417 protein-coding genes, 54 tRNA genes, 18 rRNA genes, 1 other RNA gene, 4 pseudogenes and 1 other annotated feature (2 of these 495 running past the window's edge) are annotated in these 461373 nt (G+C 38.9%); of the genes and pseudogenes, 400 read left to right on the forward strand and 94 right to left on the reverse strand.

Annotation, left to right across the window (positions count from 1 at the left end; genetic code table 11):
* Together GPZ88_RS04085 and lepB are read right to left on the reverse strand one after the other, a co-directional pair.
* Positions 1-1316: the 5' end (the start) of a SpaA isopeptide-forming pilin-related protein gene (locus tag GPZ88_RS04085; protein WP_166043535.1), read on the reverse strand. The gene continues 3007 nt to the left of window position 1, outside the view; the window shows 1316 of its 4323 coding nt (coding positions 1-1316); its start codon is at positions 1314-1316; the stop codon falls past the left edge of the window.
* A gap of 106 nt (positions 1317-1422) precedes the next feature.
* Positions 1423-2037 carry a signal peptidase I gene (gene lepB, locus GPZ88_RS04090; RefSeq protein ID WP_166044356.1) on the reverse strand — a complete coding sequence of 205 codons (615 nt, stop codon included), beginning with the start codon at positions 2035-2037 and terminating at the stop codon, positions 1423-1425.
* 312 nt (positions 2038-2349) lie between these two features.
* Between lepB and GPZ88_RS04095 the strand changes: the two genes are divergently transcribed.
* Entirely contained in the window at positions 2350-2916 is a 567-nt protein-coding gene (locus tag GPZ88_RS04095; RefSeq protein ID WP_074869590.1) for a TetR/AcrR family transcriptional regulator, read from the forward strand.
* Between the two features lie 35 nt (positions 2917-2951).
* On the opposite strand, the gene GPZ88_RS04100 is transcribed toward GPZ88_RS04095, so the two are convergent.
* The 13 genes from GPZ88_RS04100 to essA all read right to left on the reverse strand — a co-directional run bounded on the left by GPZ88_RS04100 (position 2952) and on the right by essA (position 17607).
* Entirely contained in the window at positions 2952-3413 is a 462-nt protein-coding gene (locus GPZ88_RS04100; RefSeq protein WP_039696124.1) for a DUF5085 family protein, read from the reverse strand.
* 1 nt (position 3414) lies between these two features.
* Positions 3415-3843 carry a hypothetical protein gene (locus GPZ88_RS04105; protein ID WP_166043537.1) on the reverse strand — a complete coding sequence of 143 codons (429 nt, stop codon included), beginning with the start codon at positions 3841-3843 and terminating at the stop codon, positions 3415-3417.
* A 12-nt stretch (positions 3844-3855) separates the two neighbouring features.
* Positions 3856-4599: a hypothetical protein gene (locus tag GPZ88_RS04110; RefSeq protein WP_166043539.1), complete on the reverse strand. Its 744-nt coding sequence runs from the start codon at positions 4597-4599 to the stop codon at positions 3856-3858.
* A gap of 7 nt (positions 4600-4606) precedes the next feature.
* The gene (locus GPZ88_RS04115; protein WP_166043541.1) at positions 4607-5212 is read right to left on the reverse strand and encodes a hypothetical protein; all 606 of its coding nucleotides are present in this window, start codon (positions 5210-5212) and stop codon (positions 4607-4609) included.
* A 131-nt stretch (positions 5213-5343) separates the two neighbouring features.
* Positions 5344-7077, reverse strand: coding sequence for a T7SS effector LXG polymorphic toxin (locus GPZ88_RS04120; protein WP_166043544.1), 1734 nt, complete (start codon positions 7075-7077; stop codon positions 5344-5346).
* On the reverse strand, positions 7067-7729 hold the full coding sequence (locus GPZ88_RS04125) for a DUF4176 domain-containing protein (RefSeq protein ID WP_166043546.1): 663 nt from the start codon (positions 7727-7729) through the stop codon (positions 7067-7069). The genes GPZ88_RS04120 and GPZ88_RS04125 overlap by 11 nt, the downstream gene beginning before the upstream one ends.
* Entirely contained in the window at positions 7729-8010 is a 282-nt protein-coding gene (locus GPZ88_RS04130) for a variable surface protein mvspG (protein ID WP_166043549.1), read from the reverse strand. The genes GPZ88_RS04125 and GPZ88_RS04130 overlap by 1 nt, the downstream gene beginning before the upstream one ends.
* 11 nt (positions 8011-8021) lie before the next feature.
* On the reverse strand, positions 8022-8438 hold the full coding sequence (locus GPZ88_RS04135; RefSeq protein ID WP_074561032.1) for a YwqH-like family protein: 417 nt from the start codon (positions 8436-8438) through the stop codon (positions 8022-8024).
* Between the two features lie 67 nt (positions 8439-8505).
* Positions 8506-11301: a type VII secretion protein EsaA gene (gene esaA / locus GPZ88_RS04140; RefSeq protein WP_166043551.1), complete on the reverse strand. Its 2796-nt coding sequence runs from the start codon at positions 11299-11301 to the stop codon at positions 8506-8508.
* Positions 11302-11308: 7 nt separating this feature from the next.
* Positions 11309-15760, reverse strand: a complete 4452-nt coding sequence (essC, locus tag GPZ88_RS04145; RefSeq protein ID WP_166043553.1) for a type VII secretion protein EssC — start codon at positions 15758-15760, stop codon at positions 11309-11311.
* Positions 15761-15766: 6 nt separating this feature from the next.
* On the reverse strand, positions 15767-16915 hold the full coding sequence (essB, locus tag GPZ88_RS04150; RefSeq protein WP_166043555.1) for a type VII secretion protein EssB: 1149 nt from the start codon (positions 16913-16915) through the stop codon (positions 15767-15769).
* Positions 16905-17171 carry an EsaB/YukD family protein gene (locus GPZ88_RS04155; RefSeq protein WP_021143345.1) on the reverse strand — a complete coding sequence of 89 codons (267 nt, stop codon included), beginning with the start codon at positions 17169-17171 and terminating at the stop codon, positions 16905-16907. Before GPZ88_RS04155 ends, essB begins: the two co-directional genes overlap by 11 nt.
* The gene (gene essA / locus GPZ88_RS04160) at positions 17152-17607 is read right to left on the reverse strand and encodes a type VII secretion protein EssA (protein WP_240915111.1); all 456 of its coding nucleotides are present in this window, start codon (positions 17605-17607) and stop codon (positions 17152-17154) included. The genes GPZ88_RS04155 and essA overlap by 20 nt, the downstream gene beginning before the upstream one ends.
* Before the next feature lie 258 nt (positions 17608-17865).
* On the opposite strand from essA, the gene GPZ88_RS04165 reads away from it, so the two are divergent.
* The 4 genes from GPZ88_RS04165 (at position 17866) to GPZ88_RS04180 (ending at position 20212) form a co-directional block, all read left to right on the forward strand.
* Positions 17866-18159 carry a WXG100 family type VII secretion target gene (locus GPZ88_RS04165; RefSeq protein WP_166043558.1) on the forward strand — a complete coding sequence of 98 codons (294 nt, stop codon included), beginning with the start codon at positions 17866-17868 and terminating at the stop codon, positions 18157-18159.
* Positions 18160-18409: 250 nt separating this feature from the next.
* A complete protein-coding gene (locus GPZ88_RS04170; RefSeq protein WP_074561038.1) occupies positions 18410-18736 on the forward strand; it encodes a PadR family transcriptional regulator in 327 nt (108 codons plus the stop codon).
* Positions 18723-19307 (forward strand): DUF1700 domain-containing protein, encoded by a 585-nt coding sequence (locus tag GPZ88_RS04175; protein ID WP_074603159.1) that lies wholly within the window; start codon positions 18723-18725, stop codon positions 19305-19307. Before GPZ88_RS04170 ends, GPZ88_RS04175 begins: the two co-directional genes overlap by 14 nt.
* Positions 19304-20212 carry a DUF4097 family beta strand repeat-containing protein gene (locus GPZ88_RS04180; RefSeq protein ID WP_166043559.1) on the forward strand — a complete coding sequence of 303 codons (909 nt, stop codon included), beginning with the start codon at positions 19304-19306 and terminating at the stop codon, positions 20210-20212. The genes GPZ88_RS04175 and GPZ88_RS04180 overlap by 4 nt, the downstream gene beginning before the upstream one ends.
* A 36-nt stretch (positions 20213-20248) precedes the next feature.
* On the opposite strand, the gene GPZ88_RS04185 is transcribed toward GPZ88_RS04180, so the two are convergent.
* Positions 20249-20602: a DUF1304 domain-containing protein gene (locus tag GPZ88_RS04185; protein WP_074965511.1), complete on the reverse strand. Its 354-nt coding sequence runs from the start codon at positions 20600-20602 to the stop codon at positions 20249-20251.
* A 151-nt stretch (positions 20603-20753) separates the two neighbouring features.
* Positions 20754-23597 (reverse strand): YhgE/Pip domain-containing protein, encoded by a 2844-nt coding sequence (locus GPZ88_RS04190; protein WP_166043562.1) that lies wholly within the window; start codon positions 23595-23597, stop codon positions 20754-20756.
* A gap of 131 nt (positions 23598-23728) precedes the next feature.
* Here GPZ88_RS04190 and GPZ88_RS04195 point away from each other — a divergent pair, with 131 nt between their 5' ends.
* Both GPZ88_RS04195 and GPZ88_RS04200 read left to right on the forward strand, forming a co-directional pair.
* Positions 23729-24265, forward strand: coding sequence for a TetR/AcrR family transcriptional regulator (locus GPZ88_RS04195; protein ID WP_039696208.1), 537 nt, complete (start codon positions 23729-23731; stop codon positions 24263-24265).
* 71 nt (positions 24266-24336) lie between these two features.
* Positions 24337-25688 (forward strand): IS3 family transposase gene (locus GPZ88_RS04200; protein ID WP_142351877.1). Its coding sequence is split into 2 segments (ribosomal slippage): positions 24337-24799 and positions 24799-25688, totalling 1353 coding nucleotides; the frame shifts between segments, so codons are not numbered across the junction.
* A 111-nt stretch (positions 25689-25799) separates the two neighbouring features.
* Here the strand turns inward: GPZ88_RS04200 and rpsD are convergent.
* The 7 genes from rpsD to mnmA all read right to left on the reverse strand — a co-directional run bounded on the left by rpsD (position 25800) and on the right by mnmA (position 34242).
* Positions 25800-26411: a 30S ribosomal protein S4 gene (gene rpsD / locus GPZ88_RS04205; RefSeq protein WP_004233633.1), complete on the reverse strand. Its 612-nt coding sequence runs from the start codon at positions 26409-26411 to the stop codon at positions 25800-25802.
* Between the two features lie 256 nt (positions 26412-26667).
* Positions 26668-26940 (reverse strand): Veg family protein, encoded by a 273-nt coding sequence (locus GPZ88_RS04210; protein ID WP_004233634.1) that lies wholly within the window; start codon positions 26938-26940, stop codon positions 26668-26670.
* A gap of 32 nt (positions 26941-26972) precedes the next feature.
* Positions 26973-28334 carry a replicative DNA helicase gene (gene dnaB, locus GPZ88_RS04215; protein ID WP_074603173.1) on the reverse strand — a complete coding sequence of 454 codons (1362 nt, stop codon included), beginning with the start codon at positions 28332-28334 and terminating at the stop codon, positions 26973-26975.
* 34 nt (positions 28335-28368) lie between these two features.
* Positions 28369-28821 carry a 50S ribosomal protein L9 gene (rplI, locus tag GPZ88_RS04220; RefSeq protein ID WP_004233636.1) on the reverse strand — a complete coding sequence of 151 codons (453 nt, stop codon included), beginning with the start codon at positions 28819-28821 and terminating at the stop codon, positions 28369-28371.
* On the reverse strand, positions 28821-30797 hold the full coding sequence (locus tag GPZ88_RS04225) for a DHH family phosphoesterase (RefSeq protein ID WP_166043563.1): 1977 nt from the start codon (positions 30795-30797) through the stop codon (positions 28821-28823). The genes rplI and GPZ88_RS04225 overlap by 1 nt, the downstream gene beginning before the upstream one ends.
* A gap of 109 nt (positions 30798-30906) precedes the next feature.
* Positions 30907-32811 carry a tRNA uridine-5-carboxymethylaminomethyl(34) synthesis enzyme MnmG gene (gene mnmG, locus GPZ88_RS04230; protein WP_166043565.1) on the reverse strand — a complete coding sequence of 635 codons (1905 nt, stop codon included), beginning with the start codon at positions 32809-32811 and terminating at the stop codon, positions 30907-30909.
* A gap of 309 nt (positions 32812-33120) precedes the next feature.
* Positions 33121-34242: a tRNA 2-thiouridine(34) synthase MnmA gene (mnmA, locus tag GPZ88_RS04235; protein ID WP_039696102.1), complete on the reverse strand. Its 1122-nt coding sequence runs from the start codon at positions 34240-34242 to the stop codon at positions 33121-33123.
* Positions 34243-34500: 258 nt separating this feature from the next.
* Between mnmA and sdaAB the strand changes: the two genes are divergently transcribed.
* From sdaAB to GPZ88_RS04250, 3 genes are all read left to right on the forward strand, one after another.
* Positions 34501-35172, forward strand: a complete 672-nt coding sequence (gene sdaAB / locus GPZ88_RS04240) for an L-serine ammonia-lyase, iron-sulfur-dependent subunit beta (RefSeq protein WP_039696101.1) — start codon at positions 34501-34503, stop codon at positions 35170-35172.
* Between the two features lie 11 nt (positions 35173-35183).
* On the forward strand, positions 35184-36056 hold the full coding sequence (sdaAA, locus tag GPZ88_RS04245) for an L-serine ammonia-lyase, iron-sulfur-dependent, subunit alpha (protein ID WP_039696100.1): 873 nt from the start codon (positions 35184-35186) through the stop codon (positions 36054-36056).
* A gap of 88 nt (positions 36057-36144) precedes the next feature.
* Positions 36145-36780: an HAD hydrolase-like protein gene (locus GPZ88_RS04250; protein ID WP_015695833.1), complete on the forward strand. Its 636-nt coding sequence runs from the start codon at positions 36145-36147 to the stop codon at positions 36778-36780.
* Between the two features lie 28 nt (positions 36781-36808).
* Here GPZ88_RS04250 and GPZ88_RS04255 read toward each other — a convergent pair whose 3' ends face one another.
* The 9 genes from GPZ88_RS04255 to yfmF form a co-directional block, all read right to left on the reverse strand.
* Entirely contained in the window at positions 36809-37474 is a 666-nt protein-coding gene (locus GPZ88_RS04255) for a transglycosylase SLT domain-containing protein (RefSeq protein WP_166043567.1), read from the reverse strand.
* 252 nt (positions 37475-37726) lie between these two features.
* The gene (gene apf, locus GPZ88_RS04260; protein ID WP_039696098.1) at positions 37727-38329 is read right to left on the reverse strand and encodes an aggregation-promoting factor; all 603 of its coding nucleotides are present in this window, start codon (positions 38327-38329) and stop codon (positions 37727-37729) included.
* 138 nt (positions 38330-38467) lie between these two features.
* Positions 38468-39265 carry an energy-coupling factor transporter transmembrane component T family protein gene (locus tag GPZ88_RS04265; RefSeq protein WP_039696097.1) on the reverse strand — a complete coding sequence of 266 codons (798 nt, stop codon included), beginning with the start codon at positions 39263-39265 and terminating at the stop codon, positions 38468-38470.
* A complete protein-coding gene (locus GPZ88_RS04270) occupies positions 39258-40100 on the reverse strand; it encodes an energy-coupling factor ABC transporter ATP-binding protein (RefSeq protein ID WP_166043569.1) in 843 nt (280 codons plus the stop codon). The genes GPZ88_RS04265 and GPZ88_RS04270 overlap by 8 nt, the downstream gene beginning before the upstream one ends.
* Positions 40076-40915 carry an energy-coupling factor ABC transporter ATP-binding protein gene (locus tag GPZ88_RS04275; protein ID WP_039696095.1) on the reverse strand — a complete coding sequence of 280 codons (840 nt, stop codon included), beginning with the start codon at positions 40913-40915 and terminating at the stop codon, positions 40076-40078. The genes GPZ88_RS04270 and GPZ88_RS04275 overlap by 25 nt, the downstream gene beginning before the upstream one ends.
* Entirely contained in the window at positions 40912-41466 is a 555-nt protein-coding gene (gene pgsA / locus GPZ88_RS04280) for a CDP-diacylglycerol--glycerol-3-phosphate 3-phosphatidyltransferase (RefSeq protein ID WP_039696094.1), read from the reverse strand. Before pgsA ends, GPZ88_RS04275 begins: the two co-directional genes overlap by 4 nt.
* Before the next feature lie 12 nt (positions 41467-41478).
* The gene (locus GPZ88_RS04285) at positions 41479-42423 is read right to left on the reverse strand and encodes a helix-turn-helix domain-containing protein (protein ID WP_166043571.1); all 945 of its coding nucleotides are present in this window, start codon (positions 42421-42423) and stop codon (positions 41479-41481) included.
* A 65-nt stretch (positions 42424-42488) separates the two neighbouring features.
* Entirely contained in the window at positions 42489-43778 is a 1290-nt protein-coding gene (gene yfmH / locus GPZ88_RS04290; protein ID WP_039696092.1) for an EF-P 5-aminopentanol modification-associated protein YfmH, read from the reverse strand.
* Positions 43779-45023 carry an EF-P 5-aminopentanol modification-associated protein YfmF gene (yfmF, locus tag GPZ88_RS04295; protein ID WP_166043573.1) on the reverse strand — a complete coding sequence of 415 codons (1245 nt, stop codon included), beginning with the start codon at positions 45021-45023 and terminating at the stop codon, positions 43779-43781.
* 86 nt (positions 45024-45109) lie between these two features.
* Here yfmF and yaaA point away from each other — a divergent pair, with 86 nt between their 5' ends.
* Entirely contained in the window at positions 45110-45493 is a 384-nt protein-coding gene (gene yaaA / locus GPZ88_RS04300; protein ID WP_039696090.1) for a S4 domain-containing protein YaaA, read from the forward strand.
* A gap of 2 nt (positions 45494-45495) precedes the next feature.
* On the forward strand, positions 45496-46590 hold the full coding sequence (gene recF, locus GPZ88_RS04305) for a DNA replication/repair protein RecF (protein ID WP_039696089.1): 1095 nt from the start codon (positions 45496-45498) through the stop codon (positions 46588-46590).
* 65 nt (positions 46591-46655) lie between these two features.
* Here recF and GPZ88_RS04310 read toward each other — a convergent pair whose 3' ends face one another.
* From GPZ88_RS04310 to trpS, 3 genes are all read right to left on the reverse strand, one after another.
* Entirely contained in the window at positions 46656-47522 is an 867-nt protein-coding gene (locus GPZ88_RS04310; RefSeq protein WP_039696088.1) for a GRP family sugar transporter, read from the reverse strand.
* Between the two features lie 245 nt (positions 47523-47767).
* The gene (gene guaB / locus GPZ88_RS04315) at positions 47768-49249 is read right to left on the reverse strand and encodes an IMP dehydrogenase (protein WP_133017769.1); all 1482 of its coding nucleotides are present in this window, start codon (positions 49247-49249) and stop codon (positions 47768-47770) included.
* A 225-nt stretch (positions 49250-49474) separates the two neighbouring features.
* Entirely contained in the window at positions 49475-50497 is a 1023-nt protein-coding gene (gene trpS, locus GPZ88_RS04320) for a tryptophan--tRNA ligase (RefSeq protein WP_158914645.1), read from the reverse strand.
* 56 nt (positions 50498-50553) lie between these two features.
* Positions 50554-50760 (reverse strand) — a binding site (T-box leader).
* 210 nt (positions 50761-50970) lie between these two features.
* Between trpS and GPZ88_RS04325 the strand changes: the two genes are divergently transcribed.
* The 3 genes from GPZ88_RS04325 (at position 50971) to GPZ88_RS04335 (ending at position 56230) form a co-directional block, all read left to right on the forward strand.
* Positions 50971-51843, forward strand: coding sequence for a YitT family protein (locus GPZ88_RS04325; RefSeq protein ID WP_158914647.1), 873 nt, complete (start codon positions 50971-50973; stop codon positions 51841-51843).
* Positions 51844-51936: 93 nt separating this feature from the next.
* Positions 51937-53559 carry an ATP-binding cassette domain-containing protein gene (locus GPZ88_RS04330; RefSeq protein WP_004233679.1) on the forward strand — a complete coding sequence of 541 codons (1623 nt, stop codon included), beginning with the start codon at positions 51937-51939 and terminating at the stop codon, positions 53557-53559.
* 94 nt (positions 53560-53653) lie between these two features.
* Positions 53654-56230, forward strand: a complete 2577-nt coding sequence (locus GPZ88_RS04335; protein WP_166043575.1) for a YfhO family protein — start codon at positions 53654-53656, stop codon at positions 56228-56230.
* 140 nt (positions 56231-56370) lie between these two features.
* On the opposite strand, the gene GPZ88_RS04340 is transcribed toward GPZ88_RS04335, so the two are convergent.
* Positions 56371-56444, reverse strand: a tRNA-Asn gene (locus tag GPZ88_RS04340).
* A gap of 31 nt (positions 56445-56475) precedes the next feature.
* Positions 56476-56547 (reverse strand) — tRNA-Glu (locus tag GPZ88_RS04345).
* 331 nt (positions 56548-56878) lie between these two features.
* Between GPZ88_RS04345 and GPZ88_RS04350 the strand changes: the two genes are divergently transcribed.
* Positions 56879-56952: transfer RNA gene (locus tag GPZ88_RS04350), tRNA-Arg, on the forward strand.
* Positions 56953-57047: 95 nt separating this feature from the next.
* Here the strand turns inward: GPZ88_RS04350 and rlmH are convergent.
* Complete coding sequence (rlmH, locus tag GPZ88_RS04355) at positions 57048-57527, reverse strand: 23S rRNA (pseudouridine(1915)-N(3))-methyltransferase RlmH (protein ID WP_039696083.1); 480 nt, start codon at positions 57525-57527, stop codon at positions 57048-57050.
* A gap of 215 nt (positions 57528-57742) precedes the next feature.
* On the opposite strand from rlmH, the gene GPZ88_RS04360 reads away from it, so the two are divergent.
* The 134 genes and pseudogenes from GPZ88_RS04360 (at position 57743) to GPZ88_RS05025 (ending at position 151248) form a co-directional block, all read left to right on the forward strand.
* The gene (locus tag GPZ88_RS04360; RefSeq protein ID WP_158914651.1) at positions 57743-58999 is read left to right on the forward strand and encodes a S1C family serine protease; all 1257 of its coding nucleotides are present in this window, start codon (positions 57743-57745) and stop codon (positions 58997-58999) included.
* Between the two features lie 66 nt (positions 59000-59065).
* Positions 59066-59848, forward strand: a complete 783-nt coding sequence (locus GPZ88_RS04365; RefSeq protein ID WP_158914653.1) for a ParB/RepB/Spo0J family partition protein — start codon at positions 59066-59068, stop codon at positions 59846-59848.
* Between the two features lie 203 nt (positions 59849-60051).
* Positions 60052-61407: a chromosomal replication initiator protein DnaA gene (gene dnaA / locus GPZ88_RS04370; protein ID WP_039696081.1), complete on the forward strand. Its 1356-nt coding sequence runs from the start codon at positions 60052-60054 to the stop codon at positions 61405-61407.
* Positions 61408-61565: 158 nt separating this feature from the next.
* Positions 61566-62702, forward strand: coding sequence for a DNA polymerase III subunit beta (gene dnaN / locus GPZ88_RS04375; protein WP_158914655.1), 1137 nt, complete (start codon positions 61566-61568; stop codon positions 62700-62702).
* A 130-nt stretch (positions 62703-62832) separates the two neighbouring features.
* The gene (locus GPZ88_RS04380; RefSeq protein ID WP_166043577.1) at positions 62833-63717 is read left to right on the forward strand and encodes a diacylglycerol/lipid kinase family protein; all 885 of its coding nucleotides are present in this window, start codon (positions 62833-62835) and stop codon (positions 63715-63717) included.
* A 10-nt stretch (positions 63718-63727) separates the two neighbouring features.
* Entirely contained in the window at positions 63728-63919 is a 192-nt protein-coding gene (locus GPZ88_RS04385) for a DUF951 domain-containing protein (protein WP_039696077.1), read from the forward strand.
* Positions 63920-64018: 99 nt separating this feature from the next.
* Positions 64019-65134 carry a redox-regulated ATPase YchF gene (gene ychF / locus GPZ88_RS04390; protein ID WP_039696076.1) on the forward strand — a complete coding sequence of 372 codons (1116 nt, stop codon included), beginning with the start codon at positions 64019-64021 and terminating at the stop codon, positions 65132-65134.
* 76 nt (positions 65135-65210) lie between these two features.
* The gene (gene pth, locus GPZ88_RS04395) at positions 65211-65780 is read left to right on the forward strand and encodes an aminoacyl-tRNA hydrolase (RefSeq protein WP_039696075.1); all 570 of its coding nucleotides are present in this window, start codon (positions 65211-65213) and stop codon (positions 65778-65780) included.
* 4 nt (positions 65781-65784) lie between these two features.
* Positions 65785-69282: a transcription-repair coupling factor gene (mfd, locus tag GPZ88_RS04400; RefSeq protein ID WP_166043579.1), complete on the forward strand. Its 3498-nt coding sequence runs from the start codon at positions 65785-65787 to the stop codon at positions 69280-69282.
* A 98-nt stretch (positions 69283-69380) separates the two neighbouring features.
* Positions 69381-69935: a helix-turn-helix domain-containing protein gene (locus GPZ88_RS04405; RefSeq protein WP_052071083.1), complete on the forward strand. Its 555-nt coding sequence runs from the start codon at positions 69381-69383 to the stop codon at positions 69933-69935.
* Positions 69936-70072: 137 nt separating this feature from the next.
* The gene (locus GPZ88_RS04410) at positions 70073-70345 is read left to right on the forward strand and encodes an RNA-binding S4 domain-containing protein (protein WP_006531199.1); all 273 of its coding nucleotides are present in this window, start codon (positions 70073-70075) and stop codon (positions 70343-70345) included.
* Positions 70332-70703 (forward strand): FtsB family cell division protein, encoded by a 372-nt coding sequence (locus tag GPZ88_RS04415; protein WP_006531200.1) that lies wholly within the window; start codon positions 70332-70334, stop codon positions 70701-70703. The genes GPZ88_RS04410 and GPZ88_RS04415 overlap by 14 nt, the downstream gene beginning before the upstream one ends.
* 1 nt (position 70704) lies before the next feature.
* Entirely contained in the window at positions 70705-70827 is a 123-nt protein-coding gene (locus GPZ88_RS04420; RefSeq protein WP_020915958.1) for an SP_0009 family protein, read from the forward strand.
* A 12-nt stretch (positions 70828-70839) separates the two neighbouring features.
* Entirely contained in the window at positions 70840-72126 is a 1287-nt protein-coding gene (locus GPZ88_RS04425) for a serine hydrolase (protein ID WP_039696074.1), read from the forward strand.
* 10 nt (positions 72127-72136) lie between these two features.
* Positions 72137-73402 (forward strand): tRNA lysidine(34) synthetase TilS, encoded by a 1266-nt coding sequence (gene tilS, locus GPZ88_RS04430; protein WP_039696073.1) that lies wholly within the window; start codon positions 72137-72139, stop codon positions 73400-73402.
* Between the two features lie 4 nt (positions 73403-73406).
* The gene (gene hpt, locus GPZ88_RS04435; RefSeq protein ID WP_166044358.1) at positions 73407-73949 is read left to right on the forward strand and encodes a hypoxanthine phosphoribosyltransferase; all 543 of its coding nucleotides are present in this window, start codon (positions 73407-73409) and stop codon (positions 73947-73949) included.
* A gap of 21 nt (positions 73950-73970) precedes the next feature.
* Positions 73971-75944, forward strand: a complete 1974-nt coding sequence (ftsH, locus tag GPZ88_RS04440) for an ATP-dependent zinc metalloprotease FtsH (protein WP_166043581.1) — start codon at positions 73971-73973, stop codon at positions 75942-75944.
* A 512-nt stretch (positions 75945-76456) separates the two neighbouring features.
* A 16S ribosomal RNA gene (locus GPZ88_RS04445) occupies positions 76457-78005 on the forward strand.
* 54 nt (positions 78006-78059) lie between these two features.
* Positions 78060-78132: transfer RNA gene (locus GPZ88_RS04450), tRNA-Ala, on the forward strand.
* Between the two features lie 147 nt (positions 78133-78279).
* A 23S ribosomal RNA gene (locus GPZ88_RS04455) occupies positions 78280-81179 on the forward strand.
* A gap of 85 nt (positions 81180-81264) precedes the next feature.
* Positions 81265-81380: ribosomal RNA gene (rrf, locus tag GPZ88_RS04460) — 5S ribosomal RNA — on the forward strand.
* A 4-nt stretch (positions 81381-81384) separates the two neighbouring features.
* Positions 81385-81457, forward strand: a tRNA-Val gene (locus tag GPZ88_RS04465).
* A gap of 24 nt (positions 81458-81481) precedes the next feature.
* Positions 81482-81554 (forward strand) — tRNA-Asp (locus tag GPZ88_RS04470).
* Positions 81555-81557: 3 nt separating this feature from the next.
* Positions 81558-81630: transfer RNA gene (locus GPZ88_RS04475), tRNA-Lys, on the forward strand.
* Positions 81631-81639: 9 nt separating this feature from the next.
* Positions 81640-81721 (forward strand) — tRNA-Leu (locus GPZ88_RS04480).
* Positions 81722-81735: 14 nt separating this feature from the next.
* Positions 81736-81808: transfer RNA gene (locus GPZ88_RS04485), tRNA-Thr, on the forward strand.
* A gap of 17 nt (positions 81809-81825) precedes the next feature.
* Positions 81826-81897: transfer RNA gene (locus tag GPZ88_RS04490), tRNA-Gly, on the forward strand.
* 8 nt (positions 81898-81905) lie between these two features.
* A tRNA-Leu gene (locus GPZ88_RS04495) sits at positions 81906-81991 on the forward strand.
* A 22-nt stretch (positions 81992-82013) separates the two neighbouring features.
* Positions 82014-82087: transfer RNA gene (locus GPZ88_RS04500), tRNA-Arg, on the forward strand.
* A 6-nt stretch (positions 82088-82093) separates the two neighbouring features.
* Positions 82094-82167, forward strand: a tRNA-Pro gene (locus GPZ88_RS04505).
* Between the two features lie 119 nt (positions 82168-82286).
* Positions 82287-83835: ribosomal RNA gene (locus GPZ88_RS04510) — 16S ribosomal RNA — on the forward strand.
* Positions 83836-83889: 54 nt separating this feature from the next.
* A tRNA-Ala gene (locus GPZ88_RS04515) sits at positions 83890-83962 on the forward strand.
* Positions 83963-84109: 147 nt separating this feature from the next.
* Positions 84110-87009: ribosomal RNA gene (locus GPZ88_RS04520) — 23S ribosomal RNA — on the forward strand.
* 85 nt (positions 87010-87094) lie between these two features.
* Positions 87095-87210 (forward strand): 5S ribosomal RNA (gene rrf, locus GPZ88_RS04525).
* The 16S, 23S and 5S rRNA genes sit together here with 28 tRNA genes alongside, the layout of an rRNA operon.
* Positions 87211-87214: 4 nt before the next feature.
* Positions 87215-87287 (forward strand) — tRNA-Val (locus GPZ88_RS04530).
* 24 nt (positions 87288-87311) lie between these two features.
* Positions 87312-87384, forward strand: a tRNA-Asp gene (locus GPZ88_RS04535).
* Positions 87385-87387: 3 nt separating this feature from the next.
* Positions 87388-87460: transfer RNA gene (locus GPZ88_RS04540), tRNA-Lys, on the forward strand.
* A gap of 9 nt (positions 87461-87469) precedes the next feature.
* Positions 87470-87551: transfer RNA gene (locus GPZ88_RS04545), tRNA-Leu, on the forward strand.
* A gap of 14 nt (positions 87552-87565) precedes the next feature.
* Positions 87566-87638 (forward strand) — tRNA-Thr (locus GPZ88_RS04550).
* Between the two features lie 17 nt (positions 87639-87655).
* Positions 87656-87727, forward strand: a tRNA-Gly gene (locus tag GPZ88_RS04555).
* An 8-nt stretch (positions 87728-87735) separates the two neighbouring features.
* Positions 87736-87821 (forward strand) — tRNA-Leu (locus GPZ88_RS04560).
* Between the two features lie 22 nt (positions 87822-87843).
* Positions 87844-87917 (forward strand) — tRNA-Arg (locus tag GPZ88_RS04565).
* Positions 87918-87923: 6 nt separating this feature from the next.
* Positions 87924-87997: transfer RNA gene (locus tag GPZ88_RS04570), tRNA-Pro, on the forward strand.
* Positions 87998-88002: 5 nt separating this feature from the next.
* Positions 88003-88076, forward strand: a tRNA-Met gene (locus GPZ88_RS04575).
* Positions 88077-88098: 22 nt separating this feature from the next.
* Positions 88099-88172: transfer RNA gene (locus GPZ88_RS04580), tRNA-Ile, on the forward strand.
* Positions 88173-88196: 24 nt separating this feature from the next.
* A tRNA-Ser gene (locus tag GPZ88_RS04585) sits at positions 88197-88286 on the forward strand.
* Positions 88287-88299: 13 nt separating this feature from the next.
* Positions 88300-88373: transfer RNA gene (locus tag GPZ88_RS04590), tRNA-Met, on the forward strand.
* A gap of 6 nt (positions 88374-88379) precedes the next feature.
* Positions 88380-88452 (forward strand) — tRNA-Phe (locus GPZ88_RS04595).
* Between the two features lie 17 nt (positions 88453-88469).
* Positions 88470-88540, forward strand: a tRNA-Gly gene (locus tag GPZ88_RS04600).
* 38 nt (positions 88541-88578) lie between these two features.
* Positions 88579-88652: transfer RNA gene (locus GPZ88_RS04605), tRNA-Ile, on the forward strand.
* Positions 88653-88662: 10 nt separating this feature from the next.
* Positions 88663-88750: transfer RNA gene (locus tag GPZ88_RS04610), tRNA-Ser, on the forward strand.
* Between the two features lie 169 nt (positions 88751-88919).
* A complete protein-coding gene (gene mreC / locus GPZ88_RS04615) occupies positions 88920-89651 on the forward strand; it encodes a rod shape-determining protein MreC (protein WP_240915114.1) in 732 nt (243 codons plus the stop codon).
* 52 nt (positions 89652-89703) lie between these two features.
* Complete coding sequence (mreD, locus tag GPZ88_RS04620) at positions 89704-90159, forward strand: rod shape-determining protein MreD (RefSeq protein ID WP_234787227.1); 456 nt, start codon at positions 89704-89706, stop codon at positions 90157-90159.
* 101 nt (positions 90160-90260) lie between these two features.
* The gene (locus GPZ88_RS04625) at positions 90261-91598 is read left to right on the forward strand and encodes a CHAP domain-containing protein (protein ID WP_158914669.1); all 1338 of its coding nucleotides are present in this window, start codon (positions 90261-90263) and stop codon (positions 91596-91598) included.
* A gap of 142 nt (positions 91599-91740) precedes the next feature.
* Entirely contained in the window at positions 91741-92712 is a 972-nt protein-coding gene (locus GPZ88_RS04630) for a ribose-phosphate diphosphokinase (protein WP_039696066.1), read from the forward strand.
* Between the two features lie 184 nt (positions 92713-92896).
* Positions 92897-94072, forward strand: a complete 1176-nt coding sequence (locus tag GPZ88_RS04635; RefSeq protein WP_074626881.1) for a pyridoxal phosphate-dependent aminotransferase — start codon at positions 92897-92899, stop codon at positions 94070-94072.
* Positions 94062-94817: a DNA repair protein RecO gene (gene recO / locus GPZ88_RS04640; protein WP_074626882.1), complete on the forward strand. Its 756-nt coding sequence runs from the start codon at positions 94062-94064 to the stop codon at positions 94815-94817. Before GPZ88_RS04635 ends, recO begins: the two co-directional genes overlap by 11 nt.
* Positions 94818-94953: 136 nt before the next feature.
* A complete protein-coding gene (plsX, locus tag GPZ88_RS04645) occupies positions 94954-95949 on the forward strand; it encodes a phosphate acyltransferase PlsX (RefSeq protein WP_277612669.1) in 996 nt (331 codons plus the stop codon).
* Positions 95950-95966: 17 nt separating this feature from the next.
* Positions 95967-96209, forward strand: coding sequence for an acyl carrier protein (locus tag GPZ88_RS04650; protein ID WP_003067281.1), 243 nt, complete (start codon positions 95967-95969; stop codon positions 96207-96209).
* 124 nt (positions 96210-96333) lie between these two features.
* Positions 96334-97044 (forward strand): phosphoribosylaminoimidazolesuccinocarboxamide synthase, encoded by a 711-nt coding sequence (purC, locus tag GPZ88_RS04655; RefSeq protein ID WP_074565243.1) that lies wholly within the window; start codon positions 96334-96336, stop codon positions 97042-97044.
* 50 nt (positions 97045-97094) lie between these two features.
* A complete protein-coding gene (locus GPZ88_RS04660) occupies positions 97095-100820 on the forward strand; it encodes a phosphoribosylformylglycinamidine synthase (protein WP_039696060.1) in 3726 nt (1241 codons plus the stop codon).
* A gap of 96 nt (positions 100821-100916) precedes the next feature.
* Entirely contained in the window at positions 100917-102380 is a 1464-nt protein-coding gene (gene purF, locus GPZ88_RS04665; protein ID WP_033152114.1) for an amidophosphoribosyltransferase, read from the forward strand.
* 27 nt (positions 102381-102407) lie between these two features.
* Positions 102408-103352 (forward strand): orotidine-5'-phosphate decarboxylase, encoded by a 945-nt coding sequence (gene pyrF, locus GPZ88_RS04670; RefSeq protein ID WP_166043583.1) that lies wholly within the window; start codon positions 102408-102410, stop codon positions 103350-103352.
* Positions 103353-103387: 35 nt separating this feature from the next.
* Entirely contained in the window at positions 103388-104407 is a 1020-nt protein-coding gene (gene purM / locus GPZ88_RS04675) for a phosphoribosylformylglycinamidine cyclo-ligase (protein WP_074561393.1), read from the forward strand.
* Positions 104407-104958, forward strand: coding sequence for a phosphoribosylglycinamide formyltransferase (purN, locus tag GPZ88_RS04680; protein WP_074603845.1), 552 nt, complete (start codon positions 104407-104409; stop codon positions 104956-104958). The genes purM and purN overlap by 1 nt, the downstream gene beginning before the upstream one ends.
* Positions 104959-105029: 71 nt before the next feature.
* Positions 105030-106577, forward strand: coding sequence for a bifunctional phosphoribosylaminoimidazolecarboxamide formyltransferase/IMP cyclohydrolase (purH, locus tag GPZ88_RS04685; protein ID WP_074603843.1), 1548 nt, complete (start codon positions 105030-105032; stop codon positions 106575-106577).
* A 363-nt stretch (positions 106578-106940) separates the two neighbouring features.
* Positions 106941-108203, forward strand: a complete 1263-nt coding sequence (gene purD / locus GPZ88_RS04690; protein WP_074603841.1) for a phosphoribosylamine--glycine ligase — start codon at positions 106941-106943, stop codon at positions 108201-108203.
* A complete protein-coding gene (locus tag GPZ88_RS04695; RefSeq protein WP_074603839.1) occupies positions 108193-108642 on the forward strand; it encodes a 2-thiouracil desulfurase family protein in 450 nt (149 codons plus the stop codon). The genes purD and GPZ88_RS04695 overlap by 11 nt, the downstream gene beginning before the upstream one ends.
* Positions 108642-109130 carry a 5-(carboxyamino)imidazole ribonucleotide mutase gene (gene purE, locus GPZ88_RS04700; RefSeq protein WP_074603837.1) on the forward strand — a complete coding sequence of 163 codons (489 nt, stop codon included), beginning with the start codon at positions 108642-108644 and terminating at the stop codon, positions 109128-109130. The genes GPZ88_RS04695 and purE overlap by 1 nt, the downstream gene beginning before the upstream one ends.
* The gene (gene purK, locus GPZ88_RS04705; protein ID WP_166043586.1) at positions 109117-110208 is read left to right on the forward strand and encodes a 5-(carboxyamino)imidazole ribonucleotide synthase; all 1092 of its coding nucleotides are present in this window, start codon (positions 109117-109119) and stop codon (positions 110206-110208) included. The genes purE and purK overlap by 14 nt, the downstream gene beginning before the upstream one ends.
* Positions 110202-110306: pseudogene (locus GPZ88_RS10360) on the forward strand (phosphoribosylaminoimidazole carboxylase); the annotation flags it as partial. The gene purK and the pseudogene GPZ88_RS10360, both read left to right, overlap by 7 nt.
* 89 nt (positions 110307-110395) lie before the next feature.
* Positions 110396-111694 (forward strand): adenylosuccinate lyase, encoded by a 1299-nt coding sequence (gene purB, locus GPZ88_RS04715; RefSeq protein ID WP_166043588.1) that lies wholly within the window; start codon positions 110396-110398, stop codon positions 111692-111694.
* A 188-nt stretch (positions 111695-111882) separates the two neighbouring features.
* Positions 111883-112761, forward strand: a complete 879-nt coding sequence (locus GPZ88_RS04720) for a helix-turn-helix domain-containing protein (protein ID WP_206282136.1) — start codon at positions 111883-111885, stop codon at positions 112759-112761.
* Positions 112762-112962: 201 nt separating this feature from the next.
* The gene (gene ruvB / locus GPZ88_RS04725; protein WP_074565269.1) at positions 112963-113961 is read left to right on the forward strand and encodes a Holliday junction branch migration DNA helicase RuvB; all 999 of its coding nucleotides are present in this window, start codon (positions 112963-112965) and stop codon (positions 113959-113961) included.
* Between the two features lie 172 nt (positions 113962-114133).
* Entirely contained in the window at positions 114134-114664 is a 531-nt protein-coding gene (locus GPZ88_RS04730) for a DUF7010 family protein (protein ID WP_074965577.1), read from the forward strand.
* A gap of 239 nt (positions 114665-114903) precedes the next feature.
* Complete coding sequence (locus tag GPZ88_RS04735) at positions 114904-115335, forward strand: low molecular weight protein-tyrosine-phosphatase (protein WP_166043592.1); 432 nt, start codon at positions 114904-114906, stop codon at positions 115333-115335.
* A 17-nt stretch (positions 115336-115352) separates the two neighbouring features.
* Positions 115353-115733, forward strand: a complete 381-nt coding sequence (locus GPZ88_RS04740; RefSeq protein WP_039696049.1) for an MORN repeat-containing protein — start codon at positions 115353-115355, stop codon at positions 115731-115733.
* Complete coding sequence (locus GPZ88_RS04745; RefSeq protein ID WP_166043594.1) at positions 115730-117523, forward strand: acyltransferase family protein; 1794 nt, start codon at positions 115730-115732, stop codon at positions 117521-117523. The genes GPZ88_RS04740 and GPZ88_RS04745 overlap by 4 nt, the downstream gene beginning before the upstream one ends.
* A 451-nt stretch (positions 117524-117974) precedes the next feature.
* Positions 117975-119459 (forward strand): threonine synthase, encoded by a 1485-nt coding sequence (thrC, locus tag GPZ88_RS04750; RefSeq protein ID WP_166043595.1) that lies wholly within the window; start codon positions 117975-117977, stop codon positions 119457-119459.
* Between the two features lie 59 nt (positions 119460-119518).
* On the forward strand, positions 119519-120817 hold the full coding sequence (locus GPZ88_RS04755; RefSeq protein ID WP_157628636.1) for an MATE family efflux transporter: 1299 nt from the start codon (positions 119519-119521) through the stop codon (positions 120815-120817).
* 272 nt (positions 120818-121089) lie between these two features.
* Positions 121090-121398 (forward strand): 30S ribosomal protein S10, encoded by a 309-nt coding sequence (rpsJ, locus tag GPZ88_RS04760; protein WP_006531319.1) that lies wholly within the window; start codon positions 121090-121092, stop codon positions 121396-121398.
* A gap of 109 nt (positions 121399-121507) precedes the next feature.
* Complete coding sequence (gene rplC / locus GPZ88_RS04765; RefSeq protein WP_003067226.1) at positions 121508-122134, forward strand: 50S ribosomal protein L3; 627 nt, start codon at positions 121508-121510, stop codon at positions 122132-122134.
* A gap of 23 nt (positions 122135-122157) precedes the next feature.
* Positions 122158-122781, forward strand: a complete 624-nt coding sequence (rplD, locus tag GPZ88_RS04770; RefSeq protein WP_003067225.1) for a 50S ribosomal protein L4 — start codon at positions 122158-122160, stop codon at positions 122779-122781.
* Positions 122781-123077 carry a 50S ribosomal protein L23 gene (locus GPZ88_RS04775; protein ID WP_003062842.1) on the forward strand — a complete coding sequence of 99 codons (297 nt, stop codon included), beginning with the start codon at positions 122781-122783 and terminating at the stop codon, positions 123075-123077. The genes rplD and GPZ88_RS04775 overlap by 1 nt, the downstream gene beginning before the upstream one ends.
* Before the next feature lie 17 nt (positions 123078-123094).
* Positions 123095-123928: a 50S ribosomal protein L2 gene (gene rplB, locus GPZ88_RS04780; RefSeq protein ID WP_021141407.1), complete on the forward strand. Its 834-nt coding sequence runs from the start codon at positions 123095-123097 to the stop codon at positions 123926-123928.
* 101 nt (positions 123929-124029) lie between these two features.
* Positions 124030-124305, forward strand: a complete 276-nt coding sequence (rpsS, locus tag GPZ88_RS04785; RefSeq protein WP_020916215.1) for a 30S ribosomal protein S19 — start codon at positions 124030-124032, stop codon at positions 124303-124305.
* A 15-nt stretch (positions 124306-124320) separates the two neighbouring features.
* Positions 124321-124665: a 50S ribosomal protein L22 gene (gene rplV / locus GPZ88_RS04790; RefSeq protein ID WP_003062848.1), complete on the forward strand. Its 345-nt coding sequence runs from the start codon at positions 124321-124323 to the stop codon at positions 124663-124665.
* A gap of 12 nt (positions 124666-124677) precedes the next feature.
* Positions 124678-125331 carry a 30S ribosomal protein S3 gene (gene rpsC / locus GPZ88_RS04795; protein ID WP_021141408.1) on the forward strand — a complete coding sequence of 218 codons (654 nt, stop codon included), beginning with the start codon at positions 124678-124680 and terminating at the stop codon, positions 125329-125331.
* 3 nt (positions 125332-125334) lie between these two features.
* Entirely contained in the window at positions 125335-125748 is a 414-nt protein-coding gene (gene rplP, locus GPZ88_RS04800) for a 50S ribosomal protein L16 (RefSeq protein WP_003029477.1), read from the forward strand.
* Positions 125749-125757: 9 nt separating this feature from the next.
* Positions 125758-125964, forward strand: coding sequence for a 50S ribosomal protein L29 (gene rpmC / locus GPZ88_RS04805; protein ID WP_003062854.1), 207 nt, complete (start codon positions 125758-125760; stop codon positions 125962-125964).
* 27 nt (positions 125965-125991) lie between these two features.
* Positions 125992-126252: a 30S ribosomal protein S17 gene (gene rpsQ / locus GPZ88_RS04810; protein WP_002885836.1), complete on the forward strand. Its 261-nt coding sequence runs from the start codon at positions 125992-125994 to the stop codon at positions 126250-126252.
* Between the two features lie 24 nt (positions 126253-126276).
* Complete coding sequence (rplN, locus tag GPZ88_RS04815; protein ID WP_020916217.1) at positions 126277-126645, forward strand: 50S ribosomal protein L14; 369 nt, start codon at positions 126277-126279, stop codon at positions 126643-126645.
* A 75-nt stretch (positions 126646-126720) separates the two neighbouring features.
* The gene (rplX, locus tag GPZ88_RS04820) at positions 126721-127026 is read left to right on the forward strand and encodes a 50S ribosomal protein L24 (protein ID WP_003067218.1); all 306 of its coding nucleotides are present in this window, start codon (positions 126721-126723) and stop codon (positions 127024-127026) included.
* A 28-nt stretch (positions 127027-127054) separates the two neighbouring features.
* Positions 127055-127597 carry a 50S ribosomal protein L5 gene (rplE, locus tag GPZ88_RS04825; RefSeq protein WP_021141409.1) on the forward strand — a complete coding sequence of 181 codons (543 nt, stop codon included), beginning with the start codon at positions 127055-127057 and terminating at the stop codon, positions 127595-127597.
* Positions 127598-127614: 17 nt separating this feature from the next.
* On the forward strand, positions 127615-127800 hold the full coding sequence (locus GPZ88_RS04830) for a type Z 30S ribosomal protein S14 (RefSeq protein ID WP_003062863.1): 186 nt from the start codon (positions 127615-127617) through the stop codon (positions 127798-127800).
* A gap of 162 nt (positions 127801-127962) precedes the next feature.
* On the forward strand, positions 127963-128361 hold the full coding sequence (rpsH, locus tag GPZ88_RS04835) for a 30S ribosomal protein S8 (protein ID WP_006531328.1): 399 nt from the start codon (positions 127963-127965) through the stop codon (positions 128359-128361).
* A gap of 147 nt (positions 128362-128508) precedes the next feature.
* Positions 128509-129045: a 50S ribosomal protein L6 gene (rplF, locus tag GPZ88_RS04840; protein WP_024344768.1), complete on the forward strand. Its 537-nt coding sequence runs from the start codon at positions 128509-128511 to the stop codon at positions 129043-129045.
* Between the two features lie 106 nt (positions 129046-129151).
* A complete protein-coding gene (gene rplR, locus GPZ88_RS04845; RefSeq protein WP_003001342.1) occupies positions 129152-129508 on the forward strand; it encodes a 50S ribosomal protein L18 in 357 nt (118 codons plus the stop codon).
* Positions 129509-129526: 18 nt separating this feature from the next.
* Positions 129527-130021 (forward strand): 30S ribosomal protein S5, encoded by a 495-nt coding sequence (rpsE, locus tag GPZ88_RS04850; protein ID WP_003067208.1) that lies wholly within the window; start codon positions 129527-129529, stop codon positions 130019-130021.
* A 14-nt stretch (positions 130022-130035) separates the two neighbouring features.
* The gene (gene rpmD / locus GPZ88_RS04855; protein WP_006531331.1) at positions 130036-130218 is read left to right on the forward strand and encodes a 50S ribosomal protein L30; all 183 of its coding nucleotides are present in this window, start codon (positions 130036-130038) and stop codon (positions 130216-130218) included.
* Between the two features lie 141 nt (positions 130219-130359).
* A complete protein-coding gene (gene rplO, locus GPZ88_RS04860) occupies positions 130360-130800 on the forward strand; it encodes a 50S ribosomal protein L15 (RefSeq protein WP_003062876.1) in 441 nt (146 codons plus the stop codon).
* Positions 130801-130816: 16 nt separating this feature from the next.
* Positions 130817-132121: a preprotein translocase subunit SecY gene (gene secY / locus GPZ88_RS04865; protein WP_158914675.1), complete on the forward strand. Its 1305-nt coding sequence runs from the start codon at positions 130817-130819 to the stop codon at positions 132119-132121.
* Positions 132122-132217: 96 nt separating this feature from the next.
* Positions 132218-132874 carry an adenylate kinase gene (locus tag GPZ88_RS04870; protein ID WP_158914677.1) on the forward strand — a complete coding sequence of 219 codons (657 nt, stop codon included), beginning with the start codon at positions 132218-132220 and terminating at the stop codon, positions 132872-132874.
* 117 nt (positions 132875-132991) lie between these two features.
* Entirely contained in the window at positions 132992-133210 is a 219-nt protein-coding gene (gene infA, locus GPZ88_RS04875) for a translation initiation factor IF-1 (RefSeq protein WP_001040189.1), read from the forward strand.
* A 25-nt stretch (positions 133211-133235) separates the two neighbouring features.
* On the forward strand, positions 133236-133352 hold the full coding sequence (rpmJ, locus tag GPZ88_RS04880) for a 50S ribosomal protein L36 (RefSeq protein ID WP_002959355.1): 117 nt from the start codon (positions 133236-133238) through the stop codon (positions 133350-133352).
* 17 nt (positions 133353-133369) lie between these two features.
* Entirely contained in the window at positions 133370-133735 is a 366-nt protein-coding gene (gene rpsM / locus GPZ88_RS04885; protein WP_003067196.1) for a 30S ribosomal protein S13, read from the forward strand.
* 17 nt (positions 133736-133752) lie between these two features.
* A complete protein-coding gene (rpsK, locus tag GPZ88_RS04890; RefSeq protein WP_003062885.1) occupies positions 133753-134136 on the forward strand; it encodes a 30S ribosomal protein S11 in 384 nt (127 codons plus the stop codon).
* A gap of 48 nt (positions 134137-134184) precedes the next feature.
* On the forward strand, positions 134185-135123 hold the full coding sequence (locus GPZ88_RS04895; RefSeq protein WP_009853219.1) for a DNA-directed RNA polymerase subunit alpha: 939 nt from the start codon (positions 134185-134187) through the stop codon (positions 135121-135123).
* Positions 135124-135137: 14 nt separating this feature from the next.
* Positions 135138-135524: a 50S ribosomal protein L17 gene (gene rplQ, locus GPZ88_RS04900; RefSeq protein WP_003067190.1), complete on the forward strand. Its 387-nt coding sequence runs from the start codon at positions 135138-135140 to the stop codon at positions 135522-135524.
* A gap of 1028 nt (positions 135525-136552) precedes the next feature.
* Positions 136553-138101: ribosomal RNA gene (locus GPZ88_RS04905) — 16S ribosomal RNA — on the forward strand.
* 54 nt (positions 138102-138155) lie between these two features.
* Positions 138156-138228, forward strand: a tRNA-Ala gene (locus GPZ88_RS04910).
* 147 nt (positions 138229-138375) lie between these two features.
* Positions 138376-141275 (forward strand): 23S ribosomal RNA (locus tag GPZ88_RS04915).
* Positions 141276-141360: 85 nt separating this feature from the next.
* Positions 141361-141476 (forward strand): 5S ribosomal RNA (rrf, locus tag GPZ88_RS04920).
* Between the two features lie 4 nt (positions 141477-141480).
* Positions 141481-141553, forward strand: a tRNA-Val gene (locus tag GPZ88_RS04925).
* A gap of 6 nt (positions 141554-141559) precedes the next feature.
* Positions 141560-141630 (forward strand) — tRNA-Gly (locus GPZ88_RS04930).
* A gap of 32 nt (positions 141631-141662) precedes the next feature.
* A tRNA-Ile gene (locus GPZ88_RS04935) sits at positions 141663-141736 on the forward strand.
* Positions 141737-141747: 11 nt separating this feature from the next.
* A tRNA-Glu gene (locus GPZ88_RS04940) sits at positions 141748-141819 on the forward strand.
* Between the two features lie 11 nt (positions 141820-141830).
* Positions 141831-141920 (forward strand) — tRNA-Ser (locus tag GPZ88_RS04945).
* Positions 141921-141933: 13 nt separating this feature from the next.
* A tRNA-Met gene (locus GPZ88_RS04950) sits at positions 141934-142007 on the forward strand.
* A 6-nt stretch (positions 142008-142013) separates the two neighbouring features.
* A tRNA-Phe gene (locus tag GPZ88_RS04955) sits at positions 142014-142086 on the forward strand.
* Positions 142087-142103: 17 nt separating this feature from the next.
* Positions 142104-142184: transfer RNA gene (locus GPZ88_RS04960), tRNA-Tyr, on the forward strand.
* 4 nt (positions 142185-142188) lie between these two features.
* A tRNA-Trp gene (locus GPZ88_RS04965) sits at positions 142189-142259 on the forward strand.
* An 11-nt stretch (positions 142260-142270) separates the two neighbouring features.
* Positions 142271-142343, forward strand: a tRNA-His gene (locus GPZ88_RS04970).
* A 10-nt stretch (positions 142344-142353) separates the two neighbouring features.
* Positions 142354-142425, forward strand: a tRNA-Gln gene (locus GPZ88_RS04975).
* 6 nt (positions 142426-142431) lie between these two features.
* Positions 142432-142515: transfer RNA gene (locus tag GPZ88_RS04980), tRNA-Leu, on the forward strand.
* A gap of 655 nt (positions 142516-143170) precedes the next feature.
* Positions 143171-144719, forward strand: a 16S ribosomal RNA gene (locus tag GPZ88_RS04985).
* A gap of 54 nt (positions 144720-144773) precedes the next feature.
* Positions 144774-144846 (forward strand) — tRNA-Ala (locus GPZ88_RS04990).
* Between the two features lie 147 nt (positions 144847-144993).
* Positions 144994-147893, forward strand: a 23S ribosomal RNA gene (locus GPZ88_RS04995).
* Positions 147894-147978: 85 nt separating this feature from the next.
* Positions 147979-148094: ribosomal RNA gene (rrf, locus tag GPZ88_RS05000) — 5S ribosomal RNA — on the forward strand.
* 5 nt (positions 148095-148099) lie between these two features.
* Positions 148100-148173 (forward strand) — tRNA-Asn (locus tag GPZ88_RS05005).
* Between the two features lie 184 nt (positions 148174-148357).
* Complete coding sequence (gene ispE / locus GPZ88_RS05010) at positions 148358-149206, forward strand: 4-(cytidine 5'-diphospho)-2-C-methyl-D-erythritol kinase (protein WP_039697348.1); 849 nt, start codon at positions 148358-148360, stop codon at positions 149204-149206.
* A gap of 80 nt (positions 149207-149286) precedes the next feature.
* Positions 149287-149733 (forward strand): zinc-dependent MarR family transcriptional regulator, encoded by a 447-nt coding sequence (locus GPZ88_RS05015; protein WP_039697349.1) that lies wholly within the window; start codon positions 149287-149289, stop codon positions 149731-149733.
* On the forward strand, positions 149730-150440 hold the full coding sequence (locus GPZ88_RS05020) for a metal ABC transporter ATP-binding protein (protein ID WP_074603309.1): 711 nt from the start codon (positions 149730-149732) through the stop codon (positions 150438-150440). Before GPZ88_RS05015 ends, GPZ88_RS05020 begins: the two co-directional genes overlap by 4 nt.
* On the forward strand, positions 150430-151248 hold the full coding sequence (locus GPZ88_RS05025; protein WP_020915966.1) for a metal ABC transporter permease: 819 nt from the start codon (positions 150430-150432) through the stop codon (positions 151246-151248). The genes GPZ88_RS05020 and GPZ88_RS05025 overlap by 11 nt, the downstream gene beginning before the upstream one ends.
* A gap of 78 nt (positions 151249-151326) precedes the next feature.
* Here GPZ88_RS05025 and tyrS read toward each other — a convergent pair whose 3' ends face one another.
* Complete coding sequence (gene tyrS, locus GPZ88_RS05030) at positions 151327-152583, reverse strand: tyrosine--tRNA ligase (protein ID WP_158914691.1); 1257 nt, start codon at positions 152581-152583, stop codon at positions 151327-151329.
* Positions 152584-152744: 161 nt separating this feature from the next.
* Between tyrS and pbp1b the strand changes: the two genes are divergently transcribed.
* The 17 genes from pbp1b (at position 152745) to GPZ88_RS05115 (ending at position 170948) form a co-directional block, all read left to right on the forward strand.
* The gene (gene pbp1b / locus GPZ88_RS05035) at positions 152745-155066 is read left to right on the forward strand and encodes a penicillin-binding protein PBP1B (RefSeq protein WP_166043597.1); all 2322 of its coding nucleotides are present in this window, start codon (positions 152745-152747) and stop codon (positions 155064-155066) included.
* Positions 155067-155408: 342 nt separating this feature from the next.
* The gene (rpoB, locus tag GPZ88_RS05040) at positions 155409-158978 is read left to right on the forward strand and encodes a DNA-directed RNA polymerase subunit beta (protein ID WP_039697354.1); all 3570 of its coding nucleotides are present in this window, start codon (positions 155409-155411) and stop codon (positions 158976-158978) included.
* A gap of 178 nt (positions 158979-159156) precedes the next feature.
* Positions 159157-162795, forward strand: a complete 3639-nt coding sequence (gene rpoC / locus GPZ88_RS05045) for a DNA-directed RNA polymerase subunit beta' (protein WP_166043599.1) — start codon at positions 159157-159159, stop codon at positions 162793-162795.
* A gap of 165 nt (positions 162796-162960) precedes the next feature.
* On the forward strand, positions 162961-163329 hold the full coding sequence (locus GPZ88_RS05050) for a DUF1033 family protein (protein WP_166043601.1): 369 nt from the start codon (positions 162961-162963) through the stop codon (positions 163327-163329).
* A 69-nt stretch (positions 163330-163398) separates the two neighbouring features.
* Positions 163399-164340 (forward strand): competence type IV pilus ATPase ComGA, encoded by a 942-nt coding sequence (comGA, locus tag GPZ88_RS05055; RefSeq protein WP_166043603.1) that lies wholly within the window; start codon positions 163399-163401, stop codon positions 164338-164340.
* Positions 164264-165307 (forward strand): competence type IV pilus assembly protein ComGB, encoded by a 1044-nt coding sequence (gene comGB / locus GPZ88_RS05060; protein ID WP_206282135.1) that lies wholly within the window; start codon positions 164264-164266, stop codon positions 165305-165307. The genes comGA and comGB overlap by 77 nt, the downstream gene beginning before the upstream one ends.
* Positions 165307-165600 (forward strand): competence type IV pilus major pilin ComGC, encoded by a 294-nt coding sequence (comGC, locus tag GPZ88_RS05065; protein ID WP_074561132.1) that lies wholly within the window; start codon positions 165307-165309, stop codon positions 165598-165600. Before comGB ends, comGC begins: the two co-directional genes overlap by 1 nt.
* Positions 165584-166015, forward strand: coding sequence for a competence type IV pilus minor pilin ComGD (gene comGD, locus GPZ88_RS05070; RefSeq protein ID WP_157628644.1), 432 nt, complete (start codon positions 165584-165586; stop codon positions 166013-166015). Before comGC ends, comGD begins: the two co-directional genes overlap by 17 nt.
* Positions 165969-166262, forward strand: a complete 294-nt coding sequence (gene comGE, locus GPZ88_RS05075) for a competence type IV pilus minor pilin ComGE (protein ID WP_166043607.1) — start codon at positions 165969-165971, stop codon at positions 166260-166262. The genes comGD and comGE overlap by 47 nt, the downstream gene beginning before the upstream one ends.
* Positions 166246-166683, forward strand: a complete 438-nt coding sequence (gene comGF / locus GPZ88_RS05080) for a competence type IV pilus minor pilin ComGF (protein WP_133018089.1) — start codon at positions 166246-166248, stop codon at positions 166681-166683. Before comGE ends, comGF begins: the two co-directional genes overlap by 17 nt.
* Complete coding sequence (gene comGG / locus GPZ88_RS05085; RefSeq protein WP_133018088.1) at positions 166655-167005, forward strand: competence type IV pilus minor pilin ComGG; 351 nt, start codon at positions 166655-166657, stop codon at positions 167003-167005. Before comGF ends, comGG begins: the two co-directional genes overlap by 29 nt.
* 53 nt (positions 167006-167058) lie before the next feature.
* The gene (locus GPZ88_RS05090; protein ID WP_006531743.1) at positions 167059-168015 is read left to right on the forward strand and encodes a class I SAM-dependent methyltransferase; all 957 of its coding nucleotides are present in this window, start codon (positions 167059-167061) and stop codon (positions 168013-168015) included.
* A gap of 53 nt (positions 168016-168068) precedes the next feature.
* Positions 168069-169268, forward strand: coding sequence for an acetate kinase (locus tag GPZ88_RS05095; protein WP_166043609.1), 1200 nt, complete (start codon positions 168069-168071; stop codon positions 169266-169268).
* A gap of 159 nt (positions 169269-169427) precedes the next feature.
* Positions 169428-169625, forward strand: coding sequence for a helix-turn-helix transcriptional regulator (locus GPZ88_RS05100; RefSeq protein ID WP_074561137.1), 198 nt, complete (start codon positions 169428-169430; stop codon positions 169623-169625).
* Between the two features lie 15 nt (positions 169626-169640).
* The gene (locus GPZ88_RS05105; RefSeq protein ID WP_074965270.1) at positions 169641-169841 is read left to right on the forward strand and encodes a hypothetical protein; all 201 of its coding nucleotides are present in this window, start codon (positions 169641-169643) and stop codon (positions 169839-169841) included.
* Positions 169842-170297 (forward strand): ABC transporter permease, encoded by a 456-nt coding sequence (locus tag GPZ88_RS05110; protein ID WP_240915112.1) that lies wholly within the window; start codon positions 169842-169844, stop codon positions 170295-170297.
* A 15-nt stretch (positions 170298-170312) separates the two neighbouring features.
* Positions 170313-170948, forward strand: a complete 636-nt coding sequence (locus GPZ88_RS05115) for a CPBP family intramembrane glutamic endopeptidase (RefSeq protein WP_039697423.1) — start codon at positions 170313-170315, stop codon at positions 170946-170948.
* Positions 170949-170982: 34 nt separating this feature from the next.
* On the opposite strand, the gene proC is transcribed toward GPZ88_RS05115, so the two are convergent.
* Complete coding sequence (gene proC / locus GPZ88_RS05120) at positions 170983-171753, reverse strand: pyrroline-5-carboxylate reductase (RefSeq protein WP_039697503.1); 771 nt, start codon at positions 171751-171753, stop codon at positions 170983-170985.
* A gap of 61 nt (positions 171754-171814) precedes the next feature.
* Positions 171815-172882 carry a glutamyl aminopeptidase gene (pepA, locus tag GPZ88_RS05125; RefSeq protein WP_166043611.1) on the reverse strand — a complete coding sequence of 356 codons (1068 nt, stop codon included), beginning with the start codon at positions 172880-172882 and terminating at the stop codon, positions 171815-171817.
* Between the two features lie 117 nt (positions 172883-172999).
* On the opposite strand from pepA, the gene GPZ88_RS05130 reads away from it, so the two are divergent.
* The 3 genes from GPZ88_RS05130 to ytpR are packed head-to-tail and all read left to right on the forward strand — an operon-like array spanning position 173000 to position 174238.
* Entirely contained in the window at positions 173000-173293 is a 294-nt protein-coding gene (locus GPZ88_RS05130; protein WP_039697425.1) for a DUF4651 domain-containing protein, read from the forward strand.
* Complete coding sequence (locus GPZ88_RS05135) at positions 173286-173603, forward strand: thioredoxin family protein (RefSeq protein ID WP_039697426.1); 318 nt, start codon at positions 173286-173288, stop codon at positions 173601-173603. The genes GPZ88_RS05130 and GPZ88_RS05135 overlap by 8 nt, the downstream gene beginning before the upstream one ends.
* Positions 173604-173611: 8 nt before the next feature.
* A complete protein-coding gene (ytpR, locus tag GPZ88_RS05140) occupies positions 173612-174238 on the forward strand; it encodes a YtpR family tRNA-binding protein (protein ID WP_166043613.1) in 627 nt (208 codons plus the stop codon).
* Positions 174239-174274: 36 nt separating this feature from the next.
* On the opposite strand, the gene GPZ88_RS05145 is transcribed toward ytpR, so the two are convergent.
* The gene (locus tag GPZ88_RS05145; RefSeq protein ID WP_166043615.1) at positions 174275-174991 is read right to left on the reverse strand and encodes a class I SAM-dependent methyltransferase; all 717 of its coding nucleotides are present in this window, start codon (positions 174989-174991) and stop codon (positions 174275-174277) included.
* Between the two features lie 110 nt (positions 174992-175101).
* Here GPZ88_RS05145 and GPZ88_RS05150 point away from each other — a divergent pair, with 110 nt between their 5' ends.
* From GPZ88_RS05150 to GPZ88_RS05250, 21 genes and pseudogenes are all read left to right on the forward strand, one after another.
* On the forward strand, positions 175102-175497 hold the full coding sequence (locus GPZ88_RS05150; RefSeq protein WP_039697429.1) for a single-stranded DNA-binding protein: 396 nt from the start codon (positions 175102-175104) through the stop codon (positions 175495-175497).
* Positions 175498-175670: 173 nt separating this feature from the next.
* Positions 175671-176471 carry a Cof-type HAD-IIB family hydrolase gene (locus GPZ88_RS05155; protein ID WP_039697430.1) on the forward strand — a complete coding sequence of 267 codons (801 nt, stop codon included), beginning with the start codon at positions 175671-175673 and terminating at the stop codon, positions 176469-176471.
* Positions 176472-176677: 206 nt separating this feature from the next.
* Positions 176678-180598, forward strand: a pseudogene (locus GPZ88_RS05160) (GH32 C-terminal domain-containing protein).
* A gap of 166 nt (positions 180599-180764) precedes the next feature.
* Entirely contained in the window at positions 180765-181730 is a 966-nt protein-coding gene (locus GPZ88_RS05165) for a sugar ABC transporter substrate-binding protein (RefSeq protein ID WP_039697432.1), read from the forward strand.
* Positions 181721-183046, forward strand: a complete 1326-nt coding sequence (locus tag GPZ88_RS05170; RefSeq protein ID WP_206282126.1) for a sensor histidine kinase — start codon at positions 181721-181723, stop codon at positions 183044-183046. Before GPZ88_RS05165 ends, GPZ88_RS05170 begins: the two co-directional genes overlap by 10 nt.
* Complete coding sequence (locus tag GPZ88_RS05175) at positions 183043-183726, forward strand: response regulator transcription factor (protein ID WP_003067868.1); 684 nt, start codon at positions 183043-183045, stop codon at positions 183724-183726. Before GPZ88_RS05170 ends, GPZ88_RS05175 begins: the two co-directional genes overlap by 4 nt.
* Positions 183713-185020: an ABC transporter substrate-binding protein gene (locus GPZ88_RS05180; RefSeq protein ID WP_420825317.1), complete on the forward strand. Its 1308-nt coding sequence runs from the start codon at positions 183713-183715 to the stop codon at positions 185018-185020. Before GPZ88_RS05175 ends, GPZ88_RS05180 begins: the two co-directional genes overlap by 14 nt.
* Positions 185021-185185: 165 nt before the next feature.
* Complete coding sequence (locus GPZ88_RS05185; protein ID WP_003067864.1) at positions 185186-185614, forward strand: PTS sugar transporter subunit IIA; 429 nt, start codon at positions 185186-185188, stop codon at positions 185612-185614.
* Between the two features lie 21 nt (positions 185615-185635).
* Complete coding sequence (locus GPZ88_RS05190; protein ID WP_009853259.1) at positions 185636-186130, forward strand: PTS sugar transporter subunit IIB; 495 nt, start codon at positions 185636-185638, stop codon at positions 186128-186130.
* A 78-nt stretch (positions 186131-186208) separates the two neighbouring features.
* Entirely contained in the window at positions 186209-187057 is an 849-nt protein-coding gene (locus GPZ88_RS05195) for a PTS mannose/fructose/sorbose/N-acetylgalactosamine transporter subunit IIC (protein ID WP_157628654.1), read from the forward strand.
* Positions 187058-187092: 35 nt separating this feature from the next.
* Positions 187093-187893 (forward strand): PTS system mannose/fructose/sorbose family transporter subunit IID, encoded by an 801-nt coding sequence (locus GPZ88_RS05200; RefSeq protein ID WP_021141459.1) that lies wholly within the window; start codon positions 187093-187095, stop codon positions 187891-187893.
* A 27-nt stretch (positions 187894-187920) separates the two neighbouring features.
* Positions 187921-188205, forward strand: a complete 285-nt coding sequence (locus GPZ88_RS05205; RefSeq protein ID WP_021141460.1) for a hypothetical protein — start codon at positions 187921-187923, stop codon at positions 188203-188205.
* A 278-nt stretch (positions 188206-188483) separates the two neighbouring features.
* Positions 188484-189338 (forward strand): helix-turn-helix domain-containing protein, encoded by an 855-nt coding sequence (locus GPZ88_RS05210; protein WP_166043619.1) that lies wholly within the window; start codon positions 188484-188486, stop codon positions 189336-189338.
* Positions 189339-189552: 214 nt separating this feature from the next.
* The gene (locus tag GPZ88_RS05215) at positions 189553-190242 is read left to right on the forward strand and encodes a YiiX/YebB-like N1pC/P60 family cysteine hydrolase (protein ID WP_166043621.1); all 690 of its coding nucleotides are present in this window, start codon (positions 189553-189555) and stop codon (positions 190240-190242) included.
* Positions 190242-191321, forward strand: a complete 1080-nt coding sequence (locus GPZ88_RS05220; RefSeq protein ID WP_157628656.1) for a hypothetical protein — start codon at positions 190242-190244, stop codon at positions 191319-191321. Before GPZ88_RS05215 ends, GPZ88_RS05220 begins: the two co-directional genes overlap by 1 nt.
* Before the next feature lie 511 nt (positions 191322-191832).
* Complete coding sequence (locus GPZ88_RS05225) at positions 191833-193803, forward strand: ABC transporter substrate binding protein (RefSeq protein ID WP_166043623.1); 1971 nt, start codon at positions 191833-191835, stop codon at positions 193801-193803.
* Entirely contained in the window at positions 193803-194606 is an 804-nt protein-coding gene (locus GPZ88_RS05230) for an ABC transporter ATP-binding protein (RefSeq protein ID WP_166043625.1), read from the forward strand. The genes GPZ88_RS05225 and GPZ88_RS05230 overlap by 1 nt, the downstream gene beginning before the upstream one ends.
* A gap of 152 nt (positions 194607-194758) precedes the next feature.
* Positions 194759-195043, forward strand: a complete 285-nt coding sequence (gene groES / locus GPZ88_RS05235; RefSeq protein ID WP_166043627.1) for a co-chaperone GroES — start codon at positions 194759-194761, stop codon at positions 195041-195043.
* 50 nt (positions 195044-195093) lie between these two features.
* A complete protein-coding gene (gene groL, locus GPZ88_RS05240; protein ID WP_166043629.1) occupies positions 195094-196722 on the forward strand; it encodes a chaperonin GroEL in 1629 nt (542 codons plus the stop codon).
* Positions 196723-196858: 136 nt separating this feature from the next.
* The gene (locus GPZ88_RS05245; RefSeq protein WP_166043631.1) at positions 196859-197734 is read left to right on the forward strand and encodes a helix-turn-helix domain-containing protein; all 876 of its coding nucleotides are present in this window, start codon (positions 196859-196861) and stop codon (positions 197732-197734) included.
* A gap of 1103 nt (positions 197735-198837) precedes the next feature.
* The gene (locus GPZ88_RS05250) at positions 198838-200454 is read left to right on the forward strand and encodes a zinc ribbon domain-containing protein (protein ID WP_166043634.1); all 1617 of its coding nucleotides are present in this window, start codon (positions 198838-198840) and stop codon (positions 200452-200454) included.
* Between the two features lie 118 nt (positions 200455-200572).
* Here the strand turns inward: GPZ88_RS05250 and GPZ88_RS05255 are convergent, their stop codons facing one another.
* Positions 200573-201433: an RluA family pseudouridine synthase gene (locus GPZ88_RS05255; RefSeq protein ID WP_166043635.1), complete on the reverse strand. Its 861-nt coding sequence runs from the start codon at positions 201431-201433 to the stop codon at positions 200573-200575.
* A gap of 54 nt (positions 201434-201487) precedes the next feature.
* Positions 201488-201691 (reverse strand): hypothetical protein, encoded by a 204-nt coding sequence (locus tag GPZ88_RS05260; protein ID WP_020916015.1) that lies wholly within the window; start codon positions 201689-201691, stop codon positions 201488-201490.
* Between the two features lie 175 nt (positions 201692-201866).
* Between GPZ88_RS05260 and pbp2a the strand changes: the two genes are divergently transcribed.
* The 5 genes from pbp2a (at position 201867) to GPZ88_RS05285 (ending at position 205967) form a co-directional block, all read left to right on the forward strand.
* Positions 201867-204176, forward strand: coding sequence for a penicillin-binding protein PBP2A (gene pbp2a / locus GPZ88_RS05265; RefSeq protein ID WP_166043637.1), 2310 nt, complete (start codon positions 201867-201869; stop codon positions 204174-204176).
* A 51-nt stretch (positions 204177-204227) separates the two neighbouring features.
* Complete coding sequence (gene rpmG / locus GPZ88_RS05270) at positions 204228-204380, forward strand: 50S ribosomal protein L33 (RefSeq protein WP_003067827.1); 153 nt, start codon at positions 204228-204230, stop codon at positions 204378-204380.
* A 64-nt stretch (positions 204381-204444) separates the two neighbouring features.
* Complete coding sequence (secE, locus tag GPZ88_RS05275) at positions 204445-204621, forward strand: preprotein translocase subunit SecE (RefSeq protein ID WP_020916021.1); 177 nt, start codon at positions 204445-204447, stop codon at positions 204619-204621.
* Between the two features lie 141 nt (positions 204622-204762).
* The gene (gene nusG, locus GPZ88_RS05280) at positions 204763-205302 is read left to right on the forward strand and encodes a transcription termination/antitermination protein NusG (protein WP_021141477.1); all 540 of its coding nucleotides are present in this window, start codon (positions 204763-204765) and stop codon (positions 205300-205302) included.
* Between the two features lie 182 nt (positions 205303-205484).
* Positions 205485-205967, forward strand: coding sequence for a PASTA domain-containing protein (locus tag GPZ88_RS05285; protein ID WP_052068163.1), 483 nt, complete (start codon positions 205485-205487; stop codon positions 205965-205967).
* 104 nt (positions 205968-206071) lie between these two features.
* On the opposite strand, the gene GPZ88_RS05290 is transcribed toward GPZ88_RS05285, so the two are convergent.
* A complete protein-coding gene (locus GPZ88_RS05290; RefSeq protein ID WP_074483960.1) occupies positions 206072-206788 on the reverse strand; it encodes an ion transporter in 717 nt (238 codons plus the stop codon).
* Between the two features lie 105 nt (positions 206789-206893).
* Here GPZ88_RS05290 and GPZ88_RS05295 point away from each other — a divergent pair, with 105 nt between their 5' ends.
* The 3 genes from GPZ88_RS05295 to GPZ88_RS05305 all read left to right on the forward strand — a co-directional run bounded on the left by GPZ88_RS05295 (position 206894) and on the right by GPZ88_RS05305 (position 211565).
* Positions 206894-207736 (forward strand): patatin-like phospholipase family protein, encoded by an 843-nt coding sequence (locus GPZ88_RS05295; protein ID WP_166043639.1) that lies wholly within the window; start codon positions 206894-206896, stop codon positions 207734-207736.
* Positions 207737-207871: 135 nt separating this feature from the next.
* Positions 207872-210373, forward strand: coding sequence for a leucine--tRNA ligase (leuS, locus tag GPZ88_RS05300; protein WP_166043641.1), 2502 nt, complete (start codon positions 207872-207874; stop codon positions 210371-210373).
* A gap of 157 nt (positions 210374-210530) precedes the next feature.
* Positions 210531-211565 carry an aldose epimerase family protein gene (locus GPZ88_RS05305; RefSeq protein ID WP_039697462.1) on the forward strand — a complete coding sequence of 345 codons (1035 nt, stop codon included), beginning with the start codon at positions 210531-210533 and terminating at the stop codon, positions 211563-211565.
* A gap of 30 nt (positions 211566-211595) precedes the next feature.
* On the opposite strand, the gene GPZ88_RS05310 is transcribed toward GPZ88_RS05305, so the two are convergent.
* Positions 211596-212162 carry an NAD(P)H-dependent oxidoreductase gene (locus tag GPZ88_RS05310; RefSeq protein ID WP_039697464.1) on the reverse strand — a complete coding sequence of 189 codons (567 nt, stop codon included), beginning with the start codon at positions 212160-212162 and terminating at the stop codon, positions 211596-211598.
* Positions 212163-212787: 625 nt separating this feature from the next.
* Between GPZ88_RS05310 and GPZ88_RS05315 the strand changes: the two genes are divergently transcribed.
* Positions 212788-214206, forward strand: coding sequence for an isopeptide-forming domain-containing fimbrial protein (locus GPZ88_RS05315; protein ID WP_166043643.1), 1419 nt, complete (start codon positions 212788-212790; stop codon positions 214204-214206).
* A 102-nt stretch (positions 214207-214308) separates the two neighbouring features.
* Here the strand turns inward: GPZ88_RS05315 and GPZ88_RS05320 are convergent.
* The 4 genes from GPZ88_RS05320 to GPZ88_RS05335 all read right to left on the reverse strand — a co-directional run bounded on the left by GPZ88_RS05320 (position 214309) and on the right by GPZ88_RS05335 (position 216436).
* Positions 214309-214381, reverse strand: a tRNA-Lys gene (locus GPZ88_RS05320).
* Between the two features lies 1 nt (position 214382).
* Positions 214383-214574: non-coding RNA, 6S RNA (gene ssrS / locus GPZ88_RS05325), on the reverse strand.
* 109 nt (positions 214575-214683) lie between these two features.
* Positions 214684-215952: a replication-associated recombination protein A gene (locus GPZ88_RS05330; RefSeq protein ID WP_166043645.1), complete on the reverse strand. Its 1269-nt coding sequence runs from the start codon at positions 215950-215952 to the stop codon at positions 214684-214686.
* Positions 215942-216436, reverse strand: coding sequence for a GNAT family N-acetyltransferase (locus GPZ88_RS05335; RefSeq protein ID WP_158914733.1), 495 nt, complete (start codon positions 216434-216436; stop codon positions 215942-215944). Before GPZ88_RS05335 ends, GPZ88_RS05330 begins: the two co-directional genes overlap by 11 nt.
* Before the next feature lie 63 nt (positions 216437-216499).
* Here GPZ88_RS05335 and GPZ88_RS05340 point away from each other — a divergent pair, with 63 nt between their 5' ends.
* From GPZ88_RS05340 to GPZ88_RS05370, 7 genes are all read left to right on the forward strand, one after another.
* Positions 216500-216970 carry a DUF3013 family protein gene (locus GPZ88_RS05340; protein WP_003067791.1) on the forward strand — a complete coding sequence of 157 codons (471 nt, stop codon included), beginning with the start codon at positions 216500-216502 and terminating at the stop codon, positions 216968-216970.
* 1 nt (position 216971) lies between these two features.
* Positions 216972-217871: a GIY-YIG nuclease family protein gene (locus GPZ88_RS05345; protein WP_166043646.1), complete on the forward strand. Its 900-nt coding sequence runs from the start codon at positions 216972-216974 to the stop codon at positions 217869-217871.
* Positions 217872-218137: 266 nt separating this feature from the next.
* Positions 218138-219091, forward strand: coding sequence for a 50S ribosomal protein L11 methyltransferase (gene prmA / locus GPZ88_RS05350; protein WP_166043647.1), 954 nt, complete (start codon positions 218138-218140; stop codon positions 219089-219091).
* A complete protein-coding gene (locus tag GPZ88_RS05355) occupies positions 219092-219835 on the forward strand; it encodes a 16S rRNA (uracil(1498)-N(3))-methyltransferase (protein ID WP_166043649.1) in 744 nt (247 codons plus the stop codon).
* A 96-nt stretch (positions 219836-219931) separates the two neighbouring features.
* Positions 219932-220945 carry a LacI family DNA-binding transcriptional regulator gene (locus GPZ88_RS05360; RefSeq protein WP_166043651.1) on the forward strand — a complete coding sequence of 338 codons (1014 nt, stop codon included), beginning with the start codon at positions 219932-219934 and terminating at the stop codon, positions 220943-220945.
* 264 nt (positions 220946-221209) lie between these two features.
* A complete protein-coding gene (locus tag GPZ88_RS05365) occupies positions 221210-223390 on the forward strand; it encodes a PTS transporter subunit IIBC (protein ID WP_166043654.1) in 2181 nt (726 codons plus the stop codon).
* Positions 223391-223492: 102 nt separating this feature from the next.
* Complete coding sequence (locus GPZ88_RS05370) at positions 223493-224308, forward strand: endonuclease/exonuclease/phosphatase family protein (protein ID WP_238385879.1); 816 nt, start codon at positions 223493-223495, stop codon at positions 224306-224308.
* Between the two features lie 340 nt (positions 224309-224648).
* Here the strand turns inward: GPZ88_RS05370 and GPZ88_RS05375 are convergent, their stop codons facing one another.
* Both GPZ88_RS05375 and nrdI read right to left on the reverse strand, forming a co-directional pair.
* Positions 224649-225686, reverse strand: a complete 1038-nt coding sequence (locus GPZ88_RS05375; RefSeq protein WP_158914744.1) for a M42 family metallopeptidase — start codon at positions 225684-225686, stop codon at positions 224649-224651.
* A gap of 104 nt (positions 225687-225790) precedes the next feature.
* Positions 225791-226255 carry a class Ib ribonucleoside-diphosphate reductase assembly flavoprotein NrdI gene (nrdI, locus tag GPZ88_RS05380; RefSeq protein WP_158914746.1) on the reverse strand — a complete coding sequence of 155 codons (465 nt, stop codon included), beginning with the start codon at positions 226253-226255 and terminating at the stop codon, positions 225791-225793.
* A 232-nt stretch (positions 226256-226487) separates the two neighbouring features.
* On the opposite strand from nrdI, the gene GPZ88_RS05385 reads away from it, so the two are divergent.
* Both GPZ88_RS05385 and GPZ88_RS05390 read left to right on the forward strand, forming a co-directional pair.
* The gene (locus GPZ88_RS05385; protein ID WP_074561193.1) at positions 226488-226802 is read left to right on the forward strand and encodes a PTS cellobiose transporter subunit IIB; all 315 of its coding nucleotides are present in this window, start codon (positions 226488-226490) and stop codon (positions 226800-226802) included.
* 16 nt (positions 226803-226818) lie between these two features.
* Positions 226819-227139, forward strand: a complete 321-nt coding sequence (locus tag GPZ88_RS05390) for a PTS cellobiose transporter subunit IIA (RefSeq protein ID WP_014334244.1) — start codon at positions 226819-226821, stop codon at positions 227137-227139.
* A 186-nt stretch (positions 227140-227325) separates the two neighbouring features.
* Here the strand turns inward: GPZ88_RS05390 and GPZ88_RS05395 are convergent, their stop codons facing one another.
* Positions 227326-228726: a glycoside hydrolase family 1 protein gene (locus GPZ88_RS05395; protein ID WP_166043655.1), complete on the reverse strand. Its 1401-nt coding sequence runs from the start codon at positions 228724-228726 to the stop codon at positions 227326-227328.
* 150 nt (positions 228727-228876) lie between these two features.
* Here GPZ88_RS05395 and celB point away from each other — a divergent pair, with 150 nt between their 5' ends.
* The 3 genes from celB (at position 228877) to manA (ending at position 231961) form a co-directional block, all read left to right on the forward strand.
* Positions 228877-230145, forward strand: a complete 1269-nt coding sequence (gene celB, locus GPZ88_RS05400; protein ID WP_074564909.1) for a PTS cellobiose transporter subunit IIC — start codon at positions 228877-228879, stop codon at positions 230143-230145.
* A 52-nt stretch (positions 230146-230197) separates the two neighbouring features.
* The gene (locus GPZ88_RS05405; protein WP_166043657.1) at positions 230198-230923 is read left to right on the forward strand and encodes a GntR family transcriptional regulator; all 726 of its coding nucleotides are present in this window, start codon (positions 230198-230200) and stop codon (positions 230921-230923) included.
* Between the two features lie 87 nt (positions 230924-231010).
* A complete protein-coding gene (gene manA / locus GPZ88_RS05410) occupies positions 231011-231961 on the forward strand; it encodes a mannose-6-phosphate isomerase, class I (protein WP_166043659.1) in 951 nt (316 codons plus the stop codon).
* Between the two features lie 59 nt (positions 231962-232020).
* Here the strand turns inward: manA and panD are convergent, their stop codons facing one another.
* The 4 genes from panD to GPZ88_RS05430 form a co-directional block, all read right to left on the reverse strand.
* On the reverse strand, positions 232021-232422 hold the full coding sequence (gene panD, locus GPZ88_RS05415) for an aspartate 1-decarboxylase (protein WP_074561198.1): 402 nt from the start codon (positions 232420-232422) through the stop codon (positions 232021-232023).
* A gap of 12 nt (positions 232423-232434) precedes the next feature.
* Positions 232435-233277 carry a pantoate--beta-alanine ligase gene (gene panC / locus GPZ88_RS05420; protein WP_158914752.1) on the reverse strand — a complete coding sequence of 281 codons (843 nt, stop codon included), beginning with the start codon at positions 233275-233277 and terminating at the stop codon, positions 232435-232437.
* Between the two features lie 23 nt (positions 233278-233300).
* Positions 233301-234128, reverse strand: coding sequence for a 3-methyl-2-oxobutanoate hydroxymethyltransferase (gene panB / locus GPZ88_RS05425; protein ID WP_158914754.1), 828 nt, complete (start codon positions 234126-234128; stop codon positions 233301-233303).
* A 185-nt stretch (positions 234129-234313) separates the two neighbouring features.
* Entirely contained in the window at positions 234314-235753 is a 1440-nt protein-coding gene (locus GPZ88_RS05430) for a cellulase family glycosylhydrolase (RefSeq protein WP_158914756.1), read from the reverse strand.
* Between the two features lie 479 nt (positions 235754-236232).
* Between GPZ88_RS05430 and GPZ88_RS05435 the strand changes: the two genes are divergently transcribed.
* The 6 genes from GPZ88_RS05435 (at position 236233) to GPZ88_RS05460 (ending at position 242890) form a co-directional block, all read left to right on the forward strand.
* Positions 236233-236946, forward strand: coding sequence for a GntR family transcriptional regulator (locus tag GPZ88_RS05435; RefSeq protein WP_039697484.1), 714 nt, complete (start codon positions 236233-236235; stop codon positions 236944-236946).
* Between the two features lie 33 nt (positions 236947-236979).
* Entirely contained in the window at positions 236980-237843 is an 864-nt protein-coding gene (locus GPZ88_RS05440) for an ROK family protein (RefSeq protein ID WP_166043661.1), read from the forward strand.
* Positions 237844-237984: 141 nt separating this feature from the next.
* Positions 237985-240207, forward strand: a complete 2223-nt coding sequence (locus GPZ88_RS05445) for a RelA/SpoT family protein (protein WP_039697485.1) — start codon at positions 237985-237987, stop codon at positions 240205-240207.
* Positions 240208-240334: 127 nt separating this feature from the next.
* Complete coding sequence (dtd, locus tag GPZ88_RS05450; protein WP_074869866.1) at positions 240335-240778, forward strand: D-aminoacyl-tRNA deacylase; 444 nt, start codon at positions 240335-240337, stop codon at positions 240776-240778.
* 29 nt (positions 240779-240807) lie between these two features.
* On the forward strand, positions 240808-241656 hold the full coding sequence (locus tag GPZ88_RS05455; protein WP_074603479.1) for a helix-turn-helix domain-containing protein: 849 nt from the start codon (positions 240808-240810) through the stop codon (positions 241654-241656).
* 100 nt (positions 241657-241756) lie between these two features.
* A complete protein-coding gene (locus GPZ88_RS05460) occupies positions 241757-242890 on the forward strand; it encodes an ABC transporter ATP-binding protein (protein WP_039697488.1) in 1134 nt (377 codons plus the stop codon).
* Between the two features lie 137 nt (positions 242891-243027).
* Here the strand turns inward: GPZ88_RS05460 and GPZ88_RS05465 are convergent, their stop codons facing one another.
* A complete protein-coding gene (locus GPZ88_RS05465; RefSeq protein ID WP_014293852.1) occupies positions 243028-243798 on the reverse strand; it encodes a DeoR/GlpR family DNA-binding transcription regulator in 771 nt (256 codons plus the stop codon).
* A 299-nt stretch (positions 243799-244097) separates the two neighbouring features.
* On the opposite strand from GPZ88_RS05465, the gene lacA reads away from it, so the two are divergent.
* From lacA to GPZ88_RS05525, 12 genes are all read left to right on the forward strand, one after another.
* Positions 244098-244523, forward strand: coding sequence for a galactose-6-phosphate isomerase subunit LacA (gene lacA / locus GPZ88_RS05470; protein WP_157628677.1), 426 nt, complete (start codon positions 244098-244100; stop codon positions 244521-244523).
* Positions 244524-244539: 16 nt separating this feature from the next.
* On the forward strand, positions 244540-245055 hold the full coding sequence (lacB, locus tag GPZ88_RS05475) for a galactose-6-phosphate isomerase subunit LacB (protein ID WP_157628678.1): 516 nt from the start codon (positions 244540-244542) through the stop codon (positions 245053-245055).
* 11 nt (positions 245056-245066) lie between these two features.
* Positions 245067-245999 carry a tagatose-6-phosphate kinase gene (locus GPZ88_RS05480; RefSeq protein WP_157628679.1) on the forward strand — a complete coding sequence of 311 codons (933 nt, stop codon included), beginning with the start codon at positions 245067-245069 and terminating at the stop codon, positions 245997-245999.
* A 2-nt stretch (positions 246000-246001) separates the two neighbouring features.
* Positions 246002-246997: a tagatose-bisphosphate aldolase gene (lacD, locus tag GPZ88_RS05485; protein WP_158914760.1), complete on the forward strand. Its 996-nt coding sequence runs from the start codon at positions 246002-246004 to the stop codon at positions 246995-246997.
* Between the two features lie 98 nt (positions 246998-247095).
* The gene (locus GPZ88_RS05490) at positions 247096-247992 is read left to right on the forward strand and encodes an aldose 1-epimerase family protein (RefSeq protein ID WP_157628681.1); all 897 of its coding nucleotides are present in this window, start codon (positions 247096-247098) and stop codon (positions 247990-247992) included.
* Positions 247993-248197: 205 nt separating this feature from the next.
* On the forward strand, positions 248198-249034 hold the full coding sequence (locus tag GPZ88_RS05495) for a PRD domain-containing protein (RefSeq protein WP_157628682.1): 837 nt from the start codon (positions 248198-248200) through the stop codon (positions 249032-249034).
* Positions 249035-249044: 10 nt separating this feature from the next.
* A complete protein-coding gene (gene lacG, locus GPZ88_RS05500) occupies positions 249045-250445 on the forward strand; it encodes a 6-phospho-beta-galactosidase (protein WP_157628683.1) in 1401 nt (466 codons plus the stop codon).
* A 12-nt stretch (positions 250446-250457) separates the two neighbouring features.
* The gene (locus GPZ88_RS05505; protein ID WP_074965335.1) at positions 250458-250769 is read left to right on the forward strand and encodes a PTS sugar transporter subunit IIA; all 312 of its coding nucleotides are present in this window, start codon (positions 250458-250460) and stop codon (positions 250767-250769) included.
* An 89-nt stretch (positions 250770-250858) separates the two neighbouring features.
* A complete protein-coding gene (locus GPZ88_RS05510) occupies positions 250859-252544 on the forward strand; it encodes a PTS lactose transporter subunit IIBC (RefSeq protein ID WP_157628684.1) in 1686 nt (561 codons plus the stop codon).
* Positions 252545-252567: 23 nt separating this feature from the next.
* Positions 252568-254178: a glycoside hydrolase family 53 protein gene (locus GPZ88_RS05515; protein WP_158914762.1), complete on the forward strand. Its 1611-nt coding sequence runs from the start codon at positions 252568-252570 to the stop codon at positions 254176-254178.
* A 151-nt stretch (positions 254179-254329) separates the two neighbouring features.
* The gene (locus GPZ88_RS05520) at positions 254330-255043 is read left to right on the forward strand and encodes an ABC transporter ATP-binding protein (RefSeq protein ID WP_021141572.1); all 714 of its coding nucleotides are present in this window, start codon (positions 254330-254332) and stop codon (positions 255041-255043) included.
* Positions 255043-256053: an ABC transporter permease gene (locus GPZ88_RS05525; protein WP_133018112.1), complete on the forward strand. Its 1011-nt coding sequence runs from the start codon at positions 255043-255045 to the stop codon at positions 256051-256053. Before GPZ88_RS05520 ends, GPZ88_RS05525 begins: the two co-directional genes overlap by 1 nt.
* 46 nt (positions 256054-256099) lie before the next feature.
* Here GPZ88_RS05525 and GPZ88_RS05530 read toward each other — a convergent pair whose 3' ends face one another.
* A complete protein-coding gene (locus tag GPZ88_RS05530; RefSeq protein WP_158914766.1) occupies positions 256100-256933 on the reverse strand; it encodes an AraC family transcriptional regulator in 834 nt (277 codons plus the stop codon).
* Positions 256934-257043: 110 nt separating this feature from the next.
* Here GPZ88_RS05530 and GPZ88_RS05535 point away from each other — a divergent pair, with 110 nt between their 5' ends.
* The 6 genes from GPZ88_RS05535 to dexB all read left to right on the forward strand — a co-directional run bounded on the left by GPZ88_RS05535 (position 257044) and on the right by dexB (position 265454).
* Positions 257044-259206: an alpha-galactosidase gene (locus GPZ88_RS05535; RefSeq protein WP_158914768.1), complete on the forward strand. Its 2163-nt coding sequence runs from the start codon at positions 257044-257046 to the stop codon at positions 259204-259206.
* 11 nt (positions 259207-259217) lie between these two features.
* Positions 259218-260489, forward strand: a complete 1272-nt coding sequence (locus GPZ88_RS05540; RefSeq protein WP_039697509.1) for an extracellular solute-binding protein — start codon at positions 259218-259220, stop codon at positions 260487-260489.
* A gap of 12 nt (positions 260490-260501) precedes the next feature.
* A complete protein-coding gene (locus tag GPZ88_RS05545) occupies positions 260502-261368 on the forward strand; it encodes a carbohydrate ABC transporter permease (protein WP_039697510.1) in 867 nt (288 codons plus the stop codon).
* Between the two features lie 12 nt (positions 261369-261380).
* A complete protein-coding gene (locus tag GPZ88_RS05550; RefSeq protein ID WP_039697511.1) occupies positions 261381-262214 on the forward strand; it encodes a carbohydrate ABC transporter permease in 834 nt (277 codons plus the stop codon).
* A 61-nt stretch (positions 262215-262275) separates the two neighbouring features.
* The gene (gtfA, locus tag GPZ88_RS05555; protein ID WP_158914770.1) at positions 262276-263721 is read left to right on the forward strand and encodes a sucrose phosphorylase; all 1446 of its coding nucleotides are present in this window, start codon (positions 262276-262278) and stop codon (positions 263719-263721) included.
* A gap of 122 nt (positions 263722-263843) precedes the next feature.
* Positions 263844-265454: a glucan 1,6-alpha-glucosidase DexB gene (gene dexB, locus GPZ88_RS05560; RefSeq protein ID WP_158914772.1), complete on the forward strand. Its 1611-nt coding sequence runs from the start codon at positions 263844-263846 to the stop codon at positions 265452-265454.
* Positions 265455-265559: 105 nt separating this feature from the next.
* Here dexB and GPZ88_RS05565 read toward each other — a convergent pair whose 3' ends face one another.
* The 14 genes from GPZ88_RS05565 to GPZ88_RS05630 form a co-directional block, all read right to left on the reverse strand.
* Positions 265560-266204 carry an Imm59 family immunity protein gene (locus GPZ88_RS05565; RefSeq protein WP_158914774.1) on the reverse strand — a complete coding sequence of 215 codons (645 nt, stop codon included), beginning with the start codon at positions 266202-266204 and terminating at the stop codon, positions 265560-265562.
* A gap of 2 nt (positions 266205-266206) precedes the next feature.
* Entirely contained in the window at positions 266207-267466 is a 1260-nt protein-coding gene (locus tag GPZ88_RS05570; protein ID WP_240915077.1) for a glycohydrolase toxin TNT-related protein, read from the reverse strand.
* A 217-nt stretch (positions 267467-267683) separates the two neighbouring features.
* Positions 267684-268541, reverse strand: coding sequence for a DUF6572 domain-containing protein (locus GPZ88_RS05575; protein WP_158914776.1), 858 nt, complete (start codon positions 268539-268541; stop codon positions 267684-267686).
* 11 nt (positions 268542-268552) lie between these two features.
* Positions 268553-269782 (reverse strand): hypothetical protein, encoded by a 1230-nt coding sequence (locus GPZ88_RS05580; protein ID WP_166043663.1) that lies wholly within the window; start codon positions 269780-269782, stop codon positions 268553-268555.
* A 255-nt stretch (positions 269783-270037) separates the two neighbouring features.
* Positions 270038-270976 (reverse strand): enhanced serine sensitivity protein SseB C-terminal domain-containing protein, encoded by a 939-nt coding sequence (locus GPZ88_RS05585; protein ID WP_158914780.1) that lies wholly within the window; start codon positions 270974-270976, stop codon positions 270038-270040.
* A 4-nt stretch (positions 270977-270980) separates the two neighbouring features.
* Entirely contained in the window at positions 270981-271226 is a 246-nt protein-coding gene (locus tag GPZ88_RS05590; RefSeq protein ID WP_024344586.1) for a hypothetical protein, read from the reverse strand.
* A 17-nt stretch (positions 271227-271243) separates the two neighbouring features.
* Positions 271244-271564 (reverse strand): hypothetical protein, encoded by a 321-nt coding sequence (locus GPZ88_RS05595; RefSeq protein WP_240915078.1) that lies wholly within the window; start codon positions 271562-271564, stop codon positions 271244-271246.
* 144 nt (positions 271565-271708) lie between these two features.
* Positions 271709-272305, reverse strand: a complete 597-nt coding sequence (locus tag GPZ88_RS05600) for a hypothetical protein (protein WP_166043665.1) — start codon at positions 272303-272305, stop codon at positions 271709-271711.
* 197 nt (positions 272306-272502) lie between these two features.
* Positions 272503-272925 (reverse strand): hypothetical protein, encoded by a 423-nt coding sequence (locus GPZ88_RS05605; RefSeq protein WP_166043667.1) that lies wholly within the window; start codon positions 272923-272925, stop codon positions 272503-272505.
* The gene (locus GPZ88_RS05610) at positions 272907-274847 is read right to left on the reverse strand and encodes a T7SS effector LXG polymorphic toxin (protein WP_166043669.1); all 1941 of its coding nucleotides are present in this window, start codon (positions 274845-274847) and stop codon (positions 272907-272909) included. Before GPZ88_RS05610 ends, GPZ88_RS05605 begins: the two co-directional genes overlap by 19 nt.
* A complete protein-coding gene (locus GPZ88_RS05615; protein WP_166043671.1) occupies positions 274848-275546 on the reverse strand; it encodes a DUF4176 domain-containing protein in 699 nt (232 codons plus the stop codon).
* Positions 275543-275830 carry a hypothetical protein gene (locus GPZ88_RS05620; RefSeq protein ID WP_074629981.1) on the reverse strand — a complete coding sequence of 96 codons (288 nt, stop codon included), beginning with the start codon at positions 275828-275830 and terminating at the stop codon, positions 275543-275545. The genes GPZ88_RS05615 and GPZ88_RS05620 overlap by 4 nt, the downstream gene beginning before the upstream one ends.
* A gap of 8 nt (positions 275831-275838) precedes the next feature.
* A complete protein-coding gene (locus tag GPZ88_RS05625; RefSeq protein WP_074564977.1) occupies positions 275839-276279 on the reverse strand; it encodes a YwqH-like family protein in 441 nt (146 codons plus the stop codon).
* 128 nt (positions 276280-276407) lie between these two features.
* Positions 276408-277406, reverse strand: a complete 999-nt coding sequence (locus GPZ88_RS05630) for a LacI family DNA-binding transcriptional regulator (RefSeq protein WP_039697522.1) — start codon at positions 277404-277406, stop codon at positions 276408-276410.
* A 149-nt stretch (positions 277407-277555) separates the two neighbouring features.
* Between GPZ88_RS05630 and GPZ88_RS05635 the strand changes: the two genes are divergently transcribed.
* From GPZ88_RS05635 to GPZ88_RS05695, 13 genes are all read left to right on the forward strand, one after another.
* Positions 277556-278728, forward strand: a complete 1173-nt coding sequence (locus GPZ88_RS05635; protein ID WP_166043673.1) for a galactokinase — start codon at positions 277556-277558, stop codon at positions 278726-278728.
* 19 nt (positions 278729-278747) lie between these two features.
* On the forward strand, positions 278748-280217 hold the full coding sequence (gene galT, locus GPZ88_RS05640; protein ID WP_166043675.1) for a UDP-glucose--hexose-1-phosphate uridylyltransferase: 1470 nt from the start codon (positions 278748-278750) through the stop codon (positions 280215-280217).
* A gap of 11 nt (positions 280218-280228) precedes the next feature.
* Positions 280229-281227 (forward strand): UDP-glucose 4-epimerase GalE, encoded by a 999-nt coding sequence (gene galE, locus GPZ88_RS05645; RefSeq protein WP_074482969.1) that lies wholly within the window; start codon positions 280229-280231, stop codon positions 281225-281227.
* 77 nt (positions 281228-281304) lie between these two features.
* Positions 281305-282186, forward strand: a complete 882-nt coding sequence (locus GPZ88_RS05650; protein ID WP_166043677.1) for a GNAT family N-acetyltransferase — start codon at positions 281305-281307, stop codon at positions 282184-282186.
* A gap of 71 nt (positions 282187-282257) precedes the next feature.
* Positions 282258-282602: a preprotein translocase subunit YajC gene (yajC, locus tag GPZ88_RS05655; RefSeq protein WP_166043679.1), complete on the forward strand. Its 345-nt coding sequence runs from the start codon at positions 282258-282260 to the stop codon at positions 282600-282602.
* Positions 282603-282735: 133 nt separating this feature from the next.
* Positions 282736-283491 (forward strand): isoprenyl transferase, encoded by a 756-nt coding sequence (locus tag GPZ88_RS05660; RefSeq protein WP_039697527.1) that lies wholly within the window; start codon positions 282736-282738, stop codon positions 283489-283491.
* Positions 283492-283503: 12 nt separating this feature from the next.
* Positions 283504-284298 (forward strand): phosphatidate cytidylyltransferase, encoded by a 795-nt coding sequence (locus tag GPZ88_RS05665; protein WP_166043681.1) that lies wholly within the window; start codon positions 283504-283506, stop codon positions 284296-284298.
* Positions 284299-284393: 95 nt separating this feature from the next.
* Entirely contained in the window at positions 284394-285656 is a 1263-nt protein-coding gene (gene rseP / locus GPZ88_RS05670) for an RIP metalloprotease RseP (protein WP_166043683.1), read from the forward strand.
* 158 nt (positions 285657-285814) lie between these two features.
* Positions 285815-287671, forward strand: a complete 1857-nt coding sequence (locus tag GPZ88_RS05675; RefSeq protein ID WP_133018123.1) for a proline--tRNA ligase — start codon at positions 285815-285817, stop codon at positions 287669-287671.
* 176 nt (positions 287672-287847) lie between these two features.
* Entirely contained in the window at positions 287848-292242 is a 4395-nt protein-coding gene (locus GPZ88_RS05680; RefSeq protein ID WP_166043685.1) for a PolC-type DNA polymerase III, read from the forward strand.
* A 173-nt stretch (positions 292243-292415) separates the two neighbouring features.
* Positions 292416-292760 carry a hypothetical protein gene (locus GPZ88_RS05685; RefSeq protein ID WP_157628702.1) on the forward strand — a complete coding sequence of 115 codons (345 nt, stop codon included), beginning with the start codon at positions 292416-292418 and terminating at the stop codon, positions 292758-292760.
* 108 nt (positions 292761-292868) lie between these two features.
* Entirely contained in the window at positions 292869-293315 is a 447-nt protein-coding gene (locus tag GPZ88_RS05690; protein ID WP_157628703.1) for a MarR family winged helix-turn-helix transcriptional regulator, read from the forward strand.
* Positions 293316-293406: 91 nt separating this feature from the next.
* Complete coding sequence (locus tag GPZ88_RS05695; protein WP_074564994.1) at positions 293407-293952, forward strand: NADPH-dependent FMN reductase; 546 nt, start codon at positions 293407-293409, stop codon at positions 293950-293952.
* A 189-nt stretch (positions 293953-294141) separates the two neighbouring features.
* Here the strand turns inward: GPZ88_RS05695 and def are convergent, their stop codons facing one another.
* Together def and GPZ88_RS05705 are read right to left on the reverse strand one after the other, a co-directional pair.
* On the reverse strand, positions 294142-294756 hold the full coding sequence (gene def, locus GPZ88_RS05700; protein WP_039697537.1) for a peptide deformylase: 615 nt from the start codon (positions 294754-294756) through the stop codon (positions 294142-294144).
* Positions 294757-294822: 66 nt separating this feature from the next.
* Entirely contained in the window at positions 294823-295497 is a 675-nt protein-coding gene (locus GPZ88_RS05705) for a cyclic nucleotide-binding domain-containing protein (protein ID WP_052071136.1), read from the reverse strand.
* 61 nt (positions 295498-295558) lie between these two features.
* Between GPZ88_RS05705 and GPZ88_RS05710 the strand changes: the two genes are divergently transcribed.
* The 15 genes and pseudogenes from GPZ88_RS05710 (at position 295559) to GPZ88_RS05785 (ending at position 311044) form a co-directional block, all read left to right on the forward strand.
* Positions 295559-296722, forward strand: coding sequence for an MFS transporter (locus GPZ88_RS05710; RefSeq protein ID WP_158914814.1), 1164 nt, complete (start codon positions 295559-295561; stop codon positions 296720-296722).
* 328 nt (positions 296723-297050) lie between these two features.
* Positions 297051-297365 (forward strand): YdcP family protein, encoded by a 315-nt coding sequence (locus tag GPZ88_RS05715; RefSeq protein WP_000420682.1) that lies wholly within the window; start codon positions 297051-297053, stop codon positions 297363-297365.
* Between the two features lie 15 nt (positions 297366-297380).
* Entirely contained in the window at positions 297381-297767 is a 387-nt protein-coding gene (locus GPZ88_RS05720; protein ID WP_000985015.1) for a YdcP family protein, read from the forward strand.
* A gap of 28 nt (positions 297768-297795) precedes the next feature.
* On the forward strand, positions 297796-299181 hold the full coding sequence (locus tag GPZ88_RS05725) for an FtsK/SpoIIIE domain-containing protein (RefSeq protein WP_166043687.1): 1386 nt from the start codon (positions 297796-297798) through the stop codon (positions 299179-299181).
* A 178-nt stretch (positions 299182-299359) separates the two neighbouring features.
* The gene (gene mobT, locus GPZ88_RS05735) at positions 299360-300565 is read left to right on the forward strand and encodes a MobT family relaxase (protein ID WP_000398284.1); all 1206 of its coding nucleotides are present in this window, start codon (positions 299360-299362) and stop codon (positions 300563-300565) included.
* Between the two features lie 42 nt (positions 300566-300607).
* Positions 300608-300829: a hypothetical protein gene (locus GPZ88_RS05740; RefSeq protein ID WP_001009056.1), complete on the forward strand. Its 222-nt coding sequence runs from the start codon at positions 300608-300610 to the stop codon at positions 300827-300829.
* 116 nt (positions 300830-300945) lie between these two features.
* On the forward strand, positions 300946-301443 hold the full coding sequence (locus GPZ88_RS05745; protein WP_000342539.1) for an antirestriction protein ArdA: 498 nt from the start codon (positions 300946-300948) through the stop codon (positions 301441-301443).
* An 88-nt stretch (positions 301444-301531) separates the two neighbouring features.
* Positions 301532-301924, forward strand: coding sequence for a conjugal transfer protein (locus GPZ88_RS05750; protein ID WP_000723888.1), 393 nt, complete (start codon positions 301532-301534; stop codon positions 301922-301924).
* Positions 301908-304355, forward strand: a complete 2448-nt coding sequence (gene tcpF / locus GPZ88_RS05755) for a conjugal transfer ATPase TcpF (RefSeq protein WP_000331160.1) — start codon at positions 301908-301910, stop codon at positions 304353-304355. Before GPZ88_RS05750 ends, tcpF begins: the two co-directional genes overlap by 17 nt.
* 2 nt (positions 304356-304357) lie before the next feature.
* Positions 304358-306535: a CD3337/EF1877 family mobilome membrane protein gene (locus GPZ88_RS05760; protein ID WP_000804748.1), complete on the forward strand. Its 2178-nt coding sequence runs from the start codon at positions 304358-304360 to the stop codon at positions 306533-306535.
* Complete coding sequence (locus tag GPZ88_RS05765; protein ID WP_000769868.1) at positions 306532-307533, forward strand: bifunctional lytic transglycosylase/C40 family peptidase; 1002 nt, start codon at positions 306532-306534, stop codon at positions 307531-307533. The genes GPZ88_RS05760 and GPZ88_RS05765 overlap by 4 nt, the downstream gene beginning before the upstream one ends.
* Positions 307530-308462, forward strand: coding sequence for a conjugal transfer protein (locus tag GPZ88_RS05770; protein WP_001224319.1), 933 nt, complete (start codon positions 307530-307532; stop codon positions 308460-308462). The genes GPZ88_RS05765 and GPZ88_RS05770 overlap by 4 nt, the downstream gene beginning before the upstream one ends.
* A gap of 313 nt (positions 308463-308775) precedes the next feature.
* A pseudogene (locus GPZ88_RS10445) lies at positions 308776-308823 on the forward strand (hypothetical protein); the annotation flags it as partial.
* 15 nt (positions 308824-308838) lie between these two features.
* A complete protein-coding gene (gene tet(M), locus GPZ88_RS05780) occupies positions 308839-310758 on the forward strand; it encodes a tetracycline resistance ribosomal protection protein Tet(M) (RefSeq protein ID WP_166043689.1) in 1920 nt (639 codons plus the stop codon).
* Between the two features lie 118 nt (positions 310759-310876).
* Positions 310877-311044, forward strand: a complete 168-nt coding sequence (locus GPZ88_RS05785; RefSeq protein ID WP_000336323.1) for a cysteine-rich KTR domain-containing protein — start codon at positions 310877-310879, stop codon at positions 311042-311044.
* A gap of 59 nt (positions 311045-311103) precedes the next feature.
* Here the strand turns inward: GPZ88_RS05785 and GPZ88_RS05790 are convergent, their stop codons facing one another.
* The gene (locus GPZ88_RS05790) at positions 311104-311457 is read right to left on the reverse strand and encodes a helix-turn-helix transcriptional regulator (RefSeq protein WP_001227347.1); all 354 of its coding nucleotides are present in this window, start codon (positions 311455-311457) and stop codon (positions 311104-311106) included.
* Positions 311458-311961: 504 nt separating this feature from the next.
* Between GPZ88_RS05790 and GPZ88_RS05795 the strand changes: the two genes are divergently transcribed.
* The 41 genes from GPZ88_RS05795 to GPZ88_RS05995 all read left to right on the forward strand — a co-directional run bounded on the left by GPZ88_RS05795 (position 311962) and on the right by GPZ88_RS05995 (position 349587).
* The gene (locus tag GPZ88_RS05795; RefSeq protein ID WP_000804885.1) at positions 311962-312384 is read left to right on the forward strand and encodes a sigma-70 family RNA polymerase sigma factor; all 423 of its coding nucleotides are present in this window, start codon (positions 311962-311964) and stop codon (positions 312382-312384) included.
* The gene (locus tag GPZ88_RS05800; protein WP_000857133.1) at positions 312381-312611 is read left to right on the forward strand and encodes a helix-turn-helix domain-containing protein; all 231 of its coding nucleotides are present in this window, start codon (positions 312381-312383) and stop codon (positions 312609-312611) included. The genes GPZ88_RS05795 and GPZ88_RS05800 overlap by 4 nt, the downstream gene beginning before the upstream one ends.
* 460 nt (positions 312612-313071) lie before the next feature.
* Positions 313072-313275, forward strand: a complete 204-nt coding sequence (locus tag GPZ88_RS05805) for an excisionase (RefSeq protein WP_000814511.1) — start codon at positions 313072-313074, stop codon at positions 313273-313275.
* A gap of 81 nt (positions 313276-313356) precedes the next feature.
* The gene (locus tag GPZ88_RS05810; RefSeq protein WP_001291561.1) at positions 313357-314574 is read left to right on the forward strand and encodes a tyrosine-type recombinase/integrase; all 1218 of its coding nucleotides are present in this window, start codon (positions 313357-313359) and stop codon (positions 314572-314574) included.
* A 344-nt stretch (positions 314575-314918) separates the two neighbouring features.
* Entirely contained in the window at positions 314919-315188 is a 270-nt protein-coding gene (gene rpsO / locus GPZ88_RS05815) for a 30S ribosomal protein S15 (RefSeq protein WP_003063161.1), read from the forward strand.
* A 478-nt stretch (positions 315189-315666) separates the two neighbouring features.
* Positions 315667-318348 (forward strand): bifunctional acetaldehyde-CoA/alcohol dehydrogenase, encoded by a 2682-nt coding sequence (gene adhE, locus GPZ88_RS05820; protein ID WP_158913148.1) that lies wholly within the window; start codon positions 315667-315669, stop codon positions 318346-318348.
* 145 nt (positions 318349-318493) lie between these two features.
* Complete coding sequence (locus GPZ88_RS05825) at positions 318494-318724, forward strand: GlsB/YeaQ/YmgE family stress response membrane protein (protein WP_006531339.1); 231 nt, start codon at positions 318494-318496, stop codon at positions 318722-318724.
* 216 nt (positions 318725-318940) lie between these two features.
* Complete coding sequence (gene pnp, locus GPZ88_RS05830) at positions 318941-321133, forward strand: polyribonucleotide nucleotidyltransferase (RefSeq protein WP_074870191.1); 2193 nt, start codon at positions 318941-318943, stop codon at positions 321131-321133.
* Positions 321134-321177: 44 nt separating this feature from the next.
* Entirely contained in the window at positions 321178-321933 is a 756-nt protein-coding gene (locus GPZ88_RS05835; protein WP_039697541.1) for an SseB family protein, read from the forward strand.
* Positions 321934-321948: 15 nt separating this feature from the next.
* Positions 321949-322566, forward strand: a complete 618-nt coding sequence (cysE, locus tag GPZ88_RS05840) for a serine O-acetyltransferase (RefSeq protein ID WP_020916093.1) — start codon at positions 321949-321951, stop codon at positions 322564-322566.
* 31 nt (positions 322567-322597) lie between these two features.
* Complete coding sequence (gene cysS, locus GPZ88_RS05845) at positions 322598-323944, forward strand: cysteine--tRNA ligase (protein ID WP_166043691.1); 1347 nt, start codon at positions 322598-322600, stop codon at positions 323942-323944.
* Positions 323937-324338, forward strand: a complete 402-nt coding sequence (locus GPZ88_RS05850) for a Mini-ribonuclease 3 (protein ID WP_003067681.1) — start codon at positions 323937-323939, stop codon at positions 324336-324338. Before cysS ends, GPZ88_RS05850 begins: the two co-directional genes overlap by 8 nt.
* A gap of 60 nt (positions 324339-324398) precedes the next feature.
* Positions 324399-325148, forward strand: a complete 750-nt coding sequence (rlmB, locus tag GPZ88_RS05855) for a 23S rRNA (guanosine(2251)-2'-O)-methyltransferase RlmB (protein ID WP_074565004.1) — start codon at positions 324399-324401, stop codon at positions 325146-325148.
* 42 nt (positions 325149-325190) lie between these two features.
* Positions 325191-325703 carry an NYN domain-containing protein gene (locus GPZ88_RS05860; RefSeq protein WP_039697544.1) on the forward strand — a complete coding sequence of 171 codons (513 nt, stop codon included), beginning with the start codon at positions 325191-325193 and terminating at the stop codon, positions 325701-325703.
* A 148-nt stretch (positions 325704-325851) separates the two neighbouring features.
* Entirely contained in the window at positions 325852-326712 is an 861-nt protein-coding gene (locus GPZ88_RS05865; RefSeq protein ID WP_166043692.1) for a DegV family protein, read from the forward strand.
* Positions 326713-326794: 82 nt separating this feature from the next.
* On the forward strand, positions 326795-327277 hold the full coding sequence (locus tag GPZ88_RS05870) for an ABC transporter permease (protein WP_166043695.1): 483 nt from the start codon (positions 326795-326797) through the stop codon (positions 327275-327277).
* A gap of 109 nt (positions 327278-327386) precedes the next feature.
* Positions 327387-328016 carry a helix-turn-helix transcriptional regulator gene (locus tag GPZ88_RS05875; RefSeq protein ID WP_166043697.1) on the forward strand — a complete coding sequence of 210 codons (630 nt, stop codon included), beginning with the start codon at positions 327387-327389 and terminating at the stop codon, positions 328014-328016.
* Positions 328017-328122: 106 nt separating this feature from the next.
* Positions 328123-329079, forward strand: coding sequence for a ketopantoate reductase family protein (locus GPZ88_RS05880; protein WP_166043699.1), 957 nt, complete (start codon positions 328123-328125; stop codon positions 329077-329079).
* Positions 329080-329270: 191 nt separating this feature from the next.
* Positions 329271-329717 carry a 50S ribosomal protein L13 gene (rplM, locus tag GPZ88_RS05885; RefSeq protein WP_003063191.1) on the forward strand — a complete coding sequence of 149 codons (447 nt, stop codon included), beginning with the start codon at positions 329271-329273 and terminating at the stop codon, positions 329715-329717.
* Between the two features lie 22 nt (positions 329718-329739).
* A complete protein-coding gene (rpsI, locus tag GPZ88_RS05890) occupies positions 329740-330132 on the forward strand; it encodes a 30S ribosomal protein S9 (protein WP_003067667.1) in 393 nt (130 codons plus the stop codon).
* Positions 330133-330715: 583 nt separating this feature from the next.
* Positions 330716-332264 (forward strand): 16S ribosomal RNA (locus tag GPZ88_RS05895).
* A gap of 54 nt (positions 332265-332318) precedes the next feature.
* Positions 332319-332391: transfer RNA gene (locus GPZ88_RS05900), tRNA-Ala, on the forward strand.
* A gap of 147 nt (positions 332392-332538) precedes the next feature.
* Positions 332539-335438, forward strand: a 23S ribosomal RNA gene (locus tag GPZ88_RS05905).
* An 85-nt stretch (positions 335439-335523) separates the two neighbouring features.
* Positions 335524-335639: ribosomal RNA gene (gene rrf / locus GPZ88_RS05910) — 5S ribosomal RNA — on the forward strand.
* A 5-nt stretch (positions 335640-335644) separates the two neighbouring features.
* Positions 335645-335718: transfer RNA gene (locus GPZ88_RS05915), tRNA-Asn, on the forward strand.
* A gap of 143 nt (positions 335719-335861) precedes the next feature.
* Complete coding sequence (locus GPZ88_RS05920; RefSeq protein WP_166043701.1) at positions 335862-336338, forward strand: sigma-70 RNA polymerase sigma factor region 4 domain-containing protein; 477 nt, start codon at positions 335862-335864, stop codon at positions 336336-336338.
* Positions 336339-336533: 195 nt separating this feature from the next.
* Positions 336534-336800 carry an ACT domain-containing protein gene (locus tag GPZ88_RS05925; protein ID WP_039696002.1) on the forward strand — a complete coding sequence of 89 codons (267 nt, stop codon included), beginning with the start codon at positions 336534-336536 and terminating at the stop codon, positions 336798-336800.
* A gap of 11 nt (positions 336801-336811) precedes the next feature.
* Positions 336812-338149: a PFL family protein gene (locus tag GPZ88_RS05930; RefSeq protein WP_006531013.1), complete on the forward strand. Its 1338-nt coding sequence runs from the start codon at positions 336812-336814 to the stop codon at positions 338147-338149.
* Positions 338150-338378: 229 nt separating this feature from the next.
* Positions 338379-339083, forward strand: a complete 705-nt coding sequence (locus tag GPZ88_RS05935) for a histidine phosphatase family protein (protein WP_158913158.1) — start codon at positions 338379-338381, stop codon at positions 339081-339083.
* Positions 339067-339843, forward strand: a complete 777-nt coding sequence (locus tag GPZ88_RS05940) for a M15 family metallopeptidase (protein ID WP_158913160.1) — start codon at positions 339067-339069, stop codon at positions 339841-339843. The genes GPZ88_RS05935 and GPZ88_RS05940 overlap by 17 nt, the downstream gene beginning before the upstream one ends.
* Complete coding sequence (locus GPZ88_RS05945) at positions 339840-340430, forward strand: glycoside hydrolase family 73 protein (RefSeq protein ID WP_158913162.1); 591 nt, start codon at positions 339840-339842, stop codon at positions 340428-340430. The genes GPZ88_RS05940 and GPZ88_RS05945 overlap by 4 nt, the downstream gene beginning before the upstream one ends.
* Before the next feature lie 134 nt (positions 340431-340564).
* Positions 340565-341599, forward strand: a complete 1035-nt coding sequence (gene hrcA / locus GPZ88_RS05950; RefSeq protein WP_039696007.1) for a heat-inducible transcriptional repressor HrcA — start codon at positions 340565-340567, stop codon at positions 341597-341599.
* A gap of 45 nt (positions 341600-341644) precedes the next feature.
* Positions 341645-342184 carry a nucleotide exchange factor GrpE gene (grpE, locus tag GPZ88_RS05955; protein WP_039696008.1) on the forward strand — a complete coding sequence of 180 codons (540 nt, stop codon included), beginning with the start codon at positions 341645-341647 and terminating at the stop codon, positions 342182-342184.
* Positions 342185-342268: 84 nt separating this feature from the next.
* Positions 342269-344101, forward strand: a complete 1833-nt coding sequence (gene dnaK, locus GPZ88_RS05960; protein WP_074965557.1) for a molecular chaperone DnaK — start codon at positions 342269-342271, stop codon at positions 344099-344101.
* A 125-nt stretch (positions 344102-344226) separates the two neighbouring features.
* Entirely contained in the window at positions 344227-344841 is a 615-nt protein-coding gene (locus tag GPZ88_RS05965) for a DJ-1/PfpI family protein (RefSeq protein WP_021141638.1), read from the forward strand.
* 104 nt (positions 344842-344945) lie between these two features.
* Positions 344946-346085 carry a molecular chaperone DnaJ gene (dnaJ, locus tag GPZ88_RS05970; protein ID WP_157327670.1) on the forward strand — a complete coding sequence of 380 codons (1140 nt, stop codon included), beginning with the start codon at positions 344946-344948 and terminating at the stop codon, positions 346083-346085.
* A gap of 62 nt (positions 346086-346147) precedes the next feature.
* Positions 346148-346918: an alpha/beta fold hydrolase gene (locus GPZ88_RS05975; RefSeq protein ID WP_166043703.1), complete on the forward strand. Its 771-nt coding sequence runs from the start codon at positions 346148-346150 to the stop codon at positions 346916-346918.
* A 117-nt stretch (positions 346919-347035) separates the two neighbouring features.
* Positions 347036-347785, forward strand: coding sequence for a tRNA pseudouridine(38-40) synthase TruA (truA, locus tag GPZ88_RS05980; RefSeq protein ID WP_166043705.1), 750 nt, complete (start codon positions 347036-347038; stop codon positions 347783-347785).
* Positions 347775-348542, forward strand: coding sequence for a bifunctional hydroxymethylpyrimidine kinase/phosphomethylpyrimidine kinase (locus GPZ88_RS05985; RefSeq protein ID WP_166043707.1), 768 nt, complete (start codon positions 347775-347777; stop codon positions 348540-348542). Before truA ends, GPZ88_RS05985 begins: the two co-directional genes overlap by 11 nt.
* Entirely contained in the window at positions 348529-348999 is a 471-nt protein-coding gene (locus GPZ88_RS05990; protein ID WP_157628722.1) for an ECF transporter S component, read from the forward strand. The genes GPZ88_RS05985 and GPZ88_RS05990 overlap by 14 nt, the downstream gene beginning before the upstream one ends.
* Before the next feature lie 24 nt (positions 349000-349023).
* Positions 349024-349587 carry a TIGR01440 family protein gene (locus GPZ88_RS05995; protein ID WP_074565210.1) on the forward strand — a complete coding sequence of 188 codons (564 nt, stop codon included), beginning with the start codon at positions 349024-349026 and terminating at the stop codon, positions 349585-349587.
* A 44-nt stretch (positions 349588-349631) separates the two neighbouring features.
* Here the strand turns inward: GPZ88_RS05995 and GPZ88_RS06000 are convergent, their stop codons facing one another.
* Positions 349632-350474 (reverse strand): mechanosensitive ion channel family protein, encoded by an 843-nt coding sequence (locus GPZ88_RS06000; protein ID WP_074565230.1) that lies wholly within the window; start codon positions 350472-350474, stop codon positions 349632-349634.
* Between the two features lie 203 nt (positions 350475-350677).
* On the opposite strand from GPZ88_RS06000, the gene tig reads away from it, so the two are divergent.
* From tig to GPZ88_RS06080, 16 genes are all read left to right on the forward strand, one after another.
* Positions 350678-351961: a trigger factor gene (gene tig, locus GPZ88_RS06005; protein ID WP_166043709.1), complete on the forward strand. Its 1284-nt coding sequence runs from the start codon at positions 350678-350680 to the stop codon at positions 351959-351961.
* A 194-nt stretch (positions 351962-352155) separates the two neighbouring features.
* The gene (gene rpoE / locus GPZ88_RS06010; protein WP_039696016.1) at positions 352156-352728 is read left to right on the forward strand and encodes a DNA-directed RNA polymerase subunit delta; all 573 of its coding nucleotides are present in this window, start codon (positions 352156-352158) and stop codon (positions 352726-352728) included.
* Between the two features lie 279 nt (positions 352729-353007).
* Complete coding sequence (locus GPZ88_RS06015) at positions 353008-354618, forward strand: CTP synthase (protein ID WP_166043711.1); 1611 nt, start codon at positions 353008-353010, stop codon at positions 354616-354618.
* A gap of 127 nt (positions 354619-354745) precedes the next feature.
* On the forward strand, positions 354746-355675 hold the full coding sequence (locus GPZ88_RS06020) for an alpha/beta hydrolase (protein WP_074603809.1): 930 nt from the start codon (positions 354746-354748) through the stop codon (positions 355673-355675).
* A gap of 59 nt (positions 355676-355734) precedes the next feature.
* Positions 355735-355820 (forward strand) — tRNA-Leu (locus GPZ88_RS06025).
* Between the two features lie 224 nt (positions 355821-356044).
* On the forward strand, positions 356045-356926 hold the full coding sequence (locus tag GPZ88_RS06030) for a class II fructose-bisphosphate aldolase (protein WP_024344752.1): 882 nt from the start codon (positions 356045-356047) through the stop codon (positions 356924-356926).
* Between the two features lie 124 nt (positions 356927-357050).
* Positions 357051-357123, forward strand: a tRNA-Thr gene (locus tag GPZ88_RS06035).
* A 205-nt stretch (positions 357124-357328) separates the two neighbouring features.
* Entirely contained in the window at positions 357329-357517 is a 189-nt protein-coding gene (rpmB, locus tag GPZ88_RS06040; protein ID WP_021141651.1) for a 50S ribosomal protein L28, read from the forward strand.
* Positions 357518-357632: 115 nt separating this feature from the next.
* Positions 357633-357998, forward strand: coding sequence for an Asp23/Gls24 family envelope stress response protein (locus tag GPZ88_RS06045; protein WP_003063261.1), 366 nt, complete (start codon positions 357633-357635; stop codon positions 357996-357998).
* Positions 357998-359668, forward strand: coding sequence for a DAK2 domain-containing protein (locus tag GPZ88_RS06050; RefSeq protein WP_039696018.1), 1671 nt, complete (start codon positions 357998-358000; stop codon positions 359666-359668). The genes GPZ88_RS06045 and GPZ88_RS06050 overlap by 1 nt, the downstream gene beginning before the upstream one ends.
* 214 nt (positions 359669-359882) lie before the next feature.
* Positions 359883-361604: a dihydroxy-acid dehydratase gene (gene ilvD / locus GPZ88_RS06055; protein WP_166043713.1), complete on the forward strand. Its 1722-nt coding sequence runs from the start codon at positions 359883-359885 to the stop codon at positions 361602-361604.
* A gap of 135 nt (positions 361605-361739) precedes the next feature.
* Entirely contained in the window at positions 361740-363443 is a 1704-nt protein-coding gene (locus tag GPZ88_RS06060) for an acetolactate synthase large subunit (protein WP_074603787.1), read from the forward strand.
* Entirely contained in the window at positions 363436-363921 is a 486-nt protein-coding gene (gene ilvN, locus GPZ88_RS06065) for an acetolactate synthase small subunit (protein WP_074565204.1), read from the forward strand. The genes GPZ88_RS06060 and ilvN overlap by 8 nt, the downstream gene beginning before the upstream one ends.
* A 67-nt stretch (positions 363922-363988) precedes the next feature.
* Entirely contained in the window at positions 363989-365011 is a 1023-nt protein-coding gene (ilvC, locus tag GPZ88_RS06070) for a ketol-acid reductoisomerase (RefSeq protein WP_006530986.1), read from the forward strand.
* Positions 365012-365117: 106 nt separating this feature from the next.
* Complete coding sequence (gene ilvA, locus GPZ88_RS06075; RefSeq protein ID WP_166043715.1) at positions 365118-366368, forward strand: threonine ammonia-lyase IlvA; 1251 nt, start codon at positions 365118-365120, stop codon at positions 366366-366368.
* A gap of 254 nt (positions 366369-366622) precedes the next feature.
* A complete protein-coding gene (locus tag GPZ88_RS06080) occupies positions 366623-367507 on the forward strand; it encodes an SPFH domain-containing protein (RefSeq protein ID WP_166043717.1) in 885 nt (294 codons plus the stop codon).
* Between the two features lie 87 nt (positions 367508-367594).
* On the opposite strand, the gene GPZ88_RS06085 is transcribed toward GPZ88_RS06080, so the two are convergent.
* From GPZ88_RS06085 to GPZ88_RS06095, 3 genes are all read right to left on the reverse strand, one after another.
* Positions 367595-367714 (reverse strand): putative metal homeostasis protein, encoded by a 120-nt coding sequence (locus tag GPZ88_RS06085; protein WP_093816040.1) that lies wholly within the window; start codon positions 367712-367714, stop codon positions 367595-367597.
* Positions 367715-367867: 153 nt separating this feature from the next.
* Complete coding sequence (locus GPZ88_RS06090; RefSeq protein WP_166043719.1) at positions 367868-368608, reverse strand: amino acid ABC transporter ATP-binding protein; 741 nt, start codon at positions 368606-368608, stop codon at positions 367868-367870.
* Positions 368608-370179 carry an ABC transporter permease subunit gene (locus GPZ88_RS06095; RefSeq protein WP_074965543.1) on the reverse strand — a complete coding sequence of 524 codons (1572 nt, stop codon included), beginning with the start codon at positions 370177-370179 and terminating at the stop codon, positions 368608-368610. Before GPZ88_RS06095 ends, GPZ88_RS06090 begins: the two co-directional genes overlap by 1 nt.
* A 136-nt stretch (positions 370180-370315) precedes the next feature.
* On the opposite strand from GPZ88_RS06095, the gene GPZ88_RS06100 reads away from it, so the two are divergent.
* From GPZ88_RS06100 to sufB, 9 genes are all read left to right on the forward strand, one after another.
* On the forward strand, positions 370316-372208 hold the full coding sequence (locus GPZ88_RS06100) for a DUF2207 domain-containing protein (RefSeq protein ID WP_206282127.1): 1893 nt from the start codon (positions 370316-370318) through the stop codon (positions 372206-372208).
* A gap of 51 nt (positions 372209-372259) precedes the next feature.
* Complete coding sequence (locus GPZ88_RS06105) at positions 372260-373099, forward strand: undecaprenyl-diphosphate phosphatase (RefSeq protein ID WP_039696026.1); 840 nt, start codon at positions 372260-372262, stop codon at positions 373097-373099.
* Between the two features lie 103 nt (positions 373100-373202).
* Positions 373203-373964, forward strand: a complete 762-nt coding sequence (gene mecA, locus GPZ88_RS06110; protein WP_074603782.1) for an adaptor protein MecA — start codon at positions 373203-373205, stop codon at positions 373962-373964.
* Between the two features lies 1 nt (position 373965).
* Positions 373966-375129 carry a glycosyltransferase family 4 protein gene (locus GPZ88_RS06115; RefSeq protein WP_039696028.1) on the forward strand — a complete coding sequence of 388 codons (1164 nt, stop codon included), beginning with the start codon at positions 373966-373968 and terminating at the stop codon, positions 375127-375129.
* Between the two features lie 113 nt (positions 375130-375242).
* Positions 375243-376013 (forward strand): Fe-S cluster assembly ATPase SufC, encoded by a 771-nt coding sequence (gene sufC / locus GPZ88_RS06120; protein WP_166043721.1) that lies wholly within the window; start codon positions 375243-375245, stop codon positions 376011-376013.
* A gap of 74 nt (positions 376014-376087) precedes the next feature.
* Positions 376088-377350 (forward strand): Fe-S cluster assembly protein SufD, encoded by a 1263-nt coding sequence (gene sufD, locus GPZ88_RS06125; protein ID WP_014334313.1) that lies wholly within the window; start codon positions 376088-376090, stop codon positions 377348-377350.
* Between the two features lies 1 nt (position 377351).
* On the forward strand, positions 377352-378584 hold the full coding sequence (locus GPZ88_RS06130) for a cysteine desulfurase (RefSeq protein WP_166043724.1): 1233 nt from the start codon (positions 377352-377354) through the stop codon (positions 378582-378584).
* Positions 378571-379017, forward strand: coding sequence for a Fe-S cluster assembly sulfur transfer protein SufU (gene sufU, locus GPZ88_RS06135; RefSeq protein ID WP_039696032.1), 447 nt, complete (start codon positions 378571-378573; stop codon positions 379015-379017). The genes GPZ88_RS06130 and sufU overlap by 14 nt, the downstream gene beginning before the upstream one ends.
* Positions 379018-379021: 4 nt before the next feature.
* Positions 379022-380440, forward strand: coding sequence for a Fe-S cluster assembly protein SufB (sufB, locus tag GPZ88_RS06140; protein ID WP_074482843.1), 1419 nt, complete (start codon positions 379022-379024; stop codon positions 380438-380440).
* A gap of 69 nt (positions 380441-380509) precedes the next feature.
* Here sufB and pbp3 read toward each other — a convergent pair whose 3' ends face one another.
* Positions 380510-381742, reverse strand: coding sequence for a D-alanyl-D-alanine carboxypeptidase PBP3 (pbp3, locus tag GPZ88_RS06145; RefSeq protein WP_158913174.1), 1233 nt, complete (start codon positions 381740-381742; stop codon positions 380510-380512).
* Positions 381743-381941: 199 nt separating this feature from the next.
* Here pbp3 and GPZ88_RS06150 point away from each other — a divergent pair, with 199 nt between their 5' ends.
* The 11 genes from GPZ88_RS06150 to GPZ88_RS06200 all read left to right on the forward strand — a co-directional run bounded on the left by GPZ88_RS06150 (position 381942) and on the right by GPZ88_RS06200 (position 393710).
* A complete protein-coding gene (locus tag GPZ88_RS06150) occupies positions 381942-383597 on the forward strand; it encodes a peptide ABC transporter substrate-binding protein (RefSeq protein WP_158913176.1) in 1656 nt (551 codons plus the stop codon).
* Positions 383598-383708: 111 nt separating this feature from the next.
* Positions 383709-384623, forward strand: a complete 915-nt coding sequence (locus tag GPZ88_RS06155; RefSeq protein ID WP_006530948.1) for an ABC transporter permease — start codon at positions 383709-383711, stop codon at positions 384621-384623.
* A gap of 11 nt (positions 384624-384634) precedes the next feature.
* Positions 384635-385666, forward strand: coding sequence for an ABC transporter permease (locus GPZ88_RS06160; RefSeq protein WP_074565183.1), 1032 nt, complete (start codon positions 384635-384637; stop codon positions 385664-385666).
* A gap of 11 nt (positions 385667-385677) precedes the next feature.
* A complete protein-coding gene (locus GPZ88_RS06165; protein WP_074565181.1) occupies positions 385678-386724 on the forward strand; it encodes an ABC transporter ATP-binding protein in 1047 nt (348 codons plus the stop codon).
* Positions 386724-387656: an ABC transporter ATP-binding protein gene (locus GPZ88_RS06170; protein ID WP_074565179.1), complete on the forward strand. Its 933-nt coding sequence runs from the start codon at positions 386724-386726 to the stop codon at positions 387654-387656. The genes GPZ88_RS06165 and GPZ88_RS06170 overlap by 1 nt, the downstream gene beginning before the upstream one ends.
* Before the next feature lie 430 nt (positions 387657-388086).
* Positions 388087-389635: ribosomal RNA gene (locus GPZ88_RS06175) — 16S ribosomal RNA — on the forward strand.
* 54 nt (positions 389636-389689) lie between these two features.
* Positions 389690-389762, forward strand: a tRNA-Ala gene (locus GPZ88_RS06180).
* A 147-nt stretch (positions 389763-389909) separates the two neighbouring features.
* Positions 389910-392809, forward strand: a 23S ribosomal RNA gene (locus GPZ88_RS06185).
* Positions 392810-392894: 85 nt separating this feature from the next.
* Positions 392895-393010: ribosomal RNA gene (rrf, locus tag GPZ88_RS06190) — 5S ribosomal RNA — on the forward strand.
* Between the two features lie 5 nt (positions 393011-393015).
* Positions 393016-393089: transfer RNA gene (locus GPZ88_RS06195), tRNA-Asn, on the forward strand.
* 144 nt (positions 393090-393233) lie between these two features.
* Positions 393234-393710 carry a sigma-70 RNA polymerase sigma factor region 4 domain-containing protein gene (locus GPZ88_RS06200; RefSeq protein WP_039696070.1) on the forward strand — a complete coding sequence of 159 codons (477 nt, stop codon included), beginning with the start codon at positions 393234-393236 and terminating at the stop codon, positions 393708-393710.
* A gap of 32 nt (positions 393711-393742) precedes the next feature.
* Here GPZ88_RS06200 and GPZ88_RS06205 read toward each other — a convergent pair whose 3' ends face one another.
* Positions 393743-395101 carry an aspartate kinase gene (locus GPZ88_RS06205; protein WP_166043726.1) on the reverse strand — a complete coding sequence of 453 codons (1359 nt, stop codon included), beginning with the start codon at positions 395099-395101 and terminating at the stop codon, positions 393743-393745.
* Between the two features lie 96 nt (positions 395102-395197).
* On the opposite strand from GPZ88_RS06205, the gene GPZ88_RS06210 reads away from it, so the two are divergent.
* The 14 genes from GPZ88_RS06210 to GPZ88_RS06275 all read left to right on the forward strand — a co-directional run bounded on the left by GPZ88_RS06210 (position 395198) and on the right by GPZ88_RS06275 (position 406776).
* A complete protein-coding gene (locus GPZ88_RS06210) occupies positions 395198-395845 on the forward strand; it encodes an HAD family hydrolase (RefSeq protein WP_074603757.1) in 648 nt (215 codons plus the stop codon).
* Between the two features lie 190 nt (positions 395846-396035).
* A complete protein-coding gene (locus tag GPZ88_RS06215; RefSeq protein ID WP_039695989.1) occupies positions 396036-396824 on the forward strand; it encodes an enoyl-CoA hydratase in 789 nt (262 codons plus the stop codon).
* 115 nt (positions 396825-396939) lie between these two features.
* Positions 396940-397374, forward strand: a complete 435-nt coding sequence (gene fabT, locus GPZ88_RS06220; RefSeq protein WP_039695988.1) for a fatty acid biosynthesis transcriptional regulator FabT — start codon at positions 396940-396942, stop codon at positions 397372-397374.
* A gap of 2 nt (positions 397375-397376) precedes the next feature.
* On the forward strand, positions 397377-398351 hold the full coding sequence (locus GPZ88_RS06225; RefSeq protein ID WP_039695987.1) for a beta-ketoacyl-ACP synthase III: 975 nt from the start codon (positions 397377-397379) through the stop codon (positions 398349-398351).
* 60 nt (positions 398352-398411) lie between these two features.
* The gene (locus tag GPZ88_RS06230) at positions 398412-398636 is read left to right on the forward strand and encodes an acyl carrier protein (RefSeq protein ID WP_006531079.1); all 225 of its coding nucleotides are present in this window, start codon (positions 398412-398414) and stop codon (positions 398634-398636) included.
* 164 nt (positions 398637-398800) lie between these two features.
* Entirely contained in the window at positions 398801-399769 is a 969-nt protein-coding gene (gene fabK, locus GPZ88_RS06235) for an enoyl-[acyl-carrier-protein] reductase FabK (protein ID WP_074603751.1), read from the forward strand.
* Between the two features lie 45 nt (positions 399770-399814).
* Positions 399815-400735 carry an ACP S-malonyltransferase gene (gene fabD / locus GPZ88_RS06240; protein ID WP_166043728.1) on the forward strand — a complete coding sequence of 307 codons (921 nt, stop codon included), beginning with the start codon at positions 399815-399817 and terminating at the stop codon, positions 400733-400735.
* A gap of 9 nt (positions 400736-400744) precedes the next feature.
* The gene (gene fabG / locus GPZ88_RS06245) at positions 400745-401476 is read left to right on the forward strand and encodes a 3-oxoacyl-[acyl-carrier-protein] reductase (RefSeq protein WP_157628733.1); all 732 of its coding nucleotides are present in this window, start codon (positions 400745-400747) and stop codon (positions 401474-401476) included.
* A gap of 66 nt (positions 401477-401542) precedes the next feature.
* Positions 401543-402775 carry a beta-ketoacyl-ACP synthase II gene (gene fabF / locus GPZ88_RS06250; RefSeq protein ID WP_006531083.1) on the forward strand — a complete coding sequence of 411 codons (1233 nt, stop codon included), beginning with the start codon at positions 401543-401545 and terminating at the stop codon, positions 402773-402775.
* 2 nt (positions 402776-402777) lie between these two features.
* Positions 402778-403254, forward strand: a complete 477-nt coding sequence (gene accB, locus GPZ88_RS06255) for an acetyl-CoA carboxylase biotin carboxyl carrier protein (protein WP_074561347.1) — start codon at positions 402778-402780, stop codon at positions 403252-403254.
* Positions 403251-403673, forward strand: a complete 423-nt coding sequence (gene fabZ / locus GPZ88_RS06260; protein WP_003067515.1) for a 3-hydroxyacyl-ACP dehydratase FabZ — start codon at positions 403251-403253, stop codon at positions 403671-403673. Before accB ends, fabZ begins: the two co-directional genes overlap by 4 nt.
* A gap of 87 nt (positions 403674-403760) precedes the next feature.
* Positions 403761-405131, forward strand: coding sequence for an acetyl-CoA carboxylase biotin carboxylase subunit (locus tag GPZ88_RS06265; protein WP_158913184.1), 1371 nt, complete (start codon positions 403761-403763; stop codon positions 405129-405131).
* 8 nt (positions 405132-405139) lie between these two features.
* Positions 405140-406006, forward strand: a complete 867-nt coding sequence (accD, locus tag GPZ88_RS06270) for an acetyl-CoA carboxylase, carboxyltransferase subunit beta (protein WP_074603747.1) — start codon at positions 405140-405142, stop codon at positions 406004-406006.
* Positions 406003-406776, forward strand: coding sequence for an acetyl-CoA carboxylase carboxyl transferase subunit alpha (locus GPZ88_RS06275; protein WP_074965456.1), 774 nt, complete (start codon positions 406003-406005; stop codon positions 406774-406776). The genes accD and GPZ88_RS06275 overlap by 4 nt, the downstream gene beginning before the upstream one ends.
* A 127-nt stretch (positions 406777-406903) precedes the next feature.
* Here GPZ88_RS06275 and serS read toward each other — a convergent pair whose 3' ends face one another.
* The 6 genes from serS to GPZ88_RS06305 all read right to left on the reverse strand — a co-directional run bounded on the left by serS (position 406904) and on the right by GPZ88_RS06305 (position 412910).
* Complete coding sequence (gene serS, locus GPZ88_RS06280) at positions 406904-408181, reverse strand: serine--tRNA ligase (protein WP_166043730.1); 1278 nt, start codon at positions 408179-408181, stop codon at positions 406904-406906.
* A gap of 247 nt (positions 408182-408428) precedes the next feature.
* Positions 408429-408800, reverse strand: a complete 372-nt coding sequence (locus GPZ88_RS06285) for a DUF956 family protein (protein WP_003067503.1) — start codon at positions 408798-408800, stop codon at positions 408429-408431.
* Positions 408801-408877: 77 nt separating this feature from the next.
* Positions 408878-409789: a PTS system mannose/fructose/sorbose family transporter subunit IID gene (locus GPZ88_RS06290; protein ID WP_039695974.1), complete on the reverse strand. Its 912-nt coding sequence runs from the start codon at positions 409787-409789 to the stop codon at positions 408878-408880.
* Positions 409790-409803: 14 nt separating this feature from the next.
* On the reverse strand, positions 409804-410607 hold the full coding sequence (locus GPZ88_RS06295) for a PTS mannose/fructose/sorbose transporter subunit IIC (RefSeq protein WP_074870041.1): 804 nt from the start codon (positions 410605-410607) through the stop codon (positions 409804-409806).
* A gap of 166 nt (positions 410608-410773) precedes the next feature.
* Positions 410774-411766, reverse strand: coding sequence for a PTS sugar transporter subunit IIB (locus GPZ88_RS06300; protein WP_074561342.1), 993 nt, complete (start codon positions 411764-411766; stop codon positions 410774-410776).
* A 328-nt stretch (positions 411767-412094) separates the two neighbouring features.
* Positions 412095-412910 (reverse strand): HAD family hydrolase, encoded by an 816-nt coding sequence (locus tag GPZ88_RS06305; protein WP_166043732.1) that lies wholly within the window; start codon positions 412908-412910, stop codon positions 412095-412097.
* Between the two features lie 86 nt (positions 412911-412996).
* Here GPZ88_RS06305 and GPZ88_RS06310 point away from each other — a divergent pair, with 86 nt between their 5' ends.
* The 6 genes from GPZ88_RS06310 (at position 412997) to lytR (ending at position 418115) form a co-directional block, all read left to right on the forward strand.
* The gene (locus GPZ88_RS06310; RefSeq protein WP_166043734.1) at positions 412997-413581 is read left to right on the forward strand and encodes a hypothetical protein; all 585 of its coding nucleotides are present in this window, start codon (positions 412997-412999) and stop codon (positions 413579-413581) included.
* A gap of 101 nt (positions 413582-413682) precedes the next feature.
* A complete protein-coding gene (locus tag GPZ88_RS06315; RefSeq protein WP_039695971.1) occupies positions 413683-414282 on the forward strand; it encodes a DUF1361 domain-containing protein in 600 nt (199 codons plus the stop codon).
* Between the two features lie 104 nt (positions 414283-414386).
* Positions 414387-415808 (forward strand): NCS2 family permease, encoded by a 1422-nt coding sequence (locus GPZ88_RS06320; protein WP_039695970.1) that lies wholly within the window; start codon positions 414387-414389, stop codon positions 415806-415808.
* A 175-nt stretch (positions 415809-415983) separates the two neighbouring features.
* Positions 415984-416427: a tRNA (adenosine(37)-N6)-threonylcarbamoyltransferase complex ATPase subunit type 1 TsaE gene (gene tsaE / locus GPZ88_RS06325; RefSeq protein ID WP_074561333.1), complete on the forward strand. Its 444-nt coding sequence runs from the start codon at positions 415984-415986 to the stop codon at positions 416425-416427.
* Positions 416420-416932, forward strand: a complete 513-nt coding sequence (locus GPZ88_RS06330) for a GNAT family N-acetyltransferase (RefSeq protein ID WP_074565147.1) — start codon at positions 416420-416422, stop codon at positions 416930-416932. Before tsaE ends, GPZ88_RS06330 begins: the two co-directional genes overlap by 8 nt.
* A gap of 10 nt (positions 416933-416942) precedes the next feature.
* On the forward strand, positions 416943-418115 hold the full coding sequence (gene lytR, locus GPZ88_RS06335) for a glycopolymer--peptidoglycan transferase LytR (RefSeq protein WP_166043736.1): 1173 nt from the start codon (positions 416943-416945) through the stop codon (positions 418113-418115).
* An 86-nt stretch (positions 418116-418201) separates the two neighbouring features.
* Here lytR and GPZ88_RS06340 read toward each other — a convergent pair whose 3' ends face one another.
* Positions 418202-418507 carry a hypothetical protein gene (locus tag GPZ88_RS06340; protein WP_074603720.1) on the reverse strand — a complete coding sequence of 102 codons (306 nt, stop codon included), beginning with the start codon at positions 418505-418507 and terminating at the stop codon, positions 418202-418204.
* Positions 418504-418923 (reverse strand): HIT family protein, encoded by a 420-nt coding sequence (locus GPZ88_RS06345; RefSeq protein ID WP_074565143.1) that lies wholly within the window; start codon positions 418921-418923, stop codon positions 418504-418506. Before GPZ88_RS06345 ends, GPZ88_RS06340 begins: the two co-directional genes overlap by 4 nt.
* A gap of 63 nt (positions 418924-418986) precedes the next feature.
* Between GPZ88_RS06345 and GPZ88_RS06350 the strand changes: the two genes are divergently transcribed.
* From GPZ88_RS06350 to GPZ88_RS06445, 19 genes and pseudogenes are all read left to right on the forward strand, one after another.
* Positions 418987-419712 (forward strand): ABC transporter ATP-binding protein, encoded by a 726-nt coding sequence (locus GPZ88_RS06350; RefSeq protein ID WP_166043738.1) that lies wholly within the window; start codon positions 418987-418989, stop codon positions 419710-419712.
* A 2-nt stretch (positions 419713-419714) separates the two neighbouring features.
* Positions 419715-420749: an ABC transporter permease gene (locus GPZ88_RS06355; protein WP_157628740.1), complete on the forward strand. Its 1035-nt coding sequence runs from the start codon at positions 419715-419717 to the stop codon at positions 420747-420749.
* A 52-nt stretch (positions 420750-420801) separates the two neighbouring features.
* A complete protein-coding gene (ccrZ, locus tag GPZ88_RS06360) occupies positions 420802-421623 on the forward strand; it encodes a cell cycle regulator CcrZ (protein ID WP_158913196.1) in 822 nt (273 codons plus the stop codon).
* Entirely contained in the window at positions 421623-422261 is a 639-nt protein-coding gene (gene trmB / locus GPZ88_RS06365) for a tRNA (guanosine(46)-N7)-methyltransferase TrmB (RefSeq protein WP_021141720.1), read from the forward strand. The genes ccrZ and trmB overlap by 1 nt, the downstream gene beginning before the upstream one ends.
* Before the next feature lie 40 nt (positions 422262-422301).
* Positions 422302-422363 (forward strand) — tRNA-OTHER (locus GPZ88_RS06370).
* Between the two features lie 329 nt (positions 422364-422692).
* A pseudogene (locus GPZ88_RS06375) lies at positions 422693-423628 on the forward strand (hypothetical protein); the annotation flags it as partial.
* Positions 423629-424258: 630 nt separating this feature from the next.
* A complete protein-coding gene (gene rimP / locus GPZ88_RS06385) occupies positions 424259-424720 on the forward strand; it encodes a ribosome maturation factor RimP (protein ID WP_039695938.1) in 462 nt (153 codons plus the stop codon).
* A gap of 90 nt (positions 424721-424810) precedes the next feature.
* The gene (gene nusA / locus GPZ88_RS06390) at positions 424811-425983 is read left to right on the forward strand and encodes a transcription termination factor NusA (protein WP_021141728.1); all 1173 of its coding nucleotides are present in this window, start codon (positions 424811-424813) and stop codon (positions 425981-425983) included.
* Positions 425984-426001: 18 nt separating this feature from the next.
* A complete protein-coding gene (rnpM, locus tag GPZ88_RS06395) occupies positions 426002-426298 on the forward strand; it encodes an RNase P modulator RnpM (protein ID WP_006531117.1) in 297 nt (98 codons plus the stop codon).
* Positions 426291-426593, forward strand: coding sequence for a YlxQ-related RNA-binding protein (locus GPZ88_RS06400; protein ID WP_006531118.1), 303 nt, complete (start codon positions 426291-426293; stop codon positions 426591-426593). The genes rnpM and GPZ88_RS06400 overlap by 8 nt, the downstream gene beginning before the upstream one ends.
* A 19-nt stretch (positions 426594-426612) precedes the next feature.
* Complete coding sequence (gene infB, locus GPZ88_RS06405; RefSeq protein ID WP_166043740.1) at positions 426613-429336, forward strand: translation initiation factor IF-2; 2724 nt, start codon at positions 426613-426615, stop codon at positions 429334-429336.
* Between the two features lie 248 nt (positions 429337-429584).
* On the forward strand, positions 429585-429935 hold the full coding sequence (rbfA, locus tag GPZ88_RS06410) for a 30S ribosome-binding factor RbfA (RefSeq protein ID WP_003067449.1): 351 nt from the start codon (positions 429585-429587) through the stop codon (positions 429933-429935).
* 101 nt (positions 429936-430036) lie between these two features.
* A complete protein-coding gene (locus GPZ88_RS06415) occupies positions 430037-430618 on the forward strand; it encodes an LOG family protein (protein WP_158913205.1) in 582 nt (193 codons plus the stop codon).
* Positions 430587-431132 carry a nucleotidyltransferase family protein gene (locus GPZ88_RS06420; RefSeq protein ID WP_158914824.1) on the forward strand — a complete coding sequence of 182 codons (546 nt, stop codon included), beginning with the start codon at positions 430587-430589 and terminating at the stop codon, positions 431130-431132. Before GPZ88_RS06415 ends, GPZ88_RS06420 begins: the two co-directional genes overlap by 32 nt.
* Before the next feature lie 181 nt (positions 431133-431313).
* The gene (locus GPZ88_RS06425) at positions 431314-431745 is read left to right on the forward strand and encodes a CopY/TcrY family copper transport repressor (RefSeq protein ID WP_074603695.1); all 432 of its coding nucleotides are present in this window, start codon (positions 431314-431316) and stop codon (positions 431743-431745) included.
* A 37-nt stretch (positions 431746-431782) separates the two neighbouring features.
* Positions 431783-434020 carry a heavy metal translocating P-type ATPase gene (locus GPZ88_RS06430; RefSeq protein ID WP_166043744.1) on the forward strand — a complete coding sequence of 746 codons (2238 nt, stop codon included), beginning with the start codon at positions 431783-431785 and terminating at the stop codon, positions 434018-434020.
* An 11-nt stretch (positions 434021-434031) separates the two neighbouring features.
* Positions 434032-434238, forward strand: a complete 207-nt coding sequence (locus GPZ88_RS06435) for a heavy-metal-associated domain-containing protein (RefSeq protein WP_166043746.1) — start codon at positions 434032-434034, stop codon at positions 434236-434238.
* Positions 434239-434327: 89 nt separating this feature from the next.
* A complete protein-coding gene (locus tag GPZ88_RS06440) occupies positions 434328-434954 on the forward strand; it encodes a trimeric intracellular cation channel family protein (protein WP_039695927.1) in 627 nt (208 codons plus the stop codon).
* A complete protein-coding gene (locus tag GPZ88_RS06445; protein WP_039695926.1) occupies positions 434947-435759 on the forward strand; it encodes a Cof-type HAD-IIB family hydrolase in 813 nt (270 codons plus the stop codon). The genes GPZ88_RS06440 and GPZ88_RS06445 overlap by 8 nt, the downstream gene beginning before the upstream one ends.
* A gap of 37 nt (positions 435760-435796) precedes the next feature.
* Here the strand turns inward: GPZ88_RS06445 and GPZ88_RS06450 are convergent, their stop codons facing one another.
* A complete protein-coding gene (locus GPZ88_RS06450) occupies positions 435797-436354 on the reverse strand; it encodes a TetR/AcrR family transcriptional regulator (protein WP_039695925.1) in 558 nt (185 codons plus the stop codon).
* A gap of 132 nt (positions 436355-436486) precedes the next feature.
* Here GPZ88_RS06450 and GPZ88_RS06455 point away from each other — a divergent pair, with 132 nt between their 5' ends.
* Complete coding sequence (locus GPZ88_RS06455) at positions 436487-437332, forward strand: DegV family protein (RefSeq protein ID WP_166043748.1); 846 nt, start codon at positions 436487-436489, stop codon at positions 437330-437332.
* 201 nt (positions 437333-437533) lie between these two features.
* Here the strand turns inward: GPZ88_RS06455 and GPZ88_RS06460 are convergent, their stop codons facing one another.
* Both GPZ88_RS06460 and GPZ88_RS06465 read right to left on the reverse strand, forming a co-directional pair.
* Complete coding sequence (locus tag GPZ88_RS06460) at positions 437534-438043, reverse strand: YgjV family protein (RefSeq protein WP_166044366.1); 510 nt, start codon at positions 438041-438043, stop codon at positions 437534-437536.
* 2 nt (positions 438044-438045) lie between these two features.
* Positions 438046-438651, reverse strand: a complete 606-nt coding sequence (locus tag GPZ88_RS06465) for a peptidase (protein WP_166043750.1) — start codon at positions 438649-438651, stop codon at positions 438046-438048.
* A gap of 364 nt (positions 438652-439015) precedes the next feature.
* Between GPZ88_RS06465 and GPZ88_RS06470 the strand changes: the two genes are divergently transcribed.
* From GPZ88_RS06470 to GPZ88_RS06560, 19 genes are all read left to right on the forward strand, one after another.
* A complete protein-coding gene (locus tag GPZ88_RS06470) occupies positions 439016-440647 on the forward strand; it encodes a Na/Pi cotransporter family protein (RefSeq protein ID WP_074565110.1) in 1632 nt (543 codons plus the stop codon).
* 133 nt (positions 440648-440780) lie between these two features.
* Entirely contained in the window at positions 440781-441623 is an 843-nt protein-coding gene (locus tag GPZ88_RS06475; protein ID WP_206282128.1) for a DUF3737 family protein, read from the forward strand.
* Between the two features lie 92 nt (positions 441624-441715).
* On the forward strand, positions 441716-442864 hold the full coding sequence (gene nagA / locus GPZ88_RS06480) for an N-acetylglucosamine-6-phosphate deacetylase (RefSeq protein ID WP_166043754.1): 1149 nt from the start codon (positions 441716-441718) through the stop codon (positions 442862-442864).
* Positions 442865-443211: 347 nt separating this feature from the next.
* Complete coding sequence (gene glyQ, locus GPZ88_RS06485) at positions 443212-444129, forward strand: glycine--tRNA ligase subunit alpha (RefSeq protein ID WP_006531137.1); 918 nt, start codon at positions 443212-443214, stop codon at positions 444127-444129.
* Positions 444129-446168, forward strand: coding sequence for a glycine--tRNA ligase subunit beta (glyS, locus tag GPZ88_RS06490; protein WP_166043756.1), 2040 nt, complete (start codon positions 444129-444131; stop codon positions 446166-446168). Before glyQ ends, glyS begins: the two co-directional genes overlap by 1 nt.
* Positions 446169-446294: 126 nt before the next feature.
* On the forward strand, positions 446295-446552 hold the full coding sequence (locus tag GPZ88_RS06495; protein ID WP_039695920.1) for a DUF896 family protein: 258 nt from the start codon (positions 446295-446297) through the stop codon (positions 446550-446552).
* Between the two features lie 151 nt (positions 446553-446703).
* Positions 446704-448689 carry a transketolase gene (gene tkt / locus GPZ88_RS06500; RefSeq protein ID WP_166043758.1) on the forward strand — a complete coding sequence of 662 codons (1986 nt, stop codon included), beginning with the start codon at positions 446704-446706 and terminating at the stop codon, positions 448687-448689.
* A 155-nt stretch (positions 448690-448844) separates the two neighbouring features.
* Complete coding sequence (locus GPZ88_RS06505; RefSeq protein ID WP_039695918.1) at positions 448845-449138, forward strand: bacteriocin immunity protein; 294 nt, start codon at positions 448845-448847, stop codon at positions 449136-449138.
* Between the two features lie 22 nt (positions 449139-449160).
* The gene (locus GPZ88_RS06510) at positions 449161-449892 is read left to right on the forward strand and encodes an ABC transporter ATP-binding protein (RefSeq protein WP_166043760.1); all 732 of its coding nucleotides are present in this window, start codon (positions 449161-449163) and stop codon (positions 449890-449892) included.
* Positions 449893-449896: 4 nt separating this feature from the next.
* Positions 449897-451519: an ABC transporter permease gene (locus tag GPZ88_RS06515; protein WP_166043762.1), complete on the forward strand. Its 1623-nt coding sequence runs from the start codon at positions 449897-449899 to the stop codon at positions 451517-451519.
* Between the two features lie 108 nt (positions 451520-451627).
* The gene (gene proB / locus GPZ88_RS06520; RefSeq protein WP_039695915.1) at positions 451628-452431 is read left to right on the forward strand and encodes a glutamate 5-kinase; all 804 of its coding nucleotides are present in this window, start codon (positions 451628-451630) and stop codon (positions 452429-452431) included.
* 16 nt (positions 452432-452447) lie between these two features.
* The gene (locus tag GPZ88_RS06525; RefSeq protein WP_039695914.1) at positions 452448-453698 is read left to right on the forward strand and encodes a glutamate-5-semialdehyde dehydrogenase; all 1251 of its coding nucleotides are present in this window, start codon (positions 452448-452450) and stop codon (positions 453696-453698) included.
* Positions 453699-453808: 110 nt separating this feature from the next.
* A complete protein-coding gene (gene rsmH, locus GPZ88_RS06530) occupies positions 453809-454759 on the forward strand; it encodes a 16S rRNA (cytosine(1402)-N(4))-methyltransferase RsmH (protein WP_338104099.1) in 951 nt (316 codons plus the stop codon).
* Complete coding sequence (gene ftsL / locus GPZ88_RS06535; RefSeq protein WP_039695913.1) at positions 454759-455082, forward strand: cell division protein FtsL; 324 nt, start codon at positions 454759-454761, stop codon at positions 455080-455082. The genes rsmH and ftsL overlap by 1 nt, the downstream gene beginning before the upstream one ends.
* 3 nt (positions 455083-455085) lie before the next feature.
* Positions 455086-457350 carry a penicillin-binding protein PBP2X gene (gene pbp2x / locus GPZ88_RS06540; RefSeq protein WP_166043765.1) on the forward strand — a complete coding sequence of 755 codons (2265 nt, stop codon included), beginning with the start codon at positions 455086-455088 and terminating at the stop codon, positions 457348-457350.
* Between the two features lie 6 nt (positions 457351-457356).
* Positions 457357-458370 carry a phospho-N-acetylmuramoyl-pentapeptide-transferase gene (mraY, locus tag GPZ88_RS06545; protein ID WP_074603656.1) on the forward strand — a complete coding sequence of 338 codons (1014 nt, stop codon included), beginning with the start codon at positions 457357-457359 and terminating at the stop codon, positions 458368-458370.
* Positions 458371-458571: 201 nt separating this feature from the next.
* Positions 458572-459915: a DEAD/DEAH box helicase gene (locus tag GPZ88_RS06550; protein WP_166043767.1), complete on the forward strand. Its 1344-nt coding sequence runs from the start codon at positions 458572-458574 to the stop codon at positions 459913-459915.
* A gap of 193 nt (positions 459916-460108) precedes the next feature.
* A complete protein-coding gene (locus GPZ88_RS06555) occupies positions 460109-460936 on the forward strand; it encodes a transporter substrate-binding domain-containing protein (RefSeq protein WP_166043769.1) in 828 nt (275 codons plus the stop codon).
* Between the two features lie 14 nt (positions 460937-460950).
* Positions 460951-461373, forward strand: the 5' portion of a protein-coding gene (locus tag GPZ88_RS06560; RefSeq protein ID WP_166043771.1) for an amino acid ABC transporter permease. Its footprint extends 381 nt past the window's final position; only the first 423 of its 804 coding nucleotides appear in the window; the start codon lies at positions 460951-460953; its stop codon lies off the right edge, out of view.

Here is a 461373-nt window from a genome sequence, read left to right on the forward strand (position 1 = left end):
GCATAAGTTGATTTACTGACAGTAACAGAATCAATAGCAGCCAGAGAAATGCCTGATGCTTTCAGAATATCTTTGATATCAATTGAACTTGGTGTGCCAAATTTTGAATCAACCTTAACAGTATAAGTCAAGTAAGGCGTATCGCCATCGTAAGTAACCGAACCTGATTTAGATGTTGTTAAATCGTAATTCTTTTTAATATCATTTTCTGGAATGGTCACGATAAGGTCATCCGAATAAATCACTTGATAACTCCCATCATTTTGCTGATAGTCACTACCATAGGTCGCATCGTATTTTATCCACCCTTTTGACTGTGTGCCATCGGTAATATCATTGACATAACTTTCAATAAAAGCAATCAAGATATAGTACTTTCCAGAACTATCATCATAAATGAATTGATAAGTATAAGCATCAACTTGATTCGTATCCTTGCCGATATATTCTGTCCCAAGATTTATATCTTGCCCAATAGCCGTCCCATTGGGTAATTCTAGATAATAATACCTATCTGCAACCAGATGAGCCTTAAAAATCGTGTAATCAAGCTCCAAATCAACAGTCACAACCTTTGTTGCCAGATTTTCTTCAACAGTTTTTTCATCATAAGAATAACCCGTTAAGTATTCTGTAAAATCTGCATAAGTTACCCCAGCTAAGGTATACGTAGAAAAGGAATCCGACTTAAAGCCAATACTTTTAACATTTTCTGAACTGTCCTGCTCAATATTGGTGTCACTTTCGTGCGTCAAATCTTCTACATGGTTGATATCATTACCAATGAAATGATATAACTTCCAGCTGCTTTGCAACTTCGAACTAGTTATCGCAGCATTGAACTGCAAGGAAACAGTGACTTCTTTTTGAGGTTCAACTTCCTGACCAGCCGCATTAATAAAAGAAATATCATAAGATAATGCCTTAGACAGACTCTGCTTTGTTTCACGTAAAACAGTAGATATTTTTTGATTAATCTCTCCCGTGTCTGCTATCGGTCTAACTTTCAAAGAGACCTCCTCTGTAAAAGTCCCTTGCGTAAAATCTGCCACTACTGTTAGGTTATCAGCTGTTTCTTGCAACCGTCTAGCTTCTAAAGACGTATCTAAAGAGGTCTGACTGTCTTTCTGTTCTGATGTTTCTTGTTCAGAACTTGAAGCTTCCACTTGCATCTTTTCTTCTGAGCTTTCTAGTTGCTCGGTAGAAACATTTTCAGCTGATTGCATCAGAGCTGAACGATTATCCGTACTGACAGTTAGGGCGGGTAAAATTAAAGCATAAGTTGTACAAAAAACGACAATAATCGATAAAGCCAAAGCTATCCTTGCAATAATACTTTCCCTAAGCCTCAGCTTAAATCGAGTCATCAGATTGAGCCACAGCTTTTTCATAAGAACTCCTTTCTTTTGCTATAAATCCTTGTTACTCAATTGCTCCTAAACGTGTTAGCGGCCAAATCCGAAAGGTTAATTTTCCAACGATTTGATCTTCACTAACCGTACCAACCGCCTTATTTCGAGAATCTATCGACACACTGCGATGATCTCCCATAACAAAATAATGACTATCAGGAACTTGATAGGGTAAATTAATATTAGTCTCTCCGTAAGCCCTTTCATGTTTTTGCAAATAAGGCTCTTTCAATTTTTTACCATCAACAGAGACATTACCTTTTTTATCTATGTTGACCCATTGACCAGATGTTGCAATCACACGCTTTACTAGAATCTTGTTATTATAATAAAAAGCCACTACATCACCTTGTTCCAGACGTTTACTATTGACAGAGACTACCATATCCCCAGCCTCCAAATTAGGTGTCATAGAATTGCCATAAATTTGTAGAACTGGTAACCAAATGCTCGCTACTAATACTGCTGACGCAGCCACTGTAATCAAAGCAAAAATCGTTCCTCTGAGCGTCCGAAAATAACGCTCTCGATACTTTACTTTGCTTAGTTCTTTTAATAGTTCCTTTGAATCAGGTAAATCACTTATGCTTATTCCTTGCGTCCTGACAGTACAAAACTTTTTCATTTTGACTACAAATCCTTTTTCGCTTCTAATGACTCCTAACAAACTCCTAGGCTTAATATGACAGCTTTTTGACCTGATCTCCTTTTTTCCGAATTAATTTTATCCTCATATCTAGTAAAAAGCTATCATTTTTTATTTACACTCCGTAAACCCAAAAACAATAAAATTAGAAAAAAGATAGACATAATGTTAATTTATCAAGGTTTACAAGGTGTAGATTAGCTAGAATAGGCAATTATCTTTCTTTTCTAATAATGAGAAAAACTCTTTTGTTTTATGGTAAAATACAAACTATCATTGGAGGAAAACACTATGGCAAGATACACACGTGAAAAAATCATAGGTGCCTTTTTCGAATTAGTCGCAGAAACTCCCCAAAAGACAAACTTTACCATCTCTGAAATTGCATTAAAAGCTGGTGTTTCTAGACAAGCGATTTATCAGAAACACTTTAGAAATTTTAATGAAATTATCACTTATGTCGACGACTACATCATCTGGGAAATTCGCCAGTGGTGTCGTCATTATGATAAAGAAAAAGATGGCAATCCCTTGGATTATGTTGCTGATAACCTGCTACCTTTTGTCTACGATAAAAGAGAACACTTAAGACTCTTACACACAGCTGCTATTACCCAACCATTTGAAGATACCATCGTATCTACCTACACTGAGTGGGCAATAGACATCATTCGTCCCCAAAGCGAAACCTTTAATCTCCCCAAAGACGTCTTAACCAAAATTATCGTGGAACAAATCGTTGTCATTATCAAAACTTGGCTCCTTCAAGAAGCACCTATGCCACCCCAAGAATTTAAAAAAGACTTTTTAAATTTAGCAAAAGCCCCTTTATATTCTTATTACACCATGGAAACATAAAAAAGCTAGAGACTAAGTCTCTAGCTTTTTGTATTCTACTCAAAACGAACACCGATTCTAATGTCTGTATAAACAGTTCCGTTAATCTTTGAAGACATGAAAAAGATTGGTGAAGCTTCTTCAGCATCATCCTCAATTAACATAGCCTGTAGTTTTTCTAAAGCTTTATCAAAATCCTCAGGATTTGTGCTTGAGATACGAACACCATACATGGTCGAAATTGAAAAATAACTGTTAAATTCTGCTAACTCAACTTCTTCTCCTAGATAGTCTTCATTCACAGGTAAATAAACCGTAATATCTAGCATGCCATCATGACCTTCTACTTGAGGTGTTGAATAAAACAAATCAGTCTTTAAGGTGTAACCAGCAGCTGTGATACTATCTAAGGCATCTTTAAAAGCAATCCCTATCTTATCTACCTCAACAGTATAATTAACACTCCAAACATTAGATAGCGTTAAGGTTTGATTGCGTCCTTCTAAAATCTCTGTCATTTCAATTTTCCTCCGGAATAATAATATCCGCAAATAATTGACCATAAACCGGTGTAATGATTAAAAAGAGTTTATCAGGAATAGCCAGACCTTCTTCTCGCATGTAATCTTTCATGCTATTTAAATGTTCATCAAGTTCTTCCTCAAAAGGCACTCGCTTGCGCACACCTTTTATTTCTAAGCTTGGTACATACGTAAAATCATCAGTTGAAGCAACCTCAGTGTTAATTGGAATATAAACATCATAAGTTTGTTTTTCTTCTTGATATTGTGACGGCGTAATTTCAAAAAATGTTGGACCATCTTTATAAATACCAAATTCAAATGGCAAATACTCTGTATATTCAAATAAAGCTGGTAACTGATCTGCCTCAATACGAACCGTCTTTTTCACTAAATGTGTTTGCTTAATAATAGCTTTTTCAATCATTTTAACTCCCTTTTATTTAAATCTCTCTTTATCAAAATGTTGTTCTTGTAACGTCTCATTTAATGCATTCACTGCTTTACTTTGAACTTCTGAAGCTTCTGCCAAATCAGCACCTTCATCATCCTTGTGACGGAGTGGGTAGAAAGCCATGTACCATGCTAAATCTAGCATAATAGAACAAAACATTGCTAGGCCCCAGAATAGGTAGATAACATAATACTCTGAAACAAGATATGACATTAATAATCCAAACATTGCTACAAGGGCAGGGATATAAATATAAATATTACCAACTATATTTCTCAGTTTAGCAAAACGAAAATTACCATCTCTACCAGTAAATATCACAGCCATTATAAGTGAAAATATAATTGGATACAAGATAATGGAAGCTTCTTGTAAAATGATAAATTGTAAATTACCATCACCCCACGCTGTTGTTGATACAATTGGAGTTACAAAAAGTCCATAAATAAACATAAAATATGTTGAAAGTCCAACAAGAACCTGATTATTATGAAGAAAATCCCAAGCTGTTAAAAATAAAGAAATCATCCAAATAATAATGCCTAAGTAAAAAATTATCCTACTTAATACTATTGGGAGTTCAGAGTCACTCATAGTACCATAATACACTAAGAATATAAGAGGATATAAAATAAATAATCCTGATAAATTTCCCAAGCGAGACATTCCTTTTTTAACAGCCTCTTTTTTTCGCTTTTGCTGCAACTTTAAACGCTCAATTAAGCCCATGCGACCATCAATCTTCCTTAATTTCATCTTTACCAAAATGTTTATTTTGTAACGTCTCATTTAATGCATTTACTACTTTACTTTGAGCTGTTGAATCAACAACCTCATCATCCTTGTGACGGAGTGGGTAAAAAACATATTGCCATATAGCTACTAGATAAACAGAAAATGTTACCTCTAATCCCCAAGCTAAATAAATATAATAATATTCCGAAATAAAATAAATCATTGGCACAGCTACAACAATAGCTAAAGCAATTGGAAATATCATAATATAAGCAAAAATTAACTTTTCCTTATCATTTTTTAAAACTCGCCCTTCTTTATCTATCATGAAATAAGCCAAAATAATATAATAAATCATTGGCCATAAAATAATTGATACTTCTTGCAAAGCTACAAAATTTAATCTACCATCTCCCCAAGCTGCCGTTGAAGAGATTGGTAATGTAAAAATGCCATAAATATACATCAAGCACGTTGAAAGTCCAACAAGAAATTGGTTCTTTTTTAAACAATCTATGACTGTCAATAAAAGTGCAGCCCCCCATACAATAAGACCAATGTAAAAAATAAACTTACTTAAATTAAGCGAGAGTTCTGAAGTATTCATTGTTGTAAAAAAGCTCCAGAGTATGAAAGGATATAATATAAACAGTCCCGTATAATTTCCAATTCGACTCACACCGCTTTTAATATTTTCTCCTTGATATTTTAACAATATTTTTAGACGCCTAATTAAATTTAAGTCCATGATTTCCAACCTTTCATTCCTTTTACAAAATCACCACAACCTTTAATAAAAGAGTTAACTTTAGATTTTACATTATTAGTTAGATTAGTACTCTTATCAATCTTATCAATCCTATTACTTACAAATATAGCAGCTCCTACTGCTACAATTCCTGTTACTAGTACAGGAGCTGCTGTAAGGCCAAGAACTCCTGTCGCAAAGGCCCCTACAGCAGCCGCTCCTGCTGTAGCTGCAGCCGTACTTGCGACTCCTTTAACGGTAGCTTTAGCTGCATCCACGACAAAACCTGTCGCTACACTGGCTGAAACTTCTGCTCCATGTAACCCTTGTCTTTTAGCTTGGGTTTTATTTTTTTCAACATTACCAAAAGTCTCAACCACACCATCTACAACATTAAGAACAGCTACACCCTTCGCAAATTTTGAACCAGTTTTTAGAGCTGTTCCAACATTTGATTCCTTAAATGCTGTTTTCACACCTTTAGTGATTCTACCAGATTTCTTGGTAGCCTTAATCACATTTTTAAGTGTTTTTGTATTAAATGCTTCCTCAGCTTCAGAAATCACATTAGATTTTGTTCCTCTTACAACACCTTTCGCAATTTCTTTGGCTTTAGCTACCCCTTTTAAGCCATCTTTTTCAATTGTTTTTAATGACTTTCTGACTTCTTTTGAATAATCCGTTTCACCAAGTGTTTTCATCATTTTTTCAAAACTCTTAGTCACTGTTTTATTGCCATGATATTGAACAATACTGTGTGACTTTTTCTTTTTAAGAGTTTTACTTGTTCCAAAAACAAAATCCAAAACACGGTCAACAGTTTTCTCGGATTTTTTAATGATTGTATTTCCAAGTCGATCTTCTGAGAAACGATATTCAGCATAAGCTGAGGTTGCCCACTTTTTAGCAGTTTTATAGTATTTTTTACCCACCAAGTAAGGTGCTGTGATACTACCAACAGTTGCTTCCAATCTTGTCTGCTCTACCATATACCCACTGTATTTAGAGTCATACAAATTCTTGGCGAGTTCGTTTTTTAGCTGGTCTCGTCTAGCCTTACCGCTAACAACAAGCTTCGTTTCTTTGACTTCTGTCTTGAAAGCTGTTTTCTTGTAGAAATCTTTTGCTTTTTTGCTGGTGTATGAGCTACTTCCTAGGTTAGATAAGCTTCCAATTTGCGTATTTTGTTCGTCTAGGATGTCGCCTGCTTCACTGGTGAAGACGGTATTATTGAAAGTTCCCATGTCTTTGATAGTGTTAGTTAGGACTTTCTTGGCTCCTCTAAATTCTGAAATGGCATCATCCGTTGTCACTTTAGTTAGTGTGACAATGTCTGCGACATCGTCAATTGCCTTGTTAATCGCGTTAGAGCTTGTCTTTAGTTGCTCTAGCGGCGAGTCGAACTTGTCCACCATTTGTTGCAAGACATCTGTGTCAATAATGGCAGAGTCACTGTTTTCACTCACAATACTCTTAAAAGTGCTGATAAGATTATCATAGCCCTGCGAGATGACATCCAAGCTATTCACATAATTCGTCAGCAAAGGCACTTGGTAATTAGTGATTTTATTATCAATCGCATCTTTAACGTCACCTTTTAGAGCCTCTGAATTAGCTGCGCTTTTAAGCTTTTTCTTGGCGCTTGATAATTGACTCTTTGTTTGGCTGATAGAGCTTTTGAGGCTATCGCGTTGCGCTATTACCTCACTCATCTTAATCTTCATAAATCTCTCCCTTTGGATACAACGTTGAGAAAATTTTATCATAAAAATAAGCTCGACGTAACTCTTCATCACAATAATGCTTGTCACGCGCATCCGTATAACCTTCTGAAATCACACGTTTAACAAAAAGATTACTAATCAAAAGCGGTTGCGTCTCAAAATCCATGCCATACGGCCAGACATAGCCAATATAATCAGCATAAGCTGTCTGGTTATTGACCAAAGCACGGCGACCTGTGATAACAACGTTAAAATCCATATTTTCTCGAGCAAAAGAAGCCACCAATTCTTCAGGTAAAAGCTCCTTATCAAGCTCAACAATACTGCCTAAAGGATAAATTTTGCCAAATAACAAGTCCACGTATGATAAAAATGCTTGAAATAGTGGCAATGACAAGTCCAACTGACCATCTGGTCTGCTAATCGTCACCTTGCCTAAATCGTAATCAAAGGTAAATTCATAAGAGGCTCCAATAATTGGATGGTACTGATAAGCTTTTTCTTCATCCAAATAAGCCAAGTGACAAGCTGTAAAAACATCTGGATGTCCTGAAAATACTAAAGCCAAGCTCTCCAAAAATTCGATATCTGCATCAGTAATTTGTAAAGATTTCAAAGCTTCTTTAAGCATTAGCAGCCATTCATTTTGCATTATTTGCCTCCCTTACTACGTGTGTGCTTGGCTTCATTAGCATCATCATCTGATTTATTTTTACCAGCTTTATACATTTTATCAGCATCATCCTTAGTAAAAGTCTTCAATTTCTTGATTGATGCATTAAATTTATCAATATTCTTATGAAAATCAAGAAATGGTTTTAAAGTTGTTTCTGTAAATGTCAGTGATTTTATCTTACTAATACCTTTTGTCGAAGAAGTAATACCATCTGTTAAACTCTTCCACTCTTCTAAATCTACTCCCGTCTTTGCCATAAATTCTCCCCTTACATGCTACTTGCAGCCATACGATCATACATCACAGCCTGTTGATCCCAACTGCTAATTTGCGATGTTAGGCTTGAAATCGTAGTCTCCAGTTCAGCAATTTTATTATTAATAGATGTCAAATTATCATCTTCACTTGTCTTATAAGTTGATAACTTTTGAAGTGCCGCCGACATTTTTCCTTGATACTTAGCTTGACGGTCACCTACAAAATTTCCTGTGTCAACGTTATTTAAAGTCGACAAGGTCGATTTTTGACTAGAGATTTGACTTAATTCACTGGTAATTTTAGATTTTGCCTTTTCCAATTTTTCTTTTTTGTCCATAGCAGCTTTGCGATTAGAACGCAAACTACTACTGTGACTACGACAAGTTCTAGCACAACTTTGATAATGTTTTACTTCTTTGCTCCCCACAGCATTCTCCCTTTTTAAAATAAATGCAAGACAATCCAGATGCTAAAAGCACCCGGACTTATCCTACTTAATTAGATTTTGGTTTGCTTGATTTCGTTAAGAAATATGTCACGATAATTGATAAAATACTTGAAACAAGAGCTGTCACAACAATCCAAATCTTATTATCTTTTTCTGCAACCACACCACTGGTTGTTTTTTTCGTGATGTTCACTGGATTAGACAAGAAATTCATGACTGCTTCATTATCTGTACCACCACTACGAGCATTTTTCAATACTTTAGAAAAGTTCGTAGCATATGTTGTGCTTTCTTGGATATTGCCAGCTTGGCTGCTAATAAGTTTATTAGTATTTGCCATAGTATCATCAACATCTTTTTGAATCGTATTAACTTGAGAAACCAATTGTGTAAACTGGTCAGTCATTGTTCCCAATGCTTGATAATTACTTGTTGTTGATTGAGCATTATCTGACGTTGATTTGACAAGTTCTGAAATACTGCTATAAAGAGCATCTCCACTAGAAGCATCAACATAAAGACTAGTTCCGTCTGCATTTCCACTGCCATAAGGAGCTACGTTAAGTACCTTGGCTTGATTATGTGACCAATTTGAAAATTCTGCATTCAAACTATCGGCAGCTGAATTATACCAAGCCACTAAACTTTGTAAACCTTGTGCAAAATAATTACGAGGCAAATGCTCGTCTGATAAACCAGGTAAATCATTAATAGCTGATTGCAATTCAGTCATTTCATTAGTCAATTCAGTGTACAAAGTAAGCCCTGAATTTTTATAGTTATCAATATCAAGACCTGCGATATTGTCGTACGTCAAATTGCCATACATTTTAACTACAGAGTTAGCTGATGGATTGGCTACATTGACTTTACTTAAATCAGTTTGACCAGGTTCACCGTATAAAGTTTGAACCATAGCAGCTGCTGTGCTGATATTGCTTAATTGCGCTAGAATAGCTTTTAAATCTTCTTTAACCAATGCCACATCATCTGCAGTATCTGTCACAAAAGTTGTATAAGTCATTGGAATAGTACTGTCACCAATTTTCAAATTGAAGTTAATGGCATGAGTACCAACAGCAAGTGAATCAAAAGTATAGGCAATCTTCAAGCTTTGAGCGCTTGTGATCTGTTTACTTGTTGAGCAATCATCTGCAAATACAACTCTTCCTCCTGAAACGTCAGTGATGGCAACAGTTGTAGCATCTTGTTTTGTTTCAGTGCTTTCTTGAGAGTTTGTTTGCTTATCTTTTGATTCTGCTTCAGAAGCATCTTTAGCTGAATCAGTTACTTGTGTTGTTACTTGTGTTGATGTCGGTGCAACATTAATAGAAACTACGTTTGATTGGCTAGGTTTAGCATCTTCAGCAGTTAAGAATGAATAAGTTGCTCCGCCAGCAGTTGTCACACCTTTTACTGCTTGGTATTGGCTAAGTAAGCCTAGTTTTGCTTGATAAGCAGCCACTTCGTCAGACGTGATAGCTCCCATGCTTTCTAGTTTTGAAAAGAGGACGTTGTAATCAGCACTGTTAACATCGATACTTCCCATCAAATTAGCAATCTCTCCTTCATACTCTGATGGAAGAGTCCCACCAAGTGAGCTCTTAATTTGATTAGCAAGAGCATCTTTTACTTGCTGATTAGTGATTTGATTTTGAACATCACCTTTAATAGCTGATTTACGGTCTTCTCGGTTACCAATTCCTAAATAATTATTCTTATCAAGTCCTAAGTCTGCATTGAAATATTGTTCAGATACTTTTGAGCGTGTTCCTTGAACCTGGTTCAATAAATCCATCAAGCGATTTCGAGTATTTTCAACTTGACTGCGATAATTTTCAATAATGCCATTATAATCTGAAATGCTGTTTGCAAATAAATTATAAACGGTATTACCACCATTAGATTCACTTGTGATAGCCGATGGTGCGTAAAATTTATTTAAACTACTAAGAGCGTTATCGTTTAAGTTGTTATAAAGGTCTGTATCTGTTTTAAATTGATCTGAAATAGCTGTATTAGCGGTAGCGACATTACTTTTAGCAATATCTGCTTGAAGATCAACAAAACTTTTGACTTCTGGTAATTCCCCATTTAAACCATTACTTGTTGAGTTAAGCATTTCAAAAACGCCTTTGGTGAAATTCGCCTGACTATCTTCAAAAGCTTTGTTCCCTGATTGGAGAGCAGTCGCATAACTTGTTAAACCACCAAGGTTTTGACTAGCCGCATTTGATGGAGTGTAAATGTAGTTAGATAAGCTTGTATAGCTTGTTTCTTGGTCATTTACGATATTTGCAACATTTCGCTTGGCATCATCAAGATTTCCAATCACACTAGAGAAATACATTTTAATCACACGTTGATTAATCAAGTTCAAGTATGTGCCAACCTGGCTTTCAACATTTTTTTCTTTAACAGTGTCTGTTGATTTTTTAACTTTATAACCAATTTTAGCTTGTGACGGATTAAAACTTTCCAATTGAAGAATTTTGTCTGAAAAGTCGTTTGAAATATAAATAATGACATCTGCACTGCCGTCACTATATTTACTTTCAGCTAAGCTACGTGGCATGGTAACCCAGTTCTCTTTGGAATCCCCTGCATTGGTTAATAAATTCGTGAATTCTTGACCGAAGTTATAATTGACATTATTTAAGTTACCACCTGCATCTTCATTAACCAAAGCAACGGTCAATTGCTCGTCTTTTTTAGCTTTATCTGTCACTGAAACTTCTTTGTCTTGCGTATACACAAAGACTCCTGATGAAATTGCCAAAATAGAAATGAAAACACTAAATGCAATCACTACAATACTTGGTTTAATCTTAATTTTTTTCATTTTTCTCCTATCCCTTAGGTATTTTAACGCGAGAAACTTCTCTACCTTCAAAGAACTGCGCTTCATCTGATTCTAATAGAGGTTCTCCGTAACGTGTTCGACCTTTAATAATGTTTTGATCTGCAAATCGCGTACCAAACATTCCAGCTGGAATATTTGATCTCAAGCGTTTGTTAAATTCATCAAAGCGCGTTTCAATCGTTTTTTGATGCCCTTGGAAAATAAAATAGATATTAACTTTAGCTGCTTTTTTCAAGATAGTATCCAAGGCACTGTTAGACAATATTAATTTATCATTGATAGCATGGGCCTCTGGTACATAGACGAAAATTGGTTGATTAACAACTTCTGGCGAACGCGAAGCCATTTCTCCAAGCAAATCATTCATAACCGTACTGTAATTTTCTTCAGACGCTATCAAATCAAAACTATCAACAACCCCTTCAAAACGTTGGTCTGGATCAAAGACGATGCGCTGCGCGTGTCCTTTAAAATAAGCCATATTCTTAAGAATAATTGTTTCAAACAAACGTGTTTGCGTTGGGGTGTCATCCATAATAACAAAATAACCATGTTTTTCAGGCACAAAACCGATAACATTTGTTGTTTCCTTATCAAAGGCAAGCGGTACTTGCAAATGATTTATCATTGTCATCGTATAAGCATTGCCATAGAAGTCAGAAAGGCTAATGTCATTTGGAAGCATTGGAATAGCTTTTGGACGTTGTCCAGTCCAAGCTTTATCCATTTCAGCCACCTCTTCTTCTAAGTGACGCAAACGCTCAATATCTTCATCACCTTCACTTGGAAGATAGATTTGGATCTCGTATGGCTTATCATCGTTCACCTGAGCACGTCCAAAGATTTCTTGTGGAATCAAGGCATTACGTCCAATAACATCCTTAACCGCATGGTCTTCAACCAAGAATAAAGCCATCTTAGTTGAAACGTTACTTGACATGCTAATCTTCAAGCTATTAGCTCGCAAAGCTGTCACAATCAGATAGCAACCCAAGCTTGAACCTTCTCGTAAAATACGATTCATGCATGCTTCGATAACCTCCTCTTTTGGACTATCCTTAATCGCGTCAAAACCATCCATTACAGTAAGAATAACAGGAAGTTTTTCACCAGTTTTTTGCTCATATTGAGAAAGACTTGCAACACTATATTCAGCAAATAAGTCTTTACGTTTTTTCAATTCATTATCAATACGTTTTAAGAATTTTAGAAGTTTTTCTTCCTCATCCAGACGTGTCAAATCAGCAACATGAGGCAAATCTTTCAATGGTAAAAGCCCATTTGTTCCAAAGTCAAATAAGTTAAACTGGACTTGTTCAGGCGTATTGAGACGGGCAAAATTCATTACTAAAGTCTGCAAAGCAACAGATTTACCAAAACCTGGTGAACCATAAATAACAGTGTGACTCAACTCTTCCACATCAAAATTATAATTACGCTTAGCTTGTTCAGACGGTACATCCATCATGGCAAATGGCACAGCCAAACATTTTTCCTCAGACCAAGACATCTCTAAAACTGGAGAAACAATCTTAGTTTCTAACGGTGGCAACCAAGGTTTATCAGGAATTCTCACTCCTGCTGTTTGCGAATAGACTGAAATATAATCCACCAAAGCTTCTAGCTCTGTCTGAGTCTTCTCTGTTTGAACATTCAAGTCTTCTTCCAAAGAAAGGTCTTCTGTCAAAAGTTCGTATTGCCCCAAATCATTAATCAACCAAATACGATCATCGACTTCCTCTTGCTTCTCTGATTTGTTTGGTTGGTAACTTGCTCCACTCCAAGCAGATTGGAAGAGTTCATAAATTTCATTATTCCCGACTTGTAGGTAAGCACGTCCAGGTTCTACGATACTAGCAGCATCAGGTGTTTTTATGATTTCATTTGAATCTGACTTATCTGATACTTTCAAAGCCAATTTGAAGCGTGAGTTTGACCAGATTTGGTCATCAACAACTCCTGATGGTTTTTGCGTTGCCAAAATCAAATGAACCCCAAGTGAACGACCAATACGAGCAGCAGAAACCAACTCTGACATAAACTCAGGTTCATTAGCCTTCAGCTCTGCAAATTCATCACTAATCAAGAATAAATGTGGTAATGGTTTTGTGGGATATTTGCCACCATCTGTGGCTGTTTTCCCTTGCTTATAAAGCTTCGTATAACCATTAATATGATTGACTCCAAAAGCCTCAAACAGACGTTGACGTTTTTGAAGTTCTGCTTTAATAGAAGCTAGCGCACGCGCACTGGCTGCACCATCCAAGTTCGTAATAACTCCCATAAGGTGCGGAAGACCTTTAAAGAGATTAGCCATTCCCCCACCTTTAAAGTCAATCGGCAAGAAACCAACATCTTCTGGACCAAAATTAACAGCCAAAGATAGCATATAAGATTGCAAGATTTCAGATTTCCCTGAACCAGTTGTCCCTGCAACTAAACCGTGAGGACCGTGAGCACGTTCGTGCAAATTCAACTCAACAATGTCATCACGTCCTCGAAGTCCCAAAGGAACCGCTAAAGTTTTCGATGTATCTGCCTTAGCCCATCGCTCAGCTAACTGCAAATCTTCAACTTTTTCAACCTTATAAAGTTCCAAGAAAGTAACTGATTTAGGAATCGAATTCTTCTCGACTTCCACGTGATGCAAATTTGCCAAGGTTCTAGCAATCGCTTCGTAATTTTTACTTTCTGGATATGGTGTGAAACGTTGTGCTAGATATTCTCCATTATCATTGATAATTTGCCCCACATTTTGGTTTTGGTATTCCACCAAAGTTGTCACAGTTTCTGGCAAGAAACGCTGTGCTTCCTTAATCCAAATCACTGTAATTCCTAATTCTGTCAAATCTTCAGCTAAATATTCATTTAGACTATGTCCAACCAAGTAAGAATCATCAAAGATAGTCACTACATAATGAGGTGCAAAGCGAACATCTTTACTTCCCATTTCTCGCTTAAGTTGCATGCGTTTTTGAATAATTTGATAAAGAGCATTTAAAACAGCATCTCGGCTACGCGCATCATGAACAATGCCACGAACATTACGTTCCTGAAGTTTGAAATGCGGTAAGAAACGCCATTGATACCAATTTGCTTGATAAGACTCCTCAGGTACTAAAATTACAAAATTAATATCTTGATAACTATGAAAAACCGCCAGTTGCATCAAAAGATTAGAGATTGCTGGATAAGTTGTATCATAGGTTCCAATGATACCAACAGTCGCTTGGCTAAGAGACAAAGTAATCGGCACCTGATGTTGTTTACGATACTTTTCAACCGTCTTTTTAGCAAAAATAGCTTGTTTATCCTTACTTTGCTCCTTAAAAGAGGTTTGAAGTTTCAACTTCGTATCAATATCACCAGTCCCTAAAGACACTTGTAAAAAGTCAGCATTATAATTCATTCGTTCGTAAATACGAGAATCATAATCAAAAACCATCTTAGCTAAAGTGTCCATATCTGGTTGGTTATAGTCTAAAATTTCTTTTTCTTCATTGTGATAATGACTTAATGTTGAGATTTGTTTTAAGAGATAGCGGTCATAATCTTCAACACGAATTAGTTCTTGCTTTTTATAATATTTCTTGTCTTGGAAATATTGTGTCAACGTCATCCCAGCAGTGAGCAAACTAAAGCCGCCCATACCAAGCATCATCCAAGGATTTCTACGACTGACAAGACTTGTCAAAGCAGTAATCCCAAACATCCCAAGTGGCGGAACAATCGCGCGAAGTAGAGAATTACGTCCCATTGAACTGGCTTCCATAGGACTGTCAATGACAATCGCATCACTATAAATGGTTGGTACAATACGAGGGCTTCTGTGATAATCTGGAAAATCACTTGGAAATTCACTCATCGGTGCTTGAAACAAGAATTTTTCCATTTGTGTCAGTTCTGGCTTGTTCCAAAAACGTGTTATCTTCCATTGGTGATGACGACATTCAATCAAATAGTCCTCAATATAAACAGAATCACCCACATTAAATGATTGTGAAATATTATCACGGACACGCTTGCCATTAAGATAAACTAACGAAGTTCCTAAAGACTCAATATAAACCTTTTCTTTAGAAAATAAGACAACGGTCTCGCTATCCAAATGAATATCTGCCGTATCAGATGACGACAAGACAAAGTTTTCATGTGGCGGATACAAGTAAAGCGTAAAAATATCTGTTTCAGGTTTCAAAAAATAATAATCTTCTGTGTCTCCAAGAACTTTCTGATTAGCTATCTTTTGACCATTTCTAAAAATCTCACCATCACCTAAACTATAGCGACTACCATCAAAATCCAAAGGAGTTGTTTCCGAAAAACGCATGTACAATAATTTATCAGACAAACTTAACAAAAAAGCTTGTGATTGATTGTCATCTCCCAAATAGTCACCAAGGTGGTGGTAATAAGTTACATTATCATTTTGATTCATAAATCATTAATCCCCATTAGATTGTGAACCTGATGTTTCTCCAAGTTCTTTAGAAAGCTTACTAATTTCTTTCTCGTATTCGTTGAGTTTCTTTTGCTTATCAGAACCACTCATTTTCGTATCAGCTTTCACTTTTTCATATAAATTCGTATAAGCGTGTAAAATCAACTGAGTGTCGCCGATATTTTGAGCCACATCAAGTGCTTTTTCCAAGTCACCACGTCCTAAATAAATCCAGTAATTCAAAATAGTTTCATCTGAAGACTGAGTAATCGTATTTAAAACAGCTTCCATTTGCTCAGAATTAAGATTATCTAATTTTACAAAACTAGTTGCCAAAACATACTTGGCCGATTTCGGCAGACGATTAATACCGTAAGGTTCTAAGATATCAATAGCCTTGTCATAATCAGTTGACATAAAAGCAGCTTGCGCATCAATCACAGCATTTTTCAGCGGTAAATCTCTCGAATATGACTTATAAGTAAAGAATCCTAAAGTCAATGTTGTTACTGCTAGAACAATTGCTCCGACAACTAACGCACGCCATTGTTTTTTATTAACTTGGACCTTACTTTCTTTATTTTTTTGCTCTAAACGATGACATTCTTCACTGATAAATTGATTAATTTCAGCAATCGAATGAAAGGCATTGATTTTTTCAGCAATTGACTCACGAACCGCATCGAGTCCTTCAACCGCTAATTCAAAATCGACCTTGGGCAACAAAATAGAAGCCACTAAAGCTTTATAAACCTTTAAGTATCGTTCTTGATTAAACACTTGAGGCGCTAAAATATGACTGACCCCATAGTGAATCAAACGAACATCATTACCTGAAACATAAATATTTTGCGGATGAAGGTAAACAACATTAAAGTCATTTGGTTTGACAGTCAGTGTCGCCACTTTTTGAGCTAAAGAATAACGCTCCAAATCTGTCGTTGCCTTAGCAATGCAAGTTGCTAAACTCTCTGAAAAAGCTGGCAACTCATATGCTAAGACCAACTCCCCATTTTCAGTCAATGATACTTGCGCCTTAACGTATTCTTTAATAAATTCTTGACTCTTTCGATCATAATCACTTGGCTGCACAGTCACTAATAACTGATTGTCATTTTCTACAAGTTTTAAATGGTTATCCTCAAATATCATAAGTTTTAATCTCCAAAATATCCCCATTTCCTAACGGAAAATTAACTAACATCTCGTAGCGATTTAAAGTTATCGCCTTATTTTTCAAGCAAAGTTCCCAAGCTTGATCTTCCTTTTCAACAAAACCCAGCCGAGACAAAATATGTAATTCTCTTAATAACTCTTCTAGCCTAATAAGAGACAAACCTCGCGAAATTCGTAAATCAATTTGCTTATCTTGATAAGCAATTGTAATATCAATGTTGTCGAATGCCATGACGTTTCCTTCCCAAATAAATTCCCAATCCTGTCATCAAAATAAAAAAGCAAAAAACAGCAATCGAATTCAAATACGATTTCTTCTGAGATTGGTTCTCTTTAGCAACTTTATAACTCTCATCAACATGATAATTAACAAATTGCTTTGACGTCACCTTCTCAGTATCTAAGCGATAATAAATTGTCTTTTTATTATCCTTCTTAAAAACAGAATGATTTGCAGTTGTTAGCATCTTCTTTTCTTTTTGATGTTCCTTATCAACAACTTCTTGTGTGCGATTTAAGAAAAGATTCGGCGCATAAAGCTCCTCAATGCTATTACCTGCTGACTTCTGTTTCGTGTTAGAAATAGAGTCCGTATTTAAATTTAGATTGCCGTTTTCTGCAAAAACGATGTGTGTGCTTAATAATAAACACAAAATATAAATCCCCATTATCCCTTTTTTCATTTTCCTAAATGTCTATATTAAAATTCCCTTTCATGTGTGTCTCATAATTATACCACTTTTTAAGCTATCTACCAATAGCAAAATAAGCCTTTTCACTCAAATATTTTGCCATATAAAACGATATCATAGGACCAATTTATTTATTCACCCGATGAAATAAAATTTATTTTTTGCGGTTTATACTTTACAAAAAAAAATAAAAGCGTATAATTTAGAAAAAAATAAATTTTAAAGGAGATTTTTATGGCCGCTATTAGCGTAACACCAGAACAACTTAAGGAGCAAGCTCAAGTTTACACTCGTTCAAAAGAACAAATTGAGCAAGCTATCCAATCTGTAAACAGCATGAACAGTCAAATTGCTGAAGAATGGAAAGGTCAAGCTTTCAACGCTTACCTTGAACAATACAACCAACTTTACACTCAAGTTCAAAAATTTAAAGAGTTGCTTGCAAGTATCAATCAACAATTAAACAACTATGCTGAAACTGTTGCAGAACGTGACGCACAAGACTCTGCTTCATTCGGACTTAACTAATTTGTTCTGGCAAGGTGGACTGGGAGACTGTTAAAAATATCATTAACAGAATCCACCTTTTCCAAAATTTGATTTCAACAGCTACTGTAAACCTAAGTTTACAGTAGTTTTTTTATCTTTACACTCTATATTTTTATAATATATAAAATTTTTATACATTATGCTTGACTTTTCGATTAAGCTAATTTATAGTTTATATATAAAATAATTATATATAAAAATTTTATATATTGTCAGAAAGGAATTTGCTATGTATTTTCCAACTTCTGCGACGGTTATTGAATTTCTTATCCTAGCGATTGTTGATAAAGAAGATTCTTACGGTTACGCTATTAGTCACACTATCAAAAAGGTAGCTAACATCAAAGAATCAACACTTTATCCCATCTTAAAGAAACTCGAAAAAGCAGGTTATTTAAACACCTACCAACAAGAATACCAAGGTCGCAAACGTAAATATTACACCACTACAGAAAGCGGTAAACAGCAGCTCACCTTTCTAAAGGGTGAGTGGCAATTGTACACCACTAAAATCGATGACATTGTCGAAGGGAGATTAGAGGATGACGAAAAGTGAGTATTTGGCAAAATTAGATAAATACCTCAAAAAATTGCCAAAAGAGGATTATCTGGAAGCAATGGACTATTTCAGAGAATATTTCGATGAAGCTGGTCCTGAAAACGAAGAAGAAGTTATTGCTGAACTTGGAGCACCAAAAGATGCAGCTCATGATATTATCAGTCGATTACTCGATGAAAAAATCGTTGAGGATGAAAAATCCCCTAAAAACAGAGCTGTCATTATCTGGATTGCTATCTTAGCTATTCTAGCTAGCCCAGTTGCCCTACCACTCATTTTGGCACTACTTATGGTTATTATTACCATTTTGGCGATTGGGATTGCCATTATAGCTATGGTACTAGCTCTAGGAGTTGCCCTTTTAACATCTGGCGTTTACATGTTGGTTGACAGTTGGTCTTACCTCAGTATCGCCCCATCAACAACAGCCTTGGGAGTTGGCTTGGGACTTCTATCACTCGGATTAGCACTACTAGCTCTTTTAGCTGCTGGTGCTGTTGGGAAATTCGCAGTAAAAAGTATCAGCAAATTAATTCAAAAAGCGGCAAGTAAAAGGAGAAAATCATGAAAAAGTGGACAAAAATTGTTTTAGGTATCGGGATTGGAGCTAGTTTAGCAGGAGCCGGGCTAGCTGGCGTCGGCTTAGCAACTGGAGGTTTAACAAAACTCAACCAAAAATACGAAGTGAAAGCTAAAATCAAACACCACAAAGCAACCCTTGAAACATTTGATAAAATTGATATCAATGCAACAGCTTTTGATGTCACAATCGCAAAAGAAAACATTGACAAGCCTTTTATCTCCTACTCTGACAGTAAAAAACTTCCTGTTTCTTACCAAGTCACTAAAGATGGGACATTAGCTGTTAAACAAACAGGCAGCTGGAATGGTAACCACAGATCTTCCATTAACCTTATCAGTTTAGCTGACCTTATTAACCTAGCGAAAACTGGGACAGTAACCAATAAACATACCATTATTATCTCTGTTCCTGAAAATACAGACATTCAGTCCATCAAAACTAACCTAAAAGTTGGTGACCTCCAAGTAAAAAATATCCATGCTGATTACGCTAATATCGAACTCAATGCTGGAGATTTGGATTTTACCAATTGTGCCTTTAAATCAGGAAAAAGTACACTCTCTGTCGGGGACGCTTACTTCCAAGATTCTGATTTTACCAACTTCTCTCTAACAACCAACACGGGTGATATTGATATTGAAAATGGTAAATTAACCGACTCAAGTATTAACCTTTCAATCGGAGATTTTTCAGCCAATGCTATTTCATTTGAAGGTATAAATAACTTATCTAATTCAACCGGCGACATCGACATCACTTTAGCTGATAAAAACCTTACTGTACAATCAAGCCATAGTATGGGAGACAGTGATATCTCAAGTTCCCTAATTCCTTCAACCAAAAACATCCTAAAAGTTGACGGTAATACCGGTGACATTACTATTAATTAAACTAAAAAGGTGCCGTGTCGGCACCTTTTTTATATCTTAAAATAAAAATGTTAATAAGGCTAAAATAGCTAAACCACCTTGTTTAATAATAATTTTTCGATCAGCAGTCACACTACCATAAAGAGCTGCCAGAACAACATTCAAAAGGAAAATGACCACAACAGTTGCATTTCCTGTAAAGATACCGTAAAGCAAAAAGACAGCAATCAAACCATTATAAATTCCTTGGTTTTTAAATAGATTGGTTACAGATTCACGTTGCAGCTCTTCTTCTGACATGTTAAAGACACGCGCTGTTGCTTTAGACTGTGTCGCAAATGTCTCTAAATACATAATATAAAAATGTTCCAAAGCTACTAAAGCAGCTAAAATCAGTGTAATAATTGACATATTTTCTCCTCTTTCTCATAATCTACAGATTTTACACACCTGTAAACTCATCGTAAACGTTTCTAAATTAATCGACTTTTGTTAAGTATACAAAAGCTTAAGACATTCTTCAAATGATTTGCCTACAAAAAAACAGAGGATAGGAAACCTATCACTCTGCATCTTGTTTTCTATAAATGACAAGACCTAAGACCATGAAGGCAAGAAGGAAACCAGTTAGAACAGCTACTTCTTTGCCGTTTGAGCATGTCATTGAAATGGTTTGACGTAAACCTAAAACAATGTAAGACATTGGCATATATGGATGTACAACTTGGAAGAATTTCGGACTAAGTTCAATTGGATATGATCCACCTGCAGACCCTACTTGTAAGAGCAACATAAGCAATGAAGCAAATGAACCATAGCGGTTATCCCAACCGACCAAGGCTGTAACAAGTGCCATCAATGTCCATCCACTCAAGATGATGAAGAGAAGTGTTTGCCAACCATAGTTAGCTTCAACTCCAAGAAATTGGATAGCTACATAAAGAATGATTGAACCTGCTGTTGAAATCAAACCATTGATGAATAATTTTTGTTTTGCCCATTCAAAGCGATTCTTAACAGGACGACCAGATAATGAATCAGCGAAGATTACGTTTGTTGAAAGAGCAACAACCATAAGTGACACAGCAATCATGTAAGGCGCCATACCAATACCATTTGTTTTCACGCTATCTTTATCCTTAGCTGTTGTAGAAACAGGTTCAGAAACAAGTTTTGCATTCTTACCATCCACAGAGACAAGTGATAATTGGTGACTTGCATCAGAAAGTGACGTTGTCAATGTTGTCAACCCATTTGTCAATGTTGTCAACCCATTTGTCAATGTGCCACTACCAGCAGCCAATTTGCTTGAACCAGAAGCTAATTCTTGTGCCCCTGATTGTAATTGCTTAGCACCACTATTTAGCTTATCATTGTTTGAAGCTAACTTGTTAGCACCTGATGCTGCTTCACTTGCACCGCTTCTTAACTCATCACTTTTAGAATCGAGTTGATTAGCGCCATCTGTTGCTTTTTTAACACCGCCAGCTACTGCCTTACCACCGCTCACTAATTCTTCATTTTTCGCAGCTAAAGCTGAAGTTGCAAATTGAGCTTGAGCAAGACCATTACTTAATTCAGGACTCTTAGTAACTAATTGTCCTAATCCAGATTGTAAAACACCAGCACCAGCAATTAATTGAGCATTATTAGAAACAAGTGCATCGCTACCTGAGCTCAATTGAGAAGCTACAGATAGTAACGCTTCATTATTACCAGTTATTTGGTTAGCTCCTGCAGTTAATTGTTCAACAGCTGCTGTATAGCTAGAAATACCTGAAACCAAAGCTGGAATACCTTGATCTGATGTCAAACCGGCTTTAAATTGTGTCAAACCATTTACTAATTGTTGACTTCCTGCACTAGCAGTTGAAGCATTCGCTTTTAAGGCAGCTACTTTATCAAGAAGAGATGATAAATTCGTTAATTGTGCTGATAAATCTTGAAGTGAGGCAAGCTGTGTTTGAATACCTGAAATTTGACTTGTTAAATTATTTGCAGTTGTTGCACCAGCACTATTAGTGATAGCAGCATCAATTTCAGCTTGTTGTTCTGGGCTAAGACCTTGGTAAGCAGACGTTGACTGTACTGCTGCCAAGTCTGAACTGTTAATAGATGAAATCGCTGAACTCATCGCAGACAAATTTTGTCCAAGTTGATTTAGATTATTAAGATTTTCTTGTAATCGTGAAGTGTCTGGCAAGCTTGTATTATTTAGTTCATTTTGAATGGCTTGTAAGCCGTTATTTAGGCTAGTCGCACCTGCAATCAATTGATCTAGATTATTGCTACTTTCTGTTTGTAATTGATTAATACCATCAGTTAAATCTTTAGATTTAGCATTTAATTGAGTCAAACCTGCTGAAAGCTGACTTACGCCGTTAGTATATGAAGTTACTGCTGTTTCAAAGGCAGATTGACCTGCTGAGATTTTTGAAACACCATTGGTATAGGTCATCAAACCTCCTGATAAAGCATTCATACCAACCGAGGCCTGATTAACACCGCCTGCATATGCATTAAAACCTTGCGTCAATCGAGGCATTCCATTGGCGACTTGACCTTCAACAGTGGTATACTCTGACACACCTGCTGATAATTTATTAGCACCAGCCAATAACTCTGGTAACCCTGCTGATAATTGTCCTACACCATTAGTATATGCTGAAACACCTCCAGAGAGTTTGTCAAGACCAGGTGCTAGTTTTCCAACACCAGCTGTATATTCACCAAGACCATTGGCAAGTGTTGTTGAGCCATCAGCAAGTTGTTGGCTTCCTGATGCGGCTTTATTAAGGTTATCTGTAATGGTTTGGCTACCTGATTCAAGCTTTTGACTTCCATCAACCAGTTGTGTTCCACCATCACTAGCCTTTTTCAAACCATCTTGAAGACTAGTCATACTTTTGAAGACTGCTTTCGTATAAGTCTTCGTGATATTTTCTGAGACAGTATCCTTAAGCTTAGTCATTGCTGATTCACTCATTTTTGAAGCAACCACACTACGACCAGCTGTTGTCTGATATTTAATGTTTAGTTTCTTCGGTTTATCTGTTAGCAAGCTTGAAGCTTTCTCTGACAAATCTTCTGGCAAAGTGATAACCATATAGTAGTCACCATCTTTTAAGCCTTTATCAGCTTTTTTCTGACTAACAAAATGATAATCGAGAGCTTTATTTTTAGACATGCTGTCTACCATGTCGTCACCGATTGTTAATTTCTTGTCATTAAGCGTTGCTGTCTTGTCTTCATTTACAACTGCCACTGGTAAGTTATCTAAACTACCGTAAGGGTCCCACATAGAGCCTATAAATGACAAGTTATAAAGAGCTGGCACAAGCGCAACCCCAATCATTGTTACCCAAAGTTTGGGACTTTTAATAAGTGCTTTTAATTCTTCTAACATATTTTCTCCTAATTTAGACACACTGTTCAAAAATTATGATAAAATATATTATACAAGGATATGAAATAATTTCAAGACAAAAGAAGGAGATTTTGGACACTCTGTCTAAAAGTGTTCAAAAGAAATTGTTTATGGCACATGACAACCGCAAAGCAAACACTAAGAGGGCTATTCAAGAAGCTATGGTTAGCCTCTTAAAAACAGAAAGTTTTGATGATATTACAACGATTAAGTTGGCCAAAGAAGCTGGTATTAGCCGCTCTAGCTTCTACACTCATTACAAGGATAAGTTTGAGTTAATTGATTCTTGTCAACAAACGCTCTTTAATCAGGTTGAATACATTTTTGAAAAACACGAAGGCAATAAAGCACAAGCCTTTTTGGAAATTTTTGAATTTCTAAAACGTGAGCAGCTCTTATCTGCCTTGATTTCAGCTAACGGAACTCGTGAATTCCAAGCTTTTATCATTAATAAAGTACGTATTTTCATTAATACTGATTTACAAGACCGTTTTGGCCGTGACGAATTAAGCCCTGTCGAGAGAGAGTACAGCAGTATTTACTTCGCCTATGCCTTTTTCGGCCTTTGCCAATCTTGGATTGCTAAAGGTAAAAAAGAATCACCACGCCAAATGACTAATCTCATTCTAAAACTTTTGCCGCTTTAACAAAAACCACCATAACGTGACCTGCACCCCAAAAGTTAGACAAAAAATCTAACGATTGGGGTGCTTTTTGTATGAAATTAACTTATGAAGATAAACTAGAAATCTATAAACTCAGAAAACAAGGTTTGTCTTGGCCTCAGCTGGGTCAAACCTATGATGTTAATCCTAGAAATCTACGTTACATGGTTAAGCTTATGGACCGATATGGCGTAGAGATTGTTAAAAAAAGTAAAAATAGGTATTATTCTCCTGAACTAAAGCAAGAAATTATCAATCAAGTCCTTCTTGAAGGTCGTACTCAATTGTCTGTCTCTCTTGAATATGCTCTTCCTAACATAGGAACACTTTCCAATTGGCTAGCACAATACAAGAAAAATGGGTATACTATTGTTGAGAAAACAAGAGGGAGACCAAGCAAAATGGGGCGTAAACCAAAGAAAACCTGGGAAGAAATGACTGAGCTAGAACGACTTAGAGAGGAAAATGAGCGGTTACGTACTCAGCTGGTTTTCCTAAAAAAGTTGAGAGCAGCTCGCTTGAGGGACGAAGCCAAAATGCGCGAACAACAGCGACAATTAGAGAAATGGTTAGAGGAGGATTCAGACTAGATATCCTTTTAGAATTTTCGGGTTTGGCTCGTTCAACTTACTATTACCACTTGAAACAGCTAAATAAGCTTGACAAAAACAAGGTTCTTAAAGCTAAAATCAAGATGATTTATGACGAGCACAAAGGCAACTATGGCTATCGCCGCATCACTTTGGAACTAAGAAACCAAGGCTTTTTGGTCAACCACAAAAAAGTACAACGCTTAATGAAACGTATGAATTTGACTGCACGTATTCGTCGTAAACGTAAATATTCCTCTTACAAGGGTGAAGTTGGTAAGAAAGCTGATAATCTCATCCAACGTCACTTTGAAGCTTCAAAACCTTACGAAAAATGTTACACAGATGTCACAGAATTTGCCATTCCAGCTAGCTCTCAAAAGTTGTACTTATCCCCTGTTTTAGATGGCTATAATAGCGAGATTATCGCTTATCACCTATCAACTTCACCGAATTTAGAACAAATCAAGACTATGTTAACGCAAGCTTTTCCAGATGAACATTATGACAATACGATTCTTCACAGTGACCAAGGCTGGCAATACCAACATCAGTTTTATCATGAATTTCTCAATCAAAAAGGAATTCGTCCATCCATGTCCCGTAAAGGAAACAGCCCAGATAACGGTATGATGGAATCTTTCTTTGGGATTTTAAAATCAGAAATGTTTTATGGCTTTGAGAAAACCTTTAAGTCACTAGATGAACTCAAACGAGCCATTATTCATTACATCGATTATTACAATAATAAACGGATTAAAGTCAAACTAAAAGGACTTAGCCCTGTACAATACAGGACTAAATCCTTTCAATAATTAATTGTCCAACTTTTTGGGGTCAGTACAAACGGTGGCTTTTTTATATTCAATAAAAAACAAAAAAACCACGGAAAAACCGTGGTTTTAAATACTTCAATAAACAGTGAATTAAAGCATTTTGTTGTAGTACTCAACGATAAGAGCTTCGTTGATTTCTGGGTTGATTTCGTCGCGTTCTGGAAGACGAGTCAATGAACCTTCAAGTTTTTCAGCGTCGAATGATACAAATGCTGGACGTCCAAGAGTAGCTTCAACAGCTTCAAGGATAGCAGGTACTTTAGCTGATTTTTCGCGAACTGAGATAACTTGACCTGGAGTTACGCGGTATGAAGGGATATCAACACGTTTACCGTCAACAAGGATGTGACCGTGGTTAACGAATTGACGAGCTTGACGACGAGTAGTTGCAAGACCTAGACGGTAAACAACGTTGTCAAGACGACGTTCCAAAAGAACCATAAAGTTGAAACCAAGAGTTCCACCTTTAACTTTAGTAGCTTGTACGAACAAGTTACGGAATTGTTTTTCACCTACACCGTAAGTGAAACGAAGTTTTTGTTTTTCAGCCAATTGCAAACCGTATTCAGAAAGTTTGCTACGGTTGTTAGGACCGTGTTGACCTGGCACGTAGTTACGACGTGCTAATTCTTTACCTGTACCTGTAAGAGACAAGCCAAGGCGACGAGATTGTTTCCATGATGGACCTGTATAACGTGACATTTAAAATGTCCTCCTATAAAATAAAAATTTTGTAGGAAATAACAATTTAGAGAATCCTGATTCGTGCAGGTGACTTTCATCTAAACAGCCAAGATTACTTTTCCGACTTCTAGAAGCTTTTCTATAGGAAGAAAAGCTGTAGAAGAGCCAACTGTTGACGAGCTTCATACTCTCCCGCTATTATTTCACACGGAATTTAGTTTAACATAAAAAAAAGGCTCTGTAAAGCCTTTTGTATGTTAATTCTTAGATAAAGTTAATCAAAATAACGAATCAATGTTTTTTCAGTTAAAATGTCTGAATAAGTGTATGATTCAACATATGAATTATTAATCGCACCTGGAACATCAGAGTTTTCATTGTATTCAACGATAAACAATGATGGGTAAACTTCAGTCAAACGACCAATTTTATTTTTTTCACGTTTACGACCATTTTCGAGTGTCAATTCAACCAATTGACCTTCGTGGGCTTTAATATCTTCTTTGATTTTTTTCATTTTTGCTACATCTGCAAATGCATCACTCATCTTATCGTTTGCTCCTTATAAAAGTTTTTTGCTTAACGCTCTTCAAATTGCGCAATACTAGAAAATTTATTATATTCCTTTTGGAAGATTAATTTCACCGTTCCACGCGCACCTGAACGGTTTTTCTCCAAGATAACTTCAATCGTATTATCCTCAACAGCATCATCGCTTTCTTCGCCTTCACGACGATAATAATCATCACGGTATAAGAAAGCTACAATATCCGCATCCTGCTCGATAGATCCAGATTCACGAATATCTGACAAAACTGGTCGTTTATCTTGACGTTGTTCAACACCACGAGACAACTGACTCAAGGCAATAACAGGAACCTTCAATTCCTTAGCCAAAATCTTCAATTGACGTGAAATATCAGAGACCTCTTGTTGACGGTTCTCAGGACGTGTCCCTGTAATCAACTGAAGATAGTCAATCACAATCAAACCAAGGCCACCTTCGACCTCTTGTGACAACTTGCGGGCACGTGCACGAATTTCAGTAATCTTGATACCAGGCGTATCATCGATGTAAATTGGTGCTTCAGCTAAGGCACCTTGAGCAATCGTAATGTTATTCCACTCTTGATCGGTTAACTGACCTGTTCTAAGGTGATGAGAATCAACCATTCCTTCAGCAGCCAACATACGGTCAACCAAACTTTCAGCACCCATTTCTAGGGAGAAGATAGCTACTGGTCGATTTTGCTTAGTTCCGACGTTCTGTGCGATATTTAGTGCAAAGGCAGTCTTCCCGACGGCTGGACGTGCTGCCAAAATAACCAATTGATCAGGGTGCAAACCTGTCGTAATCTTATCTAAATCACGGAATCCTGTCGGTAATCCCGTAACATCACTCGTTTGGCGTGAACGGATTTCTAAGTTTTCGTAGTTTACTTTCAAGACATCTGAAATCTTGCGAAAACCACTACGATTACTGTGCTCGTTAATCTCAACAAGAGCTTTTTCAGCACCAGCAATCACATCCTCTGAATCCGTAGCTCCTTCATAAGCTAGATTTACAGTTTCTGTCAATCTAGAGATGATATTACGCAGCATTGCTTTTTCAGCAACAATCTTAGCGTAATACTCCGCATTGGCACTTGTTGGAACACTGTTGACCAACTCAACAATATAAGACAAGCCACCAATATTTTGCAAATCTCCTTGATCATCAAGAATGGTTCTCACTGTTGTAGCATCAATAGCCTCATTACGATCACTTAAGGTAATCATAGCTTTAAAAATCACTCGGTGTGAGTATTTATAAAAATCATCTGGGCTAACAAATTCACGAACAGTGATGAGTTTATCTGGCGAGATAAAAATAGAACCTAATACAGATTGCTCTGCTAATAAATCCTGTGGCTGAACTCTCAATTCTGGCTCTTCTGCCAAACTTTTCACCTCCCCTAATAAGCTCGAATACGAATTATGCTTCTTTAATGTTTAATTTGATTTCAGCGGTTACTTCTTTATGTAATTTCACAGGTACTTCGACAGAACCAATTGCACGAATTGGGTGATCTAAAGTAATAGAACGTTTGTTAATTTTTAGACCGAATTGTTTTGACAATTCTTCTGCAATTTTCTTAGCTGTAATTGAACCAAAAGTACGTCCATCTGGACCAACTTTTTCAGTGAATTTAACAACAGTTTCTTCTTTTTCAAGTTCTGCTTTAAGAGCTTTTGCTTCGGCCAAAACTTCAGCTTGCGCTTTTTCTTCTGACTTTTGTTTTCCTTTCAATTCACCAATGGCTTGATTAGTAGCTTCTTTAGCAAGATTTTTCTTAATCAAAAAGTTTTGAGCGTATCCAGTTGGAACTTCTTTAATTTCGCCTTTTTTACCTTTTCCTTTAACATCTGCTAGAAAAATTACTTTCATTATTCTGCCTCCATATTTTCTCTTAAATCATTTTCAATCACATCAAGTAAAGCACTCTCTGCTTGGCTCACTGACATATTTTCCAACTGACATGCAGCTAGGGTAAAGTGACCGCCACCACCGAGTTCTTCCATCATGCGCTGAACATTAATCTTACTACGGCTACGCGCTGAAATAGCAACTTTATTTGGAGCAACTTGCACCAAAACAAATGTCGCCTCAATACCAGCTAAAGATAGCATGGTATCAGCCGCCTTACTAGCAACCACTTTACTATAATTGACACCATCACGCCCGCTAGCAATGATAATGTTATCGTAAATTTTTCGGCCTCTAAGGATTAATTCATTAACCAATCGATATTCCTCAAAATCCGTTTGAGAAATATTTTGAATTTCAATACTATCACTTCCGTGAGCTCGAAGATAACTTGCAACATCAAATGTTCGACTTGTAACGCTAGCTGAAAAATTCTTCGTATCAAGCATAATACCTGCCATCAAGACACTCGCTTGAATTTTACTCAAACGCTTCTTAGCATTCTGGAATTGAATCAATTCTGTAACTAACTCACTAGCACTACTTGCTCCACTTTCAATGAAAGTGAGAACAGCATTTTCTGGGAAGTTTTCATCACGACGATGATGGTCTACAACAATCACATCTGTAAACTTATTGTAAAGCTTTTGCGATAAGGTCAAATCAATCTTAGAATGATCGACCATAATTAACAATGAGCGTTCTGTCATCATTGACATCGCCTGCTTAATAGTAATAAGTCGTGTCTTAGCATCTTCTTGCAATCTTTTAACAGCACGCGTAATATCAGGACTCATCTCATCTGGATTGTATACAACATAAGATTCTTTGTTGATATTACTTGCGAAAAATTGCATCCCTACAGCTGAACCAAGAGCATCCATATCTATGTTGCGATGACCTACAACAAAAACTCGGTCAACACCTTTGATATGGTCTGAGATAGCTGTCATCATGGCACGCGTACGCGTACGTGTACGCTTGACGGTAGATACTGAGCCACCACCAAAATACAATGGTTTCTTATGCTCGTCGTTTTCACAAATAACAACCTGATCACCACCACGAACAAGTGCCGTATTCAAATTCTGCAAAGCTACTTGTCCAATTTGTTGATGATTGTCATCACCATAAGAAACGCCCATACTAAGCGTTAATGGCAAATTATGTTCTTCTTTAGCTTGTTTTCGAAAAGCTTCCAAAACATCAAATTTATCGTCAATCAAACTACTCAACACAGCATAATCTGTGAAAAAGTAGAAACGGTCCATGTTGACACGACGATAAAAAATATTTTTTGACTTTGTAAAATTCGAAATAAAGTTGGCGATGAAGCTATTGATTTGTGAAATATCAGCATCTGACAAATCATCTGTCACATCATCATAATTGTCGATGGAAATAATCCCAATAACTGGACGCAAAAAGGCTGCATCCCCCAACTGACGATTTCCCATAGATGTATCAAAGAAATAGAAAATCCCTGTTGAAGAATCGATGTAAGATGAGTACTTATTGCCATTTAACTCAAATGTCTGAGTGGCGTCCCCTTCTCGCTTAGCCCCAATAATTCTACGAATGACGTCATCCTCAAACTCTCCTTCTTCACTAGTGAAAATGAGCTCTGCATATGGATTAAACCATTCTACCTCATTTGTTTCTTGATCAAACTGAACAACACCAACTGGCATTTGTTCTAGAAGATGTTTTAAACCGACTTCTGTTTGGTTGTTTAATAATTCAATTTGTTCAAGTTCCGATAACTCGTAATTTTCTTTTTGGTAGTAAAGCAAAGCTACAAGTAAAGAAAGCGCCAAAAAGATTGCAGCTAAGATAGCTGACTCCGTCTGAAAAAGTCTGACACAGATAGCCAAGATGCCAAATAAAATAAGGCCAATCATGACTAAGTGGATAGTTGCAAATCGAAATCTTTTCATTGGTTAACCTCTTAGCTTACAATTATACCATAAAATAGGCTTAATTTATAGTAGGAAAGCAGAAAAGCAACCCCAGTCAATAAGGGCTGCTTTCTTGTTTTAATGATGCTTAATCTTCTTGATTGCGATGGTGTTTTTGTTTACCTTCCAAGTAAACCATCAAGATAGAAATATCAGCTGGGTTAACCCCTGAAATACGGCTTGCTTGTCCGATAGTTTCAGGATTAATTTTCTTGAATTTTTGACGAGCTTCTGTCGCAATAGAATCGATATCATCCCAATCAATATTAGCAGGGATACGTTTTTCTTCCATGCGTTTCATCTTAGCCACTTGATCAAGCGCTTTGTTGATGTATCCTTCGTATTTGATTTCAGTTTCCAAAAGTTCAATTACTTTGCTATCTAGTTTTTCTTCCGCAGGACCGACAAAACTTGTTGCAATTTCATAATTGATTTCTGGACGACGCATGAATTCTTTAGCTGTCAAGGCATCTGTCAATGGTTTGAAACCAAGCGCTTCAATACGTGCATTAGTTTCCTTGATAGGCTTGATTTTAAGACTTGACAACCTTGTCAACTCATTGTCAAATTGACGTTTACGGTTCAAGTAACGTTCATAACGTTCTTCATCGACCAAACCAACACGGTGACCAATTTCAGTCAAACGCATATCAGCATTATCATGACGCAAAATCAAACGATATTCTGCACGACTTGTCAACAAACGATAAGGTTCCAAAGTTCCTTTTGTTACCAAATCATCAATCATAACACCAATGTAAGCATCACTACGTTTTAGAATCATTTCTGGTTTACCTTGAACTTTAAGAGCGGCATTGATACCAGCAACAATCCCTTGTCCTGCAGCTTCTTCATAACCTGAAGTACCATTGGTTTGACCTGCGGTAAAGAGTCCAGAAATTTTCTTAGTTTCAAGTGTTGCACGTAATTGGTGTGGCAAAACGATATCGTACTCAATCGCATATCCTGTACGCATCATTTCGGCATTTTCAAGCCCTTTAATAGAATGAATCAATTCTTTTTGAACATCCTCAGGAAGACTTGTTGACAATCCTTGAATGTAAACTTCTTCAGTTTCACGTCCTTCTGGTTCTAGGAAAAGTTGGTGACGTTCTTTGTCCGCAAATCGAACAATTTTATCTTCGATAGATGGGCAATAACGAGGACCTACACCTTTAACAATACCTGAGAACATTGGGGCACGATAAAGGTTTTTATTGATAATATCGTGACTTGTTTGGTTAGTATATGTCAACCAGCAAGGAATTTGATCTTTGAGATAATCTTCATCATTTGACATGAATGAGAAATGATTTGGTTTTTCGTCACCTGGTTGAATTTCTGTTTCGTCATAATTGATAGAACTTGCTTTAACGCGTGGTGGTGTTCCTGTTTTGAAACGACCAATTTCAAGACCAAGTTCTTTCAAGTTGTCAGCAAGTCCGATAGAAGCCAAGCTGTTATTAGGACCAGATGAATATTTGAGTTCTCCTAAAATGATTTCTCCACGAAGAGCTGTACCTGTAGTGATAACAACTGCTTTGGCTGAAAATTTCTGGTTAGTAGCTGTACGAACACCAACAACTTTTCCATCTTCAACTAAAACTTCTTCAATCATTGATTGACGCAGAGTCAAGTTTTCTTGTTGTTCAACAGTATGCTTCATTGTACGTGAATAAAGGGCCTTATCAGCTTGAGCACGAAGAGCACGCACAGCTGGACCTTTACCAGTATTAAGCATTTTCATTTGGATGTAAGTCTTGTCAATGTTTTTACCCATTTCGCCACCAAGGGCATCGATTTCACGAACGACAATCCCTTTAGCAGAACCTCCGATTGCAGGGTTACATGGCATAAAGGATAACATTTCCAAGTTGATTGTAGCGAGCATTGTTTTACAACCCATACGAGCTGCAGCCAAACTAGCTTCGACACCAGCATGCCCTGCACCAACAACAATTACATCATAATTTTCAGCAAATTCATGTGTCATGATTTTAATTACAATATCAAGTAAAACTTAGCCAACTTTCAATCAAACAAAATGGTCAAAAAATTAGCTAACCTACTTAAAGCATTCCTTTCCAAATATAAAATGATTTCTAAAACACAAAAATGATCAAAGCTTTGAAAATGTAAACCAAAAAGGCCTACAATTCCCATGAGCTTTGACCATCATCGTCATTGTTATGATTATTGTATCAAATTGAGTTAAAAAGTCAATTTAATTGCTGATAATTTTTCAAGCAATATTGACCAAAATTAGACAACAATTGTCAACCTTTCTTTACAAAGTTATCAATTAGATGTATTGGCAAGCAACGCCATTTTTATAAGCCATATCGATGATTCCGCCACCTAAACATTCTTCACCGTCGTAGAATACAACAGCTTGACCTGGTGTGATAGCACGTTGTGGTTCAGCAAAGACAACTTCTGCTTTGTCACCTTTAACATGAACTGTAACTTTTGAATCAGGTTGGCGATAACGGAATTTTGCAGTAACTTCCATTGTAAATTCTTCAGGCATATCACGTGTAAAGTGAATACTTGAAGCGTCAAGGCTAGTTGACATTAATGATTCATGGTAGAAACCTTGGCCAACGTAAAGAATATTTTTTGAAAGGTCTTTTCCGACAACAAACCAAGGAGCATTGTCGCCACCTTGTTGGCCACCAATACCAAGACCGCCACGTTGACCGATTGTGTAATACATCAAGCCAGCGTGTTCACCCATATCACGGCCATCAACAGTCATCATGCGACCTTTTTGAGCTGGCAAATATTGACTAAGGAATTGTTTAAAGTTCTTTTCACCAATAAAGCAAATTCCTGTTGAATCTTTTTTCTTAGCTGTTGCAAGTCCCGCGCGTTCAGCAATTTTACGCACTTCTGGTTTTTCCAAGTGACCAAGTGGGAACATTACTTTTTGCAATTGTTCTTGTGACAATTGACTCAAGAAATAAGTTTGGTCTTTGTTATTATCTGCACCACGAAGCATGTGAACTGTACCATCTTCATCGCGAGAGACTTGTGCGTAGTGCCCAGTTGCCACATAATCAGCACCAAGTGTCATAGCGTAGTCAAGGAAGGCTTTAAATTTGATTTCCTTATTACACATTACATCTGGATTTGGCGTACGTCCTGCACGGTATTCCGCAAGGAAGTATTCGAAGACACGATCCCAGTACTCTTTTTCAAAGTTAACAGAGTAATACGGAATGCCGATTTGGTCAGCAACAGCTGCTACGTCTTTGTAATCTTCGGTTGCTGTACACACACCGAACTCATCTGTGTCATCCCAGTTTTTCATGAAAACACCAATAACGTCGTAACCTTGTTCTTTCAAAAGAAGAGCAGTTACAGACGAATCAACGCCTCCACTCATACCAACAACAACACGTGTTTTTGAATTATCTGTCATGATAATCCTCCCATCAAGATATTTTTTTCGAACATAGGCTTGAAGGGCCCAGTTTTTCAAAAATCGATTTGAAGGTCGATTTTGAGCGCAGGAATCCACGCGAAGACTATTATAACATGAATTTCCAGTTATGTAAGGCATTTAGACTTATTTTTAAATCTTTTTCTCATTTTCTATAAAAGTAAGCGATTTATTATCGTTTACCCAATTCCTTTCCTTTGTTATAATAAGTAAGCATAGATTCTAGAAGGAGTAGATATGAAAAATCTAAAATTCCAATCCGTCTTTGATATTATCGGACCTGTTATGATTGGCCCATCAAGCAGCCACACTGCTGGTGCTGTTCGTATTGGAAAAATTGTTAACTCTATTTTCGGAGAAATTCCTGATTCCGTAACATTTCATTTATATAATTCATTTGCTAAAACTTACCGTGGACACGGAACTGATAAAGCACTCGTTGCTGGTATCCTAGGAATGGATACTGACAATCCAGATATTAAAAATTCATTAGAAATCGCTCACCAAAAAGGGGTACGCATTTATTGGGATATTTTAAAGGACAGTAATGCCCCTCACCCAAATACTGCTAAGATTACCGTTGAAAAAGGTGATAAAAACATGAGTATCACAGGTGTGTCAATTGGTGGAGGAAATATTGAAGTTACTGAACTCAATGGCTTCTCTGTTTCTCTTAAAATGAATACCCCTACTCTCATTATCGTTCACCAAGATATTCCTGGTATGATTGCAAAAGTAACAGATATTCTTTCTGAACACAATATCAACATTGCTCAAATGAATGTGACCCGCGAACGCGCTGGTGAAAAAGCCATTATGATTATCGAAGTTGATTCACGTGATTGTCATAAAGCTGTGGAACAGATCCAGCATATTCCGCACCTACACAATGTCAATTTCTTTGACTAGAAAGGAAAAGAATGTTTTATTCTATTAAAGAATTAGTCGAACAGGCCGATAAAGACTTTAACGGCAATATTGCTGAGCTAATGATTTCCACAGAAACAGAATTGAGCGGACGTAGCCGTGATGAAATTATTCATATCATGAAGAAAAATCTTCAAGTTATGAAAAATTCTGTTACTGATGGACTCACTCCTAGTAAATCCATTAGTGGGCTGACAGGCGGAGATGCTGTCAAGATGGATGCCTACTTGAAATCAGGTAAAACCTTGTCTGATACAACCGTTTTAACAGCTGTCCGAAACGCAATTGCTGTCAACGAACTAAACGCCAAAATGGGGCTTGTCTGTGCCACTCCAACAGCAGGCTCTGCTGGATGCCTACCTGCTGTCTTAACAACGGCTATTGATAAATTAAACCTCTCTGAAAAAGAGCAGTTAGAGTTCTTATTCACTGCTGGTGCCTTTGGGCTGGTTATTGGAAATAACGCTTCTATTTCTGGTGCTGAAGGTGGCTGTCAAGCCGAAGTCGGTTCTGCTTCAGCCATGAGCGCAGCTGCTCTTGTCAAAGCTGCTGGAGGATCTGCTTACCAAGCTAGTCAAGCTGTAGCCTTTGTCATCAAAAATATGCTAGGTTTAATCTGTGACCCTGTCGCTGGCCTTGTTGAGGTTCCTTGTGTTAAGCGTAATGCACTTGGATCTAGTTTTGCCTTAGTTGCTGCTGACATGGCCCTGGCTGGCATTGAATCACAGATTCCGGTTGACGAAGTTGTTGATGCCATGTACCAAGTAGGCTCTAGCTTACCAACAGCCTTTCGAGAAACTGCTGAAGGTGGCTTAGCTGCTACACCTACTGGTCGTCGCTTACAAGCCAAAATCTTTGGCGAATAGACGATAGTATTCGAATACTATTTGTTTGGTTCCTTGCTAATTGACGTATTTGTCAATCATTATTGACAAAATTTACAGGAGAGTAAACATGAAATCTATCTTATTTGACCTTGATGGAACACTAGTAAATTCAAGTCCTGGTATTAAAGCAGCATTTAATTATGCTTTTGAAAAGTTACAACTACCTTTACAAACTGACAAACAGTTGTCAACATTTATCGGACCTCCTCTAGAAGTCACTTTTGGTCATTATTTTGAGCAAGCCGACGAGGTTAATCATGCTATCAAAACTTTTAGAGATTACTATGGTGAAAAAGGAGTCCACCAAGTCTCTCTTTACACTGGTATCGCAGAAGCTCTACAAGAATTAAATGACTTAAATTACTCACTATTTGTTACCACAAGTAAACACCAACCTATGGCTAACTTGATGTTAACAGAGCTTGGTATTATTTCACACTTTAAAAAAGTTTATGGGTCTACTCCCGAGCACTTCCATAAAGCTGATGTGATTAAGGCCTGTCTAACTGAACAAGGCATTCAAGCGCATGAAGCTGTTATCATTGGTGATACGAAGTTCGATATGATTGGTGGGCAAAAAACAGGAGTTCGCAGACTTGGGGTAACCTGGGGATTTGGTAGCCTAGAAAGTTTACAAGAACATGGGGCAGAAAGCATCTGTCACCATCCATATGATATTAAAAAAGCACTATCATCTTTATAGGATGATTAGTGCTTTTTCTTCTATTAAATTAGTATCCCCAAGCTGATAGTCCTTGAGTATTGTAAACTTTAATTGCTGTTGCAATTTGATCTTGAACTGTTGCAGTTGATCCCCAACCTGGCATAGTCTGGAATAAACCAGATGCTCCTGAAGCATTGGCAACCGTTGGATCTCCATTAGATTCACGTGCAATGATAGCTTCCCAAGTTGATTGTGGAACACCTGTTGCGGCAGCCATTTGGGCAGCAGCATCTGAACCAACAGCACCTGCTGTATTACCATTTGAAGCTACTGAAGGTGCCGTTTGGGCTGTCGTTGAAGATGGTGTAGTCGCAGCTACAGTCGTTGTATTATCAATAGCTGGAGCAGCCTCAGCATAACTTGCTTCTGATTCTTGAACCTCTTCGGTAGAAGATGCCTCAACTTCTTCAGTTTCTTCTGATGAGCTACTGCTAGACTCTTCTGAGTCTGCTGCAGTTGAACTGATACTTGTTGATGACACTTCAGAGCTTTCAGAACTTGTTGATACAACTTTCGCAGCTCCGGCTTCTGAGCGAGTTGTAATAGTTTCTGCGAATGCTTCTATTTTTGGAATAAGGACAACAACCATCGCTACAACTAAAATAGCTCCAAGGATGCTGACAATAATATTTCTAATTTTTCTATGTTTTGCTTTAGTAATCCTACTATACATGTTAAATAAATATATACCTCTCTAGAACTCCTGTTTCCTATCATATAATTTATTTATTACTCGCAGATTGAAAATATGTTAAAAATATTACAGAGATATTGAGATTAACCTCGTTTTTACTATGAAAACGCTAAAATTAAAGCTTTTGTAGGCATAAAAAAAGCTTGAAGATAAATTCTTCAAGCTTATCTATCTAATACTGGTAATTCGCTAAATAGTAAATAATATTAACTCTAAGAAAAGTCTCTTATCTTAGTACCAACCGTTGGCATTCCAGAATGCAAGGGCTGCTGACCATGAACCGTAACGTCCTGCTACGTATGAATCGGCAACACGTTCTTGGTTTTCAGCTGACAAGTCACCATTTAGGTATGACATTGTCAATTGGTAACGACCATAGTATTGACCGTTTTGAGCTGTGTAGCTACCGCTTGATTCGCGTTGAGCAATGATTTCTTTAGCTTGAGCGTCTGAAGTACCCAAGTTTGATGAGTAAGAAGTAGTTGTTGTTTCAGCTTGTGCTGCTGGTGCTGCTGCCGCTGAGTTATCTGTAGCAGCTGGAGCTGCTTCTACGGCTGCAGTTTCAGTTGTAGTTGCTGCTGCAGTAGCTTCTGAATCTAGTTCCAAGATTTGACCTACAGTGATGAAGTCAACGTTAGCGATTTTGTTAGTTGAAGCCAATTTTTCAACTGTAGTGTTGTAAGTTACAGCAATTTCAGAAAGTGTATCACCTGATTTTACTGTGTATGAATCAGCGTTAGCAACTGCTGGGGCAATAAGTGCTGCTGCTGCGGCTACACCGGCAAGACCAAGTTTAATAGATTTCGATTTAGTTTTAAAAATATTTGTTTGCATTATATGCTCCTTTTTTGTTTCAAAAATTAGTACAGGCTATATAATACAGACTTAATGTTACTCTGGCTTTAGAGTTATATTAAAAATATTACAATTAGATTCTTATAATATAAAGAAAACGCCTACAGATTAGGCGTTTTAGCTTTCTTTAAGATAAAATAAGAGAATTCCTAAAATTATGACAAGCAAAATGGTCACCGAATCTTTGATTTTCCATTGTAAAATTCGGTATTTTGTACGCCCATCTCCGCCTTGATAGCCACGTGCTTCCATAGCAAGAGCCAAAGCATCTGCACGTTTAAAGCTTGATGCAAAGAGCGGAATAAGGATTGGAATGATTGATTTAACCTTTTGAATGAGATTTCCTTCACCAAAATCAACCCCACGCGCTCGCTGAGCTTTCATAATGCGTGTCGTATCATCCATCAATGTTGGGACAAAACGTAAGCTCAAAGACAGCATTAAGCCGATTTCGTGAGCAGGAACCTTAAAACGAACAAATGGCTTCAACAATGATTCCACAGCATCAGCAAGACTTAAAGGCGTTGTCGTCAAGGTTAATAGCGTTGAAAAGAAGATAATCAAAACAAAACGCATGAAAATTAATATTGCTTGATTAAACCCATAGCTAGTAATTTTCAAAATACCAAATTGGAAATAGGTCTCACCACCGTGTGTAAAGAACATTTGAAACAGGGTCGTGAATAAAATAATTCCAATCATCGGACGAACTCCTTTTAAGAAGAAGCTAAGTTTAATCTTCGATAGGAAGACAACCCCTAAAGTAAAAGCAATCATCAATAGATTGGTCACAAGGTTATTGGCCCAGAAAACAATGATAATGTATAAAATCATTGAAAGAAGTTTACTACGAGGGTCTAAACGGTGAATTAACGAATCTCCAGGTACATAACGACCAAGTATTAATTTATCCATGTTTCACCACCTCTGCAAATTCTTCTATAGTAATTGGTAAAGTTTCTAAATGTAAGCCGCGTTTGACAAGTTGTTGAGCAAATTTCGTAATTTTAGGAACACCAAGTTGTTTACTTTCAAGAAATGCAACATCTTGGAAGACTTCTTTAGGGTAGCCTGAGCGGACCAATTTGCCACCTTCAAGAACATTAACATAATCAGCATAATTGGCAACATCATCCATTAAATGAGTCACTAAAACAATTGTCATGCCATTTTGATGCAATTCTTTAAATAAAGTCATCAATTCACGGCGTCCCTTAGGGTCTAGGCCAGCAGTCGGTTCATCTAAAACCAAAACCTCTGGTTCCATAGCTAGAATCCCAGCAATAGCCACACGACGCATTTGACCACCAGATAGCTCAAAAGGATTCTTTTCAAAAAATTCTTCATGAATTCCTACCATGGCAAGTTTTTCACGTGCTAACTGTTCAGCTTCTTCTATAGAAACACCAAAATTTTGTGGTCCAAATGCCACATCTTTAAGAACTGTTTCCTCAAAAAGTTGGCTTTCAGGAAATTGAAAGACCAGTCCAACCTTTTTACGGACGGGTTTTATTTCTTTATTTTTTGAGTTTGCCGTAATCTTAATATCATCAACAATAACAGCCCCTTCTGTAGGGACGTTAAGGCCATTCAAAAGTTGCATGATTGTTGACTTACCTGACCCAGTGTGGCCGATAAAGGCTGTATATGAGCCTTCTTTTATAGTAAGATTAATGTCAAAAAGGGCACGCCCTTCAAAAGGTGTCCCCGCTTGATATGTATAATTTACGCCTTCAAGAGTAATTCCCATAACTGATCTTCTAATTCCTTTTCCGTAAGATAATTCTCTGTAAATTCAAACCCTTTGTCTTTTAAAGTAGAGATAAGATTGGCTGAAAAAGGAATATCCAATCCCAAAGTCAATAATTCTTCTCCTCTAGCAAAAAGTTCGCGTGGGGTTGAGCTTGACTCAACTTTTCCTTTTTTCATGACTAAGACACGATCACTAAGCGCAACCTCATCCAAATCATGAGTGATAGACACAACGGTCATATTATATTGATCACGAATCTCTTTGATTGTTTGAATTAATTCTAAGCGTCCTTCTGGATCAAGCATACTAGTCGCTTCATCCAAAATAATAATATTAGGACGCATGGCAATAGCACCTGCAATAGCCACACGTTGTTTTTGTCCACCTGACAAACGAGCTGGTTCACGGTCAGCAAAAGCTGACATGCCAACTAATTCAAGGGCTTCTTTGACACGTGCTTGCATCTCTTCTAATGGAATTCCCTTGTTTTCTAACCCAAATGCGACATCGTCTTCAACTGTCGCACCAACAAATTGGTTATCTGGATTTTGAAAAACCATTCCAATTTTATGACGAATGTTCCACACGTTTTCTTCAGTTAAGAGTTCTCCCTCAACAAAGATTTGACCTGATTCAGCTGCTAAAAGCCCATCAATTAAACGAACTGTGGTTGATTTTCCTGAACCATTATGGCCAATAATGGATAACCATTCTCCCTGTTTCACGTGAAACGATAAATCATCTAAGGTGTAATGTTCTTGATGATCAGTATATTTGAATTTTAAATGTTTGACGTCAATACTATTTGTCATTTAAATGTGTCCTTAAAGAGGAATCCTGCCCCTTTGAAATAATCATATCCTGAGTAAATTGTGAAAATCAAAGCGACATAAAGCAAAAGTGTTCCAATCATTGAAAAATGCAAAAGTAAGAAAATAATTGAAAACATTTGAGTAAATGTTTTGATTTTACCAGGCATAGCAGCTGCTAAAACTGTTCCACCATTTTCAACAAGTAGTAAACGAAGACCAGTTACTGCTAACTCACGACAAATAATAATCGCAGCAATCCATGCAGGAACCATTCCCAATTCAACTAACATAATAAACGCTGTCATCACTAACATTTTATCAGCCAATGGATCAGCAAATTTACCAAAGTTTGTAACAACTTGCCATTTTCTTGCAAGGTATCCATCTAAGTAGTCTGTAATACTTGCTAGCGCAAAAACAACTGCTGCAACAGCATGTCCAGCCACGCTATTCCAGATACAAAGAATCAAGATAAATACTGGAATCAAAACAATACGACCTAATGTTAACAAATTAGGAATGTTTTCTTTTTTTGTAAAATCGATTTTCATTTTCCTACCTTATTATTGAATATTAATTGTAATGTAACTTAATGTTGTGCTTGTCAAAGCTGATGTATCTACTGCTTGACCATTGATTGCAACGTTAACGCCTGCAGTGACTCCTAGTGTAATCACAGATGTTTTTGTACCTGCAGGAAGGGTTGCTGAATAGCTTGAAACTCCTGTTGAAGAAAGAAGTGTTCCAGCATCGCCAGCTTCTGAATTGCTTACAGAAACCCAACTGCTATCAGCACCAGCTAAGCTGATGTCAACTGTCAAACTATCTGTAACATTTGATAGATTAACCGTTAAATTGCTTCCACCTCCTTCAGTTTCCATCTTCAATGATTTTTCTTCAGATGAAGAAGATTCACTGGTTGATGAACTTTCTGGAGTTGATGAGCTACTTGATGATGAACTGTGAACAACAGAGTAGCTTGGCTTGGCTTGATTGCTATCACTTTGAAGCTGTGTCCAAGTGACAAATGAAACAAAAGCTAAAATTCCTAAGGCAACTAAGCAAAGCAGAATAATCGGAAGATAAGTTGCTGTTTTTTCTGAACTTTTATAACGACTTGAACGTGAACCAACACCAAAATCATCTGTCTGTTCAGGCTCAGGTTTAGGTTTAGAAACTGAAACTGGAGCTGTTTTAGCTACTTTTTTATGACTTGGTACGATTGTAATTTTCTCATCCTCAGCAACTACTGGTGCTGTTTCAATACTTGATGCAAATACTTGTGCTCGATAGCGCTTTAATAGTTCTGCTGCATCTACATCTACCAATTCCGCATATTGTTGAAGGTAAGTTTCAACTTCATCTTTAGGAATTAATTTAAATTTTTCTAACTCTAATGCTAAAAGATGTGGTGAAGGAATTGCTGTTTTTTCTTCAACATCTTCTAGTGTCAAGTTTTTGGCAACTCGACCTTTTCTTAAGATTTCACCAATCGTTTCTTCTCTCATACAAGGTTTCCTTTAATAAAATATAATCAGATTTATTATAGCAAATTTTAACAAGTATTTCGATTTTATTTTGGAAGGATTGTGAATTCTGTCGCGTCTGATTGACTTAAGAAATCATTTCCTCTTTTAAGAACTTCTTTAAAACTTAAAGTCTTTAATAATTTAGGAACCGCTAAATAAGTTTCCTCATCAGCAAGATGATTGATAAATTGCGCCGAAAGGTTATCAATTGAATCTAGACTCTTGAAAAAGTCTCCATACAATTCTTTTTTAACAATTTCAAAATGTTCTTCTGACAAATCCTCCAAATCACTAGACATTGCTACTTTGCTTAAATATTGTCGTAGATTCGTTGCCATAGCAATCGGCACTGACGTATCTAGAGAAATAATCAAAAATTGGAAATTTTGATAAACTTCAATCTCAAAATCAAATGAGTCATCAATCTGACCACTCTCATAAAGTTCTTGATAACGTCTTGAGGTCCAACCCAAAATCATTGCAAAAAATAATCTCAAGGCTAATTCTTGACGTAAGGTAGATTCCCCTTCTGGTAAAGCAGGACCTCTTAAGCCAATAGCTAGCTTAGGTTGTGTCACTTCCATTTGAACCGATGCCTTCGGCACAACAGATTCGTAAGCCAATTCTTGACGCTCAAGACGATGAGCTGCCTTATTTTTTCCTTTTTGACTTTCTTGAATTTGCTTAAAAATGTCATCCTTATCAAAATTACCAACGACTAAGAGTGTCATCTCCTGTGGAGAATAAAAAACATCATGATTTTCTTTCAAGTCCGCTACTGAAATATTGGCAATACTTTCTTGAGTTCCAGCAATATCTTGAGCAAGAGCCGTTTTAGGATATAAATTCTCAAGAATTCCTTGATAAAGACGATAATCCGCATCGTCTTGGTACATGTCAATCTCTTGACCAATAATCGATTTTTCTCGCTCAATTGACTCATCTGTAAAGGCAGTATCTGCCACAAAATGCTGCAACAAGTCTAAGTTTTCATTTAAATGATCTACCGTTGAAAAATAGAAACATGTTTTGTCAAAGGTTGTAAAGGCATTGCTATTTGCACCGGCGTTTGTAAATAGCTCAGAAACATCTTGCCCATCTTCTAATTCAAACAACTTATGTTCTAGAAAGTGAGCAATCCCTTCCATGTAATGTTTATCTTTTTTATCTAGTGTAAACTTGTTGTCAAGGGAACCAAAATTAACAACCAACATGCCACAAGACTCTTGAAAATCAGTCTTGGGAATCAAAAAAACTTTCAATCCATTTTCCAATACAGCAGTATACAAAGTTTCACCAAGTTCAGGGAAAACTTTTTCAACTAATTTTGTCACTTACTTTCCCTCCAAAAAATACAGTGCTTGCAGTTTAATCTTTCTAGTTAGTTGCATTACATCAGCTTTACTAATCTTGTCAATGTTGTCAATCATATCGTCAACGCTGTAATGATTCTTCAAATATTGACCATTGTAACTACGTTCAATCAATACTTTTGGAGAGTCTCCTGCCAATTTTAAATTAACTTGCAGCATTTTCTTCGTTTGTTTAAGGAGTGCTTCCGAAAAGCGACCCGTCTTAATCGTTGAAAATTGTTTATTAATTAATTGCATCGCTCGATTGCGATTCTTCTTGTCAATACCAGCGTAAACATTCAGTAAACCTGTAAAGATGTCAAAATGACTTCCAATGGTATAAGCAAGCCCTTCTTTCTCACGAACCTCTGTAAATAAGCGAGAATGAGCAAAGCCTCCAAACAAGCCATTAAAGACAAGAAGTGTAAAGTAATCCTTGTCACCATATCTAGTTGGAAAAGAATAACCTAACTGCAAAACAGATTGATTGACTTCTCTGACTTCTAATTTTTCTTGAACGATGTTGCTAAATTCTTGTTGGTAGTCAAATACTAAATCTTTTTGACGGTCTTCAAAAGGAAATCGATTGAACAATTGTAACATGCGATAATCATCAAACTCCCCTAATAAAAAGATGTCCAAACGATCTTCACGAAGCATCTTTTGAAATTCTTGAAAAGCTGTGTAAGAATTTTCAGCAACTGCTAATTCAGCTGTCCCATATTTTGATGTTTGAAAAGCTGGGTTCGTAAAGAAAAGTTTTTTAAGACCCAGCTCACTACTATAAAAGCTATCATCCTTATCAGCTTTTAAATAATTAATTAAATTTGCTTGCTCAAGCTCAAATAATTTAGACTGATATTGCTCAACTGTTACAAGTGGTGAGAAAAGAACTTGATATAAAAATTCAATCACTTCTTCCAAGAGATTTTCTTTAGTCATCACATACTGATTTTTCATGAAAGCTAGTTCAATATCAACAATATGAACCAATCCCTTAGTTGATACCTTGGTTGACAAAGTCGCTCCATAAAGGCTTGCCAAACGCTCTCTAAAACGCTGTGCCGTCGGGTATTTCTCATTAGCCGTTGCTAAAATCTGAGCCACCAAAACACGTCTGGCTACCGTTTTTTGGCTGAACTCTCCTGAAAACCGAAAGGTAATGTGGTTCATTTTGAATTTTTCATTTTTGATTAGATGTAATTCAACACCATCAACTATTTTCATTACAAATTCCTTACTAAAACACTTTATTAGCTAAAATTATACCACGTTTATGTTATAATTACTTGAATTATAAAATGGAGAAAACGATGGAATACAAATTATTTGATGACTATATTACCTTACAAGCTTTACTAAAAGAACTAGGTATTATCCAAAGCGGTGGTGCTATTAAAGCCTATTTAGCAGAAACAACCGTTCTCTTCAACGGTGAAGATGAAAAACGTCGTGGTAAAAAAATTCGTCTCGGTGATGTTGTAAGCATTCCAGAAGACGGTATCACTATCGACATTATCGCGCCGACAGATGAAGAAAAGAAAGAACATCTTGAAGCCTTAGCTGAAAAAGCTCGTGTTGCTGCTATCGTTAAAGAATTAAACGCTAAAAATAAAAAAGATAAGAAACAAAATCAAGCGAAAAAACAAGCAAAGCCAACTAAAGAACGCAAACCCGTTCGCTTCCCAGGAACTTAAGCATGTGGATTCAAAAAATAGCCTTAAAAAATTATCGTAATTATTTAACCAATGAGCTTGAATTTTCTCCCGGGCTAAATGTCTTTATCGGGAAAAACGCTCAAGGAAAAACAAATTTCTTAGAAGCTATTTATTTCTTATCTTTAACACGTAGCCACCGTACACGTTCCGACAAAGAGCTAATTCACTTTCAAGAAAAAGAACTTCGTGTCTCAGGTGTTCTGCAACGCTCAAGTGGAACAGTTCCTTTGGAAATCAATCTATCAAGTAAAGGACGAGTCACTAAAGTTAATCACCTCAAACAAGCTAAATTATCCGACTATATCGGAGTGATGACAGTCGTCTTATTTGCACCTGAAGATTTACAACTCATCAAAGGAGCTCCGAGTTTACGTCGTAAGTTTATTGATATTGATTTAGGTCAAATCAAACCTGTCTACCTATCTGATTTGTCTAATTACAATCATGTCCTTAAACAACGTAATACTTACCTAAAAACCGCTGAAAAAGTTGACATCAACTTTTTAGCAGTCCTTGATGAGCAATTAGCTGATTTTGGTAGCCGCGTCATGGAACATCGCTTAGATTTCGTCTCTAATCTCGAAAAAGAAGCCGACCGCTATCACTATGCCATCTCTAATGGCCTAGAACATTTGAAAATTCGCTATCTATCATCTGTGCCATTCCAAGAAAAAAGTGATATCAAAGAATACTTCTTAAAAACATTGGAAAAGAATCGCAAACGTGATATCTTCAAAAAAAATACTGGTGCTGGACCTCATCGTGATGATTTGGAATTTTTCATCAACGATATGCCTGCCAATTTTGGTAGCCAAGGACAACACCGAAGTTTGATTTTATCTCTTAAGATGGCTGAAATTGAACTCATTAAGAATGTCACTGGTGATTATCCAATTCTACTTCTTGACGATGTCATGAGTGAATTAGATAACTACCGACAAACAGAATTGTTAAAAATGATTATTGCTGAAAATGTTCAAACTTTTATCACAACGACAAGTCTTGAACACCTTTCAAAACTTCCAGAAGAGTTGAAAATTTTCACTGTTAATCAAGGAACTATTGAAGAAAACTAAAAAAGCTGGCCTAAGCCAGCTTTTTTATGTGTTTACAACTGAATTGACAATGTTGTCAATGATAATTAGTAAGATTTAACAATTCCTAATAATACAGCACCAAGAACAAAGCATGCAATACCAATTACCAACCAACGCATTTCTTTACGTGTTTTAGTTTCACCCAAGAAGAGGATACCACCCATAATTGAAATGATAACACCAAGTTGTGAGAAACTAAAGGCAATAGCAAGACCTGCTTTAGCAGCAGCAAGAAGCATGAAGATGTTACCAACACCCCACATCAAACCAACGATAGCGTTTTTGATAACAACTGTTTCAAATTTAACGTTAAATTTCATGAACATCACAGCACCAAGAACCATACCTACAGCCATTGGGAAGATAACAGCTAAAGCATCGAATTTCATGATGTTGTTAAACAAGATAGTGTATGAAAGGTAACCAACTGTTGAGTAAGTCAAAGCACGGAAACCTTTACCAAAGTCAGTAAGTACACTTGCTTCAACTTTTTCAGCATCACGTTTACTTGTGAAGTAGAAACCGATAACCAAAAGAAGCAAAGCAATAATACCAAGTGTGTATTGAACCGGTTTGCTCCATTCACCAAAGACAATGGCACCAATCAAACTACCAAATACAAGTTGAGCACCACTTGACAATGGGTTACCTACTGAAACACCCATGTATTGCATTGCGCGGAATTGACCGTTTTGCCCCATAGACCAGAGCATACCACCGATAATTCCGACAACCCAAAGTGATACTGACATTTCTGGTTGAACAAACAACCATACAACAAAGGCAAATAAAAGTGCCCCTAAAGTCATTCCTAATGTTTGTTGATCTGGTTTACCTCCAATTTTGTTGCTGACAAACCCGATACTTCCCCATGCTACCATGGGAATTAATGCAAATAAAATACCCTGCATTTTTTCTCCTTTACGATATGTTTTACAGATTAGTAAACGTTGTTTACACTGTTGTAAATATATAATTAATCATTCGCCATTTTATGAAAACGCTTTTTCAGAAAAGTAAAAGAAAATTTCATGTTTTTTGCGAACATAGTTACATATTCTATCATAAAGCCTACTATTTTGTAAAGGCCTACACAAAAAAATCTCTGATAAGTTTGCAAACTTATCAGAGATTTAATTATTAATCTCAGTTTATCTTAGTGTACTGAGTAGTTTGGTGCTTCATTTGTAATTTGAACATCGTGTGGGTGACTTTCAATCAAACCAGCTCCTGACATTTCAACAAATTGAGCTTTTTCATGAAGAGCTGAGATATCTTCAGCACCAACATAACCCATACCAGCTCGAATACCACCAAGAATTTGGAAGACGATATCGGCTACAGCACCTTTATAAGCTACACGACCTTCAATTCCTTCTGGAACAAGTTTGTTAGCTTCGTTAACAGAACCTTGGAAGTAACGGTCGCTTGAACCTTTCTTCATAGCTGCAATTGATCCCATACCACGGTAAGTTTTAAATTTACGACCTTGGTAGATTTCAGTTTCACCTGGTGCTTCATCTGTACCAGCGAACATAGAACCAAGCATTACAGCATTACCACCTGCTGCCAAGGCTTTAACGATATCACCTGAGTATTTGATACCACCATCGGCGATGATTGTTTTACCATATTCACGCGCAACAGCCGCTGCGTCATAAATAGCAGTAATTTGAGGAACACCAACACCTGCAACAACACGAGTTGTACAGATTGAACCAGGACCGATTCCGACTTTAACAACGTCAACACCAGCTTCGTAAAGGGCACGTGCACCTTCTGCAGTTGCTACGTTACCAGCAATCAATGTACGTTCTGGGAAGTGTTGACGGATTTCAGCGATTTTACGAAGAACACCAGCTGAGTGACCGTGAGCAGTATCAATAACAATAGCATCTGCACCTGCTTCAAAGAGGGCTTCAGCACGCTCGAATGTATCTGAAGTAACACCGACAGCACCTGCAACCAAAAGACGACCGAATTCATCTTTAGCGGCATTAGGGAATTCAATAACTTTTTCAATATCTTTGATAGTGATAAGACCTGACAAACGTCCAGCTTCATCAACCAAAGGCAATTTTTCAATACGGTGTTCGTGAAGAATGCGTTCTGCAGTTTCCAAATCAGTTCCAACAGGAGCTGTTACCAATTTTTCACTTGTCATGTGTGCAGAAATTGGAGCATGGTAATCTGAGATGAAACGCATATCACGGTTTGTGATAATCCCTACCAATTTACGATTTTCAAGGGTTTCAACAATCGGAACACCACTAATGCGGTAACGTTGCATCAACTCTTCTGCTTCAGAGACAGAATGTTTAGGTGTTAAGAAGAAAGGATCAATAATAACACCATTTTCTGAACGTTTTACTTTACGGATTTCTTCTGCTTGTTCTTGAATTGACATATTTTTGTGAACAACACCAAGACCACCCGCACGTGCAATAGCAATTGCCATTTTACTGTCAGTAACAGTATCCATAGCAGCTGTCACGATAGGAATGTTCAATGTCAAATTTTTTGCAAGTTTTGTTTGCATGTTAACTTCATTTGGAAGAACATGACTTTCAGCAGGAATGAGTAGTACGTCATCAAAAGTGTAACCTTTTTTCAAAAATTTAGTGTCCCAATTTGACATTAAATAACCCTCTTTTCTATATATTTGTAGGGGATTTTTAACCCTAGCTAATTTTTTATTGTTACTATAATAACACGCTAAATTCATTTGTCAACAAATTAAATTCAATTTTTTTCCAAAAATTCTTTCCTATATTAGACTGATTATTTTTGCAATTCTCATTTAAAACAAATGTTGTTATCTACCAAAAAAACTCCAAGGCATCGCCTCAGAGTTCTGTTTATTTTAGAAATAGTTGATTCCCATAGCTGCTTTAACTTCAGCAAGTGTTTGTCCGGCAACTTCACGCGCAGCTTGACTACCTTTTTCAAGCATATTGAAAACTTCGCCCATATCTTTAGCGTATTCCAAACGGCGTTCACGAATTGGTGCTAACTCACGTTCAAGAATTTCAAGAAGGTAACGTTTTGTTTTCACATCACCAAGACCACCACGTTGGTAGTGTTCTTTCATAGCTGCGATATCTGCTTGGTCTTCTTCGCGTCCAAAGATGTCAAGGTAATGGAAGACCATATTTCCTTCAATTTGTCCTGGATCTTCAACACGGATGTGATTAGGGTCTGTATACATGCTCATTACTTTTTTACGAACAGTATCAGCATCATCTGATAGGTAGATACCATTACCAAGAGATTTAGACATTTTAGCGTTACCATCTAAACCTGGCAAGCGACCAGCTGCTTCATTTTTAGGGAAAATACCTTCTGGCTCAACCAAAACATCTGTTTTGTAAGTGTGATTGAAACTACGTACAATTTCGCGTGTTTGTTCAATCATTGGTTTTTGGTCATTTCCGACTGGCACATAGTTAGCTTTAAAAGCAGTAATATCTGCAGCTTGTGAAATTGGGTAAACCAAAAATCCTGTTGGAATTGAGCTACCAAATCCTTTTTGAGCAATTTCTGTTTTAACAGTAGGATTACGCTCTAGACGTGACAATGAAACAAGGTTCATGTAGTACATTGTCAATTCAGCCAATTCAGGAATTTGACTTTGAATGAAAATCGTTGATTTAGCTGGATCAAGTCCTACTGACAAGTAGTCCAAAGCAACGTTTCCAACTGATTCTCTGATAATTTCAGACTCTTTAGCGTGGTCTGTCAAAGCTTGTTGGTCTGCCAAAAAGACAAACATATCATACTTATCTTCATTTTGTAGAAGAACACGATTTTTTAGACTTCCAACATAGTGTCCTAGGTGCAATTTACCTGTTGGACGGTCACCTGTTAAAATAATTGGTTTTGCCATATTATCACCTCAAAATTAATTTCAAAAGTAAAAAATAGCCCCACGTAGTTAAACTACGTGAGGGCGTTGTCAATACGCGGTACCACCTCAATTGATAGAACTAGCCTACCATCTCTTACCACTATATAAAAATTTACACGGTTCATGTAAAGATTATTCTTTTTTACCATCAGTCCATTCATGTAAGCTTACTACTGATTCACAGCACCATCAGCTCTCTAAAAGTACGCGTTTACATTACTCTTCTGAATCTTCTTCATTTTATGAAATTATAAGGTCTTTGTCAAGTTTATACAGTATTTTAGGCGCTTTTATATCCGAGGTATAATTATACATTTTGTGTTTTAATCAAATTAAAAAGATTAGAAGCTGTGTTTTGGAAGCACTCCTTTTACTCAAAAATCTTGACGTTAAGCTGCTTCTTTGCCATAATATAATCGTTTGTTTTTGTTATAACTAAAGAGGATTAAATTATGAAAAAAAGACTGATTGATTTTGGACTCGTAACTATAGGAGCCTTTATTGCTGCCGTTGGTTTCAATTGCTTTTTCCTTGAAAATCATATTGCGTCTGGTGGCGTTGTCGGATTAGCGGTTAGTTTAAAAGCTTTGTTTGGCTGGAATCCTGGTAATTTTGTTATGATTACTAACGTTCCATTATTGTTAGCTTGTTTACTTTTCTTAGGAAAAGAAACCTTCCTTAAAACCATTTATGGGGCATGGATTTATTCTATTTTCGTCAAAGTGACTGAAAATCTGCCAAACCTGACTCATAATCCACTACTAGCTGCGATTTTCGGAGCTATTATCTGTGGTTCTGGTTTAGGGATTGTTTTCTGGGGAAATTCTTCAACCGGTGGTACAGGTATCATCACTCAAATTCTCCACAAATACACACCGCTTCCTTTAGCAGTAGCCATGACTATTGTCGATGGATGTAGTGTCGCTATGGGATTTATTGCTTTTGATCCTGATACAGTAATGTATTCAATTATTGCCTTACTCGTCATTGGGTATGTAGTTAATAGTATCCAAACTGGTGTTACCTCATCTCGCAATTTGATGATTATCTCACCTAAAAATGACTTGATTAAAAACTATATCTCCACAGAAGCTGACCGTGGTGTCACTGAAATTCCTGTTACTGGTGGTTTTTCTGGCGACCATCAAACCATGTTGATGACAACTGTTTCTCGCCAAGAAGTTCCACGTTTAGAAAAAAATATTCAAAAAATCGATGAAGCTGCCTTTATCGTTGTGATGCCAGCTACACAAGTTATGGGACGTGGTTTCAGCCTTAAAAAATACTACAAGCTCAACGAAAAAGACGCCATTTTACCAATGTAACCCAAACGTAACTCAAAGCCCCACTTCTCTAATTGAAAATTGGGGCTTTTTCATGTACAATGAGCTTATAGATAAATAATATGAGGTGAAAAATTGCTTACAGTTTCTGATGTATCACTACGTTTCAGCGATAGAAAACTGTTTGATGAGGTTAACATCAACTTTACAGCTGGAAATACCTATGGTTTAATCGGTGCCAACGGTGCAGGAAAATCTACATTTTTAAAAATCTTGGCAGGAGATATTGAACCAACAACAGGTCATGTTTCCCTTGGTCCAGACGAACGTCTATCTGTTCTTCGTCAAAATCACTTTGACTACGAAGAAGAACGTGCGATTGATGTTGTTATCATGGGGAATGAACGCCTTTATAATATCATGAAAGAAAAAGACGCTATCTACATGAAACCTGACTTTTCAGATGAAGATGGTGTCCGCGCAGCAGAATTAGAAAGTGAATTCGCTGAGCTTGGCGGTTGGGAAGCTGAGAGTGAAGCTTCACAATTGCTCCAAAACCTTAATATTCCAGAAGACCTTCACTACCAAAACATGAGCGAACTTGCTAATGGTGACAAGGTGAAAGTTCTCCTTGCCAAAGCTCTTTTTGGTAAACCAGATGTTCTTCTTCTTGACGAACCAACCAACGGTCTTGATATCCAATCCATCACTTGGTTAGAAGATTTCTTGATTGACTTTGAAAATACAGTCATCGTCGTATCCCATGACCGTCACTTCTTGAACAAAGTATGTACACACATGGCTGACCTTGATTTTGGTAAAATCAAACTTTACGTCGGTAACTATGATTTCTGGAAACAATCATCTGAACTTGCTGCTCGCTTGCAAGCTGACCGCAACGCTAAAGCAGAAGAAAAAATCAAAGAATTGCAAGAATTCGTTGCTCGCTTCTCTGCCAACGCTTCTAAATCAAAACAAGCCACTTCTCGTAAGAAAATGCTTGATAAAATCGAACTTGAAGAAATTGTTCCATCAAGTCGTAAATACCCATTCATTAACTTCAAAGCTGAGCGTGAACTTGGTAAAGACCTTCTAACAGTCGAAAACTTATCTGTTAAAATCGATGGTGAGACTGTTCTTGATAATATCAGCTTTATCCTACGTCCAGGCGATAAAACAGCCTTCATCGGACAAAATGATATCCAAACAACAGCTCTTATTCGTGCATTGATGGATGATATCGAATACGAAGGAACTATCAAATGGGGTGTCACAACTAGTCGCTCTTACCTTCCAAAAGATAACTCACGTGATTTTGCTTCAGGGGAATCAATCCTTGAATGGCTTCGTCAATTTGCTTCTAAAGAAGAAGACGATAACACATTCCTTCGTGGATTCCTAGGTCGCATGCTCTTCTCTGGAGATGAAGTTAACAAATCAGTTAGCGTTCTTTCAGGGGGAGAAAAAGTGCGCGTGATGCTTTCTAAATTGATGCTTCTCAAATCAAACGTTCTTGTCCTTGATGACCCGACTAACCACTTAGACTTGGAATCAATCTCAAGCTTGAATGATGGCTTGAAAGACTTCAAAGAATCTATCATCTTTGCGAGTCACGACCACGAGTTCATCCAAACACTTGCTAACCACATCGTTGTCATTTCTAAAAATGGTGTGATTGACCGTATCGATGAAACTTATGATGAATTCCTTGAAAATGAAGAAGTTCAAGCAAAAGTTAAAGAACTTTGGAAAGACTAATCATCTTGTCGTAATCTAAACCGACATTACCATATTTTACATTATAGAAAAGAAACAGGTTGGGATTTTTATCTCAACCTGTCTTACTAACATTATGAAACTAAAATCTTTTAAACTAACAAATAACACCATTTACTACCTAACAGCATTCTTCTTGCCTTTCGTGATTTTATTTCTAGCCCTTTTGGCTGAAAATATTTCCTTTAATGGTGAGACAACTATTTTAGCTAGTGATGGCTTTCACCAATACGTTATTTTCGCTGAAAATTTACGAAATATTTTACATGGTTCAGATAGCCTTTTTTATACTTTTACCAGTGGGCTGGGATTAAATTTTTATGCTTTAATCAGCTATTATCTTGGTAGTTTCTTCTCACCTTTTGTCTACTTTTTCAGCCTTAAGAGCATGCCCGATGCTATTTATCTCTTTACCCTGCTAAAAATTGCTTGCATGGGATTAACTAGCTTTTATAGCCTACGCCAACTTTATCCAAAGGTATTAAAACCATTTACCGTTATCCTCTCAAGCTCATATGCGCTGATGAGCTTTGCTATTAGCCAGATTGAGATTAATATGTGGCTGGATGTTTTCATCCTTTTGCCGCTCATTATTCTAGGACTTAATCGATTACTAAATCAGAAAAAATTCATCTTATACTACCTGACGTTAACCATTCTCTTTATTCAAAATTACTACTTTGGGTATATGGTTGCTATTTTCCTTGTGCTTTATTTTCTTGTTCAAATCAGTAAAGAAAGCCGCTTGAAAGTAATTGGACGTCAATTGCTAGACTTTACAGCAGTGTCAACCTTAGCTGGATTATCTAGTTGCGTGATGCTATTACCTACTTACTTAGACCTGTCAACGCACGGCGAAAAATTTTCTACCTTTACAGAATGGTTTACAGAGAATTCGTGGATTCTAGACTTGTTTGCCAAAAACTTTGTTGGTGCTTATGACACAACAAAATTTGGCTCAATTCCTATGATTTATGTAGGTATTTTCCCTTTAATCTTAGCTATTATCTTCTTTACCATCAAGTCAATCAAATGGCAAACACGTTTAGCTTACGGTATTGTTTTACTACTCATTATTGCTAGTTTTTACCTTGAACCATTAGATTTAATGTGGCAGGGAATGCACTCACCTAATATGTTCCTTCACCGTTATTCTTGGGCATTTTCACTAATGGTGATTCTTCTGGCAGCAGAAACGTTATCACGTCTCAAAGAATTAACTGTTAAGCATTACCTTGTTGGTATTGTTCCACTAGGACTTGGCTTTTTAGCTACGGTACTGTTCAAAAATCATTATCAATTTTTAGAAGCACCACAAATCATTATCACCTTTTCTTTCTTGGCAGCCTACGCCATTATATTAATTAGCTGCGCTAAACAGTACTTGACTTTTAATTTATTTATTAGCTTTACAGTTCTCTTTACAGTATTTGAAACCTCACTTAACACCTATTATCAAATTACAGCCCTAAATAACGAATGGGTCTTTCCTTCTCGTCAAAGTTATGAGCTTAATTTGACAGATACTGAAAAACTCATTCAAAAAAGTCAAAGCCTAAACACGACATTTTATCGTACCGAGGAGCTCCTTCCTCAAACAGGTAATGACAGCATGAAATACAATTATCATGGTATTTCTCAGTTCTCATCTATTCGAAACACGACATCCAGCAGCACGCTTGATCGACTTGGCTTTAAGTCAACTGGAACAAATCTAAACCTTCGTTATCAAAATAATACCTTACTAATGGATAGTTTATTTGCTGTCAAATACAATCTTTCAGAAACTGATGTCAACAAATTTGGATTCCGTTACCTTGATAACTCTGGTAATACATCACTATATGAAAATCAATACGCTAGCCAATTAGCAATTCTAACCAATGGTCTTTACAAAGATGTTGACTTCAGTGTCAACACGCTTGACAACCAAACTAACTGGATGAACAATCTCACTGGCTTATCTGAAAAATACTTCACGCGTGTGGCTTCCCAATTATCAGGAGGAGCTAATCTTCTAAATGGTCGTGTAACCACTAGTAACGACGGACAATTAAATTCGCATGCTGATTATAACCTTACTGTCGCTCCAAACACCCAGCTTTATATCAGCGTTCCAAATATCACCTTCTCTAATGAAAATAGCCAGAAGGTCCAAATTACTGTCAACGGTAAAACGGCAGAATATACAACTGATAATGCCTACACTTTCTTTGATCTTGGATATTTTGAAGACAGTCAAACTTTGCATGTTACTCTTTCATTTCCTGAAAATAACCAAGTATCATTTAACCAACCGAACTTTTATGCCCTAGATACGACAAGCTATCAAAAAGCTATGGAAATCATTAATCATCAAAAGGTTAAAGTTACTACCAATAAAAACACTGTAACGGCTACCTACAAAGCTGACAAAGCTTCGTCACTCCTATTTACTATCCCATACGATAAAGGTTGGACAGCCACTCAAAACGGCAAAAAAATCACTTTATCAAAAGCTCAAGACGGCTTTATGAAAGTTGATGTAAAATCTGGAAAAGGCAAAGTCATTCTGACTTATCTGCCTACAGGTTTTAAAGAAGGAGCGAGGTTATCATCAGTTGGGCTCCTCCTATTTATCTGTTACAATATCGCTAGAAAACGAAAAAAATAAAAAGTATCCAAGGGATACTTTTTTTGTTCACTTGATTATCTAGAAAACAATAAATAAACACCAAAAGAGCTAGAACAATTGTTCTAGCTCTTTTTAGGCAATAAAAAATCCTAAGTAAAACTTAGGAAGGTGTCTTATCACTCCGGCAGTAGGACTCGAACCTACGACATCATGATTAACAGTCATGCGCTACTACCAACTGAGCTATGCCGGATAAACAAAAAAACTGCTAGGCAGTAGTTTTATAGTCCGTACGGGATTCGAACCCGTGTTACCGCCGTGAAAAGGCGGTGTCTTAACCCCTTGACCAACGGACCAGAAGTTTTAGGATTTCCCCTCAACACTCTTATTATTATACCAGATATTTTTTCTTTGTCTATAGTTTTTTTCAATTTTTTTTACTTTTTTTGGAGTTTTTTTGCACTAAATTATCGCCAAAAAATTCAAACAATTTTAACGTGCTAAAAAGCCTTTAATATCAAGCATTTACAGGTGAACTTTCGGTAAAGAAGAAAATTGTTTACTAGTAAAAAAGTAATTTTTTCTTTTACTTATTCTTTACTTTTCAAAAACCAGGCAGGCCAACGTAAAGTACGATTTTTAGTTGACAGAAAAGCTGTTATTTTGATAGAATGATTAAGTTGATATGGTCTCATAGCTCAGCTGGATAGAGCATTCGCCTTCTAAGCGAACGGTCGCAGGTTCGAATCCTGCTGGGATCAAATCTAAAGCCGGCTTTAGCCGGCTTTTTTTATTTTCTCCACTAGTAGTGTTTCACATGAAACTAGAAAAAGCTGTTCAAATATTGAACAGCTTTTTACTTATGATAAGGACTTCCTTGTTGTATCATGAAAGCTCGATAAATTTGCTCAGCTAAAACTAAGCGCATTAACTGATGAGGTAAAGTTAGTAAACCAAAACTCATTTTTAAATTTGCACGTTTTTTTACCTTGTCAGCTAAACCTAGGCTACCTCCAATGACAAATACAATGTCTGAATAACCTCTCAAAGTGGCATCAGCGATAATCTTACTAAATTCTTCTGATGGGAATTGTTTACCTTCAATAGCTAAAACAATGACATAATCTCGCTCAGAGATTTTAGCTAAAATACGGTCACCCTCTTTTTCCATGATTTGGTGATTTTGCGCCTCACTCGCATTATCTGGTGTTTTTTCATCGGGCAACTCAACAATTTCAAATTTGGCAAAGCGACTCATGCGTTTTCCGTATTCTGCAATACCATCTTTTAGGTATTTTTCTTTTAATTTTCCAACAGCAATAATTTTTACTTTCATGCTTTCTATTTTACCACATATTCACAAGCTTTTCACACATTATCCACATGTTAACAATCTGTAATTAGGCTCAACATCGCTATATTTTAAGGATTTTTGAACAAATTTCAAAAGTTTTCCACAACCTGTGGATTACTTTATTTTTTTTATCTTTTAAGGTATAATTAAGTCGTTTTTTATATGCTATCTGTGAATAAAAAAAGGGAGGAAGAGACGTGAAAAAAATAAAATTTCGAAAAGTCAATTACAAAAAAATCCTTAAACCACTCTCAGTTATTTTAGTGGGATTCATTGGAGGAGTTGCTGGGACCTTACTCATTTTGAATATGGCTGGCATCTCAATCAATAATGTTAGTGGTTCAAGTGCAAAAACTACAACAAGTAAAGTAAGTTACTCAAATACTAATGATACGACGAAAGCTGTCGAAAAAGTGGGAGAAGCAGTCGTATCAGTCATCAATTATCAATCAAATAGCTCTTCAAATGATTTGTATATGCAAATGTTTGGAGGCAATTTAGACAATAACACTAATAATAATGGATCAGATAGTGATTTAAGCATCGCTAGTGAAGGTTCAGGGGTTATTTACAAAAAAGACGGCAATTCTGCTTACGTCGTTACTAATAACCACGTTGTCGATGGTGCTAGCCAAATCGAAATCATGCTTTCTGACGGTACAAAAGTAGTCGGTGAATTAGTCGGTGCCGATACATACTCAGATATCGCCGTTGTCAAAATTGCTTCTGATAAAGTCACAACGGTAGCTGAATTTGCTGATTCAGATAAAATTACTGTTGGTGAAACAGCCATTGCTATTGGTAGCCCTCTAGGTACTGATTACGCTAACTCAGTAACCCAAGGAATTGTCTCAAGTCTAAGCCGTACAGTTACAATGACTAACGACGATGGCGAAACAATTTCAACTAATGCTATCCAAACTGATGCCGCTATTAACCCAGGTAACTCTGGTGGTGCTTTGATTAACATTGAAGGACAAGTGATCGGTATTAATTCAAGTAAAATTTCTTCTACCTCAGATTCTGGATCAGGTAATTCTGTAGAAGGTATGGGATTTGCTATTCCAGCTAATGATGTGGTTAAAATTATTAATCAATTAGAAGCAAACGGAAAAGTTATCCGTCCAGCACTTGGCATCACAATGGCTAACCTAAGCGATTTATCAACAACAACAATCAGTCGCCTAAATATTCCAACTAGCGTCACAGCTGGTATCGTCGTTGCTTCAGTTCAATCAGGTATGCCTGCTGAAGGAGCACTTAAAAAATACGATGTCATCACAGCTATCGATGATAAAGATGTTTCTTCTATCACAGATCTTCAAAGTGTCCTTTACGGTCATTCAACTGGAGATTCTATTAAAGTAACCTTCTATCGTGGTACTGATAAGAAAACAGAAACTATTAAACTAACGAAAACAACACAAGACCTCTCTTCATCATCAAATCAATAATTTAACTTAAAACTAAAAACTAATGAGGCTGAGCTTCTCAGCTTCATTTTTTAAAGGGAAAAAACTATGATTGAAACACTTAATCTCATACCTATTGACGATATTGCACCAAATCCTTATCAACCTCGCTTGAAATTTAAGCCAGAAGAATTAGAAGAACTTTCTCGCTCAATAAAGGCAAACGGCCTCATACAGCCGATAATCGTCCGTAAATCAGATATTTTTGGTTACGAGCTCATTGCAGGCGAAAGACGTCTTAAAGCATCAAAAATGGCTGGTTTAAGCGAAATTCCTGCAATTATAAAAGATATTACTAATAAAGAAAGCATGCAGCTTGCTATTGTTGAAAATTTGCAGCGCTCTGACCTCAATCCTATTGAAGAAGCCAAGGCTTATCAGCAATTGCTCGATAAAAACCAAATGACTCACGAAGAGTTGGCACAATTTATGGGAAAATCACGACCATATATCACTAATTGCTTGCGCTTATTGAATTTACCGACGATTATTTCTCATGCCGTCGAAAAAGGTGAACTTTCTCAAGGACACGCGCGTGTGCTACTGACACTTAAGGACGAAAAAGAGCAGGAGAAGTGGTACCAAAAAATTCTGAGCGAAGATATGAGCGTTCGCAAACTCGAACAAGCTGTAAAATCTACTAAAAAGAAAAAAACATCTCCTAAAGTAAGCAAAAAAGATATTTTTATCCGTCATCAAGAAGAAGAATTATCAAAATTATTAGGTCTCCCCGTCACCTTATCACTTTCTAAAAGTGGCTTTAAAGGAGACTTACAATTACATTTTCAATCAGAAGAAGACTTAAACAGAATTATCAACAGGCTAAAATAGCTTGTGAATTTCTCATTTTCAATTTCATAGTTTTCCACAAGAAAAAGCGGCCAAAATCACTGATTTTAGGCCTTTTTCTATGTTTTCCACACCCTGTGGAAAACTCCTATAAACAGTGTGGATTTTTTATTTTCACAGTTGTGGAAAACTTTGAGATTTTATGTTAAAATAATTTATGAATTATCCACAAAAAGGAATAGACTATGACTGAAAATGAACAAATTTTTTGGAATAGGGTCCTTGAACTGGCAAAAAGTCAACTAAAACAAGCCACTTATGAATTTTTTGTTTTAGATGCTCGATTAATTCAAATTGAGCAAAATACGGCGACGATTTACCTGGATCCTATGAAAGAACTCTTTTGGGATAAAAATTTAAAACCAATCATTTTAACGGCTGGTTTTGAGGTTTATAATGCTGAAATTGTCGTGAACTATGTCTTTGAAGAAGATTTAGCTAAACAAGCAGTAGAAGAACCAACTTCCCAAGTTCTCCAACCCCCACAAAAGAGTCACCTGCCACAGGTTGATTCAGATTTAAATACAAAGTATACTTTTGACAACTTTGTCCAAGGTGATGAAAACCGTTGGGCCTTTTCTGCGTCTTATGCCGTTGCGGACGCTCCTGGGACTACTTACAACCCTTTATTTATCTGGGGTGGACCTGGACTCGGAAAAACTCACTTGCTAAATGCCATTGGTAATGCGGTATTACAAAATAATCCTAAAGCGCGCGTGAAGTACATCACAGCTGAAAATTTCATCAATGAATTTGTTATCCATATTCGATTGGATACTATGGAAGAATTGAAAGAAAAATTCCGTAATCTTGATGTTTTGCTGATTGATGACATTCAATCGCTCGCCAAAAAAACACTATCTGGTACGCAAGAAGAGTTTTTCAATACTTTCAACGCTCTTTACGATAACAACAAACAAATCGTACTAACCAGTGACCGCACGCCAGATCACCTCGATAATCTGGAACAACGTTTGGTCACGCGCTTCAAATGGGGCTTGACAATCAATATCACGCCGCCTGATTTTGAAACACGCGTGGCAATTTTGACCAATAAAACGCAAGAATACGATTTTGTGTTCCCGCAGGATACCATTGAATATCTTGCTGGACAATTTGATTCTAACGTCCGTGACCTAGAAGGTGCTTTAAAGGATATTAGCCTTGTCGCAAGTATTAAAAAAGTCCAAACGATTACCGTCGACATTGCTGCTGAGGCTATCCGAGCACGTAAACAAGATGGCCCTAAAATGACTGTCATTCCAATTGATGAAATTCAAAGTCAAGTTGGGAAATTCTACGGTGTCACTGTTAAGGAAATCAAGGCAACAAAACGTACGCAAGATATTGTTCTAGCACGTCAGGTAGCTATGTATTTGGCACGTGAGATGACCGATAACTCACTTCCAAAAATCGGAAAAGAATTTGGTGGTCGTGATCACTCTACCGTTCTTCATGCCTATAACAAAATCAAAAATATGCTGGCTCAAGACGATAGTTTGCGAATCGAAATTGAAACCATCAAAAACAAGATTAGATAAGTCTTGTGGATAAGTAGCAAAAAAATTCGTAATTTATCCACAGGTTGTTAACAACTCTTTTCCAGCGATTTTTCAGGCGTTTTAAGAGTTATCAACAGTATAAACAAGACCTACTACTACTACTAACTTAATACTTATAAATTAAAGGAGTTATCTTCATGATAAAATTCTCAATTAATAAATCCTTCTTTCTTCAAGCATTGAATGCTACCAAGAGAGCAATCTCTTCGAAGAATGCTATTCCTGTTTTATCTACTATCAAAATTGAAGTTCAAAATAGTAACATTACCTTAACAGGTTCAAATGGACAAATTTCAATTGAAAATACTATTCCAACTTCTAATGAAAATGCAGGTCTTTTGATTACTTCACCAGGTGCTGTACTATTAGAAGCAAATTTCTTTATTAATATCGTTTCAAGTCTTCCAGATGTTACTTTAGATTTTGAAGAAATTGAACATCATCAAATCGTTTTGACAAGTGGTAAATCAGAAATCACTCTTAAAGGTAAAGATGTTGACCTTTATCCACGTCTTCAAGAAATGGCTACTGAAAATCCTCTTGTTATTGAAACAAAACTATTGAAGTCAATTATTACAGAAACTGCTTTTGCAGCTAGCCTTCAAGAAAGTCGTCCAATCTTGACTGGTGTTCACATGGTGCTTAGCGACCATAAAGATTTTAAAGCAGTAGCAACTGACTCACACCGCATGAGCCAACGTAAATTAACTTTAGACAATACTTCAAACGACTTTAACGTTGTTATCCCAAGTAAATCTCTTCGTGAATTTTCAGCAGTCTTCACAGATGATATCGAAACAGTAGAAGTCTTCTTCTCAGACAGCCAAATGCTTTTCAGAAGTGACTACATTAGCTTCTATACACGTCTTTTAGAAGGAAATTACCCTGATACAGATCGTTTGTTGACAAATTCATTTGAAACAGAAGTAACCTTCAATACAGGTGCTCTTCGTTCAGCTATGGAACGTGCTCACTTGATTTCAAATGCCACACAAAATGGTACTGTTAAACTTGAAATTACAAATAACAGCGTTTCAGCACACGTTAACTCTCCTGAAGTTGGTAAAGTTAACGAAGAATTGGATATCATTGATCAATCAGGTAGCGATTTGACTATTAGCTTTAATCCAACTTATTTGATTGAAGCTCTTAAAGCCTTGAAGAGTGAAACAGTTGTTATTCGCTTTATCTCACCAGTTCGTCCATTTACGTTGATGCCAGGTGATGATGCTGAAAACTTTATCCAATTAATCACACCGGTTCGTACAAACTAAAATTATTTAAGGAAACTTTAAGGATGAATTCGTATACTATAATCATCCTAAAACTTTTCTTTTTCATAATCTCCAGCAAGGGCACTGTCTATACAGTGCTCTTGCTTTTTATGTTATAATATTTCTTGATATGACACTTTATATTATTGCTAATCCTCATTCAGGAAATCGTAGTGCCAAAGAAGTTATTACAAGGTTGAAAAATGAGTTGAATCAAGAGATGACTGTTTTTCTGACGCGGTATCCAGATGACGAAGAAAATCAAGTCAATGATGTTTTAGAGACCTTTCAACCTGAGAAAGATAGATTATTGATTCTTGGTGGTGATGGTACCTTATCCAAAGTTTTATATTACCTGCCAGCAGATATTCCATTTGCTTATTATCCAATGGGGTCAGGAAATGATTTTGCGCGTGCCCTTGGATTGAAAAAAGATTTAACACACCTTGTTGAATCGACTAAGCAAGCTCCAAAAGAAATTACAGTTTATACTTACCAAAAAGGTCTAGTCTTAAACAGTTTAGATTTGGGTTTTGCTTCTTGGGTTATTAATCATGTTGAACAGTCTCAGCTAAAAGCTAAACTGAACAAATATCATTTAGGAAAATTAACTTACATCCTAACAGCAATTCAATGTTTGATTAAGAAACCAGCTTTTGCTTCACTTTGTCTAGAGACAGAAGCAGGAGAAGTCCTTGAACTTAGAAATCAATTTTTCTTTTCGTTGGCAAACAATACTTACTTTGGTGGTGGTGTTATGATTTGGCCACATGCCACAGCTTATTTGGAACAGCTGGATTGTGTGTATGCTAAAGGTGAAACTTTATGGGAACGTGTGCTTGTTTTATTAAGTTTGGTGTTTAAGGTGCATGAACGCTCACCTTATTTACAGCATCAACCTTATAAAAGTGTGACCATTAAAAATCCTGAAAAAAGTTTAATTGAGATTGATGGTGAAATTGTGTCGCTTGATGAAGTCACACTAATGCCGCAAAAACGTTATATTTATTTGTAAAGGAGAAATCATGTACGAAATCGGAAGTCTTGTTGAGATGAAGAAACCTCATGCGTGTACCGTTAAAGCAACTGGCAAAAAAGCCAACGAATGGGAAGTCGTTCGTATTGGAGCAGATATTAAAATTCGTTGTACAAACTGTGATCATATTGTCATGATGAGCCGTCATGATTTTGAACGCAAGTTGAAGAAAGTATTATAATATTTAAAATCATTAAGTCTGCGCATATAGCGGGCTTTTTTGTTTGATTTTATGCTATAATAGTTGTGATTGAATAAATTTAACGGAGACTAATAAAATATGGCTTTAACAGCAGGTATTGTTGGTTTACCAAACGTCGGAAAATCAACTCTTTTTAATGCGATTACTAAAGCAGGTGCGGAAGCTGCTAACTATCCTTTCGCGACAATCGATCCTAATGTTGGTATGGTAGAAGTTCCTGATGAACGTCTACAAAAATTAACTGAACTTATCACACCTAAAAAAACAGTTCCAACAACATTTGAATTTACTGATATTGCAGGTATCGTAAAAGGGGCTTCTCGTGGTGAAGGTCTTGGTAACAAATTCCTTGCTAACATCCGTGAAGTTGATGCGATTGTTCACGTTGTTCGTGCTTTTGATGACGAGAACGTTATGCGTGAACAAGGGCGTGAAGATGCCTTCGTTGACCCACTTGCTGACATCGATACAATCAACTTGGAATTGATTCTTGCTGACTTGGAATCTGTTAACAAACGTTATGCGCGTGTCGAAAAAGTAGCACGTACACAAAAAGACAAAGATTCTGTTGCAGAATTTAACGTTCTTCAAAAAATCAAACCAGTACTTGAAGATGGTAAATCAGCTCGTACAATTGAATTTACAGAAGATGAACAAAAAATTGTTAAACAATTGTTCCTTTTGACAACAAAACCAGTTCTTTACGTAGCAAACGTCGATGAAGATAAAGTTGCTAATCCAGACGATATCGAATACGTAAAACAAATTCGTGAATTCGCAGCAACTGAAAATGCTGAAGTTGTTGTTATCTCAGCGCGTGCAGAGGAAGAAATCTCTGAACTTGATGACGAAGACAAAGCATTCTTCCTTGAAGACCTTGGTTTGACTGAATCTGGTGTCGACAAATTGACTCGTGCAGCTTACCACTTGCTAGGTCTTGGAACTTACTTCACTGCAGGTGAAAAAGAAGTTCGCGCTTGGACATTCAAACGTGGTATTAAAGCTCCTCAAGCAGCTGGTATCATTCACTCTGACTTCGAACGTGGATTTATCCGTGCGATTACAATGTCTTATGATGATTTAATCAAATACGGTTCAGAAAAAGCTGTTAAAGAGGCAGGTCGTCTTCGTGAAGAAGGGAAAGAATATGTGGTTCAAGATGGTGACATCATGGAATTCCGCTTTAACGTATAAGCTAACTAATAATTGAAAATCAAATGAGGTTGGAAAAATTTTTTCCAGCCCTTTTGACATTTGAAAGGAAAAAATAATGGTAAAAATGATCGTTGGTCTGGGAAATCCAGGCAGTAAATATCACGAAACACGCCACAATATCGGATTTATGGCAATTGATCGTCTAGCTAAAGATTTGAATGTGACTTTTTCGGAAGACAAAAACTTCAAAGCAGAAGTTGGCTCTGCCTTTATCAATGGTGAAAAAGTGTACTTGGTCAAACCAACTACATTTATGAATAATTCAGGAATTGCGGTACATGCTTTGCTGACTTATTATAATATTGCCATTGAAAATTTTATGGTGATTTATGATGACCTAGATATGGAAGTCGGGCGTATTCGTCTTCGTCAAAAAGGATCAGCTGGTGGTCATAATGGTATCAAGTCAATTATTGCACACACAGGGACACAAGCGTTTGACCGTATTAAAGTTGGGATTGGACGTCCTAAACAAGGTCGTTCAGTTGTTGACCATGTGCTTGGAAAATTTGACAAGGATGACTACATCACAGTCACTAACACACTAGAAAAAGTTAATGATGCTGTTCAATTTTATTTACAGGAAGCTGATTTTGTAAAAACAATGCAAAAATTTAATGGGTAAATCTATGAATATTATCGATTTATTTAGCCAAAATAAGCTAATCCAAAGTTGGCATGCAGGCGTGTCTAATCTTGGTAGACAGCTTATTATGGGCTTGTCAGGAGCAAGTAGAGCTCTTGCTATAGCTTCAGCTTATCAAGCTAATGAAGAAAAAATAGTGATTATCACCTCAACTCAAAATGAAGTTGAAAAATTGGCTAGTGATTTATCTAGTTTGATTGGTGAGGATAAGGTTTATACGTTTTTTGCGGATGATGTTGCTGCTGCAGAATTCATTTTTGCTTCGATGGATAAAGCTCATTCTCGCTTAGAAGCTTTGAATTTTTTACAAGATAAAAAACAATCAGGTATCTTGATTACGAGTCTAGTTGGTACTCGTGTTTTGTTGCCAAATCCTAAAACTTACTCAGAAAGTCAATTGAATTTTCTTGTCGGAGAGGATTACAACCTTGACAAGGTTGTAAAGGTCTTGTCAAACGTTGGTTACCAAAAAGTTTCTCAGGTTTTGAATCCTGGCGAGTTTAGCCGACGTGGTGATATTGTCGATATCTATGAGATTACAGCAGATTATCCGTACCGCTTGGAATTCTTTGGTGATGAAGTTGATGGTATTCGTCAATTTGATGCACAGACTCAAAAATCTCTTAGTAATGTTGAACAAGTAACGATTTATCCAGCAGATGAGTTGATTTTATCAGAAGAGGACTTTGCTAGAGCTAGTCAAGCTTTTGAGAGGTATCTTGAAACTGCAAAGGATGACCAACAAGCTTATTTGAGTGAACTTTACGCAGCCACACAAGAGCAGTATAGACATCAAGATATTAGACGTTTTTTGTCTCTCTTTTATGCTAAAGAGTGGACACTTCTCGATTATATTCCAAAAGGGACACCAGTCTTCTTTGATGATTTTCAAAAGCTGGTTGACCGCAATGCTAAGTTTGATTTAGAGGTTGCTAATCTATTGACAGAAGATTTACAACGTGGTAAAGCTGTGTCAAGTTTGGTTTACTTTGCTGATATTTATAAGGAATTACGTCAATACCAACCAGCAACCTTCTTTTCAAACTTCCATAAAGGATTGGGAAATCTGAAATTTGATAAATTACACAATTTCACCCAATACCCGATGCAAGAATTCTTTAATCAATTTCCACTTTTGATTGATGAGATTAATCGTTATCAAAAATCAAAAGCTACTATTTTAGTTCAATCAGATACCCCGCACGGTTTAGAACGTCTGCAAGAGAACCTGCAAGAATATGGTTTGGATTTGCCGATAGTTGATGCAAATGATTTACAAGAACATCAAGCGCAATTAGTAGTCGGCAATTTATCAAATGGTTTTTACTTTGCTGACGATAAAATTGTTTTAATCACTGAGCACGAAATTTATCATAAAAAAGTCAAACGTCGTATTCGTCGTTCAAATATCAGCAATGCAGAACGTTTGAAAGATTACAATGAGCTTTCTAAGGGTGATTATGTGGTTCACCATGTTCACGGAATTGGTCAATTTTTAGGGATTGAAACTATTGAAATTCATGGGGTGCATCGTGACTATTTAACGATTCAATACCAAGGTTCTTCAACGATCTCTCTTCCTGTAGAACAAATTGAAAGTCTATCAAAATATGTTTCTGCTGATGGTAAAGAGCCGAAAATCAATAAGTTAAACGATGGACGTTTCCAAAAAACGAAACAAAAAGTTTCTAAACAAGTTGAAGATATTGCTGATGATTTGTTGAAACTATATGCGGAACGCAGTCAATTGAAAGGTTTTGCCTTCTCACCAGATGATGATTTACAAAAAGAGTTTGATGACGACTTTGCTTACGTAGAGACAGAAGACCAACTTCGTTCCATTAAAGAAATCAAACACGATATGGAAGAAGAAAAACCAATGGACCGACTTTTGGTTGGTGATGTTGGTTTTGGTAAAACAGAGGTTGCCATGCGTGCCGCCTTTAAGGCTGTTAAAGACCACAAACAAGTAGCCGTTCTGGTGCCGACTACTGTGCTTGCTCAGCAACACTTTACAAATTTCTCAGAGCGTTTTGAGAATTATCCTGTAGCGGTTGATGTACTTAGTCGTTTCCAAAGTAAAAAAGAGCAGACAGCCACTTTGGAAAAATTGAAAAAAGGTCAAGTTGATATTATTATCGGAACTCACCGATTGTTATCAAAAGATGTAGAGTTTGCAGATTTGGGCTTGATTATTATCGATGAAGAGCAACGTTTTGGCGTTAAACACAAAGAAAAATTAAAAGAGCTTAAGACTAAAGTTGATGTTTTAACCTTAACAGCAACTCCAATTCCTCGTACACTTCACATGTCTATGCTTGGTATCCGTGATTTATCTGTGATTGAAACACCACCGACAAATCGTTACCCTGTTCAGACTTATGTCTTGGAAACTAATCCTGGATTGATTCGCGAAGCCATTATTCGTGAAATTGATCGTGGTGGTCAAGTTTTCTACGTTTACAATCGCGTTGACACGATTGATCAAAAGGTTTCTGAGTTACAAGAATTGGTGCCTGAAGCAAGTATTGGATTTGTTCATGGTCAAATGAGTGAAATTCAGCTTGAAAACACCTTGATGGACTTTATTGAAGGTGTTTACGATGTTCTCGTTGCCACAACGATTATTGAGACAGGTGTTGATATTTCTAACGTCAATACCTTGTTCATTGAAAATGCTGACCACATGGGCTTGTCAACCTTGTATCAACTTCGTGGTCGTGTTGGTCGTTCTAATCGTATTGCCTATGCTTATCTCATGTATCGCCCAGATAAGATTTTGACCGAAGTCTCTGAAAAACGCTTAGATGCCATCAAAGGATTTACAGAGCTTGGTTCTGGGTTCAAAATTGCCATGCGTGACTTATCTATTCGTGGTGCAGGAAATATCTTAGGTGCTTCACAGAGCGGTTTTATTGATTCTGTCGGTTTTGAGATGTATTCTCAATTATTAGAAGAAGCGATTGCTAAGAAACAAGGTAAATCTCAGGCACGTCGTAAGAGTAATGCTGAGATTAACCTACAAATTGATGCTTATCTTCCAAGTGAGTACATTGATGACGAGCGTCAAAAAATTGAGATTTACAAACGTATCCGTGAAATTGAGAGCCTTAAAGATTACCAAAGTTTACAAGATGAGTTGATTGACCGTTTTGGAGAATACCCAGATCAGGTCGCTTACCTTCTTGAGATTGGTCTTGTGAAATCCTACATGGACAATGCCTTTACAGAACTTGTTGAACGTAAAGATAATAATCTTTTGGTGCGTTTTGAAAAAGCTTCGCTACAACATTATTTGACTCAAGATTATTTTGAGGCTCTTTCTAAGACAGACTTGAAAGCCCGAATCGGTGAAAACCAAGGTAGAATTGAAATTACCTTTAATGTTAGAGGTAAAAAGGACTATGAAATTTTAGAAGAACTCCAAAAATTTGGTAGCATGCTAGCTGAGATTAAAGCCAGAAAAGCTAAAGAAGACTAAATGTCAAAGCCTTTTGACAGTAGAAAGCTAGTTTAGCAAAGAGATTTTATGGTAAACTTTTTGGTAAAGTTTAGACTGGTATTGTCAAGGAGGCCAAAATGGAACTTGAACGCAGATTAGCTGAATTGAGAAAAGAAAAAAATGTCTCTCAAGAAGAGCTAGCAGAAAAACTTTATGTTTCACGTCAAACAATTTCTAATTGGGAGAGAGGCAAGACTTACCCAGATATCAATTCACTTTTGTTGATGGCTAATTATTTTGATGTTTCCTTAGATCATCTAATTAAAGGAGATGTTGATATTATGAAACATCAGGTGGACCAGTCGCAATTTAAGAAATGGCTTATCCTTGGAGGAATTTCTTGGTTTATTTTTTCAGTTGTGTTTGGAACACGTTATTTATTTGATAAAGGGCAAGTAGTTGCCATTTTGACTTTATTAGTAATGCCAGTTGCTTATTCTCTTTTTCAAATATTATATATTGTAAAAAGTCGCGAACTTCAGACTTATACAGACATTCTCAATTTTTTTAATCCAGAGAAAAAGGTTAAGATAAACTTTTTTAGAGAGGTGTGGTTTGTCTTTAGTTTGTTAACTGTCACTTGGCTTATTTTCTTTGTTGGAGTTGTCGTTTCTACCCTAGTTTTTTATTAAAACACCGTCTATCTAACTTTAGTAGAACTAAGAGAGCGCAAGCTCTCTTTTTATTACATTATCTTAACAAACAGATTGAAAACATCTATTTTCTGAAAAAAAGTGATAAAATAGAAAAGATTGCGAGGTAGAATATTATGAGATTAGATAAATATTTAAAAGTATCCCGTATTATAAAACGCCGTCCAGTTGCTAAAGAAGTAGCTGATAAAGGGCGTATTAAAGTAAATGGTATCTTAGCTAAATCATCAACTGATTTAAAAATTAACGACGAAGTTGAAATTCGTTTTGGAAATAAATTACTGACAGTGCGCGTTTTGGAAATGAAAGATAGTACCAAAAAAGAAGACGCCACTAAGATGTATGAAATTATTAATGAAACAAGGATAGAAGCGGATGGAGAAGCCTAATATCGTTCAATTGAACAATCAATACATCAATGATGAAAACACCAAAAAACGTTACATGGAAGAAGAAAATCGTAAACGTAATCGTTTTATGGGATGGATTTTGATTGTTGTTATGTTGTTGTTTATTTTGCCAACTTACAACCTAGTTAAAAGTTACCAAACATTACAAGAGCGTAAAGATAAAGTTGTGTCACTTCAGAAAACTTACGACAATCTTGTTGTAGAAACAGACGCTGAAAAAGTTTTGGCAAATCGCTTAAAAGACGAGAACTATGTTGAAAAGTATGCTCGTGCAAAATATTATTTATCACGCTCAGGCGAAACGGTTTACCCATTGCCAAATCTATTACCAAAATAATATGGAAAATTTAATCGAAACTATTGAAAAATTTTTAGCTTATTCTGATGAAAAGCTAGAAGAATTGGCTGAAGAAAATCAAAAATTACGAGAAGAAAATCATCAATCAACTAAAAAAGAATGAAAGGAGGAGCCAATGAAAAGATTATTCGCAGTGATGCTAATACCATTTTTATTGACTTCTCTTTCTGTTGTTAGTACTGAAAAAAATGTAGAATTAAGTAACGCTGATAAATATCAATTAACTGCTGGTGTCGCGGCATCGACAACTTACTTTGATGCTTTACCATCAAATCCTGTCCTTGCCCAAACCAGTGATGTTTATAAAGATAGTAATTTGACGGTTGCTTCAAGAACAATTGCTGCTAACAGCCAATTAGATATTGATAGAATTCTAATCAATGATAATTCACAACCAGTATTTGAGTTATCTGATGGTAATTATATTGAAGCTAGTCATCAATTAATTTATGATGATGTCATTCTTAGTCAGGAAACAGTTTCAAAAAATTATTGGTTAAAGGATGATTTTCAAGTTTATCAAACACCATATGTTGTTGGAACTCAAGAAGTAAAAACAGATTTAAACGCTTATTCAGCAGTTACCGTTTCTCAAAAAGCGACAACTTATCATGGAACTTATTATAAAGTTGATGGTAAAGGATGGATTAGTAGTGATTCTCTTTCTGATACAGATAACCGTATGGAAAAAGTGCAGCAGGTTCTTAATCAGAAATATAATAAAAGTAACTACTCAATTTACGTTAAACAACTATCAACACAAGAAACAGCAGGGATTAATTCTGATACGACAATGTATGCAGCTAGTGTTGCTAAGCTAGCGACCCTTTACTACGTTGAAGAAAAAATTCAAGATGGCAGTGTTAAAATGGACGATAAGTTAAAATATACTGCCGATGTTAATACTTTTGCTAAAGCTTACAATCCAAGCGGTAGCGGAAAAATTAGCAAAACTGCTGATGACAAAGATTACAGCGTTGAAGATTTATTAAAAGCTGTTTGTCAGAATTCTGATAACGTTGCAACCAATATTTTAGGCTATTATATTGCCAAACAATATGGTGATTATTTCACATCAGATATTAGTGCTATAACTAATACAAATTTCGATATGAAGTCACGTGAAATGTCATCTAAAACTGCCGCTGATTTAATGGAAGCTATCTATCAGCAAAATGGAGATATCATTTCGTATTTATCATCAACTGCTTTTGATAATGCACGTATCTCTAGAGATATTAATGTTCAGGTAGCTCATAAAATCGGTGATGCTTATGATTACAGACACGATGTTGCTATCGTTTATGCTAATCAACCGTTCATCTTGTCAATTTTTACAGATAAAGCTTCTTATGACGATATTTCAAATATCGCTAATGACGTTTACAACATTTTGAAATAAGTGAAGTCTTATGTATGATAAATTAGTAAAAGAAATTCAAAAACAGGCATATTTTACCAAACATAAAAAAGTTTTAATAGCTGTCTCAGGTGGAGTAGATTCTATGAATCTGCTACACTTTTTGTATATATATCGAAAAAAATTAGACATAGAGATTGCTATTGCTCATGTCAATCATAAACAGCGTATTGAGTCAGATACTGAGGAAGCTTATTTACGCGAGTGGGCAGAAAACCATCAGGTACCAATTCACGTTGCTTATTTTTCGGGGACTTTTTCTGAAAAAGCTGCGCGTGATTTTCGTTACAGCTTTTTTAAAGAGATGATGAATGAGCACCATTATACAGCTCTTGTAACGGCTCACCATGCAGATGATCAAGCTGAAACTATTTTTATGCGTCTTTTACGTGGTAGTCGCTTGCGTCATTTATCTGGAATGCAACCAGTTAATGCATTTGGTAACGGTGAGTTGATTCGTCCTTTATTGACTTATTCGAAGAGGGATTTACCTGATATCTTCCACTTTGAGGATGATACCAATCGCTCTTTAAATTTTTTGAGAAATCGTATTAGGAATCGTTATTTTCCAATTTTAGAGGAAGAAAATCCTAAATTTAAACAAGCTCTCCGCTATCTTGGTCATGAAAGCCAACAACTCTTTCAAGCATTCCAAGATTTAACACAAGGTATTGATACGACAAACTGTTCTCAATTTTTGTCTCAGACACCATCAGTTCAGACTGTGCTATTTCAGAATTATCTTGAAAATTTTCCTGATTTACAAGTGTCTCATGGGCAGTTTGAAGAGATGTTGCACCTCTTAAGAAATAAATCAAATGCTACTTATCACGTGAAGTCAGATTATTGGTTGATTAAAGACTATAAAACATTCCAAATTAAAAAAATCAGCCCTAAGACCGATGGGGAACTAGTTCAAAAGATGCTAGAATATAACAGCATAGTCAATTATGGTCAGTATCGATTTCAATTTGCTGGCAAAGATAGGGAAGGCATAGCCGTTTACAGTTTACATCCTATTCTTTTAAGACGGAGACAGGAAGGGGACCGTATTGATTTTGGAGATTTTTCGAAAAAATTGCGCAGGCTTTTTATTGATGAAAAAATTCCAAGTCAGGAACGTGCAAATGCCATTATCGGCGAACAGGATGGAAAAATAATTTTTGTCCAGGTTGCTGATAAAACTTATTTGAGAAAACCCTCTAAACATGATATAATGGAGGGCAAATTGTATATTGAAAAAATTAGAAATAGGTGATGTCATGCTTGAACAAGATATTGAAAAAGTGTTGTATTCTGAAGAGGAGATTATTGCCAAAACCAAAGAATTAGGCGCACAACTTACAAAAGACTATGAAGGTAAAAATCCTCTATTAATTGGTGTTTTGAAAGGTTCTGTTCCTTTTATGGCGGAATTAATCAAACATATCGATACACATGTCGAAATTGATTTTATGGTTGTCTCTAGCTACCACGGTGGAGTGAAAAGTAGTGGTGAGGTGAAAATCCTTAAAGACGTTGATACGAATATTGAAGGTCGTGATGTTGTCTTTATCGAAGATATCATCGACACTGGACGTACTCTAAAATATCTTCGTGATATGTTTAAATACCGTAAAGCAAATTCAGTAAAAATCGCAACCCTTTTTGATAAACCAGAAGGTCGTGTTGTTGACATCGACGCTGATTATGTTTGCTATGATGTTCCAAATGAATTTATCGTAGGGTTTGGTCTTGACTATGCTGAACGTTACCGTAATTTACCATATGTTGGTGTTTTGAAAGAAGAAATCTATTCAAAATAGTAGAAAGTCGTTAGTTAATATATGAAAAATAACAAAAATAATGGCTTTGTCAAAAATTCCTTTATTTATATTCTTGTCATTATTGCGGCCATTACCGCATTTCAATATTATTTGAGAGGAACAAGTACACAAAGTCAACAAATTAATTACTCGACTTTAGTTAAGCAACTTAAAGCGGGTGATATTAAATCGATTACTTACCAGCCAAACGGTAGCATTATTGAAGTAAGTGGTAAGTATTCGAAACCTAAAAAAACAAAATCAAGTGCCTCTCTTCCTTTCCTAGAAGGAAGTAACTCAACATCAGTTACTGAGTTTACATCAATTATTTTACCAAGTGATTCTTCTATTGATACACTTACTAAAGCGGCAGATGATGCAGATGTTGATGTAAATATCAAACAAGAAAGTTCAAGCGGTGCTTGGCTATCTTTGGCATTAACTTATCTTCCACTTATCCTAGTAATTGTCTTCTTCTTCATGATGATGAATCAAGGTGGTAATGGTGCACGTGGTGCGATGAGTTTTGGTAAGAATCGTGCTAAGTCACAAAATAAAGGTGATGTTAAAGTAAGATTCTCAGATGTTGCTGGAGCAGAGGAAGAAAAACAAGAACTTGTTGAAGTTGTTGATTTCTTGAAAAATCCTAAGAAATATAAAGCACTTGGTGCTCGTATTCCAGCCGGAGTCCTTCTTGAAGGCCCTCCAGGAACAGGTAAAACATTACTTGCGAAAGCTGTCGCTGGTGAAGCTGGCGTCCCATTCTTCTCAATTTCAGGTTCTGATTTTGTTGAAATGTTTGTGGGTGTCGGTGCGAGTCGTGTTCGATCACTCTTTGAGGATGCTAAGAAAGCTGAACGTGCGATTATCTTTATCGATGAAATCGATGCTGTTGGTCGCAGACGTGGTGCTGGTATGGGTGGCGGAAATGATGAACGTGAACAAACTCTTAACCAACTCCTTATTGAAATGGATGGTTTTGAAGGAAACGAAAACATCATTGTTATTGCCGCAACTAACCGTAGTGATGTCTTAGACCCTGCTCTTTTGCGTCCAGGACGTTTTGACCGTAAGATTCTTGTAGGAAGTCCAGACGTTAAAGGACGTGAAGCTATTCTTCGAGTACATGCTAAAAACAAACCATTGGCAGAAGATGTTAACTTAAAAGTTGTTGCACAACAAACCCCTGGATTTGTCGGTGCTGATCTTGAAAATGTTTTGAATGAAGCTGCCTTGGTTGCTGCACGTCGCAATAAAACAAAAATTGATGCTTCAGATATTGATGAAGCTGAAGATAGAGTTATTGCAGGTCCTTCTAAGAAAGACCGTACTATTTCACAACGTGAACGTGAAATGGTTGCTTACCATGAAGCTGGACACACAATCGTTGGTTTAGTGCTCTCAAGTGCTCGCGTTGTCCATAAAGTCACAATTGTCCCTCGTGGACGTGCTGGTGGATACATGATTGCTCTTCCGAAAGAAGATCAAATGTTACACTCTAAGTCTGATCTTAAAGAACAGTTAGCTGGTTTGATGGGTGGACGTGTTGCAGAAGAAATCATTTTTAATGCTCAAACAACTGGTGCATCAAATGACTTCGAACAAGCAACTCAATTAGCTCGTGCAATGGTAACTGAATATGGTATGAGTGAAAAACTAGGTCCAGTCCAATATGAAGGTAATCATGCTATTATGGCAGGTCAAGTTTCACCAGAAAAATCATACTCACCTCAAACAGCACAAATGATTGATGATGAAGTTCGCGCGCTTCTAAATGAAGCACGTAATAAAGCGGCTGATATTATTAATAATAATCGTGAAACTCATAAACTTATTGCTGAAGCACTTCTTAAATATGAAACACTTGATGCTGCACAAATTAAATCTATCTATGAAACAGGTAAAGTTCCTGAAGAATTAGAAAATGATACAGAAGAAGCACATGCTCTTTCATATGATGAAGTCAAAGAAAAAATGGATGATTCTGAAGAATAATCTACATAATAGGTAGAAAACAGTCAAAAAAGACAAAAGAAGGCTCATAGAGCCTTCTTTTTTATCTCCTAATAGAAAAGTAGTGCTCAAATAATACGCTTAAAAACGGGCTTATTAGCTGCTAATATAAAGGTAGCTAGAATAAATCAAAAAAAGCCAAAAAAACTGTTGACAGAGGAAATGAAGTTTAGTATACTAAGTAAGCTGTTGTTTGAGGCAGCAAACATTTCAAAAGGCTTTGAAAAAAAGTTCAAAAAACTTCTTGACAAAGTTCATTAGAAATGCTAAACTAATATAGCTGTTGTTCGAGAGAGCGACGGAAACAAGTTTGAAACAAAGTTGAAAAAACTTGAAAAAAGTGTTGACAACGAGTTTCAAATTTGATAGAATATAGAAGTTGTCTCTGATGAGACAAAGACCTTTGAAAACTGAACAATACGAACCAAACGTGCGGGTTACGGAAGTAACCTGTCAAAAACGATAAATCTGTCAGTGACAGAATGAGAACAAGATTAAATGAGAGTTTGATCCTGGCTCAGGACGAACGCTGGCGGCGTGCCTAATACATGCAAGTAGAACGCTGAAGACTTTAGCTTGCTAAAGTTGGAAGAGTTGCGAACGGGTGAGTAACGCGTAGGTAACCTGCCTACTAGCGGGGGATAACTATTGGAAACGATAGCTAATACCGCATAACAGCATTTAACCCATGTTAGATGCTTGAAAGGAGCAATTGCTTCACTAGTAGATGGACCTGCGTTGTATTAGCTAGTTGGTGAGGTAACGGCTCACCAAGGCGACGATACATAGCCGACCTGAGAGGGTGATCGGCCACACTGGGACTGAGACACGGCCCAGACTCCTACGGGAGGCAGCAGTAGGGAATCTTCGGCAATGGGGGCAACCCTGACCGAGCAACGCCGCGTGAGTGAAGAAGGTTTTCGGATCGTAAAGCTCTGTTGTAAGAGAAGAACGTGTGTGAGAGTGGAAAGTTCACACAGTGACGGTAACTTACCAGAAAGGGACGGCTAACTACGTGCCAGCAGCCGCGGTAATACGTAGGTCCCGAGCGTTGTCCGGATTTATTGGGCGTAAAGCGAGCGCAGGCGGTTTAATAAGTCTGAAGTTAAAGGCAGTGGCTTAACCATTGTTCGCTTTGGAAACTGTTAGACTTGAGTGCAGAAGGGGAGAGTGGAATTCCATGTGTAGCGGTGAAATGCGTAGATATATGGAGGAACACCGGTGGCGAAAGCGGCTCTCTGGTCTGTAACTGACGCTGAGGCTCGAAAGCGTGGGGAGCAAACAGGATTAGATACCCTGGTAGTCCACGCCGTAAACGATGAGTGCTAGGTGTTAGGCCCTTTCCGGGGCTTAGTGCCGCAGCTAACGCATTAAGCACTCCGCCTGGGGAGTACGACCGCAAGGTTGAAACTCAAAGGAATTGACGGGGGCCCGCACAAGCGGTGGAGCATGTGGTTTAATTCGAAGCAACGCGAAGAACCTTACCAGGTCTTGACATCCCGATGCTATTCCTAGAGATAGGAAGTTTCTTCGGAACATCGGTGACAGGTGGTGCATGGTTGTCGTCAGCTCGTGTCGTGAGATGTTGGGTTAAGTCCCGCAACGAGCGCAACCCCTATTGTTAGTTGCCATCATTAAGTTGGGCACTCTAGCGAGACTGCCGGTAATAAACCGGAGGAAGGTGGGGATGACGTCAAATCATCATGCCCCTTATGACCTGGGCTACACACGTGCTACAATGGTTGGTACAACGAGTCGCGAGTCGGTGACGGCAAGCAAATCTCTTAAAGCCAATCTCAGTTCGGATTGTAGGCTGCAACTCGCCTACATGAAGTCGGAATCGCTAGTAATCGCGGATCAGCACGCCGCGGTGAATACGTTCCCGGGCCTTGTACACACCGCCCGTCACACCACGAGAGTTTGTAACACCCGAAGTCGGTGAGGTAACCTTTTAGGAGCCAGCCGCCTAAGGTGGGATAGATGATTGGGGTGAAGTCGTAACAAGGTAGCCGTATCGGAAGGTGCGGCTGGATCACCTCCTTTCTAAGGATAAACGGAAGCACGTTTGGAGTATTGTTTAGTTTTGAGAGGTCTTGTGGGGCCTTAGCTCAGCTGGGAGAGCGCCTGCTTTGCACGCAGGAGGTCAGCGGTTCGATCCCGCTAGGCTCCATTGAATCGAAAGATTCAAAAGATTGTCCATTGAAAATTGAATATCTATATCAAATTCCACGATTCAAGAAATTGAATTGTAGATAGTAACAAGAAATAAACCGAAACGCTGTGATTTAATGAGTTTAAGGTCAACAGACCAAAATAAGGTTAAGTTAATAAGGGCGCACGGTGGATGCCTTGGCACTAGAAGCCGATGAAGGACGTGACTAACGACGAAATGCTTTGGGGAGTTGTAAGTAAACATTGATCCAGAGATGTCCGAATGGGGGAACCCGGCATGTAATGCATGTCACTCATTACTGTTAAGGTAATGAAGAGGAAGACGCAGTGAACTGAAACATCTAAGTAGCTGCAGGAAGAGAAAGCAAACGCGATTGCCTTAGTAGCGGCGAGCGAAATGGTAAGAGGGCAAACCGATGTGTTTACACATCGGGGTTGTAGGACTGCGACGTGGGACGACAAGATTATAGAAGAATTACCTGGGAAGGTAAGCCAAAGAGAGTAACAGCCTCGTATTCGAAATAGTCTTTAACCCTAGCAGTATCCTGAGTACGGCGAGACACGAGAAATCTCGTCGGAATCTGGGAGGACCATCTCCTAACCCTAAATACTCTCTAGTGACCGATAGTGAACCAGTACCGTGAGGGAAAGGTGAAAAGCACCCCGGGAGGGGAGTGAAATAGAACCTGAAACCGTGTGCCTACAACAAGTTCGAGCCCGTTAATGGGTGAGAGCGTGCCTTTTGTAGAATGAACCGGCGAGTTACGATATGATGCGAGGTTAAGTTGAAGAGACGGAGCCGTAGGGAAACCGAGTCTTAATAGGGCGCATTAGTATCATGTCGTAGACCCGAAACCATGTGACCTACCCATGAGCAGGGTGAAGGTGAGGTAAAACTCACTGGAGGCCCGAACCAGGGCACGTTGAAAAGTGCTTGGATGACTTGTGGGTAGCGGAGAAATTCCAAACGAACTTGGAGATAGCTGGTTCTCTCCGAAATAGCTTTAGGGCTAGCGTCGATGTTAAGTCTCTTGGAGGTAGAGCACTGTTTGATTGAGGGGTCCATCCCGGATTACCAATATCAGATAAACTCCGAATGCCAATGAGATATAATCGGCAGTCAGACTGCGAGTGCTAAGATCCGTAGTCGAAAGGGAAACAGCCCAGACCACCAGCTAAGGTCCCAAAATATATGTTAAGTGGAAAAGGATGTGGGGTTGCACAGACAACTAGGATGTTAGCTTAGAAGCAGCTATTCATTCAAAGAGTGCGTAATAGCTCACTAGTCGAGTGACCCTGCGCCGAAAATGTACCGGGGCTAAAACATATTACCGAAGCTGTGGATACCTTTTAGGTATGGTAGGAGAGCGTTCTATGTGTGAAGAAGGTGTACCGTGAGGAGCGCTGGAACGCATAGAAGTGAGAATGCCGGTATGAGTAGCGAAAGACAGGTGAGAATCCTGTCCACCGTATGACTAAGGTTTCCAGGGGAAGGCTCGTCCTCCCTGGGTTAGTCGGGACCTAAGGAGAGACCGAAAGGTGTATCCGATGGACAACAGGTTGATATTCCTGTACTAGAGTATATAGTGATGGAGGGACGCAGTAGGCTAACTAAAGCGTGCGATTGGAAGTGCACGTCTAAGCAGTGAGGTGTGATATGAGTCAAATGCTTATATCTATAACATTGAGCTGTGATGGGGAGCGAAGTTAAGTAGCGAAGTTAGTGATGTCACACTGCCAAGAAAAGCTTCTAGCGTTAATTATACTCTACCCGTACCGCAAACCGACACAGGTAGTCGAGGCGAGTAGCCTCAGGTGAGCGAGAGAACTCTCGTTAAGGAACTCGGCAAAATGGCCCCGTAACTTCGGGAGAAGGGGCGCTGGCTTTAAGTCAGCCGCAGTGAATAGGCCCAAGCAACTGTTTATCAAAAACACAGCTCTCTGCTAAATCGTAAGATGATGTATAGGGGGTGACGCCTGCCCGGTGCTGGAAGGTTAAGAGGAGCGCTTAGCATTAGCGAAGGTGTGAATTGAAGCCCCAGTAAACGGCGGCCGTAACTATAACGGTCCTAAGGTAGCGAAATTCCTTGTCGGGTAAGTTCCGACCCGCACGAAAGGCGTAATGATTTGGGCACTGTCTCAACGAGAGACTCGGTGAAATTTTAGTACCTGTGAAGATGCAGGTTACCCGCGACAGGACGGAAAGACCCCATGGAGCTTTACTGCAGTTTGATATTGAGTATCTGTACCACATGTACAGGATAGGTAGGAGCCTATGAAATCGGGACGCTAGTTTCGGTGGAGGCGTTGTTGGGATACTACCCTTGTGTTATGGCTACTCTAACCTAGATAGGTTATCCCTATCGGAGACAGTGTCTGACGGGCAGTTTGACTGGGGCGGTCGCCTCCTAAAAGGTAACGGAGGCGCCCAAAGGTTCCCTCAGAATGGTTGGAAATCATTCGCAGAGTGTAAAGGTATAAGGGAGCTTGACTGCGAGAGCTACAACTCGAGCAGGGACGAAAGTCGGGCTTAGTGATCCGGTGGTTCCGCATGGAAGGGCCATCGCTCAACGGATAAAAGCTACCCTGGGGATAACAGGCTTATCTCCCCCAAGAGTTCACATCGACGGGGAGGTTTGGCACCTCGATGTCGGCTCGTCGCATCCTGGGGCTGTAGTCGGTCCCAAGGGTTGGGCTGTTCGCCCATTAAAGCGGCACGCGAGCTGGGTTCAGAACGTCGTGAGACAGTTCGGTCCCTATCCGTCGCGGGCGTAGGAAATTTGAGAGGATCTGCTCCTAGTACGAGAGGACCAGAGTGGACTTACCGCTGGTGTACCAGTTGTCTTGCCAAAGGCATCGCTGGGTAGCTATGTAGGGAAGGGATAAACGCTGAAAGCATCTAAGTGTGAAGCCCACCTCAAGATGAGATTTCCCATGATTTTATATCAGTAAGAGCCCTGAGAGATGATCAGGTAGATAGGTTAGAAGTGTAAGTGTGGTGACACATGTAGCGGACTAATACTAATAGCTCGAGGACTTATCCAAAAAAGAAACGAGTCAATATTGACAGCGAGTCGGTTTCTTGTTAGAATATATAGGTATTCAATTTTGATTGGATAATCAATCATAGTTAAGTGACGATAGCCTAGGAGATACACCTGTTCCCATGCCGAACACAGAAGTTAAGCCCTAGCACGCCTGATGTAGTTGGGGGTTGCCCCCTGTTAGATATGGTAGTCGCTTAGCAAAAGGGAGTTTAGCTCAGCTGGGAGAGCATCTGCCTTACAAGCAGAGGGTCAGCGGTTCGATCCCGTTAACTCCCATTAACAATGGTATATAAACCAAAAGGTCCCGTGGTGTAGCGGTTATCACGTCGCCCTGTCACGGCGAAGATCGCGGGTTCGATTCCCGTCGGGACCGTTTGACTCGTTAGCTCAGTTGGTAGAGCATCTGACTTTTAATCAGAGGGTCACTGGTTCGAGCCCAGTACGGGTCATATTAATATGCGGGTTTGGCGGAATTGGCAGACGCACCAGATTTAGGATCTGGCGCTTAACGGCGTGGGGGTTCAAGTCCCTTAACCCGCATTAAATAAGAAGTTGCCGGCTTAGCTCAGTTGGTAGAGCATCTGATTTGTAATCAGAGGGTCGCGTGTTCAAGTCATGTAGCCGGCATATAGGATACTCTTTATGCGAACGTAGTTCAGTGGTAGAACATCACCTTGCCAAGGTGGGGGTCGCGGGTTCGAACCCCGTCGTTCGCTTGTTAGAGGCCGGGGTGGCGGAACTGGCAGACGCACAGGACTTAAAATCCTGCGAAGGGTAACCTTCGTACCGGTTCGATTCCGGTCCTCGGCAGTATACAATTTAATATTATGATGCACCCTTGGCTCAACTGGATAGAGTACCTGACTACGAATCAGGCGGTTGCAGGTTCGAATCCTGCAGGGTGCATAATTTCGGGAAGTAGCTCAGCTTGGTAGAGCACTTGGTTTGGGACCAAGGGGTCGCAGGTTCGAATCCTGTCTTCCCGATGTGAATTCTCGAAATCCACAAAGACCTTTGAAAACTGAACAATACGAACCAAACGTGCGGGTTACGGAAGTAACCTGTCAAAAACGATAAATCTGTCAGTGACAGAATGAGAACAAGATTAAATGAGAGTTTGATCCTGGCTCAGGACGAACGCTGGCGGCGTGCCTAATACATGCAAGTAGAACGCTGAAGACTTTAGCTTGCTAAAGTTGGAAGAGTTGCGAACGGGTGAGTAACGCGTAGGTAACCTGCCTACTAGCGGGGGATAACTATTGGAAACGATAGCTAATACCGCATAACAGCATTTAACCCATGTTAGATGCTTGAAAGGAGCAATTGCTTCACTAGTAGATGGACCTGCGTTGTATTAGCTAGTTGGTGAGGTAACGGCTCACCAAGGCGACGATACATAGCCGACCTGAGAGGGTGATCGGCCACACTGGGACTGAGACACGGCCCAGACTCCTACGGGAGGCAGCAGTAGGGAATCTTCGGCAATGGGGGCAACCCTGACCGAGCAACGCCGCGTGAGTGAAGAAGGTTTTCGGATCGTAAAGCTCTGTTGTAAGAGAAGAACGTGTGTGAGAGTGGAAAGTTCACACAGTGACGGTAACTTACCAGAAAGGGACGGCTAACTACGTGCCAGCAGCCGCGGTAATACGTAGGTCCCGAGCGTTGTCCGGATTTATTGGGCGTAAAGCGAGCGCAGGCGGTTTAATAAGTCTGAAGTTAAAGGCAGTGGCTTAACCATTGTTCGCTTTGGAAACTGTTAGACTTGAGTGCAGAAGGGGAGAGTGGAATTCCATGTGTAGCGGTGAAATGCGTAGATATATGGAGGAACACCGGTGGCGAAAGCGGCTCTCTGGTCTGTAACTGACGCTGAGGCTCGAAAGCGTGGGGAGCAAACAGGATTAGATACCCTGGTAGTCCACGCCGTAAACGATGAGTGCTAGGTGTTAGGCCCTTTCCGGGGCTTAGTGCCGCAGCTAACGCATTAAGCACTCCGCCTGGGGAGTACGACCGCAAGGTTGAAACTCAAAGGAATTGACGGGGGCCCGCACAAGCGGTGGAGCATGTGGTTTAATTCGAAGCAACGCGAAGAACCTTACCAGGTCTTGACATCCCGATGCTATTCCTAGAGATAGGAAGTTTCTTCGGAACATCGGTGACAGGTGGTGCATGGTTGTCGTCAGCTCGTGTCGTGAGATGTTGGGTTAAGTCCCGCAACGAGCGCAACCCCTATTGTTAGTTGCCATCATTAAGTTGGGCACTCTAGCGAGACTGCCGGTAATAAACCGGAGGAAGGTGGGGATGACGTCAAATCATCATGCCCCTTATGACCTGGGCTACACACGTGCTACAATGGTTGGTACAACGAGTCGCGAGTCGGTGACGGCAAGCAAATCTCTTAAAGCCAATCTCAGTTCGGATTGTAGGCTGCAACTCGCCTACATGAAGTCGGAATCGCTAGTAATCGCGGATCAGCACGCCGCGGTGAATACGTTCCCGGGCCTTGTACACACCGCCCGTCACACCACGAGAGTTTGTAACACCCGAAGTCGGTGAGGTAACCTTTTAGGAGCCAGCCGCCTAAGGTGGGATAGATGATTGGGGTGAAGTCGTAACAAGGTAGCCGTATCGGAAGGTGCGGCTGGATCACCTCCTTTCTAAGGATAAACGGAAGCACGTTTGGAGTATTGTTTAGTTTTGAGAGGTCTTGTGGGGCCTTAGCTCAGCTGGGAGAGCGCCTGCTTTGCACGCAGGAGGTCAGCGGTTCGATCCCGCTAGGCTCCATTGAATCGAAAGATTCAAAAGATTGTCCATTGAAAATTGAATATCTATATCAAATTCCACGATTCAAGAAATTGAATTGTAGATAGTAACAAGAAATAAACCGAAACGCTGTGATTTAATGAGTTTAAGGTCAACAGACCAAAATAAGGTTAAGTTAATAAGGGCGCACGGTGGATGCCTTGGCACTAGAAGCCGATGAAGGACGTGACTAACGACGAAATGCTTTGGGGAGTTGTAAGTAAACATTGATCCAGAGATGTCCGAATGGGGGAACCCGGCATGTAATGCATGTCACTCATTACTGTTAAGGTAATGAAGAGGAAGACGCAGTGAACTGAAACATCTAAGTAGCTGCAGGAAGAGAAAGCAAACGCGATTGCCTTAGTAGCGGCGAGCGAAATGGTAAGAGGGCAAACCGATGTGTTTACACATCGGGGTTGTAGGACTGCGACGTGGGACGACAAGATTATAGAAGAATTACCTGGGAAGGTAAGCCAAAGAGAGTAACAGCCTCGTATTCGAAATAGTCTTTAACCCTAGCAGTATCCTGAGTACGGCGAGACACGAGAAATCTCGTCGGAATCTGGGAGGACCATCTCCTAACCCTAAATACTCTCTAGTGACCGATAGTGAACCAGTACCGTGAGGGAAAGGTGAAAAGCACCCCGGGAGGGGAGTGAAATAGAACCTGAAACCGTGTGCCTACAACAAGTTCGAGCCCGTTAATGGGTGAGAGCGTGCCTTTTGTAGAATGAACCGGCGAGTTACGATATGATGCGAGGTTAAGTTGAAGAGACGGAGCCGTAGGGAAACCGAGTCTTAATAGGGCGCATTAGTATCATGTCGTAGACCCGAAACCATGTGACCTACCCATGAGCAGGGTGAAGGTGAGGTAAAACTCACTGGAGGCCCGAACCAGGGCACGTTGAAAAGTGCTTGGATGACTTGTGGGTAGCGGAGAAATTCCAAACGAACTTGGAGATAGCTGGTTCTCTCCGAAATAGCTTTAGGGCTAGCGTCGATGTTAAGTCTCTTGGAGGTAGAGCACTGTTTGATTGAGGGGTCCATCCCGGATTACCAATATCAGATAAACTCCGAATGCCAATGAGATATAATCGGCAGTCAGACTGCGAGTGCTAAGATCCGTAGTCGAAAGGGAAACAGCCCAGACCACCAGCTAAGGTCCCAAAATATATGTTAAGTGGAAAAGGATGTGGGGTTGCACAGACAACTAGGATGTTAGCTTAGAAGCAGCTATTCATTCAAAGAGTGCGTAATAGCTCACTAGTCGAGTGACCCTGCGCCGAAAATGTACCGGGGCTAAAACATATTACCGAAGCTGTGGATACCTTTTAGGTATGGTAGGAGAGCGTTCTATGTGTGAAGAAGGTGTACCGTGAGGAGCGCTGGAACGCATAGAAGTGAGAATGCCGGTATGAGTAGCGAAAGACAGGTGAGAATCCTGTCCACCGTATGACTAAGGTTTCCAGGGGAAGGCTCGTCCTCCCTGGGTTAGTCGGGACCTAAGGAGAGACCGAAAGGTGTATCCGATGGACAACAGGTTGATATTCCTGTACTAGAGTATATAGTGATGGAGGGACGCAGTAGGCTAACTAAAGCGTGCGATTGGAAGTGCACGTCTAAGCAGTGAGGTGTGATATGAGTCAAATGCTTATATCTATAACATTGAGCTGTGATGGGGAGCGAAGTTAAGTAGCGAAGTTAGTGATGTCACACTGCCAAGAAAAGCTTCTAGCGTTAATTATACTCTACCCGTACCGCAAACCGACACAGGTAGTCGAGGCGAGTAGCCTCAGGTGAGCGAGAGAACTCTCGTTAAGGAACTCGGCAAAATGGCCCCGTAACTTCGGGAGAAGGGGCGCTGGCTTTAAGTCAGCCGCAGTGAATAGGCCCAAGCAACTGTTTATCAAAAACACAGCTCTCTGCTAAATCGTAAGATGATGTATAGGGGGTGACGCCTGCCCGGTGCTGGAAGGTTAAGAGGAGCGCTTAGCATTAGCGAAGGTGTGAATTGAAGCCCCAGTAAACGGCGGCCGTAACTATAACGGTCCTAAGGTAGCGAAATTCCTTGTCGGGTAAGTTCCGACCCGCACGAAAGGCGTAATGATTTGGGCACTGTCTCAACGAGAGACTCGGTGAAATTTTAGTACCTGTGAAGATGCAGGTTACCCGCGACAGGACGGAAAGACCCCATGGAGCTTTACTGCAGTTTGATATTGAGTATCTGTACCACATGTACAGGATAGGTAGGAGCCTATGAAATCGGGACGCTAGTTTCGGTGGAGGCGTTGTTGGGATACTACCCTTGTGTTATGGCTACTCTAACCTAGATAGGTTATCCCTATCGGAGACAGTGTCTGACGGGCAGTTTGACTGGGGCGGTCGCCTCCTAAAAGGTAACGGAGGCGCCCAAAGGTTCCCTCAGAATGGTTGGAAATCATTCGCAGAGTGTAAAGGTATAAGGGAGCTTGACTGCGAGAGCTACAACTCGAGCAGGGACGAAAGTCGGGCTTAGTGATCCGGTGGTTCCGCATGGAAGGGCCATCGCTCAACGGATAAAAGCTACCCTGGGGATAACAGGCTTATCTCCCCCAAGAGTTCACATCGACGGGGAGGTTTGGCACCTCGATGTCGGCTCGTCGCATCCTGGGGCTGTAGTCGGTCCCAAGGGTTGGGCTGTTCGCCCATTAAAGCGGCACGCGAGCTGGGTTCAGAACGTCGTGAGACAGTTCGGTCCCTATCCGTCGCGGGCGTAGGAAATTTGAGAGGATCTGCTCCTAGTACGAGAGGACCAGAGTGGACTTACCGCTGGTGTACCAGTTGTCTTGCCAAAGGCATCGCTGGGTAGCTATGTAGGGAAGGGATAAACGCTGAAAGCATCTAAGTGTGAAGCCCACCTCAAGATGAGATTTCCCATGATTTTATATCAGTAAGAGCCCTGAGAGATGATCAGGTAGATAGGTTAGAAGTGTAAGTGTGGTGACACATGTAGCGGACTAATACTAATAGCTCGAGGACTTATCCAAAAAAGAAACGAGTCAATATTGACAGCGAGTCGGTTTCTTGTTAGAATATATAGGTATTCAATTTTGATTGGATAATCAATCATAGTTAAGTGACGATAGCCTAGGAGATACACCTGTTCCCATGCCGAACACAGAAGTTAAGCCCTAGCACGCCTGATGTAGTTGGGGGTTGCCCCCTGTTAGATATGGTAGTCGCTTAGCAAAAGGGAGTTTAGCTCAGCTGGGAGAGCATCTGCCTTACAAGCAGAGGGTCAGCGGTTCGATCCCGTTAACTCCCATTAACAATGGTATATAAACCAAAAGGTCCCGTGGTGTAGCGGTTATCACGTCGCCCTGTCACGGCGAAGATCGCGGGTTCGATTCCCGTCGGGACCGTTTGACTCGTTAGCTCAGTTGGTAGAGCATCTGACTTTTAATCAGAGGGTCACTGGTTCGAGCCCAGTACGGGTCATATTAATATGCGGGTTTGGCGGAATTGGCAGACGCACCAGATTTAGGATCTGGCGCTTAACGGCGTGGGGGTTCAAGTCCCTTAACCCGCATTAAATAAGAAGTTGCCGGCTTAGCTCAGTTGGTAGAGCATCTGATTTGTAATCAGAGGGTCGCGTGTTCAAGTCATGTAGCCGGCATATAGGATACTCTTTATGCGAACGTAGTTCAGTGGTAGAACATCACCTTGCCAAGGTGGGGGTCGCGGGTTCGAACCCCGTCGTTCGCTTGTTAGAGGCCGGGGTGGCGGAACTGGCAGACGCACAGGACTTAAAATCCTGCGAAGGGTAACCTTCGTACCGGTTCGATTCCGGTCCTCGGCAGTATACAATTTAATATTATGATGCACCCTTGGCTCAACTGGATAGAGTACCTGACTACGAATCAGGCGGTTGCAGGTTCGAATCCTGCAGGGTGCATAATTTCGGGAAGTAGCTCAGCTTGGTAGAGCACTTGGTTTGGGACCAAGGGGTCGCAGGTTCGAATCCTGTCTTCCCGATTGATGGCGGTGTAGCTCAGCTGGCTAGAGCGTCCGGTTCATACCCGGGAGGTCGGGGGTTCGATCCCCTTCGCCGCTATAGATGATATATGGATGACTTTGGACCTTTAGCTCAACTGGTTAGAGCACTCGGCTCATAACCGAGCGGTCGTAGGTTCGAGTCCTACAAGGTCCATATTGATTTGAAACTTTTTATTATGGAGGATTACCCAAGTCCGGCTGAAGGGAACGGTCTTGAAAACCGTCAGGCGTGTAAAAGCGTGCGTGGGTTCGAATCCCACATCCTCCTTTAATATTGTTAACGCGGGATGGAGCAGCTCGGTAGCTCGTCGGGCTCATAACCCGAAGGTCGTAGGTTCAAATCCTGCTCCCGCAATAGTTTGGCTCGGTAGCTCAGTTGGTAGAGCAATGGATTGAAGCTCCATGTGTCGGCGGTTCGATTCCGTCTCGCGCCATTTAAAATTTAATAAATGCGGGTGTAGTTTAGTGGTAAAACTACAGCCTTCCAAGCTGTTGTCGCGAGTTCGATTCTCGTCACCCGCTTTTTATTTTTTATTTATATTGGTTATTCCAAGTTTCATGGGCGCATAGCTCAGCTGGTTAGAGCGCACGCCTGATAAGCGTGAGGTCGGTGGTTCGAGTCCACTTGTGCCCATACATGGAATGGAGAATTACTCAAGAGGCTGAAGAGGACGGTTTGCTAAATCGTTAGGTCGGGTAACTGGCGCAAGGGTTCGAATCCCTTATTCTCCGTGCTATTTTACAAACGAGATTATCTTTTGATATCTCGTTTATTTTTATATTCTAAGTTAGTTGGTGCACAATTTTGAAAAAATTAAGAATCTCTCGTCTCGTTTTCTTCGCTGTGTTGATTTTATTGGTTCTCTGTCTTTCTTTGGCATTTCTATTTAAGAATGAAGGAATTGTTTCTAGTGTTACTTCTCCAATTCGGAGTGTTGTTGCCAGAGTGGACTCTGTTGTTTCTGCTCCTTTTAGGTCTTTAGATTCTCTTAATGAGGATATCCACGATCTTTTTGATACTTATTCTGAAAATAAAAAATTGAAGAAAAAAGTTGCAGAGCTTGAAAATCAAAGTGAAGTGATTGATTCTTTAAAATCTGAAAATGATCAATTAAATAGTGCTATTAATGTATCATCATCTATTACTACTCAGTTTTCTGCTACAGGAAAAGTTATTGTTAGAAGCCCAGTTTCTTGGTATGATTCTTTGACTGTTAAGTTAGGAAAAAATAATAATGTTGCTAAAAAGATGCTTGCTTTGTCAAATGGGGGACTTATTGGTGTAGTCACTGACGTTTCTTCAACTACTTCAAGTATTGCACTTTTAGCAAATGGTTCTGATTTTAGTATTCCTGTTAAAATTTCAACTGCTTCAGGTGATGTTTTTGGAATTTTAGAATCTTATGATTCAGATAAGAAATGTTTTGTTGTTTCGAATCTAAATTCTTCTACTGATATTAATGAAAATGATAGTGTTGTGACAAGTGGACTTGATGGTGATACTGTTGCAAATATAGCTGTTGGTTCTGTTTCAAGTGTGAAGAATAGTTCAGAGAACTTAGAACGTGTTGTTTATGTAGCACCTGCAGCTGATTTTTCTGATATTTCATATGTAACAATAGTTGGTGATTAAAGTGGCTTTTTTTAAGAACAAATACTTTTTACTTTTTCTGCTTTTTCTCTTGATGTTAATTGATGGTCAGCTTTCTTATTTGATGAGTTCTATCTTCTCATATCATGTGACAATTAGTAGTCATCTACTTTTGCTGGCAATTATTAATTTTTATCATGATAGAAATAAACGCTTTGTATTATTTAGTGCATTAATATTAGGTGCTCTTTATGATATCTATTATTTGAATCGAATTGGTTTGGTTGTTTTCTTACTACCGGTTTTAGTAATTTTTACTAATAAGATTACTAAGAGTATTTTTGCAAGTAATTTTCAAACATTAACCTTCTATATTATTGTTTTGTTTTTGTTTGAAATTGTTGGAGAATCAGCAGCTGTTTTATTAGGAATGACAACGTTATCAATGGCTAATTTTATAGCCTATAGTTTTGCGCCAACCCTTATTTTTAACGTTTTGTTGTATTTGATATTCCAGAAATTGTTTAAAAAAGTATATTTTAACGCTTAGATTACCATAACAAAACATAAATGTAACAATCACGTAATATTAATTGCGTGATTTTTTGGTAAAATAATAATGTCTTATCAAAAAGGAGTAGTTTAATTAATATGAAAAAAAGAATTTTATCAGCTGTTCTTGTCAGTGGTGTGACACTCGGAACAGCGGCCGTAACTGTAAATGCGGACGATTATGATACACAAATTGCTGCACAGGATGCTGTAATCAGCAACCTAACTTCAGAACAAGCTGCAGCTCAAAGTAAAGTTGACGCTATTCAAAGTCAAGTGTCTTCTCTTCAATCACAACAAGCTGATTTGGAAGCACAAAATGCTCAACTTGAAGCTGAATCTCAAAAATTAAGTGAAGAAATTCAAGCTCTTTCAAGCAAAATTGTTGCTCGTAACGAAACTTTGAAAAACCAAGCTCGTAATGCGCAAAAAAATGCTTCAGCTACAAGCTACATCAACACAATCTTGAACTCTAAATCAGTTTCTGATGCTATCAACCGTGTTCAAGCAATTCGTGAAGTAGTTGCTGCAAACAAAAAAATGCTTGATGAACAAGAAGCTGATAAAGCTGCAATTGAACAAAAACAAGCTGAAAACCAAGAAGCTATCAATACAGTAGCTGCTAACAAAGCAACTATCGAACAAAACCAAGCTGCTTTGGCAACACAACAAGCTGAATTGCAAGCTGCTCAATTGGATCTTTCTGCTCAATTGGCAACTGCTGAAGATGAACGTGCTAACCTTGTAGCTCAAAAAGAAGCTGCTGAACAAGCCGCTGCTGAAGCTGCTGCAGCACAAGCTGCTGCCGAAGCACAAGCTGCTGCCGAAGCACAAGCACAAGCTGAATCTGTAGCACAAGCACAAGCTGCTGTTCAAAATGGTACAGCAACAACTGATACAACTACAGATACTTCAGCTCAAGATTCATCTGCTGCAGCACCAGCGCAACAAGCTTCAACTCCAGCTCAAGCAGCACCAGCACAACAAGCTTCAACTTCAGCTCAAAGTGCACCAGCACAAACTGCTGCTAAACCAGCTGCTTCAACTTCATCATCAGCTGCTAAACCATCTTCAGTAACACCAACTGCTAACACAGCAGGTAACACTTACCCAGTAGGTCAATGTACTTGGGGTGTTAAATCACTTGCTTCATGGGTTGGTAACTATTGGGGTAATGCTAACCAATGGATTGCTAGCGCACAAGCTGCTGGTCACTCTGTAGGTACTACACCACAAGCTGGTGCAGTAGCTGTATGGCCATACGATGGTGGTGGTTATGGACACGTTGCATACGTAACAGCTGTTCAAAGCTCAACTAACATCCAAGTTATGGAAGCTAACTACGCTGGTAACTCATCAATCGGTAACTACCGTGGATGGTTCAACCCAACTTCATCAACTTGGGGTGGCGGAACTGTCTACTATATCTACCAATAATAAAACTGTGAGAAGGATTATGTCCTTCTCTTTTTTTGTGTCCCTCTATTTTGCCTGTATTTAGCGGATTTAACGCATTTGTCATTGAAAAAATGATAAAAAAACGTTAAAATGGTAAAGGATAAAAACTTTGGAGGAAATCATGTCTTATTCTGATTTAAAATTGTTTGCCTTATCGTCAAACAAAGAATTAGCAGAAAAAGTAGCTTCGGCTATGGGAATTCAACTCGGAAAATCAACTGTTCGTCAATTTTCTGATGGTGAAATCCAAGTAAACATTGAAGAATCAATTCGCGGCGACCATGTCTTTATTTTACAGTCAACTAGCTCACCAGTTAACGATAACTTGATGGAAATCTTGATTATGGTTGATGCTCTTAAACGCGCTAGTGCTGAAAAAATTAGTGTGGTTATTCCTTACTACGGTTATGCACGTCAAGACCGTAAAGCTCGTTCACGCGAACCGATTACTTCTAAATTAGTCGCAAATATGCTTGAAGTAGCAGGAGTTGATCGTCTTTTGACTGTTGACTTGCATGCTGCACAAATTCAAGGCTTCTTTGATATTCCAGTTGATCACTTGATGGGTGCACCATTGATCGCTGATTACTTTGATCGTCACGGATTGGTTGGAGACGATGTTGTTGTCGTTAGTCCTGACCATGGTGGTGTGACTCGTGCACGTAAATTGGCACAATTCCTCCAAACACCGATTGCTATCATTGATAAACGTCGTAGTGTTACAAAAATGAATACCAGTGAAGTTATGAACATCATTGGTAATGTTAAAGGTAAAAAATGTATCTTGATTGATGATATGATCGATACAGCAGGTACTATTTGTCACGCAGCAGATGCTCTTGCAGAAGCTGGTGCAACTGCGGTTTATGCATCATGTACTCACCCAGTTCTTTCTGGACCTGCTCTTGAAAATATCGAGAAATCAGCAATCCAAAAATTGGTTGTTTTGGATACTATCTATCTTCCAGAAGAACGTTTGATCGATAAGATTGAACAAATTTCAATCGCTGAATTGATTGCTGAAGCAATTACTCGTATTCACGAAAAACGTCCTTTGTCACCATTGTTTGAAATGGGAACAGCTAATAAATAATAATTGACTAAAAGAGTCATAAAAGCCGTTGGTGTAACAGCCAGCGGTTTTTGTATTTAGATATTAACATGTGGATAAGTTTTGGCTGCGATTAGTTGATTGTTGTTGTGGATAACTTGAAAAAGGGTGTATAATTATCAAATTTTATGTATAATAGATGTAATTAGATTTTTGAGGTGAAACTATGAGTTTAACAGATCGTTTTAATAAAAATTTAAATAAGATTGAAGTGTCGTTGATTCGTCAATTTGATCAGTCTATCTCTGACGTGCCAGGCATTATGAAATTGACTCTTGGAGAGCCTGATTTTACGACACCTGATCATGTTAAAGAGGCAGCAAAAGCTGCGATTGATGCCAATCAGTCTCACTATACTGGTATGGCAGGTTTGCCTGCTCTTCGTCAAGCGGCTGCAGATTTTTTGAAGTCTAAGTATCATTTGTCTTATAATCCTGATAATGAAATTTTGGTTACAATTGGGGCAACGGAAGCTTTGTCAGCAACGTTAACGGCTATTTTGGAACCAGGAGATACAGTTCTTTTGCCAGCACCAGCTTATCCTGGTTATGAACCTATTGTTAATCTTGTAGGGGCTGAAATTGTTGAAATTGATACAACAGCTAATGACTTTGTTTTAACACCAGAAATGCTTGAAAAAGCTATTTTGGAACAAGGCGATAAACTAAAAGCCGTTTTACTTAATTACCCAACTAATCCAACTGGGGTAACTTACTCACGTGAACAAATTAAAGCTTTGGCGGATGTGCTTAAGAAATATGATGTTTTTGTGGTTTCAGATGAAGTTTATTCTGAATTAACTTATAGTGATGAACCTCATGTCTCAATTGCAGAATATCTTCCAGAACAAACTATTTTAATTAATGGTCTTTCTAAATCTCACGCTATGACAGGTTGGCGAATTGGTATGATTTTTGCGCCAGCTAATTTTACAGCACAGTTGATTAAGAGTCACCAATACTTGGTTACAGCTGCTGCAACAATGGCACAGTTTGCTGCGATTGAAGCTCTTTCAGTTGGTAAGGATGACGCTCTTCCAATGAAGGCAGAGTATATGAAACGTCGTGATTACATCATTGATAAAATGTCTGCGCTTGGCTTTAAGATTATCAAACCAGATGGTGCCTTTTACATTTTTGCTAAGATTCCAGCTGGCTATGAACAAGATTCATTTAAATTCTGTCAAGATTTTGCGCGTGAAAAAGCTGTTGCTTTCATTCCTGGTGTAGCTTTTGGTAAATATGGTGAAGGCTATCTTCGTTTGTCATATGCAGCTAGCATGGAAACAATCACAACAGCTATGGATCGTTTGAAAGAATTTATGGAAGAACATGCAAAATAAGGAAACTTACGGTCTTGTCCTTTATAATCGTAATTATCGTGAGGATGATAAGTTAGTTAAGATTTTTACTGAAACCAATGGGAAACACATGTTTTTTGTGAAACATGCTAGTAAATCTCGTTTTAATTCGGCTATTCAACCGTTAACGGTAGCTAAATTTATTTTAAAAATCAATGAGACTGGTTTATCTTTTATTGAAGATTATAAGGAAGTTGATTCTTTCAAGGAGATTAATGCGGATTTATTTAAACTATCTTATGCGTCTTATGTGACGTCCCTAGCTGATGCTGCTGTACCAGATGGTGTTGCAGATCCGCAGTTATTTGCCTTTTTAAAGAAGACTCTTTTGTTGATGGAAGAGGGGCTTGACTATGAAATTTTGACTAATATTTTTGAGATTCAGATTTTAGAACGTTTTGGTGTTAGTCTTAATTTTCATGACTGTGCTTTTTGTCATCGTGTAGGGCTTCCTTTTGATTTTTCACACAAGTATTCTGGTTTGCTTTGTCCTGAACATTATGTGAAAGATGAGCATCGCAGTCATTTGGATCCAAATGTTCTTTATCTGGTGGATCGTTTTCAAGCAATTCAATTTGATGATTTGAAGACAATTTCTGTTAAACCAGAGATGAAACGAAAATTACGGTTGTTCATTGATGATATTTATGATAATTACGTTGGTCTTCGTTTGAAGAGTAAGAAATTCATCGATGATTTAGGAACTTGGGGAAATATTATGAAATAAGGTCATTTGATGAGCACCAATTTTAGAGTGTTTATCAGATGACTTTTTTTCTGAAAGCATGCGAGGATTTTCAAAAAATGAAAAAAATCGCGAATCATGCTATAATAAGGCGATAATGTTTTGTGAGGAAATTCATATGAAGAAAATTGCTATTGATGCTATGGGCGGAGATAATGCTCCTAAAGCTATTGTTGAGGGAGTTAATCGTGCCTTGGCTGAATTCTCAGATATTGAGATTCAACTTTATGGAGATGAAGCAAAAATTAAGGAATATTTGACAGCAACAGACCGTGTGTCAATTATTCATACAGATGAAAAAATCAATTCGGACGATGAACCAGCAAAAGCGATTCGTCGTAAAAAGAAAGCTAGTATGGTACTTGGTGCTCAAGCCGTTAAGGAAGGAACAGCAGATGCTGTGATTTCTGCGGGTAATACAGGTGCTCTTTTGGCAGCAGGACTTTTTGTTGTTGGACGTATTAAAGGAATTGATCGTCCAGGTTTGATGTCTACTTTACCAACTCTTGATGGTAAAGGTTATGATATGTTAGACCTTGGTGCGAATGCTGAAAATACCCCTAAACACTTGCACCAATATGCTATTTTAGGGTCATTTTATGCTAAAAATGTTCGTGGTATTGATAAACCTCGAGTTGGTCTATTAAATAATGGGACAGAAGCTACTAAAGGTGATCCACTTCATAAAGAAACTTACGCTCTTCTGGCAGAAGATGATAGTCTAAACTTTGTTGGAAATGTTGAAGCGCGTGATTTGATGAATGGTGTTGCTGATGTTGTGGTATCAGATGGTTTCACAGGAAACGCTGTTCTTAAAACGATGGAAGGAACTGCTCTTAACATTATGGGAAGCTTGAAATCTTCTATTAAATCAGGTGGATGGAAAGCAAAATTAGGAGCCCTTCTACTAAAAGACAGTTTGTATAGTCTAAAAGATACTATGGATTATTCAAGTGCAGGTGGTGCGGTTCTCTTTGGGCTTAAAGCACCTGTTGTGAAATGTCATGGTTCAAGTGACGCGCAAGCTGTTTACTATACTATTAGACAAGCTCGTAAGATGTTAGATACAAATGTTGTTGGTCAATTGGTTGAAGCATTCACACCAAAAGACTAATGAAAAGGGAGGATGAGATGACAAAAGAGGCTATTTTTGAAAGGATTAGTTTCATCATCAAGGAGCAGATGAATAAGCCTGATTTGGAGATTACACAAACAACGAGTCTCCACGATGATTTGGGAGTTGATTCTATTGCTTTGACAGAATTTGTTATCAATCTTGAAGATGAATTCCATTTGGAAATCCCTGATGAAGATGTTGAAGACATGAAATGTATGGGAGAAATGATGGAATATCTCTATAATAGAGTAAAATAAAGAAAAACGTTCGCAAAAAGCGGACGTTTTTAATTTTATTTCATTAAAAAGTCTGTTAAATGTTGAAATTGGTTTGAGCATGTGTTAAAATTTAGTAGAATAAAAGCGAAAGGCGAACAAAAACATGTCACGACAACTAATTTATACGGGAAAAGCTAAAGATATTTACACAACCTCAGAAGATGAGAACTTGATTATTTCAGTCTACAAAGACCAAGCTACTATGCTTAATGGTGCTCGAAAAGAGACTATTAAAGGTAAAGGCGTTCTTAATAATCAAATCTCATCTTTAATTTTTACAAAATTGAATGAAGCAGGTGTAGCCACTCATTTTGTTAAACAATTGTCAGAAACCGAACAATTGAACAAAAAAGTTGATATTGTTCCTCTTGAAGTTGTTTTGCGTAATGTTACAGCAGGTTCATTCTCAAAACGTTTTGGTGTCGAAGAAGGTATCAAATTGGACACACCAATTGTTGAGTTTTATTACAAAAACGATGAATTGGATGACCCATTCATTAATGATGAACATGTGAAATTCCTTGGTATTGCAAGCGATGAAGATATTGCTTACATCAAAGCTGAAACACGTCGTATTAATGAACTTTTGAAAGATTGGTTCAAACAAATCGGACTTACTTTGATTGATTTCAAATTGGAATTTGGTAAAGATAAAGACGGTAAAATCATTCTTGCTGATGAATTTTCACCTGATAACTGCCGTCTTTGGGATGCTGAAGGTCACCACATGGACAAAGATGTCTTCCGTCGTGATCTTGGTAGCTTAACAGATGTTTATGAAGTTGTTCTTGAAAAACTAAAAGGACTTAAATAATCTGCAACATTTGCTAGTAGGTAAAAGAAGAATTCTAAAAAGGGTAAAAAATGGATAAACGAATTTTCGTTGAGAAAAAATCAAATTTCAATATTAAAGCTCAAGCGCTTGTTAAAGAGCTTAAACATAATCTTCAATTAACAAGTTTGACTGATCTACGTATCATTCAAGTTTATGATGTTTTTGGGCTAGACAAAGCACTTTTTGAACGTGCGGAAAAACATATCTTTTCTGAACAAGTAACAGATAATATTTTGGCTGAAAATGATTTGGTTGCTGAACTTGCTAATTATGCTTTCTTTGCGATTGAATCACTTCCTGGTCAGTTTGACCAACGTGCAGCCTCATCACAAGAAGCCTTGCTTTTGCTTGGTAGCAATAGTGACGTGACTGTTAATACTGCTCAACTTTATCTCGTTAATAAAGATATCGCTGCAGCTGAACTTGATGCGGTTAAGAATTATTTGCTTAATCCTGTTGATTCTCGTTTTAAAGATATTACAACAGGAATTGCCCCACAAGCATTTTCAGAATCTGACAAAACAATTCCAAATCTTGATTTCTTTAAAACTTATACAGCAGCTGAATTTGCTGACTACAAAGCTGAACAAGGTTTGGCGATGGAAGTTGATGACCTTCTTTTCATCCAAGATTATTTCAAATCAATTGGTCGTGTGCCAACTGAAACTGAATTGAAAGTTTTGGACACTTACTGGTCAGACCACTGCCGTCACACAACCTTTGAAACTGAGCTTAAACATATTGATTTCTCAGCGTCTAAATTCCAAAAACAATTGCAAGCAACTTATGATAAATACATTGCTATGCGTGATGAATTAGGTCGCTCTGAAAAACCACAAACATTGATGGATATGGCGACTATCTTTGGTCGTTATGAACGTGCCAATGGTCGTTTGGATGACATGGAAGTTTCAGATGAAATCAATGCATGTTCTGTTGAAATTGAAGTTGATGTGAATGGTGTCAAAGAACCTTGGCTTTTGATGTTCAAGAATGAAACACATAATCACCCAACAGAAATTGAACCATTCGGTGGTGCGGCAACATGTATCGGCGGTGCAATCCGCGATCCATTGTCAGGACGCTCATATGTTTATCAAGCGATGCGTATTTCAGGTGCTGGTGATATCACAACACCAATTGCAGAAACTCGTCTTGGTAAATTGCCACAACAAGTGATTTCTAAAACAGCAGCTCATGGTTATTCTTCATATGGTAACCAAATCGGTCTTGCAACAACTTACGTTAAAGAATACTTCCACCCAGGATTTGTTGCTAAACGTATGGAACTTGGTGCGGTAGTCGGTGCAGCTCCAAAAGGTAACGTTGTTCGTGAAAAACCAGAAGCAGGCGATGTGGTTATCCTTCTTGGAGGTAAAACAGGTCGTGATGGTGTCGGTGGTGCAACTGGTTCATCTAAAGTTCAAACAGTTGAATCTGTTGAAACAGCTGGCGCAGAAGTTCAAAAAGGTAATGCCATCGAAGAACGAAAAATTCAACGCCTTTTCCGTAATGGCAATGTGACTCGCCTCATCAAAAAATCAAATGACTTTGGTGCTGGTGGTGTCTGTGTTGCGATTGGTGAATTGGCTGATGGTCTTGAAATTGACCTTAATAAAGTGCCACTTAAATATCAAGGGCTTAACGGAACTGAAATTGCTATCTCAGAATCACAAGAACGTATGGCTGTTGTAGTTCGTCCGAAAGACGTTGAAGCTTTCGTAGCTGAATGTCACAAAGAAAATATCGATGCTGTTGTTGTTGCGACAGTTACAGAAAAACCAAACCTTGTCATGACTTGGAATGGTCAAACCATTGTCGATATTGAACGTCGTTTCCTTGATACTAACGGTGTGCGCGTGGTCGTTGATGCTGATGTCGTTGACAGTCAAGTTGACATGCCAGAACAACGTACAACTTCAGCAGCAACTCTTGAAACTGATACAACTAAAGTCCTTTCAGACCTTAACCATGCTAGCCAAAAAGGTTTACAAACAATCTTTGATAGCTCTGTTGGTCGTTCAACAGTTAACCATCCAATTGGTGGTCGTTACCAAATCACACCAACAGAAAGTTCTGTTCAAAAACTTCCTGTTCAAAATGGTGTAACAACAACAGCTTCAGTCATGGCTCAAGGATTCAATCCTTACATTGCTGAATGGTCACCATATCACGGTGCTGCTTATGCTGTGATTGAAGCGATAGCACGTTTGGTGGCAACTGGAGCTAACTGGTCTAAAGCACGTTTTTCTTATCAAGAATACTTCCAACGTATGGATAAAAAAGCTGAACGCTTTGGTCAACCTGTCTCAGCTCTTCTTGGTTCAATCGAAGCTCAAATTCAACTTGGTTTACCATCAATTGGTGGTAAAGATTCAATGTCTGGTACTTTTGAAGAATTGACAGTACCACCAACATTGGTTGCTTTTGGGGTAACAACAGCCGATAGCCGTAAAGTTCTTTCACCTGAATTTAAAGCAGCTGGCGAAAATGTTTACTATATTCCAGGTCAAGCTATTTCACAAGATATTGATTTTGACCTAATCAAAGGTAACTTTGCTAAATTTGAAGCCATTCAAAAAGCACATCACATTACAGCAGCGTCAGCTGTTAAATACGGTGGTGTGATGGAAAGCTTGGCACTTGCTAGCTTTGGTAATCATATCGGTGCTAAGGTTGAATTGGCCGAGCTTGCAACAAGCTTGACAGCACAACTTGGTGGCTTTGTCTTTACTTCAGATGAAGAAATTGCTGACGCTATTAAAATTGGTGAAACAACAGCTGACTTTACACTTACTGTCAACGATATCAACCTTGCTGGTGACAAACTTCTTTCAGCCTTTGAAGGAACGCTTGAAGAAGTTTACCCAACTGAATTTGAACAAAGTACTAAGCTTGAAGATGTTCCAGCTGTCGCTTCAGACGCTGTGATTAAGGCAAGTCAAAAAGTTGCTGAACCACTTGTTTACATCCCAGTTTTCCCTGGTACAAACTCAGAATACGATTCAGCTAAAGCCTTTGAACAAGCTGGTGCGAAAGTTAATTTGGTTCCATTTGTCACACTTAATGAAGCAGCAATCGAAGCTTCAGTTGACACAATGGTTGACAACATCAGTAAAGCTAACATTATCTTCTTCGCTGGAGGATTCTCAGCTGCTGATGAACCAGATGGTTCTGCTAAATTTATCGTGAACATCTTGCTTAACCAAAAAGTTCGCGCAGCTATTGATAGCTTCATCGAAAAAGGTGGTCTTATCATTGGTATCTGTAATGGATTCCAAGCCCTTGTTAAATCAGGCCTTCTTCCATACGGTAACTTTGAAGATGCTACTGAAACAAGTCCAACTCTTTTCTACAACGATGCTAACCAACACGTGGCGAAAATGGTTGAAACACGTATTGCAAATACAAACTCACCTTGGCTTGCTGGTGTTGAAGTTGGTGATGTTTACGCTATTCCAGTTTCACATGGTGAAGGTAAATTTGTTGTGACTGATGAAGAGTTTGCTGAACTTCGTGACAACGGACAAATCTTTAGTCAATACGTTGACTTCGATGGCAAACCAAGCATGGATTCTAAATACAATCCAAATGGCTCTGTGAATGCTATTGAAGGTATCACAAGCAAGAACGGACAAATCATCGGTAAGATGGGACACTCAGAACGTTACGAAGATGGACTTTTCCAAAATATTCCAGGAAATAAAGACCAACACTTGTTCCGTAGCGCTGTTGAGTATTTCACTAAAGCTTAATATCCACGATAAATATATTTTATAGAAATGACAATGACAAGGTACGTGAGTACCTTTTGTCAACTTGTCAAAGGAATTTTTAGGTAATAAAAAAGAATGACATACGAAGTTAAATCTCTTAACGAAGAGTGTGGTGTGTTTGGGATTTGGGGACATCCTCAAGCAGCTCACGTTACTTATTTTGGGCTCCACAGTCTTCAACACCGCGGTCAAGAAGGTGCTGGTATCGTCACAAATGATAACGGTAAACTTCTTCAGCACCGTAATACAGGTCTCCTTTCAGATGTGTTTAAAAATCCTGCTGATTTGGAAAAATTGACAGGGACTGCAGCAATTGGTCACGTTCGTTACGCGACAGCAGGTTCAGCATCAATTAACAATATTCAACCTTTTCTTTACAACTTTACAGATGAACAATTTGGTCTTTGCCACAATGGTAATTTGACAAATGCTGTTTCATTGAAAAAAGAATTGGAAAACGAAGGTGCGATTTTTAACGCATCATCAGATACTGAAATTTTGATGCACTTAATTCGACGTAGCCACAATCCAGAGTTTATCGGCAAAGTCAAAGAAGCTCTTAATACTGTTAAAGGTGGCTTTGCTTATCTCTTGATGACAAAAGACAAGTTGATCGCTGCGCTTGATCCAAATGGTTTCCGTCCATTGTCAATCGGTCAAATGGATAACGGTGCTTGGGTTGTTTCAAGTGAAACATGTGCATTTGAAGTAATCGGTGCGAAATGGGTTCGTGATGTAAAACCAGGTGAACTTGTTATCATTGATGACAATGGTATCCAGTATGATACCTACACAACTGATACTCAGCTTGCTATTTGTTCAATGGAATACATTTACTTTGCCCGCCCTGATAGTGACATTTACGGTGTCAATGTTCACACAGCTCGTAAAAATATGGGGAAACGTTTGGCACAAGAGTTTCATCATGAAGCTGATATCGTTGTTGGTGTGCCAAATTCATCGCTTTCAGCAGCCATGGGCTTTGCAGAAGAGTCAGGTCTCCCAAATGAAATGGGCTTGGTGAAAAATCAATACACACAACGTACTTTCATTCAACCAACACAAGAATTGCGTGAGCAAGGTGTTCGTATGAAACTTTCAGCTGTTTCAGGTGTTGTTAAAGGTAAGCGCGTTGTCATGGTAGATGATTCTATCGTACGTGGAACAACATCACGTCGTATCGTTCGTCTTCTTCGTGAAGCAGGTGCGACAGAAGTTCACGTGGCTATTGGTAGTCCAGAGTTGAAATACCCATGTTTCTACGGTATCGACATTCAAAATCGTCGTGAATTGATTTCGGCTAATCATACCAAAGATGAAGTTTGTGAAATTATCGGTGCAGATAGTCTAACTTACTTGTCAATTGATGGTTTGATTGAATCAATCGGTCTTGATACAGATGCTCCAAATGGTGGTCTTTGCGTGGCATACTTTGACGGTAAGTATCCAACACCACTCTATGATTATGAAGAAGCATACCTCAAGAGCTTAGAAGAAAAAACAAGTTTCTATATTCACGAAGTTAATGAGAATAAATAGCTTTTGGTTAGAGGAAATGAGGAACTAATGTTTTCAGATAAATATATTGAAAAAGTTATAGCAACTCACTCACATCTTTGTGTTGGTTTAGATCCGATTTTAGACAAGTATCCAACCTATCTTTTGCAAGAAGCTACAAAAAAGTATGGTAAAACTCCGAAAGGTGCGGCATATGCTATCTTGACTTTTAATAAAATGGTTATTGATTTAATTGATGGTAAGGTGCCTGCTATCAAACCACAGCTTGCCTATTTTGAAAAATATGGTGCAGATGGTTTACAAGCTTTCTGGGATACTGTTGCTTATGCTCATGAAAAAGGATTGTTGGTTATTGCAGATGCCAAGCGTGGGGATATCGGAACGACTTCTGAAGCTTATGCTAAAGCTTTCTTCAAAGGTTCTTGTGATGAATGGATGGATGAAACAAGTTATGTTGATGCTGTTACAGTAAATCCTTTTCTAGGAAGTGATGGGGTGACACCATTTGTAGAAGTTGGTCATGAAACTGGTAATGGAACAATTGTTCTTGTTAAAACTAGCAATCCATCTTCTGGTGAGTTACAAGACATGGAAACAGTTAATGGTGCTACAGTATCAGAACTTGTTTGTGATTACATTAATAATCATGGAACAAAAGTTGGTAAATATGGATATTCTGATTTAGGTGCAGTTATCGGTGCAACTTATCCAGAAGAAGTTGCTAAATTTAGAAAACTATTACCGAACTCATTGTTCTTGATGCCTGGTATTGGATATCAAGGTGGAGATGTCACTTTGCTTGAATCAGCATTTGATGATAAAGGAACTGGTGTTATTATTCCATGTTCAAGAGCTATCAATTATGCTTATCAAGATGTTGATGCTTCTCAAGAAGAAGTTAGAACTGCTATTTCTAAAGCTGTCGATGGTTATAATAAGTTAATCAACGATACTTTGGAAAATTCAAATAAACTTATCTGGAAAAATGTTTAAATAGCTCTGCTATTTCCCAAAAAGGAGAAAATATTATGTCAAAAAATGCTTACGCTCAGTCTGGTGTTGATGTTGAAGCGGGTTATGAAGTTGTTGCACGTATCAAAAAACACGTGGCACGTACTGAACGTGCTGGTGTTATGGGCGCTCTTGGTGGTTTTGGTGGTATGTTTGACCTTACTAAAACTGGCGTTAAAGAACCTGTTTTGATTTCAGGAACTGATGGTGTGGGAACAAAACTCATGCTTGCCATCAAATATGACAAACACGATACCATCGGTCAAGACTGTGTGGCAATGTGTGTTAATGATATCATTGCTGCTGGTGCAGAACCACTTTACTTCTTAGACTACATCGCAACTGGTAAAAATGAGCCTGCAAAACTTGAACAAGTTGTTGCTGGTGTTGCTGAAGGTTGTGTCCAATCTGGTGCAGCTCTTATCGGTGGTGAAACTGCTGAAATGCCTGGCATGTACGGCGAAGATGATTATGATTTGGCTGGTTTTGCAGTAGGTGTTGCTGAAAAATCACAAATCATTGATGGTTCAAAAGTTTCTGATGGCGACGTTCTTCTTGGACTTGCTTCAAGCGGTATCCACTCAAATGGTTACTCACTTGTTCGCCGTGTCTTTGCTGATTATTCAGGTGAAGAAGTTCTTCCAGAACTTGAAGGTAAGAAGTTGAAAGAAGTCCTTCTTGAACCAACTCGTATCTACGTTAAAGCAGTGCTTCCGCTTATCAAAGAAGAGTTGGTTAACGGTATTGCTCACATCACTGGTGGTGGATTCATCGAAAATGTGCCACGTATGTTCGCTGATGACTTGGCTGCTGAAATCGAAGAAGACAAAATTCCAGTTCTTCCAATTTTCAAAGCTCTTGAAAAATATGGTAACATCAAACACGAAGAAATGTTTGAAATCTTCAACATGGGTATTGGTTTGATGATGGCAGTTAGCCCTGACAAAGTTGAACGCGTGAAAGAATTGCTTGACGAACCAGTTTACGAACTTGGTCGCATCGTTAAAAAAGCAGATGCAAGTGTGGTGATTAAATAATGAAAAAAATCGCAGTATTTGCGAGTGGTAATGGGTCAAATTTTCAAGTTATTGCTGAGCAATTTCCTGTTGAGTTTGTCTTTTCAGACCACCGAGATGCTTATGTCTTAGAACGTGCTGAAAAACTCGGTGTGACAGCTCACACATTTGAACTTAAAGAGTTTGATAGTAAAGTAGATTATGAAAAAGCAATTGTAGCTTTGCTTGAAAAATATGACATTGATTTGGTTTGCTTGGCTGGTTATATGAAAATTGTTGGATCGACTTTGTTAAAAGCTTACGAAGGTCGTATTATCAATATTCATCCAGCTTATCTTCCTGAATTTCCAGGCGCTCATGGTATTGATGATGCTTGGGAAGCAGGTGTTGACCAGTCTGGCGTTACCATTCATTGGGTTGACAGTGGTGTCGATACAGGGACAGTGATTAAACAAGTTCGTGTGCCTCGTCTAGCAGGTGATACCATTGAAAGTTTTGAAGCTCGCATTCATGAAAATGAGTATAAGCTTTATCCTGAGGTTTTAGAGAGCTTGGGAGTTGAGAAAAAGTAATCTCAAAAGTTAGATTTTGTGATAACTTTGAAGGTTAAACATAACAGTAACATCTTTTTAAAGGAGAAAAAATGACAAAACGTGCACTAATTAGTGTTTCTGACAAAGCGGGCATTGTTGAATTTGCTCAAGAATTGAAAAAACTTGGCTGGGATATCATCTCAACTGGTGGAACAAAAGTTGCGCTTGATAAAGCAGGTGTTGACACTATTGCGATTGATGATGTGACTGGTTTCCCAGAAATGATGGATGGACGTGTGAAGACACTTCACCCAAATATCCACGGTGGTCTTTTGGCTCGTCGTGACCTTGATAGTCACCTTCAAGCAGCAAAAGATAATCACATCGAATTGATTGACCTTGTTGTGGTTAACCTTTACCCATTTAAAGAAACAATCTTGAAACCAGATGTGACTTACGCTGATGCGGTTGAAAACATTGATATCGGTGGTCCTTCAATGCTTCGCTCTGCAGCTAAAAACCACGCTAGTGTTACAGTTGTCGTTGACCCAGCTGATTACGCTGTTGTTTTGGATGAATTGTCAGCAAATGGTGAAACAACATTTGAAACTCGTCAACGTTTGGCAGCGAAAGTCTTCCGTCACACAGCAGCATACGATGCTTTGATTGCGGAATACTTTACAAAACAAGTTGGTGAAACAAAACCTGAAAAACTTACCATCACTTACGATTTGAAACAACCAATGCGTTATGGTGAAAACCCACAACAAGATGCTGATTTCTACCAAAAAGCTTTGCCAACAGATTACTCAATTGCTTCTGCTAAACAATTGAACGGTAAAGAATTGTCATTTAACAACATTCGCGATGCAGATGCTGCTATCCGCATTATCCGTGATTTCAAAGACCGTCCAACTGTTGTTGCGCTTAAACACATGAACCCATGTGGTATCGGACAAGCTGATGACATTGAAACAGCTTGGGATTACGCTTATGAATCAGACCCTGTTTCAATCTTTGGTGGAATCGTTGTGCTTAACCGCGAAGTTGACGCTGCAACAGCTAAGAAAATGCACGCTATTTTCCTTGAAATCATCATTGCACCAAGCTATTCTGATGAAGCTCTTGAAATTTTGACAACTAAGAAGAAAAATATGCGTATTCTTCAATTGCCATTTGACGCTCAAGAAGCTAGTCAAGTTGAAAAAGAATACACTGGTGTTGTTGGTGGACTTTTGGTTCAAAACCAAGATGTTATCGAAGAAAATCCAGCAGATTGGAAAGTTGTCACAAAACGTCAACCAACTGACCAAGAAAAAGCTGCGCTTGAATTTGCTTGGAAATCAATCAAATATGTTAAATCTAACGGTATCATCGTGACAAATGACCACATGACACTTGGTGTTGGTCCTGGTCAAACAAACCGTGTGGCTTCAGTTCGTATTGCACTTGATCAAGCTAAAGATCGTCTTGACGGTGCTGTTCTTGCTAGTGATGCTTTCTTCCCATTTGCAGATAACGTTGAAGAAATTGCTGCCGCAGGTGTGAAAGCTATCATCCAACCTGGTGGTTCAGTTCGTGACCAAGAATCTATCGACATGGCTGATAAATACGGTATTGCCATGGTATTTACAGGTGTTCGTCACTTCCGCCACTAAGATAAATAGGCAAACTTCCTTTAATAAATATTTCATGAAGCATCTTGGCTAAGGCTAGGATGCTTTTACTTTAAGCTTTTTGAAAGTTATGCTTAAGTCTCACTTAAGTAAGGCTTACTATACTAACAATAACTCCTAAATAAACTTTTTTTCATAATCCAACCAAGTCCCAGTCTATCTAGATTGGGATTTTTTTTATTTTTATGGTATTTTTTCTAAACTTATCACAGGATTTCCATCTATTTCCGAACAAATATGTTATAATATATCTAGATAATTCGTGAAAATATTTTGTTTTTACGTGCTTTGTTGATTTTGGAGCCTAGGCTCCTGTGATTGTTTTCTATTGAGGTATTTTTACTTATGAAACTTTTAGTTGTTGGCTCTGGCGGGCGTGAGCACGCTATTGCTAAGAAGTTGTTGGAATCTCCTCAAGTGAGCCAGGTTTTTGTAGCACCTGGAAATGATGGGATGACACTTGATGGACTTGATTTAGTAAATATCGGAATTTCCGAACATTCTAAGCTTGTTGATTTTGCAAAAGAAAATGAGATCGCTTGGGCATTTATCGGACCTGATGATGCTTTGGCTGCAGGAATCGTCGATGATTTTAATGCCGCAGGCTTGAAAGCCTTCGGTCCAAGTAAAGCAGCTGCGGAGCTTGAATGGTCTAAAGACTTTGCTAAATCAATCATGGCTAAATATCATGTTCCAACAGCAGCTTACAGCACCTTCTCAGATTTTGAGCAAGCAAAGAGTTATATTGAAGAACATGGCGCACCGATTGTTGTTAAAGCTGACGGTTTGGCATTAGGTAAAGGTGTGGTAGTTGCTGAAACAGTTGAGCAAGCTGTGGAAGCGGCACATGAAATGTTGCTTGATAATAAATTTGGTGATTCTGGTGCACGTGTGGTTATTGAAGAATTTCTTGATGGCGAAGAATTCTCATTGTTTGCTTTTGTCAATGGCGATAACTTCTACATCATGCCAACTGCTCAAGACCACAAACGTGCTTTTGATGGTGATAAAGGTCCTAATACTGGTGGTATGGGAGCTTACGCTCCGGTACCACATTTGCCACAAAGTGTTGTTGATACAGCTGTTGAAACAATCGTTAAACCAGTTCTTAACGGAATGATTGCCGAAGGTCGTCCATATCTTGGTGTTCTTTATGCAGGACTTATTTTAACAGCTGATGGTCCTAAAGTTATTGAATTTAATTCACGCTTTGGTGACCCTGAAACTCAAGTTATCTTGCCGCGTTTGACATCTGATTTTGCTCAAAACATTACTGATATTTTAGACGGTAAAGAGCCAGAAATCACTTGGACTGACAAGGGTGTGACTTTGGGTGTGGTAGTTGCCTCAGAAGGTTACCCAGTTGCCTACGAAAAAGGTGTTCGTCTTCCAGAAAAAACATCAGGTGATGTGATTACTTATTACGCAGGAGCTAGGTTCGCTGATGATAAAGTATTGCTTTCAAATGGTGGACGTGTGTACATGCTAGTCACAACAGAGGCTGACGTAAAATCTGCTCAAGATGTTATTTATGCAGAGCTTGCTAAGCAAGATACAACAGGTCTTTTCTATCGCAACGATATCGGAAGTAAAGCTCTTGGACGTTAAACCTAAATGTGTTTTAGTCAGCGCTTGTCTCTTGGGTGAGAAGTGTAAGTATAACGGTGGTCATAATTACAATCAAACTCTGGTTGATTATGTTGCTGACAAAGAAGTGGTAGCCATTTGTCCAGAAGTTTTAGCTGGTCTGCCTACGCCACGAGAACCTGTTGAATTAGTCGATGGACATGTTCTTGATAAAAGAGGAAATTGTTACGATGACCTGTTTGAAAAAGGCATTGAGCGTTGTGTCAATGAGCTTTCTGGCAAACAAATTGACCTAGCAGTTTTACAATCACGCAGTCCATCTTGTGGTGTTAATCAAATTTATGATGGAAACTTTTCTGGTGAAAAAGTGGCAGGTAGTGGTCTTTTTGCCCAAAAATTAAAAGCCCTTGGCTATCCTGTTCTTGATGTTGAAGATATAAAACAATTGGAAGGAAAATAATGAAACCATTAATTTCAGTTATCATGGGAAGCAAATCAGATTGGGCTACCATGAAAAAAACAGCAGAAGTACTTGATGAATTTGGTGTGGCTTATGAGAAGAAAGTTGTTTCAGCTCATCGTACACCAGATTTGATGTTTAAACATGCCGAAGAAGCACGAGGTCGTGGTATCAAGGTGATTATTGCTGGTGCTGGTGGTGCTGCGCATTTACCTGGTATGGTTGCAGCAAAAACAACACTTCCAGTTATTGGTGTTCCTGTGAAGTCACGTGCCCTTAGCGGACTTGATTCTCTTTATTCAATCGTTCAAATGCCTGGTGGTGTCCCTGTGGCAACAATGGCGATTGGTGAGTCAGGAGCTAAAAATGCTGCTCTTACAGCTCTTCGTATTTTAGCAATTGAAGATGCTGCTTTGGCAGAAAAACTAGAAAAATTTGCCATCGAACAAGGCAAAGCTGCGGAGGCATCAACTGATGAACTCGACTAAAACAATTGGTATTATTGGTGGTGGTCAACTAGGTCAAATGATGGCTATCTCAGCTATCTATATGGGACATAAGGTGGTTACACTTGATCCAACGAAAGATTGTCCTGCATCTCGTGTTAGTGATATGATTGTGGCACCTTACGATGACGTTGACGCGATGCGTGAATTGGCAGAGCGCTGTGATGTGCTTACTTATGAGTTTGAAAATGTCGATGCGGATGCTTTGGATGCAGTGGTAAAAGCAAATCAATTACCCCAAGGAACTGATCTGCTTAGAATTTCACAAAATCGTATTTTTGAGAAAAATTTTTTATCTCAAAAAGCTGGTGTTACCGTAGCGCCTTATAAAGTTGTGACATCAAGTCTTGACCTTGAAGATATTGATTTGTCTAAGAATTATGTCTTGAAAACTGCAACTGGCGGTTACGATGGTCATGGTCAAATCGTCATTAAATCAGCCGATGATTTGGAAGCTGCAAATAAATTAGCCAACTCTTGTGAATGTGTGCTAGAAGAATTTGTGAATTTTGACCTTGAAATTTCAGTTATTGTGTCAGGTAATGGCAAGGAGATGACTGTTTTCCCAGTTCAAGAAAATATCCATCGTAACAATATTTTGTCAAAAACTATCGTACCTGCTCGCATTTCTGATGAACTTGCCAAAAAAGCACAAGCTATGGCAATGCAAATTGCTGAAAAATTGGACTTGTCAGGCACACTTTGCGTTGAAATGTTTGCGACATCTGATGATATCATTGTCAATGAAATCGCACCACGTCCACATAATTCAGGACATTACTCAATTGAGGCCTGTGATTTTTCACAATTTGATACACATATTTTAGGAATTCTCGGTTTGCCTCTTCCTAAGATTCACTTGCACCAACCAGCTGTTATGCTTAATGTTCTTGGTCAACATATGGACAAAGCGCAAGCATATGTCAATGAAAATCCTAGCGCTCACCTCCACCTTTATGGTAAACTAGAGGCAAAACATAACCGCAAAATGGGACACATTACTTTGTTTAGTAATGACCCAGATGCCATTGCGGAAATGGGTGAAGGAATGGATTTTTAAGGGATTACCTTGCTACTTATGATTTACCACTTGATTCAGATTTGACAAGCTTACCTCATTATCCATCTGTTGAAATTGGTAAAGAAGATTTTAATTAAATGCGTTAGTTATTATTTGATATATAACTTAAAAAAGGAAAGGAGATAGGGTATTAATCAATTTACTTAATGCCCTTAACATCATAAACATGATCGATCGTTATTCACGCCCTGAGATGGCGGCAATTTGGAGTGAAGAAAACAAATACAAAGCTTGGCTTGAAGTTGAAATTTTGGCTGACGAAGCATGGGCTGAACTAGGCGAAATTCCTAAAGAAGATGTCGCTAAAATCCGTGCCAATGCAAGCTTTGATGTTGACCGTATCTTAGAAATCGAACAACAAACACGCCACGACGTTGTTGCCTTCACACGTGCCGTTTCTGAAAGTCTTGGTCAAGAACGTAAATGGGTTCACTATGGTTTGACATCAACTGACGTTGTTGATACAGCTTACGGTTACCTTTACAAACAAGCTAACGAAATCATCCGCAAAGATTTGCACAATTTCCTTGAAATCATTGCTAACAAAGCTAAAGAACATAAATTTACAATCATGATGGGACGTACTCACGGTGTCCACGCTGAACCAACAACATTTGGTTTGAAATTGGCAACATGGTACAGCGAAATGAAACGTAACATCGAACGTTTCGAACATGCAGCTGCTGGTGTCGAAGCTGGTAAAATTTCAGGTGCTGTTGGTAACTTCGCTAACATCCCACCATTTGTTGAAGCATACGTATGTGAAAAACTTGGTATCCGTGCTCAAGAAATCTCAACACAAGTTCTTCCACGTGACCTTCATGCAGAATACTTTGCAGTTCTTGCAAGTATTGCAACATCAATCGAACGTATGGCAACTGAAATCCGTGGTCTTCAAAAATCTGAACAACGTGAAGTTGAAGAATACTTTGCTAAAGGTCAAAAAGGTAGCTCAGCTATGCCGCACAAACGTAACCCAATCGGTTCAGAAAATATGACAGGTCTTGCACGTGTTATCCGTGGTCACATGATTACAGCTTACGAAAACGTGTCACTTTGGCATGAACGTGATATTTCTCACTCATCTGCTGAACGTATCATTTCACCAGATACAACAATCCTTATCGATTACATGCTTAACCGTTTTGGCAACATTGTGAAAAACTTGACTGTTTTCCCAGAAAACATGATTCGCAACATGGGTTCTACTTTTGGACTTATCTTCAGTCAACGTGTTATGCTTAAATTGATTGAAAAAGGTATGACACGTGAACAAGCTTATGACCTTGTTCAACCTAAGACAGCTTATTCTTGGGACAATCAAGTTGACTTCAAACCACTTCTTGAAGCTGATGAAGAAGTCACTTCACGTTTGACACAAGACGAAATCGATGAATTGTTTAACCCATCTTACTACACTAAACGTGTTGATGAAATCTTTAACCGTATTGGTTTAGGAGATTAATTTAATCAAAAAAGTACCTGAGACGAAAGTCTTGGGTATTTTTTTATTAAATGTTTTATTAGAAAATTTATTATTTTTAATGAAAATAGTTTGTCAAATGAAAGCGGTATGTTAAAATATGAAATAAGCAAATTTTTTTAATAAAACAGGAGATTGAAGTGGAAAAATTTGGGGAGAAGATCCGCTTGATGCGGGAGGAAAAAGGAATCTCACGCGAAGAATTCTGTGGAGATGAAACAGAATTATCGGTAAGACAATTAGCTAGAATTGAGTTGAACCAATCAATACCCAATCTCAGTAAAGCAAGCTTCATTGCCAATCGTCTGGGAGTGAAATTAGGTACCTTAACTGATGGTGACAGTTTAGAATTACCTAAGCGGTATAAAGAGTTGAAGTATTTACTTCTTCGAACACCTACATATGGAGACCAGGTACGACTTGATCGAAAAAATGACTATTTTGATGAGATTGCTGAAGTATTTTATGATGTTATTCCAGAAGAAGAAAGGTTAATCATAGATTGTTTACAGTCAAAATTTGATGTTCATTTTAGTGACGACGTAAATTTTGGTGATGGTATTTTAAATGATTATTTTGATCAAGTTATTCATAAAGAGACTTTTAATATCAATGATTTAATTTTGATTGATCTTTACTTTGCTTGTCTTTCTTCTGCTAAGAAGTTTGAAGGAATTTATGGTTTGGATTTTTACGACGATTTGATGAAAAGGTTGGTAAATCAGAAGCATATTTCACCTGAGACTGATTTAATTTTAAATAATGTATTGTTAAATAATATTGACTTAGCATTCCAATTTAAACGAGAATATTATATTGAGCGTGTTATTGCAATCAGTGAAAAAATTATGACAGAGATTCATGATTTTCAACGTCGTCCGATTTTAAGTTTGGTGGAGTGGAAGTATTATTTGAAATTTAAACATGATTTTGCTTTGGCAGAACAATCATTTACGAATGCAACATTATTTGCACGATTGGTTGGTGATACTTATTTAGAAAATAAACTTAAAGAAGAATGGCAACTTGATATCGATGCTGTAGAGTAGTTTATGTAGATAATAAAAACAACATGACATTTTTGTCATGTTGTTTTTTCTTCGAACCTTTTACAATAATATTAGAAATTAGAGAAAGGGGAGAAGAAGCGAATGTTAAAAGGGATTACAGTATTCTTAACAGGTTGGTGGGGATTATAGACTATTATCAAAACAATTCACTGACAGCTCTTGTTTTGGTATAATAAGGCTATGAGCAGAATTTTAGACAATGATATTATGGGTGATGAAGAGTTTGTGGAACGTACGCTTCGTCCTCAATATTTAAAAGAATATATTGGACAGGATAAGGTTAAAAATCAGCTGAAAATTTTTATTGAAGCTGCAAAATTACGTGATGAATCACTTGACCATGTGCTATTGTTTGGACCTCCGGGTCTTGGTAAGACGACAATGGCATTTGTGATTGCTAACGAATTAGGGGTGAATCTTAAACAAACTTCTGGCCCAGCTATTGAAAAAGCTGGCGATTTGGTTGCTATTTTGAATGATTTGGAACCTGGGGATGTTTTGTTTATCGATGAAATTCATCGTATGCCGATGGCGGTAGAAGAAGTGCTTTATAGCGCTATGGAAGATTTCTATATTGATATTATGATTGGTAATGGTGAGACTAGTCGTAGTGTTCATTTGGATTTGCCACCTTTTACGCTAATTGGAGCAACAACTCGAGCAGGGATGCTTTCGAATCCATTGCGTGCGCGTTTTGGAATTACGGGGCATATGGAATATTATGCGGTTGACGATTTGACAGAAATTGTAGAACGTACGGCTGATATTTTTGAGATGGAAATTGTCCATGAAGCCGCACAAGAATTAGCGCGACGCAGTCGTGGAACGCCACGTATTGCCAATCGCTTGTTAAAACGTGTTCGTGATTATGCCCAAATCATGGGCGATGGTATCATCACAAAAGACATTACAGATAAAGCATTGACGATGCTTGATGTTGATCACGAGGGGCTTGATTATATTGACCAAAAAATCTTGCGTACCATGATTGAAGTTTACAATGGTGGTCCTGTTGGTTTGGGAACTCTTTCTGTTAATATCGCTGAAGAACGTGATACGGTTGAGGATATGTATGAACCTTATTTGATTCAAAAAGGCTTTATTATGCGTACACGTACAGGTCGTGTAGCCACTGCTAAAGCTTATGACCATTTGGGATATCCTTATGCCGAAAAATAAAATATTATCTTAAGGAAAGTTTAAGCAAGTCTTTATATACTATAACCATCCTAAAACTTTTCTTTTTCATAATCTCCGGAAAGAACCTTGGTTTTCCAAGGTTCTTTCTTTGTTTTATAAATGGCTATGGAGTGTGGTATAATTGAGAAAAAGTGCTTATAGGAGCAAGATTATGGATTTAGAAGTTTTACGAAAAGATATGATTGTTAGTCAGAGAAAAGGGCAACCTTTTATTGTTGCGTCCATCATTATCTGGGTTTTAATAACCTTGGTAACTATGATGAAGGTATCACTTCCTTTTCAAAATCTTTTGATTTTTTGTTGTTCATGTCCATTGTTGCCACTTTCTTGGTTTGTTGGGAAATGGCTGAATGTTGATATCTTCTCCAAAGAAAATCCTTTAACGAATCTAGGCTTCTTATTTACTTGCAACCAATTGATTTATTTATTGATTGTTATGTGGGTCTTTAGTGCGGTACCTGAAAAAATGCTTATGGTTTATACAATGGTTTTTGGAGCGCATCTTTTACCCTATTCATGGCTATATAAATCAAGAACATATTTTGTTTTTGCTATTTTGATTCCGATACTTGCACTTGTCTTAGGTCACATGGCGAGCATGACATGTCTTAGTTTAGTGATGGTATTTTTGGAGATTGTTTTTGCCATGCTACTACAAGTTGAGCTAAATGCGAATAAATAATTAAAGGTTCCTAGTTGTTTAAGAACTTTTTATAAAAAACGAGAGGGCCCCGCAAGCGGAGCCCTCTCAGGAGATTATGAAAAAGAAAAGTTTTAGGATTGTCTATATTATAGGAAGCCTGCCTTAATTTTTTCTTAAAGTCAGCAGATAAAGGAATTTGCATGTGATAAGACTTCTTTTTTTGTTATAATGATAAAAGAAGTTTTAAACAATCAGTTACTGACTACGTAGGAGAGAACATGAAAAAAGTTTGTTTTGTTTGCTTAGGAAATATCTGTCGTAGTCCGATGGCTGAATTTGTGATGAAGGATTTAGTTTCTAGTGAAAATCTATTAATTGAAAGTCGTGCGACTTCTAACTGGGAACATGGCAATCCTATTCATCACGGGACACAAGGTATTTTTAAAAAGCATCATGTTGCTTATGATTATCAAAAATCATCACAACAGATTTCTTATCAAGATTTTCGAGATTTTGATGTCATCATTGGGATGGATAGGAATAACGTGGCAGATTTAAAAGAAATGTCACGAGGACGCTTTGATGAAAAAATCTTTCTTTTTGTAGATGGCGGTGTACCAGATCCATGGTTTACAGGTGATTTTGATGCTACCTATGAGTTGGTTAAGCGTGGCTGTGAGCAATGGCTAGCGCGACTAAGAAATTCTTAAAGAGAAGTTGAGTGAAAATGAAAAAAATCAAAATAACCAGAGGACGCCTTGAGCTTCTGACGGTTTTAATTCTTATCATTTGTGGTTTGTCGGTCTTTACTTTATCGGTGAAATCAAAGACAACCTTAACGTATGACAATGGTAAAATCACATACACAGGCTATGTGGTCAATCACCGTATGAATGGTCAAGGTAAGTTGACTTATGAAAATGGTGATCGCTACGAAGGTAATTTTAATGATGGTGTGTTTGAAGGTCAGGGTGTCTTTACTTCACATTCTGGTTGGATTTATAAAGGTGAATTTAAAAATGGTCAACCAGATGGTGAAGGTACTCTAACAGCACAAAATGGTAAGGTATATACAGGAACCTTTAAACAGGGGATTTTTCAAAAATGAGAATAAAATGGTTTTCAATGGTTAGGGTGACTGGGCTTTTCCTAGTTCTGCTCTATCATTTCTTTAAAACGGCCTTTCCAGGTGGTTTTATTGGTGTTGACATTTTCTTTACTTTCTCAGGGTATTTGATTACAGCTTTGCTGATTGATGAGTATTCGAGAAATAAGAAAATCGATCTTTTAGGTTTTTATAAAAGACGTTTTTATCGGATTGTTCCACCGTTAATTTTGATGATTTTGATTGTCATGCCATTTACTTACTTGGTTCGCAGAGACTATGTGGCAAGTATTGGTAGTCAAGTTGCTGCATCAATTGGTTTTACAACAAATTTCTTTGAAATTATCACGGGTGGTAATTACGAAACGCAATTTATCCCACATCTCTTTGTTCACACGTGGAGTTTGGCAATTGAGATGCATTTCTATTTAATTTGGGGATTCTTAGTTTGGTTATTGGGAAGACATCAGGATAATCTAGCAAAATTCCGTAGTTTGATTTTTGCGATTTCGGCAGCCTTTTTTGCTGGAAGTTTCCTAACGATGTTTGTCCGAGCTTTCTTCGTTGATAATGTTTCAACGATTTACTTTTCATCTTTGACGCATAGTTTCCCATTCTTCTTAGGGGCTATGGCGGCAACGATGACTGGTATCAGAGAAACAACTATTCGTTTTAAAAAGAATGTTCGCCTGTGGTCTACAAAACGTAGTATCGTCACAATGCTAGTGAGCGCAGCTCTCTTAGTTTTATTGATGTTTACTTTGAAATTTGACCAACGCATCACTTATTTATTTGGATTTGTTTTAGCAAGTTTATTTGCTACGGTAATGATTTATGCGGCGCGTGTCCTAAATGACCAAACGCCAAATGCAAAAGAACCTGCTATTATCAACTATCTAGCTGATGTTAGTTATGGTGTTTATCTTTTCCACTGGCCATTTTACATTATCTTTACACAGTTGATGTCAAATGGACTGGCTGTTGTGTTGACAGTTATTCTATCTCTAGTATTTTCAACCTTGTCTTATTATGTGATTGAACCATTTCTTGCTGGTAAGCCAGTTAAACCATTTGGTATCTCTTTGGATTTATCTCCTTACAAGAAATGGCTATATGGTAGTTCAGCAGTTCTAGTTTTGATAACTTTGATAACTGTTGCTACAGCACCAGCTATGGGGAATTTTGAAACAGGACTCTTGGTTAACTCACTACAACAATCTCAAACGAATTTGAATCGTACGCATACTGTGACAGCTGGTGATGCGGGAGCTTTAAGCGATGTAACTGTGATTGGAGATTCTGTTGCACTACGTTCAAGTGCTGCGTTCTCAAACTTGCTTTCTAATGCTCAATTAGATGCAGCGGTAAGTCGTAGTTTTGATAATGCGTTTGAAATTTTCCAAAATGAGATTTCGAGCGGAACACTTTCTAAGACAACAGTGCTTGCAATTGGTGTGAATTCACTCGATCATTATCAAGAAGACATTCAACAATTTATTGATGCTTTGCCAGACGGCTATCGCTTGATTATTGTGACGCCTTATAACGCTAGCGATGAAGCGAAAGTTAAGCAGGCGCGTGATTATGAATTGAGTTTACCGAAAACGTACAATTACATTACTATTGCTGATTGGTACAAGACAGCAACGAGTCATCCAGAAATTTGGAATGGTACTGACGGTGTTCACTACAGTGATGCTAATACGACAGGTGCTGACCTCTATGTTAAAACTATTCAAAAAGCAATTGATAAATCTGCTAAGAGACCTGCCAAAGGTGAATCTAATAGTTAATATCAAAAGTCAACTTCGGTTGGCTTTTTTGTGTGTAAAACTACCATTTTATGTTAGAAAATATGACGTCAAAAAATCTGCAAAAACCCCTTTACATCAATAGTTTGTAGCGTTATAATACACGTGACATAAAACGTGAGAAGAAGGGAGCGAAAAAGGTGGCTGAATTGTTCTATGACGTCTTAGCAAGCGTCTGGATTTCTATTGCTGGTGTTGATTCACGTTGGGGAAAATAATCGAATTATAAAAACAAGGAAACTTAGAAAAAACTGATGTTGTCAAAGTTTTCAAATAGTTATTGAGCGTTTGTAGAGTAAGGGATGAAGCTGTTACTTGGTAGGAAATAGCTTTGCCTTACTCTTTTTTTGATAAATTGCATAAATTTGTATAAATTTTCTGATAATTATGATACAATGGGTGCAAGACTATCTATTAATATGAGGAATTTGTGATGACGTTAATTTACCAATCAACTCGCGACGAAAATAACAAAGTGACTGCTAGCCAAGCTATTTTACAAGGATTGGCAACTGACGGCGGACTCTTCACCCCAACGTCACTTCCAGAAGTGGCTTTGGACTTTGATGCTTTAAAAGATGCTTCATACCAAGAAGTGGCTAAACTGGTTCTATCAGCGTTTTTGGATGATTTTACAGAAGAAGAATTAGATTACTGTATCAATTCAGCTTATGATGAAAAATTTGACACATCTGCCATTGCTCCAGTCGTTAAACTAGCAGACCAATATAACCTTGAGCTTTTCCATGGTTCAACGATTGCCTTTAAAGATATGGCTTTGTCAATCTTGCCATACCTTTTGACAACATCAGCTAAAAAACAAGGTGTTGATAATAAAATTGTGATTTTGACAGCGACATCAGGAGATACTGGTAAGGCTGCCATGGCTGGCTTTGCGGATGTTCCAGGAACTGAAATCATTGTCTTTTATCCAAAAGATGGTGTCAGCAAAATTCAAGAACTTCAAATGACTACACAAACTGGTAACAACACGCATGTGGTGGCTATTACTGGTAACTTTGATGATGCTCAAACAGATGTTAAACGTATGTTTAATGACGTGGCTTTACGTGAAAAATTGCTTGCGCACAAGACACAATTCTCATCAGCTAACTCAATGAACGTTGGTCGCTTGGTGCCACAAGTTGTTTACTATGTCTACGCTTATGCACAATTGGTTAAAGCAGGTCATATTAAAGCAGGCGAAAAAGTTAACTTTACAGTACCAACAGGTAACTTTGGTAATATCTTAGCAGCATACTACGCTAGTCAAATTGGTGTTCCAGTTGGTAAATTAATCTGTGCTTCAAATGAAAATAAAGTTTTAACTGATTTCTTCACAACAGGTACATATGATAAAAAACGTGAGTTTAAGGTGACAACAAGTCCATCAATGGATATTTTGGTATCATCTAACTTGGAACGCTTGATTTTCCACCTTTTGGGCAACGATGCTGCTAAAACAAAAGACTTGATGGAAAAACTTGTATCGGAAGGAGAGTACACTCTTTCAGGTGCTAACCAAGCTATTCTTGATATGTTTGAAGCTGGTTTTGCAACGGAAGCTGAAACATCAGCTGAAATCAAACGTGTTTATGATGCTTGTGACTATGTTGAAGACCCACACACAGCTGTTGCGTCAGCTGTTTATCAAAAATACGTTGAACGAACTGGTGATCACACGCCGACTATTATTGCCTCTACAGCAAGTCCTTATAAATTCCCACGTGTTGCCGTAGAAGCTGTTAGTGGACAAGCGCCAGCAGATGACTTTGCTGCGGTAAAAGAACTTGAAAAATTGTCAGGTGTCGCTATTCCAAAAGCTGTCAACGGACTTGAGACAGCTGAGGTTCGCCACAAAACAGTTGTTGCTACAAGTGACATGCAAAAAGCTGTTGAAGATTATTTAGGACTTTAAAAATTATAAAGTAAGAGCTGAGGCTGGTTCTCGGCTTTTCTTTTTGTTACGATAGAATCATGAAACAAACAAAGAAAATTATTCGATTGGCTTTTCCAGCCATGATGGAAAATCTTTTGCAGATGCTTATGGGGGTAGTAGATAACTATCTTGTTGCACAAGTTGGTTTAATTGCTGTCTCTGGGGTCTCTGTAGCTAATAATATTATTACCATTTATCAAGCGATTTTCATTGCTCTTGGTGCGGCGGTCTCAAGTCTAGTTGCCAAAAGTCTTGGGGAAAAGAACGCTCAAAAATCACTTCACTATCAATCTGAGTCTTTATTGATTACTCTTGGATTGAGTTTAGTTCTTGGTCTAGTTTCTCTTGGCTTAGGGAAAACGATTCTAACTTGGCTTGGGACAGATGCGGCAGTCACGCAAGCTGGCGGTCTTTATCTTGCGATTGTCGGTGGTTTGATTGTTAGTTTAGGGCTGATGACGACCTTGAGTGCTTTTTTACGGGCTTTGGGAAAACCACAACTACCAATGTATATCAGTTTGCTGACTAATGTTTTAAATGCAGGTTTATCAGCTGTAGCGGTATTTATTCTGCATTGGGGGATTGTTGGTGTGGCTTGTTCAACAGTTCTGGCACGTTTGGTTGGAACGCTGTTGCTAGCCAGTCAGTTACCGATTAAAAAGATTATCAAAAACATCCGGTGGACACTGGATAGTGATTTAATTAAAATTGCTTTGCCAGCTGCTGGTGAGCGCTTAATGATGCGCGCAGGTGATGTGGTTATTGTGGCAATTATCGTTAAGTTTGGAACGGAAGTGGTAGCTGGTAACGCTATTGGAGAAACGTTGACACAATTTAATTACATGCCAGGGATGGGGGTGGCTACGGCTACAGTAATCCTTGTGGCGCATAGCCTCGGGCAGAAGAATATCCAAGAAATCAAGCAATTGATTAAGGAATCCTATCTAATTTCTGTTGCTCTTATGCTTCTTGTTGGAGCTACGATTTACTTTTCTGGAGGTTACTTAACGCACTTGTTTACCTCTAATCAAGCTGCTCTAGATGCTAGCCTTGTTGTTTTGTTTTATTCGTTCGTTGGTGGGCCGGCAACAGCGGGAACCTTGATATTTACGGCAGCTTGGCAAGGGTTAGGAAATGCAAAACTCCCGTTTTATGCAACGACATTTGGAATGTGGGTTATTCGAATTATTTCGGGTTACGTACTTGGTGTAAGTCTGCGCTTAGGTCTAACTGGAGTGTGGTTAGCGACCGTGGCAGATAATATTTTCCGTTGGATTTTTCTATATATTCTTTACAAGAAATATATGAATTCTTTTCAAGAATCTACTATTAAATAACAAGATTTTTAACCAGATGAAAGTCTGGTTTTTTCATTGTAAAAAATAATAGAAAAAGCTGAAAACATTTTCTTCTAAAAAATCGAAAAAAAGGGAGCAAAATCCTTGCAAACCACTGTTAAATCTGATATTATATACTGGTGCTGTTAATACAGTGACTTTAGCTATGATACAAGAGGTTGCGACACGCTCGGTTGCATTGCCACGCAAAGACGTGTTGGTTTTCTTGAGGAGCTAGCCTATTATCTTAAATAGACGAAAAGGAGAAAAAGATGGCAAACAAAAAAATCCGTATCCGTTTGAAAGCATACGAACATCGTACACTTGACACAGCGGCAGAAAAAATTGTTGAAACTGCAACACGTACAGGTGCTTCAGTAGCTGGACCAGTTCCACTTCCAACTGAACGTAGCTTGTACACAATTATTCGTGCGACTCACAAATACAAAGATTCTCGCGAACAATTTGAAATGCGTACTCACAAACGCTTGATCGATATCATCAACCCAACTCAAAAAACAGTTGACGCTTTGATGAAATTGGATCTTCCAAGTGGTGTTAACGTAGAAATCAAACTTTAATAAGGATTTGATTCTTGAGCACAAAAAACGCTCGTTAAAAACTTTTTTGAGCATAAAAAACGCTCATTAAAAACTTTTTAAATAAATAAAGTAAAGGAAATATTTTCTCATGACAAAAGGAATCTTAGGGAAAAAAGTGGGAATGACTCAAATCTTCACTGAATCTGGTGAATTCATCCCTGTTACTGTCATCGAAGCAACTCCAAACGTTGTGCTTCAAGTGAAAACTGTTGAAACAGACGGTTATGAAGCTGTTCAAGTTGGTTTTGACGACAAACGTGAAGTATTGAGCAACAAACCTGCCAAAGGCCATGTAGCAAAAGCTAACACAGCTCCTAAGCGCTTCATTCGTGAATTCAAAAACATTGAAGGCTTGGAAGTTGGTCAAGAAATCACAGTTGATACATTCGAAGCTGGAGATGTTGTTGATGTAACTGGTACATCTAAAGGTAAAGGTTTCCAAGGTGTTATCAAACGCCATGGTCAAGCTCGTGGACCAATGGCTCACGGTTCTCGTTATCACCGTCGTCCAGGTTCTATGGGACCTGTTGCGCCTAACCGTGTTTTCAAAAACAAACACTTGGCAGGACGTATGGGTGGTAACCGTGTGACAATCCAAAACCTTGAAGTTGTCCAAGTTATCCCAGAGAAAAACGTTATCCTTATCAAAGGTAACGTACCAGGTGCTAAGAAATCTCTTATCACTATCAAATCAGCAGTTAAGGCTGCTAAATAATAAGAAAGGAGAAAACAGTTAAAATGGCAAACGTAAAACTATTTGACCAAACTGGTAAAGAAGTTAGCTCAGTTGAATTGAACGACGCTATCTTCGGTATCGAACCAAACGAATCAGTAGTGTTTGATGTTGTTATCAGCCAACGCGCTAGCCTTCGCCAAGGTACTCACGCAGTTAAAAACCGCTCAGCAGTATCTGGTGGTGGTCGTAAACCATGGCGTCAAAAAGGAACTGGACGCGCTCGTCAAGGTTCTATCCGCTCACCACAATGGCGTGGTGGTGGTGTAGTCTTCGGACCAACTCCACGTTCATACGGATACAAACTTCCACAAAAAGTTCGTCGCCTTGCATTGAAATCAGTTTACTCAGCTAAAGTTGCTGAAGAAAAATTTGTAGCTGTAGAAAGCCTTTCATTTGCAGCTCCAAAAACTGCTGAATTCGCAAACGTACTTTCAGCTCTTAACGTTGACTCAAAAGTACTTGTAATCCTTGAAGAAGGTAATGAATTTGCAGCACTTTCTGCACGTAACCTTCCAAACGTTAAAGTTGCAACTGCAACAACTGCAAGTGTTCTTGATATCGTAAACAGCGACAAACTTCTTGTTACTAAAGAAGCAATCTCTACAATCGAGGAGGTTCTTGCATAATGAATTTGTACGACGTAATCAAAAAACCAGTTATCACTGAAAAATCAATGTACGACCTCGAAGCAGGTAAATATACATTTGAAGTTGACTCTCGTGCGCACAAACTTTTGATCAAACAAGCTGTTGAAGCTGCTTTTGATGGAGTTAAAGTTGCAAACGTGAACACTGTAACAGTTAAACCAAAAGCTAAACGTGTTGGTCGTTACACTGGTTTCACTTCAAAAACTAAAAAAGCTATCATCACTCTTACAGCTGATTCTAAAGCAATCGAGTTGTTTGCAGCTGAAGCTGAATAATCTAAGGAGGAAATAACGTGGGTATTAAAGCTTATAAACCAACGACAAATGGTCGTCGTAATATGACTTCTTTGGATTTTGCTGAAATCACTACAAGCACTCCTGAGAAATCATTGCTTGTTTCACTTAAAAACAAAGCTGGTCGTAACAACAACGGTCGCATCACTGTTCGTCACCAAGGTGGCGGTCACAAACGTCACTACCGTTTGATCGACTTCAAACGTAACAAAGATGGCGTTGAAGCAGTTGTTAAAACTATCGAGTACGATCCAAACCGTACAGCAAACATTGCTCTTGTACACTACACTGATGGTGTGAAAGCTTACATCCTTGCACCTAAAGGTCTTGAAGTTGGTCAACGTATCGTTTCAGGTCCAGATGCAGATATCAAAGTTGGTAACGCACTTCCACTTGCTAACATCCCTGTTGGTACAGTTATTCACAACATCGAACTTCAACCAGGTAAAGGTGCTGAATTGATCCGTGCTGCTGGTGCATCTGCACAAGTTCTTGGTCAAGAAGGTAAATACGTTCTTGTTCGTCTTCAATCAGGCGAAGTTCGTATGATTCTTGGAACTTGCCGTGCTACAATCGGTACAGTTGGTAACGAACAACAAGTCCTTGTTAACCTTGGTAAAGCTGGTCGTAGCCGTTGGATGGGTATCCGTCCTACAGTTCGTGGTTCTGTAATGAACCCTAATGATCACCCACACGGTGGTGGTGAAGGTAAAGCACCAGTTGGACGTAAAGCGCCATCTACTCCTTGGGGTAAACCTGCGCTTGGTCTTAAAACTCGTAACAAAAAAGCTCAATCAGACAAACTTATTATTCGTCGTCGTAACGACAAATAATTTATTAGTCGCTTAGCTTATTAATCATCCGCCAGCTCGGTAGTGTGCATTTATGCACACAGGCCGCTGTGGTACTATAATTTAAAGGAGAAAACTACAAAATGGGACGTAGTCTTAAAAAAGGACCTTTCGTCGATGAGCATTTGATGAAAAAAGTTGAAGCTCAAGCAAACGACGAAAAGAAAAAAGTAATTAAAACTTGGTCACGTCGTTCAACGATTTTCCCAAGTTTCATCGGATATACAATCGCAGTTTATGATGGACGTAAACACGTACCAGTTTACATTCAAGAAGACATGGTAGGTCACAAACTTGGTGAATTCGCACCAACTCGTACTTACAAAGGTCACGCTGCTGACGATAAGAAAACACGTTAATAAGAGGAGGACACAATGGCAGAAATTACTTCAGCTAAAGCAATGGCTCGTACAGTCCGTGTTTCACCTCGTAAAACACGTCTTGTACTTGATCTTATCCGTGGTAAGAACGTTGCTGACGCAATCGCAATCTTGAAATTCACTCCAAACAAAGCAGCTCGTGTAGTTGAGAAAGTTCTTAACTCTGCTATCGCTAACGCAGAAAACAACTTTGGTTTGGAAAAAGCTAACTTGGTAGTATCTGAAACTTTCGCAAACGAAGGACCAACAATGAAACGTTTCCGTCCACGTGCTAAAGGTTCAGCTTCACCAATCAACAAACGCACAACTCACGTAACAGTAGTTGTGTCAGAAAAATAAGGAGGTAAAATCGTGGGTCAAAAAGTACATCCAATTGGTATGCGTGTCGGAATCATCCGTGATTGGGATGCGAAATGGTATGCTGAAAAAGAATACGCGGATTACCTTCATGAAGATCTTGCAATCCGCAAATTCATCCAAACAGAATTGGCAGACGCTTCAGTTTCACGTATTGAAATTGAACGTGCTGTAAACAAAGTAATTGTTTCACTTCACACTGCTAAACCAGGTATGGTTATCGGTAAAGGTGGAGCTAACGTTGACGCTCTTCGCGTTAAACTTAACAAATTGACAGGAAAACAAGTTCACATCAACATCGTTGAAATCAAACAACCTGATTTGGACGCTCACCTTGTTGGTGAAAACATTGCACGTCAACTTGAACAACGTGTTGCTTTCCGTCGTGCTCAAAAACAAGCTATCCAACGTACAATGCGTGCAGGTGCTAAAGGTATTAAAACTCAAGTATCTGGTCGTTTGAACGGTGCTGATATCGCTCGTGCTGAAGGTTACTCAGAAGGAACTGTTCCACTTCACACACTTCGTGCTGATATCGACTACGCTTGGGAAGAAGCTGACACTACTTACGGTAAACTAGGTGTTAAAGTTTGGATCTACCGTGGTGAAGTTCTTCCAGCTCGTAAAAACACTAAAGGAGGCAAATAACAAATGTTAGTACCTAAACGTGTTAAACACCGTCGCGAATTCCGTGGAAAAATGCGCGGTGAAGCTAAAGGTGGTAAAGAAGTCGCATTCGGTGAATACGGTCTTCAAGCTACTACTAGCCACTGGATCACAAACCGTCAAATCGAAGCTGCCCGTATCGCTATGACTCGTTACATGAAACGTGGTGGTAAAGTTTGGATTAAAATCTTCCCACACAAATCATACACTGCTAAAGCTATCGGTGTACGTATGGGTTCTGGTAAAGGGGCACCTGAAGGTTGGGTAGCACCAGTTAAACGTGGTAAAGTTATGTTCGAAATTGCTGGTGTACCTGAAGAAGTTGCACGTGAAGCACTTCGTCTTGCTAGCCACAAATTGCCAGTTAAGACTAAATTCGTGAAACGTGAAGCAGAATAAGGAGAAATCATGAAACTTCAAGAAATTAAAGATTTTGTTAAAGAGCTTCGTGGTCTTTCTCAAGAAGAACTTGCTAAGAAAGAAAACGAACTTAAGAAAGAACTTTTCGATCTTCGTTTCCAAGCTGCAGCAGGTCAACTTGATCAAACTGCTCGTTTGAACGAAGTTAAAAAACAAATTGCACGTGTTAAAACAGTGCAATCTGAAAAGAAATAATAGATTGGGAAAGGAGAAATTCTAATAATGGAACGTAATCAACGTAAAACCCTTGTTGGACGCGTAGTATCTGACAAAATGGATAAAACAATCACTGTTGTAGTTGAAACTAAACGTAACCACCCAGTCTATGGTAAACGTATCAACTATTCTAAAAAATACAAAGCACATGATGAAAACAACGTTGCTAAAGAAGGCGATATCGTTCGTATCATGGAAACTCGTCCACTTTCAGCTACAAAACGCTTCCGTCTTGTAGAAGTTGTGGAAGAAGCTGTTATTATCTAATCAAACTAAAAGGAGAAATTTGAAATGATTCAACAAGAAACTCGCTTGAAAGTTGCTGATAATAGCGGTGCTCGTGAGATCTTGACTATCAAAGTTCTTGGTGGTTCAGGACGTAAATTCGCTAACATCGGTGACGTAATCGTTGCTTCTGTAAAACAAGCTACTCCTGGTGGAGCTGTTAAAAAAGGTGATGTCGTAAAAGCTGTTGTAGTTCGTACTAAAACAGGTGCTCGCCGTCCAGACGGTTCATACATCAAATTTGACGACAACGCTGCAGTAATCATCCGTGACGATAAAACTCCTCGCGGAACTCGTATCTTCGGCCCTGTTGCACGTGAATTGCGTGAAGGTGGCTTCATGAAGATCGTATCACTTGCACCAGAAGTACTTTAATAAGAACACAAACTAAGTCCCCTGCTTTTTGCAGGGTGCCCATTAGGGCGTAAGAAATAATAGGAGAAAAACCAAATGTTTGTAAAAAAAGGCGATAAAGTTCGCGTTATTGCTGGTAAGGACAAAGGCGTTGAAGCTGTAGTTCTTAAAGCCCTTCCTAAAGTCAACAAAGTTGTCGTTGAAGGTGTTGCTATTGTTAAAAAACATCAAAAACCAAACAACGTAAACCCTCAAGGTGCTATCGTGGAAAAAGAAGCACCAATCCATGTGTCTAACGTTCAAGTTCTTGACAAAAATGGTGTTGCAGGACGTGTTGGTTACAAAGTTGTAGACGGCAAAAAAGTTCGTTACAACAAAAAATCAGGCGAAGTGCTTGATTAATCACGAAGGAAAGGAGAAAGTATAAGTAATGGTAAATCGTTTAAAAGAAAAATACACTAACGAAGTAGTTCCTGCTTTGACTGAAAAATTCAACTACACTTCAGTTATGGCTGTCCCAAAAGTTGAGAAAATCGTTCTTAACATGGGTGTTGGTGATGCTGTAAATAATGCTAAAAACCTTGAAAAAGCTGCTGCTGAATTGGCACTTATCTCAGGTCAAAAACCATTGATTACTAAAGCTAAGAAATCAATCGCTGGCTTCCGTCTTCGTGAAGGTGTAGCGATCGGTGCAAAAGTTACCCTTCGTGGTGAACGTATGTACGAATTCTTAGATAAATTGGTAACTGTTTCACTTCCACGTGTTCGTGACTTCCACGGTGTTCCAACAAAATCATTTGATGGACGTGGTAACTACACACTTGGTGTGAAAGAACAATTGATCTTCCCAGAAATCAACTTTGATGATGTTGATAAAGTACGTGGTCTTGATATCGTTATCGTAACTACTGCTAACACTGACGAAGAAGGTCGTGAATTGCTTAAAGGCCTTGGAATGCCTTTTGCAAAATAATTTAGGAGGTAAATCAATTGGCTAAAAAATCTATGATTGCTAAGAATCATCGCCCTGCGAAATTCTCTACGCAAGCTTACACTCGTTGCGAACGTTGTGGCCGTCCACACTCAGTTTACCGCAAATTCAAACTTTGCCGTGTTTGCTTCCGTGAGTTAGCTTACAAAGGACAAATCCCAGGCGTTACCAAAGCTTCTTGGTAAGTCGATGATATAATATTCCTGACTGAACAAGCCATATAGAAGAATTTATCTTCTGTTTGGCAAAGTTCATGATGGGTTCAAGAGTTATTCTTGAAAACAAGCCGTAAGGCACATTAACTAGCAAGTGAACTATTCAAACTACTAGTAAGAGGAGAATATATAATGGTTATGACTGACCCAATTGCAGACTTTTTGACACGCATTCGTAACGCTAACCAAGCAAAACACGAAGTGCTTGAAGTACCTGCATCAAACATTAAAAAAGGTATTGCTGAAATCCTTAAACGCGAAGGTTTCGTGAAAAACGTTGAAGTTATCGAAGATGACAAACAAGGTATCATCCGCGTATTCCTTAAATACGGACAAAACGGTGAACGTGTTATCACTAACTTGAAACGTATCTCTAAACCAGGTCTTCGTGTTTACGCAAAACGTGAAGATGTTCCTAAAGTTCTTAACGGACTTGGAATTGCAATCATTTCTACATCAGAAGGTCTTTTGACTGACAAAGAAGCTCGTCAAAAGAACGTTGGTGGAGAAGTTATTGCTTACGTTTGGTAAGATAAAAAACTTATTTCAATTTTCATTGAGAAAAGTTTCTTACTAAAATTAATGGACTATCAGTACAGTTAATCTGTATGAATAGTTGCCCCGTGAAAACTCGTCGCTTTATGCGGCCTGACAATCTAACAGGAGAAAATAAAAACTATGTCACGTATTGGTAATAAAGTTATCAACTTGCCTGCTGGTGTTGAAGTTACTAACAACAACAATGTAGTAACTGTTAAAGGACCTAAAGGCGAACTCACTCGTGAGTTTGATAAAAACATTGAAATCAAAGTTGAAGGCACTGAAGTTTCACTTCACCGTCCAAACGACTCAAAAGAAATGAAAACAATCCATGGTACAGCTCGTGCTAACTTGAACAACATGGTACTTGGCGTTTCTGAAGGTTTCAAAAAAGAACTTGAAATGCGCGGGGTTGGTTACCGTGCTCAACTTCAAGGTTCAAAACTTGTACTTTCTGTAGGTAAATCTCACCAAGACGAAGTAGAAGCTCCAGAAGGAATTTCATTTGAAGTACCATCTGCAACTTCAATCATCGTTAACGGTATCAGCAAAGAAGTTGTTGGTCAAACAGCTGCTTACATCCGTAGCCTTCGTGCTCCAGAACCTTACAAAGGTAAAGGTATCCGTTACGTTGGTGAATACGTACGTCGTAAAGAAGGTAAAACAGGTAAATAATAGCTTATGGGAGATTTTGCGAGAGTTATTCTCGCAGAACTCATATGCTAACATTTATACAACAATGTCGTTTTGACATTAATCAATTAATTAAGAGGTGAAAATTGTGATTTCGAAACCAGATAAAAACAAAATCCGCCAAAAACGCCACCGTCGCGTTCGCGGTAAACTCTCTGGAACTGCTGATCGCCCACGTTTGAACGTTTTCCGTTCTAATACAGGCATCTACGCTCAAGTTATTGATGACGTAGCGGGTGTAACGCTCGCAAGTGCATCAACTCTTGATAAAGAAGTTTCTAAAGGAACTAAAACAGAACAAGCCGTTGTTGTCGGTAAACTTGTTGCTGAACGCGCAGTAGCTAAAGGTATTTCTGAAGTGGTGTTTGACCGCGGTGGATATCTCTATCACGGACGTGTTAAAGCTTTGGCTGACTCAGCTCGTGAAAACGGATTGAAATTCTAATAGGGAGGACACTAAATAATGGCATTTAAAGATAATGCAGTTGAACTTGAAGAACGCGTTGTTGCGATCAACCGTGTTACAAAAGTTGTTAAAGGTGGACGTCGTCTTCGCTTTGCTGCTCTTGTAGTTGTTGGTGACCGTAATGGTCGTGTAGGTTTCGGTACTGGTAAAGCTCAAGAAGTACCAGAAGCTATTCGTAAAGCTGTTGAAGACGCTAAGAAAAACTTGATCGAAGTACCTATGGTTGGTACAACAATTCCTCACGAAGTTCGTTCAGAATTCGGTGGAGCTAAAGTATTGTTGAAACCTGCTGTAGAAGGTGCTGGGGTTGCCGCTGGTGGTGCTGTTCGTGCCGTCATCGAATTGGCTGGTGTTGCAGATGTTACATCTAAATCACTTGGCTCAAACACTCCAATCAACATTGTTCGCGCAACTGTTGAAGGTTTGAAACAACTTAAACGTGCAGAAGAAGTTGCTGCTCTTCGCGGTATTTCAGTTTCTGACTTAGCTTAAGAAAGGGGATAATAATGGCTCAAATTAAAATTACTTTGACTAAGTCTCCAATCGGACGCATTCCTGCACAACGTAAAACAGTTGCTGCTCTTGGACTTGGTAAATTACATAGCTCAGTTGTCAAAGAAGACACTCCAGCTATCCGTGGAATGGTTACTTCAGTTTCACACTTGGTAACTGTTGAAGATGTTAAATAATTAACATTAAATAAATTTTAGGTTTAAGTCGCAAGGGGTACTCTTGCGACTTAAACTAGATATTAGTATAGGCGAGTTTCTATGGGGAGTCCTTTCCCCTCATAGAGGCGCTAGCATTTTACAAAAAAGGAGAAATTAATAATGAAACTTCATGAACTTAAACCTGCTGAAGGTTCTCGTAAAGTACGTAACCGTGTAGGTCGTGGTACATCATCTGGTAACGGTAAAACTGCAGGACGCGGTCAAAAAGGTCAAAAAGCTCGTAGCGGTGGTAAAGTACGTCTTGGTTTTGAAGGTGGACAAACTCCATTGTTCCGTCGTATGCCAAAACGTGGTTTCTTGAACGTTAACGCTAAAGAATACGCTCTTGTAAACCTTGACCAACTTAACGTTTTCGAAGATGGTACAGAAGTAACTCCAGTTGTTCTTAAAGAAGCTGGAATCATTCGTGCTGAAAAATCAGGCGTTAAAGTTCTTGGTAACGGCGAATTGACTAAAAAATTGACTGTTAAAGCAGCTAAATTCTCAAAATCTGCTGAAGCAGCTATCACTGCAAAAGGTGGTTCAATCGAAGTCATCTAATTAAGGAGGACTCGGTATGTTCTTTAAATTACTTAAAGATGCACTTAAGGTAAAAAATGTTAGAAATAAAATTTTCTTTACACTTTTTATCATCTTTGTTTTCCGTGTTGGAACACATATTACTGTGCCAGGTATCAACGCTAAGAGTCTCGATCAATTAGGTGAACTTCCCTTTCTAAACATGTTGAACCTTGTCTCTGGTAATGCTATGAGCAACTTCTCTGTATTCTCAATGGGTGTTAGCCCGTATATCACAGCATCTATCATTGTTCAACTGTTACAAATGGATATTTTGCCTAAGTTTGTTGAGTGGAGTAAACAAGGTGAAGTTGGTCGTCGTAAGTTAAATCAAGCGACTCGCTACATTTCGCTTGTCTTAGCCTTCATTCAATCGATTGGGATTACAGCAGGATTTAATACTTTATCAAGTATCTCATTGGTTTCTACACCAAATGTGAAAACTTATATCCTGATTGGTGCCTTGCTCACAACAGGTAGTATGATTGTGACATGGCTTGGTGAACAAATCACCGACAAAGGTTTCGGAAATGGTGTTTCAATGATTATCTTTGCGGGTATCATTTCATCAATTCCAAATGCTATTTCAACAATCTACGAAGATTTCTTTGTTAACGTTCGTTCAAGTGATTTAATATCTTCATACATCTTTGTAGCTTTGTTAATCGTAGCAGTATTGGCAATTGTGTTCTTTACAACCTTTGTCCAACAAGCAGAATACAAAATTCCAATCCAATATACAAAACTTGTTCAAGGTGCACCAACAAGTTCTTATCTTCCTTTAAAAATTAATCCGGCTGGCGTCATTCCCGTTATCTTTGCCAGCTCGATTACAACGATTCCAAGTACGATTATTCCGTTGATTTCAAATGGACATGATATTCCTTGGCTTACAACTCTAGAATCATTCTTGAATTACCAAACACCGATCGGAATGGTAATTTACGCAGTACTAATTATTTTATTCTCATTCTTCTATACTTTTGTACAAGTTAATCCTGAAAAAACTGCAGAAAACTTGCAAAAGGGTGCGTCATATATTCCTAGTGTTCGACCTGGACGCGAAACAGAAGAATATTTGTCTTCATTATTGAAGAAATTAGCTACTGTCGGATCAATTTTCTTGGCGTTTATTTCATTAACACCAATTATTGCTCAACAAGCAATGAATCTATCTAGTAGTATTGCCCTTGGAGGAACAAGTCTTCTAATCTTGATTTCAACAGGCATTGAAGGAATGAAACAACTTGAAGGTTATCTCTTGAAGAGACAGTATGTTGGTTTCATGAATACAGCAGAATAGAATATAGGTTGACCTAGTCAACCTTTCTATTTTGTTTTTGAATAAGTTTAGCACTTCGGTGTTAAATTTATTTAAAAATAAAATAAGGAGAGTATCATGAATCTTTTAATCATGGGTTTACCAGGTGCTGGTAAAGGAACTCAAGCTGCGAAAATCGTTGAAAAATTTGGCGTAGCTCACATTTCAACTGGAGACATGTTCCGTGCTGCAATGGCAAACAAAACTGAAATGGGTGTTCTTGCTAAATCATTCATCGATAAAGGTGAACTTGTACCTGACGAAGTAACTAACGGTATTGTTAAAGAACGTTTGGAACAAGCTGATATCGCTGAAAAAGGTTTCTTGCTTGATGGTTACCCACGTACTATTGAACAAGCACACGCTTTGGACGAAACACTTAAAAACTTGGATCTTAAATTAGACGGTGTTATCAACATCGACGTTAATCCAGAAAGCTTGATTGAACGTTTATCAGGTCGTTTCATCTGCCGTTCTTGTGGAGCAACTTATCACAAAGTATTCAATCCAACAAAAGTTGAAGGAACTTGTGATGCATGTGAAGGACACGAATTCTATCAACGTGAAGATGACAAACCTGAAACTGTAAAACGTCGTCTAGATGTTAACATTGCTCAAGGTGCACCAATCATCGAACACTATCGTAAATCTGGTATTGTTTTTGATGTTCAAGGTAACCAAGACATTGATGATGTATTTGCTGACATTGCAAAAGCAATCTCATCATTAAAATAATTTAAGAGTTTCTACTTGCACAAGTAGAAGAGTCGTGATATAATAGGCTAGTCTGGCTTATAATTGTTACCTCTGCACTCAGAGGACATCAAATCGAAATTTAGGGGGTACTTTTGCGTGGCAAAAGAAGATGTGATTGAAATTGAAGGTAAAGTTGTTGAGACGATGCCTAACGCTATGTTTACTGTTGAATTAGAAAATGGACACCAAATCTTGGCAACTGTATCAGGAAAAATCCGTAAAAACTACATTCGTATTTTGGTAGGTGACCGTGTTACTGTTGAAATGAGTCCTTACGATTTAACACGTGGACGTATCACATACCGCTTTAAATAATCGAAATAATTGGAGGGATTAAAAAATGAAGGTAAGACCATCAGTCAAACCAATTTGCGAATACTGTAAAGTTATTCGTCGTAACGGTCGTGTTATGGTAATTTGTCCATCAAATCCAAAACACAAACAACGTCAAGGATAATATAGAAAGGAGAAAAAATGGCTCGTATTGCTGGAGTTGATATTCCAAATGAAAAACGTGTAGTAATTTCACTTACTTATGTATATGGTATCGGTCTTGCAACTTCTAAGAAAATCTTAGCAGCTGCTGGTGTTTCTGAAGACATCCGTGTTAAAGATTTGACATCAGATCAAGAAGATGCTATCCGTCGTGAAGTTGATGCAATCAAAGTTGAAGGTGACCTTCGTCGTGAAGTGAACATGAACATCAAACGCTTGATGGAAATTGGTTCATACCGTGGTATCCGTCACCGTCGTGGACTTCCTGTCCGTGGTCAAAACACTAAAAATAACGCTCGCACTCGTAAAGGTAAAGCTGTTGCGATTGCTGGTAAGAAAAAATAAAATAGGAGGTAAAAAAATTGGCTAAACCAACACGTAAACGTCGTGTGAAAAAGAACATCGAATCTGGTGTTGCTCATATTCACGCTACATTCAATAACACTATTGTTATGATTACAGATGTGCACGGTAATGCAATTGCTTGGTCATCAGCTGGTGCTCTTGGATTCAAAGGTTCTCGTAAATCTACTCCATTCGCTGCACAAATGGCTGCTGAAGCTGCTGCTAAATCTGCACAAGAACATGGTCTTAAAACTGTTGAAGTTACTGTAAAAGGTCCTGGTTCAGGTCGTGAGTCTGCTATTCGTGCTCTTGCTGCTGCTGGTCTTGAAGTGACTTCAATCCGTGACGTTACTCCTGTGCCACACAATGGTGCTCGTCCTCCAAAACGTCGTCGTGTGTAATCATAATTGTTAATAGTACACAAGATTCGTTTCGAGGGAGTATAATAAATGATTGAGTTTGAAAAACCAATAATAACAAAAATTGATGAAAATAAAGATTACGGCAGATTTGTTATCGAACCACTTGAACGTGGATACGGTACAACTCTAGGTAATTCTCTTCGTCGTGTACTCTTGTCTTCACTCCCAGGTGCGGCAGTAACATCAATTAAAATTGATGGAGTACTCCACGAATTTGACACTATTCCAGGTGTACGCGAAGATGTTATGCAAATCATCCTTAATATTAAAGGACTTGCAGTAAAATCTTATGTTGATGATGAAAAAATTATCGAACTTGACGTTGAAGGTCCAGCAGAAGTTACTGCCGGGGATATTTTAACTGATAGTGATGTTGAAATCGTCAACCCAGACCACTATCTCTTTACAATCGCTGAAGGACACAGTTTGAAAGCAACAATGACTGTTGCTAAAAAACGTGGTTACGTTCCAGCCGAAGGTAATAAAAAAGAAGATGCTCCAGTGGGAACATTGGCTGTAGACTCTATCTACACACCAGTGAAAAAAGTTAATTATCAAGTTGAACCTGCTCGTGTAGGTAGCAATGACGGCTTTGATAAATTAACAATCGAAATCATGACAAATGGCACAATCATTCCTGAAGATGCTTTAGGTCTATCAGCACGCGTTTTGATTGAACACTTGAATCTGTTTACTGACCTTACAGAAGTGGCTAAAAACACTGACGTAATGAAAGAAACTGAAAAAGTTAACGATGAAAAAGTGCTTGACCGTACTATCGAAGAACTTGATTTGTCAGTCCGCTCATATAACTGTCTTAAACGTGCAGGTATCAACACTGTATTTGATTTGACAGAAAAAACTGAGCCTGAAATGATGAAAGTCCGTAACCTTGGTCGTAAGAGCCTTGAAGAAGTCAAAGTTAAACTTGCTGATCTTGGACTCGGACTCAAAAACGATAAATAATATAGGAGGATAAAATGGCTTACCGTAAACTAGGACGCACTAGCTCACAACGTAAAGCAATGCTTCGTGATTTGACAACAGATCTTTTGATTAACGAATCTATTGTAACAACTGAAGCTCGTGCTAAAGAAATCCGTAAAACAGTTGAAAAAATGATTACTTTAGGTAAACGTGGTGACCTTCATGCACGTCGTCAAGCTGCTGCTTTCGTACGTAATGAAATTGCATCTGAAAACTTTGATGAAGCTACTGAAAAATACTCTTCACAAACAGCTCTTCAAAAACTTTTCGATGAAATCGCACCTCGCTATGCAGAACGCAACGGTGGATACACTCGTATTCTTAAAACTGAACCTCGCCGTGGTGACGCTGCTCCAATGGCAATCATTGAATTAGTATAATTTTTATCAATTTTGTTGAGTGTTATGATGATGGAACCTTTTGGTTCTTAGTCTAGCTCTGGTCTACCGCTGGGGATTTTTCCCCAGCGGGAACACTCATCATATTGGTGATTGAGTAACGCTTGTTTACGAAATGTCTCTAGATTAGAAACACTTCGTAAGCAGGCGTTTTTCTATTTAAAAACTGCAACTACCTTCAATTTATGGATAATAGAACCCAATACCATATACTACTCAGCAATAATTTAATGCAATCGAAATAAGAATCTTTTGCATAGACTTTATAATAGCGAGTTTATACCTAAAAATGCCCCCTTTATACGGGAAAGGTAGATTTTTATCAAGGATGTATCAAATAGCTCTTAAAAAGCTCCTGAGACGCTCTGAGGGCGGTTTGGATGAATTTCGCTGTTGGGGGAGTAAAAATCCAAGCGAGAAGCCTGTAGAGACCTTATTTGGTATTTTATGGAGAATAATCGAAGTGTCATCTTTTTAACTGGGAAGGAAATTCTAACGAGCATCGATTTCTTTATTTTGAAAAAAATTGTCGACTAACTAAGCTGTTATTATCAGAAAAAAATATGAAAACGGCTTAGTTATAATGGTGAAGCTCATAAACTCAGTTTATATGACAGTTTTTATGACATTGTTACAAAAAAATATCAAAAAAAGCCAAAAAACCTGTTGACAGTGTAGATGAAGTTTAGTATACTAAGTAAGCTGTTGTTTGAGGCAGCAAACATTTCAAAAGGCTTTGAAAAAAAGTTCAAAAAACTTCTTGACAAAGTTCATTAGAAATGCTAAACTAATATAGCTGTTGTTCGAGAGAGCGACGGAAACAAGTTTGAAACAAAGTTGAAAAAACTTGAAAAAAGTGTTGACAACGAGTTTCAAATTTGATAGAATATAGAAGTTGTCTCGGATGAGACAAAGACCTTTGAAAACTGAACAATACGAACCAAACGTGCGGGTTACGGAAGTAACCTGTCAAAAACGATAAATCTGTCAGTGACAGAATGAGAACAAGATTAAATGAGAGTTTGATCCTGGCTCAGGACGAACGCTGGCGGCGTGCCTAATACATGCAAGTAGAACGCTGAAGACTTTAGCTTGCTAAAGTTGGAAGAGTTGCGAACGGGTGAGTAACGCGTAGGTAACCTGCCTACTAGCGGGGGATAACTATTGGAAACGATAGCTAATACCGCATAACAGCATTTAACCCATGTTAGATGCTTGAAAGGAGCAATTGCTTCACTAGTAGATGGACCTGCGTTGTATTAGCTAGTTGGTGAGGTAACGGCTCACCAAGGCGACGATACATAGCCGACCTGAGAGGGTGATCGGCCACACTGGGACTGAGACACGGCCCAGACTCCTACGGGAGGCAGCAGTAGGGAATCTTCGGCAATGGGGGCAACCCTGACCGAGCAACGCCGCGTGAGTGAAGAAGGTTTTCGGATCGTAAAGCTCTGTTGTAAGAGAAGAACGTGTGTGAGAGTGGAAAGTTCACACAGTGACGGTAACTTACCAGAAAGGGACGGCTAACTACGTGCCAGCAGCCGCGGTAATACGTAGGTCCCGAGCGTTGTCCGGATTTATTGGGCGTAAAGCGAGCGCAGGCGGTTTAATAAGTCTGAAGTTAAAGGCAGTGGCTTAACCATTGTTCGCTTTGGAAACTGTTAGACTTGAGTGCAGAAGGGGAGAGTGGAATTCCATGTGTAGCGGTGAAATGCGTAGATATATGGAGGAACACCGGTGGCGAAAGCGGCTCTCTGGTCTGTAACTGACGCTGAGGCTCGAAAGCGTGGGGAGCAAACAGGATTAGATACCCTGGTAGTCCACGCCGTAAACGATGAGTGCTAGGTGTTAGGCCCTTTCCGGGGCTTAGTGCCGCAGCTAACGCATTAAGCACTCCGCCTGGGGAGTACGACCGCAAGGTTGAAACTCAAAGGAATTGACGGGGGCCCGCACAAGCGGTGGAGCATGTGGTTTAATTCGAAGCAACGCGAAGAACCTTACCAGGTCTTGACATCCCGATGCTATTCCTAGAGATAGGAAGTTTCTTCGGAACATCGGTGACAGGTGGTGCATGGTTGTCGTCAGCTCGTGTCGTGAGATGTTGGGTTAAGTCCCGCAACGAGCGCAACCCCTATTGTTAGTTGCCATCATTAAGTTGGGCACTCTAGCGAGACTGCCGGTAATAAACCGGAGGAAGGTGGGGATGACGTCAAATCATCATGCCCCTTATGACCTGGGCTACACACGTGCTACAATGGTTGGTACAACGAGTCGCGAGTCGGTGACGGCAAGCAAATCTCTTAAAGCCAATCTCAGTTCGGATTGTAGGCTGCAACTCGCCTACATGAAGTCGGAATCGCTAGTAATCGCGGATCAGCACGCCGCGGTGAATACGTTCCCGGGCCTTGTACACACCGCCCGTCACACCACGAGAGTTTGTAACACCCGAAGTCGGTGAGGTAACCTTTTAGGAGCCAGCCGCCTAAGGTGGGATAGATGATTGGGGTGAAGTCGTAACAAGGTAGCCGTATCGGAAGGTGCGGCTGGATCACCTCCTTTCTAAGGATAAACGGAAGCACGTTTGGAGTATTGTTTAGTTTTGAGAGGTCTTGTGGGGCCTTAGCTCAGCTGGGAGAGCGCCTGCTTTGCACGCAGGAGGTCAGCGGTTCGATCCCGCTAGGCTCCATTGAATCGAAAGATTCAAAAGATTGTCCATTGAAAATTGAATATCTATATCAAATTCCACGATTCAAGAAATTGAATTGTAGATAGTAACAAGAAATAAACCGAAACGCTGTGATTTAATGAGTTTAAGGTCAACAGACCAAAATAAGGTTAAGTTAATAAGGGCGCACGGTGGATGCCTTGGCACTAGAAGCCGATGAAGGACGTGACTAACGACGAAATGCTTTGGGGAGTTGTAAGTAAACATTGATCCAGAGATGTCCGAATGGGGGAACCCGGCATGTAATGCATGTCACTCATTACTGTTAAGGTAATGAAGAGGAAGACGCAGTGAACTGAAACATCTAAGTAGCTGCAGGAAGAGAAAGCAAACGCGATTGCCTTAGTAGCGGCGAGCGAAATGGTAAGAGGGCAAACCGATGTGTTTACACATCGGGGTTGTAGGACTGCGACGTGGGACGACAAGATTATAGAAGAATTACCTGGGAAGGTAAGCCAAAGAGAGTAACAGCCTCGTATTCGAAATAGTCTTTAACCCTAGCAGTATCCTGAGTACGGCGAGACACGAGAAATCTCGTCGGAATCTGGGAGGACCATCTCCTAACCCTAAATACTCTCTAGTGACCGATAGTGAACCAGTACCGTGAGGGAAAGGTGAAAAGCACCCCGGGAGGGGAGTGAAATAGAACCTGAAACCGTGTGCCTACAACAAGTTCGAGCCCGTTAATGGGTGAGAGCGTGCCTTTTGTAGAATGAACCGGCGAGTTACGATATGATGCGAGGTTAAGTTGAAGAGACGGAGCCGTAGGGAAACCGAGTCTTAATAGGGCGCATTAGTATCATGTCGTAGACCCGAAACCATGTGACCTACCCATGAGCAGGGTGAAGGTGAGGTAAAACTCACTGGAGGCCCGAACCAGGGCACGTTGAAAAGTGCTTGGATGACTTGTGGGTAGCGGAGAAATTCCAAACGAACTTGGAGATAGCTGGTTCTCTCCGAAATAGCTTTAGGGCTAGCGTCGATGTTAAGTCTCTTGGAGGTAGAGCACTGTTTGATTGAGGGGTCCATCCCGGATTACCAATATCAGATAAACTCCGAATGCCAATGAGATATAATCGGCAGTCAGACTGCGAGTGCTAAGATCCGTAGTCGAAAGGGAAACAGCCCAGACCACCAGCTAAGGTCCCAAAATATATGTTAAGTGGAAAAGGATGTGGGGTTGCACAGACAACTAGGATGTTAGCTTAGAAGCAGCTATTCATTCAAAGAGTGCGTAATAGCTCACTAGTCGAGTGACCCTGCGCCGAAAATGTACCGGGGCTAAAACATATTACCGAAGCTGTGGATACCTTTTAGGTATGGTAGGAGAGCGTTCTATGTGTGAAGAAGGTGTACCGTGAGGAGCGCTGGAACGCATAGAAGTGAGAATGCCGGTATGAGTAGCGAAAGACAGGTGAGAATCCTGTCCACCGTATGACTAAGGTTTCCAGGGGAAGGCTCGTCCTCCCTGGGTTAGTCGGGACCTAAGGAGAGACCGAAAGGTGTATCCGATGGACAACAGGTTGATATTCCTGTACTAGAGTATATAGTGATGGAGGGACGCAGTAGGCTAACTAAAGCGTGCGATTGGAAGTGCACGTCTAAGCAGTGAGGTGTGATATGAGTCAAATGCTTATATCTATAACATTGAGCTGTGATGGGGAGCGAAGTTAAGTAGCGAAGTTAGTGATGTCACACTGCCAAGAAAAGCTTCTAGCGTTAATTATACTCTACCCGTACCGCAAACCGACACAGGTAGTCGAGGCGAGTAGCCTCAGGTGAGCGAGAGAACTCTCGTTAAGGAACTCGGCAAAATGGCCCCGTAACTTCGGGAGAAGGGGCGCTGGCTTTAAGTCAGCCGCAGTGAATAGGCCCAAGCAACTGTTTATCAAAAACACAGCTCTCTGCTAAATCGTAAGATGATGTATAGGGGGTGACGCCTGCCCGGTGCTGGAAGGTTAAGAGGAGCGCTTAGCATTAGCGAAGGTGTGAATTGAAGCCCCAGTAAACGGCGGCCGTAACTATAACGGTCCTAAGGTAGCGAAATTCCTTGTCGGGTAAGTTCCGACCCGCACGAAAGGCGTAATGATTTGGGCACTGTCTCAACGAGAGACTCGGTGAAATTTTAGTACCTGTGAAGATGCAGGTTACCCGCGACAGGACGGAAAGACCCCATGGAGCTTTACTGCAGTTTGATATTGAGTATCTGTACCACATGTACAGGATAGGTAGGAGCCTATGAAATCGGGACGCTAGTTTCGGTGGAGGCGTTGTTGGGATACTACCCTTGTGTTATGGCTACTCTAACCTAGATAGGTTATCCCTATCGGAGACAGTGTCTGACGGGCAGTTTGACTGGGGCGGTCGCCTCCTAAAAGGTAACGGAGGCGCCCAAAGGTTCCCTCAGAATGGTTGGAAATCATTCGCAGAGTGTAAAGGTATAAGGGAGCTTGACTGCGAGAGCTACAACTCGAGCAGGGACGAAAGTCGGGCTTAGTGATCCGGTGGTTCCGCATGGAAGGGCCATCGCTCAACGGATAAAAGCTACCCTGGGGATAACAGGCTTATCTCCCCCAAGAGTTCACATCGACGGGGAGGTTTGGCACCTCGATGTCGGCTCGTCGCATCCTGGGGCTGTAGTCGGTCCCAAGGGTTGGGCTGTTCGCCCATTAAAGCGGCACGCGAGCTGGGTTCAGAACGTCGTGAGACAGTTCGGTCCCTATCCGTCGCGGGCGTAGGAAATTTGAGAGGATCTGCTCCTAGTACGAGAGGACCAGAGTGGACTTACCGCTGGTGTACCAGTTGTCTTGCCAAAGGCATCGCTGGGTAGCTATGTAGGGAAGGGATAAACGCTGAAAGCATCTAAGTGTGAAGCCCACCTCAAGATGAGATTTCCCATGATTTTATATCAGTAAGAGCCCTGAGAGATGATCAGGTAGATAGGTTAGAAGTGTAAGTGTGGTGACACATGTAGCGGACTAATACTAATAGCTCGAGGACTTATCCAAAAAAGAAACGAGTCAATATTGACAGCGAGTCGGTTTCTTGTTAGAATATATAGGTATTCAATTTTGATTGGATAATCAATCATAGTTAAGTGACGATAGCCTAGGAGATACACCTGTTCCCATGCCGAACACAGAAGTTAAGCCCTAGCACGCCTGATGTAGTTGGGGGTTGCCCCCTGTTAGATATGGTAGTCGCTTAGCAAAAGGGAGTTTAGCTCAGCTGGGAGAGCATCTGCCTTACAAGCAGAGGGTCAGCGGTTCGATCCCGTTAACTCCCATTATATGCGGGTGTAGTTTAGTGGTAAAACTACAGCCTTCCAAGCTGTTGTCGCGAGTTCGATTCTCGTCACCCGCTTTATTAAAATTTGGCTTACCCAAGTTTTTCTTGGGCGCATAGCTCAGCTGGTTAGAGCGCACGCCTGATAAGCGTGAGGTCGGTGGTTCGAGTCCACTTGTGCCCATTTATTAATATGGTCCGTTGGTCAAGGGGTTAAGACACCGCCTTTTCACGGCGGTAACACGGGTTCGAATCCCGTACGGACTATTATATAATATGGAGGATTACCCAAGTCCGGCTGAAGGGAACGGTCTTGAAAACCGTCAGGCGTGTAAAAGCGTGCGTGGGTTCGAATCCCACATCCTCCTTTAATATTGTTAGCGCGGGATGGAGCAGCTCGGTAGCTCGTCGGGCTCATAACCCGAAGGTCGTAGGTTCAAATCCTGCTCCCGCAATAGATTGGCTCGGTAGCTCAGTTGGTAGAGCAATGGATTGAAGCTCCATGTGTCGGCGGTTCGATTCCGTCTCGCGCCATTAAAATTTAGTATTTTGGAAGGGTAGCGAAGAGGCTAAACGCGGCGGACTGTAAATCCGCTCCTTCGGGTTCGGGGGTTCGAATCCCTCCCCTTCCATATTACGGGCATAGTTTAAAGGTAGAACTAAGGTCTCCAAAACCTTCAGTGTGGGTTCAATTCCTACTGCCCGTGTTAAAGTTATGGCGAATGTGGTGAAGTGGTTAACACACCAGATTGTGGCTCTGGCACGCGTGGGTTCGATTCCCATCATTCGCCTTTATATTATTGGGGTATAGCCAAGCGGTAAGGCAAGGGACTTTGACTCCCTCATGCGTTGGTTCGAATCCAGCTACCCCAGTTACTAGCCGGCGTGGCGGAATTGGCAGACGCGCTGGACTCAAAATCCAGTGTCCGCAAGGACGTGCCGGTTCGACCCCGGCCGCCGGTATAGTATAGTTGAAAGTCCTATTATGTAGGACTTTTTTGCTACCTTTTTATTCTTTTCCCAAAAGATATCTCAAATTATTGGTTAAATTTTATTATTAGCGAGCAAGAAATTGTTTTTTGTTTCAAAATTTTTAAAAAAGTACTTTCTGATTTAATTACTTAAAGAGTGAGGACAGCAATATTTTTTATGCTTAAGTATGTTATTTGATAGTCAGTACCAGTTTACTAACAAGAAAGAAATATTGGATGTGTTTAGTAAGATGACCATTTTTGTTGATATTAGTGTTTTTTTCAATTTACCTATTGACAGGAGACAGGATAGATGATAAATTAATATAGTTGCTAATCGAGAGGTCTACTTTGAGCGAGGCCTAGAACATCAACATAAAAAACTTGAAAAAAGATGTTGACAAAAACAATTGGCAATGCTAAACTAATATAGCTGTTGTTCGAGAGAGCGACGGAAACAAGTTTGAAACAAAGTTGAAAAAACTTGAAAAAAGTGTTGACAACGAGTTTCAAATTTGATAGAATATAGAAGTTGTCTCGGATGAGACAAAGACCTTTGAAAACTGAACAATACGAACCAAACGTGCGGGTTACGGAAGTAACCTGTCAAAAACGATAAATCTGTCAGTGACAGAATGAGAACAAGATTAAATGAGAGTTTGATCCTGGCTCAGGACGAACGCTGGCGGCGTGCCTAATACATGCAAGTAGAACGCTGAAGACTTTAGCTTGCTAAAGTTGGAAGAGTTGCGAACGGGTGAGTAACGCGTAGGTAACCTGCCTACTAGCGGGGGATAACTATTGGAAACGATAGCTAATACCGCATAACAGCATTTAACCCATGTTAGATGCTTGAAAGGAGCAATTGCTTCACTAGTAGATGGACCTGCGTTGTATTAGCTAGTTGGTGAGGTAACGGCTCACCAAGGCGACGATACATAGCCGACCTGAGAGGGTGATCGGCCACACTGGGACTGAGACACGGCCCAGACTCCTACGGGAGGCAGCAGTAGGGAATCTTCGGCAATGGGGGCAACCCTGACCGAGCAACGCCGCGTGAGTGAAGAAGGTTTTCGGATCGTAAAGCTCTGTTGTAAGAGAAGAACGTGTGTGAGAGTGGAAAGTTCACACAGTGACGGTAACTTACCAGAAAGGGACGGCTAACTACGTGCCAGCAGCCGCGGTAATACGTAGGTCCCGAGCGTTGTCCGGATTTATTGGGCGTAAAGCGAGCGCAGGCGGTTTAATAAGTCTGAAGTTAAAGGCAGTGGCTTAACCATTGTTCGCTTTGGAAACTGTTAGACTTGAGTGCAGAAGGGGAGAGTGGAATTCCATGTGTAGCGGTGAAATGCGTAGATATATGGAGGAACACCGGTGGCGAAAGCGGCTCTCTGGTCTGTAACTGACGCTGAGGCTCGAAAGCGTGGGGAGCAAACAGGATTAGATACCCTGGTAGTCCACGCCGTAAACGATGAGTGCTAGGTGTTAGGCCCTTTCCGGGGCTTAGTGCCGCAGCTAACGCATTAAGCACTCCGCCTGGGGAGTACGACCGCAAGGTTGAAACTCAAAGGAATTGACGGGGGCCCGCACAAGCGGTGGAGCATGTGGTTTAATTCGAAGCAACGCGAAGAACCTTACCAGGTCTTGACATCCCGATGCTATTCCTAGAGATAGGAAGTTTCTTCGGAACATCGGTGACAGGTGGTGCATGGTTGTCGTCAGCTCGTGTCGTGAGATGTTGGGTTAAGTCCCGCAACGAGCGCAACCCCTATTGTTAGTTGCCATCATTAAGTTGGGCACTCTAGCGAGACTGCCGGTAATAAACCGGAGGAAGGTGGGGATGACGTCAAATCATCATGCCCCTTATGACCTGGGCTACACACGTGCTACAATGGTTGGTACAACGAGTCGCGAGTCGGTGACGGCAAGCAAATCTCTTAAAGCCAATCTCAGTTCGGATTGTAGGCTGCAACTCGCCTACATGAAGTCGGAATCGCTAGTAATCGCGGATCAGCACGCCGCGGTGAATACGTTCCCGGGCCTTGTACACACCGCCCGTCACACCACGAGAGTTTGTAACACCCGAAGTCGGTGAGGTAACCTTTTAGGAGCCAGCCGCCTAAGGTGGGATAGATGATTGGGGTGAAGTCGTAACAAGGTAGCCGTATCGGAAGGTGCGGCTGGATCACCTCCTTTCTAAGGATAAACGGAAGCACGTTTGGAGTATTGTTTAGTTTTGAGAGGTCTTGTGGGGCCTTAGCTCAGCTGGGAGAGCGCCTGCTTTGCACGCAGGAGGTCAGCGGTTCGATCCCGCTAGGCTCCATTGAATCGAAAGATTCAAAAGATTGTCCATTGAAAATTGAATATCTATATCAAATTCCACGATTCAAGAAATTGAATTGTAGATAGTAACAAGAAATAAACCGAAACGCTGTGATTTAATGAGTTTAAGGTCAACAGACCAAAATAAGGTTAAGTTAATAAGGGCGCACGGTGGATGCCTTGGCACTAGAAGCCGATGAAGGACGTGACTAACGACGAAATGCTTTGGGGAGTTGTAAGTAAACATTGATCCAGAGATGTCCGAATGGGGGAACCCGGCATGTAATGCATGTCACTCATTACTGTTAAGGTAATGAAGAGGAAGACGCAGTGAACTGAAACATCTAAGTAGCTGCAGGAAGAGAAAGCAAACGCGATTGCCTTAGTAGCGGCGAGCGAAATGGTAAGAGGGCAAACCGATGTGTTTACACATCGGGGTTGTAGGACTGCGACGTGGGACGACAAGATTATAGAAGAATTACCTGGGAAGGTAAGCCAAAGAGAGTAACAGCCTCGTATTCGAAATAGTCTTTAACCCTAGCAGTATCCTGAGTACGGCGAGACACGAGAAATCTCGTCGGAATCTGGGAGGACCATCTCCTAACCCTAAATACTCTCTAGTGACCGATAGTGAACCAGTACCGTGAGGGAAAGGTGAAAAGCACCCCGGGAGGGGAGTGAAATAGAACCTGAAACCGTGTGCCTACAACAAGTTCGAGCCCGTTAATGGGTGAGAGCGTGCCTTTTGTAGAATGAACCGGCGAGTTACGATATGATGCGAGGTTAAGTTGAAGAGACGGAGCCGTAGGGAAACCGAGTCTTAATAGGGCGCATTAGTATCATGTCGTAGACCCGAAACCATGTGACCTACCCATGAGCAGGGTGAAGGTGAGGTAAAACTCACTGGAGGCCCGAACCAGGGCACGTTGAAAAGTGCTTGGATGACTTGTGGGTAGCGGAGAAATTCCAAACGAACTTGGAGATAGCTGGTTCTCTCCGAAATAGCTTTAGGGCTAGCGTCGATGTTAAGTCTCTTGGAGGTAGAGCACTGTTTGATTGAGGGGTCCATCCCGGATTACCAATATCAGATAAACTCCGAATGCCAATGAGATATAATCGGCAGTCAGACTGCGAGTGCTAAGATCCGTAGTCGAAAGGGAAACAGCCCAGACCACCAGCTAAGGTCCCAAAATATATGTTAAGTGGAAAAGGATGTGGGGTTGCACAGACAACTAGGATGTTAGCTTAGAAGCAGCTATTCATTCAAAGAGTGCGTAATAGCTCACTAGTCGAGTGACCCTGCGCCGAAAATGTACCGGGGCTAAAACATATTACCGAAGCTGTGGATACCTTTTAGGTATGGTAGGAGAGCGTTCTATGTGTGAAGAAGGTGTACCGTGAGGAGCGCTGGAACGCATAGAAGTGAGAATGCCGGTATGAGTAGCGAAAGACAGGTGAGAATCCTGTCCACCGTATGACTAAGGTTTCCAGGGGAAGGCTCGTCCTCCCTGGGTTAGTCGGGACCTAAGGAGAGACCGAAAGGTGTATCCGATGGACAACAGGTTGATATTCCTGTACTAGAGTATATAGTGATGGAGGGACGCAGTAGGCTAACTAAAGCGTGCGATTGGAAGTGCACGTCTAAGCAGTGAGGTGTGATATGAGTCAAATGCTTATATCTCTAACATTGAGCTGTGATGGGGAGCGAAGTTAAGTAGCGAAGTTAGTGATGTCACACTGCCAAGAAAAGCTTCTAGCGTTAATTATACTCTACCCGTACCGCAAACCGACACAGGTAGTCGAGGCGAGTAGCCTCAGGTGAGCGAGAGAACTCTCGTTAAGGAACTCGGCAAAATGGCCCCGTAACTTCGGGAGAAGGGGCGCTGGCTTTAAGTCAGCCGCAGTGAATAGGCCCAAGCAACTGTTTATCAAAAACACAGCTCTCTGCTAAATCGTAAGATGATGTATAGGGGGTGACGCCTGCCCGGTGCTGGAAGGTTAAGAGGAGCGCTTAGCATTAGCGAAGGTGTGAATTGAAGCCCCAGTAAACGGCGGCCGTAACTATAACGGTCCTAAGGTAGCGAAATTCCTTGTCGGGTAAGTTCCGACCCGCACGAAAGGCGTAATGATTTGGGCACTGTCTCAACGAGAGACTCGGTGAAATTTTAGTACCTGTGAAGATGCAGGTTACCCGCGACAGGACGGAAAGACCCCATGGAGCTTTACTGCAGTTTGATATTGAGTATCTGTACCACATGTACAGGATAGGTAGGAGCCTATGAAATCGGGACGCTAGTTTCGGTGGAGGCGTTGTTGGGATACTACCCTTGTGTTATGGCTACTCTAACCTAGATAGGTTATCCCTATCGGAGACAGTGTCTGACGGGCAGTTTGACTGGGGCGGTCGCCTCCTAAAAGGTAACGGAGGCGCCCAAAGGTTCCCTCAGAATGGTTGGAAATCATTCGCAGAGTGTAAAGGTATAAGGGAGCTTGACTGCGAGAGCTACAACTCGAGCAGGGACGAAAGTCGGGCTTAGTGATCCGGTGGTTCCGCATGGAAGGGCCATCGCTCAACGGATAAAAGCTACCCTGGGGATAACAGGCTTATCTCCCCCAAGAGTTCACATCGACGGGGAGGTTTGGCACCTCGATGTCGGCTCGTCGCATCCTGGGGCTGTAGTCGGTCCCAAGGGTTGGGCTGTTCGCCCATTAAAGCGGCACGCGAGCTGGGTTCAGAACGTCGTGAGACAGTTCGGTCCCTATCCGTCGCGGGCGTAGGAAATTTGAGAGGATCTGCTCCTAGTACGAGAGGACCAGAGTGGACTTACCGCTGGTGTACCAGTTGTCTTGCCAAAGGCATCGCTGGGTAGCTATGTAGGGAAGGGATAAACGCTGAAAGCATCTAAGTGTGAAGCCCACCTCAAGATGAGATTTCCCATGATTTTATATCAGTAAGAGCCCTGAGAGATGATCAGGTAGATAGGTTAGAAGTGTAAGTGTGGTGACACATGTAGCGGACTAATACTAATAGCTCGAGGACTTATCCAAAAAAGAAACGAGTCAATATTGACAGCGAGTCGGTTTCTTGTTAGAATATATAGGTATTCAATTTTGATTGGATAATCAATCATAGTTAAGTGACGATAGCCTAGGAGATACACCTGTTCCCATGCCGAACACAGAAGTTAAGCCCTAGCACGCCTGATGTAGTTGGGGGTTGCCCCCTGTTAGATATGGTAGTCGCTTAGCATTTATCCGCCATAGCTCAGTTGGTAGTAGCGCATGACTGTTAATCATGATGTCGTAGGTTCGAGTCCTACTGGCGGAGTTTAAAAGCGGTAGACGGAGAGCAACTCAGATGAGTTGCTTTTTTTGTGCATCAATTTGAAAATATAGTATTTTAAAAATAGTTTTCCTGAAAATATGATGTTTTTCATAGAAGGAGACTATTATGGTGTGTTCTTTTCAGAATATTTGTTATAATAGATGTAATATTTTAAAAGGAATGTTTAATGGTTATTATTGAAAAGGCACCTGCTAAGATTAATTTAGGCTTGGATATTGTTGGGAAAAGGCCTGATGGTTATCATGATTTATCAATGGTTATGGTTAGTGTTGATTTGAATGACTATATCACAGTATCTGAGATTTCTGGTTCAGATATTATTGTTGAGTCTAATAATCACAAGATGCCTTTAAATGCTAAAAATGATGTTTTTAAGGCAGCTCAGCTCATTAAGGATAGATATGGCATCAAGTCTGGTGTTAAGATTGAACTGGAGAAAACTATCCCTATCTGTGCTGGTTTGGGCGGCGGGTCAACTGATGCTGCTGCCACTATCAGGGCTTTAAATAAGTTATGGCAACTTAAGTTATCTAAAGAAGAAATGATTGAGATTGGTTTTCAAGTGGGAAGTGATGTGCCTTATTGTTTGGGAGCTGGTTGTGCCTGCATTTCTGGTAAAGGTGAAATTGTTGAGTGTTTAAATACATCTTTGTCTGCTTGGGTTGTTTTGGTTAAGCCTGATTTTGGGGTTTCAACGCGCACGGTTTTTCCTGAGATTGATTGTGAGACGATTTCTCGTGTTGATATTGATTCTTTAAAGGAAGCTGTTTTGGCTAATGATTATGAACAGATTATTGCTCATATGGGGAATTCTTTAGAGGATATTACGATTAAGCGCAAGCCATTTATCCAAAAAATAAAAGATCGTATGATGAAGTGTGGGGCTGATGCTGCTTTAATGACAGGAAGTGGCCCGACAGTTTTTGGTTTGTGTCGTTCAGAGAAAAAGGCAGACCGTTTGGTTAATAGTATGCGAGGCTTCTGTAAAGAAGTTTACAAAGTTCGAATATTGTGATGAAAGGGAATCAGGTAATTGATTCTTTTTTTTCTTTTTGATATAATTAACTGGTTAATGAAGTGAGAGGGGTGTTGATAATGCAGCTAGAAAAACAAATTGATTGTCTAGTAAATGAAATTTTATTAAAAGCCGAAAATCAGCACGAGTTATTATTTGGTGCTTGTCAAAGTGGTGTCGAATTAACCAATACACAAGAACATATTCTGATGCTCTTGTCGCAAGAACGCTTGACTAATTCAGCCTTGGCAAAACGTTTGAATATTAGCCAAGCAGCTGTTACGAAAGCTATTAAGTGTTTGGTCAAAGAGGGAATGCTTGCTCCTGTGAAAAATAAGGATGATGCCCGTGTGACTTATTTTGAATTGACTGAGCTTGCTAAACCTGTCGCAGATGAACATACTCACCACCATCATGCGACATTGTCAGTGTATAAAAAAATGATTGATGATTTTTCAGATGAAGAACAGTCTGTTATTTCAAGATTTTTGACTGCTTTTTCAGATGAGCTAGAAGGGTGTAAATGAGATATATTACTGTAGAAGATCTATCTTTCCAATATGATAGTGAGCCTGTATTGGAAGGAATTAATTACCATTTAGATAGTGGTGAGTTTGTTACTTTAACTGGTGAAAATGGAGCAGCAAAATCAACTTTGGTTAAGGCGACGCTTGGTATTTTGACACCAAAGAGTGGTCAAGTGACAATCTCTAAAATAAATAAAGATGGCAAGAAGCTCCGTATTGCCTATTTGCCACAGCAGATTGCTAGTTTTAATGCTGGTTTTCCATCAACGGTTCATGAATTCGTCCGTTCTGGTCGATATCCTCGAAATGGTTGGTTTCGTCGTTTGACTAAGCATGACGAAGAACACGTTAAGGTTAGTCTAGAATCAGTTGGTATGTGGGAAAATCGTAATAAGCGCATTGGGAGCTTATCTGGGGGTCAAAAACAACGTATTGTAATTGCGCGTATTTTTGCTTCAGATCCTGATATTTTTATTTTAGATGAACCAACAACTGGTATGGATGCTGGAACAACTGAAAGATTTTACGAATTGATGCACCACAGTGCACATACGCATGGAAAATCTGTTTTGATGATTACGCATGATCCAGATGAGGTGAAACGTTATGCTGATCGTAACATTCACTTGGTTCGTAGTCAAAAGACACCTTGGCATTGCTTCGATCTTCATGCTTTAACAAAGAAAGGAGCTAAGAATGCTGACTGAGATTTTTTCATATGATTTTATGCAGCGCGCCATTATGGCAGTAGTTGCGATTAGTATTTTTGCTCCGATTTTGGGAATTTTCCTAATTCTACGTCATCAGAGTTTGATGAGTGATACGCTAAGCCACGTTTCTTTGGCTGGTGTTGCTCTTGGTATTTTACTTGGAAAATCAACAACTTGGTCAACGGTTATTGTGGTGACGATTGCAGCTGTTGTTTTAGAATATTTGCAGACGGTTTATAAACACTATATCGAAATTTCAACGGCAATTCTTATGTCACTAGGGCTAGCAGTAGCCCTAATCGTGACAAGTAAGTCAGAAAACGCTGGAAGTGTGAACTTGGAACAGTATTTATTCGGTTCGATTGTGACGATTAACATGGGGCAGGTCATTGCTTTGTTTGTCATTGCGGTTATTGTCTTGATTTTAACTCTGTTGTTCATCAGACCGATGTATGTTCTAACATTTGATGAGGAAACAGCTTTTGTTGATGGCTTGCCAGTTCGTTTGATGTCATTGTTATTCAATATTGTGACTGGGATTGCAATAGCTTTGACGATTCCGGCAGCAGGAGCTCTGCTGGTGTCAACGATTATGGTTTTACCAGCAAGTATCGCTATGAGGCTTGGGAAAAACTTTAGATCAGTGATTTTCATTGGTGTTTTAGTTGGTTTTATTGGAATGGTAACTGGTATTATCACATCGTATTATTGGGAAACACCAGCAAGCGCAACGATTACAATTATCTTTGTGGCAATTTTCCTTTTGGTGAATTTGTTTAATGTGGTAAGTCGTCGTAATAGTTAAAAAAGAGAGGAAGTTACTCTCTTTTTTTGATGGCATAAAAAAAAACAGATGCTTTAAGCATCTGTTAATGATTTTAAATTAGTAAGTCAATACGAAGTATTTTTTCTTACCGCGACGGATAACAGTAAGTTCGTTATCGATTTTATCGTCATCAGAAAGTGTGTAGTCCAAATCTTGAACACGTTCACCGTTGATGTAGATAGCACCATTTTGAACGTCTTCACGTGCTTGACGTTTTGATGGTGAGATTTTAGCAGCAACAAGCATTTCAACGATGTTGCGGTTATCACCATCTGAAACAGCGTAGTTAGGAACGTTGTTAAGACCTTGTTTTAATTCTTTTGCTGAAAGGCTCTTGATGTTTCCAGCGAAAAGTTGTTCAGTGATTTTAAGAGCTTCTTTGTAAGCTTCTTCACCGTGAACAAGTGTGACAACTTCACGTGCTAGGACTTTTTGTGCCAAACGTTCGTGACGTGCAGCGTTAAATTCTTTTTCGATTTCAGCGATTTCATCTAGTGAAAGGAATGTGAAGATTTTCAAGAAGCGAACAGCATCGTCGTCCATAACGTTGAGCCAGAATTGGTACATTTCGTATGGAGATGTTTTGTCAGCATCAAGCCAAACAGCATTTCCTTCAGATTTACCGAATTTTTTACCTGTAGCGTCAGTGATAAGTGGCACTGTCATCACGTGGCCAGTTTTATCAGCTTTACGACGAAGAAGTTCTGTACCAGCAGTCATATTACCCCATTGGTCAGAACCACCAATTTGCAAAGTAACGTTGTATTTATCGTTTAATTCGTAGAAGTCGTAACCTTGCATGATTTGGTAGGCAAACTCAGTGTATGAGATACCTGTTTCAATACGTTTTTTAACTGATTCTTTACTCATCATTGCATTGACAGTAAAGTATTTACCGACATCACGTAGGAAGTCGATGAAGCTAATGTTACCAAACCAGTCATAGTTGTTAACCATAACGGCTTTGTTGTCGCCATTTTCGAAATCAAGGAAACGTGACAATTGATTTTGAATTTTAACAACCCATCCATCGACAGTTTCTTTTGTTTGAAGACTGCGTTCAGCGTCTTTAAATGATGGGTCGCCGATAAGTCCTGTAGCTCCTCCAACAAGAGCATATGGTTTATGTCCTGCCATTTGAAGGCGACGTGATGTTAGAATGGCAACCAAGTGACCAAGGTGAAGACTATCAGCTGTAGGATCATAACCAGTATAATAGGATACTTGCCCTTCTGTTAATGCTTTGACAAGGGCTTCTTCATCAGTTGTTTGAAAAACTAAGCCACGTTCTTTGAGTTCTTCGAATATGTTCACGAGCTTTCTCCTTACTTAAAATTTTGAGGGTGAAATTTGTGTCTTCTAGCTGGGCTAGATTTTCCCTCAATGATATTGTAGTTTACAGGCTATTATATCAAAAAGCGGTGCCTCTATGCAAGCTTTATCAAAGTTTGGTATAATATTATCGAGGTATTAGAATGAGTAAGAGAAATAAAAATAAGAAAAAAGCAGATCGTCAGAAGCTTGGCTTACTAGATTTTGGATCAGTCTTTTTGAGGACAGTTAAGTTATTAACCGACTTTTTTTATATTATTGTCATCTTGTTTGGCATGTTGGGAGTCGGTCTAGCTTTTGGTTATCTTGCTAGTCAGATAGATGCAGTTAAAATCCCTGATAAGGAGAGCTTGGTCAGTCAGGTGACATCTTTGACGCGCGTGTCACAGATGTCTTATTCTGATGGCAGTTCGATTGCTGCCATTGATACGGACTTGCTACGTACACCAGTTGCTAGCGAAGCTATTTCAGAAAATATCAAACATGCCATTGTAGCAACTGAGGATGAAAATTTTGAAGGGCATGATGGTGTGGTTCCTAAGGCTGTTTTTCGTGCGACTTTAGGATCTGTTCTTGGGCTAGGTGAAACTAGCGGTGGGTCAACTTTGACGCAACAGTTAATCAAGCAACAGGTTTTAGGAGATGATCCAACCTTTAAGCGTAAATCACGTGAGATTATTTATGCTTTGGCATTAGAACGTTATTTGAATAAAGATGAGATTTTGACCGATTACCTGAATGTGTCACCTTTTGGACGTAACAATAAGGGTGAAAATATTGCTGGGATTGAAGAGGCAGCTCAAGGAATCTTTGGGGTGTCTGCAAGTGATTTGACGATTCCGCAAGCAGCATTTTTAGCAGGTTTGCCTCAAAGTCCGATTGTATATTCTCCGTATACAGCAGCTGGTCAGCTAAAAGATGCGGAAAATATGGCTTATGGTCTTTCTCGTCAACAAGATGTTCTTTACAACATGTACCGCGCAGGCTATTTGACAAAAGATGAGTACAATGAGTATAAGTCATACGATGTTAGTCAAGACTTTATTCAACCAGCATCTGCAACGACAAGTTCTCACGATTTCCTTTACTATTCTGTCTTAGAAGAAGCACAAGATATCATGTATGATTACTTGATTGAGAAAAATGGTGTTTCTGAACAAGAATTGAAAAACGATACAACGAAAGAATCTTACCGCAAATTAGCTTCAGAAACTTTGCAACAAGGTGGCTACACGGTCAAGACAACAATTGATAAGAATGTCTACAATGCCATGCAAAATGCTGTAGCGCAGCATGGTGGCACACTGGATCAAGGAAGTTCTCAACAAGTCGATGTCGGGAATGTCTTGATGGATAATTCTACTGGTGCGATTTTAGGATTTATTGGTGGCAGGGATTATTCAACCAACCAAAATAACCACGCTTTTGATACTGCGCGCTCACCAGGTTCAAGTATCAAACCGATTATCGCTTACGGTATTGCCATTGATCAAGGGCTTCTTGGCAGTGCAAGTATTCTTTCTAATTACCCAACGAATTTCTCAAGTGGTCAACCAATCATGCACGGTAACGACGTCGGAACTGGCATGATTAACCTTCAAGAAGCACTTAATGTTTCATGGAATATTCCAGCCTATTGGACTTATCAAATGTTGCTCAATCATAATGTTGATATTGAGTCTTACATGAAGAAAATGAATTATAGCGTTGACAACTACGCGATTGAAAGTCTGCCTTTAGGTGGTGGTATTGAAACAACCGTTCTTCAACAAGTAAATGCTTATCAAATGATTTCAAACGGTGGTGTTTACATGAAAGGATACTTGGTTGATAGCATTACTGATAATAAAGGTAATGTCATTTACCAACACAAGGCAAATCCAGTTCGTGTCTTCTCAGAAGCAACAGCTAGTATTTTGAACCAGTTATTGAAAGATGTTGTTAAAGGTGGCGCAACTACTGAGTTCTACAAAGATTTACAAGCTTTGAATGGTCAAGCAGCGCAAGCAGATTGGTCAGGAAAAACAGGTACAACCGACAATTATACGGATGTTTGGTTGATGCTTTCAACACCAAAAGTAACTTTAGGTGGTTGGGCAGGTAATGATGATAATACTTCTCTAGACTCAATGGCTGGTTACAAATACAACGCTCAGTATATGGCTGATTTGGTTAATAGCATTTATAATGCTAATGCGAATACATTTGGAACAGACAAATACAACTTGTCTTCAAATGTGATTAAGTCAACGGTTCTAAAAGCAACTGGTTTGCAGCTTGGTACGGTAACGGTAAATGGTCGCTCGCTTAATGTTAGCGGCGAGACAACAACAAGTTATTGGGCTAAGACTGGCGCTGGTAATATGACCTATAAATTTGCTATCGGTGGAACAGATAGTGACTACACGAAAGCATGGGATGCATTGCTTCATAATCCGGCGATTAAAACCAACAGCAGTAACTAAAAATACTTGCAAAAATTGAAAAAATAAGGTATAATGTTAATAACTATTTGTCGTCTGCTTTAGTTGAAATATTGTCCAACTAAGGTTTGCAGCAGTTAAATCACACTTTTTATGGTCAGATTTAGCTGCTCTTTTTGTGCCTAATTTTAGAAAAAATGCGGTTTGTAACCTATATTTAAAGTTTCTAAAAATTCACATCAACGACACACTTGGCGGGGTGTTTTAAGCATCCTAACTATAAAGGTCAAAATGAAAAAGTAATGATTGTTCTCGTCGTATGAAGAGAATTGTGGTTATGATGGAGTTTATAGACCTCTGTATTTTAATGAAGGAGTAAAAAACTTGGCAGGACATGAAGTTCAGTACGGGAAACACCGTACACGTCGTAGCTTTTCAAGAATCAAGGAAGTTCTTGATTTACCTAACTTGATTGAAATTCAAACGGATTCTTTTAAAGACTTCTTGGATAACGGATTAAGAGAAGTTTTTGAAGATGTACTTCCAATTACAAACTTTACGGATACTATGGAACTTGAATTTGTTGGTTACGAATTGAAAGAGCCTAAGTATACGCTTGAAGAAGCTCGTATCCACGATGCATCTTACTCAGCACCTATTTTTGTAACCTTCCGTTTGATTAACAAAGAAACAGGAGAAATCAAAACTCAAGAAGTTTTCTTCGGTGATTTCCCAATTATGACTGAAATGGGTACATTCATCATCAACGGTGGTGAACGTATTATCGTTTCTCAGTTGGTTCGTTCTCCTGGTGTTTATTTCAACGATAAAGTTGATAAAAACGGTAAAGTTGGTTACGGTTCAACTGTAATCCCTAACCGTGGAGCATGGCTTGAATTAGAAACAGATTCAAAAGACATTGCTTACACACGTATCGACCGTACACGTAAAATTCCATTTACAACACTTGTACGTGCTCTTGGTTTCTCAGGTGATGATGAAATCATGGATATCTTTGGTGACAGCGAACTTGTTCGTAACACTATCGAAAAAGATATTCACAAAAACCCAGCAGATTCACGTACTGACGAAGCACTTAAAGAAATTTACGAACGTCTTCGTCCAGGTGAACCAAAAACAGCTGATAGCTCACGTAGCTTGCTTGTAGCTCGTTTCTTTGACCCACGTCGTTATGACTTGGCAGCTGTTGGTCGTTACAAAATCAACAAAAAACTTAACATCAAGACTCGTCTCTTGAACCAAACAATTGCTGAAAACTTGGTTGATGCTGAAACAGGTGAAATCCTTGTTGAAGCTGGTACAGTAATGACACGTGACGTTATCGATTCAATTGCTGATCAATTGGATGGTGACCTTAACAAATTTGTTTACACACCAAACGATTACGCTGTTGTCACTGAACCTGTTGTTCTTCAAAAATTCAAAGTTGTATCACCGGTTGATCCAGACCGCGTTGTTACAATCGTTGGTAATGCAAATCCTGATGATAAAGCACGTGCGCTTACACCAGCTGATATCTTGGCTGAAATGTCATACTTCCTTAACCTTGCTGAAGGTCTAGGTAAAGTTGATGATATCGACCACTTGGGTAACCGTCGTATCCGTGCCGTTGGTGAATTGCTTGCTAACCAATTCCGTATTGGTCTTGCTCGTATGGAACGTAACGTTCGCGAACGTATGTCAGTACAAGATAACGAAGTGTTGACACCACAACAAATCATCAACATCCGTCCTGTAACTGCAGCCGTTAAAGAATTCTTCGGTTCTTCTCAATTGTCACAGTTCATGGACCAACACAACCCACTTTCTGAGTTGTCTCACAAACGTCGTTTGTCAGCCTTAGGACCTGGTGGTTTGACTCGTGACCGTGCTGGTTATGAAGTTCGTGACGTGCACTACACTCACTATGGTCGTATGTGTCCGATTGAAACTCCTGAAGGACCTAACATCGGTTTGATCAATAACTTGTCTACATACGGACACCTTAACAAATATGGTTTCATCCAAACACCATATCGTAAAGTTGACCGCGCTACAGGTGTGGTTACAAACGAAATCGTTTGGTTGACTGCCGATGAAGAAGATGAATACACAGTAGCACAGGCTAACTCAAAACTTAACGAAGATGGAACATTTGCTGAAGACATCGTTATGGGTCGTCACCAAGGTAATAACCAAGAGTTCCCATCAAACATCGTTGACTTCGTTGATGTTTCACCTAAACAAGTAGTTGCCGTTGCGACAGCATGTATTCCTTTCCTTGAAAACGATGACTCTAACCGTGCCCTCATGGGTGCCAACATGCAACGTCAAGCGGTGCCATTGATCGATCCACACGCACCATATGTTGGTACTGGTATGGAATATCAAGCAGCCCACGATTCAGGTGCTGCCGTCATCGCTAAACACGATGGACGAGTTGTCTTCTCTGACGCTGAAAAAGTTGAAGTTCGTCGTGAAGATGGTTCACTTGATGTTTACCACATCACTAAATTCCGTCGTTCTAACTCAGGTACAGCTTATAACCAACACACACTTGTTAAAGTTGGCGATATCGTTGAAAAAGGTGACTTCATCGCTGATGGTCCTTCAATGGAAAAAGGTGAAATGGCCCTTGGTCAAAACCCAATCGTCGCTTACATGACTTGGGATGGTTATAACTATGAAGATGCCATCATCTTGAGTGAACGTCTTGTTAAAGAAGATGTTTACACATCAGTTCACTTGGAAGAATTTGAATCAGAAACACGCGATACTAAGTTAGGCCCTGAAGAAATCACTCGCGAAATTCCAAACGTTGGTGAAGAAGCTCTTAAAGACCTTGACGAAATGGGTATCATCCGTATTGGTGCTGAAGTTAAAGAAGGTGACATCCTTGTAGGTAAAGTAACACCTAAAGGTGAAAAAGACCTTTCTGCTGAAGAACGTCTTCTTCACGCAATCTTCGGTGATAAATCTCGTGAAGTTCGTGATACATCACTTCGTGTACCACACGGTGGAGATGGTGTCGTTCGTGACGTTAAAATCTTTACACGTGCAAACGGTGATGAATTGCAATCAGGTGTTAACATGCTCGTTCGTGTTTACATCGCACAAAAACGTAAAATCAAAGTCGGAGATAAAATGGCCGGTCGTCACGGTAACAAAGGGGTTGTTTCTCGTGTTGTTCCAGTTGAAGACATGCCTTACCTTCCAGACGGAACTCCAGTCGATATCATGTTGAACCCACTTGGGGTGCCATCTCGTATGAACATCGGACAAGTTATGGAACTTCACCTTGGTATGGCTGCTCGTAACCTTGGTATCCACATTGCAACACCGGTCTTCGACGGGGCAACTTCAGAAGATCTTTGGGATACTGTTAACGAAGCTGGTATGGCTAGCGACGCTAAGACAGTTCTTTACGATGGACGTACTGGTGAACCATTTGATAACCGTGTGTCAGTTGGTGTCATGTACATGATCAAACTTCACCACATGGTTGATGATAAACTTCACGCACGTTCAGTTGGTCCTTACTCACTCGTTACACAACAACCTCTTGGTGGTAAAGCACAATTTGGTGGACAACGTTTCGGTGAAATGGAAGTTTGGGCTTTGGAAGCTTACGGTGCATCAAACGTCCTTCAAGAAATCTTGACTTACAAGTCAGATGATGTGACAGGTCGTCTTAAAGCTTATGAAGCCATCACTAAAGGTAAACCAATTCCAAAACCAGGTGTGCCAGAATCATTCCGAGTACTTGTTAAAGAATTGCAATCACTTGGTCTTGACATGCGCGTGCTTGACGAAGATGACAACGAAGTTGAACTTCGTGACCTTGATGAAGGTGAAGATGACGACGTAATGCACGTTGATGATCTTGAAAAAGCTCGTCAAAAACAAGAAACAGAAGAAGCTGAAAAAGCTGAAGTTTCTGCAGAAGAAAAATAATAATAGGAAAGAACAATTTGGGCATAAGAGTTGCAAGTAAATTTTGCTTCTCTTAGTCGGATTGTTTGAATAAGTCCTATAACGATAAATGATGTCTTACAGTCAATGATTTGTAAGTCATGACAGTTAGAAAGTAGCTCAGCTATTTTCAAAAGTACAATAAAGAAAGGTAAAACTAGTGGTTGACGTAAATCGTTTTAAAAGTATGCAAATCACATTAGCCTCACCAAGTAAGGTCCGTTCATGGTCTTATGGTGAAGTTAAAAAACCTGAAACAATCAACTATCGTACGCTCAAACCAGAACGTGAAGGTCTTTTTGATGAAGTTATCTTCGGACCTACAAAAGACTGGGAATGTGCTTGTGGTAAATATAAACGTATTCGTTATAAAGGAATTGTTTGTGACCGCTGTGGTGTTGAAGTAACACGTGCTAAAGTTCGTCGTGAACGTATGGGTCACATCGAATTGAAAGCTCCAGTATCACACATTTGGTACTTCAAAGGTATTCCATCACGTATGGGACTTACTTTGGACATGAGCCCACGTGCACTTGAAGAAGTTATCTACTTCGCTGCTTACGTGGTTATCGATCCAAAAGATACTCCGCTTGAACCAAAATCACTTTTGACAGAACGCGAATACCGTGAAAAAATCCAAGAATATGGACAAGGTTCATTCGTAGCGAAAATGGGTGCGGAAGCTATCCAAGATCTTCTTAAACGCGTTGATTTGAAATCTGAAATCGCTGAACTTAAAGAAGAATTGAAAACAGCAACTGGTCAAAAACGTATCAAAGCTGTTCGTCGTTTGGATGTTCTTGATGCCTTCTACAAATCTGGTAACAAACCAGAATGGATGGTACTTAACATCTTGCCAGTTATTCCACCAGATCTTCGTCCAATGGTTCAATTGGATGGTGGACGTTTCGCTGCATCTGACTTGAACGACCTTTACCGTCGTGTTATCAACCGTAACAACCGTTTGGCTCGTTTGCTTGAATTGAATGCCCCTGGTATTATCGTGCAAAACGAAAAACGTATGTTGCAAGAAGCTGTTGATGCTCTTATCGATAACGGTCGTCGTGGTCGTCCAATCACAGGTCCTGGTAGCCGTCCTCTTAAATCTTTGAGCCACATGCTTAAAGGTAAACAAGGTCGTTTCCGTCAAAACTTGCTTGGTAAACGTGTTGACTTCTCTGGGCGTTCAGTTATCGCCGTAGGTCCAACACTTAAAATGTATCAATGTGGTGTGCCACGTGAAATGGCTATCGAATTGTTCAAACCATTCGTAATGCGCGAAATCGTTGCACGTGACTACGCTGGTAACGTTAAAGCTGCTAAACGCATGGTTGAACGTGGAGATGAACGTATTTGGGATATTCTTGAAGATGTTATTAAAGAACACCCAGTACTTCTTAACCGCGCACCGACTCTTCACCGTTTGGGTATCCAAGCCTTTGAACCAGTCCTTATCGATGGTAAAGCACTTCGTCTTCACCCACTTGTTTGTGAAGCCTACAATGCCGACTTCGATGGTGACCAAATGGCCATCCACGTACCACTTTCTGAAGAAGCTCAAGCAGAAGCACGTCTTCTTATGCTTGCCGCAGAACACATCCTTAACCCTAAAGATGGTAAACCAGTCGTAACTCCATCTCAAGATATGGTTCTTGGTAACTACTACCTAACTATGGAAGAACCAGGTCGTGAAGGTGAAGGAATGGTCTTCAAAGACCGTGATGAAGCAGTTATGGCATACCGCAATGGTTATGTTCACTTGCACACACGTGTTGGTATTACAGTTGATAGCATGCCAAACAAACCATGGACTGATGAACAAAAACACAAAATCATGGTTACAACTGTTGGTAAGATCCTCTTTAATGACATCATGCCTGATGATCTACCTTACCTTCAAGAACCAAATAATGCTAACTTGACTGAAAAAACTCCAGATAAATACTTCTTGGCACCTGGTCAAGATATCCACACTGTTATCGACAGCTTGGACATCAACGTTCCATTCAAGAAGAAAAATCTTGGTAACATCATTGCGGAAATCTTTAAACGTTTCCGTACAACAGAAACATCAGCCTTCCTTGACCGCTTGAAAGACCTTGGTTACTACCATTCAACTCTTGCTGGTTTGACAGTGGGTATCGCTGATATCCCGGTTATCGATAACAAACAAGAAATTATCGATGCAGCCCACAGCAAAGTTGAACAAATTAACAAAGCCTTCCGTCGTGGTTTGATGACTGATGATGACCGTTATGTTGCTGTTACAACAACATGGCGTGAAGCTAAAGAAGAACTTGAACAACGTCTGATCGAAACACAAGATCCTAAGAACCCAATCGTTATGATGATGGACTCAGGAGCTCGTGGTAACATCTCTAACTTCTCACAACTTGCCGGTATGCGTGGTTTGATGGCTGCTCCGAACGGACGTATCATGGAATTGCCTATCTTGTCTAACTTCCGTGAAGGTTTGTCTGTCTTGGAAATGTTCTTCTCAACTCACGGTGCTCGTAAAGGTATGACCGATACAGCCCTTAAGACTGCCGACTCTGGTTACCTTACTCGTCGTTTGGTTGATGTTGCCCAAGACGTTATCATTCGTGAAGACGATTGTGGAACTGACCGTGGTCTTGTTATCAGTGCTATTACTGACGGTAAAGAAGTTACAGAAACTCTTGAAGAACGTCTTGTTGGTCGTTATACTAAGAAATCTGTTAAACACCCTGAAACTGGCGAAGTTATCGTTGGTGCTGATGTCTTGATTACTGAAGATATGGCAGCTGAAATCGTTAAAGCTGGTGTAGAAGAAGTAACAATCCGTTCAGTATTTACATGTAACACTCGTCATGGTGTCTGCCGTCACTGTTATGGTGTCAACCTTGCTACAGGTGATGCTGTTGAAGTTGGTGAAGCAGTTGGTACAATTGCCGCTCAATCTATCGGTGAACCTGGTACACAGCTTACAATGCGTACCTTCCACACGGGTGGTGTTGCGTCAAATACCGATATCACACAAGGTCTTCCTCGTATCCAAGAAATCTTTGAAGCTCGTAACCCTAAAGGGGAAGCAGTTATCACTGAAGTTAAAGGTACTGTTGTTGACATCGAAGAAGATGCTTCTACACGTACTAAGAAAGTTTACGTTCAAGGTAAGACTGGTATGGGTGAATACGTGGTACCATTCACAGCTCGTATGAAAGTAGCTGTTGGTGATGAAGTACACCGTGGTGCACCACTTACTGAAGGTTCTATCCAACCTAAACGTCTCCTTGAAGTTCGTGATACATTATCAGTTGAAACTTACCTTCTTGCCGAAGTACAAAAAGTATACCGTAGCCAAGGGGTAGAAATCGGTGATAAACACGTCGAAGTAATGGTTCGTCAAATGCTTCGTAAAGTTCGTATCATGGATCCAGGTGATACAGATCTTCTTCCAGGTACACTTATGGATATCGCAGACTTCACAGATGCTAACAAAGATGTTGTTATCTCTGGTGGTATTCCTGCAACTGCACGTCCAGTACTTATGGGTATTACTAAAGCTTCGCTTGAAACTAACTCATTCTTGTCAGCTGCATCATTCCAAGAAACAACTCGTGTTCTTACAGATGCTGCTATCCGTGGTAAAAAAGATCACCTTCTTGGTCTTAAAGAAAATGTTATCATCGGTAAAATCATTCCAGCTGGTACAGGTATGGCACGTTACCGTAACCTTGAACCACAAGCTGTTAATGAACTTGAAACAAGTGAAGAAGCTGAAACAGTTGAAGCATCTGCATCAACAGACGCTGAATAATCTGATTTCACATTTGAGTTTAATAAATGAAAAGGCCTAGGACTTGTCCTGGGCTTTTTTGCTGAGAAAATGAGATTAAATTAGATGATAATGATTATAAATAAGCAAATATATTTTAAATTAGCTTTAATTCTTATATAATAAAGACCATAAGGAAGTGAAAAAATGTATCAAGTAATCAAAATGTTTGGGGACTGGGAACCCTGGTGGTTTTTGGATGATTGGCAGGATGATATCATCGAAGAACAAACTTTTGAATACTTTGAAGAAGCTGTGTCATTTTACAAATCAGAATGGCAATCGTTAAGAATGAATCTGCCGAGCTGTAAGTGTCATGACAATTTTCAAGCTGCTTTTTGGGATAAGGCTGAGAAGCGTTGGTGTGAGAATTGCGGTGATTATTTGCAACAATATCATTCACTTTTGATTCTAAAAGATGGGCAAGAATTAGCCAAAGAGCAGTTTGCTTATCATTTTAATATTAGAAATGATGAACCAAGCCCCAGACCTCAAAAATGCAAATTTAAACCTTAATCATGGAAAATTCCATGATTTTTTTATTTTTTAAAAATTTTTTTCGAATATAAAGATAAGGAGGTTAAAATGATTCAGGAAAAAGCAAAGCAGCTGATTAAGGATGCTGTTGAAAAGAATGCGCAAGATATTTACATTGTTCCTAAGAAGGAGCACTATGAAATTTATCAACGTGTTGGTGATGAACGTCAGTTTATTCAGGAGCTTGCTAGTGATGAGATGACAAGTGTGATTAGTCACTTTAAATTTGTAGCTGGGATGAATGTTGGTGAGAAACGTCGTAGTCAGCTAGGGTCTTGTGATTATGAATTTGCTGAGGGTGAAGTGATTTCACTGCGTTTATCTACTGTTGGTGATTATCGCGGGCGTGAGAGCCTGGTCATCAGACTTCTTTATTCAGGTCGTCATGATTTGCAATATTGGTTCGATGGGATGAAGAATATTTTAGAGGCGATTGATAGTCGAGGACTTTACCTTTTTTCCGGGCCGGTAGGGAGTGGAAAGACTACTCTCATGTATCAATTGGTTCGTGAAAAGTTCCCTGATAAGCAGGTCATTACGATAGAAGACCCTGTTGAGATTAAGCAGGATAATATGTTGCAGCTGCAGCTTAATGATGAGATTGGCATGACTTATGATAATCTTATCAAGCTCTCGCTTCGTCATAGACCTGATATTTTGATTATTGGTGAGATTCGTGATAGTGAGACAGCGCGTGCGGTTATTAGAGCTAGTCTAACAGGTGTGCTCGTCTTTTCAACCATTCATGCTAAGAGTATCCCGGGTGTCTATGCAAGATTATTAGAATTGGGAGTTAGTAAGCAGGAACTTGAAAATAGTTTGCGAGCTATTGTTTATCAACGATTAATTGGCGGTGGAGGTGTTGTGGATTTTGCCAAAGGAGATTTTGAACAGTATCCCCCAACAAGGTGGAATGAGCAAATTGAAAGCCTTGCTAGGGACGGACATATTAGCCTTGAGGAAGCAAAAATCGAAAAAATTGCCCTTTAAAAAACAGCAGAAGGTGATTCAATTATTTAACAATCTCTTTAACAGTGGCTTTAATTTAACAGAAATTGTTTCTTTTTTGAGACGAAGTCAATTGTTGGCAGAAGTTTATGTGGATAGTATGCAAGAATCTTTGCTAAGCGGGGCAAGTTTGGCAGATATGATGGCTAAATTAGGCTTTTCAGATACAATTGTCACTCAGATTGCTTTGGCAGATGTTCATGGAAATTGTCAGCAGAGTTTGTTAAAAATTGATGGCTACTTGGCCAGTATGTCAGTTGTTCGAAAGAAATTGATTGAAGTGGCGACTTATCCTTTGATTTTGCTCAGCTTTTTAATTCTGATTATGCTGGGCTTGAAAAATTATTTGCTACCGCAGTTGGAAAATCAAAATTTTGCGACTCAGATTATCAGCCATTTTCCTATGATTTTTTTAGGTGGCTTTGCTCTTTTAGCTTTAGGAATTCTGCTTGGGGTTCTGTATGCCAAGCGCTTATCGCCAATTTATCTGTATAGTCAGTTGAGTCGTTTGCCAATCTTTGGGCGGTACGTGCGTCTTTATTTGACCGCCTATTATGCGCGTGAGTGGGGAAATCTTATCGGGCAAGGTATTGAGCTTATGGAGATTGTAGAGCTCATGCAGCGGCAAAAATCACGCCTTTTTCAAGAAATTGGAAAGGATATGCAAGAAGCTTTGCTTGCAGGGCAATCTTTTCACCAAAAGGTTTTAGATTATCCTTTTTTCTTGCGTGAGCTTAGTTTGATGATTGAGTATGGTGAAGTCAAATCAAAATTAGGTCGTGAGTTAGATATTTATGCCGAAGAGACTTGGCAGAATTTCTTTAGTCAATTGACACAGGCAACGCAGCTGATTCAGCCTTTGGTCTTTGTCTTTGTTGCTTTAATCATCGTTTTAATTTATGTGGCAATGCTTTTGCCAATGTATCAAAATATGGGAGGAAATTTTTAATGAAAAAAATTTGGAAAAAACTACGTAAAAAGTCTGTGGAAGCTTTCACACTTGTGGAGATGTTGATTGTTTTGCTAATCATTGGTGTCTTAATGCTGTTATTTGTGCCAAATTTGAGTAAGCAAAAGGATGTTGTGCATGAAAAAGGAGATGCTGCTGTTGTCAAAGTTGTCGAAAGTCAGATGGACCTTTATGAGGTGAAGACAGGTGATAAGGCAAGTGTTGATGATTTAGTAGACATTGGCTACATTACGAAAGAGCAAGCCAAAACCTATAATGAAGCTAAAAAATAAAACTCTTCGCGCCTTTACCCTCATCGAAAGTTTGCTGACCTTAGCAATTTCTTGTTTCATGGTCATCATGCTATCAGGTTCGGTCAATCATATTTTTCAATCGGTCGATGAAACTCTGTTCTTTCTTTCCTTTGAAAATCTTTATCGTGACACACAAAAATTAGCCAGTGTTAAGCAGGAAAGTCAAACTTTGCAGATATCGCAAGATGCTATCTCAAATGGGGTCACTAGTGTTAGGATTCCTAAAACTGTATCGGTTGCTCAAAACTATCAACTTGTTTTTGATAAAGCTGGGGGAAATTCGTCTCTTACTAAGATACAGTTTCATACAGAAAATCAAGCCATTAATTATCAATTGTACATAGGAAGTGGTAACTATAAAAAAACAGAAACTAAAAGCTTACATACTCCTTGAGGGGTTAGTAGCACTAGCCTTATTAGCAACGATAACCAGTCTGGTCTTAGGAGAAATGGACCATAGTCGCACTCAAATGCAAGAGAGTTTGCATCAGCAAGAGGTACTTAATGTAGCGACCATGGCCGCTCAAACAGGACAAGACCATTTGGCTATTAATGGGGTTGAGGTGCGTATGGTTAAGCATGATAATGAGATTTCCATTTATGATGGGCAAAACGAGGTGCTACATGTCACGAAAAATTAGGTTAAGAGCTTTTACCCTTTTAGAGAGCTTAGTGGCTTTGCTGGTTATCTCAGGTTCCATATTGGTTTATCAAGGATTGACTCAAAGTATTTCAAGTAATGTCCATTATTTATCGGCGAATCAAGAGGAAAAATGGTTGCTCTTTTCTCAGCAGCTGCGTTCTGAGCTTGCGGGTTGTCAGTTGGATAAAGTTGCTGACAACAAACTCTATGTTAGTAAAGGTAATCAGCAACTGGCTTATGGTTTGTCTAAGGCTGATGATTTTCGAAAAACAAATGCTTCAGGTCAGGGGTATCAGCCCATGCTCTTTGGAGTGACGTCATCAAGCATTAGTCAGGATGGCAATAAGGTGATGATTAAATTGCAATTAGGCAGTGATATGGAGAGATGTTTTGTTTACACTTTTGAGACGACAAGTTAAAGCGGGAATTTTATTATATGCTTTGCTGATGGCGGCTATCTTTGCCCTGCTTTTGCAATTTTATTTGGGGCGCGTGGTTGCAAGTGAGCGTCAGCATCAAGCTCAGATAAAATCAGCCCAAGCTTACCTGATGGCAGAAATGAGTAAAGACTTGGCTGATGAGGAATCAGGACAATGCCAATTTGATAAAGGAACAGTAAGTTATCACTACAAAGACAAACTCTTAGTAGAGACCGTTACGTTAGATAGCAAAGAGGAGTTTCAATACACGTTTTACCTTCCTAAGAAAGAAAAACAAGCACTTGAAAAAGAAAGTCACTAGTGCTTTCTTTTCATTTTCAAGGTTTTTTGATATGATTAGTCTTGGAGGGGAAAATGAATTTTGAAAAAATCGAAACAGCTTATGGGCTGATTCTAGAAAATATACAGTTAATCGAAAATGAGTTGAAAACACACATTTACGATGCTCTTATTGAACAAAACTCTTTTTATCTTGGTGCTGAAGGTGCCAATGAGACAGTAGCTGCAAATAATGAAAAACTACGCCAACTTGATTTAACTAAAGAAGAATGGCGTCGTGCTTTTCAGTTTATTTTCATTAAAGCTGCTCAAACAGAAGCACTTCAGGCAAACCACCAATTTACACCTGATGCTATTGGCTTTATCTTAATGTTCCTTATTGAGAATTTGACAGCCTCAAAAGAACTTGATGTTTTAGAAATCGGTAGCGGAACAGGTAACCTTGCACAAACCTTGCTCAATAATTCATCTAAAGACTTGAATTACCTTGGAATTGAAGTTGATGATTTGTTGATTGACTTGTCAGCAAGTATTGCCGAAGTGATGGATTCTAAAGCTCAGTTCATTCAAGAGGATGCTGTGCGCCCACAGATTCTTAAGGAAAGTGACGTCATCATCAGTGACCTTCCAGTCGGCTTCTATCCAAATGATGAAATTGCAAAACGCTATAAAGTAGCAAGTAGTGATGAACACACTTATGCGCATCATTTGTTGATGGAACAATCTCTCAAATATCTCAAAAAAGATGGTATTGCTGTCTTTTTAGCACCGGTTAGTCTTTTGACAAGTAAACAAAGTGATTTGTTAAAGGCATGGTTGAAGGATTACGCTGATGTTATTGCGGTGATTACTTTACCAGAATCTATTTTCGGCAATGCGGCCAATGCTAAGTCAATTTTTGTCTTGAAGAAACAGGCTGAACATACTCCAGAGACATTTGTTTATCCGCTTGCTGACTTGCAAAGTCGCGAAGCTTTAACAGATTTTATTGAGAAATTTAAAAAATGGAATGTTGAAAATATGATTTTTTAAAATAGTTGTGCTAAAATAGAGATATATTATGAAAGCGCTTTAGAGGTAAATTTATGGCGAAAACTATTTCTATTAATGCAGGAAGTTCAAGTCTCAAATGGCAACTGTACAAGATGCCTGAGGAAGAAGTTATTGCAAAAGGTTTAATCGAACGTATCGGCCTTGCAAACAGTGTTTCTACAGTGAAATTTAATGGTCAGAAGTATTCGGAAACGAAAGATATTCCAGACCATACAGCTGCTGTAAAAATCCTTCTTGATGACTTGATTTCGATGGACATTATTGCTAGTTATGATGAAATAACTGGTGTTGGTCACCGCGTGGTGGCTGGGGGTGATTATTTCAAAGAATCGGCCCTGGTAACCGATAAGGTGATTCAACAGGTTGAAGAATTGTCAATGCTAGCACCGCTTCATAATCCTGGAGCAGCTCTTGGGATTAAAGCGTTTAAGGAAATATTGCCTGATATTACGAGCGTTGTTGTTTTTGATACTGCCTTTCATATGACAATGCCTGAAGTAGCTTACCGTTATCCTATTGCTAATCGTTATTACACTGATTATAAGATTCGTAAATATGGAGCACACGGTACAAGTCATCAGTACGTTGCCCAAGAGGCAGCTAAGGTTTTAGGCAAACCTTTAGAAGACTTGAAATTGATTACTTGTCATATTGGTAATGGAGTCTCTATTACAGCCATTAAAGGTGGTAAATCTGTTGATACTTCAATGGGATTAACTCCACTTGGTGGTACAATGATGGGAACACGTTCAGGAAGTATTGATCCAGGTGTCATTACTTATCTTCTAGAATGTGAGCCAGCGATGGCTGATCCTAAAAAAATTCGTACCATCTTGAATCGTGATTCAGGTTTACTCGGTATTTCGGAAAAATCAAGTGACATGCGTGATATTCTAGCAGGAAAAGCAGAAGGTGATGAAAAATGCCAACTTGCTTACGATATGTATGTTGATCGCTTGAGAAAATATATTGGACAATACTTCGCCGTTTTAAACGGTGCCGATGCTATTGTCTTCACCGCTGGTATCGGTGAAAATTCTAGTGATGTTCGTGCGGATGTCATTTCTGGAATGACTTGGTTTGGTGTCGATGTTGACCCAGCTAAGAATGTTTCAGGTGCTTATGGTGTGATTTCAACAGATCAAGCTCGCGTGAAAGCAGTTGTTATTCCAACGGATGAAGAACTCGTAATTGCGCGTGATGTTGAACGTTTCAAACACCTTACTAATTAAGTTATCAAAATATTATGATAAGACCAGAAAAGCTGACCTACGGGTCAGCTTTTTTGATGTTTTTATAAAAATGTAAAATAAGCTTGACACAAAATGTAAAGTGTACTATACTTTAAATGTAAAGTTAACTTTACTAATGATAAGTCGTTGGAGGGATAAATGGAAACAAGAATTCAAGAACTCCGAAAAGCAAATAAAGTTAGCCAAGCTGAGCTTGCTGAGGCACTTGGAGTTACAAGACAAACCATTATTTCCTTAGAAAAAGGACGCTACAATGCTTCTTTAGAATTAGCGCATAAAATTGCCAAATATTTTGGCATGACAATTGAGGAAATCTTTATTTTTGATGAAGCGTAAAGGGGAGATGTAGAAATGGAAAAGATTAGAGCTATAGTTGATAGGCAAGAAAGTAGAAAAGAAACTGGAATGTTCTTGTTGTTTTTAGGAGAAAGTTTATTTGTTTTTAGCTACTTCATGAAGATGAGCGATTTTCTTTGTGGGATGGGGCTTGGTATGAGTATGATATTAAATTTACTTGCAGTGATTTTTCTATCAGCAAAGGGAGAGGAGTAAATGATGTTATTAAAAGCTGTTGCTAGCTGGAACCGTAAGAAGAGTTTGGAAGAGTATCGCCGATATTTACTAAGACTTTCATACTTTATCTTAGCTTTAGCTGGCCTTAGTTTGGTGTTAGCTAGTTTGATAAGAGACAATGACTTTGCATCAGGATTAATGCTTGGTGGTGGCAGTGCTGGTCTTATTTTTGCTATTTACTATTGGCTGCTTTCTCGTCAGCCAAAACGTTTAAAAGCTGCTTACATTGCTCTTTATGATGAACGTAATCAGTATATTTTGCGAGTGACTGCTGTATCAACTTTGATTTTTATGTTTCTTGTAAATGTGATGTTGATTGCTTTGTATGCCTTCCTGGGCATTCCCTTTTCTTATGTTATTTTATTGATGATTTGGTTGTATTGTTTGCTTTTAGGATTTTTAGGTTTACGAATTATTTTTTCAAAGATTTTATAATGGGGGGAGATTCTTATGAAAAAATTGGTATCATTTTTTAAATATTTGGGGCTAGCAGTAGGTGTGATTTTCTTGGAACAATTGCCTATTGTTTTTCTAAGAAAAAATCAGCCTTTTTGGCAAACTTTTATGTTGATCCTAGCTTTTTTAGTGGTGACTTTAGTAACGGTTTTGATTGCTAAGCGTTTAGGCTTTTTAAATCATGCTAGTCAGTTGTTGACGGGAGATGCTTGGAAGAGTATTTTTATGGGATTTTTGGTCATGGTTCCTGTGAGAATGCTTGGAGGCATTACTTTAGTTTTGGAGCATGGTACAAAGGCAAATACGCTGAATCAATCAGTTATTGAAAATCTTGGCATGTCACCAGCTTTGCTTTTTGTGATGACAGTTGTAGCAGCTCCGATTGTTGAAGAATTTGTTTTTCGTGGATTGATTGTCAAACAAGCCTTCCAATTTTCGAAACTTGGTGTTTTTGTTAGCAGTTTTCTTTTTGGGGCACTTCATATGCCGACAGATTTGGGAAGTTGGATTCTTTACGGTGGTATGGGATTAGTGCTGGCGATGATTTATCGAAAAACACAAAAACTAGAGTTTTCTATTGCTGTTCATGCTCTGAATAATTTTCTAGGTGTTCTAAGTATGATTTTATAAAAAAAGCGACTGAATTCAGTCGCTTTTTAGTGTATTACAAGGCTTTTGCTTTTGCAATTGTCGCATCAATACTTGAAACAACGCTTGCGGTTAAGCCAGTTTTTTCAAGGTCTAGAAGGCCTGCAATGGTTGTTCCACCAGGACTTGAAATTTTATCAATCAAATCGTGTGGACTGTCAGAGCCTTGAAGAAGATTTTCAGCACTAGCAAGGACTGTTTGTGTCACGATGTCTAGTGATTTTTCCTTTGGAATACCGTATTTAACGCCAGCTTTGGCAAGTGCCTCGATAAAGAGGTAAATGTAAGCTGGGCTTGATCCAGCAAGGGCTGTAAAGGTATCAAAATCTTTTTCAGGGATATCAAAGGTTGAACCAAAACTGTCAGTGATTTCTTTGGCAGTTGCTAGAAGTTCAGCAGAGACTTTGTCATTTGTACAAATAGCAGTCGTACTTTTCAAGATTTGTGCATTGAGGTTCGGCATAATACGGATTAGTGGAAGATTTGGATCAGTTAATTTGCCAAGACGTTCAAGAGTGACACCAGCTGCCATTGAAAGAATGGGTTGATGGAAGTGAAGTCCAGCAAGGACTGGTTCAAACATTTGGGGTTTGATACCAAGGACAACCAAATCAGATTGGTCGATAAGTTCTTGATGTGAAAGAGCTGCTTCAACTTCAAGTTGCTCTGCAATTTCGCGTGAGCGAGGAAGTGAAGAACCTGAAATGATGATATCGTGTGATGTTGCATTAAGTCCATTGATGATGGCAGTTGCCATTTTTCCGACTCCGATAAATCCGATTTTCATAGTAAGACAAAGGGGAAAGTACAAGAGAAATGTTTAATGACCTGAGTCCCCTAGCTCCTTTCTAGTATTTTTTGATGAGGTCAACAGTTGAGCGGTCTAATTTTTTAACGATAGCTTGAATGAAGGCTTGGGCTTGCAAGAAATCATCCATAGCATAAAGGCTTTGATGTGAGTGAATGTAACGTGCACAAACACCGATAGTTGTTGATGGGATACCACCGTTTTTGAGGTGAGCGGCACCAGCGTCTGTACCACCTTTGGCAGCATAGTATTGGTATTTGATACCAGCTTCTTCTGCAGTTGTGAGCAAGAAGTCACGCATATCTTTCAACATCACGTGTCCTGGATCGTAGAAACGGAAAAGTGTTCCGTCGCCAATTTTACCTTGGTTGCCGTAAATGTCCCCAGCTGGTGAGCAGTCAACAGCAAAGAAGAGTTCTGGTTGGAATTTTGTAGCAGAAACATGCGCTCCGCGAAGACCAACTTCTTCTTGAACGTTAGCACCAGCGATAAGGGTGTTATCAAGTTTTTGATCTTTAAGGCTTTCAAGCAATTCTGTCACCATAAGCACACCAAAGCGATTGTCCCAAGCTTTTGAGATAACATTTTTTTGGTTGGCTGTAAGAATAGTTTCAGATTTTGGCACGATAATATCGCCAGGAAGGACACCGAATGCTTCGGCTTCAGCTTTGTCTGTAAATCCTGCATCAAAAATGATGTCATCGATTTTTGGAAGAGAAGCAGAGCCATTTGCCCCGCGAAGGAAATGTGGTGGGACTGAGCCAGAAACAACTGGAATGGCAGAACCATCACGTGTGTAAAGAGTGAAACGTTGTGAGCTTAGAACTAGTGGATTCCAGCCACCGATACCAACAGCACGCAATGTACCGTCAGCTTTGATATCGCTGACCATGAAACCAACTTCATCCATGTGAGCAGCCACCATGATGCGAGGGGCGTTTTCAGCGTCAGAGTGTTTGATACCGAAAATACCACCAAGTCCATCAGTTTGCACGTCATCAACAAGTGGTGTGATTTTTGAGCGAAGATAGTCACGAACGCTGTGTTCGTATCCAGCGATACTGTCAAGTTCAGTGACTTCTTTTATTTTTGAAAATAAATCTGACATAAAAACCTCGATTCTATGGTTTCTATTTTACCACGTTTTCTGACAATTTTTAGATTGAAATAACATTAAATATTTGGACCTTGGTATTATGTGCTGAAATATGCTAAAATAAAGCGTATGAGAAACAAAAAGAGAAGCTTACTGCCAAGTCTTGGTTTAGTGGGAGTCGGCGGTGTCATCGCTTTGGGAGCAATCTTAAAAAAGAAACGCGAAGAAAAGCGACAAGAACAGATTAAAAATGCCATTCGTGATTATTTTAGTCAATTTGGCAGCATTTCGGTGCTTTATTTGAATGCTTATGAATCTGATGAGGAAAAGACGACTGGGGGTCTCGTTTTAGAGGACGGCCGCGCTTTCCAATTTATTTACCAAAATGGTGAGATTAGCTACGAGGAGGAGAAAAATGATTAGTCCAAAATCCTATGAGGAAATGGCTACCTACCTAGAAAATGATGGCAAAGTAGTTTTCTTTTTTACGGCAAATTGGTGCCCAGACTGCCAATTTATTTATCCAGTAATGCCAGAAATTGAAGCGGAAAACCCAGAGTTTACCTTTGTTCGTGTTGACCGTGATGATTTCATGGAAGTTGCTCAACGTTGGAATATCTTTGGCATTCCAAGTTTTGTGGTAACAGAAAATGGGAAAGAAATTGGCCGTTTAGTTAATAAATTACGCAAAACCAAAGCAGAAATTAACAGCTTCTTAGCTGGATTGAAATAGGAGAGAAAATGATTTTTACGTACAACAAAGAACACGTCGGTGATGTCCTTATGGTGATTGTCAAAGATAGTAAAGGTGCTAAACTTGACTACGAACGTAAAGGTAACGTATCACGTGTTTTCCTTGAAAAAAATGGTGAAACAGTCGCTTGGAATATTTTTGAAGTATCAAGCTTAGTTGAAATTGACGGTGTTGGTCAAGTGACTTTGTCTGATGAAGATGTTGCTAAACTTAATGCTGAATTGACAAAAGAAGGCTTTAGCGAACAATTGGAAAATGACCCTTCACCAAAATTTGTTGTTGGTCAAATCAAAGAAATGGTTGCTCACCCAGATAGTGACCACTTGAACATTTGCCAAGTGCAAATCTCAGATAACAAAACTGTTCAAATCGTTGCAGGTGCGCCAAATGCTGCGGTTGGTTTGAAAACAATCGTTGCTCTTCCAGGAGCTATGATGCCAAACGGAAGCCTTATCTTCCCAGGTGCCCTTCGTGGTGAAAAGAGCTTTGGTATGATGTGCTCACCTCGTGAATTAGCTCTTCCAAATGCTCCACAAAAACGTGGTATCATTGAACTTGATGACACAGCTGTTGTCGGTGAAGCCTTTAATCCAGAAAAACACTGGAAAGGATAACATAATAAAAAACGAGTTAGAATAATCTAGCTCGTTTTAGTTTTTTCGTAAAGTAAGGTGTTGTAGAAAAGCGATGTCTTTATAGGGCTTTTGATTAGCGACAGCTAATTCCATTTTTGTTAAACGTTCTAGCCAACCATCCTCAGTTTTGAATTCATTTGGCTGAAGGGCATAAAATGTGCGCAGACCTTGGTAATTTTCAAGAGTCAAGTTAGTTTTGTTGGTAAGCTCTTCAATACTGTAAGTTTCCCCATGTCCGAATGATGAACTATTGTAACTGTCTTTCCCATCTAAGAGATAAAGTGCATCTTCAATATTATTGTTAAAAATGACTTGATGTAAGACTTTTCCAGTAAGATTGTGCTTAATTAAGGAAAGTTCACCATGTGGTTTTAAGAGGCGTTCAAATTCATTAAGGTATTTTTGATGTTGAGATTTGTCGATGTATTCAAAGACATTGTGACAAACGATGATATCAAAAGATGAATCAGGCAATTCTTTTAAAGCATCTAGACTACCATTGATTTTAGTGAAGGTCTGTGTGCCATCTGCAAAAAGCATATCAGCATTTGGCTCAATCGCAGTAACGGTATTATTTTGTGATAAATATTCTGAGGTTGTTCCAAAACCAGCACCAAAATCAAGGATTTGTTTATCTTTGATGTGGTTGAGTTGTGCAAAAATCAAACGGTACATGATTTTTCCCCAAGGCTGATTCAGCATTTCTTTGTAGGCATTGATGTTGACTGTCATAAAATCTCCTAGCTTGTAAAATATATTTTATTTTAACAGAATATTTCGAAAAATTCTTTTTTAAAGTGGATTACCAAATTTTTTTCGAATAATAAGATAGGAGGTAATTGATGTACAATAAAGTTATTATGATTGGGCGTTTGACAGCGCAGCCTGAATTGGTGACAACGCCAACCGAAAAATCTGTTACACGTGTAACACTAGCCGTTAACCGTCGTTTTAAATCGCAAAATGGTGAGCGTGAAGCGGATTTTATTTCGCTTGTGGTTTGGGGGCGTTTAGCAGAAACGCTCGTTTCTTATGCTGGAAAAGGGAGTTTGATTTCTGTTGATGGAGAGCTTCGTACGCGTAAATACGAAAAAGATGGTCACACCAATTATGTGACAGAAGTGCTCTGCCATTCTTTCCAACTATTAGAAAGTCGTGCCCAACGTGCCATGCGAGAAAATAATGTGGCCAATGATTTGGCTGACCTTGTGCTGGAAGAGGAAGAATTACCCTTTTAATAGTGATGAAGTCCGTGTGTTTACTCGGACTTTTTTTGTCAGAATAATGAAAGGAATGTCAGATTTTCTGGATATTATCGTCTTGTTAACTTTTTTTACTGAAATAATGAAAAAACCTCTTGGAAAGCCCTTTCAAAAATGCTATACTGGAGAAAATGTGTGGAGAAAGAGCAATGTTTAAAATTATTTTTAGTGATATTGATGGGACGCTCATCAATGACGCTTTGGAAGTTACTTCTAAAACACGTCGTGCTTTGAGTGATGCTGTCAATTCAGGTGTCTTATTTGTGCCCGTATCGGCGCGCATGCCTGAAGCAATCAAACCAATCATCAAAGATTTTTTGCCTGAAGTGCCGATGATTTCTTACAATGGTGCTTTTATTCAGGATGAATGTGGTCAAGTGATTGATAGTTGTCCAATGAGCCCGCAGGCGGCGCAAGCTATTTGTCAGTACTTGGAAAAAGAAGTGGCAGATGTGGTTTGGAATGTTTACAGCGGTGAAAAATGGTTGTCGCAAAACCGCTTGAACAAATGGATTTCTCGTGAAGAACGTGTTGTTGGTCTTGTTTCACAAGAAGCAGACTTAGAGGCAATCGGTCATTTACCAGAAGTTCACAAACTGCTTTTAATGGGTGAGCCTGAGCGTATGCAAGCACTGGAAGAAAAACTAAAAGAACTCTATCCAGGGTTATCAATCGCAAGATCTTTACCTTATTACATTGAAGTTATGGCAAGTGGCATCCAAAAAGGGCGTGCAGTCAGCCTATTAGCCAAACACTACGGTGTTGAGATGTCAGAAACCTTAGCTTTCGGTGATAATTTTAATGATTTGGACATGCTAGAAGCGGCTGGTGAAGCTTATGTCATGGCAAATGCTCCGCAAGAAGTTAAAGAGCGCATTGGTCATGTCACTGCCAACCACAATCATGACGGCATTGCTTTAATTCTAGAAAAATTTAAACTTGCTAGATAAAATGGATTCCTCTTTTTTCACGACTTTTCGAAATTCTCGCACCTAGTGTGGGAATTTTTTTAAATGACTTTTGCCACTAAAAAAATTGATTTTTGTCACATCAAGCTGATGACAAATGTTTGGTGATAGCGCTTTCTTTTTCTGTTAATATTATCTCTGTTGAATGTTGAAGCTACTTTGACAAATTTCAATAGGAGAAAGGACTTATGAAAAAAGAACAAGAAAAGAAATGTGTCAACTGGTTTATGCACAAACGCGGTAAACAATGGATTTATGGTTGTGGTGTTTTAGTTTGTGGTATGGTCTTAGGAACTGTAACTACACCCGTTATGGCTGATGAAGCTGTTTCTTCATCGACAGAAATGATAGCGGTTACGAACACAAACTCAGAAAACGCAAATACAGACCAAAAAACTGAAGTAGGTCAAGAAACACAACAACCTGCTAATCAGTTAGAAACTCCGGTTACAGAAAATCAAACACCAACTGAACAAGGAGTTGTTGAAGAACAAAATCAAAATGTCACAGAAGAAAATCAAGTAACAGAAAACCAAGATGTTACAGAACAAAATCAAGTGACTGAAAATCAAGAAACTGCGACTGAAACTTCAGACGATGCTCAAAAAACTGAGACATCAGATGCTGAAGAAAAAGTTGATGTGACTGATTCGCTTAAACAAAAAACTAACCAACCTAGCGTGAGTGCCGCAAAAACTAAACAAGCCCTTTCTGCTAATTTGACTAAGAAAAAAGAAAGTAACTATAATACAAATCTTCAAGGGTTGAGTTATGATGCAAATGTTTGGGAAGTTCGTGAAGATGGTTTGTATAGTAATGCTGTTGGAAAAGGTGATAACTTCCTTTTCTCAACCTCAACAGGTAAAAACTTTGTCTTCCAAACAGATGTAACATTCTTACAAAATACAGGTGCAGCTTCACTTGTTTTCCGTTCAACTGGTGATGCTCAAAATCTAAAAGGTTATGTTGTAAACCTTGACGGAAATTCACACAAAGCAAGATTATGGCGTTGGGCTGAAGCAAATCTTATCAATGATAAAGAAATCCCAGCAACTCCAGATAATAAATATTTCTTGAAAGTTGTGGCAGCTGATGGTTGGATTTCATACTATATCAACGGTATTTTGGTTGCAAACTTGAGTGACTACACTATCCAACGTGACGACCTTGGTCAAACAACATACATCAAAGATGGTAATTTCGGTCTTTTGAACTGGAATGGTGAAATGATTTTCCAAAATACTTTTTACCGTGAACTTACTGATGCAGAATTACCACTTCTTAAAGATGTCACAGTTACTTCAAAAAATGGTCCAGTTGAACCTAAGGGACAATTCTTCCCAGAAGGTGCTGTTTATATCCAATATGTATCACATGATGCTTCAACTGTTGACTTAAGTTTTGTTGCTAATAATCCAGCTGCAGTTATCAAAGTGACAGATGCTCAAGGTAATGTTTATTCAAATCCAAGTGATATTCCGATATCAGTTGGTGCTAACTACCTCACAGTAACAAGTACTTACACAGTAGACGGTTACGAAGTGACAGCAACTTACCGCATCAATGTTCACCGCCGTCAATCAGCAGAAGTTTATTATAATGAAAACTTCCGTGACCAATATCACTACTCTGTTAAAGATGGCTGGGCAAATGACCCTAACGGATTGGTTTACTACAATGGTGTTTATCACATGTTCTACCAATTCTACGATGATATTAAATGGGGTCCAATGCACTGGGCACATGCAACAAGTAAGGATTTGATTCACTGGGAAGATCAACCAATTGCATTCTACCCAGACTATAACGGAGCAATGTTCTCAGGTTGTATCGTAGCTGATAATAACAATACAAGTGGTTTGTTTGACGGTAATGAAGGTGGCTTGGTTGCCTTGATTACAGCTGATGGTGAAGGTCAACGTATCAAAGTTGCTTACAGTAAAGATGAAGGTAAAACTTGGCAAAAAATCGATAAAATTGCAGCTGACTGGTCAACTGACCCATTGCAAAATCGTGATTTCCGTGACCCTAAAGTCTTCCGTTGGGAAGGCAAATGGTTCATGGTTCTTGCAGGTGGACCACTTCGTATTTACTCATCAGATAATCTCTTAGATTGGTCTGTTGAATCAACATATCCAGATCTTCACACTGAATGTCCAGACCTTTACCCAATCATGGCAGAAGGTAACACAGTGAAATGGGTTCTTTCTCGTGGTGGACGTTACTATAAAGTTGGTGATTTAAAACAAGTTGATGGACACTGGAAATTTGTTGCAGACGCTGATTATCAAGAATCAGATGGTATCATGAACTTTGGTAAAGATTCATACGCTGCAATGACTTACTACGTACAAGATTTTGGTACTAAAGCTAATCCAACACTTCCTCAAATTATTGAGCTTAACTGGATGAATACTTGGGATAACTATTGTAACCTTGTAGCTGAACGTGTTGGTCAAAAATTCAATGGTACATTCAACCTTAACTTGACACTAGGTCTTGTCAAAGACGGTGATAAATACGTTCTTACTCAAACACCAATCAAAGCATATGAAAGCTTACGTGATGTAGACAACAAAGTTGAATACACAGACGTTGTTGTTGGTAAAGATAATAATCTCTTTAAAGATTTCTCTGGTGATACCTATGAAATTGTTGCTCACTTTAATCCAAGTAACAGAACAACAAAAGTTGGTTTCAACCTTCGAGTGGGTCCAGGAGAAGTGACTAAGGTTTATTACGATTTAGAAACAGGACGAATCGCTATTGACCGTAGTCAATCAGGTATCATCCTTACAGAGCTCTTTAGAAATATTGATAGCCAAGCAGTAACACGCAACGCTGATGGAAGTATTGACCTTCATATCTTTGTTGACCGTGCTAGTGTTGAAGTCTTCACAAAAGGTGATACTGTCGCAGGTGCTAACCAAATCTTCACATCACCTCAAAGTCTCGGATTAAGTGTATTTTCTGAAGGTTATGAATCTACAGCAGATATCGTTCTTTACCCATTGAAGAGTATTTGGAAAGATAAAGTTGAAACTACTGAACCACAAAGTATTGTGCCTGCGTCTGCTAAGAATGTCAGAATGAATGTTGGTGACAGTACAGTGGTTAAAGCGTACGTCTCTCCATCAGTTGCTAACCAAGATTTGCTTTGGTCACTTCTTAACAATGGTAATGTGTCGGCAGAAATTTCTGGTAATCAAGTCTTCGTTAAAGCACTTAAGAAAGGTCAAGTGATTGTTAGAGCACAATCTAAATCTAACCCGGCAGTTTATCAAGATTTTGTTCTTGATATTCTAGAAGATAACTTCAAGACAAACGTTAAAGATGTGAAAGTCTTCGCTGGTGATTGGCATGCTGACGGTGAATCATTGAAAGTTGAAAACCATGGCTAAAATGACATTTACATGTCAGCCGATAAGATGCCATACGAAAACTATCAAATGGATTTGGACATCAAATATAGTCGCGGAATTGTAAATATCTTCTTTGCTTCAGGCAATCCAGATGCTAACAATGCCTACACAATCCAATTCGGTGGAAATAACTCTGTTCGTTTGTTCCGCTTCTACGGTGATACTATTGCAGAATCACCAATGACAGCAGCCATTAACGACAATCAATTCCACCACGTTCGTTTGGTGAAATCAGCAAACGCTATTCAAGTCTTTGTTGATAATCAATTGGCAATGTCTTACACATTTGATCAAGTTGAAGACTTCTTCAATGATCCATATCTTGGTCTAGGTCTTTGGGATGGAGAACTTGAAGTTCAAAACTTCTTCGTAGTAGATTTGGATGCTAAAGAACCAACACAAAGCGAAGAAAATGGTGGAGTCGTGCCAACAAATCCTCAAACACCGGAAGAAACACCTTCAGAACAAGCAGTTGCAACAACTACATTGGCAGCTAAAGCGCCTGCTAAATCAGTCAAAGTTGCAGATGCCAAAGCTCCAGTTATTCCAAAATCTGCGGTTATTTCAGAAAGTGTCTTGCCACAAACTGGTGAAAAAGATAATCATCTTGTTGGACTTGGTATTGTATCAATTCTAGCGGCTATGGGAGCATTCTTTGGACAATTTTTCAAGAAAAAAGAATCATAATATTTAGGATATCAGGGAAATGAAAGAAAGGAGAACACTTGTTTTCCTTTCTTTTTTGTCATCTTGCTAGGTGTCAATCAAGGTCAAATTGTCTAGACATTTTAAACATGCTATAATATTTGTATATTATCGGTTGAGATTTTTGAGTAAGTAGAGAAGGTAGGGAATGAAAAAAGGAAAACTTATAGCATTATTAGTAAGCGCTTTTATTGCGCTGCTAACGATGCTTGGCATTTATCTTCATTACAAATTGGTTCCTTATAATGAAAATCGTGTCAAAATAGGGGCGACTTACATGACCATGAACAATGATTTCTATAAGGTTCTAAATAATGAAATTGACAAAATTGTAGAGGAAAAAAATGATATTCTCTACACACGAGACCCAGCGCTTGATGTTAATAAACAAACTCAACAAGTGGAACTGTTTATCAAAAAGAGAGTGGATATTATCATCATTAATCCTGTTGATGCTGACAGTAAAAAGTTGATTAAAGCTTTGAAGAAAGCTAAGAAAACAGGCATTAAGGTTGTGGTTGTGGATAGTCAGCTTTCAGATAATTCTCCAGTTGACACGACGATTGTGTCTGATAACTATCAAGCTGGCGTCTTATGTGCGCAAAACCTTATGCAGACTCAATCAAGTGCCAAAATTTTACTTTTAGAACACCAAAAAGCGGTGTCTGCAGTAGATCGTATTAATGGTTTTTTGGCGACAATCAAGGGACATGATAGCTATCAAGTTGTTGATAGAAAAGATTGTCTGGGTCAGACTGAGGTTGCTATGCCACAAGTTGAGTCAGTTATCAACTCTGGGGTAGATTTTGATACGGTCATGGCGCTTAATGACCAAGTTGCAATCGGGGCACTGGCTGCTATTGAGAATATGAAAGTTACAGCGCCCGTTAAAATTTACGGTGTTGACGGGTCGCCTGACATGAAAAACTTGTTAGCAACAACTAGCTCCATTCAAGCGACCGTTGCACAGTCACCTTTGACTATTGGTGAGAAAGCTATTCAGGCTGGGTATCGACTTTACCATGATAAAAAAGTGGATAAAGAGATTATTATTCCAGTTGAATTCATGACGAGTGAAACTGTCTTAAATAGTGATTTAACGGGGTGGCAATGATGAAAATTTTAAAAAATGTTGAGGTTGCCAAACGTGCATTGTTAGTCATTAATTTTATGGCGGTGCTTTTTTACAGTTCTGTTTATCTGTCAGCGACTAAGTACATTATTGAAAATAATTTTAGTCGTTCGCTACTAGAAAAAATCAATATTATTCCAAGTTCACCTGAACGAATTTTTTGGCTATCAAATTTATTTTTTATTGGCTTACTTTTGGTAATGTATGTCAGAAATCGTGAATTTGAAAAAGAAACTAAGGCACGTGACTGGCTGGCAGTTCTTGAAATCATTTTGCTGTTTGCGACTTTTTTTGCTTTGCAATTATCCTATAACGGCTTGATTTTATTGGTCTTCATGGATATTTTCTTTTCATATACAGACTTTTACACATTTCGTGAAAAGAAAGCCTGGCTGCTTTTTATTGTAGCTAGTTTTGGTTCGCTTTTGCTGTCAAATTATGATGTACTGTCACTTTTGGTGAGAACACCAGATTTGGATGTTTATATTAATTTCTTCTCAGCAGGCACACGTCTTGTGATTTCGTTCATCAAGAATGGATTGGTATCGCTTAATATGATTGTCTTTATCATTTCATTGATGACTTATATTATTTATTCGGTGACAGAAAATCATAAGATTGAGGAAGAATTATTGATGGCTGCGCAAGCCAATACGCGTTTGAAGGAATACGTTGCGGTGTCTGAAAAGATTACCGAAGATAGGGAACGTAGACGTATTGCGCGTGAGATTCACGACACAATTGGGCATGCTTTGACGGGGATTTCGGCAGGGATTGATGCCGTGACGGTTTTGATTGACCTTGACCCAGAACATGCTAAAAAACAATTAAGCAGTGTATCAAATGTTGTTCGCGAAGGGATTGTCGATGTTCGACGTTCTCTTAATAAAATGCGACCAGGAGCTCTTGAAAATCGTACGTTGAAAGATGCTCTAGAAAAGATGCTTTCAGAGTACCAAGAGTTGTCACACTTGCAAATTGATTTAAATTATCACTGGGATAATGTTGACTTTGATAAGACCAAGGAGGACGTTATTTTCCGAGTTATTCAGGAATCTGTGACGAATTCTTTGCGACATGGTCGTGCAACCAAGATTAAAATTAGCATGCTCAGTGAGAGTGATTATGTTTTATTGATTAAGGATAATGGAACAGGAAGTGAAAACATCAAGTATGGTTTTGGCTTAACGCAGATGACAGAACGTTTAGCTATTATTGGTGGTCGCGTTGCCTTTTCCGGTAAAGATGGATTTTCTACAACGATTCATATCCCTAAAATACAAGGAGAAGAAGGATGATACGAGTACTTATTGCAGATGATCAGGAGTTGATTCGCGAATCTTTGAAGATTGTTTTATCAGCTTATCCTGATATTGAAGTTGTTGGGGCTGTGAGTGATGGAACAGAGGTTCTAGAAACTCTGCCAACGAGCAAACCTGATGTTATTTTGATGGATATTCGTATGCCAAAAATGGATGGTGTTTTGTGTACCAAAGCGGTCAAAGAGCATTACCCAAATATCAAGGTTATCATTTTGACGACATTTGATGATGATGATTTTATCTACAGCGCTCTTAAGTATGGCGCGACAGGTTACATGCTAAAAGGAACGTCAATGGATGATTTGCATGATGCTGTTGTAACAGCCAATGAAGGACGTGCCATGATAAACCCAGATATTGCCACAAAAGTTTTCAAACTTTTTTCACAAATGGCTCAATCAAATTTTGCTATCCAAGTTGACGATGACTTGGTTCACGACATTAGTAAAATGGAATGGCGTATCATTCAACAAATTGGTTTTGGGTTGTCAAACAAAGAAATTGCTGCGAAGTTGTATTTGTCAGAAGGAACAGTGCGCAATTACCTTTCTAACATTTTGTCAAAACTCAACTTGAGAGATCGTACGCAATTAGCGATTTGGGCGGTTCAGACAGGTGTAACGCTCAAATCATTTGAGGATGATGACCATGACTAAACTAACCAAGATAAAACTTTGGCTTTCAGCGATTGTTCTTTTAAGTGCTTGTATTGGTGGTTATGTCTATTATCAAATGCAACAAAAGACAATTTTAAAAATTGGTGTCTACGCTGGCAGCAGTTGGGATGTACCAAATGGTAATGATTATAAAGTGATTGATACAGCTATTAAACGCTTTGAAAAACTACACCCTAGGGTCAAGGTTGTCTATGAAAGTGGGATTTCAAAAGCCGATTATTCAACTTGGTTGACAGATCAGATTGTAGCTGGAAAACAACCTGATGTATTTATCGTGCCAGAAGATGACTTTAACCTTTTATCTTCAACAGGTGCACTGGCAAATCTGGATAGTAATATCAGCACTAGTTTTTACGATTCAATCTTTTATCAATCATCTTACCAAGCAGGAGAGTATAATCATAGCCATTATGCATTACCATTTGAAAGCAATCCAACCATGATGTGTATTAACATTGATTTGCTGAAAAAAGAAGGTATCCAGATTCCAATATCTGGTTGGACAGTGGATGATTTTTATAATATTTGTAAACAAGTAACTAAGGATACAGATGGTGACGGGGTCATTGATCAGTATGGTTGCGTTGGCTATACTTGGCAGCAAGCTGTTGCTGCTTACGGCGCAAAACTTTTCAATGAAACAGGTAGCAAAGCGTATTTTGATAGTGAAAAGGTTAAAAAAGCATTGGGCTTAATCACTCAACTAAAAGCTTTAAATGGAAATTATGAAGTGACAATGAAAGACTTTGATGAAGGAAAAGTTGCCTTCATTCCAATGTCATTAGCCATGTATCGAACTTACAAACCTTACCCTTACCACGTTGCCAAGTATTCAACATTTTCATGGTCTTGTGTAACTATGCCAGCTAGCCAAAAAGGTGTTGATGCAACGCAGGTTTCAACATCACTCTATGCGATTTCGTCAAAAACAAAACATCGCAGTGCAGCTTGGCAATTTTTAAAATTCTTGTGTACAGATGAAAAAGTTCAACAATCTGTCTTTAATTACTCTCAAGGAAGTTCAGTTTTGAAATCTGTCATGCGTAGTCAAGCAACAGAAGATAAATTGAAAGAAGACGGTTTTGGTTCTGAGTCACTGACTGTTTCAACACTGGATTCCATGCTTAGCCAAGGTGTGACGAAGCCAACCTTTAAAACTTACAACAGCGTGATGAATCAAGCTGATTACATCATCAATAAATCACTAGCTAATAACAGTATTGATAGTGATTTGTTTGCTATTCAAAAGGAAATTGAGGATAGCTTAAAATAAAAAAGAAAGTCTGGAATAAATTGTTCCAGGCTTTTTTCATGTTTTCTAAAAATGACATTTGTCATTTTCAATATGGCGATTGTCATTGCCATGATATGACAATCGAGAGTGTGAAAACGCTTAATACATTGATAGAATAATAGACAGATAAGGAGAGATAAAACTATGAAGTATTTACTACTGGTGAGTCATGGTGGTTTTGCAGAAGGTCTCAAAACTTCTTTGGCTATGTTCGCTGAAGATAAAATGGACCAAGTCATTGCAGTTGGTTTGAAAAACGGAAAAACTGTTGATGATTTTGCGCAAGATTTCAGACAAGCCATTTCAGGTTTGACAGCTGAAGATTCAGTTATCGTTCTTGCAGATATTGTTGGTGGTAGCCCACTTACAACAGCTTGCAGTGTTTTGGACGAACTTGGCAAACTTGATGACGCTGTTATCCTAGGTGGTATGAATTTACCAATGGCAATTACCTCAGCAGTTATGAAAGATATGCTTGAGGGTGACGCTTTTGTTCAAGCTGTTTTGCCAGAAGCTCAAGCAGCTCTTCAAGAATTCAAAATCGCTTCAGATGATGAAGAAGACGACATTTAATAATTAAAAAGGAGATTAACAATGACTGTTTCATTTGTACGTATTGACGACCGTATGATCCACGGCCAAACTGTAACACGCTGGGCAAAAGAATATCCATGTGATGGTTTGATTGCCGTAAACGATGCTGCTGCAAGTAACAAAGTTTTGACACAAGCTTATAAAGGTGCTTCAGACAAGAAAACTTTTGTTTGGACAGTAGATGCCTTTGGTAAAAAATCACAAAAAGTTTTGGATTCAGATACAAAATATTTTGTTATCACTAAAAACCCAATTGACATGAAAAAACTTTTGGTTGACCAAGGTTTTGTTCCAAGTGATGTTAAAGAAATCATCGTTGGCCCATGTAATGACCGTCCAGGTGCTGTCAAACTTGGTAATAACCAATCAATCACACAAGAAGAAGCTGATGCGATTGAAGCAATCGAAAAAGCAGGTTACAAAGTTAAATTCCAACTTCTACCTGACGTTTCAATTGGTTACTGGTCAGATTTCAAATCTAAATTTGGTTATTAATATTGACAGTTTATCTAGAAGCTAAGGCTTCTGATGACTTAATAAAAATTTTTTAAATAATATAGGAGAAGAAGTATTATGGCAATTTCTTGGTTCCAAGCAGCCTTATTAGGTTTGTTTGCATGTTTGTCTTCAATGCCTGGTCTTGGTGGTACAACCATTGGTAACTATACTCTTGGTCGTCCATTAGTCGGTGGTCTTGTCTGTGGTCTTATTTTAGGAGATCTTAAAACAGGTATCATTTGTGGTGTGGCAATGCAATTGGTTTACATCGCACTTGTAACTCCTGGTGGTACAGTTTCAGCCGATGTGCGTGCTGTATCTTATATCGGTATTCCTTTGGCAATGGTTGCTATCCATTCACAAGGTTTGTCAGCTGACTCAGCTGATGCAGCTAACTTGGCTAAATCAATGGGTACTCTTGTAGGTACTGTTGGTACAGTTCTTTTCTACGGAACAGCTACAATGAACCTTGTATGGCAACATATTGGTTGGCGTGCTGTTGAAAAAGGAAACTTCAAACAACTTTACAAAGTTGACTGGCTATATCCTTGGATTTCACACATCGTTTTCTCATTTGTTCCAACTTTGATCATGTGTAAACTTGGTGCAACTGCCGTAACAGCAATGAAAGATGCTCTTCCAATGGATGGTATCCCAATGAAAACCCTCTTCACAGTCGGTGCTTTGCTACCATGTGTCGGAATCGCAATTCTTTTGAAACAAATTGTTGAAAAAGCTGTTGACTTTATTCCGTTCTTTGTTGGATTTACTTTGGCGGCTTCACTTGGTTTGAACTTGGTTTCATGTGCAGTTATTTCATTGATCTTTGCAGTATTGTTCTACGAACTTGAAATGGCAAAACACGTAAAAGCAACTGCTGCAGTAGCTGATGATTTTGATGACGATGATGAGGAGGATATCTAAGATGGCTCAAAAAAAAATTAACTAAGAAAACTTTAATGAAATCTTTCCATCATTGGTACTATGGTAACTTGACATGTTTCTCACAAGAACACATGCAAACATTTGGTTACCTAACTTCTATGCTACCAATCGTGGAAGAATTATATGATAACAAAGAAGATCAAGCACGTTCAATGCAAACATATACAGCATTCTTCAATACTGAACCTCAACTTGGGGCCCTTATCGTTGGTATCACAGCAGGTCTTGAAGAAGCTCGTGCTAATGGTTCTGAAGAAGTTGACGACGAAACAATCAACGGACTTCGTGCAGGTCTTATGGGACCAGTTGCAGGTATCGGTGACTCTCTTGTCGTTGGTACTTTGATTCCAGTTATCTTAGGTATTGCCCTTGGTCTTTCAACAGGTGGCTCTCCAATCGGTGCAATTTTCTACATCGTTGTATGGAACTTGCTTGCATACCTTGGTATGAAATTTGCATACTTCAAAGGTTATGAACTTGGTGATAAAGCCGTTGAATTCCTAGTTGGTGCTCAAGGTCAAGCTATCCGTAAAGCTGTATCAATCGTTGGTGGTATGGTTGTCGGTGGTGTTGCCGCTACTTGGGTATCAGTTAAAACTTCATTCCAACTTGGTAACGCTAAACACCCATACTTGGTTCTTCAAGACAAATTGGATGCCGTTTATCCAGGTTTCCTAACAGCATTATTCATCGTATTCTGCTGGTGGTTGATGGCTAAGAAAAACATCTCACCAATCAAAGTTATGCTATTGCTCGTAGTTATTGCCTTTGTCGGTGTACTTGTTGGTTTCTTCAACCCAGGTTTGTCTTACTAATTTACATACTTCTAGAGGAGAAATATCATGACAAAATCAGAACTTATCAGAGGTTATGAAACTGAAATAGCTTATCAAAAACATATGCTTGAAAATTTAGGTCGTTGGTTGACTTTACTTCTAGCAGTAACGAGTTTAGGATTTTTACTCATTTATTTCTTTAACAAACAAATCATTTTGCTAATTCTCGGTTTTGTCGTGATGATCCTTGGAAGTTTGGGCATGTTAATATTTGGCTATGGTATCTACCATGGTAAGAAAAATCTTGCCAAAGTTATTGACGATTTTGAAACAAAACTCCAATCATTTTAAATCAAAATGTGTAAACTCTTTTTAAAAACTATTCTGAAATAACAATACAAAAATTACAATTACTTACTCAAACATTCAACATAAAAAGGTTCCTAGTACGTAATCTCCTTACTAGGAATCTTTTTATGTTTTATTTTTCTGAATTTTAAAAATATATTGACAAACACTAAGAGATAAAGGCGAATTTAGAGTAATAAATACAATCGTTTACGAATATAAAAGAGAGGACTGTGCAAAAACACATATTAAAGTATTTGATGTATTGTGAGAAAAGTTGTATGAATAAGAATGAGAAAATAGGGGAACTTTATAAAGAATTACGTTTGGCAAGGGGGCTTAAACTTAAGGATATTGCTACTAAAAAACTTACCGTTTCGCAACTTTCAAAATTTGAACGGGGACAGTCTATGTTGTCTGCAGATAGATTTTTATTAGCAATTTCTGGATTAAATATGAATTTCGCTGAATTTGCACACGCTATGGATGACTACCAGCCAAATCGTTTAACTATTTTTGCAGATAAACTTTTTACAATATTTATTTCACAAGATGTAGAAGGCTTTAAAAAGTTTTTAGAAGAAAAAGATGGGGATAGAACAATCTATGATTTTATTGAGAGGATTATCATTAAAAATAATATTAAATCCATAGAAAAAGAATATGAAATTTCCTTTTTAGAAATTGAAAGATTGACACAGTATTTTTATAGCATAGAAAATTGGACTGCATATGAATTGTATGTATTTGGGGAAACAGTTTCACTTTATAGTACTTTGGATTTAGTTTTTTTAGGTGAAGTTTGCTGTGAGAGAAGCAAAAAATTTAGACAGTTGGATAGTTATGTTAAACAGTACAGAAGTACACTAGCTAATCTCATTTCTGTTTTAATTAGTAGGAATGAATTAGTTTATATTAATTTTTTTATTACTGAGCTAGAAAATGATTTACGCTACTCAGATTTATTTGAACATGCAACGTTGAATTTTTTTAAGCTTTATTTAGAGTATCAAGAATCTGCTGTAAAAGATAAAAAACGGATTGTACAACATCTTCAAGCTATACGAACCCTTGGCTGTACAGAATTAGCGGCTTCATTTGAAGAGAATTTTAATCAGTGGATAAAAAAGATTTAGAGTAATTTTTTATTTCAATATTTTAAACCTTTTTGCCTAATAGTATTACATTAATCAATAGGTGTGCGGACATCAATTGTAAAATTAGAAAATGAAGATGGCAGTAATTATCAAATTTGCGAAAATAATAAAATGGACTAATTTTTTGATATATTTGTTTTTACAAGTACTTGTGAAATTAATTTTTAATATGTCTAGATTAAAGGAAAAGGTTATGAAGAAATTATTTATTCTAGGTTCATGTTTATTGTATTTGAGTTGTTCAACAGTATGTTTTGCGGACGATGTGATAAGTGAAAGTGATTTGTTTACTCCACAGGAAATTCAACAATGGGAAAATGAGGCACTTGATAAGCTTGAAGAAGCACCGATTGTTTTTGATAAGGAAGAAAATGACCTTGCTAAAGAAAATAGTGCGACTATTTCAGGTATCAATGGTAAGAAGTTAGGAACTTGGTCGTGGAGAGATGGAGTCATTTGTATTACAGATTCTCATGCTAAAAGTCCTTTATTTAACAATGGTCATGCGGGTATTGTGGCTGCAGCCCCATATTACGATAGTGTAATTGAAGCAAATCCTTCAGATGGTGTTCAGCCTAAGTATGGAAGCTGGGGTTCTCGCTTTTCGGGAAATACAGTAGTTCAACTAGGTGTGAAGTCAACCACAGTAACACAAGACAGAAAAGCTGCACAGTGGGCAGCTAAGCAAATTGGAAAACCGTACAATAAATCGTTTACTAATATTAACACTCGAAGTAGCTTTTATTGCTCACAACTTGTTTGGGCAGCATATAAGGATACCACAGGAGCTGATATCGGAACAGCAGCATGGGGAACAGCTATTCATCCATTTGAATTAGTAAACAATAAAACACAAGTTATCTATAGAAATAGGACATCATAATGAAAAAGAAATCTTGGCTAATTTTATTAGTGGTGGTTGTTTTGGGATTATCGGGTTGTCAGAGTAAGGCAACGAGTGAGCCAGCAAAAGCATATGATTTGGCAATTTCGCACGGCAATTGGATTACGACATTTAAAAATGATAATAATCAGCTGGAAAAGGTTGAAACACGACAATTATTTGATAAAAATCTTGGCATTTGGCAAGAACGCTTGCAATGTGTTAAAGGCAGGTTATATGGTAGAACCCATGAATCCGCGGATTCATATCAAGTTTATCTATTCGATATAGAACCCAAAACTTTAAAAAGTAAATTGACTAAAGTTGGCGGTAATGACATCTATGGTTCAGCTAATGATGGAGAATATATTTACACAACTGCAGTTTTTTCAGGACATACTGATTTTTATAAATACGATACCAACTTACATCAAGTTGTTAAAAAAACAATTAAAGAAGCGGGTGTAATGAATCTCACCAATGAAATCATTTTTGTTGGTGATACCATTTATGTGCTTGTGGGCTCTGTGGACAATGAGACCGGAGCTAACTCTAATTATCTATGGGTGATGAATAAGCAGCTAGAAATTCAAGATAAAATTAATCTCAACTATACCGAGGGTGGTTATTTTCGAATGGTTGAAGCAGACGGAAAACTTTATATGACAGCTGCTAAAGAGGGGATTCGTGAGGATGGCGAGCCAGGTGGTGGGCAGCATATTCTTGTTTACGACCTTGCAAGTGGTGAAACCAGTCGTATTGAAACCGAGTTTGAATACCCGAAATTTATTTATTATGACAAGTCTCGCCATCAATTGCTAATTCTTCATGACCCGCTCTATGTTGCTGATTACACTTGGACAATCATTGATTTAGAAAACCTCTCTCAGACCCAACTTACTTTCCCAGAAATTACTTCGGGAATCCAAGAAGTCTTTTTCACGCAGAGAGATTCGGATTACTACTTTTTATTTAATGAACATTTAGTGAAATATTCTGCGGATACACAAGAAAAAACAGTTTATGATTTATCAAAATATGACATTGATAATGCAGATGCTGTTATTTTTAGCAAGTAAAGCGGGAGTATATGTCTTCATTTGGAGATAGAATTTTATTTTTCTGAATTTTAAAAATATATTGACAAAACATCAAAATAAGGGTAGACTAGTTTACAATCAAAAACAATTGATGCAAGTCAATACCTAGCACTCATTGATTTGTTATTCTTAACAGGAGAAAAAGTATGCTTAATTTAACGTCTATAACGACTGAAAAACTGAATCGATACTATTACTTTAGTTTCTTTAGATAGACGTTTGTAGCCATCATGGATGCAAACGTCACCTGCGTTTGTATCTATGAAGCTAAAGCATTTTGCCTGTTTTGAAAAAGCCGATTAGATACTCAAAAATCTAACTGGCTATTAAGTATTTCTACTTTTTTTGCATACGCGTAAAACCAGTTAGTTTTTTGAACTAGCTGGTTTTTGTTGTGATTGATTTAGGGGAAATCCCTAATGGTGATATTAGGTTAACTTGTCTAGCACGTGCTTTAGGCAAGTAAGTAAAAAGTAGAGGAAGGTAAATTATGAAAAAAGGTTTAACGGCTTTGATGGCAGTTATGTTAGCTGCCCTCACCTTAGCAGGGTGTTCGTCAAACAAAAATGCAAGCAAAGATGTTGTCCATCTTGGCATTCTCCAATATGTGGAGCATCCATCTTTAACGGCTGCGCGTAAAGGCTTTGTGGATGAATTGAAAAAAGAAGGTTATGTCGAAGGTAAGAATCTTAAGTTAGATTATGAAAATGCTCAAGGTGACCAGTCTAACCTTCAAACCATTTCAACTAACTTGATTTCTAACAATGATTTGGTTCTAGGGATTGCCACTCCAGCAGCGCAGACTTTGTCAAATCTATCAACAGATGTTCCAGTAGTCTTTACAGCTGTTACAGATCCTGTATCAGCTAAACTAGTAGATACCATGGAAACTCCTAACGGCATTGCGACTGGAACGAGCGATATGTCTCCTATCTCAAAACAGGTAGAATTGTTGCAAAAAGTTATGCCTGATGTGAAAAAAGTTGGGATTATGTACACAACTAATGAACGTAATTCAGAAGTTCAAGTTGAAGAAGCGCAAAAAGAATTTGCTAAAGCAGGCATTGATGTCATTACCAAAGGGATTTCATCAACTAATGATGTTCAAGATACAGCTAAAAGCTTGATGAGTCAGACACAAGTTCTTTTCATCCCAACAGATAATATGATTGTCAGCGCCATTTCATTACTTACAGAACTATCAAAAGAAATGAAAGTTCCAGTTGTTGGTGGCTCTGCAGACGTAGTTGACCAAGGCGTCCTTTTCACTTACGGTGCCAATTACGAGGCGCTTGGTCGTCAAACGGCTAAGTTAGCTGTTCGTATTATTAAAGGTGAAGATGTAAGTAAGGTTGCTGCAGAATATCCTAAAGCTCTCAATGTTGTTGCTAATGATGATATGGCAAAAACGCTTGGCATTGATTTAAGTAGCATTGAAAATGAAACGACAGAAGCTTCTTCTGAGGAGACAACAAAGACAAGTGCATCAACTGGCAGTCAAGAGAAATCTGCTGCTAACCAATCAAGCAAATCTGCTAAATCAAGCTCAAATGCTTGGATTGATATCATTTTAACAGCTATTTCACAAGGTCTCTTGTGGGCTATCATGGCTATCGGTGTGTTTATTACTTTCCGTATTTTGGACATCGCAGACCTTTCTGCCGAAGGTTCATTCCCACTTGGGGCAGCTTCAACAGCTATCATGATTGTTAACGGCATTAACCCGTTGATTGCGACTATTGGTGGTTTTGTGGCTGGGATGTTAGCTGGAGCCGTTGCTGGATTCTTGCATACCAAGATGAAAATTCCAGCATTGTTAACAGGGATTATCGTGTTGACAGCTCTTTACTCAGTTAACCTTTTAGTCCTTGGTAGTGCTAATGTTTCCCTAGCGGGTCAAACGACTTTAGTCACAGTCTTCACATCAGCGCTCAATCTTTCAAAACTATATGCTGTGATTTTGATTGGTGTGATCTTTGTGGCTTTGGTGATTTTACTACTTGTCGTCTTGTTGAATACACAAATGGGACTCGCTCTTCGTGCGACAGGTGATAACCTTGCTATGGGTGAAGCTAACGGGATTAAAGTTGACCGTATGAAGATTCTAGGTTACATGATTTCAAATGGTTTGATTGCTCTTGCTGGTTCACTCTTAGCGCAAAATAACGGCTACGCTGATATGAACATGGGAACAGGAACAATCGTCAACGGTCTGGCTTCTATTATTCTTGCAGAAGTGATTGTCAAATACTTGCCACTTGGCAAACGTCTCTGGTCAATCGTTCTTGGCTCAATCTTGTACCGTTTGGTTCTTGTCATTATCTTAGCCATGAACGTAGACGCACAAATGCTTAAACTAGCTTCAGCAGTCCTTCTTGCATTGATTCTTTATGTTCCAGAAATTCGCAATAAACTACACATTAAACCCTCAAAAACATTGACATCAGGAGGTAAGGCATAATGGCACTTTTAAGCTTATCAAATATCCATAAAACTTTTGAAAAAGGAACCGTTAACGAAAATCATGTCTTGCGAGGCCTTGACTTGGACATCGAACAAGGGGATTTTATCTCAGTGATTGGAGGAAATGGTGCTGGGAAATCAACATTGATGAACTCTATCGCAGGTGTGGTTGAGATTGACGAAGGAGATATTGTCCTAGATGGTCAATCCATTCGCAAGGCTTCAGTTGCTGCACGTTCAAAAGATATCAGCCGAGTTTTTCAAGACCCTCGGATGGGAACAGCAACTAACTTAACGATTGAAGAAAATATGGCCATTGCTTATCGTCGTGGGAAAAAGCGCAGCTTCTTCAAAAAATCAATCACTGAGGCAGAACGTCAACTTTTCAAAGAGAAATTGGCTGAGCTAGGATTGGGACTAGAAAACCGTATGAAAACCGATGCAGCTTTCCTATCAGGTGGTCAACGCCAAGCGCTCACACTTGCCATGGCAACCTTGGTTCGTCCAAAAGTTCTTCTTCTTGACGAACATACTGCGGCCCTTGACCCTAAAACAAGTGACATGGTCATGCAACTGACTAAAAAAGTTGTTGAAGAGCAAGAACTCACAACCTTGATGATTACCCACAATATGGAACACGCTATTGAGTACGGTAACCGTTTGGTTATGCTTTACCACGGTAAAATCGTTGTGGACGTTCGTGGCGAAGAAAAGAAAAATCTCACCGTCGCACAACTCATGGATCTCTTCCACAAAAACAGTGGTCAAGTCCTAAACGATGACGCTTTGGTTTTGGGGTAATAAGAAAAACAACTTAGATGACTTAGCGTCTAAGTTGTTTTTTAGTGTTTTTTTCTTGACTATTTCTGACCAAGTGTTAGAATAGTTTTTGTAGACATTAGCACTCTAATGCAAAGAGTGCTAACAACAATAAAAATATTGGAGGCAAAAGCATGTTGAAACCATTAGGTGACCGTGTGGTCTTGAAAGTTGAAGAAGAAAAAGAACAAACAGTTGGTGGTTTTGTCCTTGCTGGCGCAGGCAAAGAAAGCACACAAACGGCAACTGTTGTAGCTGTTGGTACTGGTGCCCGTACATTGACAGGTGAATTGGTCGCACCAAGTGTTGCAGCTGGAGAGAAAGTTATTATTGAAACTGGTGCAGGTGTCGAAGTGAAAGATGGTGACGATACAGTTACTATCGTTCGTGAAGCAGAAATTTTAGCCGTATTGGCGTAAGATAGACTAATAAAATAGTATATTAATAGAAATCAAACAGAGGAATAGATATGGCAAAAGATATTAAATTTTCATCAGATGCACGCGCAAGTATGATGCGTGGGGTAGATATTTTAGCAGATACAGTTAAAGTAACCTTAGGCCCTAAAGGTCGTAACGTTGTTCTTGAAAAATCATTTGGTTCACCACTTATTACAAATGATGGTGTGACAATTGCCAAAGAAATCGAACTAGAAGACCACTTTGAAAACATGGGTGCTAAACTTGTTTCAGAAGTTGCCTCAAAAACAAATGACATCGCTGGTGACGGTACAACAACTGCCACAGTATTGACACAAGCTATTGTTCGTGAAGGTCTTAAAAACGTGACTGCTGGTGCTAACCCAATCGGTATTCGTCGTGGTATTGAAGCAGCTGTTAAAGTAGCTGTTGACGAATTGAAATCAATCGCTCAACCAGTTGCTAACAAAGAAGCTATTGCCCAAGTCGCAGCCGTTTCATCACGTTCTGAAAAAGTTGGTGAATACATCTCAGAAGCCATGGAAAAAGTTGGTAACGATGGTGTTATCACAATCGAAGAATCACGTGGTATGGAAACAGAACTTGATGTTGTCGAAGGTATGCAATTTGACCGTGGATACCTTTCACAATACATGGTTACTGACAATGAAAAAATGGTTGCTGATCTTGAAAATCCATACATCTTGATTACAGACAAGAAAATCTCAAACATTCAAGATATCTTGCCACTTCTTGAAGAAGTGCTTAAAACAAGCCGTCCACTTCTTATCATCGCTGATGACGTTGATGGTGAAGCTCTTCCAACACTTGTTCTTAACAAAATCCGTGGTACATTCAACGTTGTAGCTGTTAAAGCTCCAGGATTTGGTGATCGTCGTAAAGCAATGCTTGAAGATATCGCTATTTTGACTGGTGCTACAGTGATTACAGAAGATCTTGGTCTTGAGTTGAAAGATGCTAACATGGCAGCTCTTGGTCAAGCAGCTAAAGTAACTGTTGATAAAGACAGCACAGTTATCGTTGAAGGTGCTGGTGATGCAGATGCTATCGCTAACCGTGTCAACGTGATTAAATCACAACTTGTTTCAACAACATCAGAATTTGACCGCGAAAAACTTCAAGAACGTTTGGCTAAATTAGCTGGTGGTGTTGCAGTTATCAAAGTTGGTGCTGCTACAGAAACAGCTCTTAAAGAAATGAAATTGCGTATTGAAGATGCCCTTAACGCGACACGTGCCGCTGTTGAAGAAGGTATCGTTGCTGGTGGTGGTACTGCCCTTGTTAACGTTATTTCTAAAGTTGCTGAACTTGAACTTGACGGTGATGAAGCTACAGGTCGTAACATCGTTCTTCGCGCTCTTGAAGAACCCGTTCGTCAAATTGCCTTCAACGCTGGTTACGAAGGTTCAGTTATTATTGAACGTTTGAAAAACTCAGAAGTTGGTACAGGATTCAACGCTGCTAACGGTGAATGGGTGAACATGGTTGAAGCTGGTATTATTGACCCAGTTAAAGTAACCCGTTCAGCTCTTCAAAATGCTGCTTCAGTCGCAAGCCTTATTCTTACAACAGAAGCAGTTGTAGCTAACCATCCAGAACCTGCTACAAGCACACCAGCAGCTCCTGGCATGGATCCATCAATGATGGGCGGATTCTAATCCAAAATTCGAATAGATTAATTAGAAAGAACACCTCAAGCGAGGTGTTCTTTTTGTTGATTATGTGATTTATTTATCTAAAAAGAATTTGATATAATTAAAAAAAGCAATTTTTTAGAAAGAGGGGTGTGTTATCATGGATGAAAAAGAAATGATGAGCTTAGGCGAGCTATATCGTGAATTACGTATGGCGCGGGGCTTAAAGTTAAAAGATGTTGCTGGTCAGAAGTTGTCAGTTTCGCAGTTATCAAAGTTTGAAAATGGGCAAAGCATGCTTACAGCAGACAAACTTTTAGTGGCGATTTCAGCGATTCACATGAGCTTTTCAGAATTTGGACACGCCCTGAATCATTATCAAGAAAGTTCTTATTTTAGACTTGGAAACCAGTTGGCTAATTTACAAGTGGCTGGTGATATTGAAGGCCTTAAAGAGGTGCTGAAAAATTTTGAAGCTGACGAAAATTTTGATACCTATAATCGTTTGACGAGGATTGATATTGTCAGTGCTATTTATGCCCTTGATCCAAGTTATGAGATTAAAGAAGATGATAAGCAATTTTTGACGCAATATCTCTATAGCATCGAACAATGGACAGAGTATGAACTTTATCTTTTTGGAAACACCATGTCGATTTTATCTGATGCTGATTTGATTTTCTTAGGAAGAGCGCTTGCTGAACGCAATGAATTTTATCTGTCACTTCCTCAACATAAAAAAGCTGCGCAGTTGACCTTTATTAATATTATCTTAGCTTTGATTGAGCGTAATCAGCTTTACTACACGACTTATTTTATGATTAGGCTAGAAAGCATGATTAATTATCAAGACATGTTTACCGTAGTATTTTTAACCTTTTTAAAAGATACCTTGGCTTATTTGAAAGGTGAGACTGATGATGTTCAACCGATGAGAGAGTGTATTGAAATGGTTAAAAAATTAGGAAATCCTACAATGGCTAAGCTCTTAGAGGAACATTTGGAACAATATTTAAAACAATATAAAAAAGGCTAGGCTGTCAACTTCCTAGCCTCTATTATTAGAGAGAACAAACTTTGGATTAAAAAGGCCAAATTCGAAGGCTCAGAAGAACTGTAGCCAGCAAAAATAAATTTTTGAGCATTATAATGACCTCCTATGTCCTTATTGTATCGTAAAAAACAGGGAAAACTTAAGATTATCATATATGAAAAAACAAAAATTGAATTTTCATATTTGCGAATTTCTAATAAGTGCTTTTTTCCGTGGTATATTATACTCGTAAGTATTTGAAGAAGTACTTACAGAGCAATATTAGTCTTGGTTAGGCAAGATGTTTTTACATGTGAATAAATCAATTGTTTGGGAGCTTTTGATTTTTGGGAGTCATGTGTGATGGGAAGTATTGCTCTAAAGGGATGGGTTTTTATCCAGGAGAGTTAGCAATATGCTAATCATGGCATCTGAATCTTTGGATTGAGATGTATAAGTCATATCTTTTTTCTTATTGAGCGACACCGTCTGTAGTATTAGTAGTATTATGCGTTCAATTACAAAAATTAGTACATTTCCGAGAGGTATGACATGAGATAGGTTTATTGAGAGTGTTTTAGCTAGGTGATTGTTCACACCAAAAAACGACTGATAACTCAGCTAGGCATTCTTGTAAACTGATTTACTTTTGACATCGTATTTTCAGTTGGGGGCAGCTGAAAATATGCTGGTGCAGCTTGACTGTATAACTTTCTGAAAAGACTGACAGCTACACTAAAAAACTTAGGAGAAAGCAAACCTTTTTGATTTGGTAAGGTTTGCTTTTCTCTTTGGTAAAGTTATAAAATAATCGTAAAAAAGACCTGTCTGTAGTATACTAAAGGTAAGAAATGTTGGTTTAGTTTTATATATGCTTACTGTATGAAGGGAGTAGGCTTATGATGTTTTGGTTAGGTGTTGCAGGTGCTGTTTTAGGTGCGATTTATCTTGTTATTGTGGATAACAAAGATGACTTTTGAATGACAAGGGTGGCTTTTTGAGCCGCCTTTTTTAGGTGTCATATGGTGTGATTTTTCTGTAATGGTAGCTTAAAAAGTTTTTGGTATAATAATGACTTAAGATTTGATGGAATAGGGAGACTAAAGATGAAAAAGTTTAAACACACGCTAAAACGTAAGAAAGTCTGGATTCCTAGTGTGATTGTGGGAGTGCTACTCTTGGTCTTTGTGGTTTGGGGAAGTTTTCACTACTCTAAAAAACAAGTCATTCGAGATTACGTAGCAGCTTACCAAAAATCTGGGGATACTTTTGACAATATCAAAGGTTATATCGTTTGGGCTGATAACAATGAAAAGGTTACAACTGATGAAGCCAAGTATGCGACATTTACCAAGTTATCAAAATCAAAAGCTGACAAGCTAAGTAGGGATTTAACAAAAGCGGACGTTTCTGATGATATTTACGTCAAAAAAATCGGTCGTAAGTTTTTGATTTTCCCAAATTATCGTATCGCTTTGAAACCTTTGGATTTGACTATTAAGACGAATGTTGATAAGGTCGACATTTTGCTCAATAAAAAGAAAGTTGCGCTTAGTGATTCAACTGATTACAGCGTCAAGCTTGAACGCTTGCCAATCGCTGATTACACGGCAAGTATTTCTGGAAAATATAATGGCAAACCAATCGAGTTAAGTAAAGATTACGATGGCAAGGACAAGGTTCTTGATTTATCGGTGACTTTTAAAAACTTTAAAGTCACAAGTAACTTAGTTGATGGTGAGCTTTATTTTGATAACACACGCGTAGGCACTTTGGAAAATGGTGAGTACGAGGTTAGTGATTACCCGTTGACAGATTCAGCTAAAGCTTACGTGAAGAAGAAATTTTCAGATGGTGATTTGAAATCACAAAAACAAGCTCTAGCAAGTATAGCTGATGGGGATACAGTTGCTTTGAATGTCGATAATCTTTTGGATAATGAAACAGCTGGAAAAGTCTTGATATCAGCTTTTGACCAAATGATCTTGTATTTGAACGCTGGGCAAGACTCATCAACGGTATCTACGGTTTTTGAAGACGGCGGTAATAATGACTTTTACAAAGGCTTGAAAGAAAGTATCAAGGCTAAGATGCAAACTGATAGTCGCAAGGCGACAAGTCTAACAGTACCAAATATCACTTTGACCAGTCTATCTCAAGTCGGCAAGGAAACTTATGTGGCAGGATTTACAGCAACTTATGATTTCCACTACGATAAATCGACAGATACTGAAAAGCAAACATCAGGTGAAGTCATCCAAAACTTAGAAGGTAAAGTAACCTTGAAGAAAGCTGGCGCGACTTATGTTGTCGCTAATTCAGGTCAAAAGAGTATCACAGTGACAAATGAAGACAATCAAGTCAAAGGAGAGTCGCTCTTCCCAGAAGCTATGCTTGGCACATGGAAAGTCGACGATAAGAGTGATACGTCATTTACCTTTGAGGCTGATGGAACAATCACTCAAACGACTAAAAATAATAAGAAACAAACCAAGGTTACGGGTATTGAAGACAAAGGAAATAATGTCTATCATTACCTTTACGGGGACGATGCTGATACAAGCGTCTTTACAGTTAGTGGTCTTGGCGGCGTTGGTGTTAAATATACTTTCGGTATTAAAGTCGACGGTAACAAGCTTACTCTAGTGGTATGGCAAGCAAATAAAGATGCTGATTTTGATTACAGTAAGCCAATGCTTGGTAGCACTTTGAGTAAAAAATAAGAAAAGGGAGTAGGGGTGTAAAAGTTGATTTATCAACGCATTAGAACCCACGTAATCACTCCGTTTTGCTTATTATAATTGCATAAATAAAGAGGTTGGTGACTTTTGTCCCAACCTCTTAATGTAATCCTGCTTCAAATGTTTTTGACTTGGCTTCAACACTGATTTTTTCAAGAGTAAATGGGTGTGTGAAGCTGAGTTTATGCGCGTGGAGCATGAGACGTTTAGCAGGAATTTTGCTGTATAATGGGTCACCGATGATGGCATATCCGTGTGCTGACAGATGGACGCGGATTTGGTGCGTGCGTCCCGTTTTTAGACGACATTTGACCAAGCTTCCTTTTGGAAAGACTTTGAGACGGTCAACGATGGTTAAGGCAATTTGACCATTTTTGCGGTCAACGACACGTTTTCTGCGGTCATGACGGTCACGTCCGATTTTATCTTGAAAGACTTGGTGTTTAGGTTCAAATTTTCCTTGAACTAGTGCCCAATATTCACGTGAAATGTCTTTGTTTTCAAGCAGACGATTGAGGACTGGCAGAACAAAAGGATTTTTAGCAAACATAACTGCTCCGCTAGTTTCCATATCTAAACGGTGGATGACGTAGCATGTTTTTCCGACATAGGCTGACACATGGTTGAGTAGAGCAATTTCATTTGGCTCGTTGCCGTGTGTCTTCATGCCTTCAGGTTTGTTGACAATGATGAGATGCTCATCTTGGTAAAGACAATCAACTAACTTGCTGTCACCAAATGGAATCGTTTTTTGTGGGTAATCGTCGTCATCAAAAGTTAGCTGGATAGTGTCGCCTGTTTTGACCAAGCTCTGCCAGTTGATATTTTCCCCGTTAATCAGTAAGTGTTTTTTGGTGCGTAAAAAATGGCGAATTTTTCGCGGAATCAGTAAATGCTCTTCTAATAGTTCCTTAACTGTGCTATCTGGATAAGGATTTTTAAGCGTATATGTTAAAGTCATAGCTCTATTATAGCATGAGTGCGCAAAAAAACGCACCTTATGGCGCGCCTAGATTTACTTGTCTTTAGCTTCGTTTTCGTGTAGCCAATCGTGGTATTTTTCCAAAAGGTTAACTGCCATTTGAGTTGCGACAGCCATTGAGTAAGCTTCAGTGCCTTCGGCTTCACTTTCTGAAACTTCGATTTTTGTTTCATCGTAAACAGCTTTTAAACTATCGTGTGACAATGTTTTTTTGAATGCTTCGAATCCTTTGTTCATGGTAAAATCCTTTCTAATACTCAAAACGAGTATCGTGGACAAGAGTGACAACCAGATAAGTTGTGAGCGTTTTTATTGATACTTTTATTTTACCACAAAAGAGATGAAAACGTTGTAATCAAGATGAAATCCCTTTTCATCTGACGTTTTTCAAAAGAACTGTTATAATGTGGTTATGACAAAATTTAAAATGATTAAAGAAAAGCTTCTTTCTTTTTTCAAATCAGAAAAAGAAGAAGTACCTTTCAAGAATCACACCAGTCAGGAAAGTGATAATGATTATCTGGCTGATGACTTAAGTGACTTTGAAACTGAAAAGACTGAGGAGCAGGCAGCTCCAACCTACCAACGTAGTAAAGGGTATCACGAAAAAGCAAAGAAGCAGCCAGCTTGGTTGCAAAAGCTTTCGCGTTTTATGCCGTCGCCTAAGAATCCTATTAGACGTTTCTGGCGTCGTTACCGAGTTGGAAAAATCTTACTCATTTTGGTTGGTATTGGTGTTTTAGCCATTGGCTCTTACCTTTTTGCCGTTGCCAAATCAACCAATGTCTCGGATTTGCAGGACGCATTGAAGGCGACAACTGTTATTTATGATAAAGATGACAATCAAGTTGGTTCGCTTTCAGGGCAAAAAGGGACTTACGTTGAGTTAAACGCTATTAGCGATAACATGAAAAATGCGGTAATTGCAACAGAAGACCGTTCATTTTACAAAAATGGTGGTATTAATTACTCTCGTTTCTTCTTAGCTTTGTTCACCATGGGACGTTTTGGTGGTGGGTCAACCATCACGCAACAATTGGCTAAAAATGCTTATCTAAGCCAAGAACAAACGGTCACTCGTAAAGCTAAAGAATTCTTCTTAGCGATTGAATTGACCAAAAAATACAGTAAAGATGATATCTTGACCATGTATTTGAACAATGCTTATTTTGGAAATTCGGTCTGGGGTGTCCAAGATGCCAGCCGCAAGTATTTCGGAACGGATGCTGCCAATCTGACTGTTGAACAATCAGCCATCTTAGCTGGTATGCTGAAAGGTCCTGAGATTTATAATCCTTATTATTCTGTGGAAAATGCGACGAACCGCCGTAACACAGTTCTAGGTGTTATGGTTGATGCTGGCAAAATCACGCAAGCTGAAGCTGACCAAGCTAAGCAAGTGAATATCGCTGATGAATTGAATGATACCTATACTGGAAATTCTGATGATTACCAATATGGTTCATACTTTGATGCGGTTATCCAAGAAGCTGAGAAAAAATACGGCTTGTCTGAAAATGATATCGTCAACAACGGCTATAAGATTTACACAGAATTAGACCAAAACTATCAAGCAAATATGCAGGCTGTTTTTGATAACACGGCTTATTTCCCAGTGTCTGATTATGACGGTCAAACAGCCCAAGGAGCTAGTGTTGCCATGGATCCGTCAACTGGTGCGGTTCGTGGTTTGGTCGGACGTGTCAGCCCAAGTTCAGCAACTTTCCGTAGCTTTAACTACGCGACACAAGCCTCACGAAGCCCTGGTTCAACCATTAAACCTCTAGTGGTTTACTCACCAGCTGTTGCTTCAGGTTATGCCATTACGACTGATTTACCAAATACACCTAGGGATTATGATGGCTATTCACCAACGAACTACGCTGGTATTGAAACAGCGGACCTTCCAATGTATCAAGCTTTGGCAAATTCATACAACATCCCAGCGGTTTACTTGCTTCATAAAATCGGTGTTAGCAAGGGAATGAGCTACGGTCAAAAATTTGGTCTTAACATGAAGAATGTTAAGGAAGAATTGGGTGTTGCCCTTGGTGGTGGTGTTACAACCAACCCACTTGAAATGGCTCAAGCTTACGCAACCTTTGCTAATGGCGGCGTGATGCCTAAAGGACATTTGATTACGAAAATTGAAAATGCCAGCGGTGATGTTATTGCAGAATTCAAGCCCTCAACCAAGCGCGTGATTAGCCAATCTGTAGCTAACAAAATGACCAGCATGATGCTTGGAACTTTCTCAAACGGTTCTGCGGTCAACGCCAATGCTTATGGTTACACAATCGCAGGTAAGACTGGGACAGTGGAAGCTAACTTCAATGCTGATTTGACCAGTGACCAGTGGGTTATCGGTTATACGCCAGACGTGGTTATCGCACAGTGGATTGGTTATGATTCGACAGATGAAAATCACTACCTGACTGATGCAAGTTCTGGTACAGCGTCGACAATCTTTAGCGCAGTAGCCAGCAGCATTTTGCCATACACTGCAGGAACAGAATTTACCGTTGAAAATGCTTATAGCCAAAATGGTTACGACTTGGTTTACAGCGCTAATGGTCAAACAGCCACAAGCCAATCATCAAGCTCTGATAACATCCTTGATAAGGTTCAAGAATCAGCTCAAGATGCCGGAGATAAGATTGGCCGTGCGGTTAAAGATGCTTGGGATAACTTCTCAAGTTGGTTCAACAAGCAGACTAACTAAGTCACTTGCCAAGTAGGAAAAAACATGATAAAATAAGGTCTCGGAGGAATTATGGCACAGAAAAAAGCAAGTTTAGCTTGTACAGAATGTGGAAGCCGTAACTACTCTATCGGAGTTAGTAGCAACCCCAAACCTGTACGACTAGAAGTTAATAAATATTGTAAACATTGTAAAAAATACACGCTACACAAAGAAACACGATAATTTGTAGCGGTCATTCTCAGCTTTAGAGTAATGAGCGAGATGATAGAATAAGGAGGAGTCGCCTGTGGCATTCATTAAGGGAGTTTTTACGATTTTAAGTGAAACAACTTGGCCAGATCGTAAACAACGTTGGAAAGATTATATCTCTGTACTTGAATATACAGCATTCTTTACCATTGTTATTTTCATTTTCGATAAATTGCTCTCACTGGGAGTGATGGATTTGTTAAATCGATTCTAAGACATAAGCTGGGTTTTGCCCAGCTTTTTTGTGTGCACATTTGGCAGTAATTCGTTGACAGCGCTAGCGATTTTTCCTATAATAAAATAAAGAAAAACACCCAAGGAGCCTTTAAGGGGCTTTTTTATAATGGAGGAAATTATGTTAGATTCTTTTGATAAAGGTTGGTTTGTGCTACAAACTTACTCTGGTTACGAAAACAAAGTAAAAGAAACTCTTTTGCAACGTGCACAAACTTACAACATGTTGGACAACATCTTGCGTGTTGAAATCCCAACACAAACTGTTAACGTTGAAAAGAACGGTAAAATCAAAGAAGTTGAAGAAAATCGCTTCCCTGGTTATGTTTTGGTTGAAATGGTTATGACAGACGAAGCTTGGTTCGTTGTTCGTAACACTCCAAACGTTACTGGTTTCGTTGGTTCACACGGTAACCGTTCAAAACCAACTCCACTTTTGGAAGAAGAAATCCGTTCAATCCTTATCTCAATGGGTCAAACTGTTGATGTTGTTGATACAAACATTAAAGCTGGTGATGTGGTTCAAATCATCGACGGTGCTTTTGCTGGTCAAGAAGGACGTGTTGTAGAAATCGAAAACAACAAAGTTAAATTGATGATTAACATGTTTGGTACTGAAACACAAGCTGAATTGGAACTTTACCAAATCGCTGAATTGTAATATCAAAAAGCTGAGCTCTTTTAAGAGTTCAGTTTTTTAGTTATTTTTGCTTTTTAAGACTAGTAAAAGTTACGGATAATGTTTATGATAAATAATTTATAATTTAACTTGACATTATATATATATATATAATGTATGGGAATTATTGCTTAGAAAATACTATAGTCTGGAGATGTTGTATTGTGAAAAAAAGCAGCGGAATGCTTGGAAAATTAGGAGGATTACTTGGAGGAGTATCTTCAATAGATTTTGCTGGAGATATTATAAAAGAAGCTGCACCTATGATTGAAAAAAGCTTAGATAGAAGATATGAGAAAAAACAAAGTCTTGTACAGCTACCCAACGTTATTGATATTGATGTAGATAAAGCAAGTAGCATTATAGAAGACACTGGTTTTAAAGTAGTTACACTTCAAGCCAAGCCAAACGTCAGATACGCCAATAATAAAAATAATGAGGTTGTGATGACAGAACCTAAAGCTGGGCCTGTTGACCCTGGTTCGCTTGTTAAAGTTTATTATGTTACCGAAGAAGTCATCAAAGAAAGTAATAAATTGAAGTTAGAACAAGCTGTAAAAGTAGAGGACTTACTGAATACAGCACAAGCTGTAAAAAAAGCAGCAACTTCTACTTTCATGTCATACATTAACAAAGAAGATTTATAATATTTTAATGATTTCTTACCGTATACGTATCCTTTAGAAATTTAAATTTTAGCGAGAACAATTTAGTTCTTGCTTTTTTTAATCCCTATGAAATTTTCTAGTATCTAATGTTTACGTCTGTGGCGTCGTGTCTCGATTTCTTCTAGGTAACCTGCGGTCATGATGCTGACAGGCAGTGCGATGATAGCAACGCCAAGGATTGACGAAATCATGGTGATTAATTTTCCGATGGCAGAGACAGCGTAAATATCTCCGTAGCCAACGGTTGTCAGAGAAATAGTTGCCCAGTAAAGGGCGTCAAAGAAATTATTAAAAGTTGTTGGCTCAACATTGAAAATGACGAGAGCTGAGATGAAAATATAAATGACAACTAAAGCACCAACAATTAACAAAGACTCTTTTTGCTTTTTAAGAACATGAATGAGCATGTTGATGCTTCTAGAATAACGAAAGAGTTTGAATACACGAACCGTACGAATCATACGTACGATTTTGAATAATCGGAAAGTATTATTCCAAAATAGCAGAGAAGACAAAATCGCAACAAGGTCTGTAATAGCAAGGAAAGTAAAAGGATATTTGATGAAAGAAATTTTTCCTTGCTTGAGTTTAAAGTCTGCAGTCATAAGACGTAGCACATAATCGATGATGAAAATAAGAGTGGTTACATTTTCCAGAACCGCATAAAAAGTTGAATGTGTTTTGATGGTTAAAGGAAGCAGGCTCGCAATAATAACAATGACCATGAAAATGTCATAAATCTTTTCAACGGTGGTGACGTTTTTGGTTGGTTCAATGATGTCGTAAATTTTCTTTCTCATATTAGCTCCTTTAGCTTGTTAGAACTATTATAACATAGCAAAAACCATCTAAATCACTCACTTTTTGATATAATAATTTACAAAATTAAAGAACGGAGGAAAGAAATGTCAGTTGGTTTAGTATTAGAAGGTGGCGGCATGCGTGGGCTGTTTACGGCTGGTGTTCTAGATGCTTTTTTAGATGCTGGTATTGAAGTAGATGGTATTGTGTCAGTGTCTGCTGGAGCACTTTTTGGAGTGAACTTCTTGTCGAAACAAAAAGGTCGTGCCCTTCGTTATAATAAAAAATATGCCTCATATCCTGAGTATATGGGACTTCGTTCTTGGCTAAAAACTGGAAATGTGGTCAATAAAGATTTCACTTATTATAAAGTTCCGATGGAGTTGGACATTTTTGATGAAAAGACTTTTGAAGAATCAGGAGTTCCCTTTTATGCAACAGTGACTAACTTGGCAACTGGGAAACCAGAATACCACAAAGTTGATAATGTCTTTGAACAAATGGAGTTGCTTCGAGCAAGTTCTGCTCTGCCGTTGGCTTCAAAAATTGTAGAGTGGAATGGCAATAAATACCTTGACGGTGGCTTGTCAGATAGCATCCCAGTTGATTTTGCTAAAAGTCTTGGTTTCGACAAAATTATTGTTGTTTTGACACGCCCGATTGATTACCGTAAAAAACCAAGCAGCGGTCGTCTTTACAAACTCTTTTACAGAAGATATCCAAAATTTGTTGAAGTGGCTTCAAAACGTTATGAACATTACAATGCGACGGTTGAGCACATTATTGATTTGGAAAAGAATGGTGAACTCTTTGCCATTCGCCCAAGCCAAAATCTCGAAATTGGACGACTCGAAACTAATCCAGAAAAATTTGAAGAAATCTATCAAATCGGCTTAGCAGACGCCAAAGATGATATGGCAAAATTGAAGGAATACCTAGCAAAATGATAAAGTCAGATTTGTTTTGGTGTCAAACCAAGCTTATCGGCACATAAAAGGCATGAAATCCCCGTGATTTCGCCTTTTTTCTTTATTCTTTTCGTGGTATAATAGTAACCAATACTAAGAACATGGAGAAAAAACATGGCAACTTATAATCATAAAGAGATTGAGAAAAAATGGCAGGCTTTTTGGGCTGATAACCATACTTTCAAAACAGGGACTGATGCTGACAAACCAAACTTCTATGCGTTAGATATGTTCCCTTACCCATCTGGTGCTGGTCTTCACGTAGGACACCCAGAAGGATATACTGCGACAGATATTCTTAGCCGTTTCAAACGTGCTCAAGGTTACAACGTGCTTCACCCAATGGGTTGGGATGCATTTGGTCTTCCAGCAGAACAATACGCAATGGATACTGGTAATGACCCAGCTGAATTCACAGCTAAAAACATTGCTAACTTCAAACGTCAAATCAACTCACTTGGTTTCTCATATGACTGGGATCGTGAAGTAAACACAACTGACCCTAACTACTACAAATGGACTCAGTGGATTTTCACAAAATTGTACGAAAAAGGTTTGGCATACGAAGCTGAAGTGCCAGTTAACTGGGTTGAAGAATTAGGTACAGCTATCGCCAACGAAGAAGTGCTTCCTGACGGAACTTCAGAACGTGGTGGTTACCCAGTTGTCCGTAAACCAATGCGTCAATGGATGCTTAAAATCACAGCTTACGCAGAACGTTTGCTTAACGACTTGGATGACCTTGATTGGCCAGAATCAATCAAAGACATGCAACGTAACTGGATTGGTAAATCAACTGGTGCTAACGTTACTTTCAAAGTTAAAGACACTGACAAAGATTTCACAGTATTTACAACTCGTCCAGATACACTATTTGGTGCAACTTACGCTGTTTTGGCTCCAGAACACCCACTTGTTGAAGCTATTACAACACCAGAACAAGCACAAGCTGTTGCGGATTACAAACACCAAGCAAGTCTTAAATCTGACCTAGCTCGTACAGACCTTGCTAAAGAAAAAACTGGTGTTTGGACTGGTAGCTACGCTATTAACCCAGTAAATGGTAAAGAAATGCCAATCTGGATTGCTGACTATGTTCTTGTAAGCTACGGAACTGGTGCTATCATGGCTGTTCCTGCCCACGATACACGTGACTGGGAATTTGCAAAACAATTTAACCTAGAAATCATTCCAGTTCTTGAAGGTGGAAATGTTGAAGAAGAAGCTTACACAGAAGATGGACTTCACATCAACTCTGGCTTCCTAGATGGTCTTGATAAAGCGCAAGCTATTGACAAAATGGTCGAATGGCTTGAAGCAGAAGGTGTTGGTAACAAGAAAGTAACTTACCGTCTTCGTGACTGGCTCTTCTCACGTCAACGTTATTGGGGTGAACCAATCCCAATCATCCACTGGGAAGATGGTACAACAACAGCTGTTCCAGAAGATCAACTTCCACTTGTATTGCCAGTAACAAAAGATATCAAACCTTCAGGTACAGGTGAATCACCACTTGCTAACTTGACTGATTGGCTTGAAGTGACTCGTGAAGACGGTGTTAAAGGTCGTCGCGAAACAAATACAATGCCACAATGGGCTGGTTCAAGCTGGTACTTCCTACGCTACATCGATCCACACAACGATGAAAAATTGGCTGATGAAGACCTTCTTAAAGCTTGGTTGCCAGTTGATATCTACATCGGTGGTGCTGAGCACGCTGTGCTTCACTTGCTTTACGCTCGTTTCTGGCACAAATTCCTTTATGATTTAGGTGTTGTTCCAACGAAAGAACCATTCCAAAAACTCTTCAACCAAGGTATGATTTTGGGAACAAGCTACCGCGATCACCGTGGTGCCCTTGTTGCAACTGATAAAGTTGAAAAACGTGATGGTTCATTCTTCAACATCGAAACTGGTGAAGAACTTGAACAAGCGCCAGCGAAAATGTCTAAATCACTTAAAAACGTTGTTAACCCAGATGATGTGGTTGAACGTTACGGTGCTGATACACTTCGTGTATACGAAATGTTCATGGGACCACTTGATGCTTCAATCGCTTGGTCTGAAGAAGGTCTTGAAGGTTCACGTAAATTCCTCGACCGCGTATACCGCTTGTTGACAACAAAAGAAGTTGTTGCAGAAAACAACGGCAACTTGGATAAAGTTTATAACGAAACTGTCAAAGCTGTCACTGAACAACTTGAAGCAATGAAATTCAACACAGCTATCGCACAATTGATGGTATTTGTTAACGCAGCAAATAAAGAAGACAAACTCTTTGCTGATTACGCTAAAGGATTTGTACAATTGTTAGCTCCATTTGCACCACACCTTTCTGAAGAATTGTGGCAAGAATTGACACATTCAGGTGAATCAATTTCATACGTTGCATGGCCAACATGGGACGAATCAAAACTCGTTGAAAACGACGTTGAAATTGTTATCCAAATCAAAGGTAAAGTTCGTGCAAAACTTGTTGTACCAAAAGACTCAAGCCGTGAAGAACTTGAAAAACTTGCTCTTGCAAACGAAAAAATTCAAGCTGAAATCGCTGGTAAAGACATTATCAAAGTGATTGCGGTACCTAATAAACTTGTAAATATCGTTGTGAAATAAGTTTATCGATAAATTTAACTCCTGTCCGTTTGGACAGGAGTTTTTTTGTAGTAAAAATAGTATTTAGTAAAACCTTGGTAAAATAAACAAGTAAACGTTTACAAAGAAATTTATGAAGAGTAAAATAAAGGTAAGACCTAAGAAAGAGGATGACAAAATGAAAGTAACACAAGAAATCATTGCAACTATTGATGGTAAAAATGTTGAAAAATATTCTATTATTAATGACAAGGATGTTCAGGTTAGTCTGCTAACTTTGGGAGCAACTTGGCAAGAATTTTTGGTGCCAGATGGAAAAGGGGAACACAAAAATATCATCATTGGTTTTGATGATCCTGCTGAATATGGCAAAAATACTTTGTGCGCTGGACAATCTATTGGTCGTGTTGCTGGACGCATTAATCATGGTCAGTTTAAACTTGATGGAAAGCTCATGCAACTTCCGCAAAATGAAAAAGGGAACACTCTTCACGGTGGTCCAAAAGGTTTTCACAAACACATTTGGCAAGCAAGTGTTGAAAATGATATTGACAAAGCCACTGTTGTCATGACTTACAATGCCAAAGAAAGTGTTGATGGTTTCCCTGGTGATATGCTTGTCACAGTGCGCTTTACCCTAGATAATAAAAATCGCTTTACGATTCAATACACTGGTAAAAATGGTGGTCAAGCAACGCTCTTTAATCCAACGAATCATGTGTACTTTAACCTTGGAGAAAGACAAGATTTGACAAAACATGTCTTTACTTTGGCAGCGGACCATTATTTGGAAACGCGTGATGACCTAATTCCAACAGGAAAACTCATTGACGTTTCTGAAACAGCTTATGATTTTAGAGCTGGCCGAAATCTTGGAGATGCCATTAAGGCGACAGGCGGATTTGACGATGCCTTTTTAGTCCCAGCTTCACTTGATGCACCTTGTGGTGAGTTAAAAGATGAAGAAAGTGGCGATGCTGTTAAACTTTATTCAGACCGTAGTGCTTGGGTTGCTTACAGTATGGTTGGCATTCCTGATGGCATCTACCCAGCGCGTGATAAGGGTAAAATGGCAAAAGAATTTGAAGCGATAGCTCTTGAAGCTCAATTCTTACCTGATGCGATTAATCATGATGGTTTTGGCGATATTGTCTTGCAAGCTAATGAAGAAAAGACTTACACCATTGCTTTTGAGTACTATAAAGACAATTAAAATCAGCACCCTTTTGGGTGCTGATTTGCTTTAAAGGTTGATATTATTTAGAAAGTCATGGCGATTTTGTGCTGTGCTGTTATCAATATTTCCCATATTATGCCAAGTGATATGCTTAATGCCGAGTTGTTTTAAGGTAGCGTTGATGAAAACGCGCTTGATGGCATCGCCACAAAAAAGTCTTAAGTACCAAGTTGGTGAAGTAGATGTGGTGAGGATTGTGACTTTTTCGATGTGGGTCAAATGCCCAATAAGACCAGTTTTTCCGACCTCGTAGGCAAATTTCTTTTTCATGACTTTATCGATAAAGCCTTTGATGATTGCAGGTGTGTCATTCCACCAAATAGGAAAGATGAAAATGACGTGATTAGTAGAGGTTAAAAATTTTTGGTACTGTTCGACAAGCGGGTCAGTGGTTTTCCCATCCTTAAATAAAGCCAGTTCTTCACTGGTGTAGGCTGGATTGAAATGGTCTTTGTATAAGTCGACGAGGTTGAATCTTTCTTGACTTTGCATCAAAGTTTCTTCGACATTTTCTAAGATTGCATGATTGAAACTTTTGTCATAAGGGTGCGCGTAAATAATGAGTGTATCCATTGTAACCTCCATGAACAATTTTTTCACCTACATTCTAGCACAATAGCTTCAAAAAAGAGAGTAGAAACTGTCTCTTGTCAAACTGACAAGATATTTCTTAGGGAATTTTGATGTGGCAAGCTTTAATTATGATAAAATAAATTTATCCAAAACATTATTGTTTACATCTCCATTGGCACTGGGGACAGTGCCGATTTTGTTGAGATAGGCTAAGCATTTTGTTTTGAGATGGTGATACTATAATATGTTTTTAGTGGTTCTCTTTTTGTGTTGATTTAACTGTGATGGGTTTGAATTGACACTGTGACAATCTTTATATTAAAAGCTAATGTTGCTGGAAGGAAGAAATGTGATACAATAGTATTAATCCTTTAAAACTTTTCTTTTTTTTCAATAACTATCAAAGCGTGCTATATTAGCACGCTTTTTTGTATCTAAAATAATAAAAACTAAAGAATTATTTAACAAAAGTGTGATAATCATGAGCAACTTTTAACTATCAAAGTAAATTTTTATGATATAATAGTATCCTATAGTTTTTGAAAAAAAGTGAAAGTGATAGAAGATTTAGAAGTGTTGAGTTCAATGTGACTTTATCTTCTTCAAATGGGAAAAAGGACCTAATATGAAAAAGATTAAACTTATTCTTGCTACCTTAATGGCAGCTCTTTTTATTGGTGGGAAAGCTCTAGCTTACGATATCACCGTTACTAATGGTGGTTCAGGAACTTATGAAACCTACCAAATCTTCACTGGTGATTTGTCATCGGATGAAACAACTCTTTCCAATATCAAATGGGGAGATGGGATTACACCAGCTGGTCAAGCAGCTCTTCAAGCAAAATATGGCGTGAGTTCTGCCGCAGAAGTAGCTGAAAAACTTGATGCCAATAAAGAAAATTCTGGCTACGCAGAAGAATTTGCTAAAGTAGCAGCTCAATACCTTCAAAATGCAGCTGGTCTAACTGGTCATACGGCTGGTTATTACCTTGTCCAAAATAAGACAGTTGGAAGTAATGAAGCTTACACGAACTACATCTTGGAAGTCGTCAAAGATGTTAAGGTAACCCCAAAAACATCAATTCCAAGTGTTACTAAAAAAGTTAAAGAAACTAATGACACAACTGGTACTGTTAGTGACTGGCAAGATTATGCTGACTATGATGTGAAAGATAAAATTCCCTTTCAATTGACAGCGACTCTGCCAGATAACCTAGACTCTTATGAGAGCTACTATTTTGAGTTAGCAGATAAATTGTCACCAGGATTGACTTACAATGGTGATGCAACGGTTTATCTTGTTAATGGAAAAAATCAAATAGATGTTACAAAATACTTTAAACTCGATGGCTTAAATTTTAAAATTGATAATTTAAAATCGCTTAGTAAGCTTACGTCATCATCAAAAATCGTAATTGAATATAATGCAACTCTTAATGAAAATGCTGTTATGGGTTCAGCTGGTAACACAGGTAGCGTTGAGTTGATTTATTCAAACAACCCTAATAATACTGGTGTCGGAGCAAGTACAGGTAAAACTCCTGAGAAAGTTGTCAAAGTCTACACCTACGAAGCAATCTTTGAAGAAGTTGATAAAAACAAAGAAAGTTTGAAAGGTGCTGAATTTACGCTTTACAAAGTCGTCAAAGACGGCGACACTTATAAAAAAGTAGAAGTTGATAAAAAAACAGTTGGTGAAACAGAAAAATTCTCTTTCAAAGGACTTGATGCTGGTAAATACATCCTTGAAGAAACCAAAACACCAGATGGTTACAATACTATTAAACCAATTGAATTCAAAGTTGTGGCTAATTATGATAAAAAATTAGATACGCCTACAGAACTTTCAGGTGAATCAAAAGATGCAAGCTTTGAGTCAAACCTTGATGCAGGGTCACTGACCGCTGAAATCATTAGCCGTAAAGGATCTCTTCTTCCATCAACTGGTGGTATGGGAACAACAATCCTTTATCTTGTAGGCTCAATCCTTGTTCTTGTCGCAGTTGTTCTATTAATTACGAAAAAACGTATGGAAAGAAATTAATATAAAAATATCCCCACACTAGTCTAGTGTGGGGTTTTGCTTTGCCTTTGTTTTACAAACAAAAAAACCTTGCAATAGCAAGGTTTCAGGGATGTGGGAAAATCCTCCCTATAGGGCTCGAACCTATGACCCATGGATTAAGAGTCCACTGCTCTACCAACTGAGCTAAGGAAGGATAATAAGCTGTATTGGCACCGTGATCCACGCTTTGTATTGAACCCGCGATCTTAAAGCAGGTGGGCAACTCGCTTCTCCTTAGTCGCTTCCGCGTGTGACGGCTTGCATACTGGAGAAAGACTACTGTTTCCCGAAATACAAAAATTTAGTCGGTCAACACATTGATGTGAATTCGTATGCCACAGCAATAACCTATGTAATTATGATACCACTTTAAAAAATTTTTTCAAGGGATAAACTGAAATTTTAGAAAGCGTTTTTTGAAAAAGCTCAAGAAAACTTACAGAAAGTAGGTCGTAATTATTTTGATAAATGATCGATGCGTTCTTTATTGGCACCGAGGGCACGCTCGTATTTTCCTGTTTGGTTGGGGTCAAAATAATTTTTACCGACCAATTTATCTGGAAGGTATTGTTGTTTCACCCATTTTTCAGGATAGTTGTGAGGGTATTTGTAATCTTGGGCGTTACCAAGTTCTTTGCTACCAGCATAGTGACCATCACGTAAATGGCGTGGGATTGGTAGTGAGCCGTTTTTGTGCAAATCAGCGATAGCTTCGTCGATAGCTGTGTAGGCTGAATTTGATTTTGGTGATAAGGCTAGGTCAATCACGACGTTAGCAATCAAGATGCGGGCTTCAGGAAAACCGATTTTTTGAGCGGCATCAAGTGCTGTAACGGTATGAATCTGGGCATCTGGATTGGCAAGACCAATGTCTTCATACGCGATGACAGTCAGTCTTCTGGCAAGGCTTGGTAAATCTCCAGCTTCAATCAAGCGAGCTGCGTAATGCAGGCTAGCATTGACGTCAGAACCACGGATGGATTTTTGGAGGGCTGAGAGCACATCGTAGTGTCCATCGCCGTTTTTATCCATGGTAATGTAGCTGCGCTGCAAGCTATTTTCAACAGTGTCAAGGTTAATGTGGCGAATACCTTTGTCATCAGCCTTGGTTGACATGACTGCTAAATCTAGCGAGTTAAAGGCAGAGCGCAAATCACCGTTGGTAGCTGTTGCGATGAAATCAAGAGCATCCGTATCAATATCGACATCAAATTCAAAGCCGCGCTCTTTATCTGATAATGCAGTTTGAAGAGCTTTTTTGATATCGTCGGTCGATAAGGGTTCTAATTCAAAAATTTGCACGCGTGAGCGAATGGCAGGTGTCACTGAGAAAAATGGATTTTCTGTGGTTGCCCCAATCATGATGATATTTCCATTTTCAAGTAGGGGTAAGAGAAAGTCTTGTTTGGTTTTATCGAGACGATGAATTTCATCAAGGAGTAAAACCAGACCACCAGAAAATTTGGCTTCTTCAGCGATTTCTTGCAGGCGCTTTTTACTGTCGGTTGTGGCATTGAAGGTACGAAAGGCGTACTTGGTTGCTCCGGCAATAGCGCTAGCTATTGAGGTCTTCCCGATGCCGGGAGGACCGTAGAGAATCATGGACGAGAGCATGTTGGCTTCGACCATGCGGCGAATGATTTTTCCTTCGCCTACCAGATGCTTTTGCCCGATAACTTGATCGATGTTTTTTGGGCGCATCCGTAAAGCGAGATTATTTGGCATGTATTTCCTCCAAGTAATAACTGTATATGAGGTCATCGACGTAAGTGCCGTTTAGGTAGAATTGATTTTTAAGAGTAGCTTCCAGAGTGAAGCCGATATTTTCATAGAAACGGCAGGCATTTTTATTTGATGATAGCACGTGGATAACAACTTTTTTGTAATTATCAGATTTGGCCATGGCAAAGAAAGCTCGGATGAGTGAGTGTCCGATACCTTGACCTTGGGTGTCTTTGTCGACTGCGATAATGAAACTTACCACGTGACGTGCGCTGGGGAAAGGATAGCAGGCATGATAATCAAGAACTCCCAAAATAACCCCGTTTTCTTCGGCAACGAGATAATGCGAATGATTCTGAAAGGCTTGAATGATTTTATGTTTATTTGCGGCTGGTAAGCTAGCAGGTGTATTGAAGTTGTCCCAAGTTTTATTTTCCATGGCAACGACTTGTTCAATGTCTTCTAGCTTCATTGGTCGTATTTGCATGTCATTTCCCCTTAAGTATGATAAAATAATTGTAACACAAAAGAAGATTGGAAGAAATTTTTAATGGCTAAATTTGGCTTTTTATCAGTATTAGAAGAAGAAATGGATAAGCACTTCACCTTTGATTATGCCATCGATTGGAATAAGAAAAATCATGCGGTGGAAGTGACTTTTATTTTGGAAGCGCAGAACCAAGCTGCTGTTGAAACCGTGGATGACCAAGGTGAGGTTAGCAGTGAGGATATCGTTTTTGAAGATTACGTGCTATTTTACAACCAAGCAAAATCTAAAGTTGACCATGATGACTACTTGGTGACTGTTCCTTTTGATGCGAAAAAAGGATTCTCTCGCGAATTTTTAGCGTATTTTGCAGAAACATTAAACGATGTTGCAACTAAAGGTCTTGATGATTTGATGGACTTTTTAGCCGATGAAAATGCAACTGACTTTGCTCTTGAATGGGATGCTGAGAGCTTTGAAAAAGGCAAAGCAGAGTTAAAAGAAACAGAATTCTTTGCATATCCGAGATATTAAGATGGTAAAAAGAGGTAAAAATATAAATATGTTTCTGATGGATGGTGAAGTCACTGGTAAGATTAAGTGTACTTTATCCAACTGGACAGGCGTGATTTATAAAATTCCTAGAATTCAGTTAGGTGATTTAAAATCAAGACCTGAGATGAAACAAAGTGGTGTTTATTTTTTACTCGGTCGTGATGATGCTAATCAGCAGGATACAGTTTATATTGGTCAAGCAACGAGCCGAAAGAATGGTGAAGGTGTTTTGTTACGTGTTCAAGAGCATACTAGGGATAATCATGCTGATTATTTCAATGATGTCATTGTATTAACAACGCAAAATAATTCCTTTGGGCCGACTGAAATCAGTTATTTGGAAAACAGATTTACTCAGCTAGCAAACGAAGCAAATCGTTTTGTTGTTCGAAATGGTAACGAACCAAATTCTGGCAATGTAACTGAAGAAAAGCAATCTGAACTGGATGAGGTTGTTGAGAATACAAAAACAATAATTGGAACCCTTGGTTATCGAGTATTTGTTCCTATGATTAACGGTGACAATTCTGTTGATGAAGAGCCAATTGAGGCTGAAACTGTTCTTACTCTTAAACGTAACATTAAGCGATCAAACCGTGAAATTATTGCAACTTGTCGACAGACAGCAGAGGGATTTGTTGTTCTTGAAGGCAGTATGATTGAACTTACAGATGGTAAAGGAATTCCAAAATCTATTCGTGACTTGCGACAAGAGTTACTGAAAGAGGGAATTATCAAGGATGGTATCCTCAAGAAAAATCGATTTTTCAATAGTCCATCTTATGCAGCATCTTTTGTTTTAGGTATGCCTACAAACGGTCGTACTGATTGGAAGGATTCAAATGGATGTACTTTGAAAGAGAGAGAAGAAAATTTATAATAATATGTAAATGTTCAGGTGTTTTATTGTGGATAAATGGAGTTAATAGCTTCGCCTGAAATAAATTAGATAGAAAGGAAAAGGTTCGGTTAGTATTTTAACTGAACCCGCCCGAAACAAAATAGAAAAGGAGTGTAAGGATAAGTGTTCAGCTTTGAACACGGACGGAAAACTCGGAAAAAAGATAAGTTTGACTAGTGTCTGTCGACACGTCATCAAGCTTCCTATTTTTCAGTCGTTTTCTAGTCGTCCTTTGTATCAGAATTATGGACAAGTGGCAAGAGTTGACTGTTGAGGTCTTGCGTGATGCAGAAGAGGCTGCGTCAAATATTTTGATTGAATTGGGTAGTCAAGGGGTTGCTATCGATGATAGTGCTGATTATCTTGGACATGTTGGGAAATACGGTGAAGTTTTCCCAGAAATTAAACAAGTGGAAACTGTGAAAATTACGGCTTACTACCCTGAACACATTGACATTGAAGAAGTTGAAAAAGAAGCGTCTAAACGTTTGGCTGAATTGACAAATTTTGGAGTTGACGCTGGTGAGATTCACTATGAGACACAAGAATTGGCTGAGCAAGATTGGGCTGAAAATTGGAAGAAATATTATGAGCCAACACGCATTAGCCATGATTTGACAATTGTTCCAAGTTGGACAGATTATGAAGCTAGTGAAGGTGAAAAGACGATTCGTCTTGACCCAGGTATGGCTTTTGGTACAGGAACTCACCCAACGACAAAAATGAGTCTTTTTGCGCTTGAACAAGTGCTTCGTGGTGGCGAAACAGTGATTGATGTGGGGACTGGTTCAGGTGTACTTTCAATTGCAAGTTCACTTCTTGGGGCAAAAGATATCTACGCTTATGACCTTGATGAAGTAGCTGTGCGCGTGGCACAAGAAAATATTGACCTTAATGCCAACACTGAAAATATCCATGTGGCTACTGGTAACCTTTTGCAAGGTGTGGACATTCAAGCTGATGTCATTGTGGCAAATATCCTTGCGGATATCTTGGTTAACATGACTGAAGATGCTTACCGTCTTGTGAAAGATGAAGGCTACCTTATCATGTCAGGAATTATCTCTGATAAATGGGAAATGGTTCGCAAGTCAGCTGAAGACGCAGGATTCTTCCTTGAAACACACATGGTTCAAGGCGAATGGAATGCTTGTGTTTTCAAAAAAACAGATGATATTTCAGGTGTAATTGGAGGATAAATGCAACAATATTTTGTAGCTGGACAGGCTCAAGATGTGGTGACAATCACAGATAAAGACACGGTTAAACACATGTTTAACGTCATGCGTTTGACTGAAGATGAAGAAGTGGTGCTAGTTTTTGATGATCACATCAAACGTTTGGCAAAGGTTATCGACAGCACTGAGCATCGTTTTGAAATCATTGAAGAACTTGATAGCAATGTTGAAATGCCAGTTGAAGTGACGATTGCTGCTGGTTTTCCAAAAGGGGATAAGTTAGAATTTCTAGCTCAAAAAGGTACTGAGCTTGGGATGGCAAACCTCTGGGCGTTTCCAGCGGATTGGTCTGTCGTCAAATGGGATGGCAAGAAATTAGCTAAAAAAGCAGACAAGTTGGCAAAAATTGCCCTTGGTGCTGCGGAGCAAAGTAAACGTAATCGCATTCCGCAGGTGACTCTTTTTGAGAAAAAAGCAGCCTTTCTAGCAGAATTAGAGCAGTTCGATAAGATTTTCATCGCTTATGAAGAATCTGCTAAAGAAGGTGAGACAGCTGTTTTAGCGCGTGAATTGTCACAAGTTAAAGCAGGAGAGAAAATTCTTTTCATCTTCGGACCAGAAGGTGGGATTTCCCCAGAAGAAATTGCAGCGTTCGAGGAAAAAGGTGGTCTGAAAATTGGCTTAGGTCCGCGTATCATGCGTGCAGAGACAGCACCGCTTTATGCTTTATCAAGCGTCAGCTATGCTTTGGAATTATTAAAATAAGAGTGAGATTTTTCTCGCTCTTATTTTATTTTTTAATTGACAGCGCTTTAAAAAATTCTTATCCTATAGATAACGATTTCAAGATGAGGATACAAAATGACAACGATAAAGGATGTAGCAAAACTTGCTGGTGTCTCTACCTCAACAGCCTCAAGGGCTTTGCATGATAGTGACATGATTAGCAAAGCAACCAAGGAACGCGTTCGACGTGCCATGGAAGAATTAGATTATTCACCAAATTATTCTGCGCAAAATTTGGTGAACCGCACGACTAACACCATTGGGATTGTTCTGCCAGTTCGTGAGAGTCAAGATTCTCTTGGCAATAACCCCTTTTTCATGCAAATTATTCAAGGTATTTCAAGTGTTTGTAGTGAGCATGATTATATGGTTAGCTTGGCAAGTGGGCGTACGGTAGATGAGCTACGCAAAAATTGTCAGGCACTGATTCGCAGCGGCAATATTAGCAAATTTATCTTTTTGTATTCGCACAAAGATGACCCTGTTTTTGATTTTGTCAAAAAACAGAAAAAAGTCTCTTGTGTAGTTGTCGGAAGTTCTTATGAAAAGCTTGCTCCAAAATCTGTTCAATTTGTGGATAATGATAACTACCAAGCAGGACGAGATGTTGCTGAATTTATGGTGAGTAAAGGTTTTGAACACCTTGTCTTTGCCTACACTGACATGAATGAATTGGTGCAGACTGAGCGTTATCAAGGTTGTTGTGAGTATCTGCAAGAGCATCAAAAAGACAGTTTGTCTCTTCATTTTTCAAGGGTCAAAGAAGATGAGAACATTCTTAAGTTGCAGCAGTTCTTAGCTGAGCACCCAAAAACGCAAGCCTTTATTGCTTGTGATGACATCATGGCTATCCGTTTGCAACGCTTGTTTAAAAATAGCAAACAAGAAAAGTCTTATGCCGTGATCAGCTTTAATAATTCTTTGATTACAGAAATTGCTAATCCCGCTTTAACATCGGTTGATATTTTTCCTTATCAGCTTGGTGAAAAAGCAGCGCAATTACTTTTGGAAAAATCAAGAAAAAGCACAAGCCAGAAAGTCATCATTCCTCATCAAATCATTGAAAGAGAATCAACGATTGCATTTTAATTAAAAAAATAAAAGAGTAAAGAAAGCTTTGTTTCATTGGTAAAGCATCTCTTTGCTCTTTTTTTGTTTTAAATTTTTTATCGAAAACGCTTTACAAAATAAAAATACGTGCTATAATAAAATCATCAAAAGCAGCGCAAACGTTTGCGTAAATTATTCAACTCAAAAATCGTTTGTTTTATACAAATCAAGTAATATTAGTGACGTTCTTACTTGATTTGTAGAGCAAATGGTTTCCGAGAAAAAGTTTTAAGGAGTCGTTTCATGAAGAAGGCATTTAAAAAATTGACCAGCTTCGAATTTTGGCAAAAATTCGGTAAATGCTTGATGGTTGTTATTGCCGTTATGCCGGCAGCCGGTTTGATGGTTAGTATTGGTAACTCACTCCCGCTAATCAATGCTGACTCAGCTGTACTTGCTACTGTTGGTAATGTTATCGCACAAATTGGTTGGGGGATTATCAATAACCTTCACATTTTGTTCGCTCTAGCTATTGGTGGTAGCTGGGCAAAAGAACGTGCTGGTGGTGCATTTGCCGCTGGTATCGCATTTATTCTTATCAACTTGATCACTGGTCACGTTTACGGTGTATCACTTGATATGATTGCTGATAGTAAAAGTGTTGTTCACAATGTTCTCGGTGGCAAGATGCTTGTCTCTGACTACTTTGTCAATGTGCTTGGTCAACCAGCGCTTAACATGGGTGTCTTTGTAGGTATTATCTCAGGTTTTGTTGGGGCAACAGCTTACAATAAATACTATAACTACCGCAAATTGCCTGATGTTCTTTCATTCTTCAATGGTAAACGTTTCGTACCATTCGTTGTTATTTACCGTTCAGTTCTTGTTGCTTTGTTTATGTCACTTGTTTGGCCAATCATTCAATCAGGAATCAACGGATTTGGTATGTGGATTGCATCATCACAAGATTCTGCTCCATTCTTAGCGCCTTTCTTGTATGGTACTTTGGAACGTTTGCTTCTTCCATTTGGTCTTCACCACATGATTACTATCCCAATGAACTACACTTCACTTGGTGGTACTTATGAAATCTTGACTGGTGCTCAAAAAGGTACTGAAGTCTTTGGTCAAGACCCACTTTGGTTAGCATGGGTAACAGACCTTATCAATCTTAAAGGTTCAAATCCTTCAGATTACCATCACCTTATGGCAACTGTAACACCTGCCCGCTTCAAAGTCGGACAAATGATTGGTGCAACTGGTACACTTATGGGGCTTAGCCTTGCCATGTACCGTAACGTTGACCCAGACAAGAAGAAAAAATACACTGCGATGTTTATCTCAACAGCAGCTGCTACATTCTTGACAGGTGTTACTGAACCAATCGAATACATGTTTATGTTTGTCGCAATGCCACTTTATGTTGTATACGCACTTGTACAAGGGGTGACATTTGCTCTTGCTGATTTAGTTAACCTTCGTCTCCATTCATTTGGTAATATCGAACTTTTGACACGTACACCAATGGCTCTTAAAGCAGGTCTTGGTGGAGACTTAATTAACTTTGTTATCTGCTGTATCTTATCAGGTGTTGTGATGTACTTCATCGCAGACTTTATGATTAAGAAATTTAACTTTGCCACTCCAGGTCGTAACGGTAACTATGACGACATGGATGATGACACTGCTGCATCAACAACTGGTGCGACAGTATCTGCAAATTCTCAAATCGTTCAAATCATTAATCTCCTTGGTGGACGCGATAACATTGAAGATGTTGATGCTTGTATGACACGACTTCGTGTAACTGTCAAAGATGTCGCACGAGTTGGTGATGAAGAAACTTGGAAAAAAGCTGGTGCTATGGGTCTCATTATCAAAGGCTCAGGTGTTCAAGCTGTTTATGGACCAAAAGCAGATATCTTGAAATCTGATATTCAAGACCTTCTTGATTCTGGTGCTGAAATTCCAACAATCGACTTAGCAGAAGTTAAAGGTAATGATGTTACAAAAGTCTCATATAAAGGTGTCACAGAAGATGTCCTATCAATCGCAGATGGTGAAGTAAAACCAATCACAGCTGTTAAAGATCCCGTATTTTCAGCTAAAATGATGGGTGATGGCTTCGCTGTTGAACCAGAAAATGGTAATGTTTATGCACCTGTGTCAGGTCTTGTCACAAGTGTCTTCCCGACTAAACATGCCTTTGGATTATTGACTGATAGTGGTCTTGAAGTTCTTGTTCACATCGGACTTGATACTGTTGCTCTTAACGGTGTGCCATTCTCTGTTAAAGTAGCAGAAGGTCAACGTGTTCAAGCAGGTGATCTTTTGGTGGTAGCTGACTTGGCAGCTATCAGTTCAGCAGGACGTGAAACAACAATCATTGTTGCCTTCACAAACACAGCAGAAATTAAAGCAGTCAATTTAACACAAACAGGAAAAGTTTCTGCTAAAACACCTGTTGCAAAAGTAGAACTTTAAGCTTATATTACTAATAGTGATAAAGAGATTTGGGTTAAAACTAAATAGAAGGGAGTCCGGGGTAGACATCTCGGACTCTCCTTTAACTTGAGGAGAAAGGACATGGCAAAATTTTTAACACTTAATACGCATTCTTGGTTAGAGGCAAATTCGTTAAAAAAATTATTCGATTTGGCAGAAAATATTTACATTGAGAATTATGATGTCATTTGTCTTCAAGAAATTAACCAAGACATTCGAGGCTTAGCTGCAAAAGATGTGGAAGGGTATGAAAAATTACCTGGTAGCCCCGAATTACACCGTGATAATTATGCTCTTCAATTGGTCAATTACCTCAGAAGCCAAGGAAGACATTATTATTGGTCTTGGGCTTATAACCATATTGGATATGATAAGTACAATGAAGGTGTTGTGATTTTATCGAAAAATCCAATTAAGGTAAAAGATATTCTTGTCTCAGCGGTGGATGATGAGCATGATTATCATACTAGACGTGTCCTAGCGGCTGAGACTGAAGTTGATGGCAAACCAGTTACCGTGGTAAGCCTTCATATGTCTTGGTTCGGTAAAGGATTTGAAAGTGAATGGGCAAAGTTAGAAAAAGCGCTCAGCGATTTTCCTAGACCCCTTGTCCTTATGGGAGATTTCAACAATCCTACCGATACGGCTGGCTATGACATGATTTTAAACAGCCCGCTTGAGTTGCAAGATAGTCACAAAGTGGCTAAATCCATTCAAGGTGATCACACCATTATCGAAGATATTGATGGCTGGGAAGGCAATAAACAGTCACTCAAGGTTGATCACGTTTTTACAAGTAAAGAAATTGAGATTCAATCCTCAACCGTTGTCTTTGATGGCGGTGAATCTCCAATCGTCAGTGACCATTTTGGTCTTGCTGTCGAACTTAACTACTAATTAATTCTACCTCCTAATTATTTGTTTGTTTTTTAAAGCGCCCTTGTCCCGGGGCGCTTTTGATGTGTAAAAAAAAAACACCTTGGTAAAAGGCGTTTTAAAATATAAACAAATCTAAAATTAGTTATTTACTATAATTTGATTTTAGAAATATTGCGAGCTTTGCTCTCGATAGAGTGATACTTTCCACCGTGGTGAAAGTGGCTGAAATAATGATAGATCAGCCGCCGGGAAGTTTTGAGACTTTAGGCTCAAAACTTAGGCATGGAATTTCGAAGGAATTCGCTGCCGACCATACCACCTAAGGGAAGTATCAGAAAAAAGATTTTGTTATATATTTTTATTCCACAATTGGGCTTTTGAGGTAAGCGTCAACGAGGCGTTCTGTTGCTTGAACAGAGTCAATGTGTGTGCGTTCGTATGAGTGACTTGATTCGATACCAGCTCCAAATAGGGCATGTTTGACTTCGGCACCTGCACGAAGGGCAGCAGAGGCATCACTACCATAGTATGGGTAGATGTCTAATTTGTATGGGATTTTATTTTCTTCAGCTAGGGCAACAAGGTGTTGGCGGAGTTCGTAGTTATAAGGTCCAGAACCGTCTTTGACACAGATTGATACGCTGTATTCGTCAGTTTGTTGGTCATCACCCATAGCCCCCATATCAACTGAAAGGTATTCGACTGTTGCAGCTGGAATGCTTGAGTTAGCACCGTGACCGAGTTCTTCGAAAGCTGAGAAGTAGAAGTGAGTTGTGTATGGCAAAGTGATATTTTGAGCTTTGTATTCTTTGAGCAATTCAATGAGAATGGCTGCTGATACTTTGTCATCCAAGTGACGTGATTTGATGAAACCTGATTCGGTAACAACCACGCGTGGGTCAAATGAGATAAAGTCCCCAACTTCGATACCAAGAGCGCGTGTTTCTTTTTCGTTGGTTACTTTTTCGTCCAGACGAACTTCCATGTTAGCTTGATTGCGTTCAGCAGTTCCAGCATCTTTGTAGACATGAACAGAAGTTTGGTGCATAAGGATTGTACCACTAATTTTTTTACCATTTTTGGCAACGTGGATAGTACAATTTTCACCTTCGATAGCGTTGTAGACAAAGCCACCGATAAGGTCCATTTTAAGGCGGCCATCTGGTTTGACAGCACGAACCATCGCACCGAGGGTATCAAGGTGAGCTGTGACCACTCGGTGTTTGCTGTCATCTTTACCAGTGACAGTGACCATAACGCCACCTTTATTTGTGCGGACAGGAGCGTAGCCAAAGCTTTCAAGCTCAGCAATCACGTAATTCATAATGTGGCTTGTGTAGCCAGTAGGTGAAGGGATATTTGCAAGTTTTGTAATGTAATCAACTGTTGTTTTCATTGTCTCTCCAATACAATCTAGTCATTTGTCGGACATTTCCGACAGTCTAATGTCATTATAACATTTATTTGCGACTTTGTTTCTGAAAAGGCTTTAAAAATTGCTTAGCCTGCTGTGAAAATATGGAAATTATCGACAATAATCTCTGCCAAACGTTCAATATCAGCACTTGTGCCTCGAAGTTCAAAATCACCAAGCATTGGAAAACCAAAGCGCTTAGCGTACTGCTTAGCTGTCAGGCAATACTGCTCGTTGAAGTTGCGGTTGCCTGAGCCGATAATACCAAAACAATGTTTGTCATTATCGTGGGCAGCAATGAAATCACCAAGTGGGGTTGTCAAAATCTCAACATCACCCGAATCAACGCCATTGCCACCTTCTAGGTAGGTTGGCAGAATTGCCACAAAAGGTGAGGCAACGGGAAAGGTTTCGTGGTTAAGGTCCTTGATATTGATGGCTTTACTAGAGAGTTGATAATGGTTCTGAAGATATTCTCCTAAACGTTTCACAAAGCTCTGGACATTGCCACTTAAGCTAATGTAGACGATGGTTAGTGTTTTTTCTGTCATAAGACACCTCATGTGAATAGTGTTTTTAGTCAATTTACCATAATGAAAGGGCAGAGACAAATGATTAGCTTGGAGAAATTAGTTGGATTTCAAATGTGATTTTTTAAAAAAGTTTGTTCTTTTAAAATAAAAGACTAGACTTATAAAAATACCTGTGATATACTTTTGGTAAAGATGTTGGGGAGTGAAAACATCTTTAGCTAATATTTATATTCAAAAAGGGAGAATGCCCATGTCAAAAGCATTAATTATTTGTGTTGCTGGAATGTCATCATCACTTATGGCTCAAAAAACAACAGAATTCTTCAAAAATCAAGGTAAAGATATTACTGTTGAAGCGATTAGCTCTAACGAAGGTGAGCGCGTGATTACGGATGCTACTTATGATTTGTATCTTGTTAGCCCGCAAGCAACTATGTACTACAACCAATTTGCGACTGCTGGTGAAAAATCAGGACGACCAGTCGTTAAAGTGCCACCACAAGCTTATGTTCCAATTCCAATGGGAGTTGAAAAAATGGCTAACTTAATTTTAGAAAGCATTTAATGAGGGATTGCAAGATATGACAGAAGAAGAATTACAACTTGCCGCTTTTGAGATTATTTTACACAGTGGAACAGCTAGAACTTACGTTCATGAAGCTTTTGATGCCATGAAAGAAAGTAAGTTTGAAGTGGTGGAAGAAAAATTAGCTGCTGCTGACGAAGAATTATTACAGGCTCACCATGCCCAAACAGATTTGCTACAGAAATATGCAAGCGGTACCGAAATTAAAATTGAAATTATCATGGTACATGCCCAGGACCATTTGATGACGACAATGACTTTGAAAGAAGTTGCTATCGAGATGATGGGAATGTATCAAAGATTTGCACTTAAATAACTGAAATCAGATGAGCGAGTGACAAACTCGCTCTTTTTATCATCATCAAAAACTCCCTTCCTTGGTTAGAGGAAGGGAGTTTTTGGTTTGAATTAATAAAAGGATAGAAGTTTTGATTACCGAGGATGGATGATAATCATAAGTATTAATTTTAATTGGAGGATTGAAATGTGGGATTAGGAGGGATTAATCGGTAAATCCGTTATCGATGGTTACTTGTTTGAACCATTCACCAGATTTTTTAATAGTTTTGATTTGAGTGTGGATGTTATTTGAGATGAATCCGTAGCGGTTACGGTAAGCATTCATCCAAGACCAGCAGTCAATTGGTGTCCAAAGGTGATAGCCAAAGCAGTTTGAACCTTCTTGGATACCACGGTGAAGGCAAGCCAAGTGTTCTTTGATGAAGTCGATGCGGTAATCATCTTGGATTTTCCCATTTTCATCCATAAAGCGTTCTTCGCGAGAAACACCCATACCGTTTTCTGAGACAAACCAAGGGATATTTTTATAGTTGTCACGAATGTTAATGGCGATGTCGTAAATGGCTTCTGGGTAGATTTCCCAACCTTTGTCGATGTTCATGCGACGACCTGGCATGTTGTATTCGTCATAGTAACGATTTGGCATCCAAGCACCGACAGAATTTGGTGCGATGTCTGGTGCTTTCACACGATTTGGGTGATAGAAGTTAACACCTAAGAAATCAATGGTATTTTCTTTAAGAATTTGAGCATCTTCAGGTTCTGTTTGCCAGATGACACCATCTTTTTTGAGAACTTCTTCAAGTTCTTCTGGGAAATGTCCATTGATAGCCGGTTCAAGGAACATTTTGTTGTTCCAAAGTTCAGCAAAGTGTGCAGCAGCTTGATCTTCTTTAGAATCAGAAGCAGCATAAGTTGGTGTTAAGTTTAAAACTGTACCAATGCGACCACCGTCTTTGTCTAAGCCAAGTTCTCTGAATTTAGCGATGGCTTTTGCGGATGCGATATTCAAGTTGTAAGCGACTTGGACAGCTTTTTTACCATCAACTAATTTTGGATAGTGGAATTGATAGAGGTATTCACCGTCGACAACAACCATTGGTTCATTATGAGTTGTCCAGTCTTTGACGCGGTCACCGAAAGCCTTGAAAGCTTGTTCAGCAAAACCAACATAAAGGTCAACCACATGACGTGACTCCCAACCACCATATTTATGATAAAGTTCGACTGGTAAGTCGAAGTGGTGTAGGTTCATGATTGGACGAATACCATTTTCGATAAAGCAATCAATGACTTTATTGTAGAAGTCTACTGCATCTTGGTTGACAGTGTTTTTTTCAAGGTCATCGATCAAACGTGTCCATTGAATAGAAGTACGGACACTATTTAAACCGACTTTTTTCATTAGAGCAATATCTTCTTCATAGCTATTGTAGAAGTTAGAAGCTGTGTCTGGTCCAACTTGGTTGTAAAAAGCTTCGGGTTCAATTTCATACCAATAGTCAAACATATTAGCATGTTTCTTATTGAAACGTCCCTCACTTTGAGGTCCAGATGTCGCAGCTCCCCACCAGAAATCTTCTGGAAAAGTGTAAGTTGCCATAGGATTCTCCTTAATAAGTTTTGGTTTTACAAGTACAATTATACACTTTTAAAATTAAAAGACAATATTTTTATATAAAAAGACTAGACTTTTACAAAAAATAAGTTATAATGATAATGTAAAAACAAATAAATGGAAAGAGGAGTGTTTATGAACAAGTTTCTAGATGCTATCAGTGACAAACTTTTGCCTTTGGCAAACAAGCTCGCTTCAAATCGTTATTTATCGATTTTGCGTGACGCCTTCATGCTTGCCTTCCCCTTGACCATGTTTGGGTCAATTGTCGTGGTTATTTGTAACCTTCCTTTTTTAAACGATGGTACGAAAGCGCTTTTAAATGACCTGCTTGGTAGTGGTCAAAGTGCTACTATGTCGATTATGACAGTCTTCGTTACTTTTGGTATTGGTTATTATCTTTCTAAATCTTACGATGTTGAGGGAATTTTCGGGGGTGCTATTTCATTTGCAAGTTTCCTTATTTTGACACCATTTTTCACAACAAGTGATGGTGGCGAAAAAGTTTCAAGTGTTTTGAGTCTTGATCGTCTTGGTGCAAAAGGAATGTTTCTTGGGATGATTGTTGCTTTTCTTGCTGCTGAAATTTACAGCCGCACGAGCAAAAAAGGATGGCAAATTAAAATGCCTGACAGTGTACCGCCTGCAGTTGCTAAGTCTTTTGCAGCTTTGATTCCAGCTATTTTGACCCTATCTGTCTTTACAGCGATTAATGCTGTTGTGACAGTTGGCTTCAAAACAAATCTTCACGATGTGATTTATAACGTTATTCAAGTTCCGCTTGTTGGTCTTGGAAGTAGTATCTGGGCAACTTTGGTTGCAATCTTCTTTATTCAATTCCTATGGTTTTTTGGTCTTCATGGTCAAATTCTTGTAAATTCAGTTATGGACCCTGTTTGGAATACTTTGATGTTTGAAAACTTGGAAGCTTACAAGGCAGGTGAACACCTTCCTCACATTATCTCAAAACCATTCATGGAAACATTTACTGTTGGTCTTGGTGGTTCAGGGATGACGCTTGCGGTTGTTATCATCATGGCCTTTATCATGAAGAAAAAACAATATCGTGATGTTGGTCGTTTGGCACTTGGTGCTGGTATTTTCAACGTTAATGAGCCAGTAATCTTTGGTTTGCCAATCGTTTTAAATGCTACAATTCTTATTCCATGGGTTATTTCACCAATTATTGTCACAGCTCTTAACTACTTTGTGATGTCAATTGGTCTTGTTCCTGCACCAACAGGGGTTTCAGTTCCATGGACAGTACCTGTCTTCTTTAGTGGAATGATTGCGACAAACTCACTTGCTGGTGGACTTCTTCAAATTGTTGACTGCTTGATTGTTGGCTGTATTTGGCTACCATTCTTGCACATGCTGGACAAACAACCTGACTCTGCGCTATAATATGACTATAGTTTAAAATTATTAGTCTATACAAGTAGAGTAGGAGCGATCTATGTCAAAATATGAAGAGATTGCAGGGATTATTCGAGCTAGAATTTCAGATGGAACGTATCCGATTGATTCCATGTTGCCGATTCAGTCTGATTTGGCAAAGGAATTTGGCGTTAGTCGAATGACGGTGAAAAAAGCTATTGAGATGTTAACCATCGAAGGTTTGGTCATTTCAAAACAAGGAAATGGCACCAAGGTTTTGAATTCCTCATTTTGGGACAAAGAGGATTCAAAATTTCGATTGAACAACTACAATGGTTTAAGTCACGATATGAAGGATGACCCTCGACAATTAACGAGTCAAATTATTGAGTTTACGGTTGAATTTCCCGATGCGGAAATTGCTGAGCGCCTTCAAGTGGAAGAATCAACGCCAGTTTATAAGATTATTCGATTACGTCTCTTAGATGGTGAGCCGTATGCACTTGAGCATACTTACATGGCTTGCGATTTAGTTCCAGGTCTGGATGATAGTATTTTATTAGCATCTGTTTATGATTACCTTTGGAATACTTTGGAGCTTAAATTTGCTGGGTCTTATCGTCATATCACGGCTGAAAAGCCTGACCACTATGACAAAGATTACCTTGCTTGCAAGGATGATGATCCGATTTTGCAAGTTGAGCAAGTGGTTTATTTGGAAAATGGTAGACCGATTGAGTATTCACGTACGCGAAATCGTTACGATGTCCGCGGGTATTCATTGCTAGATGTTAAAAATAGTTAAGAGTCGATAAGGTAACGGTTAAGTCTGGAGAAAAGTCTCCAGGCTTAACTGCTGAACGGGAAAATTACCCGAAAGAAAGGATAAATTATGGCAGAACCATTATTTTTAAAAGCACAAATGCACGATAAAATTTGGGGTGGAACTAAGCTTCGTGATGAGTTTGGTTATGATATTCCAACAGAAACGACGGGTGAATACTGGGCAATCTCAGCTCATCCAAATGGTGTGTCGATTGTGGATAATGGGACATATAAAGGACAAGGCTTAGATAAACTTTATCATGACCACAAAGAGCTTTTTGGCAATCCAAAATCAGAAGTCTTTCCATTGTTAACCAAAATTTTGGATGCCAACGATTGGCTTAGTGTCCAAGTTCACCCTGACGATGCATATGCTCTTGAGCATGAAGGGGAGCTTGGTAAAACAGAATGCTGGTATGTCATCGCAGCGGATGAAGATTCTGAGATTATTTACGGTCATAACGCCAAATCCAAAGAAGAACTTGCTAAGATGATTGAAGCAGGCAAATGGGACGATTTGTTGACAAAAGTTCCAGTCAAAGCAGGTGATTTTTTCTACGTACCAAGTGGCACAATGCACGCCATTGGTAAAGGCATTTTGATTTTAGAAACTCAGCAATCAAGTGATACAACTTACCGTGTGTATGATTTTGATCGTCGAGATGCGGCTGGAAATCTTCGTGATCTTCATATCAAACAATCCATCGATGTTATGACCATTGGTGAGCCAGCTAACAGCACTCCAGTGACTCTCGGTGTGGATAACTTAAGTTCAAGCCTCTTGGTGTCAAATGAATTCTTTGCGGTTTATAAATGGGTGGTGTCTGGTGTTGTTAACTTTACACAAACAGCTCCGTATTTGTTAGTTAGTGTTCTTTCAGGTCAAGGAAGCTTGAAAGTGGATAACTGTGTTTATAATGTGAAAAAAGGTGACCACTTTATTCTCCCTAATGATGTGAAAACATGGGAACTTGATGGTGAATTGGAAATCATTGCTAGTCACCCAAATGAAAACTAATTATTTGTAAGTAGATATAACTAAAAAAGGAATCCGAGAATTTCGGATTCCTTTTTAGTTTATTTTTCAACTTCAAGGTCGTAGAGACGTCCAGCTTTTTCGTAGCGCGTAAAGCGTGCGAGTTTATTATTATCGTCAACGAAGACGACGCGTGGTTTGTGCGTTTTGGCTTCTTCAGGTGTGAAGTCAGCGTATGACATGATGATAACGTGGTCACCGACATTGACGAGTTTTGCTGCGGCACCGTTAAGGCAAATTTCCCCTTTTCCTGGCTCGCCAGCGATAATGTATGTTTCAAGGCGGCTACCGGTCTCCACATCAGCAATCTGAACTTTTTCGTATTCTACCATACCTGCTAGCTCAAACAGCTCAGGGTCAACGGTGATACTGCCAACATAATCCACCTCGGCACCTGTCACGACAGCGCGGTGAATTTTTGATTTTAACATTTGAATGTGCACGATTTTTCTCCCTTACTCGTAAATGTGATTATCAATCAAGCGTGTTTTGCCAATGTAAACAGCGATAGCATTGAGGATAGGACGGTCGATTTCGCTGACAGGTTCTAAAGTTTTCCAGTCTACAAATTCGACATAGTCAATCTTAGCTAGCGGTTCTTTTTCAATAAAAGCAGTCATGGCTTCTTTTAATTTGCTAGTGTCTGTTTCACCGTCAGAAATCATCTTTTCAGCAAGAGCTAAACTTTGTGAAAGAACAAGGGCAGCTTTTCGTTCGTCAGCTGAAAGATAGGTATTACGTGAACTTTTAGCTAGCCCATCAGCTTCACGAACGATTGGGCAGCTAACGATTTCAAGGTTAAAATTCAAATCTTCAACCATGTGTTTGATGACAGCCAGTTGTTGAGCATCTTTTTGACCAAAGTAAGCTTTATTTGGTTCGACAATATTGAAGAGTTTTCCAACAACGGTACAAACCCCACGAAAATGAATTGGACGTGTTTTTCCGCAAAGTCCTTTCGTCAATGTTGACATGTCAATGAAACTTGAAAAAGTAGGAGAGTACATGTCACTAGGTTCTGGATTGAAGATGAGGCTAGCGCCTGCGGCTTCACAGAGTTTGGCATCTTGTTCCAAATCGCGTGGGTAGCTTTCAAGGTCTTCAGTCGGAGCAAATTGAATTGGATTGACAAAAACGCTGACAACAACGTGGTCATTTTCAGAAACAGCTTTGTCAATCAAACTCTTATGTCCTTCGTGAAGGTAGCCCATAGTAGGAACAAGTCCAATAGTTTTTCCATCTGCCTTCCAAGCTTGAACAGCTTTTCGAACGTCTTCAACGGTGTGAACGATTTTCATGTAATGTCATGCCTCTTTTCTAATTAATAGAGCTTTTCAATAATACTGTTATCGATATGATATTCATTATCAGGTGTTGGGAATTTCTGAGCGTCAACATCTTCGATATAGTTTTTGACAGCGTCGGAGATGAGCTCGCCAATGTTGGCATAGCGTTTGACGAATTTTGGTGTGAAATCAGAGAATAATCCTAACAAATCAGCGTAAACGAGCACTTGCCCATCGGTTTGATTACCAGCACCAATCCCAATAGTTGGAATATCGAGCTGTTTGGTTACAAGTTGGGCGAGTTTAGCTGGGATAGCTTCAAGAACCACGGCAAAAGCACCAGCTTCTTGAACAGCTTTGGCATCTTCTAAAAGTTGTTTGGCAGCAGCTTCGGTTTTGGCTTGAACTTTAAAACCGCCGAAAGCATTGATGTGTTGTGGGGTTAGACCAAGGTGAGCACAAACTGGAATCCCAGCTTCCACCATTGCCTTGATTTGTGGACAGACACTTTTACCACCCTCTAATTTGACGGCTTGGCAATGAGTCTCCTTCATCAAGCGCCCAGCATTTTCCACAGCTTTTTCAACCGATACTTGATAAGACATAAAAGGCATATCAACGATAACCAGAGCGTTTTTGGCTCCTCTGCAAACCGCTTTGCCATGATGAATCATATCTTCCATGGTTACTGAAATAGTGTCATCATAGCCTAGCATGACGTTGCCAAGAGAATCACCAACAAGAATGCTGTTGACACCAGTGCTATCGATTAATTTTGCTGTTGAGTAGTCGTAGGCGGTTAACATGGTTAACTTTTTACCGTCTGCTTTAGCTTTTTGAAAGCTCAATACGGTATTTTTCATGAGAGTCTCCTTTCACCAAAAGCCACAAAAACTTTTAGAATAAAACATGTCTAGCTAATATTATAACAAATATTCAGAAAATTTAAAATTTGCAAGATATAAAAAACTGAAGAAAGGTTACGATGATAACCTTTCCCCAGCCGAGAATATGGAGTTGTCAGATAATAACTGATACTTCTGTTGTATTAGTCAAAGACTGTACAACGTTTAGAAGTGTTCTTGATACCATTTGTATCATTGATAATGGCATTACCTTGTTCAGATAATTGTGAACCACCCCAGTCTTGTGCGATATCAAGGTAAGCCCAAGTGTCGCCGTTACCTTTCCAAGACCAACCGAGGTAACCAACACCTTTAGATTGAGAGTAGCTCATGATTGTCTTGTAATCTACAGGACCGTTAGTGTGTTTGATACCAAATTCACCGATACAAAGTGGCACACCTACGTTAAGTGCAGAATCGATGTTTGATTGAACAGCACCGTAAGCACCAGCATATTCATACATGTGGATAGAGAACATGATGTTGTGTTGTGAATCAGCTTGAACAACGCTTTGTCCAGCTTCTGCGATAGATTGTGGGTATTGTCCCCAACCAGCACAGTCTACCATGAGTGTGTTTTTGATACCAGCGTTACGAAGTTTTGGAATAATTTGTTGGTAACCTGCTGCCCAGTTTGCGCTATCCCAAGCACCACCCCATTCGTTAGCGATGTTAAGGATGACATTTGCTTCGTTTCCAATCAAAGCACTCTTCATTTCAATCCAGAAATCTGCAGCTTTTTGCAAATCTTGAATGTTATCTGAACCAGTAGCATCATGTACTTCAACGATAGCAATTAAATTGTTATCTTTACAAAGTTTGATAAGTTTTTGAATCTCAGAAAGAGAAGTTTTATTGTATTGTTGTCCATCTGTGATAACTAAACGAACACAGTTAGCGCCAGTTCGTGCAATGGCAGGAATAGCAGTATCTTCATATCCTGGATACCATGAGTAAGCATGGTTGATACCACGCATAACAAATGGATTACCTTTGGCATCATAAAGTGTTGTACCGCTTGTGTGGAAACCATTTGTTGTCACTGGTGTAGGATTTGGATTATCTCCGCCTACTTTTGTGAATTCCCATTTTTGGTTAGTTCCATTAGTATCATCCCATTGTTGCACATTAGCACCATCACCAGTAGAGCCGCTTGCTACATCAAGCACTTTCCCGCTGACAGCAGAGATTAGTTTGTAAGAACCATCACCTGTATCTACGATTTTCCAGCGTTGGCATGTTCCGTTAGTATCATCCCATTGTTGGATGTTAGCACCATTGTAAGTTGCTGCGCTTGATACGTCTAGCACTTTACCACTGTTTACTGATACGAGTTTGTAGTATCCATCTCCAGTGTCGACAACTTTCCATTGTTGGTTAGTGCTGCCGTTATAAGACCATTGTTGTACGTTAGCACCTGCATTAGTAGCTCTTCCTGCAACGTCGAGAGCTTTGCCACTGTGTTTTGCAGTGATTTTGTAAGTCTGTCCTGAAACGATATCGTCAGCTTTTACCCCTTGTGCTGAAGCGAGACCGGCAACGAGAGTTAGGGCTGCTAATGACCCAGCTAATGCTTTTTTCATAATTTCTTTCTCCTCCCAAAAAAAGCGTTAAGACATAAGTGTCCATCTCTGAATGTTATGAAATAATGTTTTTTAAAAGATAATCTCCTCTTTTTTACCCTACTAGTAGTTGTATACAAAAAACAATAAAAAACTTATTGGAAACGCATCCAAAAAGAGTATAACATAATTTTTTGTAAAAGTATATACTTTTATAAAATAAAATGATAAAATGATGCTGTCAAAAGAAGGAGGAGGTGAATAGCTTATTAATTGACAAATTTATTATCCAATAATTAAAGAATTTTATTAGTTAACCATAAAAATCAGAGCAACTTTTAAAATCTCCTGGGCTGTTTTGGTTTTTTATGGTTACATTTTATGGGAAAAAGTATCATTTACAAGAAATTATCAATTAACATTTGGAACTTTAGCTCTTCTAGTTTAAAATATAGATAATAATATGCATTAGTTTATATATTAGATTTAGAGGAGAAGTAATGGAAAAATATAACCTTATTGCAAATGATGTGCGTAAGAAAATTTTAGAAGGTGTTTATCAACCAAATGAACAGCTGCCTTTTGAAAAAGATTTTTGTCGCACGTACAAGGTTAGTAAGATGACAGTTAAAAAAGCCTTAGATATTCTCGTTACAGAAGGCTTGATTTACAAACGTCGTGGGGCAGGAACTTTTGTCATGGACCTGTCAGTTGAAAAAATGGAGAAAATGTTGATGGATATCCAAATGATGGGGACAACAGCGTTTTATCCAGACAAAAAAATTACAAGTCGCGTGATTGATTTTACGGTTGTGAAAGCAGATGCGGAAATTGCAGAAAAACTAAAAATTAAGGAAACAAGCTTCGTTTATAAAATTCATCGTGTCCGCTTAGTTGATGATAAACCAACGGTTATCGAAGAAACTTACATGCCAATCGATTTGATTACAGGTTTGAAAATCGAGCATGTGGAAAATTCGATTTATGACTACATTGAAAATGACCTTGGTTTAAAAATTCAATCAGGCCACCGTACGATTACTGTTCGTCGTGCGACGGATGAGGAAGCTGACTACTTGTCACTTGAAAAAGGTGACCCAGTAGCAGTAGCTGTCCAAACGGGTTATTTAACAAATGGTGCTGCGTTTGAATACTCAATTAGTACACATCGTTATGATGAATTTTCATTGGAGATTGTTTTAACACACCGCTAGCAGTGTTTTTGCTAGGTAGAAATGGAGAAGAAAATGAATTTAGTCGTGTTTGATATTGGTGGAACTTCTGTGAAATATGGCCGTTACCAAGACAGTGCCATTGATAAAAAAGGTTCCTTTTCAACTCCCAAAACTTGGGAAGAAATGAAAGAAAACTTGCATCGTGTCTTCACAGAGTTAGCGGATGCTGATACCAAAGGAGTTGCTATCTCTAGCCCTGGTGCTGTGGATACTGAAGAAGGTGTGATTAAAGGCTTCAGTGCTATCCCATACATTCATCATTTCAAGATTATTGATGAATTGGAAGCAATGTTTGGCCTACCTGTGACCATCGAAAATGATGCTAACTGTGCAGGTCTAGCTGAAAGTCAATTTGGTATCGGAAAAGACAGTAAAAAATCAATTTACTTCATTCTTGGGACAGGTATTGGTGGTGCGGTTTGCCTTGATGGTAAATTGTACAAAGGAAGTAGCCTTTACGGTGGTGAATTTGGTTTCATGATTATCAAAGACGGTATTACGCTTAGTAATTTAGCTAGTCCCGTTGCTGTGGCTAAAAAATACGCTAAGGAACATGGCTTGACTGATTTTACTGGCAAAGATTTATTTGATTTGGCAGATGCTGGCAATAGTGATGCGAAGGCTGCCTTGTCAGAAATGTATGATGTCATTGCTATCGGCATTTTCAACTGCCTTGTCAGCATTAACCCTGATTTGGTTGGTATTGGTGGCGGTATTTCTGCGCGTGAAGATTTGGTGCCAGAACTTGAAAAACGTCTGCAAAAATTGGTCGAAAAAACCGATGCTCACGGATTAGAATACCAAGTAAAAACTTGCCAATTCCGAAACGATGCCAATCTTTTAGGAGCCGTTTCTAATTTCTTAAATAGCAAATAATAGTTTAAGGCTTGATAAATTTTCAAGCCTCTTTTTTATTTAGTAAACAAAGTCTTTAAAATGGATAAGGCATTGGTATTTTAGCCATTTTAGTGTTAAAATAATATACAATATAAATCTGTATGCAAAGAAGAGGTCCTTATGGCAAAAATTGTGAATTTGACGGGTGAAGAGGTCGTTGCCCTAACGGCCCAATATATGAGCGAATCTGATGTAGCGATTGTTCAAAAAGCATTGGATTACGCGACAAAAGCACATATCTCACAAGTTAGGCAATCAGGCGAGCCTTACATCATCCATCCTATCCAAGTTGCGGGTATCCTAGCAGATCTTCATCTTGATGTGGTGACAGTGGCTTGTGGTTTTTTGCATGACGTTGTTGAAGATACTGAGATTACTTTAGATGAAATCGAAGCCGAATTTGGTAAAGATGTGCGTATCATCGTGGATGGCGTGACAAAACTTGGTAAAGTTGAGTACAAATCACACGAAGAGCAATTGGCTGAAAATCACCGTAAGATGCTTATGGCCATGTCTAAAGATATCCGTGTCATTTTGGTAAAACTTGCTGACCGTCTTCACAATATGCGCACTTTGAAGCATCTTCGTAAGGACAAACAAGCGCGCATTTCACGTGAAACCATGGAAATCTATGCTCCCCTTGCTCATCGTTTGGGGATTAGCCGCATTAAGTGGGAATTGGAAGATTTGTCATTCCGTTACCTCAATGAAATTGAGTTCTACAAGATTTCTCACATGATGAACGAAAAACGTCGTGAACGTGAGGCCTTGGTTGATGAAATCGTTAAGAAAATTAAAGACTACACTGAAGAACAAGGGCTTTACGGAGACGTTTACGGTCGTCCAAAACACATCTATTCTATTTATCGCAAAATGCGTGATAAAAAGAAACGTTTCGACCAAATCTATGATTTGATTGCTATTCGTTGTATTATGGAAACCCCTAGCGATGTTTACGCTATGGTTGGTTACATTCATGAATTGTGGCGTCCAATGCCAGGACGTTTCAAAGATTATATTGCTGCGCCCAAAGCCAATGGTTACCAATCTATTCACACGACTGTTTACGGACCAAAAGGACCAATCGAAATTCAAATCCGTACCAAAGAAATGCACCAAGTCGCTGAATACGGGGTTGCTGCTCACTGGGCTTACAAAAAAGGGATTAAAGGCAAAGTTGACAGTCAAGAACAAGCTGTCGGCATGAGCTGGATTAAAGAATTGGTTGAATTGCAAGACGCTTCAAATGGTGATGCGGTAGACTTTGTCGATTCAGTTAAACAAGATATTTTCTCAGAACGTATCTACGTCTTCACCCCAACAGGTGCTGTACAAGAATTGCCAAAAGATTCTGGGCCAATTGATTTTGCTTACGCTATTCACACACAAGTTGGTGAAAAGGCTGTTGGTGCTAAGGTTAATGGCCGTATGGTACCACTAACTGCCAAACTTAAAACAGGTGATGTGGTTGAAATTGTAACCAATCCAAATTCATTTGGACCAAGTCGCGACTGGATTAAAATTGTTAAGACAAACAAAGCCCGCAACCGTATCCGCCAATTCTTGAAGAATCAAGATAAGGAATTATCAGTCAACAAGGGCCGTGAACTTTTGGTGGATTATTTCCAAGACCAAGGCTATGTGGCTAACAAATACTTGGATAAAAAACACCTTGAAGCCATTTTGCCACGTTTCAGTGTTCGTAGCGAAGAAGCTCTTTATGCGGCTGTTGGTTTCGGTGAAATTAGTGCGGCAGCTGTTTTCAATCGCTTAACGGAAAAAGAACGCCGTGAAGAAGAACGCGCCAAAGCGAAAGCAGAAGCAGATGAACTTATGAATGGTGGTGAAATCAAGACAGAAAATAAAGAAGTCTTGAAAGTCCGCAGCGAAAATGGCGTTATCATCCAAGGTGCTTCAGGTCTTTTGATGCGTATCGCCAAATGTTGTAACCCAGTGCCAGGTGACCCAATCGAAGGTTATATCACCAAAGGTCGAGGGGTGGCTATTCACCGTGCGGATTGTCACAATATCAAGAGCCAAGAAGGTTATGAACAACGCCTTATCGAGGTCGAATGGGACGATGCTACTAGCGCTAATAATGATTACATCGCTGAAATTGATATTTACGGTCTTAACCGTTCAGGACTTCTAAATGACGTCCTTCAAGTTCTTTCAAACGTCACTAAGAACATTTCAACCGTCAATGCCCAACCAAGTAAGGATATGAAATTTGCGAATATCCACGTTAGTTTCACAATTCCAAACTTGACGGAATTGACTGCTGTTGTCGATAAAATTAAAATCATCCCAGACGTTTATTCTGTCAAACGTACAAATGGATAACTAAAATGAGCTGATAATGCAGCTCATTTTTTTGTTTGAAAGAGAAAAGGTAAGTGCTTTTTTTATTTTTCTGAAAATGTTAAAATGACAATAATGAAAGCGAATTTATTTTCAGAAAGGAATAGATATGAAAGTAGTCATTCAGCGCGTGAAAGAAGCGCAAGTTACGATTGATGATGAACTGGTTGGAGATATCAGTCAAGGCTTATTGTTGTTAGTTGGAGTAGGACCAGATGATGAGCAAGAAGACCTTGATTACGCTGTTCGTAAAATTACTAATATGCGTATCTTTTCAGATGATATGGGCAAGATGAATTTATCTGTCCAAGATATTAAGGGAAGTATCTTATCAGTGTCTCAATTTACTTTGTTTGCGGATACCAAAAAAGGCAATCGTCCGGCATTTACAGGTGCCGCAAAACCTGATAAAGCTGAAAAAATGTACCTCGACTTTAATGAAGCCCTTGCCCAATTCGTTCCTGTTGAAACAGGTGTTTTTGGCGCTGACATGCAAGTTAGTCTAGTCAATGACGGTCCTGTTACTATTATTTTGGATACAAAATCACGTTAAGTTGAGTTAAGAAGGAACGGAGGTGGAAGATGTCACTAGAGCGATTATTCCCAGAAGCTGTTGAGGCTGGTAAGATCGAACATGCAGAAGATTGGGTAGCTATTGAGGAAAATGGGCAAACGTATTACCTTCCTCTAGCAAATCTGAGCGAGCGTGAAAAAGCATTACTGGCTTTGCAAAATGACGGTATTTTAGAAGACAAGGTGACTGAGAATCCTTGGTACCGTTATTTGATTCAAGATGATTTGAGTGTGGCAAAAGATTATAAAGCCTTGCAAATCATTTACATCGATCACAAGGAAGCCTTGCCAGAAGAACTGTGTGATTTTTTTGTAACCTTGTTACCCAATTTACTTGCGACGGTGGTCATTTCAAAGACTAGAACATTACTCATTCTTGATCAAGAAGAGATGATTGAAGCAGAAGATTTAATCGATGATGTGCTGCCGACTTTGGAAAGTGACTTTGGTATCAAGTTAACCATTTTCTTTGGTAATGTCTGGTGTAAATTTCAAGCAGATGATTTGCCAGCTTTTTACCGTGAAGAAAGTCGCTTGTTTGCCAATATGAGACACTTCCGTGGTAATGAACGAACAGTCAGTTTTTCACAAATGTTGCTGCTAGCTTATGCGCACCAGCTTGATTTGCCAGCTATTAAACATAAAATGTTACAGGCTATTGATGATAGTAAAGACATTAGACCGATTATCATGACCATGTGGCAAGAACAGGGCAATCTTGCCAAAACAGCACAAAATCTTTATATTCACCGTAATTCCTTGCACTATAAAATCGAGAAATTCCGCCTTTTGTCAGGCTTGAATTTGAAAAATCTTAATGATTTGGCATTTTCGTATCTTTTAATTATGGAAAATTAGTTTTTGGGCACATTGCACAAAAAATCTTGTGACTCCTGTCTATATCATGTAAGCGTTATCTTTGTTATAATAAAGCCACATAGATCAAAGGAGTTAAAAAATGGTAGAACTTAATCTTAATCATATTTACAAAAAATACCCAAATGCAAGCCACTATGCTGTTGAAGATTTCGATCTTGACATTAAAGATAAAGAATTTATCGTTTTCGTAGGACCTTCAGGTTGTGGTAAATCTACAACGCTTCGTATGGTTGCTGGTCTTGAAGATATCACAGAAGGTGAACTTAAAATTGACGGCGAAGTCGTTAATGATAAAGCACCAAAAGACCGTGATATTGCCATGGTTTTCCAAAACTACGCTCTTTACCCACACATGACTGTTTACGATAACATGGCATTTGGGCTAAAACTTAGAAAATATAAAAAAGATGAAATTGATAAACGTGTTCGCGAAGCCGCACAAATTCTTGGCTTGACAGAATTCCTTGAACGCAAACCTGCTGACCTTTCAGGTGGTCAACGTCAACGTGTTGCCATGGGTCGTGCTATCGTGCGTGATGCCAAAGTATTCTTGATGGACGAACCTTTGTCAAACTTGGATGCCAAACTTCGTGTGTCAATGCGTGCTGAAATTGCTAAAATTCACCGTCGTATCGGTTCAACAACAATCTACGTTACTCACGACCAAACAGAAGCCATGACACTTGCTGACCGTATTGTTATCATGAGTTCTACTAAAAACCCTGACGGTTCAGGAACAATCGGTCGCGTTGAACAAATTGGTACACCACAAGAACTTTACAACCGTCCAGCTAACAAATTTGTTGCTGGTTTCATCGGAAGTCCAGCCATGAACTTCTTTGAAGGAACAGTCAAAGATAATACCTTGGTTAGCGACTCAGGTTTCACAATTGCTTTGCCAGAAGGTCAAAAGAAATTACTTGAAACTAAAGGTTACAATGGTAAAAAAGTCATCTTCGGTATCCGTCCAGAAGATATCTCAAACAACCCACTTGCTCGTGAAACATACCCAGGAGCAACTCTTGAAGCTGAAGTTACTGTTTCTGAATTGCTCGGTGCTGAAACAATGCTTTACGTTAAAGTAGGTAACACTGAACTTGTTGCTCGTGCGGATGCGCGTGATGTTTACCAACCAGGTTCAAAAGTAGAATTGACATTGAATGTTGCCAAAGGTCACTTCTTTGACCCAGAAACGGAGGCAGCTATTCGCTAATTTAACGCTATCCAAAACAGAACTTTTCTAGAATACAACCCAAAAAGCCTTACGTCTAACGACGTAGGGCTTTTTTGGGTTTTCATCATAAAATAAGGTTACTTACCAAATGATAAGTAACTTTTTATTGTCTAAACTTATTCGTCAGCGACCATGATATCAGTTAATTGACCAAATTTTTCTTTGGCATCTTCAGAAATACCTGAATCAGTGACCAGATGATCGATTTTGCTAACATTGTAGAAATCATAAAAATCGTATTTATTGAATTTTTCATGGTCGACGAGAAGGAATTTTTCAAAGGCATTATCAAGGGCAATGCGTTGAATTTCTCCTTCACTTTCGCTGTAAGTAGCTACAGAATCCCCAAAGACACCGTTAGCACTAACAAAGGCTTTTGAGAATTTGAGGTTTTGCAAGTAGTTAGCAGTCAGTGAGCCAACAAAGGCACCTGTAATATCACGATATTCACCGCCGGTTAAGATTAAATCGGTGCTTTTATTTTGATTTAAAATAGTGAATACTGGCAAACTATTTGTCACGACACGGATGTTTTTGGCAACAAGTTCGTGAGCAAAATGTTCCAGCGTTGTTCCGGGACCGATAAAGACTGTTTCGCCTTCTTGAATGAGTGTGCTGGCGAATTTAGCAATGGCACGCTTTTCTTCGATTTGTAGTTCTTGTTTTTCAGTGTTTGATTTTTCGTATTTTGGTTTTACTTTTGGTGTATCAATACTTTGTGCGCCACCATGGATACGAATCAATAAGCCTTCTTTATCTAGCTCGTCAAGGTCGCGACGAACGGTCATATCAGAAACACCAAGTTCTTTAATGATGTCGTTAACAGTAATAACACCTTTTACGTTGATTTTCTCAAGAATCCACTGGAGGCGTTCTTTTTTTAACATACTAAACTCCTTTCTTTTTTATTTCTCCTTGTCATTATCATATCACAATTAAATTACTAACTCAACAAATAAGAAAAAAAAGAAACAATTTGAAACATTGTTGTAACAAATGTGAAAATTACTGAAAATAAAGGATTTTCGTGACGTTGTTTTCAATACAGCAAACAAAAAACAACAAACATTTTTAAAAAATATTAAACAAATATGTTGACAAATGTTTGTTTTAGTTTTATTATATAAACATAAAAAAACGTTTTTAAAAAATTATCTAGATAAAAGAAAAATTTTGAGGTGTTAAAATGACAGTTATTCTTGGTTCAGATGCTGCAGGGGAAACTTTAAAAAACATTATTAAAGATTACCTGCTTGAAAATGCTTATGATGTCAAAGACGTCACAGAGGTTAATAAAGATTTCGTTGATAACACGCTTGCTGTTGCGGCTGGTGTCAACGAATCAGATGAAAATCTAGGTATTATGATTGATGCCTATGGTGCAGGTAGCTTTATGACAGCAACTAAAATCAAAGGTATGATTTGTGCGGAAGTTTCAGATGAACGCTCTGCTTATATGACACGTGCTCACAATAATGCTCGCATGATTACCATGGGCTCTGAAATTGTCGGAGTTACTTTGGCGAAAAATATTGTTAAAGGATTTTTGGAAGGTCACTATGATGGTGGTCGTCACCAAATCCGTGTCGATATGTTAAATAAAATGTGCTAGGAGCGAGGAAGATAAAATGAAAATTGCAATTGGATGTGACCATATCGTAACAACAGAAAAAATGGCAGTGTCAGATTTCTTGAAATCAAAAGGTTACGAAGTAATTGACTGTGGGACTTATGACCACACACGTACGCATTACCCAATTTTTGGTAAAAAAGTCGGAGAAACAGTGACAAGTGGACAAGCTGATTTAGGTGTTTGTATTTGCGGTACAGGTGTTGGTATTAACAACTCTGTTAACAAAGTTCCAGGTATTCGTTCTGCTTTGGTTCGTGATATGACAACAGCGATTTACGCTAAAGAAGAATTAAATGCTAATGTCATCGGCTTTGGTGGAAAAATCACAGGTGAGTTGCTCATGTGTGACATTGTCGAAGCTTTTATCAAAGCAAAATATAAACCAACAGCAGAAAATAAAGCTTTAATTGAAAAAATTGCAGCTGTGGAAACAGTTAATGAAGAGCAAAGTTCACCAGATTTCTTTGATGAATTTCTTGAAAAATGGGACCGCGGTGAATATCACGATTAGGAGAAAATCAGATGATTCTAACGGTAACATTGAACCCATCAATCGATATTTCTTATCCGCTTGATGAATTAAAACTAGACACGGTCAATCGTGTTTCTGATATCAAGAAAACAGCGGGCGGCAAGGGCTTGAATGTCACACGCGTCCTATCTGATATTGGTGATGATGTGACAGCTACTGGTCTTATCGGTGGAAAATTAGGAGATTTTTTGACAGAGCAATTAGATAAAAGTCAAATCAAGCACCGCTTTTTCAAAATTCACGGGGAAACTCGAAACTGTATTGCTATTTTACATGAAGGTTTGCAGACAGAAATTTTGGAAGCAGGTCCGATGATTGACCAAGATGAGGCCGATGGTTTTCTTAATCATTTTCGCTATCTTTGCCCAACCTATGATGTTGTGACGATTTCAGGAAGTCTTCCAGCTGGTCTTGAGGATAATTACTATCAAAAGATGATTAGTCTAGCAAATTCTCAAGGTAAAAAAGTTGTGCTAGATTGTTCTGGTCAAGCGTTAGAAGCTGTTTTAGCTGGTGCTGACAAACCATTTGTTATCAAGCCAAACACAGAAGAATTATCACAACTTGTCAAAAGAGAAGTGACAGGTGATGTAGCTGACTTAAAAGAAATCTTGCAGGATGATTTATTTGCAGGAATTGACTGGGTGGTTGTTTCACTAGGCAGTAAGGGAGCTTTTGCCAAACACGGTGATAAATTTTATCGTGTCCGTATTCCTAAAATCAAAGTCGTAAATCCTGTTGGGTCAGGTGATTCAACGGTCGCAGGAATTGCATCAGCGATTACTCATAATCTTTCCGATGAAGATTTTCTACGACGTGCCAATACACTCGGCATGCTTAATGCTCAAGAAAAAATGACAGGTCATGTTAACATGGCAAATTATGAAAACTTATTTAATCAGATTCAAGTTGAAGAGGTATAAAAATGGTATTAACACAAGAAAAACGTAGACTACTTGAGAAACTTAGCAGTGATGGTGTCATCTCAGCTTTGGCATTTGACCAACGCGGAGCCCTAAAACGCATGATGGCGAAATATCAAACAGAAGAACCAACAGTTGAACAAATCGAACACTTGAAAGCTCTGGTTTCAGAAGAATTGACACCATATGCGTCATCTATTCTTCTTGACCCTGAGTATGGTTTGCCAGCAAGCAAAGTCAGAGATAGCAATGCAGGATTGTTGCTAGCTTATGAAAAAACAGGCTATGATGCCACAACAACTAGCCGCTTGCCAGATTGTTTGGTAGAATGGTCAGCTAAGCGCCTTAAAGAAGAAGGCGCAGATGCAGTGAAATTCTTGCTTTACTACGATGTCGATGGTGATGAATACATTAATCTTCAAAAACAAGCTTACATCGAACGCATTGGTGATGAATGTAAGGCTGAAGACATGCCATTCTTCCTTGAAATCTTGACTTACGATGAAAACATTTCTGACAATACTAGCGCAGCATTTGCCAAAGTCAAACCACATAAAGTTAATGAAGCTATGAAAGTTTTCTCTGATGAACGCTTTGGTATCGATGTGCTTAAAGTTGAAGTCCCTGTCAATATGAAATATGTTGAAGGTTTTGCGGATGGTGAAGTGGTTTACACAAGAGAAGAAGCAGCACAAGCCTTTAAAGACCAAGAAGCGGCTAGCCATTTGCCATACATCTACCTAAGTGCTGGTGTGTCAGCAAAACTTTTCCAAGAAACGTTGGCATTTGCGGCTGAATCTGGTGCTAATTTCAATGGTGTGCTTTGTGGACGTGCGACATGGGCTGGTTGTGTTCAAATCTATATTGAACAAGGTGAAGCTGCTGCGCGTGAATGGCTTCAAACGCAAGGACGCAAAAATATTGAAGATCTCAATAAAGTGCTTGTGAAGACAGCTAGTCCTTGGACTGAGAAAGTAGTTGAAGTTGCTTTTGCCTAAAGCAATTAGCAAAACTTCTTCGATATACTTTGTTTTTTGATACTGGGAATGTTGATTGTGAGGATGAACATTCCCTTTTTTAGAAAGGGAAGGAAATTATGGTCATCGAATTAAAAAATGATTTCTTGACAGTTCAATTTAAAGAATTTGGGGGAGCTTTGTCTTCTATCAAAGATAATGATGGCATCGAATATTTGTGGCAAGGAGATCCAAAATATTGGAGTTCACAGGCACCTGTACTCTTTCCGATTTGTGGTAGCTTACGTGATGATGAAGCGATTTATCGTCCAAATGTTCGTCCGCATTTTACAGGAATCATCCCACGTCATGGCTTGGTGCGTAAGAAAAATTTTAGCTATCATCCCATATCAGAAGACAGTGTCGCTTTTAGCATTACACCAGACAGTGATATGTTAGCGAATTATCCTTACGATTTTGAACTTAAAATCATTTATACCTTAATTGAAAAGACTATCAAGGTGACTTATCAAGTGACTAACCGTGAGTCAGAAAAGCGTATGCCGTATTTTATCGGGGGACATCCAGGCTTTAACTGTCCTTTGCTAGATGATGAAGAATACGAAGATTATTATCTTGAATTTGAAAAAGAAGAAACTTGCTCAGTACCAGAAACTTTTCCAGAGACTGGTTTACTTGATGTGACAAAGCGGACGCCATTTTTAAATCACCAAAAAGTGCTAGAGCTAGATTATGCTTTGTTTGCTAAAGATGCGATTACTTTGGACTGTTTAACTTCACGCAGCGTTTCTTTGAAATCTCACAAGCATGCAAAAGGATTGCGACTAGACTTTTCTGATTTTCCAAACTTGATTTTATGGTCAACAGCTAATAAAAGTCCTTTTATCGCCTTGGAACCTTGGAGTGGTTTGTCAACATCCTTAGATGAAAGTGATGTTTTAGAAGACAAACGTCAGGTTACTTTTGTGGATGCCGGTAAAACGAGTGAAAAATCCTTTACTATCACTATTTTTTGAAAATGTTTATAAACAAACAAAAAAACTCAAAAAAATAAACAAGAAAGGGTTTACAAAATTAAAATTGTGTGTTATATTATAACCATAGAAATTAAATAGAGTGGATTGTAACTAAGACATTAGGCAAGACCGCAAATAATCTAGACGGGGGAGGTCTAGCTTGTTTGTGGTTTTTTATTTGTCTAAACCACTGGGGAGGGGTAGAATGTTTCGGATTATACAAGCGCTCAACAATAATGTAGCCCTAGTTAAAAATGAACAAGGGCAACAGGCTGTCGTTATGGGACTAGGAATTGTTTTTCAGAAGAAAAAAGGTGACTTAATCGTACCAAGCAAAGTTGAAAAGATTTTTTCTTTAAGAACAGAAGAATCAAAAGAAAACTTTTTAACGCTTTTGAAAAATATTCCACTTGATATCTTAACGGTCACTTACAATATGATTGATCAATTGGTTGATAAATATCATTTTCCTGTTCAAGAGTATTTATACGTGACGCTGACAGACCATGTTTATTCAGTTTATCAAAAGCTGTTAAAAGGAAATTATCAGGAAAGTCATTTACCAGATATTTCTGATGCTTATGAGACAGAATTTGCGATGGCAAAAGAAGCAGTTGAGATGTTAAGTCAAAAATTGTCAGTTGTTTTTCCTGACGACGAAGTTGGACGTATGGCTTTGCATTTTATCAATGCAAAAGGTGATTACGAGGTTTCAGAAAATAAGCAAGAAAACGCAAGAAAGCGTGTCTTGGAATTGGTTGAAGAAGAATTATCAAGTAGCGGCATTAAACGTAGTGCAGAAAATGGCAATTTATATGACCGCTTAATGATTCATCTCACCTATTTGATTAATCGATTGCAGACAAATCAACAAGATGAAACGTCGTTAATCAATATGGAGGAATTTGTTAAATCAGATTATCCACAAGCTTACCAAATCGGACAAGCTATTTACGATGTGATTGAAAAAGAATTAGACATAGATTTATCACGCAGTGAACGTGTTTATCTAGTTATACATATTCAACGTTTATTGAAATAAGGAGAGAAAAATGTACAAATTACCAGAAGATTTTATTTTTGGTGGCGCAACAGCAGCTTACCAAGTTGAAGGTTCAACAAAAGAAGGTGGTAAAGGAGCAGTTGCTTGGGATGATTTTCTAGCTGAACAAGGTCGCTTTAGTCCAGACCCTGCAAGTGATTTTTATCACCAATACCCACAAGATATCGAGCTTTGTGAAAAATTTGGTGTCAATGGGCTTCGCTTATCAATTGCTTGGAGCCGTATTTTCCCAAATGGAACTGGTGAAGTCAATCAAGAAGGTGTGGATTTCTATCACAAGGTTTTTGCAGAATGTCAAAAACGTGGCATTACAGCATTTGTGACACTTCATCACTTTGATACACCAAAAGTGTTGTTTGATAACGGTGATTTCTTAAACCGTGACACGATTGAAGCTTTTGTTGATTATGCCAAATTCTGTTTTGAAGAATTTACAGAAGTACGTCACTGGAGTACGTTTAATGAAATCTATCCAGTCGCAACTAACCAATATCTACTTGGAATTTTCCCACCAGGTATCAAATATGACCTTTCAAAAGTTATCCAATGTCTTCATAATATGATGTACGCACATGCGCGTGTGGTTAATTTGTTTAAAGATGGCGGATACCAAGGTGAAATTGGTGTGGTTCACTCTCTTGAAACAAAATACCCTGCAACAGATAGTGAAGAAGATAAACATGCCGCTTTCCTAGATGATGCTCTTTCAATTCGTTTCTTACTTGATGCAACTTATCTAGGTTATTATTCAAACGAAACAATGGAAGCGCTTAACGAAATCTGTGTAGCTAATAATGCTAGCTATGAATTCCTAGACAGCGACTTTGAAGAAATGAAAAAAGCTAGTCATCGCAACGATTATCTTGGTATTAACCATTATCAATGTCACTTTGTCAAAGCCTACAATGGTGAAAATGCTATTCATCACAACGGTACAGGCGATAAAGGAACATCTGTTTATAAAGTGAAAGGTATCGGCGAACGCATTTACAAAGAAGGCATTCCAAGAACGGATTGGGATTGGATTATTTATCCAGAAGGCTTGTATGATTTGCTTCTTCGCATCAAAGCAGATTACCCACACTATAACAAGATTTACATCACAGAAAATGGTATGGGTTACAAAGATGAATTTGATGATGGCGTTGTTATGGACACAGCTCGTATTGATTATTTGAAAGTTTACCTTCAATCTCTTGCTAAAGCAATTGAGGCTGGAGTTAATGTTAAAGGATATTTCCTATGGTCATTGATGGATTGTTTCTCATGGTCAAATGGATATAATAAACGCTATGGTTTGTTCTATGTGGATTTTGAAACACAAAAACGTTATCCAAAAGCATCAGCTTACTGGTACAAACACATCAGCGATACAAAAATTGTAGAATAGGGGATTTTGAATATGGATAAAAAAGAATTACAAATGTTGGGATTTGAAATTGTAGCTTACTCAGGTGATGCTAGAAGTACACTGTTACAATTGCTCAAGGAAGTTCGTTCTGGCAATTTTGATAATATCGATAAAGCGCTCAAAGACGCTGATGACAATTTGGCTAAAGCCCATAATGCACAAACTGCACTGTTAGCTCAAGAAGCAGGTGGCGAAGATTTGGAACTTGGTTTTATCTTTGTTCACGGTCAAGACCACTTGATGACAACTTTGTTGTTGCGTGATATCATTTCGGATTTTATTGAATTATATAAAAATCGCTAATTTTTAAAAAAGAAAGGAAGTGAACCAAGGCTTGGCAAATGCTTAATCTCCTCTTGTTTGCTAAGCTCAGGTTCTTGGGGAGTTTTATCATGAACAAACTCATTCAACAAATTGAAAAGGGTAAACCTTTTTTTGAAAAAGTGTCTCGAAACATTTATCTAGGTGCCATTCGTGATGGTTTCCTAGCAGCAATGCCAGCTATTCTCTTTTCTAGTATTTTCATTTTGATTGCATCCATTCCAGATGTTCTTGGAATCAAATTACCAGAAGATTTCTCAAGTTGGCTTTGGAAAATTTACAACTATTCAATGGGTGTAGTTGCCCTTCTTGTTTCAGCGACAACAGCACGTTGTTTGGCAGAATCTATTAACCGAAAAATGCCAGGTAATAAGAAAATCAATGCGGTTTCTGTCATGCTTGCCTCAATTGTCAGCTTCTTGATGTTGAGTGCTGATGAAATCGAAGGTGGTCTTGCTACTGGTTACATGGGTACAAAAGGTATCCTAGCAGCTTTCGTCGCAGCCTTTATCACTGTTAATGTTTACAAATTCTGTGTACTTCGTGACATCACCATCAAGATGCCAAAAGAAGTACCTGGTACTATTTCTCAAACATTCCGCGATATTTTCCCATTCTCATTTGCAGTTTTTGCAGCAGTTATTATTGATACAATTATTCGTCATTTCTTTGGCACATCATTTGCTGAAGCAGTTATCACTTTGTTGCAACCATTGTTTACAGCAGCAGATGGTTACCTTGGAATTGCAATTATCTGGGGTGCAATGGCACTCTTCTGGTTCGTTGGTGTGCATGGTCCATCAATCGTAGAACCAGCTATCGCAGCGATTATCTATGCGAATGTCGAAACTAACCTTCAATTGTTTAAAGCTGGTGAACATGCTTCAAACGTATTGACTGTCGGTCTTGGTAACTTCGTTGGTACTATGGGTGGTACTGGTGCCACACTTGTCGTTCCATATCTTTTCTTGCTATTTGCTAAATCAAAACAATTGAAAGCCGTTGGTAAAGCTTCATTTATCCCAGTTAGCTTTGCCGTTAACGAACCTTTGCTTTTTGCAACACCAATCATTCTTAATCCTTACTTCTTTATTCCATTCCTTTTGGCGCCAATTGCCAACGTTTGGATTTTCAAATTCTTTGTTGATGTGCTTCAAATGAACAGCTTCATGTATGTTCTTCCTTGGGCAACACCAGCTCCAATCGGACTTGTTCTTGGTACAGGTGTTAGTCTTCTAGCTGTTGTTCTTGTCTTTGTTCTTATCGCTGTTGATGCGGTTATCTACTTCCCATTCATCAAAGCTTATGATGCTTCACTTCTTGAAGAAGAAGCTGCCAATGCTGCACAAGAAGCTGCTAGTGAAAGTGAAGCTCCTGTTAAACCAGTCAAAGCTGTAGAAGAAGTTGCTGACGCTAAACCAGCTGTAACAGTCACAACTGATAAACCAATTAACGTCTTGGTCCTTTGTGCTGGTGCTGGTACAAGTGCTATGCTTGCCAACGCTCTTACTGAAGGAGCAGCAGCCACAGGTGCAAATATCACAGCTTCTGCTGGTGCTTATGGCTCACACTATGAAATCATGAAAAACTTCGATATGATTGTCCTTGCTCCTCAAGTTAACTCATTCTACGAAGATATCAAGAAAGATACTGATGCCCTTGGTATCAAACTAGCTGCCACAAAAGGCGCTGAATACATTAAATTAACTCGTGACCCAGAAGGTGCTGTAGCCTTCGTAATGTCTTACTTTGCTTAAAAGAACAAAAGCAGGATACGATTATGAAAAAGCTAAAGAAACTGATTTTAGTAAGCGCGGCTGTGCTAGGCTTAACGGCAGGAAATGCCAGCCTAGTCAAAGCCGATGACTTTATCAACGGAGCTGATATTTCCATTCTTGATGAAATGGAAAATAGCGGAGCGGTTTATAAAAGTAATGGAACTCAAAAAGATCCGCTAACCATTTTAAAAGATAATGGTGTCAACTATGTTCGCTTGCGTCTGTGGGTTGACCCTTATGATGCAAATGGCAATCCCTATGGTGCTGGAACGAATGACTTAAACAGAACACTAAAATTAGCGAAACGTGCTAAAAATAAAGGCTTAAAAGTCTTACTTGATTTTCACTACAGTGATTTTTGGGTAGATCCAGGAAAACAAAATCTTCCTAAAGCCTGGCAAAATCAATCCTTTGAACAATTAAATTCAAGTGTCTATTCTTACACAGCTGATGTCCTTAATCAGATGAAATCAAAAGGCATTTACCCTGATATGGTGCAAATAGGAAACGAATTGAACAGCGGTATGCTATGGCCTTACGGGAAAAGCTGGGGCGGTGATGGAAAAGAATTTACCCGCCTAGCCACTTTCCTAAAATCTGGTGTTCAAGCGGTAAAAGACACCCAAAGTAGTAACACTCCAATCATGCTTCACTTAGCAGACGGCGGTAACCAATCAACTTTCCAATGGTGGTTAGATGAGATTACCAATCAATCCGTTGACTTTGATATTGTAGGCATTTCGTATTACCCTTATTGGCATGGTAGCTTAGCTGACCTTTCAGCCAACATGGATAATATCAGCGAACGCTACAATAAAAAAGTGGTTGTAGTTGAAACAGCTTATGCCAATACTCTTGATAATCTTGACCAAAAGACAAATGCTGTCACAGCAACAGAAGAAGCAGCAGCTGGTTACAAAGCTAGCCAAGATGGTCAGTACGAATTTTTGACAGACTTGGTTGATAAGATTAAGGATGTCAAAAATAACAATGGACTTGGTTTCTTTTATTGGGAACCACTCTGGTATAACGGTAACGTCTCATGGGCTACGCAAGCAGGTATGTCATATCTTGGCGTTTCAGATGTGACAGGTAACGAATGGGAAAATCAAGCTGTCTTTGATTTCCAAGGAAATGCTCTACGTGGCATCAAAGCCTTTAATTACTCTAATCTAACGAATCTCCTTCAAAACAATAGCTTTGAATGGGACGGTTATACCGAAAGTCCATCATCTTGGAAGATTTGGAAAAATGGACAAAACTCAGCTATTAAGACCGAAAGTTATGATAATACGCGTTATAAACTCAGCTTCTGGTCAGATAAAGCTTATGAAAGTTCTATCTATCAAACAGTAGGCAAGCTCAGCTCAGGCACTTATAAATTAAGCATCGATGCTATGGGTGATACAAGTCTTGAAACCGCAGAACTTTATATCAAAAATTACGGTGGCAACGAACAAAAAATCTCTCTCAAAGACTCAAGTACTTGGAAAACCTATACTATTGATAACATCCAAATCACAAACGGACAATGCGAAGTTGGCGTTTACGTCAAATCATCAGCCAACAAATGGCTAAATATCGATAACGTCCGACTAGTGAAAGTTGATTAAAACATTTCTCCCCCAAGAATTCAGTTCTCGGGGGAGATTTTTTGTGTGAATTACAGTAAAGAAGTGTAGTTTTTGAATATAGTAGTATAATGCTCTTGTAAGAATCAATATGTCAATATATTTTGATTTATGAAAAATATGGGAGCTTCATATGAACAGTGTTGAGTTAAGAAATGTTGTTAAGGAATTTTCAAAGGTTACTGTTTTAGATGGTATAAATCTGACAGTAAAAGAGTCACATATCACTTGCTTACTTGGTCCGTCTGGTTCTGGAAAGACAACGATTATGAAATTAATGACTGGTTCAGAAAAGTCAACACAAGGTCAGGTAATGCTTTTCGGACATCAACTGAATAAACATGATATTGGTCAAATCGGATATATGCCACAAGCAGATGCAATTTATTTGGATTTATCTGCTTATGATAATCTTTTGTTCTTTGGTCAATTATATGGAATGACTAAAAAAGAGATAAAACAGCGGATTGATTATTTAGCAAAACTCTTGGATTTAGAAAAACACCTTAAACAGTTGGTATCAACTTACTCTGGAGGAATGAAAAAACGATTATCTTTGGCAATTACGTTGCTTAATGACCCAAAATTGTTAATTTTAGATGAACCAACGGTTGGAATTGACCCTATTTTACGTCAGAAGATTTGGCGAGAATTTCGACAGTTACAAAAGCAAGGAAAGACTTTGCTGATTTCAACTCATGTTATGGATGAAGTAAAGTATTGTGATTATGGTATCCTCATTCGTGATGGGAAAGTAATTGCTGCTGATAGTATGGAAACACTACTTGAAAAGAGTGGTTCAGATGTTGAAAATTTGTTTTTAGTAGAGGAAGGGGTGACAAAATAATGGTTGCAACTTGCCTACGTGTTATTAAGCAGATTTTACATGACAAAAGGTCCATCAGTATGATTTTTGTGGTTCCTTTGGTCATTACTGCCTTTCTTTTCTTTCTGTTAGGAGATAGTGATGTTCATTTGTCATTGGCGACAAATAGTCAGAATCCGTCAGTTATAAAATTGCTGAAAAAAGATGCAGATGTCACGGTTGTTGATGATTTAAAAGGTATTGATGAGAATCTAAAATCCGGCAAGTATGATGCTTATATCAAGTATACTGACCAAGGAACAGAGCTTTATTTCCTTGAAGAAAATTCGCTTTATGTCAATAAAGTACATGACATTTTGAAAAAAACTCAGGAAAAATTATCACCGCAATCAGGTGTGACTACTCATTATCTTTATGGAAATCAGTTAAAAACAACTTTTGAAAAATTAACTTATGCATTAATTGCTATTGTAGCTTTCTTCTTAATTTTCCTTATTTCAGGAATTGCCTTTGTGAGAGAACAGGTATTAGGGACACTTGAGAGAATCTTAATCAGCCCAGTCTCAAAATTACGCTTAATTTTGGGATATACACTTGGTTTTAGTGCTTTTGGAATTATTCAAGGAACGCTTTTGTTGTTATTTTCTCGATTTATCTTAAATGTTCCTTTTGAGGGAAACTTTGTTTTGATGGAATTGACGATTATTTTATTGTCTATTTCTGCTGTATCGATTGGGATGTTCATTGCTATTTTTGCTAATACTGAATTTCAAATGGTACAATTTATTCCCATTGTAATCGTGCCACAAATTCTATATTCAGGAATTATCGCGATAAGGACTTTGCCATTTCATATAGAAAAATTACAATTTATTATGCCAATCTATTATGGAGCGCAGGCTTTGAAGAAGGTTATGGTGGATGGATTGACTATTAATTCTGTTGTATTAGAATGGCTAGCTTTAATTGTTATTAGTTTGCTTTTTACATTATTGAATACTTTCTTTTTAAAAAAATATCGGGCATTATAAAAAATTCCTCCCCCAAGAATTCAGTTCTCGGGGGAGATTTTTTGTTTTATTTTTTCAGCGCTTTTCGGTAATTGCTTGGGCTTTGTCCGAAATGTTTTTTGAAGGCTTTACTAAAAGCGAGAGCATCAGGAAAGCCAACGGCGTTTGCGACTTCTGAAATATGAAAAGTGGTGTTGATTAGCAAATCAGCGCTTTTTTCCATGCGGATTTGACCTAGGTAATCTTTGATAGAATAGCCTGTTTCTTCTTTAAAAATCTTGTAAAGGTAGGAACGATTAAGATTGAGTTTTTTTGCAATTTGGCTAACTTTAAGAGTTTTGCTGTATTGGGTGTGGATAATTTTTTTCGTTTGTTTGATATAGTTTTGAATCAAAATATTGCTGTCTGACATGCTTTTACTTGGCAATTCTTCCATAAGAAAAGCTAGAAGTTTATAGAGTTCCGCAATCAGTTGGAGTTCAGTCACATCATCTAGTTTTTGGTCACGAAATTGCGTTAATTTGACGATTTGATCAAGAACTTTAGACTCAAGCGTCGAATGGCAGAAGTAGTGGTCGAGCAGCTGAGTTTTGCTCAAAATATTTTCAGCTTTTGACCCGCTAAAGCCAACCCAAAGATAAGTCCAAGGGTGTTTGCTATCTGCTTGGTAGAAGGTCACTTTTCCTTTTGGCAAAATGAACATATCACCTGTTTTGAGTTCGGTTGTTGTGCCATCAATTTTAAAACTTCCCTTGCCATCAACAATGAAATGAAGGACGTAGTTATCCCTAACAGTAGGTCCAAAAGAGTAGTTTTTATCACAAATCTCAGCACCATAATGGTCGACGTTCAGGTCAAAATTATTCGTGTCAAATTCGTTGTAGGTATTTAGAATATTCAAAGTATCAACTCCTTTATAAACAACATTTTACCATATTTGCCCAACATGATACCATTCAAGAGGTAAATAAATGATGGTAAAATTTTAGTAAATATTAAGGAGGAAGCTCAATGGGGATCAAAATTGAAGGAAATCTTTTTTACGTACACAGTAAAAATATGTCACTGATTATTGAAAATCACGAGGGAGATTTGTTGCTTCGTCATATTGGAGGAAAAATCACAGCTTACCATGGCTCTAATGCTCTTTTTGAAAAAGACCATGCCTTTTCAGGTAATCCAACTCCTGATGATAGAACTTACAGTTTCGATACGCAACGTCAGATTTTGGGGGTACATGGCTTTGGTGATTTTCGCCAGCCATCCATTAGTATTTCACACGACACTAATGACTTAACGCAATTTAAATTAAAAGATTATCACGTCTTATCAGGAGCTGTTGAGGCAGCAGGGCTACCAAATCCATACAGTACAGAAAATGCTGAAACACTTGCTTTAGTCTTAGAAGATAAGTTGGCTGGTTTGGAGTTGACGCTTTATTACACAGCTTATGCTGAGCGCTCTACGATTTCTAGCTTTGCTAAGATTAGCAATTTATCAGATAAAGCAGTTGTTATCAACCGCGTTCTGTCAACTATGCTTGATGTTCCAGCTTCTGATTATGATGTGGTGACTTTGCAAGGAGCTTATGCGCGTGAAAAGACAGTTCGTCGCCATAAGCTTGAACAAGGTATTTTCACTGTCACTTCAAATCGTGGTGCTTCAGGTCATGCGCACACACCAGCTATGGTGTTATGTGACCACACAGCTACGGAAGATGCTGGTCAAGCTTTGGCACTTCAATTGCTTTATAGTGGTAATTTCCAAGCTTTTGTTCAAAAAAATCAATTGAACGAAGTTCGTTTGGGTATCGGAATTAACGATGATAACTTTGCTTGGGAATTGTCAGCGGGCGATAGTTTTGACACACCAGTAGCCATCATGACTTATTCAGCCAAAGGTTTGACACATTTGACTCATGAAAGTCAATTATTTGTCCAAGAACATATCATGCCAAAACAATTTGCTCATGTTGAACGTCCGATTCTCATCAACAACTGGGAAGCGACTTATTTTGATTTCAAAAAAGAAAAATTGCTTGATTTAGCTAACGAAGCAAGCAAACTTGGTATCGAGCTTTTTGTTCTTGATGACGGTTGGTTTGGTAATCGATTTGATGATAATCGTGCGCTTGGTGACTGGGTTGTCAACGAAGAAAAACTCGGTGGACCTTTGAATGACTTGATTGCTGAAGTGCATGCCAAAGGTTTGAAATTTGGTTTGTGGTTTGAACCAGAAATGATTTCTGTTGATAGTGACCTTTATCGTGCGCATCCAGATTGGGCTATTCAAGCTGAAGGTCGTGGTCATACTTATTCTCGTAATCAATTGGTGCTCAATCTTGCAAATCCTGATGTCGTAGCCTACATCAAGGCAGCTATTGATAAGATTTTGACAGAAAATGCTATTGATTATGTTAAATGGGATTATAACCGTAACATCACAAATATCGGAAATGGTGATACTTACCTTGCGACCCAAATGCAATCTCATGCTTACATGCTAGGCTTGTATGATTTGGTGTCTTATTTGACAGAAAAACATAGTAACATTCTCTTTGAATCTTGCTCAGGTGGCGGTGGTCGAAATGACCTTGGTATGATGCGCTATTTCCCACAAGTTTGGGCTAGTGACAATACTGATGCCATTTCACGTTTGCCAATTCAATACGGTTCAAGCTACCTTTACCCGACAATTTCTATGGGAGCTCACGTGTCAGCTAGTCCTAATCACCAAATGGGACGCACAACACCGATTGAAACTCGCGGTAATGTTGCCATGATGGGAAATCTTGGCTATGAACTTGATTTGACAAGCTTGCCAGAAAGTGACAAAGAAGTGATTGCTGCTCAGGTTGCACACTATAAAGACATTCGACCAGTTGTTCAATTTGGGAAACAATATCGCCTCATCAATCCTGAACAAGGTTCAAATGAAGCGGCGGTTCAATTTGTTCATGAAGATAAGGTTGTTGTGACTTACGTTCGTACCCTCTCAACGATTGAAACAATTGAAACAACACTTAAGCTGAAAGGTTTGGAAGAAGAAGCTCTTTACTGCTTGCAAGGAACAGACCAAGTTTACTCAGGAGCAGAGCTCATGTATGCAGGTCTCACAGCGATTCTCCCACAAGGTGATTACCTCAGCAAACAATACTATTTCGTGAAACAATAAGGAGGTTTTCCATGAAATGGCCTAAACGATTGATAGCAGTAGGTGCTGCTGCTCTGCTTGCGACTGCAGGGGTGATGCTAAGTGCTTGTTCAAAACAAGATAAAACGTCAGCAAATGGAAAGGTGACTATCGAGTATTTTAACCAAAAGACTGAGATGGTTGATACGCTAAAAGAAATCATTAAGGATTTTGAAAAAGAAAATCCAAAGATCCATGTCAAAATGACCAGTGTGCCAAGTGCTGGTACTGTTCTAAAAACACGTATGCTTGCAGGAGATGCTCCGGATGTCATTAACATTTACCCTCAGAACGTTGATTTTAAAGAGTGGGCAAAAGCAGGTTACTTTGAGAATATGACTGGCAAATCATATCTTAAAAACATCAAAAATCATTACGAAAAAAATTATGCTGTCAACGGCAAAATTTATAGCGTCCCGCTATCAGCCAACGTTTCAGGGATTTATTTTAACAAGACAAAATTTGAAGAATTAGGCCTCAAAGTTCCAGAAACGTGGGATGAATTTGAAACACTTGTTAAACAAATCAAAGCTGACGGCGAAACACCGTTTGCGCTTGCTGGTAGTGAAGGTTGGACTTTAAATGGTTATCACCAATTAGCTTATATCAGTGTGACTGGCAGCGGTGATAAGGCAAATGATTATCTTCGTTTTTCTCCTGTTAATTCCATTTCAACAAAGGATAAAGAAGTTAAGGAAGTCTTGACTCGCTTGGATTTGCTTGCTGGTAAAGGCAATCAACAAACTAACTGGGAAGGTGCTTCTTACAATGACTCTGTTGTAGCTTTTGCGACTGAAAAAACTTTAATGTTACCTGGTGGGTCATGGGTATTGGCAGCCATTAAGCAACAAGATCCTAATTTTGAAATCTCAACATTTGCTTTTCCTGGAGAAAAAGCAGGTCAAGAGGTAACTGTTGGTGCAGGAGATTTGGCCTTATCAATCTCATCGAAAACGAAACACAAAAAAGAATGTGAACAGTTCATTTCTTATATGGCTTCAGCTAAAGCAATGCAAAAATATTATGATGTCGATGGCTCACCTGTATCTGTAAATGGTGTGGCTGAAGACGAGAACTCTCCCCTTGCTCCGCTTTATCAATTAGCCTTTACAGATAAGCACTATGTTTGGCTTGGTGAAAATTGGACAAGTGAAGATGACTTCTTTAGTTTGACAGCAAATTATCTTTTGAATCAAGATGCTAATCAATACGTTAGTGAAATGAATGCCTTTTTCAACCCAATGAAAGCTGACGTAGATAAATAGGAGGAAAGTAGGATGCGAAAATTTTTAAATAAGTATTGGGGATGGACGTTCTTGATTGTTCCCTTGATTTTACAAGCAATTTTCTTCTATTTTCCAATGATTCAAGGAGCTTTTTATAGCTTTACGAACTGGACAGGCTTGACTTACAATTTTGATTTTGTTGGTGTCAACAATTATAAAATCTTGCTAACAGATACCAAATTCTTTAAAGCTCTTGGTTTTACCTTGATGTTAACCATTGCTTTAATTGCAGGAGAAATTGTTATTGGTATTATTGTAGCGCGTGCTTTGAATGCTAAAATCAAAGGACAAACGTTTTTTAGAGCATGGTTCTTTTTCCCAGCGGTTTTGTCAGGGTTGACAGTGTCTTTGATTTTCAAGCAAGTCTTTAACTACGGTTTGCCTGCTATTGGTGAAGCTTTAAACATTGAATTCTTGAAAACGAGTCTTCTAGGAACAACTGGTGGTGCCGTTTTTGCAGCTATCTTTGTCATGCTTTGGCAAGGTGTGGCAATGCCGATTATTCTTTTCCTTTCAGGTCTTCAAACTATTCCAAGTGAAATCACAGAAGCAGCAGCCATTGATGGAGCTACTAGCAAACAGACTTTCTGGAATATTGAATTGCCTTATTTGTTGCCAAGTATCTCTATGGTCTTTATTATGGCGCTTAAAGCTGGTCTGACAGCCTTCGACCAAATCTTTGCCTTGACTGGTGGTGGACCAAGTAACTCAACAACTTCAATTGGGCTTTTGGTTTACAATTACGCCTTTTCAAGTAACCAATATGGCTACGCTAACGCTATTGCCTTGATTCTCTTTGCTATCATTGTTTTGGTATCAATGCTGCAATTGAAATTATCAAGTCGTTTTGAAGTATAGATGGAGTAAGAGATGAAGAAAGAAGAACGTTATAATACTTTTTGGAAATATGTGCTCTTGGTTGTGGGATCAATTTTGATTTTGATTCCTTTGTTAGCAACGGTCTTTAGTTCGTTTAAGACAACTAAGGATATCATGCAACATTTCTTTGCTTTTCCAAATCCTGTCACTCTAAGCAACTATTCACGCTTATTAGCTGACGGAATTGGACACTATTTCTGGAATTCAACCATTATCACAGTGGTTTCAGTGATTTTGGTAACCTTGTTTATCCCAGCAGCAGCTTATTCAATTGCGCGTAACATGAGTAAAAAACGTGCGTTTAATATCATGTATAGTTTGCTGATTTTGGGGATTTTTGTACCATTCCAAGTTATCATGATTCCAATCACAGTGATGATGAGCCGACTTGGTTTGACAAATATTTGGGGCTTGATTATCTTGTATCTGACTTATGCTGTGCCACAAACTTTGTTCTTGTATGTCGGTTATATCAAATTAAGTGTCCCTGACAGTTTAGATGAAGCAGCCGAAATCGACGGTGCTGATAAATTCACAACTTATCGCAAAGTTGTCTTTCCAATGCTAAAACCAATGCATGCAACAACCTTGATTATTAATGCTCTTTGGTTCTGGAATGACTTCATGCTTCCTCTTTTGATGTTGAATAAATCATCTGATTCATGGTCATTGCCACTTTTCCAATATAACTACACAGGACAATACCTCAGCGATTACGGACCAAGTTTCGCTTCATATGTCGTTGGGATTATCACAATTACCATCGTCTACCTCATTTTCCAAAAACATATCATTTCAGGAATGAGCAACGGCGCAGTGAAGTAAGGATACAGAGGGCGTGTAGCGGCACAGTGAAAATTAAACATTAAGAAACAAAGGAATAATTATGACAATACAAAATAAAACGATGCTTATCACTTATTCAGATAGTCTGGGTAAGAATTTAAAAGAGCTAAAGGACAACCTTGAACGCTATTTCGGCGAAGCTGTCGGAGGTATTCACCTTTTGCCATTTTTCCCGTCAACAGGTGACCGTGGTTTTGCTCCTGTCGATTATGATGAGGTTGATTCCGCTTTTGGTGATTGGGATGACGTGAAGGCATTGGGTGAGAAGTACTACCTCATGTTTGATTTCATGATTAATCATATCTCTCGTCAATCAAAATATTATAAAGATTATCAAGAAAAGCATGAGGATAGTGCTTATAAAGATTTATTCCTTAACTGGGATAAATTCTGGCCAGAAAATCGTCCGACACAAGCTGATGTGGATTTGATTTACAAGCGTAAAGACCGCGCACCAAAACAAGAAATTCATTTTGCGGATGGTTCAGTTGAGTATCTTTGGAATACATTTGGTGAGGAACAAATTGACCTTGATGTGACAAAAGAAGTGACCATGGATTTCATTCGAAAGACTATCAAACATTTAGCGGAAAATGGCTGTGATCTCATTCGCTTAGATGCTTTTGCTTATGCGGTTAAGAAATTGGATACTAATGATTTCTTTGTAGAACCGGATATCTGGGGTTTGCTAGATAAAGTCCGTCGCATCGCTGCCGAAACTGGCACAGAATTGCTTCCAGAAATTCATGAGCATTATTCGATTCAGTTTAAAATTGCTGAACATGACTACTACGTTTACGATTTTGCTCTTCCAATGGTGACACTTTATAGTTTATACAGCGGAAAAGTTGAACGCTTGGCAAAATGGTTGAAAATGTCTCCAATGAAACAATTTACAACACTGGATACGCACGACGGGATTGGTGTGGTTGATGTCAAAGATATTTTGAGTGATGAAGAAATTGATTATACTTCAAATGAGCTCTATAAAGTTGGTGCTAATGTGAAACGTAAATATTCATCAGCAGAGTACAACAATCTTGATATTTATCAAATCAATTCGACCTACTATTCTGCACTTGGTGATGATGACAAGAAATATTTCCTTGCTCGCTTGATTCAAGCTTTCGCACCAGGTATTCCACAGGTCTATTATGTCGGATTTTTAGCAGGTAAAAATGATCTAGAGTTGTTAGAAAAAACAAAAGAAGGACGCAATATCAATCGTCATTATTATACGAGTGAAGAAATTGCTGAAGAGGTTAAGCGTCCGGTGGTTCAAGCCTTGCTTAAGCTCTTTACTTTCCGTAATCAGTCAGCTGCTTTTGCCCTTGATGGCAGTATTGAAGTTGATGAACTTGATAGTCACACAATTCTTATTACACGCCGTAATCAAGGCAGTAGTGTTGTCGCACAAGCAAAGATTAATCTAAAAGATTTGACTTATCATGTCACAGAAAACGGTAAAGAAATTGCCTTTTTATAAAGATAAAAGCAAGGGGTGTCCTTGCTTTTCTTTGCATCTAGGTTTGAGTGGTGCAAACGCTTGCGTAAAACAAAAGAAAAAGATAAAATAGAAACAAAGAATTGCAAGAAAAGAGGGACGTCATGGAAAAACATTGGTGGCATAAAGCAACGATTTATCAGATTTACCCAAAATCATTTATGGATTCAAATGGTGATGGAATTGGTGACTTGCAAGGGATTATCAGTAAACTCGATTACCTGCAAAAGCTTGGGATTACAGCGATTTGGTTGTCTCCGGTTTATCAATCACCGATGGATGATAATGGCTACGATATTTCAGATTATGAGGCAATTGCTGATATTTTTGGCGATATGTCTGATATGGAAGAATTGCTAGCGCAGGCAAAAGCGCGTGGTATCCGCATCATTATGGACTTAGTGGTTAATCACACGTCAGATGAGCACGCTTGGTTTGTCGAAGCGCATGAAAATCCTGACAGCAAGTATCGTGATTTTTACATTTGGCGTGATAAACCTAATGAGCTCAATTCTATTTTTGGTGGCTCTGCTTGGGAATATGATGGCAAAACTGGGCAATACTATTTGCACTTTTTCAGCAAGAAACAACCTGATTTGAATTGGGAAAATCCGCTGTTACGCCAGTCTGTTTATGATATGATGAATCGCTGGATTGACAAAGGTATTTCTGGTTTTCGTATGGACGTGATTGACATGATTGGGAAGATTCCTGACCGCTTAATCTCAAATAATGGTCCAAAATTGCACGATTACTTAAAAGAAATGCACCAAGAAACCTTGGCTGGAAAAGACTTATTGACGGTTGGTGAAACTTGGGGAGCAACTCCGGAAATTGCTAAGAAGTATTCATCGCCAGCTGAGAAAGAATTGTCCATGGTCTTCCAATTTGAGCATATCGGTCTTCAACACAAACCAAACGCTTCAAAATGGGAATACGAAAAAGAGTTAAATGTTCCTGCACTCAAAGCTATTTTTAACAAATGGCAGACAGAACTGGAGCTTGGTCAAGGTTGGAATTCCCTTTTTTGGGATAATCATGATTTGCCGCGCGTGCTTTCTATCTGGGGTAACACAGACACTTACCGTGAAAAATCAGCTAAAGCGCTAGCTATTTCCTTACATCTAATGCGGGGAACGCCTTATATCTATCAAGGTGAGGAAATTGGAATGACCAATTATCCGTTTAAGGATTTGGGAGAAATTGACGATATCGAGTCGCTTAATTTTGCCAAAGAAGCCCTTGAAAATGGTAAGACGCCAGAAGAAATCATGGATAGCATTCGCATGATTGGACGTGACAATGCCAGAACCCCAATGCAGTGGGATGCTAGCCAAAATGCTGGATTTTCAACAGCTGATAAGACTTGGTTACCAGTCAATCCAAATTACACAGAAATTAATGTACAAGCAGCCCTAGACAATCCAGATTCTATTTTCTACACTTACCAAAAACTCATCAAGCTTCGCAAAGAAAACGATTGGTTGATTGACGCTGATTTTGAACTTTTAGAGACAGCTGATAAAGTGTTTGCTTACCTCAGAAAAACAGCTGACGCCACTTACCTCATAGTTGCTAATTTATCAGATCAAGTTCAAGCATTTGAAAGCAACTTTGCTTACCAAGAAACCATCATCAGCAACACCTCAGAATTAACAGACTTTGAAAACCACAAACTCCAACCATGGGATGCCTTTTGTGTTAAGGTTGGATGAGCAACTAAAAACCAGCTCTAAAGTAGGAGCTGGTTTTTTAATCTAATCTCGCTGATAATAAAAGCAGTAGATTTCATAGAAAGAGACGCAAATTGCGTCTCGAGGTTATTCATTTAGTACAATTTCTAAAATAATTCCTCTTTTAGAAAGATTTTGTTGTTGTTTTTTCATGAATCGCATACCATTTTCACTAGGATGGTGTCTGAAACCAACTTGGATAATAATTTTATCAAAGCTTTCTCCACATTTTGAAACATAGCATTTTCCATCAATATATTCGAGATAAGTATTTAGTTTTTCCTTTAATTTTTGTAAATGCTCTTTTTCAGAAGTTCCTTCCCACTGATTTTCATCAAGGATAATGAGCTCTAAATTTCCATCTTCAATGTCGCAATAGTCAATAACTGTCGTAAACATTTCAATCGGTTTGGAGTCAGACCAAAGTGGAGAGTAGTATATTGGCTGTTTACCATCTTCAACTTTCCATCGATTTATTTCTATTGTTAAATCTAATAATTCGATAAATTTGTCTTTTGCTGAATTAAAATCTACAAATTCGTATTTTCCCCTCACTGAAGCGCGATCCATTGTTGCATAAACTTGATAAATTTGTCTTGTTTTATCGTAATCAATGCGGGTCTCCCATTCATGAGGATTCCCTGCCTCAAAAATAGAATAGCGCAAAGTTTGATAATTGCGTTTTTCAATTTCTTCCAGTATTTCTTGTTTTTCTATTTGTAAATTTGGCATTATTATTTAATCTCCTTTAAAAATCCAAGCTCTTCATAAATTGAAACACTCGTTCCTAATTTGATTTGTTGTCCGCCACCTGCTCCAAATACTTCGGCAATTTCGCCTATTTGAGGATTGTAAATATCTTCAGCAGAGAACTTATAAATATTCATAAGTTTTAAGATTTTGTCTTGCTTTTCTGGGCGCAAATTGTTAAATGCTTTTTCGTAGTTAGCTTTATTGATATCCATAGTAAATTGATATGTATGTTTTTCTAGATAACCTTCTGGGTAAGGTAAGCCTCGAGATTCAAAAGAAAAAGATTTACCACCTATTATAGGACTAACAAAAGTTCCGCCTGAACTGCCATATCTATCTACTAATTGACCTGCTGTGATATTAGCATCGCGTGTTATTGGATTTCCAGCAGCATCTAGGACGAATCCATCTCCTTTAGGCCAATTTATACTTCCATCTGGTTTTAAGAAATCTAATGAACAAACTAAAACAGGTTTTCCATCAACAGTTTCTGTAGAAAAGTAGGCTACTTCATTGTTATTAAATCTTGCTAGCTTATTGCCTGCTTTATCAAAATAAATTTCATCAATTTTAAGAGTTTTAGAAGTACTTTTAATACTGTCAGTGGTAACAGTTTTTGAAAAATCATTTACTTTTAATTTTCCAAACAGCTTATCAAATTTAGAAACCTTCACCCCATCTTCAACTTTACCAACAGTCGAAGCAACTTCGCTGGTTTCTGCGAGTTTAGTGAGGTTGCTTGCTTCGTCGATGTATTTGAGTTTGCCAACGGCAGCAGGACCGACAAAAGTGGCGACATCGAAGAGGTAGCCACCGATTTTATAGTCATCCCCTGTTTTAATAGCGGATGCCAAGTCGCTTCCTACTTTTTCACCAGTTTTGGCAACAGCATTCCAAGCATCCGCATCAAGAGCTATTAGTCTAGTGCCAAACTCACTGGCAGCCATCACATTGTTCCAGGCACCAGTCACATCGTCTTTAAGCCATTGAGGTGTTTTTTGCTTAAATAAGGTATTTCCACCCCATTCAATTCCTTCAAAAGCTAGTTGGCCAAGTTGAGCAGCGCCAAGGGCTAGTTGGTCAATGGTTTCACAAACACCATCGACAAAACCTAAGGCTGTCAGAGCTACCGATTTGTCAAGTTGTCCACCAAAAAAGTCCCAGTTTTGTTTTTCTAATGTTTTACGGGTTCCTTCAAAGAAATTGGCGTCTAAGTCTGCTTGACTTTGTAACCAGGCCACCACGGGATGTTGTTTAGCCCACTCTTCTCTGGCTTTTTGCTCAGCTTGTTCTTTAGCTAGTTTTTCTTGTTGTGTGATTTGTTTGTCGACAGACTTGATGCCTTTAGCAAAATTGGTGCTACTAAAAAGCGGTAGAAGAAATCAGCGGATTTTATAGAAAGAGACGCAAATTGCGTCTTAAGGTTAATTATTTAGAACAATTTTTAAAATTAATTGTTTACTCTGGCAAAATAATATCAAAAATAATCCCTTCAGCTTCAATGATTTTCTTAGCTTTATTCAAAAACTCCATTCCATTTTTAGTAGGGAGGTATTTGAAGCCAGCTTTTATGATAATGCTATCGAAGGGGCCGTTATATTTATCTATGTATTGTTTGTTTTCGATAAAACTGATGTAATGATTTAATTTATCTTGGAGTTTTGATAAGTGCTCATACTCAGATGAAATATCCCATGGAGTTTCATCAGGAAGAATTAGTTCAAGATTATTGTTATTCATACCATAATAATCAACGATACTCGGCTCAAGTTTTCCGATAACACTTCTTGTTAATTTTTCAAACTCTTCTCTAGAAAATAAAGCTTTGTTTGCCTCGTAGTTTTTAAAAATTAATTCTGGATGCTGGCGTAAGAATTGACGTCCAATTTTATCTGGATCTGGTTTTTCCCATGTATTGTATACAAGATAATCCATAACCTCTAAAGCATCTTTATCAGATTTTAAAGCTTTATCCCTTAATTCTTTTGTGATTGGAAAAGTGAGTTGGCGTTCTGTTAAATCACCGGAAGAAAATTTTATTTCATAATTCCCATTTTCTTCATAAATCACAAAACCATTTCCTTTGTAGGTAATAACATCTGTTTTGTTAAAATTCGTTAACTCTTCATCTTTTGGCCAGCGTTTATTTTCTGCATAAAACATTACTTCAAGACCATCTTTATCAGATTTTAAAGCTTTATCCCTTAATTCTTTTGTAATTGGAAAAATTAAATTCTCTTTCCCGCGTGACCAACTAATAATATATTGGCCATCTAATTTAGATAAAACAAAATTTTTTTTATTGATAATTTCCATACATTTTTCTCCTAATTATAAACACTGCCATAAGTGTAATCACCTTTTTTGAGTTGGTCAATAACTGCTTCAGGGATATCACCTTGTGTATCACCACCAGGCTCCCATAAGCCTTGATATGCACCTTTTTCGTTTCCGGAAGGCATTCGTAAACCTTTAGGTGTGCTGGCTTCAATTTTTATTGGTTTCTCTCCTAGATATCCTTCATCTAGCGCTAATAGTTGTTCAAGAATTCTTGGGTTACCATCAGATATAGTTACAGCCTTATTATAAATAAATTTTGGCATAACAAATTGTCCTTCTGGGTGTCCGATTGAGCCGTTATAATTAGTTAGACAATTGTAGAAATCCTCATAACTCATCACTTTTACTACTCCATCTTTAAACATTCCAAGGTGACTATCTATCTCCTCTTGAGAATAAATAAGATTTACTGATGGACGTTTTCCCTGTGGGAGGGAGATTATACCGTCAGATACTTTTGGAGATAAATTAATATGAGGTAAAGAAGCCAATTCTTTTTGAAATTCAGTAATTGGGTCAGATTTTAAATTGCTAACTGACTTTTTAGGTAATAAATTAATTTTAGATTTGACATTTGTAGCAAATTTAGAATCGATAGGAGTAATGCCTTTTAATTTATCAAATAATTCATCGACTTTAGAAACCTTCACCCTATCTTCAACTTTACCAACGGTTGAGGCGATTTCCTCGGTTTTGGTGAATTTAGCGAGGTTGCTTGCTTCGTCGACGTATTTGAGTTTGCCAACGGCAGCAGGGCCGACAAAAGTGGCGACATCGAAGAGGTAGCCACCGATTTTATAGTCATCCCCTGTTTTAATAGCGGATGCCAAGTCGCTTCCTACTTTTTCACCAGTTTTAGCAACAGTATTCCAAGCATCTGCATCAAGAGCTATTAGTCTAGTGCCAAACTCACTGGCAGCCATCACATTGTTCCAAGCACCAGTCACATCGGCTTTAACCCATTGAGGTGTTTTTTGCTTAAATAAGGTATTTCCACCCCATTCAATTCCTTCAAAAGCTAGTTGGCCAAGTTGAGCAGCGCCAAGGGCTAGTTGGTCAATGGTTTCACAAACACCATCGACAAAACCTAAGGCTGTCAGAGCTACCGATTTGTCAAGTTGTCCACCAAAAAAGTCCCAGTTTTGTTTTTCTAATGTTTTACGAGTTTCTTCAAAGAAATTGGCGTCTAAGTCTGCTTGACTTTGTAACCAGGCCACCACTGGATGATGCTTAGCCCACTCTTTTCTGGCTTTTTGCTCAGCTTGTTCTTTAGCTAGTTTTTCTTGCTCGGTGAGTTGTTTGTCGACAGACTTGATGCCTTTGGCGAAATTGGTGCTACTAAAAAGCAGTAGAAGAAATCAGTAGATTTCATAGAAAGAGACGCAAATTGTGTCTCAGGGGTTAATTTGGTAAGGTGACTTTTAAAGATATGGTAGAGTTAAATAAATTTTTTTGAGTATCTACTAGGAGCGCTAATATTTCATTTGAAGGATTTTTTTAAAATTGATGTTTATAATAATTCTTTCGAACTTATTACAAATTCCTTTTGTTTTGATGAAATGAATATAATTATTTATTTTTGTTTTTAATTTTATATCGTAGTTTTGATTAACATCTAAATCATTTAAATTATTAGCGTCTATCAAAAGTTCTAGACAGTTATCAGTAATGATTGTTGAATCTATGATTGAATTAGTTTCAACAGTTTCTATAACATTTTCACTTTTTTTATATAATATAGGACAATTTTTAATGATTTCCGATATTGTTTTATTATTTGAGTCAACAAAATAAATAGTATCATTTGATAATATTTGATTAATATCAAGATATAGTTTCGAAATAATATCTTGAAAATCTGGAGCTTCTACAACCAAAAGTAACTTCTCTTCATCTTTAATTTTTATTTTTAATAAATAAGCTTTTTCAATTGTGGGAAAATTTTTAAAGAAATCTATGAATTTTTGAGTCAATATTTTTGAATAATTTTTAGGAAGTGATATTTCAATGTTCTCGTTTTTGGGGATAGTCATTTCAAAGCGTAGTGTATTAATATAGTTTATATTTTCTCTTGAAAGTATAAGATTTGTACTATTTGGGTTAATAACAATTCCTGAAATATTTTTCTGATTATTTATTATATCGATAGCAGTTTGAATATTAAGCTCAGTATAATTACTATTTGGATAATCAATTTTAAAACTATCATAGTCTGTATATAACGAAAAGTATGAATTTCCCTTTTTTTCTGTAATCATATCGATTTTTATTCGATTATTATCGATAAATACTGATAAAGGACACAAAAAAGTAGATAATTGTAGTTTAGTATATAATTCACTTTCAGTGTTTTTATTGTATAAATTTCTTAATTTATTTATTAAATTTAATAGTTCAGTATTCTGTATCATAACATTATTCCTCTAATAATTGATTTAGTCTTTCGAGCTCGCTAATTATATCGTTGTCATAATCACCTGTTTCATCCACAAAATGTCTAATGTAATCTTTTAAATTTAAAGGGGAGACAGTAGTGTTAGCTAAATTATTTACTTTAACTTCTAGAATTTTTTGTTTAATTCTTTTTATACTGTAATAACTATCAGGAAAATTTTCCAATTGTTTTAAGATGTTATCACATTGTTTATCGATTTTATTCATTACAATCTCCTACTAATTTATCGATTAGGTACCTTTCTGTAAGTATTAATCCATTCTCTAGGCCAGCCTTTAGGAAGTAAAATTTGATCAGCGCCGCCAGATAGGGTTGTTCCTGTACTTTCTATAGTCTGTGGGGCCACCTTTCCTATATTAAGTATGGTACCTTTAGGTATAGTTATTTCAATTTCGAATTCTCTGCTATTTCCCCATTCCGGAAGTAGAGCGGTCTCTATTTTTGAATCAATTCTTGTTTGAGCAGGTGTAGTAGTCGCGAAAGCACCAAGTTCTTTAGCTCTACCACCAAAAGTTCTATATAATTTTATCTCTTCAGTTGTCATTACTGTTTTATATTCACTATCAGTAAATGTTTCTGCAATACTTTTTGGAAGTTTTTGTAGATTAATCTCAGTTACACTATTGTTGATAGCAGTTTTGTATATTTTAGGGTTATCTTTAACAACTGTTCCACCATAATTAGATAGTTAATCTAATAATTTTTGTGTATTAGTCACCCCATCTTCAACTTTACCAACAGTCGAAGCAACTTCGCTGGTTTCTGCGAGTTTAGTGAGGGCGCTGGCTTCGTCGACGTATTTGAGTTTGCCAACGGCAGCAGGACCGACAAAAGTGGCGACATCGAAGAGGTAGCCACCGATTTTATAGTCATCCCCTGTTTTAATAGCGGATGCCAAGTCGCTTCCTACTTTTTCACCAGTTTTAGCAACAGCATTCCAAGCATCCGCATCAAGAGCTATTAGTCTAGTGCCAAACTCACTGGCAGCCATCACATTGTTCCAGGCACCAGTCACATCGTCTTTAAGCCATTGAGGTGTTTTTTGCTTAAATAAGGTATTTCCACCCCATTCAATTCCTTCGAAAGCTAGTTGGCCAAGCTGAGCAGCGCCAAGGGCTAGTTGGTCAATGGTTTCACAAACACCATCGACAAAACCTAAGGCTGTCAGAGCTACCGATTTGTCAAGTTGTCCACCAAAAAAGTCCCAGTTTTGTTTTTCTAGTGTTTTTCGAGCACCTTCAAAGAAATTGGCGTCTAAGTCTGCTTGGCTTTGTAACCAGGCCACCACGGGATGCTGTTTAGCCCACTCTTTTCTGGCTTTTTGCTCAGCTTGTTGTTTAGCTAGTTTTTCTTGTTTGGTGAGTTGTTTGTCAATGCCTTTGGCAAAATTGACATTACTAAAAGGAGTAGGAGAAATCAGCAGGTTTTATAGAAAGAGACGCAAAATGCGTCTCAAAGTTTAATAAAAATAAGAAATTTAGTTTATTTTAAAGGTGATGTGTAATTCTCAGGAAGTTTACCATACGACGCAATGTATTTTTCCTCAGCTATCGGAATGAGATGTTTTAATTCTTCAAGTGAAAAAATCTCTCTACTGTTCGGATTTGATATTAAGGTCATAGGATGTTTCTTTATTTTTTCTTTCCTGTGTTTTACTTTCTCTTCCTCAGTTGGTGGCCAAGCATCGTTTTGCAACTTAAAGTGAATTTCAGAAGGAGTCTTTTGACCACTATCAAGCAGTTGAAAAAGTTCATCTGATAATTCATAGACGACGAGTTGGGGAGCAATACCTCCCTCTTCTGTGACAAAATAATACTGTCCGTTATGACGCCAAATAGTTTGATCGTATCCTTTAATTTCTTCGAACTGACTAACATCTTCCCATCTTAATTGGCTATGTTCCATGTAATATCTCCTTCTTTAATACTAATATTTTTCATTACGCCTTCAAGCATATCACCTGGATAAGTTCGTCCTCCTGGACGCCACCAGCTATTTGCTCCATCTTCGTTTCCGCTTGGTATAGAAATTCCCTTTTGAGCCACAGTTTCTGATGAAGCATCTAAACGATAGAGCGGTTGATTTCCAAGATAGCCATCATCAAAACCTAAAATAACTTCATAACGTCGGTTGTCTCCATTAGCAACTTCTTGAATAATGTCTGCGTGTTCTTGGGGTAGCCAAAAGCTATTTCCATCTTTCCCACCGATAATTCCATCTTGGTAGGAGGTGCTAGGTTCAAAAACTTGAAATCTACTAGCTCCATTACTAAATTGCTGTTTATGTTGAGCAATTGAATCTGCAGTTAAATAATCCTCCACAGGTTGTCTATTTCCCTTAGCATCAGATAAAATTTCCTCCGCACTCCAACCATCTTGATATTTCACTTTCGGAGCTTTTTCAGCTATTTCCAATAGTTTGACTCGACCTTCAGGTTCTATTCCCGCCTCAGCATACTTGTTCCATTGGGCATACTTTTGAGCATCTTCGGCAGACATTAATTTTTCGAATGATAAACTCACCCCATCTTCAACTTTACCAACGGTTGAGGCGATTTCCTCGGTTTTTGTGAATTTAGCGAGGTTGCTTGCTTCGTCGACGTATTTGAGTTTGCCAACGGCAGCAGGACCGACAAAAGTGGCGACATCGAAGAGGTAGCCACCGATTTTATAGTCATCCCCTGTTTTAATAGCGGATGCCAAGTCGCTTCCTACTTTTTCACCAGTTTTGGCAACAGCATTCCAAGCATCTGCATCAAGAGCTATTAGTCTAGTGCCAAACTCACTGGCAGCCATCACATTGTTCCAAGCACCAGTCACATCATCTTTAATCCATTGAGGTGTTTTTTGCTTAAATAAGGTATTTCCACCCCATTCAATTCCTTCGAAAGCTAATTGGCCAAGTTGAGCAGCGCCAAGGGCTAGTTGGTCAATGGTTTCACAAACACCATCGACAAAACCTAAGGCTGTCAGAGCTACCGATTTGTCAAGTTGTCCACCAAAAAAGTCCCAGTTTTGTTTTTCTAATGTTTTACGAGTTCCTTCAAAGAAATTGGCGTCTAAGTCTGCTTGGCTTTGTAACCAGGCCACCACGGGATGCTGCTTAGCCCATTCTTTTCGGGCTTTTTGCTCAGCTTGTTCTTTAGCTAGTTTTTCTTGTTCTGTGAGTTGTTTATCGACAGACTTGATGCCTTTAGCGAAATTGACATCGCTAATAAAACTAAGGTACTGGCTGTCGGTGTATGGCAAATCAGTAGTTTGGCTAACTTGATTAACTTCTGTGTCAATGGCAGCAAGTAAGTCAGCAGAAGTAGGTGCAGTTCCACTACTATCAAAACTTGTGACTTTATCAATCGTCGTGCTTAAGAGCTGGCTTGCGGTGTCGCTGTCTGCATCGTAGTTACTCTGTGGCCCTGATAGTGAGATTAAATCACTGATACTAGCATAGATGCTAGAAATATTTTCCTCTTGCGCTCCATGTTGGTTTTTGAAATTGTTTAGATTATCTTTTAGTTGATTGAGATAATCTTCGTCTAGTACTGCGCTATTTGAAGTTTCTCCGATACTTGAGTGAAAGCTTGATAGCAGACTTGAAAACTCACTAGCTAGGACTTTTGACGTATCTGCTAAACCAACAAGGACAGCAGCATCAACGTTATTCAGTTGTTGGTAGATAGCTTGCCCGGTCTTTCCTTGGAGAGCTTCAGATGTGATGATTTTGTTGACGCTATTTTTTGCGTCTGTTAATTGTGTCTCTATTCGGCTGGCTTCTTGATTAAGTTTGTTAGCAGCCTTGTGGAGTTCTTCGAGGTCAACGTGAAATCCCATCTAGTCACCTCCCCCAGCTTTTTTGAGGAAAGCATGAGCTTCGTTTTTTGTCATAAATGACGTTGACAAACGTTTTTCTTGAAGCTGTGTTTGTTTTAATTTTTGACTAAATGATTTTTCGTAGTCGTCTTCATAACCACGCGCAACGACCTTTCCAATCATCATGTTTGTGATTGTCATTGGAGTGATTGGTGGGAAACCGCCAAGCGGCCATAGCTGCGCTTGATAATCAACGACGTAATTTCCGATACTATCAGCAACAGGTAGTTTGCGACCTGTGATAATCACCTTTGCTCCAGGAGTATGTGAGAACATCTCTCTGAGTTGATCTGGAAAGAGTCGCGTATCAAGTTCTACAACACTTCCTAGTGGGAGAATCTTGCTGTAAACTAAGTCAATCAATCCCATAAAAATGAGAAAGTTTTCCAAAGACAGGGTGATTTTATATTGTTTATCACGTGTGATAATAACATTATCTTCTTTATAATTAAAGTTTATTTCGATAGGGGCACCTAAAAATGCTTGATAGACGTAGCTTTCTTGATTTTGACAAAAAGCTATGTAGCATTCTCTAAGAATATCTAATTGTCCCCCAACGTATGTCCCAAATTGTATTAAGTCATCTGTTACCAAGTCAGAAAGCGCATCGTTTTCTGACAAAAGCTTAGTAAAAATTGTATTCAAATCTTCATTCATCATTTAAACCTAACCGTATTCCTCTTAATTTGATTAGCAGCTTTTTTATCTTCTGCGACAATCTTATCAGCCACTTTGGTCATTTTTTTAGCATTTGCTGCAGAGTATGTTTTGAAGTGTTCTAAAGTCGTGTTGAAGTTATTTTCGATATCAACAAAAGTTTTAAAACGTGTTAAGGTTGTCTTACCGATAGAAGAAACCTTAATGTCTTCAATATCTGAAATGCCATTAGCCGCCGTGGAAACGAGGCTTTTCCAATTTTTTTCATCAAGACTAATTTTTACCATAAAGCACCTCAACGAATTAAAGCTAGGCAATCGCTAGCTGATTTATTAAAGGCGCTAATCAGACCGCTGAGAGAATTTTGCGATGCTTGACGTTTTTGAATTTCGTTAGTCAATGTGTCCACATTAGCTTTATGGGTGCTGATGTCTGACGTAATATCAGATACAATCGTTGTTGCATGACCATCAAATGTTGTTCGAATACTTCCCTTGAAGTTGGCATTATCCATATTATCAACAAGGGTTGAGTTGATAGATTTTTTGACTTCTTTGTAAGAAGTGATGGCAGTTTTTAATGAAGATTTTGCGGCTTTTAAACGCTCAATTTCTTCTTGCTTAGCATTGTAGGTCGACTGAAGTTCATTGGCTCTTTGCTGAAAAGTAGCAGCGAGAGCACGGTTGACAGCATTATTTTTCTGCCTTTGAGCTTCATCGTTAAATGACTTCTCCATAAAATATCTCCTAATTCCCATTTTTACCCTAGATTATACCATATTTTCTTTTTTAATTTTAATTTTTAGATAACTTTTAGTTTAAAAAATAAAAAAGCGCCCTCAGCAGAGAGCGTTTAGATAGTGTATTATTTCGTACTTTCGCGAAGGGTTAATGTGGTTGCGAGTCGTGTCATGGTTGGGACGGTATGACGTTTGATCAGTTGATGATTTAAGATATCTACGGCTGTGCGTCCCATTTCTTCGGTATAAACAGTGATACTTGATAAAGCAGGAAAGACTTGCTTAGTTAGGGCTGTATCATTAAAAGAAATGAGGCTGACGCGGTCAGGTACGGAAATGTTAGCTTCTTGAAGGGCACGAAGGGCACCAATGGCTAGGGTGTCGTTTGCTACAAAGAAAGCTTGTGGAAGGTCATCACCTAGTTCGGTGATGGCTTTTTTCATCAAAGCATATCCTGAAGGCGCTGAAAAATCACCGACAAAGACATAGTCAGGGTTGTAAAGATTATTTTCGTAAGCGTAGTTTTTAAAAGTACGGAAACGTTGGTCGACAATGAGTTCTTTCTGGTCAGTCGTACGTTCTTCACCAGCAATCATACCGATTTTTGTAAAGCCTTGTTGCATGAAGTAGTCAAGGACTTTAACAACGGCATTATCAAAATCAGTTGTCACACAAGGATGACCAGCATTTAAGGTGTCGCTATCAACGAAGACAAGATTTTTTGAAAGATTTTCGAGGCGGTTAATTTGTTCACTAGAAAATTTACCAATGGCAATAATGCCACTGACATTTTCTGAAATGGTTAAAATATCGTTATTAAAGTAACGAACCACATCGTAGCCCAATTCTTGGGCGCGTTTTTCAAGACCGATACGAATGCTGTAGTAGTAAAGGTCGTTTAACTCTTCTTGTTCGCTGTACCACTGCACGATAGCGATTTTTTGACGTTCTTGGTTGCTGTTTGTGCTGCGTTTGTGTTTTTCATAACCTAACTCTTCAGCAACGGTTAAAATACGGTGTCTTGTTTCTTCACCAACGGAGAGGGTTTTGTCTTTGTTAAGGACTCGTGAGACGGTCGCTGATGAGACATTTGCTAGCTTTGCGATATCTTTTAATGTAGCCATAGGTATCCCTTCTTTCTTAGTATTATTATATCACATTATCAGAAAAAACAAAAATTTTAAGTAAAACTTTAGTAAATATTATTGACTTAAGTTAACTGTGGTTGTAAAATGAAAGCGTAAACAAAAAAGAGATAAAAAAGGAGACCCTCATGACTATTACAGAACTTAAAGAAGCCTTTGCTAAAGTATTTGGAACAGAAGCAGATGCAACATTTTTCTCACCTGGACGTATCAATTTAATTGGTGAACACACTGACTACAACGGTGGTCACGTATTCCCTGCAGCTATCACTCTTGGAACATACGGGGCAGCTCGTAAACGTGATGATAAACTTTTACGTTTTTATTCAGCAAACTTTGATGATTTAGGTATTATTGAAGTGTCACTTGATAATCTTACTTTTGATAAGAAAGATAGCTGGACAAATTATCCAAAAGGTGTCATTAAATTTTTGCAAGAAGCTGGACACAAGATTGAATCTGGTTTTGAGCTTTATGTTAATGGGAATATTCCAAATGGCTCTGGTTTGTCATCATCAGCTTCACTAGAGCTTTTAGTAGGGATTGTCGCTGAAGAATTATTCGACTTAAAATTAGACCGTTTGGATTTGGTAAAAATTGGTAAACAAACTGAAAATGAGTTTATCGGAGTGAACTCAGGAATCATGGACCAATTTGCTATTGGCATGGGAGCTGAAAAGCAAGCCATCTACCTTGATACCAATACTCTAGAATATGACCTTGTTCCTTTGGACCTTGGTGACAATGTCATTGTGATTATGAATACCAATAAACGTCGTGAGCTTGCTGATTCAAAATATAACGAACGTCGTGCAGAATGTGAAAAAGCAGTAGAAGAATTTAACCAAGTGCTTGATATCAAGACATTGGGTGAGCTTGATTTGCAAAGTTTTGACGAATATAGCTATCTTATTAAAGATGAAAATCGTCTCAAACGTGCCCGCCATGCTGTTTGGGAAAATCAACGTACCCTTCAAGCTAAAGAAGCTTTGATGGCAGGTGAAGTTGAAAAATTTGGTCGTTTGGTGAATGCCTCACATGTCTCACTTGAACATGATTATGAAGTAACAGGTATCGAACTTGATACCCTTGCTCACACTGCTTGGCAACAAGAAGGAGTCCTCGGAGCTCGTATGACAGGAGCAGGCTTCGGTGGCTGCGGTATTGCCATTGTTGCTAAAGATAAAGTTGATGAATTTACTAAAAACGTTGGGCAAGTTTACACTGAAACAGTTGGTTATGCGCCAGCTTTCTACATTGCTGAAATTGCTGGTGGTTCACGTGTCTTGTCTAGAAAATAATTAAGATTAGAGAGATAAAATGAAACTTTTAGATACTTTTGTCGCTAAGGTAATTGAAGCAAGCGACTACACAGAAGATGATATGTTTTACTTGCGTAACCGTGTCCTAGCCCTTGTGGGTGAGGATGGAGCAGAGCAAGAAACGCAAGAAACAGATTTAATTGCTCTCAAAGAAGAGTTGGTTGACTTAGCTGTAAAAAATGGCAAAGTCGGCGAATTAATGGCAGAAAAAGATTGCTTGGGTGCTGAATTGATGAACTTCATCACACCAATCCCGAGTCAGGTGAATCGTCGTTTCTGGGACACTTATGCTAAATCTCCTCAACAAGCTGTCGCAGATTTTTACGAACTCAGCAAACGAAATGACTACATTAAAGTAGCTGCAATCGCCAAAAATATTGCTTTTACGGTGCCATCACAGTATGGCGATATTCAAATTACCATTAATTTATCAAAACCTGAAAAAGATCCCAAGGCCATTGCTGCAGCTAAGTTAGCCAAGGCATCTTCTTACCCAAAATGTCAGTTATGTATGGAAAACGAAGGCTATCAAGGACGCCTTAATCACCCAGCGCGTGCTAATCACCGTATCATTCGCTTAAATCTAGGTGATGAAAAATGGGGCTTCCAATATTCGCCTTATGCTTACTTCAATGAACATTGTATTATTTTAAATACTGAGCATGTTCCGATGGTTATCAGCAAAGATACCTTTGAACAGCTCTTAGATATTGTTGATATTTTCCCAGGTTACTTTGCTGGGTCAAATGCCGACTTGCCGATTGTTGGTGGGTCAATTTTAACTCACAATCACTACCAAGGAGGACGACATGTCTTTCCAATGGAAATAGCCGAGCTGGACAATGAATTTCATTTTAAAGGTTATTCAGATGTGACAGCAGGTATTGTCAAATGGCCAATGTCAGTGCTTCGTTTACGCAGTCAAAACAAGGCACGCTTGGTTGAGTTGGCTGAAAAAATTCGTTTGGCATGGCGCGATTATTCTGACGCGAGTGTTGATGTGGTGGCTTATACAGGCGATACGCCACACCACACAGTGACTCCGATTGCGCGCAAACGTGACGGTCAATTTGAACTGGATATTGTTCTTCGTGACAATCACACAACAGCTGAATTTCCGGACGGTGTTTATCATCCACATGCTGATGTGCAACACATTAAAAAGGAAAATATTGGACTAATTGAGGTAATGGGCTTAGCTATTTTGCCACCTCGTCTCAAAAATGAACTGCTAGAAGTTGAAAAATATCTTTTGAACCAGTATAATGAAATCGCTGCCTATCATAAGGATTGGGCAGATGAAATAAAAAAACGTTCGGATATCACGACTGATAGCGTACATGATATCGTACAAGAAGAAGTCGGCCGCGTTTTTGTTCGCGTTTTAGAAGATGCAGGTGTTTACAAACGTGATGAAAAAGGAAAAGAAGCCTTTATGCGCTTTGTGAACAGCGTGGGGTTAGAATAGGAGAAAAATAAATGTCAATTTTAGTGCTTGGTGGGGCTGGTTACATCGGCTCTCACATGGTTGATCGTTTAATTGAAAAAGGTGAAGAAAAAGTTGTTGTTGTCGATAGTTTGGTAACAGGACACCGTGCAGCGGTTCATCCTGATGCAACATTCTATCAAGGTGATCTTGCTGATCAAGATTTCATGCGCAAAGTCTTTACAGAAAATCCAGACATTGATGCTGTGATTCACTTTGCTGCTTATTCATTGGTTGCTGAATCAATGGAAAAACCACTTAAATATTTTGATAACAACACTGCTGGTATGATTAAATTGCTTGAAGTGATGAATGAATTTGGTGTTAAATACATTGTCTTCTCATCAACTGCAGCAACTTATGGTATCCCAGATGAACTTCCAATTAAGGAAACAACACCTCAACGTCCAATCAACCCATACGGTGAAAGTAAACTCATGATGGAAACAATCATGAAATGGTCTGATCAAGCTTACGGCATTAAATTTGTTCCACTTCGTTACTTTAACGTGGCTGGTGCTAAACCAGATGGTTCTATCGGTGAAGACCACGGTCCTGAAACACACTTGTTGCCAATTATCCTGCAAGTGGCACAAGGTGTTCGTGAAAAAATCATGATTTTCGGTAATGATTACAACACACCAGACGGCACAAATGTACGTGACTACGTTCACCCATTTGACTTGGCAGATGCTCATTTGCTTGCTGTTAAGTATCTTCGCGAAGGTAATCCATCAACAGCCTTTAACCTAGGTTCTTCCACTGGTTTTTCAAACCTTCAAATCCTTGAAGCAGCTCGTAAAGTAACGGGTAAAGAAATTCCTGCAGAACTTGCTGACCGTCGTCCTGGTGACCCAGATACCCTTATTGCGTCATCAGATAAAGCGCGTGAAATTCTTGGTTGGAAACCACAATTTGATGATATTGAAAAAATCATTGCTTCTGCTTGGGCATGGCATTCAAGTCATCCAAACGGATACAATGACCGTTAATAAATGATTATAGTCTGAGGCAAGTGCCTCAGGTTTTTTGTGCATCATGAGGATGTGCTAGAAAAAGGAAAAAGATGATGTCAATAATTAAGACACCTTGTTTAGATAAAGAGCAAAAATTACAGGTAGAAGCATTAATCAAAGAAGTTCAGACTTTTGATGGGACTCACCGCATCCCGTATTTATCGAATAATCTCAATTTTGATCAGGAGATGCCAGCTTTCTTTTTAGCTTATGAGAAGAATCAACTTGTGGGGGTGTTGACAGTCTATGCTGATGAGCCAGACGAGGCAGAACTTGCTATTTTGGTTCACCCAAATTATCGACGTCTTGGATACGCTAGAGAATTGTTTCGTGTTTTCCGTGAAACCATGAAAGAGTATCAGTTGAGTTTTACAGTAATGTCGGAGCGAGCTTTCTTAGCAAAACACCCAGATGTGCTGGCTAATCTTGGCATGACTTTAGAAGATGATTTTGAGTATTGGCTTAGTCGACAACGAAAAGCCTATTTGCTTGAAAAGCGTGACGATTTGTCGGTCATCAAAGCTAGTAGAGAACACCTTGAAGCGATTGCAGACTTTCAAGCAAAAGCTTTTGGAGATCCTTATGAGGTTGCACTGCGCTATGCCAAAGAAGCTCTAGTTGATGAGACTGAAAAACTTTATATTGTGATGAAAGATGACAAAGTTGTTGCTTCTTGCACGGTGGATTTTAGCACGACTTACAATTACCTTTATGGCTTAGTAGTTGCCGAAGGCTACCGTGGTCAAGGGATTGGGACTTATTTTATGAAAGTGCTTATCAATAGCCTGTTAGCTGAAAATGAGAAGGTCTTTCAAATTGCGGTTGAATCAGATAATTTAGCAGCTAAACGTCTTTATGAAAGTTTAGGTTTTGAAGAACAAACGCAGGTTGTCTACGCTAAGGTGACTGACGCTAGTAAACTTTGGGAGATTTAACGGTCATTTCTTGCGTTGTCAAGGGGAATTTGGTATAGTTGTCATTAAGCTTATATTTATGGAGGATTCTTATGCCAACAGTTATTATGTTGCTCGTTATGGTTGGTTTGATTTGGTTCATGCAACGTTCTCAAAAGAAACAAGCACAAGCCCGTCAAGATCAACTTAAAGCATTGCAAAAAGGTGATGAAATTGTAACAATCGGTGGTCTTTATGGTGTCGTTGATGAAGTTGACACTGCTAACCAAAAAATGGTTTTGGACATCGATGGTGTTTATCTAACATTTGAACTTGGTGCTTTAAAACGTGTTGTAAACAGAGCTGAACAAGAAGTTGTTGAAGCTGCACTTGTTGAAGAAGCAGTCGAAGAACAAGCAGAATCAGCTCAAGATACTGCCGTTGAAAGCGAAGACTAATATATTGAAAGTCGGATGAAAATTCATCTGGCTTTTTTCATGCAAATATTCCCAAAAAGCCATCAATTAAGTAGAGAAAAAATAGCTATTTTATGGTAAAATATTATGATGAGTATGCTTTTAAGGAAATTGTATGTTTAAATTTAATTTTAGAAAAAAGAAAGAGGCTGTAAGCCTTGACAAGATTCCAAATCATATTGGAATTATCATGGATGGAAATGGCCGTTGGGCCAAAAAACGCATGCAGCCACGTGTCATGGGACACAAAGCTGGTATGGATGCTTTGCAGGAAGTGACGATTGCTAGTTCAGAACTTGGTGTAAAAGTTTTGACAGTTTATGCTTTCTCAACAGAAAACTGGTCACGACCCGAGGACGAAGTCAAATTCATTATGAACTTACCCGTTGAGTTCTTCGATAAATATGTCCCTGAATTGGACGCTAATAATGTCAAAGTTCAAGTTATCGGTGAGACAAATCGTTTGCCAAAAGCAACTTTTGATGCGATGAAACGTGCTTGCGAACAAACGAAGCATAATTCTGGTCTTATCTTGAATTTTGCGCTTAACTATGGTGGTCGTTCAGAAATTACAGAAGCGGTTAAAAATATTGCCCAAGAAGTGCTTGAAGCAAAAATCAGCCCAGATGATATTACAGAAGATGTGATTTCAAATCACTTGATGACGAATCACTTGCCGTACTTGTATCGTGATCCGGATTTGATTATTCGAACAAGTGGTGAACTTCGTCTTAGTAATTTTCTACCATGGCAATCAGCATATAGTGAATTTTACTTCACACCTGTTTTATGGCCTGATTTCAAAAAAGACGAGTTGATTAAGGCGATTGCTGAATACAATCAACGTCATCGCCGTTTTGGTGGAATCTAGAAAGGAAATATCATGAAACAACGTGTGATTTGGGGGGCGATTGCCCTATTGATTATGCTGCCGTTCTTGTTGCATGGGGGGCTTGCTTTCCAAGTTTTTGTAGGTCTTTTAGCAATGATTGGTGTAGCAGAAATGTTACGCATGAAACATCTCGAGTTCTTCTCAATTGAAGGTGTTTTATCAATGTTAGGTGCTTTTGTTTTAACAGTGCCTTTGGATAATTACTTTACATCGCTACCGATAGATTCTAACTTTGCCGTCTACGGGTTGTTGGTTTTCTTGCTTTTGGCAGGAACAGTTATCAATTGTGATGATTATTCATTCGATGATGTCTCTTATCCAATTGCAGCTAGCCTTTATGTGGGAATTGGTTTTCAAAACTTGGTCAATGCTCGTATGGGTGGCTTAGATAAAGTGCTCTTTGCTTTATTTATCGTATGGGCGACTGATATCGGTGCTTATATGATTGGTCGTCGCTTTGGTCAACGTAAATTGATGCCGAAGGTTTCTCCAAATAAAACTATCGAAGGTAGTCTTGGCGGGATTGCTTGCGCTGTTGTCGTTTCATTTATCTTTATGTTGATTGATAAAGCTGTTTACGCTCCGCATAATCTCTTTGTTATGTTAATTTGCGTTATTTTGTTTAGTATTTTTGGTCAATTCGGTGATTTGGTTGAAAGTGCGATTAAACGTCATTTTGGCGTTAAAGATTCTGGAAAACTGATTCCTGGTCATGGTGGTATCCTAGACCGCTTTGATTCAATGATTTTTGTTTTCCCAATTATGCATCTATTTGGTCTTTTCTAATTGAGTTGTTTGGCAGTTGCCACAAACTTTTGGAGTTTGCTTACTAGTGAATGGTTATTTAGGATAATAATGTTACTGGTATAGAGAGGAGCAAAATGCTCGGAATTATAACGTTTATTATTGTTTTTGGAATCTTAGTTATTGTCCATGAATTTGGTCACTTATACTTTGCCAAAAAATCAGGCATTCTGGTGAGAGAATTTTCTATCGGGATGGGCCCGAAAATCTTTTCTCATTTTGATAAGGAAGGGACAGCTTACACCTTTCGTATCTTGCCTTTAGGTGGATATGTCCGTATGGCAGGCTGGGGTGATGATACCACTGAAATCAAGACAGGTACACCAGCTAGCTTGAGTTTGAACAAAGACGGACTTGTGACACGTATTAATCTATCACATAAACAGTTGGATAATACAGCTCTTCCTATGAATGTGACTTCTTATGATTTGGAAGATAAATTAGAAATCACAGGATTGGTTTTAGATGAGCAAAAGACATATAAAGTTCATCACGATGCCACAATCGTTGAAGAAGATGGCACAGAGATTCGCATTGCGCCCCTTGATGTGCAGTATCAAAATGCTACTGTCTGGGGACGTTTGATGACAAACTTTGCTGGTCCGATGAATAATTTTATTCTAGGAACGCTAGCTTTCATCTTACTTGTCTTTATGCAAGGCGGAGTCCCGAATCCCTCGACAAATGCTGTGCGAGTGACTGACGGTGGTGCCATGCAAGCTGCAGGCGTCAAAAATGGTGATAGAGTTTTAGCTATCGGTGATTATAAAGTCACAAACTGGTCTGATTTGACTGAAGCTGTAACTAAGTCGACTAAGAATATCTCAAAAGGCGACACTATCTCAGTCAAAGTCAAAGACAAATCAGGAAAGGTTAAAACACTTGCTGTAAAACCAGTTGAAAATCACGGAAGTTACCTTATCGGAGTTTCTTCAGCTTTGAAAACAGGCTTTTGGGACAAGATTACTGGTGGCTTCCAAATGTCTTGGCAAAGTGCCATGTTAATTTTGAATGCTTTGAAAGGCATTGTCTCAAACTTCAGCTTGGATAAACTTGGCGGTCCTGTTGCCATGTACCAAGCCTCAAGTCAAGCAGCTTCTTACGGATTGACATCGGTGATTAATTTGCTTGCTGTTTTGTCAATCAACCTTGGAATTGTGAACTTAATTCCAATTCCGGCTTTGGATGGCGGAAAAATCTTGATGAACCTTATTGAGATTGTACGTCGCAAACCACTCAAACAAGAAACAGAAACATATGTCACTCTAGTTGGGGTTGTCATCATGATTATTTTGATGGTAGCTGTGACTTGGAATGATATCATGCGAGTTTTCTTCTAACTTACATAAAGACTAATTAATAATTTAGTACATCATATTTTTAAATACACATTTTTTAGAAAGGAATTGATACGGTCTTTTCTAATATGCGAGTAAGTAAGCTACTTTTTAACAAAGCAGCTTGCTTATTTTCATGATTTGGCCGTAATATTTTTATTATGAAACAATCACAAATGCTTATCCCAACGCTTCGCGAAATGCCAAGCGACGCTCAAGTTATCAGTCATGCTCTTATGGTTCGTGCTGGTTATGTTCGTCAAGTCTCAGCAGGTATCTACGCTTACCTACCACTTGCTAACCGCACAATTGAAAAATTCAAAAAAATCATGCGTGAAGAGTTTGAAAAAATCGGTGCCGTTGAAATGCTTGCACCAGCACTTTTGAACGCTGACCTTTGGCGTGAATCAGGTCGTTACGAAACTTACGGTGAAGACCTTTATAAACTTAAAAACCGCGATAAATCAGACTTTATCCTTGGTCCAACTCACGAAGAAACATTTACAAGCCTTGTTCGTGATGCGGTTAAATCATACAAACAATTACCACTTAACCTTTACCAAATCCAATCTAAATACCGTGATGAAAAACGTCCACGTAACGGACTTCTTCGTACACGTGAATTTATCATGAAAGATGGTTACAGTTTCCACGCAGACTACGAAGGTTTGGATGAAACTTACGAAGAATACCGCAAAGCTTATGAAGCAGTCTTCACACGTGCAGGACTTGATTTCAAAGGTATCATCGGTGATGGTGGAGCTATGGGTGGTAAAGACTCTCAAGAGTTTATGGCAATTACTCCAGATCGTACAGATCTTGACCGTTGGGTTGTTCTTGACAAATCAATCGCTTCAATCGATGAAATTCCAGAAGATGTATTAGAAGACATCAAAAAAGAATTGTCATCATGGTTGGTTTCAGGGGAAGATACTGTTGCCTACTCAACAGAATCAAGTTACGCTGCTAACCTTGAAATGGCAAGCAACGAATACAAACCATCAACAAAAGTTGTCGCTCAAGAAGATGTTAAACGTGTGGAAACACCTAACTGTAAATCAATTGATGAAGTGGCTGCTTTCTTGAACGTTGATGAAGAACAAACAATCAAAACACTTCTATTCATCGCTGATAAAGAACCAGTTGTTGCGCTTCTTGTTGGAAACGACCAAGTCAACGATGTTAAATTGAAAAACTACCTTGGTGCTGACTTCCTTGACCCAGCAACTGAAGAAGATGCTGTTAAAGTCTTCGGTGCAAACTTTGGTTCACTTGGCCCAGTTAACCTTCCTGAAAACGTTCGTATCATTGCTGACCGCAAAGTACAAGACGTTGCTAATGCAGTTGTAGGTGCTAACGAAGATGGTTACCACTTGACTGGTGTTAACCCAGGACGTGACTTCGAAGCAGAATACGTTGATATTCGTGAAGTTAAAGAAGGCGAAATCTCACCAGACGGTAAAGGTGTTCTTAAATTCGCTCGTGGTATCGAAATCGGACACATCTTCAAACTTGGTACTCGCTACTCAGAAAGCATGGGAGCGACAATTCTTGACCAAAACGGTCGTGCTGTTCCAATTATCATGGGATGCTACGGTATCGGTGTTAGCCGTATCTTGTCAGCTGTTATCGAACAACACGCTCGTCTCTTCGTTTCTAAAACACCAAAAGGTGCTTACCGCTTTGCATGGGGTATTAACTTCCCTAAAGAATTGGCACCATTTGATGTTCACGTCATCACTGTTAACGTGAAAGATGAAGAAGCACAAGCTTTGACAGCTAAAGTAGAAGCTGAATTGGTTGAAAAAGGTTACGAAGTTTTGGTTGATGACCGTAACGAACGTGTCGGATCAAAATTCTCAGATAGCGACCTTATCGGACTTCCAATCCGTGTGACAGTTGGTAAAAAAGCTGCTGATGGTATCGTAGAAGTTAAAATCAAAGCAACTGGTGATACAATCGAAGTTAACGCTGAAAACCTTATTGAAACACTTGAAATTTTGACAAAAGAAAACTAATAAGATTTAGGTCGAGGGCTTAGCTCCGACCTTTTTCTTTTGTCTCGAAAAATGCTCACTTTTATGATAAAATTGAAAGACGATATTGATAGATAAAAAAGTAAAAGGGCGACTGATGTCCCTCTTTTACTTAGGATAGAAAGTTAGATTTTTGGAATTGAGGTAATTGACGTTTTATGTCAGAGTTATTTAAAAAATTGATGGAGCAAATCGATATGCCGCTTGAAATGCGACAATCTTCTGCTTTTTCATCTGCAGATATTCGTGAAGTTAAGGTACACTCAGTATCCCGCCTCTGGGAATTCCATTTTTCATTTGCAGAGATTTTGCCGATTGAGATTTATCGTGAGTTAGCTTATCGCTTGGTTAATACTTTTAAGCAAGCGGATATTACAGCGACTTTTGATATTCAGGCAGAAAAGATTGATTTCTCACAACCGCTTTTGCAAGCTTATTATGAAGAAGCTTTTGAGCACGCTCCTTGTGACAGCGCCAGTTTTAAAGCCTCTTTTAGCAAGTTGAAAGTCTCTTGTGATGGTGAAAAATTATTGATTGAAGCGCCAGCTTTTGTCAATAATGACCATTTTCGTAAAAATCATTTGCCAAATTTGGCACGTCAATTTGAAGCCTTTGGTTTCGGAAAAGTGATGGTTGACATGGTTTCTGATGAAGCCATGACTCAAGCGCTTCGAGAAGATTTTACAACTAATCGTGAAGCCATGGTGGAAAAAGCGGTGCAAGAAAACCGTGAAGCCGTTAAGTCTCTAGAAGCGTCAATGCCACCAGCTGAAGAAGCTCCAAAACCAAAATTTGATTTCAAAGAACGCGCTAAACAACGCCGTGCTGGTTTTGAAAATGCTGAAATCACGCCGATGGTTGAAATCACAACCGAAGAAAACCGCATCGTTTTTGAAGGGATGGTTTTTGACGTTGAAAAGAAAACAACACGTACTGGTCGACACATCATCAATTTCAAGATGACTGACTATACATCAAGTTTTGCCATGCAAAAATGGGCTAAAGACGATGAAGAATTGAAAAAATATGACATGATTGCTAAGGGGTCATGGCTTCGTGTTCGCGGAAATATTGAGAACAATAATTTCACCCATGCCCTTACTATGAATGTGCAAGATGTTAAAGAAATTGTTCACCACGACCGCAAAGATTTGATGCCAGAAGACCAAAAACGTGTGGAATTCCATGCGCATACGAACATGTCAACCATGGATGCTTTGCCAACGGTTGAGGAGCTGATTGATACAGCTGCTAAATGGGGTCACAAGGCTGTTGCTATCACTGACCATGGAAATGTTCAAAGCTTTCCTCACGGCTATCATAGAGCTCGTAAGGACGGTATTAAGGCTATTTTCGGATTGGAAGCTAATATCGTTGAAGATAAGGTTCCGATTGCTTACAATCCTGTTGACTTAGAGCTGAATGAAGCAACGTATGTCGTATTTGACGTGGAAACAACAGGACTTTCTGCGGTGCACAATGATTTGATTCAGATTGCCGCTTCAAAAATGTACAAAGGTAACATTGTTGAGCAGTTTGATGAATTCATCAACCCAGGTCACCATTTGTCAGCCTTTACGACAGAATTGACTGGTATCACGGATAATCATGTCCGTAATGCCAAACCAATCGAACAAGTGCTACAAATGTTCCAAGATTTCTGTAAAGATACTGTTTTGGTTGCCCACAATGCAACCTTTGACGTTGGCTTTATGAATGCTAACTATAAACGTCATGGCATGCCAACTATCACACAGCCAGTTATTGATACGCTTGAATTAGCACGAAATCTTTATCCAGAATACAAACGTCATGGTTTGGGACCATTGACCAAACGTTTCCAAGTATCGCTAGAACACCACCACATGGCCAACTACGACGCCGAAGCAACTGGTCGCTTGCTCTTTATCTTCTTGAAAGAAGCGCGTGAAAATCATGGCCTTACCAACATGATGGACTTGAATACCAAATTGGTGGCTGAAGATTCATATAAAAAAGCCCGTGTCAAACACGCAACCATTTATGTTCAAAACCAGACAGGGTTGAAAAACATCTTTAAGCTTGTCAGTCTTTCAAACGTCAAATATTTTGAAGGAGTAGCACGTATTCCAAGAACAGTTCTTGATGCGCACCGTGAAGGGCTTTTGCTAGGAACAGCCTGCTCAGAAGGTGAAGTTTTTGATGCGGTTTTGACATCAGGTGTGGAAAAAGCTGTTGAAGTGGCTAAATACTATGATTTTATTGAGGTCATGCCACCAGCTATTTATGCACCGCTTTTGGCACAAGGAACAATCAAAGATGAAGAAGGTATTCGACAAGTTATCCGTGATTTGATTGAAGTCGGACGCCGTTTGAACAAGCCTGTTCTTGCTACTGGTAATGTTCACTACATTGAACCAGAAGATGAAATTTACCGTGAAATTATCGTACGTAGTTTAGGACAAGGGGCACCGATTAACCGTCCGATTGGTCGTGGCGAAGATGCTCAGCCAGCCCCATTACCAAAAGCGCATTTCCGCACAACCAATGAAATGTTAGACGAATTTGCTTTCCTTGGTGAGGATGTCGCCTACGAAATTGTTGTTAAAAACACCAATGATTTTGCGGAACGCTTTGAAGAAATTGAAGTCGTTAAAAAAGATTTGTACACGCCTTTCCTTGAAAAATCAGAAGAACGTGTCGCAGAGATGACTTATCAAAAAGCCTTTGAAATTTATGGTAATCCGCTTCCTGATATTGTCGATCGACGAATCGAAAAAGAATTGACATCTATTTTGGGTAATGGATTTGCCGTGATTTACCTGGCATCACAAATGCTTGTTATCCGCTCAAATAAACGTGGTTATTTGGTTGGTTCGCGTGGATCTGTTGGGTCAAGTTTTGTTGCGACAATGATTGGTATCACCGAAGTTAACCCGATGCCACCGCATTATGTCTGCCCAAATTGCCAACACTCAGAATTCATCACCGATGGTTCAGTTGGTTCGGGTTATGATTTGCCTAACAAAGACTGTCCAAAATGTGGAACACGTTACAAGAAAGATGGACACGATATTCCGTTTGAAACCTTCCTTGGATTTGATGGGGATAAGGTTCCTGATATCGATTTGAACTTCTCTGGTGATGACCAACCATCTGCCCACTTGGATGTTCGTGATATTTTCGGTGAACAATACGCTTTCCGTGCTGGAACGGTAGGTACTGTCGCTGACCGTACGGCTTATGGATTTGTCAAAGGTTACGAACGTGACTATGGTAAGATGTATCCAGAAGCTGAAGTCGAACGATTGGCACAAGGTGCCGCAGGTGTGAAACGTACGACTGGACAACACCCAGGTGGTATCGTTGTTATTCCAAACTATATGGACGTTTATGATTTTACGCCAGTGCAATATCCAGCTGATGATTTATCTGCTGAATGGCAAACCACTCACTTTAACTTCCACGATATCGATGAAAACGTCTTGAAACTTGATATCCTCGGACATGATGATCCGACGATGATTCGTAAGCTACAAGACTTGTCAGGTATTGATCCAAAAGATATTCCTGCTGATGATCCAGATGTTATGGCACTCTTCTCAGGTACTGAAGTGCTTGGTGTAACGCCTGAACAAATCGGAACACCGACAGGTATGCTTGGTATTCCAGAATTCGGTACAAACTTCGTTCGTGGGATGGTTGAAGAAACACATCCAACGACCTTTGCCGAATTACTTCAGTTATCTGGACTATCACATGGTACCGATGTTTGGCTTGGAAATGCCCAAGATTTGATTAAAGAAGGTATTGCCACACTGAAAACCGTTATCGGTTGTCGTGACGATATCATGGTTTACCTCATGCACGCGGGACTAGATCCAAAAATGGCCTTTACCATCATGGAACGTGTGCGTAAAGGACGCTGGTTGAAGATTTCTGATGAAGAACGTAATGGCTATATCCAAGCTATGCGTGACAATAATGTGCCTGATTGGTACATCGAATCTTGTGGTAAAATCAAGTACATGTTCCCGAAAGCCCACGCGGCAGCCTACGTATTGATGGCCCTTCGTGTGGCCTACTTCAAGGTTCACTACCCACTTTATTATTACTGCGCTTATTTCTCAATTCGTGCCAAAGCCTTTGATATCAAGACAATGAGTGCTGGTCTTGATGCCGTTAAAGAACGCATGGCAGAAATTTCAACCAAACGTAAAAATAACGAAGCTTCAAACGTTGAAATTGACCTTTACACAACACTTGAGCTTGTTAATGAAATGCTAGAACGCGGCTTTAAATTTGGTCAATTAGACCTTTACCGTAGTGATGCAACAGAATTTATCATCGATGGTGACACACTCATCCCACCATTTGTAGCCATGGATGGTCTTGGTGAGAACGTTGCAAAACAAATCGTTAAAGCGCGTGAAGAAGGTGAATTCCTATCTAAAATGGAACTTCGCAAGCGCGGTGGTGTTTCAGCAACATTGGTCGATAAAATGGATGAAATGGGAATCCTTGGCAACATGCCAGAAGATAACCAACTCAGTTTGTTTGACGATTTCTTCTAATGAATAAATTAAAGCAGTTCTGATTTTCAGAACTGCTTTTTGGTGTTAAATCTAGTAAATTTATCTCTCTAAAAAATGTCAAAAAACCTGTAAATATAGGACGAAAACGGTTGACAAATTATATATATATATATAATAGGTTTGCAAAAATCCGAGAAAATGGAGGAGAAAAAATGGATGAAATTGTCAAAAAATTTGCTGCTTTAGGAGTTCCAGGATTATTTTTATTAGTAGCGATGAGCGCAGCGAGTGCAAGTGGTTTAGTTGGTGCGGCGGTAATTACATCAGCGTTAGCCGCATTGGGTCCGTTTGGTATACTTGGAGGAGTAGCAACTTTAGGAGTTATAGGTCTATCAGCAGATAAGATTGCAGAATTTGGCTATGAAAAAGTTACTGTACTTGTTGTCAAAGAACAACTAAAAACTACTTCTAAACAAGATATGATTAAAAAAGTTAAAAAATACCCTGTTTCAAGTGGTATGAAATTAAAAATTATCGATTTTATTGAAAAAGCATAAAAACGTAAAGCCAGAAGTTCTCGTAAGAGGACTTCTTTTTTTGAGTTCATCTATTTGTCAAAAGTACTGGTGAGTGATATGATGTAAAAAAAGCAGAAAGAGGTAGCGATGAGCGATTTCAAAAATACCGCTGTAAAAGCCATGGTTGTTTTGCGAAAAGCCTATCGAACAATTGATGCCAAGACTTCAGAATCGTTCAAAGAAGATGACTTGACGCAGACCCAATTTGGTGTTTTGGATGTTCTTTATAGTAAAGGGCCTATGAAAATTGGCGAATTAATGGATAGTATTCTAGCGACTTCAGGCAATATGACGGTAGTAATTCGTAACATGGAGAAAAAAGGATGGGTGACACGCCACACTTGTCCTGACGACAAACGTGCTTATCTGGTTAGTTTGACTGATGTAGGTCGTCAAGTCATTGAGCATGCTTTGCCACTTCACATGGCAAAAATTGAAGAGACTTTTTCAGTTTTAACTGAGGAAGAACAAGATCAATTAATACGACTTCTGAAAAAATTTAAACCGCGTGAGCATATTAATTTACAAAAGTAGCAATAATTCGTACAATGACAATATAGAAAAAGTACTATTTAGTGATAAATAACTTTTAACAGACTAATTAACCTTAAAAGGGAGATATATAATGAAAAAAATTCTATTTGTTGTTGGTTCATTACGTGAGGGATCTTTTGATCAACAATTTGCTCAAAACGCTGAAAAAGCACTTGAAGGCAAAGCAGAAGTATCATACCTAGACTGGTCACAAGTTCCAGTCTTTTCACAAGATTTGGAAGCTAACACACCAGCTGCTGTGCAAGCTGCACGTGACGCTGTCTTGGCAGCTGATGCTATCTGGTTCTTCTCACCAGTTTATAACTTTGCGATTCCTGGTTCAGTGAAGAACTTGCTTGACTGGTTGAGCCGTGCGCTCGATCTTTCAGACCCAACAGGTCCATCAGCCCTTAATGAAAAAGTGACAACTGTTTCTATCCTTGCAAATGGTGGACACGAAGCTGTAGCCGATGCTTACCGTGCTTTGTTCCCATTCATCCGCACAAAATTTGTTGATGAAATCACAACAACACGTGTGAACGACTCTGCATGGGCAGATGGCAAATTTATCGCAACTGATGAGGTTCTTGCTAACCTTGACAAACAAGCTCAAGCACTTCTTGCTGCGCTTGATTAATCTAAGTTTTACCATTTAACAAATCCATAGGTGAGTCAGGTTTTCCTATTTTAGCTTAGCTCACCTTTATCACAGTCATATTGGTTTAGCCTTTCAATATCAAAAACTGTGACATATAAAAAGCCTGGGATTTTAACATCCTAGGCCTTTTTGTTCACAAAAAAAGAGAGGATTTCCTCTCTTTATGGTTTATTCGACAATTAGCATACCATCTTTAACAGCAAATGGGTTCTTTTCGTTGATGCGGTCGTAGAACATGATACCATTTGTGTGGTCAATTTCGTGTTGGACAACGATTGAGTTGTAACCTTTAAGTTTGATGCGGTGTTTTTCACCGTTTTTATCAAAGTATTCAACAGTAACACGAGAGTGACGGACAACGTATCCTTCCACAACGCGGTCAACTGACAAGCATCCTTCACCATCAGCAAGTGCAGCGTCTTGAACAGAGTGTGAGACAACTTTTGGATTGTACATCACTTCTTGTAAGCTGTAAGCTTCTTTTGGTGGGTTACCATCTTTGTCTTCCATGTTTGGAACAAGAACAGCAATAATACGTTTTGAAACGTTCAATTGTGGTGCTGCCAAGCCAACACCTCCGCGCAAGCCCATTTTTTCAGCTGTTACAGGATCTTGAGAGTTTTTCAAGAACTGCATCATTTTTTCACCTAAGATGATTTCTTCATCAGATAATGGGAATGTGACATCGTCACAAACTTTACGCAAAGTTGGATGACCTTCGCGAATAATATCGTTCATATTGATTAAATGACTTGGTTTTGCTAATTTTTCAATAACTGACATGTTTTCTCCTCAAATTATTCTATATAACACTATAGCATAAAAATGCTTAACGAGAAAGTTATTGGCTTAGTTAGTGATCTTCAAGTCGATGAGTTGTGCCATATCTTTGATATAATAGTTAGGGCGACGTTTTTCAATAATGCCTAAATCGATAAATTCATGAATCACACGAAGTAAATGACGGTAGCTAACGCTGAATGAATCAGCAAGGCTAGTCAATTCTAACTTGAAGACGCCTTTGTCTTCAATCGCCAAGATGTGAGTGGCTAGACGTTCTTTAAGTGTGTAATTCAAATTCGTAGAAGCACGGATATTTTGCTCATAAAGTGATTGAGCGAGTCCTCTACTAAGATTTAGAAGCAAATCATTATCAGCTAATAATTCCTCGCGAATCCCAGTTAAAGGGAGTTGGATGACTAATGTATCCTCAAGAGCGACAACTGAAGACACGATTGGCTGATCAGTTAATAATTCAATATCTCCGATAAGCGTAGGTTTTTCTTTGATATCTAAAATATGCTCTTTTCCGTTAAATAAGCGACGAACAATTTTTAATTTTCCTTTTGCAAAATAAGAGAGTGCTGTCAAAGCTTCTCCTTGGTGACAAATGGCATCTCCAGCAACTAATTCGCGGACTTGCAATTTATCAAAATAATGTCTCGGAAAGATTTTTTCAAGCTGATAGTCTTGGATATACTTTTCTAAAGACACACAGACCTCCTTTGTTATGACAAAAGTCATATTTTTATGCGCTAACTTTGATTATACTGGAAATGGAGAAAAAAACAAGTAAGGAGTTTCTATGAAAACATTTTTGGAGAAATTTAGTCTCCTATCTCTATCTTTGATGCTGGTTTCGACGTTATCTCCGTCGACAGCATTACCCCAAATGATTACAACATTTCATCAGCAAGGATACGCTGCTAGTCAGGTGGAATTTCTATTTTCACTATCATCTTTTGCGATTCTTGCCATGTTGTTACTAAATCCAATTATCGAACGTCTAATCTCTGAACGTCTCAGTATCATCTTAGGTCTTCTTTTGATTGCCTTTGGTGGTAGTATGCCAGTCGTTTTTCAGACATATTCATTAGTTTTTGTATCACGTATTTTGCTTGGTATCGGGATTGGTTTGATCAATTCTCGTGCCATCAGTATTATCAGTGAGACTTATGCTGGACGTGAGCAAGCACAGATGCTCGGTCTTCGTGGTTCTTTTGAAATTATTGGTAATGCCTTGTTGACCATGATTGTTGGTTTCATTGTTGTTCTTGGCTGGTCATGGACATTTAGTGTTTACTTATTTGCTTTGCCAATTCTTGCTGTTTACCTCATTTTTGCACCAAAACCTAAGGTTGAAGTAGAAGAACTACAACAAGATGAGACTCGTGCTAAATTTAGAAAAGAAGATATCTTGTATATCGTCGGACTATCTTTATTGGCAGGTTTTGTTATTAACATCAATAGTGCGAACAGCCTTCGAATCCCAGTTATTGTTGACCAATTGCATCTTGGAAGTCCTCGTCAAGCCAGCTTAATCTTGAGTGGCATGATGCTTATGGGAATTCTTTCAGGAATTTGTTTTGAAGGTTTGCTTGGACGCTTTAGCAAAAACTTGATTACCATTTCAATGATTCCATTTGCTCTTGGACTATTTATGGTAGGTTTTGCTAACAATCTTTGGGTGATGCTAATCGGTGCAATGCTATCAGGCTTCTGGTACAGTATTGTGGTTACCTGCGTCTTTAGTGATGTTTCAACTAACGTTTCACCGCAATTAATCGGAAATGCGACTACGCTTATCTTGATTTTCTGTAATCTTGGTGGGGCAAGCGCAGCAATTGTTTTGAACCTCTTCTCAAAATTTAGCCCACAACCAGGCTTTGCCTTTATCATTTACGCTGTTATCAGCTTGGTTATTTGCCTAGGTTTGATTATTAAAACACGCTTTTTAACAAAAAAATAGCATAAAAATCTAGTTATCCGCATAAAAACTGGACTTATCACACTTTATCAAGGTCAAAACCACTCAATTTACTACTAATTTACTACTTATGAATGAGCTTTGATACGACGATTTATCCTTGAAAAGTGAAGATATAAAGATACTTCCAATAAAATTTGAATATTTAATAGGTAGACACTTCAAAAAATGAGGTGTCTATTTTTTTACCCGATTTTGAAAGGAAGTGAACTTATGAAAACAAAAAATCAAGAATCAAAAGGTCGTTCCCCACTCTTTAAGACCATCAAACATTCATTCAGCCAATAAAAAAGAAAGGATAGGTAAAAATATGGAACTTAAATTTGTGATTCCCAACATGGAAAAAACATTCGGCAATTTAGAATTTGCTGGCGAGGATAAAGTCGTTCAGCGAAGAATCAACGGACGGCTAACTGTCTTATCAAGAAGCTATAATCTCTATTCTGATGTTCAAAGAGCAGATGATATTGTGGTGGTGCTTCCTGCTGAAGCTGGCGAAAAACATTTCGGCTTTGAGGAACGTGTGAAGTTAGTCAATCCACGTATTACCGCAGAGGGCTACAAAATCGGCACTCGTGGTTTTACAAATTACCTTTTACATGCTGACGACATGATAAAAGAATAAAGAAAGAGAGGAAAAATGATGAGATTAGCAAATGGCATTGTATTAGATAAAGACACGACTTTTGGAGAATTGAAATTCTCTGCTCTACGTCGTGAAGTGAGAATCCAAAATGAAGACGGGTCGGTTTCAGATGAAATCAAGGAACGTACCTATGACTTAAAATCCAAAGGACAAGGACGCATGATTCAAGTAAGTATTCCTGCCAGCGTGCCTTTGAAAGAGTTTGATTATAACGCACGGGTGGAACTTATCAATCCCATTGCGGACACCGTTGCTACTGCCACCTATCAAGGAGCAGATGTTGACTGGTATATCAAGGCAGACGATATTGTGCTGACAAAGGATTCTAGTTCATTCAAAGCTCAACCACAAGCAAAGAAAGAACCGACACAAGACAAATAGTCGCTAGGTAGAAAGGAGACTTTTTCGCATGAAACAGCGTGGTAAAAGGATTCGCCCATCTGGTAAAGATTTAGTCTTTCATTTTACGATAGCGTCACTCCTGCCTGTTTTCCTGCTGGTTGTCGGACTGTTTCATGTGAAGACAATCCAGCAGATCAACTGGCAGGATTTTAACCTATCACAAGCAGATAAGATTGACATTCCCTATTTAATTATCAGTTTCAGTGTCGCAATTCTTATCTGCTTGCTGGTAGCGTTTGTATTCAAACGGGTTCGCTATGATACGGTTAAACAACTTTACCACCGTCAAAAACTGGCAAAGATGATACTTGAAAACAAGTGGTATGAATCTGAACAGGTCAAAACAGAGGGTTTCTTTAAAGATAGTGCTGGTCGTACAAAGGAAAAGATAACCTACTTCCCTAAAATGTATTATCGACTTAAAAATGGCTTGATACAGATACGGGTGGAAATCACGCTGGGAAAATATCAAGACCAACTCTTACACTTGGAAAAGAAATTAGAGAGTGGCTTGTACTGTGAGCTGACGGATAAAGAGTTAAAGGATTCCTATGTGGAATATACTTTGCTCTATGACACCATAGCCAGTCGTATTTCTATTGATGAAGTAGAAGCTAAAGATGGTAAACTTCGCTTAATGAAAAACGTATGGTGGGAATATGATAAGCTCCCTCATATGTTGATTGCTGGTGGTACAGGTGGCGGTAAAACTTACTTTATACTGACACTGATTGAAGCCTTGCTTCATACAGATTCAAAACTGTATATTCTTGACCCGAAAAATGCTGATCTTGCGGACTTAGGTTCTGTGATGGCAAATGTCTACTATAGAAAAGAAGACTTGCTTTCTTGCATTGAAACATTCTATGAAGAAATGATGAAACGTAGTGAGGAAATGAAGCAGATGAAGAACTATAAGACTGGCAAAAATTATGCTTACTTAGGTCTCCCGGCACACTTCTTAATCTTTGATGAATACGTCGCTTTCATGGAAATGCTGGGAACAAAAGAAAACACCGCAGTTATGAATAAGCTGAAACAGATTGTCATGTTAGGTCGTCAAGCTGGCTTCTTTCTAATACTGGCTTGTCAACGTCCAGACGTAAAATATTTAGGCGACGGAATCCGTGATCAGTTTAATTTCAGAGTGGCTTTAGGTCGTATGTCTGAAATGGGCTATGGCATGATGTTTGGCAGTGACGTACAAAAGGATTTCTTCTTAAAGCGAATCAAAGGTCGTGGCTATGTTGATGTAGGAACAAGTGTCATATCAGAGTTTTATACTCCCCTTGTACCAAAAGGATATGATTTCTTGGAGGAAATTAAAAAGTTATCCAACAGCAGACAGTCCACGCAGGCGACGTGCGAAGCGGAAGTCGCAGGTGTGGACTGATCTTGCTGGCTGGTGTGGCAATAGCCACGCCAGCACTTAACCCCCCGTATCTAACAGGGGGGGTACAAATCGACAGGAAACAGTCAAAAAAACATTAGAAAATCCTTTGGTTACAAGGGATTTACAAAATTTCAGCGTATGTCAAATGGGCTTTAAAAGTTGACATACGCCTTTTTGATTGGAGGGATTTTTACTGAATGAACAAACTTGGTTACAGCATTTAAAAGAAAAACGCTTGGCTTATGGACTATCTCAAAACCGTTTAGCTGTTGCGACTGGTATTACAAGGCAGTATCTAAGCGATATTGAAACAGGAAAAGTCAAGCCATCAGAGGATTTACAGCAGTCCCTTTGGGAAGCTCTGGAACGCTTCAATCCCGACGCTCCCCTTGAAATGCTGTTTGATTATGTAAGAATTCGCTTTCCGACAACAGACGTACAGCAGGTGGTCGAAAACATCTTACAACTGAAACTGTCCTATTTTCTTCATGAGGACTATGGTTTCTATTCTTATTCAGAGCATTATGCTTTAGGCGACATATTCGTCCTTTGCTCCCATGAACTGGACAAAGGAGTTCTGGTGGAATTGAAAGGTCGTGGGTGCAGACAATTTGAAAGCTATCTTCTGGCACAACAAAGAAGCTGGTATGAGTTCTTTATGGACGTTTTGGTGGCTGGCGGTGTGATGAAACGCCTTGACCTTGCCATTAACGATAAGACAGGGATTTTAAATATCCCTGTACTCACTGAAAAGTGCCAACAGGAAGAATGTATCTCCGTCTTCCGCAGTTTTAAAAGCTATCGCAGTGGCGAACTGGTACGCAAAGAGGAAAAGGAATGTATGGGAAACACCCTCTATATCGGTTCATTACAAAGTGAAGTTTATTTCTGTATCTATGAAAAGGACTACGAGCAGTACAAGAAAAATGATATTCCCATTGAAGACGCAGAAGTAAAAAACCGTTTTGAGATTCGATTGAAAAATGAGCGTGCCTATTATGCAGTCCGTGATTTACTCGTCTATGACAATCCAGAGCATACCGCCTTTAAAATTATCAATCGGTATATCCGTTTTGTAGATAAAGACGATTCCAAACCTCGTTCTGATTGGAAACTGAATGAAGAATGGGCTTGGTTTATTGGGAACAATCGTGAACGATTAAAACTAACCACAAAACCAGAGCCTTACTCCTTCCAAAGGACGCTGAACTGGCTATCTCATCAAGTTGCCCCGACCTTAAAGGTTGCGATTAAACTTGATGAAATCAACCAGACGCAGGTTGTAAAAGACATTCTCGACCATGCGAAACTGACAGACCGACACAAGCAGATTTTGAAGCAACAGTCAGTAAAAGAACAGGACGTGATAACAACAAAAAAATAACTCAAATACAAATTCATTGAATATAGAGAGGAGAACATTTTTATGAATTTTGGACAAAACCTTTATAACTGGTTTCTATCAAACGCTCAATCACTGGTGCTTTTAGCAATCGTTGTGATTGGCTTGTATCTTGGCTTCAAGCGTGAGTTTAGCAAACTGATTGGCTTTTTAATTATTGCGATTATTGCGGTTGGCTTAGTCTTCAACGCTGCTGGAGTAAAAGACATTTTACTAGAGCTATTCAATCGCATTATTGGTGCTTAAATAAAACCGTTCTTTTGTGGAATATAAGTGGTTTTCTTATGTTCCGCAAAGGAATGGTACACCAAACGAAGTGCGGTAGGGATTTTTGAATCTCTACAAAGAAAGGACGTGAATATATGGACGATATGCAAGTCTATATTGCGAATTTAGGCAAATACAATGAGGGCGAATTGGTCGGTGCGTGGTTTACCTTTCCCATTGACTTTGAGGAAGTCAAAGAGAAAATCGGCTTGAATGATGAATATGAGGAATACGCCATTCATGACTACGAGTTACCCTTTACGGTTGACGAATACACTTCCATTGGCGAACTCAATCGACTATGGGAAATGGTATCGGAATTACCCGAAGAATTACAATCGGAGCTATCTGCTCTGCTCACTCATTTTTCAAGCATTGAAGAACTAAGCGAACATCAAGAGGATATTATCATTCATTCCGATTGTGATGATATGTATGACGTGGCACGCTACTACATTGAAGAAACGGGTGCTTTAGGCGAAGTACCAGCTAGTCTTCAAAACTATATTGATTATCAAGCCTATGGTCGGGATTTAGACCTTTCAGGAACGTTTATCTCAACCAATCATGGGATTTTTGAAATCGTCTATTAAATCTGTCGGTACATTACTACTGGCAGATTTTCTATTTTACGGGGTGGCTCAATCAGCTACCCCTATTTTTTATGAAAGGATTGATTACATGAAGAAAATACGAAGCTATACCAGTATCTGGTCTGTGGAAAAGGTACTGTATTCTATCAATGATTTTAGACTTCCGTTTCCCATAACCTTTACGCAAATGACATGGTTTGTCGTGTCACTCTTTGCAGTGATGATACTTGGCAACTTGCCCCCTCTTTCCATGATAGAGGGAGCATTTCTCAAATACTTTGGGATTCCTGTGGCTTTCACATGGTTTATGTCTACAAAAACTTTTGATGGTAAAAAGCCTTATGGATTTTTGAAGTCTGTCATTGCTTATGCACTGCGACCAAAGCTGACCTATGCAGGAAAAAAAGTAACGCTTGGCAGAAACCAGCCACAAGAAGCCATTACAGCAGTTAGGAGTGAATTTTATGGCATATCCAATTAAATACATTGAAAACAATCTCGTCTGGAATAAAGACGGGGAATGTTATGCTTACTATGAGCTTGTTCCTTACAATTACTCATTTCTAAGTCCAGAACAGAAAATACAAGTGCATGATTCTTTCAGACAGCTTATCGCACAAAATCGTGATGGCAAAATTCATGCTTTACAAATCAGTACAGAATCCAGCATACGTTCTGCACAAGAGCGTTCCAAAAATGAAGTCACTGGCAAGCTCAAAGCGGTTGCCTATGACAAAATCGACCAACAGACAGACGCTTTAATATCCATGATTGGCGAAAATCAAGTGAACTACCGTTTCTTTATCGGCTTTAAGTTGCTTCTCAACGATCAGGAGTTTTCTATGAAAAGTCTTACCGTTGAAGCAAAAAATGCTTTGTCTGATTTTGTCTATGATGTGAACCATAAGCTGATGGGCGATTTTGTTAGTATGAGTAATGATGAAATCCTGCGTTTTCAGAAGATGGAAAAGCTCTTAGAAAATAAAATCTCTCGTCGTTTCAAAATCCGCAGGTTAGATAAGGACGACTTCGGCTATCTGATTGAACACCTTTACGGACAGACAGGCACTGCCTATGAAGAGTATGAGTACCATCTATCAAAGAAAAAGCTGGATAATGAAACGCTGATTAAATACTATGACTTGATTAAGCCTACTCGCTGTTTGGTGGAAGAAAAACAGCGATATTTGAAAATCCAGCAGGAAGATGAAACCGTCTATGTAGCTTACTTTACCATTAACAGCATTGTCGGAGAACTGGACTTCCCGTCCTCTGAAATCTTCTACTACCAGCAACAGCAATTTACATTCCCGATTGATACGTCAATGAATGTGGAAATTGTAGCGAATCGTAAAGCCCTATCTACTGTCCGCAATAAAAAGAAAGAACTGAAAGACTTGGATAACCACGCTTGGCAAAGTGATAATGAAACCAGCTCCAATGTGGCGGAAGCTCTGGAAAGTGTGAATGAGCTGGAAACCAATTTAGACCAAAGCAAGGAATCTATGTACAAGCTGTCTTATGTGGTAAGGGTATCAGCAAATGATCTTGACGAACTCAAACGTCGTTGTAATGAAGTGAAAGATTTTTATGACGATTTAAGCGTAAAACTGGTACGACCATTTGGGGATATGCTCGGCTTACATGAAGAATTTTTACCTGCCAGCAAGCGTTATATGAATGATTATATTCAATACGTGACCTCTGATTTCCTCGCTGGTTTAGGTTTTGGTGCTACTCAAATGCTGGGGGAAAATGAGGGGATTTATGTTGGCTACAGCTTAGATACTGGACGCAATGTCTATCTGAAACCTGCTCTTGCCAGTCAAGGGGTTAAGGGTTCAGTAACCAATGCGTTAGCGTCGGCTTTTGTTGGTTCGCTGGGTGGTGGTAAATCCTTTGCGAATAACCTTATCGTCTATTATGCGGTGCTTTATGGGGCACAAGCAGTGATTGTAGACCCAAAAGCAGAACGTGGCAGATGGAAAGAAACCTTGCCAGAGATTTCCCATGAAATCAATATCGTCACTCTGACTTCTGATGAGAAAAACAAAGGCTTACTTGACCCTTATGTGATTATGAAAAATCCCAAAGATTCTGAATCACTGGCTATTGATATTCTGACATTCCTTACGGGGATTTCCTCTCGTGATGGGGAACGCTTCCCAATCCTTAGAAAAGCCATTCGTGCAGTAACCAATAGTGAAGTACGAGGGTTGATGAAAGTGATTGAGGAATTACGGGTTGAGAATACGCCACTAAGTACCAGTATAGCCGACCATATCGAAAGTTTTACAGACTATGACTTTGCACATTTATTATTCAGTAATGGTTATGTGGAGCAGTCTATCAGCTTAGAAAAACAACTGAACATTATACAGGTTGCGGACTTGGTACTTCCCGACAAGGAAACTTCCTTTGAGGAATATACCACTATGGAGCTTTTATCCGTTGCTATGCTGATTGTCATTAGTACCTTTGCTTTAGACTTTATCCATACAGACCGAAGCATTTTCAAGATTGTAGATTTAGACGAAGCATGGAGCTTTTTACAGGTAGCACAAGGAAAAACACTATCTATGAAGCTGGTTCGGGCTGGTCGTGCTATGAACGCTGGGGTATATTTCGTGACCCAAAATACAGACGACCTCTTAGATGAAAAACTGAAAAATAACCTCGGCTTAAAATTTGCATTTCGTTCCACTGACCTTAACGAGATTAAAAAGACCTTAGCCTTTTTTGGTGTAGACCCAGAGGACGAAAACAATCAGAAGCGATTGCGTGATTTGGAAAACGGGCAATGCCTTATCAGTGATTTATATGGTCGTGTCGGTGTGATACAGTTCCACCCTGTATTTGAAGAACTGCTCCATGCCTTTGATACCAGACCACCTGTGCGAAAAGAGGTGTAAATGTGAAACCATCAATAGTAAACAGAATAAAATCAAACTGGACGCTGAAACGTCTAGGTAAAGTGGCAATGACAGTGGCTTTCACACTTGTGATTGCCATTTTTCTTTTAGCCATGCTGGGAACGGTGGTTCAAGCTGCGGGCTTGGTAGATGATACGGTCAATGTGGCAAATGAATACAGCCGATACCCACTTGAAAACTATCAACTGGATTTTTATGTGGATAATAGCTGGGGCTGGCTTCCGTGGAACTGGTCGGACGGGATTGGAAAACAGGTCATGTATGGACTGTATGCCATTACCAATTTTATTTGGACAATCAGTTTGTATGTTTCCAATGCGACAGGTTACTTAGTACAGGAAGCCTATTCCTTAGACTTCATTTCCGCTACAGCAGATTCCATTGGTAAGAATATGCAGACCTTAGCTGGTGTGAGTGCAAACGGATTTTCAACAGAGGGTTTCTATGTTGGATTCCTCTTACTCTTGATTTTGGTTCTTGGGGTTTATGTTGCCTATACGGGACTGATAAAGAGAGAAACCACAAAGGCAATTCATGCCATTATGAATTTTGTGCTGGTGTTTATCCTATCGGCTTCCTTTATTGCCTACGCTCCCGACTACATTAAAAAAATCAATGACTTTTCATCAGACATCAGTAATGCCAGTTTATCACTTGGCACGAAGATTGTCATGCCCCATTCCGATAGTCAAGGCAAGGACAGCGTGGACTTAATCAGAGATAGCCTGTTTTCCATACAGGTTCAGCAACCGTGGCTACTGCTTCAATACAACAGTTCAGACATTGAAAGTATCGGTATTGACCGTGTGGAAAGCCTGCTCTCCACCAGCCCAGATTCCAACAATGGCGAAGACAGAGAAAAAATTGTTGCGGAAGAAATTGAAGACAGAAGCAATACCAATCTAACCATTACAAAGACCATTAACCGTTTAGGTACAGTCTTCTTCCTATTTGTCTTCAATATTGGGATTTCCATATTTGTATTCCTATTAACAGGAATCATGATTTTCTCGCAGGTACTTTTTATCATCTATGCTATGTTTCTGCCTGTGAGCTTTATTTTAAGCATGATTCCATCATTTGATGGTATGTCAAAACGAGCCATAACAAAGCTCTTTAATACCATTTTGACACGAGCTGGAATCACATTGATTATTACGACAGCATTTAGTATTTCAACCATGCTCTATACCTTATCGGCTGGTTATCCGTTCTTTTTGATTGCTTTTCTACAGATTGTGACCTTTGCAGGAATCTACTTCAAGCTGGGCGATTTAATGAGTATGTTTTCTCTACAGAGTAACGATTCTCAAAGTGTGGGAAGTCGTGTGATGAGAAAACCTCGTATGCTTATGCACGCTCACATGCACCGTCTACAGCGGAAACTTGGACGTTCCATGACTACTCTAGGGGCTGGGTCTGCCATTGTTACAGGTAAAAAAGGACAGTCGGGTTCGGGGAGTTCTGCAAGGACACAAGCAGATCACTCCCGACCAGACGGAAAGGAAAAATCAACACTTGGAAAACGTATCGGTCAAACCATCGGTACAGTAGCTGATACCAAAGACAGAATGGTAGACACTGCTAGTGGTTTGAAAGAACAGGTTAAAGATTTGCCGACCAATGCAAGATATGCAGTATATCAAGGAAAATCCAAAGTAAAAGAGAATGTCCGTGATTTAACCAGTAGTATTTCTCAAACCAAAGCGGACAGAGCCAGTGGACGCAAGGAACAGCAGGAACAAAGGCGAAAAACCATTGCGAAGCGTCGCTCTGAAATGGAACAGGTCAAACAGAAAAAACAGCCTGCTTCTTCTGTTCATGAAAGACCGACTACAAGACAAGAACAATATCATGATGAACAGACCTCAAAACAGTCTAATATTCAGACTTCATATAAGGAATCTCAACAAGCCAAACAAGAGCGTCCAGCAGTTAAGTCCGATTTTTCAAGTCCAAAAGTGGAACGCCAAGGCAATACCGTTCAAGAAAAAACCGTTCAAAAGCCAGCAACTTCAACCACTACAGCAGATAGAACTTCACAACGTCCAATCACAAAAGAACGTCCGTCTACTGTTCAAAGAGTACCACTACAAAATACAAGAAGTAGACCACCAATCAAAACCGCCACCATTAAGAAAGTCGGTAAGAAACCATGAAGTTGAAAACTTTAGTGATTGGTGGTTCTGGATTATTCTTGATGGTCTTCTCACTGCTTCTGTTTGTTGCCATTTTATTTTCAGATGAACAGGACAGCGGAATTTCCAATATTCATTATGGAGGTGTGAATGTTTCCGCAGAAGTGCTGGCTCATAAGCCTATGGTAGAAAAATATGCCAAAGAATATGGCGTTGAAGAATATGTCAACATACTTCTTGCGATTATACAGGTGGAATCGGGCGGTACTGCGGAAGATGTTATGCAGTCCTCGGAATCCCTCGGTCTTCCACCTAATTCATTGAGTACAGAAGAATCCATTAAGCAAGGTGTGAAGTATTTCAGTGAATTATTAGCCAGTAGCGAAAGGCTCAGTGTAGATTTAGAATCGGTTATCCAGTCCTACAATTATGGTGGTGGTTTCTTAGGGTATGTGGCTAATCGTGGAAATAAATATACCTTTGAACTGGCTCAAAGTTTCTCAAAAGAGTATTCAGGTGGCGAAAAAGTGTCTTACCCCAATCCCATAGCCATACCTATCAATGGGGGCTGGCGATACAACTATGGCAATATGTTTTATGTGCAACTGGTAACGCAGTATCTTGTCACAACAGAGTTTGATGATGATACGGTACAAGCCATCATGGACGAAGCACTGAAATATGAGGGCTGGCGATACGTTTACGGTGGAGCTTCCCCGACTACTTCTTTTGATTGTAGCGGACTGACACAATGGACGTATGGAAAAGCTGGAATTAACTTACCACGAACCGCACAACAGCAATATGATGTGACCCAGCATATCCCACTATCGGAAGCACAAGCTGGCGATTTGGTTTTCTTTCATTCTACCTATAACGCTGGCTCTTATATTACTCATGTTGGGATATACCTTGGCAATAACCGTATGTTTCATGCAGGCGACCCAATCGGTTATGCCGACTTAACAAGCCCCTACTGGCAACAGCATTTAGTGGGAGCAGGACGAATCAAACAATGAGAAAGGAAGATTTAATGATGAAATTTAGAAAAAATCAGAATAAAGAAAAACAGATACCAAAGGAAAAGAAACCTCGTGTCTATAAGGTCAATCCTCATAAAAAGGTTGTGATTGCCTTGTGGGTACTTTTAGGGCTTAGTTTCAGCTTTGCGATATTCAAGCACTTTACAGCTATAGATACTCATACTATTCACGAAACAACTATCATAGAAAAGGAATACGTTGATACTCATCATGTAGAAAATTTTGTAGAGAACTTTGCGAAAGTCTACTATTCATGGGAGCAATCCGATAAGTCCATTGATAATCGAATGGAAAGTCTAAAAGGCTATCTGACAGATGAACTTCAAGCTCTCAATGTTGATACAGTACGCAAAGATATTCCTGTATCGTCTTCTGTAAGAGGATTTCAGATATGGACGGTAGAGCCAACTGGCGACAATGAGTTTAATGTAACCTACAGTGTAGACCAGCTCATTACAGAGGGAGAAAATACAAAGACCGTCCACTCTGCTTATATAGTGAGTGTCTATGTAGATGGTTCTGGAAATATGGTACTGGTTAAGAATCCGACCATTACCAACATACCTAAGAAATCAAGTTATAAACCAAAAGCCATTGAAAGTGAGGGGACGGTTGATTCCATTACAACCAATGAAATCAATGAGTTTTTAACGACGTTCTTCAAGCTCTATCCTACAGCGACAGCCAGTGAACTTTCCTACTATGTGAATGACGGGATATTAAAACCAATCGGAAAAGAGTACATCTTTCAAGAACTGGTAAATCCTATTCACAATCGTAAGGATAATCAAGTCACGGTATCGCTGACAGTGGAGTATATCGACCAGCAGACCAAAGCAACGCAGGTATCTCAATTTGATTTGGTACTTGAAAAGAACGGGAGTAATTGGAAGATTGTAAAATAACAAATATTGGTACATGATTACAGATACTTTGTAATCATGTACTCTTTTTGATAAAAAATTGGAGATTCCTTTACAAATATGCTCTTACGTGCTATTATTTAAGTGACTATTTAAAAGGAGTTAATAAATATGCGGCAAGGTATTCTTAAATAAACTGTCAATTTGATAGCGGGAACAAATAATTAGATGTCCTTTTTTAGGAGGGCTTAGTTTTTTGTACCCAGTTTAAGAATACCTTTATCATGTGATTCTAAAGTATCCAGAGAATATCTGTATGCTTTGTATACCTATGGTTATGCATAAAAATCCCAGTGATAAAAGTATTTATCACTGGGATTTTTATGCCCTTTTGGGTTTTTGAATGGAGGAAAATCACATGAAAATTATTAATATTGGAGTTTTAGCTCATGTTGATGCAGGAAAAACTACCTTAACAGAAAGCTTATTATATAACAGTGGAGCGATTACAGAATTAGGAAGCGTGGACAAAGGTACAACGAGGACGGATAATACGCTTTTAGAACGTCAGAGAGGAATTACAATTCAGACAGGAATAACCTCTTTTCAGTGGGAAAATACGAAGGTGAACATCATAGACACGCCAGGACATATGGATTTCTTAGCAGAAGTATATCGTTCATTATCAGTTTTAGATGGGGCAATTCTACTGATTTCTGCAAAAGATGGCGTACAAGCACAAACTCGTATATTATTTCATGCACTTAGGAAAATGGGGATTCCCACAATCTTTTTTATCAATAAGATTGACCAAAATGGAATTGATTTATCAACGGTTTATCAGGATATTAAAGAGAAACTTTCTGCCGAAATTGTAATCAAACAGAAGGTAGAACTGTATCCTAATATGTGTGTGACGAACTTTACCGAATCTGAACAATGGGATACGGTAATAGAGGGAAACGATGACCTTTTAGAGAAATATATGTCCGGTAAATCATTAGAAGCATTGGAACTCGAACAAGAGGAAAGCATAAGATTTCAGAATTGTTCCCTGTTCCCTGTTTATCACGGAAGTGCAAAAAACAATATAGGGATTGATAACCTTATAGAAGTGATTACGAATAAATTTTATTCATCAACACATCGAGGTCAGTCTGAACTTTGCGGAAATGTTTTCAAAATTGAATATACAAAAAAAAGACAACGTCTTGCATATATACGCCTTTATAGTGGAGTACTACATTTACGAGATTCGGTTAGAGTATCAGAAAAAGAAAAAATAAAAGTTACAGAAATGTATACTTCAATAAATGGTGAATTATGTAAAATCGATAAGGCTTATTCCGGGGAAATTGTTATTTTGCAAAATGAGTTTTTGAAGCTAAATAGTGTTCTTGGAGATACAAAGCTATTGCCACAGAGAGAGAGAATTGAAAATCCGCTCCCTCTGCTGCAAACAACTGTTGAACCGAGCAAACCTCAACAAAGGGAAATGTTACTTGATGCACTTTTAGAAATCTCCGACTGTGACCCGCTTCTACAATATTATGTGGATTCTACGACACATGAAATCATACTTTCTTTCTTAGGGAAAGTACAAATGGAAGTGACTTGTGCTCTATTGCAAGAAAAGTATCATGTGGAGGTAAAAATAAAAAAGCCTACAGTCATTTATATGGAAAGACCGTTAAAAAAAGCAGAGTATACCATTCACATCGAAGAGCCACCGAATCCCTTCTGGGCTTCCATTGGTCTTTCTGTAGCACCGCTTCCATTAGGGAGCGGAGTACAGTATGAGAGCTCGGTTTCTCTTGGATACTTAAATCAATCGTTTCAAAATGCAGTTATGGAAGGGATACGATATGGCTGTGAACAAGGATTGTATGGTTGGAATGTGACGGACTGTAAAATCTGTTTTAAGTATGGCTTATACTATAGCCCTGTTAGTACCCCAGCAGATTTTCGGATGCTTGCTCCTATTGTATTGGAACAAGTTTTAAAAAAAGCTGGAACAGAATTGTTAGAGCCATATCTTAGTTTTAAAATTTATGCACCACAAGAATATCTTTCACGAGCATATAGCGATGCTCCTAAATATTGTGCGAACATCGTAGACACTCAATTGAAAAATAATGAGGTCATTCTTAGTGGAGAAATCCCTGCTCGGTGTATTCAAGAATATCGTAGTGATTTAACTTTCTTTACAAATGGACGTAGTGTTTGTTTAACAGAGTTAAAAGGGTACCATGTTACTACCGGTGAACCTGTTTGCCAGCCCCGTCGTCCAAATAGTCGGATAGATAAAGTACGATATATGTTCAATAAAATAACTTAGTGTATTTTATGTTGTTATATAAATATGGTTTCTTGTTAAATAAGATGAAATATTTTTTAATAAAGATTTGAATTAAAGTGTAAAGGAGGAGATAGTTATTATAAACTACAAGTGGATATTGTGTCCTGTATGTGGAAATAAAACACGATTAAAGATAAGGGAAGATACTGAATTAAAAAAATTCCCCCTCTATTGTCCGAAATGCAGACAAGAAAATTTAATTGAAATAAAGCAGTTCAAAGTAACTGTGATTACAGAGCCAGACGCAAAGACGCAGAGCCGATAAAATGAGATTAATACAATCTCATTTTATCGGCTCTTTCCGTTATGTATGGATTCTTTTAATTAGTCTTCGATGTTTCTTGCTTCGTTGATACCGCTGGCTAAAGATTCCATTAAGGATAGTTCTTTGTCTGTAAAGCTATCCATGTATTTCTCTATCTGTAATCGTCGGGTGCTTTTTACCAAGTTATTAGCAGGTAAGAAAAATTCATCAACGGAAACATGAAGTAACGATACAAGGTCATAAAGAACTTGTATGCTGGGGTGTTGCCCTTTATTTTCAATATTAGTTAAGTACCGTGGGTCAATTTCAATCAATGCTCCCACTTGTTCACGAGTTAAACCTCGTTTCAATCGAGCTTCTTTAATGGCTAAACCAAAGGCTCTAAAATCATATTTATCTTCTTTTTTACGCATAGTAGACCACCTCTATACATTTTATTGTTCCTACTGAATTAAAAACAGGTATAGAAAAACGTGTTATATGGTTTATAGGTTTATATTTAATAAAAAGCACTACTAAACGCCAATAAAAAAAACCGTTATATGGTAGTGCTATTTACGCTGTTAAAATATTGTATATTACTTCCAAATGGCGGTTTGTTGGAGGTCAACGTCGCCATGAAGTACATCATATACAATAAATTTCCTTACATTGGGTTCTTGTCAAAAAAAGTCGTCTATCTGCAATAGATAAGTACGTCCACCAATGTGGTTTTATAAATCATATAGATAGAATAACAGAAGCATGTAAACAGAGAAATAAATCTGTTTATATGCTTTTTTGGCTATTCAGAACTTTTTTACAAAGTTTATTTATCAGTAATGCAACAAATCCCCCTTTCACATTGGGACTAAGAGTGAAAGGAGATAAACGAGCAAGGCTCACTTCCTTTCCTAGACAGAAAGGGGGTGAGAAACATGAAACCATCTTCTTTTCAGACCACAATAGAAAATCAGTTTGACTATATCTGTAAACGTGCTATGGAAGACGAGCGAAAGAATTATATGCTTTATCTTTCAAGGATTGCAAAGCGTGAGGTGTCCTTTTCGGATGTTGGCGATTATCTTGTTAGCCAGTTTGCGACAACAGATAACTATTCAACTGACTTTCAGATTTTTACACTCAATGGGTTATCAGTAGGCGTTGAAAATGATTTGTTGAGTGAAGCATTACGTGAGTTGCCAGACAAGAAACGTGAAATTCTACTGCTGTTTTACTTTATGGACATGAGCGATTCAGAAATTGCAGACCTGTTGAAATTGAACCGTTCTACTGTCTATCGGCATAGAACCAGTGGACTAGCCTTAATTAAAAAGTTTATGGAGGAATTTGAAGAATGAAAACACAATATCCTATGATTCCCTTTCCTCTCATTGTAAAGGCAACAGATGGCGATACCGAAGCGATTAACCAGATTCTACATCATTACAGAGGGTACATAACGAAGCGTTCCCTACGACTTATGAAAGATGAATATGGCAATCAAAGTATGGTCGTTGATGAAGTCTTACGTGGAAGAATGGAAACCAGACTGATTACAAAGATTTTGTCATTTGAAATTAAGTAATATCCTCTCTCCTTTCGTGGAAGCGTGCTAAACCATTCCACGCTTCCCGAACAGGGAGGTTTGTTATTCCACCAAAGCATATTGAGCTTTCAATGTGTTTTGATAGGCTAACGAGCCATTGTTCTTTGAAAACTGAATAAAAGTAATCGAATACGTTTCGATAAGAAAAGAGCCAACGGAACTAACCGCCATGACCTATCTTATAAAGATAGCGAGCGATTCATGTTAGTGATCCGAGAAGCAATCTTTAGCAGGATTGCCTGCAACGACATTCTTATCGTGATAATGATACTCCCATACAGTCAATAGTCCGAGCGTGATAAAACCGTCGCAGGCAATGAGTATGGCTACATGAGAACCATGCAGGGGTGGAACTCCCGTGAGCTTTGCTAAAGCTGTTCGATTGCTGGTAAAACAACTTTTATGAAATCCAAATAAGTGATTTGGAAAGGAGGATTTTATGAAGCAGACTGACATTCCTATTTGGGAACGTTATACCCTAACCATTGAAGAAGCGTCAAAATATTTTCGTATTGGCGAAAACAAGCTACGACGCTTGGCAGAGGAAAATAAAAATGCAAATTGGCTGATTATGAATGGCAATCGTATTCAGATTAAACGAAAACAATTTGAAAAAATTATAGATACATTGGACGCAATCTAGCGTCGCCAAAGGGTCTTGTATATGATAAAATAGTATTAAGTCGTATCAAGGCTCTTTCCATAAAGGAAAGGAGCAAATGCCATGTCAGAAAAAAGACGTGACAATAAAGGTCGAATCTTAAAGACTGGAGAGAGCCAACGAAAAGACGGAAGATACTTATACAAATATATAGATTCATTTGGAGAACCGCAATTTGTTTACTCGTGGAAACTTGTGGCTACAGACCGAGTACCAGCAGGAAAGCGTGATTGTATCTCACTTAGAGAGAAAATCGCAGAGTTACAGAAAGACATTCATGATGGTATTGATGTTGTAGGAAAGAAAATGACACTCTGCCAGCTTTACGCAAAACAGAACGCTCAAAGACCAAAGGTTAGAAAAAACACTGAAACTGGACGCAAATATCTTATGGATATTTTGAAGAAAGACAAGTTAGGTGTAAGAAGTATTGACAGTATTAAGCCATCAGACGCTAAAGAATGGGCTATTAGAATGAGTGAAAATGGTTATGCTTATCAAACCATCAATAACTACAAACGTTCTTTAAAGGCTTCATTCTATATTGCTATACAAGATGATTGTGTTCGGAAGAATCCATTTGACTTTCAACTGAAAGCAGTTCTTGATGATGATACTGTCCCTAAGACCGTACTAACAGAAGAACAGGAAGAAAAACTGTTAGCCTTTGCAAAAGCTGATAAAACCTACAGCAAAAATTATGATGAAATTCTGATACTCTTAAAAACAGGTCTTCGTATTTCAGAGTTTGGTGGTTTGACACTTCCAGATTTAGATTTTGAGAATCGTCTTGTCAATATAGACCATCAGCTATTGAGAGATACTGAAATTGGGTACTACATTGAAACACCAAAGACCAAAAGTGGCGAACGTCAAGTTCCTATGGTTGAAGAAGCCTATCAAGCATTTAAGCGAGTGTTAGCGAATCGAAAGAATGATAAGCGTGTTGAGATTGATGGATATAGTGATTTCCTCTTTCTTAATAGAAAGAACTATCCAAAAGTGGCAAGTGATTACAACGGCATGATGAAAGGTCTTGTTAAGAAATACAATAAGTATAACGAGGATAAATTGCCACACATCACTCCACATAGTTTGCGACATACATTCTGTACCAACTATGCAAATGCAGGAATGAATCCAAAGGCATTACAGTACATTATGGGACATGCTAATATAGCCATGACGCTGAACTATTACGCACATGCAACATTCGATTCTGCAATGGCAGAAATGAAACGCTTGAATAAAGAGAAGCAACAGGAGCGTCTTGTTGCTTAGTAGTACAAATGAATTTACTACTTATTTACCACTTCTGACAGCTAAGACATGAGGAAATATGCAAAGAAACGTGAAGTATCTTCCTACAGTAAAAATACTCGAAAGCACATAGAATAAGGCTTTACGAGCATTTAAGAAAATATAAAAAGATAATTAGAAATTTATACTTTGTTTACATTAAAAATAATTTGTGTTAAAGTCTAGTTAAATTAAGGGAAAACCTTTGACAAAAGCAGAAGTAATCTGCTACAATAAGGACTGTCGTAAGACAAGTAACTTCTTCTTGGTCGTAGGATCCGCCAAAAACCTACCACTCGGATGAAGCAATATAAAGGAGAAAAATTATGGCAATCTCAAAAGAGAAAAAAAATGAAATCATCGCTCAATACGCACGTCACGAAGGTGACACAGGTTCAGTTGAAGTTCAAGTAGCTGTTCTTACTTGGGAAATCAACCACCTTAACGAACACATTAAACAACACAAAAAAGACCACGCTACTTACCGTGGATTGATGAAAAAAATCGGTCACCGTCGTAACTTGTTGGCATACCTTCGCCGCACAGACGTTAACCGTTACCGCGAATTGATCGCATCACTTGGTCTTCGTCGTTAATCTGACGTTCGGTCGAGCAAAAGCTTCTTGGGTTTTCCAGGGAGCTTTTTTTGTACATTCAGCTACTTATTTTGAAAGATATTGAAGGATAGATTTTTAATGAAAATGAGTTTTTGTTGAAGATGAAAATGTCAAAAGTGGCAAAAGTATTAGTGTAAAAGGAAAATAGGGGTATATAAATGTATCCCCTTACATTGGCTTTACAATAAAAATGAAAAAGCTTACAAAAAATACTTGACCTTTTTTTGAAAAAGGGTTAATATGGTTGGTGAAGAATATCACAATGATATGATGATTAAAGAATTTAACTGTTGATTTTGTGTAGTTTATATAGTGAAGAGAACCTCAAGTAATAACGTTGAGTTTTGAAATTCCAGACTATACGGTCTTGTTTTTATTTTAGTATCAATCATTAATATAGTTCTTCTCAAAAAATGAGGCACTTATTTTTAAGGGTACTTATAAGGAGGTTTTCTTAATGGCTAAAGCAACAAATGCAGATGTAAAGAATAACGAGTTGAGCGCAGAAGAATTGGCTCAACAGTACACTGGAGCTCTTGTCGAAAAAGCTCTTGAAGCTGAACGTGTTTATGCAACTTATTCACAAGAACAAGTTGATAACATTGTCGCAGCGATGGCTCTTGCAGGTTCAGAAGCTTCACTTGAATTAGCAAAAGAAGCTCATGCAGAAACTGGTCGTGGTGTCGTTGAGGATAAGGATATTAAGAACCACTTCGCTACTGAGTACGTTTATGAACGTATCAAAAATGAAAAAACAGTAGGTATCATTGGGGAAGATAAGGTTTCAGGAAGTATCCAAATCGCAGCACCTCTTGGTGTTTTGGCTGGTATTGTTCCAACAACAAACCCAACTTCAACAACAATGTTCAAGATTTTGGTAGCTCTTAAAACACGTAATGCGATTGTCTTTGCCTTCCACCCACAAGCGCAAAACTGTTCAGCACATGCCGCACAAATTCTTTATGATGCCGCAGTGAAAGCTGGTGCTCCAGAAAACATTGTTCAATGGATTGAAACACCATCTCTTGCAAACACATCAGCATTGATTCAAAATCCGAAAATTGCTTCTATCTTGGCAACTGGTGGACCTGGTATGGTAAATGCCGCTCTTAAATCAGGTAATCCATCAATGGGTGTTGGTGCTGGTAACGGTGCTATCTACGTTGATGCAACTGCCCATGTTGATCGTGCTGTAGAAGACTTGTTGTTATCAAAACGTTTTGATAACGGTATGATTTGTGCCACAGAAAACTCTGCAGTTGTTGAAGCACCAATCTATGATGAATGGCTTCAAAAAATGCAAGACAAAGGTGCTTACCTTGTGCCTAAGAAGGACTATAAAAAAATCGAAGACTTTGTCTTCAATGATCGCCATGGTGTTAATGGACCAGTGGCTGGTATGCCAGCGACTTGGATTTGTGAACAAGCTGGCGTGAAATTACCAGAAGGAAAAGATGTTCTCTTGTTTGAACTTGACAAGAAAAACATTGGTGAAAAACTTTCTTCTGAAAAACTTTCTCCACTCCTTTCAGTTTACAAAGCTAAAGATCGTAGCGAAGGTGTTGAAATTGTCGAAGCACTTCTTGACTACCAAGGTGCAGGACACAATGCTGGTATCCAAATTGGCTCTCAAGCAGATCCATTTGTTGCTGAATATGGCGACGCTGTGAAAGCATCACGTGTCTTGGTTAACCAACCAGATTCAGTCGGAGGTATTGGTGATGTCTACACAGATGCACTTAAAGCTAGCTTAACACTTGGAACAGGATCATGGGGGAAAAATTCATTGTCACACAATCTTTCAACTGGCGATCTCTTAAATGTTAAGACAGTTGCCAAACGTCGCAACCGTCCTCAATGGATTCGCCTACCAGAAAAAACTTACTACGAAAAAAATGCCATTTCTTACTTGCAAGATGAATACGAACCAATGCAACGCGCTTTGATTGTTGCAGACCCAGGTATGGTTCAATTTGGTTTTGTTGATACTGTTCTTGCTCAATTGGCATTGCGTGATGAAAAAGTTGCGACATCAATTTACGGCACTATCAAACCAGACCCAACACTTGGTCAAACAATTGAAATCGCAAAACAAATGCGTGATTTCAAACCGGATACAGTTATTGCAGTCGGTGGTGGTTCAGCACTTGATGCGGCTAAAATTGCACGTTACATCTATGAATACTCACTTGATCAAGAAGCTGATTTCCTTGACAGCTATGAGAACGTCAGCGAACTCTTCTTACGTTTGCAACAAAAATTCATTGATATTCGTAAACGTATCGTGAAATTCAAACACCAAACAGCAACTCGTCTCTTCTGTATTCCAACTACATCTGGTACAGGTTCAGAAGTTACACCATACGCTGTTATCACTGATGATCACACTCACGTTAAATATCCTTTGACTGACTATGAATTGACTCCACAAGTTGCTATTGTGGACCCAGAATTTGTTATGACAGTGCCAAAACGTACCGTTGCTCTTTCTGGTTTGGATACTTTGTCACATGCCCTTGAAGCTTATGTTTCAGTTATGGCATCTGATTTGACTCGCCCATGGTCACTTGAAGCTATCAAGTTGGTTATCGAAAACTTGGAAGATTCATATAACTATGATCCAAAACACCCAACACTTCGTGGTGAACAAGCGCGTGAAAATATGCACTACGCAGCAACACTTGCTGGTATGGCCTTCTCAAATGCCTTTCTAGGTATTAACCACTCAATCGCACACAAAACTGGTGGTGAATTTGGTCTTCCACATGGTCTAGCTATCTCAATCGCTATGCAACACGTTATTCGTTACAACGGTGTGGCTGGAAATGTAAAACGTTCAGTCTTCCCACGTTACGAAGAATATCGTGCACAACGTGACTACGCTGATATTGCCCGTAGCCTTGGTCTTAAAGGTAAAGATGATGCAGCATTGGTTGAAGCACTTTGCGAACGTATTGATGCTTTGATGAAAGCCGTTGATGTTGACCCTCGTCTTTCTGCAAATGGTGTGACAAAAGAAGCTTTTGATGCAGCTGTTGATAAATTGGCATCACTTGCTTACGATGATCAATGTACACCTGCTAACCCACGTCAACCTTACATTGCTGAGTTGAAACAATTATTGATTGACATGTTCTAATACCTCTTCTTAACAATTGTATTAGTTGACATTTTTAAGCCTCCCTTTGGGAGGCTTTTGTGGTAGAATGAAGGTGTTAATAAAAACGGTTAATCAGGGATTTTTGTAAGACCTGTCTAGAGATATTGCATTAAAGGAGACTGTTATGATTGGATCATTAATTGTTGGGGCTTTGATTGGGATAATTGCAGGAGCTATCACTAAAAAAGGTGAGTCAATGGGCTGCATTTATAATATTTTTGCTGGACTTGTGGGCTCATTTGTTGGTCAAAGTTTGTTTGGTTATTGGGGACCTAGTCTTGCTGGCATGGCGATTTTACCATCTGTTCTTGGCGCTATTATTGTCATTGCAGTGGTGGATTTATTTTTCGGATAATCCATTGCTAAATAGCTATAAAGAGAAGCAGTTACTGTTTAGTAGCTGCTTTTTAATGATTCTTAAAAAACTGTGCTATAAGCTCTGCTATTTCCTATAAAATGTGATAAAATAATGGAGATACGTGGTTTTATGCAAAGACGAGTTTATAAGCCTTTTACAGACTGGTTTTTGTAGAAAACAGACGTATCAAAATAAAATGTTAGAGGAATAAAAATGTCAAAACAAACTTTTGAAACGACTTTTGCAGGTCGTCCACTTGTTGTTGAAATTGGTCAAGTTGCTAAACAAGCTAATGGCGCTGCAGTGATTCGTTACGGTGAATCAACTGTTCTTAGTGCAGCTGTCATGTCTAAAAAAATGTCAACTGGTGACTTCTTCCCACTTCAAGTAAACTACGAAGAAAAAATGTACGCTGCTGGGAAATTTCCAGGTGGTTTCAACAAACGTGAAGGTCGTCCGACAACTGATGCGACATTGACAGCACGTTTGATTGACCGTCCAATTCGTCCAATGTTTGCAGAAGGTTTCCGTAATGAAGTTCAAGTGATTAACACTGTTCTTTCTTATGACGAAGATGCTAGTGCACCAATGGCAGCTATGTTTGGTAGCTCACTTGCTTTGTCTATTTCAGACATTCCATTTAACGGACCTATCGCTGGTGTTCAAGTGGCTTATATCGATGGTGAATTTATCATCAATCCATCAGCTGAACAAAAAGAAGCATCTCTTCTTGAATTGACTGTTGCCGGTACAAAAGAAGCCATCAACATGGTTGAATCTGGTGCTAAAGAATTGTCAGAAGACATCATGCTTGAAGCTCTTCTTAAAGGACATGAAGCTGTTCAAGAATTGATTGCCTTCCAAGAAGAAATCGTTGCAGCTGTTGGTAAAGAAAAAGCAGAAGTTGAATTGCTACAAGTTGACCCAGAATTGCAAGCTGAAATCATTGCAGCCTACAATGCTGACCTTCAAAAAGCTGTTCAAGTCGAAGAGAAAAAAGCGCGTGAAGCAGCGACAGAAGCTGTCAAAGAAGAAGTAACTGCTGTTTACGAAGAACGCTACGCAGACGATGAAAATTATGAAACAATCATGCGTGACGTGGCTGAAATTCTTGAACAAATGGAACATGCCGAAGTTCGTCGCTTGATTACAGAAGATAAAATCCGTCCTGATGGTCGTCGTGTTGACGAAATCCGTCCATTGGATGCTGAGATTGATTATCTTCCAAAAGTTCACGGTTCAGGTCTCTTCACACGTGGACAAACTCAAGCCTTGTCAGTTTTGACACTTGCTCCAATGGGTGAAACTCAAATCGTTGATGGACTTGGTGCTGAGTACAAGAAACGTTTCTTGCACCACTACAATTTCCCACAATTCTCTGTTGGTGAAACAGGACGTTATGGTGCGCCTGGTCGTCGTGAAATTGGTCACGGTGCTCTTGGTGAACGTGCTCTTGCGCAAGTTCTTCCAAGCCTTGAAGAATTCCCATATGCTATCCGTCTTGTAGCTGAAGTTTTGGAATCAAATGGTTCATCTTCACAAGCATCAATCTGTGCAGGTACTCTTGCCCTTATGGCTGGTGGTGTTCCAATTAAAGCACCAGTAGCTGGTATCGCCATGGGATTGATTTCAGATGGTAGCAACTACACAATCTTGACAGATATTCAAGGTCTCGAAGATCACTTTGGTGATATGGACTTTAAAGTTGCAGGTACTCGTGAAGGTATTACAGCACTTCAAATGGATATCAAGATTGAAGGTATTACACCGCAAATCTTGAAAGAAGCTCTAGCCCAAGCTAAGAAAGCTCGTTTTGAAATCCTTGATTTGATTGAAGCAACTATCCCAGCACCTCGTACTCACTTGGCACCAACAGCACCAAAAATTGATACAATCAAGATTGATGTTGATAAAATCAAAGTGGTTATTGGTAAAGGTGGTGAAACCATCGATAAAATTATCGAAGAAACTGGTGTTAAAATCGATATCGACGAAGAAGGAAATGTATCTATCTACTCATCTGACCAAGCTGCTATCGACCGTGCCAAAGAAATTATTGCTGGTTTAGTTCGTGAAGCTAAAGTTGGTGAAGTTTACCACGCTAAAGTTGTTCGTATTGAAAAATTCGGTGCTTTTGTTAACCTCTTTGATAAGACAGATGCCCTTGTTCACATTTCAGAAATTGCATGGACACGTACAGCTAACGTTTCTGACGTTCTTGAAGTTGGTGACGAAGTTGATGTTAAAGTTATCAAAGTAGATGACAAAGGACGTGTTGATGCGTCAATGAAAGCTCTTCTTCCACGTCCACCAAGAGCTGAAAAACATGAAAAAGAACACAAAGGTCACTCACCATTTGGCGGACACTTGCGTGATCACAAAGAAAAACACGATAAAATCGACTAAACACTTTTTGGCTTGCTCATCTTTTATAAATGTGGAGTTTAACGATGACAAATTTAAATGAACTTGATATTCGTTTGCGCGCGTTTGTTAACGCACCAGACAACTTTTTAGATAGCATTGCGCTTGTCAATGCCTTGCACAACATCCCAGTTTTGGCTAGTGATCAACCTTATGCTCTTGATATTGAAGGGCAAAAGGTGACTCCTGTCTTTTCTGATAAGGAAGATTTGGAAACTTTCAAATCTGAACAAGCTAGTGCCAATGATCAAAATTGGGTTGAACGTCCAACTTTGGATGTTTTAAAAGAAGTCATTGAAAAAGGATTAACTGGAATTGTCTTTAACCTTAAGAAAACAGGCGATTTTGGCAATTCAACTATCTTCAAAAGTAGTGAATTAATCCAATTTTTGAATGCTTACACAACTATTTTGAATAAACTTATGGGTGAAGAAAACCTTGCGGCTGATACTTTGGACAAATACTACCTTGTCCCAGCCTTTGTTCACCCACGTGACGATAAAAGCTTTGACCGTATGTTCCCAACAATGTCTACACCAGAAGGTAAAAGCTATGTCCCAGCCTTTTCAAATCTTCAAAGTTTTGCTAAATGGTATAATCACAAAGATTTTGGAACACCATTTCGCAATGCTCAAGGAAGTATCTTGACATGGCGTTTGGCTGATATTTATCAACCTGGACACGGTGAAAACGACATTGACGAAACGGTCGGAGTTGCCATTAATCCCTTTGATGACCAACAAATTCTTGTTGATTGGTCTGAAATCGACGAAGACGAATAAAAGAAAGGAGAAGATATGGGTTGGTGGAAAGAAACCATTGATATTGTAAAGAAAAACGATCCAGCGGCTCGTAGCTCTCTGGAGATTATACTAACTTACCCTGGTGTCAAAGCCTTGGCTGCGCATCGTATCTCACATTTCTTGTGGAAACATGGCTTGAAATTATTAGCGCGCATGCATAGCCAATTCTGGCGCTTTTGGACACAAATTGAAATTCACCCAGGAGCTGAAATTGCTGAGGGTGTCTTTATCGACCATGGTTCTGGTCTTGTTATTGGTGAAACAGCAATTGTAGAAAAAGGAGTTATGCTTTATCATGGTGTGACTCTTGGTGGAACGGGTAAGGATGTCGGGAAACGTCACCCAACCGTTCGCGAAGGAGCACTTGTTTCAGCGCACGCACAGGTTATTGGACCAATCGAAATTGGAAAAAATTCCAAAGTCGGTGCGGCAGCTGTCGTTGTATCGGATGTTCCAGCAGATGTAACAGTAGTCGGAGTACCAGCGAAAGTTGTTCGTGTTCATGGTAAAAAAGATGAAAATGCCATTCATGACCTTGAAGAACACCGTGAGTACTATACTTCAAAACTTGAAGCAGCTTGCTACGAAAGTTTACATTCATCAAAACTTTAATAAAAACTAAGATGAGATTGGAGGAAGGAACATGACAATTAAAATTTACGATACAATGACCAGAAGTCTTCGTGACTTTGTCCCAATTACTGAAAATACAGTTAACATGTATGTTTGTGGACCAACAGTTTACAACTATATTCATATTGGGAATGCTCGAAGCGTTGTTGCTTTTGACACGATTCGTCGCTATTTTGAATACCGTGGCTACAAAGTAAATTATATTTCTAACTTTACCGATGTTGATGATAAAATCATCAAAGGTGCAGCTGAAGCTGATATGGACACAAAGGCATTTTCTGATAAATTCATTGCAGCCTTTATGGAAGATGTCAAAGAACTCGGTGTAGAACCAGCAACAAAAAATCCACGTGTTATTGATTACATGGATGAAATTATTGCTTTTGTCAAAGACCTTGTGGACAAAGGTTTTGCTTATGAAGCGAATGGTGATGTGTATTTCCGCGTGGCTAAAAGCAAAAACTATGCTAAATTAGCCAATAAAACTTTGGAAGACCTTGAAGTTGGTGCTAGTGGTCGTGTTGATGGCGAAGGTGACATCAAAGAAAATCCACTTGATTTTGCCCTTTGGAAAGCTGCTAAACCAGGTGAAGTTTCATGGAAAAGCCCTTGGGGACAAGGACGTCCTGGTTGGCACATTGAATGTTCTGTAATGGCGACAAGTATTTTAGGTGATACTATTGATATTCACGGTGGTGGAGCTGATTTGGAATTTCCACACCACACTAATGAAATTGCTCAATCAGAAGCCAAAACTGGAAAAACATTTGCTAATTACTGGATGCACAATGGTTTTGTCAATGTTGACAATGAAAAAATGTCAAAATCTCTTGGCAACTTTGTGACAGTTCACGATATGTTGAAAACTGTTGATGGTCAAGTACTTCGTTTCTTCCTTGCGACACAACAATATCGCAAACCTGTCAACTTTACCGAAAAAGCTGTTCACGATGCATCTGTTAACCTTAAGTATTTGAAAAATACCTTTACCTTGCCACTTGGAGAAGCTGTTGATGCAGCTGAACTTGCAAAATTCAAAGCTGATTTTGAAGCAGCGATGGATGATGATTTTAACACAGCAAATGGTATTACAGTTGTCTTTGACATGGCGAAATGGATTAATTCAGGGAATTATGACCAAGTAACCAAAGATACTTTTGCTAAAATGCTTGCTGTATTTGGTATTGTTTTTGAAGAAGAAGTGCTTGATGCGGATATCGAAGCATTGATTGAAAAACGCCAAGAAGCACGTGCTAATCGTGACTTTGCCACAGCCGATGCCATCCGTGACCAATTAGCAGCACAAGGCATTAAATTGTTAGATACCAAAGATGGCGTGAGGTGGACACGTGACTAAGGTAGATGTCAATCTTATTAATGGTATTGCCCTTGCTTTTGAAGGAGATGCCATTTATTCGACTTATATTCGTAAACACTTGATTTTTCAAGGTATGACAAAACCTAATCAATTGCACCGCAAAGCAACGATGTATGTTTCAGCCAAAGCTCAAGCGATGCTGATCAATATGATGCTAGAAGCGCAGCTATTGACTGAAAAGGAAGAAGAAATCTATAAGCGCGGTCGCAATACAAATAGTCATACCAAAGCTAAAAATGCTGACGTTGTGACTTACCGCATGTCGACAGGTTTTGAAGCTGTCATGGGTTATCTTCACATGACTGAGCAGATTGATCGTCTCGAAGAGCTTATTGATTGGTGTATCCAAGCGGTTGAAAAAATTGAAGATTAAGTAAAAAATAAAAATAGCCAGTTCTCGCATGAGAGCTGGTTTTCATGTTATAATAGCACTATGAAGAACAAAGAATTTAATGATCAAAATGACATCGTTTATGGTGTGCATGCCGTAACAGAAGCCCTTCAAGCTAACACAGGAAATAAACTCTACATTCAAGACGACTTGCGTGGAAAAAATGTTGATAAAATCAAAAGCCTAGCCGCAGAGAAAAAAGTCTCTATTTCTTGGACACCTAAAAAAACGCTTAGTGACATGACAAATGGTGCCGTTCACCAAGGTTTTGTTTTACGCGTTTCAGAATTTGCTTATGCTGAATTAGATACCATTTTAGAAAAAGCTGCGCAGGAAGAAAATCCACTAATTCTGATTTTGGATGGACTCAACGACCCGCATAATTTTGGCTCAATTTTGCGAACAGCTGACGCAACAAATGTCACTGGTGTGATTATTCCAAAACATCGTGCGGTTGGTGTGACACCTGTGGTTGCTAAAACATCAACTGGCGCTGTCGAACATGTTCCGATCGCTCGTGTGACAAACCTCAGCCAAACGCTTGATAAATTGAAAGAACAAGGTTTCTGGGTATTTGGTACAGATATGAACGGAACACCATCACACAAATGGAATACAGCTGGCAAACTAGCCCTGATCATTGGTAACGAAGGAAAAGGCATTTCGCCAAACATCAAAAAACAAGTGGATGAAATGATTACGATTCCGATGAATGGTCACGTTCAAAGTTTAAATGCCAGTGTGGCAGCAGCGGTATTGATGTACGAAGTTTTCCGTCATAAAGTGGATTAATTTTTGTAAGACTTGATGAGCCATCTGTGAAAGGACTAAAAAATGAAGAAAAGAATCCTCTTAGTTGATGGTTATAACATGATTGCCTTTTGGCAGGAAACACGTCAACTCTTTAAGACAAATCGATTAGATGAAGCACGCAATATTTTACTGCGTAAGCTCAATAACTATGCTCATTTTGAAAATCTGGATATTATCTGTGTCTTTGATGCTCAGTACGTTCCAGGATTGCGTCAACGTTATGACCAATATAAAATCCAAGTAATTTTCACCGAAGAAGATGAAACAGCTGATTCTTATATTGAACGTACAGCAGCTGAGCTAAATACACCACGCCATCTTGTGGAAGTTGCAACCAGTGATTTAAATGAACAATGGACTGTCTTCTCGCAAGGTGCCCTTCGGGTATCAGCTCGTGAATTGGAGCAGCGCGTAAATACGGTTAAATCAGACTTGGACAAAATGTCAAAGCACATTGATTTAACCACACCAAAACTCAGTCCGTGGAATGATGGACAGATGGATAAATTAAAACAATTACTTGATGATATTTAAAACATCAAAGGACTTTTTTTAAAGGAGCTCGCTAATTGCGGGCTTTTTTGTTATAATGGAAAAGAATTCATTTGATTATCAAAGTATTTTTGGTGACAATGATTGATAACACTGAACGTATGATTGTTTTTATAGTAAAGGGAGAATTATGACTTTTAAATTACTAACGGATTCAACAGCAGACTTAGATGAAAATTGGGCAACTGCTCATGATGTTGAAATCCTAGGACTAACCATTCAATTAGACGGGGAAATCTATGAAACGGTTGGTCCAAATCGTTTGACTAGTGAAAAATTGCTAGAAAGTATGAAAAATGGTGGTAAACCTACAACTAGTCAAGTTAATGTGGGACAATTTGAAGAAAGTTTCCGTCGTCATGCACAAAATGGTGATGAGGTGCTTTACCTAGCTTTTTCTTCTGTCTTATCAGGAACTTACCAAAGTTCAATGATTGCGCGTGATCTTGTTTTAGAAGAATTTCCAGATGCGACTATCGAAATCGTTGATACCTTGGCAGCAGCAGGTGGAGAAGGGTATTTATCTGTCCTAGCAGCTGCAGCGCGTGATGAAGGCAAGACACTCGAAGAAACTAAAGCGATGATTATTGATATTTTGCCTCGCTTACGAACATATTTCCTAGTTGATGACCTTTATCATTTGATGCGTGGCGGTCGTTTATCAAAAACATCTGCTATCATGGGAAGTTTAGCTAATATCAAACCTCTTTTGTGGTTGGATGCCACAGGAAAACTTGTTCCACTAGCAAAAATTCGTGGCCGTAAAAAAGCTTTAAAGGAAGTTGTGGCACAGGCAACAGAATCCCTAGCTCACCGAACAGCTGTTGTCGCTTATGCCAATGATGTAGAAGGGGCTGAAAGCTTGAAAGAGTCATTGCTCGAACATGACATGATTGATGATGTTCTTATTATGCCATTAGGTCCAGTTATCTCAGCTCACGTAGGGCCTGGAACGTTAGCTGTCTTTACAATCGGAAAAGACGCACGATAAAATCAAAAAAGTGGACTTAGTCTGCTTTTTTTGTAAAACATAATGACGGTGGTATTTAATATTTGAATTGGAGTGAGGGAAGATGGTTGTAGCTATTGAGACGGTTGGTTTGTGTCTGTTCTTTTTTATCTTGTGCTTTTTAGGGACAGGAACTGATGATAAAAATTTAAAAAGTTTTTCATCGTATCCAGATGAAGTTCAGACTTTGATAAGAAATAATGAGGATTATCGAGCAAAAGTTAAAACAACTAATAAGTGTGTGGCATTCTTGCAAAATTTTTTAATCTTTTTGGTAATATTATTTATTTTGGGAATAGCTATTAGAAAGCCAAACTTTTTACATAATTTCATTTGTTTAAGCATTATAGGACAAGGATTGAATTTGTTTGATTTACTTGTGATTGATTTAATTTGGTGGAGACGTACAAAACGCATTCGTTTTACAAAAATCCCTGAAAAAGACTTATATCAGAATCCTAGAAAACATATAGAATCATTTACAAGAGCTTTTGTGATGTATCTTCTAATTGCCGTAATAGATGGTTATTTGCTGCAATTTTTGTAACGTCAAATTGCTAAATGGGATATGTCAAAGAGTTTTGCTATGATGTCAAAAGGTATTTGCTAGTATTCAAATGAAAAAAAGAGGATAATTTTGGTGAAAGGTGGAAAAAATGAATATCAGTGAATTACGAAAACAATATCAGATGAGTCAAGATGATTTTGCCAATATTTTTCATGTATCAAGGCAGACTGTATCAAATTGGGAAAATGGGAAAAGCTATCCAGATGTAGAAATGCTGGTTAAAATTAGTGATTATTTTGGCATCTCTGTTGACCAATTAATTAAAAAAGAAACTATACCAAGTGTAGCAAAAAATTCTGAGAAGCAGAAGAAACTGTGGCCAATGCTTGCTGTGATTGCCACAGTGGTTTGCCTTATCGGAGCATTCTTTTTGTACAACTATAATGCAGAACACTCAGTTAAGTTTTCAATGAAAAAAGATAAGACTTATGGTCAAAGTGCAACTAGCCAAAAAACTTTAGAAGTTGCTAAAGGTTATTTCACATTGCCAGAAGATGAAAAGTTGAATCTTAAAGTAAATGGCATGACAGATGATGGAGATTTACATTTAAGTATTGTTGATGAAAATAACAAGTGTTGCTATCAACTTGATGGCGATGAATTAAAAGATAGCCAAAAACTTTACTTTAAAAAAGGGTCTTATAAAGTTCAAATCACTGCTGACAATTATCACGAGAAGGTTGTTAGTCTGGACTATGATGTTCGTGTTAAGGGGTAGATTTCACAATAGTTATAACCAGTCATAAAAAAATTCAATACCCACAATTTGCCTTCTTCCTTGATAGAAGTGATATAATTTTAAAAAAATCAAGGGAGGTAGATTGATGACTTTATCGTATGCTGTACTTGGAAGTGGTGCGATGGGACTACGCTTTGGCCTATTGCTGAAGGAACATTTGAAAGCTCAAGTTGATTTTATCGATACTTGGCAAGAACAAGTTGATACAATTCAAAAACAAGGTGGTGTCTACCAGTCACGTGATGGCAAGAATCGTCATTTGGTTCCAATTGATATTTATCTACCAGAAAACTATCGTGGAAAACCAGATGTCTTGATTATTTTTGACAAACAAATGCATCTGCAAGAATTATTGGAGCGAAGCAAACACTTCTTCAATAGTAGCCAGTATGTTTTTACGGGAATGAACGGCATGGGACATATTGAAAAAATTAATCAATATTTCGCACCTGAAAAAGTTTTAGCAGGAACTTGTTTAATTGGGACAGTTTTAAAAGCAGCAGGAGATGTCGATTTTATCGGAAGGGCTGGCGCAGGTTCGATTAATTTAGCTGCACAGTCCGGTTATGTCGATAGCGTTCAAAAGCAGATTATTGCTGATTTTAGTGCATCAAATCTTAATCCAAATCTGACGGATAATTTTTTAGGAACTCTTTATACAAAGGTAGTTTTCAATTCTGTGATTAATACAATTTGTACTCTTTTTGAAATCCGAATGGGTCAATTTATTGATTATCAGGGAGCAGAGAAACTGGGGAGACAACTAATCGATGAAGCGTATGAAGTCGCAGAGTTAGCTGGAATAAAGCCACTTGGCAGTCGTGAGCAAGAATGGGAGACTATTCGATATGTTAGTGCAGAAACGAGTCCACTTCATTACCCATCAATGTATCAAGATATGAGCAAAGGGCGTCAGACAGAAGTAGATTATATTAATGGCTATATTTATGAGTTGGGCTTAGCAAACGGCTACCAAGCCAAGACACATGACTTCTTGCGTCACCTAGTTCATCTAGCTGAAAACACGCGAAAATACCGCTAAGCGTTTTCTTTTAAAAAGACGAAAAAACTTAGAAAAGATTAGTCATAACTGTTGACTTACTACCACTTTTTTTGGTATTATAATAAACGGTATTGTTTACCCCATTTGTAAGGCCCCGGAACCTTTCAAATAACTCGTGGACCGGAACATCCACACTTTGTAAACAAAAACGAATTCGTATAGGAGAACTCATGAACAAAACAACATTCATGGCTAAACCAGGCCAAGTTGAACGTAAATGGTACGTTGTTGACGCAACAGATGTACCTCTTGGACGTCTTTCTGCAGTAGTTGCTAGCGTACTTCGCGGAAAAAACAAACCAACATTCACACCACACACTGATACAGGTGACTTCGTTATCGTTATCAATGCTGAAAAAGTTAAATTAACTGGTAAAAAAGCAACTGATAAAATCTACTACACTCACTCAATGTATCCAGGTGGATTGAAACAAATCTCAGCAGGTGAACTTCGTTCTAAAAATGCTGTTCGCTTGATTGAAAAATCAGTTAAAGGCATGCTTCCACACAACACTCTTGGACGTGCACAAGGCATGAAATTGAAAGTCTTCGTAGGTAGCGAACACACACACGCTGCTCAACAACCAGAAGTACTTGATATTAAAGGACTTATCTAAGAGAGAAAGGAGCATCTATTAAATGGCACAAGCACAATACACAGGTACTGGTCGTCGTAAAAACGCTGTTGCACGCGTACGTTTGGTCCCAGGTACTGGTAAAATCACAGTTAACAAAAAAGATGTAGAAGAATACATCCCACATGCTGACCTTCGTCTTGTTATTAACCAACCATTCGCAGTTACTTCAACTGTAGGTTCATACGACGTTTTCGTTAACGTTGTAGGTGGTGGTTACGCAGGTCAATCAGGAGCTATCCGTCACGGTATCGCTCGCGCATTGCTTCAAGTAGACCCAGACTTCCGTGATTCATTGAAACGCGCTGGTCTTCTTACACGTGATGCACGTATGGTTGAACGTAAAAAACCAGGTCTTAAAAAAGCTCGTAAAGCTTCACAATTCTCAAAACGTTAATCCGTTTTTCAGATTTGTACAGAAGAACACTCCAAAGAGTGTTCTTTTTTTGTTTTTTGAAAAATTTATTGGAGTAGAAATTTAGAGAAGAAACTCAGAATGCAGTCATGTGCCTTTTAAAAAGCCTCAAAGAGTCTTACTGCCCTATAAAAGGGAAAAGTGATAGAACGTGATTTGATGCTTAAATAGAGCCTGTGAGAGCGTCTGATCGAATAAATCAAAAAAAGCTAAAAAACCTGTTGACAGAGGAAATGAAGTTTAGTATACTAAATAAGCTGTTGTTTGAGGCAGCAAACATTTCAAAAGGCTTTGAAAAAAAGTTAAAAAAGTTCTTGACAAAGCGAGTTAGAAATGCTAAACTAATATAGCTGTTGTTCGAGAGGACGACGGTAACAAATTTGAAAAGAACTTGAAAATTTCTTGAAAAAGATGTTGACAACGAGTTTCAAATTTGATAGAATATAGAAGTTGTCTCGGATGAGACAAAGACCTTTGAAAACTGAACAATACGAACCAAACGTGCGGGTTACGGAAGTAACCTGTCAAAAACGATAAATCTGTCAGTGACAGAATGAGAACAAGATTAAATGAGAGTTTGATCCTGGCTCAGGACGAACGCTGGCGGCGTGCCTAATACATGCAAGTAGAACGCTGAAGACTTTAGCTTGCTAAAGTTGGAAGAGTTGCGAACGGGTGAGTAACGCGTAGGTAACCTGCCTACTAGCGGGGGATAACTATTGGAAACGATAGCTAATACCGCATAACAGCATTTAACCCATGTTAGATGCTTGAAAGGAGCAATTGCTTCACTAGTAGATGGACCTGCGTTGTATTAGCTAGTTGGTGAGGTAACGGCTCACCAAGGCGACGATACATAGCCGACCTGAGAGGGTGATCGGCCACACTGGGACTGAGACACGGCCCAGACTCCTACGGGAGGCAGCAGTAGGGAATCTTCGGCAATGGGGGCAACCCTGACCGAGCAACGCCGCGTGAGTGAAGAAGGTTTTCGGATCGTAAAGCTCTGTTGTAAGAGAAGAACGTGTGTGAGAGTGGAAAGTTCACACAGTGACGGTAACTTACCAGAAAGGGACGGCTAACTACGTGCCAGCAGCCGCGGTAATACGTAGGTCCCGAGCGTTGTCCGGATTTATTGGGCGTAAAGCGAGCGCAGGCGGTTTAATAAGTCTGAAGTTAAAGGCAGTGGCTTAACCATTGTTCGCTTTGGAAACTGTTAGACTTGAGTGCAGAAGGGGAGAGTGGAATTCCATGTGTAGCGGTGAAATGCGTAGATATATGGAGGAACACCGGTGGCGAAAGCGGCTCTCTGGTCTGTAACTGACGCTGAGGCTCGAAAGCGTGGGGAGCAAACAGGATTAGATACCCTGGTAGTCCACGCCGTAAACGATGAGTGCTAGGTGTTAGGCCCTTTCCGGGGCTTAGTGCCGCAGCTAACGCATTAAGCACTCCGCCTGGGGAGTACGACCGCAAGGTTGAAACTCAAAGGAATTGACGGGGGCCCGCACAAGCGGTGGAGCATGTGGTTTAATTCGAAGCAACGCGAAGAACCTTACCAGGTCTTGACATCCCGATGCTATTCCTAGAGATAGGAAGTTTCTTCGGAACATCGGTGACAGGTGGTGCATGGTTGTCGTCAGCTCGTGTCGTGAGATGTTGGGTTAAGTCCCGCAACGAGCGCAACCCCTATTGTTAGTTGCCATCATTAAGTTGGGCACTCTAGCGAGACTGCCGGTAATAAACCGGAGGAAGGTGGGGATGACGTCAAATCATCATGCCCCTTATGACCTGGGCTACACACGTGCTACAATGGTTGGTACAACGAGTCGCGAGTCGGTGACGGCAAGCAAATCTCTTAAAGCCAATCTCAGTTCGGATTGTAGGCTGCAACTCGCCTACATGAAGTCGGAATCGCTAGTAATCGCGGATCAGCACGCCGCGGTGAATACGTTCCCGGGCCTTGTACACACCGCCCGTCACACCACGAGAGTTTGTAACACCCGAAGTCGGTGAGGTAACCTTTTAGGAGCCAGCCGCCTAAGGTGGGATAGATGATTGGGGTGAAGTCGTAACAAGGTAGCCGTATCGGAAGGTGCGGCTGGATCACCTCCTTTCTAAGGATAAACGGAAGCACGTTTGGAGTATTGTTTAGTTTTGAGAGGTCTTGTGGGGCCTTAGCTCAGCTGGGAGAGCGCCTGCTTTGCACGCAGGAGGTCAGCGGTTCGATCCCGCTAGGCTCCATTGAATCGAAAGATTCAAAAGATTGTCCATTGAAAATTGAATATCTATATCAAATTCCACGATTCAAGAAATTGAATTGTAGATAGTAACAAGAAATAAACCGAAACGCTGTGATTTAATGAGTTTAAGGTCAACAGACCAAAATAAGGTTAAGTTAATAAGGGCGCACGGTGGATGCCTTGGCACTAGAAGCCGATGAAGGACGTGACTAACGACGAAATGCTTTGGGGAGTTGTAAGTAAACATTGATCCAGAGATGTCCGAATGGGGGAACCCGGCATGTAATGCATGTCACTCATTACTGTTAAGGTAATGAAGAGGAAGACGCAGTGAACTGAAACATCTAAGTAGCTGCAGGAAGAGAAAGCAAACGCGATTGCCTTAGTAGCGGCGAGCGAAATGGTAAGAGGGCAAACCGATGTGTTTACACATCGGGGTTGTAGGACTGCGACGTGGGACGACAAGATTATAGAAGAATTACCTGGGAAGGTAAGCCAAAGAGAGTAACAGCCTCGTATTCGAAATAGTCTTTAACCCTAGCAGTATCCTGAGTACGGCGAGACACGAGAAATCTCGTCGGAATCTGGGAGGACCATCTCCTAACCCTAAATACTCTCTAGTGACCGATAGTGAACCAGTACCGTGAGGGAAAGGTGAAAAGCACCCCGGGAGGGGAGTGAAATAGAACCTGAAACCGTGTGCCTACAACAAGTTCGAGCCCGTTAATGGGTGAGAGCGTGCCTTTTGTAGAATGAACCGGCGAGTTACGATATGATGCGAGGTTAAGTTGAAGAGACGGAGCCGTAGGGAAACCGAGTCTTAATAGGGCGCATTAGTATCATGTCGTAGACCCGAAACCATGTGACCTACCCATGAGCAGGGTGAAGGTGAGGTAAAACTCACTGGAGGCCCGAACCAGGGCACGTTGAAAAGTGCTTGGATGACTTGTGGGTAGCGGAGAAATTCCAAACGAACTTGGAGATAGCTGGTTCTCTCCGAAATAGCTTTAGGGCTAGCGTCGATGTTAAGTCTCTTGGAGGTAGAGCACTGTTTGATTGAGGGGTCCATCCCGGATTACCAATATCAGATAAACTCCGAATGCCAATGAGATATAATCGGCAGTCAGACTGCGAGTGCTAAGATCCGTAGTCGAAAGGGAAACAGCCCAGACCACCAGCTAAGGTCCCAAAATATATGTTAAGTGGAAAAGGATGTGGGGTTGCACAGACAACTAGGATGTTAGCTTAGAAGCAGCTATTCATTCAAAGAGTGCGTAATAGCTCACTAGTCGAGTGACCCTGCGCCGAAAATGTACCGGGGCTAAAACATATTACCGAAGCTGTGGATACCTTTTAGGTATGGTAGGAGAGCGTTCTATGTGTGAAGAAGGTGTACCGTGAGGAGCGCTGGAACGCATAGAAGTGAGAATGCCGGTATGAGTAGCGAAAGACAGGTGAGAATCCTGTCCACCGTATGACTAAGGTTTCCAGGGGAAGGCTCGTCCTCCCTGGGTTAGTCGGGACCTAAGGAGAGACCGAAAGGTGTATCCGATGGACAACAGGTTGATATTCCTGTACTAGAGTATATAGTGATGGAGGGACGCAGTAGGCTAACTAAAGCGTGCGATTGGAAGTGCACGTCTAAGCAGTGAGGTGTGATATGAGTCAAATGCTTATATCTCTAACATTGAGCTGTGATGGGGAGCGAAGTTAAGTAGCGAAGTTAGTGATGTCACACTGCCAAGAAAAGCTTCTAGCGTTAATTATACTCTACCCGTACCGCAAACCGACACAGGTAGTCGAGGCGAGTAGCCTCAGGTGAGCGAGAGAACTCTCGTTAAGGAACTCGGCAAAATGGCCCCGTAACTTCGGGAGAAGGGGCGCTGGCTTTAAGTCAGCCGCAGTGAATAGGCCCAAGCAACTGTTTATCAAAAACACAGCTCTCTGCTAAATCGTAAGATGATGTATAGGGGGTGACGCCTGCCCGGTGCTGGAAGGTTAAGAGGAGCGCTTAGCATTAGCGAAGGTGTGAATTGAAGCCCCAGTAAACGGCGGCCGTAACTATAACGGTCCTAAGGTAGCGAAATTCCTTGTCGGGTAAGTTCCGACCCGCACGAAAGGCGTAATGATTTGGGCACTGTCTCAACGAGAGACTCGGTGAAATTTTAGTACCTGTGAAGATGCAGGTTACCCGCGACAGGACGGAAAGACCCCATGGAGCTTTACTGCAGTTTGATATTGAGTATCTGTACCACATGTACAGGATAGGTAGGAGCCTATGAAATCGGGACGCTAGTTTCGGTGGAGGCGTTGTTGGGATACTACCCTTGTGTTATGGCTACTCTAACCTAGATAGGTTATCCCTATCGGAGACAGTGTCTGACGGGCAGTTTGACTGGGGCGGTCGCCTCCTAAAAGGTAACGGAGGCGCCCAAAGGTTCCCTCAGAATGGTTGGAAATCATTCGCAGAGTGTAAAGGTATAAGGGAGCTTGACTGCGAGAGCTACAACTCGAGCAGGGACGAAAGTCGGGCTTAGTGATCCGGTGGTTCCGCATGGAAGGGCCATCGCTCAACGGATAAAAGCTACCCTGGGGATAACAGGCTTATCTCCCCCAAGAGTTCACATCGACGGGGAGGTTTGGCACCTCGATGTCGGCTCGTCGCATCCTGGGGCTGTAGTCGGTCCCAAGGGTTGGGCTGTTCGCCCATTAAAGCGGCACGCGAGCTGGGTTCAGAACGTCGTGAGACAGTTCGGTCCCTATCCGTCGCGGGCGTAGGAAATTTGAGAGGATCTGCTCCTAGTACGAGAGGACCAGAGTGGACTTACCGCTGGTGTACCAGTTGTCTTGCCAAAGGCATCGCTGGGTAGCTATGTAGGGAAGGGATAAACGCTGAAAGCATCTAAGTGTGAAGCCCACCTCAAGATGAGATTTCCCATGATTTTATATCAGTAAGAGCCCTGAGAGATGATCAGGTAGATAGGTTAGAAGTGTAAGTGTGGTGACACATGTAGCGGACTAATACTAATAGCTCGAGGACTTATCCAAAAAAGAAACGAGTCAATATTGACAGCGAGTCGGTTTCTTGTTAGAATATATAGGTATTCAATTTTGATTGGATAATCAATCATAGTTAAGTGACGATAGCCTAGGAGATACACCTGTTCCCATGCCGAACACAGAAGTTAAGCCCTAGCACGCCTGATGTAGTTGGGGGTTGCCCCCTGTTAGATATGGTAGTCGCTTAGCATTTATCCGCCATAGCTCAGTTGGTAGTAGCGCATGACTGTTAATCATGATGTCGTAGGTTCGAGTCCTACTGGCGGAGTTTAAAAGCGGTAGACGGAGAGCAACTCAGATGAGTTGCTTTTTTTGTGCATTCATTTGGACATTTTTGTCATGTTCCTTTTTCCTAATTCTTTTTATAATAAGAGTACCTTAACATAAAAAAGGACAAAGGAGATCGTAACAGTGGATTTTGAACGCTATTTTCAAACGGTTAAACCAATTATTTTAAAATTACGCCGTCATTATTTTGTCAAACTTTGGGATTATGAAGATTGGATTCAAGAAGGTCGAATTGTTTTCTTTCAACTCTTAGAGGAACAGCCAGACCTCTTAATTAATGAAGGCAAACGCTATAGCTACTTTAAAACAAAATTTTCTAACCATGTTAAAGATATTATCCGCCATCAGGAATCCTTTAAGAGGAAATTTAATCGTATGCCTTATGAAGAAATTGGTGATATTAGTCACTGTGTGCCCCAGGTATCTTTCTTTGAAGTCGCAGATTACGTGGCTTATCAGGATAGCTTAGCACGTTTACGAAGAACATTGGGAAGAGAAGACCGACTAAAGTTGGAAAAAGTGATTCGTGGGGAACGTTTTGAAGGGAAGAAAGCCTTTTTAAAAAGCATTGAACCGTATTTCTCAGATTTTAGACCATAAGAAAAGACCAGAGGATTCTGGCCTTTTTACTTACTCTTCTGCCCGGAAGAAAAATCCAATTTTAGACCTAAAACATGAATATTTGTTTTAAATATTCTAAAATAATTCGTTATTAGCGAATTATTTTGCTAATTAAATGGAATTTTTCAGAAAATTGTGGTAAAATTGAACAAATATTAGTTTTGGAGGCTTCTCATGAAAGCAATTATTACTGTTGTCGGAAAAGATAAAGCAGGTATTGTAGCAGGTGTTTCAGCAAAAATTGCTGAGTTTGGTTTGAATATTGATGATATTTCTCAAACTGTTTTGGATGATTTTTTCACAATGATGGCTGTTGTTTCATCTGATGAAAAACAAGATTTCACAAAATTACGCTCTGAATTTGAAGCTTATGGGGACACGCTTAACGTCAAAATTAACATTCAAAGCGCAGCGATTTTTGACGCTATGTACAATATTTAAGGAGGCTAGCTGTGGATATTAGACAAGTTACTGAAACAATTGCAATGATTGAAGAGCAAAATTTCGATGTTCGTACTATTACGATGGGAATTTCTCTTCTTGATTGTATCGATCCTGATATTAATAAAGCTGCTGATAAAATTTATAAAAAAGTAGTCGAAAAAGCTGGTTCTCTTGTTGAAGTTGGAGATGAAATTGCTGCTGAGCTTGGTATTCCAATTGTAAATAAACGTGTTTCAGTTACACCAATTTCAATTATTGGTGCTGCAACTGATGCGACAGACTATCTTCCACTTGCACATGCTTTAGATAAAGCTGCACATGAAATTGGTATTGATTTCATCGGTGGTTTTTCTGCATTGGTTCAAAAAGGTTACCAAAAAGGCGATGAAATCTTGATTAATTCAATTCCTCGTGCACTTGCTGAGACTGAAAAAGTATGTTCATCAGTAAATATTGGTTCAACAAAATCTGGTATCAATATGACTGCTGTTGCTGACATGGGACGTGTGATTAAAGAAACTGCTCAATTGTCTGATTTAGGCGCTGCGAAATTAGTTGTGTTTGCCAATGCGGTTGAGGATAATCCTTTCATGGCTGGTGCTTTCCATGGTGTTGGTGAAGCGGATGTTGTCATTAATGTCGGTGTTTCTGGTCCTGGTGTTGTCAAACGTGCTCTTGAAAAAGTTCGCGGTGAAAGCTTCGATGTTGTTGCAGAAACTGTTAAGAAAACAGCCTTCAAAATTACTCGTATCGGTCAATTAGTTGGTCAAATGGCTAGTGAACGTTTAGGGGTTAAATTTGGTATTGTTGACCTTTCACTTGCTCCTACACCAGCTGTTGGGGATTCTGTCGCTCGTGTTCTTGAAGAAATGGGACTTGAAGCAGTTGGTACTCACGGTACAACTGCAGCACTTGCGCTTTTGAATGACCAAGTTAAAAAAGGTGGAATCATGGCTTGTAACCAAGTCGGTGGTCTATCAGGTGCTTTCATTCCAGTTTCTGAAGATGAAGGAATGATTGCTGCTGTTCAAAATGGTTCTCTTAATTTAGAAAAACTTGAAGCTATGACAGCTATCTGTTCAGTTGGTTTGGATATGATTGCTATTCCTGAGGATACTCCGCACGAAACAATTGCTGCTATGATTGCTGATGAAGCTGCTATTGGTGTTATTAATCAAAAAACAACAGCTGTTCGTATCATTCCTAAAGGTAAAGAAGGCGATATGATTGAATTTGGTGGACTTCTTGGTGCTGCACCAGTGATGCGTGTTAACCATAATTCGTCTGCTGATTTCATTCACCGTGGAGGTCAAATTCCTGCGCCTGTCCATAGCTTTAAAAACTAATCTGTTAATCATTTTTAGTCATAAAATATCTAGGGTGAAAGTAATTTTTGCCCTAGATTTTTGTTTGAAATCCGTCTTTAAAAACTTGTCTTTTTCCTAATTAAGATTGTGTTTTGGACGAAGGAGCAAAGCGAAAAATATGTTATAATAAAGTGGCATTAAAGTCTTAAATTACTATTTATTTTGTTATCACTATTTCTGTTTGTTTCTAGTTTATAGGAGGAAGCCAATGGTAAAAACAAGGTTGTATATTGCTCGTCATGGTAAGACAATGTTTAACACAATCGGTCGTGCACAGGGTTGGAGTGATACTCCGTTGACTGCTGAGGGTGAACGTGGTATTCAGGAACTTGGTGTTGGCTTAAAGGCTGCGGGTTTGACATTTAAGGAAGCTTTTTCAAGTGATAGTGGGCGGACTTTGCAAACAATGGAAATTATATTGCGAGAATGTCAGCAAGAGGATATTACTTACACGCGTGATAAACGTATTCGTGAGTGGTGCTTTGGTAGTCTAGATGGAGGATATGACGGTGAGCTCTTCAACGGTGTTCTTCCTCGAGTTTTTGATAAGGATATGACAAAGCTGTCTTACGAAGAATTAGCCAAGGGCATTTACAAAGTTGATACTGCTGGTTGGGCTGAAACTTGGGAAGAGCTAAGTAGTCGGATTTTAGAAGGTTTTACTGCTATTGCTAAAAAGATTGAAGCATCAGGCGGCGGCAATGCCATTGTAGTGAGTCATGGTATGACTATTGGTACATTTTTGTGGTTAATTGACCCTACGACACCAAGAGGTCTTGGACTAGATAATGGTAGTGTAACAGTTGTTAGTTTTGAGAATGGCAAATTTATTATTGAATCGATTGGAGATGTTAGTTATCGTCTCAAAGGTCGACAATTATTAGAAGAAAGAAAAGATGAGAAAAAAGCGTAGTTTACCAACCTTAATATTAGGGTTATTAGTTATTATCATTTTTATTGTTGGAATTTTTGTTTTCGTTCAAGGAAATCGATTGACGTTAAAGGAAAATGCAAGAAATGCTTCTACTTCGGTGAGTCAAAGTTCATCAGCTAAGTCCTCTTCAGTAGCTGCTAAGAAAAAAGTAGCGAATTTACCTGATGTTTCAACCAAAGATTGGCAATTGGTCTTGGTAAATCGTGACCACATCACGCCAGAAATGAATCCTGATTTGACGCAGATTGATAATATTACGGTTGATTCACGTATTGCTGATGATGCTCGTAATTTCTTGGCTGCAGCGCAAGCTATTGACGCTAGTGAACACTTGATTTCTGGTTACCGAAGCGTTGCGTACCAGGAAGAATTGTTTAATTCATATGTATCGCAGGAAATGGCTGCTGATCCAAGTTTGACACAGTCTGCGGCAGAAGATTTGGTTAAGACGTATTCACAACCGGCTGGGGCTAGTGAACACCAAACTGGTTTAGCCATGGATATGAGTACTGTTAATTACCTCAATCAAAGTGATGTTGATGTTGTGGAAAAAGTAAAAGCTATTGCACCTGAATATGGATTTGTTCTTCGTTTTCCAAAAGGAAAAAGTGAGTCAACAGGTGTTGATTATGAAGATTGGCACTTCCGTTATGTTGGTAAAGAATCAGCAAAATACATGACTGATAATAATCTTAGCCTTGAAGAATACATTGCTTTGTTGAAGGAGAATAAACGATGAAATCTCGATTCTCTTTTGTTCAATTTCTTGTATTTTTGGCTGTTTTGGTTCTAGGTATTTTTTCACCGCTATATGCTCACCGAGCAACACCTAGTGCAAATAAAACAGAAAAAGTTTCCTATAATAAGTCGGAATTTTTTGCTGACATTGCACCAGCGGTTCAAGAAGTGGCAGAAGCTTATGGCGTGCGTCCGTCATTGGTGATGGCACAAGCAGCGTTAGAATCTGATTATGGTCAAAATTTGCTAGCTGTAAAATATCATAATCTCTTTGCTGTTTTTGCGCAGCCAGGAAATAAACCTGTGACTTTGAAATACAAACGTTATTTTGTCAATGAGTGGCAAACTGAAATTGGCCAATTTGCTGTTTATAAATCTTGGGATGATGCTATCTATGATTATTTTGCTTTACTGAAGTCAGGTAAAATTCGTAATAGCGAAGGTGCTTATGACGTTATGGTTTCTAACAAAGGGTACAAGAAACCAGCACAAGCACTGCAAGATATGGGCTTTAGTTCAGACCCCAATTATGCGAGTAAATTGATTGCTATTATTGAAGAAAATGACTTAACAACATATGATAAATAAGGAATTAGCACTCTAGTAAAAAGAGTGCTAATTTTTTATGCTTTTTCCTTGACACTGCTTTTTAGAGGAGTATAATAGAATTATAAATTAGCAGTCGAGGTAAATGAGTGCTAAAAGTTGAAAGGGGCGAGGTTATGATAACACAACGTCAAAGTGAAATTCTGAATTTAATCGTTGAATTGTTTACACAGACGCATGAACCTATTGGCTCTAAAACTTTGCAAGCAACTATCGATTCAAGTAGTGCTACCATTCGTAATGACATGGCTAAACTTGAAAAGCTAGGGTTGCTTGAGAAAGCTCACACGTCTAGTGGACGGATGCCAAGTGCTGCTGGATTTAAGTACTTTGTTGAGCATTCATTGAGTCTTGATAGTATCGATGAACGTGATATTTATCAAGTGGTTAAGGCTTTTGATTTTGAAGCTTTTAAGCTTGATGATATTTTACAAAAGGCAAGTCAAGTCTTGGCTGATATGACTGGTTATACATCAGTGATTTTGGATGTTGAACCAGCCCGCCAGAAATTAACTGCCTTTGATATTGTTCAACTATCAAGTCATGACGCTTTAGCTGTTTTAACTTTGGATGAATCTAAGCCAGCAACTATTCAATTTGCCATTCCGAAAAACTTTATGTTGAAAGATTTGGTGACTTTGAAAGAAATCGTTGATGAACGTTTGCTTGGTCGTACGGTGATGGATATCCATTATAAGTTACGAACAGAAATTCCACAGGTTTTGCAAAAGTATTTCACAGTAACAGATAATGTTCTGGATTTGTTTGATTATATTTTTGCAGAATTGTTCAGAGAATTGGTTTTCGTAGCTGGTAAAGTTAATTCGCTTGATTATGCTGATTTGGAGACTTACCGTTTCTTGGATAATGACCAACGAGTGGCGGTTGCGCTTCGCTCTTCAATGAAAGAAGATGAAATTGCCAATGTTCAGGTTGCAGATAGTCAAGAGCCAGCTTTAGCAAATGTGACTGTTTTAACACATAAGTTTCTGATTCCTTATCGTGGATTTGGGCTCCTTAGCTTGATTGGTCCCATTGATATGGATTATCGCCGAAGCGTTAGCTTGGTTAATGTTATCGGGCGAGTTTTAGCGATGAAACTTGGTGATTACTACCGATATCTTAATAGTAATCACTACGAGGTCAACTAAGTTTAGTAATTGAATTAAATTGATAAAAAGATAGGGAGGGACACAGTGTCAGAAGAAATTAAAAACGAAGAACTTCAAGAAGAAGTTGAAGCCACTGATGTTGTGACTGAAGAAAAAGTAGAAGAGCAGCCTCAAGAAGATGCTCAAAATGAAGAATTACAAAAAGCACTTGAGCGTGCTGAAGATTTTGAAAATAAATACCTTCGTGCTCATGCTGAAATGCAAAATATTCAACGTCGTGCTAACGAAGAACGTCAACAATTGCAAAAATACCGTTCACAAGATTTAGCAAAAGCTATTTTACCAAGTTTGGATAACTTGGAACGAGCTCTTGCTGTTGAAGGTTTGACTGACGATGTAAAAAAAGGTCTTGAAATGACACGCGATAGCCTAGTTCGTGCACTTAATGAAGAAGGTGTTGAAGAAGTGGTTGTTGAAAACTTTGACCACAACTTGCACATGGCAGTTCAAACACTTCCAGCGGATGATGAACATCCAGTGGATAGCATTGCACAAGTTCTTCAAAAAGGTTATAAACTTCATGAACGCTTGTTGCGTCCTGCAATGGTTGTTGTTTACAACTAAATACAAATGACCTGACCGCAATGTCATTAAACTATAACAGAAAGCATAAAAAAGATAAATTCATATAAAAAAGAGGGGTAGAACATGTCTAAAATTATTGGTATTGACTTAGGTACAACAAACTCAGCTGTTGCAGTTCTTGAAGGAACTGAATCAAAAATCATTGCAAACCCAGAAGGTAACCGTACAACTCCATCAGTTGTTTCATTCAAAAATGGTGAAATCATTGTTGGTGATGCTGCAAAACGTCAAGCAGTAACTAACCCAGATACAGTAATCTCTATCAAATCTAAAATGGGTACTTCTGAAAAAGTATCTGCAAACGGTAAAGAATACACTCCACAAGAAATCTCAGCAATGATTCTTCAATACCTTAAAGGTTACGCTGAAGATTACCTTGGTGAAAAAGTAACAAAAGCTGTTATCACAGTTCCTGCATACTTCAACGATGCTCAACGTCAAGCAACTAAAGACGCTGGTAAAATCGCTGGTCTTGAAGTAGAACGTATCGTTAACGAACCAACTGCAGCTGCACTTGCTTACGGTCTTGATAAAACTGATAAAGATGAAAAAATCTTGGTATTTGACCTTGGTGGTGGTACATTCGACGTATCTATCCTTGAACTTGGTGATGGTGTCTTTGACGTACTTGCTACAGCAGGTGATAACAAACTTGGTGGTGATGACTTCGACCAAAAAATTATTGATTGGTTAGTTGCTGACTTCAAGAACGAAAACGGAATTGACCTTAGCCAAGATAAAATGGCCCTTCAACGTTTGAAAGATGCTGCTGAAAAAGCTAAAAAAGATCTTTCAGGTGTTACTCAAACACAAATCTCACTTCCATTCATCACTGCAGGAGCTGCTGGACCTCTTCACTTGGAAACAAGCCTTTCACGTGCTAAATTCGATGATTTGACTCGTGACCTTGTTGAACGTACTAAAACTCCAGTTCGTCAAGCTCTTTCAGATGCAGGTCTTTCAATCTCTGAAATCGACGAAGTTATCCTTGTTGGTGGTTCAACTCGTATCCCTGCCGTTGTAGAAGCTGTTAAAGCTGAAACTGGCAAAGAACCAAACAAATCAGTTAACCCTGATGAAGTAGTTGCTATGGGTGCTGCTATCCAAGGTGGTGTTATCACTGGTGATGTTAAAGATGTCGTACTTCTTGACGTTACTCCATTGTCACTTGGTATCGAAACTATGGGTGGTGTATTTACAAAACTTATCGACCGTAACACTACTATCCCAACTTCTAAATCACAAGTCTTCTCAACAGCTGCTGATAACCAACCAGCTGTAGATATCCACGTTCTTCAAGGTGAACGTCCAATGGCTGCTGATAACAAAACTCTTGGTCGTTTCCAATTGACTGATATCCCAGCTGCACCTCGTGGTATCCCTCAAATCGAAGTAACGTTTGATATTGATAAAAACGGTATCGTATCTGTTAAAGCTAAAGACCTTGGTACTCAAAAAGAACAACACATCGTTATCCAATCTAACTCAGGTTTGACTGATGAAGAAATTGAAAAAATGATGAAAGATGCAGAAGCTAACGCAGAAGCTGATGCTAAACGTAAAGAAGAAGTTGATCTTCGTAACGAAGTTGACCAAGCTATCTTTGCAACAGAAAAAACAATCAAAGAAACTGAAGGTAAAGGTTTTGATACAGAACGTGATGCTGCTCAAGCTGCTCTTGATGAATTGAAAGCTGCTCAAGAAGCTAACAATCTTGAAGATATGAAAGCTAAACTTGAAGCTCTTAACGAAAAAGCTCAAGCTCTTGCAGTTAAAATGTACGAACAAGCTGCCGCAGCACAACAAGCAGCACAAGGTGCTGATGGTGCTCAATCAGCTGATTCATCAAACAACAATGGTGATGACGTTGTTGACGGTGAATTCACTGAAAAATAATTGAGTCTTCTAGACAGATTTACATTGGGTTTGAAACTCAGTATGTTGAAAATATAAATCTAAATGCAGAGGTTGCAACCCAGCCTCTGCTTTTGGGTAGAATGCTGATTAATTTGGAGCTCAGAATGAAAAAAGTTGCTTGTGTGATTTACCCGAACTTTTCATTGTATGAAATAGTTGATTTGACCAGTAGTTTAGTATTGCAATATGGTATTAAAGTCGATTATATTTCTTCTAACAAAGAAAGTGTGATTTCTGAAGATGGTTTGATTTGTCAGGCGACAAAGACATTTGATGAAGTTAATCTAGATGATTATTCGTGTGTTGTTTTACCAGGAATGTCAGATTTTACTTCTGCGTTGAAAGATAATACTTTGATTCAGTTTTTAAAACAACTAAAAGGGAAATCAATACTAGTTGCGGCTATATCGTCAGCGCCGATTCTATTATCGAAGGCTGGATTATTGGAGAATACTACTTTTACTGGTGGTATATGGCAAAATTTCTTCGGGTATTTTGACTTTCTTTCTAGAGAAAATTTCATTCCAAAGGCGATTCATCAGGATAAAAACATTGTTACAGCTATTGGTTTCGCACATCAGGAATTTGCTAAGAAAATATTAGCTAATTTAGGATTGTGTGATGATGTAGAATTGGTTGATAAGCCCTCAGAAAATTTGATTTTCAATATGTCAGACGAAGATTTTGCAGAATTTAAGTCTTGCTTTGAACATATTTGATGAGTTTCAAGAATCTAAATTTATAGCAGCATTTCAACATTGCCCTATGGCTGATTTTAAAGTGCTAAATTTTGTCAGAATAAGAAATAATTAAGGTATTTAATATGAACAATACAGAATTTTACGATCGTTTGGGTGTTTCTAAAGACGCTTCGCAAGCTGAAATCAAAAAAGCTTACCGCAAAATGTCTAAAAAATATCACCCAGATATTAATAAAGAACCTGGTGCGGAAGAACAGTACAAAAAGGTTCAAGAAGCCTATGAAACGCTAGGTGATGAGCAAAAACGTGCAGCTTACGACCAATACGGACCTGCTGGAGCTAACGGTGGCTTTAATGGCGGAGCTGGTGGTTTTGGCGGTTTTGATGGAGCTGGATTCGGTGGATTTGAAGATATCTTCTCAAGCTTCTTTGGTGGCGGCGGCGGAATGCGTAATCCAAACGCACCTCGTCAAGGGGATGACCTTCAATACCGTGTCAATTTGACATTTGAAGAAGCTGTCTTTGGTGTTGAAAAAGAAGTAGCTTACAACCGAGAATCAACATGTTCAACTTGTCATGGCTCAGGTGCTAAACCAGGAACTAGCCCTGTAACATGTAGCCGTTGTCATGGTTCAGGTGTGATTAATGTTGATACACAAACACCACTTGGTATGATGCGTCGTCAAGTGACATGTGATGTCTGTCACGGTACAGGTAAAGAAATCAAAGAACCATGTCACACATGTCATGGAACAGGACACGAAAAGAAAACACACAAAGTGTCTGTTAAAATTCCGGCTGGTGTTGAAACTGGTCAACAAATTCGCTTGCAAGGTCAAGGTGAAGCCGGCTTTAACGGTGGACCTTATGGTGACCTCTTTGTTATCATCAATGTTTTACCAAGTAATAAATTTGAACGTAATGGTTCAACAATTTACTACACAATGAATATCAGCTTTGTTCAAGCAGCTCTTGGTGACACTGTCGAAGTACCAACTGTCCATGGTGATGTTGAAATGACAATTCCAGCTGGTACTCAAACTGGTAAGACTTTCCGACTCCGTGGTAAAGGTGCTCCAAAATTACGTGGTGGTGGTCAAGGTGACCAACACGTTACGGTTAATATTGTGACACCAACAAAACTTAACGATGCACAAGTTGAAGCTCTTAAACAATTTGCACAAGCAGGTGGCGACAAAGTTGGAAATCCTAAGAAAAAAGGTTTCTTCAACAAAGTTAAAGACGCCTTTGATGGTGAATAATTGAAAACTAAAAAGAGATTGGAATCTATTTTCCGGTCTCTTTTTTTATAGAAGGGGAGATTATGAAAGAATACTTTATTGACGACCAAAATGCTTATATGCGCTATCAAGATTTTCCAGGTGAAAGTAGTCCAATTTTATTTATACATGGTTTAGGGTGTGCAGGGTCTTTTGACTACGGAGAAGTTGTTTCTCAGGAGTGTTTAAAAGATCATCGTTGCATACTTATTGATTTGTTGGGAGCAGGTTACAGTGATAAGCCGGAAGACTTTGATTATCGTGTCAGTTCTCATGCTGCTTATTTGAAATCTTTTGTTGAATCATTAGAATTGACAAATCTTACGATTTTTGGGCATAGCTTAGGTGGACCAATTGCTATTGAATTAGCCAAGCTTTGTCTAGATAGAGTTGAATATTTAATTTTAAGTGAACCTAATTTAGATCCGAGTACTTTTGGAAGCTCAAGTTTTGAAATTGCAAGCTTTTCAGAAAAAGAATTCATTGATTTCGGATTTTGTAAAGTATTAGCAGAAAGCAAAAATTCAGGTAATAGTATGTGGGCAGTAACTTTGGCACAGTGGTCACCTTATGCAGTTCATCGAATGTCTGTCAATGCTGTTCAGGGTGGAAAAACATCTTGGCGCCAGATGTTATATGATTTGAATTTACCTAAAACAGTGATTTTTGGAAGAAAATCATTGCCAGATAATGACTATACAAGTTTAGCAGAGGCAGGCGTGTCTTTGAGAGTTGTTGAGGATGCAGGGCACTCGATGGCTTGGGAGAATCCTTTTGGGCTTGCTCAAGCAATTGTGGCTGGTTTGAAAGATTAATAGTATGCAGAGGTTGGAGTCTATTTTCCAATCTCTGTTTTTATGTTAAAATCTGTACGGGGACAGTCTGTTCTAAATTTTCTGGAAAGTCCTCTAGGAAGATGATAAAATACACACATGGTAAGATATAAAGCAACAATTTCATATGATGGTAGGCTTTTTGCCGGTTTTCAGCGTCAGCCGAGTGAGCGTTCGGTTCAGGAAGAGCTTGAAAAGACCTTACAGAGGCTAAATAGTGGTCAGCCTGTTAAAGTTCACGGTGCAGGTCGTACAGATTCTGGGGTTCATGCTTATGGGCAAGTGGTTCACTTTGATTTGCCGCAGGCGCGTGATGTGGAGAAATTGCGTTTTGGTTTGGATACACAATCTCCAGAAGATATTGATGTGGTGAAGGTTGAACAAGTCAGTGACGACTTTCATTCACGTTATAATAAGCATAGTAAAACTTATGAGTTTTTAGTTGATGCTGGTCGTCCTAAGAATCCAATGATGCGCCATTATGCGACACATTATCCTTATCCACTAGATTTAGCTTTGATGCAGGAGGCTATTCAGGATTTGGTAGGAACTCATGATTTTACAGGTTTTACAGCTTCAGGTACATCTGTTGAAAATAAAGTTCGCACGATTACACGAGCAACGGTTGATATTGACGAAAAAACAGGCTTCTTTGTCTTTACCTTCAGTGGAAATGGTTTTCTTTATAAACAAGTCCGCAATATGGTGGGGACTTTACTGAAAATTGGAAATGGTCGTATGCCAGTTAGTCAGATTAAGACGGTGTTAGCGTCTAAAAATCGTGATTTGGCTGGACCTACGGTAGCAGGTAATGGGCTTTATTTGAAGGAGATTATTTATGACGAATAAGTACATTTTGGCAATTTCTGGCAATGATATTTTTAGTGGTGGTGGGCTTTATGCTGATTTAGCAACCTACACAACTAATCATTTGCATGGCTTTTTAGCAGTGACTTGTTTAACAGCTTTGACAGACAAAGGTTTTGAAGTTTTTGCGACAGATGACGAGGTGTTTGATCATCAATTAAACAGCTTAAAAGATGTTCCTTTTTCAGGAATTAAATTAGGTTTGTTGCCTAATGTTAGACTGGCTGATAAGGCACTTGAATTTGTTAAAGAGCATAAAGAAATTCCGATTGTACTTGATCCGGTTTTAGTTTGTAAAGAAAAACATGATGTGGAAGTTTCAGCTCTGCGTGACGAGCTTTTGAAATTTTTCCCTTATGTGACGATTATTACTCCTAATTTGGTTGAAGCGGAGCTATTGACCCAAATGACTATCAAGACTTTGGACGATATGAAGGCAGCTGCTAAGCGATTAGTTGACTTGGGTGCCAAAAATGTGGTCATCAAAGGTGGCAATCGTTTGAGCAAAGAAAAAGCTATTGATGTCTTTTATGATGGCAAAGATTATGAAGTGTTTGAAACAGCTGTGCTTGATACCAATAATATTGGTGCAGGTTGTACCTTTGCGTCAAGTATTGCGAGTCAATTAGTTCTTGGAAAATCAGCTAAGGCAGCTGTTGCGGTATCAAAAGAGTTTGTTTACCAAGCTATCCGCCATTCAGATAAATATGGAGTGAAACAAAATTATGACGAAAAATAAGACACGCGATTTAACAGTAATGGCGGTTTTGACGGCGCTTTGCGTTGTGCTTGCCTATATACACATTCCAACGCCAACAGGTTATTTAACCCTTCTTGATGTTGGGATTTATTTCACAGCTTTCTATTTAGGGTCTAAGTCAGGAGCTGTTGTGGGTGGTTTATCAGGCTTTTTGATTGACCTTTTGTTGGGCTATCCACAGTATATGTTTCATAGTTTGATTGCCCACGGTGCACAAGGATTTTTTGCTGGTTGGACAGAGAAAAAACGTATTTTGGGATTAGTTTTTGCAAGTATTTCAATGGTTGCTTGGTACTTCTTAGCGGCATTACTTTTAGGATATGGTTGGGGTGCTGCTTGGGCTAGTATTCCAGGAAACTTACTCCAAAATATTTTTGGCATGTTTGCAGGTTATTTGATTTTTCTATCGTTTGAAAAAGGAATTAACAAAAAATAGATTAGTAAACCAGGGAGGCATAAGATGGATTTAGAAGCATTAGCAAAAGAAACACGAGCAATTGTTGTTGATATTGTGGAACGCTCAGCCATTAAAAAAGGACAAATTTTTGTGCTTGGTTTATCTTCTAGCGAAGTAGCAGGTGGCTTGATTGGAAAAAATAGCAGCGCAGAAATTGGTGAAGTGATTGTAAAAACCATTCTCGATGAACTTAATGAGCGCGGTATTTATCTAGCTGTTCAGGGATGTGAACATTTGAATCGTGCTTTGACAGTTGAACGTGAATTAGCTGAAAAGAAAGATTTAGAAATCGTCAACGTTATTCCAAATCTGCACGCTGGTGGTAGTGGTCAAGTGGCTGCTTTTAAATTCATGAGCGACCCTGTTGAGGTAGAAGAAATTGTGGCACACGCAGGGCTTGATATCGGTGATACTTTTATCGGTATGCATGTCAAGCGCGTGCAAGTTCCTCTTGTTCCAGTTCAACGTGAACTTGGAGGCGCTCACGTCACAGCGCTTGCTAGCCGACCAAAACTTATCGGTGGTGCGCGTGCGACTTACACAGCAGACCCAATCCGTAAATTTTAAACAATTATAAAAAGGCTGAAGTGCTGAACTTCAACCTTTTTTGCTTATTTAGAAAGTGTCGGATTAGCATACATTGTTGGCAAATGAATATCGTTTTCCAAGAGGGCTTCTTGGTAAAGGCGATAGAAGTTTGAGTAAATGTAGCTTTGTTTACCGTTTTGAACGAAAATATCAATTCGGAAAACAAGTTGAGCAGTGCTATTAGTGCGTGGACCAAGAATTGTCGGACTACCAACGATTTCAGGGAAACTTGGTAATTGTTCTTGGTTAACGGTTTTGATGATATTGGCTACTTTCTCAAGGTCAGTGTGAGCGTAGATTGGAATATCAATCTGAACACGCATATCACCACGAGATTTATTTGAAACAACAGTGATATTACGGTTAGGAATGAAATGCAAGGTTCCGTCAAAACCACGAATTTGTGTTGTACGGATACCAACGCTTGAGATGTTTCCTTCGACAGCTCCGATAACAACTGAGTCACCGACTTCGAATTGATTTTCAAGCAAGATGAAGAAACCATTGACGACATCAGTCAAGAAACCTTGTGCCCCAAGACCAAGGGCAACCCCAGCAAGTCCAGCACCTGCAAGAAGACTTGAAACAGGAACACCTAGAATGCTTAACACCCAGTAGATAAAGAAAAAGTAGAGGGTGTAATTCATAATATTGTGGAGCAGTTTCGTGATGGTTTTTTGACGTGCTTCAGTTTGACGTGAGAGTGCGATTGATTTTGCAACAGCATGTGTGAAAATGAAATTAACAACTCTTTTAGCAATGAGAAAAAGCACAAGAAGCAGGATAAGAGACACTGTTTTTGAGATAAGGTCAATAGCAATCTCTTCCACCTGAAGTTGTTCGATATATTTTGAAATAATGTTCATACCCATAGTTTATTAAAAAAATACTTTGCAAGCAAGTTTTTATTAATTTGATTTGTTGGCACAAAGTAATAATAGCTAAAACTGCTGAAAGGATAAGAAAAAACTTAGCCTCTAAAACCCTTGATATAACACTATTCTTTGACAAAAAAGCCTGAAATATGTTAAACTAAACTGTATATAAAATTTTAAGGAGAAATGACTTCATGTCTGTATCATTTGAAAACAAAGCTACTAACCGTGGCGTGATTACATTCACAATCGGTCAAGATAAAATCAAACCAGCTCTTGATCAAGCATTCAACAAAGTTAAGAAAAATTTGAACGCACCTGGCTTCCGTAAAGGTCACATGCCACGTGCCGTATTTAACCAACAATTTGGTGAAGAAGCACTTTACGAAGATGCATTGAACGCACTTCTTCCAGCAGCTTACCAAGCAGCAGTTGCTGAACTTAGCCTTGATGTTGTTGCACAACCAAAAATTGATATCCAATCAATGGAAAAAGGTCAAGAATGGACTTTGACTGCTGAAGTTGTTACAAAACCAGAAGTTAAACTTGGTGACTACAAAAACCTTGAAGTATCAGTAGAAGCTTCTAAAGAAGTAACTGACGCTGAAGTTGACGAAAAAGTTGAACGCGAACGCAACAACCTTGCTGAACTTATCGTTAAAGAAGGTGCAGCAGAACTTGGTGATACAGTTGTTATCGACTTTGTAGGTTCAGTTGACGGTGTTGAATTTGACGGTGGTAAAGGTGAAAACTTCTCACTTGAACTTGGTTCAGGTCAATTCATCCCTGGTTTCGAAGACCAATTAGTTGGTGCTAAAGCTGGTGAAACTGTAGAAGTTAACGTAACATTCCCAGAACAATACCAAGCTGAAGATCTTGCTGGTAAAGATGCTAAATTCGTTACAACTGTACACGAAGTTAAAGCTAAAGAAGTTCCAGCTCTTGATGACGAACTTGCTAAAGACATCGACGAAGAAGTTGAAACTCTTGACGAATTGAAAGCTAAATACCGTAAAGAACTTGAATCAGCTAAAGAAATCGCATTTGACGATGCTGTTGAAGGTGCTGCGCTTGAATTGGCTGTTGCAAACGCTGAAATCGTTGAATTGCCAGAAGAAATGGTTCACGACGAAGTTCACCGCGCTATGAACGAATTCATGGGTAACATGCAACGTCAAGGTATCTCTCCAGAAATGTACTTCCAATTGACTGGTACAACTGAAGAAGACCTTCACAAACAATACGAAACTGACGCTGACAAACGTGTTAAAACTAACCTTGTTATCGAAGCTATCGCTAAAGCAGAAGGATTCGAAGCTTCTGACGAAGAAATCGAAAAAGAAATCAACGACCTTGCTTCAGAATACAACATGGAAGTTGAACAAGTACGTAACCTTCTTTCAGCAGACATGCTTAAACACGACATCGCTATGAAGAAAGCTGTTGAAGTGGTAACAAGCACTGCAAAAGTAAAATAATTTATCCTTAGATAAATAGTTATAAAGTCAGGTAATCGATAGATTACTTGGCTTTTTATGCCCTTTCTCAGAAATTCTTATAAATCTTTTGACGAATTGACAAAATTAGCGTAAAATAGAGAGTAACGAAAATTAAGATAATAGGGTTATTGTGGCTGTTTGCTCACATCCTAAGATTAATAAGGAGAATTACCTTGGAATTAGAAGTATTTGCTGGACAAGAAAAAAGCGAACTTTCAATGATTGAAGTTGCACGTGCTATTCTGGAAGAACGTGGACGCGATCATGAAATGTATTTCAGCGATCTTGTAAATGAGATCCAAAACTACCTCGAAAAATCAGACGCAGAAATTCGTGAAGCTTTACCATATTTTTACTCTGCATTAAACGTTGATGGAAGCTTTATTCCACTTGGCGACAATAAATGGGGACTTCGTTCATGGTATGCTATCGACGAAATCGACGAAGAAATCATTACACTTGAAGAAGATGAAAATGGAGCACCAAAACGTAAACGCAAACGTGTAAATGCCTTTATGGATGGTGACGAAGATGCCATCGATTATTCAGATGATGATCCAGAAGATGACGATTACTCTGCAAAATCTTCTGATATGGAATACGATGACGAAAATCCAGATGATGAAAAATCTGAAGTTGAATCATACGATTCAGAAATCAACGAAATCATTCCAGATGATGATTTGGATGAAGAAGTTGATATCAACGAAGAAGATGATGAAGATGATGATTTAGACGAAGAATAATTAGTTTAAGTGTCTAAATTTAATTTAAAAAACTAATTCATATCATTTGACAAAAGTCTCAGGATAGTTTATAGTATTATTCGGGCACCTCTTTTTTAGAGGTCGGAGAAAAGCTCCCTAACTTTTTAGGGAGCTATTTTTGTTTTCCTAAAAGTAAATGGCCATTTGCTTTTTTTCATTTATCGAATAATTTTGCTAATTATTTGATATTCTTTCGCTTTCAATTTTTCAAGCACTTATCGTTTGCTATCATTTTTTATTTTAAAGGAGTTTTATTTAATGACTAAGTATATTTTTGTTACTGGTGGTGTTGTTTCTTCTATCGGTAAGGGAATCGTTGCTGCAAGTCTTGGTCGTCTTTTGAAAAATCGTGGTCTTAAAGTGACTATCCAAAAATTTGACCCATATATTAACATTGACCCAGGTACAATGAGTCCTTATCAACACGGTGAAGTTTATGTAACAGACGATGGTGCTGAAACTGACCTTGACCTTGGTCACTACGAACGTTTCATCGACATTAACTTAAATAAATATTCTAACGTTACAACTGGTAAAATCTACAGTGAAGTTCTTCGTAAAGAACGTAAAGGTGAATACCTTGGAGCAACTGTCCAAGTTATTCCACACATCACTGATGCGTTGAAAGAAAAAATCAAACGTGCTGCAACAACTACTGACTCTGATGTTATCATCACAGAAGTTGGTGGTACTGTTGGGGATATCGAAAGTCTTCCATTCCTTGAAGCGCTTCGCCAAATGAAAGCAGATGTTGGTGCTGATAACGTTATGTACATCCACACAACACTTCTTCCATATCTTAAAGCTGCTGGTGAAATGAAAACTAAACCAACACAACACTCAGTTAAAGAATTGCGTGGACTTGGTATTCAACCAAATATGTTGGTTATCCGTACCGAAAAACCAGCTGGTCAGAGCATTAAAAATAAATTGGCACAATTCTGTGACGTTGCTCCAGAAGCTGTTATTGAGTCACTTGACGTGGATCACATTTACCAAATTCCACTTAACATGCAAGCTCAAAACATGGACCAAATCGTTTGTGATCACTTGAAACTTGATGTACCAAAAGCTGATATGTCAGAATGGTCAGCAATGGTTGATAAGATCATGAACCTTAAAAAATCAACTAAAATTGCTCTTGTTGGTAAATATGTTGAATTGCCAGATGCATACCTTTCAGTTGTTGAAGCACTTAAACACTCAGGTTACGTTAACGATGCAGCAATTGACCTTAAATGGGTTAACGCTAACGATCTTAACGCTGATAACGTTGAAGAAGTGCTTGGTGATGCTGATGGTATCATCGTTCCTGGTGGATTCGGTCAACGTGGTACAGAAGGTAAAATCGAAGCTATCCGTTATGCGCGTGAAAAAGATGTGCCAATGCTAGGTATCTGTCTTGGTATGCAATTGACATGTGTGGAATTTGCTCGCCACGTCTTGAACATGGAAGGTGCAAACTCTGCTGAGCTTGATCCAGACACTAAATACCCAATCATCGACATCATGCGTGACCAAATCGACATCGAAGACATGGGTGGAACACTTCGTCTTGGACTTTACCCATGTAAATTGAAACCAGGTTCACGTGCAGCGCAAGCTTACAACAACCAAGAAGTTGTTCAACGCCGTCACCGTCACCGTTACGAATTTAACACTAAATTCCGTGAACAATTTGAAGCTGCTGGTTTCGTCTTCTCAGGTGTGTCACCAGATAACCGCTTGATGGAAGTTGTTGAATTGCCAGAGAAAAAATTCTTCGTGGCTGCTCAATATCACCCAGAACTTCAAAGCCGTCCAAACCGTCCAGAAGAGCTTTACACAGCGTTTGTGACTGCGGCAATTGAAAATAAAAACAGTAAATAATAGTAGAAATACGTGAAAAAAAGCACCTTTTTAAGCCTTTCTAAGGTTTAGAAGGTGTTTTTTTATGTAATGGTATTGTTACATAGGAAGTCTTCACATTTTGATAAAAAATAGTATAATAGTGAGCATGAGAAAAATGAGAATAAGGAAACGTAGTATTTTGTTATGGATGATTGCTCTAGTGTTTATAGCAAGTGTCGGGGCAAGTTTTTATTTCTTTCATGTTGCTCAGGTTCGTGAAGATAAATCGTTTATTAACAATAAACCACGTCCCAAAGATAGTAGTTTATATGCTTATGAACAAAGTTTTGATCAGTTAAGCAAAGAAACACGTTGGATGACTAATCAAGGCCTTAAACAGGACGCTTGGTATGTTCCTGCAGCAACTGAAACAAATAAAACAGCAATCGTTGTTCACGGTTTTACAAGTGAAAAAGAAGACATGAAGCCTTATGCTTGGATGTTCCATGAACTTGGATATAATGTCCTGATGCCAGATAACATGTCACACGGTGATAGTGAAGGTCAAATCATTGGTTATGGTTGGAATGATCGCCTAAACATCGTAAAATGGGCTCAACTATTAGCAGAAGAAAATTCAGATTGTCAAATCACCTTATTTGGTGTTTCGATGGGTGGAGCTACTGTCATGATGGCTTCAGGTGAAGAGACACTACCAAAACAAGTGGTTAATATTGTTGAAGACTGTGGTTATAGCAGCGTTTGGGATGAATTAAAATATCAAGCAAAAGCAATGTATAATTTGCCAGCCTTTCCAATTCTTTATGAGGTTTCTGCAGTATCAAAAGTTCGAGCAGGTTTCTCTTATGGACAAGCCAGCTGTGTGAAACAATTAAAAAACAATACGCGCCCAATTCTTTTTATCCATGGTAGCGAAGATAGGTTCGTTCCAACAAGCATGGTTTATAAAAATTATCGTGCAACCAATAGTGAGAAAGACCTTTATATAGCTAAGGGTGCAGCGCATGCCAAATCTTTTGAAAGTGATCCTAAAACATACATTGAAAAAATTTCAGCTTTTTTGCAAAAAAATTGAAAAATAGTGTTGACAGAAATGTGAATGGCTGATATAATTATTTATGTTGTTAAGGAACAGCGGAAATGGCGGAATTGGCAGACGCGCAGGACTAAGGATCCTGTGATCGCTTTAGATCGTGAGGGTTCAAGTCCCTCTTTCCGCAGAGTGACAAGCCAGAGAGTGCTTGTCTTTTTTTGTGCTCAGAGGTCATTGAGTGAAAACAGAAATGAAAGCAGTGAGAAAGTTTGAAAAGACTTTCTTTTTTACACTGCTTTTTTCACAGAAAATTAATCAAATTGTAAGTAACGCTAGCAATCTTATTTATTTTGTGATAGAATGTACATATAAAAAGGGTATATCCCAAAAAATAAATAGGAGGCCTATATAATGGCAATCGTTTCAGCGGAAAAATTTATCAAAGCTGCCCGTGAAAACGGATATGCGGTTGGTGGATTTAACACAAACAACCTTGAATGGACTCAAGCAATCTTGCGTGCAGCAGAAGCTAAAAAAGCTCCAATTCTTATCCAAACTTCTATGGGTGCTGCAAAATACATGGGTGGTTACAAACTTTGTAAAACACTTATCGAAAACCTTGTAGAATCAATGGGTATCACTGTACCAGTTGCTATTCACCTTGACCACGGTCACTTTGAAGATGCATTGGAATGTATCGAAGTTGGTTACACTTCAGTTATGTTCGACGGTTCACACCTTCCACTTGAAGAAAACCTTGAAAAAGCTAAAGAAGTTGTAGCTAAAGCTCACGCTAAAGGCGTTTCAGTTGAAGCTGAAGTTGGTACTATCGGTGGTGAAGAAGACGGTATCGTTGGTGGCGGTGAATTGGCACCAATCGAAGATGCTAAAGCTATGGTTGCTACAGGAATCGACTTCCTTGCAGCAGGTATCGGTAACATCCACGGTCCTTACCCAGCTAACTGGCAAGGTCTTCACCTTGACCACCTTGAAAAATTGACTGCTGCTGTTCCAGGATTCCCAATCGTATTGCACGGTGGTTCAGGTATCCCTGATGATCAAATCAAAGCAGCTATCAAACTTGGTGTAGCTAAAGTTAACGTTAACACTGAATGCCAAATCGCATTCGCTAAAGCTACTCGTAAATTTGTTGCTGAATACGAAGCAAACGAAGAAGAATACGATAAGAAAAAACTCTTCGACCCACGTAAATTCTTGAAACCAGGTTTCGAAGCTATTACTGAAGCTGTTGAAGAACGTATCGACGTATTTGGTTCAGCTAACAAAGCTTAATCAGACTTCGTTTCGTTAAAAAAACTTCCCTTTTGGGAAGTTTTTTTATGCTTTTAAAAATTTTTTGAGTAAACTTAGCTCTTTTGTTGACAATTATTTAGTGAGTGCTATAATGAACCTGTTAGCCGATTTAGCTCAGTCGGTAGAGCAACGCACTCGTAACGCGTAGGTCGTAGGTTCAATTCCTGCAATCGGCAGAAGAGGTAAAAGGTCCCGATTTTGGGGCTTTTTATGTTATGATATTTTTGAGAGTTTAAACAGTTTCAGAAAATAGTAGGGCATTTTCTAAAAGTTTTTTAATGATTATTGGCCAAAAAGCTTGCTAAAATAGGCCCAATATGTTATCATTTTATGGTATGTGGTGTAAAACACCTATAATCTAAGTAGGAGGACGCAGATAAAATGGCTAAAGTTTGTTATTTCACAGGTCGTAAGACTGTATCAGGAAACAACCGTTCACACTCAATGAACAAAACTAAACGTGCAGTTAAACCAAATCTTCAAAAAGTTACTATTCTTGTAGATGGAAAACCTAAAAAAGTTTGGGCATCAGCTCGTGCGCTTAAATCTGGTAAAGTTGAACGCGTATAAAATAAAAGCCGAAAGGCTTTTTTCTTTGTTTTGTAGCCGTTAATTTTCCATAATTTTTTACAATACGGCTAATATATGGTAAAATAAACTGATAAAAACTTTTGAGGTAGTAAATATGACTGTGAAAATTAATACAAAAGATGGCCAAATTGAGTTATCTGACGACGTAATTGCAACTGTTGTTGGTGGTTCAGCAACAGAAATTTTTGGTGTTGTTGGTATGGCAAGTAAAAGTGCTCTTAAGGATAATTTTCAAGCGCTTCTGCGTAAAGAAAACTACGCAAAAGGTGTTGTTGTCAAATCAACAGAAAGTGGTATTTCAGTCGATGTTTACACTGTGATGTCATACGGTGTGAAAATTTCTGAAGTATCTAAGAACATTCAGGAACGTGTCAAGTTCAACCTCGAAAATCAACTTGGCCTTTCAGCAGACATGGTGAATGTTTACGTACAAAATATTAAAGTTGTAGGAGAAGATTAGTGTCAAATATTACAACAAGTTTATTCCAAGAAATGGTTCAAGCTGCTAGCACCCGTCTTGGAAATCAAGCAGAATATGTAAACTCCCTTAATGTTTTCCCTGTACCAGATGGTGATACAGGAACAAACATGGGAATGACAATTGAAAATGGTGCCAAAGAAGTTGCAGACAAACCTGCATCTACTGTTGGAGAAGTTGGACAAATCCTTTCAAAAGGTCTTTTGATGGGTGCACGTGGTAACTCAGGTGTTATTACATCTCAATTATTCCGTGGATTCGGTCAAGCAATCAAAGATAAAGAAGAATTGACTGGTAAAGACCTTGCACATGCCTTCCAATCAGGTGTTGAAGTTGCTTACAAAGCTGTTATGAAACCTGTTGAAGGTACTATTTTGACTGTTTCTCGTGGTGCTGCAACTGCTGCGCTTAAAAAAGCTGAAGAAACTGATGATGCTGTTGAAGTTATGCGTGCTGCACTTGATGGTGCAAAAGGCGCTTTGGCTAAAACACCAGAAATGCTTCCTGTTTTGAAAGAAGTTGGTGTTGTCGATTCAGGTGGTCAAGGTTTGGTCTTCATCTATGAAGGTTTCCTTGCTGCTTTGACTGGTGAATATATCGCTTCTGAAGATTTCAAAGCAACTCCAGCTGTTATGACAGAAATGATTAACGCTGAACACCACAAATCTGTAGCTGAACACGTTGCAACTGAAGATATCAAGTACGGTTATTGTACTGAAATCATGGTTGCTCTAAAACAAGGTCCTACTTACGTTAAAGAATTTAACTACGATGAGTTTCAAGGCTTTTTGAGTGGTTTAGGTGATTCTCTTATCTTAGTAAACGACGATGAAATTGCTAAAGTTCACGTCCACACAGAAGACCCAGGATTGGTCCTTCAAGAAGGTCTTAAATACGGTGCTCTTAAAAAAGTTAAAGTTGATAACATGCGTAACCAGCACGATGCTGTTCTTGAAAAAGATCAAGCTCAATCAGCAGCTGCTAGCCAAGAAGCAAAAGATTTCGCAATCGTTGCGGTATGTGCTGGTGATGGATTAGCTGACATCTTCAAATCACAAGGTGTTGACTACGTTATCTCAGGTGGCCAAACAATGAACCCATCTACAGAAGACATCTTGAAAGCTATTGATGCTGTTAACGCTAAAAATGTTATCATTTTGCCAAATAACAAAAACATCTTCATGGCTGCTCAATCAGCAGCAGAAGTGTCTGAAGTCCCAGCTGCAGTTGTTGAAACACGTACTGTACCTCAAGGATTTACAAGCTTGTTAGCCTTCAATCCAACTCAATCATTGGAAGAAAACGTTGAAGCTATGACTGCAAGCCTTTCAGATGTTGTTAGTGGTAGCGTAACACTTGCTGTTCGTGATACTTCAATTGATGGTCTTGAAATCCACCAAGATGACAACCTAGGTATGGTTGATGGTAAAATCGTGGTTTCAAACCCAGACATGACAACTACTTTGAAAGAAACATTCGCTAAAATGATTGACGAAGATAGCGAAATTATCACTATCTACGTTGGTGAAGATGGAAGCCAAGAATTGGCAGAAGAAATGGCTGATTACTTAGAATCGACTTACGAAGATGTAGAAGTTGAAATTCACGAAGGTAAACAACCAGTTTATCCATACTTGATGAGTGTTGAATAATTTCTTATTTAATATTTTAATATAAAAGATAGAAGAAAGCATTTCGGTGCTTTCTTTTTTTATGTAAAAAATTTTCTTTTCTCCATAAAAGGCGTCAATTCAATATCTAATAGAAAGAAAATTGTTAACTAACAAAATTTTCTGAAAATTGTCTTGACTTTATTTTTTAAAGTGTTAACATGGTGTGTAAGATTTAATTGATAGGAGAAAACAGATGAGAAGTGACATGATTAAGGTAGGTGTGGATAAAGCACCAGCCCGTGGTCTTCTTTATGCAACCGGGCAAGTAAAATCTGCTAAAGACATGCAAAAACCATTTATCGCAATTTGTAATTCTTACATTGATATTGTTCCTGGACATGTTCATTTGCGTGAATTGGCAGATGTCGCCAAGGAAGCTATCCGTGAAATGGGTGGTATTCCTTTTGAATTCAATACCATTGGGGTAGACGACGGAATTGCTATGGGGCATATTGGAATGCGTTATAGTCTTCCATCACGTGAAATCATTGCGGATGCTGCTGAAACAGTTATCAATGCGCACTGGTTTGACGGTGTTTTCTACATTCCTAACTGTGATAAAATTACGCCAGGTATGATTTTAGCTGCACTTCGTACCAATGTTCCTGCAGTCTTTTGTTCAGGTGGTCCGATGAAGGGCGGTATTGATATGACAGGTCACCAAGCAACTTTGTCAAGCCTTTTTGAAGCTGTCGGAACTTATCAAGCTGGTGATATGTCTAAGAAAGAATTGGATTATTTGGAACAAAATGCTTGTCCAACATGTGGTTCATGTGCAGGGATGTTTACAGCTAATTCTATGAACTCTCTTATGGAAGTGCTAGGCCTTGCTCTTCCTGGAAATGGTACTGTTCTTGCGGTATCTGATCAACGTCGTGAATTGGTTCGTCAAGCAGCCAAACATTTGATGGATAATGTTAAAAATAACTTACGTCCAAGAGATATCATCACTAAAGAAGCTATTGATGATGCTTTTGCTCTTGATATGGCTATGGGTGGTTCTACCAATACCGTTCTTCATACGCTTGCTATCGCACGTGAAGCGGGTATCGATTATAATTTAACAGATATCAATGAAATTGCTAAGAAGACGCCATATTTGTCTAAAATTGCACCATCAAGTGTTTATACTATGCACGATGTCCAAGAAGCAGGTGGTATCTCAGCTATTATTAATCAATTGATTAAAAAAGGTACTATCAAGGGTGATCGTATTACAGTTACTGGTAAGACTTTGAAAGAAAATGTAGCTGGTGCAGAAATTAAGAATGAAGAAATCATTCACCCAATTGAACATCCAATTTCTCCAGTGGGTGGTTTGTCAGTTCTTTACGGTAATATCGCACAAGATGGAGCTGTTATTAAAGTTGGTGGTGTTGACCCTTCTGTTAAAATATTCCGTGGTAAAGCGATTTGCTGTGATTCACAAGATGAAGCACTTGAATTGATTGACAATGGTACTGTTAAAAAAGGCCATGTTGTTGTTATTCGTTACGAAGGTCCTCAAGGTGGTCCAGGTATGCCAGAAATGCTCGCACCAACTTCTAAAATCGTTGGACGTGGGCTTGGTAAAGATGTTGCCTTGATTACTGATGGTCGTTTCTCAGGGGCTACTCGTGGGATTGCTATTGGTCACGTGTCACCAGAAGCTGCAGAAGGAGGTAACATTGCCCTTATTGAAGATGGCGATGAAATTTATATTGATTTAACAAATCGAACAATTGATTTGCTTGTGGATGATGCCACATTAGAAGAACGTCGTAAACATTTGAAACCATTTAAGTCAAAAATTTCAAGCGGTTGGTTACGTCGTTACACAGCTTTTGCGTCATCAGCAAACTTTGGTGGTTCAATGATGACTCAAGAAGAGTTTGAAGAACGTAAAGCAGAACGTGAAAAACAAGAAAATAAATAAGGCAGATTAAATATTTTTGAAAGTGTTCAAAATATTTGTTCACTTTCTCTTGCTTTATTTTTTTTAAATGTTATTATAGTAACAAGCTGTTAGAATTTTTAGATAATTCGGAATTTACATGAAAAGGAGGACTTTGTGAAACAGATTAGATTAAAAGAATCCAAGAATGGATCGGAATTATTATTGGAAACCTTGGCTAGTCTGGGGATTGATACGATTTTTGGCTACCCAGGTGGAGCCGTTCTGCCACTGTATGATGCGATTTATAACTTTGATGGTATTCGTCATATTTTGGCTCGTCATGAGCAAGGTGCCCTTCATGAAGCCGAAGGTTATGCTAAATCAACTGGTAAACTTGGCGTTGCTATTGTAACAAGTGGTCCTGGTGCAACGAACGCCATTACTGGTATTGCAGATGGTATGAGTGATAGTGTTCCAATGCTTATCTTTACCGGTCAAGTCGGAATGTCTGGTATTGGTAAAGATGCTTTCCAAGAAGCTGATATTATCGGTATCACAATGCCAATCACGAAATACAATTATCAGATTCGTGATGTTGCAGATGTGCCACGCATTGTGACAGAAGCTGTTCATATTGCAACAACAGGTCGACCTGGTCCAGTTGTTATTGACCTTCCGAAAAATATTTCGGCTGCTAAAACAACAGTTTATAATGATCCTACTGTTGATCTTCCAAGTTACCAACCAACCTTGGAACCAAATGCTTTGCAGGTCAAGAAAATTTTGACTCAGTTGAAAAAGGCAAAACGTCCGCTGATTATCGCTGGTGGTGGTGTCAACTACTCAGGTGCTTCTAAGGAGTTAATTGCTTTTGCAGAACGCTATAACATTCCTGTTGTTTCAACCTTACTGAGTTTGGGTGTTATGCCAATTAGTCATCCCCTTTCTCTGGGGATGGGTGGCATGCATGGTTCATATGCGTCAAATATGGCTTTGACACAATGTGACTTTATGATTAACTTCGGGTCGCGTTTTGCAGATCGTTTGACTGGTAATCCAGCTACTTTTGCTAAAAAAGCAGTGGTTGCTCATGTGGATATTGATCCTGCGGAAATCGGAAAAGTCGTCAAGACACAAATTCCAATCGTTGGTGATGCCAAGCGTACACTACAGATTCTTCTGGAAGAAGATGAAGTTAAAACACGTCACGATGATTGGACTGAATCAGTTCTTGCTAATAAAGCAAAAGCTCCATTTAGTTATGACTTTGATGAAACAGTTATCAAACCACAACATGCCATTGCTACAATTGGTAAAGTAACAGATGGCGACGCTATCGTGGTTACAGACGTCGGCCAACACCAAATGTGGGCAGCTCAATTTTATCCATATAAAAATGAGCGCCAATTGATTACATCTGGTGGTCTTGGAACAATGGGATTCGGAATTCCAGCTGCTATCGGTGCTAAGTTAGCGAATCCAGATAAAGAAGTTATTCTCTTTGTCGGTGATGGCGGTTTCCAAATGACAAACCAAGAGTTAGCTTTGCTAAATGGTTATGGTGTTCCGATTAAAGTGGTTCTGATTAACAACCACTCACTTGGTATGGTTCGTCAATGGCAAGAATCTTTCTACGATGAACATCGCAGTGAGTCAACTTTTGATGATGAGCCAAACTTCCAAATGATGGCAGAAGCCTATGGCATTGCTCACCACAAATTTACTGATCCGAAAACATTGGAAGAAGACTTGAAAGTCATCACTGAGAATAAACCAATGTTGATCGAAGTTGCGATTTCTAATCGTGAACATGTTTATCCAATGGTTCCATCAGGTAAATCAAATAGTGAAATGTTGGGGGTGAAGTTTAATGCGTAGAATGTTGACAGCAAAGCTTCAAAATTCAACAGGTGTTCTTAATCGTTTCACAGGCGTCCTCTCACGCCGACAGGTTAACATTGAGTCTATTTCCGTTGGACAAACAATGGAAGACAATGTCTCTCGAATTACGATTATTATCGATGTTGAGAGTTTGGAAGAAGTTGAACAAATCATCAAACAATTGAACCGTTTGATTGATGTGCTTCGCGTTCGTGATATTACGGATATTCCACACTTGGAACGTGAAGTGATTTTAGTTAAATTGACAGCACCAACAAGCAAACGTGCCGAGATTTTAGCGGTTATTCAACCGTTTCGTGCAAGTGTTGTTGACGTAGCACCAAAATCAATTACTATTCAGGTAACTGGTGATGGTGATAAAATCGATGCTTTGCTTCGTGTTGTCAAACCTTATGGTATTCAGAATCTTGCCCGCACAGGTGCGACAGGATTCTCAAGAGATTTTTCTTGTTAAACAATTAATTTAGTTAACAGTTGCCTGGCCAGGCAGTTAAAATAAAAATAGAAAAGAGATATTTATTATGGCAGTAACAATGGAATACGAAAAAGACGTAAAAGTAGCAGCTCTTGATGGTAAAAAAATTGCCGTTATTGGTTATGGATCACAAGGTCATGCTCATGCTCAAAACTTGCGTGACTCAGGTCACGATGTTATCATTGGGGTTCGCCATGGTAAATCATTCGATAAAGCAAAAGAAGATGGATTTGATACTTATGAAGTAGCAGAAGCAACAAAACTTGCTGATGTTATCATGGTATTGGCTCCTGATGAAATCCAAGCTAAACTTTATGCTGAAGAAATTGCTCCAAACCTTGAAGCTGGTAACGCTCTTGGATTTGCACATGGTTTCAATATCCGTTTTGGATACATTAAAGCTCCAGAAACAGTAGATGTCTTCATGTGTGCTCCTAAAGGACCAGGTCACCTTGTTCGTCGTACTTACACAGAAGGATTTGGTGTACCAGCACTTTACGCTGTTTACCAAGATGCTACTGGTAATGCTAAAGACATCGCAATGGATTGGTCTAAAGGTATCGGTGCTGCACGTGTTGGACTTCTTGAAACAACATTTAAAGAAGAAACTGAAGAAGACCTCTTTGGTGAACAAGCAGTACTTTGTGGTGGTTTAACTGCTCTTATCGAAGCTGGTTTTGAAGTTCTTACTGAAGCTGGCTATGCTCCAGAATTGGCTTACTTTGAAGTTCTTCATGAAATGAAACTTATCGTTGACCTTATCTACGAAGGTGGATTCAAGAAAATGCGTCAATCAATTTCAAATACAGCTGAATTTGGTGACTACGTATCTGGACCACGTGTTATCACTAAAGATGTTAAAGAAAATATGAAAGCTGTTCTTGCTGATATCCAATCAGGTAAATTCGCTGAAGACTTTGTTAACGACTACCAAGCAGGTCGTCCAAAACTTGAAGCATACCGTAAAGAAGCTGCAGCTCTTGAAATTGAAAAAGTGGGTGCTGAACTTCGTAAAGCAATGCCTTTTGTTAACCAAAACGATGACGATGCATTCAAAATTTATAACTAATTTTTGAAGAAATCCACTTATAAAAGGCCGATGTTTGTCATCGGTTTTTTATCTATTAATCAGCAATTTGTCATATAAAATATTTAGATATTAGAAGAGGTAGTTTATGATCTTAGCTAAGGATGTTGTTGACGCCTATGACGTCTTGAAAGATGTTGTTGAGCGTACACCCCTAGATTTTGACCGCTATTTGTCGGAAAAATATGGTGCAACTGTTTATCTTAAACGTGAAAACATGCAGAAGGTTCGTTCTTTCAAAATTCGTGGAGCCTACTATGCTATTCACCAATTATCAGAGGATGAAAAAAAACGTGGTGTAGTATGTGCTTCAGCTGGTAACCACGCTCAAGGTGTTGCCTTTACGTGTCATGAAATGAAGATTTCAGCAACAATTTTTATGCCAGTAACAACTCCGCAACAAAAAATTGGGCAAGTGAGATTTTTTGGTGGTCCTTATGTGACGATTAAGCTTGTTGGAGATACTTTTGATGCATCAGCTCAAGCAGCACAAGATTTTACAAAATCAGAAGGAATGACTTTTATCGATCCTTTTGATGATGAAAATGTGCAGGCTGGTCAAGGAACGGTAGCTTACGAGATTTATGAACAAGCTCAAGAAGAAGGTGTAACTTTTGATCAAATCTTTGTGCCAGTTGGTGGTGGTGGTTTGATTGCAGGAGTTGCCACATACATTAAAGATGTAGCTCCAGAAATCCAAGTAGTTGGAGTCGAAGCCTCAGGTGCTCGTAGCATGCGTGCTGCTTTTGACAAAGGTCATCCTGTTAAATTGGAAGAAATCGATAAATTTGCTGATGGGATTGCAGTGCAAAAAGTTGGTGAAAAAACTTTTGAAGTTGCTCGTAAACATGTGGATAAATTAGTTGGTGTTGATGAAGGCTTGATTTCTGAAACACTTATCGACATGTATTCAAAACAAGGGATTATTGCTGAGCCTGCGGGAGCTTCTTCAATTGCAGCTCTTGAAGTGATGAAAGATGAGATTAAAGGGAAAACTGTCGTTTGTATCATTTCTGGTGGTAATAATGATATCAATCGTATGCAAGAGATGGAAGAACGTGCCCTTATCTATGATGGAGTGAAACATTATTTTGTGGTTAACTTCCCACAACGTCCAGGTGCCCTACGTGAATTTGTCAACAACATTCTTGGTCCAAACGATGACATTACACGTTTTGAGTACATTAAACGTGCGAATAAAGGCACAGGCCCTGTTCTCATCGGTATTACACTAGGTGATAAAAATGACTACAATGATTTTATTGATCGTTTGTCTGGTTTTGATCCTTCATACATCAATTTACACGGGAATGAAAGCCTTTATAATCTATTAGTTTGATGCTAAAGTAAACTTCTGTTCTCTCTTAAAATTATTATTATATTGACAAGCAAGCCTAGTTGAACCTTACAGTTTGACTAGGTTTTTGCTTTATTTTTGCTTGACTTTTTAGAAAAATGAAATATAATTGTATTAATTGATAGGTACAAGGGGATCTTATGAATACAGTGTGGTTTATTATTTTTTGTTCTTTTATTACTATCGGATGTGCAATTTCTAGTAGTAAAAAGAAATAATTTTAAAGGAGATTTATCATGATTTTAATTGTTTTAGCTATTTTTCTTATCATTATTTTGAGTGTTGTTGCTAGCACGCTTTATGTGGTACGTCAACAAACTGTTGTTATTATCGAACGTTTTGGGAAATACCAAACAACATCTGGTAGTGGGATTCATGTTCGTTTACCATTTGGTATTGATAAAATTGCTGCGCGAATTCAATTACGTTTGTTGCAATCTGAAATTGTTGTGGAAACTAAGACTAAAGATAATGTTTTTGTAACCTTAAATGTTGCCACACAATACCGTGTGAATGAACAAAATGTGACAGATGCTTATTACAAACTCATGCGTCCTGAAGCTCAAATCAAATCATACATCGAAGATGCTCTTCGTTCATCTGTTCCAAAATTGACTTTGGATGAATTATTTGAGAAAAAAGATGAAATTGCTCTTGAAGTGCAACACCAAGTGGCTGAAGAAATGTCAACTTACGGCTACATTATTGTTAAAACATTGATTACTAAAGTTGAGCCTGATGCTGAAGTTAAACAATCAATGAATGAAATCAATGCTGCGCAACGTAAACGTGTAGCGGCTCAAGAATTAGCTAATGCGGATAAAATTAAAATTGTAACAGCTGCAGAAGCTGAAGCTGAAAAAGATCGCCTTCATGGTGTTGGTATTGCCCAACAACGTAAAGCGATTGTCGATGGTCTAGCTGAGTCAATTCAAGAATTAAAAGATGCCAATGTAGGCATGACTGAAGAACAAATCATGTCTATTCTATTGACTAACCAATATCTTGATACCTTAAATACATTTGCGGCTAAGGGCAATCAAACATTGTTCTTGCCAAATCATCCAGAAGGTATTGAAGATATTCGTACACAAATTTTGTCATCATTGAAAGCTAAATAGTTAAAACTAAAAAAGTCCCTATTGCAGACGGAAGGAATTGCAATAGGGACTTTTTGTCTGGCATTTTGTTAGGGATTGAAATAGGAGTTACATGTTTCTTTTATACCGTTTATATTCATGGATTATTTTCAGAGCACGTTTCCGTGTTTTGATATTGGGACTTTTAAGTCTGCGATATGCAGATGCTAAATCATTTTTTTCAGCCATACCAACCTCCTTAAATATAGATTTATTAACGTTAACATGAAGTAGTATAGCACAAAATACTTAACCAGTAAAGTATTTACTGTAATTTGGCTTAAAATTAGTTTTTGGCACAAAAAAACACCCCTCCAAAAAAGGAAAGGTTGCTTTAAGTAATTATTTCAAGAAACGTTGTAAGAACTCTTTTGTACGTTCTTGTTGTGGGTGTTCGAAGATTTGTTCAGGTGTACCTTCTTCAGCGATAACACCTTTATCCATGAAGATGACACGGTCTGAAACATCTCTTGCGAATTCCATTTCGTGAGTGACGATAATCATTGTTAAACCTGATTTAGCGAGTTCTTGCATTGTTTTAAGAACTTCACCGACCATTTCTGGGTCAAGGGCAGAAGTTGGTTCGTCAAAGAGCATTGCTTCTGGGTTAACCGATAAGGCACGAGCGATTGCCACACGTTGTTTTTGACCACCAGAAAGTTGTTTTGGTTTAGCTTTCCAGTATTGCTCAGTCATACCAACTTTTGTAAGGTTTTCTTTAGCGATTTTTTCAGCTTCGCTTCGAGAACGTTTCAAAACAGTTATTTGAGCAACAATGGCATTTTCAAGAACGTTTAAGTTTTCAAAAAGGTTAAATGATTGGAAAACCATGCCAAGTTTTTCACGGTATTCTGTCAAGTTATAATCTTTTTCAAGAACGTTTTGTCCGTGGAAAAGAATTTCTCCAGCAGTTGGATCTTCTAAAAGATTGATAGAGCGGAGGAATGTTGATTTCCCTGAACCTGATGAACCAATGATAGAAATAACTTCACCTTTATTTACAGAAAGTGAAATATCTTTTAGGACCTCATTTTGTCCATAAGATTTTTTAAGGTGTTTAATTTCAATAATAGGTTGAGACATTATTTCACCTCTTTCGTTTGGTTTTGGTTAGCACCAGTTGTGTAAGTGTCCGCATCGAAACGACGTTCGATAAAGCGCAAGATGCGTGTCACTGTAAAGGTGAGAACAAAGTAGATAATAGCGATAATTGTAAATGTTTGGAAGTATTGATATGTTTGAGTTGCAACGGTATTACCTGAGAAGTAAAGTTCGACAACTGAGATAACATTCAATACTGAAGTATCTTTGATGTTGATGACAAATTCGTTACCAGTTGCTGGCAAGATGTTGCGGACAACTTGTGGAAGAACGATTTTGCGCATTGTTTGACCGTGTGTAAATCCAAGTGCTGTAGCAGCTTCGAACTGACCTTTGTCAACAGCGAAGATACCACCACGAACGATTTCACTCATGTAAGCACCAGTATTGATTGAAACAATAAAGATGGCTGCAAGAGTACGGTCGATTGAAATACCAAAGGCTTGAGCAGTACCGTAGTAGATAACCATTGCTTGTACAATCATCGGTGTACCACGGAAGATTTCGATATAAACGCTAAGTAACCAACCAAATACTTTTTGAAGACCAGCAAGGAATTTATTGGCAGCTTTTGGAGCTGTGCGGTAAACACCAATCAAAAGACCGATAAAGAGACCAACAACTGTACCGATGATAGAGATGAGAAGTGTAACTCCCGCACCACGTAGAAATTGGTTCCAGTTTTTCTCGAAGATTCCCCACATATCAGTGAAGAAATTACTCTTTTGATCTTTTTCAGACTTGTCAGCTGGTTGTTTTTCAATCATGTCATCCATGAGTTGCAAACGGTCATTATCAGAGATGCCAGCTAAAACGGCATTTACTTTAGCAAGTGTGTCAGTGTCATCTTTACGAAGACCAACGGCAATGGCTGTGTCTGCTTTAGATGTCGCAAAACCTTTGCCATCTTCAAAAGCAATCATCTTGAAGTCGCTATTTGCATTTTCAGCAGAGATAGCATCAGGACGTTCAGAAACATAACCATCAATAATACCAGATTCAAGTGCTTGACGCATTTGGTTGAAGTCACCCATAGCAGTTTCTTTTGAAGCGCCTTTGATTTGGTCAATCAAGTTGTAAAGGTAGACACCTTGTTGAGATGTTAATTTTGCACCAGCAAAATCTTTAAGTGATGTAGCTTGTGCAAAGTCACCTTTTTTAGAAACAACGATAACTGGGTAGCTTGTATAGTAACTATCTGAGAATGCAATTTCTTTCTTACGTTCAGCGGTAGGACTCATTCCGGCAGCAATCATGTCAATCTTTCCGGAAGTAAGTGCTGGAATTAATCCTGTCCAAGTAGTTTTGACAACGAGGAGTTCCTTGCCTAAGCTGTCTGCTATTTTCTTAGCTATTTGGACATCGTATCCGTTAGCATACTGGCTAGTTCCTTCGATAGGAACAGCTCCATTAGAATCATCATCTTGTGTCCAGTTAAATGGGGCATAGGCTGCTTCCATACCGACACGAAGATATTCGTCAGCGTTTGCGCTAGTCATTCCTCCAAAGAGAAGAAGAAGGGCTGCGAAACAACTTAAAAGTAACTTTTTCATTTAAGACTCCTGTCTATTCTTGTACCTTACTATTTTACAGGAAATAGGGTCTGATTTCAACACGATAGACCCAAAAATAGAATATTTATACAATATATTATGATAAAATAGGGATATAAGAAAGGAGTAGGAGATCATGAAAAAATTAAGAATATTTTTACTAGCAATCGCTACTGTTTTAGGATTATCAGTTCCAGTTTTTGCTGATAGCGATGTTGACTATAGTATCAGCAATTATGATGGTGTTTTAGCGATACACGATGATAATGCTGCTGATTTTTATCAGACTATTACTTATCGCTTTGATTCCTCGTACAATGGGCAGGTGGTGACTTTGGGAGAAGCCGGTCACATGCCAGAAGGATTTTCGGTTAATAATCAGCCAGAAGTTTCTGCTGAAGTTAATGGAGCCGATAAAACTGTTCGGTCTGTGGTAAGCGATCTTGGTGATGGTTACCAAGTGAAAATCTACAATTCTGGTTCCAGCGGGGATATTGTAACTGTTAAGCTACACTGGAAACTATCGCATTTACTATTCCCTTATCAAGACGTCGCTGAACTCAATTGGGTACCAATTAGTGATTGGGATGAAACCTTGAAGCATGTTACTTTTACAGTCTTAACAGATAAAACAACTGCTAATCGCAAACTTTGGGCTCATAGGGGTTACTTGAAATCGGTAAATGTTGAAAAATTACCTGATGGTTATCGAATTACGGCTGAAAATGTTGATGGAAAGTTAGAGTTGCACGCTTACTGGGATAAAGCTATTTTGACAACTCCTGCAACCATTGCAAGTAAACGTAAAGCAGCTATTATTAAGCAAGAAGCAAAAATTGCTCGTAAAAGTCAGTTGCTTAAAGTGGTATTGTTTTACCTTGTGCCAGCTCTTGTTATTATTTTGATTGTTTTGGCTTGGATTTTCTTCTTTACAGGTAAAAAATTGGCTAAGAAATATGAAAAATTTAGTCATGATAGTCGTTCTTATGAAGCGCCAGAAGATTGGTCACCTTTGCTAATTATGCAGTATATCTATGATGTTGATTTGCAAGATACAGATACCAAAGGAAGTCCAATTTCACAAAAATTTAAATTTGAAACTGCCATGCAGGCGACTTTGCTTGATTTGATTGATCGTCATGTGATTACTGCAAGCGATGAGGAATTAACTTGTCATCTGGATAAGCCAATGACAAGCTATGAAGCAGAAGTAATTGATATGGCATTTGGTGGAAAAGAGACCATAAAAATTGAAGACTTGTTTGCAGATTATCGTTTTGATGATGATTTGGTAGATAACTATAAGAAGAAATACAAAGGTCATACTTTAGAAACAAAATTAAACAGTCTTGGTGAAGCATTCAATGATCGCTATCTTGCTAAACTTGAACAAATTACTGACTTAGTTAATCAAGAAATTTCACAAAAAGCTTTACCAGAAATTCGTGAGAATTTAAGCGATGGTATCGCTAAGAAATTTGAATATGCAAAAGGTCTCCTATTCCTTACCTTGATACCTGTTGGTATTGGGTTAATCTATCTTTTGTTTAATCTAAATCTAGTTTTTCTTGCTTATGGTCTTTTGTTAGCTTTGGTTGTTTTGAGTTTGGTCATTATCATGGTTAAATCTCATTATTACAAAGTTCATGGTATGATAACTGCTGAAGGACAACAACGTATTCAAGCTTGGGTTAGCTTTACTAATATGATGCGAGACATTAACAAATTTGATAAGGTTGATTGGCAAGGTGTTGTCGTCTGGAATCGTATCTTGGTTTATGCGACTCTGTTCGGCTATGCCAAACAAGTTCAAAAATTCCTTAAAATTCATAACATTAAACTTGCTAGCGAATCAGACTTTATGATGAATCCTGAAATTGGCTACCTTATTGGCATGCAAACTCATCGTTTGGGAATGGCTAGTCAAAGTGCTGATTCAGCTGCGCATTTCTCTGTATCATCTGGTAGTTCAGGCTCTAGTGGTGGATTCTCCGGTGGTGGCGGAGGCGGAGGCGGCGGAGCATTTTAAAATGCTTTCAAATCTGCTATAATTGAGGGGATATTAAATTAAGGAGAGCTTATGTTATTTTTCGAACTACTTAAGGCTATCTTTTTAGGGGTAGTTGAGGGAATTACAGAGTGGTTACCTGTTTCAAGTACAGGACACCTGATTTTGGTTCAAGAATTTATAAAATTGAATCAAGATAAAGCGTTTTTGGACATGTTTAACATTGTCATTCAATTGGGAGCTATCCTAGCGGTTATTGTGATTTACTTTAAACGTTTGAATCCATTCCAGCCAGGAAAAACAGCGCGTGAAGTTCAGTTGACATGGCAGCTATGGTTAAAAGTTGTTATTGCATGTATTCCATCAATTTTAATTGCAGTACCTTTTGATGATTGGTTTGAAGCACACTTCAACTACATGATTCCAATCGCAATTGCCTTAATTGTTTACGGGATTGCATTTATCTGGATTGAAAAACGAAATGCTAATATTGAACCTGAAGTGACTGATCTTGCTCGCATGCCTTATTTGACAGCCTTTTGGATTGGATGCTTCCAAGTTCTAAGTATCGTTCCAGGAACAAGTCGTTCAGGAGCAACAATCCTTGGAGCCATCATTGTGGGAACAAGTCGTTCAGTTGCAGCTGACTTCACTTTCTTCCTTGCTATTCCAACTATGTTTGGTTACAGTGGTTTGAAAGCTGTTAAGTTCTTCTTAGACGGAAATGTTCTAAACTTTAGCCAATTCTTGATTTTGATGGTGGCAAGCGTTACAGCTTTCCTTGTCAGTCTATACGTTATCCGCTTCTTGACTGATTATGTTAAGAAACACGATTTCACTATTTTTGGTAAATATCGTATCGTTTTGGGAACAATTCTTATTCTATATAGCATTGCCAAATTTATCTTTTAAAAAAGCCAGCAGCCCTTGTCAGGGCTGCTTTTTGTTACGTAAAAATTGAAAAAACAAGACTTTTCTTGTATAATAAAATGACTACTCGTGCGAGGTATATAGTATGGAAATGAAACAGATTAGCGAGACAACGCTAAAAATAACGATTAGTATGGAAGATTTAGAAGAACGCGGAATGGAGTTGAAAGACTTCTTGATTCCACAAGAAAAGACAGAAGAGTTCTTCTATTCAGTAATGGATGAATTGGATTTACCAGATAATTTCAAAGACAGTGGCATGCTTAGTTTCCGTGTGACACCACGTAAAGACCGCATTGATGTCTTTGTTACCAAATCTGAAATCAATAAAGATATAAACTTTGAAGATTTAGCAGCTTTTGATGATGTTTCAAACATGTCACCTGAGGAATTTTTCAAGACTTTAGAGCAGACAATGTTGTCTAAAGGCGACACGGAAGCTCACGAAAAATTAGGTAAGATTGAAGAAATGATGGAAGGTGCTGTTGAAGATGTTCTGACAGAACATGCCCAACAAGCTGAAACTGAACCGGAAGAAGATGTGAATCCATCAGATTATGTTCACTATGTCTTGGATTTTCCAAGCTTAGAAGCTACTGTTGCTTTTGCTAAGGCTATTGATTTTCCAGTTGAAGCTTCAGAGCTTTATAAGATGGATGGGGCTTACTACATGACAGTTCTCATTGATTTGCAAAATCACCCATCTTATTATGCAAATTTGATGTATGCCCGTATGTTAGAATACGCTGGCGCTGGTACAAAAACTCGTGCTTATTTACAAGAGCATGCGGTTGAATTATTGACGGATGATGCCGTCGAAAAATTAAAAATGATTGAGTTGGTATAGTATGGCACCCTTTACAATTGAATATGTTTTAGTTTTAATTGGCGCGTTTTTATTATCACTTTTCTTGACGCCAATTGTTCGTTTTATTGCTTTTCGTGTTGGTGCCGTTGACAATCCAAATGCTCGTCGTGTTAATGAAGTCCCAATGCCAAGTAGTGGTGGGTTGGCGATTTTCTTAGCCTTTTTAATGTCATCTTTGATTTTTATGCCAATGGTTTTGAAACAACCGATTTGGACGATTTCTTATTTTGATTATATTTTGCCAGTTGTTATTGGTGGATTTATCATTACAGCGACTGGTTTTATCGATGATATTTATGAATTGAAGCCAAAAACAAAAATGGCAGGGATTATTTTAGGAGCTATCATTGTTTGGGCCTTTACGGATTTCCGTTTTGATAGTTTTAAAATTCCTTTCGGCGGACCATTATTGCAATTCAATTCAGTAGTCACTTTCTTTTTGACGGTTTTTTGGATTATTTCAATTACAAACGCCATGAATTTGATTGATGGCTTAGATGGTCTGGTGAGTGGTGTTTCTATCATTAGCTTGATTACAATGGCTTTGGTATCTTATTTCTTCTTGCCACAGACCGACTTTTACTTGACTTTGACAATCTTATTATTGATTGCTTGTATTGCAGGATTTTTCCCTTATAATTACAATCCAGCTATTATATACTTGGGAGATACCGGAGCTCTTTTCATAGGATTTATGATTGGTGTGCTATCTCTTCAAGGGTTGAAAAATTCGACTGCTGTTGCAGTGGTGACACCAGTTATTATTCTTGGTGTTCCGATTTTGGATACAACTGTTGCGATTATTCGCCGTAAATTATCAGGGCGTCCAGCGACAGAAGCAGACAAGATGCATTTGCATCACCGTTTGTTAGCTATGGGGTTTACACACCGTGGAGCTGTTTTGGTCGTTTATGGAATTGCGATTCTTTTCTCACTTATCGCACTCTTGCTAAATGTTTCAAGCCGTTTAGGTGGTGTCCTTTTGATGATTGGTTTAGCCTTTGCCCTAGAAGTCTTTATTGAAGGACTTGAAATTTGGGGCGTTGGTCGAACACCACTCTTCGATACCCTTAAATTTATCGGAAATAGCGATTATCGCCAAGCGACAATGTTAAAATGGAAAAATCGCAAAAATAATAAGTAAATGGAAAGCCTATTATGGCTTTTTTTTGATATAATGATTAGTAACCCTATAGAACTGCGGTAATTTTCAGAAAAAAGTTACTGCCGCATTTGATAAATTGGAGGAACGTACACATGTCTGTACTTGAAATAAAAGATCTTCATGTTTCAATTGAAGATAAAGAAATTCTTAAGGGTGTCAATTTAACCCTTAAGACTGGAGAGATTGCTGCGATTATGGGTCCTAATGGAACTGGTAAGTCAACGCTTTCAGCTGCTATCATGGGTAATCCAAATTACGAGGTTACTCAGGGTGAAATTTTACTAGATGGCGAAAATATTCTCGACTTTGAAGTCGATGAACGCGCTCGCCTTGGTTTATTCCTTGCCATGCAATACCCATCTGAAATTCCAGGTATTACAAATGCTGAATTTATTCGTGCAGCTATGAATGCTGGAAAAGAAGATGACGAAAAAATTTCTGTTATGGATTTTATCACAAAATTGGATGAAAAGATGGAATTTCTTGGCATGAAAGAAGAAATGGCAGAACGTTACCTTAACGAAGGTTTCTCAGGTGGTGAGAAAAAACGTAATGAAATTCTTCAATTGTTGATGCTTGAACCTAAATTTGCTCTTCTTGATGAAATCGATTCAGGTCTTGATATCGATGCTTTGAAAGTTGTTTCAAAAGGTGTTAACGCTATGCGTGGAAATGACTTTGGAGCAATGATTATCACTCACTATCAACGACTTCTTAACTACATCACACCAGATGTTGTTCATATTATGATGGATGGTCGTGTTGTTCTTACAGGTGGTGCAGAACTTGCTGCTCGTCTTGAAAAAGAAGGTTATGCGAAAATTGCCGAAGAACTTGGAATTAAATACGAAGAAGAAGTGTAATTGATGATGTCAAGTCTACTATTATAGTAGATGATACTCGTATGTTGGATATAAAAAGGAGTAAACATCAAATTATGACGAAAGAATCAGTTTTAAATTTTTCACAAGCAAAAGCAGAACCTTTGTGGTTGCAAGAGCGACGCTTAGCTGCTTTTGATCATATAGATAAATTGCCATTACCAGAAGTCAACCGTGTAAAATTTCACCGTTGGAACTTGGGTGATGGAAGTATTTCAGAGGATGTGGCTTTGGCTAATGTCCCTGATTTTACAGCGCTTGGAGATAATCCAAAACTTGTTCAGGTTGGAACACAAACTGTCCTTGAACAATTACCTGTTGACTTGATGTCAAAAGGTGTTATTTTTACAGATTTTTATAGCGCTTTGGAAGAAATTCCAGAAGTGATTGAAAAATATTTTGGTAAAGCGCGTGGTGACTTGGAAGACAAGTTAGCTGCTTATCATACAGCTTACTTTAACAGTGCTGCTGTGCTTTATGTTCCAGATAATGTGGACATTGAAGAGCCAATCGAAGGTCTCTTTTTCCAAGATAAGGCTAGTGATGTTCCATTTAATAAACACGTCCTTATTATTGTAGGAAAAAATAGTCACATCAGTTATCTAGAACGTTTTGAATCAATCGGTGAAGGCGATGCTAAAGCAACAGCAAATATCTCTGTTGAAGTTATTGCTTTAGATGGCAGTCAAGTAAAGTTTTCTGCTATCGACCGTCTTGGAAATAACGTGACAACTTATATTAGCCGTCGTGCTCATCATGGTAAAGATGCTGTGGTGGACTGGGCAATCGGCATCATGAATGAAGGCAATGTGATTGCTGATTTTGATTCAGACTTGTACGGAGATGGTAGCCAAGCTAATCTTAAAGTGGTTGCCGCTTCATCTGGTCGTCAAGTTCAAGGTGTGGATACGCGCGTGACAAACTACGGTTGCCATTCAGTCGGACACATTTTACAACACGGTGTCATTCTTGAACGCGGAACATTGACTTTTAATGGTGTTGGTCACATTGTAAAAGGTGCTAAGGGAGCGGACGCTCAACAAGAAAGTCGTGTTCTGATGCTTTCAGACAAAGCTCGTTCAGATGCCAACCCAATCCTATTGATTGATGAAAATGATGTGACAGCTGGTCACGCCGCTTCAATCGGACAAGTTGACCCAGAAGATATGTATTATCTCATGAGTCGTGGTATTGACAAGGAAACAGCAGAACGCCTAGTTATTCGTGGTTTCTTAGGTACTGTTATCACTGAAATTCCTGTCAAAGAAGTGCGTGATGAAATGATTGCTGTGCTTGACAGTAAGTTGGAGCAACGCTAATATGACAAAATTAGACGCTCATAAAATCGCTCAAGACTTTTGCATCCTTGACCAAGTTGTCAATGATGAACCTCTGGTTTATCTAGACAATGCGGCAACAACTCAGAAACCACAAAAAGTACTTGATGCGCTCAATCAGTATTATCATACTATCAATGCCAATGTGCACCGCGGTGTTCATACCCTTGCTGAACGTGCAACAGCTGCTTATGAAGCCAGTCGTGAAAAAGCACGTCAGTTCATTAATGCTAAGTCAACAAAAGAAGTGTTATTTACACGTGGAACAACAACTGGACTTAACTGGGTTGCGCAGTTTGCCCAAGATGTTCTTCAAAAAGACGATGAAGTGCTTATTTCGGTTTTAGAACATCATGCGAATGTCGTTCCTTGGCAACAAGTTTGCCATAAGACTGGTGCAAAATTGGTTTATGTTTATTTAAAAGATGGTCAGCTGGATATGGAAGATTTGCGTAGCAAACTTTCAAGCAAAACAAAATTTGTAAGCATTGCCCATGTTTCAAATGTTTTAGGCTCAGTGCAACCTGTTAAAGAAATTGCCAAATTAGCTCATGAAGTTGGTGCTTATATGGTGGTTGACGGTGCGCAGTCTGCTCCGCATATGACAATCGATGTTCAAGATTTGGATTGTGATTTCTTTGCTTTCTCAGGACATAAAATGCTTGGACCAACAGGCATTGGTGTGCTTTATGGTAAAGAAGAATTGCTCAATCAAATGTCACCAGTTGAATTTGGTGGGGAAATGATCGACTTCGTTTACGAACAAGAAGCCACTTGGACAGAATTGCCTTGGAAATTCGAAGCCGGGACACCAAATATTGCTGGTGCTATTGCTTTAGGCGCGGCTATTGAGTATTTGGATGATCTTGGTTTAGATAATGTTCATGCGCATGAGCAAGAACTGGTTGATTATGTTTTACCTAAACTACAAGCCATCGAAGGAGTAACAGTTTACGGTCCACAAGACCCTAGTCAGCACATGGGAGTCATTTCATTTAATATTGATGGATTGCATCCACATGATGTGGCAACAGCACTTGATTATGAAGGTGTTGCTGTGCGAGCAGGACATCACTGTGCACAACCTTTGATTAATTATCTTGGAATTCATTCGGCAGTGCGCGCAAGTTTTTATATCTATAATACGAAAGAAGATTGTGATAAACTAATAGAAGCAATTCTTAAAACAAAGGAGTTTTTCAATGGCACTTTCTAGATTAGATAGTCTTTATATGGCAGTTGTTTCAGATCACTCAAAAAATCCGCATCATCATGGCAAATTGGAAGATGTTGATCAAGTTAATCTTAACAATCCAACTTGTGGTGATGTGATTTCACTATCAGTCAAATTCGACGGTGATCGCATTTCTGACATTGCATTTGCTGGTGATGGATGTACCATTTCAACAGCTTCATCAAGTATGATGACTGATGCTGTTGTTGGCAAGACGAAAGAAGAAGCTCTTGAACTAGCTGAGATTTTTTCAAAAATGGTTCAAGGTGAAAAAGACGATGCCCAAAAAAGATTAGGTGAGGCAAGTTTTTTGGCAGGAGTTTCAAAATTTCCACAACGTATTAAATGTTCAACTCTTGCCTGGAACGCCTTAAAAAAAGCTATTGAAAACGATAGTAAAAATACAGAAAGGTAATTAGATGCCTGAAAAAAATGAAAAAGTAACGCCAAAACCAATTGATATTGGTGAGTATCAATATGGCTTCCACGATGACGTGACACCAGTCTTTTCAACAGGAAAAGGAATCAGTGAAGATGTTGTTCGTGAATTATCTGCTGAAAAAGGTGAGCCAGAATGGATGCTGGAATTTCGCTTGAAATCATTGGAAATTTTTAATAAAATGCCAATGCAAGATTGGGGACCAGATTTGTCAGATATTGATTTTGATGAGATTACTTACTATCAAAAAGCATCTGATAAACCTGCCCGTTCATGGGATGATGTTCCAGATAAAATCAAAGAAACTTTTGAACGCATCGGTATTCCAGAAGCCGAACGAGCTTATCTCGCTGGTGCTTCAGCTCAGTATGAATCTGAAGTGGTTTACCACAACATGAAAGATGAGTATGACAAGCTAGGAATTGTATTTACGGATACAGATTCTGCACTAAAAGAATACCCAGAGCTTTTCAAAAAATATTTCTCTAAATTAGTCCCACCAACGGATAACAAATTAGCTGCTTTAAACTCAGCTTTCTGGTCAGGTGGTACCTTCATTTACGTCCCAAAAGGTGTCAAAGTTGATATTCCTTTGCAAACTTATTTCCGTATTAACAACGAAGCGATGGGACAATTTGAACGTACTTTGATTATTGTTGATGAAGGGGCAAGCGTTCACTATGTAGAAGGCTGTACCGCACCAAACTATTCATCAGCAAGTCTTCACGCAGCCATTGTTGAGATTTTTGCTCTTGAAGGTAGTTATATGCGTTATTCTACTATTCAGAACTGGTCAGATAATGTCTATAACTTGGTAACTAAACGTGCCACGGCTAAGAAAAATGCTACGGTAGAATGGATTGATGGTAACCTTGGTGCCAAAACAACAATGAAGTATCCATCTGTTTATCTTGATGGCGAAGGTGCGCGTGGGACAATGCTCTCAATTGCCTTTGCTAATAAAGGGCAACACCAAGATACGGGTGCTAAGATGATTCACAATGCACCGCATACCTCATCGTCAATTGTTTCAAAATCAATTGCTAAAGGTGGCGGAAAAGTTGACTATCGTGGTCAAGTGACTTTTAATAAAAATTCTAAGAAATCAGTTAGTCACATTGAATGTGATACGATTTTGATGGATGACATTTCAAGTTCCGATACCATTCCATTTAACGAAATTCACAATTCACAAGTTGCGCTTGAACATGAAGCTAAAGTTTCAAAAATCTCAGAAGAACAACTCTATTATCTCATGAGTCGTGGCCTTTCTGAACAAGAAGCAACAGAGATGATTGTCATGGGATTTGTAGAACCATTTACAAAAGAACTCCCAATGGAATATGCTGTTGAACTTAATCGTTTGATTAGTTATGAAATGGAAGGTTCTGTTGGATAACTTAAAAGAGACAAGTTTTTAAACTTGTCTCTTTTTTTCTATATATAATAGGAAAAGTAATGGTAGTTTTTATAGTTTTTCGTTAACGTAAGTGACGAAGTGGTTCCACCAGACTTTAAGAAAAATGCTTTTTTTTACCTCTTTCTTAGCAAGTGCTGGTACGCTTGGTTTAGAGTCTAGATAGCCAGTTCCGACGATTTGTTTATCATCATAAATGAAAGAACCAACTTTATCACCTTTATTAATAGTAGCTTCGTATCCTTTGACTTTTGTTGAGAATTTTACAGAAGCATCAGTACCAATACGATGAACAACCTTTAATTCTTGAGAAGCAACTGCAGGTACAGTCTTTTCTTTTCCATCGATAACTTTTGCTTTGCTATTTTTAGTTGATTCGCCAGCATCAACAAGAGTTGTCATTTCGTAATTTGATTTAACGTAATCAAGAAGGGCATTAGTAGCTTCAAAACGAGCAAATTCATTTTCTTGCCAACCATCGGCATTCATGACAACGGAGATAATGCGCATGCCGTTTTCTGTAGAAGTCGCAACAAATGAAGCACCAGCAAGTTCAGTTGTACCGGTTTTTAGACCATCAACACCATCACGTTCGTAAGGCATTCCTTTGAGCATGTAATTATAAGTGTTCATTGTAGAACCATCAAAGTCAGCAGTTGTTTGGTTACTAATTTTAAGCACATCTGGGTACTCGGTGATTAAGTGTTGGGCAATGATGGCAACATCACGAGCGCTTAGGGTATTTTCATCAGTTGAACTAGAACCTGGGTAAATGTTATCACCTAGGTAACTATTGTTAAGACCAGAAGCATTAAATAATTTAGCATCATTGATTCCCCATTCTTGGAGTTGAGTTTGCATCATATCAACAAACTTACTTTCGGTACCGCCGATTTTTTCTGCAAGGGCAATCGCAGCACTATTAGCACTAGCTACCATGGCAGCATTAACTAATTGCTCCACAGTATATTCGCGTGCTTCCATAGGAACGTTACTAGCATCCGAATTAGCTGTTAAATCATAAGCATAATCAGATATAGGAACTTTAGTATCCCAACTTAGATTCCCTTTGTCGATTTCTTTGTAAGTTAAGTAAACCGTTAATATTTTTGTCATTGAAGCAATACCATCAGGTGTAGTTGCATCTTTTTCATATAATACTTTACCAGTAGAAGCTTCAACAGCGATAGCGTGTTTAGCTGCTACATCAAAGGTATCATCAGCAGCAACTTTGTTTCCAATGAAGGCCAAGAGTAGGGCCAAAACAGCAAAAACTTTCTTCATTGTTCCATCCTTTGTTAAAAAATTAGATAATATGATTATATCATATTAATCGCTTACTTTCAGTGTGTCAGAAAATCTGACAAAAAATTCAGAAAAAACTATTCTCTTCAGAAAAAACTATTTTCTTTAAGGAAACTTTATGCTATAATTTTATTTGTCAAATAATATAATTTAGAGAGAACAACTAGGAGGGCGTCACATGTCACTAAATGGTAAAACATGGAAACGCGTCGGTCTTGGGGCTGTAGCCTTAGTCTCAACAGCTGTTTTGGCAGCTTGTGGAGGTAAAAGCTCATCAACTTCTTCAAAAACTGATGAGATCAATTGGTACACTCCGACTGAAATTAGCACTTTGGACATTTCGAAAGTTACAGATACTTATTCTTCAATTGCTATCGGTAACTCAGGTAGTAACTTACTTCGTCGTAACGAAGACGGTGAATTAAAACCTGATTTGGCTGAGAAAGTAGAAGTATCTGAAGATGGTTTAACATATACTGCCACATTACGTGATGGTCTTAAATGGTCTGACGGTAGTGATTTAACGGCAGATGACTTTGTTTATACATGGCAACGTATTGTTGATCCAGCGACTGCTTCAGAGTATGCTTACCTTGCATCAGATGCGCATGTTTTAAATGCTGCAGAAGTTATCAATGGTACTAAGAGCGTTGATGAATTGGGAGTTAAAGCAGACGGTAATAAAGTAATCTTTACATTATCTAGTCCATCTCCACAATTTATGAGTCTTTTGACATTTGCTAACTTCGTTCCTCAAAACAAAGCCTTTGTGGAAAAAGCAGGAAGTGACTTCGCTACAACTTCTGAAAAAGCACTTTATTCAGGTCCATACACAGTTAAAAATTGGAATGGTTCTAATGGTTCATTCACACTTGTGAAAAACAAATACTATTGGGACGCTAAAAACGTTAAATTGAAGAAAGTTAACGTCCAAGCTGTTAAAAAACCTGATACTGCCGTGCAAATGTATAAAGATGGTGAGCTTGATACAGCAAACATCTCTGGTACAGAAGCAATTTATAAAGCAAATAAAAGCAACAAAGATGTTGTGGATGCTCCAGAAGCAACATCTGCATACCTCGTTTACAACGAAACAGGTTCTGTTAAAGCTTTAGCTAATACTAAGATTCGTCAAGCACTTAACCTTGCAACAAATCGTGAAGGTGTTGTTAAAGCAGCTATCGATACTGGTTCAAAAGCAGCAACGGCTCTTGTTCCAACAGGACTTGAAACCTTAGAAGATGGTACTGATTTATCTAAATACGTATCACAAGATTACACTTATGATGCAAAACAAGCAGCAAAACTTTTCAAAGAAGGTCTTGCTGAAATCGGTGAAAAATCAGTTAAATTGACAATTACAGCTGATTCTGATACACCAGTTGCCAAAGCGTCAGTAGACTACATCAAACAAACATGGGAAGATGTTCTTCCAGGATTAAAAGTAGAAGAAAAATTCGTAACATTCAAACAACGATTGCAAGATTCTAAAACACAAAACTTTGATGTTGTTCTATCACTTTGGGGTGGTGACTATCCAGAAGGATCTACATTCTATGGATTGTTTACATCTGATTCAGCCTACAACTACGGTAAGTTTAGCGATGCGACATATGATGCAGCCTACCAAAAAGCATTGACTACAGATGCTTTGGATCCAGTAGCTGCTGCAGATGATTATAAAGCTGCTGAAAAAGCACTTTATGATAATGCACACTATAACCCACTTTACTTCCGTAACACAAAAGCACTTCAAAATCCATCAATCAAAGGTCTTGTTCGTAACTCAACTGGTTTGCAAGTTGACTTTACATATGCCTATAAAGACAAATAATCTTTAATAAGTATGAATAATGGGCAAGAATTGGTTGCGGCCAATTCTTGCTTTTGTTGACAGGTAAAACTTTTCCCCTGCCAACAAAAGCAAATAAGAGAAGGAAATATTATGGTAAAATACATTCTTAAACGTGTTGCTATTCTTCTTGTAACACTCTGGGTAGTTGTTACCCTGTCGTTTTTCCTCATGCAAGTTATGCCTGGGACACCTTACAATAACCCAAAATTAACTGATGAGATGATTGCTTTAATGAACAAACAATATGGGTTGGATAAACCGGTTTGGCAACAATATCTTACATATCTATGGAATATTCTCCATGGTGATTTTGGTACAAGTTACCAATCAATCAACCAACCAGTCGGTCGTTTGATTTCACAACGCTTGGGTGTTTCAATTCAACTTGGTGTTCAAGCCCTAATCGTTGGTCTTCTTGCTGGTCTTGCGGTTGGTGCTGCATCAGCACGTAATAAAAATAACTGGATTGATGGTGTACTTAGTGTTATTTCTACACTTGGTATTTCAGTACCATCATTCATTATCGGTCTTTTCTTATTGGTTACTCTTGGTTTCAAATGGAGCTTGTTCCCACTTGCAGGATGGGGCTCATTTGAACAAACAATCATGCCATCTATTGCCTTAGCAATCCCAGTCTTTGCTCAAGTAACACGTTTCTTCCGTGGACAAATGATTGAAACATTGAGTTCTGATTACATTCAATTAGCAACTGCTAAAGGTTTGAATAAACGTCAAGTGACACGTAAACACGCGTACCGTAACTCAATGATTCCAGTTTTGACTTTGGTTGGTCCTATGGCAGCAAACTTGCTAACAGGTTCAGCTTTGATTGAACAAATTTTCTCAATTCCAGGAATTGGTCAACAATTTGTAACATCAATCCCAGCTAAAGACTATCCAGTAATTATGGGAACAACAATCGTTTATGCAATGATGTTGATGGTTGCTATCTTGGTAACAGATATTGCAACAAGTATTGTTGATCCACGTGTACGCTTGCAATAAGGAGACTATTCATGGCAGAAAAAACAAGAGAATTTAAGCTTGTTGGTGTTGGTTCAGCCAGCTCACAAGAAAAAATTGAAAAGCCTGCTCTTTCTTTTATGCAAGATGCATGGCGCCGTTTGAAGAAAAATAAATTAGCTGTTATTTCAATGTGGTTCTTGGGAATTTTACTCGTATTCTCAATGATTTCAGTAGTTTTGGTACCACGTGATGACGCTAATGCTTTCAATACAAAAGAAGTTACAACTTACCGTAACCTTCCACCAAAACTTAGTGACAACCTTCCATTCTGGAACGGTAAAATTACTTATTCTGGTAATACTGAAGCTAACGATGCTTATGCAGACCAAGGTGTTCCAGAAGGTAAAAAATTTATCCTTGGTACTGATAACCTAGGTCGTAGTGTTGCCAAACGTATCATCGTAGGTGTGCGTATCTCACTTCTTATTGCTATCGTTGCAACATTGATTGACCTTTTGATTGGGGTAACTTATGGTTTGATTTCAGGTTATGTTGGCGGACGTGTCGACATGGTTATGCAACGTATTATCGAAGTTATTTCATCAATTCCTAACTTGGTTATCGTTACAATGCTTGGTCTTTTGCTTGGTAATGGTGTTACATCAATCATTATTTCAATTGCTATCGTTGGATGGACATCAATGGCTCGTCAAGTACGTAACTTAACACTTTCTTACCGCGAACAAGAGTTTGTTCTTGCTGCTCGTTCATTGGGTGAAAGTGCTCCTAAAATCGCATTTAAACACATCCTTCCAAATATTTCAGGGATTATTATTGTTCAAATTATGATGACAGTTCCAAGTGCCATCATGTATGAAGCTGTGCTTTCAGCTATTAACCTTGGGGTAAAACCACCAACAGCGTCACTTGGTTCATTGATTACTGATGCTCAAGAATACTTACAATACTACCCTTATCAAGTAACTCTACCAGCCCTTGCTTTGGTATTAATCTCACTTGCTTTCATCTTGTTAGGTGACGGTCTTCGTGATGCATTTGATCCAAAATCTGGTGATCGTTAGGAGGAAAAAATATGAGTGAAGAAACAATTTTACAAGTTAAAAACCTCCATGTAGATTTCCAAACCTACGCTGGAGAAATTAAAGCCATTCGCGACGTCAACTTTGACTTGAAGAAAGGCGAAACACTTGCTATCGTAGGTGAATCTGGATCAGGTAAATCTGTAACAACTAAAACATTAATGGGGTTATCTGCCTCAAATGCTACTATTACAGGTGATATCGATTTTAAAGGTAAAAAACTTACTGAATTAAAAGAAGACGAATGGATCAAAGTTCGTGGAAATGAAATCGCAATGATCTTCCAAGATCCAATGACAAGTCTAGACCCAACAATGAAAATTGGTCAACAAATTGCTGAACCAATCATGATCCACGAAAAAGTTTCAAAACAAGAAGCTTGGAATCGTGCGCTAGATTTAATGAAAAATGTTGGTATTCCAAATGCGGAAGAACATATCAACGATTACCCACACCAATGGTCTGGTGGTATGCGTCAACGTGCTGTTATTGCAATCGCACTTGCTGCTAACCCAGATGTCTTAATTGCTGACGAACCAACAACTGCCTTGGATGTTACTATTCAAGCTCAAATTCTTAACTTGATGAAAAAAATTCAAAAAGAACGTGGTTCATCAATCATCTTTATCACCCACGACCTTGGTGTCGTTGCTGGTATGGCTGACCGTGTTGCAGTTATGTATGCTGGTAAAGTTATTGAATATGGAACAGTTGACGAAGTCTTCTACAATCCGCAACACCCATATACTTGGGGCTTGTTGAACTCAATGCCAACAACTGACACAGAAGCTGGTAGCTTACAATCAATCCCAGGTACACCACCAGATCTTCTTAACCCACCAAAAGGTGATGCTTTTGCACCACGTAACGAATTCGCTTTGGATATCGATTACGAAGAAGAACCACCAATGTTTAAAGTTAGTGATACTCACTTTGCTGCAACTTGGTTGCTGGATGAGCGTGCACCTAAAGTAACACCACCATTACCAATTCAAAAACGTTGGGCAAAATGGAAAGAACTTGAAGGGAGAAAAGCTTAATGACTGAAAATAGAAAAAAGCTTGTTGAACTTAAAAATGTCTCTTTGACTTTCAACGAAGGCAAAAAGAATGAAGTAAAAGCCATCAACAACGTCAGCTTCGATATCTATGAAGGTGAAGTCTTTGGTTTAGTTGGTGAATCAGGTTCTGGTAAAACAACTGTTGGACGTGCTATCTTAAAACTTTACGATATTAGTGATGGTGAAATCGACTTTAATGGAGAAACAGTTTCTAACCTTAAAGGTAAAGAATTGCATGAATTCCGTAAAAATGTGCAAATGATTTTCCAAGACCCACAAGCAAGTCTTAATGGACGTATGAAAATCCGTGACATCGTTGCCGAAGGTCTTGATATTCACAAACTTGTTAATAGTAAAGAAGAGCGTGATGAAAAAGTTCAAGAATTACTTTCTCTAGTAGGTTTGAACAAAGATCACATGACTCGTTACCCACACGAATTCTCTGGTGGTCAACGTCAACGTATTGGTATTGCACGTGCTCTTGCTGTACAACCAAAATTCATTATTGCTGATGAACCAATTTCTGCGCTTGACGTGTCTATTCAAGCTCAAGTTGTTAACTTGATGCAAAAACTTCAACGCGAAAAAGGCTTGACTTATCTCTTCATCGCTCACGATTTGTCAATGGTCAAATACATTTCAGATCGTATTGGTGTAATGCACTGGGGTAAAATGCTTGAAATTGGAACATCTGAAGATGTTTACAATAACCCAATTCACCCATACACTAAGAGTTTATTGTCTGCAATTCCAGAACCAGATCCAGAATCTGAACGTGAACGCGTGCATCAAGTTTATGATCCAAGTGCAGAACTTGATGGTCAAGAACGTGAAATGCGTGAAATTACACCAGGTCACTTTGTACTTTCTACTGAAGCTGAAGCTGAAGAATATAAAAAAGCATTATCATAATTATAAAGAGGGCAAAGAGCCCTCTTTTTTGCGTTTAAAGGTTCCTAAAAGTCAATTTAGTTGCATTATAAGAGAAGAAGTATTAGAATGTACACGAAGTCAATTACTGCTGAATTGAGCGATTTCAGAGGGTTCTGATGGCAAATTGAAAAAAACTGAAAAAAGTTTCATAAAAGCGTTGACACGTTGTAGTAAATTTAGTATACTAATATAGCTGTTGTTCGAGAGGACGACGGAAACAAGTTTGAAACAAACTTGAAAATTTCTTGAAAAAAGGTATTGACAACGAGTTTCAAATTTGATAGAATATAGAAGTTGTCTCTGATGAGACAAAGACCTTTGAAAACTGAACAATACGAACCAAACGTGCGGGTTACGGAAGTAACCTGTCAAAAACGATAAATCTGTCAGTGACAGAATGAGAACAAGATTAAATGAGAGTTTGATCCTGGCTCAGGACGAACGCTGGCGGCGTGCCTAATACATGCAAGTAGAACGCTGAAGACTTTAGCTTGCTAAAGTTGGAAGAGTTGCGAACGGGTGAGTAACGCGTAGGTAACCTGCCTACTAGCGGGGGATAACTATTGGAAACGATAGCTAATACCGCATAACAGCATTTAACCCATGTTAGATGCTTGAAAGGAGCAATTGCTTCACTAGTAGATGGACCTGCGTTGTATTAGCTAGTTGGTGAGGTAACGGCTCACCAAGGCGACGATACATAGCCGACCTGAGAGGGTGATCGGCCACACTGGGACTGAGACACGGCCCAGACTCCTACGGGAGGCAGCAGTAGGGAATCTTCGGCAATGGGGGCAACCCTGACCGAGCAACGCCGCGTGAGTGAAGAAGGTTTTCGGATCGTAAAGCTCTGTTGTAAGAGAAGAACGTGTGTGAGAGTGGAAAGTTCACACAGTGACGGTAACTTACCAGAAAGGGACGGCTAACTACGTGCCAGCAGCCGCGGTAATACGTAGGTCCCGAGCGTTGTCCGGATTTATTGGGCGTAAAGCGAGCGCAGGCGGTTTAATAAGTCTGAAGTTAAAGGCAGTGGCTTAACCATTGTTCGCTTTGGAAACTGTTAGACTTGAGTGCAGAAGGGGAGAGTGGAATTCCATGTGTAGCGGTGAAATGCGTAGATATATGGAGGAACACCGGTGGCGAAAGCGGCTCTCTGGTCTGTAACTGACGCTGAGGCTCGAAAGCGTGGGGAGCAAACAGGATTAGATACCCTGGTAGTCCACGCCGTAAACGATGAGTGCTAGGTGTTAGGCCCTTTCCGGGGCTTAGTGCCGCAGCTAACGCATTAAGCACTCCGCCTGGGGAGTACGACCGCAAGGTTGAAACTCAAAGGAATTGACGGGGGCCCGCACAAGCGGTGGAGCATGTGGTTTAATTCGAAGCAACGCGAAGAACCTTACCAGGTCTTGACATCCCGATGCTATTCCTAGAGATAGGAAGTTTCTTCGGAACATCGGTGACAGGTGGTGCATGGTTGTCGTCAGCTCGTGTCGTGAGATGTTGGGTTAAGTCCCGCAACGAGCGCAACCCCTATTGTTAGTTGCCATCATTAAGTTGGGCACTCTAGCGAGACTGCCGGTAATAAACCGGAGGAAGGTGGGGATGACGTCAAATCATCATGCCCCTTATGACCTGGGCTACACACGTGCTACAATGGTTGGTACAACGAGTCGCGAGTCGGTGACGGCAAGCAAATCTCTTAAAGCCAATCTCAGTTCGGATTGTAGGCTGCAACTCGCCTACATGAAGTCGGAATCGCTAGTAATCGCGGATCAGCACGCCGCGGTGAATACGTTCCCGGGCCTTGTACACACCGCCCGTCACACCACGAGAGTTTGTAACACCCGAAGTCGGTGAGGTAACCTTTTAGGAGCCAGCCGCCTAAGGTGGGATAGATGATTGGGGTGAAGTCGTAACAAGGTAGCCGTATCGGAAGGTGCGGCTGGATCACCTCCTTTCTAAGGATAAACGGAAGCACGTTTGGAGTATTGTTTAGTTTTGAGAGGTCTTGTGGGGCCTTAGCTCAGCTGGGAGAGCGCCTGCTTTGCACGCAGGAGGTCAGCGGTTCGATCCCGCTAGGCTCCATTGAATCGAAAGATTCAAAAGATTGTCCATTGAAAATTGAATATCTATATCAAATTCCACGATTCAAGAAATTGAATTGTAGATAGTAACAAGAAATAAACCGAAACGCTGTGATTTAATGAGTTTAAGGTCAACAGACCAAAATAAGGTTAAGTTAATAAGGGCGCACGGTGGATGCCTTGGCACTAGAAGCCGATGAAGGACGTGACTAACGACGAAATGCTTTGGGGAGTTGTAAGTAAACATTGATCCAGAGATGTCCGAATGGGGGAACCCGGCATGTAATGCATGTCACTCATTACTGTTAAGGTAATGAAGAGGAAGACGCAGTGAACTGAAACATCTAAGTAGCTGCAGGAAGAGAAAGCAAACGCGATTGCCTTAGTAGCGGCGAGCGAAATGGTAAGAGGGCAAACCGATGTGTTTACACATCGGGGTTGTAGGACTGCGACGTGGGACGACAAGATTATAGAAGAATTACCTGGGAAGGTAAGCCAAAGAGAGTAACAGCCTCGTATTCGAAATAGTCTTTAACCCTAGCAGTATCCTGAGTACGGCGAGACACGAGAAATCTCGTCGGAATCTGGGAGGACCATCTCCTAACCCTAAATACTCTCTAGTGACCGATAGTGAACCAGTACCGTGAGGGAAAGGTGAAAAGCACCCCGGGAGGGGAGTGAAATAGAACCTGAAACCGTGTGCCTACAACAAGTTCGAGCCCGTTAATGGGTGAGAGCGTGCCTTTTGTAGAATGAACCGGCGAGTTACGATATGATGCGAGGTTAAGTTGAAGAGACGGAGCCGTAGGGAAACCGAGTCTTAATAGGGCGCATTAGTATCATGTCGTAGACCCGAAACCATGTGACCTACCCATGAGCAGGGTGAAGGTGAGGTAAAACTCACTGGAGGCCCGAACCAGGGCACGTTGAAAAGTGCTTGGATGACTTGTGGGTAGCGGAGAAATTCCAAACGAACTTGGAGATAGCTGGTTCTCTCCGAAATAGCTTTAGGGCTAGCGTCGATGTTAAGTCTCTTGGAGGTAGAGCACTGTTTGATTGAGGGGTCCATCCCGGATTACCAATATCAGATAAACTCCGAATGCCAATGAGATATAATCGGCAGTCAGACTGCGAGTGCTAAGATCCGTAGTCGAAAGGGAAACAGCCCAGACCACCAGCTAAGGTCCCAAAATATATGTTAAGTGGAAAAGGATGTGGGGTTGCACAGACAACTAGGATGTTAGCTTAGAAGCAGCTATTCATTCAAAGAGTGCGTAATAGCTCACTAGTCGAGTGACCCTGCGCCGAAAATGTACCGGGGCTAAAACATATTACCGAAGCTGTGGATACCTTTTAGGTATGGTAGGAGAGCGTTCTATGTGTGAAGAAGGTGTACCGTGAGGAGCGCTGGAACGCATAGAAGTGAGAATGCCGGTATGAGTAGCGAAAGACAGGTGAGAATCCTGTCCACCGTATGACTAAGGTTTCCAGGGGAAGGCTCGTCCTCCCTGGGTTAGTCGGGACCTAAGGAGAGACCGAAAGGTGTATCCGATGGACAACAGGTTGATATTCCTGTACTAGAGTATATAGTGATGGAGGGACGCAGTAGGCTAACTAAAGCGTGCGATTGGAAGTGCACGTCTAAGCAGTGAGGTGTGATATGAGTCAAATGCTTATATCTCTAACATTGAGCTGTGATGGGGAGCGAAGTTAAGTAGCGAAGTTAGTGATGTCACACTGCCAAGAAAAGCTTCTAGCGTTAATTATACTCTACCCGTACCGCAAACCGACACAGGTAGTCGAGGCGAGTAGCCTCAGGTGAGCGAGAGAACTCTCGTTAAGGAACTCGGCAAAATGGCCCCGTAACTTCGGGAGAAGGGGCGCTGGCTTTAAGTCAGCCGCAGTGAATAGGCCCAAGCAACTGTTTATCAAAAACACAGCTCTCTGCTAAATCGTAAGATGATGTATAGGGGGTGACGCCTGCCCGGTGCTGGAAGGTTAAGAGGAGCGCTTAGCATTAGCGAAGGTGTGAATTGAAGCCCCAGTAAACGGCGGCCGTAACTATAACGGTCCTAAGGTAGCGAAATTCCTTGTCGGGTAAGTTCCGACCCGCACGAAAGGCGTAATGATTTGGGCACTGTCTCAACGAGAGACTCGGTGAAATTTTAGTACCTGTGAAGATGCAGGTTACCCGCGACAGGACGGAAAGACCCCATGGAGCTTTACTGCAGTTTGATATTGAGTATCTGTACCACATGTACAGGATAGGTAGGAGCCTATGAAATCGGGACGCTAGTTTCGGTGGAGGCGTTGTTGGGATACTACCCTTGTGTTATGGCTACTCTAACCTAGATAGGTTATCCCTATCGGAGACAGTGTCTGACGGGCAGTTTGACTGGGGCGGTCGCCTCCTAAAAGGTAACGGAGGCGCCCAAAGGTTCCCTCAGAATGGTTGGAAATCATTCGCAGAGTGTAAAGGTATAAGGGAGCTTGACTGCGAGAGCTACAACTCGAGCAGGGACGAAAGTCGGGCTTAGTGATCCGGTGGTTCCGCATGGAAGGGCCATCGCTCAACGGATAAAAGCTACCCTGGGGATAACAGGCTTATCTCCCCCAAGAGTTCACATCGACGGGGAGGTTTGGCACCTCGATGTCGGCTCGTCGCATCCTGGGGCTGTAGTCGGTCCCAAGGGTTGGGCTGTTCGCCCATTAAAGCGGCACGCGAGCTGGGTTCAGAACGTCGTGAGACAGTTCGGTCCCTATCCGTCGCGGGCGTAGGAAATTTGAGAGGATCTGCTCCTAGTACGAGAGGACCAGAGTGGACTTACCGCTGGTGTACCAGTTGTCTTGCCAAAGGCATCGCTGGGTAGCTATGTAGGGAAGGGATAAACGCTGAAAGCATCTAAGTGTGAAGCCCACCTCAAGATGAGATTTCCCATGATTTTATATCAGTAAGAGCCCTGAGAGATGATCAGGTAGATAGGTTAGAAGTGTAAGTGTGGTGACACATGTAGCGGACTAATACTAATAGCTCGAGGACTTATCCAAAAAAGAAACGAGTCAATATTGACAGCGAGTCGGTTTCTTGTTAGAATATATAGGTATTCAATTTTGATTGGATAATCAATCATAGTTAAGTGACGATAGCCTAGGAGATACACCTGTTCCCATGCCGAACACAGAAGTTAAGCCCTAGCACGCCTGATGTAGTTGGGGGTTGCCCCCTGTTAGATATGGTAGTCGCTTAGCATTTATCCGCCATAGCTCAGTTGGTAGTAGCGCATGACTGTTAATCATGATGTCGTAGGTTCGAGTCCTACTGGCGGAGTTTAAAAGCGGTAGACGGAGAGCAACTCAGATGAGTTGCCTTTTTTTGTGCATCAATTTGGACATTTTTGTCATGTTCCTTTTTCCTAATCCTTTTTATAATAAGAGTACCTTAACATAAAAAAGGACAAAGGAGATAGAAACAGTGGATTTTGAACGTTATTTTCAAACCGTTAAACCAATTATTTTAAAATTACGCCGTCATTATTTTGTCAAACTTTGGGATTATGAAGATTGGATTCAAGAAGGTCGAATTGTTTTCTTTCAACTCTTAGAGGAACATCCAGACCTCTTAATTAATGAAGGCAAACGCTATAGCTACTTTAAAACAAAATTTTCTAACCATGTTAAAGATATTATCCGCCATCAGGAATCCTTTAAGAGGAAATTTAATCGTATGCCTTATGAAGAAATTGGTGATATTAGTCACTGTGTGCCCCAGGTATCTTTCTTTGAAGTCGCAGATTACGTGGCTTATCAGGATAGCTTAGCACGTTTACGAAGAACATTGGGAAGAGAAGACCGACTAAAGTTGGAAAAAGTGATTCGTGGGGAACGTTTTGAAGGGAAGAAAGCCTTTTTAAAAAGCATTGAACCGTATTTCTCAGATTTTAGACCATAAAAGAAAAGACCAGAGGATTCTGGCCTTTTTACTTACTCTTCTGCCCGGAAGAAGGCTTTGTAAAGTGCTCGAACGGCTTGTTTTTCGTGTTCTGTTTGTGTAACGAACATGACAGATACTTCGCTTGATCCTTGAGAAATCATTTCCAAGTTAATGTGCTTATCTGAGAGAGCTTTGGTTGCTGTTGCTGTGACACCAATATGATTTTTCATATCTTCACCTACAATCATGATGATTGAAAGATTGTGTTCAATATCGACTTCATCTACGCCAAGTTCACGAGTTAAGTATGAAGTGATTTCTTGTTCTTTGATTGGTGTAAGTTCACGTTCGCGAACGATGACTGACATGTCATCGATACCTGTTGGGATGTGTTCCCAACGGATATTTAGGTCTTCAAGAATTTGAAGGACTTTGCGACCAAATCCGACTTCGCGGTTCATGAGGTATTTAGACAAGTTGATACTTGCAAATTCGTCATCAGCTGCGATACCAATAACAGGTACAGTTGGTCCACTGTGTTTTAGTGTGATTCGAGTTCCTGGGTGTTCAGGGTTGTTGGTATTTTTGATAACGAGAGGAATTTTGCCGCGGTAAGCAGGAATAAGTGCTTCGTCGTGGAGCACTGAAAATCCAGCATAAGCAAGTTCACGCATTTCACGGTATGTTAATTCTTGGATTGTGTGAGGTTTGTGAACCACTCCTGGGTGAGCTGCAAAGATACCATCGACATCAGTAAAGTTTTCGTACAAGTCTGCTTTAACACCTGCTGCAACGATAGAACCTGAAATATCTGAACCACCACGTGAGAATGTACAGATTTGACCATCAACTGTTACACCAAAGAAACCTGGGATAACAAGGATTTCCTCTGAATCACGTAATTCTTCGAGTTTATCGTAGCTTGATGGAAGAATACGAGCATTTCCTGGTTCACTTGAAACAATGATACCTGCTTCTTTAGGGTGAACATAGCGTGCATTGAGGCCGTTTTTACGGAAAAATTCTGCTACAAATTTTGCGTTGTTATCTTCACCAGCTGCAAGAAATGTGTCATATAGGAATTCGTTACATTCAATAGGAAGTGTCGCAAGATTTGTAATCGCACCTGCAATTTTGCTCATAATTGATGAACTGAGTCCAAGCTCATCTGCAATGGCTTGGTAACGGTTAATAATCCATTCTTGTGCAGCAGTGACATCATCACCTGAGGTGTAGTTCTTGTAATACTTAATAAGAGCATCGGTTACCTTAGTATCTTCTGAGTTACGTTTTCCGGGTGCTGATACAACAACAAAACGTCGTTCGTTATCAGATTTCACAATATTCAAAACTTTTTTTAGTTGTTCAGCCGAAGCCAGTGAACTACCACCAAATTTGATTACTTTCATGACCTTCTCCACTTTTCTAAAATTTGTATACAATTATAGCAAAATTCTGAAAATTTGTCAGTAGTTTTTCAAATAAAAAGATAGTATAATAGAGGAATGGAAAAATTTAAAGCAATTATTTTTGATATGGATGGTGTCTTATTCGATACCGAGACGTTTTATTATCGCCGTCGCGAGAAGTTTTTGACTGACAAAGGGATCGGTATAAAGCACTTACCACCTAGTTTCTTTATCGGCGGTAATATGAAACAAATCTGGCCAGACATTTTGCGTGATGATTTGGACAAATGGGACACTGATCAGCTGCAAAAAGAGTATTCTATTTACAAAAAAACGCATCCGCTTCCTTACAAAGACTTGATTTTTGAAGATACTTTTAAAGTGGTCAAAGGACTTTTTGAAAAGGGGTACCGTTTAGGGCTAGCTTCTAGCTCAACTAAACATGATATTTTGAAAGCTCTTGAGGAAACTCAGTTGTTAGCATATTTTTCAGTGATTTTATCAGGTGAGGAATTTGAAAAGGGAAAACCACATCCCGCGATTTATCAAGAAGCACGAAAACAACTTGGCTTTAACAATGACGAAACGCTAGTTATTGAAGATAGTGAAAAAGGTATTCAGGCTGGTGTTTCTGCCGATTTAGAGGTTTGGGCGATTGAAGATCAGTTATTTGATATGAACCAAAGTAAGGCAAGTCGTCTGGTGAACAATCTAACACAAGTTATTGAAGAATTAAGCAAATAATGATGTCAAAGTAGGATTACTCCTACTTTTTTCATATAATAGTTTGATATTTTAAATATTAAAAAGTCAAACTAAATTGCTTAAAATGCCATTTTTCTCTTGATTTATCAATGAATAATGTGCTAAAATAGCTGGTGCTAAATAGTTAAATTATCAAACTATTTTTATCACATCTGATGGAGGTAGGTAGATGTCTTTCGATAATGTGATTTATGAAAAGGGAGAAGTCGCAACTTTGACCTTGAATCGCCCAGATATTTCGAATGGTTTTAATATTCCAACTTGTCAAGAAATTCTTGAGGTTTTAGACTTAGTGAAAACAGATGATTCTGTGAAAATTTTGGTCATTCAAGCAGTTGGTAAAGTCTTTTCAATTGGTGGGGACTTGGCTGAGATGCAACGTGCGGTTGAATCTGATAACGTCGAATCACTAGTTGAAATTGCAAGTTTAGTTAATAAAATTTCCTTTGCCATGAAAAAATTACCAAAACCAGTGATTATGAGCGTAGATGGTGCGGTTGCTGGTGCAGCAGCAAATATGGCTGTTGCGGCGGATTTTGTGGTCGCAAGTGAAAAAGCCAAATTTATTCAAGCCTTTGTTGGTGTTGGTCTTGCTCCTGATGCTGGAGGACTTTTCTTGATGAGTCGCGCTATCGGAACAACACGTGCGGTTCAGTTAGCTATGACTGGTGAAGGGGTAAATGCAGAAAAAGCCTTTGAATATGGCATTGTTTATCGTCTTTGTGAATCTGAAAAACTAGAAAGAACGACAAATCAGTTAACGAAACGTCTGCTTCGCGGTTCAATTAATTCATACCGTGCCATCAAGGAAATGTCTTGGAAAGCCCAATATGAAGGCTGGGAAGACTATACAAAACTTGAATTGCAACTTCAAGAAGAATTAGCTTTTAAGGAAGATTTCAAAGAAGGTGTTCGTGCTTTTGCTGAAAAACGCCGTCCGAAATTTTCAGGAAAGTAATGTAAATAATAGTTTGATTTTCAAATTATTTTTCCAGTTTGACCCGAAATACCTTGCAAAATATTTTGATGTTTGATATACTTTGATTGTCAAAGTTTATTTAGGAGGTGAAATCTTGGATTATAATAGAATTAATGAATATTTGGTTGATATTTTTAATCGTGTTCAGGTTATCGAAGAGACTAGTTTGCGAACAAGTCAATTCAACGATGTTTCATTAAAGGAAATGCATACCATTGAGATTATTGGTAAGAATTCTAATGTGACTCCAAGTGATATTGCACGTGAGTTGATGTTGACCCTCGGTACAATAACCACTAGTTTAAATAAGCTTGAGGCAAAAGGTTATATTGAAAGACGACGTTCGAAATTGGACCGTCGTGTGGTTCATTTAACTTTGACAAAAAAAGGAAGATTATTAGATAGGCTTCATCATAAATTCCACAAAAATATGGTTTCTCATATTGCGGAAGACATGAATGAAGAAGAACTAGAAGCTCTTTTGAGAGGGCTTAAAAATCTTCACAAGTTTCTTGAGGAGTTAATGTAATAATGGTATTTGCAAGAATTGCTCAGGCAGCAGCCTATGCCCCTGAACAAGTGATTACAAACGATGATTTGTCTGAAATCATGGACACCAGCGATGAATGGATTTCATCACGTACGGGAATTAGAAGACGACATATCACTCGAGATGAAACAACTAGTGATTTAGGGACGCAAGTTGCCAAGCAACTACTTTCAAAAGCTGGTTTATCAGCTGTGGATATTGATTTCATCATTGTTGCAACAATTACCCCTGATAGTCTGATGCCGTCAACAGCAACTCGTATTCAAGGAAATATCGGTGCTGTAAATGCTTTTGCCATGGATGTGACAGCAGCATGTAGTGGCTTTGTGTTTGCTCTTTCGACTGCGGATAAATTTATTCAATCGGGTATCTATAAGCGCGGTATCGTCATTGGTGCTGAAACATTGTCAAAAACACTGGACTGGTCTGACCGAAGCACTTCAGTTTTATTTGGTGATGGTGCTGGTGGTGTTTTGCTTGAAGCAACAGAAACAAAACATTTCCTAGCAGAATCATTAAATACTGATGGAAGTCGTGGTCTTAGCTTGACATCAGCCAAAGTTGGCTTGTCTTCACCATTTTCTGAAAAAGAAGAGGATGATAAGTTCTTGAAAATGGATGGTAGGGCTATCTTTGATTTTGCAATCAGAGATGTGGCTAAGAGTATCAAGACTCTTATTGATGCTTCTGAAGTTTCAGCTGAAGATCTTGACTATTTGCTTTTGCATCAGGCTAATATTCGCATCTTGGATAAAATGGCACGAAAAATGTCTATTGACCGAGATAAGTTTTTGGCAAATATGATGGAATATGGTAATACCAGTGCGGCGAGTATTCCAATTCTCTTATCAGAATCAGTGGATAAGGGACTTATCAAATTAGATGGTTCTCAGACAATTCTTCTATCAGGATTTGGTGGAGGTTTGACATGGGGAAGTCTAATTGTTAAAATCTAGTTACAAACTTGTGCATTATAGCATGAGATATTATATATATTTATTAAGGAGAAATTAATCATGGCAGTATTTGAAAAAGTACAAGAAATTATCGTTGAAGAACTTGGTAAAGAAGCAGAAGAAGTGAAATTGGAAACTACTTTCGATGAACTTGATGCTGACTCACTTGATGTTTTCCAAGTAATTTCTGAAATTGAAGATGCATTTGATATCCAAATCGAAACTGAAGAAGGTCTTAACACTGTAGGTGACTTGGTTGCTTACGTTGAAGAAAAAACAAAATAATGACATGGCTGGAGTTGGGATTAAAAACTAACTCCACTATATATTTAGTAGAAAGGGCTGTGGGATAGGTTGCTAGTAAGCGAAAACTTATCTTACTCCCTCTCTTCTTATTATGATAGTTTGACTATCAAATTATTGTTTGGTAAAGACTAAGAAGGTTTAACATGAAAACACGTATTACAGAATTATTAAATATCAAATATCCAATTTTTCAAGGAGGTATGGCTTGGGTTGCTGATGGTGACTTGGCTGGTGCCGTTTCAAACGCTGGTGGTTTAGGTATTATCGGTGGTGGTAATGCCCCTAAAGAAGTTGTTAAAGCAAATATTGATAAGGTTAAACAAATTACTGATAAACCTTTTGGTGTTAATATTATGCTTTTGTCACCATTTGTTGATGACATTGTTGATCTTGTGATTGAAGAAGGGGTCAAAGTTGTCACAACTGGTGCTGGTAATCCAGGTAAATACATGGAACGTTTTCACGAAGCAGGTATCACTGTCATTCCAGTTGTTCCTAGTGTTGCACTTGCAAAACGTATGGAAAAACTTGGTGCAGATGCGGTTATCGCTGAAGGTATGGAAGCTGGTGGTCATATTGGTAAATTGACAACAATGACACTTGTGCGTCAAGTTGTTGATGCGGTTAGTATTCCAGTTATTGGTGCTGGTGGTGTCGGTGATGGACGTGGTGCAGCAGCTGTCTTTATGCTTGGTGCTGAAGCCGTTCAAGTGGGAACTCGCTTTGCTGTTGCCAAAGAATCTAATGCTCACCAAAACTTCAAAGACAAAATTTTAAAAGCAAAAGATATTGATACGGTTATTTCTGCGTCTGTCGTTGGACATCCAGTACGTGCCGTTAAAAATAAATTGACAACATCATATGCTCACGCAGAGAAAGACTTCTTGGCAGGTCGTAAGACAAAAGAAGACATCGAAGTATTGGGAGCAGGTGCTTTGCGTAATGCTGTTGTCGATGGTGATGTTGTGACTGGTTCAGTCATGGCAGGTCAAATCGCAGGTTTGATTCGTAAAGAAGAAACATGTGAAGAAATCTTAAAAGATCTCTACTATGGAGCTCAAGAAGTTATCTTAGAAGAAGCTAAACGTTGGGCTGATATTGAGAAAGATTAAAATTTCTATTTAAATAAAAAATCAAATTCCGTTTGGGAGGATTTAATGACGAAAACTGCCTTTTTATTTGCTGGTCAAGGGGCTCAAAAACTTGGAATGGCAAGTGATTTATACGAAAAATATCCTATTGTAAGGGAGACTTTTGATCAAGCTAGTTCTATTCTTGGCTATAATCTTCGTGATTTAATTGATAAGGAAGAGGATAAATTAAATCAAACACGCTATACACAGCCAGCTATTTTGACAACTTCTGTTGCGATTTATCGTTTATTGCAAGAGAAGGGCTTTAAAGCAGATATGGTTGCAGGGCTTTCACTTGGTGAGTATTCAGCCTTGGTAGCTTCAGGAGCTTTAAACTTTGAAGATGCTGTTGCTTTGGTGGCAAAACGTGGAGAATTTATGGAAACTGCAGCTCCAGCTGGAACTGGGAAAATGGTTGCTGTCATGAATACAGAAGCGTCTCTTATTGAAGAGATTTGTCAAAAAGCTTCTATTAAAGGTGTAGTGACACCAGCTAACTATAACACACCAGCACAGATTGTGATTGGTGGTGAGACTGAAGCTGTGAATTATGCTGTGGAATTGCTTAAGCAAGCCGGTGTGAAACGCCTGATTCCGTTGAAAGTATCTGGGCCTTTCCACACAGCTTTGTTAGCACCAGCTAGCAAACGACTTTCAGAGGTTCTTGATAAAGTAACGTTTTCAGATTTTCAGGTTCCTTTGATTGGAAATACTGAAGCTAAAGTCATGCAGTACGGCGATATCAAAGCTTTACTTGCTAGACAAGTGAAAGAACCAGTTCGTTTTTATGATTCTATCGAGACCATGCGTAAGCTTGGCATGACAGAAGTTATTGAAATTGGTCCAGGTAAAGTTTTGAGTGGCTTCCTTCGTAAAATTGATAGAAGTATTCCAACAGCAAGTGTTGAAGACGAAGCAAGCTTAAGTGTTTTGCTAGAAAAATAGGAGATAGTCATGGATATCAAAAATAAGAATGTTTTTGTAACTGGGTCAACCCGCGGAATTGGTTTAGCTATTGCCCACCGTTTTGCAAGCCTTGGGGCTAATGTAGTGCTTAACGGTCGTTCAGAAATTTCAGCAGAATTGCTTGATAGCTTTAAAGATTATCAAGTGAAAGTTGCTGCCATTTCTGGTGATGTGTCACAATTTGATGATGCTAAACGCATGGTTGATGAAGCAATCGCGAAACTTGGTTCTGTTGATATTTTGGTTAACAATGCTGGTATCACAAATGATAAATTGATGTTGAAAATGACTGAAGCTGATTTCGAATCAGTGCTTAAAGTGAATTTGACAGGTGCTTTCAACATGACACAATCAGTCTTGAGACCGATGACGAGAGCGCGTCAGGGTGCTATTATTAATTTATCTAGCGTTGTTGGTTTGACAGGAAATGTAGGTCAAGCAAACTATGCAGCTTCAAAAGCTGGTTTGATTGGTTTTACAAAATCAGTTGCGCGTGAAGTTGCCGCACGTGGTGTTCGAGTCAATGCTATTGCTCCTGGATTTATCGAGTCAGATATGACAGATGCGATTCCTGAAAAAATGCAAGAAGCTATTTTGGCAGGTATTCCGATGAAACGTATCGGTAAAGCTGAAGAAGTGGCAACAGTAGCAAGCTTCTTAGCTGAGCAAGAATACTTGACTGGACAAGTCATTGCAATTGATGGTGGTATGGCAATGTAAACTATTGTTTGCTTTGCTGTAATAGTTTAAAATTAGAAGTATAATTTCTCTTAAAAGGAGACAAAAATGACATTAAATAGAGTTGTAGTAACAGGTTACGGTTTAACATCCCCTATCGGAAATACACCAGAAGAATTCTGGAACAATCTTCATGATGGTAAAATTGGTATCGGACCAATTACTAAATTTGATAATTCTGAAATCCCAGTTCATAATGCTGGGGAAATCCATGATTTTCCTTTTGATAAATATTTTGTTCGTAAAGATAAAAACCGCATGGATCAATATTCACTTTATGCGATTTATGCGACTTTAGAAGCTCTTGAAAATGCAAAACTTGATATGGATACAGTTGATCGTGACCGTACTGGTGTCATCGTATCATCTGGTATCGGTGGTTTGCAAGAAATGCAAGAACAAATCATTCGTATGCACGAAAAAGGTATCAAACGTATTCAACCAATGTTCATCCCTAAAGCTTTGTCAAATATGGCTGCTGGTAACATTGCTCTTCGTATTGGTGCGCGTGGTGTATGTAAATCAATCACAACTGCTTGTGCCTCATCTAACGATGCTATCGGTGAAGCATTCCGTGAAATTAAATTCGGTTACCATGACGTGATTTTAGCTGGTGGTGCTGAATCTACAATTAATGAAATTGGTATTGGTGGTTTCAATGCTTTGACTGCCCTTTCTACAACAGAAGACCCAGCTCGTTCTGCTATTCCATTTGATAAAGATCGCAATGGTTTTGTTATGGGTGAAGGTGCTGGTGTGCTTGTTCTTGAAAGTCTTGAACACGCTCAAAAACGTGGTGCAACAATTCTTGCTGAAGTTGTTGGTTATGGTAGCAACTGTGATGCTTACCACCAAACAACACCAACTCCTGATGGTTCAGGTGCTGCAAAAGCTATTGAATTGGCTATCAAAGAAGCTGGTATTTCACCAGAAGATGTTGACTATGTTAACGCACATGGTACATCAACTCAAGCTAATGAAAAAGGTGAAAGCAAAGCTATCGTCACTGTCCTTGGTAAAGATGTTCCAGTATCTTCAACAAAATCATTCACAGGACACCTTCTTGGTGCTGCTGGTGCTGTTGAAGCTGTCGCAACTATCGAAGCTATTCGCCACAACTACATTCCAATGACTGCTGGTACTCGTGAATTGTCAGAAGATATCGAAGCAAATGTAGTTTACGGACAAGGTCAAGAAGCAGAATTAGAATATGCCATTTCAAATACATTCGGATTTGGCGGACACAATGCTGTTCTAGCATTTAAACGTTGGGAGGCTTAAGCGTGAATATTTCTGAAGTGAAAGACTTGATGGCTCAATTTGACCAGTCAAGTCTACGTGAATTCTCATTTAAAACAGGTGAGTCTGAATTAACATTTAGTAAAAATGAATACACTGCGCCTGTAGCACCAGTTGCTGCAGCTGCCCCTGTTTCAGCTCCTGTTGAAGTGGCTGCGGCACAAGCACCACAAGCAGCAGCACCTGCTGAGGCTGAAGTAGCAGCTGATACTGATATTTTTGCTGAAGGTGAAGAAGTACCAAGCCCACTTGTTGGGGTAGCTTACCTTGCACCAGCTCCAGATAAACCAGCCTTTGTATCAGTTGGTGATGCTGTTAAAAAAGGTCAAACTTTGTTAATCATTGAAGCTATGAAGGTCATGAATGAAATTCCAGCTCCAAAAGATGGTATTGTGACAGAAGTGATGGTAAATAACGAAGACGTTGTTGAATTTGGACAAGGATTGGTACGTATTAAATGATTGATATTAAACAAATTCGTGAAGCTCTACCACACCGTTACCCAATGCTTTTGGTTGACCGTGTGCTTGAAGTGAGTGATGATGAAATTGTTGCTGTTAAAAATGTGACAATCAATGAACCATTTTTCAATGGTCACTTTCCAGAATACCCTGTTATGCCAGGGGTTCTCATCATGGAAGCTCTTGCTCAAACAGCAGGTGTTCTAGAACTTTCAAAAGAAGAAAATAAAGGGAAATTGGTCTTTTATGCCGGAATGGATAAAGTACGTTTCAAAAAACAAGTTGTTCCAGGTGACCAATTGATTATGACAGCGAAATTTGTCAAACGCCGTGGTACGATTGCTGTGGTTGAGGCAAAAGCAGAAGTTGATGGGAAATTAGCAGCTTCTGGCACATTGACGTTTGCTATTGGTAGTTAAGAAATAGTAGTTTAACGTAAACTGTGACAAAAAAAGAATTTTGACTGGAATGCTAATACATTCCAAATAGGAGGAAAAAGCAGACGTATGTTTAAAAAAATATTAATTGCCAATCGTGGAGAAATTGCGGTACGTATTATTCGTGCGGCACGTGAATTGGGAATCAATACGGTAGCTGTCTATTCTGAAGCTGATAAAAATTCTTTGCATACGATTTTGGCTGATGAAGCAATTTGTATCGGTCCAGCTCGTTCGACAGACTCTTATCTTAATATGAATGCCGTCTTGTCAGCTGCTATTGTAACAGGTGCTGAAGCCATTCACCCTGGATTTGGTTTTTTGAGTGAAAACTCAAAATTTGCAACCATGTGTGAAGAAATGCACATCAAATTTATCGGACCAAGTGCTGAAATCATGGATAAGATGGGGGATAAAATCAATGCCCGTGCAGAAATGATTGCAGCTAATGTCCCTGTTATTCCTGGATCAGACGGTGAAGTCTTTACGGCAGATCAAGCGCTTGAAGTTGCTGAAAAACTCGGCTATCCAGTGATGCTAAAAGCCTCAGCTGGTGGTGGCGGTAAAGGAATCCGTAAAGTTGAATCAGCCCAAGAGCTTGTACCAGCTTTTGAATCAGCTTCTCAAGAAGCTTTGGCAGCTTTTGGTAATGGTGCTATGTATATTGAAAAAGTGGTTTACCCGGCTCGCCATATCGAAGTTCAAATCTTAGGGGATTCTTACGGTAATGTGGTTCACCTTGGTGAACGTGATTGTTCGCTTCAACGTAATAACCAAAAAGTGCTTGAAGAAAGTCCATCAATTGCTATCGGTAAAACCCTTCGTGGTAAGATTGGTGATGCAGCTGTACGCGCAGCCAAAGCCGTTGGTTATGAAAATGCAGGTACGATTGAATTCTTGCTTGATGAAAAGACATCACAATTCTATTTCATGGAAATGAATACACGTGTTCAAGTTGAGCACCCTGTAACAGAATTCGTCACTGGTGTTGATATTGTCAAAGAACAAATTCGTATTGCAGCAGGGCAAGAATTGTCTGTGACACAAGACGACATTAAAATCACAGGTCATGCTATCGAATGTCGTATCAATGCTGAAAATCCGAAGTTTAACTTTGCACCAAGTCCTGGTAAAATTACAGATTTGTATTTGCCAAGTGGTGGTGTTGGATTGCGTGTAGACTCTGCTGTTTATAATGGCTATACGATTCCACCATATTATGATAGTATGATTGCTAAAATCATTGTACATGGTGAAAATCGTTTTGATGCTTTGATGAAAATGCAACGTGCCCTTTATGAATTGGAAATTGAAGGTGTGACAACAAACGTTGAATTCCAAATGGATTTGATTTGTGATGAGCATGTGATTGCAGGGGATTATGATACTTCATTCTTGATGGAGACATTCTTACCAAACTACAATAAGGAAAATGATTAGGAGATTTCATGGCTTTATTTAGTAAAAAAGATAAGTACATCCGAATTACTCCCAATAACTCTATTAAACAATCGGAACCTCGTGAAGTTCCTGAGGTTCCTGATGAATTGTTTGCCAAGTGTCCAGCTTGTAAGCACATGATTTATCAAAAAGACTTAGGGGTTGCAAAGATTTGTCCAGCTTGTTCTTATAACTTCCGTATTTCTGCTAAAGAACGTTTGGCGATTACAGTAGATGAAGGTAGCTTTGAAGAACTTTTTACTGGGCTTGAAACAAGTGACCCACTTAAGTTCCCTGGTTATCAGGAAAAATTGGCTAAAATGCGTGAAAAGACTGGCCTTGAAGAGGCTGTCGTTACTGGTAAAGCTTTAATTAAGGGAGAAAAAGTAGCGCTTGCTATCATGGATTCTAACTTTATCATGGCTTCAATGGGAACAGTTGTCGGCGAAAAAATCACACGTTTATTTGAAATGGCGACTGCTGAAAAACTACCTGTTGTTATCTTTACAGCATCAGGCGGTGCTCGTATGCAAGAAGGTATCATGAGTTTGATGCAAATGGCAAAAATTTCAGCTGCTGTTAAACGTCACTCTGAAGCTGGTTTATTCTATTTGACAATCTTGACTGACCCCACAACAGGAGGGGTGACAGCAAGCTTTGCCATGGAAGGTGACATTATCCTAGCAGAACCGCAAGCTTTGGTTGGTTTTGCCGGTCGTCGTGTTATTGAGACAACGGTGCGCGAAAACTTACCTGAAGATTTCCAAAGAGCAGAGTTTCTTTTAGAACACGGTTTTGTGGATGCCATTGTTAAACGTACAGAAATGCCAGACACAATTGCTAAATTAGTTGCGTTTCATGGAGGTGCCAAATGAGTAGCGACGTATCAAGAATTTTGAAAGAAGCGCGTGATCAAGGGCGTTTGACAACCTTGGAATATGCTAATTTGATTTTTGATGACTTTATGGAACTTCATGGAGATCGTCATTTTGCTGATGATGGAGCAATCGTTGGGGGAATTGCTCGACTTGCCGGTCGTCCTGTGACAGTTATTGGTATTCAAAAAGGGAAAAATTTACAGGAGAATCTAAAACGCAATTTCGGTCAACCGAATCCAGAAGGTTACCGCAAGGCGCTTCGCTTGATGAAACAAGCCGAGAAATTTGGTCGTCCTGTCGTTACTTTTATCAATACTGCTGGAGCTTATCCAGGTGTTGGTGCAGAAGAACGCGGACAAGGTGAGGCTATTGCACGTAATTTACTTGAAATGAGTGATCTTAAAGTACCGATTATTGCTATTATTATTGGTGAAGGTGGTTCTGGAGGTGCTCTTGCACTTGCTGTGGCCGATAAGGTATGGATGCTTGAACACAGCATGTATGCGATTTTGAGCCCAGAAGGCTTTGCCTCAATCCTTTGGAAAGATGGTTCACGTGCAACCGAAGCTGCAGAACTGATGAAAATAACAGCTGGAGAACTTTACAATATGGGAGTTATTGATAAAGTGATTCCAGAACATGGTTATTTTTCAAGCGAAATCGTTGAGATGATTAAGACAAATCTTATTTCTGAACTAGAGGAGCTTAGCCAACTTCCTTTGGAACAATTACTTGAAAATCGTTATCAACGCTTTAGAAAATTTTAAAAATCCCGCATTGTACTAGCCTCAAGTCACAGAAATCATTTTCTTGATTTTGAGGATGGTTCAAAGGGGATTTTTTCTTATACAAAAACACCTGCTAATCAAGTGATTAGTAGGTGTTTTAGGTTTATTATTTAGGTGAGATAACTTCAGCCCCACCCATGTATGGACGAAGTACTTCTGGAATTGTTACAGAACCATCTTCATTTTGGTAGTTTTCAAGGATAGCAGCAACTGTACGTCCAACTGCAAGACCTGAACCGTTAAGAGTGTGAAGAAGTTTAACTTTACCATCAGCTTCGTCACGGTAACGGATTTGTGCACGACGTGCTTGGAAATCTTCAGTATTTGAACAACTTGAGATTTCACGGTAAGTGTTTTGAGCTGGAATCCAAACTTCTAGGTCGTAAGTTTTAGCAGCTGAGAATCCCATGTCTCCAGTACATAGTGTGATAACGCGGTATGGAAGGCCAAGTTTTTGAAGGATGTTTTCAGCATTGACAACCATTTTTTCCAATTCATCGTATGAAGTTTCTGGTTTAGAGAATTTAACCATTTCAACTTTGTGGAATTGGTGAAGACGAATCAAACCACGAGTGTCACGACCAGCAGAACCAGCTTCTGAACGGAATGATGGGCTCATTGCTGTGAAGTAAACTGGAAGTTCTTTACCATCAAGGATTTCACCGCGGTAGTAGTTTGTAAGAGGAACTTCAGCAGTTGGAATAAGAACGTAGTCAGAATCAGCTAATTCAAATGTGTCTTCTTTGAATTTAGGATATTGACCAGTACCAAACATTGAGTCATGGTTTACCATGTATGGAGGAATAACTTCTGTGTAACCTTCTTTAGCGTGTTCATCCAACATGAAGTTGTAGATAGCGCGTTCTAGGCGAGCTCCAAGACCTTTATAGAATAGGAAACGAGAACCAGTAACTTTTGCACCACGTTCCCAGTCAAGGATGTCAAGATCTTCACCAAGATCCCAGTGAGCTTTGATATCAAAGTCAAATTCACGAGGTGTTCCCCAACGACGAACTTCAACGTTTTCGTCTTCGTCAGCACCGACAGGAACATCAGCAGCTGGGATGTTTGGAAGTGTTGCTGTGAATTCAGATATTTTTTCATCGATTTCAGCTAGTTCAGCGTCAGTAGCTTTGATGTCTGCTGACAATTTTTGCATTGCAGCGATTTGTTCAGAAGCATCTTCTTTGTTGCGTTTTGCTTGAGCGATAGCTGCAGAAGCAGTGTTACGTTCAGCTTTAGCTGATTCAGATTTAACAAGCAATTCACGACGTTTGTCGTCAAGTTCTTTAAGTTCAGCAAGTTTTTCAGCAGCAACGCCACGTGTAGCTAATTTTTTAGCGACTTCGTCGAAATCGTTACGAATACGTTTGATGTCTAACATAAGTTTCCTCCAGTTTTTTTAGCGCTCATAGGGTTAGCTGTGCCCAGATGAACAAAAAGCACAGCATGTTAACTGCTGGAGCGCAATCGCGCGGTTCCATCCAGCTTCACATCCTGTGCACTTAATTTCTATTTTTAATTGATATAACGGTAGAATTTCAGATCTGTCGCTCTATCTGCTCACAGCAACCGCAGACTTTCTGAAAGAGCTCCACTCTTACTTATCCGTACTATTTATTATACTAGATTTATTTCTTTTTGACAAATCCTGTTAGTTTTTTCATAAGGACTTGAACAAGTGTAAGCATACGAACAACTTTGTCGTTTCCGATATGTTGGCGAGCCACTTTTAAGATTTTTCCTGAGTCTTTTGAAGCAAAAAGGAATTTTCCTTTGTCTGTAAAGACTTCAAAGTGACGGCTGACTTTGTTACGAGAAACGTTAGCGCCGATTTTTTCGATGTTTTCCCAAGGAATTTGGATATAATCTTCGACGTTAGCGTCGCTATAAAATTCAAGACCTTTGTTACCGAGAAGGAATTTGCCAACTTTTCCTCCCATACCAAGGTAAGAGACACCAGTAGTCGTTAATTCCACGGTAGAGTTAAGTGATTGTGCCATGTAATCTCCTCTGAATTAGCTTTTAGTCTATTATAACATAATAAAAAAAGAAGGACCGAAATCCTTCCTTTCTTTTTTTACATGATTCCGAAGAAACGAGCGATGATACCAACGATGAACAATCCGATGATGATTGTGATTGGAGAAACTTTTTTCTTAAGCAACCACATGCAAAGGAATGTAAGAGCAAGTCCCATCAAACCAGGAATCAATGAGTTCAATTGACCTTGAAGTGTGTTAGCTTTTTCTGGTGAAAGGCTAAGTCCATCAGCCACTTTACCAAGAATACCTTGGAGTTCAGTACCAGTTACGTTTCCTTTAGGGAATTCGATGTAAGCACCTTCTGAAAGTTTAGTTGAAGGAAGATCAACAGTGAAGTTAATTGATACCCAACGTTCAACCAAGACAGCCAAGATGAACATACCAAGGATTGAAGCACCTTTAGTGATTTTTTGGATGATACCACCTGAAAGGTCTTTAGTGATTTCAGAACCAGCTTTGTAACCAAGTTCTTGAGTGTACCACAAGAATGCCATACGGATGATGTTCCATCCGAAGAAGAATAGAAGTGGACCAACGATGTTACCTGCCATAGCAAGTGAAGCACCAAGGGCACCAAGAATAGGACGAACTGTAAACCAGAAGACTGGGTCACCAACACCAGCAAGAGGTCCCATCATACCGATTTTAACCCCTTGGATAGCTGTGTCATCAATTTCAGCACCATTTGCACGTTCTTCTTCAAGGGCAAGAGTTACACCGATGATTGGAGCAGCAACGTATGGGTGAGTATTGAAGAATTCCAAGTGACGTTCAAGAGCAGCAGCTCGGTCTTCTTTAGATGTATAAAGTTTTTTGATAGCAGGGATCAAAGCGTATGCCCAACCTAAGTTTTGCATACGTTCGTAGTTCCAAGATCCTTGAAGGAAAGTAGAACGCCACCAAACTTTTTGACGATCAGATTTTGATAATTGAAGTTTTTCAGCCATGTTTGTACCCCTTTCTAGTAGTCTTCCAAGATGTCGCCGATTGGGTCACCAGAACCTGAAACAGTTCCGCCACCGTTTCCACCTTTCGCTGAAAGGTTAAGGTAGATGAAGGCAAGAGCAACACCAATTGTACCAAGGGCGATAAGAGTAAGGTCAGAGATAGCAGCAACGGCAAAACCGATTGCGAAGAAAGGCCATACTTCGCTTGTAGCCATCATGTTGATAACCATAGCGTAACCTACGGCAACAACCATACCACCACCGACAGCCATACCACCTGACAACCAGTCTGGCATAGCGTTAAGGATAGATTGTACTGCTGAAGTTGGTACTGCAAGAAGAAGAGCAGCAGGAACAGCAATACGAAGACCTTGAAGGAATAGAGCTACCAAGTGAGTACGTTCAACTGCAGCGATGTTACCTTCTTTAGCAGCAGCGTCAGCACCGTGAACAAGGGCAACAGAAGCAGTACGAACAAGCATAGTAAGGAAAAGACCTGCAACGGCAAGAGGGATAGCTGTTGCTGTTGCAACTGCGATACCTTTAGAAGTGAAGTCTCCACCTTTAACCATGATGATAGCAGCAGCTACAGAAGCAAGGGCAGCATCAGGCGCAACAGCGGCACCAATGTTAGCCCAACCAAGAGCGATCATTTGTAGAGAACCGCCAAGGATGATACCTGCTTCAAGGTTACCAGTAACAAGACCGATAAGTGTGCAGGCAACTAGTGGTTGGTGGAATTGGAATTCGTCAAGGATACCTTCAAGACCAGCGAAGAAGGCAACTACAACGACTAAAATCATAGAAATAACTGACATTATTCTAGTTCCTTTCGTTTATAAAAGTTTTCAATGTGCAATTGTAAGCCAGAAACCAAGGCTTACATGTTTTGGATAAAAACAGGAAAGTTTGATTCTCACGACAGGTGAAAGCCCTTCATAGAAACGCTTTCTTTTTCACCCTGCTGAAAGCTTAATTCAAAAATTATTGAACGTTTGCTTTTTTGATTAGATCAAACAAGTCTTTTTTAGAATCATTAGGGACTTTACGAACATCGAATGTTACGCCAAGGTCACGTAATTTTTCAAATGTAGCAACGTCATCTTTGTCCATTGACAATACGTTGTTAACCATTGTTTTACCTGTTGAGTGAGCCATTGAACCAACGTTAAGTTCTTTAATTGGCACACCGCCTTCGATAGCTTCAAGAGCTTCTTGAGGTGTTTCAAACAAGATAAGTGCGTGTGTGTTACCAAAACGAGGGTCTTTAGAAGCTTCAATCAATTTCTTGATTGGAACAACGTTTGCTTTAACACCGTTTGGTGCTGCTTGTTTGATCAAGCCTTTACGCAATTCATCTTTAGATACAGTGTCAGATGCAACGATGATACGATCAGCTTTAGAAGCTGGTGTCCAGTTTGTTGCAACTTGTCCGTGAAGAAGACGTGTGTCAATACGAGCGAGGTTGATTTTAAGTTTACCATCACCGATGACAGTTCCTTCAGGGATAGCACCTTGAGGAGCAGCTTGTGCGGCAGGCGCTGCAGCAGCTGTTTCAGCTGGGTTGAGTTCTTCAGGAAGTGCTTTAACACCGTCTTTAGACTCTTTAATGATATTTGCGGCAACTTGTTCAACACCTGCATTTGCGTCCATCATACGCTCAGTGTAGGCTTGGATAAGCATTGGCAAATTAAGACCTGTAATGATAGCCATCTTGCGGTCTGGATTTTCACCCATTACGCGACTAGCTTGGTTAAATGGAGAACCACTCCAAAGGTCAGCTAGTACGAGGATTTCATCATCAGCATCAAATTGTGCGATAGCATCGTTGAAGTGTGCATATAAATCATCAGGTCCTTCGCTTGGCATGAAAGTTACAACTTGAACTTTCTCTTGGTCACCAAAGATCATAGAACCTGATTGATGAATACCTTCAGCAAATTTACCATGGCTGGCAATAATAATACCGATACCCATTCTTGTTCTTCCTCCTTATGATTATTTTTCGTTGAAACAAAAAAGAATAATCTCCTTCCGGACAAGTCCGGCAATTCTTTTCCGTTCCAAGGAAATTTTAAGAACGATATTATTGTAAAACGTTTTCACAAAAAATGCAATAGCTTTTTGAGAAAAAATAACAGAAATCATGAAAAATTTTCAGAAATCCGCAAAATAAAGCGATTAAATTGTATAATTCGCAAAATAATGTTCGGGAAAAATGCTATGTTTTTTTAAATAATCATGAAAAGGTTTTGAAAACGATGAAAAAAAGAAAAAACTTCCTAAAAAGAAGTTTTTCAGAAATTTATAGAAAAATTTTCGCCAATTCTTTCGCAACACCGTCTTCTTCGTTGGTGAAGTCTGTTTGTTTGTCAGCAAATGGTAGGAGTACGTTGCTAGCATTTTTCATGGCGTAGCCTGTACCGGCGAAGGTCAACATTTCAGTGTCGTTGTGTTCATCACCAAAGGCAATCAAGTCTTCTCGGTTCATATTTAGAGTTTTTAGTAAGTACTTGAGAGCATAGGCTTTGTTGACGCCTTTAGGTGAGAATTCCAAGATATTAAGTGGTCCGCCCCATGAATCAATTTCGATTTCGTGGTTGAAGTATTTGCGCATTTCATCGGCAAGAGCATATTTGTCTTCGTGATGAGTTTGCATCAAAAGACCATTTGGATTTTCGGTAATTTTTGTTACATCAAGTGTCATTTTATCGGTGATTTTATCGACACCAAAAAGTTGTGGATTGATGATGTCGTGATTATCGGCACTGATGAAGAATTTTTTACGGTATTCACTAGCGATAAAGTCTGCTTGGATACTTTTTTGGATGTCTAGGACATCAAGCAGGTATTGTTTATCGATAGTGACGCTGTGTTCAAAGTCCCATTTTTTTTCGGGAAGGTGTGTCAAGGAACCGTTAAAGGTAATCATAGGTGTCTCAAGTTGTAAGCGACGGTAGTGCTCAAGAGCCATACGGTATGGGCGACCTGTCGCAATAACGACCTTGTGACCTTTTTCTTGTATTTTTTTAATCGTATCAACAGTATAATCTGAGATGGTATTGTCACTGCGCAGCAGTGTACCATCCAAATCAAGAGCAATCATTTTTTTCTTTGTCATAGGTGTTATTATAACAAAAAAGAGTGGCAAAGAAAAAGAAAAGTAGGTATGATATAATGGTTTTAATAAAAAATGAGGTTACGCTAATGTATAAAATTTTTTGGAGTCATGTGTTTGCTTTAGGGATTATTTTAAGCATTACTTTCTTTCATGCAGATAGCAATGGGGTGATGAATGATGTGCTATTTTCATTGTTAACAGTGGAAATGGGATTTTTCTTTTTTTATTTTAAACACATTGTTCTACGAGTGGCAGCATTTGTCTTATGGTGTTTTTTCTACCCGAATAATTTAAATGTCTTGTTCAGTGTGGCAGATAGGTCATGGGCAACATCTGTTTTATGGTCAGCTGACGGGATGACATCATTTATGATTTATTTGGCAGTGCTAGTATTTTCATTGGTTGCAGGGACACTAAGTTTGCGAATGATTTTAAAACCTTTGAAATTAAATCAGTATATTCAAGTATTCTTTGTGATGGGAGTAGCATTCTTTGCAAGTTTACTTTTTCAGGTACTCCGAACATTAGGCATTACATGGAAAGTGATTATTAATCAACACTTAAATATCTTTGAAGAAGCGGCGAAAGCTTTATCGACGATTAACATGCCTTTTATTCTTGGGTTGATGGTCGTTCAGGTCATGATGTTTGTTGTTCTTGATAATGATTAATAGAAAAATGGAGGCGAGGTATTCTCGTCTTCATTGCTTGTTTTAAAGGGTAATTTAGGTGCTTTTCTGCTATAATAAGTCTTAAGAAAGGGGGAGAAAATATGGTTAAAAAGAATGTTTTGATTCACATCTTTTTTGGAATCATTTCGTTTGGCATTTATTATTACCATTTGCAAGGTCCAGATCTGGTATGGAACATGTTTTTGGCGCTGCTAGCTCTTGATTTTTCACTTCTTTCCTACTGTACAAAGCAAAAAGTGGTGAGATGGTCAAGTGGTCTCTTATGGTTGTTTTTTTATCCGAACACCTTTTATATGCTAACCGATATTGTTCATATGAATTTTACTGATTCGGTTTTATGGAATAAAACTAGCTTGATTCTGTACATGTTGTACGTGTCTAGTATCTTATTTGGGGTTCTATGTGGCATTGAAAGTGTGAAGAATATAGTGGTGACTTTTAAGTTAAAAAATTATTATATCCGAATGTTTTTCGTTATAATTCTGTCTTTTGTTTCGAGTTTCGCGATTCATATTGGACGTTATGCAAGGTTAAATTCTTGGGATATTTTCACTAGACCTGGTCTTGTTATTGATGAAATTTTGAATGTAATTAGCTGGAATGCTATTCATTTCGTGCTTGGTTTCACTTTTTTGCAGGTTTTATGTCTTATTTTTTTAGATCGTGAAAATTTTAAATAAAGTTATTGAAAACTGAACAATCTTTTGGTAGAATATATAAGTCGTTCGGAAATAGAAGAAAAAGCGACTATTATTAACCTTATTAAAGGAGAAACCATTTAAAAATGGAAAAGTTTTTTAAACTTAAAGAACATGGTACAGATGTTCGTACAGAAGTAACTGCTGGTTTAACAACATTCTTTGCAATGTCATATGTATTGTTCGTTAACCCATCAATCCTTTCACAAGCTGGAATGCCTACACAAGGTGTGTTCCTTGCTACAATTATCGGTGCTGTTGTAGGTACATTGATGATGGCCTTCTACGCTAATCTTCCATATGCACAAGCACCAGGTATGGGACTTAACGCCTTCTTCACATATACAGTTGTCTTTTCACTAGGTTACTCTTGGCAAGAAGCTCTTGCGATGGTCTTCATCTGCGGACTTATCTCACTTGTTATTACAGTAACTAAAGTTCGTAAATTGATTATTGAATCAATCCCAGCAGCATTGAAATCAGCTATTTCAGCTGGTATCGGTATTTTCCTTGCTTATGTTGGTATTAAAAATGCCGGCTTCTTGAAATTCTCTATCGATGCTGGTACTTATACAGTTGCTGGTACTGGTGCTGATAAAGGTCTTGCTTCAATTACAGCTAACGCATCAGCTACACCAGGTTTGGTCGCTTTTAACACACCAGGTGTTATCCTTGCTTTGATTGGACTTGCCATCTCAATCTTCTTTATCGTTAAAGGAATTCGTGGTGGTGTTATCCTTTCAATTGCTGCAACTACAGTTGTTGGTATTTTGATTGGTGTTGTTGATCTTGGTTCAGTTAACTGGGCTGCAACTAACTTGTCAGCTTCAATCAATGATTTGAAAGAAATCTTTGGTGTAGCTCTCGGTAGTCAAGGTCTTGGTTCATTGTTCTCAGATGCTTCACGTATTCCAGGTGTCTTGATGGCAATCCTTGCTTTCTCATTGACAGATATCTTTGATACAATCGGTACACTTGTTGGTACCGGTGAAAAAGTTGGTATTATTGCTTCAACTGGTGAAAACAAAGAGTCTAAAGCACTTGATCGTGCCCTTTATTCTGACTTAGTTGGTACTACACTAGGTGCCATCGCAGGTACTTCAAACGTTACAACTTACGTTGAATCTGCTGCAGGTATTGGTGCTGGTGGTCGTACTGGTTTGACTGCTCTTACAGTTGCCGTACTATTTGCTATCTCAAGCTTCTTTAGCCCACTTGTTTCAATCGTTCCTACACAAGCAACAGCTCCAATTCTTATTATCGTTGGTGTCATGATGCTTTCAAATCTTAAAAACGTTAAATGGGATGATCTTGGCGAAGCAGTTCCAGCATTCTTCACATCAATCTTTATGGGATTCAGCTACAGCATTACTTACGGTATCGCTGCTGGATTCATCACTTACACATTAGTTAAAATTGTAAAAGGTCAAGCAAAAGAAGTTCACGCTGTTATGTGGGTTCTTGACTTCTTATTCATTCTTAATTTCGTTAGCTTGGCTATTTTATAAAATATAGTTTTTGACAAAAAGCTGAAGGTACGTTCTCTCACCTTCGGCTTTTTTTGTATGGTGAAAGTGGTAGAAAGCTTGTCATTAGTGAATTTAATAGCCTATTGGATAAAATCTACCGATGAAAAAACTGGCGAGACTTGGAAGGTAAGCAGAATTTTGATATAATGGACTCATGTTTTATAGTCATAATGAAGATGAGTTGATGGCTTATGGTTATCGACTCGGTCGAAAATTACAAGCAGGAGATGTTCTGGTTTTAACTGGAAATCTTGGTGCTGGTAAAACGACATTAACCAAAGGAATCGCAAAGGGCCTTGATATCGATCAGATGATTAAGAGCCCAACCTATACGATTGTTCGGGAATACGAGGGGCGTTTACCGCTCTATCATTTAGATGTTTACCGTATTGGAAATGACCCAGATTCTATTGATTTGGATGATTTCTTGTATGGTGATGGTGTTGCTGTCATCGAATGGGGTGAACTTTTAGAAGAAGATTTACTTGGCGATTATTTAGAAATCATTATCACTCCTTCAGGAGATGGTCGTGACATTGAGTTACAATCTAATGGCCCACGAAGTAAGGAGCTTTCGGAGGCTATAGAACGTGGCTGAACAAGAGGTAATCGTTGAAGAAGCCCAACTCTCTGATGCCAAAGCCTTGGTTGACTTGCTTAGTCAGGTTAGTCAAGAGACAGATTTTGTGGTTGCAGAAACGATTTTGTCACAAGAAGATATGGAGATTTTCTTGGAGCGACATCTTGAGTCTGTTAATGAAATTTGCTTGGTCGTAAGAGTTGGTAAAGAGTTGGCTGGTGTTTTAAATGTATCCAGCACTAGCTCACCACAAACTAATCATATCGGCGATATTTTCATTGCTGTGCAAGAAAAATACTGGGGATATGGTCTCGGTTCGCTTCTTATGGAAGTTGCTCTTGATTGGGCTTGCCACACGCCAGTGATTCGTCGTTTGGAGTTGACGGTTCAGGCTAGAAATAGCAGAGCTGTTCACCTTTATGAAAAGTTCGGTTTTAAGATTGAAGCTACTAAAGAACGTGGCGCAAAAACTAAAGATGGAGAATTTCTTGACGTCTACTTGATGAGTAGGTTGATAGACTAAAAGTAAACAAATGAAACTCGGAAAAAAAATTCTGCTTATGATAGCAGCAATCGTTGTGACAACAGTTGTTGCATTAGGTGTTTATATTACAAGTGCTTACAATTTCTCGACAAGTGAGCTCTCAAAAACGTTTAAGGATTACAAGACGTCTGGTTCAAGTAGCAACGCTATTAAACAGACAAAACCTTTCTCGATTCTCTTGATGGGGGTTGATACAGGGGACTCTGAACGTCATTCAACTTGGGAAGGGAACAGTGACTCAATGATTTTGGTAACTGTTAACCCTAAGACAAAGACGACAACAATGACAAGTCTTGAACGTGATATTCTTATTGAATTAACAGGTCCTGAAGATAATGATATGAATGGTGCTCAAGCTAAATTGAATGCTGCTTATGCTTCAGGTGGTGCTCAGATGGCTATCATGACCATCCAAGATTTGCTTGATATTAAGATTGATTACTACATGCAAATCAACATGCAAGGTTTGGTTGACTTAGTTAATGCCGTAGGTGGTATCACAGTCACAAATGATTTTGACTTCCCAATCTCAATTGAAGAGACAGAGCCCGAATACACGTCATCAATTGAACCTGGAACTCACAAGATTAATGGTGACCAAGCTTTGGTATACGCACGTATGCGTCACCAAGATCCAAAAGGAGACTACGGTCGTCAACAACGTCAACGTGAAGTTATCCAAAAAGTGCTTAAGAAAATTTTAGCTCTTGATAGCGTGTCATCTTACAAAAAAATTCTATCTGCTGTAAGTAAGAACATGCAAACAAACGTTGAAATTTCATCACGTACTATTCCAAGTCTTCTTGGTTATGCGGATTCTCTAAAAAATATTGAAACGTATCAGTTAGAGGGTGAAGGACAAACGATTAATGAAATTTCTTACCAAATCGTAAGTTCTGATCATTTGCTTGAAGTGCAAAATCGTATTAAGAAACAACTTGGTTTAGAAGAAAGCACAGAATTAAAAACAACAGCAGTTCTTTCTGAGAATCTTTACGGTACTTCATCTTATTATGGTAGTGATTACAGTAGCGATTATAGCAGTTATGATAGTGGCTATAGCACAGGTTATGACACTGGTTATAGTGATTATAGCAACAGTGGCTACAGTGATTACTCAACCGATACTTATTCACAAGATGCAAGTGCTTATGCATATTAACATAAAAAAGTCGACTATTTGGTCGGCTTTTTTATGTTAGATTTGAGAGGCGTACAAAAAGTACTGGAATTTTCCAGTACTTTTTGTTATTGTTCTAATTCTTGGTATTTTGAAAGTGTCGTTTTGATTTGTTCAAGTCGGCTATTGCTTTCTTGTTCAAATAAGCGACGTTTGTAGTCCAATTCTTGGCTAATGCTTTCAAGTTTTGGTAATTGTTGGTTGATATTATCAATCGCTTGGTTGATTTTGGTAATATCTGCAGCAATTTTGTCACTGATATCGTTAGCGTCAGCGATATCGTCTTTAATCTCTTCGCGTTTTTGGTAAGCTTGGTAAGCTGTAAATCCAGCGCATCCAGCTAGGCCTAAGGCGATAAAAGAGCTTAATTTCATGCTTCTACCTCTTTAGCAATTTGCTCTGCTAATTTTCCAAGAGCTTCAAAATCTGGTTCGTGTTCTGTGAAGTTAAGTGAGAATTCGTCGTCGTTAGCATAACGTGGAATGAGATGAACATGAGCGTGGAAAACGGTTTGTCCAGCGACTTCTTCGTTATTGTTGACGATGTTCATGCCAACAGCTCCAGTCGCTTTTTGAACAGCACGCGCAACTTTTGGCAAGCGCGCAAAGAGTTCTTGTGATGTTTCTTCAGACATAGCAAGGACGTTACGAACGTGTTCTTTTGGAATGAGGAGAGTGTGTCCTTTAGTTGTTTGTGAAATGTCTAAGAAAGCTAAGACTTTATCGTCTTCATAAACTTTTGATGACGGAATGTCACCTGCGATAATTTTACAAAAGATGCAATTTTCCATTTGAATCACCTATAATCCTTTGATTTTGTTATAATTATTATATCAAAAAAATGTGGGTAGCTTATGTTAAAAATTGAAAATGTCACAGGTGGATACATTAATATCCCTGTTTTAAAAAATATTTCTTTTGAAGTTGGTGACGGTGAGTTGGTCGGCTTGATTGGGCTAAATGGTGCTGGGAAATCAACGACGATTAATGAAGTTATCGGACTTTTGACACCTTATCAAGGAAAGATTACGCTTGACGGCTTGACTTTGGCTGATAACCAAGCAGAGTATCGCAAAAAGATTGGCTTTATTCCTGAAACGCCAAGCTTGTATGAAGAGTTAACTTTACGTGAGCATTTAGAGACGGTTGCTATGGCTTATGACCTTGATTTTGATGAGGCGATGGCGCGTGCAAAGGAATTGCTAAAACTTTTCCGTTTGTCTGATAAGCTTGAGTGGTTCCCGATTAATTTTTCAAAAGGGATGAAGCAAAAGGTTATGATTGTCTGCGCCTTTATGATTGATCCTCATTTGTTTATCGTTGATGAGCCATTTTTGGGGCTAGATCCTTTGGCGATTTCTGATTTGACGGATTTGCTAGCGCAGGAAAAATCAAAAGGCAAAGCTATTTTGATGTCAACACACGTGCTAGATGCTGCTGAAAAAATGTGTGATCGATTTGTGATTTTGCATCATGGTCAAGTGCGTGCAATGGGAAATCTAGCTGAATTGCGTCAAGCTTTTGGAAAAGAAGATGCTAGTTTGAACGATATTTACATGGCTTTAACTAAAGAGGGATAGAAATGAAAGAAGTTTTTCGAAAACGACGCAGCCTCTTTTTAGGGCAATGTCTGAAATACTTGCGTTATGTCTTAAATGATCATTTTGTCTTGGTCTTGCTTTTCTTATCAGGTTTTTTGATGGTCCAATACGGTGAGTTATTAAAGCATTTTCCAAAGCAACATTGGTGGCTTGATGTCATTTTGGTCATTGTGACGCTTGCTCTTCTTAGTCTTGGTAAAATTGCAACTTATATTGAAGCACCAGATAAGCTATTTTATTTGCCAAAAGAAGAAGAAGTGGTGGCTTGGATTCACCAAGCTAGAGTTCGGTCTTTTGGTGTTTGGGCGGTGCTACAAACAGCTGTTTTCTTGTTGCTAGCACCTATTTTATTTAAATTAGGTTTCTCAGTTCCTGTTTTTGCGGTACTTTTGCTAATTTTACTTGGTATCAAGTGGGTGATTATGGCAAGAAAAGAAAAAGTCTTTTTTAGAAATGGTCATTTTTCTTGGGAAACTGCCATTACTTATGAAACCAAACGCCGTCAATCTATTTTGAAATTCTTTGCCCTCTTTACAACGGTTAAGGGAATTTCGGCAAGTGTCAAACGTCGTGTTTACTTAGATAAGATGCTTGGTTTGGTTAAGAAGCGTCATGATAAAACATGGTCAAATCTTTATCTCAGGGCCTTTCTTCGTAGTTCGGATTATCTGGCTTTAACTTTGCGTCTGGTTTTATTAGGTGTTCTTGCTTTGCTGTTTATTCCAAATCATCTGGTAGCAGCTGGACTTGCTTTAATTTTTAATTATCTTTTACTGTTTCAGTTGTTAGGACTTGCTCAACATTTTGAGTATCAATATTTAACACGCTTATACCCCATTTCAGAAGCGCAGAAAATGGCGAATTTAAAGGCTTTGCTACGAACTTTATCTTATATGATTTGCTTGCTTGATGTGTTATTATGTTTTTCTTTGAAGGCTGCAGGGCTTTTGATTTTGATTACTGTAATTGTTACAGAATGGTATCTTCCTTACAAAATTGCGAAGATGATTGACTAGGGGCTGTAAAACAAGTAAAATAAAAGTGAAGAAAAGTATTAACGTATTATATATGAAAGAAAAGGAGGGCAGACAGGTGACAACAGTATCAGATCAGGAATTGACAATGACACCACTTCGAGGAAAAAGTGGGAAAGCCTTTATTGGTCAATATCCGAATGGTGAAAAAATCTTTATCAAGTTTAACACGACACCAATTTTACCAGCTCTTGCTAAAGAGCAGATTGCGCCACAATTATTGTGGGTGCGTCGCACTGGTAATGGCGATACAATGAGTGCACAAGAATGGCTTGATGGAAGAATTTTGACTAAAGAGGATATGGGTAGTAAACAGATTGTCCATATTCTTTTGCGTTTACACAAGTCACGACCATTGGTTAACCAATTGTTGCAGTTAAACTATAAGATTGAAAATCCATATGATTTGTTGGTTGACTGGGAAAAAAATGCACCGTTGCAAATTCGTGAAAATACGTATTTGCAAGGTATTGTAAAAGAACTAAAACGTAGCTTACCAGAATTTCGTTCTGAAGTTGCGACCATTGTACATGGGGACATCAAACACAGTAACTGGGTTATCACAACAAGTGGTATGATTTACCTTGTTGACTGGGATTCTGTTCGTTTGACAGATCGAATGTACGACGTAGCCTTTCTTTTGAGTCACTACATTCCTTACACACGTTGGGGTGAGTGGTTGAATTATTATGGCTATAAAGACAATGAAAAAGTACGCAGTAAAGTTGCTTGGTACGGACAGTTCTCATATCTTTCACAGATTTTGAAATGTTTTGATAAACGAGATATGGAGCACGTAAACCAAGAAATTTACGGCTTACGAAAATTTAGGGAGTTAGTTAGTAAAAATAAATAATGCGAGTTAGAAAACGTAAGGGTGCTGAGGAGCACTTAGAAAATAACCCACACTATGTTATCTTAAATCCAGAAGAAGCAAAAGGTCATTGGCGCGAAGTTTTTGGTAATGATAACCCAATCCACATTGAAGTTGGTTCAGGAAAAGGAGCATTCATCACAGGAATGGCCTTGCAAAATCCTGATATTAACTATATCGGAATTGATATTCAAGTATCAGTATTAAGTTATGCTTTGGATAAAGTTCTAGATAGCCAAGCACCAAATGTTCGTTTGCTACTAGTTGATGGTTCAGATTTGACTAATTATTTTGAAGACGGCGAAATTGATTTGATGTATTTGAATTTCTCAGATCCATGGCCTAAGAAACGTCATGAAAAACGTCGTTTGACTTATAAGACATTCTTGGATACTTACCGTCAGATTTTACCTGAACACGGTGAAATCCACTTCAAAACTGATAACCGAGGCTTGTTTGAATATAGCTTAGCAAGCTTCTCACAATATGGCATGATTTTAAAACAAGTTTGGTTGGATTTGCATGCTAGTGATTTTGAAGGAAATGTCATGACAGAATATGAAGAAAAATTCTCTAAAAAAGGTCAAGTCATTTACCGTGTGGAAGCACAATTTCAGTGATTTGCTGAAACTATCAAAAGAAGTGAATAGCACTTCGGTTGGAGAGGTTACATAGTGGATGAACGTTGTAATGTTTTGAGGGTTCGAGTCCCTTCCTCTCCTTACACAATTGAATATAAAAAGAAACGTCCTTTGAATTTTTAACAGTTGAAATATCAAGGGCGTTTTTTTGGAAAAGATTTAGAAAAGTTATAGGTTGGTAATTAATTATGATTACCTAGAATGATTGAGGCGCGTGCCATTGTTAAAAGTCAGAATTTTTTTAAGAAAATATCATAAATTGATTTCATATTTGCTGGTTATGATTGCGTTAGTGCTGTCAGTTATCTTGCTTTATGAAGAAATTGTTGTCGAGCGTGGCAATCCGCTAGTTTTATCAATTTTAACAGGATTGTTAGCAGTTGTAATTCTGGAGTACTATTTAAGTCGAAGGAGAAATCTTGACTGGTCATGTTTCAGGAGGGGTGCCAGAAAAAATCATCAAGCTCTTTATTAAATCAGTCTTTGATGTGACTAGTCTATCAACTCAAGGTATTATCATTATTAATCTAATATTGTTAGTTGCCTTTATTATTTTAGGTATTCGTTTGAAACATAAAAAGGGTGTTTTTTTAGCATGGCTTTTCATTGATGTTTCAATTGTAACTTACTATATTAGTATTTTGTTGATGTATTTGACAGCTATGCCGACAGACGAGGCTCTACAATTAGCTGGTTTTGAACGCTATGCGTCAAGTATGGTTATTTTTGCTTTTGGTTACATGGTCATGGCGCTTGCTTGGGTAATGGATGAGTGCCTTTATGAGCAAATCCTCAGCAAGCGTAACGCCAAGTCTTATAAGACTTTGTTAAATAAACGGCTTTACCAATACGCAACGCTTGTTTTAGCCATTTATGCGGTGGGAATGCTATTATCTGAAAACAACAGCATTGTCTTTAACAACAACCAAGAAACCAATAAAGTTTCTAAAGAGCTCCATAAATTAACAGGTAACAATATGGATTCGTCTAAAAAACGAATTCTTGTGGTAACAGCAGATAAAGAACATGTGGATAGTTTCTTTGTGCAATATGCTAGTCGTTACTATCTTTGGGACGTTAACGTTGATGCCAGAGAAAACTTTGTCCAAGCAGACAAGGAATTTCTTGAATTGATGAAGTCTTACAGTAACAACGCAACAAGTTATTACCTTTGGAATGAAAATATTGAAGCAAGGGATGATTTCACCTTTACGGATAAAGATTTTATTGCCATGCTAAAAACTTATGATGAAGTTGTTATTTTGGATGACCACTACACCTTCAATGCTTTGACGAAGAAACTTTTCGGACGTACCTATGCTCCAGGAGTTTACAAGACATCTGATAAAAAACGAATTCTTGTGGTAACAGCAGATAAAGAACATGTGGATAGTTTCTTTGTGCAATATGCTAGTCGTTACTATCTTTGGGACGTTAACGTTGATGCCAGAGAAAACTTTGTCCAAGCAGACAAGGAATTTCTTGAATTGATGAAGTCTTACAGTAACAACGCAACAAGTTATTACCTTTGGAATGAAAATATTGAAGCAAGGGATGATTTCACCTTTACGGATAAAGATTTTATTGCCATGCTAAAAACTTATGATGAAGTTGTTATTTTGGATGACCACTACACCTTCAATGCTTTGACGAAGAAACTTTTCGGACGTACCTATGCTCCAGGAGTTTACAAGACATCTGATATTCTTGCGGGAAAAGGATGATATTTCCCATTCTATCAAGCTTTTGACTTGTCAAAGAGCTTAAATTATGTTATTATGATATAAAATAAGTAGAAGGAGGCGGAGTTTGTGACTTCGCCTCTTGTGTGTGCTTAAAGTCATTTTGCTGACGGATAAGCTTTTAACGCATGCTACTAATACCGTTGGTTTTACGACAAGTGAGCCAATGTGATGAACTTTCTATTTTGATATTGATAGAAGAAGGAGGGGATTCTTATCGCAAACGCAAATACAATCATTGAATTGGTTACAAAAGCAGTTGCGCCTGCTATTAAAGATCCGTTCGAATTGGTTGATGTTGAGTATGGAAAAATGGGCAGCGACTATGTCCTTAGTATCTTGATTGACAAACCAGGAGGGATCACCGTAAATGATACAGCTGATTTGACTGAAATTATTAGTCCTCTACTTGATGCCATCAAACCAGACCCATTCCCAGAACAATACATGTTGGAAGTGTCTAGCCCTGGTTTGGAGCGTCCATTGAAGACTAAAGAAGCTCTTGAAAAAGCTGTAGGTTCTTATGTCAATGTTAGTCTTTACAAAGCTATTGATAAAGTTAAGGTATTCCAAGGAGACCTTGTAGCTTTTGATGGTGAAACATTGACTATTGATTATTTGGACAAAACACGCAAGAAAACCGTTGAAATTCCATATTCAACAGTTGCAAAAGCGCGTTTGGCAGTGAAATTGTAGTCAAACTACTATAACAAACTACAATCTGATTTTACTTAGATATAAACGAAAGGATTACGTCCTGCTTAGCCATGCAGGGCAATGAAAAAAATGAGCAAAGAAATGCTAGAAGCCTTCCGTATTTTGGAAGAAGAAAAACACATTAACAAAGACGATATCATCGACGCTGTCAAAGAATCTTTGAAATCAGCTTATAAACGTCGTTATGGTCAATCTGAATCATGTGTTATTGAATTCGACGACAAAAAAGGTGACTTTAAAGTCTACACAGTTCGTGAAGTTGTTGAAGAAGTTTTTGATAGCCGTCTAGAAATCAGCTTGTCAGATGCATTGAAAATTAGCTCAGCTTACGAACTAGGTGACAAAATTCGTTTTGAAGAATCTGTTGCTGAATTTGGTCGTGTGGCTGCTCAATCAGCTAAACAAACAATCATGGAAAAAATGCGTCGTCAAATTCGTGAAGTGACTTACAACGAGTACAAACAACACGAAGGCGAAATCATGACTGGTACTGTTGAACGTTTCGACCAACGTTTCATCTATGTTAACCTTGGTTCTCTTGAAGCACAATTGTCACACCAAGACCAAATTCCTGGTGAAACATGGAAATCACACGACCGTATCGAAGTTTACGTTTACAAAGTTGAAAATAATCCAAAAGGTGTTAACGTCTTTGTAAGTCGTAGCCACCCTCAATTTATCAAACGTATCATGGAACAAGAAATTCCTGAAGTATTTGACGGAACTGTTGAAATCATGAGCGTTTCACGTGAGGCTGGAGATCGTACAAAAGTTGCTGTTCGTAGCCACAATCCAAACGTTGATGCTATCGGTACAATCGTTGGTCGTGGTGGAAGCAACATTAAGAAAGTTATCAGCAAATTCCATCCAAAACGTTATGATGCTAAAGCTGGCGTAGAAGTTCCTGTTGAAGAAAATATTGACGTTATCCAATGGGTTGAAGATCCAGCTGAATTCATCTACAACGCTATTGCACCAGCTGAAGTTGATATGGTTCTTTTCGACGAAGAAGACAGCAAACGTGCAACTGTTGTTGTTCCTGACAACAAATTGTCACTTGCTATCGGTCGTCGTGGACAAAACGTTCGTTTGGCTGCGCACTTGACTGGCTACCGTATCGACATCAAATCTGCTTCAGAATATGAAGCACTTGAAGCTGAACGTGCAGAACAAGCAGCTGCTCCAGCTGAAGAAGTTGCTGAAACTGCTGAAACAGAAGTTGTAGCAAACGACGCAGAATAAGAAAGATAGAGGTGTTTCATGGCTAAAACACGTAAAATACCTTTAAGAAAATCAGTTGTTTCAGGTGAAGTGATTGATAAACGTGATTTACTTCGCATTGTTAAAAATAAGGAAGGTGAGATTTTTATCGATCCAACTGGTAAGCAAAACGGACGTGGCGCTTACATCAAACTTGATAATGCAGAAGCTCTTCAAGCCAAAGAAAAACGCGTCTTTAACCGTAGCTTTTCAATGGAAGTTCCTGAATCATTTTATGATGAATTGATTGCTTACGTAGATCACAAAGTCAAAAGAAGAGAGTTAGGTCTTGAATAACCACCAAAGATTGTCAAATTTAATTGGACTAGCACAGCGTGCAGGAAAAGTGATTTCTGGAGAAGAATTGGTCATTAAGGCCATCCAATCTGGCAAAGCAAAACTTGTTTTTCTGGCAAATGATGCTGGTGATAATTTGACAAAGAAAACAACTGATAAAAGTCATTATTACAAAGTAGAAGTCTCCACAGTGTTTAACACACTGGAATTAAGTGCTGCGCTTGGTAAACCACGTAAAGTGGTTGCCATAGCAGACGCTGGATTTTCAAAGAAAATGAGGACTCTTATGAACTAACAGAATAGGAGGACATCAATTGTCAAAGAAAAGATTATATGAAATCGCTAAAGAATTGGGCAAATCAAGCAAAGAAGTTGTTGACTATGCTCAAGAGCTAGGACTTGATGTGAAGAGCCATTCTTCTAGCGTTGACGAATCTGATGCCAAACGAATTGCGGCGAAATTCTCAGGAAATGCCAAACCAGCTGCGGCAAAAGCCAAAGTTGAAAAAGCAGCTGAGAAAACAGTTGCAGAAGCTCCTAAAGCAGCTCCTGCTAAACCTCAGAGCCGTAATTTTAAGGCAGAACGTGAAGCGCGTGCTAAAGCCGAAGCTGAAAAACGAGCTAAAGGTGGCGATAAAAAGCGCAATAACAATCAAGGACGCGACAATCGTTCTAATCGTGACAGACAAGAGAATGCCCAAAATAATCGCAAACAACGCGATCGCAATTCTCAAAATCATAATCGAAGAGATCAACAGCGTGATAATCACCAAAGAGATCAACGAAACGATCGCAATCAAGCAGCAAAACCACGTATCGATTTCAAGGCACGTGCAGCTGCATTGAAAGCAGAACAAAATGCTGAGTATTCTCGCCAAAGTGAAAATCGCATCCACGAAAAAGAAGCCGCTAAGCGTAAAGCAAAAGCAACTAAAGAACAAGAGCACAAAGCTCGTGTGGAAGCTAAAACTAAGGCTGAAGAACACAAAGCAAAAGCAGCAAAACCTGCAGCGCCTGCCCCTAAACATGTGGTAGCAGAACAAGCAGCACCTGCTGTAGATAAACGTCGTAAGAAACAAGCTCGTCCTGAAAAATTACGTGATTATGAACGTGATAATGAAGATGGACCACGCAAGAATAGAAAAAACTGGAATAATCATAACCAAGTGAGAAATCAAAGAAATAGTAACTGGAATAATAACAAGAAAAACAAAAAAGGTAAACATAACAATCGTAACAACGCTCCAAAACCTGTAACAGAGCGTAAGTTCCACGAATTACCTAAAGAATTTGAATACACTGAAGGCATGACTGTTGCTGAAATCGCAAAACGTATCAAACGCGAACCAGCAGAGATCGTTAAGAAACTCTTCTTGATGGGTGTTATGGCCACTCAAAACCAATCCCTCGACAGCGATACAATCGAATTGTTGATGGTTGATTATGGTATTGAAGCTCATAAAAAAGTCGAAGTTGACGAAGCTGATATCGAACGCTTCTTTGCTGACGAAGGCTACCTCAACCCAGACGAAATGGTTGAACGTGCTCCTGTCGTAACTATCATGGGTCACGTTGACCACGGTAAAACAACCCTTCTTGATACCCTTCGTAATTCACGTGTCGCTACAGGCGAAGCTGGTGGTATCACTCAACACATCGGTGCTTACCAAATCGTTGAAAATGGTAAGAAAATTACCTTCCTTGATACACCAGGTCACGCGGCCTTTACATCAATGCGTGCACGTGGTGCCTCAATCACAGATATCACTATCTTGATTGTTGCCGCTGATGACGGTGTTATGCCTCAAACAGTCGAAGCCATTAACCACTCTAAAGCTGCTGGTGTCCCAATCATCGTTGCCATCAACAAGATTGATAAACCAGGTGCTAACCCAGAACGTGTTATCGGTGAATTGGCAGAACACGGAATCATCTCAACTGCTTGGGGTGGTGACTGTGAATTCGTTGAAATTTCAGCCAAATTTGGTAAAAACATTGATGAATTGCTAGAAACAGTTCTTCTTGTTGCTGAAATGGAAGAATTGAAAGCTGACCCAACAGTTCGCGCTATCGGTACTGTTATCGAAGCTCGTCTTGATAAAGGTAAAGGACCTGTGGCAACCCTTCTTGTACAACAAGGTACACTTCATGTTCAAGACCCAATCGTTGTTGGTAACACATTCGGTCGTGTTCGTGCCATGGTTAATGACCTTGGACGCCGTGTTAAAGTGGCAGAACCATCAACACCAGTATCAATCACTGGTTTGAACGATGTGCCTATGGCAGGTGACCACTTCGCGGTTTACGAAGATGAAAAAGCTGCGCGTGCAGCCGGTGAAGAACGTGCTAAACGTGCTTTGATGAAACAACGTCAAGTCACTCAACGTGTTAGCCTTGAAAACCTCTTTGATACCCTTAAAGCAGGTGAAGTTAAGACTGTTAACGTCATCATCAAAGCCGACGTACAAGGTTCTGTTGAAGCCCTAGCAGCCTCACTTCTTAAAATTGATGTTGAAGGTGTGAAAGTGTCAGTTGTTCACTCAGCTGTAGGTGCTATCAACGAATCAGACGTTACTCTTGCTGAAGCATCAAATGCCTTCATCATTGGATTTAACGTCCGCCCTACACCACAAGCTCGCGAACAAGCAGAAGCTGATGAAGTAGATATTCGTCTTCACTCAATCATCTACAAAGTTATCGAAGAAGTTGAAGATGCTATGAAAGGTATGCTTGACCCTGAATACAAAGAAAAAATCATCGGTGAAGCTCTTATCCGTGAAACATTCAAAGTATCTAAAGTTGGTACAATCGGTGGATTCATGGTTACAAATGGTAAAATTACGCGTGATGCTAGCGCACGTGTCATCCGTGACGGTGTCGTTATCTTCGACGGTAAACTTGCCAGCCTTAAACACTTCAAAGATGACGTTAAAGAAATCGGAAACGGCCAAGAAGGTGGTTTGATGATTGAAAACTACAACGACATTAAAGTTGATGACGTTATCGAAGCTTACGTAATGGAAGAAATTAAACGTTAGGGAGTAAGACAGAACCCCAAAAAGCAGGTTCGTCGTCTTACCCCCGCACGGTTGAGTAGGGTTGTAAAAGCTGATTTATCAGCGTATTAGAATCCACTCAACTACTGCGCCAAGTATTGTTGCTAAAGCCACTAATACTTGTACGGCAAGTTCTATGGAACCTTGCCTAAACGTTACAGTTTATAAACGAATAAAAAGCTAGGCGTGCTTAGCCTAGCTTTTTCAAAAAGATTAGAAAGGAAATGATTATGGCTAATCATCGTGTCGACCGTGTTGGTATGGAAATCAAACGTGAAGTAAACGAAATTTTGCACAAAAAAGTTCGTGACCCACGTGTTCAAGATGTCACAATTACTGATGTTCAAATGCTTGGAGACCTTTCAATGGCTAAAGTGTACTACACAATACACTCTGAACTTGCTTCAGATAACCAAAAAGCCCAAATTGGTCTTGAAAAAGCTAAAGGAACTATCAAACGTGAACTTGGTCGCAACTTAACAATGTACAAAATTCCAGATTTGACATTCATCAAAGATGAATCAATCGAATACGGAAATAAAATCGACCAAATGCTTCGTGATTTGGAAGCTAAAAAATAAATTTTAGTTAACTAGAATTTTATATGAGAAAGGTCTGCCACTTGGCAGGCCTTTTTTTGATGTGATATAATGAAAGTGTTTTAGCGAGGAATATTGAGAAGATGAAAATTACGGTTTATTTGGGGTCAAGTTTTGGGAATGACCCGATTTATAAGGAAAATATCATTGAATTAGGTCATTGGTTAGCCAAACAGAAGCATCAATTAATCTATGGTGGTAGTAAAGATGGTCTAATGGGTGTTTTGGCGGATACGGTTTTAGCTGATGGCGGAGAGGTTTATGGCATTATTCCGCTTGATTTTAAAAAGCGTGAAAAAGCTCATTTGCATTTAACAGAGCTAACTTTGGTGGCTGATATGGATGAGCGTAAGCGACTTTTAATGGATAATGGGGAGCTTTTTTTGGCTTTTCCAGGTGGTCCTGGAACTCTTGAGGAAATTGTCCAAGCTTTTTCTTGGACACGCATTGGACTGCATCATAAGCCTTGCCTTTTTCTTAATTTGAATGGTTATTATAACCTCCTCAAAGACCTTTTTGACCAAATGGTAACTACAGGATTTTTGAGACAAGAAGACCGTGATAAGGCCATTTTTGTAGATGATTTAAAGGCTTTGCAAGAATTTGTAAAAGCTTATCAAAGCGAGGAAAATGATGGATTTCAAAGCTTTATTTGCAAGCGATAAAGAGTTGATAGCGATTTTAACTATAATAGCTGAGCTTGACCTGCCAGATGCTTGGCTTGCTGCGGGGACACTTCGTAATTACGTTTGGAATGTCTTATCAGGAAAGCCAGGTTTGTTGGATGCAAGTGACATTGATGTTGTCTTTTTTGCCCCTGAGATAACTTATGAGAAGACTCAAGCTATTCAAGAACAGCTTCAAGCAGCTTATCCTAATTATCAATGGGAAGTTAAAAATCAGGTCTTTATGCATTGCCATAGTCCGCACACAGCTCCTTATCAAAGTGCCAGAGATGCTATCAGTAAATACCCAGAACGCTGTACAGCTATAGCAGCACGTTTAAAAGATGGAGATTTGGAGTTATTTTTGCCTTATGGCGAAGATGATATTGTTAATTTTGTCGTCCAACCAACTCCACATTTTTTAGTTGATAAAGAACGTATGGCAGTTTATCATGACCGCTTGAAAAAGAAAGATTGGCAAAAGAAATGGCCGCGCTTGCAAATTCTAGCGTAAAGAACTAGAATGAAGGTGTAAAGTCTCTTCTAAATTACTCAGAACACAAAGTTATTTGTGTTTAAAGTCCGAAATGTTAGGTTTCGGGCTATTTTTTGCAGTTATAGTTGACAAATGTAGACGATAGAAATATAATAAATTTACAAATGTAAACCAAAAAAGATATTTAGAAAGGAATACTATGTCAATTTCAAAATCAGAATGGGAGATCATGCGCGTGATTTGGACCAAAGATGCGGCAACGAGTGGTCAGATTCTTGATATTCTAGGTGAAAAAAATAGCTGGACAGCCTCAACGGTTAAGACTTTTTTGAAACGTCTAGTTGATAAAGGTTACTTGACAAGAAAAAGGTCTGGTAAAGCTTTTCTTTACTCAAGTCTTTTGTCTGAGCAAGAAGCTATGAACCAGCAGGCTGATGATTTATTTGATAAGTTTTGTCAGCGCAAGCACAAGACTATTCTTGAACATTTGCTAAAAGAAACGCCAATGACACTTTCTGACATTGCTGATTTACAAGCTCTGCTATCATCCAAAGAAAAAGAAGCTTTGGATGAAGTACCGTGTAATTGTATTCCTGGACAATGTCGTTGTAAAGAACATCTTGGTCTTTAACGGTTGATTTGTGAGATTTCTGATAGGAAGGTATCTTATGGAAAAAGAAGAAGTCTTTGTCATTGATGGCATGACATGCGCGGCCTGTGCATTAAATGTCGAAAATGCTGTCAATAAAATAGATCATGTTGATTCGGCGGTTGTTAATCTGACAACAGAGAAGATGACTGTACGCTACAATCCTGACTTAGTCAGTGAAGCTGAGATTGAAAAAGCTGTTGTGGATGCTGGGTATGGCGCTTGTGTATTTGACCCAACAACAGCTAAAAGCCAATCAGAACGCCAGAGCGAAGCTACTCATAATATGTGGCATAAGTTTTTGTGGTCAGCGGCTTTTGCGATTCCCTTGCTTTATCTCTCGATGGGCAGCATGATGGGATTGTGGGTGCCGAAGGCTATTGGCATGAGTGAGCATCCTTTGATTTTTGCGCTGGTTCAGCTTGCATTGACTTTACCAGTCATGTACTTTGGACGCCGTTTTTATGTTAATGGTTTCCGTGCTTTGTTAAAAGCGCATCCTAATATGGATTCTTTAGTCGCTCTGGCAACGAGCGCAGCATTTCTTTATAGTCTTTACAGCACTTACCACATCGCCTTAGGGCATGTGCACCACGTGCATATGCTTTACTTTGAATCCGTTGCTGTGATTTTGACCTTGATTACTTTGGGAAAATACTTTGAAACTCTTTCAAAAGGACGTACTTCAGATGCTATTCAAAAGTTATTAACTTTATCTGCTAAAGAGGCGACTCTTATCCGTGATGGAGCTGAGCAGACAATCCCAATTGATCAGGTTCAAGTAGGTGACCTTATCTTGGTCAAGCCAGGTGAAAAAATTCCTGTTGATGGCATTGTGGTTTCAGGACATTCAGTCATCGATGAATCGATGCTAACTGGTGAGAGTATTCCTGTTGAAAAAAATGCTGATGATAAGGTCTTTGGTGCTTCTATTAATGGACAAGGTTCGCTAACTATTCGAGCTGAAAAAGTCGGTGACGAAACGCTTTTAGCACAGATTGTTAAATTGGTAGAAGATGCTCAACAAACTAAAGCACCTATCGCCAAGATTGCTGATAGGGTTGCTGGGGTCTTTGTGCCAGCAGTTATGACTATCGCTTTGGTCACTTTCTTATTCTGGTATTTTGCCAAGGGTGAAAGTTTCGTCTTTGCCCTCCAAGTTGCTATCGCCGTTTTGGTGATTGCTTGCCCATGTGCTCTTGGACTGGCTACCCCAACAGCCATCATAGTTGGAACTGGTCGAGGTGCTGAAAATGGGATTCTTTACAAACGTGGTGACGTCCTTGAAAATGCTCATCATATTGATACCATGGTCTTTGACAAGACAGGAACCATTACGCAAGGAAAACCACAAGTGGTTGATGTTATCGCCTATCACGGTGACGAAAAGAGCCTACTTGTTCAGGTCGCTTCCATTGAAAAGTATTCAGAGCATCCACTTAGTCAGGCTATTGTGGAAAAAGCTAGCGCTGACAAACTAACTTTGGAAGAAGTTGAGAATTTCACCTCTTTGACAGGACGAGGTTTACAAGCTGATCTTGCAGGGCAGACCATTTACGTCGGTAACCGCAGATTGATGGAAGAGTTGCAAGTTGACTTGACCGCGAGTGAAACAGCTGTGCTGGCTGCGACACAAAAAGGTCAAACTCCGATTTACATTTCGGCTAATGAGCAACTGCTAGGAGTGATTACCGTAGCCGATTTATTAAAAGCAGACAGCAAGGAGACCGTCGCTAAATTACAAAGTCAAGGCATTGATGTCGTTTTACTAACAGGAGACAACAGCAAAACCGCGCAAGCTATTGCCAAACAAGCTGGCATCAAGACTGTGATTAGCGAGGTCTTGCCTGACCAAAAATCACAAGCTATTAAGGACTTGCAGCGTCAAGGAAAAATGGTTGCCATGGTCGGTGACGGGATTAATGATGCGCCAGCGTTAGCAGTAGCAGACATTGGGATTGCGGTAGGTTCAGGAACTGACATTGCTATTGAGTCAGCGGATATTATCCTAATGAAACCAGAAATTTCAGATGTCCTAAGAGCTTTAAGCATCAGTCGTTTGACGATTAAAGTGGTTAAGGAAAATCTCTTCTGGGCATTCATCTACAATATTCTAGCGATTCCAGTTGCAATGGGAGTTTTGTATCTCTTTGGTGGGCCTTTGCTTAATCCAATGATTGCAGGACTTGCTATGGGCTTTAGTTCAGTGTCAGTGGTTTTAAATGCTCTTCGCTTAAAATACATGACATTAAAATAAAGGAGTTTCTCATGGAAAAAACATATGAAGTAACAGGTATGAAATGCCAAGGTTGTGTCACAAAAGTGACTGAAAAATTATCAGCTGTTCCTGGTGTAAAAGCTGTTGACGTTGATTTAGAGAAAAAACAAGCGACTATCACAGGACGTCCATTTAAGTTCTTTTTAAAACGTGCGCTTAAAGAAACAAAATTTAGTCTCGGAAAAGAAATTAAGTAAAATTTAGAAAAACAGAGCTTGCTCTGTTTTTTTACTGCTTTAAAAATGATAAACTAGTCTAGTAAGAAAAAATATAGTTTGGAATCAAAATGACGATGAATGTTTGGGATTTATTAAGTATCATTGGTTCTATCGCCTTTGCTTTATCTGGAGCAATCGTCGCGATGGAAGAAGATTTTGACATACTTGGGATTTTTATCCTAGGTTTTGTGACTGCCTTTGGTGGTGGAGCTATTCGTAATCTTTTGATTGGTTTGCCGATTAGCGCCCTCTGGTCTCAGAGTCAGTGTTTTTATTTTGCCTTGGCAGCCATGTTATTTATCATGGTATTTCCAAATATCATTACTCACAAAGGTTGGCGAAAAGCAGAAGTCTTGACGGATGCTATTGGTCTTGCGGCTTTTAGTGTTCAAGGGGCCATGTATGCTGTTAAACTTCATCAACCTTTAAGCGCTGTGATTGTCGCAGCTGTTTTGACTGGTGCAGGTGGCGGGATTGTCCGAGATATCTTAGCTGGTCGAAAACCAAGTGTGCTTAGAAGTGAAGTATACGCTGGTTGGGCAATTTTAGCGGCGCTAGCGATTTATTTTAAAATCGTTCATAACGATCCTGGCTATTATGTATTAGTTTTAATTCTGACAATCTTACGTATGATAGGCTACTGGCGTCAGTGGCATTTGCCAAAAATTAAACGGAAGGTCACTAAAAATGATTAAATTAATTGCAATCGATTTAGATGGAACATTACTTAATTCAGATAAAAAAATTCCTGAAGAAAATGTCAAAGCAATCCAAAAAGCTGCACAAGCAGGGGTAAAAATTGTTCTTTGTACAGGACGTCCAAAGTCAGGAATTCTTCCATTTTTTGAAAAATTGGGCTTGGATGATGAAGAATATATCATCATGAATAATGGTTGCACCATTTACAATACCAAAAATTGGGAACTTGTTTTTCATGCTCAAGTCACAAATGAAGAGCTAGATAAATTGAATGAAGCTGTTGCTAATTACCCAGATGTTTGCTTAACCTTGACAGGTGAAAAACATTATTACGCTGTAGGTGAAGAAGTTCCAGAACTTGTCCAATACGATGCTGGTCTTGTCTTTGATACCGCTCATGCAGTCACACTTGATGAGATGAAGGCGACAGACGAAATCATCTTCCAAGCTATGTACATGGCAAAAGCGCCACAATTAAATCCATTTCAAGAAGCTAAAGAAACAGCTTTGGCTAAAGAATTTAGTGTGGTTCGTAGCCAAGAATATATCTTTGAAGCTATGCCAAAAGGTTACACTAAAGCAACAGCTCTTAAAGCTTTGTCAGAAAAACTTGGCTTCTCACCAGAGCAAGTCATGGCACTTGGTGATGCTGCCAACGACCTTGAAATGCTTGAATTTGCTTATCATAGCGTTGCTATGGGAAATGCGACAGACGAAGTCAAATCTATTTGCCGCTACGAAACAACAACTAATGACAATGCCGGAGTAGCTCAGGCTATTTACGATTATGTCTTGAAATAATAAAAATACCGACCTAATTGTGGTCGGTATTTTCTTCTTATAAGAAAAGTGGCAAACCGATTGCAGCTACTTCCTCAGCAGGGATACGCATGTCATCAGCTACCCAGTTTGAAAGAACTGAGATGATGGCGTTACTCCAGAAAGAATTTGTGTAGCGTGAATCATGTTTTTTCTTGAACCTTTGGTAAGCTTTTAATCGTTTAGAGACGATGCCCGTCAAGAGTTTTTCAAGGTGTTGTTCAAAAATTAAGCCAAGAACTTGTGCCTCTTTTTTGGCTTCATTCAGAATGAAAAGCCAAGCTTGGGAGAGCTGACTTTTCAAATCAAATGCTTTGAGACCACGAAAAATGCGACGAACGATTTGGGTTAGAATAGACTCTAAAATAGCTTCTTTAGACTTATAATTACGGTAGAAAGCGTTGCGTGAGACACCAGCTTTGGCAACGAGTTCTGAAATCGTAATTTGGCTCAAGGTTTTCTTTTCAAGAAGGAGCAAAAGTGCAGTTTCTAGCGCTTCACGTGTCAATTTTCGTGATTCTTTATTAGAAACTTTCAAATTTTGCAAGGACTTTTTTGAAATTGTCTTTTCCGTCATGACAAAACCCTCTTACTTGTGACATCTGATTGTTTTTAATACTAAGATAAAGGCATTAATGATATAATTTTAGGTGAAAATAGTTTGTTTGTCAAATGAATTTAAATCTCGAATGGATTGGAGGAAATAGATATGACTTGGAAAATTGTGACTGATTCAGGTTGTGACCTTCGACGTATTGAAGAGCTTGCAGAACACACAGAATTTCAAAATGTCCCACTAACAATTCAAATTGGTTCAGAAATTTTTGTGGATGATGAAGGATTAGACGTTGCTAATATGATGACAACCATGTACGCAAGTCCTGTTTCATCAAAATCAAGTTGCCCTAGCCCAGATGCTTTCTTACAAGCTTATCAAGGTGCTGAAAATGTTATTGCCATCACGATTACAGGTAATCTTTCAGGAAGTCAAAATAGTGCTCAGGTTGCAAAACACATGCTTTTGGAGGAACATCCAAATGTCAATGTTCATGTTATCGACTCTTTGTCTGCAGGTGGTGAGATTGATTTAATCGTTGAAGAATTAAATCGTTTGATTGCTAAAGACTTAAGCTTTGATGAAGTGGTCGAAGCTATCACGGCTTATCAAGAAAAGACAAAATTGTTGTTTGTTTTGGCACGTGTGGATAACCTTGTCAAAAATGGACGTTTGAGTAAGCTAGTCGGGAAAGTTGTTGGACTTTTGAACATTCGCATGGTTGGTAAGGCAAGTGACGAAGGAAAATTGGAACTCCTTCACAAAGCGCGTGGTCAAAAGAAAGCTGTTCAAGCAACCGTTGAGGAAATGTTTAAAGAAGGTTACCAAGGTGGCAAGGTTATGATTGCTCACGCAAATAACGAAAAAGCTTGTCAACAATTGAGTGACAAAATTAAAGAAAAATACCCACAAGCTGATGTTCGCTTTATCCCAGCATCAGGTCTTTGCAGCTTTTACGGTGAAGATGGCGGTATTTTATTAGGATACGAAACAGTGTAAGTCAATATAAAACTGCATGGGTATGACTCATGCAGTTTTTGCATATTAATAAAAAACGTCTTAACTAAAATCAATTTCAAGTCATTATTGTCACAACTTGATTTTAGGACTATTTGCGCGTGAAACGAGCAACAAAAAAAGATACTTTCACCACGGCAGAAAGTATCAGAAAATGAGTTTATTTCTAGTCTTGATGAAAAATCAAGACTTATTTTTCTTATGATTAAGTGAACTGTATTTTGAAATGGCTATTAAGGTCGTTAGTGTGATGACAATATCCATAAGTAAAGCAGGATAAGCTTTAATAGTGAAGTCATAAAATGCCCAGAGTACCATATTTTCAACAGTAACCCAGCGCAGCCATTGAACTTTGCTAGTCATAAAGGTAATGATGGTATAAGACACAGATGAAATCAAGGGAAGAAAGCCAATCAAACCAAGGTTGTTAAAGTAAGTTCCTGCAGAAACTTGGATAATCACTAAAATAACGGTTGTGTAGATGGAATCCCAGTGTTTAATCATTAACGTGTTACGAATAATAGATACGCTAATCGAAATAGCGCCAGTGTAGCCACCGAGTAAAAAATTAGCAATCATCGTAAAGAAATAATCCGATAATTGCCAAGTTAACATAGTTTTTTTCGTTTTAGCAAATGATGAAATGGCTAAGCAAGTTGCACCAATTGCTGAGAAGATAAATCCAATTGAAATCATTAATAGCTATAATAAGTGTGATTACCATCAGTTGTAACTGATGTAGGAGTGCGAGAGGTGTTATTTGGGTCAACAGTAGACTCAGTTGTGCTGTCAGAAGATCCAGCAGTATCTGTAGTTGCTGTATTGGCAGCAGCAATAGCGTTAGAAACAGCGTCAAGACGTGCTTGAAGTTGATCTTTAGTAGCTTGGTTAGTTAGCACATCAATCGCAGCTTGAGCAGCAGTGACATTGTCGCTGGTTTGATTGTCTTCAGCAGTTTTGACAGCATTTTCAGCATTTGTTTGATTTGTTACTTCAGCAGAAACAGCATCTAGTTGAGATTGGAAATCTGTTTTCTTAGCTTCATCAGAGATTTTGTTGATAGCCGCTTGCGCATTTGTCACAGCTTCAGCAGATGGATTAGCTTGAGCAGCTGATAATAATTCTTGGGCTTTAGCTTCTAAGTCAGCTTGACTAGATGAGGAAGAACTGATTGAACTTTTTGGTTGTGAACTTGACGTATTAGTCTTTGTATTACCAAAGAAAAGGTAAATACCACCAGCAAAGGCAATTAAAATGATACTTAGAATAAAATAAGTAACTTCACTTTTTGAGGCTTTCATGAAAACTCCTTCTATAATAAAATAAATGCGATGTGATAAAGAAGTTGTTATCACATTTTTTGATAATAAACGTATTTAGTAGTATTCTGTGGCAAGCACAGCGTCCTTAACTATTATAACATATAAATGACAGCGCATTAATTTTTTTCTAAAAACCTCCCTCAAATTTTAGTCTTTTTATCATTTATGTTTAGAAATAGCTACTAAAAAGGGGAAAATGACCGCTTATCTTAAAAGAGTAGCATTTTTCAGTTAGTTATCAATTTAGAAAAAGCTTAAAAAACACTTGTTTGTTTTCTTTGAATACATTAAAATGGAAGTATCGGGTTTTTCCGGTAAAATTATAATATTTGAGGATAAGACTGTGTCAGTAAATTGGCAAGAAATTGCTTTTGGTTTTTTTGGAGGTCTAGGACTCTTTCTCTTCAGTATTAAATATATGGGAGACGGTCTACAACAGGCTGCAGGAGACAGACTTCGTTTTTATATCGACAAATATACGAGTAATCCTTTCTTAGGAATTCTTGTTGGTTTAGCCATGTCAGCTCTAATCCAATCAAGTTCAGGGGTAACAGTTATCACTGTTGGTCTTGTGTCAGCAGGCCTTTTAACCTTGCGACAAGCGATTGGTATTGTCATGGGAGCCAATATCGGGACGACTGTAACGTCCTTTCTGATTGGTTTTAATTTGGGTGACTATGCACTCCCAATGATTTTTATTGGTGCCGCTTTGTTATTCTTCACGTCAAACCGACGTTTGAATAATATCGGACGTATCATCTTTGGTGTCGGAGGAATTTTCTTCTCACTTAACATCATGGGTGACGCTATGGGACCATTAAAAACTGTTCCAGCCTTTCAGGATTATTTAGCAACCTTAGGTGACAAACCGATTATGGGTGTTTTGATTGGGACTGGCTTGACCATGCTTATCCAATCATCAGCTGCCATTATTGGTATTTTGCAAGGGTTATATGCAGGTCATTTACTTGACCTTCAAGGCTCAATTCCTATTCTTTTAGGAAGTAATATCGGTACTTGTATCACAGCCGTGCTAGCAGCGATTGGTTCAAATATTGCAGCCAAACGTGTGGCTGGTGCTCACGTTCTCTTCAACGTTGTCGGAACAGTGCTCTTTATGATTCTATTGGTGCCATTTACTAGCTTGATGCAATGGATGGAAGTTCATTTCAAATTGACGCCAGCCATGACGGTTGCCTTTGCCCACGGAACCTTTAACATTACAAATACCATCTTGCTCTTCCCATTCATTGGAACCTTGGCATTTGTTGTGACAAAATTAATTCCTGGTGAAGATGAAGCTGCTAAATACAAAGCTATTTACCTTGATAAGATTATTCTAAAACAAGCGCCAGCTATTGCCCTTGGTAATGCTAAAAAACAATTGATTCACTTGGGGGCTTTTGCCACACAAGCCTTTGAAGCAGCATTCTTGTTTGTTGAAACATGTAATGAAAAATACGCTGATAAGACACAAAAATTTGAAGATACTATCAATAATGTCGATGAAGAATTGACTAAATATTTGATTGACCTTTCAAGTGAACAATTGAATCAACACGAAAGTGAAATTTTATCAAGTATCTTAGATTCATCACGTGATTTGGAACGTATCGGTGACCACAGTATCAGCTTGGTGCATTTGATGGAGCATAATATTTCAAAAGATATTACTTTCTCTCCAGTTGCTGTTCAAGAAATCGATCAACTTTACCATGAAACACATCGTATGATTTTGGATTCATTGAAAGTTGTTATTGATAACGATCTGCCATTAGCAAATGAGTTGGTAGATCGTCACAAAGATATCGCTCATTTGGAACGTCGCATCCGTAAGAATCACATCAAACGCATGAACAACGGTGAGTGTACACCACTTGCAGGGGTTAACTTCATCGATTTGATTACACCATGTACACGTATCACAGATCACGCACTTAACTTGGTTGAAAAAGTACTTGAAAATCAAATTTAATCATACATTTAATACCTTTGAACCTTTTTGGGTTTGAAGGTGTTTTTTTTTCATTTTTACTAGAAAAGTTCTTGACTTGGAGTTTAGTCTAAGGTGTAGGATGGTGCTATCAAGAGATGATAAGGAGATTGATTTGAAAACAATTATTAAGAATCAGACTTACGACGAGGAGCGAGCTTTATATGCTAGCTCTGATATTTTGGGGGATACTTGTCAATTTACTGGGGCTGCTGATGGCGAAAGTGCCTTAAAAGAAAGTAAGAATATCGAAGTAAGAGACTCTTATTTTAATTTACGCTATCCATTTTGGCACGACAAAGATTTGGTGATAACTGACTCAGAAATGACGGAAAATTGCAGAGCTGCCCTCTGGTATTCAGATGATATTAGGATTAGCCATTCAAAATTACATGGGATTAAAGCTTTACGCGAATGTTCAAATGTTGCCATTTCAGACAGTGAGATTATCTCACCTGAATTTGGTTGGTCAGTGAAAGATATTGCAATGACGGATACTGTTGTTACTAGTGAATATTTTATGTTGCATTCAGAGAGACTTCATTTTCATCAGGTGACTTTGAACGGAAAATATTCTTTTCAGTACATTACGGATTCCGTTTTTGAGGATTGCGAGTTTAATACGAAAGATGCTTTTTGGCATGCTAAAAATGTTGTTATTAAAAACAGTATTATTAAGGGTGAATATCTCGCTTGGTATAGCGAAAATGTGACCTTTGAAAATTGTACTATCATTGGAACGCAACCTTTTTGCTACTGTAAAAATCTAACCTTGATTAATTGTAAAATGCTTGATGCAGATTTAGCTTTTGAAAAATCAGAGGTTACAGCCAGCATTACAACAGCAATGATTAGTATCAAAAATCCTTTAAGCGGAGTGATTACAGTTTCTAATCTTGATGAGCTGATAATGGATGATGCTACGGCTAAAGGAAAAGTTATTATCCGTAATCAATAGAAAGTCCGTTAAGAAAAATTGGTCTAATTTTGGTATATACCATTTACAAAAAAGCGCTTTTATTTTATAATATAAGCATGGAGGCGATTCAAATGACAAAATATATCAAAGCAGATGAATTTTACTATCCTTACCATGTAAAAGGTGCGGGTTACCTTGCTATTGAAAATGGTCGTTTCGGTGATTGGCAAGAAGAAGCACCACATGGCGCAGAAATTATAGATTATTCAGGTTTTAGTGTGGCACCTGGTTTAGTTGATACACACATTCATGGCTTTGCTGGTGTTGATGTGATGGATAACACCCAAGAAGCTTTTAAGACTATGAGTGAAGCCCTTTTGGGTGCTGGTGTGACAAGTTTCTTACCGACAGCCTTGACAGCTTCATTTGATACTCTTGACGATATTTGTCGCACAGCAGCAGATGTCGCAGGTCAAGAAAAGGGAGCACGCATTCAAGGACTTTTCTTTGAGGGACCTTATTTTACTGAAAAATACAAAGGTGCTCAAAATCCATCTTATATGAAAAATCCTTCAACTGCTGAACTTGATCAATGGTTGGAAAGTTCAAAAGGACTCTTGAAAAAAATTGCTTTAGCACCTGAACGAGATGAAGTTGAAGACTTTATCAATTATGCAAATGATAAAAATGTGATTGTGGCTCTTGGACACTCTGATGCGACATATAATCAAGCCGCAAAAGCAGTGGAAGCAGGAGCTTCTGTCTGGGTGCATGCCTATAATGGTATGCGCGGACTTAATCACCGTGAACCTGGTATGGTAGGTGCTGTTTATGAAATGCCAAATACTTATGCTGAATTGATTTGTGACGGACATCATGTTCATCCATCAGCTTGTGACATTTTGATGCACCAAAAAGATCATGAACACGTGGTTTTGATTACAGATTGTATGAGTGCTGGTGGTCTTAAAGATGGTGACTACATGCTTGGTGAATTTCCTGTGACTGTTGAAAAGGGAACAGCACGCTTGAAATCAAATGGAGCTCTTGCTGGTTCAATTCTTCAGTTGAAAGATGCCGTTAAAAATGTGGTTAATTGGGGAATTGCTTCAAAAGCGCAAGCTATTAGCATGGCAAGTCTCACAGCAGCAATCTCAGTTGGCATTGACGATAAATGCGGTCAAATCAAAAAAGGTCGTTTGGCAGACTTCATTGTCTTAGATAAGGATCTTGATTTACGGGCAACTTATCTTGGCGGACAAGAAGCCTGGAAAGCGTAATAGACTAAAAGTTGAATTTACAGTAGTAGATTCAGCTTTTTTGATATTTACTAGACACCCAATTACATTTGTGCTAAAATAGCTGGTGAAGAGAGAGGGCCTCATGGTGTTTCTTAGCGAGTCCGAGGTGGTGGAAGTCGGATGAAACTAAAATGAGTCGCTGGCGCTTTCGCTTAGCTAGGCTAAGTTAAAATCAGATAAATGAAGTAATAAAATAGGGTGGAACCGCGTTTTAACGCCCCTTATGAGGTATCATATGGGTGTGTTGGCGGTTCTTTTATTATGGAAACGGCTGACTTCCAGATGATACTTCGCCAAACTAAGTTAACAAAATAAGGAGTAGATGTATGTCTAAAAAATTGACTTTCCAAGAAATTATTTTGACTTTGCAACAATTTTGGAATGACCAAGGTTGTATGTTAATGCAAGCTTACGATAATGAAAAAGGTGCTGGTACAATGAGCCCTTACACATTCCTTCGTGCCATCGGTCCAGAACCATGGAATGCAGCTTACGTAGAACCATCACGTCGTCCAGCAGATGGTCGTTATGGTGAAAACCCTAACCGTCTTTACCAACACCACCAATTCCAAGTTGTTATGAAACCATCTCCATCAAACATTCAAGAACTTTACCTTGAGTCATTGGAACGTTTGGGAATCAACACTTTGGAACACGATATTCGTTTCGTTGAAGATAACTGGGAAAACCCATCAACTGGTTCAGCTGGTCTTGGTTGGGAAGTTTGGCTTGACGGTATGGAAATCACTCAATTTACTTACTTCCAACAAGTTGGTGGTTTGCAAACTGGTCCTGTAACTTCAGAAGTTACTTACGGTCTTGAACGTTTGGCATCATACATCCAAGAAGTGGATTCAGTTTATGATATCGAATGGGCTCCAGGTGTAAAATACGGTGAAATCTTCCTTCAACCAGAATTTGAACACTCAAAATACTCATTTGAAATTTCTAACCAAGATATGCTTCTTGAAAACTTTGAAAAATTTGAAACAGAAGCAAAACGTTGCTTGGAAGAAAACTTGGTTCACCCAGCTTACGACTACGTTTTGAAATGTTCACACACATTCAACTTGCTTGATGCGCGTGGTGCTGTTTCTGTAACAGAACGTGCTGGTTACATCGCTCGTATCCGTAACTTGGCTCGTGTCGTTGCTAAAACATTTGTTGCTGAACGTAAACGCCTTGGTTACCCATTACTTGATGAAGCAACACGTGAAAAACTTTTGAAGGAGGATGCTGAATAATGGCTAAAAATTTACTTGTAGAACTTGGTTTAGAAGAATTACCAGCTTATGTTGTTACTCCAAGTGAAAAACAACTTGGCGACCGCATGGCAGCATTTTTGAAAGAAAAACGTTTGGCTTTTGAAGGCATTCAAACTTTCTCAACTCCACGTCGTTTGGCTGTACGTGTTCTTGGTCTTGCTGATGCTCAAACTGATTTGACAGAAGATTTCAAAGGTCCTTCTAAAAAAATCGCTTTGGATGCTGATGGTAACTTTACAAAAGCTGCTCAAGGTTTTGTTCGTGGTAAAGGTTTGACAACTGATGATATCGAATTCCGCGAAGTCAAAGGTGAAGAGTATGTTTACGTTACAAAACATGAAGCAGGAAAAGCTGCTAAAGAAGTTCTTGTAGACATTCCAGAAATCTTGTCAGCAATGACTTTCCCAGTAAACATGCACTGGGCAAACAATACATTTGAATACATTCGCCCAGTTCACACATTGACTGTACTTCTTGATGACGAAGCTCTTGACCTTGACTTCTTGGATATCCACTCAGGTCGCGTGAGCCGTGGTCACCGTTTCCTTGGTCACGAAACAGAAATCGCAACTGCTGATTCATACGAAGAAGATTTGCGTAAAGTCTTTGTTATCGCAGATGCTAAAGAACGTCAAGAAATGATTGTTAACCAAATCAAAGCTATCGAAAAAGCTGAAAACGTTCGTGTTGAAATCGATGATGAATTGCTTAACGAAGTGCTTAACTTGGTTGAATACCCAACTGCTTTCATGGGTAGCTTCGATACTAAATATCTTGAAGTTCCAGAAGAAGTGCTCGTTACTTCAATGAAAAACCACCAACGTTACTTCGTTGTTCGTGACCTTGATGGCAACTTGATGCCAAACTTCATCTCAGTTCGTAACGGTAACGAAAAACACATCGAAAACGTCATTAAAGGTAATGAAAAAGTTCTTGTTGCTCGTTTGGAAGATGGAGAATTCTTCTGGCGTGAAGACCAAAAACTTAACATCGCTGACCTTGTCGCTAAACTTGATAACGTAACATTCCACGAAAAAATTGGTTCACTTTCAGAACACATGAAACGTAGCAAAGTGATTGCTGCTTACCTTGCTGAAAAAGCTGGCGCTTCTGCTGAAGAAAGCAAAGCACTTGCACGAGCTGCCGAAATCTACAAATTTGACCTATTGACAGGTATGGTTGGTGAATTTGACGAATTGCAAGGTATTATGGGTGAAAAATATGCCCTTCTTGCTGGTGAGGATGCCGCAGTAGCAGCAGCTATTCGTGAACACTACCTTCCAAACTCAGCTGATGGTGACCTTCCAGAAACTAAAGTTGGTGCACTTTTGGCACTTGCTGATAAATTGGATACAATCTTGTCATTCTTCTCAGTTGGTTTGATTCCATCAGGCTCAAACGACCCATACGCTCTTCGTCGTGCGACAGCTGGTGTGGTTCGTATCATGGATGCCTTTGGTTTGAAAATTCCAATGGATGAATTGGTTGACAACCTTTACGCTTTGGAATTTGATAGCTTGACATACGAACACAAAGCAGAAGTTATGGACTTCATCCGTGCGCGTGTTGAAAAAATGATGAACAAATCAGTTTCTAAAGACATTAAAGAAGCTGTTCTTGCTGGTTCAAACTTTGTTGTGGCTGAAATGCTTGAAGCTGCTGACGCTCTTGTTGAAGCAAGCAAAGCAGAAGGTTACAAAGCCGCTGTTGAAAGCCTTTCACGTGTCTTCAATCTTGCTGAAAAAGCACAAGCAGGTGTAGCAGTTGATGCAAGCTTGTTTGAAAATGACGAAGAAAAAGCTTTGGCACAAGCTGCAGCAGACTTAAACTTGGCTGGCTCTGCTAGCGATAAATTGGCACAATTATTTGCACTAAGTTCAGTTATTGACAAATTCTTTGACAATACAATGGTTATGGTAGATAATGAAGCTGTTAAAAATAACCGCTTAGCTATTCTTGCTGAATTGACAGCAAAAGCAAGCAGCGTTGCCGCATTTAACAAATTGAATACCAAATAAGCTTAAGAAATCTACTCTTTGAGTAGATTTCTGGCGTATATCAGACTTCTTAGTTTAGAGGTTTTGGTAAATTATAGAAAGGAAATAACGTTTAAACATAATTTAGACGTTAGGTGAGTCTTACTCATGAATGAAAAAAAGATTCAACGTATTAATGAACTTGCACGCAAGAAAAAAACAGTTGGTTTGACTGGTCCAGAAAAAGTTGAACAAGCTAAATTGCGTAAAGAGTATATTGAAGGTTACCGTCATTCACTTCTTCACCACATCGCTGGTATTAAAATCGTCGATGAAGATGGAAATGATGTGACACCAGAAAAACTTCGTCAATTGCAACGTGAACGTGGTTTGCACGGTCGTAGCCTTGACGATCCAAATTCATAAGAAAATCGCTCAGCTATGTTTAGCTGGGCTTTTTTAGAAACTGCTTACAAGAAAGCAAATAACAATTTAATTTAAAAAGTCAAGTTTTTTATGATATAATAGAATCCGAACAATAATACTTTAAGTCCTTAAAAACAGAAAGGTTTCACTCATGACATTTGATGCTATTGATCAGTTGGCAGTAAACACTGTCCGTACGCTCTCAATTGATGCCATTCAGGCAGCCAATTCAGGTCACCCAGGTCTTCCAATGGGAGCTGCACCTATGGCTTACGTTCTTTGGAATCATGTAATGAATGTTAATCCAAAGACAAGTCGTTCTTGGTCTAACCGCGACCGTTTCGTATTGTCTGCAGGTCACGGTTCTGCTCTTTTGTATAGCCTACTTCACTTATCAGGCTACGATGTAACAATCGATGACTTGAAGAACTTCCGTCAATGGGGTTCAAAAACACCAGGTCACCCAGAAGTTAACCATACTGATGGTGTAGAAGCAACTACAGGACCACTTGGTCAAGGTATCGCTAACGCTGTTGGTATGGCAATGGCAGAAGCTCACTTAGCTGCTAAATTTAACAAACCAGGCTTTGATATTGTAGACCACTACACTTATGCTTTGCATGGTGATGGTTGTTTGATGGAAGGTGTCAGCCAAGAAGCTGCTAGTCTTGCAGGTCACTTAAAACTTGGTAAATTAGTCCTTCTTTACGATTCAAATGACATCTCACTTGATGGTCCAACATCAAAAGCCTTTACAGAAGATATTAAAGGTAAATTCGAAGCTTACGGTTGGCAACATATCTTGGTTAAAGATGGTAACGACCTTGAAGCTATTGCTAAAGCTATCGAAGAAGCTAAAGCTGAAACAGAAAAACCATCTATCATCGAAGTGAAAACAATCATTGGCTTCGGTGCTGAAAAACAAGGTACATCAGCTGTTCACGGTGCCCCTCTTGGTGTTGATGGAATTGCTTATGCTAAAAAATCTTACGGTTGGGAATATCCAGAATTCACAGTACCAGAAGAAGTTGCTAAACGCTTTGAAGTTGGTATCAAATTCCGTGGTGAAGCTGCTGAAAACGCATGGGAAACTAAATTCCGTGAATACGAAGCTGCTTACCCAGAATTAGCTGCTGAATACAAAGCTGCATTTGCTAACAAACCAGTTGACGTGAAACTTGACGACTTCGAACTTGGAACTAGCCTTGCTAGCCGTTCATCAAGTCAACAAGCTATCCAACAAATCTCAGCTCAAGTCCCATCATTCTGGGGTGGTTCAGCTGACCTTTCTGCATCAAATAATACAATGGTCAAAGTAGAATCTGATTTCCAACCAGATAACTACCTTGGTCGTAACATCTGGTTTGGTGTTCGTGAATTCGCTATGGCTGCTGCAATGAACGGTATCGCTCTTCATGGTGGTACTCGTGTTTACGGTGGTACATTCTTCGTATTCTCAAACTACCTTCTTCCAGCTGTTCGTATGGCTGCCCTTCAACAATTACCAACTGTTTATGTTATGACACACGATTCAATCGCTGTTGGTGAAGATGGTCCAACTCACGAACCAATTGAACAATTAGCTAGCGTTCGTTCTATGCCTAACCTTAACGTTATCCGCCCAGCCGATGGTAATGAAACAAACGCTGCATGGAAACGTGCTCTTGCCGAAACAACTCGTCCAACAATGCTTATCTTAACTCGTCAAAATCTTCCTGTTCTTGAAGGAACAAAAGAATTGGCAGAAGAAGGTTTGAACAAAGGTGCTTACATTATTTCAGAAGCTAAAGGTGACCTTGACGGTATCCTTATCGCTACAGGTTCTGAAGTGAAATTGGCTCTTGACACTCAAGCTGCTTTGGAAGCTAAAGGTGTTCACGTTCGCGTGGTTTCAATGCCAGCACAAAATATCTTTGACGAACAAGATGCTGCTTATAAAGAAAGCATCCTTCCAGCTAACGTTACAAAACGTTTGGCAATCGAAGCTGGTTCAAGCTTTGGTTGGGGCAAATATGTCGGTCTCCAAGGTAAAACTCTTACAATCGATACTTGGGGAGCTTCAGCACCAGGTGCTAAAATCTTTGAAGAATATGGATTCACAGTTGATAACGCTGTTAGCCTTTACGAATCATTGTAATCCTTAATAAATCATTATAAAAAGTCCTTGCTTTTGGCAAGGGCTTTTTTATAATCATTTGACAAATAGTGTAAGAAAGGGTAAGATATTGTAAAAGTTATTTTGTCTTATTTTAATAGTACAAATGTATTTAATTTGGGAGAGGAGGAGATTTAATGGATGAAAGATGTAGCAAGCTATATTCAGCTATTAAAGTCGCTTATGAAGATATGGTCGTTAGACAGGACGTGAAATTATCTAAAATTTTGCTGTCGGCGTCTAATGAAGTGATTAAGAGTAGAGATGCTGGTTTATGCGCTTTGCATTTGGACCGTGACTTGAATCTTTACAGTGCTCATACTGATTTAACACTCCCACGAGGTGTTGAGGAATTAAAAAAATTAACTCAAAAGTGGGCAGCAGAATATTATGAAAAAAAGGAAGTTTCAAAGTGGATAAAGCCACTTTGAGGAGATTAGGAGGAAAGAAAAAATGATTCGTTTTGAACATGTTTCAAAATTATACGGAGACAAGGAGGCACTTAGTGATTTAAATGTAACCATTGAAAATGGGGAAATTTTTGGTTTGATTGGTCATAATGGTGCTGGTAAAACAACGACTATCAGCATTTTAACGTCAATCATTGATGCGACTTATGGTGAAATTTATGTGGATGATTTGGCTTTATCAGAACATCGTGATGACATTAAAAAACGTATTGGTTATGTTCCAGATTCACCAGATTTATTCTTGAATTTGGCAGCTAGTGAGTATTGGCATTTCTTGGCAAAGATTTACGGCGTTGCTGAAAAAGAGGTTGATGAACGTATTGACCGCTTATCACATTTATTTGATATTGCTGAGCATGTTAATGATTTGATTGAAAGTTTCTCACATGGGATGCGTCAAAAAGTCATTGTGATTGGAGCTTTGATTTCAAATCCTGATATTTGGATTTTGGATGAGCCTTTAACTGGTCTTGACCCGCAAGCTTCTTTTGATTTGAAAGAGATGATGAAAGAGCATGCGCGTGGTGGCAATACCGTTCTTTTTTCAACACATGTCTTGGCTGTTGCAGAGCAATTGTGTGACCGTATTGGGATTTTAAAAGAAGGCAAATTGATTTTTGTTGGTTCTTTGGATGAGCTAAAAGCAAATTATCCTGACAAAGATTTGGAAAGCATTTACCTAGAACTTGCTGGACGCAAGGTGGAAGAGGGGTGAGTGTATGAACTGGTCAACTGTTAGGGAACTCGTTAAGATTAATATTCTTTACTCAAATCCCCAAACTGTAACGGCGGTTAAACGTAAGCAAGAAAAGAATCCGAGAAAAAATTTTTCAACTTATAAAAGTGTGATTCGTCAGCAAATATTTTTAAGTTTATTCTTTGCGGTGATTTACATTTTTATGTATGCTAATCTTAATTTTAAGCATTATCCTGGTTACTTTTCTTTTTACACAGCGATTTTCTTTATCATGGCAACCTTGAATGCTTTCTCAGCCATGTATAGCATTTTTTACGAAAGCGATGATGTGAAGCTTTATGCTCACTTACCGATTAAATCCAGTGAGCTATATTTAGCAAAAGTGATTTCAAGTTTTGGGATGGGCGTGACGTTTTTGATGCCTTTGTTATCATTATTTTTCATCGCTTATTGGCAAATGGCAGGGTTATTTGTGGCAATTATTGCTACCGTGATTGTTTTTGGGATTCTCTTTACAGCTTCGACAGTATTAGCACTTTATGTGAATAGCTTGGTTGGTGGGTTGATTGTTCGCAGCAATCATCGTAAATTGATTTCAACAGTCTTGATGTCTCTTTCGACGATTGGCGCTGTCGGAACGATTCTTTATATGAATGTCGTCAACAGTAAAAATATAGGAAGTGACAGCTTGACGATTCCTGATCGTCCAATCATTCCTTATTTTAGAGGCTTTTATGATGTGGTTCATGCGCCTTTTAGTTTGGCTGCACTGTTAAACTTCTATTTACCTTTAGTCGTTCTTTTAGGCTTAATGATTGGTTTGGTTAAATGGGCAATGCCAAATTATTACCAAAGTACTTTGTATGCTAGTCCTAAAAAAGCTAAAACTAAGAAGCAGACGAAAAAAACGTCAAAGAGCTCAGCTTCTTTAACAAAGATGATGCTTCATCATCACCTTTCAACGCTTCAAAATGCAACCTTATTGACGCAAACTTATGTGATGCCTTTGATTTATGTGGTTGTTTTCCTAACACCAATGCTGACTAATGGGTTTACTTTAGCCAAGGTATCTACGGATTATTTTGGTATTGCTTTGTTAGTTGGAGTCATTTTGGGAACAACTTGTGCTATGCCAACAACTTTACTAGGTGTCGGCATTTCACTTGAAAAAGAGAACTATAACTTTTTGAGAAGTTTACCACTTAACTTTAAAGCTTTCCTTGTTCAGAAGTTTGTGGTTTTAGCAGGACTTCAAGCTCTTGTTCCTGCTTGTGTTTACCTAGTCGTTGGCTTGGTTTTCTTACAGTTAAATGTACTTTTGATGCTAGCCTTTTTGGTAGGCTTGTGTGCAATGATTGTTGTCCAAGGTCAATTAATGTACTGGCGTGACTATAGAAATCTGAATCTGCTTTGGCAAGATGTGACCCAACTTTTTAATCGACATTCAGGTCAGTGGCTTGCTTTTGCGATTATGATGGCAGCTTATCTTCTTGGTGGTGGCTTAGCAGTAGGTTTAGTTATTCTTGGCAATATCACACAGCAAATTCTACTGATTAACATGACGCTATCAATTGTTCTTTTGGTCTTAGCGCTTATTTCTCAAATCTTGATTAGTCATAAATTTTGGAAGAAAATCTCACATTAATTTCTAAAATCTCCTGAAATTAAGATGTGAATTAAAGTTGACTAAATACTTAGATAAAACCTTAGAAAAACAGTTCCTAGGACTGTTTTTTTAGTGTATAATAAGCATATGAAACGTAATTTTGAATCAGTAAAACGCATTGTTATAAAAATCGGGACAAGTTCCCTTGTTATGCCAAATGGCAAAATAAATTTAGAAAAAATTGATCAGCTAGCCTTTGTTATCTCTAGTTTGATGAATAAAGGGATGGAAGTTGTCTTGGTATCATCTGGTGCCATGGGATTTGGACTTAATGTTCTTAATATGGATAAACGTCCAACAGAAATTGCACGACAACAGGCCGTATCAAGTGTCGGTCAGGTGGCCATGATGAGCCTTTATTCGCAAATCTTTTCACACTATCAGACAGAAGTTAGTCAGCTTTTGATTACACGTGATGTTATTGAGTATCCAGAAAGTTTGGCAAACTTCACCAACGCTTTTGAAACTCTTCTTTCAATGGGAATTGTTCCAATCGTTAATGAAAATGATGCTATCAGTGTTGATGAAATGGATCATGCCACAAAATTCGGAGACAATGACCGTTTGTCAGCTATTGTAGCTAAAGTGACTAAAGCTGATTTGCTAATCATGTTGTCAGATATTGATGGCCTTTATGATAAAAATCCAAATGTTTATGAAGATGCTAAACTTCGTGAACATGTTAGTGAAATCACTGATGAAATCATTAAGTCAGCTGGCGGTGCTGGTAGCAAATTTGGTACAGGTGGCATGCTTAGCAAGATTAAGAGTGCCCAAATGATTTTTGACAATAATAGTCAAATGATTTTGATGAATGGAGCTAATCCACGCGATATTTTACGTGCCCTTGATGGTGCTAATATCGGAACATGGTTTTCACAATCTAAGTAATTAAGGAGGTCTTGAGATGGGCTATATTGATGAACTAGGGAAAAATGCAAAAATCGCTTCTCAAAGTCTAGTAAAACTTGGAACAGCAGAGAAAAATCGAATCTTGAATCTAGTTGCTAAGGCTTTGTTAGACGAAACAGATTTTATCCTGCAAGAAAATGTGCGTGATGTTGAAAAAGCGCAAGAAAATGGGATTTCACCGGTTATGGTAGACCGTTTGCGTCTTGATGCAAAACGCATTGAAGGCATTGTGGAAGGAGTTCGTCAAGTAGCTGATCTTCAAGATCCAATTGGTCAAGTTGTTCGTGGCTACACCAATCTTGATGGTCTTAAAATTGTGCAAAAACGTGTAGCACTTGGTGTTATTGCTATGATTTTTGAAAGCCGTCCAAATGTCTCTGTCGATGCTTTTAGCCTTGCTTTCAAAACAAGTAATGCCATTATTTTACGTGGTGGTCGTGATGCTATTCATTCAAATACAGCACTTGTAACAGTTATCAGAAAAGCTCTAGCTGAGGAAGGAATTGACCAAAATGTGGTTCAATTAGTCGAAGATACTAGCCACGCTGTTGCTGAAGAATTAATGCAAGCTGTCGACTATGTTGATGTGTTGATTCCACGTGGTGGCGCACGCTTGATTCAAACGGTTAAAGAAAAATCTAAAGTTCCAGTCATTGAAACTGGAGTTGGAAATTGTCATATTTTCGTTGATGAAACAGCTGATTTGGACATGGCGACTAAGATTGTCATCAATGCCAAAACACAGCGCCCAAGCGTTTGTAATGCAGCTGAGAGTCTTGTGGTTCATGAAAAAATTGCAGAGCAGTTCTTGCCTCAATTAGAAGAAGCTATTAACAAGGTTCATCCAGTGGAATTCCGTGCAGACTATAAAGCGCTAGCTATTTTTAAAGACGCAAAGGCAGCAAGTGAGGAAGACTTTGCAACAGAATACAATGATTACATCATGTCTGTTAATGTGGTCTCTTCACTTGATGAAGCCATTGATTGGGTAAATCGTTACACAACGCATCACTCTGAAGCGATTGTGACAAAAGACCTCGAGCACGCCGAACGTTTCCAAGATGAAGTGGATGCAGCAGCAGTTTATGTGAATGCCTCAACACGATTTACAGATGGATTTGTCTTTGGCTTGGGAGCAGAAATTGGAATTTCTACTCAAAAAATGCATGCGCGTGGTCCAATGGGCTTAGAGGCATTAACAAGCACAAAATTTTATATTAACGGTAAAGGACAAATCAGAGAATAATATTTTTCAGATGAGTAAGTACCAAGTATCTTAAACACGAGATGCTTGGTTTTTCTTTTTATCTCTATCTTTTAAGGAAGAATCTTTCTATTTGTGTTATAATGAAAGGTATGACAAAAGACTTTCATCATATTACAGTACTTCTACATGAAACCGTTGATATGCTTGATATCAAGCCAGATGGAATCTATGTAGATGCAACGCTTGGAGGAGCAGGGCACAGTGAATATCTCCTCTCTAAGCTTGGCCCGAATGGTCACCTTTATGCTTTTGACCAAGACCAGACGGCTATTGATAATGCACAAATTCGATTAAAAGATTATATTGAAAAAGGACAAGTCACTTTTATCAAGGACAACTTCCGCAATCTTGCTTCAAATTTAGCAATGCATGGAGTAACTGAGATTGATGGTATTTTATATGACCTTGGGGTGTCAAGTCCGCAACTAGATGAGCGTGAGCGTGGATTTTCTTATAAAAAGGATGCTCCGCTTGATATGCGTATGAACCGTGAGCAAGACTTAACGGCTTATGATGTGGTGAATACTTACGATTACCATGATTTGGTTCGTATTTTCTACAAATACGGTGAAGATAAGTTTTCAAAACAAATTGCGCGCAAAATTGAACAAGCTAGACAAGAAAAGCCGATTGAAACAACGACTGAGTTGGCAGAAATCATCAAATCAGCTAAGCCGGCTAAAGAGCTTAAGAAAAAAGGGCACCCTGCTAAGCAAATTTTCCAAGCCATTCGTATCGAAGTTAACGATGAATTGGGAGCGGCAGATGAGTCTATCCAACAAGCGATTGACTTATTAGCAGTTGATGGTCGTATTTCCGTAATTACTTTCCACTCGCTTGAAGACCGTTTGACAAAACAATTGTTTAAAGAATCGTCTACAGTGGAAGTTCCAAAAGGTTTACCTTTTATTCCAGATGATATGCAGCCAAAACTAGCTCTTGTAAATCGTAAACCAATTTTACCGAGTCAAGAAGAGTTAGAAGCCAACAATCGTTCACACTCAGCAAAATTGCGCGTGGCTAGAAAGGTTCGTAAGTAATGACTGATAAACATCGTAACGAAGCCATTGCTAAGGCTCTTAAACGTCGTATTCGAAAATTTTCACGCATTGAAAAAGCTTTTTATGGTTCAATTATTTTAACGGCTATTACCATGGCGATTAGTATTATTTACCTTCAAAGCCGTAATCTTCAAGTACAACAGCAAATCACTGATTTAAATAGTCAGATTACTGAAGTACAGACAAATTACGACAATGCTAAACAAGAGGTTAACGAACTGTCAAGTCGTGACCGTGTTGAGCAAATTGCCAAAAATGCTGGTTTAACAAGCCAACAGGATAATATTAAACAGGTGGAGTAGTCTATGAAAAAATTAATGAATCGTTTTTTAGACTATGTGGTAAAGGACAGACGCACACCCGATAAGAATCGCGAGCGTGTTGGTCAAAATCTGATGATTTTGGCAGTCTTCCTTTTCTTTGTGTTTATTATCAATTTCGCGATTATTGTGGGAACAGATACCAAGTTTGGTCATAATTTATCTAAAGAAGCCTCAGATGTTTACCAACAAACAGTGACGGTTCAAGCCAAACGTGGTACGATTTATGACCGTAATGGTGTTGCACTGGCTGAGGATTCGACAACTTATAGTGTTTATGCTATTATTTCGAAATCTTATGTGTCAACAACTGGTGAAAAACTCTACGTTAAAAAATCTCAATACGATAAAGTTGCTGAGATTTTGAATGCCCAAATCGGTATTGATAAAGACGAAGTCTTAAAACAATTGAATCAAAGTGGGCTTTTCCAAGTGTCATTCGGAAGTTCAGGGTCTGGTTTATCATACAGTAAGAAATCAGAAATTGAAACAGCTATGAAGGACGCTGGAATTAAGGGAATTGGATTTGAATCAACACCTGGACGTATGTATCCAAATGGTGTCTTTGCTTCGCAATTCTTAGGACTTGCCCAATTAAAAGAAAACAAAGATGGTAAAACATCAAGCCTTGTCGGAACATCAGGTTTAGAAGCCTCATTAAACGATGTGCTATCAGGGTCAGACGGAAAAGTAACCTATCAAAAAGATAAAAATGGTAACTTGTTACTTGGTACGGAAACGACTGTTAAACGTGCTGTTGATGGAAAAGATGTCTACACAACACTTTCTGAACCATTGCAATCTTATCTTGAGTCACAAATGGATATTTTCCAAAATGATGCTCAAGGTAAATATGCCAGTGCGACAGTGGTTAATGCTAAGACAGGAGAAATCTTAGCAACGACACAACGTCCAACTTATAATGCACAGACAATGGAAGGTTATAATGAAGATAACCTAAAAACATGGAATACCCTTCTATATCAAAGCTATTATGAACCAGGGTCAACCATAAAAGTAATGACACTTGCCTCAGCTATCGATGATGGTATTTTTACGCCAAATGAAGTGATTTCAACAATCAACGGTATTACAGTTGCTGATACAAAAATCAATGACTGGAACGTCAATGAAGGTAATACTTCTGTTCAATATATGACATATGCTCAAGGGTTTGCTTGGTCAAGTAACGTTGCTATGACAAGTCTTGAACAAAAAATGGGTAATGACAAATGGCTAAACTACTTGTCTAAGTTTAAGTTTGGTTACCCAACACGTTTTGGTATGGTCAATGAAGGTAGTGGCTTGTTACCATCAGACAATGAAGTAACCATTGCCATGAGTGCTTTCGGTCAAGGTATTGGTGTGACACAAGTTCAAATGCTTCGTGCCTTTTCTGCGATTTCTAATAAAGGGGTTATGCTTGAACCACAATTTATTAGTCAAATTTACGACCCAAATAATAATACAGCCCGTAAAGCGTCAGCTGAAATCTCTGGTAAACCTGTCTCAGAAAATGCTGCTAATCAAACACTTGATTACATGGTAACGGTTGGTACAGATTCACAATTTGGTACCTTGTATGATAGCACGGAAGGGGCACCGGTTATTCAAGTCGGTGATTACTCTGTTGCCGTCAAATCTGGTACAGCCCAAATTGCCGCATCTGCTGAAGAGGGCGGAGGATATTTGACTGGTGATAATGACTACATCAACTCAGTTGTTGCTATGGTACCATCAGATGATCCTGACTTTATTATGTACGTTACCCTTCAACAACCAACAACAACCTTCAAACGTTCTTTCTGGAAAGATGTGGTTAATCCTGTTCTTGAACGTGCTATGATGATTAAGGATACTTTGACAAGTACAGCCGTGACTGGTACAGATACAGAAACCAAATACCAATTGAAAGATTATATTGGAAAAGCACCTGGTGATACCGCTCAGGAACTTCGTAATAATCTTGTTCAACCAGTTGTCGTTGGATCAGGTAGCAAAATTAAGAAAATGTCTAAAAAAGTCGGTAGCAACCTTTCACAAAATGAACAAGTGCTACTTTGGACAGGAAAATTAAAAACAATGCCAGACATGTATGGCTGGACGAAAGAAAATGTTGAAAAATTTGCGAAGTGGACTGGAATCAAAGTAACCATTAAAGGCTCTGGTTCAAAAGTCACTAAGCAAAGTGTCGATACCGGAAAAGATATTGACAAAGTCAAAAAAATTAAAATTACTTTAGGAGACTAAACTAAAATGTTTTTAAGTTTAATTGCAGGTATTGTCGCCTTTGCCTTGACAGTATTTGCTATGCCGCATTTTATTCGTATTTATCAATTGAAAAAAATTGGTGGGCAACAAATGCACGAGGATGTCAAACAACATTTGGCTAAAGCTGGAACACCAACAATGGGTGGGACAGTCTTTCTAACAGTTGCCATTCTTGTTAGTCTTGTCTTTAGTTTCTTTATTGAAAGACAAGCTGGTGCTTCAATGGGAGCAACCGTAGGAATTTTAATGGTTCTTTTGATTTATGGAATTGTTGGATTCCTTGATGATTTCTTGAAAATCTTTAAACAAATCAATGAAGGTTTGACACCTTGGCAAAAAATGAGTTTGCAAATTATTGGTGGTTTGATTTTCTATTTTGTTCACGTGCGTCCAAGTGGAACAGATGATTTGAATGTCTTTGGATTTGATTTACACCTTGGCGTTCTTTATGTTGCCTTTGTTCTTTTCTGGATTGTTGGATTTTCAAATGCGGTTAACTTGACTGATGGGATTGACGGTTTGGCTTCAATTTCAGTAGCTATTAGTTTGGCAGCTTACGGTGTTATCGCAGTTGTTCAAAAACAATTTGACGTACTTTTGATTATTGTCACTATGATTGGTGCTTTGTTTGGTTTCTTTGTTTTCAATCACAAACCAGCTAAGGTCTTCATGGGTGATGTGGGAAGCTTGGCACTGGGTGCGATGCTTGCTGCAATTTCAATTGCCCTTCGTCAAGAATGGACATTGCTAATCATTGGATTTGTTTACGTTTTTGAAACAGCTTCAGTAATGCTTCAAGTATCTTACTTTAAATACACTAAGAAAAAATATGGTGAAGGTCGTCGTATCTTCCGTATGACACCATTCCACCATCATTTGGAGCTTGGTGGTTTGTCTGGAAAATCAGAAAAATGGTCTGAATGGAAAGTTGATGCTTTCTTGTGGAGCGTCGGAGCTATCGCAAGCATCCTCACATTGATTTTCCTTTATGTCTTATAATAGTGAAAGCGAGTTGAGATATTCTCAGCTCGTTTTTTTACTTCTTAAAGCGCATAGTGCTTTGCTTTAATCCCCCTTTTAATGATATAATAGAAAGGAATGAAAAAATTCACCTAGCAGCTCTTAGCTAGGGATGAAACGATAAACAGATATAGAGAAATTTCAAGTAACACTTGATGAGATAAGAAATTGAGGTAAAACATGTCTTTTAACGATTTTAATTTTAAGCCCTACATCCGTGAGGCACTCGCAGAGCTTAAATTCAAAAATCCGACAGAAGTGCAACAAAAATTAATTCCTGTTGTACGTTCAGGTCGTGATTTGGTAGGTGAATCTAAAACAGGTTCAGGGAAAACACACACTTTCTTGCTACCTATCTTTGAAAAATTGGATGAAACAAGCGACAACGTTCAAGTTGTTATCACAGCACCAAGCCGTGAATTGGCAACACAAATCTATCAAGCTACAAAACAAATTGCGGATAAATCTGAAGCAGAAATCCGTGTAGCAAATTATGTTGGTGGGACAGATAAACTTCGTCAAATTGAGAAATTAAAATCATCTCAACCACATATCGTCATCGGAACACCTGGTCGTATTTATGATTTGGTTAAATCTGGCGACCTTGAAATCTACAAGGCACACACTTTTGTCGTTGATGAAGCTGATATGACGCTTGATATGGGATTCCTTGATACGGTTGATAAGATTGCTAGCACATTGCCAAAAGATGTTCAAATTTTGGTCTTCTCAGCAACTATTCCACAAAAATTGCAACCGTTCTTGAAGAAATATTTGACAAATCCTGTCATGGAAAAAATAAAGACAACAACAGTTATCGCAGATACCATCGATAACTGGTTGGTATCCACTAAAGGGCGTGATAAAAATGCTCAAATTTTAGAAATCACAAAAGCTCTTAACCCATACCTTGCTATGATTTTTGTGAACACCAAAGAACGTGCGGATGAATTGCACAGCTACCTTGTATCAAATGGTTTGAAAGTTGCTAAAATCCACGGTGGTATTCCACCACGTGAACGTAAACGTACGATGAACCAAATCAAAAAACTGTCTTACGAATACATCGTGGCAACAGATTTGGCAGCGCGTGGGATTGATATTGAAGGGGTTAGTCACGTTATCAACGATGCGATTCCGCAAGATTTGTCATTCTTTGTTCACCGTGTTGGACGTACAGGACGTAATGGTTTGAATGGTATTGCGATTACTTTGTACCAACCAAGTGATGATTCAGATATTCGTGAACTTGAAAAATTAGGCATTAAATTTGTACCGAAAATGCTTAAAAATGGTGAGTTCAAAGATACCTATGACCGTGATCGTCGTGCTAATCGTGAAAAATCATATCAAAAACTTGATACAGAAATGATTGGTTTGGTTAAGAAGAAAAAGAAAAAAATCAAACCAGGATACAAGAAAAAAATTCAATGGAAAGTTGATGAAAAACGCAAACGTGAACGCCGTGCCGCTAACCGTGCTAAAGGACGTGCTGAACGTAAAGCAAGAAAACAAACTTTCTAATATCAAAAGTAGTCTGAAACAAAAGTTTCAGGCTATTTTTTAGGCTCAAATAAAAAAATTAGACTATTGTGTCAAGAACTTAGCTCGATCTCATGATAGTTTTTCTCTATCAAGGTCATAGAAAATATATATTGGGCAGGCGCCTCTAAGTTTGGTAGACTGTAACAAAGATGATTAGAAAAGAGGAAGAGAGATGAAAAAGACAAACCTTTTAACAGTAGCCTTTTTGGCGGTAGTTGCTTTGGTGCTTTCAGCTTGCTCAACTCAAACGCAATCTGGTGGTAAAAAGGTCATCAAAGTAGCGACTGATTCAGACACAGCACCATTTACTTATAAGGAAAATAAAGCCTTTAAAGATTATGATATCGATGTGGTAAAAGCTATTTTCAAGGACTCAAAGGAATACAAAGTGGAGTTTGTGACAACAGCTTTTGATTCTATTTTGACGGGTGTGGATGCAGACCGTTATCAAATTGCGGCAAATGATTTTAATTACAATGAAGAACGTGCGCAAAAATACCTTTTCTCAGATCCAATTTCACACTCAAATTATGCGATTACGAGTGCTGAGGGGACAAGCTATGATAGTTTAGATGATTTATCGGGTAAAAAAACGGAAGTTATTTCAGGGTCAAATTACGCGCAAGTTTTGGAAAAATGGAACAAGGATAATCCAGATAAAGAACCGATTAAAATCAAGTATGCAGCAAGCTCAACTGGTTTAACGACACGTGTTCAACACATTGAAAATGGAACGATTGATTTTATTCTTTATGATGCCATTTCATCAAATTATTTGATTGAAGACCAAGGCTTTAATTTAACAGTAACTAATGTTAAAGGTGGAATTGGTGGCGAAAACGACGGACTAGAATACCTTTTATTCGCTGATACTAGTGATGGTAAAGAACTGCAAGCATTCGTTAATAAACGCCTTAAAACTCTAAAAGAAGATGGAACATTAGCTGAATTAAGTCAAACTTACTTTGGTGGAGATTTTGTCTCATCTGTTAAATCTTAAAAGAAGGAGTATTCATGTCTTTTATAATACTTACAACTGGCTTATCTTGGTATGCTAAGTTAGTTGAAAAAATACCTGAAGGTCAGCTCTTTAGCTGGCGTGCGGTTTTTGATGCCATTCCTGATTTGCTGGGACATTTGCCGACAACTCTTGGATTGACTTTAGCAGGTGCTTTCTTTGGTTTGATTTTAGCATTAGTCTTTGCTATTGTGAAAATCAATCGTCCTAAAGTTTTGTATCCTATTCAAGCTGTTTTTGTCAGTTTTTTACGTGGAACACCGATTTTGGTTCAGTTGATGCTGACTTATTACGGCATTCCACTCTTTTTAAAATTTCTTAAACTAAAATACGGATTTGACTGGAATATTAATGCCATTCCTGCATCGGTCTTTGCTGTGACAGCTTTTGCTTTTAATGAAGCTGCCTACACTAGCGAG

The sequence above is a fragment of the Streptococcus ruminicola genome (assembly GCF_011387195.1).
GTDB lineage: Bacteria > Bacillota > Bacilli > Lactobacillales > Streptococcaceae > Streptococcus > Streptococcus ruminicola.

What these genes read in the sequence shown, in the direction of transcription:
- pbp2a (WP_166043637.1), top strand. Translation starts at nt 201,867, where the DNA reads ATGACAAAATTTAAAATGATTAAAGAAAAGCTTCTTTCTTTTTTCAAA.
- lytR (WP_166043736.1), top strand. Translation starts at nt 416,943, where the DNA reads ATGAAACTCGGAAAAAAAATTCTGCTTATGATAGCAGCAATCGTTGTG.
- GPZ88_RS04310 (WP_039696088.1), bottom strand. Translation starts at nt 47,522, where the DNA reads ATGCAGGGTATTTTATTTGCATTAATTCCCATGGTAGCATGGGGAAGT.
- pth (WP_039696075.1), top strand. Translation starts at nt 65,211, where the DNA reads ATGGTAAAAATGATCGTTGGTCTGGGAAATCCAGGCAGTAAATATCAC.
- rpsJ (WP_006531319.1), top strand. Translation starts at nt 121,090, where the DNA reads ATGGCAAACAAAAAAATCCGTATCCGTTTGAAAGCATACGAACATCGT.
- comGA (WP_166043603.1), top strand. Translation starts at nt 163,399, where the DNA reads ATGATTCAGGAAAAAGCAAAGCAGCTGATTAAGGATGCTGTTGAAAAG.
- GPZ88_RS05870 (WP_166043695.1), top strand. Translation starts at nt 326,795, where the DNA reads ATGGTTGTAGCTATTGAGACGGTTGGTTTGTGTCTGTTCTTTTTTATC.
- GPZ88_RS05465 (WP_014293852.1), bottom strand. Translation starts at nt 243,798, where the DNA reads ATGTTAAAAAAAGAACGCCTCCAGTGGATTCTTGAGAAAATCAACGTA.
- fabD (WP_166043728.1), top strand. Translation starts at nt 399,815, where the DNA reads ATGACGAAAACTGCCTTTTTATTTGCTGGTCAAGGGGCTCAAAAACTT.
- GPZ88_RS06170 (WP_074565179.1), top strand. Translation starts at nt 386,724, where the DNA reads ATGACTGAAAATAGAAAAAAGCTTGTTGAACTTAAAAATGTCTCTTTG.
- GPZ88_RS04380 (WP_166043577.1), top strand. Translation starts at nt 62,833, where the DNA reads ATGACACTTTATATTATTGCTAATCCTCATTCAGGAAATCGTAGTGCC.
- GPZ88_RS05575 (WP_158914776.1), bottom strand. Translation starts at nt 268,541, where the DNA reads ATGGAAATTATCAATAAAAAAAATTTTGTTTTATCTAAATTAGATGGC.
- GPZ88_RS04155 (WP_021143345.1), bottom strand. Translation starts at nt 17,171, where the DNA reads ATGGCATTCGACAACATTGATATTACAATTGCTTATCAAGATAAGCAA.
- GPZ88_RS05050 (WP_166043601.1), top strand. Translation starts at nt 162,961, where the DNA reads ATGTATCAAGTAATCAAAATGTTTGGGGACTGGGAACCCTGGTGGTTT.
- GPZ88_RS05615 (WP_166043671.1), bottom strand. Translation starts at nt 275,546, where the DNA reads ATGATGAATGAAGATTTGAATACAATTTTTACTAAGCTTTTGTCAGAA.
- GPZ88_RS05355 (WP_166043649.1), top strand. Translation starts at nt 219,092, where the DNA reads ATGCAACAATATTTTGTAGCTGGACAGGCTCAAGATGTGGTGACAATC.
- purD (WP_074603841.1), top strand. Translation starts at nt 106,941, where the DNA reads ATGAAACTTTTAGTTGTTGGCTCTGGCGGGCGTGAGCACGCTATTGCT.
- GPZ88_RS06340 (WP_074603720.1), bottom strand. Translation starts at nt 418,507, where the DNA reads ATGAAATTAAGCTCTTTTATCGCCTTAGGCCTAGCTGGATGCGCTGGA.
- GPZ88_RS06100 (WP_206282127.1), top strand. Translation starts at nt 370,316, where the DNA reads ATGAAAAAATTAAGAATATTTTTACTAGCAATCGCTACTGTTTTAGGA.
- GPZ88_RS04165 (WP_166043558.1), top strand. Translation starts at nt 17,866, where the DNA reads ATGGCCGCTATTAGCGTAACACCAGAACAACTTAAGGAGCAAGCTCAA.
- rpmB (WP_021141651.1), top strand. Translation starts at nt 357,329, where the DNA reads ATGGCTAAAGTTTGTTATTTCACAGGTCGTAAGACTGTATCAGGAAAC.
- GPZ88_RS05195 (WP_157628654.1), top strand. Translation starts at nt 186,209, where the DNA reads ATGGCAATTTCTTGGTTCCAAGCAGCCTTATTAGGTTTGTTTGCATGT.
- GPZ88_RS04185 (WP_074965511.1), bottom strand. Translation starts at nt 20,602, where the DNA reads ATGTCAATTATTACACTGATTTTAGCTGCTTTAGTAGCTTTGGAACAT.
- GPZ88_RS04175 (WP_074603159.1), top strand. Translation starts at nt 18,723, where the DNA reads ATGACGAAAAGTGAGTATTTGGCAAAATTAGATAAATACCTCAAAAAA.
- rplX (WP_003067218.1), top strand. Translation starts at nt 126,721, where the DNA reads ATGTTTGTAAAAAAAGGCGATAAAGTTCGCGTTATTGCTGGTAAGGAC.
- panC (WP_158914752.1), bottom strand. Translation starts at nt 233,277, where the DNA reads ATGAAAATCGTTCACACCGTTGAAGACGTTCGAAAAGCTGTTCAAGCT.
- GPZ88_RS06445 (WP_039695926.1), top strand. Translation starts at nt 434,947, where the DNA reads ATGATTAAATTAATTGCAATCGATTTAGATGGAACATTACTTAATTCA.
- GPZ88_RS05445 (WP_039697485.1), top strand. Translation starts at nt 237,985, where the DNA reads ATGGCAAAAATTGTGAATTTGACGGGTGAAGAGGTCGTTGCCCTAACG.
- rplF (WP_024344768.1), top strand. Translation starts at nt 128,509, where the DNA reads ATGTCACGTATTGGTAATAAAGTTATCAACTTGCCTGCTGGTGTTGAA.
- GPZ88_RS05510 (WP_157628684.1), top strand. Translation starts at nt 250,859, where the DNA reads ATGAACAAACTCATTCAACAAATTGAAAAGGGTAAACCTTTTTTTGAA.
- GPZ88_RS04325 (WP_158914647.1), top strand. Translation starts at nt 50,971, where the DNA reads ATGAAAAAAAGACTGATTGATTTTGGACTCGTAACTATAGGAGCCTTT.
- GPZ88_RS05220 (WP_157628656.1), top strand. Translation starts at nt 190,242, where the DNA reads ATGAAAAAGAAATCTTGGCTAATTTTATTAGTGGTGGTTGTTTTGGGA.
- GPZ88_RS05290 (WP_074483960.1), bottom strand. Translation starts at nt 206,788, where the DNA reads ATGAGAAAGAAAATTTACGACATCATTGAACCAACCAAAAACGTCACC.
- GPZ88_RS06425 (WP_074603695.1), top strand. Translation starts at nt 431,314, where the DNA reads ATGTCAATTTCAAAATCAGAATGGGAGATCATGCGCGTGATTTGGACC.
- ccrZ (WP_158913196.1), top strand. Translation starts at nt 420,802, where the DNA reads ATGAAAGAAAAGGAGGGCAGACAGGTGACAACAGTATCAGATCAGGAA.
- rplD (WP_003067225.1), top strand. Translation starts at nt 122,158, where the DNA reads ATGGCAAACGTAAAACTATTTGACCAAACTGGTAAAGAAGTTAGCTCA.
- GPZ88_RS04210 (WP_004233634.1), bottom strand. Translation starts at nt 26,940, where the DNA reads ATGAGTGATGCATTTGCAGATGTAGCAAAAATGAAAAAAATCAAAGAA.
- comGD (WP_157628644.1), top strand. Translation starts at nt 165,584, where the DNA reads ATGAAGCTAAAAAATAAAACTCTTCGCGCCTTTACCCTCATCGAAAGT.
- GPZ88_RS05935 (WP_158913158.1), top strand. Translation starts at nt 338,379, where the DNA reads ATGGTAAAAACAAGGTTGTATATTGCTCGTCATGGTAAGACAATGTTT.
- mecA (WP_074603782.1), top strand. Translation starts at nt 373,203, where the DNA reads ATGGAAATGAAACAGATTAGCGAGACAACGCTAAAAATAACGATTAGT.
- glyQ (WP_006531137.1), top strand. Translation starts at nt 443,212, where the DNA reads ATGTCTAAAAAATTGACTTTCCAAGAAATTATTTTGACTTTGCAACAA.
- GPZ88_RS04180 (WP_166043559.1), top strand. Translation starts at nt 19,304, where the DNA reads ATGAAAAAGTGGACAAAAATTGTTTTAGGTATCGGGATTGGAGCTAGT.
- rplO (WP_003062876.1), top strand. Translation starts at nt 130,360, where the DNA reads ATGAAACTTCATGAACTTAAACCTGCTGAAGGTTCTCGTAAAGTACGT.
- GPZ88_RS05025 (WP_020915966.1), top strand. Translation starts at nt 150,430, where the DNA reads ATGCTGACTGAGATTTTTTCATATGATTTTATGCAGCGCGCCATTATG.
- rsmH (WP_338104099.1), top strand. Translation starts at nt 453,809, where the DNA reads ATGACAAAAGACTTTCATCATATTACAGTACTTCTACATGAAACCGTT.
- GPZ88_RS05435 (WP_039697484.1), top strand. Translation starts at nt 236,233, where the DNA reads ATGGAAAAATATAACCTTATTGCAAATGATGTGCGTAAGAAAATTTTA.
- GPZ88_RS06285 (WP_003067503.1), bottom strand. Translation starts at nt 408,800, where the DNA reads ATGGCACAATCACTTAACTCTACCGTGGAATTAACGACTACTGGTGTC.
- dnaK (WP_074965557.1), top strand. Translation starts at nt 342,269, where the DNA reads ATGTCTAAAATTATTGGTATTGACTTAGGTACAACAAACTCAGCTGTT.
- GPZ88_RS05680 (WP_166043685.1), top strand. Translation starts at nt 287,848, where the DNA reads ATGTCAGAGTTATTTAAAAAATTGATGGAGCAAATCGATATGCCGCTT.
- GPZ88_RS05185 (WP_003067864.1), top strand. Translation starts at nt 185,186, where the DNA reads ATGAAGTATTTACTACTGGTGAGTCATGGTGGTTTTGCAGAAGGTCTC.
- GPZ88_RS05165 (WP_039697432.1), top strand. Translation starts at nt 180,765, where the DNA reads ATGAAAAAAGGAAAACTTATAGCATTATTAGTAAGCGCTTTTATTGCG.
- sufB (WP_074482843.1), top strand. Translation starts at nt 379,022, where the DNA reads ATGCCTGAAAAAAATGAAAAAGTAACGCCAAAACCAATTGATATTGGT.
- gtfA (WP_158914770.1), top strand. Translation starts at nt 262,276, where the DNA reads ATGACAATACAAAATAAAACGATGCTTATCACTTATTCAGATAGTCTG.
- GPZ88_RS05115 (WP_039697423.1), top strand. Translation starts at nt 170,313, where the DNA reads ATGAAAAAATTGGTATCATTTTTTAAATATTTGGGGCTAGCAGTAGGT.
- ychF (WP_039696076.1), top strand. Translation starts at nt 64,019, where the DNA reads ATGGCTTTAACAGCAGGTATTGTTGGTTTACCAAACGTCGGAAAATCA.
- GPZ88_RS04405 (WP_052071083.1), top strand. Translation starts at nt 69,381, where the DNA reads ATGGAACTTGAACGCAGATTAGCTGAATTGAGAAAAGAAAAAAATGTC.
- GPZ88_RS06415 (WP_158913205.1), top strand. Translation starts at nt 430,037, where the DNA reads ATGAAAATTACGGTTTATTTGGGGTCAAGTTTTGGGAATGACCCGATT.
- GPZ88_RS04425 (WP_039696074.1), top strand. Translation starts at nt 70,840, where the DNA reads ATGAAAAGATTATTCGCAGTGATGCTAATACCATTTTTATTGACTTCT.
- GPZ88_RS05395 (WP_166043655.1), bottom strand. Translation starts at nt 228,726, where the DNA reads ATGGCAACTTACACTTTTCCAGAAGATTTCTGGTGGGGAGCTGCGACA.
- GPZ88_RS05990 (WP_157628722.1), top strand. Translation starts at nt 348,529, where the DNA reads ATGACGAAAAATAAGACACGCGATTTAACAGTAATGGCGGTTTTGACG.
- proB (WP_039695915.1), top strand. Translation starts at nt 451,628, where the DNA reads ATGAAACGTAATTTTGAATCAGTAAAACGCATTGTTATAAAAATCGGG.
- purK (WP_166043586.1), top strand. Translation starts at nt 109,117, where the DNA reads ATGAACTCGACTAAAACAATTGGTATTATTGGTGGTGGTCAACTAGGT.
- GPZ88_RS05095 (WP_166043609.1), top strand. Translation starts at nt 168,069, where the DNA reads ATGGCGAAAACTATTTCTATTAATGCAGGAAGTTCAAGTCTCAAATGG.
- GPZ88_RS04095 (WP_074869590.1), top strand. Translation starts at nt 2,350, where the DNA reads ATGGCAAGATACACACGTGAAAAAATCATAGGTGCCTTTTTCGAATTA.
- dtd (WP_074869866.1), top strand. Translation starts at nt 240,335, where the DNA reads ATGAAAGTAGTCATTCAGCGCGTGAAAGAAGCGCAAGTTACGATTGAT.
- GPZ88_RS05205 (WP_021141460.1), top strand. Translation starts at nt 187,921, where the DNA reads ATGACAAAATCAGAACTTATCAGAGGTTATGAAACTGAAATAGCTTAT.
- GPZ88_RS04100 (WP_039696124.1), bottom strand. Translation starts at nt 3,413, where the DNA reads ATGACAGAGATTTTAGAAGGACGCAATCAAACCTTAACGCTATCTAAT.
- GPZ88_RS04365 (WP_158914653.1), top strand. Translation starts at nt 59,066, where the DNA reads ATGATTGAAACACTTAATCTCATACCTATTGACGATATTGCACCAAAT.
- GPZ88_RS06420 (WP_158914824.1), top strand. Translation starts at nt 430,587, where the DNA reads ATGGATTTCAAAGCTTTATTTGCAAGCGATAAAGAGTTGATAGCGATT.
- GPZ88_RS05090 (WP_006531743.1), top strand. Translation starts at nt 167,059, where the DNA reads ATGAATTTTGAAAAAATCGAAACAGCTTATGGGCTGATTCTAGAAAAT.
- sufD (WP_014334313.1), top strand. Translation starts at nt 376,088, where the DNA reads ATGACGAAAGAATCAGTTTTAAATTTTTCACAAGCAAAAGCAGAACCT.
- GPZ88_RS05230 (WP_166043625.1), top strand. Translation starts at nt 193,803, where the DNA reads ATGGCACTTTTAAGCTTATCAAATATCCATAAAACTTTTGAAAAAGGA.
- GPZ88_RS05215 (WP_166043621.1), top strand. Translation starts at nt 189,553, where the DNA reads ATGAAGAAATTATTTATTCTAGGTTCATGTTTATTGTATTTGAGTTGT.
- GPZ88_RS05880 (WP_166043699.1), top strand. Translation starts at nt 328,123, where the DNA reads ATGACTTTATCGTATGCTGTACTTGGAAGTGGTGCGATGGGACTACGC.
- plsX (WP_277612669.1), top strand. Translation starts at nt 94,954, where the DNA reads ATGAAGAAAATTGCTATTGATGCTATGGGCGGAGATAATGCTCCTAAA.
- GPZ88_RS06080 (WP_166043717.1), top strand. Translation starts at nt 366,623, where the DNA reads ATGATTTTAATTGTTTTAGCTATTTTTCTTATCATTATTTTGAGTGTT.
- comGB (WP_206282135.1), top strand. Translation starts at nt 164,264, where the DNA reads ATGAGCAAATTGAAAGCCTTGCTAGGGACGGACATATTAGCCTTGAGG.
- rbfA (WP_003067449.1), top strand. Translation starts at nt 429,585, where the DNA reads ATGGCTAATCATCGTGTCGACCGTGTTGGTATGGAAATCAAACGTGAA.
- GPZ88_RS06295 (WP_074870041.1), bottom strand. Translation starts at nt 410,607, where the DNA reads ATGTCAGTTATTTCTATGATTTTAGTCGTTGTAGTTGCCTTCTTCGCT.
- GPZ88_RS05110 (WP_240915112.1), top strand. Translation starts at nt 169,842, where the DNA reads ATGATGTTATTAAAAGCTGTTGCTAGCTGGAACCGTAAGAAGAGTTTG.
- GPZ88_RS04225 (WP_166043563.1), bottom strand. Translation starts at nt 30,797, where the DNA reads ATGAAAAGATTTCGATTTGCAACTATCCACTTAGTCATGATTGGCCTT.
- rpmC (WP_003062854.1), top strand. Translation starts at nt 125,758, where the DNA reads ATGAAACTTCAAGAAATTAAAGATTTTGTTAAAGAGCTTCGTGGTCTT.
- GPZ88_RS04740 (WP_039696049.1), top strand. Translation starts at nt 115,353, where the DNA reads ATGAAAAAAATCAAAATAACCAGAGGACGCCTTGAGCTTCTGACGGTT.
- cysS (WP_166043691.1), top strand. Translation starts at nt 322,598, where the DNA reads ATGACAATTAAAATTTACGATACAATGACCAGAAGTCTTCGTGACTTT.
- fabG (WP_157628733.1), top strand. Translation starts at nt 400,745, where the DNA reads ATGGATATCAAAAATAAGAATGTTTTTGTAACTGGGTCAACCCGCGGA.
- essB (WP_166043555.1), bottom strand. Translation starts at nt 16,915, where the DNA reads ATGATATTTGAGGATAACCATTTAAAACTTGTAGAAAATGACAATCAG.
- GPZ88_RS06225 (WP_039695987.1), top strand. Translation starts at nt 397,377, where the DNA reads ATGGTATTTGCAAGAATTGCTCAGGCAGCAGCCTATGCCCCTGAACAA.
- essC (WP_166043553.1), bottom strand. Translation starts at nt 15,760, where the DNA reads ATGAATCAAAATGATAATGTAACTTATTACCACCACCTTGGTGACTAT.
- pgsA (WP_039696094.1), bottom strand. Translation starts at nt 41,466, where the DNA reads ATGAAAATCGATTTTACAAAAAAAGAAAACATTCCTAATTTGTTAACA.
- ilvA (WP_166043715.1), top strand. Translation starts at nt 365,118, where the DNA reads ATGATCTTAGCTAAGGATGTTGTTGACGCCTATGACGTCTTGAAAGAT.
- GPZ88_RS05430 (WP_158914756.1), bottom strand. Translation starts at nt 235,753, where the DNA reads ATGAAAAAAGCATTAGCTGGGTCATTAGCAGCCCTAACTCTCGTTGCC.
- GPZ88_RS05610 (WP_166043669.1), bottom strand. Translation starts at nt 274,847, where the DNA reads ATGGGATTTCACGTTGACCTCGAAGAACTCCACAAGGCTGCTAACAAA.
- GPZ88_RS05710 (WP_158914814.1), top strand. Translation starts at nt 295,559, where the DNA reads ATGAAAACATTTTTGGAGAAATTTAGTCTCCTATCTCTATCTTTGATG.
- ispE (WP_039697348.1), top strand. Translation starts at nt 148,358, where the DNA reads ATGGTTATTATTGAAAAGGCACCTGCTAAGATTAATTTAGGCTTGGAT.
- GPZ88_RS05595 (WP_240915078.1), bottom strand. Translation starts at nt 271,564, where the DNA reads ATGACAACTGAAGAGATAAAATTATATAGAACTTTTGGTGGTAGAGCT.
- trmB (WP_021141720.1), top strand. Translation starts at nt 421,623, where the DNA reads ATGCGAGTTAGAAAACGTAAGGGTGCTGAGGAGCACTTAGAAAATAAC.
- GPZ88_RS04110 (WP_166043539.1), bottom strand. Translation starts at nt 4,599, where the DNA reads ATGGGCTTAATTGAGCGTTTAAAGTTGCAGCAAAAGCGAAAAAAAGAG.
- GPZ88_RS05250 (WP_166043634.1), top strand. Translation starts at nt 198,838, where the DNA reads ATGAAAAAGTTTAAACACACGCTAAAACGTAAGAAAGTCTGGATTCCT.
- GPZ88_RS06130 (WP_166043724.1), top strand. Translation starts at nt 377,352, where the DNA reads ATGACAAAATTAGACGCTCATAAAATCGCTCAAGACTTTTGCATCCTT.
- purN (WP_074603845.1), top strand. Translation starts at nt 104,407, where the DNA reads ATGAAAAAAATCGCAGTATTTGCGAGTGGTAATGGGTCAAATTTTCAA.
- GPZ88_RS06210 (WP_074603757.1), top strand. Translation starts at nt 395,198, where the DNA reads ATGGAAAAATTTAAAGCAATTATTTTTGATATGGATGGTGTCTTATTC.
- GPZ88_RS05860 (WP_039697544.1), top strand. Translation starts at nt 325,191, where the DNA reads ATGAAGAAAAGAATCCTCTTAGTTGATGGTTATAACATGATTGCCTTT.
- GPZ88_RS06275 (WP_074965456.1), top strand. Translation starts at nt 406,003, where the DNA reads ATGAGTAGCGACGTATCAAGAATTTTGAAAGAAGCGCGTGATCAAGGG.
- GPZ88_RS05330 (WP_166043645.1), bottom strand. Translation starts at nt 215,952, where the DNA reads ATGCCAAATAATCTCGCTTTACGGATGCGCCCAAAAAACATCGATCAA.
- GPZ88_RS05635 (WP_166043673.1), top strand. Translation starts at nt 277,556, where the DNA reads ATGACTATTACAGAACTTAAAGAAGCCTTTGCTAAAGTATTTGGAACA.
- galE (WP_074482969.1), top strand. Translation starts at nt 280,229, where the DNA reads ATGTCAATTTTAGTGCTTGGTGGGGCTGGTTACATCGGCTCTCACATG.
- GPZ88_RS05965 (WP_021141638.1), top strand. Translation starts at nt 344,227, where the DNA reads ATGAAAAAAGTTGCTTGTGTGATTTACCCGAACTTTTCATTGTATGAA.
- pepA (WP_166043611.1), bottom strand. Translation starts at nt 172,882, where the DNA reads ATGTCAGATTTATTTTCAAAAATAAAAGAAGTCACTGAACTTGACAGT.
- ruvB (WP_074565269.1), top strand. Translation starts at nt 112,963, where the DNA reads ATGAGCAGAATTTTAGACAATGATATTATGGGTGATGAAGAGTTTGTG.
- GPZ88_RS06160 (WP_074565183.1), top strand. Translation starts at nt 384,635, where the DNA reads ATGGCAGAAAAAACAAGAGAATTTAAGCTTGTTGGTGTTGGTTCAGCC.
- GPZ88_RS05620 (WP_074629981.1), bottom strand. Translation starts at nt 275,830, where the DNA reads ATGGTAAAAATTAGTCTTGATGAAAAAAATTGGAAAAGCCTCGTTTCC.
- yajC (WP_166043679.1), top strand. Translation starts at nt 282,258, where the DNA reads ATGCCAACAGTTATTATGTTGCTCGTTATGGTTGGTTTGATTTGGTTC.
- rplN (WP_020916217.1), top strand. Translation starts at nt 126,277, where the DNA reads ATGATTCAACAAGAAACTCGCTTGAAAGTTGCTGATAATAGCGGTGCT.
- GPZ88_RS05540 (WP_039697509.1), top strand. Translation starts at nt 259,218, where the DNA reads ATGAAATGGCCTAAACGATTGATAGCAGTAGGTGCTGCTGCTCTGCTT.
- GPZ88_RS06215 (WP_039695989.1), top strand. Translation starts at nt 396,036, where the DNA reads ATGTCTTTCGATAATGTGATTTATGAAAAGGGAGAAGTCGCAACTTTG.
- GPZ88_RS06525 (WP_039695914.1), top strand. Translation starts at nt 452,448, where the DNA reads ATGGGCTATATTGATGAACTAGGGAAAAATGCAAAAATCGCTTCTCAA.
- GPZ88_RS06455 (WP_166043748.1), top strand. Translation starts at nt 436,487, where the DNA reads ATGACTTGGAAAATTGTGACTGATTCAGGTTGTGACCTTCGACGTATT.
- GPZ88_RS05675 (WP_133018123.1), top strand. Translation starts at nt 285,815, where the DNA reads ATGAAACAATCACAAATGCTTATCCCAACGCTTCGCGAAATGCCAAGC.
- ftsL (WP_039695913.1), top strand. Translation starts at nt 454,759, where the DNA reads ATGACTGATAAACATCGTAACGAAGCCATTGCTAAGGCTCTTAAACGT.
- GPZ88_RS05155 (WP_039697430.1), top strand. Translation starts at nt 175,671, where the DNA reads ATGTTTAAAATTATTTTTAGTGATATTGATGGGACGCTCATCAATGAC.
- GPZ88_RS05940 (WP_158913160.1), top strand. Translation starts at nt 339,067, where the DNA reads ATGAGAAAAAAGCGTAGTTTACCAACCTTAATATTAGGGTTATTAGTT.
- GPZ88_RS06435 (WP_166043746.1), top strand. Translation starts at nt 434,032, where the DNA reads ATGGAAAAAACATATGAAGTAACAGGTATGAAATGCCAAGGTTGTGTC.
- GPZ88_RS05480 (WP_157628679.1), top strand. Translation starts at nt 245,067, where the DNA reads ATGATTCTAACGGTAACATTGAACCCATCAATCGATATTTCTTATCCG.
- tig (WP_166043709.1), top strand. Translation starts at nt 350,678, where the DNA reads ATGTCTGTATCATTTGAAAACAAAGCTACTAACCGTGGCGTGATTACA.
- pyrF (WP_166043583.1), top strand. Translation starts at nt 102,408, where the DNA reads ATGTTTTCAGATAAATATATTGAAAAAGTTATAGCAACTCACTCACAT.
- rpmG (WP_003067827.1), top strand. Translation starts at nt 204,228, where the DNA reads ATGGCACAGAAAAAAGCAAGTTTAGCTTGTACAGAATGTGGAAGCCGT.
- GPZ88_RS05660 (WP_039697527.1), top strand. Translation starts at nt 282,736, where the DNA reads ATGTTTAAATTTAATTTTAGAAAAAAGAAAGAGGCTGTAAGCCTTGAC.
- GPZ88_RS04285 (WP_166043571.1), bottom strand. Translation starts at nt 42,423, where the DNA reads ATGAGAGAAGAAACGATTGGTGAAATCTTAAGAAAAGGTCGAGTTGCC.
- nagA (WP_166043754.1), top strand. Translation starts at nt 441,716, where the DNA reads ATGACAAAATATATCAAAGCAGATGAATTTTACTATCCTTACCATGTA.
- GPZ88_RS04120 (WP_166043544.1), bottom strand. Translation starts at nt 7,077, where the DNA reads ATGAAGATTAAGATGAGTGAGGTAATAGCGCAACGCGATAGCCTCAAA.
- galT (WP_166043675.1), top strand. Translation starts at nt 278,748, where the DNA reads ATGAAACTTTTAGATACTTTTGTCGCTAAGGTAATTGAAGCAAGCGAC.
- GPZ88_RS06085 (WP_093816040.1), bottom strand. Translation starts at nt 367,714, where the DNA reads ATGGCTGAAAAAAATGATTTAGCATCTGCATATCGCAGACTTAAAAGT.
- GPZ88_RS05015 (WP_039697349.1), top strand. Translation starts at nt 149,287, where the DNA reads ATGCAGCTAGAAAAACAAATTGATTGTCTAGTAAATGAAATTTTATTA.
- dnaN (WP_158914655.1), top strand. Translation starts at nt 61,566, where the DNA reads ATGATAAAATTCTCAATTAATAAATCCTTCTTTCTTCAAGCATTGAAT.
- fabF (WP_006531083.1), top strand. Translation starts at nt 401,543, where the DNA reads ATGACATTAAATAGAGTTGTAGTAACAGGTTACGGTTTAACATCCCCT.
- GPZ88_RS05650 (WP_166043677.1), top strand. Translation starts at nt 281,305, where the DNA reads ATGTCAATAATTAAGACACCTTGTTTAGATAAAGAGCAAAAATTACAG.
- GPZ88_RS04420 (WP_020915958.1), top strand. Translation starts at nt 70,705, where the DNA reads ATGGAAAATTTAATCGAAACTATTGAAAAATTTTTAGCTTATTCTGAT.
- GPZ88_RS05690 (WP_157628703.1), top strand. Translation starts at nt 292,869, where the DNA reads ATGAGCGATTTCAAAAATACCGCTGTAAAAGCCATGGTTGTTTTGCGA.
- GPZ88_RS05715 (WP_000420682.1), top strand. Translation starts at nt 297,051, where the DNA reads ATGGAACTTAAATTTGTGATTCCCAACATGGAAAAAACATTCGGCAAT.
- dnaJ (WP_157327670.1), top strand. Translation starts at nt 344,946, where the DNA reads ATGAACAATACAGAATTTTACGATCGTTTGGGTGTTTCTAAAGACGCT.
- GPZ88_RS05625 (WP_074564977.1), bottom strand. Translation starts at nt 276,279, where the DNA reads ATGGAGAAGTCATTTAACGATGAAGCTCAAAGGCAGAAAAATAATGCT.
- nusA (WP_021141728.1), top strand. Translation starts at nt 424,811, where the DNA reads ATGAGCAAAGAAATGCTAGAAGCCTTCCGTATTTTGGAAGAAGAAAAA.
- lepB (WP_166044356.1), bottom strand. Translation starts at nt 2,037, where the DNA reads ATGAAAAAGTTTTGTACTGTCAGGACGCAAGGAATAAGCATAAGTGAT.
- essA (WP_240915111.1), bottom strand. Translation starts at nt 17,607, where the DNA reads ATGGGGATTTATATTTTGTGTTTATTATTAAGCACACACATCGTTTTT.
- glyS (WP_166043756.1), top strand. Translation starts at nt 444,129, where the DNA reads ATGGCTAAAAATTTACTTGTAGAACTTGGTTTAGAAGAATTACCAGCT.
- truA (WP_166043705.1), top strand. Translation starts at nt 347,036, where the DNA reads ATGGTAAGATATAAAGCAACAATTTCATATGATGGTAGGCTTTTTGCC.
- GPZ88_RS05590 (WP_024344586.1), bottom strand. Translation starts at nt 271,226, where the DNA reads ATGAATAAAATCGATAAACAATGTGATAACATCTTAAAACAATTGGAA.
- proC (WP_039697503.1), bottom strand. Translation starts at nt 171,753, where the DNA reads ATGAAAATCGGATTTATCGGAGTCGGAAAAATGGCAACTGCCATCATC.
- comGC (WP_074561132.1), top strand. Translation starts at nt 165,307, where the DNA reads ATGAAAAAAATTTGGAAAAAACTACGTAAAAAGTCTGTGGAAGCTTTC.
- mnmG (WP_166043565.1), bottom strand. Translation starts at nt 32,811, where the DNA reads ATGACACATGAATTTGCTGAAAATTATGATGTAATTGTTGTTGGTGCA.
- GPZ88_RS05340 (WP_003067791.1), top strand. Translation starts at nt 216,500, where the DNA reads ATGGCTAAATTTGGCTTTTTATCAGTATTAGAAGAAGAAATGGATAAG.
- GPZ88_RS05260 (WP_020916015.1), bottom strand. Translation starts at nt 201,691, where the DNA reads ATGAACAAAGGATTCGAAGCATTCAAAAAAACATTGTCACACGATAGT.
- GPZ88_RS05695 (WP_074564994.1), top strand. Translation starts at nt 293,407, where the DNA reads ATGAAAAAAATTCTATTTGTTGTTGGTTCATTACGTGAGGGATCTTTT.
- purE (WP_074603837.1), top strand. Translation starts at nt 108,642, where the DNA reads ATGAAACCATTAATTTCAGTTATCATGGGAAGCAAATCAGATTGGGCT.
- GPZ88_RS06015 (WP_166043711.1), top strand. Translation starts at nt 353,008, where the DNA reads ATGACTAAGTATATTTTTGTTACTGGTGGTGTTGTTTCTTCTATCGGT.
- GPZ88_RS05665 (WP_166043681.1), top strand. Translation starts at nt 283,504, where the DNA reads ATGAAACAACGTGTGATTTGGGGGGCGATTGCCCTATTGATTATGCTG.
- nusG (WP_021141477.1), top strand. Translation starts at nt 204,763, where the DNA reads ATGTTAGATTCTTTTGATAAAGGTTGGTTTGTGCTACAAACTTACTCT.
- GPZ88_RS05630 (WP_039697522.1), bottom strand. Translation starts at nt 277,406, where the DNA reads ATGGCTACATTAAAAGATATCGCAAAGCTAGCAAATGTCTCATCAGCG.
- purH (WP_074603843.1), top strand. Translation starts at nt 105,030, where the DNA reads ATGACAAAACGTGCACTAATTAGTGTTTCTGACAAAGCGGGCATTGTT.
- ilvN (WP_074565204.1), top strand. Translation starts at nt 363,436, where the DNA reads ATGCGTAGAATGTTGACAGCAAAGCTTCAAAATTCAACAGGTGTTCTT.
- adhE (WP_158913148.1), top strand. Translation starts at nt 315,667, where the DNA reads ATGGCTAAAGCAACAAATGCAGATGTAAAGAATAACGAGTTGAGCGCA.
- GPZ88_RS05995 (WP_074565210.1), top strand. Translation starts at nt 349,024, where the DNA reads ATGGATTTAGAAGCATTAGCAAAAGAAACACGAGCAATTGTTGTTGAT.
- GPZ88_RS05745 (WP_000342539.1), top strand. Translation starts at nt 300,946, where the DNA reads ATGGACGATATGCAAGTCTATATTGCGAATTTAGGCAAATACAATGAG.
- GPZ88_RS06300 (WP_074561342.1), bottom strand. Translation starts at nt 411,766, where the DNA reads ATGGGTATCGGTATTATTATTGCCAGCCATGGTAAATTTGCTGAAGGT.
- tilS (WP_039696073.1), top strand. Translation starts at nt 72,137, where the DNA reads ATGTATGATAAATTAGTAAAAGAAATTCAAAAACAGGCATATTTTACC.
- GPZ88_RS05765 (WP_000769868.1), top strand. Translation starts at nt 306,532, where the DNA reads ATGAAGTTGAAAACTTTAGTGATTGGTGGTTCTGGATTATTCTTGATG.
- GPZ88_RS05945 (WP_158913162.1), top strand. Translation starts at nt 339,840, where the DNA reads ATGAAATCTCGATTCTCTTTTGTTCAATTTCTTGTATTTTTGGCTGTT.
- rpsM (WP_003067196.1), top strand. Translation starts at nt 133,370, where the DNA reads ATGGCTCGTATTGCTGGAGTTGATATTCCAAATGAAAAACGTGTAGTA.
- lacG (WP_157628683.1), top strand. Translation starts at nt 249,045, where the DNA reads ATGTACAAATTACCAGAAGATTTTATTTTTGGTGGCGCAACAGCAGCT.
- GPZ88_RS04115 (WP_166043541.1), bottom strand. Translation starts at nt 5,212, where the DNA reads ATGAATACTTCAGAACTCTCGCTTAATTTAAGTAAGTTTATTTTTTAC.
- rplQ (WP_003067190.1), top strand. Translation starts at nt 135,138, where the DNA reads ATGGCTTACCGTAAACTAGGACGCACTAGCTCACAACGTAAAGCAATG.
- GPZ88_RS06155 (WP_006530948.1), top strand. Translation starts at nt 383,709, where the DNA reads ATGGTAAAATACATTCTTAAACGTGTTGCTATTCTTCTTGTAACACTC.
- GPZ88_RS05740 (WP_001009056.1), top strand. Translation starts at nt 300,608, where the DNA reads ATGAATTTTGGACAAAACCTTTATAACTGGTTTCTATCAAACGCTCAA.
- dexB (WP_158914772.1), top strand. Translation starts at nt 263,844, where the DNA reads ATGGAAAAACATTGGTGGCATAAAGCAACGATTTATCAGATTTACCCA.
- GPZ88_RS05685 (WP_157628702.1), top strand. Translation starts at nt 292,416, where the DNA reads ATGGATGAAATTGTCAAAAAATTTGCTGCTTTAGGAGTTCCAGGATTA.
- GPZ88_RS06030 (WP_024344752.1), top strand. Translation starts at nt 356,045, where the DNA reads ATGGCAATCGTTTCAGCGGAAAAATTTATCAAAGCTGCCCGTGAAAAC.
- GPZ88_RS04265 (WP_039696097.1), bottom strand. Translation starts at nt 39,265, where the DNA reads ATGGATAAATTAATACTTGGTCGTTATGTACCTGGAGATTCGTTAATT.
- GPZ88_RS04745 (WP_166043594.1), top strand. Translation starts at nt 115,730, where the DNA reads ATGAGAATAAAATGGTTTTCAATGGTTAGGGTGACTGGGCTTTTCCTA.
- accD (WP_074603747.1), top strand. Translation starts at nt 405,140, where the DNA reads ATGGCTTTATTTAGTAAAAAAGATAAGTACATCCGAATTACTCCCAAT.
- GPZ88_RS05440 (WP_166043661.1), top strand. Translation starts at nt 236,980, where the DNA reads ATGAATTTAGTCGTGTTTGATATTGGTGGAACTTCTGTGAAATATGGC.
- hrcA (WP_039696007.1), top strand. Translation starts at nt 340,565, where the DNA reads ATGATAACACAACGTCAAAGTGAAATTCTGAATTTAATCGTTGAATTG.
- GPZ88_RS06115 (WP_039696028.1), top strand. Translation starts at nt 373,966, where the DNA reads ATGGCACCCTTTACAATTGAATATGTTTTAGTTTTAATTGGCGCGTTT.
- GPZ88_RS05365 (WP_166043654.1), top strand. Translation starts at nt 221,210, where the DNA reads ATGAAGAAGGCATTTAAAAAATTGACCAGCTTCGAATTTTGGCAAAAA.
- GPZ88_RS05750 (WP_000723888.1), top strand. Translation starts at nt 301,532, where the DNA reads ATGAAGAAAATACGAAGCTATACCAGTATCTGGTCTGTGGAAAAGGTA.
- rpsQ (WP_002885836.1), top strand. Translation starts at nt 125,992, where the DNA reads ATGGAACGTAATCAACGTAAAACCCTTGTTGGACGCGTAGTATCTGAC.
- GPZ88_RS05705 (WP_052071136.1), bottom strand. Translation starts at nt 295,497, where the DNA reads ATGACTTTTGTCATAACAAAGGAGGTCTGTGTGTCTTTAGAAAAGTAT.
- GPZ88_RS04650 (WP_003067281.1), top strand. Translation starts at nt 95,967, where the DNA reads ATGACAAAAGAGGCTATTTTTGAAAGGATTAGTTTCATCATCAAGGAG.
- mnmA (WP_039696102.1), bottom strand. Translation starts at nt 34,242, where the DNA reads ATGACAGATAATTCAAAAACACGTGTTGTTGTTGGTATGAGTGGAGGC.
- GPZ88_RS04385 (WP_039696077.1), top strand. Translation starts at nt 63,728, where the DNA reads ATGTACGAAATCGGAAGTCTTGTTGAGATGAAGAAACCTCATGCGTGT.
- GPZ88_RS04775 (WP_003062842.1), top strand. Translation starts at nt 122,781, where the DNA reads ATGAATTTGTACGACGTAATCAAAAAACCAGTTATCACTGAAAAATCA.
- GPZ88_RS05385 (WP_074561193.1), top strand. Translation starts at nt 226,488, where the DNA reads ATGTCAAAAGCATTAATTATTTGTGTTGCTGGAATGTCATCATCACTT.
- celB (WP_074564909.1), top strand. Translation starts at nt 228,877, where the DNA reads ATGAACAAGTTTCTAGATGCTATCAGTGACAAACTTTTGCCTTTGGCA.
- GPZ88_RS05810 (WP_001291561.1), top strand. Translation starts at nt 313,357, where the DNA reads ATGTCAGAAAAAAGACGTGACAATAAAGGTCGAATCTTAAAGACTGGA.
- GPZ88_RS05515 (WP_158914762.1), top strand. Translation starts at nt 252,568, where the DNA reads ATGAAAAAGCTAAAGAAACTGATTTTAGTAAGCGCGGCTGTGCTAGGC.
- purC (WP_074565243.1), top strand. Translation starts at nt 96,334, where the DNA reads ATGTCACGACAACTAATTTATACGGGAAAAGCTAAAGATATTTACACA.
- apf (WP_039696098.1), bottom strand. Translation starts at nt 38,329, where the DNA reads ATGCAAACAAATATTTTTAAAACTAAATCGAAATCTATTAAACTTGGT.
- GPZ88_RS04125 (WP_166043546.1), bottom strand. Translation starts at nt 7,729, where the DNA reads ATGCAAAATGAATGGCTGCTAATGCTTAAAGAAGCTTTGAAATCTTTA.
- GPZ88_RS06550 (WP_166043767.1), top strand. Translation starts at nt 458,572, where the DNA reads ATGTCTTTTAACGATTTTAATTTTAAGCCCTACATCCGTGAGGCACTC.
- mfd (WP_166043579.1), top strand. Translation starts at nt 65,785, where the DNA reads ATGAATATTATCGATTTATTTAGCCAAAATAAGCTAATCCAAAGTTGG.
- serS (WP_166043730.1), bottom strand. Translation starts at nt 408,181, where the DNA reads ATGTTAGACATCAAACGTATTCGTAACGATTTCGACGAAGTCGCTAAA.
- ftsH (WP_166043581.1), top strand. Translation starts at nt 73,971, where the DNA reads ATGAAAAATAACAAAAATAATGGCTTTGTCAAAAATTCCTTTATTTAT.
- trpS (WP_158914645.1), bottom strand. Translation starts at nt 50,497, where the DNA reads ATGGCAAAACCAATTATTTTAACAGGTGACCGTCCAACAGGTAAATTG.
- recO (WP_074626882.1), top strand. Translation starts at nt 94,062, where the DNA reads ATGCAAAATAAGGAAACTTACGGTCTTGTCCTTTATAATCGTAATTAT.
- GPZ88_RS04660 (WP_039696060.1), top strand. Translation starts at nt 97,095, where the DNA reads ATGGATAAACGAATTTTCGTTGAGAAAAAATCAAATTTCAATATTAAA.
- GPZ88_RS05130 (WP_039697425.1), top strand. Translation starts at nt 173,000, where the DNA reads ATGAGAAACAAAAAGAGAAGCTTACTGCCAAGTCTTGGTTTAGTGGGA.
- GPZ88_RS04410 (WP_006531199.1), top strand. Translation starts at nt 70,073, where the DNA reads ATGAGATTAGATAAATATTTAAAAGTATCCCGTATTATAAAACGCCGT.
- fabK (WP_074603751.1), top strand. Translation starts at nt 398,801, where the DNA reads ATGAAAACACGTATTACAGAATTATTAAATATCAAATATCCAATTTTT.
- secY (WP_158914675.1), top strand. Translation starts at nt 130,817, where the DNA reads ATGTTCTTTAAATTACTTAAAGATGCACTTAAGGTAAAAAATGTTAGA.
- GPZ88_RS04250 (WP_015695833.1), top strand. Translation starts at nt 36,145, where the DNA reads ATGAAATCTATCTTATTTGACCTTGATGGAACACTAGTAAATTCAAGT.
- rpsH (WP_006531328.1), top strand. Translation starts at nt 127,963, where the DNA reads ATGGTTATGACTGACCCAATTGCAGACTTTTTGACACGCATTCGTAAC.
- panB (WP_158914754.1), bottom strand. Translation starts at nt 234,128, where the DNA reads ATGAAAAATACCGTATTGAGCTTTCAAAAAGCTAAAGCAGACGGTAAA.
- rpmJ (WP_002959355.1), top strand. Translation starts at nt 133,236, where the DNA reads ATGAAGGTAAGACCATCAGTCAAACCAATTTGCGAATACTGTAAAGTT.
- cysE (WP_020916093.1), top strand. Translation starts at nt 321,949, where the DNA reads ATGGGTTGGTGGAAAGAAACCATTGATATTGTAAAGAAAAACGATCCA.
- GPZ88_RS05720 (WP_000985015.1), top strand. Translation starts at nt 297,381, where the DNA reads ATGATGAGATTAGCAAATGGCATTGTATTAGATAAAGACACGACTTTT.
- GPZ88_RS05225 (WP_166043623.1), top strand. Translation starts at nt 191,833, where the DNA reads ATGAAAAAAGGTTTAACGGCTTTGATGGCAGTTATGTTAGCTGCCCTC.
- GPZ88_RS04270 (WP_166043569.1), bottom strand. Translation starts at nt 40,100, where the DNA reads ATGGGAATTACTCTTGAAGGCGTAAATTATACATATCAAGCGGGGACA.
- GPZ88_RS05255 (WP_166043635.1), bottom strand. Translation starts at nt 201,433, where the DNA reads ATGACTTTAACATATACGCTTAAAAATCCTTATCCAGATAGCACAGTT.
- GPZ88_RS05550 (WP_039697511.1), top strand. Translation starts at nt 261,381, where the DNA reads ATGAAGAAAGAAGAACGTTATAATACTTTTTGGAAATATGTGCTCTTG.
- GPZ88_RS06465 (WP_166043750.1), bottom strand. Translation starts at nt 438,651, where the DNA reads ATGAAAGCCTCAAAAAGTGAAGTTACTTATTTTATTCTAAGTATCATT.
- sufU (WP_039696032.1), top strand. Translation starts at nt 378,571, where the DNA reads ATGGCACTTTCTAGATTAGATAGTCTTTATATGGCAGTTGTTTCAGAT.
- groES (WP_166043627.1), top strand. Translation starts at nt 194,759, where the DNA reads ATGTTGAAACCATTAGGTGACCGTGTGGTCTTGAAAGTTGAAGAAGAA.
- esaA (WP_166043551.1), bottom strand. Translation starts at nt 11,301, where the DNA reads ATGAAAAAAATTAAGATTAAACCAAGTATTGTAGTGATTGCATTTAGT.
- ytpR (WP_166043613.1), top strand. Translation starts at nt 173,612, where the DNA reads ATGATTTTTACGTACAACAAAGAACACGTCGGTGATGTCCTTATGGTG.
- GPZ88_RS06430 (WP_166043744.1), top strand. Translation starts at nt 431,783, where the DNA reads ATGGAAAAAGAAGAAGTCTTTGTCATTGATGGCATGACATGCGCGGCC.
- GPZ88_RS06510 (WP_166043760.1), top strand. Translation starts at nt 449,161, where the DNA reads ATGATTCGTTTTGAACATGTTTCAAAATTATACGGAGACAAGGAGGCA.
- GPZ88_RS05525 (WP_133018112.1), top strand. Translation starts at nt 255,043, where the DNA reads ATGGTTGCAACTTGCCTACGTGTTATTAAGCAGATTTTACATGACAAA.
- GPZ88_RS05800 (WP_000857133.1), top strand. Translation starts at nt 312,381, where the DNA reads ATGAAAACACAATATCCTATGATTCCCTTTCCTCTCATTGTAAAGGCA.
- GPZ88_RS05150 (WP_039697429.1), top strand. Translation starts at nt 175,102, where the DNA reads ATGTACAATAAAGTTATTATGATTGGGCGTTTGACAGCGCAGCCTGAA.
- GPZ88_RS05370 (WP_238385879.1), top strand. Translation starts at nt 223,493, where the DNA reads ATGGCAAAATTTTTAACACTTAATACGCATTCTTGGTTAGAGGCAAAT.
- ilvC (WP_006530986.1), top strand. Translation starts at nt 363,989, where the DNA reads ATGGCAGTAACAATGGAATACGAAAAAGACGTAAAAGTAGCAGCTCTT.
- rpmD (WP_006531331.1), top strand. Translation starts at nt 130,036, where the DNA reads ATGGCTCAAATTAAAATTACTTTGACTAAGTCTCCAATCGGACGCATT.
- GPZ88_RS05585 (WP_158914780.1), bottom strand. Translation starts at nt 270,976, where the DNA reads ATGATACAGAATACTGAACTATTAAATTTAATAAATAAATTAAGAAAT.
- rseP (WP_166043683.1), top strand. Translation starts at nt 284,394, where the DNA reads ATGCTCGGAATTATAACGTTTATTATTGTTTTTGGAATCTTAGTTATT.
- GPZ88_RS05405 (WP_166043657.1), top strand. Translation starts at nt 230,198, where the DNA reads ATGTCAAAATATGAAGAGATTGCAGGGATTATTCGAGCTAGAATTTCA.
- dnaA (WP_039696081.1), top strand. Translation starts at nt 60,052, where the DNA reads ATGACTGAAAATGAACAAATTTTTTGGAATAGGGTCCTTGAACTGGCA.
- rplE (WP_021141409.1), top strand. Translation starts at nt 127,055, where the DNA reads ATGGTAAATCGTTTAAAAGAAAAATACACTAACGAAGTAGTTCCTGCT.
- GPZ88_RS05455 (WP_074603479.1), top strand. Translation starts at nt 240,808, where the DNA reads ATGTCACTAGAGCGATTATTCCCAGAAGCTGTTGAGGCTGGTAAGATC.
- fabZ (WP_003067515.1), top strand. Translation starts at nt 403,251, where the DNA reads ATGATTGATATTAAACAAATTCGTGAAGCTCTACCACACCGTTACCCA.
- GPZ88_RS06315 (WP_039695971.1), top strand. Translation starts at nt 413,683, where the DNA reads ATGGTTAAAAAGAATGTTTTGATTCACATCTTTTTTGGAATCATTTCG.
- GPZ88_RS04255 (WP_166043567.1), bottom strand. Translation starts at nt 37,474, where the DNA reads ATGTATAGTAGGATTACTAAAGCAAAACATAGAAAAATTAGAAATATT.
- rpsS (WP_020916215.1), top strand. Translation starts at nt 124,030, where the DNA reads ATGGGACGTAGTCTTAAAAAAGGACCTTTCGTCGATGAGCATTTGATG.
- GPZ88_RS06205 (WP_166043726.1), bottom strand. Translation starts at nt 395,101, where the DNA reads ATGAAAGTAATCAAATTTGGTGGTAGTTCACTGGCTTCGGCTGAACAA.
- GPZ88_RS05925 (WP_039696002.1), top strand. Translation starts at nt 336,534, where the DNA reads ATGAAAGCAATTATTACTGTTGTCGGAAAAGATAAAGCAGGTATTGTA.
- rpsI (WP_003067667.1), top strand. Translation starts at nt 329,740, where the DNA reads ATGGCACAAGCACAATACACAGGTACTGGTCGTCGTAAAAACGCTGTT.
- prmA (WP_166043647.1), top strand. Translation starts at nt 218,138, where the DNA reads ATGGACAAGTGGCAAGAGTTGACTGTTGAGGTCTTGCGTGATGCAGAA.
- GPZ88_RS05865 (WP_166043692.1), top strand. Translation starts at nt 325,852, where the DNA reads ATGACTTTTAAATTACTAACGGATTCAACAGCAGACTTAGATGAAAAT.
- GPZ88_RS04105 (WP_166043537.1), bottom strand. Translation starts at nt 3,843, where the DNA reads ATGATTGAAAAAGCTATTATTAAGCAAACACATTTAGTGAAAAAGACG.
- ilvD (WP_166043713.1), top strand. Translation starts at nt 359,883, where the DNA reads ATGAGAAGTGACATGATTAAGGTAGGTGTGGATAAAGCACCAGCCCGT.
- GPZ88_RS05305 (WP_039697462.1), top strand. Translation starts at nt 210,531, where the DNA reads ATGAAAGTAACACAAGAAATCATTGCAACTATTGATGGTAAAAATGTT.
- GPZ88_RS05985 (WP_166043707.1), top strand. Translation starts at nt 347,775, where the DNA reads ATGACGAATAAGTACATTTTGGCAATTTCTGGCAATGATATTTTTAGT.
- GPZ88_RS05200 (WP_021141459.1), top strand. Translation starts at nt 187,093, where the DNA reads ATGAAATCTTTCCATCATTGGTACTATGGTAACTTGACATGTTTCTCA.
- GPZ88_RS04755 (WP_157628636.1), top strand. Translation starts at nt 119,519, where the DNA reads ATGAAACAAACAAAGAAAATTATTCGATTGGCTTTTCCAGCCATGATG.
- GPZ88_RS05805 (WP_000814511.1), top strand. Translation starts at nt 313,072, where the DNA reads ATGAAGCAGACTGACATTCCTATTTGGGAACGTTATACCCTAACCATT.
- GPZ88_RS06555 (WP_166043769.1), top strand. Translation starts at nt 460,109, where the DNA reads ATGAAAAAGACAAACCTTTTAACAGTAGCCTTTTTGGCGGTAGTTGCT.
- GPZ88_RS04190 (WP_166043562.1), bottom strand. Translation starts at nt 23,597, where the DNA reads ATGTTAGAAGAATTAAAAGCACTTATTAAAAGTCCCAAACTTTGGGTA.
- GPZ88_RS05135 (WP_039697426.1), top strand. Translation starts at nt 173,286, where the DNA reads ATGATTAGTCCAAAATCCTATGAGGAAATGGCTACCTACCTAGAAAAT.
- groL (WP_166043629.1), top strand. Translation starts at nt 195,094, where the DNA reads ATGGCAAAAGATATTAAATTTTCATCAGATGCACGCGCAAGTATGATG.
- GPZ88_RS04195 (WP_039696208.1), top strand. Translation starts at nt 23,729, where the DNA reads ATGGCACATGACAACCGCAAAGCAAACACTAAGAGGGCTATTCAAGAA.
- rlmB (WP_074565004.1), top strand. Translation starts at nt 324,399, where the DNA reads ATGAAGAACAAAGAATTTAATGATCAAAATGACATCGTTTATGGTGTG.
- GPZ88_RS05490 (WP_157628681.1), top strand. Translation starts at nt 247,096, where the DNA reads ATGGTCATCGAATTAAAAAATGATTTCTTGACAGTTCAATTTAAAGAA.
- GPZ88_RS05770 (WP_001224319.1), top strand. Translation starts at nt 307,530, where the DNA reads ATGAGAAAGGAAGATTTAATGATGAAATTTAGAAAAAATCAGAATAAA.
- GPZ88_RS06320 (WP_039695970.1), top strand. Translation starts at nt 414,387, where the DNA reads ATGGAAAAGTTTTTTAAACTTAAAGAACATGGTACAGATGTTCGTACA.
- GPZ88_RS05175 (WP_003067868.1), top strand. Translation starts at nt 183,043, where the DNA reads ATGATACGAGTACTTATTGCAGATGATCAGGAGTTGATTCGCGAATCT.
- GPZ88_RS06290 (WP_039695974.1), bottom strand. Translation starts at nt 409,789, where the DNA reads ATGGCTGAAAAACTTCAATTATCAAAATCTGATCGTCAAAAAGTTTGG.
- GPZ88_RS05605 (WP_166043667.1), bottom strand. Translation starts at nt 272,925, where the DNA reads ATGGAACATAGCCAATTAAGATGGGAAGATGTTAGTCAGTTCGAAGAA.
- leuS (WP_166043641.1), top strand. Translation starts at nt 207,872, where the DNA reads ATGGCAACTTATAATCATAAAGAGATTGAGAAAAAATGGCAGGCTTTT.
- GPZ88_RS05100 (WP_074561137.1), top strand. Translation starts at nt 169,428, where the DNA reads ATGGAAACAAGAATTCAAGAACTCCGAAAAGCAAATAAAGTTAGCCAA.
- GPZ88_RS04170 (WP_074561038.1), top strand. Translation starts at nt 18,410, where the DNA reads ATGTATTTTCCAACTTCTGCGACGGTTATTGAATTTCTTATCCTAGCG.
- rpsD (WP_004233633.1), bottom strand. Translation starts at nt 26,411, where the DNA reads ATGTCACGTTATACAGGTCCATCATGGAAACAATCTCGTCGCCTTGGC.
- GPZ88_RS06515 (WP_166043762.1), top strand. Translation starts at nt 449,897, where the DNA reads ATGAACTGGTCAACTGTTAGGGAACTCGTTAAGATTAATATTCTTTAC.
- tkt (WP_166043758.1), top strand. Translation starts at nt 446,704, where the DNA reads ATGACATTTGATGCTATTGATCAGTTGGCAGTAAACACTGTCCGTACG.
- rplP (WP_003029477.1), top strand. Translation starts at nt 125,335, where the DNA reads ATGTTAGTACCTAAACGTGTTAAACACCGTCGCGAATTCCGTGGAAAA.
- GPZ88_RS05145 (WP_166043615.1), bottom strand. Translation starts at nt 174,991, where the DNA reads ATGACAGTCAACATCAATGCCTACAAAGAAATGCTGAATCAGCCTTGG.
- sufC (WP_166043721.1), top strand. Translation starts at nt 375,243, where the DNA reads ATGTCTGTACTTGAAATAAAAGATCTTCATGTTTCAATTGAAGATAAA.
- GPZ88_RS05375 (WP_158914744.1), bottom strand. Translation starts at nt 225,686, where the DNA reads ATGAAAACAACAGTTGATTACATTACAAAACTTGCAAATATCCCTTCA.
- manA (WP_166043659.1), top strand. Translation starts at nt 231,011, where the DNA reads ATGGCAGAACCATTATTTTTAAAAGCACAAATGCACGATAAAATTTGG.
- GPZ88_RS04730 (WP_074965577.1), top strand. Translation starts at nt 114,134, where the DNA reads ATGGATTTAGAAGTTTTACGAAAAGATATGATTGTTAGTCAGAGAAAA.
- GPZ88_RS05565 (WP_158914774.1), bottom strand. Translation starts at nt 266,204, where the DNA reads ATGCCAAATTTACAAATAGAAAAACAAGAAATACTGGAAGAAATTGAA.
- GPZ88_RS06150 (WP_158913176.1), top strand. Translation starts at nt 381,942, where the DNA reads ATGTCACTAAATGGTAAAACATGGAAACGCGTCGGTCTTGGGGCTGTA.
- GPZ88_RS05495 (WP_157628682.1), top strand. Translation starts at nt 248,198, where the DNA reads ATGTTTCGGATTATACAAGCGCTCAACAATAATGTAGCCCTAGTTAAA.
- GPZ88_RS06345 (WP_074565143.1), bottom strand. Translation starts at nt 418,923, where the DNA reads ATGGAAAATTGCATCTTTTGTAAAATTATCGCAGGTGACATTCCGTCA.
- GPZ88_RS04335 (WP_166043575.1), top strand. Translation starts at nt 53,654, where the DNA reads ATGAAACTAAAATCTTTTAAACTAACAAATAACACCATTTACTACCTA.
- pbp2x (WP_166043765.1), top strand. Translation starts at nt 455,086, where the DNA reads ATGAAAAAATTAATGAATCGTTTTTTAGACTATGTGGTAAAGGACAGA.
- GPZ88_RS05190 (WP_009853259.1), top strand. Translation starts at nt 185,636, where the DNA reads ATGACTGTTTCATTTGTACGTATTGACGACCGTATGATCCACGGCCAA.
- GPZ88_RS04415 (WP_006531200.1), top strand. Translation starts at nt 70,332, where the DNA reads ATGGAGAAGCCTAATATCGTTCAATTGAACAATCAATACATCAATGAT.
- GPZ88_RS05835 (WP_039697541.1), top strand. Translation starts at nt 321,178, where the DNA reads ATGACAAATTTAAATGAACTTGATATTCGTTTGCGCGCGTTTGTTAAC.
- GPZ88_RS06495 (WP_039695920.1), top strand. Translation starts at nt 446,295, where the DNA reads ATGAATGAAAAAAAGATTCAACGTATTAATGAACTTGCACGCAAGAAA.
- GPZ88_RS04720 (WP_206282136.1), top strand. Translation starts at nt 111,883, where the DNA reads ATGCGGGAGGAAAAAGGAATCTCACGCGAAGAATTCTGTGGAGATGAA.
- GPZ88_RS04735 (WP_166043592.1), top strand. Translation starts at nt 114,904, where the DNA reads ATGAAAAAAGTTTGTTTTGTTTGCTTAGGAAATATCTGTCGTAGTCCG.
- GPZ88_RS06020 (WP_074603809.1), top strand. Translation starts at nt 354,746, where the DNA reads ATGAGAAAAATGAGAATAAGGAAACGTAGTATTTTGTTATGGATGATT.
- GPZ88_RS05390 (WP_014334244.1), top strand. Translation starts at nt 226,819, where the DNA reads ATGACAGAAGAAGAATTACAACTTGCCGCTTTTGAGATTATTTTACAC.
- GPZ88_RS04625 (WP_158914669.1), top strand. Translation starts at nt 90,261, where the DNA reads ATGAAAAAAAGAATTTTATCAGCTGTTCTTGTCAGTGGTGTGACACTC.
- GPZ88_RS05245 (WP_166043631.1), top strand. Translation starts at nt 196,859, where the DNA reads ATGGATGAAAAAGAAATGATGAGCTTAGGCGAGCTATATCGTGAATTA.
- GPZ88_RS05310 (WP_039697464.1), bottom strand. Translation starts at nt 212,162, where the DNA reads ATGGATACACTCATTATTTACGCGCACCCTTATGACAAAAGTTTCAAT.
- purF (WP_033152114.1), top strand. Translation starts at nt 100,917, where the DNA reads ATGACATACGAAGTTAAATCTCTTAACGAAGAGTGTGGTGTGTTTGGG.
- GPZ88_RS05505 (WP_074965335.1), top strand. Translation starts at nt 250,458, where the DNA reads ATGGATAAAAAAGAATTACAAATGTTGGGATTTGAAATTGTAGCTTAC.
- GPZ88_RS06090 (WP_166043719.1), bottom strand. Translation starts at nt 368,608, where the DNA reads ATGTCTCAACCTATTATTGAAATTAAACACCTTAAAAAATCTTATGGA.
- rnpM (WP_006531117.1), top strand. Translation starts at nt 426,002, where the DNA reads ATGGCTAAAACACGTAAAATACCTTTAAGAAAATCAGTTGTTTCAGGT.
- pbp1b (WP_166043597.1), top strand. Translation starts at nt 152,745, where the DNA reads ATGAGTAAGAGAAATAAAAATAAGAAAAAAGCAGATCGTCAGAAGCTT.
- GPZ88_RS05825 (WP_006531339.1), top strand. Translation starts at nt 318,494, where the DNA reads ATGATTGGATCATTAATTGTTGGGGCTTTGATTGGGATAATTGCAGGA.
- GPZ88_RS06095 (WP_074965543.1), bottom strand. Translation starts at nt 370,179, where the DNA reads ATGAAAAAGTTACTTTTAAGTTGTTTCGCAGCCCTTCTTCTTCTCTTT.
- GPZ88_RS05105 (WP_074965270.1), top strand. Translation starts at nt 169,641, where the DNA reads ATGGAAAAGATTAGAGCTATAGTTGATAGGCAAGAAAGTAGAAAAGAA.
- GPZ88_RS06045 (WP_003063261.1), top strand. Translation starts at nt 357,633, where the DNA reads ATGACTGTGAAAATTAATACAAAAGATGGCCAAATTGAGTTATCTGAC.
- sdaAA (WP_039696100.1), top strand. Translation starts at nt 35,184, where the DNA reads ATGTTTTATTCTATTAAAGAATTAGTCGAACAGGCCGATAAAGACTTT.
- rpsE (WP_003067208.1), top strand. Translation starts at nt 129,527, where the DNA reads ATGGCATTTAAAGATAATGCAGTTGAACTTGAAGAACGCGTTGTTGCG.
- mraY (WP_074603656.1), top strand. Translation starts at nt 457,357, where the DNA reads ATGTTTTTAAGTTTAATTGCAGGTATTGTCGCCTTTGCCTTGACAGTA.
- purM (WP_074561393.1), top strand. Translation starts at nt 103,388, where the DNA reads ATGTCAAAAAATGCTTACGCTCAGTCTGGTGTTGATGTTGAAGCGGGT.
- def (WP_039697537.1), bottom strand. Translation starts at nt 294,756, where the DNA reads ATGTCAGTTATTGAAAAATTAGCAAAACCAAGTCATTTAATCAATATG.
- GPZ88_RS06505 (WP_039695918.1), top strand. Translation starts at nt 448,845, where the DNA reads ATGGATGAAAGATGTAGCAAGCTATATTCAGCTATTAAAGTCGCTTAT.
- sdaAB (WP_039696101.1), top strand. Translation starts at nt 34,501, where the DNA reads ATGAAAAATCTAAAATTCCAATCCGTCTTTGATATTATCGGACCTGTT.
- guaB (WP_133017769.1), bottom strand. Translation starts at nt 49,249, where the DNA reads ATGTCAAATTGGGACACTAAATTTTTGAAAAAAGGTTACACTTTTGAT.
- rplM (WP_003063191.1), top strand. Translation starts at nt 329,271, where the DNA reads ATGAACAAAACAACATTCATGGCTAAACCAGGCCAAGTTGAACGTAAA.
- thrC (WP_166043595.1), top strand. Translation starts at nt 117,975, where the DNA reads ATGACGTTAATTTACCAATCAACTCGCGACGAAAATAACAAAGTGACT.
- rplI (WP_004233636.1), bottom strand. Translation starts at nt 28,821, where the DNA reads ATGAAAGTAATTTTTCTAGCAGATGTTAAAGGAAAAGGTAAAAAAGGC.
- GPZ88_RS06440 (WP_039695927.1), top strand. Translation starts at nt 434,328, where the DNA reads ATGACGATGAATGTTTGGGATTTATTAAGTATCATTGGTTCTATCGCC.
- GPZ88_RS04870 (WP_158914677.1), top strand. Translation starts at nt 132,218, where the DNA reads ATGAATCTTTTAATCATGGGTTTACCAGGTGCTGGTAAAGGAACTCAA.
- GPZ88_RS06265 (WP_158913184.1), top strand. Translation starts at nt 403,761, where the DNA reads ATGTTTAAAAAAATATTAATTGCCAATCGTGGAGAAATTGCGGTACGT.
- lacD (WP_158914760.1), top strand. Translation starts at nt 246,002, where the DNA reads ATGGTATTAACACAAGAAAAACGTAGACTACTTGAGAAACTTAGCAGT.
- GPZ88_RS06450 (WP_039695925.1), bottom strand. Translation starts at nt 436,354, where the DNA reads ATGACGGAAAAGACAATTTCAAAAAAGTCCTTGCAAAATTTGAAAGTT.
- GPZ88_RS04635 (WP_074626881.1), top strand. Translation starts at nt 92,897, where the DNA reads ATGAGTTTAACAGATCGTTTTAATAAAAATTTAAATAAGATTGAAGTG.
- GPZ88_RS05335 (WP_158914733.1), bottom strand. Translation starts at nt 216,436, where the DNA reads ATGCAAATACGACCAATGAAGCTAGAAGACATTGAACAAGTCGTTGCC.
- GPZ88_RS05180 (WP_420825317.1), top strand. Translation starts at nt 183,713, where the DNA reads ATGACCATGACTAAACTAACCAAGATAAAACTTTGGCTTTCAGCGATT.
- GPZ88_RS05535 (WP_158914768.1), top strand. Translation starts at nt 257,044, where the DNA reads ATGGGGATCAAAATTGAAGGAAATCTTTTTTACGTACACAGTAAAAAT.
- mreD (WP_234787227.1), top strand. Translation starts at nt 89,704, where the DNA reads ATGTTAATTGATGGTCAGCTTTCTTATTTGATGAGTTCTATCTTCTCA.
- GPZ88_RS06105 (WP_039696026.1), top strand. Translation starts at nt 372,260, where the DNA reads ATGTTATTTTTCGAACTACTTAAGGCTATCTTTTTAGGGGTAGTTGAG.
- GPZ88_RS05875 (WP_166043697.1), top strand. Translation starts at nt 327,387, where the DNA reads ATGAATATCAGTGAATTACGAAAACAATATCAGATGAGTCAAGATGAT.
- recF (WP_039696089.1), top strand. Translation starts at nt 45,496, where the DNA reads ATGTGGATTCAAAAAATAGCCTTAAAAAATTATCGTAATTATTTAACC.
- purB (WP_166043588.1), top strand. Translation starts at nt 110,396, where the DNA reads ATGATCGATCGTTATTCACGCCCTGAGATGGCGGCAATTTGGAGTGAA.
- rlmH (WP_039696083.1), bottom strand. Translation starts at nt 57,527, where the DNA reads ATGAAAGTAAAAATTATTGCTGTTGGAAAATTAAAAGAAAAATACCTA.
- GPZ88_RS05725 (WP_166043687.1), top strand. Translation starts at nt 297,796, where the DNA reads ATGAAACAGCGTGGTAAAAGGATTCGCCCATCTGGTAAAGATTTAGTC.
- GPZ88_RS06165 (WP_074565181.1), top strand. Translation starts at nt 385,678, where the DNA reads ATGAGTGAAGAAACAATTTTACAAGTTAAAAACCTCCATGTAGATTTC.
- GPZ88_RS05545 (WP_039697510.1), top strand. Translation starts at nt 260,502, where the DNA reads ATGCGAAAATTTTTAAATAAGTATTGGGGATGGACGTTCTTGATTGTT.
- GPZ88_RS05975 (WP_166043703.1), top strand. Translation starts at nt 346,148, where the DNA reads ATGAAAGAATACTTTATTGACGACCAAAATGCTTATATGCGCTATCAA.
- GPZ88_RS06000 (WP_074565230.1), bottom strand. Translation starts at nt 350,474, where the DNA reads ATGAACATTATTTCAAAATATATCGAACAACTTCAGGTGGAAGAGATT.
- tcpF (WP_000331160.1), top strand. Translation starts at nt 301,908, where the DNA reads ATGGCATATCCAATTAAATACATTGAAAACAATCTCGTCTGGAATAAA.
- GPZ88_RS04895 (WP_009853219.1), top strand. Translation starts at nt 134,185, where the DNA reads ATGATTGAGTTTGAAAAACCAATAATAACAAAAATTGATGAAAATAAA.
- lacB (WP_157628678.1), top strand. Translation starts at nt 244,540, where the DNA reads ATGAAAATTGCAATTGGATGTGACCATATCGTAACAACAGAAAAAATG.
- GPZ88_RS05210 (WP_166043619.1), top strand. Translation starts at nt 188,484, where the DNA reads ATGAATAAGAATGAGAAAATAGGGGAACTTTATAAAGAATTACGTTTG.
- pbp3 (WP_158913174.1), bottom strand. Translation starts at nt 381,742, where the DNA reads ATGAAGAAAGTTTTTGCTGTTTTGGCCCTACTCTTGGCCTTCATTGGA.
- GPZ88_RS05790 (WP_001227347.1), bottom strand. Translation starts at nt 311,457, where the DNA reads ATGCGTAAAAAAGAAGATAAATATGATTTTAGAGCCTTTGGTTTAGCC.
- yfmF (WP_166043573.1), bottom strand. Translation starts at nt 45,023, where the DNA reads ATGAAAATAGTTGATGGTGTTGAATTACATCTAATCAAAAATGAAAAA.
- GPZ88_RS05520 (WP_021141572.1), top strand. Translation starts at nt 254,330, where the DNA reads ATGAACAGTGTTGAGTTAAGAAATGTTGTTAAGGAATTTTCAAAGGTT.
- GPZ88_RS05020 (WP_074603309.1), top strand. Translation starts at nt 149,730, where the DNA reads ATGAGATATATTACTGTAGAAGATCTATCTTTCCAATATGATAGTGAG.
- GPZ88_RS06230 (WP_006531079.1), top strand. Translation starts at nt 398,412, where the DNA reads ATGGCAGTATTTGAAAAAGTACAAGAAATTATCGTTGAAGAACTTGGT.
- rplC (WP_003067226.1), top strand. Translation starts at nt 121,508, where the DNA reads ATGACAAAAGGAATCTTAGGGAAAAAAGTGGGAATGACTCAAATCTTC.
- hpt (WP_166044358.1), top strand. Translation starts at nt 73,407, where the DNA reads ATGCTTGAACAAGATATTGAAAAAGTGTTGTATTCTGAAGAGGAGATT.
- GPZ88_RS05360 (WP_166043651.1), top strand. Translation starts at nt 219,932, where the DNA reads ATGACAACGATAAAGGATGTAGCAAAACTTGCTGGTGTCTCTACCTCA.
- GPZ88_RS05795 (WP_000804885.1), top strand. Translation starts at nt 311,962, where the DNA reads ATGAAACCATCTTCTTTTCAGACCACAATAGAAAATCAGTTTGACTAT.
- GPZ88_RS05460 (WP_039697488.1), top strand. Translation starts at nt 241,757, where the DNA reads ATGGTAGAACTTAATCTTAATCATATTTACAAAAAATACCCAAATGCA.
- yaaA (WP_039696090.1), top strand. Translation starts at nt 45,110, where the DNA reads ATGGAATACAAATTATTTGATGACTATATTACCTTACAAGCTTTACTA.
- rplV (WP_003062848.1), top strand. Translation starts at nt 124,321, where the DNA reads ATGGCAGAAATTACTTCAGCTAAAGCAATGGCTCGTACAGTCCGTGTT.
- GPZ88_RS05345 (WP_166043646.1), top strand. Translation starts at nt 216,972, where the DNA reads ATGGTAAAAAGAGGTAAAAATATAAATATGTTTCTGATGGATGGTGAA.
- nrdI (WP_158914746.1), bottom strand. Translation starts at nt 226,255, where the DNA reads ATGACAGAAAAAACACTAACCATCGTCTACATTAGCTTAAGTGGCAAT.
- GPZ88_RS06355 (WP_157628740.1), top strand. Translation starts at nt 419,715, where the DNA reads ATGAAAGAAGTTTTTCGAAAACGACGCAGCCTCTTTTTAGGGCAATGT.
- GPZ88_RS04130 (WP_166043549.1), bottom strand. Translation starts at nt 8,010, where the DNA reads ATGGCAAAGACGGGAGTAGATTTAGAAGAGTGGAAGAGTTTAACAGAT.
- GPZ88_RS04275 (WP_039696095.1), bottom strand. Translation starts at nt 40,915, where the DNA reads ATGACAAATAGTATTGACGTCAAACATTTAAAATTCAAATATACTGAT.
- comGF (WP_133018089.1), top strand. Translation starts at nt 166,246, where the DNA reads ATGTCACGAAAAATTAGGTTAAGAGCTTTTACCCTTTTAGAGAGCTTA.
- rpsO (WP_003063161.1), top strand. Translation starts at nt 314,919, where the DNA reads ATGGCAATCTCAAAAGAGAAAAAAAATGAAATCATCGCTCAATACGCA.
- GPZ88_RS04630 (WP_039696066.1), top strand. Translation starts at nt 91,741, where the DNA reads ATGTCTTATTCTGATTTAAAATTGTTTGCCTTATCGTCAAACAAAGAA.
- GPZ88_RS06350 (WP_166043738.1), top strand. Translation starts at nt 418,987, where the DNA reads ATGTTAAAAATTGAAAATGTCACAGGTGGATACATTAATATCCCTGTT.
- GPZ88_RS05315 (WP_166043643.1), top strand. Translation starts at nt 212,788, where the DNA reads ATGAAAAAGATTAAACTTATTCTTGCTACCTTAATGGCAGCTCTTTTT.
- tsaE (WP_074561333.1), top strand. Translation starts at nt 415,984, where the DNA reads ATGTTTTATAGTCATAATGAAGATGAGTTGATGGCTTATGGTTATCGA.
- GPZ88_RS05295 (WP_166043639.1), top strand. Translation starts at nt 206,894, where the DNA reads ATGTCAGTTGGTTTAGTATTAGAAGGTGGCGGCATGCGTGGGCTGTTT.
- pnp (WP_074870191.1), top strand. Translation starts at nt 318,941, where the DNA reads ATGTCAAAACAAACTTTTGAAACGACTTTTGCAGGTCGTCCACTTGTT.
- lacA (WP_157628677.1), top strand. Translation starts at nt 244,098, where the DNA reads ATGACAGTTATTCTTGGTTCAGATGCTGCAGGGGAAACTTTAAAAAAC.
- GPZ88_RS06310 (WP_166043734.1), top strand. Translation starts at nt 412,997, where the DNA reads ATGTATAAAATTTTTTGGAGTCATGTGTTTGCTTTAGGGATTATTTTA.
- GPZ88_RS06305 (WP_166043732.1), bottom strand. Translation starts at nt 412,910, where the DNA reads ATGACAAAGAAAAAAATGATTGCTCTTGATTTGGATGGTACACTGCTG.